The following is a 419,156-nucleotide window of genomic DNA, read 5'->3' on the forward strand; positions in this document are numbered from 1 at the left end:
AAGTTGAAGTAGCGCAGCCCATACTCGCGCGTAAGAAAATCGGAAAAGCGAACTTTTCCGGACAAGTGCAGGGTGTCCCCTTGCAGCTGGTATTCATAGTCAACGGTCAAATCGCGAGTCGTGTAATGCCCCATTTTTTTGTCATCCGTCACCAGGGGAATCTCGTATCCCGCACGGATTTTTGCACCGTCATAGTTGATCAAGAAATTGCTGCAGCCAAAAAATGCAGCCGGAACGAACCCAAAAATAAGGGCGGAAATAACGACCAACCTCTTTGAATTTCTGACAAGATAGTGCCTGTGCATTTGGTCCGTCCTCCTTTATGCATGTTTGATCTATTATACTCTAACAGCGCACGCTGTTTCCACTGTTTTGACTGCAGTTTGTAAACTCGGTACAGCGCCTCGCAATAGGGTTTACGAAATGCAGAGGACTTGCCCGGGTGAAGGTCGAGTGGAGTCACGCAGTACCCGTGGCGCAACTAAACGACTACGTTAGTCCGCCCAGCCTACACAAAAATATTATGTTGGCAGCCGTAGGATGGGCAGAGCGAAGCGAAACCCATCAACAAGGCCTGCAAACCATGAAACATCTAATGCTTAACCGGTAGAAGTTGTGCGGGGTAAAGACGAGAGGCGAACTCGTGCCCTGTTGTGACCCTGCCTGGGCGTGGTCATGGGAGTCCTCTGGTTGAGGGGAATCCGACTGGGTGACGCAGGTCGACCCGGGAAAAGCAAAAAAGACGCTCTAACGATAATTTTCAAGGATATCAAAGTGAAAAACGGGGAACTCGTCCCCGTTTGATTCCCAATCTTTTCTGCCTGTTGCTTGTTGATCTATACGTCCACTGTTAACAACTGCAGGTACTGCCGCATCCGCCACCACCCGCCACGGGCACCTGGGATGTCACCTGGAATCCTGCCCGGATTCCGTGATTCACATAGTCCACCGTGACGTCTTTGGTGGCCGTGTGCAAATCTTTGTCCATCAGCATGGTGTAGCCATTTACCTTGAACACTTCGTCGGTCTCTTTAGGTTCGTCCAGAACCAATGCCAGCGAAGGACCGCCTCAACCTCCTGAATGAAGAAATATGCGGATGGGAGCAATCTCCTTATCCTTGAAGTACTCTTTTAACACCTTGTCAGCTTCCTGCGAAACATGGACCATCAAAATCTCCTTTCGATTTCGTTAAATAATTGTTCCTTATCTAGTCACAAACCGCCCAAGTGTCAAGTTTAGCCAGGGGCATTGCAGCGAATGAATCCCCGCTTGGCGTGCGCATCATTCCAGCAGTATGGAGCTCTCGTCGGGTCGCTCGACGGCCAGCAGAAGAAGCAGGTAGCGCTTCAGATTCTGGGTGATCAAAAATTCGTCTTTGACTCTTTGGTGGCCATTTTCGCCCAATTTCGCGGCAAAATCAGGCTGGTTGAGCAGTCCTCGAATCTGCAGGCTGGCGCCTTCCACCGAATGGACCAGAACGCCGGTGTAGCCGTGGATGATTTGAGCCGGAATGCCCCCCACCGCACTGCCGATAACGGGTCGACGCTTCCACAGAGCTTCGGACACGGTCAAAGCGAACCCTTCCCGTAGAGACTTCTGCAGGACAACGTCCGATGCCCTTTGGAAGGCATTGATTTCGGATGCAATGGATTTGGTCAGATAGATGATGTGGATATCCGGATCATTCCCGGCGGTCTCCTTGACCGTTTGCAGAATCTTTTCCGCTTCCGGATCGTCGGCCGCTTTGTCCCCCACCAGCAGCAGCCGGCAATCGACATACTTACGGGCCAATTGGTAAGCCTGGATAACTCCCACCGGATCCTTCCACGGGTCGTAGCGCGAAATCTGGGTGACCAGCGGCTTGTCCCGGGGAATTCCGTACTTTTCCAGAACCTGGTCGATATAATCGGTATCCAGTTCTTTGTTTTTGTCCGCCAGAGGATCGATGGTGGGGTAGAATTGATATTGGGGAATGGCGAGCTCCGGAGAAAAAAGCGGTGACGAAAAAATCGCTGCATCGTATTGTTCGATGTAGGTTTGCAGGAAGCGCCACAGCTGCTGATTGGGATGCGACAGGTCGATATGGCAGCGCCACACCCATTTGTTCTTTCGCTTTGGATTCCAGTGAATGAGGGCGGCCGGCTGCGGGTCATGGATCACGATGAGGTCTTCATCGAAGGTCATGTCCTTATTATTGAGCTCGTTGTAATGCAGATAGGTATCGAGTGTCTCCTTGCTGAAGTGTTCTTGCTTTCCCTGCAGCGCGTTGTGAAATGATTTGGTTATATCAAAGAAATCGGGTTCGCCCTTGATGACTTCCCAGGTGGTTTGTATGCCCAGTTCATTGAGCAGGGGCACCACCCGGTGCAGCATTTCGGCCACGCCGCCGCCCACTGCGGTGGAATTGACCATCTTGATCGAGCGGTTGCCGACATATGATGCCAGTATGGTCAGTTCCTCGACGACGTTCTTTCCTACAACGTCCCGGTAGTCGAATAAGCTAGGTAGGGTCATGGTCATCCTTCCGGATATGCCTTAGATATGGCTGTCGATGAGTGCTGCGATTTTTCTGCGCAGCCCCTCCAAGGTGTAGATGTGCATGTCTATGTTCCTGATCTTTGCGGCTAACTGGGGCATGTCGAGACTTTCCTCGATCCACAGGGAAAAGTCGTCGGTGGACTGATGCGTTTGCAGGCGGGACTCAATGAAGTGATAATAGATGGAGTCCACACTGATCGAATCCAACGCCTCGCGAAAAGATTTCAGGTTGTAGGCGAACTTGTCGGTCAGATAGACGATGCGCACGGCATCGCACAGATAGAAAGGCTTAACTGCGGTCCTCTCGAAGGCCTCCGACGCTTCCTTCTTGTAGTCCTCAATAATGGTGACGATACGCTTTCGCAGGCCGGCGATGGTGTTGTGCTCGGCCAGTTCGATCGCCGTCAGCTTTTCGGATAAGGCTTCTTCCGCCAGATTTTGAGAAATCCAGATGGCAAAGTCGTTGTTGTATGGGACTTGGACTTCTCGCATTTTTCGGAAGGCTGAGAACGTATGAAAGAAAATGGATGAATCCGAGCAGGTCTTTGCGAGCTCCAACAGTTCTTCGAGATTATGCGCCCGGCGCCCGGTCAATTTGCTCAAAGAGGTACTGGACGAAAACTGAAATAAGTCTCCCACAAGTTCTAACTCCTTTTGCTCTGGTTGAGGGCGGGGATGATGACGTCTCACCTTAGCGAGTAGCCCAACTTATAAGAAAACGGCTCGATGGTCAAGGCGCCAGCCCAACGCCCGACGAAAGTCCGCTGGGATGGCATACGCCCGGTGACCACGGGCCTCAATCCAGTTTGTATTTGCCCTGCAGGAATCGGTTGGCCAGCGCCACGACACTTTGTTCGTTGTTCATGATCATGTCCAACTGGCGGGTGAATTGCAGCAGTCGCCCCAGCAGCTCGAGCCGTTCCTCGGTGAGGGTCTGCTCGTATTTCTGAAAACGGGCGGTCGTTCTGTCTCCCACCACATCGACACTGAAGTGCAGTTCCCGCAGAATGTGCGCGATGAGGCGCGCGCGGCGATTGCGCCGTACCTCGTCGGCGGCGCCTCCCATAAAGGAAAAGGTGATGTAGTTCTTGTTGACGGTGTCTCCACAGTAGCTGTCGAGCACGCTATAGTGGTAGCCGACCCGCGAGCTGAAATTGACATATTTGTCCGAGACGATGGCGTAGCTGCGGTCCCCGAAGCGTTCCATGGCGAGATTGGGGGGTGCCAGCATTTGCTGAGTCATCACGGAGAAAAAGCCTTTCAATTCTATGGGGCGCGGCTCAAAGGCTGCCAGGTCCTCATGCAGCATGCCCTTGAGCAGCGCCCTGAAAGGCAGGGAGGCCACCTGATCGATGGTGACGCGCGTGACTCCCGGCTTGACATGCGCCAGACCCGTTCCCAAATCGATGATGTAGAGATCCAACGGAATAGGGGACTGGAGCTTGAGGGCCGCACCTTCCCCCCCCGACACCACGTCGCTGATTTTGAACATTGCGTCGTAGGAAACTTCATGGACATAGCGCATGATGTCGTGCAGCGATTGGCAGCCGCGTGGGGTGAAATTCGGGGCCTTGGGATTGATCAGGTGGAGGGGGACGATCCACTGGGATACCCGCTGGAGGGTTTCGTACACCGGGGTGCCTTTCATGTACGGCCGGCGCTGAGCGGCCGTTGCAACGAGGGCTTCAACTTTGCCCGCATAGACTTTGCACCCATAGGCATCGACGGTGATCTCGGTCCCGTGGGGAATGGCCTGAGTGGCGGTCTTGGCATCAAGAATGGCGGGTACTTCGAATTCTCGGGTTAATGAGGCCATGTGCCCGGTCACGCTGCCGGAATCGGTGACGATGGCGGCCGCCTTTGGCATCACGACCACATATTGGGGTGAAGAATGGCGGGCGATCAAAACGCCGCCTTCGGGAAAATCGAAGAGATCCTCCTCCGCATGGATATGATGCGCTATCCCGTATCCAACTCCGGGGCACGCCGCCTGGCCGCCTTCCACCAGCACCGTCTCGCCTGCAAGGGCCAGAGCGTGCTCGGTAAAATGGGCCTGGGAGGATTGTTTGAGATGCAACGGGCGCGACTGCAGGATCAATAGCCGTCCGTCCCGATCCAAAGTCCATTCGGAATCCTGCGGTCCCCCGTAGTGTTCTTCAAGTTTCCTGGCGTATTTCGCCAATTCCTTGATCTGGTGGTCAGCCAGGCAGGACGCATTTTGCCGTTCCGCGGGTACGGCAATTTCCTGCAACCCCCCTTTGGGATCGGTCACCAGCTGCACCGGCTTATGCGAGATGTTGCGTTCAATGATTGTCGGCTCGGGGTCTTTGGCGACGCGGTAGGTGTCCGGAGTGATGACCCCATCCACCGCATAGGGGCCCAGCCCCCACACGGCGGTTATGATCACATGGTCATCGGCCGGATAAAAGGGATGGCGCGAATACATGACGCCGCTGGCAATGGAGTCCACCATGCGCAGACAGGCCACACTCATGGCCACGTCTTCATCGCGAATGCCCTTGTTGTATCGGTAGGTTATCGCCCTTGGAGTGTAGAGGCTCGCCACAATGATCTTGTAAGTGGAACTCAATTTTTCTCTGGGGACGTTCAACATGGAGACGTACTGACCGGCAAAGGACAATTCACTGTCTTCACCGACGGCACTGCTCCTCATGGCCATCCACAGGTTGTGCGGATGGCTCCCGTGCCGTTTTGTTTCTTCCAGCAGGGCATCGTACGCCTGCAATATTTCCCGTTCGAGCCTGGGTGGGACCTCGGCGGTTAGGATGAGACGCTGTATGGCCTCGCTGATACGCTGAATTTCCTCCGGGTTGTGCGCATCGAATTCCATTTTTTGCTTGTTGATATGGTCAACGAGATCATTTTCTTCGAGAAAAAACTGGTAAGCCCGGGTGGTTATGGCAAATCCTTCGGGGATCGGCAGCCGCGCCTTATTCAACACTTCGCCGAGGTTGGCGTTCTTGCCCCCCACCCAGTCAACCGTGTCTTTGTTGATCTCATGGTATGGCAGCACCAGCTCGTCAATCGGTCGATCACCTTCCCGTTCGCGAATTTCCCGGCGAATATTGCCCCGGATCTCTTCGAGGACCTGATAAAGAACTGCATACTCGTTGTTGGCAAGCCCATTGAGGCTGCGGATCATACGCAGCGCATGAAATACCGCCAGGGCCGTTTGTGACCGCACGTAAGACATGCCGAACAGGTCTTCCCCCTGCAGTTTCTTGGTGATATCCGCTATGATGGCGCCCATTTCCGAATTGGAGTCGAGCAATTCTTTAAAGCTGCCATATTTTTTCTGAAAAATCTCGGCTAGATTCGTGCCCCTGGAGGCTGGTTTTTTTTTGAGAAATTTCAGAGGATTCCAGCTGCTTGCCATACACTGCTCTCCTTCACTTGATGGACGTCCCCGCCATTGGGCTCGCCAGGTTTTTCGGCTCCTGCGCGGCACATAGCCCAGCCCTTATGCTGTCCTATTGTCCGAGACTGTTCAAGAAAATGATTTTGGCTTCCAAGTAGGCTGGGTTGAGGTACAAAACCCAGCAAAATGGGCGGTGGGTTTCGTCACGCCAAACGCGTGACTCAACCCAATTTACACCAAAAGCATGATCTTGGCAGCACCAGCCCGCGGGCTATATTTTGTTGAGGCGGTAGCGCACTGCCGGTCCGCGCCCCACCTTGCGCACGATTCCCTTTTTGACCAGGTCCTGCAAGTCATACACAGCAGTCCGCGTGGGCAGTCCATCGCCAACGATTTGTTGATATTCCGAACGGCTGATCTCACCGGCTTCCAACAAAACAGAAAGAATCTTCTCCTGCCGCTTGTTCAACCGGACTCCAACAAGAGGCAGGGGAGGATGTTGGGCGGGGAAGCCCACGGCCGAATCAGTGGGGGGTTCTGCAGAGCCGTTCCCGGTGTTTGCTGAATCGTCCACATCCAATGCGATGTCCTGCGTGTGAATGAGCGACCCTTCAGCCATGGCTACCGCGCGGGTGATACAGTTTTTCAGTTCACGCACGTTACCCGGCCAGTGGTACCCTTTCAACTTTTCCAGAGCCCCCTGGGTCAGGCCGATGTACTGTTTGTTCATCTGGCGGCCCGCTTCCTTCAAAAAGTGATCGGCCAGGATGGGGATGTCTTCTTTGTGATCCCGCAGGGCCGGTGAACGAATGGTGATGACATTCAGCCGGTAATACAAATCTTCCCGGAACCTGCCCTGTTCCACCATGGCCTTGAGCTCTTCATTGGTGGCTGCGATCACGCGGACGTCCACATCGAATTCCCGATCGCTGCCCAAAGGCGAAATTTTGCGCATGGCAATGGCCCGCAGCAGCGACTGCTGGACTTTAGGGGAGGCGGTGCCGATTTCATCCAAGAAAAGGGTGCCGCCATCAGCGGCCAGGAAAGCTCCCTTGCGGTCGGTCTTCGCCTCGGTAAAGGCGCCCTTCACATGGCCGAACAATTCATCGAGCAACAGGTTTTCATCAAGGGCGCCGCAATTCACCGAAACAAAGGGCTGATTGGCGCGCGAACTATTCTTGTGAATAGCTTCCGCGGTCAACTGCTTGCCCGTTCCCGTTTCGCCGATGAGAAGCACATCCGCCTCAACCGAAGCGGCTTTCAGGATATCCGTTTTGAGAGATTCGATGACGGGTCCCAGTCCGACGATGTCCTGAATGTTTTGAAATAGAAAATTCTGTTTGAGGGTTCGAATTTCATCCTCGAGCTTTGCCCTCTCCCTCTGGGTGGATTCCAGCAGTTTCTCATCTTTTATGCGAATTTCAGCCACTTGCTGCGTGATGGTAGAAAGCATGTTGTTGATCGAGTATTTCAAAAAGCTGGTTTCATAGTCGTGATCGCGCAATTCGATTTGTCGGAATTCTCCCGTTTCCTGGATGGTGTTGACCGCTGCGGCCAGCCGTAGAATGGGGCGCGTGATGATACGGCTCAAGGCGACAATGATGGCCGAAATGAGCAACGTCGTGAGAAGCGTGATGACGAATATCACATCGATCTGCCGATAGCCTGCCCAGAGCCCGAGCCGGCTGCGGTCGACAAAGGCTACTCCGGCATAAACACCGGGGGCCTGACCGGGACTGGATACGAACTGGATGGGAGCATAACTCACAAAAAAGGTGTCGGTTACCGAGGATTTCTCGTCTCCCTCGTCTTTCATGGCCACGATGCCGTGTTTTCCCTGCTGGATGTCCTTTACCATCTGCCAGTATGCCGTGTGCTGCGGCAGGGGCCGAAAAGCGGATTCCAATCCGGGCTTGCCGAAAGTTCCTGAAAAACCGGTGCGCGCCACATGGGTCGACAACGATTCGGGTTTGGTTTGGGTGGATCGAGACTGGAACCAGATCCATCCCTCACTGTCAACCAGGTAGGAATACCTCAGTTCGGGGCTTCTGATGTAGGCAAAAATCGGCGAGTGCGGGGAGTTGAACAGCGACAAGATATCGCGCAGTCCCAAAGCGCTGACAGACAGCAAGACGAGCCCGTCCACGACGCCGTCATGGTTGTAGTGCAGAGTAGTGAAGCGTATGACCTTATTGGTGAGGGGTGCACGGTAGGGAGAATTCAATTTGACAGGATAAATTGCTTCTATCACGGGTGAAATCCATACGCCGTTGTTACCCAGCGGCTGCAGCTTTTCGGCGGTTTCGCGCGGGTCCGGCCTGATGAGAGAAATCTCCGAAGAGGGAACGGCATTGAAGACCCCGTCCGCCTCGATCAAATAGACCGATTCCTCCTCACCCTTGCTCAAGTAGGCCGCTTCCGCATAGGCCCATCCCCTGATCTCTTTCCTGGAAGCAAAAAAATGCCGCAGGGTGTATTCATCCAGACGTTGCCTGGAGAGCGTGAGGACGTCTTCCCTGCACTGGTTGAGAAAGGTCTCCACTTCGTGCGCCAGGGCAAGCGTCTGCAGTCGCACAGTCCTCTGGATGGCCTCGTTGAGAAATTGGCCTGAAAACCAGTTGGTGACGATGCCGGTGGCAACCAGGATGAGAATCGTGGAGGGAATGAGGGCCATGAGCAGCTTCGTTCTGATGCGCAACGAATGGAAAATGGAGTTCTCCAGCCAGGAGAAATTGAGTCCATCGTTTAGATCACGCCATAGCTTCATCTGTCGGTTTCTCCATTAGCTTCAGCCATCTGCCTGAGATCCAGAGGAAAATGGCGCCTCATTCCCGTCAGGATGAATGTGATAAGCAATGGGTGTGCCATTACCCTGATTTGGTAGATGTTGATTAACTGATTGAAATATAATAGATAAAGTTTCTAGGGAAGAATCATTAGGAAGTCGGGCCTTGCTTTTCTGTCATGATTCTTTACAGATTGTAAAAAGTTGTTGCCGGCCTCATGCCGATCCCCGCTGCATGCGTTTAACAATATGAAATAAATTATAATATTATCTATCTTGCAGGTAAATGTCGGTTTCGTGCAAAGTAGCCTTGCCGGATTGCTTTCGGGCTCGTCTGACGGTCAAATTGCCGCGCAAAAACTTGCAGGATTTACCCAACCTGTTGTCCCCTCAGATTTTTTAATATCTATAAAAAGTTATATATTACAATCAGTTATACATTATCTTGCAAAATTGTGCCAACTGCACTGGTACGTCCCTTGCTCACACTCAGGCCCAATGGCTGCGGCCTCAAGTCACGAAAAGGGGGTGATAGTGTTCGGGTGGCAAACGCAAAGTAAGGGAAAGGATGGGAGGAGTTGGTTTTACTGCTGAGGTCGGATGAACCCTTGCGATGAATCATTAAGGAACAAGAGGAGTCACTTATGAGATCGTTAATTTCCAAAATTTTCTGCTTTTGCATGATGGCCTATCTGGTATTGCCCGCCATGGCACTGGCCGCCGGGGGCAAGGCTTCGGAACTGGTAGTGGTGGCTGATACCCGGCGCATCACCGGTGTCATGAAGTATTTTGCCAATCTCTACAACACAAACATTTTGCTGTTCGCCGTTTGGGCGGTGGTCCTCACGGCAGCTTACGGATGCTTTCTGGGGCTGGTGATGGATTTTTTCATGTCGCGGACCGGGTTGGACCTCAAATCGCGAAAGATCATCGAACACTAGGGCGAAAAGCTCCAATTTTTTCTGAAAGGAGACGAGTATGGATTGGTTATATATGTACATGCCCATCGCGGGAGTGGAAATTTTCTGGCCGGGTTTGGTTTTGATCGGATTCTCGGTCGGAGTGATCGGTGGATTTTTTGGCATGGGCGGTGCCTGGATGGTCACGCCGGGCCTCAATATTCTGGGATTCCCCATGGCTTTCGCAATCGGAACGGATATCGCCCACATTGCCGGCAAGTCCATGGTATCGACCATGCGCCATTCGAAATTCGGCAATGTCGATTACAAACTGGGCTTTGTGATGCTGGCGGGCACCATGGTCGGTATCGAATGCGGTGCGCAAATCGTCATGTACCTCGAGCGCATCGGCCAGGTGGGCAAGGTGGTGCGCTGGGTTTACGTCGTGTTTCTCGCTCTCATCGCATTAATGGTCTTTTACGATTATTACAAAGCGGAAAAGAAGAAGAAAGCCGGCATCGTCGATGGCGAAAAGGGCACCGAGGGCATCACCTGGTACAAGACGCTGCATAAAATCAATATCCCGCCGATGATGCACTTCAAGGCCGCCGGCTTCACCTGTTCGGCCTGGCTGCCCATCATCGTCAGCTACTTGACCGGCGTTCTGGCAGGTTTCCTGGGAATCGGCGGCGGTTTGCTGCGCATGCCCGCGCTGGTCTACCTGATTGGTTGCCCGACCCACATCGCCGTCGGTACCGATCTGTTTGAAGTCATGATTTCCGGTCTCTACGGCGCTTTCACCTACACATTGAAAGGTCGCATCGAGTTGGTCGCGGTGTTTGTGATGCTCACCGGCGCGGCCATCGGCGCCCAGATCGGCACGGTAGCCACCAAATATGCGCGCGGCTACGGGATACGCATCGCCTTCGGGTTTGCCGTCCTCGGCTGCATGATCTCCATTATCTTAAAGCAATACAAGGTGGACTGGGCTGCAACCACCCTGATCCTTGGCACCATCAGCATCATATCCATATGGATCTGCGTGGTGATGTTCAAGGGTGCAGCCGCCGAATTGCGCGAAAAAAAGCTGCGGGAACAAGCTGCTTCCGCCTATAAAAGCTAATTTGCTGCCTGAAGGGAGTTGATCATATGAAAAGAAAAACGATTTTTCTGTGTGTGACCCTGGCTGCGCTCTTCTGTCTGACCTCCCTGGCTTCTGCCGCCGAGGTCTGTCAGGGCAAGTGTATCAGCTACAACCAGGACGATAAAGTGATCAGTGTCGAAGAATACAACCTCAATTTCACGGATGAAAACCCTTACGGTGAGGCAACGGGTACCGTGACCAGCTACAACGTTGCCAGCGCAAAAATGGGCCTAACGCCTGAGCCCGGTGATATCTTGCGGATCGCTTACGAAGTGAAGGGGACGGATCGAGTGGCGATCAAGGTCATGAACGTTTCCAAACAGGATCTGCGCAAAAAGTAACGGGTTTGCATAAAACTTGAGGCAGGAAATGCCCGTTGCATGAGCGGGCATTTCCCTTGCCGATAATCAGTCGGTACGGCTGCCGGCAAAGAGGACAGGCGAAGACAATGAGCAAGACTCTCAACTTCAGACAAAGAATTGTGGTCGTCGTTATGGATGTTCTGCTCCTTTTGGAATTGACCGGATGCATCTATTTCGGCCATCATTTTCAGGACGATATGACGGGTTTTTTCCTGAGAAGCTTCATTCCCCTGGCTTTGGTCACGGTTATCGCGAGCAGAATCGCGATCAAGAAGATGTACACCCCTGAACCTGAATCGGCGGCTGTCAATTCGTGACAGACCGGGTGCGCGGATCGGACCATCAGATGAGTCAAATTCTTAGTCGAATTGGGGCGATACTGGGGATTCTCTTCCTCTTATCAGTTTTGGATACGGTCTATTCCGGTTATACGGAGCCTGACGAACTGTGTCGCATTTTCCCGGGGGAGACGGAATTTGCCTCGGGCAAACTTTCGGCAGACAGGATTCCAGCCCTCGAGGATCTGACCTTCGTTGCCGATTCTCCCCTCATCACCGTCAATTATGTGGAGGGGCGAGGCAGGATGTGGCGCGGCAAGGTCCATGCGGCCCCAACGGCAGCGGCCGGCACTTATCATTTCAAGACCCTGTTGCGCTGGCAGACGCCATCCGAAGAGGAATCTCAATATACAGTGGTCGTGTTCGAGGATGAAGCGGCTTATCGGAATAGTTTTAACTCTGTGTTTCGCAGATACCTGGGAGTTCCTCCCTGGTCGGTGACAGCCTTCACGTTTCCACTGTTGTTGATCTGCCTGCTCTTTTCATTCAGGCTGTCGTCTCAGCGCGAGGCACGCCTCAATCAAAGCGGGCTGGCGACTATTTTCAAGGTCACCAGGCACAAAGAAGGTAGTGAAGTGAGCTTTGGCTTCGGGGAAAAGGACGGAATCGCAGTCGGCGATTCCCTGATAGTGGTTGATGACGGTGGTCGGCGCGTCGGCAACGTCAGGGTTACCAAAGTTGGAGCCGACTACGCGACCGCCCGGGTGGAAGCCGACCTTAAGGTGAAGCCGAACTACCTGGTGGCCAGAGACAATCGACCAGCTCCCATGAGTGATGCGCATTGACGTTTGCCGAAACCGCAATGCGCCTGCCTGCGTTCAGCGGATCCGTGACTTTTTTCCCACCCTTCACGGTCGCCCCATCATCGTACGTCCCCTCGCCCGAGCCATGCCCAATGTGTTGCCATAAACCTGGTGGGTGCCGCGCCCGCCGCCAGCCAGCAAAACCAGACGGCGCGTTTGCCGTTCAACATTGATAAGCAGCTTGGGCTTGCGCAAAGGTCCACGCCAGTGGGAGGCAGTCGAGCCAATGCGGCAATTTCACACCCAGGTTATGAAAGATCTATGGATTTCTTTGAAACTATTGGATAATTAAATAATAATGGGGTTGGAATCAAGAGGCTTGGTGGGCAGACAGAACACCCGAACGAGTACCGTGTTTAAAAAAAATGGGTTCTTGCCCGGACTGATACACAGTCTTGGAAACTATGGATTACAACTACACAGATTGTGGTGAGGAGGTTGGTATGGCAGAGAAGAAATATCCCGAATGGTTCACGACGCTCAAGGCAAAGCACAAGGAATTTATCGAAGCGGTCGAAGATCTTGGCAAGGCCGTGCGGCAGGCGGGTCCCATAGACGAGAAGCAGTCGCAGCTCATCCAGTTGGCTGCAGCTGCGGCCATTCGTTCAGAAGGGGCGGTGCACAGCCATGCAAAGAGGGCCTTGCGCGCCGGTGCAACGGCGGACGAAGTGTACCACGCCATTATGCTGCTCACCAGTACCATCGGATTTCCCAACGTGTCCGCTGCCCTGAGCTGGGCAAGCGACGTGGTCAACCTTGCGCAGGAGTGATCCGTTGCCAGAACTGCCGCACGGGACAAAAGCGCACCGCCTCCTGGGAGAAGGGATGGGGTATGCCTCGCAACCGCTGTTCAGTCGTTGCTTCTGATTGGCTCAACGTGTAGCGGAAGGAGCTTCAATGGGAGGACAAGGCATCCAAGGAGAACGCATCCAAGTGTTGAAGGATGGTCCGGTGAGGGCGGGAGAATATGTGCTCTACTGGATGCAGCAATCTCAGCGGGCTGAATTCAATCATGCCCTGGAACACGGCGTTGAGCTCGCCAATGAGCTGGACCTTCCTCTGGTCGTGGTATTCGGGCTGATGGACAACTACCCCGAAGGCAACGCGCGCCATTACCGCTTTCTGCTGGAAGGGCTCAAGGATGTGCAGGAGAGCCTGGCGGCGCGCAGAATCAAGATGCTGGTGAAGCGCGGCAGTCCGGCGGAGGTTGCCGTGCTGGCCGGTGGAAAAGCTGCGCTGATTGTGTGTGATCGTGGTTACCTGCGCCATCAGAAGGCATGGCGCAGGGAGGTTGCTGATAGAGCCGAATGCCGCGTGGTGCAGGTTGAATCGGATGTGGTTGTACCGGTCGAGACGGTTTCGGGGAAGGCCGAATATGCTGCACGTACCATTCGCCCGAAGCTCGAGAAGCTGGTCGATCGGTTCCTGGTGGGTCTCGATGAACGCCCGTTGACCAGAAGCTCTTTGCACCTGGCATTTACCGGTTTAAATCTGCAGGAAACCGATGTTTTGTTAAATGACCTGCGGCTGGATCGGTCAGTCGGTCCAGTGGATGCCATCTTTCAGGGGGGGACTGCTCAGGCCAAGAGACATCTGCAGACGTTCCTGCAGAAAAAACTTTCTCACTATTCCGAAAACCGCGGTCAACCCCAAACCGACTCCAATTCCTGTCTGAGCATGTACCTGCATTTTGGCCATATTTCGCCCGTTTACCTGGCCATGCAGGTGACAGAATGGGAACACGGCGGCGAGGGGAATCGTGCCGCCTTCCTGGAGGAGCTCATCGTGCGCCGGGAGCTGGCCTGCAACTTCGTTCATTATACCGGGGAATACGATTCATTCGCGAGCATCCCGGAATGGTGCCGCAAGACCCTTGGCGAACATGCAGGTGACGAGCGCGAATTCCTCTACGGCAGGGAACAGTTGGAAAACGCCGCGACCCATGACACCTATTGGAATGCCGCCATGAAGGAAATGCGCATCACCGGCTACATGCACAATCACATGCGCATGTACTGGGGCAAGAAGATTCTGGAATGGTGTGCCGATCCGGAACAGGCTTTCGAAGTCGCTCTGGCCCTCAACAACAAATACTTTCTGGATGGTCGCGATGCCAACTCGTATGCCGGTGTGGCATGGATTTTTGGGCTGCACGATCGGCCCTGGAAAGAACGCCCTGTTTTCGGTAAGGTGCGCTATATGTCCGCTGCCGGCTTAGAAAGGAAATGCGACATTGGCGCCTATGTCGGCAAGGTCGACGCGCTGGTGCGGGAATTCGGGAGTGACTGAGCGCGATGCTCACTTTCAGTAACCGGATGCTGCAGTAGTGGTGGGTTTAAAATCATATGAAAGCTTCCTGGGCGAAGCCCGATTGACGGCAGAGGAGGTCCAAGCGCGCCAGTTGATGCGCAGCCGCAAAAAACGAGTGATGGTTGTCAGTGCGGCTCTTCTGGCTCTTTTTCTGGGCGCGCTGGATGCTCTGGTGGTAGGTGCCGCAATGCCCACCATCGTTTCAGAACTTGGCGGGCTGCACCTCTATAGTTGGGTCTTTTCCTCCTATCTTCTCACCCGAGCCATTTCTCTGCCTGTCTTCGGCAAGTTGTGCGATTTGCTGAGCAGCAGGAAGCTTTACCTGTTCGCCATATCGGTTTTTCTCGTCAGTTCGGTGCTGGCCGGGGCCGCCCACAGCATGACTCAACTGATTTTCTTTCGTGCCCTGCAAGGAATCGGGGCCGGAGGAAACTTCGCCCTTGCCTACATCGTGATTGCAGATCTTTCCGCACCGGTTCAGCGCGGCAAAATGATGGGCCTGGTCAGCTTTGTATGGGGTATCGCCAGCGTTTTGGGGCCGGCTCTGGGCGGGTTTATCGTGACCTATTTTTCATGGCGCTGGATTTTCTATATCAATGTTCCTTTGGGCGCCATGGCGCTGCTCGGTATAGGGCTCTACCTGACTGATCTGCGCGAAAAGAAACAAGAAGTCGCGATCGATTATCTGGGAGCGGCTGCTTTATCCGTGCTGGTGCTCACCCTGCTCGTTGTGTTCATGTTGGGCGGCCGGAGCTACGCCTGGATGTCTCCACAAATCTTGGGCATTCTTGTTGTTGCGGTCATCTCCGGTGTGCTGTTCTGGGCGGCGGAAGTCAGGGCCAGAGAGCCGATACTGGATTTGAAATTTTTCCGCATACGCGGCTTCAGTGTGGCCAATGGAGCGGCGTTTTTCAGCAGTTTCGCCATATTTTCCCTGTCGGCGTACATGCCCCTCTTCATCCAGGGGGCTTTGGGCAGGACCCCTGCTCAACTCGGCCTCGCCATGATTCCGTTAAGCCTTGGTTGGTCCGGCGGTGCGCTGGTCTGTGGACAACTGATCAATCGCGCCCGGGAAAAACCTTTCAGCCTGTTTGGAGCGATCCTTCTGATGACCGGGGCGGGTATTCCTCTCATTTTTGCAGCCACGACTCCCCTGTGGGTTTGTTCCATTGTGCTGGCGATTGCCGGGCTCGGCATGGGATTTGTCTCCCTTGGAACCCTGCTGATGGTGCAAAACAGTCTGAAAGTATCGGACCTGGGAGTTGCAACCTCTTCACATCAATTCAGTAGGACATTGGGCGGCACTATAGGCATTGGTGTTGCCGGGAGCCTCGTGTCGACGTCGCTCGCCGAGGGGATGGCGGTGCTGGGGGCCGGGGGTCAAGGTGCTGCCTTGCTTCAGTCCCTTCCGAGAGACTTCGCCGAGAATATCCAGAGTCTTTTTCAGCCGCACATCCAGGCCTTGATGTCGGAGGAATTGCAGGGGGCCTTCCGGCAGGCGATCGCACAGGGGGTAGAGCCTGTTTTTCTGGCCGCACTGGCGGCATCGGGAGTGAGCTTGCTGTTTTCCTGCCTGCTTCCGCAGGTCAAAAGATCATCCCATTCATGACGCAGATCGTCCTTCCCCGCAGCGCATTCCACCCGCCGGTGGCTCATGCCCGCCGGCCGGCGTCTTTCAGGTGGGTGCCGGCCACACGCAGGTGATGGTCGTTCCCCGCTCAGGGGCCGATTCGATAAGGAATGATCCCCCGGCGAGCTCGGTGCGTTCTTTCATGCTCACGAGTCCCAGGCTGTGCTTGAGTTTCCGTTGCGAGAGCACCTCCTGCAGGTCAAATCCACAGCCATTGTCCCTAATGCTCAGCTCGATCTTGTTGTCCTCTTTGCGCAACGAAATGTCCGCCAGATCTGCACGGCTATGCTTGGCAATATTATTGAGAGCTTCCTGCAAAATTCTGTAGACGACGATCTTCAAGGTGTCTGGAATTTCTTCTTCGCTAATATCGACGCGTTTTTCCACGCGGATTGCGGCATGCATCTCGTGGAATTCCTGGCATGCCCAGGAGAGGGTTGCCAGAATGCCCAGGTTGTCGAGCATAGAAGGGCGCAGACCGGTATAAACCCTGCGCACTTCCTCGATGGCTTCCTGTACCATGGCGACGATGGACTCGAACGATTCACGGGTGTCCTCATGGCGGTCACAGTTTATGCGCCGCAGGCCGGCCCGCAAGTTGATCTTTATGGTGGCCAACAACTGAATGATGCTGTCGTGCAGATCCCGGGCTATCCTCTGGCGTTCCTGTTCCTGGGCTTTTAGAATCTGTGCGGACAGGTATCTCATTTGCTTCTCCGACTCGAGCAACGCCTCTTCGACCTTCTTGCGCTCGGTGATGTCTCTGCCCACCGCCTGCACTTCTATGACGTTGCCCGCTTCATCGAGTATGGCTCGATCGGTCCACTGCTGCCAGCGAATTTCACCCGAGGAAGAATACACCCGATGTTCGATGGTGGCGACCTGGTTCTCGCAGCTCAGGTTCTCCAGGTGCTTTTTGAACCGTTCTTGATCTTCCGCCGGGACATGATGCCAAAAATTGTTGCCGATCAATTGCGCTGCGGCTTCGCCGAAGTATCGGCAGTAGGCGTCGTTTACAAAGGTGAGCACCCCGTCGGGTGTGAAGCGTGATATCAGTTCCGTTTGATCTTCGACAATCGCCTTGTAGCGGGCCTCACTGTGTCTAAGAGCCTGCTCGGAGCATCTTTGGTCGGTCACGTCTTCGGCGATGCAGAGGCCGCACAAGAAATCGCCGTTTTCCGATGTGATCGGGCTGAATATGGTTCTGATGAGGGACGACCCGTTTCCCGTTGGCGGCGTATAGGTTCCTTCAAAACAGCCCGTCTGCCCCTTCAGGGATGTCCGCACAACTTGCTTTAGTGCATCGTCCTGCACCGATTCTATCAAATTGACGCCGATTACCGTATCCCTTTCTTGCCCGAGGATTTCCAGGAATTTATCGTTGCAGGCGACAACGATCCCATCTTGATTAAATTGCATGATCCCCACCGGCGAGTGATTAAAAATCATGCGGTAAAGCTGCTCGCTTTGCTTCAGCATTTCTTCCATTTGTTTGAGCTCGGTGATGTCGATGAGGATCCCTCTGAGCCCGACGGCCAGGCCCGCTCGACAGAGCGGGGCCACTTCCAGGAGCACCGGGAATGTGCTGCCATCCTTGCGCACGGCATGACAGTCGGTGCTGCCCACGCCTTCTCCCAACAACAGCCGGCGCATCGCCTCGCTGATTTGCTCGCGCTGTTTGGAATCAAACATGTCGCAGACGTTCAACCCGTTACGAAGATCTGCTTGGGTGTAACCAAAATGCTGCAGGGCACTCTTATTGACAAAAGTGAGTCGACCTTCCAGATCGGTTTCAAAAACCGGCTGCGGCAGTAAATCGGCCAATTCTTTATATCTGTTCTCGCTCTCACGCAGTTTGGCCTGGGACTTTTCACGCTGAATCGCTGCGCCGATAAGATTGGCCGCCGTCTTGAGGGTGTCAACCTCGATGTTTGACCAGCCGCGTTCCACCGCGCACTCGTCGAAACCGATGAACCCCCATAGATTCTCTTCAACCAGTATCGGTACGGTGACAATGGATCTTATTCGCTGGGAGAGCAAAATTTGCTTTTCATCTTCCGGGAACTCCTTTACCAGCCCTCGAATAGACTGTCCCTGGCGCATCAATTCCAGCCATCTGGCTGTCTGCCGGTCCTGCAAATGGACACCCTCAGTGCATGGTTCCTGGCTGGGGAAGACAATTTCGTGCACAATCGGGTGGTGGGGTTGTTCGCTTGAAAGCGGCGCGTCCGGATCGGTCTCGGTTTGCAAAATATAAATTCTGCTGACCTGGGCGGCACGCCCGAGTCTTTCAAGTATCTCGGGCAGGTTGGCATGCCAGGGCTCGGTTTTCAGAAACCGTTCGGCCGCAAAACTAATGGCTTCCAGGATAGCTTCGCGGCGCTTCTGCACCTGGTCGCTCTCGGTTGTGCCCGAATTATCATGTGGCAAATTCATTTGTATCAGCTGTAGAGAGCATTCTTGAGCCAGTTGGCCAGTTCGTCAGTGATGGCATAGACGCCCACTCCGGGCTTTTTCCCTCCCTGGTATATGGCCGCCTGGATCAACTCCTGGGGCGCATCAATGGCCGCGATTTCCTGCATTCCTTCAACGTCTCTTCGTACCAGGGTCACCCGCAACGGCTTTTCCCAGTCATATATGACAAAATAATAGGATATTTGACCGTCATAGCGCACGAATTCGCCTTTTCTGGACCATCCCGTTCCCCATTCCAAATAGGTCTCCACTGCTTTCTCGGGTGTCATGTCCCAGTCCAGCTGATCAATGACTTCCCGGTGGCGTTTCAACTCTTGCAGATCCCACACAGCTGCGGCCTCCTCTGGCTTTCCGGTAGCGATAATCGCTGCCAAGCATCTCCGAGTTACGCTTGCTCCATCACTTTTCCTATTTCTCTGAGCATTTGCTCCAGTTGGCCGCGTTCAAAATGAAGGGTGACTCTGCCTCCACCGGGGTGGGCAAAATGTAAAACAAACCGGTCATCCTGCTTTTCGATCGACCACTTCTTCCCCTGCGGCAGGTTGACCGATTCACTGAGCCACTCGTCAGCGCGAAATTCTGCGATTTGAATGAGCACGCCAAAGGCGTCCCTGGGATGGATGAACAACTCCTTCCACTTGTCACCATGTTCTTTGTGGCCGAAATAAGGGATGCCCAGACGTTGCAGGGACTCCATGGCCGCGGCCAGGCTTGGCGTCTGCAGGGTGATGTGGTGCACTCCACCCTGGCCGCTGCGTCTGAGAAAGTTGTCAAGGAAGCTCCCTTCACGGGTCGGCGTCAAAATCTCGAGTCGGCTGAGATCCCCAAGGGAAAAAATCCTCCAGAAAAACTTGAGCTCTTCGTCACCACCTTCACTTCCAGGTATCGCTCCCAGGACGGATCGAAAAAACTTTTCCGCCCCTTCGAAATCTCTTACGGCCAACGCAACATGGTCGATCCTTGAAATCATGATTTTCCCCACTCCCTTTCAATTTCTGCCCCGGCATGGCCAGCGAAGCTGTTGACTGACGGTCGGTGCAACCAAGAATGACCTGCATGACTCACTCATAATCAAGCTTGAGACCAACCTCGGTGACCAGCACAACATGGGTCGGAAGTTCGCGCAGATGTTCCGCAAGGGTAAATTTGCGCAGCCTGTCGGCAATTGAAGCTGCATCATGTTGGGCTAGAAAGCTCTCGAAGACCTCGGTTTGAAAGGATGATTTTTCGTCCGTGATGCGAAAGAAATGGGTCTGGTTTGCGGCAACAGGCCAATCCTCGATGTTGGATTGTGGGAATTCCGCTCGCAAGTAGTCAACCACCGCCTGTACTTTATTCTTGTCAGCCATTTCGACTCCCCGGCAAAAGAAAATCATTACGCCACCGTTCAGGGCCCTATCAGTAAACTCCAATATATGCTAAGTTATGGCTGTTGATAACAAAAATCGTTGGTTGTTGCAAATGGGATGCGTTATAGGAGTTCAGGGTGACGACCGAGGTTTCCCTTGGTGAAAATGGAGGGGGTGGATGCCCCAGGTGGTTCTGCCGGATGTGCGATTCGATTCCGTTGTCAGCTGGAGAGGTTCAATGAAAAGACTGCTGGTGCGCCTGCGCCGATGGCGAGTTCTCAAGAGGTTGGTACTTTCAATGGCCTGCCTGTTTGCTTCCTGCGCTTTTTGCTGGGCGGACGGCGGGTCTGCGAGCCGCTACTTATACGGCGGCGACGGCCGCATCAACCTGCTCAATCCCAAGAATGGAGCAACCTTTGATGGCAGTTATCGGGCTGCCGGCGGCGCCTATGATGAAGAGGCACTCAAGGCGATTCAAGGCGTTTTTGGAGCTCCTTATGGAGAGCCGCTCTCGAGGATCTCCTTGAGGCTCATTGAGTTTATCGACTTCCTGCAGGACCGACTTGAGCCGGGCGCTAGGATACAAATCGTATCGGGCTGGAGGAGCCCGCAATACAACACGAAGCTGCGCAGCAAAGGCAGGCTGGCCGCCAAGGCGAGTCTCCATCAGTATGGCATGGCCGCTGATATCAAAATCGGCAAAGTACCGTCCGAGCGGGTGTGGAATTATGTCAAGGATCTCGGGTTTGGGGGTACCGGCTACTATCACGGGCAACTGGTTCACGTGGATGTGGGACCTGCGCGCTCCTGGGATGAAACCACCTCGGGGGTGGGCACCGATATCTCAAAAGACAACAAATTGATCGGCCTGATCACCGATTTTGACCGCTATCGACCGGGCGACGTCGTGACACTGCGATTCATCCGCATGACCGCGTTTCCCATTGGAGTGCAGAGAGAATTCGTGCTCAACCGCGTTGACCGCGACGGCAGCATGCAATGGGTCACTGATTTCAAGCCGTCCTTTGCCCGCCAAACCGATGGCGACTGCCCCGAGTTTGCTGACATCGGCGAGATGCTGGGAATTCAATACCAGCTTCCAGAAACCATTCCCCCCGGCCGATACAAGATCAACGCAGCTTTCTGCAACAGACTGTGGGACGCTATGCCGGGGGAAATCTCCACGCCGGAATTTGAGATCGTGCGGCCATGACGCGCGGCATCGCTGCCCGCAAACGGGGCAGCTGTCTGGAAGGGCGCACCATACAAGCGCGCAACATAGCGTCCCCTTACATCACGCAAGATGAAACCAGCGTTGACGGAGGGGCAGCTCAACAACTTAAAGAAGCACTACAGCGATAAGAACGATTTTAACCGTTTGAAGAATTGGGAACCGCCAGATTTCGGTGAATAATGTCGAGGCCGAACGCAGCAATCAACCGGATGCGCAGTCTTTGGCTTGTCAAGCTCAGAGGCTTGTTGTCGCCTCAGCACCAATCCGGGCGCACCGGTTATCGCCGATATTGAGCCGTTCAGTCCGTTTTGGTGGAGAAGGAATGTGAAGTTCTCAGAACTGGTTAAATTGTTGGAAGAGGCGGGATTCCCGATAGTCAAAGAAAAGGGATCGATCCGGTATTATGGGAAGTCCGGGTGGGATAAACTCATCCAGCAACCTTGCGGATAAACCGAACACCACCTCGGTTTGGTGCGACAATGACCGTATTCGGAAGCTCGGGAGCGGGGCGGAGGGAGCGGCCGAGTGGAAATCAACTCGGTTCGCCGAACGTGCAACTGAGGAACAACTCATTCTCGATGACCGTCCTCACCTTGTAAGGCAAGGTCATGAACAGTTTCATCATGCGCTGGTTCTCGGGTGATGTATAGGCAAACAGGCCGGCAATGCCGTTTTCTCTGGCTGCCTCTGAGAGTTTGTTGATCAAGATCCTGCCGAGACCTCTGCCCTGCCAGTCTTTGCTGACGGAAAAGGCCACTTCCGCCATGTTCTTCGCTTCTTCCAGGTAATACTCGCCAACCCCGACCACTCTCTCGAATCCGACTTCGCCCACCACGGCAACCAGGGTCAAATTCTTCTGGTAGTCGGTGCGTGACATCCCTTCCACGTCGGTCCTCAAAAAGCTCGTCTTGGGGCGGAAGAAACGGGAAATAACATCCTGCTTGTCGAGGGTATAGAAATGTTCCTGCAGGGCCCTTTCGTCCACCGGTTTGGTCGGCCTGATGGTCACCATTTCCCCGTCAATTTCCAGTGTTTCCACCAGCTTTACCGGGTATATGCCGTGGATCGATTCGCTCAAAGTACGTTCCGCACCGAGCAGCCCCATTTTCTTGGCGGCGTGGAACAGCTCTTCACGGAAATCCGGATGAGCGATACTGATCATGGCCATGGCTCTTTCCTGGTAACTTTTGCCGAACAGGTTGACCGCCCCGTATTCGGTCACAATGTATTGCACATCGCCTCTGGGGACCACCACCCCGGTATCATGCAGCAGAGGGACAATGCGGCTCTTTTTGCCGTCGCTGGTGGTGGACATGAGCATCAGAATGGATTTGCCTTCCTGCGAAAGTGCTGTGCCGCGTATGAAATCGAGCGTTCCGGAAACCCCCGAATAATAGTTGAAGGGCAGGGCATCGGCGGCGACCTGGCCGGTGAGATCCACCGCCATGGCGACGTTCATGGAGACCATTTTGTGATGCCGGGAAATGATGCGCGGATCGTTCACATAGTCTGAGGAGTGAAATTCAACGGATGGATTGGAATCCAGGAAGTCATACAGTTCCGTTGTGCCGATTGCGATGCTGGCCACCAGTTTGCCTTCATTGAATCCCTTCTTGCGATTGGTGATGACGCCCGTAGAGACCAGGTGCATCATGTCATTGGTGAGGAATTGTGAGTGAACCCCCAGATCGTTTTTTTCCGACAAAGCCAACAGGGTTGCCTGGGGCGTGGTGCCGAGGCTGATCTGGATGGTTGATCCATCGTCGATCAGGTTCGCAATATGCCGGCCGATGATGTTGGCCGGCTCCGATTCCGGCAAGGCGCCGATGGTGATCAGTTCTTCTTCGTGTTCAACAATAACATCCACATCGTTTACATGAATGAATCCCTGCCCCAGCACCCGCGGCATCCTGGAATTGACCTGAGCAATGACCAGGTCGGCGGAAAAGGCGGCGGCCAGGGTCACATCGACAGACACTCCAAGACTCATCCAGCCGAAATCATCCGGGGGGCTGACCTGAATCAATGCCACATGCAGAGGGAGCAACCGACTCTTGAAGAGGCGCGGCACTTCCGACAGGTTGATGGGGGTAAGAAAGCGCATATTCTTGGCCAGCTCTTTGGATCTGACGGAACCAAGGTAGAACGATCTGATGTTTAAGCTCTGGCTTTTTGACTTGGCTGCGATCAAAGTGAGTGGGGTGCTCTCCAAAGAGAGCAGGCGGACGATTTCCAGGTCGGTAAAATTGTTCGCTGCTTGTGACAGTCCCCGCACCAGGCATTGCGGTTCTCCGCAGGAGGAACCGATGAAAACTCGCTGTCCCGATCGGATTAGGCTGACGGCTTCCTCGACAGTTCGCGCCTTCTCCACATAATTGTCCGCCCAGTAACTCGTTGTTGCCATACACAGACTCCTTACAGTGAACACCTGTTATTTTGGGGAGGAAGCTTTATAGCGCATCCGGACCAAAACTGCACGGAAATAACACGGGCAATATGTGAAGCTGTTGTGCACCGATCTCAAGTCACGAGCGACATGGCCGACCCAGTTTTCCGGGGGGATGCTGGCGAGGTGTCAGAAAAATGGAACTGCTGAGTATTTCCAGACCCCGGCAGGCGCCGGGGCGACGCTGGAGGGGACATTTTGCGATCGCTTCTAAGCACTGACAAGGCTTTGTTGCAACATATCCAGATCATTCACTTCTTCCACCAGATGAATCTTGAGTTTTTCTTTAACCCGGGTTTCTATCTGGCGAATTCTTTCACGACTGACGCCGAACTGGTCACCGATTTCCTGCAGTGTCATTCGGTCCTCCGTGAGCAGCCTGTTATCAAAGATGGCCGCCTCTTTTCCGTGCAGCTGCTCGCGAAAACTCATGAGCTCTCTGTGCAACATTCTTCTCGCCTGTTTGTCGGCCAGCTGTTCATCGGCGGGCAGAGTCTCTGCCGGAAGAAAGTCTTTGTGCGTGTTGGTAGAATCCTCTTTGATCGGTGTATCCAGGGAAACGTCTCGTCCATTCAAGCGCTGGTCCATTTCGATGACTTCCGACTCTTTGACATCCAGGCGTGCACTCAGCAGTTCGGGCGATGCTTTGATGCCTTTCAGCTTGAGCCTTTGCTTTTCCTTGCGCAAATTGAAAAAGAGCTTCCTCTGAGCTTGGGTCGTGCCTATTTTGACCAGTTTGAAATTGTCCATGATGAATTTGATTATGTAAGCCTTGATCCAGAAAGAAGAATAGTAGGAAAATTTGTAGCCGCGGTAGGGATCGAATTTTTGCACGGCGTGCATCAGCCCCACATTGCCTTCCTGAATGAGGTCCATGAGATTCTGCGTCCAGTAGCGCTGGAAGTCCATGGCGATCTTGACCACCAGTCTGAGATTGGACATGACAAGCTTGTATGCGGCTTCAATGTCACCCTTCTCGCGGTAGCGTATGGCAAGGGTCTTTTCTTCACCGCGGGTAAGCAGAGGGTAGCCTTTGATATCCTTGAGATAAAGCCCGAGGGTATCAAAGGAGCGTGGTCTTGCCTTGTGGAATGCCAAAGCGTTTGGTTTTTTACGTCCTGGCAGGTTATCTTTCGCTTTTTTCTGTGTGCCGGCCCTCTCGATTCCGATAGCCATTGGTGAAGTTATCCTTTCTAATCGGGCGGCTCCCTGGAGCCTTTAAGGTGATGGGTTTATCGTTGCCGAGTAAATAAACAATCTCCTTATAAATTAAGACCGATTAGCGAACATTTCAACAGGCTGCGACATTTGCCATAGAGTCGGGCACGGGGAAATTTGACAGGCAAACCGTGTCTGTAGGGCGTGGTTGGCCGCCGGAATTTCCTCGGCGTGACAGATGGTTGCGGATGAAATCGCGCAATCTCCGGGGTGAATTCTTCTTGAGGAATGGTCACGGATGGTCTCGCGCCAGTAGCGCTTACCGATGTGGGGCACGCTGAAAGGCCAAACGAGAGCAGCCCGTGAAAAGGTGAGCTTGTTCACGGGCTGCCGACTTTCTTTCTCTGTTGTGCTATTGTTTATCCAGTTCTACGGTGACCGCGGTGGGATTTGACACCGTGTTAAACACGGGAGAGTACTTTTGTGCCATGCGGATCAATTCCTCCTTTTGTTCATCGGAGACATCGGCATCGATTTTGAAATAGACTCGAATGTTTTCATAGCCCATTTTGACATCCTTCGATAATCCAAGGAAGCCTCGCAGGTCCAAGTCCCCTTCCAAACGGGATTGTACGCCTCGTATAGCGATTCCTTTGGCGGCTGAGTGATAGATCAGAGACGATGTGAGACACCCTGCTAATCCGGTCAACAGGTATTCCACCGGATTCGGGCCCAAATCTTCGCCCAACAGCACCTGAGGTTCGTCCTCGTCCAATTCGAAAGGTTCGGTATGGCGATGTTCCTGTTTGGCCCCATAAAAATCGGTAATGGTTGTGCGGTTGTGGCCGCCGTTGATCCATTGGTTTGTGACGCGAAACTTAAATTTGGCGATCGCGGAATCTGCCTTGACCGCATCGATGGTATTGAACAACTGAGTCACATTCACGCCGTTGACCACTTTATCCTGATTCTTTGCTACCGTTTGCTGTGCCATAATGGCTCACCTCCTTTCATACATGACAGCACTTTAATCATTGGTCGGCCGGTGATCCAGTACGACGGGAAAAACAATAAGCAGGCCAACGATGATCGATTTTGTCTTGGCCCGCTCTTTCATTGAACAATCCAAACGGCCATTTCTTCCGCCAACTGCAGTACCTTGCTGCTGATGCTTCCCATGGTGAATTCTTCCACTCGAGAAAGGCCGCGTCTACCAAGCACGATGGTGCCGTAATCGCCCGTCAGTGCCTCTCCGAATATGGCACCCGCCTGGCTGTAGACTCCCGGGACAATCCGCGTCTTGATGCGGCCTGGATCTGCACCTTGCGCGGCGAGCTTGTCGATGCACTCTTTGAAGTGCAACTGCATGCTGGCTTGTGCCTGATGCAGCTGCTCCTTGGCCAGGTGCAGAAGGTCGCGCCCGCCTGCCTGGGGCGGGAAGGACCGCTCGCCGGCAGCGTCCAGACCGAGGGTGACGTACAGCATAAGCAACTCCGGAAGATGCTCGGCAAAGATATGACCCAGGTAGTTGACTGCGAGCATGGCACTTTCCGATCCGTCTACTCCAGCCAAAATTCTCTCCGTACCGGGGCTGTTGCCCACCACCCAAACGGTTACCTGTTTGAGGTGGTTGATGAGTTTATTGGTGACACTTCCGAAAATCAGACCTTTCAATTGCCCCAGGCCCCTGCGTCCCAACACCAAGGCGTCGAATCCTTCGTTTACCTTTTCCGCGATATCCCTGGCTACCCCGGTGGTCAAGTCCTGGATCGCGATGACAATATTGTCGGTACTGTATCCGCATTCCAGAAGAGTTTTTCCGGACCGTTGCATGAAGTCTTGGATCGAGCTCCTGTAGAGTTTTCTCCAGGAGGTGAGTTCACCGGTCGAAACGGATTCTTTGGATGTGCTGTTGAGCTCCCACAGGCTGTCGGGAACGGGATTGAAGACATGGAAAAGAGTCACACGAGTTCTGCCGCCGGGCAGAAGACGTCCCACATAGCGAACCGCGTCAAAGGAGTTCTCCGAGCCGTCGACAGCGATGAGGATATCTATCGGTTTGTGTGTCATCTCGACCCTTTTGTCAGCAAATGTAAGCGATTGATCAAACACTTATGCTAACCTTAATTGCCGTTGACCAAATTCACTGCAGCCAATAGAATAACATAAAGCTTTGGTTGATAACTCAATTTCCATAGCGGGTGGGGACATCTCTTTCATACAGGAACTCATCGAAAACCTGAAGACTTTGCGCGAGGAGGCTGGTTTGTGAACAGAATCCGTCGGCTGTTAAAGCATTCAGAGCTTCTGCTGCTGGTTTCCTGGCTGGGGTTTATTTTGTTTAACTGGCCGCTGCTGGGGTTGTTCGATCTGCAAACCCTGGAGGATATTTTCCTCTACCTGTTTTTGATGTGGGCCATATTTATCCTTGTTTTGATCATTATTTGTATAGGTTACCTGAGAACAGACGGCGTTTGATAAGGACTATGAATGCTAAACCCAGTTGTTGTTCTCACCTCCATTTGCCTGTACATGGGGCTGCTGATTATGATCGCGTTGTGGGTCGAGAGGCGTTCAGAAACAGGCAGGAGCCCCGCCAACAATCCCGTTGTCTACTCTCTTTCTCTGGCCGTCTACTGCACCGCCTGGACCTACTATGGAAGTGTCGGTAAAGCCGCCACTTCAGGAATGCTGTTCCTGCCGATCTATCTCGGCCCGACAGTGGTTGTCTCTCTGTGGTGGATTATTCTGCGCAAGCTGGTGCGACTCAAGAATACCCATCGCATCACCAGCATAGCGGATTTTATCTCAGCCCGCTACGGCAGGTCGCAACCGCTTGCCGCCATCGTTTCTATCATGGCCCTGGTCGGGATTCTGCCTTACATTGCGCTGCAGTTGAAAGCAATTCTATCGTCTTTTGCCACCGTCACTTCAGCGGCTGCCGGCAGTGCGCCGATGCAGGCCGCTCAGACGTCGTGGTTCAGCGCCAACTTCGGCTCAATAACGGTTATCCTGCTCGCCCTGTTCACGATCGTCCTCGGCGTCAGGCGTTTGGACCCGACTGAGCGGCATGAGGGGATGGTTATGGCCCTGGCTGTCGAGTGTCTGGTCAAGCTGATTGCCTTTATGGCGGCGGGAATTTTTGTGACATTTTTTCTCTACGGTGGATTTTCCGACATTTTCCAGCGATTCTCGGAGAATTCCATCCAGGATGGAATCAACTCCTGGGGAGGTGGTGCTTCGGAGTATTTCACCTGGATGAGTTATTTCATCCTGTCAATGGCTGCCATCATGTTGCTTCCTCGACAGTTTCACGTGGCGGTGGTGGAAAACTCAAACGAACGGCACATCCTCACGGCCATGTGGCTTTTCCCTCTGTATATGCTGTTGATCAATATTTTCGTGCTTCCCATTGCTGTGGTGGGATTGCTTCAGGGCTACGGGATCGAGGAAGCTGATCGATTCGTTCTGTTGCTGCCCATGCGTCATCTAAAACCGTGGCTGACCTTGTTGGTTTTCATTGGAGGTTACTCCGCGGCGGCCGGGATGATTATGATCACGTCGGTGACATTGGCCACCATGATGACCAACCACCTCTTGCTGCCGCTGGTCGAGCGGCTGCAATGGCTGAGCTTCTTGAAGCGTCATCTGCTGCGTTGCCGCTGGGTCGCCGTGGCGTGCTTGATAGTACTCGGCTACGGGTTCGAACGGTGGATCTTTCAGCCGTATATGCTGGTCAGCATAGGACTCATTTCATTTGCCGCCGTCCTGCAGTTTGCTCCCGCGGTTCTCGGCGGGATTTTTTGGCGTAAAGCAAACAAGGCGGGAGCCATGCTTGGCTTGGGTGCCGGTTTCATGGTGTGGTGCTACACTCAGTTGCTGCCGTCTTTTGTGCGCAACGGGTGGATGTCTGCATCCCTTTTGGAGCAGGGGCCGTGGGGCCTCCGGCTATTGCATCCGGAACAGCTGTTGGGGCTGACCGGGCTGGATCCCTTGAGTCACACCCTGGTTTGGAGCATGGTGCTGAATATCGGGCTGTTTGTGCTGGGTTCCCTGTATTTTGCTCAGAGCGAAGAAGAAAAGAGTTTGACGGAAGATTTTGTCGGAGTGCTGAACGCAGCGCCCACCCTGCGAATGGCTCGATATGGGGAGGCATATATCGATTTGCGGGAGAAGAGGGCAGAGATTGAACAACTGCTCGGCCAGTTTTTTGCCGGGCCCGAGGCGCAGGCAATTGTCACGAAATCCATAGTGGAAACCGACCTCGACAGTCGCAGCAAAATAACCATAGCGGAACTGGTGGATCTGCAGAGCGCGGTTGAGAGGTACCTGGCGGGTTCCATCGGTGCCGCTTCCGCGCACCGCACCATGCAGCAGGGAACGCTGTTCACTCCGCGCGAACGACGGGATCTATCCAAAATGTACGCTGAAATTCTCGCCAACCTGAGGGTCTCTCCTACGGAGCTCAAAGAAAAAGTTGATTATTACCAGGAGCGGGAGGAACTTTTGGTCGCGCAATCGCATGAACTGAGAGAAAAGGTGCAGGAACTGGAGAGGGAGATCAAGGAGCGCAAGCGGGTGCAGGCGGCGTTGCGCGAAAGCGAGCAGCGCTACCGGGAGCTGGTAGAGACCATGGAGGAAGGGCTCGTGGTGGAAAACGAAGAGGGTGTTATCACCTATGTGAACGACAAGCTGTGCGAGATGTTCGGGCGCGAGCGCAGTGAGATAGTCGGACACCGGCTGCAGGAATTCATTGATGAATCCCAATTGAGCATGCTGTGTGATCAAATGGTCAGGACAACAAAGGGAGATGTTTGCTCCTATGAGGCGACATGGCAGGGGAAAGGGGGCGAAAAAAGAGCCAGCCTGGTTTCCGCAGTGCCCATTTTCAATGCGCACGGTGACTACCGAGGCGCTTTCGCGGTCATCACCGACATTTCTCCGCTGAAAGCTCTGGAACGTGAAAAAGCCAACATTGTCTCAATGTTTGCCCATGACATGAGGTCTTCTCTCACGGGTATCCACGGCCTTGGACTGCGGCTCTTGAAGAAATCGGACACACTGGATGAACAGAAGAAACAAGAATATCTGAGAATTATCAATACGGAAGCGGCCAAGCTGGAAACCCTGGTGGATGATTTTCTCGAGTTTTCCCGTTTGGAAACCGGCAGGCTCAAACTCAACTTTCGCGCTGTTTCGCTGGATAAGGAGCTCATGGAGCTGTACGAAACCTATCAGGTCAGGGCTGCGTCCAAGGGCCTGACCATGGAGCTCAAAATTGAAGATCCCCTGCCCATCATCAATGCCGATGTCAATCGGCTGCGTCGGGTCTTCACCAATCTCCTGGACAATGCCCTGAAGTATTCCAAAGAGCAGGGCAACGTCCAGATCAGTTCTTCCGAAACAGAAGAAGAAGTGGTGATTAGAGTGAGTGACGAGGGGGTCGGGATAGATGCCAGAGAGCTGCCGTATATTTTTGACCTTTTCCATCGTGGCCTGGACGGCGACAAAAGAGACGGCTACGGGATAGGGCTGGCAACCGTCAAGGCCATCGTCGAAGGGCATGGCGGACGTGTCCACGTGGCGAGCGAACTGGGTAAGGGCTCGGTTTTCAGCGTCTTTCTGCCCAAGGAATCACGTTAGCTCCCATGCCCAAGCCCCCTCTCCCTCCAAGAGAGGCGGGTGGGGAGAGGACAGCACCACCTGCGGACGGCCTTTTGAATTCTGCCGCTCAATCTCCCTTCCTGCTGTTGAGGATGGCTTCCATATTGTTTTGCGCCCAATCATCGACGCGGCATTCGGTTTCAACATAGCGGATGATCCGCTCGGATAAGCGGGCTCCATTCAATAGAGCTTCGGCCACTTTGCCGCCGGCGCTCTTCGCTTTGGCGGCGTTGACGTAAATGATGCCGTCCTGTTCGCCAAACCCTCTGCTCTTGAATATTCGTGCGGCGCCGCTGTTGCCGAGCACCAGCAGCCCGCGCTCCTCGGCTCCCTTGAATTTTTGCGACAAGATGTATTCCATGGCGACGAGGTTCATGCCGTCTTCCGATGGGGTCACCAGCATGACATCGGTTTCTCGAAGAAATCTGTAATTTTCTGGAGGCGGTACACCCTTGTCTATGTGAATGATGGGCTCGATCTCGCGAGCCATTCTCCGGTTTGCCTCGATCACTTCCCTTTCCATCATGTCGCTCAGCTTCTGGTAGGCCGGGTTGGCAAGGCGGCTGGGGGAGGTCACTTGGTAAAGTCGGGCGTCCCTTCGGTCTGCTTCCTTGTTCTTGGGCGCCTCCCTGAGAATTGCCAGCGTATGCTGAAAAATCTTGAGCCTTTCGATCAGCCCCTTGGTGTAGTCTCTCCTCTCGAGACCTCCGAAGACGTATCGTCCCCGGCCCTTGTCTTCAATGATTTGAGCAAGCAGGTCGTGGTCTTGCCAGACATAACCGAGGCGTTTGTCCGGTGCGATTTCGCCCATGATGCGATCGACGTCCAGGCCGATGGGAAAAGCGCCCACCGTGGTGACACCGTTTGAATGGCTTATTTCGTAAAATTGTTGGGCAATCCGGATATCGACCGGGAACCATTCCTGCAACGCAGCCAGATAGTTGTCGCAGTATTCCTTGGTGTGAAATCCTATGAAGTCATTGGCCAGCATGCCCCACGTGAGCCGTTTCAAGACCTGTTCGACACTTTCCGGGAAGGGGTCAAATCGCTCGGCCTTGAGCCGGTTTCTCTTGTCTTCGCGGATGAGGCCCTGGATGTCGTGGATGTTAAAGAACGGTGTATGGATGAACTGGCCGACGTGAATTCGTTGCTTGTCGTCGCAGGAAAATCCTTCCTCGACCAGCAGCGTCTTGTAGACATCGGCCACCTGCATGAGATGATAATCCTGAATCCAGACCACAAAGTCGTCGCCTTTCTGCCACAGTTTTCTGTTTCTTCTGGTTTCGTCAAAAGTCGTGTTGGCAAAGGTGACACTGCTGCTCATGTACTGCAGAAAATCACTCTTTTCAAAGCTCGGTTTGGGAAATTCGCGCTTTATTTTGTAAAACAGCGGCTCTCTGGTCAGGTGCATGAGCGGCCATAGAAAGCCATTGGCAAACTTGCTGTAATAACTGTGCATATGCTCGGTATCGAAGAATACGAAGCGCATGTTGAAGTCATATTCTTTGAATGTGAAACGAATTCGTTTATCGGGAAGAATATCGATGTGCGGGAAATGTTCCGGAGCGATTTTTTCCTGGTACAGCTTGTCGAACAAATGGGAGTAATGGCCGTTTGCCACATCGGAGTCTTTGTCGCCCATGGACGCCCCCACCCATATGGGGTTCCATCTGCCGGGCTTTAACAGGCCGGCCATCGCCTGCACGAGTCCACCCTCGCCAAATTTGGGCCGATTGGGCAGCACACCTTTGCGCAGTGCCTGTTCGGCATCGGTCAAGACCTGTTCGGTAAATCCGTAGGGTCCCCTGTTGGAGACAATGACTAAATTATGCATTCTTCACCTCTATGTTTTGCTATGATACTTTTTCTGGCCTGGGATTCGGCATGATACGAACTGCGCACCAAGGGGCCGGATTCCACGTGAGAAAAGCCGGTTCGACGGCCAATCCGTTTGAGGGTCGCAAATTCAGCCGGCGTATAGTATCGCTGCACCCGCACATGAGCTTTGGAAGGGCTCAGATATTGGCCGATGGTAAGAATATCGCAATTCATTCGGCGCAAATCGCACATGACCGTGAGCACTTCCTCCCAGGTTTCTCCCAAGCCGACCATTATGCCCGACTTGGTTGCGACATCCGGGTCTATTGATTTAGCCGACTGCAGCAACCGCAGGGACCGTTGGTAATCGGCTTGCGGCCGTGCAATCGGATATAGTCTCGGTACCGTTTCGAGGTTGTGCCCCAGGATTTCCGGACATGCTTCGAGCACCGTTGTCAGCGCAGCGTCGTTACCTTGGAAATCCGGGACCAGCAATTCGACGGTGCAGGCTGGAGCGTGTTCCCGCACGCGCCGGACCGTTTCTGCGAAGACGGCCGCTCCGCCATCCGCCAGATCATCCCGGGTGACGGAAGTGATGACCGCGTGGCGCAACCCCATGGAAGCAACTGCCTGTGCTACCTGGAGCGGCTCGAATGAGGCATTGACGGGGGTATCAACCGGACCGTGTTTGACCGCACAAAAACGGCAGTCGCGTGTGCACACGTCCCCGAGAATCATAAACGTGGCCGTGCCGCACCCCCAGCACTCGGCCATGTTGGGACAGCGGGCCGCTTCGCACACGGTGTGCAACGACTTGCTGTGAATCAAAGCCTTGAGCTGTGCACAGGTTTCTCCCGCAGGCAGTTTCACCCTGATCCAGGCAGGCTTGGGGAGAGAATCGCCATGTGGCTCCCGGGAAATAGTGTTGGTTGTCATCGTCGAACCTCATCATGCCGGGGTGTCTCTGGACAGTCCTGACCCTCTGCAGACTGTCCGAAAATGGCGGCCCATGCCGTCGCCACTCGATGGGCCACCTCGGGCAACGGTACAGGCTTCCCCAGCAACTGCTGCATGCTGGTCACTCCTTTATCTGCTATGCCGCAGGGGACAATTTTATTAAAATACCCCAGGTCCGTTGCCACGTTAAGGGCAAATCCGTGCCCGGTGATTCCCCTGGAATCAACCCGGATTCCGATGGCGGCGATTTTTTTGCGGTCGATCCACACTCCTGTAAAGCCTTCCATGGCCTGGGCTGCCATTCCGAAAGTTGCCAGGGTGCTGATGAGCATCCGTTCGAGATCCCTCAAGTACCGACCGACCCGGCCGGTGCGGTTGCGCAGATTGAACACCGGGTAACCCACCAGCTGGCCGGGTCCGTGATATGTGACATCACCTCCGCGATCGGTGTGGTAAACCGCAATTCCTTCCTCACGCAACTGCTCCCGGCTGAACAGTACATGTTCTTCTCTGGCGCGACGGCCGAGCGTTATGGTGTGCGGGTGCTCCAGCAGGAGCAAAGTGTCTGGAATCAGGCCGGCGGCGCGATCCAGGGCAAGTGTTTCCTGCAGGCGGCGCGCGACCTGGTAGTCCATGGTGCCGAGCCACCGAGCTTCCAGAGGTTCTCCATTCAGCAGGGCTTGCATGACGGTTTTGGCTTGAGGATTTTCACAACTACCTTTGTTTGTGTTGTGACGGCAATATATGAGTTGAACTGCCGAGGAATGCTTCCGCCGCCTCTTCCTCGCTCTCGGAAAGGGTCGGGTGGGGATGAATGCTCAGAGCCAGGTCCTCGGCCAGCGCCCCCATTTCGACTGCCAGTACTCCCTCGGAGATCATTTCGCCGGCTTCCCTTCCCACAATGCCAACTCCCAACACCCTTTGCGTCTCCGGATCGATGATGATTTTGGTCATCCCTGCCGAGACCCCCATGGAGGCGGCTCGACCCGAGGCCGACCAGGGGAATCGCGTCACTTTAACCGGGCGATTTTGTTGTCCGGCTTCCTCTTCCGTTAATCCGCACCAGGCGATCTGAGGATCGGTAAAGACCACGGCGGGGATAGCTTGCGCGTCGAAAGCCGCAGGATGGCCGGCGATCACTTCGGCGGCAATCTTACCTTCGTACATGGCTTTGTGAGCCAGCATTGCACCACCTGTCACGTCACCTATGGCGAGGATTTTTGAATCGCCGGTCTGCTGCTTTTCGTCAACCATGATGAACCCCCCGTCATTCCATTGCACTCGGGTATTCTCCAGGCCCAGATTGGTAGAATTGGGTCGGCGGCCGATGGCTATGAGCACCCGGTCGAATTTTTGCCGGGTTTCCGCAGCCGTTCCTTGGAGCTCCACCTCGACATGGTCTTCATGCTCTTCAAAGTGAACCGCTTTGGTTTGGTAATGGATGGCGTGAAACAAGCCGTCCAGTTTCCTGGCCAACGGATCGACCAGGTCTCCATCGGCTCCCGACATCAATCTGGAGTGCCATTCCACCAGGGTCACCTCGCTGCCAAGAGTCGCATAGACGGAACCGAGTTCGACGCCGACATAGCCGCCGCCGATGATCAGCAGCGTGTCCGGAATATCCCTGAGCTCCAGTGCTCCGGTCGAGCTCATGATACGGCCGTCTTGTTTGAATTCAACCCCGGGCAGGGCGGTCGCGCTGGACCCGGTGGCGATGACGGCGTGACGAAATTTGATGTGCGTGATTTCTGAGCTTGAATCATACAGGCGGGCCATTTCAGAACTTTCAAACTTGACCCGCCCTTGAATCAACTGAACACCCCGTTTCTTGCTCAAATGAGTCAGGCCGTTGGCCAACTTGTCGATGACATCGTTCTTCCAGGCGCGCAGTCTGGCCAAATCGATCTCAGGTTTGCAAAACTCGACTCCCATCTCTGTGGCACGCCCGGCATCGTGGATCAACTCTGAGACGTACAGCAGGGTCTTCGACGGGATGCAGCCGCGAAAAAGGCACACTCCGCCGGGTCGTTCAGCGATATCCACCAGGGTGACTTCAAGGCCAAGATCAGCGGCTCGGAAAGCGGCCGCATAGCCTCCCGGCCCAGCCCCGATGACGAGCACCTGCGCTTCCTGCGTGAATTCTCCCATCACCATAATGCGTCATCCTCCTGTCACATTGTCATGAGCAGCTGTTCGGGGTCATGCAGGGCGGAGATGATTGTGTTGATAAAGCGGGCCGCGTCCGCTCCGTCCAGCACTCTGTGGTCAAACCCCACGATCAGCGGCAGGATGAGTCGCGGAACGATTTTGAATGCCCCTTCCTCACCCATGACCACCGGCCGGTAGCGCGCTTTTGCCAGTCCCAGAATGGCGACTTGCGGGTAATTGATGATGGGAGTGAAACCGGTGCCGCCCAATGGGCCCACGTTGGTAATGGTGAATGTGCCTCCGACCATGTCTTCGCGATCGACTTTTCCTTCACGTGCGCGGGCAAGCAGCTCATCCAGTTCCCTGGCAAGCTGGAAAATGCTCTTGCGATCCACATCGCGAATGGAAGGGACGATCAGCCCCTTGTCGGTATCCACTGCCACTCCAATGTGGTAATAATTTTTGAGGATGATCTCTTCCTTTTCGCTATCGAGACTGGCATTGAAACGTGGGAACATTTTCAAGGCAGCCACCGCCGCTTTCAGGGCAAACACCGTCAGGCTGAGAGACCCTCCGCGGGCAGCCACTTCTTGCTTGTGTTTGCGACGAAAGGCTTCCAGCCCGGTAATGTCGGCTTCATCCGCGTGGGTGACATGGGGGATTTGTGACCAGGATTGGGCCATGCGCTTGGCCGTGGCACGACGCACGGAACGCAGCGGCTGACGCTCGACCGGCCCCCATTGAGTGAAGTCGGGGAGGGGTCCGGATTCGGTCGGAGACGGCGGGGCGGCGGGTTCCCTTTGGGTCGATGGAGTCTCGGCGGGTGCTTCCCGAGGGCGCTGGCCCCTTGCGGCAAAGGCGCGCACGTCCTCCGCCGTCACCCTGCCGCCCGGGCCGCTCGCCGTTACGGAATGCAGATCGACCCCCAGTTCGCGCGCCAGACGCCGTGTGGAAGGAGCCGCTGGAACCGGTCCCGGTTTCGATCCTTTGGCTCCGGGCTGCTCTGCCGTTTCTTCTCTCTGTCCTTCTTCCTCTTCTACTTCCTTTTCCGGTTGCGCCGCCTTTTCCTCGACCGCACCCTCCTGTTTTGTTTCCTCTCCGGCCGGCCTTGCCTCCCCTTTGGCATCCGCCTCCCCCGCTTCCGTGAAAACCATGAGCACATCGCCTACCTTGACGATGTCACCCGCCTTCACGTTGATCTGTTTGACAACGCCGTTGACAGGCGAGGGGATTTCGGTTTCCGCCTTGTCCGTTTCAATGATCATGACGGGTGAGCCGTCTTCAACTGCGTCTCCTACCGACACCAGAACTTCAACGACTTCTCCTTCATGAATGCCCTCTCCCAAATCAGGAAGCTTGAATTCTCTTGGCATGGCGACTCCTTTGAGAACATCAGAAATCGAGTGTTTCGCGGACGGCTCGAACGATCCGGTCGACACCGGGAAGATAAGCTTTTTCCCTCTGGAACAGCGGGATGACCAGGTCAAATCCGGTCACTCTGCGAATGGGGGCTTCCAGGTAGAGGAAGGATTTCTCGACCAGCCGGACCGCCACCTCGGCCCCCGGCCCAAAGCTGCGCGGGGCTTCGTGAATGACGACCACTCTGCCCGTTTTGCGGGCGGACTCGATAAACAGAGCATCGTCCAGAGGAGCAATGGTCATCAGGTCGATCACCTCGGCTTCAATCCCCTGCTTTTGGTGCAATGCGGAAGCCGCCTGCATGGTCTCATGCAGCATAGCTCCGTAAGAAATCAGAGTGATGTCTTTTCCCTCGCGAGCGATGCGCGAGCGTCCGAGCTCCATGGTCTCTTCGTCCTCGGGCACTTCTTCGCGAAAGGCCCGGTATAAGGCCTTGGGCTCGAAATAAACGACCGGATCCGGGTCGCGTATGGCACTGACAAGGAGCGCTCGCGCATTGCGCGGGCTGGACGGAATCACCATTTTGAGACCCGGGGTGTGGGCAAAATAGGCCTCACGGCTCTCCGAGTGATGTTCCAGAGCTCTCACTCCCCCGCCGTAAGGAGCGCGCAGCACCATAGGTACGGTAAAACGCCCCGCCGAACGTCCTCGCAACCGTGCCGCATGCGATTCCAACTGGTGAAAGCCGAGGTAGGTGAATCCGGAAAACTGAATCTCGCAGACCGGTTTCAAGCCGTACAGGGCCATGCCAATGGAAAAGCCGATTATGCCGGCTTCGGCCAGGGGAGTATCCATGACCCGATTTTCGCCGAACTGCTCGAATAATCCCTCAGTGACCCTGAACACACCGCCGTCCACGCCGACATCCTCGCCCAACACCACCACATTGTCATCCTTTTCCATCTCCTGCTTCAAAGCCAGATTGATGGCCTGGACCATAGTCATCTTCGCCATATCGGTCTCACTCCTTTTGCTCTCTTCGGTCGTGATGGAGCGCGCTAGGTGCTGTCTTGCCGTAATTCCTTGCGGAGCTCTTCATGCTGTTCCCGCAAATAAGGGGGTAGCTCTGCAAAGACGTGGTCGAACATGAGGAGAGGATCGCCCAGCTCTTCCATTTTCTTTTCTGACCGCTCGACGGCTTCCTTGATCTCCTGCTTGATTTCAGCTTCGATGGCTTCGATCTTCTTATCCGTGAATATCTTCCTGCTCTTGAGGTACTTCTCGAATCGCGTGATGGGGTCCTTTGCGACCCAGCCTTCCACATCTTCTTCCCTGCGATAGCGCTTGGGATCGTCGGCAGTGGTGTGCACCGACATGCGGTAGGTGACGCATTCGATCATGCTCGGCCCGTCACCCGATCTGGCTCGCTCGACGGCTTCCCGGGCTGCTGAGTAGACAGCCAGGACGTCGTTTCCATCCACCTGAATGCCGGGCACTCCATAGGCCAGAGCTTTTTGAGCGAGAGTTTTGGAGCGCGTCTGTTTGGATCGCGGAATCGAAATGGCCCAGTGGTTGTTTTGGCACACAAATACGACGGGGACCTGAAATACACCGGCAAAATTGAGTGCTTCGTGAAAATCTCCCTCGGACGTGGCGCCGTCTCCAAAAAACACCATAGCCACGTGCTTCTCTTGACGATACTTCATGGCATAAGCAATACCGGCGGCATGCAGCGTCTGCGTTCCGACCGGAATGGCTATGGGCAGATTGTTCAGGCCATCGGGGATTGCACCGCCTTCGTTATAGCCGGCATAGAGCAGGATCACATTCTCCATTGTCTTACCCCGCCATATTTCCGCTGCCATTTCACGAAAAGACGGCACCAGCCAGTCGGAATCTTCCAGCGCCGCTACGGCTCCAATTTGCGCCGCTTCCTGGCCGGTGATGGGAGCAAAGGTACCCATGCGGCCCTGACGCTGCAACTGCAGTAATCGTTCATCAAACCTGCGCCCCAGCAGCATGCCGCGGTGCAGTTTGAGTAAAAAGTCCTTGTCCACATCCGGTTCCAGATCTTGATCCACTTTCCCCTGTTCATCCAGAATAGAAAGATAGTCGATGCGATAGGGGAGCTCGATTTCTTGTCTGGGCATATCCCGCTCCTTTGGTGGTCAAATTGAATTGGCCATGGCCGCGATTGGCTGAATACATGCCGGGAAACCGTCCGAGAACACCCTCTCAAAAGTTTGGGATTGTCGGGCGGCATCTAAGCAAAATCAACATCAAAAAATATAAGTATAGGTGCAACACTTGGCTAGAACCTTGTTGACGAGCTCTCTCTCCCATCTCCAGGAACGCTCCCGGCTTGCTGAACAGGGTCCTTGTCGATATTCCCGGGTGAAGGGCTGACAAAAAATTTATCACATTTTGTTTACATATTGCCGCCGTTGCGTGTAATCCTTGGAGTACGATTACCACCATTCATTGTGGCCTCTTCGCAACCCCTGCTGCATGATCGCGTCACCAGAGGAGGCTTTGTCAAGAACCATACTGACCGACTGATACAGGTTTTGCAAGCATGAGACTGCCGATTATCAAGACTTTACTGCCCGGCCCCGAGGCCGCAAGGTTAATCGAAACGGACCACGCTTATGTTTCTCCATCCTATACGCGCATTTACCCTCTTGTGGTCGAAAGGGGTGAAGGGCTGTGGGTGCACGATGCCGACGGCAACCAATTCCTCGACTTGACCGCGGGCATTGCCGTGTGTGCCACCGGTCATTGCCATCCGCGCGTTGTCCAGGCTATTGTTGCCCAATCTCAAAAGCTGCTGCACATGTCCGGTACGGATTTCTATTACACCGCGCAAATTGAATTGGCGGAAAAACTGGCCAAACTGGCACCCGGTGCGAGGCAGCGCAAGGTATTTTTCGGCAACTCCGGAGCGGAAGCCGTGGAAGCCGCTTTCAAGCTGGCTCGCTGGCACAGCAGAAGGGAGCTCAATCTTGCCTTTTTCGGCGCCTTTCACGGCAGGACCATGGGCGCGCTCTCTCTGACGGCAAGCAAAGCCATACAAAAAAAATACTACAATCCTTTGGTGCCGGGAATCACACATATTCCTTATCCCTACTGTTACCGCTGCCCATACGGTATGTGTCATCCAGAATGCGGCATTGCCTGTGTCAACTGGCTGGAAGATCCGCTGTTTCGCACTTCGGTGCCGCCCGAAGAAGTGGCCGCCATTTTCGTCGAGCCTATCCAGGGGGAGGGCGGCTACATTGTGCCGCCGCCCGAGTTTCACCAGCAGTTAAGTAAGTTAATGAAAAAATACGATATATTGTATGTTGCCGATGAAGTTCAGTCGGGCATGGGCAGAACGGGGAGGATGTTTGCCATGGAGCATTTCGGGGTAGAGCCCGATATCATTGCTCTGGCCAAGGGGATAGCCTCCGGCATGCCTCTCGGCGCCATGGTGGCGGGTGCCGACATCATGACGTGGGAAGCCGGATCGCATGCCTCCACATTTGGCGGCAACCCCATCGCCTGCAAGGCCGCCATGGCCACCATTGAATTGTTGGAGGAGGGGCTTATGGCCAATGCCGCCGCGCGAGGTGGGCAGCTCCTGGTGGGATTGCGCGACTTGCAGAAACACTTTGAATGCCTGGGAGACGTGCGCGGAATCGGATTGATGGTCGCCGTCGAACTGGTCAGGGATCGCCACACCAAGGAACGGGCTGCGGATTGGCGCAACCAGATTCTGCAGAAAGCTTTCAGCAGAGGGTTGCTGCTATTGCCGTGCGGTGAAAATGCCATTCGCTTCTGCCCCGCGTTGAGTGTTTCCCGGGACGAAATCGAAGTGGGTCTTGCCATCTTGGCAGAGGCCATTGGAGAGGTAGCGGGGTGACGGCAGGACAGAACAGGCCTTTAATGTTTCTTTGGACCAGTGTTCAAGAAAATGATTTTGGCTACCGAGTGAGGTGACGCTATGAAGGAGATACTGCATCGGCTGGAGATGGAAGGAATAAATTCCGGTGTCTGCACCGGAGCAGACTGGCTGCAGAGTACGGGCGACGATCTGACGTCCACATCCCCTATTGACGGATCGTCCATCGCAACGGTCAGGCAGGCGTCGGTGCAGGATTTGCAAAAGGTGGCGGCGCGGGCCCGTGAGGCATTCGAAGAGTGGCGTATGGTGCCCGCTCCCAAACGGGGTGAGATCGTGCGCCGGATTGGCCAGGCCGTGCGTGAGCGCAAGCAGGAGCTGGGTGCACTGATCAGTCTCGAAGTGGGCAAGATCCGTGTGGAGGCGGAAGGCGAAGTTCAGGAGATGATCGATATTTGTGATTTTGCCGTGGGACAGTCGCGCATGCTGTATGGCCGCACCATGCACAGTGAACGCCCGCGGCACCGCATGTATGAACAATGGCACCCGCTTGGCCCAATCGGGGTGATCACCGCGTTCAATTTTCCGCTGGCGGTCTGGTCGTGGAATGCCATGATTGCCCTGGTAGCAGGCGATACGGTCATCTGGAAGCCGTCCAGCAAAGCGGCTCTGTGCGCCGTTGCGGTGATGAAAATCAGCGGCCGAATTGTGCAGTCGCATGGATTGCCGGAAGGAATTTTGAATCTGGTGGTGGGCAAAGGAGACACGATTGGTGAACAGCTCATAGCCGACCGTCGCATCAGTCTTATTTCCGCAACGGGCAGCGTGCCGATGGGCAGGCATGTCAGTGAGAGGGTAGCCGCGCGGCTGGGCAAGACTATCCTGGAACTAGGGGGTAACAACGCCATTGTGGTCACTGCCAATGCCGATCTGGAGCTGGCTGTACGGGCCATCTTATTCGGCGCGGTGGGCACGGCCGGTCAGCGCTGCACCACCACCCGCCGGGTGATTGCACACAATAGGATTTATGACGCTTTGCTGGAGCGACTCGTGAACGGCTACAGGCAGGTAAAAATAGGCAATCCCCTGGAAGATGGTACGTTGATGGGTCCCCTTATTGACCGCGTTGCGGTGGCATCCATGCAGGAGGCGCTCGGCCAGTTGAAAAGAGAAGGCGGACGTGTGCTTTACGGAGGCGAGGTGTTGTCCGGCGGCATCTTTGCTGCCGGAACCTATGTGGCGCCCTGCATCTGCGAGGCGCACAACGATTTCACCGTCGTTCAACGGGAAACCTTTGCCCCGATTCTCTACCTCATTCGCTACAAGACGTTGGAGGAAGCTATCGAGCTCCACAACAACGTCCCGCAGGGATTGACTTCCGCCATCTTTACCAACGACCTGCGCGAGGCGGAAGTTTTCTTAAGTCATATGGGCAGTGACTGCGGCATTGCCAATGTGAATATCGGCACCTCGGGAGCCGAGATTGGCGGGGCTTTCGGAGGTGAGAAGGAAACGGGTGGAGGTCGGGAATCCGGTTCGGATGCCTGGAAAGCATACATGCGCCGGCAGACGAACACCATCAACTGGTCGGGTGAAATGCCCCTGGCGCAGGGGATCAGGTTCGAGCTCGGTTAAAAATGCCAAATGAGCGGGATGAAAAGCGAACTCAGCAGCCATGAGACGACGACCATGGGAATGCCGAGCTTGAGAAAGTCGGTGAAGCGATAACCGCCCGGACCATACACCAGCAGATTCGTTTGATAGCCGAGGGGTGAGGCGTAGCAGCAACTGGCACCAAAGCAGATGCCGACGATGAAAGGTCTGGGATCGACCTCAAGCGAAAGGGCCGTGGAGATGGCGATGGGCAGAAGCAGAACCGCGGTGGCGTTGTTGCTGATGATATGCGTGATGATGCTGGTCAACAAAATGAAGGCGCTGAGGATGAGTGCCGGATTGCGGCCTTTGAAAGGAGCCAGAAAAGCGTCTGCATAGAGTCTGGCAGTGCCGGTTTTTTCCATGGCGGCGCCCAGTGCGATGGTGCCGATGATGAGCAGCAAAACCTTGACGTCCAGCGATCGATAGGCATCTCTCAAGTGCAGACATTTCGTTATGATCATTAGAAATACCGCTGTGACTGCCGCCGTCACGATGTTCATCAAACCCGTCGAGGCGGCGGCGATCATTGCTGCGAAAATGACCAGAGCGATAGGCGCTTTCTTTTTGTGGACAATGCGATGATGAATGTCCTCGAGAACGATCACATCCGGATTGTTGCGCAGTTCGTCCAGCTTGTCTCGTGTGCAATGGATGAGCAGCACGTCCCCGATTGACAGCTTCAAATTCCGCAATTTTTGTCGCGTGTAATGGATCCCCTTGCGCTTCACTGCGATGAACTGGATGCCCAGTTCACTCTGCAGGTTCGCTTCAATGGGCTGTTCGCCGATCAACGCGGATTCGGGTGGAATGATCAACTCGACGATAATGGAGTTCTCATCCTGCGCCCTGAAATTCAGTTCCTCCACCTTGTGGGCCGGGTCCACGATCCCCTCGTTGAGGATTGCCACCAGATCGTTCGCAGTCCCTTTTACAAAGAGAATATCGTCGGGAGCGACACGCAGCCTCTCTCGCTCGGGAAAATGTATGACGTCGCCTCGGATCAATTCAAAAAGCTCGATGCTGGGATACCGACGGGACAAAAATTCCTGGGGGTCGTGCCCAATCAGCTTACCCTCGGGATGAGCCGCAAGCTCTGCCAGGTAGCGCGGAGCCGCTTCGCCTTTCAGTTCGCAGACGGGAGCCTTATGCTGGGGCATGAGCCGTGGAGATAGAATGAAAAGCAGGGCAATCACCAGGATGGCAATGAGGGTGCCAAGGGGAGAAAGTTCGAACATTTGGATGGTGCCGTAGCCGTACTTGAAGCTGAGGTCACTCACAATAATGTTGGTCGAAGTGCCGATGAGGGTGCAGGTACCGGCAGCAATGGAACAAAAGGAAACGGGAATGAGATAGCGGGATGGGCTCAATCCATATTCGCAGCACACACTCATGATGATGGAAACGAACAGGACGACCACGGGAGTGTTGTTGAGAAATGCCGAAGGGAGGGCGGTGCCGAGCATGGCCATGATGAGTATGCGCCTGTCTCTGCCCCGGGAGTACTCGATCATTTTTTCGCTCACAAAGGCGAGCGCTCCGGTGCGCATCAAACCTCTACTGAGCATGAACATGGAGCCGACGGTTATCACCGCCGGGTTGGCAAAGCCTGCCAGGGCTTCTACGGGACTGAGTATGCGCGTGACCATGAGGACGACCATTAATCCGACAGCCGTCACATCGATGGGTATTTTTTCGGTTATCAGCAGGAAAATCGTTGCTGCCAGGATCAGGGAAACGAACCAGATGGCCATAGGGATACTTTGCGGCTCAGCATCAAAAATGGTTCATCACTTAGCACCCGGTAAACGCGTCATGGCCGGTAATGTCGCGGCCCAATGCAAGGGCATGAATGTCCTGGGTTCCCTCATAGGTGTTCACCGTCTCCAAATTCAACATGTGGCGGATTACAGGATACCCCAGGCTGATGCCGTTGGCACCCAAAATATCGCGGGCGGTGCGGGCGATTTTCAAAGCTTCGGCGGCGTTGTTCATCTTGGCCATGGAAATGTGAGTGTGCCGGGCGATGCCCAAGTCCTTCAGCTGTCCAAGCCGCGCGCAAAGCAGTTGTGCTTTGGTGATTTCCGTCAGCATTCCTGCCAGCTTCTGCTGAACCAGTTGGTACGACGCAAGGGGAGCACCGAACTGTTTGCGGCTGCCGGCGTAATCGCGGGCCGCTTCATAGCAGGCCGTGGCGGCTCCCACGGCGCCCCAGGCGATGCCGTAACGCGCCTCATTGAGACACATGAGGGCGGACTTCAGGCCCGTCGTGGTCCCAGGCAGCAGATTTGTCGCTGGAATCTGCACATCCTTCAGCACCAGAGCTGATGTAACCGATGCGCGCAAGGAAAACTTTCGGGCAATGGGATGTGCTGAAAAGCCGGGGGTCCCTTTCTCCACCAGAAAGCCGCGGATGCCGTCCGGCGCTCGCGCCCAGATGACTGCGACGTCGGCAATTTCGCCGTTAGTGATCCACATTTTGCGGCCGTTTAGAATGTAGTGGTCTTTGGCCGGAGCAGCGCTAGTCTGCATACTGCCGGGATCGGATCCGGCCTGCGGCTCGGTCAGCCCGAAGCAGCCGATCTGGTCGCCGCGTGCCATGGCCGGCAGCCATCTTTTCTTTTGCTGCTCCGTGCCGAATTGGGCGATGGGGTACATGACCAGAGCATTCATGACGGAAACAAACGAGCGAAGTCCACTGTCTCCCCGTTCGAGCTCCTGGCAGATCAGCCCGTAAGCCATGTTGCTCAGGCCGGGGCAGCCGTAATCCTTTTGTTTGATTCCCAAGAGTTTGAGGGATGCCAGTTCGGGCAGAATTTCCAGGGGAAATTCGCCGCGTTCGAAATAGTCGGCAGCTTTTGGCAGGTAGCGCGTTCGGACCCAATTGCGCACCGCATCGCGCAGGCACCGGTCTTCCTCCGAAAATAACTGATCACACAGGTAGTAGTCGGTGCTTTGGGGAGCCTTCATGATTCCCTGCCTTGGGCAGCATCACACATGATCAACACCCTTTCAGGCCGGATCAGCTTCAACCCGGAACTGTGCCACTTCCGCCTGAAGCGCCTGAGCCGCTTCCTGCAACTGCTCGGTGGCGACCTTGAAATCGTGAATCACCTGATTGGTCAATTCCGTCGTCTCACTCAGCTGCTTCATGGCATTGCTGATTTCCTCAGCACTTTGGTTCTGGGACTGCATGGAATCGTTCACAGCGTCGAAGTGCGGTGTCAAAGCCTGAACTCGATCGATGATGGTGGAGAGCTGTGCACCGATTTGATCGACGTCTTGCACACCCTGTCGAACCTGTTGCAGGAACTTGTCCACCTCCATAACGCCGGAGGTGACAGCCGATTGCATCCCCTGCACCATTCTTTCAATGTCAAGCGTCGCCACTGCCGTCTGGTCGGCCAGGCGGCGGATTTCCTGAGAGACAACGGAGAAACCGTAACCGTATTCACCGGCTTTTTCAGCTTCTATGGCCGCGTTGAGGGAAAGCAGATTGGTTTGGGCCGCCACCTTGGTGATGGTGGTCACGATGGTGTCGATGCCGTGGGTCTTCTCGTCGATGGTTTCCAGTTTCTGGGCGATGGACCCGGTGGCCTGCATGAGCTGCTGCATGCTCGATTGGAGACGACCCAGGCCACCCTGGCCCTGCTCCGCAAGAGTTGCCGTTTGCGTAACTAATTCAGCGACTTCGTTCATGGTGTCGGATAGTTGCTGCGACCTCGAGGAGATCGTTCTGGAGGTGGCGCTCACCTGATTGACCGACACCATCTGCTCGGCCGCAGTTTCCTTCAGCTGGCCGGCGGAAGCCGAAATTTCAGTGGCAGTACTGACCACCTGGATGCCCGATTTTTGCACCTGACCGATCAGAGACTGGAGCGATCTGGCCATGCGACCAAAGGCGCTTGACAATTGCCAAATCTCATTCTTTTTCTTCCTGACGGCACGGGGCTCCTGCTGTTCCCCGCCCACATCGGCAAAAACCGTTGCCGCGTGACTCAGATTGCCTTCGGCAATCTCCTTGGCGGAGGCGGTCATGGCACCGATGGGTTTGGTGATCGATTGTATGATGCCCATGCCGATGAAAAGCAAAAACAAAACGCTCAGGGCAAAGGCGAGGGCGTTGACTATGAAAAGCTGCCGATTGAATTCTTCCATGCCCTGGTCGGCATTGGCCAATATCAGCTGCTTGGCCTTCAGCACCTGCAGGCGTATGCCGTCCAACTGAGCCTGATTCACCTCCTTGTCCACCCAGATGTGCTGCACTTCTTCAATCTCGGTTGGGACCTGATCAATTGTCTGAATCATTAAATCGATGAATTGCAAATAGCCATCATCCATTACCAGGTTTGCAATGGGGAGAGCGTTTTTCTTTTCTCTCTCCAGTTCTTTGACGGCGTTGTTGGTGTACAGCAGGTAACTGTTCATGTCGTTTTTGCGGAACAGGTCCTCATTCAGCACCAGGAACAGTCGGTTGATTATAAACGCCACATCCCGCGTGATGTCAGCCAACGATCGAATGTGTTCATCGACCTCTTCGGCGTTTGTCAACGCCGTCCCGATTTCAATGTTGATCTGCTTGATGACCGCTCCGGACTTTTCATTGAAGGTCATGACCGCACTGTCAATACGACTCTCCACGGAGTCGAGCTGCTTGATCAATTTAACCTGGTTGCTGAACGATTCCTGGTACCGGTCGATCAGTGCCAGGAGAGATTTCACTTCGGAAGAACTGACAATGGTGCGCTTCAGCAAAAGTTCGGCATTCTTTTCAGCCTCAGCGGCATACCTCAGCACTTCGCTGAATGATTCATCAGAATGGGTTGAGATGAAATTCTTTTCTTCAATGATAGCGTTCAGCAGGCTTTCACTCATCTTGTTGAGCTGGTGAGTAGCTGTGCTGTATTCGCTCATCTTGTGGTTCAAATAGCGGTTGACGCCGAACTGGAAGCCGATCATGGCAATCCCCAGGGAGATCAGGATGATCAGCTTGGAAGATACTTTCATCGCCACCGTTCCTTGTTGTTGCCCGATGATCGCAACGCGATCCGGTCCCAGGTGCTGCCAACCTGCCTGGGAGCGAGAGCGCGCTGCTTTCCTGCTAACATTCCGGCGGTACCTGTACGATGTGCTTCATGAGGCAAGTCTTCAAAAACATTATGGTGCCTGAGAAAAGATTTTGCGACGGTGCCGTACGTCCTTCCGGCAAGATTATTTGAGCATTTCTTCCAGTTCTTCCAGAGGAATGCCCTCGTCATAGATTCCCGCCGCCACCTGATAAGGAGTGCCGGGCACCGCCAGAACGTAGGCAATTTTCCTGGAGGGTACGGTTTCACCGACCTTTGGCCACCAGTATTCTACCCAGCCTCCCGCTGGCTTCTTTGCACTCTCACAGAATTGAACGAAGAAGTAGTTGCCTCGCACATCCTTTATGCCGGCAAGGTTTTTGCCGACCAGTATGGGTTTCAGCGGATGGGCGGCATCCGTCATGTCATCGCACTTGAGGACCCAGACGTAGGTGTCTTTCCAGACCCATCTGCCGTTGCTGTCCATGAACTGCGAAAGCCCTGCCGCTCCGGCGGATTGCAGAAAAGCGGCAGCCTCTCTCACCTTTTCCATGACCTCCCGGGGAGTGGCCGTTGGTTCCGCCGCAATTGACGGGGCGTCTGCCTGGAGAAGGAAGATTGACAAAAAAACACAGGCGATCGAATTTAAAGCTTTCACCGAACTCCCTCCATCGCTCGGATCCTGTTGTCGGCCAGCCATTCCAGCGAAAATTCCTGCGCCGTAAATTTGGCGATTTTGTCGGGCAAAATCGGGCACGGTCATTCCGGCAAAAGCCGCAATCCATATACCAAACGTCGTCCATTGGATGCCTGCCGCCTGGGCGGCGTTTCCCCGGCATGACGTTTGGTTGTCGATAAAATCGCTAAACCCGGGCGCGCTTTAATCGACATTCTATACCATCGATCAAATGGTTACGCCAGATTGAATTGCAGGTTGCCGGCGGGAAGCCGCAATAGAGCAATAGGCCGCAGTGCTTCATCAGTAGTAGTCGAAATTTTCCATGGAATCGGCGAGGGCCATTTTTCGCTGGGAAAAATTGACCACCCAGGAGGCAATGTTGGATCGGGTGATGGGCGGGGAGAGACGGGAAAACATGGATGGCAGGCTATAGAACTTCGTGTACAAGGCCTTGACCCGATCCTCGAGTTCTTCACGGGAGCAGTGTTTCGGCTTGATGTAGCAATTTATGCCCGTCCATCGGCCCATATTGTATGCGTCCAGTATGCGATCTTGTTCCCGCATACGGTCATACAATGGAGTCCCCTTGTGCGGCGTGAGAATGTTAAAATAGGCGGCCGGAACTTTGTTGCGCATCAAGAATTCTAAAGTTGCATCGAAAACTGTGGATTTCTCGGTATCATGGCCGAATATCAGGTTGACTGAATAGCTGATTCCCATGGCGCGCAACTGCTTCAATGTCTCTTCATATTGACTGGCTTTGTTGGCCCTTTTATTCATACCGTCGAGGGTGCCCTGATCGATGCTTTCCATGCCGATATTGATGTGGAGCAGTCCGCTCCTTTTGGCGAGGCGCATGAACTCCTGATTATTGCACAGATCCATCGACCACAGAGCCGACCAGCGCAGTTTCAACGGAATGAGCGCCTCCATCAACTCCATAGTATGAGATCTTTTGCCGGCAAAGTTGCTGTCGGCAAAAAACACATTTTTGGCCTTGCTGTACTTGATTTCCTCGATTACTTCCCGGGTGGGACGATAGCGATACTTATGGCCGAGATAGAAGCGTTCCGAGCAGAATTCGCAGGCGAAAGGGCAGCCTCGAGAAGTCTGCACCGAGAAGGTGGTGAACAATCCGTACTTCTTGAGATCGACCAGATCATACCTGGGGAAAGGAAGCCCACTTAGATCGTGCAGCGTCTTCCCGCGATAGATCTTTTTTAGTCTTCCCGCGGCTGCATCTTCCAGCATGGGCCGCCAGATTCCTTCACCTTCCCCGATTCCCAGGGCATCACAATGTTCAGCGGCTTCATCCGCATAGAAGTAGGTGTGCGGGCCTCCCATGATGACCGGTACGCCTCTTTGCCTGAAGCGATCGGCGATCTGGTACGCCCACAGGGAATTGATAGTCCATGTGGTGAGGGCAACCAGGTCGACGGGGGCATCATAGTCGATGTCCGTCAGCTGTTCGTCTATCAGACTCACTTCCCATTCCTTGGGGGTAATGGCGGCAAGGAAGGGGAGGGTGAGCCCTACGACACTCCTTTTCCTGGTCTTGTGAACTGTACGGTTCCCACGGCTGCGGTAGTGTGAAGGCTGAATGATAAAGAGCTTCATGCAATCTCCCGGGTTAACTTTGTGGTTCAGTCGGCCCGGTTGAAGCTGGTCGGCTCGGCATCGAAAATGAGCTGCCGCCCATGCGGGCTTATGGCCAGATGCTCTGCAACCGGGATCGATTCTCAGAATTACGCGATTAATAACTTCGGCACGAACAAAAAGCAACCACCCGCTGGCGGTTGTTCCCCGGGAGCGGGCATTGCTTCCCAGGGCATATCACCGCCAAATCGGAGCTTTACCTCGCATCGCATTTCGTATATAGGCCTATGTAATGGTCCTGTTATTAACTAATTGGAGGGTCACAACCTGCCTTGGAAAGGGAAGAGCTTTCTCGAGGACAATGTATGGGGATGCTCCAGTGTGCAAAACCTGGTATGAGGGGTTGCCTTGAAGATCAAAACAAAATTCATGTTGGCAGGAACAACATTCTGTGTTGCGCTCAGTGTTGCCGCCGTATGGGTTGATTCATACTTTCTGCAGAACATTTTTTTTGACCAGTACAAAGAGAAGGCGAGAATATTGCTCTACAGTATGCGGGCCGTGCGGGCGCATACCGGTACGGTCATTCGACCCAAGGCAACCGAGCTGATCGGAGAGGGTTTCATGACCGAACTTCAGTCTACTTCCTATGCGGCTAACGGTGTGTTCGCGAAAATCCCGGAAGAAAACAGGTACGGCCTCAACTTCAAGACGGCTTCGATCAAACCGCGCAATCCCGGTAACCGGGCCAATGAGGCGGAGACGGAACTCATCAAGCTGCTCGATGAGCTGCACATCAAAGGGAAGGAGCCCGTCTGGCAGGGTTTCAGGCAGTTGAATGGAGTCGAAAACTATGTCATCGCCGTCGGCGAGGTCAACAAGCCGGCCTGCATGCAATGCCATGGTCGTCCTGAAGAGGCTCCCGAGGGAATGCGCAAGCTCTACCCCGTGGCCCAGGATGATGGTTACGGGCATCTCCCCGATCGCGTCGAATCGGCAGAAATCGTTTCCATACCGGTGTCCGCTGTAGAAGCCAGTGTGGACCGGCTGAGAATATACAGCGCCCTCATTTCCATTTTCATCCTGACTATCGCCCTGGTAGGAATCAACTATTTTTTGAATGCCATCTTCAGACCGGTGAGACGCGTTACCGACGTTGCGCAGCAGATCGCCGGCGGTGATTTGCAGGGAGCTTCGGAATCATTGGATAGCTATTCTGAGGGCGGCAGTCGGCCCTCGGAACAGGTGGAGCAAAGGAAAAAAGAGCCGGACGAAACGGGGAAGTTGCTCAATTCCTTCAATATCATGGCCCACAATCTCAACTCATTGGTTGGGCAGGTCCAGAACTCGGGTATCCAGGTCACCACGTCGGCTACCGAAATCGCCGCTTCGGCGCGGGAGCTCGAGGCCACTGCAGCACAGCAGGCCATATCCCTCAATGAGGTGAGCACTACTTCCAACGAAATTTTTGCGACCTCCCAGGAGCTTGCCGGTACCGTGCAACAGGTGGCGGGTATGGTGTCCGGCACGGCAACGCTCGCCGGGCAAGGCCAAAACGGCCTGGCGGATATGGAACAAATCATGCGGCGACTGGTCACGGCAACCACCACATTTTCCGCCAGGTTATCCACTATCAACGAAAAGGCCAACAACATCGGCAGTATCATTACGACGATCGCCAAAGTTGCCGATCAAACCAATCTGCTTTCACTCAACGCCGCCATCGAAGCGGAAAAGGCCGGTGAATACGGGTTGGGGTTTTCCGTAGTGGCGCGCGAAATTCGTCGCCTGGCGGATCAGACCGGAGTCGCCGCCCAGGACATCGAGCATATGGTAACGGCCATGCAATCGGCGGTGTCCGCGGGGGTCATGGAAATGGACAAATTCTCCGAAGAAGTGCGCAGGGGAGTAGAAGAGGTGACCGGCGTGGGTGGCATGCTCGGGCAAATCATAGCCCAGGTTCAGGATCTTGAGCCCCAGTTCGAGGCGGTCAAGGTGGGTATGCAGGCTCAGTCGGCCGGAGCGCAACAGATCAGTGAAGCCATCAATCAGCTCTCCGAAGCGGCCGAACAGACGCGCGCCTCACTCCAGGAATTCAAAGATGCCACCGTGCAGCTGAACGAAGCGGTCCAGGGTCTGAGAAGTGAAGTGGCGCGCTTCAGAGTGGGTGGTGCCTGAGCCATGCTGCTCCTGATCTTTTTCGTGGGCAAAGAAAGATATGGGATCGATTCCAGAAAGGTGGTCGAGGTGGTACCGGTCGTGAACTGCAAGCCGGTTCCCCACGCGCCGTCCCATGTGGCTGGTCTGCTCAGTTACCGAGGCGATATTGTTCCGGTGGTGGATCTATCCGCCCTCATTGGTGGGGCACCCGCGCGGCATCTGTTGAGCACGCGGGTCATCCTGGTGAAGTATGTCGGTGCCGACGCCAATGAACATATTTTGGGACTTTTGGCTGAAAGAGTGACCGAGACCCTCAAATGCCGGGAAGAAGATTTCAAATCTCCCGGGTTTGTGGCTTCCGCGGGGCGTTACCTGGGTGATCTCTATATCGACGGAGAGGGCATGATCCAGCGCATCGTCGTGGAGGCGGTTCTGCCGGAAGAGTTGCGCCGGTCCCTTTTCGCCGAAGCCGAAAAGGTGGCCGATGCGCTTTCAGCAAGTTGAACAGTTCCTCACCCAGGCGATCGGCCTCGATTCCGCATCGATCGGGACCAAGAGTGTAGAGCGGGCCGTCCTTGCCGGAATGGAGCGTACTGCAACGCGGTCGGAGGCAGCATATCTTGCTTTACTCAAGGGCAGCGAAGCTGAGCTGGCGGCCCTCATAGAATCGGTCGTGGTTCCGGAAACCTGGTTTTTTCGCGATCAAGGTCCGTTCGCCTATTTGCGCCAGTATGTCTTACACGAGTGGAAGCCGTTGCATAAGAACAGAATGTTGCGGCTGCTGTCGGTGCCCTGCTCGACAGGCGAAGAGCCATTTTCGGTTGCCATAACACTGGTGGAAGCAGGGCTCGGCCACCGGGATTTTTCCATCGATGCGGTCGACATAAGCGAGCGGGCCCTGCAGACGGCTGAACGAGGGATCTATGGCAAAAGCTCATTTCGAGAAAAGGATGAGGATTTTGTAGCCCGATATTTTTCACAAACAGCAGACGGAATGAAAATTCATGAGAGGATACGCAACTCGGTTTGTTTTCAGCGCGGCAACATCCTCGATCCCGCTTTTCAGGTTAATCGCTCATCCTATCATGTAATCTTTTGTCGCAACCTGTTGATCTATATGACGCAGCCAGCCAAGAAACGCATATTGGATGTTCTGGACGGTATGCTTGTCGATGGGGGACTGCTCTTCACGGGGCATACCGAAACCATGCTGGTACGTTCGTACGGTTACTCCATTGTCAAGTATCCGCGAGGGTTTGCCTGCAAAAAGGGACAAATAAGTGCCGTGGTGCGGGGTGGCGCGGCCGAGAAAAAAAGATCGGCGGCCGGCAGGGCTGCTTTTCCGGTCAGACCCCCTCCCGTTTCGCCTGCGCCCGTAGTGCCCAGGAACTGGTCGCAGCCGACTGAGGCCCGCGCGAGTATCCAGTCCACCGGCCAGGAAAGCCCGGAGGCAATGCTCGATCGCGTGCGGCAATTGGGCAATCGAGGTGCCCTGGAGGAAGCTGCAGCCCTTTGTGAGCAGGTCTTGCAGAAGCATAGTCTGAACAGTGAGGCCTATTACCTGATGGGACTTCTGCATGATGCGGCGGATAAGCACGATCTGGCCGAACAATGCTTCCTCAAATCACTCTATCTGGATCCCGATAATTATCAGGTCCTGGTGAAGCTCTATCTCCTTTACGAACACAGAGGGGACAGCTCAAGGGCGAAGACCTATCGCGAGCGTGCTGCCCGTGCGCAGGCACAGCCGAAAGACGGGTCTACGGGGTAAGTGATGCAGAAGGAAGAAGCCGATAAAGTGGTGGGTTGCTGGAAAATCACCGGCACCGAAGGGGATGGCAGCTGTCCCAAGCTGGCGGCACGCGGTCACTGCCGCAACTGTTCGGAGTATGTTTTGGCGGGCAGAAGTCTGTTTGATCGTCCCGTGCCGGCAGGATACCAACAGCAGTGGACCGAGATCATTGCCAGGGAGAAAAAGGCTGAAACGGCGGAGCTCATTTCCGTCATAGTTTTCAGAGTGACGCACGAGTGGCTGGCTCTGAAGACCCGATACTTTCAGGAAATCACCAGCGAGCGTGTGGTCCATTCCGTGCCGCACCGCACCAACGACGTCTTCAGAGGCCTGGTGAATATTGGCGGTGAGCTCCTTTTTTGCGTATCGGCCGCCGCCGTTCTGGGTGTTGCCAATGAAGCTGCAGACCCGACGGCACAACAAAAGTTACGGCGGATGGCCGTGGTCAAAAAAGAGGGCCGCCGTTTTGCCTTCGAGGTGGATGAAGTGCTGGGGGTCTATCGGGTTGCTCCGGGACTGATGCACAAGGTACCGGCCACTCTCTCCAAATCGACGATCGTTTTGACGAGAGGAATATTCACCCTGGAGGACAAGAAAATCGGGTTTTTGGATGAGGATGCCTTCCTCAATTGTTTGTCCTTTGACTTTTAGCACGGAGGGCTGAACAAGACTATTGCCAGGTCTTGTCCGGCGCCGGCAAAAACCTCGAGGAGCATACCCCTGGCAGGAGCGACTGGAAGTGGGCTCAAACCTGGATAACCTTAACGATCTATCCATGCTGGAGCTTTTCCGCATGGAAGCGGACAATCACTCGCAGGTCCTCGAATCAGGGCTGCAGCATCTGGAGGGCGAGCAGTCGCCGGAGCGCATCGAGCCGCTCATGCGCGCCGCCCATTCCATCAAGGGAGCTGCGCGTATCGTCGGCTTGAGCGTGGCGGTGAATTTGGCGCATGCCATGGAAGAGGTATTGTCCAAGGCACAGCAGGGCACTCTCCATCTGACTCCGGATTTCATTGCAGGCGTGGCCGAGGGGAGTCGAATTTTTCGTGAAATCGGCGGTCTCGACACCGCCCGCCTGCAGGAGTGGCTGCAACACAAATCCAGTGAAATTTCCCATATCATCGGGTTGCTGCAAGGCTCCGGCGGTGTCCCGGCGCAGCCTGAACCGGCGGCAGCCAACCGCCAGCACCCAGCCACGCTGAAAGAACCTGTGATGCCTGAGACCCCGCCGGATCTGGGCGATCTGTCAATGATGGATCTGTTTCGACTGGAGGCGGAAAACCAGGCACGTATTCTGGAATCGGGGCTGGTCAAATTGGAGAAAGACCAGTCCTGCGAGCGGGTCGAGCCACTGATGCGTGCCGCCCATTCCATCAAAGGGGCGGCACGCATCGTTGGATTGGACATCGCCGTGGAATTGGCTCATGCCATGGAGGACGTCCTCTCAGCGGCGCAAAAGGGGGAGCTGACGCTCATTCCCGAGCACATAGACGTGCTTCTGTCGGGCAATGACATCTTCACCCACGCTGCCGGTGTGGATACTGAAAATCTCGGCTTGTGGCTCACGGAACAGGCAGACTTCATAAGGGGCATAAGCGGATCCCTTCGCTCGATCCTGGAGGGGCAGCGGGCCGAGTTCTCGAAAGAACCCGTCGGTGCCGCCAGAGTGAAAATTGCACTTGAGCCTGAGGCGAATGCCAGGGCGGCAGTGGAGAGGGAAGGGGCGGATACCGTAATCCGCATTACAGCGCAAAACTTGAGCCGCCTCATGGGATTGGCTGGAGAGAGCCTGATCGAGGCGAGATCGCTCGAGTCTTTCACCAGGAGTTTGATGGAACTGAAAAATGAGCATTATGCAATTGCCGAATCCCTGGAGCGAGTCCGTCAGTTTTTGCCTGCCGAATCCATGCAGGGCGAATCCCTCGAGGCCCTCAGCCTGGCTTTAGAAGCGGTGCGCCGTGCGCGTACCACGTTGGCCGGACATTTGGAGGGTTTTGATTCATTTTCCCGTCGTTTGGAGCACTTGGCCGATCGTTTGTACAACGAAGTGATCGCCAGCCGAATGCGGCCTTTTTCCGATGGAACCTATGGGTTCTCGCGAATGGTGCGCGATTTGGCGAAACGATTGGAGAAGAGAGTCAATTTTCAGATCCTGGGAGAGAACACCCAGGTGGACAGGGATATCTTGGAAAAACTGGAGGCGCCTCTCACCCATCTGCTGCGCAACGCCCTCGATCATGGTCTGGAAGTGCCGGCCGAGCGCGCCGCCGAGGGCAAGTCCGCCGAAGGCAACTTGACGTTGGAAGCCCGCCATCGAGCCGGGATGCTGTCGATCACGGTAACCGACGACGGCAGAGGGATTGACCCGGAGGCAATCAAGCGCAAGGTTGTGGAAAAGGGTTTGGGCAGCAAAGAAATGGCCGCCAGCCTGAGCCGTTCCGAACTGATGGAATTTCTTTTCCTACCCGGTTTTACCACGAGCGGAGCGGTGACGGAGATTTCCGGCCGCGGCGTGGGCCTGGACGTGGTCCATTCGATGGTGCAGGAGGTGGGTGGTTCGGTACGGTGTGATTCCACTCCAGGCCGGGGCACTCGCTTCCATATGCAGCTCCCCTTATCTCTGTCGGTGGTGCGAACGATTCTGGTGGATATTTCCAATGAGCCTTACGCAGTTCCCCTGACCCGCGTCGATCGAATCCTCAGTGTTGCCAGGGAAGCCGTGAAGACGGTCGAGGACAGACAGTTTTGCAGCTATGAAGAGGACAACATTGGCCTGGTCGATGCGCACCAAATATTGCAGACGGCCTCTGTGAGCCAGGGCGGTGAGGCTCTATCGGTGGTGGTGGTCAGTGATCGCATGAACAGCTTTGGCCTGGTGGTGGATCAATTTTTGGGGGAACGCGACCTGGTAGTGAAGCCGTTGGATCCGGTTCTCGGCAAAGTTCCCAACATCAGCGCCGCCGCTATCCTGGAAGATGGCTCCCCGGTGTTGATCCTCGATATTGATGATGTGGTGCGCTCCATTGACAACATGCTGACGCAGAGCCGGCTGGGCAAGGTGGAGCTGAGAGGTCAATCCGCTGCCGGCAGGGAGAAGAAGAGAATATTGGTGGTGGATGATTCCCTGACGGTTCGAGAAGTGGAGCGCAGGCTGCTGGAAAACAAGGGCTACGAAGTGGAAATCGCGGTCGACGGAATGGACGGCTGGAATAAAGTTCGCAATGCCCGTTTTGATCTGGTCATCTCCGATGTGGACATGCCGCGCATGCATGGGATTGAATTTGTCAGCAGGATCAAGACCGATCCCAGGCTGAAGGATATTCCGGTCATGATCGTATCGTACAAGGATCGGGAGGATGACAAGCTCAAGGGGTTGGAAGCGGGAGCGAACTATTACCTGACCAAGAGCAGCTTTCATGACGAGAGTTTGATCAGCGCGGTGATCGATCTGATCGGGGAAGCATAAGGAAGATGCGCGTCGCGATAGTGAATGATCTGCTGATGGCCGTCGAAGTGCTGCGCCGTGTGCTGGCTGCCGTGGGGGATTACGAGATAGCGTGGATCGCTTACAATGGTGCCGAAGCAGTGGAAAAATGTGCGGCTGACTTGCCCGATCTGGTCTTAATGGACCTGATCATGCCGGTTATGGACGGTGTGCAGGCGACTTGCACCATTATGCGGGAGACTCCCTGCGCTATTTTGGTGGTCACCGCTTCAGTGCGGGGAAACGCCGCCAAGGTGTTCGAAGCCATGGGTTGTGGAGCCCTCGATGCAGTCGCTACTCCGGTTCTCGGCCCCGAAGGCAAAATTGAAGGCGGGGCCGAACTGCTCAAGAAGATCAAAACCATCAGTCGACTTATCGGCAAGCCGGTAGCCAATGAAAAGCCCGGATCGCCCAGGGTGTTGCCTCGGAGTGCGCCTCAATTGGTGGCCATCGGTTCATCAACCGGCGGGCCCAGGGCATTGGCGGAGATCCTTTCCAGGCTCCCGGAAGATTTTCGAGCTTCCATTGTCATCGTTCAGCATGTGGATGTTCAATTTGCCGGAGGCCTTGCCGAGTGGCTCAACGAACAGACCCACCTGACGGTCACCGTGGCCTCGGGCGGTCAGACCCTGCGCGAGGGGATGGTGTATGTGGCGGGAACCAACGACCATCTGGTGATCGGCTCTGATCTGGCACTGCACTATACACCGGAGCCCAGAGACTATCCTTATCGGCCGTCGGTGGATACGTTTTTTTTCAGCGTGGAGAAACATTGGCCGGGCAAGTCGGTGGCCGTTTTGCTCACCGGCATGGGCCGGGACGGGGCCAAGGGATTGCTGGGCCTGAAGCGAGCCGGCTGGCATACCATCGCGCAAGACGAGCAAACCAGCATCGTTTATGGCATGCCCAGGGCCGCAGCCGAAATGGGCGCGGCGGTGGAGATCCTTCCGCTGGATAGGATCGCAGAGAGCATTGCCAGGCACATGCGCAGCGAAGAAGTCGCTTATTTGGGGGGATGAAATCCCCTATCATGGACAGGTAAAGGCAGGGGAAAGGAAAACGCGATGCCGCCGGAACAAACCAAGGCCGATTCCGCTTTGACCCAACATGCTATCACGGTACTGCTGATCGACGACCAGGCCATGGTCGCCGAAGCGGTCAGGCGCATGCTGGCGTCAGATGAAGATATCATCTTTCACTACTGTCAGGACCCGACAAAGGCTGTTCACGTCGCCACCGAGATAGGTCCCACGGTGATCTTGCAGGACCTGGTCATGCCCGAAATAGACGGTTTGACCCTGGTCCGTTTTTTTCGGGCGCATCCCCGGCTGCGCGACGTTCCGCTGATTGTTCTGTCCACCAAAGAGGAAGCGACCACCAAGGCGGAAGCCTTTGCCCTGGGGGCCAATGATTACCTGGTCAAGCTGCCTGACAGGATAGAACTGATCGCGCGCATTCGTTACCATTCCAAGGCGTATATCAACCTGCTGCAAAGGAACGAAGCCTATGAGGCGCTGGTAAAAAGCCAGCAAATTCTTTCCGCTCAAATTCAGAGGGCGGCGGAGTATGTCACTTCCCTGTTGCCCCTGCCGATCCTTGACGGAGCCATCACCACCAGGTGGCGGTTTGTTCCTTCCGCCGAACTGGGTGGGGATTCATTCGGGTATCACTGGATAGACGAGGATCATTTTGCCATATACCTTCTCGACGTTTGCGACCACGGGGTGGGCCCGGCGCTGCTGTCGGTTTCCGCACTGAACGTACTGCGCTCACAGAGTCTGCCCAATACCGACTTCAGGAAGCCAGGCCGGGTGCTGGCCGCCCTCAATGACACATTCCAGATGGAAAACCAGAATGATCTGTATTTCACCATCTGGTATGGGGTTTTCAACAGGGCCACGGGCGAGCTCAAATATGCCAGCGCCGGGCATCCTCCCGCATTGCTTGTTTGCGCTTCGGGCGAGGTGGCGGAACTGAAAACACCCAACATCATGATAGGCGGCCTGCCGGGTGTCGAATACAAGAGCGCGAGTGTCACGCTGGAACTGCCCACGAGGCTGTACATCTATTCCGATGGCGTGTACGAGGTGCGCAAGCCCGATGGGGAAATGTGGACCTTCGACGAATTTAAGGGTTATTTGCTGGACTTGCAGGGGGCGGAATCGGAAATAGATCAGCTGTACGATCATGTCCGGCGGATGAATCAAGGGGATACCCTGGAGGATGATTTTTCGATGTTGACGGCTAATTTTCGATAGGCAGGAGGCATTCTTTGGGGATCTGAAAGTACAGGTTTAATATGTTACAGCCCTGTTCCCGCTGGTAGGTGACCTGGTCGGCCATGCGTCGCACCAGGTGAATTCCCAGCCCGCCAACGCCCCTTTCGTTTATCCCCTGAGTGGTATCGGGATCGGGTCTGGCCAGGGGATCAAAGGGCTTCCCCCAATCCTGGATGCACAGGTGAAGGATGGAGTCATTGACCAGGGAACACCCCACTTCCACCTCGCCGTGGTCATGCTCGGCGTACGCATAATGAATTACGTTGACAATGAGCTCCTCCAGGGCCAGTTCAATCTTGAACAGCAGATCGTCATCCAGACCCCAGTGCGCGGCCTTGTCCAACACATAGGAGCGAAAACGATCGAGATGTTCCATCTTTGCGGGTAGGCGAAGGGTGTCCATGCTTTATCTTTCCCGGTCAAGGAGTGCCTTGTCAAGGGATTCGTGGATTGAAAACATCGTGGCAAAACCTGAAATGGAAAACACGTTCTCGACCATACTGGAAAGGCCGCAGAAGGTGATGTCCCCTTTCCGTTGGCGAAGTTTCTTGGCGATTTGCAGGATGCTCCTGAGACCCGCACTGCTGATATATTCCAGGCCGCTAAAGTCTGCAATCAGGAAAAGCTCCCCGCCGTTGATTCGGCCGGCACATTCCGACTCGAAATCGGGAGCGGTAATTGCGTCCAACCGTCCATGCACGGAGACAATCAGAGTGTCTCCCTTTTTGGCAAATTTTGTCTTCACGCAGTGGTTCTCCTTTCCCTGCCCCTTGGCATGACCTTGGCGCAAACACTTGGGCGCCCGGTTGGGCTGAATTCTACTGACACGCCTCATCTGTGAGCTCCTGGTCGCGACAGACGGGAAAAAACGAAAATGATTCCTTTCAATTTAACGACTGATGTTTAGCACGCTCGCCCGTGAGATACAAGTTTCCTTTAAGCAGCCTCGACGGCTAGCCTATTCTGCAACAATCCAGTAAGCATACCCCCGGGTTAGGCTCCATTTTTTCATTTCTGCCTTAGCCCTGCCCCGCAGGAGCAACGTACCATAACCCAGGGCAGCACCCCGGAGCCCGGGCGGAAGGCTCCTCGACCGACACTCCTCGGGTGCTGGAACAATCAAAGAAATGGCGTAATTCTCAAGGGAAGTGGTCAGGTGCCGAATGACACCTGCAATTTGCGTCACATTCCAATCACCCCATCAATCCCTCCCGACCAGGAATGCTCATTATGGTGGCAATCATGGTAGCGACCATCTTTTTCTCTCCATTTTTCAATGCAAACACATCTCCCGCGCACACCGTGAGGGTGCGTCCCGATTTGGTCACCTTTCCACGCGCGACCAATGATTCCCCTACAGCGGGTGACAGCAGGTTTATTTTATACTCTACGGTGAGCACCGCCGCATCAGGAGCCATTAGACTGAATGCCGCATAGCCGCAGGCGGTATCGGCAAGGGTGCTGACGACGCCGGCGTGGATGAAGCCATGCTGTTGAGTCAGATCATCCCGAAATCCGAGGGAAATTTCCACTTCCCCCGGCAGCACCTTCGTGAGACTTGCTCCAATGGTCTTCATGAGATTCTGCTTAGAAAAGCTCTCCCGCACCCGCGATTCGTAGTTCTCATCTTGTGCTGCAAAGTCCTTCATCGATTCCTCCCTGGAGAAACTTCCTGTACCGCGCCCAAAAAACATACGACGAAGCCATGCTGTTCCTACGAACTGCTTTTCAGGGCTTCTGCCAGCTCCTTCACGGTTTTTGGCGGGACGGGAAACTCCGGTTTGTTGACCATAACAATCGTGTCCTCCGGACACCCCGTGACGCACACGCCGCACCCGAAACATCGATCCACAGTGACCACAGGCACACCGGCTTCACCCATCGTCAGGGCTTGCGGCGGGCAGCGTGCGATGCACGTCTCGCAGGTCATGCAGCGCCCGGCATCAAAGGAGGGCTCGAATCCCGAATTGAAAACGAGGCCGGGCCGGGGTTGCTTCAGAACCTGCCCGACCACCTCACAGTGCCAACGGTCGCAGTTGCACATGAAGTCGATTTCATCCGTCGTATTGCGGCTCATGTGGATGAGGCCGGCTTCCTCGCAGCGGTCCACGATTTCTCTCGCTTCTTCCTTGTTCACCCGCCTTCCTCCCAACCGCTCGGTGAGGTTTTCGGCAATCTCACCGAACCACATGCAAACTCCGACGGGCATTCCATGGAGCTCCTCGCCGCGGAGCCTTGCGGCCTGGCGGCAGTAACAGGCCCCTACACTGATGGAGTCGTATTTGTCGATATAAGTCATGACCTGATCGTAGGTGTGGACGGTATTGTCTGCCTTGATCGTTCGGGCAACGGGAATGACCCGCGTGACGGGATAAGTAATCTTTTCAATGCCTCTGGCCTCCGCATAGGCCTTTTTGTAAGCGTGGATCAAGCGGGCGAGGGTCTTTTCCCGCTCGGTTTCCCTGCCGCCGATGAACATGAACTCAAAGATACCCGGCATGAACGGCAGCCCGCGGTAGAGCATACCGCAGGAAGTCCTGGAAGCTCCGCACAATCCCTTGGCGGCCATTCGTTCCAGGATCGCTGCGACTGCCTCGGGACTTCGGCCGGTTTTGACGGCGATCTCTTCAACGGGAGCCGGCTTGCGCGGCAGAACGTTGTTGATCTCAGCCTCCTCGGGATCGAACAGCTCTTCCACCAGCGTGAAAAACTCGGGGATGTCCAAACCCGCGTAAGGGCCTCTTCGGCTCTTCATCACTTCAAGCATCTCTTGGTATACCCTCTGAGTCATTGTGGGCTCTCCTTTGCTTGTCAATGGCTACGAAACGCCTGGCATTTCAGGCAGTTCAGGTGGAGGCGGAGCTGGTGAATCGTCATCTCCAGGATCGGCGGTTCTCGACTTGCCGCGTAAAGTACCGCGGCGCCGTTGATGGCGGTCAGGATGAAATCGGCTACCTCTCCGGAATCCACGTCGGCCCTCAGGATTCCAGTCTCGCGGGCTTCCTCGATCCACGACGCGAGAAGGTTCGAGAAGGCCCGATAGCCGTCCAGAATGCGACGTGCCATGCGCTCCGACTGTCCGGGAAGCTCGACGAGCATGTTGAAGAAGAAACAGCCCCCCCGGAAGACGTCGCCTCCGATGTAGTTGCGAAGGTCGTTTTGCACGGCGCGCATGATCCGTTCGACCGGGTCGGAGATCTCTGAAACTCCCTCGAATACGATTTTTTGCCAGATCTCCACAGAACGCTCGTAGGCCGCATCCCAGATTTCCTCCTTGCTTCCGAAGTGACCGTACAGTCCCCCTTTGGTCAAGCCGGTAGCCTGGAGGATGTCGGAGATCGACGTGTTGTAGTAGCCCTTGACGGAAAAGAGCTGGAGAGAGGCCTCGACGATTACCTGGCGGGTCTGGAGGCCTTTGGTGGACATGGCTTCTCCCATGGATGGAGGTTGTTTTTTTTTAAACAAATACCGACCGGTCTGTTTTATATAGATCGACCGTTTGTGCGTCAAGGGGTTTTTCTGCACATCGAGATTTTTGCTTGACGCCCCCGGATCATCCTTACCTCATCCACCCATCTACCACCTGCTCGATGTCCAAGATGCGGCCTGCTGGCGTGCATCTAAATTTCTTGCCGTCTCACGGTTGAGGAATTTCAAGCCCTGCAGTAGAATCGCCGGACCAACGCTACCAGGGGACCGGACGGTAAACGCGGTGGTTTTTCCTGTCGTTATTTGTCCCCCGGTACCGAGATGATCTCAATGAACCAAGGAGCTCCCAGAGTGGAAAATTCGATCATCCGATGTCCGTGGGTGGATCTCACCAAACCTGATTATGTGGCGTACCACGACCGGGAGTGGGGTGTTCCGGTGCACGACGACCGGCTCCTTTTCGAGTTCCTCTGCCTTGAAGCATTTCAGGCGGGACTGAGCTGGTATACGATCTTGAGAAAACGAGACAATTTGCGCACGGCTTTCGACGGGTTTGACCCCCAAAAGATTGCCGTATACGACGAAGCGAAGATCCGGGAGCTTCTTGAGGATGCGGGGATCATCCGCAACCGTGCCAAAGTGCTGGCAACGGTGAACAATGCCAGGAGGTTCCTCGACGTTCAAAAGGAATTTGGAAGCTTCGCCAAATACATCTGGGAATTCGTCGATAATCAACCCATCATCCATACTCTGCAAACACTGGAGGATTATCCGGCAACCACCGGGGAATCCGAACAAATCAGCCGGGATTTGAAGAAGAGAGGCTTCAAGTTCCTGGGGCCGACTGTCTGCTATGCTCACATGCAGGCGACAGGCATGGTAAACGATCATACGGTGAATTGTTTCCGGAGGGATGAAATCGCAACTGCATATTATAGTGGTTAAGGAGAAAAATATTCATTCTGTGCGCGCGCCCATCAGTCTGACCTTCGACGACGGTTGCGCCCTGGTCGGCAAAGGCCCGCCTTTTAGGATGAAATTATCCCGGCAGCCGGGCTGTCACCACAAATCGACGCTTGCCTCCGCTCGGCTCGGTCTTGGGTGCTACCGTAGCCCGAAAGGGCTCCGCGCTGCAACACAACGGTTGATCCCCTCTGTGCTCCTGGACAATGGGCTGCACCTCGGCGTGGCCAAAAAGCTCCAGGTACTCGGGATAGAAGCCCTTGCAGGTATGGCAGTAGAGACAGGGTAGACAGTGCTCGGAGCAAAATTGTTCCGTCATGCGTGCTTCGGGGTCGGCAGTTGTTGAGCGCGGGTCAAAATACCACCTGCGATGCGGGACGTTGCGCAGTGGTGGCAGCAGTGCCCGATGCCGCTCGGCAACGACACAAAACGGCAGCAGATCGAGCGATACCAGAAAGTGTCTGCTCAGGATGAGGTCGATGGTGCTTTCGGTGGCCTCCCTCATGCGGGAAAATGACTCCACCAGTCGGTCCTTGTTGCGCATCACCTTGTCATAGATCAACAGAGGGTTGATGCTGAAGTAGAAAAGATTTGGAAAACGCTCGGTGAGCAGTGCGGCTGTGGTGCGGTTTTCCAGATAGGTCGCTTTGCACAGCAGCAGCTTGGCTTCGATCTCGAAGGGAACGCCCTGCGATCTCATTCCCACGATCTGTGCAAAACCCGCCAGTGTTTTGGCAAAATTGTCGGCTCGTCCCGTCAGCCTGTCGTGCAGCTGCGGCCTGGCACTGAAAAAAGGCACGCGGATATTCATGGGTGAGTATTGCGCCAGTTTTGCGGTGAACGCCTGCTCATGCAAGCGTACTCCGTTGGTGAACAGAATGGGATAGGCTTGACGTTCGCGCAGTGCCGCCAGAAACTCAAAGAAATCGGGGTGAACGGTCGGTTCGCCGCCATTGATGACGACTTGATCACCTGCCCGCACATCGGCCTCATGCAACAGGAAGCGGAATTGTGCCGGCTGCATGTCCGCCAGGCGGCGGCTGCCTCCCTGAAAATTGGCTGCACAGAATATGCAACAGCTGTTGCAGGCATAGGTGATGTTGAAATAATAAGTTTCCGGCACGGTGTTATTTCCTTTGCCAGGTGAAAGACTGTGAATGGGGTTACGCATTCAGCAGTGACAGTGCGACTTCCAGGACCTGAGCAGGACGCAGCTGCAGCAGGTCGCCCCGGGCAGCTTGCAGCACCACGCTCTTTGCTCCCAGCGGATGCCACAGCACAGGGTTCGTGCAGCCAAACAGACCCAGGGTGGGGGTACCCATCCAGCCGGCCAGATGCATGACACCATTGTCGTTGGCGATCAGCAGACTGGTATGTTGCACGATATGCATCAAAGCTCCCAGGGGGGTCAGTCCCACCAGGTTGTCCACGGCGCAGGGGAGCTCGGCAGCAATCGCTTCGGCCAAACCTTCCTCTCCGGTTTTTCCGAGCAGGGCGAAACGGCATGTTTGCGCCGCATTCAACCGCCGCAGCAATTCCGCAAAATGTTCGGGCGGCCAGCGTTTGCGTTTATCTTTGCCGCTGCCGGGTGCACAGCAAATGAGCGGAACCGGCGACTCCAGGTCGATCAGCAGTTGCGCGTATTGCCCGCTCGCCTCGCGCACCACAACAGCGTACTCCGCCTGGATTTCTCCTCGCTGCCCCATGGCGGCAAGCATCCCAATGAACTGTTTCCACATGGGAATGTCGGCACGCAGGGGAACCTGAGATTCTCGCGGGAGTGATTCGGGCTTGTCAAATCCCACATAGTGACCGTATTGGAGTTCGACGCCCCTGATCCAGTCAATGATGTGCTCCGTTCCGGTGCCGAGATCGAAGATGAGGTCGTGATATTGACTAAAGACGGCAGTGAGCGCAGACGGCTCACCGGTCTCGATGACCTGGAAGCGCTCCAGGCCGAGAAAAATATCCCGTCGGCCTGTGCCTACCACCAGATGACAGCGATGATCGGGAAGCGTCGCCGCCAGCAGACTCAAAAAAGGGATCGCCAGCACATTGTCGCCAAGACCCTCACAGTGCACCACAAGCAGGCTCTTGTCCCGCCCGCGAGGCTTCAAATCATTGCATGGATCGAATGTCATCTTCAGTGAGTTGCCCACCTTGCTCACGCTGCTCCCCAATAAGAAAGGGACGGTCAAAAATTAAGGCCTCGGGGCAGAAGTGCCGAATCAATGGAGGGTTCTTGATAAGCTTCGCAAACAGTTCGGCGTAGATGAATCGGTAGTAGCGGCACCAGGGATGTGCAGATCGAGCAGCAGCCATGGTGCCCAAAGCCAAATAGGTCTCCAGGGTGCAGCCGGCTTCACAAAACCGCTGGTAGGTGCACCGGCGGCACACGGGAATGCCGGCAGTAGCCCGCTCAGCCAGTTCCGACAGCAGTCGATGGCGGCGCAGGCTCCCTGTCAGCTGCGTCAGTTCGTTGATGGAAGCAAGGCACAGTTCGTCGTTGGAGCGAAAGCGATCACAGGGAAAGATACGCCCGTCCGGTGCGAAAGCAAAAAACTCCTGTCCGGCTCCGCAGCAGGATCGCATGCACATGTAGGAGTGCATCTTGGAGCCGATGTTTCTCACCATATGGCGGGTGTTCTCTTCCACAATGGGGGGGACACGGGCGGTGATGAAGTCGAGGCAGGCGAGGTGCGCTTGCAGGAACTCCTCCTGGGAAAGGGCAAGTTTATCCCAGCTGGTGCGGGCACGTCCCAGCCTGCTGATCGGATTGAGTTTCACATGGCTGATTCCCAGCTCCACAAAGTGCTCCAGCAATGCCGGAAGGCTGTCATGGTTGGCCTTGGAAACCACCGCAATGACGCCAAAGCGCATGCCCCTGGCGTGTGCCAGGTGGAGGCCCCGGCAGATGGCGTCGTAACTGCTGCCTCCGCCGGGAAAAACACGCGTGCGGTCGTTCACAAGGCGATCTCCGTCGAGGCTCAAGCCCAGTTGGATGTCCAACTTGTGCAACCGGTCGAGAACGCGTGGGGTGAGGAGCGTGCCGTTGGTCTGCAGCCGAAAGGCAAGGGTCTTGCCGTGCGCCGCGGCACCGTCATTGGCGTAGCCAACCACCGATTCCACCAGATCGAGGGCGAGCAGCGGTTCTCCGCCGTGAAAGATTATGGTTGTCGTTGTGGACGGAATTGCCAGAATGAGGTCGACGATTTTTTGCGCGGTGGGCCAGTCCATTTTGCGTCGGCCGTTGCTGCCTGCGTTGGCGGAACAATAATGGCAGGACAGGTTGCAGCGATCGGTGGGCACCATCAAAGCAAGCGATCTTGTGCGGCTCAGCGGGCCCTGCTGCCAAACACCCGGCTCAAAGAAGCTCCGGCCGCGAATCCGAAGCAATCCCAACCAGTAAAGATACACCACAAATTGCTTGAGCTCCTCCATTTGTGCGGGAGCAACAGCTGCTGCCACCCGATGCAGCTCTGTTCCATGCAGCAGCCGGTACACCTCCCACTCACGCGGCTCCAGCAATGCCCAGCCGCCCGTGTTGCGCTCAATGAGCAGGGTTCCGGCAGGATGAGGGATGTTTTCCACCGGAATGTGCTCACACAAAGGGTTGTTTCCAAAAACGCGCTCGTCGAATCGGGGTTGTGCTGCACCAAACTCCAGGTGGGTCAAAAGATGAGTGAAATCGTCATCTGCAAGCCTGAAGAAAAACATTGCCGCCCCTCACTGCGCTCCTAATCGTTGAAAAGGCTTTTGCTGTAAATATGAGCCGCCGGGTAGAGTTTGCCCAGCAACCCCATGTCTTCCGCAAGGAGCTCCAGGAGCAACGTGTAGATTCCCCGGTAATAGCTGCACCAGGGATGGGGCGTCGTTGCGGAGTGGCTGTCAAACCAGGAGTCCAGGCTGCAGCCTGCTTCACAGAAGCGTTGATAAGAACAGGCTGCGCAGTCGTCGATGAGGGCCGGCCGCCGTTGTGCGATCCGCTTCAGGAGGGGGTGAGTCAGCCCCAGATCCTTCAGGTCATCGATCTCGGCCAGGTTGCCCAGGCACAAATCCTCGTATTCTCGAAACCGATCACAGGGATACACCGCGCCGGTCGGAGTAAAAGTGAAGAACTCGCGGCCGGCACCGCATTGTGATCGCATGCACCGGTAGGAATGCATCCTCTGGCCCATGTTGCGCAATATGTGGTAAAGGTTTTCATCAATAACCGGAGCTTCTCTGGAAACCACATACGCCAGGTAGCGCTGGTGCCAGTTGAGGTATTCTTCCGGCGTCAGGGCCAGCTCCTGCCAGCGGCCTCTGGCGCGCCCCAGCTTGAAGACCGGGTTGAACTTGACCGAGGGTAGCCCGATCGCTGCAAAATGATCCAGCAATGTCAGGAGCTTGGCGCTGTTGATCCTGGATACAACGCAGATCAATCCGAAATCAACCTGCTCGGACCTCATGAGCTCGATTGCCCGTCGGGTGGCTGAGTAACTGCCGTGACCATTGGGAAAGTGACGCGTGAGATCGTTGGTGGATGCGTCACCGTCAAGGCTCAGGCTGATGCTGAACCCCAGCGCATTGAGTCGTTTCAGCCGTTTGGCCGTGAGCAGCGTGCCGTTGGTCTGCAGCAGAAGGCGCAGCCCTTTACCGCATCGAGCGGCCTGGCGTCGAGCGTAGGATGCCACTCGCAGTAGCAGGTCCAGCTCGAGCAAAGGCTCGCCGCCGGTGAATTCCAGGGTGAGGTCGCGTGCCGGATAGTTGATGATGAGATCGACCATGCGTTGGGCGGCAGGCCATTCAAGCGGCCGGGCAGTGTGCAGCCGTGCATCGGCGAAGCAATAACGGCAAGCCAGGTTGCAGCGCTCGCTGAGCACAACAATGAAGAAGGGGCCGGCCTGGGTCACCGGGCTTTCCGCAAAGGTTGCAGGATCGAAAAAATGCCTGCCGTTTACGGCAAGCAAACCCAGCCAGTAGAGGCGAACCACAAATTCCTGCAGTGCTGACGGGTGTGCGGCCGGCCATCGACGATTCACGGCGCTGAGTGAACTGCCGTGGCAGAAGCGGTACAGAGTGTATTCCGCCGGAGACAGGAAACACCAGCCTCCGGTCTCCTTGGCCAGTACCTGGATCCATTCACCGCGCCGCTTCACCTCCGCCGGAATCCTCTGCAGGATAGGATCGGTGCCGAACAGGGCGGGATCAAACCAGGGCTTCGGTCCTCCGAACTCGTAATGGGTCAGAAGAGTAGCGAAAACGTCCTGAGCAGATTGAAAGTAGCGCACTTAATGTCTCGTCCTGCCCAAAGGCGGTTATAATGTTCACAGCCGGCCCATGTGCGGCATGGCGTTATGCGTTGACGAGCAGGGCGTCAAAGGAAATCGGTGTAAAGCACAAATCCTCGCCAAAGCTGGCGTGATGGAGCGGGTGTATGCCACAGCAGTAGTCGCGCAAATCGCATTTCCGGCAGACTGGGTAAAAAACACTCTGGTGCGCACGTTCGCGCACCGTCCAATTATCCATCTGGAATCCCAGATCGGATACATGGTATGGATTGGCAAGCAATTCGGAAGCTCTGTCGCAGTAAGGGCCCAACAGGCAGATGGGAATGGCTTCGGTATCGACGAACAGGCCCATATCGTTAGCCGTCGCAATGGCGTGGAGTACATATGGCATCACTTCCCAAAGCGGTGCGACGACGCTGTCCAAATGATCTGCAGCTCCTCCCTGCAAATTGGGGTAACTCAGCTTGGCTTTCCTGAGAGAGGGGGAATGCTGCAGCGCGAGCCGCACGATACGAGCCAGGCTGAGGTAATTTTGACGGCACACGACGGTGTTGAGGGAAAAGCAGCATCCGAGCCTGTGCAGATTTGCCAAACCGGCACAAGTCTGTTGGAAGGCACCGGGTGCACGGACCAGCTCGTCGTGTACCTCTTGATCCGGGCTGTGCAAAGAGACAAAAAAAGAGGTGGCTCCGGCCGCAAGCAGGGCCTGCAGATAGTCCATTTGCTGCAGTCTTCTGCCGTTGGTCTGGATAATCTGCTGCTGCACACCGAGTCTGCGGGCGTGCAGCAGCAGGCGCGGCAAATCGTCGCGCAGGGTCGGTTCACCGCCCGAATAATGGAGTGTCGAGATAGAGTGCTCCGTCAGCAATCGCTCCATCTCCGCAAACACGGTCCCGGTGTCCCTGTTTCCCTGTGTCTTCTGCCACTCGACCGTACAGAAACGACAATGGTTGTTGCAGGCGTAGCCCAGTTTCAAGTAACCGGATGCCAGGTTGGCGAGATCACTGCCGGTCTTGGCGACGATGCGGGCGGTCGTCCCCCAGTCGCAATGCAGCCTCGGCCGATAGGGCTGTCGCCGGGTGATCTGCTCCAGTGGCAGGATGGCATGACGTGGCGTCGGCAACGCCGCCGGTTCGGTTCTGGTGCCGATGCAGCCGGCATGGCACTCACCCTGCAAGTAAGAAGGGCAGCCTCGGCATTCCCGCGGCATGAATTCAGGGCGGCAGGGATAGAGCGGGTGGAGCTCTTCGAAGTCCGATCGCTTTGCATGCAGGTAGGTGAGCGGCAACGGAACAGGAAGGCTGTTGCACGGGAAAACCGTCTTGCCGTCTGGATTGATCACCGGGATGCTCGACGTGAAGTCACAGCAGGCCATGGTTTCCACGTGACTGGTCAAGTAACGATGCTGTTCCTCGGTGAAGAGACAACGAGCCAGTGGTCGGGTGATGCGCACTGGGAGAGAGTGATCAACGAGAAACCTGCACCAGTCGAAGAATTTCCGACCGTAGTCGGTGGCGTGCGGTGTGCCGTTGAGGGCACCGAGCTGAATGTCCGCGTTTAGCGAACCGGCAAGATCTGCGATTTCCGTCCGGTATCTGGTGGAATCGGCTGCTGCCAGATTGAGTCTGAAGCTGATCTGAACTTGTTGCCGCCGATACCAATCAATGGTCTCGGCCTCGGCGGTTGAGATGCCTCCCTGCAGACAGCGGGTCAGGTTCAACACAACCAAATGGGGGACCGCACCGACGTGAGCGCCGTTGGAGAATACGGCGCACTCGAGGCCCACCTGCCGAGCCAGTTCCACGGCATCGGCTAACGGTGCCCAGAGGGTTGGCTCGCCTCCGAGAAAAGAAATGCCTTGCAGACCATGTGCCAGCAGGTAGTCCAGCAGCAGCCGGTATTGCTGCATGGAAAGATCCGCGCGGAAACGCTCGCGTAAGCCCGCCGCGTAACAATAGCTGCAGTTCATAGTGCAACGATAGGTAGGAACAAAATGAACGCGCATGTCCCGCCCTGCTGACTCAAAAAAAGTGACAAATGCTCACCGGGACGTTTGGTGCTAATCCCGCCAATTATTGTGTCTTTCCCTTCATCTGTCCCGGCATAATCTGCTTTTGCCCTGCCGGTCCCATTTTTTGTTCGGGAGGCAGTATGACCTGCTGTTTGCGGTCAATGGCAGAAGCCACATGGTCGCACTCCGGAAAATTGTGCCAGGAGCAGTCATCCGCGCGCAATTTGCCCGGCTGCACCTGCTGTTGAACCTTGCCCGGCTCCATCTTTCTGGGTTGCATCTCCATGACGCCTTTCTTGACGCGCTGCGCCTGATCCTGGGTCAACAGAATCCCATGTTCCTGCGCAAAGCCTTGCGGATCGTCCAGAAATGCCTTCGCTCTTTCGGGGTGTTGCAGCAGGGTCCGAATGAAACCTTGAATATCGCGGCGCGTGGTCTGCTGGCTTTGCACGGCGGCGATGCCGGTTCCCCCCGCCGCCGTCCCCAACGCGACGGTGCCGACTCCCACGGCCATCGTTTTCAGAAACTGCTTGCGATCCATAGATTGGTCCGCCTGGCCGGGCGGACTCTTGCCTTTCTTATCTTCGCTCATGGTTTTCTCCTCCTTTATTAACAGCCCCTGTGAGCATTTGCACCCCATTGCAATACCGGAAAATTTACGGAATACAGTGTTATTATCAACGGTTGCGTTAGCAAAGATAGTTCGGCGGTCGTGCTTGAGGAGGAAGTGGTGGTGAGTTCCTTGTGAACGCTTAACCATTAACACTCCTGGAGTACATAATCAAGGATATTTCCGGCACCTGCAGGAGGCACCGGGTTACGGCAGCCCGTCCAGGTCTCGCACCAGCAAAGCCTGGAGGTCGGCGGCAACGTCGGCTGAATACTGTTGGCCCGTGAGACTGCCATTTTCGTCGATTTCCTGGATGAACGCCTCGACGAGATCGGGCGCCAGATGCACTCCGCTCATTTTCCTGAGGATGGCAAACGCCTCCGTATTGTTGCGCCCCTTTTGATAGGACCGTTCCGTGGTGATGGCATCAAAGCAATCGGCGACGCTCACGATTTGCGCTCCAAGCGGAATCTCATTTCCTTTGAGGCCGCACGGGTAGCCGGAACCGTCCAGACGTTCGTGGTGGTAATGCACATAGTCCACGGCAGGTCCGAGAAAGTCGAGGGAGGTGAGGATGTTGACGCCGATTTGAGGGTGTTTTTGAATTTCCAGCAGAAGGCCGTCGGAGGCCCTGATATCCTGATCTGAAAAGACCCGATCGCTGAACCCGATCTTGCCAATATCATGCAGGATAGCACCTGTTCTGATATGTTCGATCTCCTCCGGCGGCAGTCCAAGCCTTCTGGCAAGCCTCACGGCGTAAGCGGCGACTCTTATAGCATGTCCTTCCGTGTAGGTGTCGCGTGCCCCCAGAGCGTTGGCTATGGTTGCCACGGTCTTGAGAATATTGTCCTTCAATCGCTGGTTCAGTTGGCGCAGTTCTTCGATTAACTGTTCCAGCCGGTGCTCACGGGCCTCGACCTTGACCATCATCATGCCAACCGCTTCGGCTATTCGCTGTGAAACATCGTCATAACCCGGCTTGGTAAATTCCATGATGTCATTGGAGTAATTGCCTTCGGCAACCTGTTCAATGATCGAGATCAGTCTCCTTGTATCACTCTGCATAGAAAGCTCCTCGAGTTTTGAGCCACAGCTGTCGGACAGTCACCAATCATCGAAATAAACCAATTTGCCGGGCGGAGCAAATGCTAAGTGCGGCCGTTTGACGCGTTGCACGGCAAAGGCATTCGAAAAATGCATGCAAACCGCTGCAAGGCTGTGATAAGTAACCGGTTTAATGGGCTGTAGCAGCGTGCTTTGGTCCCTCTTGGGGTGATGTTAACAAATGATGTTGCTGGCGGTGTCATTACAGGGAGGGGGAAAGAATTGAGCAAAGATGCCGAATCCAAGGGTCTCTGGGGGCTTGCACGTTCCGTGGTGGAGTACTTCCATCCCTCACCCGATAGAGCAGAGCGAATTATTGAGGAAATTTCTCATGGCTCCACGCCGGCTCCCGGCTATTATGCACTCATCTCGGCGGCGTCGTTGATCGCCAGCCTCGGTCTGGTGGCCAACAGCCCCGCCGTCGTCATCGGCGCCATGCTGGTGTCGCCTCTCATGACACCCATATTCGGCACCGCGCTCGGCATGATCAGAGGGGATGGTTCTCTGTTCGGCAGGGCCGTACGTGCCGAGATCGGCGGTGTGCTGCTGGCCATAGCGTTTGGTGCTCTGTTCGGCACCTTGCCGCTCACCACCGAAGTCACTCCGGAAATGCTCGCGCGCACCTCTCCGACCCTGCTCGATCTGCTGGTCGCGGTATTTGCAGGACTGGCAGGAACTCTGGCGGTGGTTGACGAACGTATCAGTCCGGCTCTGCCCGGCGTGGCCATATCCACTGCCATTGTCCCGCCCCTGTCAACCTGCGGGCTGTGCCTTGCCGTTGGTGCGTTCAATGGAGCCTATGGAGCTTTTCTACTTTTTTTCGCCAATTTCATGGCCATCCTGGTGGTTTCCGCACTGGTCTTCATTTTGGGCGGCCTGGCGGCGGAAGAGGCGGTGTTGAGCCGCAAGCAGCTGGTGCGCAGGCTGCTGGCGGCCGGATGCGGCTTCACCATTGTGGCGGTGGTCTTGACAAACGCGCTCATCAACATGATTGAGGACCGCAGACGCTACCAAGCCATACGTGATGTTTTTGCCGAGCACCTGCGCAAGGAACCCACAACGTCATTGACGGATCTGGTCTATCATGACAACAGAGGGCGACTCGAAATCCTGGCTACCGTCAGAACCCCCAAGGTGATGCTGCCGGATCGAGTCAAGCTCATCGAGCAGCAACTCAACGACCAGTTGGATCGGCCCGCCGAATTGATCGTGCGGTGCGTGCTGGCAAAGGACATCTCGCCAACCGGAACCACCAGTGCGGCAATGACGCAAACCCTGGACGGGACTTTTGTGGCGAGGGATCTGGACCCCGATGTGGCCAGGGTGCAGCTGGCAGAGCAGGCGCTCAGGGAAATGTTTTCATCGCGTCCTGATCTTTTGCTGATGGACGTCGACCTGCTGCACATTGCGGGTAAACCGGTGATTCTTGCCAGTGTGCAGAGTTCCAGAGCGCTGCTTCCCTACGAGGTGGAACAGGCACAAACCAGTCTTCGGAAACGCCTCAATGCCCCCGATACTATCCTGCTGGCGCGCTGCCAGGTGCCGCAGGACATAACGGGCAAGGGCAGGATCCTGTTGGGGCGGGCCCATTTCGGCGATCCGAGCGAAGGCGACCGCAAAGTTGAAGAGGCAATCCGCGCTGCAGTGGATAGGCTCGGCGGTTATTTCACTACGAATGTCGATGCCGTTTGGAATGGGGCCCACTGGAGTGTCACCTCCGAAATCGTAGGCGAGCGGGTGATCACGCCCAAGGAGGTGAACCGTATCGAGCAACTGGTCGCCGAGGAAATCGGCCAAGCGGTCAAGTTGAATGCCTGGTCCCGGGCGGAATTGATGGTTACCGACAATCGTTCCATGGCCATTGACGACTACACAAAAGGCAAGCTCCAGGCCCGGACTGGAGCCATCGAGCCACGAACCTACTCCAACGAGTAACCAGGGACCATCGGAGTCAGGTGCTAGAAAGCATCAAACACATCCGGATCGGCTTTTCTTGGATCGTTGGTTTCTTCCGCTGCAGGCTTTGGTTTTTCCGGTATGGTGGCCGCTTCGGCAGATTTTGGTGAGAACAGCCCCTGGTTTTTGACGGTTTCAGGAGGCTTGGCCTGGTCGGGCTCGGCAGCGGGTTCCGATTTTGAGACGGCCGCGGCGGTTGCGGGCTGCGGTTCCGGCGCATGAACCTTCTCGCTCTTGCCTTTGGCGGCCTTGGTTTTAGCCGGTACCGCAACGGGCTGTTTGGACAACAATGCGGCGGGCAGCCAACCCTGTCCATTTCCTTCCAGTGATTTTACCCGGCTCCAGCCAAGCTCGTTGCGAGTGATTTCGGTCACTTTAGAGTTTAACGGCAGTTTGCCCACGGTCTTGGAACTACGGTCGGGGTGACTGTGAAGCACCGTATTGGATTTCACGTAGTATTGAGACACACCAAAGAAGTGTTTAACATCGGCAACCGGGCCCGTGATTTTTTCTTTGCCCGCTGCACAACCGCACAGCGTCAATAGAGCGAAAATTATAAAGACCAGCCCCGGGGATATCATTACAGATTTTGACGAAGAGTCCATGCTTCGCTCCTGTTCGCTGTTGCACTGGATGATGAACGACGCTCACAGCCCCAGCCGGCGTAGTATAAATTGAACGCGGAACTGGTTGGCGTCTGGCATTATACCAGTGTCACGCCGATGTTGGCGCGGCATTTGGCACACTCGGGGTTGCGATCGCCCACGAGCCGGATTTCCCATTCGTAGACCGTCTTGACCAGACCCTCAAATACCTTGCCGATGACCTCAGGAAATTGTTCCAAGGTTTTCTGAAATTTTTCGCGCGACAACATGAGGGCCGTGACCTGCGTTACAGCCTTGAGGGTAAAAAGCCTTTTCATCCCGTAAAACATGGACAATCCGCCAATGAAAGCCGACTCTCCAAACTCCGATATTTCTTCCTCGATGTCGTTTTCCAGAATCAGCCTGGCTTTGCCTTCTATGATGAAATAAGCATTTTCGTCCATTTCATGCTGCTGGAAGATGATTTCTCCCGGGCGAAAAATCTCTCTTTTGCATAAGTAGGCCATGAGCTTCAGCGGCTCGATAGGAATCCCTGAAAACATTGGAATCTGCATGAGAATCTCAAGGTTCGACTGGTATTCACTGGGCGCCCGCTTTTGCTCCGTGGACGAATTCATACAACACCCCTTTTTTGGCCAGGAGTTCATCATAAGTTCCCATTTCTATGATCTTGCCGGCTTTCATGACTCCGATTTTGTCATAGCCTTTGATGGTGTCCAGTCTGTGGATCACTGAAATGAGGGTGCTCTTGCCTTTCCATTTGGTTTCCAGCAAGTTCTGGATGCGTTTTTGAGAAGCATTATCCAACGCCGAGGTGGCTTCATCCATAATCAGAATGGGTGGAGCCTTCAGGAATATCCTGGCTATGGCGAGCTTCTGACGCTGCCCTCCGGAGAGCCGGTCCCCCTTGGTCCCTACTCTGAAATTCATACCGATCTCGACGATCCGCTCCAGCAGGTCCTCTTCAATCAACAGTTGAATGATGCTCTGGTTGATCCGTTCCTGCGATTTGGGATGGTCTGTGCGGGGTTTGCCGTATAGGATGTTGTCCAATATGGTCTGGGAATGGATGTATTCGGATATCCGGTAGAAGCTGATCGCGTCGGGGTGATCCGCTTGAATCTTTTTCATGAACAGAAAGCGACCATCCAGGATGAGGTGCTCCAGCATCTGCGGCAGTGCGACAATTTTGTGGATGCCGGGGACAAAGCGGAGCGCCAGCTTGAGCAGGCCGTGTTGGTCCTCCTCGGAAAATTCGTGTAGTCTGATTGCGCCGCCCCGCCCGACCAGCGCCTTGAAATCATCAAACTCATCAGCCAGGATCGGGCTTTGCTGGAAGAACATTTCATCGGGAGGCAGATTGCCCAAAATGTCCATGGTCTGCTCGGCCAACTGGTAGCCCAAACTGACCAGTGGATGCTTGAGTTGCGCCTCGTCGAGAAAATCCAGAAAGTATTGATTGTTGTGCAATTGATCAGGAGAGAATTCCGGCTGGTTCGGATTGCCAAAGATAAGGTTGGCGGCCACCGAGGAGAAGTACAGGTAACTCTCTTCATCAAAGAACTCGACAAAATCCGAAAGCTCTTTACCGAAATCAGCCTGGAAATTCTCCCGCACCCTGATCAGCTTGTCGACCAGCTCGGATTCCTGGTCGGCCTCCAGCAGCGTATTCAAGCCGAATCGAAGCACGTCCACAAACAGACCCACCTGCTGGATGACTTCAATCATCTCATCCAGCGTGGGATATTTGTATTCCTTTGCAGGATCGCCGTCCTCGATGACAGCGGTGCAGGAATAAAGCAGGTTCTCTTTAATGGTACCATCGAAAATAAAGGGCGACTGAGCGACCACACCGAGGTTCCTGGCAAGATCCTGTTTGGTCAGATCGTTGACCTCAAGACCATCGATTTGAACACTGCCCCCGGTGTAGGTGTAGAGTTGCGATATGCACTGGGCGAGAGTGCTCTTGCCGCTCCCGGAAAAACCCACCAGTGCCAGTTGCTCTCCCGGTTTCAAGTCGAGGCTGACCTGTTTCAACAGCTGTATTCCTCCCGCCACAGTGAATGACAGGTCCTTGACCTGGATCTCCCCCTTCAGTTCGTAGGGATCTCGATCGATCGGAGCAACCGGATGCTCCGGTTCCAGATCGTAGTATTCCATCAGCCGGGTGTAGCTGACAGTGGCGTCCTGATAGGTCTGGTAGAAATCCATCAGCTCTTTCCATGGATCGTAGAGTTTATCCTGGGCGGACAGGAACGCGACCAGTGCGCCAAGATCAAACCTGCCCTGGATGGCCAGATAGCCGCCGACAATGAACAGAAAAAAAGGACCCAGATTTTGGAAGAAGTTGTTGGTGGTCTTGATCCCTTGCTTGTACAGCGTCCAGACAATACGCACCTTCATCAGTTCATCGACGAACTTGCCGTATTTTCGATTTTCGATGTGATAGCTGCCGTTGGCATGGATTTCATGTATTCCCGAAATGGTTTCCCCAATCTTGCTGCTCAGCCGGCGGGTCACATCCACTCGTTGTTTGTTGGCTTCATTAGAGCGCCGTTGCATGCGCGGCACTATGGCAATGACCAGTGGATAAATGATGAGGCTCAAACAAGCCAGCAACGGATTCAAATAGAACATGTATCCACCAAAGGCGAGCAGTGTCAGCAGATTGGTGACCGGAACCGCTACCGCCTGCCCCACAAACTCACTGGCAGTCACCACTTCCGTGACCAGCGACGAAACCACCAGTCCTGAAGAGGTCTTGCGAAAAAAGCTCAGCGGCAGCTTCAAAATATGTTCGAACATTTCCTTGCGCATTCTTGCCAGAGCCTGCTGCCCCAAGGCTGTCTGCAGGTAGGTGATGACGAACTTCATGCCGCTGGCAATGACCACGGAGGCCAGGTAGAATCCACAGTACAGGAACAGCAGGTCGAGCTTTTTCTGGCCGATGGCGTGGTTGACGATTTTTTTTTGCATTTCCAGTGGGATAACACGGGTGGTGACGGTAATCAGAATCACGATGAGCAGGAGAATCTGTATCTTGAGATTGCTGGTTTTTACCCAATAACTCAGCGGGCGCTTTGTGATCGTCATGCAATTCTCCTTGTTTCGGATGCTCTCACGGGGGTGCCGGGTTCCAAGTGGTGCAAGCTTGAGGTGAATGGTGGCGATATGCTGCGGTGGTCGGTGAAACGGTTCTCAGCAGCCTGTCGCTCGGGACCTGCCGGTAGCGCCATCGAACGTCTCCAATAGAAGCCCAGTATATTCAATCTGCCCGATAAAATGCTAATTTTCTACTTGTTTATTGACGTGGTGACAAGCTTTTTATATTGTACCCGGCAGATTTTGGCATCGCTTTGCGCGGACCTTGATCCGTTGGAGAGCGCTACCATGTGCCGACTTGGATTTGAAGACAACACTAGAACCCTTCGATATATTGCATCAGCTCGCAGCTGGGGCTGTGGTATCAGGACGAGAGGAGTATGGGCCGATGGAAGTGATGGAAAAGCGCCAAAACGGGGTGGTGATACTTGTACCAAAGGGTCGACTGGATTCCAATACCTCCGATGAATTTGAAAAGAAGCTGTTGGGTCTTGTGAATGCGGGAGAGACAAGCTTTATAATTGATTTCAGAGACTTGGACTATATATCCAGTGCCGGGCTGCGGGTTTTGCTCAAGGCCGCCAAAGAGCTCAAGAGAAAAAACGGTCAACTGGCTTTCTGTGCAGTCAAGGATTACATCAAGGAAATATTTGAACTGTCTGGATTTGTTACCTTTTTCCCTATCCACCCGACTCTGGAAGACTCGCTGAAGACATTTTGAACAAAGCTTCCCGGGGATTTTCATGGGGTGATGAGAGCTTGCCCGCCTGCAGTGCACGTTGCCCTATTCTGGCGCCTCAGGCGCCAGATTTTTTGTCATTGCCGGTGATACGATCTCACCGCGTTTCATTGTGCCGCCGCTCTTCCTTCGAGGCTTCCTTTTCCGTTCTGGCCGCCAAGTCTGCAAGCGCATGGTTGAAGGCTTTATACAGAGAGTAACAGACGGTGAGGACTGCGCGCGTGCCGTATGCGACGGCCTGTTCCGTTTTGCCTGCGGCAGGTCGACTTGTACGTCCCTGAGGAGTGCTCCTGGTGGCCCGGTGCGCTTCCTGGTGGGCGTTGGCGCCTGCGGCCACTGCAGCATGATCATTGCCCAGGTTGGCTCTGGAAATGAGTGTGTTGTAAGCCGTGTTGATGTCTTTGAGCTTTCTTTCGGCTTTTGCCCGCAGGCGTGGGTTATGTAAAAAGCGATCCGGATGCCATACATTGACCAGATCCTTGTAGGCCTGCCGAATGTCGGCTGGGCGCGGTTCGCCCTGCAACTCCAGTATTTCCAGGCAGCGCTCGATGTTCATCTTGTTTTCCATAGCCATTGGGGATCATTCCTTTTGAATGGAGCCTGCAGGCGTCGTTACCAATGTTTTCGGAAACCGAGAACGACCCAGTACACCCCCCAGCCCAAAGCAACCGGCCCAAGTCCCAGGTAGACAAAGGGAAAAAATTTGCCCTGCCAGGGGGGCAGAAAAAGGGCCATGCAGGCAATCCAGACAAAACAAATCACGAGAGCCAGGCGAACCTTGCCGGACAGCGCCCTGGAAAGCCCGGACGACCTCTGCTGTTGCCCGTTTGCCGCTCGCTTTGGCAGGTAGAAAAGAATCAATATGATGACCAGAACGACCAAAATCTCCTGAATGCCCGACACCCAAACTCTCCTGCCTAGTGGTTTCTTCCATAATGCACACTGCGTTCAACGGACTATTTCCCAACTGCGGGCCAATAGTCAAGCCCATGTGATGCAACCAAACCCACATTCGGCTCTCCGTGTCCGGATCACAGCAGTTGATTTGACTGTATTCGTGCCTATAGGAATAAAGCGGGGACGAATCGAATCTTCTCCATCATTCTACTGCACGCTTCTTCGCTCGTGATATGGAGATCACGGGCCGAGCGAGGAGCATGATTATGCATGATCAGAAACCCGAGGCACCATTGCTCAATCCCGAAGTGACTAGGCTGAAGCCGAAAAAGAGGGTCGGGCTGGTCGTCGTCATCACCGGTTACGGCAAGGGTAAGACGTCTTCTGCCGTGGGGATGCTGGTTAGGGCGTGCGGACATGGGATGCGGGTCTGCATGATCCAGTTCATGAAAGGCGATCTCTATACGGGGGAGTGGGACGGCATCAGGAGGCTTGCCTGTGAGGTCGAGTTAATTCCCGCGGGCATGGGCTTTTGCGGTATCGAAGGCAATCCTTATCCGCATTCGGTGCATCGCGAGGCAGCACAAAGGGCCATCGGGCTGGCGGAAAAGAAAATCGATTCAGGGCGGTTCGACCTGGTCATCCTTGATGAAGTAAACAATGCCCTCAAACTTCGCCTGGTCGATCTTGACCAGGTGCTGAACCTGATCCAAAGGAAACCCTCATTGATGCATCTGATCCTGACCGGGCGCGATGCGCATCCGGACATCATTCAGCTTGCCGATACCGTGAGTGAAGTGCAGGAGATAAAGCACGCCTACCGCAGGAATATCGAACCCCAGCCGGGGATTGATTTTTAGATGGCCGTTGTCCGAGCAGCGGCCCGTTGAACCCGTCGGCATGCGGGCGAAATACCGCCATGTCCCGTGGGCGTGTTAAATAGTCTTTCAGGTAATTTTACTCAAGGCCTGATCCAAATCCTCTTTGAGGTCTTCGATGTCTTCGCAGCCAACCGAGAGTCTCACCAATTCGTCCAGAATTCCGGCGCGTTCGCGTTCTTGCCGGGGAACCGATGCGTGAGTCATGGAAGCGGGGTGCTCGATGAGGGATTCGACACCGCCCAGGGAGACGGCAAGAGTGATAAGCTGCACGTTGTTCAACACAATCTTGCCGCCCTCGAGACCGTTCCTGACTCCAAAACAAAGCATGGCGCCGAATCCGTCCATCTGTTTTCCGGCGAGCTCATGCTGGGGATGGTCGGCAAGTCCCGGATAGCGCACCCAGGTGACGTTGCGGTGGTGGCGAAGAAACTCCGCCAGCTGTTTGGCATTCTGCTGCGCCTTGTCCAACCGCACGGGAAGAGTGCGCACCCCCCGCAATATCAGCCATGCCTGGTGAGGATCCATGACGGCACCGAACAAGCGCAAAACTCGTCTCATTGTGAGGTACAGCTGGTTGTCCGCCACGACAATCATCCCGCCCAGCGTGTCACTGTGACCGTTGATGTATTTGGTGAGGCTGTGCACCACTGCATCGGCTCCCAAATCCAGCGGCCTCTGCAGGTACGGGCTGGCGAAGGTATTGTCCACCGCCAGCAGCGCTCCATGCTGGTGAGCCACATCAGCTGCCGTGCGCAAATCGGTAAGGCGCATGGTGGGATTGGTCGGGGTTTCGATGAAGACCAGCCGGGTGTCGGGGCGAAGCGCTTTGCGCAGATTGTCCAGGTTGGAAGTGTCAACAAAGGTGGAGGATACGCCGAAACGAGCAAACTCATTTTCCAGGAGGACCCTGGTCGAGCCGTACAAAGCATCGGTTGCCACGACGTGAGCGCCGTTCTCGAGCAAAGCCTGAAAGACGGTGCTGATGGCGGCCATACCGGTAGCTGTTGCGAGCCCGTACGCGCCATTTTCAAGGGCGGCCACGTTGTCCTGCAGAGCGTTCACCGTGGGATTCTCCATGCGCGTATAAATGAAGCCGGGATGTTCTTCCGCAAATCGGGCCGCTCCTTCTTCTGCACTGGGGAAAGAGAAGGTGGCATTCTGGAAAATCGGCACCGAGACCTCGCCGTACACCGGAGGTGACAGCTGTCCCGTATGGATGGCCTGAGTTGCTTTGCGTAGAGAACTGCGTCTGTTGTCGTTACCCATTTGTTCGCTCCTGTTCCTGCTAGTGGATCAGCACGAGGCTCAAGGGTGGAAAAAAGGTGATGATGGCCAGCGCCAGCAATAAGATGCCCAGGAAAGGCAATGTCGCCAGGGATAGCTGAACGATCGGCCGGTCGAATCGAAGGCTGGCAATGAAAAGGTTCATTCCAATGGGAGGAGTGGAATAGCCGATTTGCAGATTGGTGAGGAAGATGATGCCCAGGTGGAGCACGTTGACTTCGTAACTGGCGGCGAGGGGGACAATGAGAGGAACGACGATTACCAGAGCGGAAAAAACGTCCAGCACGCAGCCGACTATGAGCAGGAAAAAATTCAATATGAGCAGGAAAACGTATTTATTGTCCACATAGGTTCGCATCAATTCGAGTATCCGGTTGGGCACCTGCTGATCGATCAGGAAGCTGTTGAAGGCCAGCGAAGCTCCAAGGATAACGATGATGCCTCCAACCATCATCACCGTCTTGATGACAATGGCGGGCATATCGTTCAACTTCACTTCCCGGTGAATGCCCATCTCGACCAGCAGTACATAAGCCACCGTGATTGCCGCCGCTTCGCTCAGTACGAGAAAGCCACCGAAGATTCCCCCGAAAACCACAACCGGCAGGAGCATTTCCCAAAATGCTTCGCGCGCCGCTTGACGCAGGTTTCTGGAGGAGAAGCGAGTAGGTACGATCGTGTGTCTGCCGTGGTGAATTCCGTACAGGGAAAGCAGGACGACCATCAGCAGACCGGGCAGCAGACCGGCCAAAAACAGATGGGGGATACTGGTCTCGGTGACGACGCCGTAAATGATCAGGGGAAGACTTGGTGGAAAAAGGACTCCAAGGCTGCCCGAACTGGTGAGAAGTCCCAGGGAAAACTTTTCAGAATAGCTGTCGGCCAGCAGGGCCGGCAGCAGAATGCCGCCCAGCGCCACAATGGTCACGCCGGAAGCGCCCGTCAAAGCGGTGAACAGGGCGCATACCACCAGAGTTACGACGGCAAGACCTCCCGGCATCCGCCCGAAAACGGCCCTGGACAATTTCACCAGTCGTGTGCTGGCTCCGCTTTCAGCCAGAACGTAGCCGGCGAAGGCAAACAGCACAAGGGCAATCAACATCGGGTTGGCGGCCAGACGGTACATTTCGATGATGACCACCGAGAGGTCCACGCCCAGAACATAAAAGCTGACCAGGGCCGCAGCCGATATGACTATGAACAGTGGGGTGCCGGACAGCGCCAGCAAGACCAGAAGTGCGCTGATGACATAGGTCACGAGTCGCGCTCCTGCGTCTTTGCTGTGATCGAATTTATGCCGGAAAACGCGCGCAGGGCGAATCTCACAGCCATTACTGCAAAACTGAATGGAAAAACGGCCTCCAACCACGACAGAGGAATTTGTCCAAAGGCGCGAGTCCCCGCCATGGTTTCGTAGGTTAAGAAATTCCAGGAGGCGTGAATGAGAATCACGCAAACAAGGCATGCAAAGCAGTCAGTGAGAAGGGAGACCCATGCGCCCCCGGATGCGGGCAGTAATCGAGGCAGCAAATCAATGCGGATGTGCTTGTCTTCGGCGGTGGCGCGGCCTGCTCCCAGAAGACTGATCCACAGCACGGCATGGCGCAGCAGGCTGTCACCCCATACAAATCCGGTCGAGAATACATTCCTCAGGACGATCTGCAGCAGGGAAAAACCGATCATAAAGCCAAGCAGAAAGACCAGCAGCCATTTCTCCAGACGCTTGAAAAGGCTGTCCATGTGTCTGATTTCATGAACCACAAAGGCTTTCATCGGACATCTACTGAGGGCTTGCCCTAAAGTCGGCCAGCTCGGATCTCACCTGCCCGAGAAAATCTCTGGGCAAAATCTGGGGTCCCAGACCTTCAATGACTTGCGCGCTAAGATCCCGAAAATTCCCGGCTTGTGCCGCACTGGGGAGAATCTTTTGCACTCCGCGTTTGAGCATCACTTCAAGGGCCTCGTCGTTGTCCTGCCTGGTCTTTTTGACAAGCACATCGATGTATTTTGCGGTGATCTCTCGTAACGTCTGTTGCAGGTCTTCGGGGAGTCGATCAAATGCCTTTTTGTCCATCAGCAGGCAGCCGCCGATATAGGAAAGCGGAAGGTCGGTCAGGTATTTCACCTGAGTATACCATTGGGTGATGAGAGCATAGTAGGGCGAGTTGTAGACGACATCCACAAGTTTTGTCTGCAACGCCATCAGTACATCAGGGGCGGTGATGGCAACCGTGGATACGCCGACACTATCGACAAATGCTTTGGCCATGGGTGCATCCGCCTGTGCCCAGACTTTTTTGCCCTTGAGGTCAGGGAGATCCGCGATGGGTTCCCTGGACATAAAGTAGATGAATCCCAGTTCGGGAAACCCCAGGACTTCGAAGCCCTTGGCGGCGAATCCTTTTGCCAGACCGGCGCGCACCTTGCCGAGCACATCGTCCACTTCCTCATAGTTGTTGAACAAAAAGGGAACCTGCAGAACCCGAAGATCCGGGTTGATATCAGTCAGCGCGGTATTGGTAAAAATCGCCGCGTTAACCAGCCCGATGCGCAGCTTGCGCAATACATCGGCTTCATTTCCCAGAACAAAACCGGCGTACATCTTGAAACCTAGACGCCCGTTGGTGGCTTTTTGCAGCTCGTCATTCATCCGGTTGAAAATATTCATCAGGGAGCTGTTTTCGGGCGCGAGAGTGGCCAGTTTGATTTCATGTTGGGGTGCCGCCCAGACCGGTTTCAGAACAAACAAAGGCATCAGAAAAAGGCCAAGAACGGCAAAGAAACTCCTTCGGGTCGTGTTTATCCTGCTGTGACGAACTCCACCAGGTTCAAGGTTGTTCTGCAAAATATTCCTCCGTCTTGTCGAGCAGGTTACGTGCTTCTCTTTTGGCAACGGTGTTGGCAAGCGTCAGCTCCGGCACCCGGTCTGCGGGAGACGCCAGCACGAGCTGCAGGGTCTCTTCGTAGAGTTGGCGATTCTTGATGGAGCGGGCGTAGTATTGAGCATAAAGCACCTTGGACATGAGCAATTGGTCCGCTCCCAGTGCAAAGGCTCTTTCGAACTGCTGGAGGGCCTCAGCGGGGTTCCCTCCCAGTTCTTTGGGTTTTGCCGCCAGGTAGACTCCCATCAGCAAACGGGGCCCTCCGTAATAGTAGCTTTCGTCCAATTCGAGCAGGCGTCGCATGGTCGCTTCCAACGGGGCGAGATCCGCGATTGCTTCCACTTTGTCCAAATTGCCGCTGATCCAGCTGGCCCAGGCATTGACTGCGCAAAATAGGGCTGGAACGCTTGTCTTATCGTATCCCTGCAGGAGAGCCTGGAATTCCTCGAGATTGCCCGCGGCCGCTGCGGCGAAATCGTGGTTTGTGGAGAGTGCACGAAATCCATAAAGTTTTGCTTTTTGATAAAGTGCTCCGGCTTCGGCCTGCTGTTCATCGGAAAGAAAAGAGGATGCATAGGAGCTGTATGCGCGACATGCGGATGTGAGCAATTCGGTGTTTTGCGGGTAGGCTTCCAGCAGGCCGTCAAGCAGCATCAGGTAGGCGGGAGAACCTTCTCGAATGATCGTCAAATCCGCCTGCTTGGCTGCCGCCTGTGCCACATCCTGCAACGTCAGGCCGACGGCCGCCACTCTGGATGCCTTGAAGGGGGCACAACCCTGCTGCAGCAGGATACACCCCGCCACGAGAACGATCGAGCAAACCAAACGACTGTTTCTTTCCATCAATCGCAGTCACCTCTGCAATGTCCGCCAGCCTGTCAATGGCATGGTGTATACCTGGAAAATTATTGCGTTCATAAATACTTACTGAGCTTTGGTTTGTCAAGGCGGGAAACGGGGCGTGTTGTCCAGCGCCGCTGCAATGATTAAGAAATTGGCATGCCGCAAGAGAAGGGAGAGAAGCCATGGATTTTTTGATAGCGCACGAGACAAGGGTGAAAAGAGAGAGCTTTGAAAAATTTTTGGATCGGTACATGCTGCCTCACCTGGCTTCCTGGCAAAGTGACCGGAAGGTGCCGCGCAGCTTTTTTTCCGCTCTGGGCGACGGCGGGTGGCTGGGATTTGACATGAAAAACGGCCGCATAGAAGAGCAGCCCGCCATCCAGCAGGCAGTGCTGTTCGAGTATCTTGCGTCCCTCTCTCCTGGCGTTGCCGTGGCGGTTCTCGTGCATGTTTCACTGGGCATGCTGGGACTCTATCTGTTTGGTTCAGGCGGGCAAAAGGAAGCCTATCTGGAGCGGGCCTTACGTGGCGACACTTTAATCTGCCTGGGCAACACCGAGCCGACCGCGGGAAGCGACGTGGCCAATGTTGCCATGCGCGCCGAAGGGGTCGAGGGCGGCTGGCGGCTGAACGGAACCAAAGCCTACGCCACCAATGGGACGCTCAGCGACATGGCGATCGTTACGGCGGTGACTCATCCCGACGCCTCCAGGAACAAGCGGCTCTCCATGTTTATGGTCGATCTGTCGGCCCCGGGAGTGTCGCGCAGGAAATTGAACAAGCGGGTCTGGATCCCTTCCGATCTCTCTCGAATTCAGTTCAGGAACGTCTTTGTTCCCCATGAGGCCGTGCTTGGCGAAGAGGGCCACGGCCTGCAGCAGGTGCTTGAGATCTTCACCCACAGCAGGCTTTCCATCAGCGCCCTCACCATCGGGACGGCTCTCGGGGCGTTTGATCTGGGTTGGCAGCATGCCAAGTCAAGATCGGTCTTTGGCAAGAAGTTGCTGGAACATCAGGCCAAGTCTTTTGAAGCGGCGGATCATTACGCCAAGCTGGAAGCGGCCCGGCTTGCTCTCTGGAAAGCGTGCTGGGCGAAGGATCACGGCAGGGACTTCAGGCTTGAGGCTTCCATCGCCAAGTACCTGGCGGTCGAAATGGCTCGATCGGTAACTGCCTGGGCCGCAGATCTCTTTGGCGCTGCTTCGGTCATGGAGGAGCATCCCATTCACAAGTTCCCCCTGGATGCCTGGGCGTCATCGCTGGGGGAAGGCACCCAGGACGTGCAGAAGCTCATTATCTTCCGGGAGCTCATGAAAAGGGCGTCCCACTAGGAGGCTGTCCGAGAAAGCTTCGTTTGTCATTTCGAACGGAGCAAAGCGGAGAGAGAAATCTTTGACATCAGTTACTTGCAGGCACAAGATTTCTCGCTATCGCTCGAAATGACAGTTCTCGGACAGCCTCCTAGCGGCTCCCACGGTGAAGCATCCCTTGCGCGGGCTGTCTGCCCTCTTCAGCACTCAGGGAACCAGTACGATCTTACCAAATTGGTCGCTGCTTTCCATTGCCCGGAAAGCCTCGCTGCCTTCGCCGAGCGGCATCACCCGATCGATGACAGGTTTGAGCCGGCCCTGCCAAAGCAGTTTGCAGACTTCGCGAAAGTCCTGATGTGTCCCCATGGTGCTGCCGACCAGGCTGATCTGTTTGCTGAATATGTAGCGAATGTCGATTTCCGCATGCGGGCCGCTGGTGTTGCCGATGATGACGATGCGGCCGCCGCGTTTGGTCACCTTCATGCTGGTGCCGAGGGTTGCCGCCCCAACGTTGTCCACCACCAGGTCGACCCCCTGCTTGTCCGTCAATCGCTGAATTTCTCGGCCCCAATCGGTTTGCGAGCGATCAATCACGATATCGGCTCCAAGCTGCCGGGCTCTTTGAGCCTTTGCGGCGTTGCCGGCCACCACGTAAACGGCGGCGCCGGCCAGTTTGGCGACTTGTGTCGCCATCGTGTTGACGCCGCCGCCCGCTCCAACAATCAGTACCGATTCGCCGGCCCGCAGGCCGCCACGATGGATGAGCATGCGCCAGGTGGTGAGAGTCACCAGCAACGGTGCCGCTGCCTGTGGGAAGTCCAGATCGGCGGGCATCTCCAGCAGGTTGTGCGCGGGGACGGCAACATATTCCGCCAGGCCGCCCGGCCTGTTTTCTCCCAGGATATGGTAGCCCGGACTGAGGCTGTGCTCACCGCGCCGCGTGAACTCGTCCGCATACTGATTGATTCCCGGATCCACCACAACTCGTTGGCCGATCTTCCATCCGTCAACTTCCTTCCCCAGGGCAACAATCTCCCCGGCCACGTCGGAGCCTCCCCAGAAAGGCATGTTCAACTTCAAGCCGGGCCAACCCCTGCGCACCCAGATATCCAGATGGTTCAGAGCGCAGGCTTTGACCTTGACGAGAACCTGGTCCGGCGCCGGCACGGGGTCGGCCACATCGGCATAGCGAATGACCTCGGGTCCTCCATGTTCAAAAAAGCAAAGGGCTTTCACGGCGGTATCCTCCTTCTTTCATAATACCAACGATTGTCGCCCGCTAATCAGCGGCTCTGCCCGGCACAATTATCTCACGCCGACGAGGTACCGGTAACACGGCAGGAATACCGGCAAGTGCATGGCAGCCGGATCCCGGTGTTAGCCCGAAGGATTGAACAATACACGACCTCTATTCTCCTATCAGTCTGCCAGATTAACTCAGTACAGCGCCATACAATCAAGCGGCCGGATTCCGCTCCATTTGGGGCACTCTATTGTGTGCAGCCGTACCTAGAATCTAAAATGGGTCGCGGGCGAGATCAAGAGTGTGCCCGGGAATCAACGCCCGACAGTGATTGGACGGTCCCGCCGATAGCCCTGTCAAGGTCATCCAATGCCGGAAACCCGGATTGAAACAAGACCAACCCTATTGTAAGAAATACCCGTTGCAGTTAATATTGCAAAACTTGTACGAGGATCAGGCATGATTCCATCATCAAGCCATTCGCTGTCATGGTGCTTGCCGGCCGGAATGGCTGACAGACAAGACGACCGTGTCCAAATTGTTTAGGGAGGTTATTTGAATGCCTCAACCAGGCCCTTTCAGGAAGGCTCCACAATCGAGCGCAGCCCGATGGCTGCTTTCGGCAGCCGTGGGAATAGTCGGTCTGCTCTCTTTGGCTGCGGGGCTCGCTGTTTTCGCATTTTATATACAACTCAACCGTTCCCTGCCCAGTACCGAATCCCTGAAAAACTACCATCCGCCCCTGGTTTCCAGTGTCTATGCCAGAGATGGTTCACTAATTGGAGAATTCTACACAGAGCGGCGCTTCCTGGTTTCCCTCGATCAGATCTCACCGCATTTGATCAGGGCGTTTTTGGCGGCCGAAGACGTGCGCTTTTATGAGCACCCCGGAGTGGATCTGCAGGGGATTGTGCGTGCGTTCATGAAAAACCTGCAGGCTGGTGAAATTGTTCAGGGAGGCAGCACCATAACCCAACAGGTGGTAAAGTCACTGCTGCTTACGCCCGAAAGGACCTGGGTGCGCAAGCTCAAGGAGGCGATGCTCGCCTATCGGATCGATCAGTCGTTGAGCAAGGATCAAATTCTGGAACTTTATCTGAACCAGATCTATTTCGGATCCGGGGCCTATGGGGTGGAGGCGGCGGCCCAAACCTATTTCAACAGGCATGCTTCAGATCTGTCACTGGCGCAGGCGACGCTTCTGGCCGGTCTGCCCAAAGCGCCCAGCCGATTTTCTCCATTCCAGGATTTGTCTGCAGCACGGGAAAGACAGAAGTATGTTCTGCAGAGGATGGTCGAAGTGGGATTCATTTCCCAGCAACAGGCCGATGCGACCTATGCCGAGCCACTGCAGTTGCAGCAGCCGCGTCACTGGACACTGAAGAACCTCAATTCCTTCTCCGAGGAGGTTCGCCGCCAGATCGAGCAACGTTACGGCAGGGACGGCCTCTATCAGGAGGGGCTGCAGATCTACACCACCTTGGACCCAAAAGCGCAGACCTACGCGGAGCTTGCTCTGGATCGCGGCTTGCGGGAAATTGACAAGCGTCATGGATATCGCAAGACCAACCGGCGCTTGAACCAGGAGAGATGGCCAAGTTTTCTGGCCGAGCTCAAGGCTGTCAACCGGCAATTGGCGGAAGGCAAAGTTCTGGAAGCGTTGGTTGTGGAATACCTGCGCGCTTCCAAGTCGTATCGAGTGGACTTTGGCAATGGTCAGGGTATCCTTCCTCCCTCCGGGTGGGAGTGGACGCGAGTTCCCTCCTCTCGTGCATCCAAGATGTTTCAACCCGGCGACATCATTTCCATACGGCTCGAGGAGCGGCAGGAGGAGGGTGTTTGGAGGACTTCACTGGATCAGACACCTGGCTTGCAGGGGGCCTTTCTCGCCATTGCCAACGACACCGGAGAAGTGCTGTGCATGGTGGGCGGCAGAGATTTTGAGCGAAGTCAATTCAACCGGGTGACCCAGGCCGTCCGCCAGCCGGGTTCGGCGTTTAAGCCGATAATTTATGCAGCCGCTATTGATAAGGGTTTCACCGAGGCTTCCATCTTGATCGACTCGCCCATCGTCAGAGACGATCCCAGCCTGCAGGGCCCGTGGAAGCCCTCCAATTATGACAGAAAGTTTTGGGGCCCCATTTTGCTGAGAAAAGCCCTCATTCATTCGCGCAACGTTGTTACCGTCAAGCTGCTCGACGCCATTGGTATTGACTATGCCCTGTCTTATGCCAGGAGCCTTGGCATCACAACGCCACTGACACCTACCCTGTCGCTGGCCCTGGGCGCATCGGGCGTCACTTTGTGGGAGCTTATCGGTGCCTATTCGGCCTTTGCCTACCAGGGTGAACGGGTGACCCCGTTCATGATCAGTAAAGTTCTGGATCGCAACGGCAATATGCTGGAAGAGCATCAGGTTCAGCGAGAGTCCGTGATTTCGCCTCAAACCGCCTATGTGATGACGCACTTGATGCAGGATGTCATTCAGCAGGGCACCGGTCAACGGGCCAAGAGTCTGGGGCGACCTGCCGCAGGCAAGACGGGGACGACCAACGATTTGAAGGATGCATGGTTCATTGGCTACACGCCTTCGTATTTGGCCGGGGCGTGGGTGGGCTATGACAATCATAATATCTCCCTGGGCAGGAAAGAGACCGGCGGTCGGGCGGCATGCCCCATCTGGGTGTATTTCATGGAGGAATGGTTGAAAGACAAGCCGGTGGAAGGCTTCAGCATTCCCCCGGGAGTCGTGTTTGCAAAAATAAACCCCGCTACCGGTGCACGGGCCTCCAGTGGAGACCCCAATGCAGTTTACGCAGCCTTTCTGGAGAATCATTTGCCGGCGGAAAGGGTGTCTGTTCCGTCTGAATCGGGACCTTCACAAATGACTCGTTCGAACTCGCCATCCTTTTTCAAGAGCGATCTCTTCTGATCCGCGGGGACAATTCATCCGTTAAGACGAAGTCGATGCAGCATTATTTTGGACGTGAAGGAATCCTGGCTCAGAAAGTGCCCGGCTTCGAATATCGTTCTTCCCAGATGAGGATGGCTGATGCGGTGCTGGCCAGCTTGCGGGGTGGATTGCCTCTCGTCGTCGAAGCTGGCACCGGGACTGGAAAAACATGGGCCTACCTTATTCCGGCGCTGTCGAGCGGCCTTAAGGTGGTTATTTCCACCGGCACCAAGACCCTCCAGGATCAGATTCTGGATCATGATATCCCCTTTCTGCGGCGGTCTATCTTCCCAAACTTGCGGGCAGTGTGCCTCAAAGGGAGAAAAAACTATCTGTGCCGGAGAAAATTCAATGTGTTTTCCCTGCAGCCCACTTTTTGGCACAAAGAAGAAGCCAAGCTACTCAGCCGCTTCACAGATTGGGCGCGATCGACCGCCACAGGAGACCGCGCCGAGATCGCCTGGCTGCCGGACCACTTTTCTGCCTGGAACGAAGTGAGCTCGAGCAGTGAGCAATGCCTTGGCCAGCAGTGTGCCGAGCATTCCCGCTGCTTCTTGTCACTGCTCCGCCAGGAAGCCTCGCGCACCGATTTGGTGATCGTCAACCATCACCTGTTCTTTGCCGATCTGGCTCTCCGCAAAAACGGGCATGCCGAAATCCTGCCCGACTACGACGCAGTGATCTTTGACGAAGCCCACCAGCTCGAGACAATCATCGGACTCTATTTCGGACTGCAGCTCAGCAATGCCAAAGTCAACGAACTCATTCAGGATATTCAACGCGAATGGACCGGAAAGTCTCGCCAGCCCGGAAACCTCGGGGAGATCCACAGGCTCGTTGAACATCTTGGAGTCCTGAACCGAAGCCTCTATCAGCACTTCGCCGATGCCCGCCAGGATCGGGCAAGATATCCTCTGCAATTCGATGATTCAGGTAAGAACTGGGGGCGGATCTGCCGCGAAATGATACATGCCCTGCAGCAGTTGAATGCGTGCCTGGGAATGACGAAAAACCAGCAGTCGGTGGTGGATTCGTTCCTGCGTCGCAGCGCCGAACTGGCGGGGGCGCTCCATCAGATCCTGCAAAGGCGCGACCCGACCCTGGTCTACTGGTATGAGCTTGGGGCGCGGTCGGTCTTTATCCATGGGACCCCCATCGAAATAGGACCCATCTGCAACGAGTGGCTGTTCGGACAAGGCAAAAATGTTGTGTTCACATCCGCGACACTTGCCGTCGCCGGTTCTCTCGCTTTTTTTCGAGAAAGCCTCGGAATGCCGCCGGAAACCCAGGAGCTCATGCTGCCGTCGCCCTTTTCCTTTGAAGAGCAGGCCCTTTTGTATGTTCCCAAGCGTTTCCCCACGCCGCACTCCCCTCAATTTTGCGGCATGATGGCCCGGGAGGCTGCAGAGATCCTGAAAAAAACCAGGGGGCGAGGACTCCTGCTGTTTACCAGTTACAAGAACCTCAATGCCGTGCACAGAGATTTGCAGCAGCTCCTTCCCTATCCCATTTTGCTCCAGGGTGAGAAGCCCAAACGTCAGTTGCTGCATGAGTTCAGGCAGAAGATTGATTCGATTCTGCTCGCCACCAGCTCATTTTGGCAGGGCATCGATGTGCCCGGCGAGGCTCTCAGCTGCCTGATGATCGATAAATTGCCCTTTGAAGTTCCCGATGATCCTCTGGTTGCCGCCCGCATGGATCATTTTTCAGCAACAGGCGTCAATCCTTTTCTCAACTATCAGGTGCCCAGAGCCGTCATCCATCTGAAACAGGGTGTCGGCCGTTTGATTCGATCCTCCAGGGACCAGGGAGTGATTGTGATCTTTGATATCAGGCTGTTTACCAAGAGTTACGGGCGAATCTTCCTCGATAGCCTGCCGCCTTGCCGTTTAACGCGCGAACTCAGCGATATCGACCATTTCTTAACCATTCAATAAGCCCTTCTTGCCATTCCCTAAATAGATTATGATAAATTAATGTGCAAAACCCAGTTCAACGGTCAGCCCGGCGAGATGTCGCCGGGGGACCTTGGCGAACGGCTCGACAGCTGCTTCTGTGGCCGCTATGAGCCGTGGTGAGACTCACACAAAGGAGGGCGTCCCGTGAACAAGAGTATCCTATTTGCAGTGGATGGATCCAAAAGCAGTCTGCAAGTTGCTTCTGTTTTGGGAAAGCTTCTCAAAGACCAGACACAGAACAGTATCCTGCTGTTGCATTGCGTTCAACAGCTGGCGGCGCTCTACCCGGGGGAAATTGCCGAGATCGGCTCAGTGGAAAGATCCTCAGCGGAATTTCAGAAAAAGCTCGGTGATGCGGTTCTGGCTTCCAGTGTCCAGGCTTTGCAGGAAAGCGGCTTTCCCGCCGATCAAATTCGTTCGGACCTTGTGCTGGGATGCACCGACCCCGCGCAGGATATCCTGGCGAAGGCGGAAGCCGAGAGAATCAGAACGATCGCTTTGGGACGCCGGGGCCGGAGCCAGCTCCAGAGTTTGCTTCTGGGCAGCGTGTCGAGTAAAGTAGCGCAGTACTCGCACTATAGGACCGTTTGGATTATCGACAGTGAGGTCCAGCCGAGCAGGAAGGTCCTTGTTGCCATGGCGGGCGTGCCCGACGCGCGTGCTTTGACCTATTATGCCACAGAGTTTATTGCTCCCATTCCGCATCTGCACTACACCCTGTTTCACATCATGCCGCCCATTCCTCCCACTTTTTGGGATGACGGTCATATCCTGGGGCCCGAAGAGCAGAAAGATCGCCAGTCGCGCATCAATAAATGGCGTCGCGAGTGGACCCAAAAGGTTGAAAAGTTCATGGATAAAGCAGCAGACTCGCTGGTGGGCAAGGGCGTGCCGGAACAGAAGATGGATAAGCGAATCGTGCAGACAAAGGAAGGCATTGCCCGGGATTTGTTGAACGAGATTGCTCGCGGAAGATACCAGATGGTCATCATGGGCAAGAAGAGCTTTCACGAGCGAAAACCCTTTCTTATGGGCAGTCATGCCAATAAGGTTCTGCAAAACATAGAGCGGGCCATCCTCTGTTTGGTGGACGCGAGCTGATTCACATGCGCAAAATCCCCCTCTCTCCGGGGTTGGCAAGCGGATACACATGGCATTGGATGAGGGGCACGGAGGGAGCGAGACAAAGGGGTACGGAGAATATTTGTAAGTCGATTAGCAAAAGAGGCTTCTATTGATGCAAGTGGATGTGCACGACCGGCAAAAGCTCGAAGCATGGAACGAAGAGTTTCACCATAAGATCAACCTGAGGCTCTACACGGGGAACGATGAAAAAAGTGGTTATTTTGAATCCTTTTGCCGGCAGGTGAATGAGATCATCCCCAATATTCTGTTCACTCATGAGGAAGGCGGCGGTGACCAGGTTCCTGCCATTACCCTGGGAAAATCATGGCGTTATCGTGCACTCCCCGTGGGCAGCGAGTTGGACCCATTCCTGGAATTGCTGGCGATGCAGGCCGTTGGCGTTCCCCCTTTGCCGCAATCAATAAGGGAGGCTGTTGCGCAGGTGGACTGTCCGGCGAACCTTACTATTTATGTGGCGCCGGCTTGTCCGTTTTGCCCGGAAGTTGTGCGACAGTTGCAAACGGTCCCCATGGCCAACGACAGGATCCATCTGGATATAGTGGATGCCACTCTGTTCCCTGACCTGGCACAGCGCAGCAATGTTCGGTCGGTGCCGACGGTCATTCTGGACGATGAGTTTCGGTGGTCCGGCTCGATTGTGCTTCAGGAGTTGATCGACGCGTTGGTGCATCGGGATCCCGCCAGGTTGACGACACAAGAATTATTGAGCATCATCAAGGATGGAAATGCCGACCAATTGGCCCGCATGATGTTGCAGAGGGGGGTCATGTTCACAGGGTTTCCGCAATTGTTGCAGCATCCCAACTGGTCGGAACGTCTGGGAGCTCTGGTGGTGCTTGAACAAATAGCCGAACAAGACATTCAGCTGGCGCACAGCGCATGCACGCCCCTGCTGCACTATCTGCAAACGGCTGAAGACCCGGTTAAGGGGGATCTCATTTACGCACTTGGTTTGGCCGCTTGCGATGAGGCCAGGGCCTACCTGGAGGACCTTTTGAGTGTTGAGGAGAGCGCGGAAAACCGGGAGATTCTGCAGGAGACCCTGGCAAAACTGGGGCGCTAAATACAGGCGTATTCACGAGGAGGAGTGAGAAAACCCAACAGGGGGCACATGAGTCCAAAGACCAAGCAAACATACCAGGTGCTTCTGGCGGACGATCACATGATGTTTCGCCACGGTATCCGGAGGATCATCGAAGAGACTTCGGATCTTGCAGTCATCGGCGAGGTTTCGGATGGGCTCGAATTGCTCAAGACCCTCAAGACCTTAACGCCGGATTTGGTGATTCTCGATATTTCCATGCCAAACCTGAGGGGCATTGAGGTTACCCATGAAATTAAAAACTCATACCCCGCAGTGAAGGTGCTCATTCTCACGATGCACAAAGATAAGGAGCACCTGCTGCATTCCATATCGGCAGGGGCGGAGGGTTATCTCCTCAAAGAAGACGCCGATTCGGAATTGTTCTCCGCCATCCGGACGATACGTGAGGGAGGGGTCTACATCTCACCGCTTCTCTCGGCGCAAATCGCCGACGTCATATATGAACACGCAGCCAGGGAAGCGTCCGACTCCAGTAGCGGAGCCTTGACGTTCAGAGAGCGCGAAGTATTGAAACTGATCGCTGAGGGAAGGACGAGCAAGGAAATAGCCACCATTCTGTGCATCAGTGTGCGCACCATCCACCACCACCGTTCCAATATAATGAAAAAGCTGAAGATAAGTAACACGGCCGATCTCATAAAATACGCCATCCGTAAAGGCTACACTTCGGCTGCCGGCTGATTTTGCAACCTATAGGGAAGTTATTCATCACATATGCCACAACGAGATTAAAATTATATGAACTGGATTTGTGCAAAACGGCTTCTTCAGAAAAACCGATGAACCCTTGAGTGCGCACGCCATGTTCTCAATAATTCAGCATTTTCGGCGCTTGCCCGAGGCGCGGAAAACGCCCTTCCGGGTTGACCTGAGGGGCTCCGGCAGTTGTTTCAAAACGAGTTGACATTTCAATATTAATCAGATATTCAGGGAAAGTCTCACAATCAGGAGAACGATTTCACTTTCACTTGCAATATGAGAGCTGTGAGTGTGCTGTTAAACCTTCCAAACGAACTGACTTCCATAGCCAATCGATGGCGCATCGATTGGGCGGTATTGCAACAGAGACAACATTTAGCGTTTGATGCACGAATTCCCATGAAATCTTCTAGAGGTGCTTACTTGGCGCCGGCGGTCCGGCGGCAGTGCAGCATAGATGAGTACTGAACACTCTGGCGGTGCGGCCGGTGAGCAGTCCTCCGCCAGACTGAGTCTGCTCGAAGCAAACAGGTTAGAACACAACAGTTAACACAGGAGATGGGCGGTTCACGGATGTAACCGGTCGAACCAAATGAAAAAAAGCACAAATTTGAAAGGAGGACCTGACCTTGGCTTTCCAACCAACAAAACAGATCTATTCGGGAAAAATCAGGGAAGTCACTTTGGGCGTCGGTGACAAGGCGGTAACGGTGGGCGGTAAAACAGCCTATTCATTTCATAGTTTCGAAGGAGAGATGCCTAATCCCCCGAGAGTGGCCATGGAAATCTGGGACAAAGACCCCAGCGCGGATTGGTCGGAGACGGCAAAAGCCCCGTTTGCCGGGGTTTTGAGTGATCCGGTTGCGTGGGCCAAAAAGTGCGTGGACGAGTACGGAGCCGAAATCCTCGTCGTGCAAACCAAGAGCGCCGATCCCAATGCGGACAACAAGTCGGCTGCAGAAGTGGCCGCAGTCGTCAAGAAGGTTGCCGACGCGGTGGATGTCCCGATCATCGTGTGGGGCGTCGCCAGCCATGAAAAGGACACCGAAGTGATGAAGGCCGTGGCGGAGCAATGTTCCGGCAAGCGTCTCGCTTTATCCCCGGTGGAAGAGGGAGACTACAAACAGATTGGTGCGGCTTGCCTGGGATACAAACATGTGGTCGTCTCATCTTCGCCTATTGATGTCAACCTGGCCAAACAGCTCAACATATTGCTTGGAAATCTGGGCGTCAAAGAGCAGGATATCGTCATCGATCCGACCACCGGCGGCTTGGGCTACGGTCTCGAATACACCTACTCAGTGATTGAGAGAATTCAGCAGGCGGCTTTGACTCAGGAAGACGACAAGCTTCAGCAGCCCATGATCTGCAACGTCGGCAACGAAGTGTGGAAAAGCAAGGAAGCCAACCTGAGTGCCGAAGATGCTCCCGAGCTGGGTGATCCCGCAAAGCGCGGTGTCCTCATGGAAGCCATCACCGCCATTGACCTGCTCATTGCAGGAGCCGACGTGGTGATTCTGAGGCATCCGGAAGCCATCAAACTGGTCAAGGGATTCATTGCCAAGATGATGTAACAAAGGCAGCGAGCTCAAAATCGGCGTCGTTCGATTCCTTATGGTGGAATGGCTAGAAATAATTTCTAACAGCCTCAAGAAGAGGAATGGAGTACATCATGGCGGAAGAAAAGGAAAAAAAGGTGAAGGTACTGAACTTCAGGGATATGTCAACCTGTGAAGCGACCATTCAGATGCTGGAGATCGCGGCCAAGGACGGGGTAGAGACGGCGTTCAGCCGCGCGGCGGACATGAAGGCCTGCCCGATCGGGGCCGATTCGGCATGCTGTAAGCACTGTTTCATGGGTCCCTGCCGCTTGAACCCGAAGGATCCCTATTCCAAGGTGGGGGTTTGCGGGGCGACCATCGACACCATAGCGGGCCGCAATTTTGCCAGGATGGTGGCGAGCGGCTGTGCGGCGCACACCGACCACGGCATGTCCATGCTGGACGTGTTCCGTGAGGTGGTGAACGGCCGGATCAAAGACTACCAGATCAAAGACGAAGAGAAGCTGCGCGATGTGGCGGCGAGTGTGGGCATCGAGGTGGTGGGGCGCGCGACCATGGAGGTGGCCAAGGAACTCTACGAGGAGCTGGAGCGGACCTACACGCAGGTTGAGGGGGAAATTCCATTTGTCAGCCGGGTTCCGGCCAAGACTTTGGAGACCTGGCGCAAGCACGGGATCGTGCCGCGCGGCTCCATGCGCGAGATCATGGAAATCATGCACCGCACGCACATGGGCGTGGATCAGGACTATGAGAACATCATCAAGCAGTGTTCGCGAACGGCCCTGGCGGACGGTTGGGGCGGCTCGATGGTGGCCACGGAGATTTCCGACATTCTGTTCGGCACGCCCAAGCCGCTGGTGGCCGGCGTGAACATGGGTTATCTGAAAGAGGACCATGTGAACATCATCGTGCATGGCCATGAACCGAATCTGTTTGAATCCATGATCACCTCGGTCAATGACCCGGCTCTCATCGAGAAGGCCAAGGCGGCGGGAGCCGAGGGGATTCAGCTGCTCGGCATGTGCTGTTCCGGGGCCGAGGTGCTGGGACGTCACGGGGTGCCCCATGCGGGGAACTTCATGAGCACGGAGGCAATCATTGCCACCGGCGCGGTGGACGCCATGGCGGTGGATGTGCAGTGCATCATGCAGGCTCTCTCCAAGTTGTCCGAGTGCTACGGCACCAAGTTTTTCACCACCAATCCGCGCGCCAAGATCGACGGGGCGACCCACATCGAATTTCATGAGCACACCCCGAGCGAGTGCACCAACAAAGTGGTGGAAATGGCCATTGAGCGGTTCAAGAACCGTCCGGCCCGCATTGTCATTCCGCAGCGCCGCGATCTGGGCATTCACGGGTTTTCCCATGAGTACGTGAATTACATGCTGGGAGGGACCTTCCGGGCTTCCTACACCCCGCTCAACGACAACATCATCAACGGGCGCATTCGCGGTGTGGCGGGCGTCGTGGGCTGCACCAATCCGCGCGTGAAGCATGACTACGTGCATGTGGAACTGGTCAAGGAGCTGATCAAGAACAATGTGTTGGTGGTGCAGACCGGTTGTTCGCAGATTTCTCTGGCCAAGGCCGGCCTGATGAAGCCGGATGCGGCGGTACTGGCCGGTGACGGGCTGCGGGAAGTGTGCGAGACGGTGGGCATGCCGCCGGTTTTGAGCCTGGGGTCGTGTGTGGACAACAGCCGTATTCTGATTGCCTGTGCCGAGATGGTGAAGATCGGTGGCCTGGGCGACAGCATCGCCGATCTGCCGGTAGCGGGGGCGGCGCCCGAGTACATGAGCGAGAAGGCCATCTCCATCGGCCATTATTTTGTGGCTTCCGGTGTGTACACCATTTTTGGTGTGACCTTCCCGAGCATCGAGGGAACCAAGTTCCACAAGCTGCTGTTCGAGGGCCTGGAAGAGATGGGCATGGGCAAATGGGATTTCGCGGTCGATCCGCACGATATGGCCCACAAGATGATCGCCCATATCGACAAGAAGCGCGAGGCCCTGGGCATCATGGGCGAGCGTGAACGCAAGCTGTTCAGCATGGAAGACCGCAGGGCCTAAGGATCATTGGCCTCTATGGGGAATGCCGCCGGCTCCGGCGTTCGCATTCCCCGCTGGTAGACAGGGCGGAGTGAATGTCGGTTCGAAGCCGATTCTTTAGTCACCCAAACACATAGGGAAGCACCCTTAAGAAAAGGAGTATATTATGTCCAGGTTAGTCGCTTTTGCTGCGATTCAAGGCGCCTACAATATAATCTCCAAGGTTGAAGGTAAATTCAAACAGGCAATGGCCAAATATGGGCCTGATCAAGCGTTGGCTTTTCCCAATACAGCGTATTTTCTGCCGGTCATTTATTCTATTTTGGGAGTCAAAGTTGAAAAACTGGCAGACGCCGAACCGGTTCTGGAACGATGTAAGCAGTTGCTGCCCCCGCACATCAAGGGCCAGATCCATGTTCCCTACCTTGGCCACACTCTGGATGCCGGCATGGCTGCGATTTTGGCAGAGGAAATCTACGAAGCCATTCGCTACGTAGAGGACCCTGATTTCTATCTGCCCGGCGAAGATTGCGATATAGAGAACGGCAAGATCTGGTTGGGTGCCGCCGATGACGTGATCATGCGGAAACGCGGCGTGGAATTTGTTGACGGCAGTGCCCCTGGTTTTGCGGCCATCGTCGGTGCGGCCCCCGATCCGGAAATCGCCAAGATGATCGCCGAGGACTACCAGAAAAAGAATCTGTACGTGTTTATGTGCGCCAACCAGGCAGGAACCACCTTCACCGAGCAATTGATCGAAGCCGGCGTGCAGGTGGGCTGGGGTACACGCCTCATTCCTTTCGGTCCCGATATTTCCGCGGCGGTATTTGCCCTCGGATTTGCCAACCGTGCTGGAATGGCGTTTGGCGGTATTCAGCCCGGCGATTACAAAGCCATGCTGAAGTACAACAAGGACAGGATTTTTGCCTTTGTCAATGCGTTCGGCGAAGTCAACGCCGAATGGGCAGCCAACGCAGCCGGTGCCATCAACTGGGGCTTTCCCACCATCGCCGATACGGACATCCCGGAGATTCTGCCGACCGGTATCTGCACCTACGAACACGTCGTCTCCAGCGTGCCGTACGATCAGATCACGGCCAAATCCATCGAAGTGCGCGGCCTGAAGGTGACCATTACGGAAATTCCCGTACCCGTCTCCTACGGTCCGGCGTTCGAGGGTGAGCGGGTTCGCAAGGACGATGTCTATCTGGAATGCGGCGGCGGCAAGACCCCCTGCTGCGAGTTGGTGCAGATTGCCGATATGAATGCGGTAGAAGACGGCAAGGTGGAAGTCATCGGTCCGGACATCAAAGACGTGCAGCCGGGCAGCAGGCTTCCTCTGGCAGTGGTGGTGGAAGTGGCCGGCCGCAAGATGCAGGAAGACTATGAGCCGATTCTTGAGCGTCAGATCCACCATCTGGTGAACTATGCTCAGGGTGTCATGCACATCGGACAGCGTGACATTGCCTGGTATCGCATTGGCAAGCAGGCCGTTGAAAAGGGCTTCACCATGGAACATATCGGCAAAATCCTGCATGCCAAGTATCATCAGGATTTCGGTGCCATTTTTGACAAATGCCAGGTGAAGATCTACACCGATGAAGCCAAGGTCAAAGAAATCGTCCCCAAAGCGCAGGCTGCGTACAAGACCCGTGACGAGCGCATTGAGGGCATGACCGATGAAACCACGGAAACCTATTACTCCTGTACCCTGTGTCAGTCCTTTGCGCCCACCCACGTGTGCGTGATCAGCCCCGAGCGAACGGGATTGTGCGGTGCCTACAACTGGCTTGACTGCAAAGCTTCTTTCGAAATCAATCCGACCGGCCCCAACCAGCCGATTCAAAAGGGAGAAACCCTGGATCCGGTGCTGGGCAACTGGAAGGGCGTCAACGATTTCGTATACAAAGCTTCGCGCCAGTCGATCTCCAGCTACAACTTCTACAGCATCGTGTACGATCCGATGACCACCTGCGGGTGCTGCGAGTGCATCGCTGCGGTTCTGCCCATGTGCAATGGCATCATGACGGTTAACCGCGATTACACGGGTATGACCCCCAGTGGCATGAAGTTCACGACGCTGGCCGGAACCATCGGCGGCGGAAACGTGACTCCGGGCTTCGTCGGGCACAGCAAGTACAACATTACCCAGCGCAAATTCATTGCGGGTGACGGTGGACTCAAGAGACTGGTGTGGATGCCGAAAATACTCAAAGAAGAAATTCGCGAAAGACTGATCAAGCGCGGTGAAGAGATCGGCGTTCCCAATTTAATCGACATGATCGCTACGGAAGAAGATGGCCTGACCGAGGATGAAATCTATGCATTCTTGGAGAAGGTAGGCCATCCGGCCCTAACGATGGAATCCATTCTGGGGTAAGCTTGAGGGGGGGATTTCCCCCCCTGTTCATGATTTTCGGTTGAGTAGATTGTGAAATGCGATGAGGAGATAAACACATGGGCTTAACGGGTATTCAAATTTTTAAGTTACTCCCCAAGACCAACTGCGGGGAATGCGGTGTACCGACCTGTCTTGCATTCGCCATGAACCTGGCATCCGGCAAGGCGGAACTGGAAAGCTGTCCTTATGTCTCGGAAGAAGCCAAAGAAAAACTGGCCGCCGAGTCGGCACCACCTATCCGTCCGGTCACTATCGGCACTGGTGACTATGCGGTCAAGGTCGGCGGTGAAACGGTTCTGTTCCGCCATGAAAAGACCTTTGTCAACCAGCCTGGGTTGGCAGCACTGGTGAGCACCGATGAAGATGCGGCTTCGGTGGATGGCAAGATCGAGAGGTTTAAAGCCGCTCAGTTTGAACGTGTGGGATTGAATCTGCGGGCGGAAATGTTTGCCGTCAAGGATGCTTCCGGCGATGCGGGTAAATTCAGTGCTCTCGCCAAGAAGATGGCCGACACAGGGGCAAGCTTGATCCTCATTTCCGATAACGCCGAGGCCATGAAAGCTGCGGCCACTGAACTGAAGGACAAGAAACCTTTGATTTATGCCGCTAGCGCCGCCAATGCCGACGCTTTCGGCGCGCTTGCCGTTGAATCCGGGTGTCCCCTCGCGGTCAAGGGAGACGGAAGCCTGGAAAGTGTTATCGGGTTGACGGAAAAGCTGAGTGGCATGGGTGTTAAGGATATCGTGATCGATACGGGCACACGCGATCTCAAGAAGGCCTTCGAAGAACAAATCTTCATTCGCCGTGCCGCCCTCAAGGACAGGTTCCGTCCTCTGGGGTTCCCTACCATCATCATGGCCAATGAAATGGCGGATGATTTGATGAACGAATCCCTGGTAGCCGCCACGTTCATCGCCAAATACGGCGGACTGATTGTCATGAGCGACTTCCAGCCGCACAGCCTGTTCCCGCTTTTCCTTGATCGGCTGAATATTTACACCGATCCGCAACGCCCCATGACGGCCGAACAGGGGATCTACGAGATCAATAATCCGGATGAAAATTCACCCGTCCTGATCACTTGTAACTTCTCCCTGACTTATTTCATTGTTTCCAGTGAAATAGAAGCCAGCCGCGTGCCTGCCTACCTGCTGGTGCAAGATACCGAGGGTCTTTCGGTCATGACGGCATGGGCTGCCGGTAAGTTCTCGGGAGAAAGTGTGGGCACATTCTTCAACAAATGCGGCATCAAGGACAAGATCAAGCACAAAAGCCTTGTCATTCCCGGTTATGCTGCCGGTATCAGCGGCGAACTCGAGGAGGAGGTCCCCGGCTACAACGTTGTTGTCGGTCCCAGAGAGGCCAGTCAAATCGCGAAGTTTCTCAAGAGCTGGAAACCCGAATAAAACCTACAGGAAGCCGGCCACGTTTGACTCAGGCCGGCTCCAATTTTCAACAGCGCAATCGAACAGCGCGTCTGCATGACATCAACCCCCTGTGATAAGGAGGACAGTATGGTTAAGTGTATTGGTGAAAACCTGAACATCATGAGCAAGAAGTACGGTAAGGCTCTGAAGGAACGCGATCCCAAGCCGTTGCAGGAACTGGCCGTGCAACAGACTGAAGCCGGAATGGATTGGGTTGATCTGAATATCGGTCCCGCCGGAAAAATGGGCGAAGAGCTGATGACCTGGTTGGTTCCCGTAGTGCATGAAGTGACCGATCTACCCCTGGCCCTGGACACATCCAACATCAAAGCGATCGAGGCCGGCTTGAAGGCCCACAAGAAAGGTCGCCCCTTGATCAACTCGATCATGGTGCGTCCCGAGCGCATGGATGCACTGCTGCCTCTCGCCAAGGAATATGACGCGGATTTTATTGCTCTCCTTTGGGGTCCCGAAGGGATGCCGAGAGATGAAAATGAACGCGGGGCTCTCTGCTCCGAAATAGTCTTCAAAGCCACCGGGGAATACGGAATTGCTCCCGAAAGGATTTATGTCGATCCGATTCAGACACCCGTCAATGTGCAACAGAATCAAATCATGAGTGCTCTGGAATTCATGAAGATGTTTCAGGACATTGCTCCCGGCTGCCGCAGCACCATTGGTCTGTCAAATGTTTCCAACGGCCCGCCCGAGCATCTGCGCCCCATCCTCAACCAGGTCATGTTGATCCTGTTGAAGCGCTACGGCATGTATTCGGCTATCGTCGACTGCTTCGACACCAAGCTGCACGACATCGCCAAAGGTAAGCGGCCTGAACTGGAGGCTTTGGTACATAAGGTAGAAGATGGCGAAGCCATTGATATGAGCTCCCTTTCCAAAGAGGAAGTGGACTTTGTTAAGACGGCCAAGGTCATTTTGGGTCATGCGCTGTACTCCGATTCCTGGCTGGAAATCTAAATACCTCACGCTGTCGCTCTCTCACAAGCCTCTATTCCCGAACCTTTCAGTCATATCCGATTAGAATTAAACCGACCCCTCCCGGTTGCGGGAGGGGTTTACTGGTGGTGGCCGCTTAAGCCCGGCCTGCGGGCGAAGGTAATGGGGCAATTTTCATTTATCGTTGGTTTATCAACCGATTCTGTATTATTATAACGACCTTCGGTGTTGGATGCTGTGGCTTACAAGGCTGTTTTTTTAATGCAGGTTGAGTTGAGTCTCGCCTGAGTTGCGTGACCAAACCCAATGCCCATGGTGGCGGGCTTGTTATCTCAACCCGGTCGGTGTTTTAGGCTCTCTGTAGCAGAGTCTGCAGGTGGCGGTTGGAAAACCGTTTTGAAATGCCTCCGCGTCTTGCCGGCGCATTTCCGATCGGGGCCCGGCGGATGCGCCGAAACCCGTTAACCATGCGTATTTCTGGATGGCTGTCGGATCTGCGGCAGTGCTACGGAAAAACAGTATTCCGGCATTCCCGGGCAAGCCATCAGGCTGCCGGCCTAGGAATATATATTCGTGTTGCTCGCTGGTGTGAAAGGGGGGAGCAGTTTTTCCCGAAGATTCTGGGATGATCGAACGATCTCAATTGGGCACTATAGAAAAAGGGAGTACTTAACTATGGCATCGAAATACGTGTACTTTTTTGGCGGAGGAAAGGCCGACGGAAAAGCTGAAATGAAAAACCTGCTTGGTGGTAAGGGTGCCAATATTGCCGAGATGACCAATCTTGGCATTCCAGTACCGCCGGGTTTTACCATCACCACCGAGGTTTGCACTTACTTCTACGAGCATGGCAGGCAGTATCCCCCCGAACTCGAAGGCCAGGTTGAAGAGGCACTGCGTAAACTGGAAGAGATGATGGGCAGAAAGTTTGGCGATGTCGAAAAACCGCTGCTCGTCTCGGTTCGATCCGGCGCGGCCAGCAGTATGCCGGGCATGATGGACACGGTTCTCAACCTGGGACTCAATGATCGGACTGTTGAGGGACTGGCAAAGGAGACCCAGGATGAGCGTTTCGCGTATGACTGTTATCGACGCTTCGTGGCTATGTACGGCGATGTGGTGCTGGGTTTGAAGCCGGTGGAAAAAGACGATGTCGATCCATTCGATGAGCTCATTGAAAAGATGCGAGAGAAACGCGGGGTGGAGTTTGACAACCAGCTGTCGGTAGCTGATCTCAAAGAACTGGTGCAACAATACAAGAACTTGATTCGCGAGAAGCTCAGCACCGAGTTTCCACAGGATCCCATGGCGCAGCTGTGGGGTTCCATCGGTGCGGTTTTTGGATCGTGGAACAACCCTCGGGCCATCGCCTACCGGGAATTGAACGACATTCCTGCTGACATGGGGACCGCGGTCAATGTGCAATGCATGGTTTTCGGCAACATGGGGGATGACAGCGGCACCGGGGTCGGCTTCACGCGCAACCCGGCGACGGGCGAAAATGTATTCTACGGCGAGTACCTCATCAATGCCCAGGGGGAAGATGTGGTGGCCGGCATTCGCACACCGCAGCCCATCAACAAGATCCAGAAATCCGATCCCAATACTTTGTCCCTGGAAGAGACCATGCCGGAAATTTACCAGGAATTGGATGAAATCCGCCGGAAGCTGGACAGGCATTATCGGGATATGCAGGATATCGAGTTCACCATCCAAAAAGGCAAGCTCTGGATGCTGCAAACCCGCAGCGGAAAGCGCACCGGGTTTGCCTCCTTCAAGATCGCGGTGGACATGGTGCGGGAAGGGATTCTGTCAAAGGAAGAGGCGCTCATGCGCGTGGAGCCCGATCAGCTCAATCAGCTGCTCAGGCCGATTTTCGATCCCAGGGCCAAGCAGGAGGCCCTCAAAAGTGGCTCTTTCCTGGCCAAAGGGTTGAATGCCGGGCCGGGTGCTGCAACCGGGCGCATTGTGTTCAACGCCCCCGATGCCACCGAGTGGGTCAAGCGGGGTGAACGGGTCATCCTGGTACGCCTCGAGACTTCTCCCGAGGACATCCGCGGAATGCACGCGTCTCAGGGCATCCTGACGGCGCGTGGCGGAATGACCTCGCATGCCGCTTTGGTCGGCCGCCAGATGGGGAAAGTCTGTGTGGTCGGCTGTAATGATTTGGAAATCAGTTATCGGGATCGACTGATGCGCGTCAACGGCCGAGTCGTCAAGGAAGGAGACTGGATATCCATTGACGGGACCACGGGAGAGGTGTTCGCCGGTGAGATTCCCACCGAGCCGTCCGAGGTGCTTCGGGTACTTCTGGATAAGACGCTGGGCCCGGAAGATTCACAAGTCTATCAGGATTATATGGCTCTGCTGAGCTGGGCGGATGAGTGCCGCCGCCTCGGCATTTGGACCAATGCGGATCAGCCCAATCAGGCGGAAACGGCCATTGCGTTCGGTGCGGAAGGGATCGGACTGACGCGGACGGAGCATATGTTTTTTGAAGGAGACCGCATTGACGCAGTGCGGGAAATGATTCTGGCGGCGGATCTGGAAGGCCGAGAGAAAGCGCTGGCCAAGCTTTTGCCCATGCAGAAGGAGGATTTCAAGGGAATATTCCGCGTCATGAACGGCAGGCCGGTGACCATCAGGACTCTGGATCCTCCGTTGCACGAGTTTTTGCCTCACGGCCGGCAGGAACTGCAGAAACTGGCCACTCAGATGGGTGTTTCGGTGGATCGCGTGGAGGCCAAGATGCAGGGGCTGCATGAGGCCAATCCCATGTTGGGCCACCGTGGCTGCCGGCTGGGTATTGTTTACCCTGAAATCACTTCGATGCAGGCGCGCGCCATTATGGAAGCGGCTTGTGAAGTCACTCAAGAGGGCATCCCCGTGCATCCGGAAATCATGATTCCTCTGGTGGGGCACGTGGCAGAATTGAAGAATCAGCGCAAGGTGGTTGAACAGGCGGCGCGGGAGGCCATGGACCACTACGGAGTCACGGTGGATTACCGTGTCGGCACCATGATCGAAGTGCCGCGGGGGGCTGTGACGGCTGATGAAATTGCCCGGGAAGCCGACTTTTTCTCCTTCGGCACCAATGACTTGACGCAAACGGTTTACGGCATAAGCCGCGATGACGCGGGTAAATTCCTGCCGGCTTACATCGAGATGAGGATTTGGGAGCATGATCCCTTTGATCGATTGGACCAGGTGGGAGTTGGGACCCTTATGGAGATCGGTGTCAAGAAAGGACGGGCTACCAAGCCCAATTTGAAGATAGGTATTTGTGGTGAACACGGAGGAGAGCCCAGTTCGGTTGAATTCTGTCACAGGATTGGCCTGGACTATGTGAGCTGTTCTCCCTATCGTGTGCCCATCGCCCGGTTGGCTGCCGCCCGTGCCGCCATTAGAGAAAAACAGGCCAAGGGCTAGGCAAAGCGTTGATGTTGGTTTTCGCAATGGCGGACGGCGCGCTAAGGGAGCGCGCCATCCGCCGTCCAAGGTGATGCCGTATGAGCCGCCCCATTCGTCTCAGGCGATCGATTCTGTCGGTGCCTGCCAACCGAGAAAAAATGATACGTAAGGCTGAGGCACTTCCGGCTGACTTTATCATGCTCGATCTGGAAGACAGCGTGCCCGTTCACGAGAAAGAAGCGGCACGGGTGCGTGTTGCGGCGGCTTTGCGCGAGGCTCTCTGGCAGGGAAAAGTCAGAGCCTGCAGAATCAACGGCATGGACACTCCATTTGCCTATCGTGATATTATTGATGTGGTGGAAGCCGCCGGCGATTGCCTGGACGTTATTGTGGTTCCGAAAGTCAATGATGCGAGCGAAATACAGGCCATCGATTATGTGCTGTCACAGATTGAGATGCGCATGGGTTTTTCCCGTCATATCGGGCTGGAAGCCTCAATAGAGACGGCTGAAGGGATGCTGCGCGTCGAGCAGATTGCATTCAGCTCCCGCCGCCTGGAAGCTTTGGTGTTCGGCATCGCGGATTATTCCGCCGCGCTCTCCATGAGCAGCAAAGGGGTCAGCGGTCATGGGGATTCTGAGGCATTCTATCCGGGTGATCGCTGGCATTTTCCCTTGAGCCGCATGGCATTGGCGGCCAAAGCAGCCGGTCTGGCCGCTGTTGATGCTCCTTATGGAAATTACAGAGACATGGCAGGGCTGAGGACCTCCTGCGTCAGGAGCGCGGGGTTGGGGTTTGACGGTAAGTGGGCTATCCACCCCGATCAGCTTGCCATCATCAATGAAGTCTTTACCCCTGCAGAGGAGGATGTAAAACGCGCAGAGCTGATTCTCAAAGCTTATGAAGAAGCTCAAGCAAAAGGGCAAGGTTCATTTTCCCTCGACGGGAAAATGGTCGATGCGGCATCTGTCCGCATTGCCCAACGCATTTCGTCTCAATGGCGAGCAATTACCGGCAAAAGTACATAGTGTCCGATTCTCTCTCGCTCGATCCTGTCCCCCAAGCTGTTCGCTGTCAGCAGAATTCAATGTTTCACTCCATCCCTTCAATTCCATCAGCCGTCTGTGCAGCCAGGTAGCGCCCAAAGCGATTTGTAGCCGGCACCAATTCTCGTGCTCCGGCCCCCTTGCAGAGGTAAACGTTGGCAACCTCCGGGTTCGTTACGGTTCTCAAGAAAGAGATTTTGCATTCCTAACGTAGAAACAGCAGAACGATATGAAAACCAAAAATCAGCAAGGGAACGAAAAGTCCATGCGCAGAGGGTACAAGGTTCGAGAGAATCGGGAGTTGCAGATTCTCATCGACATTTCCTCGGCGCTGCATTGCTCTCCACACCTGAAGGATGTCCTGCAACAGTCTCTAGCCGCTATCTTGCGGACGCTCAAGTTCAAAATGGGTGCCATCTATCTGGTGAAAGATCTGGTGGAAAATCGTTGGTCCATCGAGTTGGCCGCCCACCACGGCTTCTCATCGACCCTGGTGAGCTCGATTCAAGCATTTTTTCTGAGCGATCAGACCATCTCCAGGTTTTTTTCCTCTCAATCCGTACGCTGGTTTCCTCGCGACAGAGTCATTTTTCCCGATCTGCGCGTGCGCATGCAGGAACAGAAAATCAATGAAATTATCTGCATCCCCCTGATGACCCAAAAACGCGTGCTGGGTTTGCTCTATGTGACCAACGACGGGGTCCTTCAACTGAGAGCAGATAAGAGTGAGTTCTTGCAGACCATCGGCCACCAGATCGGCTCCGCCATTGAAAATGCGCAGCTGTTCGATTCGGTGGAACGGGCCAAGACCGAGCTCGAAATCAGTTTTGATGCGATTCAGCATTCCATATTCATCATCGACACCAGGTGGCGAATATATCGTATCAACAAGACCAGTGAGAGTGTTTACGGGAGGGACCTGATCGGAAGAAAGTACACCCGTATTCTCTATGGGCAGGAAGATCCTCCTGAAGCCTGCCCGATTTTGACATGCCTCAAGACGGCTCAGCCGGTTCAAGGGGAAGGACCGCATGCGCGCTGGGGGGGGTACTTTAGCTATTATGCCTTCCCGGTGTTCAACACCGCAGGCGTGCTCGAAAGGGTGGTGTACTACGAAAAGGATGAGACCGAGGCGCGAAAACTGGAGCAAAGGCTGCAGCAAAGCGAACGGCTGAAAGCCCTGGGCACTTTGGCGGCCGGCATTGCCCATGAAATTCGCAATCCTTTGGCAACCATCAATTTTAACACCCAGATGCTGCAACGGGAGCTTTCCCTGGAGGCGGTTCAGCAACAGATGTTTGAAGACATGACGCGGGAGATCAAAAAGATCGATCGAATCGTGCAGCAGGTGCTCCATTTTGCCCGACCCCGGGAGCCGCAGTTCCTGCCCAACCAGCTCAATGAGGTCGTGAGGTACTGTGTCGATCTGGCCAAGGTGCATTTACGCAAAGCCGGCATTGGCATGTTTCTTGACCTCAGTGAAGATATTCCGCCTCGGGTGATGGATTTCAACCAAATCAGCCAGGTGGTGATGAATTTGATCATCAACGCCATAGAAGCCATGCCCGGAGGCGGACAGATTCACGTCAGGACATTGCCGCTTCCGCAGCACTCGGCAATTTCTCTGGAAATCAGCGATAGCGGGCCGGGCATATTGGAGCAAGACAAAGAGCGGATATTCGACCCGTTCTTCACCAGAAAGCCGGACGGTACCGGGCTTGGCTTGAGCATTTCGCGGCAAATCCTGGAGCGCCACGGTGCCTACATCGAGCTTGACAACTCCCGCGAGCACGGGACCACGTTTCGCATCATCTTTCCTCTGACCAAGACCCCGGTGGACGGTCAGGGGCAAATTGACGGGCAAACGCCAAGGCCGGTTCTACTCGAGGAGAAAATCGGCCGCCATGGATTGCACTGAAACATTGTCCGGGCCTGCGCAGCAACCTGCGGTTGGCGATTGCTTTGCCACTGTTTCCCGGCACCGTCTAAGACGGCACCTTTTCAATGTGGCATTGAGAGCACTTCGCGCCGTTTTGAACATGACGGTCAGGGATCAGCCACAACGCTCTTAGCTTTAACCAGTATAGAGATCATACCGATGGACTCGCCCCGTGGTTGCTTGTCGGGTTCATTCGTTGCTCCGCCGACTGTCGCTCCCTCAAACAGGACTTCAAGTCACGATAGTAATTCTCAATGCAAGTCCACTGGCCACGGTCGTTGCGGGTTATACTGCCGTTGGAATCAAAAGCATGGGATCGACTTTCATGACCGAAAAGCCTGCAATGATTCTTCTCACCCGGACAATCCGGCCATCGTCCAAGGGCTGCAGTTTGTTCTGAACCCGGTGCCTTCATTTGACTGATAGAGTGGCGCAGCTGGCGGTCTTAATGCTCTTTTCCTGCGGTTCCAGGGACTTCGGTGACACGACGAATATTCTCCTGGGGTCGACTTTGCCGCTGGTTGCAAGAAAGTCCACTACGCTGGCAGCTCTTTTTCGGGCCAATGCGCGCAATTCTTCAGGACCGACCTGCACGAAAGCCAAAGCGAGCTTTTGCCTGGGCTGATCCTTTGGGTGATGCGGCGTGTTCGTGCTTCCAGCCGTTTGGGAGGAGCCGGCCACCTCGGTTTCCCCTTGCGGTGGTCGCGATATTGACCGAAACATCTGCCGGTTACCCCCGGCATCATCCGCTGGCGGCGGCTCAGCCTGTGCCTTCTGTTTTTGCTCCTTCAGGGCGGCGGTGTCTTTCTGCTTATCAATATAGCCGGAAACGTCCAGTTGTAATTTGGGCCTTTGATCCAGGGCCTTTGCCACGATTTCAAGTTTCTTGGCGGCCTGTGTTGTGATTTCGTCGCTTCCCGGGTCGAACGTGACGTAACTGAGGTCTTCTCCCTTGGCGGCTCCGAAGATTGATCCCAGTAAAGCGAAGGGCGCCGTGATGACTTTTTTGAAGACGTTTGAAACGGCCCCCTTGATGATTTGCGTAAAATCGAACTTGGGATTGTCGATCTCCCCCGAAACGGGAATGTCCAAGACCATGTCGCCGTCTCTGTTCTGCAGGACGGACAGGGCAAATTTGAGCGGCAGGTCCGACGCGCCGGTATCTGCTATCTTGTCACCCAGCTGAAGTTTCTCGAATTTCAAGTGATGATACGCATTGAGCTTGCTGCTGTCGATTTGATAGAAAAATTTGAAGTTTAACTTGCCTTTTTCTATGGGGTAGCCGATGAACTTTCTGGAGTAAGGGTTGGCCAGAGTGAGATCCAGATTGCTGCCGGCAAGCTGCATGTCCATAAACAATTCTTCTGCCAGCGGATTGATTCTGCCGGAGATTTCCGCCGGCGCGTACTCTTCCAGTTTTGCCTTGATGTGGACGTCGGCGCTGGTTCCTTTTTGGGAAGACAACCCGGTGACGGTGCCCGTCGCCTGGTAGAAGCTGGCATGGAAATTGGGTTGAATGAGGTCGTCCGTGAAGTCGATAATGCAATCCTTGAGTGCGATCTGTTTGACGGAGATGGGCATGGGTCCCTTTGTGGCCCCCGCTGGCCTATTCGCTGCTCTTGTTGCTTTCCCGCCGGTTTGCGCAAAGCTCTCCGCCGGGGGAGAAACCACGCTTCCCTTTGCAGATTCGGATTGCCGCTTGCCGCCTGCAGACAACGGCATGTCTTCCTTCTCTTTCAATACCTGTCGAAAGTTGATGGTCCCATCCGATTTTATCCTCACGTAGGAAGTGAGCTCGACCAGGTCAACCTTCTCGATGTTCAGATGCAGTGGAGCATTCCCCGCATCGACTCCCTCTAGAGCAAAAGTTTTCCAGCTTACAATTTCTTTGTCTTCCCTTCCCGGTAATGAACTGAAGTCTGTCACGGAAATGTCTCCGGAGTAGCTGGTCCTGGCTTCATTCGGGCGCGCCAGATCGATTATGGTGCGGCCTGCTGCCGAAAGCCGTCCTCCCGTGATGTACACTCTGACAAAATCGCGATAGTAGCGTTCAAAGGGAGTGATTTCAACGTCTTCCACGGTCAAGTCGAGATCGGCGTAAAAAGGATCGAGCCTAATCTTGCCAGCGGCCGACAACTTGCCGCTATTGTTGATCAAAAAAGCTAACCCGATGGTGCTCTCATGGCCGGCAATCGTGGAGAAGTCGGCCAGATTGAGCTTCAATTTGTCTACGGTGACGGTGACCGGCCTGGGGGTCCCGAGGTCTGTGGCGTGCAAGGAATAATCGTTAAAGTCGGCACCCTTCAAGGATATGTGCCATGGTTTGCCGGATTGTTGTGTTTTTGCCCCTGGCGACGGTTCCATTTGAGAATCAAGTGCGGGCAGTAATTTTTGCAATGAGAGCGTACCGTCTGCATAACGGGTGAGCTTGAGGGTTCCATTGCTGGAAGAAATCTGATGGAGGTTGAGCCGTTTTCCGGTGAGATCGAATTCTCCTCCCTCGAGTGTCATGCTGCCGATGTTAACGAACTCTTCCCCCTCCTTGGTGTGGAGCTTTACAGAGTTCAACGAAGAATGGATAGTATTCAGTTTGATCCAGGGTCCATGTCCGCCTTCTGCATAGTGGCAGTCAGCGGAAAAGTTCAAACCGCCGCCACCGAGATCGAATGGAATCCGGTTTCCATAGTATGGAAAATACTTGGCAAGCGATATTTTCGAAAATTCCACGGTGCCGTTTGCGACCAGAGGGTCGAGGGACATGCCGCCCTGCACCTTGATGGATTCCCCTGCTTCCGTCTTTGCCGAGAGATGAACGTCGACCCTCGATTTGGGGACGTTGGTGAAATGTTTCATGGTCAAATCGATTGCACTCACCGTCGTCGCAAACGAGCCTGGAACTGCGGAGTCGACGAAGGTTATGGTCCCGTCGGACACGGCCAATTCATCCATAGTGAACATAAATCCGTTGTCACGGGTGGCACCTGCCTCTGCCGCCGAATCTTTCTCATCCGGTACATAAAGTGCCGCAAGGTTTATTTTGCCACTCTTGGCACGGCTAATGTTAAGCTCCGGAGATTGGACGTGCACCCTGGAAATTTGCAGTCGACCCGCAAAGAGGTCGTAGTCGTCAACATCGATCTCGATTCCATCGCCGGCGAACAACTGGTCGTCCTGTAACGAGAGCAGCTTGAGATCGCTCAGAACGGCGTTACCGGATAGTTTGAGCAATGCTCGTCCCGCTTCTGATCGGGCAAAGTCGACCTTGGCCTGCAGGTTCAATTTTCCCGATGCCAACTGGAGGTTCAGCTCTTGCGGCAGGTAAGCGGCATAATAAGTGCTGTCCACGTCTTGGATGGATAGATTGGCTGTGCCCTTTGGGGGATGGGTAAAGAGCTCAACATAACCACTGATGGTCACCGGGCTGTGGTTAACTTTCGCGGTCAAGCTGGGCTCGATTCTGGCCCCCTCCTGGTTGCCTGTGTTATCAATCAACGGCACACTCACGTCAAGGTCGTCAACGGAATGCGTCCTGTTGTGCAGGCCATCGACAATTTCGATTCGGCCATCGATCAGTTCGATGTGGCCAATCGAAAACCTGACCGGCCGGGATGCATCCTGTGCATCCTGTTCGGCGGCTGCTCCCTTATCCGGCAGCAGATCCGTGAAGTTGAATCGTTCCTGATCGATTCGGACCACTCTCACGTAGGGTTCTTCCAGAGCAATTTGCTCGATGATTAGGGCGCGCTGGAATAGCGAACTGATATCCAGGTTGATGTAAAGTTTCTGGAATGATGCAAAGGTTTGCCGAGACGATTCTTTGTCTTTAATGTCGAAACCGTCTATTTGCACGGTGAGAGCAAAGGGGTTCAGGTAGAGCTTTTCAATGGCAACCTGGCGCCCGGTCTGCTCAGAAACGTTTTTCACCAGGAGCGCTTTGATGATTGCGGGTAGAACCAGGAAGCCTGTGCCCGAGTAGAGCAGCAATAATAACAGTAGGGCCAGACCCAGCTGCTGGAGTCTGTTCAACTGCCCAAGTCTTTTGGGAAACCTGATTTTCATGGGTGTTTTCCGCCCATTTCCGTCGGGGAAGCATCCCAACCTGTAAGGCGGACTGCTTCCGCAATTGGAATGAAATACCCGTGTTACGGTGTGCAGAGCAAATGATAAGGATCCGTTTCGCGTTCAATCCAGAACGAACCCGTTCGAAGTGGCTGGCTGCTCTTTCTATAAGAACTTATACATGGCGAAGTAGAGATCATTCTGAGTCGGATTCCCCGTCTTTACGAACCCTTGCTTTCTATAAAACGACTCTGTGCTCTTGAATTTGGTCACTTCTACTTCAATTTCGGCAATCCCGGCTTTGCGGTAGCGTTCTTCACAGTGTTGGTAGAGCATCGCTCCGTAGCCTTTCCTGGCATGTTCTTGAGAAACTTGGATAGTTCGAATAAAGCGTCTTGTGCCTCGCTTCATGATGATCGCACAACCGATCAATTCTCCTTCATCGGTTCGCAGCATCACCAGGAAGCCTCTGTCAATTTCCTCCTTGAGGTTCTCGGGGGTGGCAAAAGCGCACAATCTCTCCAGCTGCTCTTCGGTGTATTCCCCTTGATTGTAGGCCTTAGTATTGCCGCGGATCAGCTGTGCAACTTGTTCTGCATCCGAGTCGTTGATCGTCTCGACTTTTCCATCCAAGTTGTCAATTATCCGAATCTCCATAGTATTTAAGCACCTGCCGTTCCATGAAATTGATCCCTTCGAGTCGTATCATCCTAGCGGAATTTGACTTTGCGGGCAATGGGTTTTCACGGTTCGGGGCAGGATCGTGTGGGTGCAGAATATAGCCTTTGTGAGGAGCGTTGGAACAAATCGAACCCGTTTTTATGTCACCTGCCGGTTGTCAAGATGTCTCAGTATTTCGTTGTCCCTTTGGCAGGACACGTTCTGTTCGTTTTGGAACATAAATTGCAAAAGTTGCCAACGTGAACCTCGACTTCTCGTATTCCATCGGCTCGGCATACGTCTTCACAATCAAGTTATGCGGATGTGCCGCTCGTTTGTCCAAACAATCAATTGCCAATCGTCGCTTGTTTCATTTCGATTCGCTACCTTTTCCTGATCCGCCCGCTGCTCCTTTTCAGACTGCAACCGGAAGTTTTTCAGTCGCAGTACAGCGATTCTCATTTTGGACGGCAGACCTGGTGTCGGATGGGTACAGCGATAGCGCAACCCATCATTGAGGAAGCTTTTAGCGGGTTGCGGCGCGAAAAACCGCGCCTCCACCCACCCTGCGGCAAACCAGCGGAGCCCAAAATGAGAATTGCTGGTGGCAGTACCAATTTCTTTTCTCGGCGGGAAGTCATAGTGTATGATTTGAAATCGCTGTACGGGACTATTTGCAGACTCTTGGACCAGCAGGGCAGGCGGCCACTGATACGCCAGGAATGAGGATTCGATGGATGCCTTGATAAGGCAAGTGAACAAAGTTCGATCTTGGGATGAGTTCGAATGGGAAGAATGGGTACCGAAGGAGGTCAGAGTTCAGATAATCGAATTCTGGAAGTCCAATGGACCCCGCGCATGGCTCAATGACTTCGTGAAGGCTACGGATTTCTATGGGGCTCCGGTCTATGGCGCAGTGGCCACCTTTTTTAACATTTACGATAGGCTGGTTACCGGGCGATTCATTCACTGCTGGAGAAACATCGGCAGAGTGGTCACTGAGGACGGAAACTGTCACTGCGTTTGTTGCCACAAGTATTACAATCCTATGCGCTTTGATGCCCCATGATGAGTGTGTTCAGTGGGTGTCGCTCACTATATATCGCTTCCACGATTGAGTGGTTGTGCAGCTGCTGTGCCTGGTTGCCTGGCTTAACCCGGCCCGTCCGAAGTCCTGAATCGTTTTGTTGAGATCTCTATGACAATGCTAAGATGAGAGCAAACCAATCCAGCATTGGCATGGCCCCGGCCCCCCGCACTCAAATGCCGTGATGGGCTTGCCAAACAGGGTCGTGCCGTGTTTAATGCGCGGTTCCAATACAAACCGGCCTTGACAAAATCATTGCAGGTGCATGAGACTGCGGGCAAATAGAGAGAGATGAGGAGAAAGGATGGATTCAACCGAACGATTGCTCAGGGAATTGTCTGAAACCCACGGGGTTCCGGGCCATGAAACCGAGATTCGTGCTGTGGTTCGCCGTCATTTGCAGGACTCGGGCAGGTTTGATCACGACCGTATCGGGAGCCTGGTCTGCCGTACCGGACAAGCGGGGCCGCGTGTCATGATTGCGGCCCACATGGATGAGATCGGCTTTATGGTCAAGCTCATTACCGAGGAAGGATGCCTCAGGTTTCTGCCGCTGGGCGGCTGGTGGGACCAGGTGCTGCTTGGGCAGCGGGTGGTGATAAAGACTCACCAGGGCGATTTGCCGGGAGTAATCGGTGCCAAACCTCCTCATGTGCTTCCACAGGAAGAGCGCAAGAAGGTTATCGAATTAAAGGATATGTACATTGATGTGGGGTTCACATCCAAAGCGCAAGCCGAAGAGGCGGGGGTTCGCCCGGGAGACCCGGTGGTTCCCGATGCGCACTTTCAAGTCACCATCAACAACAAAGTCTATATGGGAAAAGCCTTCGATGACCGGGTAGGGTTGGCGCTGCTGATCGACGCAGTCAAGCATTTTTCTTCGGCGTCCCATCCCAACATTTTGTATGGTGTTGGGACGGTGATGGAGGAGGTGGGCCTGCGCGGCGCAAAAACCAGCGCCAGTTTGGTTGACCCCGATGCAGCCATTATTCTCGAGGCGGACATATGTGGCGACGTCCCTGGAATCAAACCGGAGGAATCAAATGTCAAGTTGGGTGGCGGGCCAAGCCTCGTGCTGCTGGAGGCCAGGATGATTCCTAACGTTAAATTCAGGGACCTGGTGATGGATGTGGCCAGGCTGCTGGATATCCCTTTGCAGTTTTCCGCCGGCCTGGGCGGGTCGACCGATGGCGGGCAGATCCATCTCCACGGCTGCGGTGTACCCACAATCGTTTTGGGGGTGCCGACCCGCCATATTCACAGCCATGTCGGCATCATGCATCGCGATGATTACGACAGAACGCTGCAATTGCTCATTGCTCTCATAGAGCGCCTGGATGAGACGGTCGTCCAGGGTTTTTCTCAATAGCAACCTGGCGCAAAGCAAAGGAGATTGCAGCAGGGTGGCCACTGCTGCGGGAGCTATCGTTTGGCCAGGCTGAGCTTCTGGTAGCTTTCCATGAGCCGGCCTGCGATGATTCCCGCAAGCCTTCGCATGATCAGTAGACCCTCATGCGGGTAGCGCTCGAACAACCGGAGCAGTCGCTCGCCATCAAGCTTCATGACCTTGCTGTCCATGGCAAACTCAGCCGAAGCGGTATATTTTCTGGGCTCCACCAATGCCGACCAACCGAATATGGAGCCCGGTTCTGTAATGGGGAAAACGACTCGCTTCTCTCCTTCCACGATAATCGCCACTTGCCCGTCCTCCAGCAGGTAGAGGTAGTCGGCGTCGTCTCCCTGGCGAAAAAGAACCTGTTCTGCAGCGTGGTTTTCCTCTTGTGCGAACCCTGCGATTTCGTTGATGATGTGCGACGGAATCCGGTCAAAAAGTTCCAGTTCCTGGATGTACATGGCAATCCTCCTTCTCTGTTGCGTTGCCTACCCATCTGCAAAGGAAACAGAATTTTCTTGTTGTAATGCTAGCATAGAAGTTGGAAAATTTATACGAATGTTGATGCGGTCTGAACGATATGGGAAATAACACAACAGAGGAGGTTTGTTTTGTCGGATAACTCATTTTACGATCTGATCATTGTCGGTGGTGGGCCGGCCGGGCTCACTGCCGGGATCTACGCCATGCGTGCAGCCCTGAGCACCGTTCTCATTGAGAAGGGACTGGCCGGCGGTCAAGTCGCCAACTCCGACAGCGTTGAAAATTATCCTGGCTTTGAATACGTAACCGGGTTTGATCTATCTCAGAAATTATTGAATCATGCCAAATCCTATGACCTTCCGGTGGTGCAGCAGGAAGTTGCCGAAATCCAGCCCGGCCTGAAGCATCATTCTGTGCGCCTCTCCAATGGGGATAACCTGAATGCCCATGCCGTCATTCTGGCCATGGGGGGCAGCCCTCTGAAACTGGGAGTTCCGGGTGAGGACAAGTATTACGGTAAGGGAGTTTCCTATTGCGCCACCTGTGATGGATTCTTTTTCAAGGGCAAGACGGTGGTTGTGGTGGGAGGCGGGGACACAGCCATGGAGGAAGCGCTGTATCTCGCGAAATTGTGCAAGCAGGTTTATGTAGTGCATCGCCGCGATGCCTTGCGTGCCAGCAGGATCTTGCAACAGCGGGTGTTTGGCGAGTGCAAGATCGAGGTGCTCTGGAACACCGTGGTGACTGAGATCAAGGCAGACGAAGGCGGCGTTTGCGCGGTGCATCTGCGCGACACGCAAACCGCTGCGACCAGGGAACTGGCAACGGATGGGGTATTTGTATTCATCGGTTTTTCTCCCAACAACGCGCTTGTTCCGGCAGGAATCGCCATGAATGCCGATGGCTATGTGGTGACCGATGAGAAATGCGAGACCAAGATTCCGGGAATTTACGCTGCGGGAGATTTGCGCCAGAAATATGCCCGTCAGATTGTAGTGGCGGCCGCAGATGGCTGCACCGCAGCCTTGGCTGCGGCGCACTATATTGAGGAGAAGAAGGCGACTTCAGACACCTGCCAGCTTACCGATTAGGCGTTGTGAGAGAAGCTTGTGCCCGGTAGGTTGCACCGGGCTGCAGCCCTCTGCTTTTCCAACACCTCAAGTTGCCTGGCCGTGACCGTCCAATTCCCTTCGCACCACCTGCACAAGGACCGGAAATTGTGCCGCTACCCGTGCTGAAAGCTCGAGCGACCAGTCGATTCGAGCCGGTTCGATTCCAATGACCAGCACTTCGGGAAACCGAGCCTGTCGCGTCAACGCTAAAACGCGGGAAAGGTCGAAGCCATGCATTGATGCAATACAGTTGCGGCTCTCAAAATGATCGAAAGGCATCCGGTAAATGGTTCCGGGTTCTTTGTCCGCTTTGACCGCATCCACAACAATAATGCGGTCCGCATCTTCCATTTCCGGCAGCGCATCCAAAATGGCGGTGCCCACATCAACCACCGTGACTCCCTCGGGACATCCGGCCTCAAGGAGGGCGCGGGCGACATGCACGCCCACACCCTCGTCAGCGAGCAATAAATTGCCAATACCCATCACCAGTGTTCTACTTTGCTTCATCGCAATTTTTATCCCGTCTTAACCATCACAGGTTCTCCGCTCGGTCGCATTATATGGACCGCACAGGACAAACAAGGATCAAAGGAGTGAATGACCCGCATTACTTCAATAGGCTGCGCCGGATCGTCCACAGGAGTTCCGATTAGCGCCTGCTCCATGGGACCGTGCTGCGCTTCGTCATCCAGCGGAGAAGCGTTCCAGCAGGTAGGAGTAATGATCTGATAGCGGAGAATCTTGTCCTTTGCGATTTCCACCCAGTGGCCGAGAGCCCCTCGCGGCGCTTCGGTGAGCCCCATGCCCTGACCGTAACTTGGACTGGCGAAGTCATTGTATACGGGATTTCCCGGCGTGAGCCCTTCCAGCCATTCACGCATCGCTGCTGCAATTTCCTGGGTCTCGTAGGCTCTTGCCAGATGACGCGCCATGACGGAGGGCTTGCCCGGGTTGTAGATACCATTGACCCACATCCTGGCAAGTGGTCCGACTTCAAAAGGTTTTCCCCTGTAGCGCGGTGCCTTGAGCCACGAATAGGCGCTCTCTTTCGGATAGGCAGGGAGCGTGACTCCGTTTGCGGGGTTCAAACGGGATGCCGCATCGTCATACCAGGAATACCCAACCGATTCGGTTATAGCATTGGTGTCAATCAGGTCAGAGGCTTTGCCCAATTCGATGGTTCCTCCCCTGAGCAGCTTGCTGGTGCCGTCCGGATCCAAATCGAAAACCCCGAACGCCAGCAGATTTCCACAGCCGGCGCCTATGGCTTGCGAATCATCTTCAGACCCGTATTCATGATATTTCTTGGCCAATTCCACGACATCCGGGATGTAGACGTTTCCGATAAACTCAGTCAATGTTGATAAATAGCTACCGAATTGAGCTATGCGCTCTGCTGTCGGCACAGCAGTGAACCCGCCGGGAATGTAGGTGTGCGGGGAAGGCATTCGGCCTCCAAAAACCGCACCCATTTCATGGGCGTGACGTCTCGCCTCAATTGCCCGCGGAAGGCTTTCAGACACGCTCCAACCCCGATTTGGACCGACATTCCAGGCGGGTGTCCAGGGTGCACTCTCGGGTCCCGGGCAATAGTCGAAGGCTGCCAAGAGGTAGAAGTGGAGGATGTGGGATTGGATAAAATTGGCGCCGAGAACCAAATTGCGCAGCAAGCGAGCATCGTCGGGAGGAGCTGCGCCGCGCGCGTTCTCGATGGCCATAACCGACGCCATGCCATGGGAAACGGGGCATACCCCGCAGATACGTTCGGTCAAAATCGGTGCATCCTTTGGGTCGCGTCCCTGTAAGATGGTCTCAAACCCGCGGAACAGAGTGCCGGTGCAGCGCGCGTCGACGACTTGACCGCCCTCGATGCTCACTTCCACCTTCATGTGCCCTTCTATGCGGGTGACCGGATCCACTATTACCGCTTTTTGTGTAGTCACTTTGTTTACTCCATTGATCGGATCTAGTGTGCTCATTCGATCCTCCTGTATTGCGCTGATTAAGCTTTACTACTCATGGTGTCTTGGTTTCAGCCGGTCAATGAGCTGAGCTCGGCCAGGATGTTCAATCCCGATAAAACGGGGAAAACTTGTCCGGAAAGCCGTTTTCAGTGCATGCCAGGCAGATGGCATTGGCCCCAACGCACCAGTTTGTTCCGTTGTTCCACAGGCGAGTCGAACAATCGGCCTTGCATTCGGGGCCTCTACAGCCTAACTTTTTCAAACAAAGTCCATCAGTTCCAAAAGTTGCAGCTTTTCCGTCAACTTCTTTTCGAGGACACTTCTTATGAACGCCGGACTTGCCACTGAAAAGCTCTTTCGGTCGGCCGCTGGAATCCAGTTTCGGTGACAGCCCGGCCAGCAACTGGGCAAAGGTCCAAACCATCCAGTCGGGGTGAGGAGGACATCCGGGAATATTTATGGTACTGCCCCCAATGATCTCGCGAACGCTTCGAATACTTGTCGGATTGGGATTTCCTGCCGGAATACCCCCAAAGCTCGCACAAGTGCCGATGCACAAGACTGCGGCGGCGCCCCCCGCTAATTCCGTCACAGCCTCCAGCGCCGTTACCTCCATGCCGGTGCGAGGATCGGTCCACACGATACACGTATGGCCATCAAATGCCGTTGGAATGCCGCCGTCGACAGCCAGGATATATCCCCCGGCCTGAGCGGCATCGAACAATGTGGTCACGGCCAGATCACCCGCCGCCCCCATCAAATTTGGATGAAAAGTCAAATTAATGGTATTGATGAGAAGGTCTCCCACATCGAGCGCCCCTGCATGGGCCACGACATTGGCCAGTGAAACCGTGCAGCCGGTGCAGTTGGCGCCATTGAGCCACAGGACGGGTGGGGCTTCTGCAGCCGCCAGGGCTTTCTCAAGAAGTTTCACAACCGAGAGATCCAGACCAATGGTCGCGGCAGATGCTATGCAATACTTGAGAAAACTTCGCCTCGATACTTTCATGCTCTCTCCTTTGCATTGGGTTAAAAGGGCAAGGTTTTCTCTGGCGAGAAACACTTGCAAATTGGGATGGGTGGTGAAAGCTAGAAGTATGCCAATGCAGTATAACAGATTGAAATAGCAATATATTGGTTGGATAATGGCGTTCAGGACTTGAATTCAGAGCTTTGAAGTTTTCGGTTCGTTGCGGATCCGGAATCCAGCAATTTTGTGGTTCCCCCGATGCCCGCCGGCGTAGCGGGACTACCTTGGAATGATGTAAGGCGGGAATGATCGGACAAGTTCCCGGGTCCTCATTGGTTTGGTGAAAGCGCAGCAAGGGAGCCGTATGCTATTCTGTACATCGGTGTAGTCAAGGCCCTACACTCGGTTTTGATGATTGTTGTTTAAAATTGGACTCCAAGTAGACTGGGCTGAGTCACGCACAGGGGGCGATTCGGCCCGGTCTGCGCAATAAACACAATGCCCCAAGCTATAGCCTCTGAGCCCTGAATTCTGTATGCTCAAAGAAACGGATTGGAAAGGAGAACAGGGTTGGAAGCTGGATCTGATAAAGTGATGAGTCTGCGGGAGGCCGTCAAGCGGTTTGTCCAGGATGGCAGCCATGTTTCCATTGGTGGCTTTACCGTCAGCCGCAATCCCATGGCGGCGGTCTATGAAATCATCCGGCAGAAAATCAGAAATCTGCATCTGTATGCCCACTCCAATGGTCAGGGCGTAGATGAGCTGATTGGGGGAGGCTGCGTATCCCGCCTGGAAATCGCTTATGGCGGCAGCGGCCGGTTTGCTCCCACCTGTGTGCGTTTTCGCAAAGCCGTCGAGCGAGGGGAGATCACTGTCGAAGATTACACCAATTATCAAATGACCCTGCGGTTTCTTGCCGGAGCCATGGGCATACCTTTTCTGCCCACACGCTCGTCTCTCGGGACCGACATCGTCAGGCTGTGGGGGTTTGACGAAACGATGCGAGCGGTGGAAGAGAAGGTTCCCGATAAGAAACTGGTGGAACTGGAGAACCCCTTCGGCCAGTGGGGCGATACAAAAACTGTTATTCTAGTGCCGGCCGTTTTCCCTGATGTGACCATCCTCCACGTGCAGCAGGCCGATGAACAGGGCACGGCGCGGATTGAGGGCTTGAGCTTTGCAGATATCGAACAGGCTAAGGCCGCCCGACATGTGATCCTGACCTGCGAAGAGCTGGTTCCCACCGCTGTTCTGCGGAAGAATCCTGGGTTGAACCAGATTCCCTTTTTGCATGTGGACGCCGTGGTGCCCGTGCCCTTTGGGGCCTATCCCACCGCCTGCTATCGATACTATGATTACGACGCGGCATTTCTCAAAGCTTACCGCCTGGCGGCACAGGACGACGGTCGCTATGGGCAGTATCTGGAGCGCTTTATTTTCAGTGTCAAAGACCACGCAGGAATGCTCCATCGGGTGGGGCAGGAACAGCTGCAGCGCATCAAGGCCGACACGTCCAGGGGATATGCGGTGGGTTTGGATAGGCGTTAGTGCCGGCGGGTGAATGTCAATCGAAAGAGGATTTGCATGACTGATTTTACAGCACGAGAGATGATGGCTGTGGCAGCGGCGCGTCACATCAAAGACGGCGACATCGTATTTTGCGGTACCGGCATTTCCCTGCTGGCGGCCATGGCAGCCAAGCATATCAGCGCTCCGCGCAGTGTCATTTTTTTTGAAACGGGAGCCATCGATGCGCATTTGGAAGAGCTCCCCCTCTCTGTTGCCGATTCGCGCATCATGTACCAGGTTTCGGTCAACGGCAGCCTGGCTGACGCCTTTGCCACCATGCAGAATCGCCGAACTGGAAGGCAGGTGGTGGGAATCATCGGGGCTGCGCAAATCGATCCCTACGGCAATTTGAATTCAACCGCCATTGGCGACTATTTTGCTCCCCGGGTACGACTTGCCGGCAGTGGCGGGGCCTGTGACGTAGCGTCCTTGGTAAATCGCACCATCATCTTCATGCAGCACGAAAAGAGAAAATTCGTGCCCAGGCTGGATTATCTGACCACGCCCGGCTGGATCGACGGACCCGGCGGCCGAGAACGACTCGGGCTTTCCCGCGGGGGACCGTACGCCGTCATCACCAACATGGCGGTCATGCGCTTCGACGATGCGAGCAGGCGCATGTACCTGGAAGGATATTTCGAAAAAACCACACCCGGGGAAGTGCTTCAAAACATGGGGTTTGCAGTGGATGTTTCAAGGGCGCGGCCGGTCCCACCCCCCAGCCCACGAGAGCTCTCGGTTTTGAGGGAACGCTGCGACCCGCAGCGCTTGATTTTGGGGTGAAACGGGACTGCCTGCAGCCGCCAGGGGCGAGCCAATTCGCAGGCGGAACGGATCAAAACCGAGCGCTGCGATGCACGATTCGTCCGTCGAAAATGGTCAGATCCACCTGTGCGTGAAGGATCTCCGCGGGATCTATGGTAAAAATGTCCCGGTCGAGGACGATCAGATCCGCCTTTTTGCCGGGTGTGATGCTGCCCAGCTCATCTTGCAGGCCATAGGCGCGGGCCGGAGTTGTGGTGAGTGCCTGCACGGCTTCGGCAACGCTTATACGGTGTTGCGCATACCAGCCACCCGGCGGAGTTCCATCCTCCCTCTGGCGAGTGACGGCGGCATGAATCGCCACCAGGGGGCTCGGACTGGCGACCGGGCAGTCGGAACCGAGGAGCAGCGGTATGCCGGCATCCAGCATGGCACGAAAGGAATAAGTCCATTTGCCCCTGGCGCCGACGCATTTGTCGATCATATTGATATCCAGGATCATGTTGTGGGGCTGCACACAGGCCACGACGTCCAGGCGCGCCAGCCGCTCCAGGTCTTGCGGGCGGATCATTTGAACATGTTCGATGCGGTGGCGCAGCAGCGGCCGTGCGGTTTTTCTGCAAGGCGTCTGCGACCGCTTATGCTCGAGTGATTCGAAGAGGGTTGTCAGTTCACGATTGGCCCGTTCTCCAATGGCGTGAATCATCACCGCGAATCCGGCTTGATCGGCCCGGTCAACCGCTGCAATCAGTTCTTCCATGGGCGCCAGGGGCATCCCCAGGCCGGCATCCAGGTAAGGATCGATCATCCAGGCGGTACGAGCTCCCATGCCGCCGTCGGCAAAAAATTTGACGTGCCCGATGCGCAGCCGGTCGTCGCCGAATCCGGTTCTCAGCCCCAGCGCGATGGCATCGTTCAGGCGTTCACAGGGGATGCTCGCCCAGCACCGCAGATCGAGTCCGCCTGCCGCCCTGATCCGCTGCCAACTGCGGAAAGCGGGCACCCATTCGATTCCGCCCGGTATGCGAACATCGTTCAGCCCCGTGAGTCCCATGCCATGCAGGGCCGATATGCCCTCACACATGGCCTCGACGGTCTCTTCTTCGCTCGGCTCGGCAATGACGGATTTGACTAAATTCGGTGCCATTTCTCGCAGAATGCCGTCAGGCGAGCCGTGCTCATCGCGCCCGATCACTCCCTCCGGCGGGTCGGGGGTATCCTCCCGGATGCCGGCCAGTTCCAGGGCTCTGGAATTGACCACCGCCAGATGCAGGTCGCACCGCCACAGCATCACCGGATGATTGGGCGCAGCGGCATCCAGCTCCCTTTTGGTCGGGATTCGGTTCTCGGGCCAGTCGGCTTCGTTCCAGCCCTGGCCCAATATCCAGCTGCCGCGAGGTTTTTCACGGGCAGCGGCGGCTACGCGCTCGATCAATTCGCCGAACGATCGAACATCCGTCAGAACCAGATTGCGCCGGCCCAGCGCCCAGTCATAAAAATGGAAATGCGAGTCGGTCATGCCCGGCAGCGCCAAACGACCATTCAGGTCGATGAATTCAGTTTGCCCATGGGCCATCGATTTGATGGTGTCATTTCTGCCCACCGCCACAATCCGGTTTCCGGCAATGGCTACTGCCCGGGCTCTCGGTTTCAGGGGGTCAAGGGTGCGAAAATCTCCATTCAGGAGAATCAGGCCTGGAGCAGCTGGGTGGTTGGTCATGCCAGGAATCCTCGCGGGAAAGGATCATCGGCATCGAGCACGAATTCGTGCATGCCCGTGATATGGGCAGACCCGCAAACTTCACCGACCACCGCGGGAAGATGGCCCACCTGGGTTACGCCGACGATCCGTCCCTCGAAGGTCGGCCCAAGCGGGTTAGAGTTGGCAAAAGTCTGGCCGACGTGCAGCTGCCTGCGGTGATGCAGCAGGGTCATTTTGGCGGCAGTGCCGGTACCGCACGGTGATCGATCCATGTGCGCTTCTCCGTAAACGACAATGTTCTTGCCGTTCAACTGCGCATGTTCCGAAGGATCATAGAATTCAACAACATCGATGGTGTTCACTTGCGGCCGCAGGGGATGGTGCACCTCGAGCTGCTCGTTGGCAACGTCTATGATGGTCATGCCCAGCTCGGTAAGAGCTCGGGCATTTGCCACGGTCACATCCATGCCAATCTGCTCGCAGGACACCATGACAAAAAAGCCGCCCACGCAGACGGTGTCCACCCGTATCGATCCTATTCCGGGGATATCCAGTGATTGATTTGCGCCGTAGACAAAGGAGGGAACCATTTGCATGGCCACCGCATCCACTCTGCCCGCTTTGATTGCGGCTCGCGTGTGCACGGGCCCGGACGGAGTGTCCACCACGACGGCTGCATGCGGCCCTCTGGGTTGTACCACGCCCGCTTCGATCAAAGTGGTTACGGCACCCATGGTGGCGTGGCCGCAGAGCAACGGATAACGCCGTGCATCCATATAAATCAGGCCAAAATCAGCACCTTCCGTGACCGCTTCCGTGACCGCCGCCGCCAGCATATCACGGTGGCCGCGCGGTTCGCTGGTCAACAAACATCGAATGGCATCCAGGTGGGTTCGGAAATACTCGAGCTTGGCCGGCATGGTTTTTCCGGGCAGCGGTGGAATGCCCGCGACGATGAGCCGGGTCGGTTCTCCAGCGGTATGCGAATCAATGGTCAAGATGCGGGAGGGGAATCGTCTCTGCAGGTGCTCCCTGATCCCGGCCCGGTTGATTATGGAACCCGGGCTGGTTCCGTTGGCATGGATTGCGCAGCCCGATGCAAGTGATGCTTGTGAGCTCAAAACGTGCACTCCTTGAAATCGAATCGTTTCGCTGCCAGTGTAAACAAAGATGCGCCGTTCCACAAACACAAATCATGCAACGGCTAACGGTCCGCCAGTCGCTTGATGATCCCGGCGAGGAGTGCCGCGCGCTCGATAAGGCTGGGCACTTCAATGCTTTCGTTATCGCCGCACATGTCATGGCAGACGGGCCCCAGCGCGTCCAGGGTGGCAACCCCCAGGGCAGAGGCAAAACAGCCGTCGGAGCCGCCGTATTCTTCGCAGGCTTCCAGTTGAAAACCGAGGGATTCAGCCACATCATTGGCAAGATGAAGGAACGACTCGGTCCGTGCGTTAGGTTCCATGGGGGGACGGGTCATTGCTCCGCGCAGCTCGATGCCAATGCCCGGCAGTATTGGGCTGCCGGCCACGTGTCTCACCTGCTCCTCCACTTCTCCGGTCAATGCCGCGCCGCGAATTCGCACGTCGATGGCGGCGAACGCCTGTGCCGCGGTAACCTGGCGCGATCGACCTCCCTCCACCAGGTTGACTGACACTTTCACTCCTCGCTGCGTATCGGTCAGCGACTCCAGTGCGAGAATCTTGAAGGCCAGTTCGCGTGACGCATTCAATCCGTCGGAGTCCGGCTTCAGCACGTGAGCCGCTCTCCCATGGACAGTCAGGTAGAAAGAACCGATGCCCCAGCGACGGACGGCGATCGAAGTCGGTTTCGAACATGGCTCCATGACCATCACGTGGGTGGAGCGGCGAGCCAGTTCTTCGATGTGAGGACGTCCCAAAACGCTGCCGACTTCTTCATCGGCGGTCAGGAAGACGGACAGTGATGGAGTCTGCTGGTTGGCATGCTGCAAGGCTTTGAGGGCATATATCATTTGTACGATGCCGCCCTTCATGTCGCCGACTCCCGGACCAAACGCCAGCTTGCCTTCTCTCCGAAAAGGCCGTGCAGCCGCGGTTCCCGGTGCAAAAACGGTATCCAGGTGGGCGGAAAGGAACACCTGTTTAGTCCCCGCACCGGGTCTCATCGCGCGGACGTGATTGCCGAAGTCCTTTTCTGGCACGGTTTCCGTTTTGAAACCCAGCTTCCCGAGTTCCTGTGCAATGATCGATCCGCATTCGTTGACCCCTTGTACGCAATAGGTGCCGCTGTCTATATTCACCAGACGTTCGAGCAGGGCCAGCATTTCTCGCTCATTTTCCTGCAGAAATTTCAATGCCTTTTGCATATCGAATGCTCCTCTTCCCGGCACCCTCCACTGGGAGTTTGTCCGCGAATTTCCTCTCCCCTGTTTTTCGGGAAGCGGTCCTCGACCTTGAGTTCTGACGACAATACTATAACTTCCAAGCCAATGCTTTTGCTGCAGGTTGTTGAGCTGCGCGTATTGCGTGACGAAACCCAACGCCTTTTGTGCTGAATTTCGCACCTCAACCCAGCCCACTTGGAAACCAAAATCATTTTCTTGAACAGTATATTCCGCAAAGAGTGTTGCAAAGGGTTTGTCGAACATAATAATGATCGGACAAGGGTTTTTTTAGCCTGCGGGTTTTTTGTCTGGATCAATGCAGGGTATTGCTTGCCGTGGTGACCATGGCAAGGTAACTTAGGGAGCCGAAGTCTTGCGGGAAGGGAGGCGCATATCATTATGATCGGCAAACTGTTCAGGAACGCCCGCATCTTTACCCCCATTGATCGGGGCGTCCCGCTTGCGGGGAAAAATCAGGGCCAGGTGGCTTCCTTTGAGAGGGGTGCCGTTTATGTGCACAATGGGGTAATCGAAATGGTCGGTCCGGAATCTCAAATTATGGATTCCATCAAGACCCGTCAGGTGGACCTGGAAGTCGATTGTCGAGGACTCTGTCTCATTCCAGGGTTTGTGGACTGTCATACCCATATGTGCTTCGCTGATTTGAGAGAAGACGAATTCGAGCTGCGACTGGCGGGAGCGGATTACCTGGAGATACTGCGCAAAGGCGGGGGAATTCACTCCTCAGTTCGGGCGGTGCGCCGGGCCTCGGAGGAGGAGCTCTTTGCCGGGACTAAACGGCGCGTGCTTCGAGCCCTTGGATTCGGCACAACAACCCTTGAAATCAAGAGCGGATACGGGTTGGATACGGAAACGGAGCTTAAGATGCTGCGGGTTATTGCACGGGTCGGCAGAGAAACCGTACTGGATGTCGTTCCTACCTTCATGGGGGCGCATGCCGTGCCCGGGGAGTCGGCGGGCAATCCGGACGACTATGTGCGCCTGGTCGTGGAAGAAATGCTGCCGCGCGTGAGAACACAGGGCATTGCACGCTTTTGTGACGTGTTTTGTGAAGCTGGCGTTTTTTCACTGGAACAGAGTCGCCGAGTACTGCTCGCCGCCCGCGACCATGGTCTGGGGGGCAAAATTCACGCGGATGAAGTCAACGACCTGGGTGGCGCTCGACTCGCCGCTGAAATGAGAACCGTTTCGGCGGAACACCTGCTGGCGGCCGGGGACGACAACCTGCGTGCTATGGCAGGGGCCGGTGTGATTGGCGTATTGCTGCCCGGCACCGCCTACAGCCTGCGCAAGAAATTGGCGCCGGCAGGACGCATGCGCGATCTCAACCTCCCCCTGGCCATTGCCACCGACAGCAATCCGGGTACCTGTTACACAGAATCGATGCCCTTCGTGTTCGGCCTGGCGGTGATGAATACGCATCTTTCACCGCAGGAGGCGCTGGTGGCGGCCACCCTGAATGCTGCCTATGCGGTCAAGATGGAAAAAACAGTGGGAAGCCTGCAGAAGGGCAAACGGGCGGATTTTTTGCTGCTGGAAGGCAGGGGCCCGGCGGTTTTGGCCTATCATGCCGGGGTATCACCGGTGGTTGCCGTGTACAAGCGGGGCGAGCTGGTGGCCGGCTCGGGTTGATCGAACGGCTGGATGGGGGGCGTCACATTGTCAATCAACGGCTCAGTTTGAGGGCGGCTGATGCGCAAGATAACCCTTGGTGCAACGGGAATGACACTGCAGGATCTGGTGGATATCGCCAGGAACGATATCGGAGTGGAACTGGCGGAGGAAGCCCGGCGACGCATCATTGCAGCAAGAAGGCTGATCGACCGGTGGGTGCAGGAGGGCAGAGTCATGTATGGTGTCACCACCGGCTTTGGCGCCCTTAGCGAAGTCACCATATCGGGTGAAGATACCCGCAAACTGCAGATGAATATCTTGCAGAGCCATGCGGCGGGAGTCGGTGAGACCTTGGATGTGGAAACCGTGCGGGCGGTATTGAGCTTGCGAATCAAGGATCTGGCCAGGGGCAATTCGGGGATTCGGCTGGAAACCGTCAATCGGCTCGTTGAACTGCTCAACAAAGGAGTCTATCCTGTGGTCCCGGAAAAGGGATCCGTCGGGGCGAGCGGTGATCTGGCGCCCCTGGCACATCTGAGCTTGGTGCTCATAGGATTGGGTGAAGCCGTCTATAAGGGAGAAAAAACTTCCGGCCTGGAAGCGTTGCACAAAGCCGGACTCGATCCTCTCCAGCTGGAAGCCGGCGAGGGTCTTGCATTGGTGAACGGAACCCAAGTCTCCACTGCCATCGGGGGACTTGCCGTGTACGACGCCATACAGCTTTCCAAACTGGCGGACATTGCCGCAGCCATGAGTCTGGAAGTGCTGATGGGAAGCAGAACCGAATTTGACCCCAGAATCCATAAGTTAAGGCCTCATCCCGGGCAGGCCGCGGCGGCCGATAACATGTTCCGGATGATTGCCAACAGTGAAATCATTTCATCCCACAGAGACTGCAGCCGCGTGCAGGATGCCTACACTCTGAGGTGCTCTCCGCAGGTGCACGGAGCGAGCAAGGACGCTCTGGGATATGCCGGGAAGGTTTTCGAGACCGAGATCAATTCGGCAACCAATAATCCCCTGTTCATCGAAGAAACCGAGGAACTTCTGCTGGGAGGGAACTTCCACGGTCAGCCTCTGGCGCTGGCGGCCGATTTTGCCTGCATGGCCGTCGCAGAACTGGCCAATATTTCGGAAAGGCGCATCGAACGGCTGGTCAACCCACAGCTCAGCGGTCTTCCGGCTTTTCTGGTGCGGGACGGGGGCCTCAATTCGGGTTTTATGATAGCCCAGTACACCGCGGCATCCCTGGTATCGGAAAACAAGATCCTGTGTCATCCCGCCTGTGTGGATTCAATACCGACTTCCGCCAACAAGGAGGATCACGTCTCCATGAGCACGATTGCCGCACGCAAGCTGCGCGAGATCACCCGCAATACGGAAAACGTGATAGCCATTGAACTGCTGTGTGCCGCCCAGGCGATGGATCTGTTCACCAACCTGAAACCGGGGGAAGGTTCGCTGCTTGCCTATACTGCCATTCGCAAAGAAATCCCGGGGTTGAGCGAGGATCGAGTGTTGTCACGTGACATCCGCTCAATGGTGCGGCTTATGGCAAGCGGGGCAATCCTTGCTCCGGTGGAGCAGGCGGTCGGAAAATTGCACTGAAGCTCATTCGGGTACACAGACTTTGAACTTCATAAGATCAGCCTTTTCCAGGCATCTTCCATCCTTGAGGTCCGTCGGATTCAGCTCGCTGCCGTTCAGCAATGCGGCACGACAGGCTTTCCAAAATACGGCTTCACGACTTTTCAGATACTTCGCAAGAGTTCTTCCCTCCAGCAAGACGCCACGTGCCAGAAACTGCGGGCCCAATTGGTCGGCCACCAGATTGAAGAGTTTCAGCGTTATCATCCCTGCCTCGTGCGGCCGCTGTTCACCGCCCCGCTGGTAGGCGATGCTGCGCCGCAGTGCTGCATAGTGGCCGCCTCTGCGCATGGTGGCGCCAACCAAACCGGGCATGGCAGCGGAGAGGGCCAGTGTCGAACCGTCTTCCAGTGTGGCGGCCTGCATGTCGTCAACCGGTTTGCCATCCAGAAAAACGGTGCTCAGGCGCTCTTCCACATAAGCCGAATCGATCTGCAGTTGCTCACAAAGCAGTTCCCTGACGGAAATTCCTGCCCGGGTGGCAATCCTAAAGCCCCCCTGCAGAATGTGGCAGAAGTTTGGGAGTCTTGTAAACTCCAGGATCAGTTCTTGATATTGACCATTGGGCGGGTTGTTGTGCGGCATATCCTTCTCGATTCCCCCACGGCATCGTGGCTGTTGTTTGGCAGGAGCCTGTCCCAAGATGCCCTCACTGCCTTGCTCCGATGTCAACTCAAATTCAGCAGCGCCCTTGCTTGCGCATAGCAAAAAATCGACGGCATGCCTGCAGCGTATCGGGAAGCAGCGCGGGCTCATCCGCCGGAAACCCTCGGCAGGGCGCAGGCTGACTTGGCAGCATCTGCAACGTCTTTTAGCGGCACGTGGTGGTTGCGTGCCGCTTTCTTACAGTCCTCATACTCCGGTGAAACGTTGATGATGTGTTGACCCGCAGTGGCGATTTTGCAGCGGATTATTCCGTAGGGGGTCTCCACCTGGATTACGTCCCGCTGGGCTTTCAAACGGTTCTCAAGTCTCCAGCGCATTCCGATGGTGGTCGTTTCACGCAAAATCATGTCAGCGAGTCGTTGCACATTGTCCGGCCGGCAGATGACGGTGAGCAGGTTGCCCGGCCGGTTCTTTTTCATCTGAACGGGCTTGAGGAGAACATCGTAGGCACCCATTCGCAGGACTTTTTCCATCACGTAATCGTAAATCTGCGGATTCATGTCGTCGATGCCGGTTTCCATGACCGCAACGGTTTCTGTTTCGTACCCGGCGTTTTCCACACTCTCGCCGATCATGAGGCGCAATAGATTGGCAACGGGCAGATCGGCCTGCCCCGCGCCATAACCCGCGCAATGGGTGATCATCGGCGGCATGCCTCCAAACTCATGGGTGACGGTGGAGAGAATGGCGGCGCCGGTGGGCGTCAGCAGTTCTCCCGCAACCCCGGTAGAATAGATGGGCTTTCCCGTCATCAGTTCTACCGTAGCCGGAGCGGGCACCGGCAAGATTCCGTGCCGGCAGCGGACCGTTCCACTGCCGACATGAATCGGCGAGCAATAGATTCGCGTCACTCCCAGAAGCGACAGGCCGGCAATCGCCCCGACCACATCCACTATGGCATCAACCGCGCCCACTTCGTGAAAATGTATGTCTTCTGCATCGGTCATGTGAATTCTGGCCTCCGCTTGGGCCAGCCGCTCGAATACCGCGGTGCTCCTCTGCTTCACCGGCATTGGCAGGTCGCTTTCGGCGAGGATTGCGGCAATATCATGCAGGTGCCGCGCATGTTGGTGATGGAAAGACTCATCCACCAGAACTTCCACCTGAGTGCCCGCGATCCCGTTTTTCAGCACTTTTCTTGCCTTGATTTGATAGTGGGAGAGGTTGAGTTTGGACAATTCCTCTTCAAGTTGCTTCAGGCTGAGGCCGGCGTCGAGCAGAGCGCCTAAAATCATGTCCCCGCTGGCTCCCGAAAAACAATCGAAGTAGGCAATGCGCATCAGTCGTTCTCCTCCATAGTGGGGCGTAGGGTGGGCATCATTTGCCGCAGATTGAAATTCTAGCAGCTATTTACTAATTTTTCGAGAAACTCTAGACTATCCATTGTGGCAGATTACTTCATGAGCAGGAGATGTTGCGATATGACACTGGAAGGTGATCTGGTGCTTGTTCATATGGACGAAGCTCCGGCATTTTTTGCCCGGATAGAAGCCATAACCGCGGATGTCAAGCCGGGTTGGTTTCAGGTGAAGATGCTTGTTCTGCAAATCCCTCTGGTCGTAGTTACCTGGATTCTGCGAGAAGCATATATCAATGGAGAAGAATTCACTATGGGCGGCCGACCCATGCGCATCACCAAGGTGGTGGCGCCTGCGGAAAATATCTTGGAACCGGAACCCGAGACCGCCCCTCGGCCCATTCCGGAGTCGAAACCGTCGCCCCAAGCTTCTGGTGCAGAAAAGGTGGTTTCCCTGGCAGAACGACGCAAGAAGAATCAAGGTACGTGATGGCGTTCCCACCAGTGATCGTTTCCTTCGAACCACCATGAAGAAGAGTCGGTTTCCAGGATTTGTGCGGCCAAATCCCGCCCGATTTGTGTTTGCAGACGTTTCAGGGCGAAATGGATCCATCGAGCGGCATAGCTGTTTCCCAAATCCTGCTGCTCTTTGAGCTCCAGAATGAGATCCAATTGATCCGCGTCGTGAGCCAGCTTTGCCGCGGTCGATTCGCCCTGGCGATATTCTTCCCACAGTGCCTCGATATCGGCACCGAAAGGCAGTGAGCGGGCCAAGTCCTGCATTGCGCCTTTTTCGTCTACCTGGACGTAGTGCTTGTTGACATAGTTGAGATCACCCGTTCTGGCTTCGGGGACGTCGTGAAACAGACATAAACAAACAACGCGAAAGCAATCGGGATATTCTGCCAGATGGCTCAGGGTGTAGCCGATCATAGCCACGCGGAAGGAGTGAGCCGCGACGGATTGGCGGCCGGATCCGAGGAATTGGAACCCTGAACGGGGAGTCTTTTTCAGCATGCCCAACTCGAAGAAGAAATTCGCTATGTTCTTGTGCCCATTGGGAGTCTGCCGCTCTTTGCTTTGATCGCCGGAAGATGTCGCATCCATTTTCACTGCAGATATCCACCTCGCTTCAGGTTGGTTCGGCACGGCGGATAACCGGCCGATACCGCCCCATGAGTACTGCTCGTTGAGCCCTCGAAAAACTGCCGCAAGAGGCGCACTGCCGGTTTTTATAGGGCCCTGCATGGTCTTCGGTGAATGAGTCGCAAACATTGTAGCAAAGGTTGGGGGATTGTCAAATTGTCGAAAAAGGGGCAATGAGTCGCAAAAATTTGCAAATTTTTTTTTATTGAATTGACAGCCGATCATCACATTGGCTAGACTAAACAGTCTATCTAATGAAAATTGTTAAAAATTAACTATGTTAACTGGTTGCAAACCAAAGGCCGGGATTGTTTTGCCGGTCTTTAAACTTTGGAACATTGAGGTCTTCTTATGAAACTCAAAGGCGCACAAATCTTTTTTGAATGTCTCCAGAAGGAAGGGGTGGAAGTCATTTTTGGTTTTCCGGGTGGCGCCGTCATCGACATTTACCACGAGCTCCCCAAGTATGACATTCGCCATATTTTGGTCCGCCACGAACAGGGTGCCGCGCACATGGCAGACGGTTACGCCCGGGCAACGGGCAAAGTGGGGGTGTGCCTGGTGACCTCCGGTCCCGGAGCGACCAACACGGTGACCGGGATAGCCACCGCGTACATGGATTCAGTGCCCATGGTCATTTTCACAGGACAGGTACCAACAGCGCTGATCGGCAACGACGCCTTTCAGGAAGTTGACATCGTGGGCATTTCGCGCCCGTGCACCAAGCACAACTATCTGGTGAAGCATGTGGATGACCTGGCCACGGTCATCAAGGAAGCCTTTTTTCTGGCGCGCACAGGCCGCCCCGGACCGGTCCTGGTGGATCTGCCAAAAGATGTTCTGGGTGCGCAGATCGAGTTTCGCTATCCCAAAAAGGTTGAGCTCAAAGGCTACCGTCCAACCCTCGACGCTCATCTGGGGCAGATCAAACGGGCCCACCAGGCGATCAAAAAATCCAAGCGGCCGGTCATTTACGCTGGAGGAGGGGTCATCATAGCGGAAGCCGGCGAAGAGCTGGCTCGCTTTGCCGAGCTGATCCAGGCGCCGGTGACAACCACTTTGATGGGCCTGGGCAGCTTTCCGGCCATGCTCGAAGATCCGACCGGCAGAAAAGAGCTCAACCCGTGGTGGTTGGGAATGCTTGGCATGCACGGAACGTTTCGTGCCAACATGGCTGTTTCTAACGCCGATCTGCTGATCGCCGTGGGTGCTCGATTTGATGACCGGGTGACGGGAAAAGTCAGCGGGTTTGCCCCAAAGGCGAAAATCATCCACGTGGACGTGGATCCCACCAGCATCAGCAAGAACGTGGTGGTGGATATCCCCATTGTGGGAGACTGCAAAAACGCACTGCAGAAACTCATCCAGGTGTGTGAAAAGGAACCCTTGGAAGATATTGAGCAAGCCCGGTCTGCCTGGATGGAGCAGATCCGCCAATGGAGAGAAACCTATCCACTGGCCTACAAACAGGAAGGGGACATCATCAAGCCCCAATATGTCGTCGAGAAGCTTTATGAGTTGTGCAACGGCAATGCCATTGTCACTACGGAGGTGGGCCAGAATCAAATGTGGGCGGCGCAGTATTTTCACTTCAACAAACCCCGCACCCTGTTGACCTCTGGAGGACTGGGAACCATGGGCTACGGGCTGCCGGCTGCCATTGGCGCGCAGGTCGCTTTTCCTGACCGCCTGGTGATTGATATTGCGGGCGATGGCAGCATCCAGATGAACATTCAGGAACTGATCACTGCCGTGTGTAATTGCCTGCCGGTTAAGGTGGCCATTCTCAACAACCGCTATCTCGGCATGGTGCGGCAGTGGCAGGAACTTTTCTATGACAAGAATTACTGTGCCACGTGCCTGGACGCTGCCCCGGATTTTGTCAAACTGGCAGATGCCTACGGTGCTGTCGGGCTAAGAGCAACCAGGGCGGAGGAGGTGGAGCCGGTCATTCGCGAGGCCTTTTCGATAAAAAAGCCGGTTCTTATGGAGTTTGTGGTGGCGCAGGAGGAGGGGGTTTACCCCATGGTGCCCGCTGGAAAGAACATTTCAGAAATGCTACTGGTGTAACTTATGAACATGCACAGCAACGGACAAAAACATACCATCGGTGTTGTCGTCGAAAACCGTCCGGGAGTGCTCTCGCGTGTGGCGGGCCTTTTCAGTGGACGGGGGTTTAATATTGAATGCCTCACAGTGGCCGAAACGATCGATCCGGGGCAATCACGCATCACGCTGGTGACTTCCGGAGACCAGCAGGTGCTCGAACAGATTGTCAAGCAGCTCAATAAACTCATCAATGTGATCAAGGTGATCGATTTTCGCGAGATGGAGTTCGTCAATCGCGAGATGGCGCTCATCAAGGTGCGGGCAGATCAACAAACGCGGGCGGAGATTCTGCGCATCGTCGATATCTTCCGCGCTAAGGTGGTTGACGTGAGTCCTCATTTCTACACCATTGAGGTGACCGGTGATGACGGAAAGATTGCTGCCATCCTGGAACTCCTCGGGCAGTTAGGCATTACGGAAGTGGCTCGCACCGGAAAGGTGGCCATGGCCAGAGCCAAAAAGCATTGATGTTTGGAGTGTTCTCGGTCGCAGCATCCTGTCTGGAAATCTTGCCTCCCCACAGCGCTTTGATGGAGTCCCATCCGTTGTCTTCGCTTGGAGATGGACCTCTTCCCCCCCCGGGGGGGTTGTAAAGTAGCTCGTCGGGCCCCGTGAAGATCATGTGGTAACGGAACCTGTGGGGTCACGCACGGGGGTTCCCGTGCCAGGCAGGAAGGGATCAAACAGCGTCGGTATGATTGCCGGTCGGCTCCTGGAGGTGTGTTGCGATCATTGGGAAATCGGGTCTGAGACGCTCGGACATGGGTTGATTTCCAGGTGGAAACCCGCTGGTTGTTCTCGCCAATGGAGGGAAGGTCGGGTGAGGGGTTTTCAGGTGGAAGCCGGGAGCCTGTTCGACAATTGCGCTTGCGTACTTTCGAGTCATCCCGGCGTACGCCGGAATCCAGCAACCATGAGCCTTGCCGGATTCCGACCCGGGTCGGAATGACCTGTTGACGGAATTGCCGGCCAGCCTCCTGGGTAGCGTAGCGGGCTAAAGTGGTTCAAATGAAGAAGTGTGATGCGCTCATTTCAGATGGAGGAAAGTAATGCGGATTTACTATGAAGCCGATGCGGATTTGAATGTACTGAGCGGCAAGAAGGTTGCAGTGATCGGATATGGAAGTCAGGGCCATGCGCAGGCTCAGAACCTGCGTGAAAGCGGTGTCAATGTCATTGTAGGCCAACGCCCTGGATCTGCAAATTATGAGAAAGCCGTGGAAGACGGGTTTAAACCGGTATCGGCCAGTGAGGCCGCCGCCCAGGCCGACGTCATTCAAATTCTGACCCAGGACCATGTTCAGGCTCGTCTCTATCGCGAGGATGTGGCCCCTTCCATGAAAGCCGGCAAGACCTTACTCTTTTCCCACGGTTTCAACATCCATTACGGCCAGATCGTTGCCCCGCCCGAGGTGGATGTCGTCATGGTCGCCCCCAAAGGTCCGGGGCACCTGGTTCGCAGTGAATATGTGCGGGGTGCCGGAGTCCCGAGTTTGCTTGCCGTGCATCAGGATGCCAGCGGCCAGGCTCGACAGACAGCTTTGGCCTATGGCAAAGGGATCGGTGCAACGCGGGCGGGTCTGATTGAAACTACCTTCAAGGAAGAGACCGAGACCGATCTTTTCGGGGAGCAGAGCGTTCTGTGCGGCGGTGCCGCGGAACTGGTCAAGGCGGGTTTCGATACCCTGGTGGAAGCGGGCTATCAGCCGGAGATCGCCTATTTTGAATGCATGCATGAGCTCAAGCTGATCGTGGATTTGATGTATCAAGGCGGCCTGGCATATATGCGCTATTCCATCAGTGACACGGCCGAATACGGCGACCTGACGCGCGGCAAGAGAATCGTAACCGAGGAAACAAGAGCCGCCATGAAGAAGATATTGGAGGAGGTGCAGTCGGGGGCCTTTGCCCGGGAGTGGATTTTGGAGAATCAAGCGGGACGTCCGATGTTTCGAGCGCTGCGCAATCGCGAGAAGACCCATCTGATCGAGCAGGTGGGAGCAAAGCTCAGAGCAATGATGCCCTTTCTGGATGCAAAGGTGCTGAAGGAGTAATGGACGGCAGCCGATCAGGCTGCTTCGATTGTCTGCGCAGATCGTTTCGGGCGCGTTGACAGCACAAGGAACAGCCGTGAGTTTAGAAGACTTTCGCCATAAGTCACGACATATTCCATTTGCCCGTGAGGGTATTCCATACGTTGGTGCTGCAGCTTTCGTAACGGTGATCACGGCGCTGCTCGGTCAGCCGATTTTGACCTGGCCGCTCATGATCCTGACCCTGTTTATTGGTCATTTCTTTCGTGATCCCGAACGAGTAGTACCCACCGGGGAGCGGGACGTGGTTGCGCCCGCCGATGGCAGGATAGTCGCAATCGAGAGGGTGCAGGGAAGTCGTTTTGTCGAGGGACCTGTCACAAAAATCAGTATCTTTTTGTCGATTTTCGATGTGCACGTGAATCGCATTCCCTATTCGGGTGTGGTTCATAATACCTATTATCAGAAAGGCAGGTATCTGGCCGCCAACCTGGCCAGGGCAAGCAGCGAGAATGAGCAAGCCTGGTTGTGGATCAAGACCGATACGGAACAGGACATTGTGGTGACGCAGGTGGCGGGTCTGATCGCCCGACGCATCGTATGCTGGCCCACTTTAGGGGATCGGGTGGCGCGGGGCGAACGCTACGGCATGATTCGATTCGGATCGAGGACCGATCTCTACGTGCCGGTTGACAGTGAGGTGATGGTGTCCAGAGGGGACCGTGTCTGCGGGGGAGAAACCGTACTATGTCGGCTGAAATAAAGCGCAAGCGCCCACGCAAAAAGAGGTGGCGACGTACGGAAGACGGAGAGATACCGAGAAGCACCTATATTGTCCCAAACCTCTTTACCACGGCCAATTTGTTCTCCGGTTTCTTTGGCATTGTCAATTCCATCAACGGCAATTTTCAGATGGCGGCGGTCGCCGTTTTGGTCTCGTGCGTCTTTGATATCCTCGATGGCAAAGTGGCTCGATTTACCGGAGCGACGAGCCGTTTCGGAGTGGAATACGATTCACTGGCGGACTTGGTGGCTTTTGGAGTGGGGCCCGGGATTTTGATGTATTTGTGGGCGCTCAAGCCGTTCGGGCGGCTCGGCTGGCTGGCGGCCTTTGTCTTTGTAGCGTGCGGCGCGCTTCGGCTGGCGCGATTCAATGTGCAGGTGGATACGGTCAGCAAGAGTTACTTCGTTGGATTGCCGATTCCCGGTGCTGCCAGCATGGTGGCAACCACAGTACTCTTCATACACCCCTGGCAGGTCGCTTCTTCCAGCGTATCGTCCCTGCCGCTGTTATTCACCACCTACGTTTTGGGTTTTCTCATGGTCAGCACCGTTCCCTATTACAGCTTCAAGGATCTCGAAGTGATCAAAGGCAAGGTGCTGCCCACGCTCTTTCTGGTCATTGTGTGCCTCAGTATTATTGCCGTCAAGCCCGGCATGATGCTGTTTCTGCTGCTGCTCATCTACTTGCTTTCAGGTCCCGTCATTTATCTGCTGCGGCGTTTGAAACGGGAGGAAGCAACACCCGAGGAGCACACGGAAACGGAATTGCCGGCTGATCAGGCGAACACCAATGCAGTAGAAGAAAGCCAATCGCCGGAGCCGCGCCAGTGAAGTGAATGCGCGTGGCTTGCGGTTGCGATCAACGGATTTAGGTGACAATTCTAACCCTGCAACGCAGCTCTCTTCCCTCGCTTGCCGGTGTTCCGGAGAGAAGGAGCGTCTATGACCACAGGCCGTGCAAGGAAGCTTCGTTGTAGCACTTAGTGGGAAAGCTAAAATGACGTCTATGACTATTTCCGAAAAAATTCTGGCCAAACATGCAGGTCAATCGAGTGTGCGTTCCGATGACCTGATCGAAGCCGGTATCGACTTCGCCCTCGGCAACGATATTACCGCGCCTCTGGCCATCGAGGCGTTTCGCAAATCAGGTGCCGAGCGAGTGTTTGACAGGGAACGGGTTGCGTTGATTCCGGATCATTTTGCACCAAACAAGGACATCGCCTCGGCGATGCAGATTAGAACATTGCGCGAGTTTGCCAGAGAGCAGCAGCTGGTGCACTTTTATGAAGTGGGGCGCATGGGAGTCGAACACGCTCTGTTGCCGGAACAGGGCCTGGTGCTGCCGGGGGATGTGGTGATCGGAGCGGACAGCCACACCTGCACCTATGGGGCTCTGGGAGCATTTGCCACGGGGGTGGGGAGCACGGACCTGGCGGCGGCCATGATCACCGGCAAGATCTGGTTCAAGGTGCCCGCCAGCGTCAAGTTCATATTTCGCGGCCAAAGAAGACCGTGGGTCGGAGGCAAGGACCTGATTCTTCACACCATTGGCCAAATCGGGGTAGACGGAGCTCGCTACAAAGCGATGGAGTTTGTTGGCGAAACGATAGAAGCACTGCCCATGACAGATCGCTTCACCATGTGCAACATGGCTATAGAGGCCGGTGCCAAGGTGGGTATCATTGCCCCCGATGCGGTAACGGAAGAATATGTGCGGGCCCGTGCAAAACGGCCCTATGAATTTTACCGCAGCGACGAGGATGCCGTTTATGAATCGGTCTATGACTGGGACGTATCCGCCCTGGAACCTATGGTCGCCCTGCCTCATTCGCCGCAAAATGTGAAACCGGTGACGGCGCTGCCGCAGATCCGCATCGATCAGGTGGTGGTCGGGTCTTGCACCAACGGCCGCCTTGAGGATTTGCGCCAGGCTGCCGCCGTATTGAAAGGCAAGAAGGTTGCTCCGCAGGTTCGCTGTCTGATCATTCCAGCTACCCAATGGATCTATCAACAGGCCATGCGCGAGGGACTTTTCGAAATTTTTCTGGAGGCCGAGGCCGCTGTCAGCACGCCTACCTGCGGGCCCTGTCTGGGTGGGCACATGGGAATTCTGGCGGCGGGAGAAAGAGCCGTGGCGACCACCAATCGCAATTTTGTCGGCCGCATGGGGCACGTGGAAAGTGAGGTCTATTTGAGCAACCCCGCTGTAGCGGCGGCATCAGCGATTGCCGGCCGGATTGCACATCCGGACGAAGTCCAGTAAGGCACGGGAGTACAAGCAATGAAAATTAAAGGACAAGCCTGGAAATTTGGAGACGACGTCGACACCGATGCCATCATCCCGGCACGCTATCTCAATACCACCGACCCGGCCCTGCTGGCGGCTCATTGCATGGAGGATGCGGATCCATCCTTTGCAGCCAGGGCCAAACCGGGTGATATCATCGTTGCCGGCAGGAACTTCGGATGTGGTTCTTCGCGCGAACACGCTCCCATTGCGATCAAGGGAGCGGGAGTGGGATGTGTGGTGGCACACAGTTTTGCGCGCATCTTCTACCGCAACGCGTTCAATATGGGACTGCCCATTTTGGAATGCCCGGAGGCGGCAGCATCCATCGAGGCAGGCGACCAGGTGGAGGTCGACCTGAGTCGCGGCAGTATCGTGAACCATTCCCGGCAGCAGGAATACCAAGCGCATTCGGTGCCGCCTTTCATGCGGGAGTTGCTCGAGGCCGGAGGGCTCATGGCCTACGTTGGTGCGCAACTGAGGAAGCCGAAAGGACAGCCGGCAAAGTGACCCGGGTTCAGGTTGACTTTCCAATTCAAAGAGACAGATGGGGAGATTCATGGGAGCAAATCGTAGCTATCGCATTGCAGTAATTCCTGGAGATGGTACCGGTCCTGAAGCCGTTCGCGAGGCACTGAAGGCGTTGCAGGCTGTCGCGGCCAGGGAAAATTTCACGGTGGAAGAAGTTCATTATGATCTTGGTGGGGAACGCTATCTGCGCACTCAGGAGACTCTTCCCGCGAGCGTGGTTGAAGAGCTGAGAAGGTTCGACAGTATTCTTCTGGGTGCTATCGGCCATCCCGGTGTGAAACCGGGCATTTTGGAGAAAGGGTTACTGCTGGAGCTACGCTTTCAGCTGGATCAGTACATCAACCTGCGCCCGGTCATCCTCTACCCGGGAGTGGAGACCCCGTTGAAAGACAAGAAGCCGGAGGATATTGACTTCGTTGTGGTTCGGGAAAACACCGAGGGCCTCTATGCCGGCTCGGGCGGTTTCCTGCGCAAAGGCACGGAGCATGAAGTGGCGATACAGGAGTCCATCAATACCCGAATGGGTGTCGAACGCTGCCTGCGCTTTGCCTTCGACTTCTGTCGCCGGCGCGGCAAACGCAAAAAGCTCACCCTGTGCGGCAAAACGAATGTTCTGACCTATGCATTTGATCTTTGGGAGAGGGCGTTCCACGAGGTGGGGCGGGAATATCCCGACATTGAAAAGGATTATGCCCACGTCGATGCCACGTGCATGTGGATGATCAAGAATCCGGAATGGTTCGACGTCATCGTGACGGATAACATGTTCGGCGACATCATCACCGATCTCGGTGCGATGATCCAGGGGGGCATGGGCATAGCGGCCGGTGGGAACTTGAATCCGCAGGGCGTATCCATGTATGAACCCATAGGCGGTTCGGCCCCCAAGTACACCGGCAAAAATGTCATTAATCCGCTGGCCGCCATTGCTGCGGTGCAAATGATGCTGGAACAACTGCAGGAAGCATCGGCCGGCAGACGAATCGAGCAGGCCATAAGGAAAGTGGTGTCCCGCGACATCAAGAGTCTCTCTGCCGGGCACATGGGTTACAGTACGAGTGAGGTCGGTGATCTGGTGGCCGATCACATTGCGACCCACTGACCTGAACGCTGCATCGTTTGAATCCATGGAGTTTGCTAATATGCAAGACAAAGCAGTTGATGTTGCCGTTGTAGGGGCGACCGGAGCGGTTGGCAATATGATGATCCGTGTGCTGGAAGAGCGGTCCTTTCCGGTCGGGAAGTTGAGGCTTCTGGCTTCGGCTCGCTCTGTCGGGAAAGTACTGTCATTTCATGGGCGCGGCATAGCTGTCGAAGAACTGCGCGAAGATTCTTTTGCCGGGCTGCAATTGGCCTTGTTTTCCGCCGGAGCCGGTGTGAGCAGGAAGTTTGCTCCCATTGCCGCGCAGCATGGTTGCGTGGTGGTGGACAATTCCAGCGCTTTCCGCATGGATGCGCAAATTCCGCTGATTGTCCCGGAGGTAAACCGCGAGGCCATCGATGTGAGCTCCGGGATAATTGCCAATCCCAATTGTTCCACGATTCAGATGGTCGTGGCGCTGAAACCGATCTATGATGCGGCCGGCATCAAGAGGATTATAGTGACGACCTTTCAGGCTGTTTCGGGGACCGGCCAGAAAGCCATCGAGGAACTGCGCCGGCAGGTGAAGGCACTGAACAGCGGGGAACAGGCCAGCTGGCAGGTCTATCCGCATCAGATCGCGTTCAATTGTTTGCCTCATATAGGGGCGTTCCTGGACAATGGATACACCGAAGAAGAGATGAAAATGGTCAACGAGACCAGGAAAATCTTCAATGATGAGCGGATTGGAGTGGCCGCGACCACCGTCAGGGTGCCCGTCTACTACGGCCATTCGGAGTCGGTCAACATTGAAACCAGACGCCCCGTAACCGTTGACAGGGTGCGTCAACTGCTCTCTTCCGCCCCCGGTGTCAAGCTCATTGATGAGCCATCCGAAAAACTTTATCCCATGCCCATTGACTGCGCAGGTCAAGATGACACGCTGGTGGGACGAATTCGCAAGGATCCGTCGGTGGAAAATGGACTGTGCCTGTGGGTGGTGGCGGACAATATCAGAAAGGGAGCTGCGACCAATGCAGTCCAAATCGCTGAGGTTTTGGTCGAACGGGGCTTGATATAGACGACAATGCGCATTGTGGCCGGCGAATTTCGTGGCAGGCGTTTGCATGCTCCCAAGGGTATGAGCATCCGCCCCACGAGTGATCGAGTGCGGGAAGCGATCTTCAATATTGTCGGGCCACGCCTGCAAAATGTCAGGGTCCTGGACCTGTTCGCCGGCACTGGAGCTTTAGGCTTGGAAGCCCTCAGTCGAGGAGCTGCCCAGGCCGTTTTTGTTGATGACGCGGCGGAAGCGATTCGACTCATTTCGGTCAATATCAAGATCTGTGGGGTGCAGGAGCGCGCCTTGGTGGTGCGGGGAGCCGTCGGCAGGGTGCTGGACAGGCTCGTGAGGCATGGGCAAAAGGAGCCGTTCGACAAGTTTCAGATGGTGTTCCTGGATCCTCCCTATGGACATGGGCACGTAGAGAAAACCCTCGGTCTGTTGGATCGACTGACGGCACAGGATGCTCTGGTGGTGGCCGAACATCATACCAAAGACCTCGTGCCTGCGAGATGGGGCGATTGGGTGCTGGGCCAACAACGAAAATATGGTGCTACCATAGTCTCTTTTTATATGAAGGATGTTCTCCAACCAGCATAAAAATCAGGGGCACATGGAGCTGAAAAGGAGTGTTTATGGATAAGGTGGCGGTCTATCCCGGTTCGTTTGATCCGATCACCAATGGTCATCTTGATTTGCTGGATCGCGGCTTGAAGATATTCGACAAAATTATTGTTGCTATTGCGAAAAATCCCGCTAAACAACCGGTGTTTAGTTTTGAGGAGCGGCTCCGCATGATCGAGGAGTCCCTTCGGGATCACCCGCTCAACGATCGACTGAAGGTCGACGCCTTTCAGGGGCTGCTGGTCGATTACGTCGGACGGGTTAATGCCCGGGCTATTTTGCGAGGACTGCGTGCCATCAGCGATTTCGAGTATGAATTTCAAATGGCCTTGATGAACCGCAAGCTGAGCAATGAAATTGAGACTCTCTATCTGATGACGGGCATGCGGTGGATTTACATCAGTTCCCGCATCATCAAAGAGGTCGTCATGTCGGGCGGCTGCGTCAGCGGGTTGGTGCCGGAGCCGGTGGAAAAAATGCTGGCGGAGCGTCTGGGACCCTCGATTTCGTAAAGCGCCACACAATCAACTAGCCAACCTGCACCCTTGCAAGTCCGCTGCATTTCGGACACTCTATGGTGTAGAGCCGTACTCAGCCCGCATCTTGCTGCAACCTGCCGGCTATTCCCAGGATGGTGTCCACGTAAGGTTGACTGTGGTTGTAAGCGTAGATGACTTTTTCCTTTTGAGCTCGGTCTCCGTAGTCTTTCCAGCCGTGGGCGGACAGGTAACTGGCCACACTGACTATGGCATCCCTGGGATCAAACAGATCAACGTATCCGTCGCCATTGCCGTCAGCTCCGTGCTGAACCAGGCTGGATGGCAGAAATTGCGGCCAGCCAATGGCACCCATCAACGATCCCTTAAAAGATCGTATCCTGGAAGGCTCCCCATCGGCCCAGGTGAGCAGCGCATGGAGCTCCCCGTAGGCCCATTTGGATCGTTGCACAAGCTTTTTGTCAAAGGCTTCACGCCCCCAACGTTTTTGATCTTTTGCAGAGAGCAGATTCCATACGATGTCCCGATAGCTCTTGCGATCCATTACGGCGAATGTGGATAGAATATTGAGGGTAGGGGTGAAGCCGGTGTAACTGCCGAAACGGGTTTCCACCGACAGGATGGCGACGATGACGCACTTGTCCACGCCATACGCTCTTTCGGCATCGCTGAGTATTGGGCCGTAGGTGCGCATGAATTGTCTTGCTTTCGCCATAGCCGCCGGTTGCAGGAACTGCTTGTAGTTGAGCTTGCTCTCGCGGATTCGCAGAGTGCTTGCCACCGTTTCGAACAACGGTGACGGATTCGCTTGATAGACCCTCATGACAAAATCGGGCGCAAAACCGTCCTGAACGAGTTTCTGCTGAAGCGGGCGGAAAAATCCCTGGGCGCCATACCCGCTCGAGCAACAGCCGAGCGCCAGTGAAGCCGTCACAACCAATGTCAGAACCCTGCAGCGCAGACCGAGACCGGCGTCGCCTGGGGTCAACTTGAAGGCTGTCATCAAAAGTGTACCTCCGGAAGGATAGCTTTAACCGTTGTGATACGCGGGACGGTTGCTCCAGGGGGATGGTTCCGGGGCAGCCGACGGTTAGACTTATCATAAGTCCCGATTCATGTGCAAACGACTTTGTGCCCGGCCGTCTCTCGGGGATGCGTTTTGCGTTTTCTTTCACTAGCCTGCTTCGGCCCGTTGCCTCGGCAGCCGTCTGCGCACAAAGCACCAGGCGCCGTGGTGCAGGCTGTCCGCCCCGCCGCGGGGCATGGGGGACCTGCCAAAAAAGATCGGTAAAGAAACGGCGTTCAACAAAGAAAATATTTCACAAAGAGACGAAGACGTGCTACAAGGTATCCGTCTTTAGGAGTGGGCGAATTTTCCATGAGTGACGAGTTTAAAAAGAGGCGTGATTTCGTGGAGTATCTCGCTCTAGTCAGTCAGGTGGGGCTGACTATGGCGGGTTCCATCCTCTTCTGCTTCATGATTGGGTACTTTTTGGACAAATGGTTGCACAGCCGTGGTATAATCCTTGTCATCTTTATCTTGCTGGGAATCCTTGGGGGAGCAATCACCGTTTACCGCCAGATCACGCATTTGCCTAAGGAATAACATGACGGACGACAGTCAGCAGGACATAACCGGCTTACGCCAGTTCCAGCGGCAACTTGCGCGCAAGGCATTTGGAGCTTGCGTTGTGGTGGCTGTGCTGCTTTTTGCCGTCGGTTACAAGCCGGCGGCTCGAGGTCTGCTGCTGGGCTCCCTGTTCAGTGTGTTCAACTTCGTGATCATGGCTCATGTCTTGCCCCGCCAGCTGGGGTATGCCCGCCGCAAAGCAACAGCCTTTGCTTTCGGCTCCGTCCTTGTGCGGTTTGGTCTGTTGGCACTGCCGCTCATCATCGCTTTCAAGTTCGATTCGTTTAACTGGATAACGGCTGCGGTCGGTCTGTTCGCTGTGCCCCTGGCCATTTTGATAGACCAGGTGATCCTGCAGCGTTTTTACCCAAACAGAGTGCATCCATAGCAGAGGGAAGCCATGGAGGAATTAGGGAAGATTTCGGTTTGGTCCGTAGATGTGGCGGGATTGCATCTTGTTTTCAATCTAACCACCATTTACATGACCCTTTCGGTCATGGGCATCCTCATCCTATTTGCCTTTCTGGCAACGCGCAACAAGGGAATTGTGCCCAATACCTTTCAAGTCATTGCGGAGATCTTTGTGGATGCATTTTGGAAGCTGACCAGAGATGCCCTCGACGAGGATATGGCAAAGACCTATTTCCCCATGATTTGTGCCATGTTCATGTTTCTGCTGCTGTGCAACTGGATTGGCATATTGCCGTTTATGGATGAGCCCACCAAAGACCTGAACACGACTCTGGGCCTGGGCATCATGGGTTTCTTTATTGCACATTATGCAGGCATCCGCACCAAGGGCTTTAAGGGTTACGTGAAAGAATACTTTCAGCCCATCTTTTTCATGATGCCGCTGAATGTGATCGGCGAGATCGCCAAGGTGGTCTCCATCTCATTTCGTCTTTACGGGAACATCATGGGAGGCTCCATCATTATACTGGTGGTCTCCTACCTAGTCTATGGACTCATTATCCCACCCTTTTTATATGCGTTCTTTGGCTTATTTGTCGGGACGGTACAGGCATTCGTTTTTACAATGTTAACCTTGGTCTATATCTCGGTGCAGGTAAAATAGTATGGCATGGGAGCAAATTGAGTGGGTTAAGGCGGCTTCTGGTCTGGGAGCAGGGTTATCGGTCGGCTTTGCCGCCATAGGGGCTGCCATTGGGGAAGGCTATGCGGCAGGCAAAGCAAATCAGACGCTCTCCTATCGTCCAGGCGTTTCGGGAGAAATTCTGAAGACCATGCTGGTGGGACAGGCAGTAGCGGAAACAGCGGGTATCTTTGGGTTGGTGATTGCAATGCTGATGCTCTTCAGCCCGGCGGCCGGCAAGCCTGTGCTGACGGGCTGGGCCTATTTGGGTGCCGGTTTATCCATGGGACTCTCCGCCATCGGCTGTGGCATCGGTGCCGGACTGCCGGCCGGCAGCGCCTGCACGGGTATCGGGCGACAGCCCAGAGCCAGTGGGCAGTTGACGACCCTGATGCTGATTGGGGCGGGTGTCGCCCAATCCACCGCCATATATGGCTTTCTGATCGCCCTGCTGCTGCTGTTCAAATCACTGCCGGAAGCGATGAATTGGGTGGCGGCGTGTACCTTGCTGGGTGCTGGGTTCGCCATGGGCTTTGGCGGTATCGGACCGGGCATCGGCGAGGGGATTGCGGCCCAGAATGCAGTGACAAGCATCGCCCGCAACCCCGAGAACACGGGACTGATGACGCGTACCATGCTGGTTGGTCAGGCGGTGGCGGAATCCACCGGCATATACTCTCTGGTTATTGCTTTGTTGCTGGTATTGAGCACTTAAGCGGCGACAGTTGACAGGTGCAACAAATTACTTACAAGGAGGATTTTTGGGTATGGAAATCACGGGTGCCGATTTTGTTCGTGGGTTAGCGTTGTTGGGTGCTGGTCTTGCGATGGGCTTGGGCGCTATCGGGCCGGGAGTTGGGGAAGGCTACGCTGCAGGCAAGGCCTGTGAAGCGATTGGCCGCAAACCGGAGGAAGCCGGACTTCTGACCCGCACCATGCTGGTTGGTCAGGCAGTCAGTGAATCGACCGGTATCTACTCGCTGGTTGTCGCCTTACTGCTCATGTTTGTGGTCAAATAGATATCTGTTAGTAGGAACAAGGGAAAGAACCGATGATCAGCTTAAATGCAACGCTATTCGTTCAGGTCGCTTTGTTCCTGATCCTGCTTTTCATTTTGAATCGCATGATGATTCAACCGCTTCACCGCCTGATTTTGGAGCGCGAGGAACACTTCAAGGAAAAGCGGGAGCAGCTGAATGCCGTGCAGGAGGAAATCCGTCGACTGGCGGATGAGTATGAGGCGCGGCTGCGCTTGGCGGAACGTGAAGCCCGCGAAAGCCAGCTGGCTCTGCGCAAGGTTGCAGGCGATGAGGCACGGGGCCTGGTGGTCAGCACTCAAGAGCAAATTGCGGCCATCCACGAAAAGGTGCGTGTGGAGGTGGCTCAGGAACTTGCCAGAGCGCGGCAGACGATTGCGCAGCAGGCCGAGCTGCTGGCTATGAGTGTTACCCGCAAGGTTCTGGGCCGAGAAGTTTAGAGGATAGGGGAGAGCGCCATGTTGCTTTTCAGGAAGGCTCGTTTAGGGCTGGGAACGGCATTTGCTTGCCTGTTGTTGGCAATTCCATGTTTTGCCGCCGAAGGAGGGGGAATCAATCGGGCTACATGGGACTTTGCCATGCGGATTGTGAACTTCGCAATCCTGGCTTTGGTTATCTATAAGTATGGTAAGGATCCGCTGGTCAAATTTCTTGCCGGCAAACGCTCCAGCGTGGTTCTCTCCCTGCAGGAACTCGACAAAGAAAAAGAATATCTGGCCCAGCAGCACGATGAACAGGTCAGATCCCTTGCGACCATAGATGAAAAGATCAAGAGCATTCAAGACTATTATCATCAGCTTGGGCAGGACGAAAAACGCAAAATTATGGAGCGGACCGAAATACATAGAAACCAGATGTTGGAGGATGCCAGGCTGCGCGCGGACAGGGAAATTGAGAAGGCCAAGAGCCAGTTTCGTGCAGAGGTGGTAGAAATGGCTCTGGAGCTTGCCGAAGGGCGTATTCGCCAAAATATCACGGTGGCGGATGACAGAAATCTGGTGGAAGACTATATCAGCCAGCTTGCCGCTCTGCGAGGTCATTCACCGTCCAATGGGAGCAGTGCCGGGTAAGTGTACCTGCGTTGGCGCCGTTAGCGAATAACAGGGCCCTTTGATGAGTCGATCAAAGGGCCTTCGTCATTTCGTGCAGGCCTTCTCAACCACGCTCATTGCGGCGACCGTCGGAAGTCAAGAAGCGGAGCAACCCGCTGAAAGCCTGCTGCATGAATGATGTTGCTCCGCCAAGAGGGAAGCTTCCGGTCCGAATCGTTTTCTGCAGCCTAGGCATTCATCTGCTTGCTGACATACTCGGTGATCATTTTGAGGGCTTCGGCCGTATTCACTTTAGTGAGATTCAGGGTCATGTGATAGAGATGCGGATCATTCACCGAGCGATCAAAATAATGTTCGATATAACCCCCTTTTTCCCTGTCCTCCCGTTCAATATATTCCTGCGCGGCCCGCTCATCGAGCCTGGGATGATTTTCCCGGACGAGGGCAATACGGTCGGGAAGATCTTTCACAATGCGTAGATGGAGTGTGTTGGGGTGGTGTTCCAGGATGCACTGGCCGCCCCATCCCAATATGATCACATTGCCTTCGGCGGCGACCTGCAGAACCAGCTTGGTCGTCACATCATAATAGGATCGGTCGTCGAGACGCCCGTAGGTCCGATCGACTACCTTTTTTACCGTATGGGAAGTGTATCTGTCCAGGAAGCGCAAGAGTTTGGAGCCGCTATTCTTTTCAAATAGAGTTGCTTCGCTCTCAGAGATGTTCAGATCCTCTGCCACTTGAGCGACCAGTTCCTTCTCGAGAACTGAGTAGCCTAGTTGCTCCCCCAACTTTCGCGCAAACAGTCTACCGCCTGAGGCGAATTCTCTGCTGATCGTGATCACTGCCATGGTGGGTCTCCTTGTCGCTTGAGTATGCTCGCTTTTTGCTGCAAAAACTGACAATATTCAAAAACCGGCAAACGAATCAAAATGGAATGGCGATTTTGGGCGCTCCTTTGCCTTTCTTGACATGCGCAGGTAAGCTATATAGCATGCAAAGTTCCAACGTGGAACGATAAAACCAAAAAAATTACAACGGCTGGTGGACGCTATGTTTGAAAATCTTTCGGATAAGTTTCAACGCATATTCAAACATCTCCGGGGGCAGGGCAAGCTCACCGAGGAGAATATCCGTGAGGCTCTCCGGGAAGTCCGTATGGCACTCCTGGAAGCGGACGTACACTTCAAGGTTGCCAAGGAATTTGTGGCGGGCATCGCGGATCGTGCCGTGGGCCAGGAAGTCATGGGAAGTCTGACGCCCGGTCAGCAGGTGATAAAAATCGTTAACGAAGCTCTCACGGAACTGATGGGTGGAAAAGCAGAGCCACTCAAACTCACGGGTAAAATCCCGGTTCCTGTTATGCTGGTGGGGTTGCAGGGTTCGGGTAAGACCACCACAGCGGCAAAACTGGCCAGGAAGATGGCGCACGAAAAACGCCGCCCCTGTCTTGTGCCGGCCGATGTTTATCGCCCTGCGGCAATCGACCAATTGCTGACCCTGGCCGCCCAGCTGGGACTGCCCGCGTATTCATCCAGAGTGGATCAACGGCCCGAAGAAATCGCCCGCCAAGCCATTCTTTACGCCCGGCAGGAAAACTGTGACACTCTCATCGTTGATACCGCCGGCCGTCTCCATGTGGACGCTGAATTGATGAGTGAACTGGGGCGCCTCAGGGAGATTTTGGAACCGGCCGAGACCCTTCTGGTGGCGGATGCCATGACAGGCCAGGATGCCGTTGCCGTGGCGGCCGCCTTCAATGAATCTCTGGCCATCTCCGGCGTTGTTCTGACCAAGCTGGACGGCGACGCACGCGGCGGTGCCGCCCTTTCCATTCGAGCCGTGACCGGTTCCCCCATCAAGTATGTCGGGGTGGGTGAAAAACTCGATGCGCTGGAAGTCTTTCATCCCGACCGAATGAGCTCGAGGATTCTCGGCATGGGCGATGTTCTCTCCGTCATCGAAAAGGCCCAGGAGGCCTTCGATGAAAAAGAGGCCCTGCAACTGGCGCAAAAATTTAAAGAGAACACGTTCACCCTGGAAGACTTTCGCAATCAGTTGAGACAGATTAAAAAGCTGGGTTCCCTGGAGCAGATTTTGGGAATGCTGCCGGGCATGGGCATGATGAAAGAGCTGAAAAAAATGAAAGTGGATGAACGTGAATTTGTCCGCATGGAAGCGATCATCAACTCCATGACCTTGGGTGAGCGGAAGAATGCGGATCTGATCAATGCCAGCCGCCGCCGTCGTATAGCCAGTGGCAGCGGCACCACGGTTCAGGACGTCAACCGACTGCTCAAAAGCTACGAGGAATCGCGCAGGATGATGCGCCAGATGATGGGCGCAGGGGGTACCAAAAAGAAGAAGGGGAAAGGGCGCCGCAAGAGAGCATTTTTCCCTTTTTAATTGGTGTAAAATAAGGTATACGAAACAATTCGAAAGTTTCCATACGGAACCGAGAATTATTGTTTGTTTAGAAAAATCAATAGATTGGCTGCTAAAATCAAAATTCCTTGTCAGACCATTGACCAGGTGATTTTGGGTTTGTGGGTCATCCAGTTGAGTCAGTGAGTTAGTATAAATTTTTCAACTGCTACTTTTTGGGAGGTAGAACGCAGATCATGCCAGTACGTATTCGGTTAGCTCGTCGCGGAAGAAAGAAGAGGCCGTTTTACAAGATTGTCGTCGCACATTCGGATTCGCCCCGGGATGGACGTTTTATCGAGAGCATCGGCAGCTATAATCCGCTGATGGAGCCGGAAGCAGTCACAATCGACACCCATCGGTTTCAATATTGGCTTGAGCAGGGCGCCGAACCTACAGACACGGTACGCAGCCTGTTGCGAAAGCACGGTTCGCCCGAGGTTACTCAGGCTTCCTAAGCAGCAAATCCCACGCGGCGCAGGAAATCAGGAGGTCACCATGTTGAAGGAATTGATCGAGTTTATGGCGCGGGCTTTGGTAGATCATCCGGAAAGGGTGAAGGTTTCGGAAATAGCGGGTGAACAAACCTCGGTGATCGAACTTCGCGTAGCTAAAGAGGATTTAGGCAAGGTCATCGGCAAGCAGGGACGTACTGCTCGGGCAATGCGCACCATCTTGAGCGCTGCATCCACCAAACTGAGAAAAAGGGCCGTTCTGGAAATCATTGAGTAAGGTTACGGAAAATGTTCGTCGAGTTGCGGTAGGTAAGATCAGCCGGGTTCACGGAGTGCGTGGTGCCGTTAAGATCTACCCCTATGGTGACAGCCTGGGAGAGCAAAAGGCCGGCGATAGGCTGTACCTGAGCGACACCGTCGAAGGTGGTGAAGAAAACGCCTTGACGGTTGTGGATCTCCGGCGGCAGCAAAGGCAGTTCATAGGTCGATTCCGAGAAATAACCAGCCTCGAAGAGGCCGCAAGGGTCACAGGCGAACAGCTCTTTCTCCCGGAAAGTCGGCTCTCGCCCACCTCCGAGGGAGAATACTACTATTTTCAGCTCATTGGTCTGAAGGTCGAAACCCCGGGCGGCAAGAAACTCGGAGAGCTCACTGGCATCATAGAAACCGGGGGCAACGACGTTTATGTCGTGCGGACTCAGGATGACGAATGGCTCATTCCTGCCGTGGAGGATACGGTCCTGGAGGTCAATCTGAAACTGGGAGTGATGATTGTCGACCCACCGGAAGGTTTGATCGATGATCTTTGACATATTGACGCTTTTCCCCCGGATGTTTGCCGGGCCGCTGGGAGAAAGCATTGTCGGCAAAGCTGCAGAGCGGGGCATGATTCAGGTTCGAGTGCACAACATCCGGGATTATGCCGCCGGCAAACATCAGATTACAGATGATCGCCCTTTCGGCGGCGGTGAGGGGATGGTCATGAAGCCCGAGCCCATCATGCGGGCCGTGGACCAGCTGAAAGCCGAAGAACCCCGGCCCTGGGTGGTGCTGCTGAGCCCCCAGGGGAAATTGTTCCAGCAGGAAACGGCTTGGAAGTTCAGTGCGATGCCTCGCCTCGTTCTCATTTGCGGGCGTTACGAAGGGGTGGATGAACGCGTGGCGGCGTACGCGGTCGACGAGGAACTTTCCATTGGCGATTATATTCTTTCGGGGGGCGAGTTGGCTGCGATGGTGGTGATTGACGCCGTTACCCGGTTGATCCCCGGGGTGCTGGGAAACGCTGCATCCGTCAGAGTGGAAACCTTTTCCGAAGTTGCTCTGGAGTTCCCGCAATACACCCGACCACAGGAATTTCGCGGCCATAAAGTTCCCGCTGTGCTGCTCTCCGGCAATCATCGAAAGATCCGTGAGTGGCGGCGTGGTCAGGCGCTTTTTCGAACCAAGTTGCGGCGTCCCGATCTGTTCGCGCGACTGCGCTTGAGTGCAGACGACCTGAAATTTTTGCAGACGGCCGAAAATCAGTCCGCACAGCCGGCCGACGAAATGGACTGTGCCGATGGCTGAGGAGGGAGCTCCGCTGTATGTGGCGCTGGTGCACTATCCAGTTCTCAACCGCAAGGGCGATACCATAGCGTCAGCCATCACGAATCTGGATCTGCATGACTTGGGACGTCTGGTTTGTACCTTTGGAGTTCCCGCATGTTACATCGTAACCCCCTTGGCGGATCAGCAGCTTTTGGCGCAGCGGGTGCTGCACCATTGGCTGGTGGGTGTCGGCAAAAAACTGCATCCGGATCGAGAGCGGGCCCTGAGACGTCTGCGGGTGGTGGCAAGCATACGGTCGGCACAGGAGGACATCCATTTGCGCTGGGGGACGCAGCCCCGGGTTTGGGCGACGAGTGCCAAAGGCCGGGCTGACGGTTTAACCATGCGCCATGCCCGCCGGCTCTTGCAGGAAGATTCCGCACCCTGCCTGTTGTTGCTCGGGACGGGATGGGGCTTGGCGCCATCGGTTTTGGAAGGGGCAGACGGGATATTGGAAACCATTAAGGGAGTGAACGGGTATAACCATTTGTCCGTGCGATGTGCGGCGGCCATTTTGCTGGACCGCCTCCTCGTCAGGGACAGATCGCTGGATTGATCCGGTGGCGCAGGCAAAGAGGCTTCCGGGCAATAAGAATGGAGGTTTGACAATGTCTAAGGGATTGGTTGAGAGTATTGAACGGGATTACATGCGCACCGACATTCCTCCCTTTCGCGTGGGAGACAGTGTGAAGGTGCATGTGAAAATCCGCGAGGGAGAAAAAGAGCGCATCCAGGTCTTTGAGGGGGTGGTGATTCGGCATCACCGCGGCAAGGCGGGCGCCAGCTTTACAGTCCGCAAGGTTTCTTACGGGGTGGGGGTGGAAAGGATTTTTCCGCTCCATTCCCCGCGTATCGACAAAATAGAATTACTGCGTCGTGGCCGTGTAAGGCGATCCAGGTTGTACTACCTGCGCGAGCGCGTTGGCAAGGCAGCCCGCATCAAGGAAAAGCGCTGATGCCACCTGAATCGATTGCGGTTGGGGGCATTCTTATGGCGATTGGTTCCGGGTGCTCCCGCCGTCTGCCCGTCGGTTGTGCAGACTTTTGGTCGGAAAACGGCTGCTTTCCCGGGAATATCGTGGGAGCTTCGTGCCAATCCATATAACAAGGTCCGGGTCACTGACCCGGACCTTGTTATATGGCTCCGGGTCCGATCGGGTTGCGGCCGGAAAGCAAAACGCGCCGGCAGGACAGCCGTTAAACATCTTGCTTTCATCGCAGCTACAAATTTCTGACAGATTCAGTCCCGCCGATGAACTTGTTCAACTGATCAATCAGGGTTCCCTGATGCTCAAAGCACAATTCACACAGATCCAGATGATCCAGAAAGGCGGTGATGTTCAACCCTTCCTGCATCTTGATGCCGAGTTGAACCAGGTTCTGGCCGCACACAAGTTCTATCATTACGCCTCGTTCCTCTCCTCGACAAAGCAAGAAATATCTTCATCCATGCCGCAATGGACGATGTGCCGTTCCTCCGTCAATCCCCACGGGTGCTCCTTGGTGTTCCTGACCCAAGCCCCGCGGAACCGGTTAAATACTTTTGATATCAACAGGATAAGATTGGCTGTGAAGCTAGCACATCCAGCCTCGCAAGGCAAAAGTACTGAGGAGCGAGTGCGAACGGTTTTGGACCATAATGCCGGGGAGAGCTTGTTTTTTTGACTGTTTTTGAGGTTTCGGATTTTCCTTTGGCGGCAAATCAGGAGTTGAGGGTTCAAGCAATATGATGTATGCACAAGGAGAGTGGTGTAGTGATCAGAGCATCAAGTCCAAAGGGACCTTCGAGTATTTGACGCATTGAGTGGGGCCACATGCAGGGAGCAAGCGCGGAGCAGGGGACAAGCCGCCGGAAAAAGGGCAAAGAAGGAGAATTGCTTGCGGAGAACTTCCTGCAAAGCAAGGGGCTGCGTATAGCGGCACGCAATTTTCGCTGCCCCCTGGGCGAAATTGATTTGGTCGGATGGGACGGTAATACGATTGTTTTCATCGAAGTGAAGTCTCGCTATTCGAGAAATTTCGGATTGCCCCAAGAGGCCGTTTCACTCAGTAAACAAAAACGATTGACCCGGCTTGGTCAATGGTACATTAAACAAAATCGGCTGCAGGGGCGGCCGGCAAGATTTGATGTGGTGGCGGTCGATTGGCACAGGGGAGTGCCTGAGCTCACCTGGATTGTCAATGCCTTTGAAGCCTGCGAATGAGCGTAGGAGAAGGGATACATGAAGGTTCGATCGATCCGGCTATGACTTCAGGTGCACTCTATATCGTCGCAACGCCTATTGGAAACCTTGCAGATATCAGCTTTCGAGCGGTGGAAACACTGCGCAGTGTGGACCGAATCGCCGCGGAAGATACCCGCCACACCAGAAAATTGCTGACGCACTACGAGATTCAGAAGCCACTGGTGAGCTATCACAGTCGGAACCTGCACAAGCGCGGTCCGGAACTGCTGGTAAGAGTCCAGGCGGGTGAAACGCTTGCCCTGGTGACGGATGCCGGAACCCCGGGAATTTCCGATCCCGGCTCCTTGCTCATACGTCAGGCGTTGCACATGCATGTTCCGGTTGTGCCCGTGCCCGGCCCGGCAGCGCTGATTACCGCGCTGGTGGTTTCCGGTCTTCCTACCCAACCCTTCGCCTTCCTGGGTTTTCCGCCCAGCCGCGGAGCCGGTCGAACGCGGTTCTTCCAGTCTTACTCGACGCTCACCATGACTCTCATTCTCTACGAATCTCCTCAGCGTTTACATCGCACACTGGGTGATGTCGAGCGCTACTGGGGTGACCGGCAAGTGGCGGTAGCTCGGGAGCTCACCAAGAGATACGAGGAGGTTTATCGAGGCGCGGTAACGGGCGCACAAAGCTATTTTGTCCAGCCGGTCAGGGGCGAATTGACGCTGGTCGTGGCGGGCGCTGAGTCGGCGCCTGCCGGCAGTGCTGAAGCGGTTTGGAGTGAGGATCTCCATGACCTCATCGAAGTCCGGGGCATGGCCGTGAAGGAGGCGGCAGGCGTCATCGCCGCTAAACACGGCATCGCGCGGCGCCTCGTCTATCAAGCAGCGGTGCAGTTGAAAAGACGGGGAGAATGAGCGGGCGGCGATTCGTTCTCACTGTCATTGCGGCACACAGCGGAATACGCAACTTCAATGCCGCCAAGTCGATGAGTTCCGTCCCGGCGGTGCGGCGTCGGTGCGGCTGCGGGTTCTGGGTGAAGTCATTGAATTTGGGTCAAGAGGGGGAGGGGAATTGATGTTCGAGAGGCCGGGCAGACGTTGCTTGCTATTGGCACTGGCTGTTTTCCTTGTTGCCAGTGGAGTGAGTTTTTTACATCATCACTGGCGATGCAGCGCGGCGCCGGATGCCCATGCGCTGGACTTCGGCGAGACTTTCCAGGATGTGCCCCCCTCCCATTGGGCCTACAGCTATATTGAACGGTTGTATGGCGCGGGGATCACGGCAGGTTGTGCGGATGGCTTTTTCTGCCCGGATGAGCCGGTCACGCGCGCCCAGATGGCAGTGCTCCTGGAAAAGGCTAAACGGGGAAGCCTTTTTCAGCCGGCCAAGGCACAAGGTATCTTTCAGGATGTGCCCGCCGACCACTGGGCTGCGGATTGGATTGAGCAGCTTTTCCAGGACGGCATTACCAGGGGATGCAGTGTGGAGTTGAAACAATACTGCCCCGACCAGTTGGTAACACGGGCCGAAGTCGCGGTCCTGCTTGGACGGGCCAGGTACGGTCAGGATTTCCAACCGCAGGAAGGTTGTGGGGTTTTTGCGGATGTCCCCGGGAATCATTGGGCTGCCGGTTGGATTGAACAATTGTATGCGGATGGAATCAGCGCAGGCTGTAACGCCGACGTGCCGCAGTATTGCCCGGCCAACCCTGTGACACGGGGTGAGTTGGCGGTATTTCTGGTGCGGGTTTTCGTCGATCTGAATTTTGCCGAAGCTGTCATAGGGGCGGAAGGAGGCATTGTTGCAGTCACCGATCCCCTCAGTCCCTTTTATGGAGTCCAAATTGAAGTTCCACCGGGTGTCTTACCTGAGGCCAGAGTGTTATCGCTGGCTGTAGAAAAGACCTTTGCATCGGAGTCATCCAGCGAGTTAACCCTGGCCCTCGAGCCACTGGAAATCGAGTTGCTCAAGCCTGTCCGCATAAAGATTCCATGTGCTCTGCTTGATTTCGCAGACGGCAAGGTGATTTCCTCCGTTGCCCTCCACCAGGACGGCATCGAACCGCTGACGGCCCGCCTTGAAGGTGAGAATATCGTCGTAGAGCTCGACCGTTTATCGAATTTAATGGTTTTCAGTGATCATCGGCTGATGATCGTCATGGACATTCCCCCCCGGTACCTGAGCGCGGGAGCCATCCTTTACGCACTCACGGGATGCCCCGACTGCAAGTGGTTCCCAGGACATGTCGGAATGTCTCTGGGCCGGGGTGCATCCTTCGGGCTGGAAACCATTGTGGAGTCCACCCCCTACCTGAACTGCGGGCTGGACGTGTGCAGTGGGGACAGCGACTGTCTCGGAGTCCGCTTCAACGCTTTCCATGACTTCGCGCAAGCAAACCCTGACCATATCTACATGGGGGCACGCCTGCCGAGCGACGCCGACGAACAACAGCGGCAGCTTGCCGCTTCATTCGCCGGCGGTAAAACCGGATACAAATATCAGTGCGTCGGGACTGTGCCGGCCCAGGACGGATTCAGCTGCGTTGGCTTGGTGGAAGCGGGTTATGCGAGCAGCGGCTGTGATATCGTTCCCACGAACGTAGCTTTGCTGCCAAGAACCCAGTTCAATCGTACCCGACCGGTGAGAGATATCACCGCAAGACCGGGTGAACTCATATCGATTCCCGTCAGGGGTGTTGTTGATACCGCTCAATTGGGCGGCACCGGCTACAGCGACAATCCGGCCCTTACAGTCATCGAAGCTGCGGACCTCCCGGCAGGTGCCGCACTCTCCATGCCTCCAGGAAGTCAGGCATACGATTTCAGATGGACACCGCAGTGCCAGCATCTCTCCGATGAACCGCACACTGTAAAGTTTACCGCAAGGCTTGCGGCTTTTCCCGACATTCAAGCTCATTCCCAACTTCTCACCATACACCTGATCCCCGATACCCAGGAAATTTGCGGTGACGGGTTCGACAATGACTGTGATGGACAGGTTGACGAGAACTGTCTGATCGATTCCGATCAGGATGGTGTAGCCGATGACATCGACAAGTGTGCGGCTACTCCGGCGGGAGAGCCGGTGGATCCTGCCGGTTGTTCCGCTTCCCAGAGAGACCTTGACGGTGACGGGTATTCCGAAAACCATGACTGTAATGACCACGATGCCGCCATTCACCCGGGTGCAAAGGAAATCTGCAATGACGGTGTCGATAACGACTGCGATGGGTTGGTGGATGAAGGGTGTGCTCCGCCCGATCCCAAAGACATCGACGACGACGGGGACGGATATACGGAAAATCAAGGAGATTGCAGGGACAGCGACAAGACCGTTTATCCCGGCGCCGTTGAAATATGTGACGATGGAAAGGACAACAACTGCAATGGCAAGACAGACTGTGACGATCTACAGAGTTGCGCCGCTTTTGCAGCATGTGCCAATCTCCTTGAACAAGAGAGAGAAATCATCAATCTGGTCAACCAGGAGAGAAAGAAAAATGGTCTTTCTCCTTTGACCAATGTGGATTCGCTCAACGTGGCTGCGCGCAGGCATTCTGAGGATATGGCGAAAAATGATTTCATGAGTCATACCGGCTCCGATGGGTCGAGCCCCTGGGATCGAATGCTCGATGCCGGCTACTATCTCACCACTGGGGGAGAAAACGTCGCCGCTGGATATTCTACTCCTGCCGCAGTCTTCGTCGGATGGATGAACAGCGCCGGGCATCGAGACAGCATGCTGAATCCAGGTTTCTGTGACATTGGGGCAGGTTACGCCTACAACGCACAGAGCTCCTACGGTCATTACTGGACGCTGACCTTTGGCTGCCGATGAGCCATTCCCGTGAATGTGCTGCGCTCCGGTGCAGACGATCGACCCCCTGGGAACGGAGCGCCGTGATGGATTGCTGCGCGAGTCCGGGATTGGTTTGGATGGATTCCAGCCGGAGTGCAGGCGTGAAGTCAATGTGCCGGCCGGCTGCCGTGTGACTCCTGTGCAATGGATCGAGTCATTCCAGAAACTCAGTGATCATCTTCGCCTAAGGTTGGCCGCATAGGAGCTGTTCTGCGTCGATTCGGCGCAGGTTGCCGGGTTGTGCCCGAGCAGGGGAGGCGGAAAAGGGATGGACCCGGCTTTCCGCCGCAAATGGTAGGGGAATTCCCCAGAGGCTTCTACGGTTGAGTGATGAGATCGAAACTTGCGCCGAGCCTTCGAACGAGTGCCATGAACTTAGCCGGCAGTGGAGCGTCACGATCAAGCATGAGGATTCCCTGTTCCCTGGCCTGCGTGAGAATATGTGAACTGTCAATGCCTTCCTGATAATCACACAGGAACTGGACTCGCAAGGCATCGGTCAGGGGAATGCGCATCTCCGGAAGATCCGTCGCTATGTTTTTCAGCTCCAGCTTGATGAAGAACTTGTTTTCCCGAGCGAAACCGGCGAACGGTTCTGCAGGGTTCTGACTGCCGAACACTTCATTGATCACGGCGCCAGCCAGGTAATTGATATAGCTGCTGTCCTTGTGTGGATATTTGCGCGGAAGATGCAGTTTCAGTTTTTTGAAAAAAACCATTCTGATCACATCAATGCCCTCGCGTAAAACAGGAATCAGCTTGCTCTCATATTCCATAGAATCTCCCTGTGAATATCGTATGACCACCTATCTTTCAATTGAGCAATTTATTCGGTACGTACGGCCCTGGTCATGCCGGTGCAACACCACAGCGGACAGGCATCCAGTGAGCAGGACTGCCCGTCTGGATTGCGGCATTCGCCGCAATGACCCTGGCAGCTTTGCCTGCCCAGCATCGTCCCGCGTGGGTCACCAGAAGCCCCCGCTTGCCACACAGGCAGTTTACCAGAATATGCGGCTGAAAGCAGCAGTTTCAGCCAATTTTTTCGTTTGCGGCCGGGCTGCCGTTCGCAAATTTCAAACGCAGCAAATGGCACCGCAAAAAATACCGTCTTTTATCATTGAAATGGGTAATTCACTGTATTTATCAGAGGCTTGCATTCGGGTAGTAGTATTCCTCAAGAACTGCCCTCGATGTCTGTTTGGATCCCGGGTGGGCAGGTAACTGCAGAGTAGAGGAGGGTGCACGATGCAAGATCGATCGTTGTTGCGGCATGTCATTGAGAAAAATCGGATTTCCATGGAAACACGCAGGGTGGGGTCCAATCCCATCAATGTCCAGGAAGATGGGTTGGATGAGCCCAAACACTACAAGTGCAGCCTATACCGGCCCGGACGGCGCGTTGAAGTGTATCTATCCGTTGGCGCAAGCGCTGCTGTGCCGACCCTGCCCGATGTGCTGCTGATGCTTGCCATGGATGCTTCCGGGTGCGAGATGCTGGAGGGCTTGGACCAATATCGGGACGAGTGGCCGGTCATATTTGGCGCTTCCGACGGAAACCTGCAGGAGATTGAGAGCTTTTGGCAGGAATATCAGGTTCGCTGTGAGCAGACCGAACAATTCAAAAAATTCCTGGGAGCACCCATCTACAACGAATTGCTGCGCTGTTTTGAGCATGAGAATCCCCTCACAGACCTGGCTTCCGCACTCTCCGAGCAGCTGGCATAGGAGGTTGTCCGAGAATAACGGCCGTACATCATCCCACCGCAGTGGCGGTGGCCCGGCAGGAATTTCGCACCTCTTGTGCCCGCAGCCCAGGCCGTCTGGTGGAGCAATCCTCATTTTGCCTGTAGACCGATTCGGTTTTCACAATCGAGTCGGTCTTGACTCCCGGGGAGTGCTCCACCGGTCAAGCATCCCTCAGCAATCTCTCGGGAATTTCGTGCAGGAAACGGCTGGGCTGCGTCGCTTCTCCGCGCCGCCTGGCGGCCCAGCTAAGATGCAAATGGTCCGAGGCTCTTGTCATGGCGACATACATGAGCCTGCGTTCCTCTTCGATGCCTTCCTGGTTTTCCTCGTCATGGCCCTCGATCATGACCGACCGGCGGTGAGGCAGAATTCCTTCCTCCAGAGTCACAACAAATACCACCTTGAATTCCAGTCCCTTGGCGGCGTGAATAGTTGAAAGCCTGACGCCGTAAAGGCTGTCGTCATCGTCCTGATCCTCTCGAATCAGTGCGGCATCTTCCAGGTAGTCGGCAATGGTTTGCTTCTGCGAGGCGGAAAACACCATCTGATCAATATTTTCCTTGCGGCTTGTGTAATCCTCTTCGCTCTCCGAAAAAGACTTCAGGTACGCGTCGTATTCCATTTCCCGCATGACCTGCCGGATAGCATGGTCGGGATGGACATGAGCCAGGGCAGGAAGGAAGTCCAGCAGTTGCTGCAGGGCCGCCGCCGCCTTTTTGGGCAGCACCTTCCGGGCGATGGCCTGAGCACATGCCTGCTGCAGGGACATGTCAGGTTGTCTGACTGCCAGTATCTTGTTGTACGCTGCCGGTCCAATTCCCCGCTTGGGAACATTGATGATGCGCTCGAAGGAGACATCATCGCGGGGATTGACTGCACTGATCAGGTAGGCATTGATATCCTGCACCTCGCGCCTCTGGAAAAATCCCTGTGCACCGACCATCGTGTAGGGGATGCGCCCTGAGCGCAGGGCGCGTTCGAAGGACAGAGAGGTGAACTTGGTGCGGAACAGAATGGCTATCTGTTCCACTGGAATCTTCTCGTAGCTGATATACTCCCAGCATTTTTCCGCAACCCAGGCGGCCTCATCCTCTTCGTCATAGAATCTTTTGAGCTGGATGAGCTCTCCGTCCCGATCGCTGAAGCACTGCTTGTCGATGCGGTTGGCGTTGTTGGCGATGACGGCGTCGGCAGCGGCCACAATTTGTGCTGTCGAGCGATAGTTTTTTTCCAGCCTGAACAGTTGTGCGTCGGGATACACCTTGGCAAAATTGATGAAGTGTCCCGGATCCGCCCCACGGAACTTGTAGATGCTCTGGTAGTCATCCCCCACAACGGTGAGATTGCCGTTTCTGATCAATAGGTTGATGATCTCGTTTTGAATGCCGTTCGAATCCTGAAACTCATCCACCAGGATGTAGTCAAATGTCTCCTGGTACTGCCGCTTGATTTCGGGAAAACGGGTGAACAGGTCCCGGGTGAGCAACAGGATGTCATCGAAGTCCACCGAATTGCTTTGCTCGAGCAGTTCATTGTATCTCGTATAGATTTCGGATCTTCTCGGGGTTTTCCCGAAAGCATTGAGATAAGCGAGGGGCCGGCCGGAATTTTTCGCTCGGGAAATCATGCCGGCGGCGCCGTACAGGTACTTTTTATCCAGGTTGAGCTCCGCCAGTACTTTTTTCAGATGCGCCTTCTGCTGATGATCCGCGTGAATCATCAGGGGCTTTCGGTAGCCGAGCAGTTCACAATGGACCTTGAGAATTTTAAAGCAAGCGCTGTGAAAGGTCCTCAGCCAGGGGAAATCCGCAACCGGCCTGGCGGTGATCTCGACCAGCCTCTGCTTCATCTCCTCTGCGGCTTTATTGGTGAACGTGATGGCCAGGATTCTCGCCGGGTCGTAGCCCAGCTTGTTGACGAGATGGGCGATTTTACTGGTGAGCGTTCTGGTCTTGCCGCTTCCGGCGCCGGCAGTGACAATGGTGGGTGAGGAGACGTAAGCGACGGCTGATTGTTGGGCCGCCGACAACTGCTGTTCATCCATAGAAGAAAGTGGGCTCCCTGGTATTTGTGTCTAGATCCCCTGGCATGCGGATTTCGCCAGGCGCATTGCGAGTTTTTGCCCGCGCCCGTCCCGGGTTGGGTTATTGGGATTTCTTGATTTCTTCTTCCACTTCCCGGGCCCCCTCGGCGTAGAATTTCTCCTCGTCCGGGTCCAGTTCGTGCAGAAGCCGCAGAAACTCGCCGGCATGCACCCGTTCCTCATCAGCGATGTCCTTGAGGACTTCGATGGCCAGCTGGTTGTCTGTTGATTCTGCAAGTTGCATGTACAACTGGATGGCTTCGTATTCGGCGGCAATCATGAAGCGGATGGCTCGGACAAGTTCCTCATGCGTCAGCTTCCTGTCATTAGCCAGCCCTGCGAAGGGTGATCCAAATTCCGGCATGATTCCTCTCCTTTCCTTGTGTCTGTGTCACACGGGACTTCAACGAGTGGCGTCGCAGCGGGTGCGGTTCATGTCTCACCCGGTGCACGCCGCCATTGACCCGCATCGATCAGTCTACTACCAGCCATGCGAAAAAGCGACAAAGAATCGACCATGGAACGCTGCCCATGAGTTCAAGCTCCATCTGCTGTATTATTAGTCAGAATGGTTATGGTTTCAGCAATTTCCTCAGGGGAGACGGTGCTGCGCAGCTGTTCGAGACGCTGCATGACTTCAGCAAAGCGCATCCCCTCGGCGGCGCTGATCCACTCGAGCTGCAGCCGTTCGGGCCGGATGCCCAGCTTGGTCATTTTCTTGTGAACTTTCCGTATCCGTTTTTCCGTCCAGTGATTGGCGTCGATGTAATGGCAGTCACCGATGTGGCATCCGCTGACCAGAATGACCGGAGCCCCTTTGGCGAATCCATGCCAGATGAATGACTCGTCCACCCGGCCCGAGCACATGGTGCGGATGAGCCTCGCGTTGGGGGGATATTGCAGGCGGGAAACGCCGGCATAGTCCGCCCCGGCATAGGAGCACCAGTTGCAGGCAAAAGAGAGAATCTTGTCCTGGGGACGGTCGTTGAGCATGGCGTCGATCTGGTCGAGGATCTGTACGTCGGTGAAATGATTCATGCTGATGGCGCCGAACGGGCATTCCGCGGCACAGGTGCCGCAACCCGCACAGGCGGCGGTGTTGACCACTGCGGGGAGCTTCTTTTTGACGTCGACGGTGATTGCATGGTAAGGGCAGACTTCGGCACATCTGCCGCAGACTTTGCAGTGTTCGCTCAGAACTTCGGAAGTGATGGGCTCCGTCAGGATTTCGCCTTTGTGCATCAGACGGATGGCGCGCGCTGCAGCCGCCGACGCCTGCGTCACACTCTCCTTGATATCCTTCGGTCCTTCGGCGCAGCCGGCATAGAAGATTCCCCGCGTGGCGGCGTCCACAGGTTGCAGCTTGGGGTGGGCTTCCAGAAAAAAACCGTCGGTTGTCAATTGGAGCCCCAACATTTCCTGCAGCCTGGAAGCCCCGCTGGAGGGCTTGACCCCGATTGCCAGAACCAGCATATCCAGCTCGTGATATTCGATTTTGCCGCTTGCTGTGTTCTCCACAGCCAGCCTGAGGCCCCGTTCGGGAGTTTCCTCCACGGTTCCCGGAAGACCCCTGATGTAGTGCACTCCAAGCCTGCGGCTGCGCTTGTAAAGGTCCTCGAACCCCTTGCCGAAGGCCCGTATATCGATATAGAAGACCTTCACCTGGATGTCCCGGTCGTGTTCTTTGAGCACCAGAGTGCTCTTGATGGTGTTCATGCAGCAGACATTGGAACAGTATGAGCTGCCTTTCCTGGACGAACGCGATCCCACGCACTGGATGAAGCCGATCGAGCGCGGTCGTTTACGGTCGGTTGGCCGCAGCACCTTGCCTGCCGTCACACCGCCTGCATTGATAAGCCGCTCGAACTCGAGGCTGGTCAGTACATTGTCAAAGCGGGTATAGCCGTATTCGTCGAGTTCCGTCGGGTCATAGGGTTCCATGCCGGTGGCCACAATGACACTGCCGACTCTTTCAACGATTTCTTCGTCGGACATGTGAAAGTTGATGCACTGCTTATCGCACACTTCGATACACTTGGCGCAAACGGCGGGATTGTGGCCCAAACATTCGTTGACGTTTATGGTGTAGGCCGACGGAACGGCTTGCGGGAAGGCGGAATAGATAGCCTTGCGTGAGGACAGGCCAAGGTTGAATTCGTCAGGGCGGACCACCGGGCAGACTTTGGCGCATTCGCCGCACGCCGTGCACTCGTTTTCGTCCACGTAGCGGGCTTTCTTGAGTATTTTTACGTCAAAATTGCCGACGTAGCCTTTGACATCGACCATTTCACTCAATGTGTACAGCTTGATCCGGGGATGCCGACCGACATCCGTCATCTTGGGACCAAGTATTCAGATGGAGCAATCCATGGTGGGGAAGGTCTTGTCCAGTTGTGCCATGGTCCCACCGATGGACGGTTTTTTCTCCACCAGCACAACGTCGTAGCCATTGTCCGCCAGGTCAAGAGCAGCCTGTATACCGGCTACCCCGCCACCGATGACGAGGGTGCGCTGGGTCAACGGCAGCCGCTCGGGTACCAGAGGCTGCAGATGGCGCACTCGAGCCACCGCCATCCTGGTTAGATCGAGCGCTTTCTCAGTGGCGGCGTGCGGGCTCTCCCTGTGCACCCAGCTGCAATGTTCGCGCAGGTTGGCCATTTCCATGAGATACGGATTCAACCCTGCCGATTGAACCATTTGCCGAAACGTGGGTTCATGCAGTCTGGGCGAACAGGAAGCGACGACAATGCGATCCAGATTGTGCTCGTGAATGGCGTCCTTAATGCTTTTCTGGCCCGGTTCCGAGCAGGCGTAGGGAAGGTTTTCGGCAATCACCACATCGTCCCATTGCGCAGCCCTCCGCGCCACCGCTTCACAGTCGACCGTGCGCGCGATATTCAAACCGCAGTGGCACACGTACACTCCGATGCGCGCCCGCGCCGGTCCATTATCGACTCTTTCCATGATCACAATTCTCTTCCCAGTTCATTAAGGGTTTGCGATTCAGATCTACTCCCATCGGATGTTTTGGGCCAAAATCGTAGTTAAATCTTGCATTTCCATCTTCAGATCAGAACCCAGAAAAAGATCCTCCATGGCGCACTTGAGATGGATCTGGCACTTGGGGCAGGCGGTCACCAACAGGTCGCTGCCGGTCTCCCTGGCCTGGCGCAAACGCTTGACCTGCAGTGCCTTGGTATAGGCATCACAGCCGGTCCAGGCGCAGTTGCCACAGCACAGGGAGGAAATTCCACGATCCTGCATTTCCACAAAAGCTTGCGGCTGAAGGCGCTGGATGAGCTTGCGCGGAAGACTCGCATCGACCGGAGAAGCACAGTTCAGACGAGCCAGGCGGCAGGGATCCTGAAAGGTGATGTTGCGATGGAGGGGGGCAAAGCCGATGGCGCCCTTGTCTATTTCTTGTTCCGCCAAATCGAACAGGTGAGTCACTCTAAAGTCGAAGCGCAGCCCCAGTTCGGCGTAATCTTTGCTCAGAGTTCTGTAACACTCGGGGCAGGCGGTGACCACCTCCTCGATGCCCAGATCCTGAATGGCCGCGACATTGAGTTTGGCAAGCTTCAGAAAGTTTTCCTCATCGCCCGTCCACAGCAGATCGTGTCCGCAGCATCGTTCTTCCTGCAGGAGTGCCGGGAAGATGTCGAAGAAATTGAGGAGGCGCAGCGCATCCACCAGAACATCCCTGGTCTTGATGCCCAGATGATGCCTGAAATAAGTGTCGAAGTAAGGGGCGCAGCCGCCGAAGAACAGGACCTTACTGTGGGAGTCGGTCTGAATGTCTTTGGGAAGCCATTTCCAATGCTCTATTCTGAGGTCGGGAGAGGTCATGGTGCGCATGAGCGATTGAAAAAATCCGCCGTGCGCTTCGCGTCCCGTTTTCCCTCCGGCTCGCTGGACCTTGCGCAGGTCTCTGATGAATTCAGGAAAGTCGACGGCAGAGGGGCATCGATCGTAGCAGATGCCACAGGTGAGACATGACCAGATGTCTTCGTGCATGGACAGAGACTCGAGGTCGCCGCCGGCAATCGTATTGGCCATCGCTCTGGGGGAAAAGGGCTTGCCGGCCAGGCTCAAAGGGCAGGCCGACGAGCATTTGCCGCAATCCTGGCAGGCGAAGACATCGTGGGATGTCATGAGTCGCATGGCGGCTTCCCTTGTCATGGCCGCCGAACCCCTGTGCGAGGTCGGCAAAACCGGGCTCTGGCCGATGGTCAGGATTTCTGCATAGAAATTCTTCAGGAAATTGAGCAGATCTTCAGCTTGTTCGGGCAGAAACGTCGCCCACTGCAGGCGTTGCTTGCCGAGCCCCAATAGATCAAGAATACCGCGCGTGTCCTCGACATTTCTCTCGGCGACGGCAGTGCCGCTTCCATAGCGACACGACCCGGCTTCACAGCCCACCAGAGCGACCCCGTCGGCCCCCATTTCGAAGGCGCGCAACAGCAGCGACTTGCTGATTCTTCCCGTGCAGGGTATGCGCACCATGCGCACCTGCGGCGGGAGGTCGGCGCAATCATCCTGCAATGTCTGAAAGGCAGCATGCGGATTCCAATTGCACATGAAAAGGACGATCTTCAGGTCACTCATGGTATGCTCGTTCGCTTCCTGCTGAAGTTTTGAATGGCTCGTGTCTTATTGTACTTGTGTCTTGTTACAATAGTATTTCATCGATCATCTGTTCCAGGTAGCGGCGGTCGCGGTAAGGACTGTCGGCGGCGTTGGACGGGCACACCGGAATGCAGTTGCCGCAGCCCTTGCAGAGCGCCTGGTCCACACACGCGTAAAAGCCCCCTGCTTGGTTCTTGCGAAAGCTGACCGCCTGGTAAGGGCACACCTGCATGCAACGTCCGCAACCGCGGCAACGGCTTGCCTCGACCACCACCGTATAGCCTTTGCTCTGGCGCGGTCCCCGGGGCATCACCGTAGCCGCCATTATAGCTGCCGCTTCCCCCTTGATTCGTTCGGACACCTTGATTCCGGCAGGGTTTGCCAGGGACAAACCGGGGATCGAAGTGGCGCCCGGATAGAAGAAGGGAATTCCCGGTATACCGCGCTGCTGCATGGATGATTCCACGATGTGCGGGGGAAGCTCCGCCAGCGGCATATAAGGAATGTTCTTGCGCGATTTTTCCCCCAAAATGATCGCTCCTACCTGCAGTTCCTGGTGACAGCCCGCGCTCTCTACCAGTACTTGGAAGTTGCCCACAGTGCCGCGGATGCCTTTGACGGTTGCCCCCTCAAATACATGGATGTTGGGATGACGCAGGGTGTTCCTGGAGGTGCCGAAAAGGAAAACTTCCATGCCGGCATCGGCCAAAGTAAAGGCGCTTTTCAGGGCGGCCTTGGAGTCTCCCAGAACCGCTGTGGTAAAGTTGTAGGGTCGCGCGGGAGACGGCATGGTCTTGAGGTTCCGGGCGCGCCCGATGGATCGCTCGATCAAACCCGCAAAGCGGGTGGCGGCGAGCTCCGGGTCGCGTTCTATGAGGCGCAGCACTTCACCCCGCAAATTACAGGTTTCCACCATGCTGCGGCTGATGCCGGTGCCATTGAACAGGGCATTTTTCAGGCGACTGCGCTGATCGGTGCAGGCGCTGCAAATGAAATCCAGAGGGCAGCAGACGCAGGAGGCCAGAAGGATTCGAGTCAATCCTTTTTCACGCACCGCCCTCAGGAGATCGGCGGAGCCTTCCGGCGTGCAGGCGGTGGGCAGTATCTCAACCTGGGCTATCCCGGCTTGCGCAGAAAGCCCCTGCAGATAATCGTCGAACTGGGGAGACCATCCCAGAGAGTCATTGCAGCGGCACACGAAAACCCCGATGCGGGCCTCTGCGGAGATCTGCGGGTCGGGCGGTGTGAAGGCAAGGCCGTGTCCCCTCATGCGCTGCGAACTTCCCCCGAGCAGCACCATTGCTTCGGCTGCTGCGGCAAATCCCCGCAGCATCATGGCGTAGACATCGGTTGTGGCCGACCTGGCACTGTAGGCGCGCAGCACATCTTCACCCTTAACGGCGGGGGCGGCCTGCGGATCGGCAATGATTAACACCCCGGCGTGCTCGACCTGCTCGCCGGCCGGCTGGTCGTGCTGAATGGCCCCAACCACACCGCAGGCCCCCACACATTGCAAACACTCTGAGCAGACACTGCATTGCAGGCACCGTTCGGCTTCCGATCGAACCTGGTGTTCATCCAGTCCCAGCGCTACTTCATCGAATACCGTCTTCCTGAGGGTCGGCTGCCTTTCGGGCATTTTGGCGCGGGCAACCGACGGAATGTCCGGCGTGATTTCATTGAAATCTCGATCTTCGGGGCGATGACCGAGGTGTTCGGGTACATCTTCCCCGCTGATTGCCCGGTGAACAGCCCGGGCTGCCGCCCTGCCGGAGGCCATCGCCTGTACTACCGAGGTTGCCCCGCTTACGGCGTCGCCGGCAGCGTAAACCGCGTTTTTGCTGGTGCAGCCCTTGTGGTTGACAGCGATGAGGCCGGCCTTGGTGGTTTCGACGCCGCCGGCTTTGCCGAACGACAGCGGATCCGGAATCTGGCCGATGGCGACAAAGGCTCGGTCAAACTGCAAATCAAAGGGTTCTCCGTCCGCAACCATGACCGGCCAGGGGATTCCCTTGGCATCGGGTTCCCCGGGTTGGGTTGGGGCGCAGCGCAGCCGGTTCATCTTACCCCGGGATCCAAGAAAAGCCATTACCTGGGCGCAAGCGACGATCTGCACACCCTCATCGCGCGCCGCCTGAACCTCGTCACGATCGGCCGGAATGAGCTCTTGCGGAAACCAGGAGACAATGGTCACACGGGCACCCAGCCGCACCAGCGCGCGCGCCAGATCGAAGGCGGCGTTGCCGTCGCCGATGACTGCAACGTTCTCCTCGATCCGCCGGCATTCACCGCGATACAGCTTGCACAGAAAATCGATACAGGTTTCCACGCCGGGCAAATCTTCTCCGGGAACGCCAAGTTTGCGATCTTTCCAGAGCCCCGTGGCGAGGATGAGTGCAGCGTATTGCTGCGTGAGATTGTCGAGCTCCCGAACGAGATCGACGGGACGCTCCAGCTCAAACGCCACCCCCAGTGATTCGAGACGAGCGATTTCCCGATCCAGGATGTCTCTGGGCAGCCGATGGGGGCCAATGCCGTAACGCAGCAGTCCACCCGGCAGATGTTCCCTCTCGATCACCGTCACGGCATAGCCCCATCGGGCCAGGTCCGCTGCTGCGGCCAAGCCAGCCGGCCCTGAACCGATTACCGCGATGGGCTCCGGCCGGGATGAGCGGGGTGACTCTTTCAACGGCGTGTCCTCTGCGAGGCCGGCGTCGGAGGATCCACAAGCCGCTTCATAGTCTGCCAGAAACCGTTTAATGTCTCGAATGGCAAGCGGCGCATCCAGTTCGGCACGGCGACAGGCGATCTCGCACGGATGTGTACAGATGCGGCCGCAAATTCCGGGCAGGATGTTGTCCCTTCGAATCAGTTCGAGCGCCTCGGCGTATTTGCCCGCCCTGGTGAGGGCCACATACCCCTGGACGTTGACTCCCAGGGGACAACCGGCCTGGCACAAGGGTTGCCGCCGCTTGTCAATGACCGGGCGACCCGGCAGGCAGGTACGGCCCTGGTAGTGAATGGGATTGCAGCCGTCGGGGTCGGACGCCGGGCACTGCTCGGCACAGCGTCCACAGAGAATGCAGCGGTCGGCATCTACAAAAGTCTGCCAGTGCTTCAGCCGAACTGCAAATCCCTGGGCGGAATGCTTGATGTTGCTGATTTTCCCGGGCAAGAAGCACCTGATCCTTGGATTGCGCAGAATACGGAGCAATCCGGGTCGCAAAGCGTAATTGAGGGTGAGTCCCGAGTTGAGCCGCCATTGGTCCTTGGCCAGCTTGCTGTTGATGTCCGGGTCGGGGTCGACCAGGGTGACCGCTATACCCATCTCGCCCAGTTTGTTGGTGGCTGCGATACCCGCAGGATTTGCGCCCACCACCAGGACGCGGTGCAGTCGATCCTTGGGAGTCCTCATCATTTGACTCCTTTCACTCCGGCGGCCTTTTTTCTGCGCCCCTTGAGGGTCGCCAGGCCAAAATCGTAGCCTTTGTTGAACGCTTTAATGTTCATTTGTTCGGTGCCTTTCGGGACGGACGCTTCCACCGTCCTGAGAGCCGCCTGGACAGTGACCGATTCGGTCACGGCCGTCAAAAAGCCGAGCATGACGATGTTGGCCATCATTTTTCGGCCCATCTCCTCGGCAAAGCGTGTGGCAGGAACAGAAAAAACCTGGTCGCTACCGATTTTCCCGGGTTGCACCAGGTCCTGATCGATGATCAGGGTGCCGCCTTGGCGCAAGAGTGGGGCAAATTTGTCGAAGCCCCCCTGAGACATGCAGACAACGATGTCCGGGTTGCGCACGTACGGGTAGTGGATGGTCGCGTCGGATATGATGACCTGAGCACTGCATGCGCCGCCGCGTGCCTCCGGGCCGTAGGACTGCGTCAAAGTACTCTCCCGATGGTCGCCAAGGCTGGCGGCCCGGCCCAGGATGTTGCCGGCCAGCACGATGCCTTGTCCCCCGAATCCGGTAATCAGGACTTCCCTGCGGAAGTGTCCGATCTTTTCAGGTGCCGATTTTGCCTTCATACTGCCTCGCTTTTTTCTATCCTCTCCTGAGGACGGCAGGTCCTGTCATACATATCCAGAAAGGTGGGACGCTCCAGGTCGAAAAACTTGCCCAGGGTAATGCCACGTTCGAAGTCCAGCTGCACTTCGGCCGGGTGGCAGGCATGCTTGATCACCGTGCGCTCCTGATAGGCCTTGAGCGTATCGAGAGGTTTTTGCTTATTGCGGCGCCCGTAGCTGGTCGGGCAGGGGGCCAGCACTTCAATAAAGGAAAAGCCGCGCCGCAACAGGGCCTCCTCTACGGATTTGGTGAGGTCGCGCGTGTGCAGGATGGTCCATCGGGCCACATAACTCGCACCCGCGGCAAAAGCCATGAACGGCAGGTTAAAGGGAGTTTCCGGATTGCCCCGCGGCGTGGTGGTGGTTCTGGCGTTACACGGAGTGGTCGCCGCAGCCTGACCGCCGGTCATGCCGTAATTGAAATTGTTCACGCACACGACGGTCAGGTCAATGTTGCGCCGGGCGGCGTGAATGAAATGGTTCCCGCCGATGGCGAAAAGATCGCCGTCACCGCTGAATACCACGACATTCAATTCGGGATTGGCCAGCTTCATCCCGGTTGCAAACGGGATGGCCCGACCATGGGTGGTATGGTAGGAATCCAGCTTGATATAGCCGGCGCCGCGCCCGGAACACCCTATGCCGGAAACCATGACGGTTTTCTGCAAATCAATGGCGCTGGTTTTCATGGCCACCAGGCTGGCAGAAAAAGCAGTACCTATGCCGCATCCAGGACACCAAATGTGCGGAATGCGGTCGGTGCGCAGGAGTTCGTCCAGGGGATGTTCGTTGCGCTCTTTGGTCTTGTTCATAGCAGTTCCTGTTTTTGCCATGTCCTACGAAAAATTCCTCAACGTCTCGATGATACGCTCGGGTGGAATGACGGCGCCCCCGGCGTGTCCCACCAGCATTGCCGGTGCTCTGCCGGCGGCGCAGCGCTGCACTTCCAGGTGGATTTGACCCAGATTGATTTCAACCGTCACCAACCCTTTGACTCTTTCGGCCAGGGCACGGACGCGCTCTTCGGGGAAGGGCCAGACCGTCACCAGTTTCAGCAGTCCGGCTTTGATGCCCAACTGACGCGCTTCGTCAACCGCAGCCAAACTGCTGCGTGCCGAGACGCCGTAGGAGACGATGACAAGGTCCGCATCCTCCAGCCGGTATGCCTCTGTTCTGATGATGTCTTCGAGATTCCTGTGAATTTTCCCCGTCAACTGAGCCAGCATTGCCTCCTGAGCCTCGGCGGTCATGACCGGATAGCCCTTTTCATCATGGGTGAGTCCGGTCACATGGATGCCGTAGCCTTCGCCCGCTATGGCCATGGGCGCAACCCCGTTGGGGCCGGGCTGGAAGGGCTTGAAACGATCCTTTCTTCCCTTGGGTTTGGGCCGGGACCTAGGCTTGATGGCGTTCGCTTCGGGAATGATGACGCGTTCGCTGAGATGACCGATGACTTCATCGGACATGATGAGCACCGGGGTTCGGTAAGTCTCGCTCAGATCAAAGGCGGTGATGGTGAGGTAGAACATCTCCTGGGGCGATGAGGGCGCCAGAGTGATGATTTCGTAGTGGCCGTGAGAACCCCAGCGGGCTTGCATCATGTCCCCCTGGGCTGCCAGTGTGGGAAGCCCGGTGGAGGGGCCGGCGCGCTGCACATTGACCACAACGCAGGGAGTTTCCGTGCAGATGGCGAGACCGATGTTTTCCATCATGAGACTGAAGCCGGGTCCGGAGGTCGCCGTCATGCTCTTGGCTCCAGCGCAGGATGCACCGAGCACGGCACCCATGGAAGCTATCTCATCCTCCATTTGAATGTAAGTGCCGCCCACATCCGGAAGCCGGACTGCCATATGTTCAGCCACCTCGGTAGCGGGAGTGATGGGATAACCGGCAAAAAAACGGCAGCCGGCTGCAAGGGCCCCTTCGGCGCATGCCACATCGCCCGTAATGAAATGTTCACCGGTCAAAACAGCTGGTTTCATAGGGTAGCCTTAATCTTTTTCGATGGTTCAAACCAAATCGGCCGAGGCTTCTACCGAATAAATGGCGAAATCCGGGCAGATGATCTCGCAGTAATGGCAATTGACGCACTCATCCGCTCGCTTGACCTGCGGCGGGTGATAGCCTTTGGCGTTATAGCGCGGAGAAACCTCGAGGACATCCCGGGGGCAGAAGGCGATACAGTAGCCGCATCCTTTACATCGTTCCGCAACGATGTGCACAATGCCGCGTGTCACCTCAATCTGGTCAGCATCCAGCGGAACTCTCCAATATTTCATGAGGGGTCCTTGCTCCAAACAAAGAGTGGTTGGGTTGGGGTGATGAACATTGTTGTTCTGCAAACAATTGGGAGTGTTGAATTGTAGGTGAATTATCGAGTAAGTCAAGCCAATTCGATTCGGTCGTTTAATAAAATTTCCATTTAGGGTAGTAATTTATCGTGTGGTGTTGCATAAATCTCATAATTTTGCTTTCGCTGGGCTAACTTCTGCTGCCGGATTCTGTCGATGACTCCAGCAGAATCGTGGTGCTTTGGCCAGGATGGGGTGACAGATAGGAGAAGCCGGCGTATATTTTCCCACGGATTGAATTTTCTGCCCATGACAGAGTTTGTGATTGATCATTTCTGCTCGAATATGCACCATCCCTCTTCGCGACACCGGGGACACGCAAACCGGTCGCGATTTTGAGCGGTGCCTGAACCATTTGTTCCAATGCCTGCCGGGTATCTGCTAAACTGGCATGGTGTCCGTCCTCGACGGCCCGGCAAAAAGAGGGCGTGTAGGATGGAAATCCATCGCCGCACCCCATGGCTTGCTATCCTCGGGGAGAAGAAATATGGGAGTTCGGGCAGCCTGCCGGTTGCGGGGTTGGTGGAGGTGAGCGCATGTATGGAGGAATTTGGTTGTCCCGGGACATGATCATTGTTTCGCTCATTGTGATTGTGGCCATTGGCCTCTTGATCTCCAACCGACTGCGGATGGACGTCGTCGGGTTGCTGGTACTCATTGCGGCGGTGATCACTGGAGCCGTGACGCCGCAGGAAGCGCTCTCAGGCTTCAGCAATCCTGCTGTGGTCACCGTGGGGGCGGTCTTCGTACTGAGTGCCGGCTTGTCAAAAACCGGTGTGGCCAACTGGATTGGGCGCCAGATATTAAGGGTTGCCGGGTCCGGAGAGGTGCGGCTGATCGCGGTGATCATGATCACCGCCGCGCTGCTCTCTGGTTTCATGAACAACGTGGGAGTCGCCGCTCTGTTCCTGCCGATGGTGATGGAGGTGGCACGCCGCACCGGCCATTCTCCCTCCAGGCTGTTCATGCCGCTTTCCTTCGGCTGCTTGCTGGGGGGGCTGATCACACTGATCGGCACGCCGCCCAACATTATCGTCAGTCAAGCCCTCGTGGCCGAGGGCCGTGCAGGGTTTCAACTGTTCGACTTCACACCGGTCGGGTCCCTGGTGATGTTGGCCGGAGTCTGTTACATGGCGATCATCGGCCGACGACTGCTGCCTGTCCAGGATATCAGCAGGCCCCCTCGACTGGACCAGGCGGATGATGTGGCGCAATTTTACAATCTTCATCACCGGCTGTTTGTCGTGCGGCTGCCCGAAGGTTCCCCGCTGTCCGGCAAGACCCTTGCCGACAGCCGCCTGAGACCGGTTCTGGGGCTCAATGTCGTGGCGGTTTTCCGGGGTGACAAAACACACCTGGCGCCCGGCCCCGATATGGTGCTGCAAACCGGTGACAGGCTGTTGGTGGAAGGGGACCCGCTGCGCCTGGAGGTACTCCATGGGCAATGGCGGTTCAGCGTGGAAGACATTGATCTGCCCGCCGAACGATTGACTTCGAGCACGATCGTCATGGCGGAGGCGCAAATCACCGAAGGTGCGACCGTGGTTGGGCAGTCACTGCGGGAATTGAACTTTCGCGTTCAACATGGTGCCAATGTACTGGCAATCAAGCGGCACGGAGTCCTGCACAGAACTCAGTTGCACGATTTTCCACTGCACAGTGGCGATATCCTTTTGCTGCATGCTCCCCGTGACGGCATTGAAAAACTCCAGAGCCACCCTGATTTCGAATTGCTTGAAATGGACAGTGCCGATCTGTTCAGCCTGCATGAACGGCTCATGTGCCTGCGGGTGCCGCAGGATTCTGATCTGGTATCGAAGACCCTTGAACAGAGTGGTTTTGGTAAAGCCTTTGCGCTGACCGTGGTGGCGATCATGCGAGGCGAGCAACTGCTTTTGGCACCCGAGCAGTCGGAACAGATAGAGGCCGGTGACTCTTTGCTGGTTGAGGGTAAACGCGAAAATTTAGCAATACTGAGCGGGCTCGAGGATTTGCAGATTGAGCGGCAGGAGGCACCGGACATCAATGAGTTGAATTCGGGTGAAGCGAGTCTTGTAGAAGCGATTTTGTCACCGCACACAACGCTTGTGGGAAAGACCCTGAGGCAATTGCACTTCCGTGAAAAATTCGGCTTAAACGTCCTTTCCATTTGGAGAGAGGGAGAGCCGTATGGGGGAGTCGAGATCACCGACAAGCCTCTGCGCTTCGGCGACGCGCTGCTGCTCTACGGCCCCTTGGAAAAGCTTCGAGTGTTGGGCAAAGAGCCGGACTTTGTTTTGTTGAATAGAGAGGTCCAGGAAACACCACGCTGGAACAAGGCGCCGCTGGCAGTACTCATCATGGCCATGGTGCTCATCCCTGTCACCCTGGGGTGGCTGCCCATTGCCATTGCCGCACTCACCGGAGCCACCCTGATGGTTCTATGCGGTTGTCTAACGGTGCAGGAAGCGTATCGGCATGTCGAGTGGCGTGCGGTCTTTCTGATTGCCGGCATGATCCCTTTGGCGATTGCCATGCACAATTCGGGCACCGCGGAATTTCTCGCCAAAAGGGTTGTTTCGCTGGTCGGCCACTATGGCCCTGTTGCCACCGTCGCCGGGCTGTACCTTGTGACGGCGATAGCGGCGCAAATCATCCCCACTGCTGCGGTGGCCATGCTGATGGCCCCCATTGCCCTGGATACGGCAGTGGATCTGGGGTTTTCCATCGAGTCCCTCGGCATGGTGGTTGCCCTGGCTTCCTCCGCCAGCTTCATGAGTCCCGTGGGGCATCCCGCCAACACGCTGGTCATGGGGCCGGGAGGATATCGTTTCACCGATTATCTCAAAGTCGGCCTGCCGCTCACCCTATTGGTGTTTATGGTGGTACTGGGAGTGCTCCCGATCTTTTGGCCGATCGTCGTCAAATAGGCAGTGTCATTGCGCTCTGCAATGGCGCACCAGTTCCTTGCCGTACAGGAATGCACCGTCCCTTTCAATCCACTGGTCGTTTTGCCTTTCGAGTATCCAGCCGCTCTCTTTTTTTCCACCAAACGGCAGTCTCAGCGGAGTGAAGTCGAAATCCGGGTTGTCGTGCACCATGCCGAAATGCTCATGGAACAGTGTCCGGGCGTGGTCCGGGGGCGTGCCGAAGAAGGCCAGGAGAAAGCCGTAGCGTGTGCGAATCACTTGCTGGACGGCCTGCTCAGGATCGTCAAAGGGCTGGAGCAGCAGAAAAGGACCGAACAGTTCCAGGTCGGCTATTGTCCCCTGCGGCATCTCAAGGATTAGCGGTGTCACCCATTCCCCGTTCATCCCACCGTACAGCAAATCTGCTCCGGCACAGCTCTGCAGCGCCTTGTGCAGAATTCTGCGGGTCCGTTCCACGCGGATCGGTCCGATGTCCGTATGTTCATCAAAGGGATCGCCGACGGTGAAATCCTTCGCCAGGGTCATGATCCGTTGGCGCATGGGGGCGTACAGTGTGCGGTGGATGAGCACTTTTTTCAACGTGGTGCAGTATTGCCCGCCGTTGATAAATGCCCGCCTGGCAATGAAGCGGCCGGCCCTGTCTACATCGGAGTCGGCAAAGACCAAGGCGGCGGGCATTCCGCCGGGACCCGCAAAAAACAGTTTGTCAAATGCCTCGTGCTTGCTTCGGTAGGCCTGGCCGACCGCCGATGCTCCGGAAATGAAGAGCACCCGAACCGTTTCATCTTCCACGCAGCGCTTGCCATATTCCCGGTTGTCCTCGCCCAACACCGGCTGGAGGGCGCTGAAGGGTCTGACTATCTCGGCAATCACTTGGGCGCTGCGCGGCGTCTGTGAGGAAAAACTGAAACGCAGCTTATTGCCCGATAACATGGCGGCCCCTCCCAGGCGGGCAAGCACTACCACCGGGGCATCATAAGGAAGAATGGCGGCCACGGTGCCGTAGGGGCTGCAGTGGGCAACCCAGTCCAGTTCCTCCTCCATGGAGCGCAGGTGCTGTACCGCAAGGTCAACCTCCAGAGCGGTGACCTTTACCGGAAACCCGGCGTCTTCCGCCGCGGCTCGCTGCAAATCGGCTTTACGATCCGCCAACGCCCCCGCCAACTCGGCGATATCCCGCAAACGGGCATTGTAGTCGATGGTGGCCATTATCGTACTCCTTGTTTCTGTATCTCCTTGGACCGTGTCAATGTCACTGCAATAAAAACAACAGTTTGAAGATTTTTGCAAGTATCCCCCCGGGAATGAATGCTGGTGCCTGCCGCATGTCCTCTGAACAGGCTGTGACTTGGCCGGTTCGACGGTCAATTCGACACTCGACAAAGCAATCCTTTTGCCCTAACATCAGCCCTCTGGAAGTGACCGATGTGATCCGCAGTCCAATGCTGAAAGGAGTGCACCATGCCCGAGTTTTCTTACCAAGACCCGTTTCCCCTCGCCCAGGATGATACCAAGTACCGGTTGCTCACAAAAGATTATGTTACGCTGGCTGATTTTGAGGGGAAAGAGATCCTCAAAGTGGATCCTGAAGGACTGACGTATCTGGCCAATCATGCCATGCGCGACGTCTCTTTCCTGCTTCGGCCGGCCCATCTGGAAAAGGTTGCCGCCATTCTGGACGATCCCGCAGCCGCTCCCAACGACCGCGGGGTGGCCATCGCCATGCTGCGTAACGCCGAAGTGGCCGCACAGGGAATCCTGCCTCTGTGTCAGGACACCGGGACAGCCACCATTGTGGCCAAGAAGGGCCAGCAGGTCTGGACCGGTGGGCGGGACGAGGAGTACCTCTCCAAGGGTATTTACAAGACCTACACCGAAGAAAATCTCAGGTACTCGCAAACAATCCCGCTCACCATGTACGAGGAGAAAAACTCCGGCACCAATCTTCCCGGACAGATTGATATTTACGCGGTTGATGGGAGTGAATACAAGTTTCTTTTCGTGGCCAAAGGGGGCGGGTCTGCCAATAAGACTTACCTTTACCAGGAGACCAAGGCCCTGCTGAACCCGGCCGGCCTGGAAAAATTCCTGGTGGAAAAAATGAAGACCCTGGGAACGGCCGCGTGTCCGCCCTACCACTTGGCCTTTGTCATCGGGGGCACGTCGGCCGAGTCCTGCCTCAAAACGGTGAAACTCGCTTCAGCCGGCTATCTCGATGCTCTGCCGACCGAGGGGAACGAAGGCGGACAGGCCTTCCGCGACCTGCAGATGGAAGACAAGATTCTGCAGGCGGCATACCAGTGCGGCTACGGCGCTCAGTTCGGCGGCAAATACTTTGCACTGGATGTGCGCGTGGTCCGACTTCCCCGCCACGGGGCATCCTGCCCGGTAGGCATGGGAGTCTCCTGTTCGGCGGATCGAAACGTCAAGGCCAAGATCAACAAAGGGGGCATCTGGGTGGAGGAACTGGAACGTAATCCCGGGCGGTTTATTCCCGAGCAGTACCGGGGAAAACATGAACGTGGTGTGGTCAAGATCAACTTGAACCGGCCTATGAAAGATATTCTTGCCGAATTGAGCAAATATCCGGTCACCACCCAACTGTCCCTGACCGGCACGCTCATTGTCGGCCGCGACATCGCGCATGCCAAACTGAAGGAAAGAATTGACCGGGGCGAAGGGCTCCCTCAGTATATGAAGGACCATCCCATCTATTATGCCGGCCCGGCCAAAACGCCTGCCGGCATGCCTTCCGGTTCCTTCGGTCCGACCACGGCAGGACGGATGGATTCCTACGTGGATCTTTTTCAGTCCCACGGCGGATCGCTGATCATGATTGCCAAAGGCAACCGCAGCCAGCAGGTGACCGATGCCTGCAAGCAATACGGCGGATTCTACCTGGGCTCCATCGGAGGTCCTGCCGCGCTGCTGGCGCAGGAAAACATCAAAAAGGTTGAGGTCCTCGAATACCCCGAATTGGGCATGGAAGCCATCTGGAGGATTGAGGTGGTTGATTTTCCCGCGTTCATTCTGGTCGATGACAAAGGCAACGATTTCTTCAAACAGATCGGCTGCTGATGGCGCCGGCAGGGCTTGAGCAAGTGCCGCAACGATGCTGACGGGTTGCTGGCGGGATGGAGACGGCCATGCTGCTGAAGCTTGACTCCGGGTTGAAGGTGGCCATTTCACCCATCTTCCCCTGGGAGTTGCGCCGGGAAGAGCTGCTAAAGGTGCGCAGTGACGGAGCGTTTCATCCCGACCATGTGACCACTCGGCTGTGCCTGCGGCTGCTGGATGATACCCTGAAGCATGCGGCCTGCCGCTCTCTGCTCGATGTCGGCTGCGGTTCGGGGATTCTCGCACTGGCTGCGGCACGCCTGGGGGTGCCTCGAGTAGTCGGATTTGACAGGGATATTCGTGCTGTTGCCACTTGTCTCGAAAATGCCCGCGCCAATGGGTTGCTGGGCGCCGTGCATTGGTTCGCCGCAACCCCCGATGCCGTCAAGGGCCGCTTCGACTGTGTCGTCGCCAATCTGCCCTATACCGTGCTCCGTCTCATCCTGCCTGACCTGCCGCCGCTCTTGAATCCCGGCGGACACCTCATCCTCTCGGGGTTCCATGATATCCAGTGGAGGCCTTTGCTCGAGAAGCTGATTGCCCAGGGCTTCACACTTCGCCGCCAGCTTGCGGGGGATCGTTCGTTCTTTGGAGTCCCCCCTTCCGGCAGCTTTACCTGGATGGCAGTGCTGCTGGCCCATGAGCGTTGATGCAACAACCCCGTCGGATTATCATGGGAAGCCGTGTGCCGTTCATTCCTGCAAACCTTGCAAAAGTGGAGAGCCAATCTGGCATGTGAGTATTCCGCTCGCGGTAGATGACATCAGGGAGCGACGCTTGCGGTTCCCGGCAGCTGAGTCAAATGCCTTGTGAATCCATGACTCATGTGATTCCCGCTTTGGCTGGGATGACGGAGCCGCACGCAACACCGCTTCGCGGACAATCTGTGAGCCTGTTTAAATTATTGCGCAGGGAAAGGAAGAACATAACAAGAACGGCAGCTTTGATCTGCATAATACTACTGTCTCCTGCAGTCTTCTCAGTTGGAGCGAAGGCGCTGGACTCTTGGCCCGATGTCTCCAAAGGAGCGCAGGCAACGGTGCCACAAAGGGGCGCCGCGGGTTCGATTTCTGCCGGTGTGAAAGGGTACTGGGACAATGGATTGCATCTGCAGAGTGTTGACGACAACGTCCGTATCAAGCTTGGCGGCAGACTGCAGGTGGACGGTGGCACTATCTGGGCTGATCGCCGGCTGGACAGAAACTATCCCGATTTTACGGGCGCCAGTGCCGAGCTCCGTCGTTTCTGGGTAGAAGTTGCAGCAACGTTTTGTGATCGGGTGCATGCAAGGTTACAATTTGATTTCACTGACGCTCCCGCCATCCAGGATGGCTATGTCATTATCCACAAAATTCCTGCACTGGGCCGTTTGTTGCTGGGACAGGTCAAAGAGCCGTTTTCCCTCGAGCAGTTGATCAGCAATGTCAACACCACCTTCATGGAGGTTTCTCTGCCGACCGACGCCTTTGCTCCAGCCCGAAACCCGGGACTGGAAATCTCCGACAGCGCTCTCGCTGAACGCATCACATGGGCGGTGGGCGGCTTCTGGGACGTCGGCTCACTTGATCTCGGAAACATGTCGCGTGTGTTGCAGGGGGGCAGCGGCGTCAACCTTACCGGCAGGATAACGGGCCTGCCATGGTACGGCCAAAAAGGTCGCAAGCTCTTACATCTCGGTCTCAGTTACAGTCACCAGTTGCGCATCGACGACCTGCTGCAGGTGGGCACTCAGCCGGAATCCGATCTTTCCGGGGACATGCTGGTGGAGACCCCCCAATTCCAGGCCGACCAGGTAGACCTGGTCGCTGCCGAATTGGCCGTCGTGTATGCTGGATTATCTTTGCAGGCTGAATTATTTCAGCATATTGCACAGGTCCCCGAAACCCATTGGTTGTGGGGCTATTACCTTTATTTGAGTTACTTCCTGACAGCAGAAAATCGTCCCTACGACACCGCGAAAGGAATTTTTTCCACGCTGCAGCCGCGCCGCAGCTTCAACCCCTTAAACAACTCCTGGGGGGCGTGGGAAATCGTCCTGCGCTATTCCTACCTGGATCTCAACGACACCGGTATTAGCGGTGGAAGAGAAAGCAATATCACCTCAGGCCTCAACTGGTATCTCAACGACAATGCGCGCTTGATGGTCAACTACGTTCATGCCGACGTGTATGACCGCCATTTGCCGACCATTGGCCATGGCAATGCGGACATCGTGCAAAGCCGCTTCCAAGTCTTTTTTTGAGGGGTGTCGGTCATCCAGTGAGGGATGCTGCCCGTCCGGATTGCAGCCTTCGCCGGGATGATAGTCGTCGTCCAGTTCAACAACAACCGCCCTGCTGAGGTTCTAAGGTCCATGTAGGACAAAAGCGGACAAGACCATCAGACCAATTCTTACGGCAGTATCAGAACACTCCCGATATACGTCTCATCCTGCACATGTGAGCCGGCCTCACAATTCATAACGCAGGCCGAAGCAGAGGGAATTGAATGCACCATGGACGCCGTCGAACAGCCCAAACATGCCGGATCTATGGTGGATCCTGGTGATGAGGCTCCAGCGGGGCAATTGCGGGAGCCCGAAGGTCAATTCAAACATGAGATAATTGAGCACCTGGGCGGTATTGCCGTTGCGCCTTTCCTTTTCAAACTCGGGGACTTCGGTGGCCACCGAAAGCCCGTCGCCCACCGCAAAGGTGGTTTGCAGGTGGTTGTTCCAGGGGAAATCCAGCCAGCGGGCAATGACGAGGGCATCAAATTCGGCATTCTCCTGCCTCCCGAAATATTTGACCACGATCCCTTCGACTTCAAATCGGAGCTTGTCCCTGTAGGTGTAGAGGCCCCTTTCTACCGCCAGGGCCAGCAGGTACACATTCTTGAAATCCGCCTGGAAGGTTAACATCTCGCCCAAATCGCTGTCGGCTCCCTGGCCTCCATAAAGGGTCAGATACCATTTGTTTTCCGCTGCCGCCGGCCGTGCGGAAAGGATCAGGGCCAGCACTGTTAATGAAAGCACAAATTGCCGCATGAGCACCCCTCCCATTTTGTGGTTGTCTGCCTTCCCTTGAAACTGTTTGCTCGGTATATGAGATCCCGGTGTTGTCGATAGGTGCTGGTCAAATTACCGAAAAGTCCGAGGGAAACCAAGCGAAAAATATCACAACCTGAAGATGATGGTGCGCGTGCGGCATGTCCGGAAAGAAGGGGTGGTAACATACCCTGCAAGGGATCGATCCTGCGGTTCTCTGATGGCCCCATGGCGGCAGTATCATACAGCCGCCTGCGACAGCCATCCGGCGGCGCGTTATAGGCGGTCGATGTGCCGGCTGAAAAAAATTTCTCACGCGTTAGTGAAAGTTTTCTCTTCCATTAATCGCCATCTTGTGGTAGTGGTGCTTCCCGAAATACAAAATTCACAGACATTCTACGCCCAACGTTAACATCTTCAAGAGCGGACCAAGACTATGAGTGAATACATCCATGTGTTGATAATGCTCGTTTTGGCGGCGGCCACAGCCGGTGGGATGCTGGTCGCGACCAGTCTGATCGGCCCCAAGAAGTCCTTCATCGACAAGATGGAACCGTTCGAATGTGGTGAAAGCCCCATCGTATCGCCCAAGCTGCGGTTTTCCGTCAAATTTTATCTGGTGGCGCTGTTTTTTGTGATTTTCGACATCGAAGCGGTGTACGCCTACCCGTGGGCCGTGCTCTTCAAGGAGCTGGGCCTGTTCGGTTTCATCGAAATGATGATTTTTCTGACCATTTTGGCCATTGGCCTGATTTACGTGTGGAGAAGGGGAGCATTGGAATGGGATCGATAAAGGGCAGATTGGGCGCCCTTCGCAGAAGCGGTCAAGAGCTGCTCGATTCGGGAGAAGCCGAACGTCTGCTGGGCGGCAGCGTATTGTTCACCAAGGTGGAGTCGGTGGTCAATTGGGCACGAAAGTACTCTTTTTTCCTCTACCCATTTGTAACCGCCTGCTGCGGCATGGAGTTCATGTCCGTGGCGGGGCCGAAATATGACCTCGACCGATTTGGCGCCGCATTGCCGCGCTTCTCGCCGCGCCAGGCGGATCTGCTGATGGTGGTCGGTACCATCAGCCATAAGCAGGCGCCTGTCCTGGTCAAGGTTTACAACCAGATGACCGAGCCCAAATGGGTTTTTGCCTTCGGCGTCTGCGCCGTTTCAGGCGGATTTTATGACAACTATGCAACCGTCCAGGGCATCGATACCCTCATCCCGGTCGATGTCTATGTGCCGGGTTGTCCACCTCGCCCTGAAATGGTCATTGACGGGCTGATGAAGCTGCAGGAGAAGGTCGCCCAGGAGCGTTGGTCGGACTGGCCGCGCGGTGCGGCGCCGGTGACCGACGAGGCCAAGCTTACCGAGTGTTGAAAAACATCGTTAAACCCCTAGGAAGTGTTCGTTTATGGATGCAAGTGTGACTTTACAGAGACTGACCGAGCGGTTTGGAGACTCGATCCTCGAGACCCATTCCTACCGGGGAGATGATACCGCGGTGGTGAAAAAAGAAGACATCGTCGCCCTATGCACGTTTCTGAGAGACGATGGCAAGCTTCTTTATAATTTCATGATGGATCTCACCGCGGTGGACTACCTGGGCAGGGAACCTCGCTTTGAAGTGGTGTATCATCTGTACTCGCTGAGGTACAACCGGAGGGTGAGGATCAAGGCAGGGGTGCCCGAGTCCGACTGCAGCATCGATTCCATCGTGCCCGTATGGATCGCTGCCGACTGGTTTGAACGAGAAGTTTTCGACTTGTACGGAATAGCGTTCAACGGGCATCCTGATCTGCGCAGGCTTTTACTGTACGAAGGGTTTGAAGGGCATCCCCTGCGCAAAGATTATCCGGTAAAGAAGCGCCAGCCCCTGATCGGGCCGATCAATTAACCCACCAGCGAGTCGTTGTTAGAGTCATGTCTGAAATAGCCAAAGATCTTCATACCGAACACATGGTGATCAACATGGGTCCCTCCCACCCGGTGACCCATGGAACCGTCAAATTTCTGGTGACCCTGGATGGAGAGACCATCGAGGACCTGAAGGTGGAAATCGGGTACCTCCACAGAGGGTTCGAAAAGATGTGCGAGAGTGGCACGTGGTATCAGGTGTTCCCTTATACCGATCGGTTGAACTACGTCTCGCCGCTCATCAACAACGTGGGTTATGCGCTGGCGGTGGAGAAGCTCATCGGTATTGATGTGCCCGAGCGGTGCAAATACGTCCGGGTCATTGCCTGCGAACTGTCACGCATCGCCGACCATATGACCAATGTCGCTGCAGGCGGTCTGGAACTGGGTGCATTCACGGCCTTTCTCTATTTTGTCGAAGCGCGCGAACTGGTCTGGGACTTGATCGAAATGCTGTGCGGAGCGCGCGTGACGACCAATTACGTGCGGATCGGCGGGCTCAAGAATGATCTTCCCGACGGGTTCAAGCAAAAGACGCTGGAGGTCTTCAAGCGCTGTCGGGTTCTGTGGAGCGATGTGAATAAGCTGCTCACCAAGAACCGGGTATTCATCGACCGTGTGCGCGATGTCGGCACGATGCCGGCCGAGGAAGCCATCGCCTACGGGTTTACCGGCCCCTGCCTGCGGGCCTGCGGGGTGCCCTACGATGTGCGCAAGGCCAACCCGTATCTGGTTTACGACCGCATGGACTTTGAAGTCCCCATTGGAGAAACCGGTGACAATTTCGACAAGTACCTGGTGCGCATGGAGGAGATCAATCAAAGCATGCGCATTGTGGAGCAGGCGCTGGAGCAGCTTCCGGGCGGGCCCATAAACGTCGACATGCCCTACTATAGGTGGCAGTCGAAAGACGACATCTATAACAGGATCGACTCTTTGATATTTCATTTCAAGACCGTGATCGAGGGCATCAAGCCGCCTCCCGGCGAAGTGTATCTCGCCGTCGAAAGCGGCAATGGTGAGCTCGGATTCTATCTTGTGAGTGATGGGAGCGGCAAGCCTTACAAATGTAGAGTAAGACCTCCGTGTTTTCCTCTCACCGCCGCAATGCCAAGGATGATGAAGGGGAGGCTCATCGCCGATATCGTCCCCACCTTTGATATGATCAACATGATCGGCGGAGAATGCGATAGATAACCATGGTTGCAGATCTTATCGAGTCGGTAGCAAAGATTGTATTCATATTCAGCATCAACCTGGGATTTTTTGCCCCCATTTTGGGCTGGGTGGAACGCAAGCAGAGTGCGGTCATGCAGGACAGAATCGGAGCGAACCGCGCCAACATCGGTAAATTCACCATCATTGGACTTTTCCATCCGATCGCGGATGCCGTCAAGGTGCTCACCAAGGAAGACTTCGTTCCCGCCGGTGCCAATAAGTTTTTCCATACCCTCGCTCCTTTCATATGTCTGGTTCCCGCCATCGCGACCTTTTCCGTCATCCCATTTGGTGGGCAATACGAGTTATTCGGCCACCACGTCAATCTGGTCATCGCCGACCTGGATGTGGGCATTCTTTTCGTCTTCGCCCTGACCTCACTTGCCACCTTCGGAGTGGTTCTGGCCGGCTGGTCTTCGCGCAGCAACTGGTCCCTTTTGGGGGGGCTGCGCGCCTCGGCGCAGATGCTCTCCTATGAAGTGGCCATGGGGTTGGCGATCATCGGCATCATTATGGTCTTCGGTACCCTGAAGCTGAGTGAGATCGGAGCGATGCAGGAAAACTTCCTGCACTGGGGCATCTTTATTCAACCGCTCGGTTTCATTCTTTTCTTCACCTGTGCTGTGGCCGAGAACAAGCGGGTTCCGTTCGACGTCCCCGAGGCGGAATCGGAGCTGGTAGCGGGATATTTCACGGAATACAGCGGTCTCAAGTTCGTCATGTTCTGGATGAGTGAGTTCCTGGAGATCGTCACTATCAGCGGCATTCTCACCACACTCTTTCTGGGCGCCTGGCATATCCCGTTTGTGACCGATGCCATGCTCCTTTCTTTCTTTCAGTTTGCCGGGCCCAACGGGGCAACCATTCTTGCGATGCTCGTCAATATTGCCACCTTTTTTGCCAAGGTGATCTTTTTTATATGGCTGCAGATGACCATTCGATGGACGCTTCCGCGTTTTCGATATGATCAGGTGATGAGATTGTGCTGGAAGATGATTCTTCCGCTTTCCCTCATCAACATCTCAATAACCGGGTTGGTTCTCTTATTATGGATAAAATGACACAGTTCGATGGAAAAGGTTCTCAGGTAACGGTTGGCGTCCCGGCTGGCAGGCTGAAGCCCAAACGGGTGAGGAGAAACCTCGATCTTACCCTGTGGGAGAAACTGTATGTTTTTGAGATCATTCGGGGAATGTACGTCACCACCAAACATTTTGCCTTGAACATGCTGGGATTTGTGCTTCCTCCCCGCGGCAAGAAGAGGAGCGTCTTCACCGTCTATTACCCGGACGAGAAGGTTGTGCTTCCCCCTGCTTATCGGGGCCGGCCCGTTTTGGTGATGCGTCCGGATGGAACGGAAAGGTGTGTGGCGTGCGGGTTGTGTGAGACGGCATGTCCCGGCCATGCCATTTCCATCGTCGGGGCAGAGAGAGAAAACGGCGAGAGATACCCGTTGAGCTATGTTCTGGATATGACCCGCTGCGTGTATTGCGGCTTTTGCGAGGAAGTCTGCCCGAAGGAGGCGATTGTGATGAGCTCCGAGTACCAGGGATTGGCGGAGACCGACCGGAGCCGCATGCGCTATTCCAAAGAGCAGCTTTTAAGGTCCGAGGAAAGTGTCAAGGGGCGCATAGAATATATCAGGAGGATCTACTCCAAATGCAATTATTGATGTTTTACCTACTCGGATTGGGCGCTGTTGTGGCGGCGCTGATTATGGTCACCAATAAGAGGCCTGTGCGCGCCGCCATGAGCCTGATTGCAACCATGTCGTTTCTGGCCGGTCTGTATGTGCTCCTCGACGCGCACCTGATCGCTGCGCTGCAGTTGATCGTGTACGCGGGAGCCATTATGGTGCTGTTCCTTTTCGTGATCATGCTCCTCAACATCGAGGAGAAGGAAGGACGGCTGGCCGGCAGTGCACTGTTGTGGCAAATGATCGCCATCGCGGTGGTCGGGTTGGTGTTTGTGTTGATGGTGAGTGTGGTCAAGTTGAGTGACAACGTTGTGCCGCTGGGAGAGGCGGCTGCTCTATTCGGCACCACTAGAGCCGTAGGGAAGATGCTCTTCACCGAGTACCTGTTGCCCTTCGAAATAGCCTCGGTGTTGTTGCTCGCAGCGATTGTCGGTGCGGTTATCCTGGCCAAGAGACGGATTGATGATTCGGATCAATGAGCTCTCTTACTTTCCGGATCAGGGAATGTAGCCTATGGTTTCACTGAATTCTTATCTGATTTTGGGCGCCATGCTTTTTTCAATCGGCGCGGTGGGCGTGTTCACGCAGCGCAATGCACTGATCATTTACATGTGTATCGAGTTGATGTTGAACGCGGTGAATTTAACTCTTGTTGCGTTTTCACGATTCCTGAACAACTTGGACGGCCATGTGTTTGTGTTTATGATCATGACGGTTGCTGCGGCGGAAGCTGCGGTGGGGCTGTCCATCATCATTTCACTGTTTAGAAACAAGCCTACCGTTAATGTGGATGACATCAATTTAAGCAAAGGTTAATGAAGACGTGGAAACGATTGTATCCATAAAACCGGTTCTTGCTGTGCTGAGCTCTCTTCTTGCGGTGCCTTTGATCTTGAGGACGGGAGATCGCCCCAACCTGCGTGAGTTTTGGTCGATACTCGCCGGGGTCATCAAGTTCTCAATCGTCATATCGATGGCGCCCGCCATTTTATCCGGTCACACCATCGAGTACACTCTCGTCACGTTTTTCCAGGGGGTTTCCATCAAGTTTCGGGTGGATGCTCTGGGCATGGTGTTCGCCACGGTTTCTTCCTTCTTGTGGATTGTCACCACCTTCTATTCCATCGGTTACATGCGCTCCAACAAAGAGCAATCACAGACAAGATACTACACCTGCTTTGCCATCAGTCTCGCGTCTGCCGTCGGGGTGGCCTTCTCGGGGAACCTAGTGACTCTGTTCGTGTTCTATGAATTTCTCAGCCTTGCCACGGTCCCCCTGGTGGGTCATAAGGAAACGCCTGAGGCGATCGAGGGGGCAAGGAAGTACTTCCTGTACTTGCTCAGCCTGTCGAAGACCTTGCTGTTGGCGGCCATCATCATCGTTTTTGTGGTAACCGGTACGACGGACTTCCAAAGCGATGGGCTGTTGAGTCAACATGCGGCGACACCGCTGCTGTTCGTGGCGTTCTTTTTCTTCCTGTACGGGTTTGCCAAGGGTGCGGTCATGCCGCTGCACAACTGGCTGCCCTCGGCGATGGTGGCTCCGACTCCGGTCAGCGCCCTGCTGCATGCGGTGGCCGTTGTTAAAGTGGGTGTGTTTTCGATTCTGCGGGTTGTTTTTCATGTCTACGGGGTAGACATGATGACCAGCCTCAATCTTGGGGTCACCGCGGCCTACGTGGTCTCATTCACCATTATTGCGGCCTCGGTGATTGCGCTCACCAAGGACAACCTCAAAGCCAGGCTGGCCTATTCCACCGTGAGCCAGCTCTCCTACGTGATCCTTGGGGCGGTGCTGCTGACGCCGAGCGGGATGGTGGGCGGCATCGTGCATATTGCCAATCACGCCTTCTCCAAGATAACGCTCTTCTTTTGTGCCGGCTCGTTGTACACGGCTGCACACAAAACCGAGGTGAGCCAGCTGTCCGGCATCGGCAAAAAAATGCCGTGGACCATGGCGGCGTTTTTCATCGGGTCCCTCAGCATGATCGGCGTGCCCATTGCGGCAGGATTCGTCACCAAGTGGTATCTCGCTGTAGGTTCCATCGAGGCACACCAGATACCCATTCTGATGGTGCTGCTGGCGAGTACGGTGTTGAATGCCGCGTACTTTCTGCCGATCACTTACAAGGCGTTTTTTCAGAAAGAGGATCATTCGGAGGCAGCGGAACATGGTGATCATGACCACCACGAGGAGATCCGGGAGATTCCCATGGTGGTGGTGCCGCTGGTGCTGACGGCCATCATTTCATTGGTGATAGGCATTTATCCAAACTATTTCCTAAGTCTCGCGCAGGAGGTGATCCGATGATCAAGAGGATCGTCCTTTATATCGGCGACCCGGCCAATGCAAAGACCTTGAGGCGGCTCGGGTACCTGGCACTGGCGGTGGTGTTCGTGGCCGATTTTCTAGTCCATCGTGCACATGCCGAATACATATGGGACAAGATACCCGGTTTTGGCGCGTTCTACGGTTTTGTTTCCTGCGTTTTGATCATTGTGGTCTCCAAATTTATCGGGCATCAATGCGGTATCATGCAGGACGAGGATTATTACGATGATTGATTGGTTACACCCGTCGATATACTACATTTTCGGTGCGCTGCTCATTCCCTTTCTGCGCGGCAGGGTGCAGCGGGCTTACCTGATGCTCATCCCGGTGCTGGGCGTGGCGACCGTCCTCTCCATGTCCCCTGGAAGCTTCTGGCACTACAAGTTTCTTGGTGTGACAATGACGTTCGGTGCGGTGGACAAGCTGAGCATCGTTTTTGCCTACGTCTTCACCATCATGTCCTTTATCGGCATTGTCTACGCGCTGCATGTGGATGACTCGGGGCAGCACGTCTCCGCCTTCCTGTACGTCGGTGGATCCCTGGGGGTGACCTTTGCCGGAGATTATTTCACCCTGTTTGTCTTCTGGGAACTGATGGCATTTGCCTCGGTCTACCTGGTCTTTGCCCGGCGCCAGAAGGCTTCCATCAAAGCGGGATACCGCTATATCCTGGTGCATATGTTTGGCGGCGTTTGTCTGCTGGGTGGTATCATTTTGCACTACCTGGGGACGAAATCCATCACCGTGGGGCCTGTGGCGCACGACGGCAGCCTGGCGTTCTATCTGATGCTTACCGGAGTCATATTGAACGCTGCTGTGCCGCCGTTGCATGCATGGTTGACCGACGCCTATCCGGAAGGCACCGTGACCGGCTCTGTCTTCATGTCGGCCTTCACGACAAAAACGGCGGTATATGTACTGGTTCGAGTTTTCCCGGGAACCGAACTGCTGGTCTGGCTGGGGACCATCATGGCCCTCTACGGAGTCGTTTACGCCGTGCTCGAGAATGATTCGAGGCGTCTGCTGGCCTACCACATCATCAGTCAGGTGGGCTACATGGTGGCGGGTGTCGGGATTGGCACGGAGCTCTCGTTAAACGGTTCGGTTTCCCACGCTTTTGCTCACATCCTCTACAAGGGCCTGCTCTTTATGGGGGCTGGTGCCGTGATTCATATGACCGGCAGGAGCAAGCTGACGGAACTGGGCGGGTTGTACAAGACCATGCCGATCACACTGGTGCTGTACATGGTTGGCGGGTTTGCCATCTCGGCTTTCCCTCTGTTCAGCGGTTTTGTGAGTAAGTCCATGGTGGTGGCCGGTGCCAGCCACGATCACTGGCCGGTTGTGGCGCTGCTTCTGACCATGGCTTCCGCCGGTACATTTTTGCACACCGGGCTGAAGCTTCCCTACTATATGTTCTTTGGCAAGGATTCCGGAATTGAAGCCAAGGAGCCGCCTCTCAACATGCTTATTGCCATGGGCATGGCGGCCTTTTTGTGTATCGGCATCGGTGTTCTGCCCGGACCGCTCTATGACCTGCTTCCCTATCCGGTGCATTTCGCACCGTATACCGGCGAACACGTGACTAACTCGCTGGGTATCCTGCTGTTCACCGGTTTAGGATTCTTCATGCTGTTGCGCAAACTCGATCCCGAGCCGACCATCAGCATCGACACCGACTGGGTGTACCGCAAGGGCAGCCGTGTGTTCATGTGGCTCGCACGCAAGCCGATTGCCGAAGGGGACACCTATGTGGGGGACCTGTACAACACTTTTTTTAGCAAATACACCTTGAGTATCTCGAATTTCTTCGCGCGCGTGGTCGATTTGCGCGGTATCGACGGAATTGTCAATGGAGTCGCCGGGTTTTTCATCTCGCTTGCGGGCACCATTCGGGTGTCCGCCACCGGTCTGGTGAGAAATTATGCGGTTACGATGCTGGTTGGCGGCGTCGCAATCGTCAGTTATTACCTTCTAACATTCTTGATGAGACTATGATGAATTCACCGAATTTTCCGATCCTGTCCGTAATCACGTATTTGCCGCTGCTGGGAATTCTGGTGATTTGCCTGATCAACAGCAAGCGACACGACCTGATACGATGGGTGGCGTTCCTCACCGCCGCCGTTACCTTCCTGGTTTCACTACCGCTGTACTTTCGGTTTGACGCCGGCACATGGGAAATGCAGTTCGTCGAGAATATCCCGTGGATCAGCCAGTACGGAATCAGCTACCACATGGGGGTGGACGGCATTAGTCTGCTGCTGGTACTTCTGACCACATTCCTTTCCGCCCTCGCTATCCTGTCCACCTGGTCGGCTGTGGATAAGGGTGTGAAAGGCTACATGATCTCGCTTCTGTTCCTGGAAACGGGCATGGTCGGTGTGTTTTGCGCGCTGGATTTTGTTCTCTTCTACGTGTTCTGGGAAGTGATGCTCATTCCCATGTATTTCATCATCGGCATCTGGGGAGGGCCGCGCAGGATCTATGCGGCGGTGAAGTTCTTCATTTACACCATGAGCGGCAGCGTGCTCATGCTTGTGGCCATACTGGTGCTGTTTTTCACCCATTATCATGCCACCGGCATCATGACCTTTGACATCTTGACCTATCATCGCTTCGGTCTGCCGGCCAACATGCAGTTCTGGTTGTTTCTGGCCTTTTTCCTTGCCTTTGCCATCAAGGTGCCCATGTTTCCCTTCCATACATGGCTTCCCGACGCGCATGTCGAGGCTCCCACAGCCGGCAGCGTGATTCTGGCCGGAGTGCTGCTGAAGATGGGAACTTATGGGTTCCTGCGATTTGGACTGCCCATTTTTCCTCAGGCAAGCGTCGATTTCATTCCCGTCATTCTAATTCTGTCGGTGATCGGAATCATTTACGGAGCAATGGTCTCATTGGTCCAGGACGACATCAAGAAGCTGGTGGCCTACTCCAGTGTCAGCCACCTGGGCTACTGTATGCTGGGGATGTTTGCCCTGAACCTGGAAGGCGTCAAAGGGAGCATCCTGCAGATGATCAACCACGGGTTGAGCACCGGGGCGCTCTTTATGATCGTCGGCATGCTCTACGAACGCCGCCATACGCGGCTTATTTCCGAATATGGCGGGGTTATGAAAGTGATGCCCGTCTTTGCTACGCTGTTCCTGCTGGTAGCTTTTTCGTCCATGGGAGTGCCCGGCCTGAACGGGTTCATTGGCGAGCTGCTGATCCTCATCGGGGCATTCAAGGCCTCCCTTGGCTACGGTCTGCTGGCGACCATCGGGCTGGTGCTCGGAGCGGTCTATCTGCTCTGGATGTACAAGCGCGTCATGTATGGCCGCATCACCAAGGAAGAAAATAAGAATCTGCGTGATATGACGGGGCGGGAATATGCCTATCTGGTTCCCATTATTGTATTCATCGTATGGATCGGGGTGTATCCAAAACCGTTTTTGGACAAAATGGATGTGTCTGTTCAGCATTTGCTGGAAGTCATGGGTCAGCAGCGGACGGTGATGCTGGACGTGCCGGAGCATAGCGAGTTGCGCGCCACTCATGCAATGAACAACTATGAACAGTATGCAGCGGATCAAGGGCGATAAATTATGGAACAGGTAATGAGTACAATCAATTTGAGCGCCATTTACCCGGAAATCATCTTGACGTGTTTTTCGCTGTTGATTCTCTTGATGCAGTCCTTTTCCACTCCCCGCTTCAAGGAATATTACGGCTATGTGAGCCTGGTTGGGGTTCTCGCTGCGCTGGCGTTCGTTGTCATGGAGCCGTCGAGCTTCTTTGCTCAGACGGTTGTCTATTCCTTTAACGACATGTGGGTGGTGGACAACTATGCGCGATTTTTCAAGTTGATTTTTCTGCTCGGCACCGGTCTGACGATTCTCATTTCCATGAAGTATCTGGAAGATGAAGCGATGCAGTACGGCGAGTACTTTGCGCTGATTCTGTTTGCCACCATCGGAATGATGATCATGGCCAGTGCCGGGGAATTGATTACCCTGTTCCTGGGTCTCGAGCTGATGTCCCTATCCCTCTATGTTCTGGCGGGATATACCCGGGTGCGCATGGTTTCCAACGAGGCCGCATTAAAGTATTTCATACTGGGTTCCTTCGCCACCGGCTTTCTGCTGTACGGCATTGCCTTAATCTACGGTTCGACAGGGACCACCTCCATCAGGGCCGTGGCCGCATCCGTCGGCAAGTACGGATTGTACAGTCCGGGCTTGGTTATGGGAATGGCGATGCTGGTGGTTGCCTTCGGGTTCAAGGCGGCCTTGGTGCCCTTCCATATGTGGACGCCGGACGTATACGAAGGGGCACCTGCACCGATCACGGCATTCATGTCTGCGGGACCCAAGGCGGCCGCCTTCGCCGCGTTTGCTCGGGTTTTCATGGAGGGGCTGCCCGCACTGCAAATGGAATGGACCTGGCTCATCTGGATCATGGCGGCGCTGACCATGACGATCGGCAACGTCATCGCTCTGGTGCAGGACAACATCAAGCGCATGCTGGCTTATTCGAGCATCGCCCATGCCGGTTATGTGCTGGTGGCTTTCCTCGCTGCAGGGGAACTGGGGATCAGCAGCGTTCTCTACTACCTGCTCACCTATACCTTCATGAACATCGGGGCATTTGCCATCATCACCGCTCTGAGCGGCAGAGGGGAGCCAAGGGTTTTTGTTCGGGACTACCAGGGTCTTGGTTTTCAGCACCCCTTCGCCGCAGTGGCCATGAGCCTTTTTCTCTTCTCCCTGGCCGGTATCCCGCCGACAGGCGGTTTCATGGGCAAATTCTACATCTTCTCCGCGGCCGTCAAGGAAGGCTACATCGGTTTGGCGGTCATTGGAGTTGTCAACAGCGTGGTCTCGGTTTACTATTATCTGCGCGTGACGGTGGCGATGTACATGGAAGAACCGTCGTCAGTGAGAGAAGCGGAGGCCGCTGCGCCGATCTTCTCGCCCGCCCTGGTCATCGCCATCTTCATTTCAGCTTACGGAGTGTTGAGCTTAGGACTCTTCCCTTCGAGCTACGTTGCAATCGTCAAGCAATCCTTTCTCGCGCTGCAATGAGTGGATGAACATCACGGGGAAGTCGATTCGTCACCGGGGATGCTGATCTGAGGTATAGAGCGGGAATCAATTTTTCGTAAACGAACAAAGGCGAACCAATATGAATACCATTCAACTGACAATCGACGGCAGGGAAATCGCTGCCAAAGAGGGCGATACCGTACTTCAGGCGGCAAGGAGCGCGGGCATCAGGATCCCGACCCTGTGCTACCACGAGCGGTTGAATCCCATAGCCTCCTGCGGCATGTGCTACGTTGAAATCGGCGGATATTCCGAACCCGTGCAGTCGTGCGCTACGCCTGTTGCACCAGGGATGGATGTGGTTACTCAATCTGAGGTCCTCACGGACATGCGCAAGGAGTCGCTCCAGCGGCTCTTGCTGCATCACCCGCTGGACTGCCCCATTTGCGACAAGGCCGGGGAATGCAGGCTGCAGGATCTGGTGTTTGAATACGGGATCCATGCCGATGAGTTGCAGCCTCCCGCAAAGCCGCGCGAAGTGGTGTATGCGACGTCGTTGATCAAGTATTGGCCGGATCGCTGCGTGCTGTGCCTGCGGTGTGTCACCGCCTGCAAGGAGGTGAAGGGGGTTTGCGCCCTGGGAGTGGCGGAAACGGAAGGCAGGCGTCATCTGGAATTTTATCCGGAGAGGTGCGTTTCCTGCGGAGAATGTCTGCAACTCTGCCCGGTGGGGGCACTCACGGAAAATCTCAGTCCCACCAAAGGAAGAGCCTTTCTCGTGAACAAGGTGCCGACCACCTGTACCTACTGCGGATGCGGCTGCCAGATGGAGTTGAGCGTACTCGACAACCGGGTGGTGGACGTGAAGGGCAAGGACGACGCGGGTGTCAATCAAGCCAGCTTGTGCGTTAAGGGACGTTTCGGCTACGAATTCATCAGCAGTGACCAGCGCTTGACAAAGCCACTCGTCAAAAAGGACGGCGAGTTCCAGGAGGTCGATTGGGATCAGGCCATAAGAGTGGTTGCGCGCAGGTTCAACCAGGTCAAAAAAGAGCACGGCGCGGATGCCATCGGCGGCTTCTCCTCGGCCCGTTGCACCAACGAGGACAATTATCTGTTTCAAAAATTCATGCGCGCGGTGATCGGTACCAACAATGTGGATCACTGCGCTCGTCTCTGACACTCCTCGACGGTGGCAGGGCTTGCCGCCACGTTTGGTAGTGGAGCGATGACCAATCCTCTCAAGGATGTATTGAATTCCAAGGTCATTCTTGTTACGGGCACCAACACCACATCCAATCATCCGATTATTGCCAACTACATCCACGAAGCGGTCACCAAGCATGGGGCCAAGTTACTTGTGGTCGATCCGCGCCGGATCAAGCTGGTGGACATCTGCCACACCTGGCTGCGCCCGCGGGTGGGGACCAATGTGGCCTGGATCAATGGCTTGATGCATGTGATCATTAGCGAAAACCTGCAGGCCCAGTCCTACATCGACGAGCGCACTACGGGCTTCGAAGAGCTCAAAAAGTGTGTGGCCAAGTATTCCCCCGATTATGTGGCCAAGATCACCGGCATCCCGGAAAAGGATCTGATTGCTGCGGCGCGCCTGTACGCGACGGAGACCCCCGGCTCTATTCTCTATGCCATGGGTATCACCCAGCACACGAGCGGCACCAACAACGTCAAGAGCCTCGCCTCACTGTCGATGCTGTGCGGCAATGTGGGAGTCGCCGGAGGTGGAGTAAATCCATTGCGTGGCCAGAACAACGTCCAGGGCGCGTGCGACATGGGCGGTCTGCCCAATGTCTTTACCGGCTACCAAACGGTGACGGATGAAGCGGTCCGGGAAAAGTTCGCCAAAGCATGGAACGTTGCTACTCTTCCCGATAGGGTGGGGATGACCGTTACCGAGATGACGGCGGCCGGCGGAGAAGCGATCAAGGCCCTGTACATCATGGGTGAAAACCCGATGCTGAGCGATGCCGATATTCATCACGTGGAGAAGAATCTGCAGGCGCTCGATTTCATGGTGGTACAGGATATTTTCCTGACAGAGACCGCCAGGCTCGCCGATGTGGTTCTGCCGAGCACCTGCTTTGCCGAAAAGGAGGGAACTTTCACCAATACCGAGCGCAAGGTGTTGCGCGTCCGCAAAGCGGTGAACGCTCCTGGAGAAGCGCTCGAGGATTATCGGATCATTTCGGCAATTGCCAGGCAAATGGGCTACGCGATGGAATATGCCGACGCCTCCGAGATAATGGCGGAAATCAACAGACTTACCCCGAGTTATGGCGGGATCACCTATGAGCGGCTTGAGCAGGGCGGCGTGGTCTGGCCCTGCCCGACGCTTGAGCACCCGGGCACGCCCATCCTGCATATTAACAAGTTCGCCCGGGGAGAAGGGGTCTTTTTCCCCATCGAGTATCAGCCGTCAGCCGAGCTGCCCGATGACGAATATCCCTTTGTGTTGACTACGGGGCGTGTGTACGAGCACTATCACACCGGGACCATGTCGCGCAAAGGTAGCGCTTTGAATCGGCTGTACCCGGAAGCGCTGGCGGAGATCAATGTGGAGGATGCCAGGAATCTCGATGTGGCCGACGGCGAATACGTCAACATCGTCTCGCGGCGGGGCAGCCTCAAGATCAAGGCGGCAGTTTCCGATATCACGGACCGCGGCGTGGCGTTCGTACCGTTTCATTTCTATGAATCGGCCGTGAACAAACTGACCAACAGTGCCCTCGATCCCGTGTCGAAGATACCGGAACTGAAAATCTGCGCGGTCAAGATAGAAAAGGCTGCCTAGAACGAATTCCCGGTTCTTTCAGGCCGGGTTTTCGTCGCACACCCGGCGCGACGAAACCCGGCACCTGCCACACTTGGTGAGAACAGCATCGATGCAAACCTGAGATTTTCCGCCAACCGGTGCAGGCTCTCCCCTGACCCCGCGCCCGGCCCCAGAGCGGCAAGCCATGCGAAAATGTTAGCGGTTGCCTTTGGAACTCTTTCATTCGCCGGTTGCTTCTGGTACCTTCTGTTCGCGCGAACATTCGCACCACCAGCATGACACTGCCTGATTTGCATCCGATGGGCCCGGCACAATGAGCGACGACCACGTCAGTCCTTTCGACAATGTGCGGTTTTCACTGCGCCTGAAGATCTTTCTTATCGCCATGATCCCGGCCGGCATTCTGCTCTTCGCCATCCTGCAGAATTACCTCCACCTCAATTCGCTGGGGCAAAGTGCGCAACTGATCCTCTCGGAAAACTACAAAAGCATCCAGGCAGCCCATGAAATCAGGGCGCATATCGACAAGGCTCAAAACGACATTCTCTCGCTGTTATTCCTGCATCGACAAGGACCCGGTGCTGCATCCGACTCTGCGAGAAGGATTTTAGACCTGCTCGGAATCTGCCGGGCGAACATCACCGAGCCAGAGGAAGAACCCATTATTGCAGCACTGCACGCGACCCACAGGCGCTACCAGGCTTTGGTTGAGCGGTTGTCGGGTTTGCCGCGGCCCGGCAGGCAGACCGAATCCTACGCGATCTATTACAATTTCATCGCTCTTATCGGCGAATTTAATGCCGCTTTGAACCAGCTTGTTGCCATCAATGAAAAAGCCATGGAAAGGGCGGATCTGCGGACGCAGGAATTCGCCGGCCACGCTCTCAAGTTTTCCATGGTGCTGCTCATATCCGCAATTCTGTTCGCGGTCATTCTCAGTTATCTGTTGTCCCTGAAGATCTCTCGCCCACTCACCAGTCTCGCCCGCGGCATTGCCGACATCAGGGAAGGCAGCGGCGACTACCCGCGATTTGTCGTCACCACTCAGGATGAGATCGGTTATTTGACTTCAGAATTCAACCGCCTGCTGGATCGACTGAAACATTACGACCAGCTCAGCGCCGACGAGTTGATGGCGGAAAAACTGAAGGTACGCCAGGCGGAAGAAGCCAAGGCACGATTCATTGCTGACCTCTCCCATCAGCTCAAGACGCCGATGACTTCACTTGCCATGAGCATCAACATCCTTGCCGACAAGCTTCAGGGGGTTTTCGAGGCGCGATATGAGCGGCTCTTGCAGACCGCCAAAGAAGACTGTACGAGGCTCTCGACGCTGATCACCGAACTGGTCGATGCGGCTAGACTGGACGCCATAGGGAAGCCGCCCAGCAAAGAACTGCTCCGTTTGGATGAAATCGTTGGGGAGTGCATCAAAGTTCTCCAGCCTCAGGCGGATGAAAAGAATATTCGGCTTGAAACGGAATTACAACCTGACCTGCCGCCGGTGACCATCGATTCACTGAGATTCCCCTGGGTGCTCACCAACCTGCTGGGCAACGCCATCCGTTATAGTCAAAGGGGAGACAAAGTAGTTTTGTGTGCGAGCAAGGTCGGGGATCGGTGTTATTTTCAATGCATCGACGCCGGAACCGGAATCGATGAAAAATATCTCCCTCGAATATTCGACCGGTTCAGCCAGTTCTCGAACCGAAAAAGCCGTGATACCATTGGGTTGGGTCTTGCCATAGTGAAGGAGATCATTCAGCAGCATGGAGGCGACATAAGAGTGGAAAGCCGCGTGGGTAGAGGAACCACCTTCACCTTCTGGATTCCTTTTGGGACGGAGCAAAGCGATGACCAAAGTGCTGGTAGTGGACGATGATGAAAACATCCTGACCACGCTGCAGATTCATCTGGAGGATCTTGGCCTGGCGGTGTCTCTGGCCCGTTGCGGCAGGGAGGGAATCGAAATCTTTCGTAGGCTTCAACCGGAAATCGTGTTGCTTGACCTGAAGCTTCCCGACATGGATGGCATGGACGTTTTGCAAGAGCTGTCGACGGCCGGGGCGAAGAGTTTTGTAGCGGTGATCACGGCCTATGCTACTATCGATACGGCTGTGCAGGCGATCAAGCTGGGCGCCTTCGACTACCTGCCAAAACCCTTCACTCCTGCACAGGTCTCTCACCTCATCGAGATGATCAATAGAGTCCGGGGGCTCGAGTCCGAGGTTCAAACTCTCAAGGAGAAGCTGAAGGGCGTCCTGCAGGAGGGCGATTTTATCACGGCCAGCCGCAATGTGCGAAGTATCCTGCGAACGGTCAGGCAGGTGGCCGATTCCGATGCGAACATTCTACTCAGCGGCGAAAGCGGCACGGGCAAAGGGGTTCTTGCCCGGCTGATCCACTCCTGGAGCCCTCGCAAGGACGGCCCGTTCATCACCGTGGACTGCGCTGCGCTGCAGGAAAATCTGCTCGAAAGCGATCTTTTCGGACACGTGAAGGGGGCCTTCACGGGAGCCATTCGGGACAAGGTGGGCAAGCTGGAATTGGCCAATGGCGGCACCGTCTTTCTGGATGAGGTGTCGGAAATGTCACCTGCCGTTCAGGCCAAGTTCCTGCACTTTCTGCAGTACAGAGAGTTCGAGAGGCTCGGAGATGTGCGCACCATCCATGTGGATCTGCGGGTAATCGCCGCCACCAACCGCGAACTGGAAGAACGGGTGCAGGAAAAGCTTTTCCGGAAGGATCTTTTCTACCGGCTCAACGTGGTGGAAATTTTCATGCCTCCTTTGCGCGAGCGGCCTGAAGATATCCCCCTGCTGGCTGAACATTATTTGTCCTTATTTGCAAAGCAAAACAATAAAAATGTCAGCAGGATAACAGAGCAGGCCAGGGACAGCTTGCGCGCCTATCCGTGGCCGGGCAATATTCGCGAACTGATCAACGTCATCCACAGGGGAACCATCTTGTCGCGTGACAAATGCCTCAGCATCGAGGACCTTCCCCAGCACATTGCACATTACAGGGCCTCTGCGCAGCATGGCGAAGAACTGGCGAGCCTTGCCGATATCGAGCGCCTCCATATTCGGAAAGTGCTGCTGCACACGACCTCACTCGAAGAAGCGGCCCAGGTGCTGGGCATTGATCCGACCACTTTGTGGCGCAAGCGCAAAAAATACCAACTCGATTAGTCCTTGCATTCTGCAGGACGCATTCCCTGCATTTTGCACGATAGTCCCCCGCAAAACCTCCCCCCACTCCCTCATCAAACCACTATTATCCAGTAATTTCAAAGGATTCGCTTTTTGGCACAAAATATGCCCTCCATCGCAAGCGGCTCTCGAGATTGGGCCGACCATCCAAAGACATGGAGTGAGAAAAGGATTGGCTTCCATGACCTGGACTTTGCGCAGAAAAATCCTTTCGGGCTATGGTCTGTTTTTGTTCCTCATCGTCATCGTCATTGCCTGGGCGATAACCGACCTGCTCCGTCTCGGGCGTGCAAGTGACGCCATCTTGAGTGAGAACTACCAAAGCATTCTGGCGGCGGAGCATATGATCAACTCCATAGAGCGGCAGGACAGTGCAATCCTGCTGGTGCTGCTGGGCTTCAGCCAGGAGGGATTGAATCAGTTTCGTAATAATGAAAGCCAATTTTTGCAGTGGCTGGGCAGAGCCAAAGACAACATCACCATCGAAGGAGAAGGCGCGATACTCGAGCGTATAGACAGAGGTTATGCTTCCTACCTGGTCTACTTTTCTCAGCTTCGGTCGACGTCAACGGATACTTCCCGGGAAGGGACAGCCTTTTATCACGCAACGGTCCTTCCCACCTTCAAGGCGGTACGGGACTCCTGTGACAGCCTGCGTGAACTCAACAGCGAGACCATGTTCAACGCCAGTGCGCGAGCCACCCGCATTGCTCGAAAGGCCACCGTCTCCATGGGAATCTTTGGTGCATTGGCAGTCGTAACCGGGTTTGGATTCAGCTTGCTGCTTTCGAGCATCATTGCAAAACCGCTCAAATCGATGATGGAGGCTACTCGGGAGCTGGCCGACGGGCGCTACGACGTGCAGGTGAGGACCAATTCGTCGGATGAGCTGGGGCATCTGGCGCAGGAATTCAATGCCATGACACGAAAACTCAAGGCTTATCATGAGCTCAACATAGGCGAAATCGTCACGCAGAAGCGCAAGAAGGCTGCGATCATCCGCAGTATTGATGACGGCATCATCGTTATCGATGCCGATCTGAAGGTTAGCGACATCAATCCGGCTGCATTGCGAGCTTTGGCGACCGACAGCGAACAAGCACTGAACAGGCATTTCCTGGAAATCGTCAAGCATCAGCCACTGCTCGACCATGTGCGCCAATGCATGGAGTCGGGTGAACCCCCGGTAATTCAGGAGGGCGAGGATATTCTTTCCCTTCGTCAGGCACAAACACAGCGTTATTTTCAGTTTTCCATCACGCCCGTCCATGTGGGGGCCGACTCAATGTCCGCAGCGGTGCTGGTGCTGCGCGATGTGACGCGGCTCAAGGAGCTCGATCGACTCAAGACCGAATTTGTCATGGCTGCTTCCCACGAACTGCGCACCCCTTTGACGAGCATGGGCATGAGTATCGATCTACTACTGGAAAACGCCGGACAAAAGCTCGATGACAAGGAACAACGGCTGCTCCGGGTAGCCCATGAAGAACTGGAGCGACTGAAGGCTTTGGTCAGCAACCTCCTCGATCTGTCGAAGATAGAGGCGGGAAAGATGGAAATGGATTTGGAGTTTGTTGCCCCACAGCTGCTGTGCAGCAAGGCTGTGGCCGTGATGAAGCCCCAGGCGGATGAGAAAGAGATTGAAGTTGCCCTCGAATCCGCTGAAGGGGTGCCGGATGTGCGGGCTGATGCCAATAAAATCACCTGGGTTTTGACCAACCTCATCTCCAATGCGCTGCGCTACACTGAGCCGGGCGGATATGTGCACCTGCTGGTGGAACAGGTGGGGCCTCAGGTTCACTTCGGTGTCCGCGACAATGGGAACCTGATGGTCGCCCAGATTGCCAAGAAAATCTTTAAGGTACCCCAGGTGATGGCGCGCGTCTTCGACCCGAAGCGCGCACAGGTCTACCGGGACTTCGGAATCGAGGGCATATGCCCTATAACCGTTGCAGGGGACGTGTTTCTGGGATCGTATGCAAAACCAGAGAAGTCCTTCGGCAGGGGAGAGCTCCTGTGAAAATAGTCATCGTGGGGAGGGAAAAGCTGGTCTATTTTTTGGCACGCCTGTTTTCCTCCAAGGGCCACAATGTCATCATCATCAATCACGATCAGCGGGAGTGCACTCGACTTGCGCGTCGTCTCAAGAGCACCATCGTGCATGGCGACGGCAGTGACTTGGCGATTCTGCGCGAAGCCGGGGCGCACAGTGCCGACGCTTTGCTGGCAGCGACCACCAAGGATGAAGACAACCTGGTCATGTGCCAGTTGGCTTGCTTTCATTTTGGAGTGCCGCGTACATTGGCGCTGGTCAATGATCCCGACAATGAAGAAGTGTTTCAACGGCTGCACATCTCGAGTGCCCTCTCCATCACCAGACTCATCGCTAGTCTCATCGAACAAAAGACGGATTATGACGACATCATCAACCTGATCCCTGCGGGCGAGGGTAAGCTCAATGTCACTGAAGTCCTGCTCAAGGAGTCCTCTCCAGTGCTCGGGAAACCGGATTCTGCTTTATACATCTGTTGCCGGCTTTGCGTCGGGCAGCTTGAACGTGGTCACGAGCCCCATCGCCTGTCTCAACGAACTGACGCATCAGCCCTTCGATCTGGCGGCGGTCGCCTTCCATGCTACCAGCCTCAAAGAGCGCAAAGCCCTGGTGGAACTCTGTTTGGTTGTGCGCAAGAACCCGCACTCGGCAAACACCCTCCTGACCTGTTTGGTGGCGGGCAAACACCGAGTCTTGCTGGAGAGCCTACAGGACGCAGGGGTTGCTCACGTCATGCTGCTGGAATCCCTGGACGATTCCCTCGCGGGGCGCCTGCAATGCTTCGTTGAAAATCGTACGGGAGCGTTCGCCACAGACAATGTTCTTGCCGAGATTTGTCCGTATATCCATTACGTTCCCATCAGTCGTCGGCGTGAAATCCTCTACTGCCGCGCCTATCGAGATCGCCTGGTGCTGGGGCCGCATCTGTTGAATCTCTATTGCGAAACGCGCACCTTCAGTGACTGCCCCTATTACAGGCAACCCAAATTTGCCAAAAGACCCCGGGGCCAGCAAACGAGAAACCCTTGGAATACATGATCATGCCTCAGCCGATCGTTGCACGCATACAGAACATTCATCCGGCAAAACTGGTCCTGATGAGCTATTTGGCCGTGATTGCGGCCGGCACGGCCCTTTTGACACTCCCATGCGCCACCGCGTCCGGCACCATCGCATGGCATGACGCCTTGTTCACCGCGACTTCCGCCGTCTGTGTCACCGGCCTGGTGGTAGTGGATACCGGTACCTACTTCACCCTGTTCGGCCAGCTGGTGATCCTCACCCTCATCCAGTTCGGCGGGCTCGGGATCATGACCTTTACGGTGACGGTTTTCCTCACCATGGGCAGGAGAGTTCCCCTGAAACAGCGCATGATCATGCAGGAGACTTTTGCCCACACCCCGCGCGCAGACATCTTTCAACTGACAAAGGCCATTTTTGCCTTCACCTTTGCTGTTGAGTTGTTGGGTGCCTTGCTGCTGTGGCTCATTTGGCTGGAAGAATTCGCCTTTCCCACAGCGCTCTATCACGCTTTATTTCATTCCGTATCCGCCTTCTGCAACGCAGGTTTTTCTTTGTTCCCAGGGAGCTTCGTTGGTTATCGGGGTGCGTTGCCCCTCAATGCGGTCATTTGCAGCCTGATCGTGCTTGGTGGTATCGGCTTTCCGGTGGTCTATGAAATCCAGCTCAGGATTTCCGGGCAGGGACGCAGGAACAAAGTGAGCGTGCAGTTGCGCGTGGTTGTGTTGACCACGCTGATTCTGATCATGGCGGGCGCGGCGCTCCTGCTTTGGAGTGAATGGCATTACGCCCTCAAAGCCTATTCGTTCGGGGACGGTTTGCTCATTGCACTGTTTCAATCCATTACCTGCCGCACCGCCGGATTCAACACCATCGATATTTCCAGCTTACGCAATGCCAGCCTGGCCCTGATGATTTTTCTCATGTTTGTTGGAGCTTCCCCGGGTTCCTGTGGCGGTGGAGTCAAGACCACCACCCTCGCACTCCTTGGCGCCTTTACCTGGAGTCGGCTGCGCGGCCGGTTTCGCGTGAATATGTATCACAAAAGCATTCCTGCCGAGACCGTAACCAAAAGCGTCTCCCTGGTTTTACTCGCTTTTGGTCTCATTTGTGGAGTCTTCTTCCTTCTGCTGTTGACCCATCCGGTTGGTTCCAGCCTCATCGTCGAAAGGACTCAATTCATTGAGATTCTGTTTGAAGTGGTGTCGGCATTCGGGACCGTCGGGCTTTCCATGGGGGTCACTGCGGACTTGAGTGTATCTGGTAAGTTATTGATTATCTTAATGATGCTGATTGGCAGAGTGGGTGTTTTCACTTTTGCCTATGTGATCGCCGGTACCGAAGCGCGCGCGGGCGTCCAATACGCCGAGCAGAACCTTATGATCGGCTAAGGAGAACAGTCAATGAAGCGATTTGCGGTAATAGGTCTGGGAAAGTTTGGCTTTCATGTGGCACGAACTCTGTACGAGGAGGGCAACGAGGTGGTCGCCGTCGACATGGATCAGAGCCGCATTCAGGAAATTGACCCCGTTTGTACCGAAGCGCTTGTCCTGGACGCAAGGGACAAGGACCGCATGGGTTCGCTGGGCTTGGACGAGATGGACGCGGTGGTGGTGAGCTGCGGTGAGGATATCAGCACCAGCGTGCTGGTCACCCTGTATTTGCAGGAAATCGGCGTAAAGCGAATCCTCGCCAAGGCGGTGGATGAGGATCATGGGAAAATACTCAAAAAGGTCGGCGCAACCGAGGTCATCCATCCGGAAAAATCCATGGCCGTCAAGGTGGCGCAGGGACTGTCCCGTCCCAATATCCTCGATTTCATCCCGTTGGCGGAGGATTATACCCTCTTGCAGATAGCGCCTCCCCGCGCCTTTATCGGCAAGTCTCTGAAGCAGCTCAATCTGCGCGCCAAGTACAACGTGCATGTGATCGCCATCGAGGAAGTCCTCGCCGATAATATCGTGCTCGTGCCTCCTGCCGAATTTGTGATCAAGGACAGCGACATACTCATCATGCTGGGTAAAGCTCAGGACATCAAGCGCATCAAGGATCTGAATTCCTATTGACGCCACACCTTCGACTTGCCGTGAGAAGTCTTATTTTCGTCATCTGGAATTCTACGAAGCCGCAAGGGTGCTGAAAGAAGATGGCGTTTTGATTGTTGGCATGATCAGCCGGGAAAGTCTCTGAGGATCTGTTTCATAAGCGGGTTCCGTCCAAGAAATGACGACTCTGATATTGACATCCTCATTGTGCTCCCATATAAACGTACATTAATATGGTAATGAGTGCAGGGTCTATGCGCCTTTCTGTGCACTCGAAAAAGCGCCATTCAGGCATCGAAAATGGATGGTTTTTCATGGAAAAGGTATCCTCAAATAAATCGTCGAGTGGCTTCGACCTGGCGGACGAAAACGCGCGGCATGGGGTACAACTGGAGACCCTGGTGCTGTGCGAGGAGCACCATCAGACGGTGGCGTTCCTGGCCAAAAGTCTCTCGGATGAGAACCGGCTGCGCATTCTTCTCAGCGTGAGCAAAGGCAAGAGATCGGTATCGAGCATTGTCGAGGAGCTCGGTCTTTCCCAACCCCTTGTCTCCCATCATTTGAAAGAATTGAAGCGCTCACTGCTGGTCACCATCGAGCGCAATGGCCCGTTTATCTACTACCAACTGGCGGACTCGAGAATCCTCGACGTCATTCAAACTTTGAGTATCGTGGCGACGGACCTGTTGGCTGCCAGGAAGACGTTTTGAGTTATGGGCAAGGTAATCAGAATCCATACGGACGAGATCCTGGGGATAGTCGACCGCATGGATCCGCAAAAAGCATTGGAGGAAATTGCCGGTGTCTTGGAGGTCCTCTTCTCCCGCCTGGGTGGAGAGGCGCGAGCACAATTTCTCTGGGACCTCATGGGGGAATCGCGGGACGACAAGGTGTCGAGCCTGGTCCACCTGTGACTGGCCGAGTGCATGGGCGAAGGTGTCGACCCCACGAAGATGTGTCAAAGGCTGGTGGATAAGGTGGCCCAGTCAAAACAGTTGATGGCTATGACCGATCCGGACCTGCTGGTGCTGTTCGAGGACTGGCTCGAAGAACTGGAGGAGGAAATCGTCTGGCTCGTGAGTGAGCACGGCCCCCTCGATCCGGCGCAGCTCGCCGAAAAGACCGGACTCTCCCTCAGAGGGGCAACGTTTCTCCTGTCCAAGCTGGGTCGCGAGGGGAAATTATAGACAAGGGTGAGGGGGGCTTTTCCCTGGGTGATGCGGGTCGGAGTGTGGGTCGTACACGGCCTCGGCGTCCCTCGGCAGCCCCCTCGGAGGATGTTGTGAAACAGGTCAATAGGTTGGGAAGTTAGGGATTTGTTAATTTTTGGAGACAACAGGAATGGAGCTGTTATCATGCCGACGATGCGAGTTTTTGCCAACGAACCTGCGGGCAGGACCTGAAACCATTTCAAGCAGATGGTCCCCAGGCTGGGGGAAAAATACGGGGTTGCGGTCGAGATCATCGCCAGGACAAAAGAGGCTTATCAGAGTGAGGACTATAAGCGAACAGGATTGCCGGCGGCGCCGGCCGTCATGATCGGCGATGAGGTCATTGTGCAAGGCGGCGGTCTCGGCGAAGAAGAGCTGGAAGCGGCCATCCGCCGTTACGTGGTCTGATTTGGTCGGAGCGCAATCCAACGACACGATCCCGCGGGCGGCCGAATCGGATGGGCTGAGGTAACCGCAATGTTCCCACAAAGAGAGGAGGTTGCATGAAGCTTCTCGTCATTATTTCAACAGATGAGGCGGAAACGATCTACAATGCCATGAGGTTGGCCAATGTGGGCGTCAAGAAGGGCGACGAAGTTTCGGTATTCATGCTCGGCAGGGGCGTGCTTTTTGAGCAGAGCAGCAGTGAACAGTTCAACGTCATGGAACAGGTTCAGCAATTTGACGGCGATTTTTATGTTTGAGGGGTGTGCATGAAATCCCACGGTCTGGTGGGATCAAGCACGTGCCCCATTGGCTGGATGGACGACCTCTATGAGCTGTCCAGAGAAGCGGATAGGGTGCTCAGCTTTTAGGGCAGTGAAGCGTACGGCTCAAGCCGTTAACAACTTTTTCGGCGGAGCGCCGGCCGCTTGGCCGGTTGCCGCCGGCAGCCAAGCAAGAGAAGGTTGCGCCTTATGCACCATGAAACGGCAATACGCCTGGGGTTCTTCTCGGGGATTTTCATCCTGGTCGCCCTCGGTGAAATTCTAATGCCGCGGCGACCTTTGACCACCTCGAAGGCCGGTCGATGGTTCACCAACCTGGTGATCATCGCCCTCAACCCGCTTGTGGTGCGCATCATGTTCCCGATTTTACCGGTGGCACTGGCCGTGCTCGCCTCCCAACGGCAGTGGGGGCTGTTGAATATCCTGGCACTTCCCTACTGGCTGGAGGTGGCCATCGGGGTGATCGTGCTGGATTTCGTCATCTACATTCAGCACGTTTTGTTCCACGCGATCCCGACCCTCTGGCGGCTGCACATGATGCACCACGCAGATCTTGATTTTGACGTCACCACCGGCCTGCGCTTTCACCCCATCGAGATCGCCGCTTCCATGGCCATCAAGCTCACGGCGGTGATGGCCCTGGGACCGCCCGCCCTGGCGGTGCTCATCTTCGAAGTGGCCCTCAATGCCACGTCCATGTTCAATCACAGCAACATGCGTTTGCCGCTCTTTGTCGACCGGCTGCTGCGGCTCCTGGTGGTCACCCCCGACATGCACCGGGTGCACCATTCGGTGATCATCCGCGAGACCAACAGCAATTACGGCTTCAATCTGCCCTGGTGGGACAGACTGTTCGGCACTTACACCGACCAGCCGCAAAGAGGCCATGCGGACATGACCATCGGCCTCTCCCAATTCCGTGACCCCAAAGGATTGACGCTGCTGCGGCTCATTGTCCTGCCTTTCGTCGGTGACCCGGGTCGCGTGCCCATCAATCGGCATTGACGGCCAATGTTTGATGGACACCCTATGTTTCGAGGGAGAGGCTTGGAGTGAGGGTGCAGAGCAACTTTGAGATGATCGCCAAGCCATCCTCCAGGCACATGAAATTTCAATTACTCAAGGCCCCTGCAGGAAAGCACGACAAGAGATGATTCTACAGGAGCAGGCGCTGATGGAGCGCGCCCGAAAAGTTTTAGGCGGAGGGCGGAAGGCGGAATCAAGGCGGGGTGTTGTATGATCTATGTGCAGGCTGGGCTTTTTGTGCGGCTCGATGATACGGGCTTATGAACGCCCGGCCGCATTTGGGGCGGCTGGGAGCTTGTCCGAGAAGGCGTCGAATCCGCCGTTTCGAGGCCGATCGCGGAATCCAGGGAAGCGCATGAACGCTGGATGCCTGCAGCCCCGGCAGGAATGCACCGGCACGACGAACGGAGGCGAGGAGCCAATTTTCGGACAAGCTCCCAGGGGACATCAAAGGCGATGGTGCTGGGTCACAGCAGGACCAGCCGGTTACTTGGTTTGCCGGCCCGCCTGGTAGCCCTGCTCATACGCCCTCTGGTTGCTTTCTTTATGTTTGCCGTAAAGAAAGCCGCCGGCGGCACCAGCCGCACCGCCTATGGCGGCGCCCAGGCCGGCATTGCCTGCAAGAGCCCCAATGACGGCACCACCGGCAGCGCCCATAGCGCCGCCGCTCAGGGTGCGTTGTTGCGTGTCCGACATGCCGGCACAGCCCATCAGGGCGAGGCTTAAGACCAAAATCGATACAAGGGCGATCTTCCTCATATTCTGCTCCTCTTATTTGCGGTTGTTATTCGCTGCAGGGCCACTTTTCGGTCAAGAACATGAACAGGCTATCCACCGGCGCCTCGTTCATATGTTCCGGATGAGTCTTTGCCCAGTCTATATACATGCCGATGATCTCGTTGCGTGAAGGGACAGGGTCGGAAAAGCACACCAGGCGCACCCCTTCCGGTCCCGAGGCGAGTGCATCGTAGTAGGCATAGGCACCCACCAGATAGCCGTGGCAAAAGTGAATGGCCGCAGTGTACATTGGATCATCGATGGGAGTGGTGCACAGATTGACAATATCGTCCGTCGAGTCGACCATGAAATCTTCCTGGTCCGCTGCAGCTGCCAGGGTGGGCATCAGTAGACCCACTGCCAATAAAACACAAATCAACTTTCGCTTCATAATGCTCCTCCTTTTTGATTTGTTCATCACCGGCCAGGTAGCTCCGTGCTGCCCGGCAGCTTCACGGCGACACATTCGATAGTCAGGAATCAACCGTCGAGGCGCCTCACTTCCATATTTAAAGCATACGCTCCGCATATAAAAGCAAAAAAAAGTGCAACGTCCCCCCCAGATGCCACAAAATCAATCCTGCCCGGGATCCCTCTGGCCGAGTCACCCATGGTTAGCTTCCAAGATAATGTTTTTGGCGCAGGTTGGGTTGAGTCACGCGTTCCGCATGACGAAACCCAACGCTTATTTTGTTGGCTTCGTGACTCAACCCAGCCTACTTGAAAGCGAAAATCATTTCCTTAAACACTATAATAGTTGCAGCTCACTCGGCACTGCCCTGCTTGACCTCGACCAACTGGCGCAAATGAACTTCGCGCTGTGGAAAAGGAATGCTGATTCCGTTGCGGTCAAATTCTTCTTTCACCTGTCTGGTGAGGTCCCAGTAGGTGGTCCAGTAATCTTCCGTCTTGACCCAGGGGCGGCAGATAAAGTTGACGGACGAATCCGCCAGTTCATTGACGCGGATAACGGGTTCAGGAAAGGGAAGCACCAGAGGATGATCCTTGACGACCTCCTCCAAAATCCTTTGTGCCTTGCTGATATCGTCCTCATAGCCGATCCCGAAGACCATGTCGATCCGGCGGGTTTCCGATCCGGTCACATTGGTAATGATCCCTCCCCAGATCGAGTTGTTCGGTATGACCACGGTCTGGTTGTCCGGCAGGGTCAGTGTGGTGGAAACCAGTGTCATGACGGATACTGTGCCGCTGATTCCTGCAACGTTGACATAGTCCCCGATATCGTAAGGTCGATACAGCAGGATCATGAAACCGGCGGCAAAGTTACTCAAGGTCCCCTGCAAAGCAAAGCCCACGATGAAGCCGACGGCTCCAATGGCAGCCAGGAATGGTCCGACGTTTATTTCCAGCATGGACAGCGCAACCACCAGGCCAATGAGAAAAACGAGCTTGTGGACTACATTGACCATGAAATCCTTGAGAAGTTCGGACACGCCTTTCAATTTCACTACTGCTCTCCGGGTGGCCGAACCCAGGATCCTGGACAAGATGATGAAAACGACGAGGGTCACGATGAATAAAATGAGATTCTTGAGCCAACGGATACCACCTTCCTTGGAAGTCAGCCAGCCCCGCACTAGTTTCCAGGAGCCACCGGCGTCGGTCATATCCACCTTGATGCCCGACAGGGCCTTGAGATATTTGTCGTAGTTGGCCACCTCTCCGCCTTTGGCTCTCAACTCTTCGACCACCACCTTCGCTCGATCGATCAATGCGGTCTGTTGTTCCTGCAGCTTGTTGACCTCGTCCAGCAGCTTTGCCTTGGCTTCTCCCTCTGCCTTCATTGCCTCGATTTTCTTTTGGCTGATCAAGGATGCGTGTTGCTTCAATACCCCAATCCATCCGTCGACCTCCACTTTGAGGTCGTCCAGGGTGAGCGGGGTGACCAGATGCTGAAGCTGTTTTGGCGGAATTTCCGGGCTAACGGTAGTGGCCGGCTCGGGTTTGGGCTGTTCGGCCGCCCATACTGATTGAACCAGCCAGGCCGGCGTGAGGGTAAGTATCAATCCGCTCAACAGTATCAAAATCAGCTTGGTAAAACATCTTCTCTTCGAGTTCCACATGATCGCAATGCCTCCACATAAGTTTTCCATTCAGAACGAGCCATCCGCTGCAGCTGCCTTCGGTGTTGCTTGACTCAAACAATAAAACGTATAATATGCCACCTGTAAGGTGGGACTGAGATGCTCCTTTCCACCTGTATCTGCTTAACCACATTTTGACATTCAATAATGGCGGAGCCTCCTGCAAAAGGCTCGACGAACTCCAATATTTGCGCCGGATCATACTCCCAACACGGGTCAAAATGCAATGCAATAGCGGGAAAGGAACCTGGAAGATGTGTGCTGATCGTTGGTTTCGGTCCTTTATCCGTCCCCTCGCCGTAATTTTTCCCCTCAGCCTGATCGTCATGACGCTCGTCTGGGTTTGCCGGGCGACTGCCGCTCAGGGTGCTGCAGCGGCCGCCCCGCCCATTGTTTCCGCCGCAGAGATTGCCTACCCGCCGTTTTCTTTTGCCGACGCCAAGGGGCGCGCCACCGGTTTTTCCGTTGAGCTGCTCAGAGCTGCGCTGGCTGCCATGGGGCGCGATGTCACCCTGCGCATGGGGTCGTGGGCGGAGGTGCGAGGCTGGCTGGAACGGGGTGAAGTGCAGGCTTTGCCGCTGGTCGGGAGGAGGCCCGAACGGGAACCCATTTTTGATTTCACCTTTCCCTACATGTCCCTGCACGGTGCCGTCGTCGTGCGTGAGGGGACGACCGATATCGGGAATTTGGAAGATCTCGAGGGGCGGCGGGTCGCCGTGATGAAGGGAGACAACGCCGAAGAGTTTCTGCGCAGGGAAGATCGGGGCATCGAGATCCACACCACTGTCACCTTCCATGAGGCTCTGCGCGAGCTTTCTCAGGGGCTCTGTGACGCCGTGGTCATTCAGCGGCTGGTGGCCCTGCGGCTGATCCAGGAAAACAAATTCACCAACTTGAAAATAGTCAGTAAACCCATCGAGGGGTTCCGCCAGGACTTTTGCTTTGCCGTCAAGGAAGGGGACCGGGATACCCTGGCCCTACTCAATGAAGGGTTGGCCCTGGTGATGGCGGATGGCACCTATCAACACCTCCACGCCAAATGGTTTGCGGCCCTCGAGCTGCCGACGCAGCGGCGCATCGTGATCGGCGGCGATCACCATTATCCCCCCTATGAATACCTCGACGACAACGGGCGACCGACGGGTTTTACCGTTGAGCTCACGCGCGCCATCGCCAACGAGCTGGGCCTTGACATCGAGATGCGCCTGGGCCCCTGGGCGCAGATCCTCCAGGGTTTGGAACAGGGCGAGATCGATGTCATACAAGGCATGTTTTATTCTCCAGAGCGCGACCTCAGGTTTGATTTTACGCCGCCTTATCTGGCAAACCATTATGTCAGCGTGGTGCGCAGGGATGATGGCGCTCCGCCGGCCGACATCGCTCAGCTGAAAGGCAAACGGATCGTGGTGCAACATGGCGATGTTATTTATGATCTGCTGGTCGAAAAGGGGCTTGCCGATCAGGTAACGTTTGTCGAAACCCAGGAGGAAGTGCTCAAGGAACTGGCGCAGGGGAAACACGACTGTGGCCTGGCGGTGCGAGTCAGTGCCCTCTATTTCATGGAAAAGCACGGATGGACGAATCTCGTGTTGGGCTCCCAGCCACTGCTCTCGGCAAAATACTGTTACGCCGTGTTAAACGGTCACACCGCCCTTTTAGCGTCCTTCAGCGAAGGGCTGGAGATCCTCAGGCAAACGGGCGATTACCTGCGAATCAAGGAGAAATGGCTGGGAATCTACCAGGACGAACCCCCCTCCCTGATCACGGCTATGCGCTATTCTTTGATGGTGCTGGCCCCGCTGCTCCTGGCTTTGCTGGCGTTCTTTCTCTGGTCGTGGTCGCTGCGCAAGCAGGTGACGCGGCGCACGGCACAGCTGCAGGAGAGTGAACGGCAGATGGCAACCCTGTTGGGCAACCTGCCCGGCATGGCCTATCAATGCCGCAACGACAGTCATTGGACGATGCACTTTGTGAGTGACGGTTGCCGTGAACTGACGGGGTACGATGCCGAGGAAATGACTCGTGACCACGCTGTGTCCTACAATGAAATCATCCACCCGGATGACCGGCGGTATGTCTGGGAGCAGGTGCAGCATGCGCTGCACGCCGATGCGCCGTTCACCCTGGAATATCGGATTGTGACCAAAGGCGGCGACCGCAAATGGGTGTGGGAGAAGGGCCGTGTCGTACCCCCTGTGCGGGGTGGTGAACTGATGCTCGAGGGCTTCATCACCGACGTCACCGAGCGCCGACGCAATGAAGATGCCCTCAAGGATGAAGCCATGCGGCGGCGCATTTTGGTGGATGAATCGCGCGACGGAATTGTAGTGTTGGACCAGAACGGCAAGGTGTACGAAGCCAACCGCCGATTCTGTGAGATGCTTGGCTATTCCGCCGAAGAAGTGGCGCAGCTCCATGTGTGGGACTGGGACGACCAGTGGACGCGCGAGCATTTGCTCCAGATGGTTCGCTCGGTGGGGGATGCGGGTGATACCCTCGAGACCCGTCACCGGCGCAAGGATGGTACTTGCTTCGAGGTTGAGATCAGCACCAACGGGGCCGTAATCGCTGGAGAAAAGCTGATCTTTTGCGTGTGCCGGGATGTCACCGAGCGCAACCGGTCGGAGCAGCGCATCGCACATCTCAACAGGGTGTTGTGGGCGATCCGGCGGGTTAACCAGCTGATCGTTCGCGGCCGCGATGTCAAAACGCTGATCCATGAAGGCTGCCGGCTGTTGGTGGAAAATCGCGGCTACGCCAGTGCGGTGATTATCCTGACCGATGACCAGGACCATCCTGTCGAGTGGGCAGGAGAGGGCCTGGGAGAGGCATTGGATCCTTTTGACGGCATGCTCGAACGGGGTGAACTGCCGTCCTGCTGCCGCGCCGCCCGCAGCACGACAAAGGTTGTGGCAGTGGAAAACAGGCTGGTGGTGTGCCGTCTCTGTTCCATAGCGGCTCAATGTGCCCAGACGGATTCTCTGTCTGTACGCCTGGTGCATGACGGTGTGACCTTCGGCTACCTGGTTGCAGCCCTCGAGCAGGGATTGGGTGCTGATCCGGAGGAACAAAGTCTGTTTGCTGAAATCGGGGAAGATTTTTCTTATGCCCTGAACGCCTTAAGAATGGCCCAAGTGCGCGAAAAATCAGAATACGAGCGGCATTCCCTGCAAAGGCAGCTTCTGCAGGCGCAAAAGCTTGAATCGGTGGGACGGCTGGCAGGTGGAGTGGCCCATGACTACAACAATATGCTCGGCGTGATCATGGGCTATGCCGAACTGCTGCTCATGATGATCGATCGGACAAACCCGGCGCGCATCCACCTGGAAGAGATTCTTAAAGCTGCCGAACGTTCGGCGGGCATCACCCGACAGCTGCTCACCTTCGCCCGCCAGCAGACGGTGGCGCCCCAGGTGCTTGATCTGAATGCCGTCGTGGAAAGCATGCTCAAAATGCTGCGTCGGCTCATCGGCGAAGACATTGACCTGGTGTGGCTGCCGTCCTCCGGCCTGTGGCGGGTGAAAATTGATCCGGTGCAGGTCGACCAGATTCTCGCCAATTTATGTGTCAACGCCCGCGATGCCATTTCCGGAGTCGGCGGTTTGACCATCGAAACCGAGAATGTCCACATCGATACCGACTACTGCACCGTACATGCCGGTTTTGTTCCCGGCGATTACGTGCTTTTGGCCGTGAGCGACAGCGGTTGCGGCATGGACAGGGAAACGCTGGAAAATATCTTCGAGCCGTTTTTCACCACCAAGGAGGCACATCAGGGTACCGGTCTCGGGCTGGCGACGGTGTATGGCATTGTGCGGCAGAACAACGGCTGCATCAATGTCTACAGCGAACCGGGAAAAGGTACGACTTTCAAAATCTACCTGCCGCGCCATGAGGGCCTGGCAGACATCCAGGCAGCGCAAAGCGTTGAGCCGGTCTGGCACGGCCGTGGTGAGATGGTGCTGCTGGTGGAGGATGAGGCGGCGATGATGGAAATGACCCGGGTCATGCTGGAACGGTTGGGCTTCCGCGTGCTGACGGCGAACGTGCCGGGGCGGGCGATGCGGATGGCTGAAGAACACGCGGGCGAAGTAGAGCTGTTGATCACCGATGTGGTGATGCCGGAGATGAGCGGGCGCGCGTTGGCCGAACAGCTGCAGTCGCGTTACCCCAACCTGAGAGTGCTTTTCATGTCCGGCTATACGGCCAACAGCATCGCCCACCACGGGGTGCTGGAGGCCGGTGTGCACTTCATCGCAAAGCCTTTTTCCATGCAGGATCTGGCGACCAAAATCAGGACCATGATGGAACATAAATAAACGCGCGAGAGCGAGTTTGTGAGCGAAAAGAAGACGCTGTGACGCGAGTCACTTGAAGGAGAAATGCTGCATGAAGGTAAAGACCTCGGATTTGCCCGGCATTGGAAAGAGCTACGCCATGGAGACGGCCGAAGGGGCCAGGGTAGTCATCGTCATCCATCACCACGGACATCGCGAAGTCTACTATTTCCAGGATTCGGACCGGGACGAGCCGGACTTCAACATCCATTTCAGTGACGAAGAGGCCCGCCAGCTCGGCACGATCCTGCTCGGGGTGGACTACCAGCCGGTGGCCGATGACCGCCTCGAGCTGCTTCTCAAGAGTATCCGCGTGGATTGGCTGAAGGTGCAACCCGGCAGTTGCCTGGCCGGGAAATCGATCCTCGAGTCCCAAATCCGCTCGCGCACCGGGTCGACCGTCATCGCCATCCAGCGGGGAGACCGAATGATCGGCAGCCCCGATGTTGATGAAGTGATTCTGCCTGGAGACATCCTCATGTCCATCGGCACGCGGGATCAGACCAGGACCCTGGAGTCCCTGTGTCAAACATGACCAAGATGGTAACGTCAGAATTCCGCTCAAAATGGAACTCGACTGCAGCGGTGATCGAGGAACAATCCCATGCTCAAACTGCCCTTTTTGCTCCTGGCCGGTCTGATTCTCTGCACCTTTTTTCTGGTCAGCTTCACTTCCCAGAAATTGCGCTACCCTTCGGTGCTTGTCTATATTGCCCTGGGCGTGGCAATCGCCGTGTTTTTCCCGGAGAGCAAAGCGATTCATATTACCGGGGAAATCGGCATCGTCCTGCTGTTTTTCATTCTCGGGCTGGAGTTTCCGCTGGCCAGGATGATGGAAATTTCCCGGAACATCTGGTCGGCCGGTCTGCTTGATGTGGTGCTGAATCTCGGTGGCGCTGCCGGACTCGCACTGTTGTTCGGGTTGAGTCCCATGGCGGCGCTGGTGCTCGGTGCGGTTGCTTACGCCACCAGTTCCTCCATTTCCGCCAAGATGCTGGAGGAGCAAAAACGGCTGGCCAACCCGGAAACGGAATTCATCCTGGCTCTCCTGATTTTTGAAGATCTGGTGGCCCCGGTGCTGGTCTCCTTCATTGCCGGCGCACAAAACGGGGACGAGATGAGCCTGGGTTTCGTCGCCCTGTTGTTCTTGAAAATCGTCTTGTTGATGGTGGGGGCTATTCTGATCGGGCATTACGCTTTCAGGCGGCTGGATAACTTCATTGCCCGCCACCTGGAGAGGGATTTCATGGCCCTGCTGACGACAGGAATTGCTCTGGCCTATGCGGGTGTGGCAATGGTCCTGGGTTTGTCGGAAATACTCGGGGCCTTTCTTGCGGGCATGATGTTGTCTGAAACGGGCAGGTCTTCGGAAGTGGAGCACCTCATGCTCCCCGTGCGGGACATCACCCTGCCATTTTTCTTTTTCTGGTTTGGCACCACCATATCGTTGGGCGAGGGTGTGCCGTTCATTCCCCTGATGGTGCTGCTGGTGGTCTGGGCGGTAGTGGGCAAGGTGCTGACCGGATTTGTGGGCGGCCGGCTGTTCGGGTTGAGCAGGAAGGTCTCATGCCGGGCCGCTTTTTCCCTGGTGCAGCGCGGGGAATTCTCGGCCATCATCGCCAGTCTGGCCATCCCGCAACTGCGCATTTTCAGCGGCATTTATATTCTGGTGACCGCCTTCATCGGTGTGTTTTTGTTCCAACGAGCTTCCAGGATCGCCGGCTGGTACCAGCAAAATTGGCTCAAGCCCGCCGGCAAGCCGTCGCAAAGTGCCGGCGATTAGCCTCACAGCCGCATTAATCCGCGTGGAGCAAGCAGATGGCTTTGCCGCTGTGGGGATCGGCCGCCACCTGCGCATACCTCCCGTCGGCCGCCAGGGGAACGTCGATGAGCTTGATGAATTCCTCGAACCGTTCGGGATGACTCACAAAGCGCCCAAGGCTGTTGGACGACGAGGCAAAAAAGGGTGCATTGAAATGCGCCTGCGGATCGTCGGGATAGAGTGGCAGATAAATGATTCGGGATTCCACCAGGTCGAGGAAAAAATGGGTCCCGAACGAGACGTCCGGAACATGGCCGGCCTCCTCGCGGGCAATCTCCACCAGGACGGAGGCATGGTTGATATCGGCATAGGTGGTGTTGACCCCCAGCATGATGTTGGAGCTGCCCCATCGGCCCGGCCCCATCATGATGACCCGGTCCCGTACAATGTCCGGATGCCGGTTGAGCCGGCCGATGATCCGGCCTATTTGCTGTTTTATCTCGAGGGGCGCCTTGACGGCGTAGGCTTTAGGGTCGACGTAAATGATGTATTTGATGCGGCTCACCGTACCACCCGAGATAGTGCGGGTGGCCCTGAACAGCACCAACTCTCTGGGAACGCGCGCCGGCAAAAGGACGCTTGCGCTTCCACCGGGAACTCGCATGGGACGGCACTGAACGAGATTGAGCCTGATTTTGCCGGGGGAGCAGGAGGCCGTGAACTCGGTGTCGACCGGATAGCCGTAAGCGGCTTCCAGCTTGGCCAGAAACTCTTTCATCAGCGGCATGAACTTGGTGTGAGCCAAAAGGTTGTTGAAAGTGATGATCAAGCGTGCCGGAGCATTCATGTGGATTCCCTCGGGATCGCTGATGAAGCCGTCCTGCAGGGTGGAGACAAGCAGCTCCAGGTGGGGATAATCACCCGCGCCGAAGACCTCGTTCAAAGTCACGCTGCGGAATTCATTTGCGGCGAGATCCAAAACATCCACCTCGTGTTGCGAGTAAAAGGCAATTTTCGATCCGACTTCGGGCCGCAGGAGCGGATGGCTTACCGCGACCAACCTCGGATAATCGCCTCCCACCCGGTTGACCGCGCGAGTGCCCAAGCCGAAAACCAGCCTCACGATGCCCTGCTTTGGATCGATGCGATCGGTCCAGCGGTAGAGATTGCGAGAGAAAGCGACCCCCGCCAGGGTTGGGAAGAAAAAGCTGCGATAGCGTGATCCGGACACGCGCTGCACCAGGATGGCCATCTGCTCGTCCGCTTCCCCGAGGCCCCGCTCCCTCCGGTAGGCAAGGGCGTCCGGATTGACGGCACTGGCGTAGACCAGCTTTACCGCTCGCAGAAACGCCTGCATTCTGGCTTCGGGATTGCCCTGGTTGGCGCAGAATTCACTGCGGTACTTACCCGCAAAGGCATTGCCGAACCCGTCCTCGAGCAGGCTGCTGGAACGTACGATGATGGGTGCCTGGCCGAAATAATCGAGCAGATCTTTGAACTGCTCCATGATTTCATCCGGGAAGCCGCCCTCGAGAAAGCGCTCCTCGACCCGGTCGAATTCCTCGCCGGAAATCTGCGAATTTCTGGTCAGCCGCAGTCTCAGCCGGAACAGACCGTTGTTGACCAGGAAGGTGAAAAAGACGTCGGAACCGATGTAGAAGGAATCGTGTTCCTCCAGGATGTTTGCGAAATTTGTGGTGCCCGGGCTCTTCAACAGGATCCGGCGGGCCAGGAGCATGCCTGCCGCCTTGCCGCCGATGCGGCCGGAGCCGATGATGCGGTTGCGGATTTCGAGCAGATCCTGCAGGCTGAGGTATTCGTCCGAGAGGCGTTTGAATTCCGGATCGCCCCCGATGATCATCTGCGACAGTTCCTGCTTGAGCGCCTGAATTTCCGTTGTTGCCGCCAGGTGCGTCAGTTCGTCATCGCTGTACTGGGCAAGTTTTCTCAGAATGCTGTCCCAGGGGGCGATCGAGTCGGCCTTGACCCGCAGGGGCGGCTTCCTCGCCGTGAGGGATATGGTGGATGCGTCGCCGCTTTGCAGAACCGGAGTGAGGGATGTTCCGGCAAAGCGGTGGGGTAGAAACATCTCTGAGGAGTAGCGGTCCCACACTTTCAGGGGATGAACGTAGAGCTCCCCCCTGGCGTGGTAGAGATCGATCAATACCTGCGTGGTGTCGCGAATGCGAGCGACCGCCCGGTGCGAGTGGCGCCCGCGGGTGAGTGCGAAATAGGCGACGGTTTCCAGTTCGTGCAGATAGGGGCATGTGACTTGGAAAAAATTGGCGAGCAGTTCATCCGTGGCCCATTCAGTGACCAGCGAGGAAAGATTGTCGAAAACATAGAATGCGCCGGTGCCGTTCTCCTCGATGATGTGATTCACCTGGGCGCTGAAAGAATCAAACCCGTGGCTCGGATCGACCTCTTCATAGGTCAGTCCGGGCGTTCGATGCAGGATGCTCCACTCGGGAGCAAACCGCACATAGACCACCGTGCGGTGCTCCTCGAGGGCCTGTTTCACGAAGGGGTGCACCACCCGCAGATAGTTGCCCAGGCCGTCCACCTGCCAGACCACGTTATCGCCGCTGCGCAGCCCCTCGATGACCTTGTCGAGCGCTGGTATTCCACTGCTGATCATGGCCCCTGCCGTTTTATCGTTTGCCCGCGCCCCTTGATTCTTCCTGGAGCCGATGGAAGCTAAACCCAGCCGCGCAGCTTCATAGCTTCCACCACGCGCGCTACCGCTACCACGTAGGCGGCTTTACGCATGTTGATGGCATACTTTTCCGCGCTATTGAGCACCTCATGATACGCCTTGGTCATGCGCTTATCGAGCTTTTCGTGCACTTCATTCTCATCCCAATAATACATGTAGGCGTTTTGCACCATCTCGAAGTAAGAAACCGTGACACCTCCGGCGTTACAGAGAAAATCCGGAATCACATGAATTCCCTTCCGGTGGAGGACCTCGTCGGCTTCCGGCGTGGTCGGACCGTTGGCCAGCTCGACGATGATCCTGGCCTTGACCTGGTCGACATTCCTTTCCGTAACGGAGCTCTCCAGGGCGGCCAGCACCAGCACATCCACATCCAAGGCGAGGAGTTCGTCGTTGCTGACGCACTCGGTCCCCTCACAGCTCACCACCGACGATGTCTTCTGCTTGTGCTCGTTCACTCGCGGAATGCAAATGCCGTTGCGGCAGGTGACGGCACCCCGCGAGTCGCACACCGCCACAACCTTTGAGCCGAACATGGCTTCGGCCAGACTGGCTGCATAGCAGCCGGCATTGCCGTAGCCCTGGATCGCCATGGTCGCCTTGCCCAGGTCGATACCCAGGCGCTGTGCGGCCTCGCGCAGCGCGTACATGCCTCCCCTGGCGGTGGCGTCCCCGCGCCCCGGAGAGCCTCCCAGGGAGAGGGGCTTGCCGGTGATGACCCCGAACTGATTCTTGCCTACGATGGAAGAATATTCGTCCACCATCCAGGCCATGATCTGCGGGTTGGTGTAGACATCGGGCGCGGGGATGTCCTTGTCGGGACCGATAAAGGCACCGATCGCCTTGATGTAACCGCGGCTGATACGTTCGAGTTCGAAACGCGAAAGCTCCTTGGGGTTGCAGATGACTCCGCCCTTGCCGCCCCCCAGGGGCAGATCCAGCAGGGCGCATTTCCAGGTCATCCAGGCGGCCAGCGCGCGCACCGTGTCTATGGTTTCCTCCGGATGGAAGCGTATGCCGCCCTTGGTGGGGCCTTTGGCATCGTTGTACTGCACCCGGAATCCCTGAAAGATCCGCGTGGTTCCGTCATCCATACGGACCGGAAAATGGACATGGAATTCGCGCATGGGGCGCAGCAGTACCTCGCGTGTGCTGTGGTTCAACTTGAGGATATCAGCGCAGTCGTTGATCTGTTGTTGAGCAATTTTGAAAGGGTTGCTGTGGTTGTTATTGCCTGACATTTTCGGTTTTCCTCCCATGTGTACATTGGTTAACGATGCGTCAATGGATCTCCAGGAGCTGGTCCGGGAACACCGGCTTTAAGTCATTCCGCCGCGATGCCTCCAGGCCGGCGGTTTCACCCGATTGTTTCCCGGCAGAACCGGCTGGCGTAGTCCAGCTGATGCTTCAAGATCCACATTTTTTCCAGGAATTGAGGCCATCCGCATTTGGGTTGATGCCCCTGTTTGCCGTCGGAAAGGACCAGTACACCGTCAACCACCGCCCCCTGCAGCTCTTCCCACAGCTCTCCCCAGGTGTCCTGGGCATCCTGCAGGACAGCCCCTGTGACGTTGCGGAAATGTTTGAACTTTTGCTCCGGCCGCAAAACCCGGGATGGTTTTTCCTGTCCGTTTGCAGAGACAATCCTGAGCTGTTTGGTCATGGTCATTCTTCTCCTTCCTCATGTGATGGGTTGCCGATGGCTCCCTCACAGAGCCGTTTGGCGTAATCGATGCGGATTCCGAGCAGGTGCAGCTTGTCCAGCAGCAGGCGGCGCTCGGCCTCAGGCATAACGCTGTTGGCGCCGCTCTCACCCGCCAATATCTCTTCGCATGAAACCGGGTCCTGCAGGTCAGCCCAGATTTCCCGCCAGAGATCCAGGGCATCGCCCATCACGCTGGCTGCAACTCCCCGGAAATGCCTCAATCTGGCGTTGGCGCGCCGGATTTCCTGATCCATGGCTTGCGTGCGGCTGCTCCAGACTTCCATCTCCGATTGATGTTTCATCATGCTGTGACGTCCAGTGCTTGTAGTTATGAATTCCACGTCGGTGCACCCGATCCAGTTGAGCAATAACCGTGCCGTGCAAGGAGCTGAATTCAAATAACGCGCCCTCTCCCCGTGCGGGGGGGGGAGAGGGTCGGGGTGAGGGGGAGAAAAAATTCTCTTGCCAAACGCCGTGCTGCTCAAATTTTGCACAGCTGTGCTGAAAATACAGCAGCCGAGGGCGGCCTAATCGGATGGTGGTAGGAGATCGAACTTCTTCATGCGGTGTCTCAGAGTATTGCGGCTGATGCCCAGGAATTTGGCCGCCTTCACCTGGTTGTAACCACACTGGGCGAGCACTTTGGACAGGAGCTTCTTTTCCAGCGCATCGATGATGCCCTCGTGCATTCTTTCGGCGCACATCTGCAGGAGGTCGGGAACCAGCTCGTCGAGCTTGCGCTCGATCCTGTCCCATAGGTCGTCGCCCGTTGCACCGGCGGGTGAACCCTGGCAAGCCGCGTCAAACCTCAGGTGCTCTTCCAGGATGACATCCCCGGAGGAGAGCAGCACAGCGCGTCTGATGGTATTTTCCAGCTCCCGCACGTTGCCCGGCCAGGAGTGGGATTGAAGCCGGGTAAGGGCGGCGGCTTCGATGCGCCTGATGGGGGTCTGGTACTCGGCACTGAAACGGTTGACAAAATAGTCCACCAGGGCGGGGATGTCTTCTGCGCGGTCCCTGAGTCGCGGAAGGTGGATCGAAATGATCTGCAGTCTCCAGTAAAGGTCTTCGCGGAAGCGGTTCTGTTGGACCTCCTTTTCAAGATTTTTGTTGGTCGCTGCGATGATCCTCGCATCGACTTTGATGGTCTGAGACCCGCCGACCCGCTCGAATTCCCCGTGCTGGAGCACGCGCAGCAGCTTGGCTTGAGTCGAGAGCGGCATTTCGCTGATTTCATCGAGAAACAGGGTGCCGCCGTGGCAGCGTTCAAATTTTCCGATGTGCGTGCGGTCGGCGCCGGTAAAGGCGCCCCGTTCATGCCCGAACAGCTCGCTCTCGAAGAGCGTCTCGGGAATGGCGGCGCAGTTGACGGCCAGAAACGGCTTCTCTTTTCTGCTGCTGTGGTGATAGATGGCCCGTGCAACCAGTTCCTTGCCGGTGCCCGAGTCGCCCGTGATGAGGATGGTGACATCCTTGGCGGCCACCTGGCCGATGAGCTTGTACACTTCCTGCATGCGTTTGTGGCGACCAATGATCTTGACCGCTCCCCGCGGATCCGGCGGCGTCCCGGCCCCGGCGGGGGAAAAGCTGACCACCTCCTTCATCAGCCGGTTCACTTCGAGAGCGTCTTTCACGAGGCGGTCCAGATCGTTCCGATCGAAGGGCTTGAGCAGATAATCGTAGGCCCCGAGCTTCATCGCCTCGATGGCCGTATCCATCGTGCCGTAGGCGGTCATCATGATGACGGGGGTTTTCACCTGGAGTTTGCGGATTTCTCTGAGGAGGTCGAGCCCGTTGCGCCCGGGCATTTTGTAATCGAGCAGGATCAGGTCGAAGGAATCCGCTGTCACCAGCTCCAGAGCAGCCGTGCCGCTGTGGCATGAGCGCACGTCGAATTCCTGCCTGGCAAAAAAGCGAGAGAGGAAATGAACGAGGCCCTCATCATCGTCAACGATCAGTATCTTTTCCATCTTCCTCCAGCATTCCTTCGAATTCCACCGGAATGAACAACGAAAAGGTGGCCCCCTGACCGACGCCGCTCTCGACGGCGACGCTTCCGCCATGCCGCCTGAGGGTGGCGTACACGATGGAGAGGCCCAGCCCCGTGCCGGTCGCCTTGGTGGTAAAAAAGGGATCGAACAGGCAGGGGATGGTCTCTTTGGCAATTCCAGGACCCGTATCCGTCACGTCGATGCGAATGAAGTCCCGCCCTGCGGTTTTCCCCGGGTCAATCTCGTGGACGGCCGAAACGCTCAGCTCACCACGCAGGCTCAATGCTTCGAGGCCGTTGACCAGGAGGTTCAAGAGAGCTTCCTCGAGCTGCTTTCTATCGCCCCTGATGCTCGGCAGGGAATCGGCTATGCGTGTGGTGACAACCGTTTCCTGCTGCTTTGCGCGCGGGCCTACCACCAGGAGCGAGTCTTCGATCAGATCCGCTACGCTCACCTGCGTGAAGACCGGCGTCTGGGGCCTGGCAAAGTCAAGAAAGCGGTTGATGGTGGCCTCCATGCGCTGGATTTGGCCCATGGCCACCTGGAAGTCTTCCCCAAATTCGCTGGCAATTTCCATTTCACTCTCGATGGACTGCAGGAACATCTTGAGAGACGTCAGGGGCGTCCGAATTTCGTGGGCCACACCCGCGGCAAGCTGGCCAAGGGAGGCCAGCTGCTGGGAGCGGGCGGCCGCCTGCTGGGTGGCTTTGAGCCGCACGTCGCTTTCCTTGAGCTCGGCTTCCCTGCGGGTCACCCTCTCTTCCAGTCTCTGCTGCCGGTCCTGCAGCTGCCGGGCCATCTTGCCGAAGGCGCGATAAAGCAAACCGACTTCATCGTGGCGCTCGGTTGTCTCGATGTTGATCCTTTGGAAATCGCCTTCGGCAAGGGAATTGGCCGCTTCGCTCAGACGGCGGATGGGGGTGGCCAGGTAGCGGGAGAGCAGCCATGCCGAGACCAGTGCACCCAGGACGGACAGGAGGATGACCAGAACAATGGTGCGCCGCAGTTGGGCAACCGGCCGAAACGCTTCTTCACTGTCCTGTTCCACTACCAGCGCCCAGTCCGTTCCTCCGACCATGGTCGAGGCGCCGATGACCTCAATGCCCCGGTAGTCGATATAGGTGATCCTGGCTTTTTGTGTGTTGAAAATGTTTTTGAAGCTTTCCAACTGGGCAATGTTTTCATGGAGAATTCTCTCAGGTTCCTTGTGTGCGAGAAACGTGCCGTTGCGATCCACCAGGTAGCACTCTCCGGTCTTGCCCAAAGAGACCTGGAGCACCACCGAGAGGATGGTGCCGGTCCCTACCGTTGCACTGACAGCGCCCCTGGGATCACCCGCGTCTCCCAGCAACGGCGCGGATATGAGAAAATAGGACTCGTTGCGGTTGGGGCTCAGGCGTATATCGGACATGTAGAGTTCATCGACTGGCGCTTGGGTGGAACGGTTCTCCCTTGGCAGCTCCGCGGCATGTCGCGAGCTTCGGCAGATGATGTCACCGTTGCGCGCTGCCACGGCAATCTGGTCATACACCTGGTACTTGTTCCTGACCAGCTCCAGGTACGGGGTGATCTCGCCGACATCCATGGATCTCAGGATCGATGATCCTGCCATCACTTCCAGGTCGGCCTTGCGCTCGTAAATCCAGCGCTCGAGCAAAGCCGCCTTGTCCATTGCGATATGCCGAATGCGGTTGGTGGCCATGTCCAGGATGAGCCCCTCCGCCGTTCGTATGGCAAGCGCTCCCACTGAGCACAGAGGCACCAGCGCGAACACAAAGAACAGCAGCATCAGTTTCACTTGCATGTTGTTGATCAGCGGTGACCTGTTCACTCTTTTCCCCATCGTCTGTGACGGCCGCCGGGGCTTCCCGCGCAAACCGCCCGGAGCAACATGAAAACGTTCAATATGGCGTAACCGCTCCAATTATATTCAGAAAAGCCCAAAATAGCCATGCTTCTCTGGGACTGTTGGACGAAAAGCGCCGGTGCGATCGTGCACGGCTCATCGCCCGGCCGGACGGCCAAAAGCAGGCTGGGTCGAGGTACGCAACCCGGCATAGTCACTGCCCGGGTTGAAATCGGGAAGGAGCGAGCAACGGGACGGCGGATTGTGTTGAAGGAGCCGATGATTCGCACTCGGCTTTGCAATTCAGACGAATTTTAGGTAGGGTGATTCTGCCCGGCGGCCGATACGCCGATTACCTTGGGGGTGCAGCGCCGGGGCCCGATAGAATGTTTACCCGTACCACCTGACTGGGATTTATTTCGATCTACTGGAGACACACACTATGGCAAGGAAAAGAACCATCTATGTCACGGAATTCGATTTCAAGCGACTCAATAAGTTGATCGAAATGTTGGAAGATGCTCCGGGTGCCCTCGATGCCAGGTACCTTGAAGAACTGGATGACGAACTGCGCCGGGCAAAAGTCGTGGATCCGACCAACGTCCCCGCGGATATTGTGACCATGAACAGCAAGGTGCGACTGACGGATCTGGACACCGGCAGGGATGTGATCTATCAATTGGTCTTTCCGGGCGATGCGGATGCCGGACAGAACAAAATATCCGTCCTCGCCCCCATGGGCACGGCCCTCATCGGTTTCAAGGTGGGAGATACGGTGGAGTGGGCGGCACCCGCGGGAGTGAAAAAAATGCGGATCGAAGAAATTATCTATCAGCCCGAAGCAGCGGGCGATTTTCATCTCTAACCGGTGCTGTCCGCCGAGTGCATGCCGCCGCCCGGCCAAATGACGTTGGGCGCATGCGCAAGCGCGGACCGTTGCGAGTCGACATTCGATGGTGAACAGCGGGTAGGCCCGGTTGGCATGGCCTGAGAAATTTTTTGTGAGGCAATGGAGACGAAGTAAGTACTCTCGAACAGAAAAGGAGCAAGCATGGCACGAAAAGTTTTGTTGGACGAAGAATGCTGTATCGGTTGTGGAAGCTGCGCCGAACTATGCCCTGATGTGTTTGAAATGGATGAGGAAGCGGAAAAGGCCAGGGTCATCCTTGCCGAGGGCGGTGATGAGGAATGCATCGAGGACGCCATTGCCACCTGCCCCGAGGATTGCATTTCCTGGGAAGGTTGACGATGTTCGCAGGGGTTGCAGCGCAATGATCGGCTCGCAACCCCGCTATCGCATCAGTAGACTGTAGATTGGGTTGAACGCAGTGAAACCCAACATTGACGGCGGCATATTGGGGAGACTTCGGTCGCCGCCCCCGTGTAGCCCTCCCGGCGTCATGGCTTCTCAGTTCTTTGCCGGTCCTTGTGTATCGAGAGCAGATAGTCCTTCAAAGCAACGGCCTGGTTGTACCGGGTGTCGCGAGCCGAAAAAAGCAGGGTAACGGTTCCTTCCTGCAAAAATGTCAAGAGCTGCTCTATCACCTGGCGATTTTCATCGAGCTCGGAAAAATAGCGCTCCTTAAACACCTCCCAGCGTCCTCGATCGTGGCCGAACCATTTGCGCAGAGCCGTGCTCGGGGCTGCATCCTTGAGCCACACATCGGCCTGCAGTCGCTCCTTGGTTATGCCCCGGGGCCATATGCGATCCACCAGGATGCGCGTCCCATCTTCCTTTTCCACCGGGTCATAGACCCGTTTGGTCTGGATTTTCAACATCGTTCATTAACCTTCAACGGCACTAAAGTAGTGTTTGATTCGCTCTGGCAACGCCTGCAGACAATGAAACATTTAATGTTTACCCGGTAGAGTAAACAACGTCTCTGGGTTACTCCTCAACGCCTCGTCCTGCCTCTGAGCATTGGCCGGCTCAAGGGATTGTTAAGCCGAGGGCAACCCACGCAATGCAACATTCTCCTTCAGCAAACACTCGAACTCACCTCGGATCATCGTATTATCCTATGCATGAGCGATCTATCTATCATGAATTCCAATTTTACAATAAAAAACCCGCTCTTTAGAATGACCACGCTCATTTGAACAACTTCGGGTTGCTGTGTCGGATGGGTTTTGTGAAGAGCTCCATGTACTTTCGCCGGAGATCCTCGTATACCACTACCTGCAGTCGGATGTCGACCGGCACAACAAGGTCCACCTGAGCATCGAAGGACTCAAGAGCAAACCGCTTCTGGTTGCCGCTGCGGAGTTCATGTACGTGGCGAAAATGAGTGGTTTTGCAGCGTGTTACGACCTGTTCACGCCGGAAGTCGACGAGCCGGCATTTCTCGCCGACGAAGCCGCGCCGCACCCCTTCCATACCCGGGGCTTCATCTTGCAGGAGGAGGAACGGGTGCCCGAGCTCAGCCAACGTGCCTATGACCACGAGAATGCTTCCCGCTGAAATCATTTTCTTAAACAGTGTAGGAAAAATTTGAACGGATGAGAAAGCCTCCACAACCAAAGCTCGCCATGTGCAATTTCATAAGGGATGCGGAAAGACTCAGGCAAACCGCCTTGGACAACGGATTTCACGGCGTCGATTGGACGTTTGAGCTCGCTGACCTGCCGACCAACGATGTGGACGAAACAAAACTGTTGAAGAGGATTTGTCGGCTTCATCCCCTCGAGGTTCGCTACCACTGTGCCTTCCAGGGAGTGGATCTGGGTGATTGCGATGTCGAAAGAGCCAGGCAGGCAATGGATATCTTCCGCAAGGTGTGCCGCCTGGTAGCGAAGCTTGATGGCAAGTTCATGACCGTTCACCTGGGACTGGGGCTGGATTCCTCTAACGGACTCTCCTGGGAGCGCAGTGTGGGGGCGCTTGCCGACCTGGTGAGCTTCGGCCAACGATTTGGAATACGTGTCTGCCTTGAAAATCTCGCTTGCGGATGGTCGAGCCGTCCGGAGCTCTTCGAGAAGCTGGTTCGCAAATCCAATGCCGGGATTACGCTGGACATCGGCCATGCCCGCATGAGTCCCTCCGTTCGAAGCCAATTCTACGCCTTCGAGGACTTCATTTCACCGCACAATGACCGGGTTTTCAACGCTCATATCTACCACGAAGAAAGAAACGATGGGCATACGGCTCCCGAGCGGCTCGAAGATTTGATGGGCAGGCTCCGCCTCTTGAGCTGCCTTGCCTGCGACTGGTGGGTGCTCGAGCTGCGGGAGGAGAGCGCTCTTTTCTCCACCCTCAAGGTTGTGCGGGAATACTTTGAGCGGGCGGTGGGGGACGCTGCTTGCACACTCTACGAGCATTCACATACGGTGCAACGTCATCCTGCAATTAACCGTTATTGAGTGACCGATGCGCTGGAAATCCATCCTCTGCGAGGAAGACGCGCACTTCACCAAACTGGCTCACCAACTGCAGCTAACCCCCTTTGCAGGCCGGGCTGGTCCCTGAGCCCGGCTTGTTGCCGGCCGAAACAGGCAGACCGTTGGAGCTGGCGGCCGCGCCTGTGTGGCTATGATAATTCGGCACCATCCATTAGAGCAAAACGTATCTGTGTTTCGGTCACCACAACGAATCGATCGGCAATGCGATCAGCGTAAGCCGAGAGGAGTCTTTGCATTACATCTATTTTGGTGGCTGGCCGCTCATCTGCAAGGCGCAGAAGAATGACACCCCCTGTGAGGCAACCGCTCGCGATAGACCTTCTCTCCGAAGTCCTTGTCGTTAGTGATGAGAAGCCGGTTCTATGCAAATGCTCTCTGGATCGCCTCCACCTCAAATGATAAAGCAGAATCACAAAACGCCTCGATGCAATTTTTGACCGGAGCAAGACCGGCTCCCAGGCGACGGGCCAGGCCACTAACGTCTTTTGCCGTAATATCGCTCATAGAAGCTGCGGGCGGTGGGGTCAAGCAGTAGGAGCCGCCTGCGGATGAAATAATTGAAACAGAGGTGCACGACCCTGAAGCCGTTGGCCCAAAAGCCGGTCTTTTCCCACCTCCTTTTGGACACCGAAACTCCATCGGAAACCAGGCAGAGGGGGGCGACCTCCTTGAGCCGCATGGAGAGCTCGACATCCTCCATAAGCATGAGGGCGGGATACCCGCCAATGAGAGGCAGCGCTTCCCGGCGGAAAAACTGGGCCTGATCCCCAAAGGAGATACCGGTCCACCTGCTGCGAGAGTTGTTCAACCGTTCCAGCAAGCGGCTCGCAACGGAATCGCCGATGTAGTTCATCTCGCAAGCACCACCGATGCATTCGGGCCTGGAGTTCAACTTTGATAGGATTCGGCCGGCGGCGTTCCTCTTTAAAACGCAATCGGCGTGCACAATGAGAATCACATCACCGCGGCTCGGCTCTATTCCTGCCTTGATCTGAAGTCCGCGGCCCTGCGGCGCATTCAAGACTTCGGCCCCCATCCCCTCGGCTGTCTGCCTGGTGCCATCGGTTGAGCCGGCATCCACCACAATGATCTCTGAAACCGCCTCCTCCTTTTGCAGTGCATCGACACAAGCCCCTATCTTTTCCGCCTCATTGAGAACCGGAACAATCGCCGTAATGTCTCCCACCGGCGCAAAGCGATGCGCCGGGAACAGGTTCTTTTTGTGGTAGGTGTCCCACAGCAGGAGTGCGAAGAAAGGCAGGTATTCCAGTGCCGTGATCCAGTAGCTGCGGTAAAAGGTTGCCGTGTGATATTGCAGGTAGAGGGCGGGCACGACGGCAATCTGCAGGAAAAACCAAGCCCGGGAGGGGAACAACGCGAGGAAAGGCGCGATCAGCACCAGGTACCACGGATTGAGCGTCTGCAGGACAAGCAGTAGGCTTGCCAGAGCCAGGTATGAGCTTCTCATGGGATTGTGAACCAAGACAAAAATAACCGCGAGGCAGAATGCCAGAAAAGCCATGCCGGCGAATACGCCATACGGCCCCCAAATCACTCTGAACAATAAGGTTATCGAATCGTTGTAGGCATTGACGGTGCCGAAGAACAAAAGCGATGAAAACAGACCGCTGCCGGTTTTTCCAAAGGGCAGGTAAAAGATCGCCATTGCCCCGATCAGGTAGAAAATCTTCTTCCAGTTCCGGGCGTTTAACAGGAAAGGTGCAATGAGAGCGGCAAAATACTTGCTCATGACAGCACAGCCCAGCGAAAAGAATGCCGGGCCATCGCGGTTCTTGGTGAAGAGCAGCAGACCCAGGAGGATGAAAAAGACCTGGATGGCATCCAGATGACCTTCTCCCGCGACGAACACCAGAACCAGGGGATTCAACGCATAGAGCATGAGTCGACCTGGCGGCGACTTGCAGGAGCGCAGCAAAAGCGCCAGAATCCAAATGGCTGCCAGATCGAAGGTGACTACGAGCGCCTTAAAGCACGGGACGGTTGGTGATACGGCTGCCGCCAGGCGAAAGAACAGCATGGCCAGAGGAGGATAGCAGGCCGTCTGGTCCTTGTGGCTTATCTGATGCCATACATCGATCACATAGGGTCTCAACGCCGGACTGTCGGGAGGGAAGAGATAGGGATTGAACCCTTTATTCAATATGTACCCCTCCCAAATGTAGCGGCTCACATCGCTGCTGGCCGGATACGCAAAGAACGCCAGGCGCGCCGATAGCGCCATCGCTCCGAGGAACAGCCATTGGTGTTTTTCCGGCCAATGAGCGGGGAAGGTTTGGAACATTGCGAAAAGCAAAGCAAAGGAAGAAACATACGAGAAGCTGTAAAGAAGGGGATGATGTTCAACGCGGCCAAGGGTGGATATGAGGAATACGCTGGATAGAAAACCCGCCGGGCAGAGATAGAAAGCCCAATGGGGGCGCCTGTCCGCGGCTGTTCGTATCACGTCATGAAACCTTTGATCAGGGTGATGGCTGCTCAATCAGAGCAACCCGGAGGAAACTTTCCACTGGACGACTTCGGCCCCACGCAACGCTCTTTACTTGGGCACTTTCTTTCATTTGTTTGATTCCTCCATGGCAAGCTCAGCCGCTCGCAGCTTCTCTCTCATCCTCCTCGTTGTGAGGATCTTCATGCGTTCGTGTACCACTTACGGCAGCCCCGCACAATAGGGTGTCCAATGCAGCCGGCAATTCTCATTTTAGGTGCAGGGAAGGTCCAAATACAACGCGGAGCTACGGCCAGGAGTGCACAGCAGATAAAAAAACTGCGCCGGCGGATTCCGACCCGGTGCTACGGGTTGCTTGGGCAGACTCGAGCATCTCCGCTGAAGCGCGCCAAGACCTCGCAACATCTATTGCCGGCATCAACGTTTCTGCGACCAAGCCCGATTGAGCTCACAGGTTGACCTAAAACGGTGATCATTATTTGAAGCGTGGACGGAGACCGATGCACAAGACCATCGGCACTCATCCGCGTTTATCTGCGGCCACTGGCCAAAAAAAAACAGGTTCGGGATATTCCCCAGACGCATGCAACTTTGTCTTCAACGGCGGCCGGCAGGTCGGGGGGGGACGCCGTTCATTCGGCCGACGACCTTACGGGAGTCGGCAAACCCGAGCGGATGTGAAGATCCCTTTGGGGAAATGGAATTTCGATGCCGGCCGCAGCCAGCGCATCAAAAATCTCAAAATAGAGCTGACTGCGCACCTCTCTTTCGCTCACCTGGCGAACATCGATCCATACCAGGAGCTCAAAGTCGATGGAGCTTTCCCCATACCCCACAAACCAAACCTTGGGTTTTAAGGCCTTGTTCACATTGGGATTTCGTTCGGCCACCGACAGCAAGATAGCGACTAATTCCTGCGTGGAAGCGCTGTAGGAGACTCCGACCGGAATGTGTATGCGGATCTCCGGCTCCGACAGGGTGTAGTTCACAATGGTCGTTGAGGTGAGCTCGGAGTTTGGAATCAAGTATTCGATGTTGTCCCGAGTTCTAACCCGGGTCGCCCTGAGGCTCACTTCCTGGACATACCCCAGTCGATCTCCGATTTGGAGCCAATCCCCTTTCCTGACCTTGCGCCCGAAGATCAGGGTAAACCCACTGATCACGTTTCCTGCCAGGCTTTTTGCATACCCAATCCGATACCAATGCCCAGGGCACCGGCGAACAGCATCAGAACGCTTAAATCCAGACCCACCGCACGCAGGGAAACCAGGAGGCCCATTATGACCAGCAGATATTTGACCAGGGTGTTAATGGAATAGGCGAGCCCTTCGTCCACCCCCAGTGACGGGTAAATCCTGTAGTCGAGATAGGCTCTCAATATTCGTGAAGAGAAGATAAAGGCAAGCAAAATGAGGATAGCCTTGCCAAGAATCCACAAGGAAACGGCGGTTTCTCCAATGATCAGCAGGGGAAAGGAGATGATCGTCTGTATGATGTCGAGCAGACCAAGCAAATCGAGTACGAGGATGATCGTTATAGTGACCATGCAGAACAGCAGAAACGATTTGAGTGCGAAGTAGAGGGCTTTGGCTACATCGTCCCTGACATCCTGCTGCTCCATCCATCTGAGCAGAAGGCCTGCGAGATTGTGGTAGACCACAATGACCAAAAACAGTGTGAAGACCACGGCCCAGGTCTTGACCCACAGGAACTGAGTGAGCTGCTTATAGCCGAAGCACCAGAGCACTCCGCTGGCGAGGGTCAGGAGGATGGCCGGGTAGTAAAGCTTCTGTGCAGCCAGATACAGAACCTGGTAACTTTTGTATGGGAGTTGGGGCAGGATGGCCAAGATGGATTGCTTTTTCAGAAGCAGGAAAAGGCCGGCGAATAAAACGATAGACAAGGACACCACAAACTTGAACAGGCCGAGAATCTCCTCGGGTACTTCGAAGGCCTCTGCCGCCCACAGCAATCCGATGCCCGCCAGAGCGTATATCACCACGGTTCTGGAAACTCGGTAGACGCCCCGCGCATGTTCGGCCGGAATGGGTAAATGAACGGGAACAAGCATTTCCTGCAGCAGGCTCAACAGCACCGCACCGAATGCCCAGAGCTTGAGCAGACTGCCGACGAGCAGGAACCAGGAAGCATGGTAATCGATCAATTCACGCACGAAGGTGTACAAGCCGAACACTGCCAGAGGAATGAGGGAGGCTGCGAGGATTTTCAATAGCGACAGGAGGTAGGGGAAATAGACCTCGGGAATTCTTTTCTCGAGCGGCTCAACAACGGCCTGCAGACGATTGAGAACTCGATGTGCACCGAACAGGCTGTAGAGCAGCGCACCCAAAAGGCCCAACACCATGAGGGAACCGACCATGCCAAGCAGTTGACTCTCCTGGACGATCTCGTTCCAAAGTCGCTCCGTGGAAGCGGGCAAATCCACGAGCCCATCGCGGATTCGTTCAACAGTGGTCAAATCGAAGCGCAACGGCTCTCGCTGGAAAAGCTCCCGCAAGCGCACCGTCATCTGTTCTTTGGCCGAGACGGCCTCAGCCATGACGGTCTGTTCCAGATTTTCGGGAATGGCGATGACCGGGGGAGTCTTGTCCTGTTTGCTCGATTCCGCAGCAAAAAGCACGCTGGATGAAAACTGCAAGCTGATCAGCAGGAGCAAAGCAAACGGGAGTAACGGCAACGGCCTGCGAGCAATCACAGTGCTATCCTTTCACCAGGGGTTTGGGGAGCGACACTTACCATACCGCAAATGGGCACTAATGCGTGAGTCCTTCAATCTGGGCCAGGATCTGGTCGTCGGTGTAATGCCTGAAGGTGATCGCCCCGGCCGGGCACTCGGCAACACAGATGCCGCACCCCTGGCAGGCCTCGGCATCAATGACCGAAACATTTTCCCGGTCGATATACGGCACCTGGTAGGGACAGATGTTCACGCAGGCCAGGCAGGCCGAGCAGAGCTCCCGCTTGACTTCGGCCACAACGCCGCTGCTGAAGACTTGCTTCTTCCACAGCAGGCCGCTCGCTCGCGCCGCCGCGCCCAGGGCCTGAGTGATGCTTTCCTCGACAAATCGAGGGCTGTGCGCCAATCCGCAGACGAACGCCCCGGGCCGGCTGAAATCGAGCGGGCTGAGCTTGGGATGGGCTTCCATAAAGAAGCCTTCCTGCATGAAGGGCAGCTTGAGGATTTTGCCCAGTCGCTCGATGCCTGGTTGGGGGCGGATGCCCACACTCAGAACGAAAAGATCAGGATCGATCTCGAGGATCATCTGGCTGGCGGGGTCAAATACCCTGACCTGCAGCGCATCCCCATCAGGGACCACTTCCGGGGGTGATTGCGGATCGAACTTGACGAAGATGACTCCGAGGTCACGGGCTTTCCGATAATATTCTTCCTTGAAGCCAAAGGTGCGCACATCGCGATACAGTATGTAAACCGAAGCGGCCGGGTTCTTTTCCATGAGCAAGATGCCGTTCTTTACCGCCGCCGCACAGCAGACCCGGCTGCACAGGGGAAATTCATCGTTGCGCGAACCGATGCACTGAATCATCACCGTGGTCTGCGGGGCGTCGATGGTGCCGGTCACCAGCCCTTCCTCCAACTGCAACTGGGTGATCACCCTGGGATGCTTCCCATATCCGTAGTCGTCGGTCGCCGGCTGATAGGGGGCACCACCGGTGGCCAGGATCACGGCGCCGCATTCGAGGGAAAAAGCTTCCCCGTTTTGTTGCACAATTGCCTTGAAACGGCCGGCATTGCCCGAGATATCCTGAATCGTGGTCGCGGTCAAAAGCGATATGTTGCGGTGGCTCCTGACCCGTAGCGCCAGTCGCTCAGCCAGGCGGCGCAGGGAAACGCCCTCCAGGGTACGCCGAATTCTGCGCGCCATGCCGCCCAGCTCCTCTTCCTTTTCCAGCAAATGAACCCGCAGCCCCTGATCGGCCAGGTTGAGGGCCGCCGTCATGCCCGCCAGGCCGCCCCCGACGATGAGTGCCGCGGGAACAACCGGCGTGGCAACATCCTCGAAGGGCTCGAGCAAAGCCGCCCGAGAGACCGCTGCGCGCACCAAATCCTTGGCTTTGTCAGTGGCCGCCTGCGGGTCGCTCCCATGCACCCACGCACATTGATCGCGAATGTTGGCCATCTCGAAGAAATGCTTATTCACGCCGGCCGCCTGCAGAGTCTCTTGAAACAGCGGTTCGTGAGTGCGGGGTGAGCAGGCCGCCACCACCACGCGGTTCAACCGCTGTTCGTCGATGAGTTCCTGCATGCGCTGCTGAGTCCGGGTGGAACAGGTGAACATGAAATCCTCAACGGCCACCACATGGGGAAGGCCTTTGGCATATTCACGCACCGTCTGCACATCAATGACACCGGCGATGTTTTTCCCACAGTGGCAAACGAAAACGCCGATGCACGGAGGATCCCCGGCGGTGTCCCGCGCCCGCGGGTGCTCGCGGGGAACGCTCTCATGTTCCGCGGGACGATGTCCCAGCAGTGCGGCAACGCCGGCCGCCGCGGCACTGGCGCTGGAAACCGCTTCGGGAATATCTTTGGGTCCGTCCAGGACACCGCACACGTAAATGCCGGGCCTCGAGGTGTGAGTGGGATCTTCCGGATCGGACTCGACGAAGCCGTATGAGTTGCGCTGCAGTCCCAGGGTGCGCAGCAGTGGCCCGATGGATTCGCTGGGTTGGAATCCGGCCGAAAGGACCACTAAATCGAATTCTTCCCTTCTCTGTTCGAGGCTGCTGCGGTCGTAATATTCGATGATCAGATCGCCGTTTTGCGGATTCTGCATGACCTGCGACAGCATGCTGCGCACAAAGCGCAACCCGTATTGGTCTATTGCCCTCAGTATATAGCGGTCGAAGTCTTTTCCATGGGCGCGGATGTCCATATAGAAAACGGTGGCTCGGCTTTCCGGATCGTGTTCACGCACCAGTATGGCCTGTTTGACCGCGGCCATGCAGCACACCGAAGAACAAAAATTACGCTTGCGGGCGCTGTCGCGCGAGGCGACACACTGAATCCAGGCGACATTGCGCGGCTTTTTCCCATCGGAAGGCCGCCTGGGGTGTCCGCCAAACGGCCCGGCAGCCGAGAGCATTCGCTCGAATTCGAGGTTCGCCACCACGTTGGGATAGCGTCCATGACCATATTCTCCCGCCTGCGGCACCAGGCCGAGTTCGAAACCGGCGGCCAGAATCACTGCTCCCACGGACAGGTCCAGCTCTCGAGGCTTATCCTGCAGACGCACCGCCTGGACAGGGCAGAGCTTCTCGCAGATGCGGCATTTGCCCTTTTGAAAATAGAGGCAGCATTGTGTATCGATGGTCGGAACCAGCGGGATCGCCTGCGGAAAAAGGAAATGGATGGCCTTGCGCTGATCCAAACCGGCATTGTATTCATTGGCGGTTTTCTTGGGGCATTTTTCAACGCACAGCCCGCAGCTGATGCACGTTTGCGCATCCACATAGCGCGGCTGAAGATGAATGCCGGCAGTGAACGCTCCCGGCTCACCTTCGATCCCCATGCACTCAGCCAGGGTCAGGATGTGAATGTTCGGGTGGCGCGCAGCGGCCACCATGCGGGGAGCAATCATGCAGGTCGAGCAGTCGTTGGTGGGGAAGGTCTTGTCCAGGCGGGCCATATTGCCCCCGATGGAAGGAGAGCGGTCCAGCAGGTAGACATTGTAATCCATGGCCGCCAGGTCGAGGGCCGCCTGCATGCCGGCAATCCCTGCACCCAGAATGAGAACAGAGTGGGAAGCACTACTCTTTGTGGTTTCCATCGCTTTCAACTTATTTCTCTCCCACCGCTGCTGCGGATTTGCATCGACAGTCCGGTGACCGCACCATCTGATGGGCATCGTTGCGCGTAGCGCACAACTCGCTCCATGTCACCCCATTGCGTTCACTACTGACCGCTCACCCCCTCACCCGCCCACGCCTCAATAAAGCCTCGCGGATCGACCAGGTGGCCGGCCAGCCCCGCCTCGATCGACGGCAGGTTGAAGGCAACGCCCAGCAGTTCCGTATAATAGAGGATCGGCAGCTCCCACTCCCAGCCTTGTTGCTCGCGCAGCTCCGGCTGCAGCAGATCAAGGTTGCTCTGGCACAGCGGGCAGCACACCACAATGGCCTGGGCGCCGGCGGCACGGGCGGCAACGAGCAGTTTGGCCACCAGTGCGAGGCCGATCTGTTTTTTTGGAATTCCCATGCTGGCACCGCAGCAGGTGGCCTTATACGACCAGTCGACGGCGGCCGCGCCGGCGGCCGCGACTAAGCGGTCCAAGTGTCTTGGATTCTCATAATCGGTGGTGCCGGTGATCTTGGGCGGCCGCACCACCTGGCAGCCATAGTAGCAGACCACACGCAGCGCCGTGAGCGGCCGTCTCACTTGAGCGCGGATTTTTTCGAGCATTCGGGCCGAAGCAAAGAACCGGGCCAGGTCGAGGAGATTCCGGTCCAACTTCAAGCGCCAGGGGTCGTCCACTCGCTTTTCCTGCAGCATTTTTCTGGTGAGGGCCAGCCGCTTGAAGCACATGGGGCAGGCTACCGCCAGCGGAAGACCGAGCGCTTCGGCGCCCGCGAGGTTTCTGGCCGGAAGCATGACCGCCATGCGCTCATCCAGACTATGCGCCGCAGTAGCCCCGCAGCAGGTCCAATCTTCGACCTCCAGCAGTTGCAGATCGAGCGCCCCCGCCACCTGCTTGAGGGACTCGCGATAGTCCCAGCTCATGGACTGCAGTGCGCAACCGGGATAATAAGCCATTTGTATCACGATGAAATCACCCTTCCATGGCGCCTTTCGAGTATCGAGCGGATTTCCCTGGCCGCCCGGCTCCTTTCCGGCGCCAGCTTGAGGCGCCCCCGTTGGAACAGTTCCCTGGCCAGCTCCATGTCCTTCTTCACTTCCGCATAGGAAGGCCGGCAGCCGGTGAACAGGGTTTTCAGCTTGAACCGCTGCATGAGCTGGAGATCATTCATGCGGCCGTACTTGTGAAGGACTTCGAGGAAAATTTCATGGAACAGTGCAATTTCAACTTCCGCGGGCCTTTTGTGGCTGGCAATGACGGAGTTTTTCACAAAGTTCATCAAGCCCGCCACGTCGATTTCATTGGGGCAGTAGGTGGAACACATCTCACAGGAGAGGCATACCCAAACGGACGAGCATTCCAGCAGCTTTTCTCGTTGCCCCAGTTGCACGAAGCGCACCACCTGGTGAGGTTTGATGTCCATAAAGGCGCTCACCGGGCAACTGTTGGTGCAGCGCAAACATTGGTAACACGACGCTGCATTGATGCCGGTTTCGGCGGCAACCGCCCGCGACCACAAATGCATCGGGAGGGCCGGCCGCAATGATGGTGTGTGTTCGTTCATATCGTTTCTCGATTATTTTTTTATTATAATTTCAACCCCTTGTGGACCACAAGTCAAGGCCGAATTGGTGCACGAGCTGATGGAGAAAACTACTGATAGAGAAAACTACTTGCTCCAAGCGGATGAACGTGGTATTGAGTGAATCAATTCAACTGACTAAAAACAGAGGGTGATGGAGTCCACCAGAACCGCCCGCCATGGGATGATGACTCCTACCGGTAGCATGATCTACAGGTGGGGGCAAGGCGGGATGGACGAGAAAAGCCGGAGCTCCTGCCGGGAAATCTGCAGGAGCTTTTTTATGCAAACCGTCAGCCCGTTGCGCCATGTCACGTTCGGGCTTCCGCTTGCATTGGGATCACCCAACTCATTCAACAGCATCCAACCGCACCAACCTGCACTGTGGCACAATAGGCTCCATTCCACAAGCTCCCGTCGGGTCACCCGCACCCCGCAAATCGCCCGATTGACGGCGGGGCCGCATTACTTTGCGTCTCCTCGGAAGGATCTGGAGAATCAGGCCGATACAGGTAGGAGCACAGCACAAAGAACGATGTCCGAAGCTCAATTGTTTACACGAAAGGAGCAGCGACATGACAGAAACCTGGTTTCTTGCAACCCTTTGGCTCGGCCTGGCTTTGCTTGCCACAATGCTTTCCATTTGGCTTCGAATCGCTACGGCGCTGTCGGAGATTGTGGTCGGCACGGTCGCCCAGTTAATCATCGGGGCAGTGATCAGCAGCAGCGTCCTTGGAGTCCACGAACCGTGGATCAAGTTTCTGGCCGGCACCGGCGCCATCATACTCACCTTTTTGGCAGGAGCGGAACTCGACCCTGATGTCTTCAAGCTCAAGTGGAAGGAAGCAACGGCTCTGGGGTTTGCCGGTTTTGTGGCGCCCTTCCTGGGCTGTGCAGCGCTGGCTTACTATGTACTCGGGTGGGATGTGCGCGCCAGTTGGCTGGCCGGAGTGGCCCTCTCCACCACTTCGGTGGCGGTGGTCTATGCCGTCATGTTGGAAACGGGCCTCAACAAAACCACTTACGGCAAGGTGGTGCTGGCAGGATGCTTCATCAACGATCTTGGCACGGTGCTTGCCCTCGGTCTCATTTTTGCCCCATTCACCATGCGGACCCTCATCTTCGTTGCAGCAAGTGTTGTTGTATTCGCGCTTTTGCCATATCTAACACCCTGGTTTTTCAAAAAATACGGCAACCGTCCCTCCGAGCTCGAAACGAAGTTTTTGCTCCTCTGCCTGTTCGGCATGGGGGCTCTGGCCGGCTGGGCGGAAAGCGAGGCGGTTCTGCCGGCATATCTGATCGGCATGGTGCTGGCCGGGACGGTGGGAAAAGATCACATTCTCATTCGACGTCTGAGAACCGTTACATTCGGGCTCCTCACCCCGTTCTATTTCATCCGGGCCGGATCATTCGTATCGGTACCGGCGTTGATCACAGGCTATGGGATTTTTCTCACCCTGTTGTCAGGCAAAATGGCGACCAAGTTCCTGGCAGTTTACCCGGTCACCAAAATCTACAAGAGTCCCGGCAAGGAGGGCATGTACACCACTCTGCTTATGTCAACCGGCCTGACCTTCGGCAGTATTTCGTCTTTGTTCGGCCTCTCTCACGGCATCATCAATACCGCCCAGTATTCCTTTTTGATCGCAGCAGTAGTTGGCAGTGCAGTGGTCCCAACTCTCATCGCCAATGCGTTCTTTTTGCCTCGGCATCTGTTGCGTTCACCGGAAGAAAAAGCAGTGCCGGCACGGAAGGCACTGAACCCAACCGTGCCGGTCAAAGAAGGAGAAACCATATGATCAATGCGGTGCTCATTGCCTACGACGGTTCAAAGCAGGCTGAAAAAGCATTCGAATTCGGCCTCGAGATGGCTTCAAAGTATGGGGCTCAGGTCATTGTTCTGTCCATCGTCCGGCCGCCGGAACCTCCAGTCAACGTCGAATTGCAGGCCGTTCTCGAAAGTGCGACGGAACATTATCAGGAACTGTTCAAGGAACTGAAGGCAAAAGCTGCAGCCTACGAGGTTGAGCCACAGTTCGAGGTGCGCGCCGGTCATCCGGCGGAACAGATTGTCCACTGTGCCGAACAGCAGGGGATCGACGTGATCGTTATGGGACATCGAGGCGAGAGTTTCCTGCAGCGCTGGCTGTTGGGTTCCGTAGCTAAACGGGTTTTGAGTTATGCCCACTGCACGGTAGTCGTGGTGCGCTAGCTCTTCGACGAATCCGAGCGCGACGATTCACATTTGATCGGCTTCGGGCTGCGACGGCACAATCGATTACAAATGACAACAGGCGACGGCAGAGAGGTTCAGTCACTGTGGAGGAGTGGATCATACGGCTGGTTCAAAGTAAAATTGCGTGGACAAAAATTTTCGAAGCACTACGGGAGACATGGAGCTCTTTCAGCCCCCTTCTCGGAAAAGTAACGCTGGTAATCGCCGGGGGCAGTCTGGGCGCTTTGTGCCGCTATGGAACAGCTCTATTGGCCGCGCGACTGATCGGTACGCGGTTCCCCTGGGGAACTCTGCTGGTCAATCTGACAGGTTGTTTTCTGATCGGCGTCTCCTTCGCCCTGGCCGACCGCATCAACCTTCTGGGCTCTTCTGCAAGGCTGTTTGTGATGACGGGCTTTCTAGGGGCACTGACCACCTTCTCAACCTTTGCGCTGGAGACCGTCAATGACTTGCATGAGGGGGACGGGCTGACAGGTCTCGTGAATCTTGTGGTCAACAATGTGGCCGGATTGGGGCTGGTCTTTTTCGGAATGTGGCTGGTTCCCTGATACAATCATCGAGGCACAATTCAATCCCTTTGGAATGCAACATTAACTGGAAGGATGTAAGGTATAATGCCGCTTGACTACAGCGTAATTGAAATTTTCACCAACGAAGAGGCACGTTGCCAGGGAAAGTCTTTGGGAACAGCCGTAGTCGATTATATCCGAGGGCTTAAGATTGCCGCCCGGTGCATCGTCACTCGAGGCATCGGAGGAGTTTTTGAGAACGGCGAAGTAGCCACCCAGAGCGTGCTGGTGCTCTCCTACAACATGCCCCTCAAGATCGAGATCATACTGCCTTCCGCAGCACTGGATGTGGTGCTGCCGGAGGTTGAGCAAATGGTCTGCGAGGGGATCGTTGCCGTGCGCACCATGCGGGTTCAGTCCCACAAAACCGAGCGGCGCCTGTTGCCAAGACATTTCCGGGTGAAAGATGTCATGACCCCCTCCCCAAAGAGTGTGACGCCATCCACTTCTCTCAAGGAAGTCGCTGAATTGCTGATGTCTTCAATTTTCACCGGAGCACCGGTGGTGGATAAGGACAATCGTCCCATTGGAATCATCACCCAGGGGGACCTCATCTATCGAGCGGGCATGCCGGTGAGGCTGGGGCTTCTGGCCGTATCGGATCAAGGCAAAGTGACCTCGGTGCTAAAATCCCTCGCACCCAAACAGACTCGAGAGGCCATGACCAGTCCCGCCGTCAGCATCTCCGAGGATGCTCCGGCAACTGAAGCCGTCAACCTGATGGTTCAAAAACAGGTCAAACGCCTGCCTGTGGTCGACAAACACGGGAAGCTGAGCGGAATGCTCTCGCGCCTCGACATTTTCCGCACCGTCATGCAGGAGTCTCCCAACTGGGAAACGTTCCGCGGGCAAAACATCCAGGTGAACAATCTGCGCGTGGTGGCCGACATCATGCGCCGGGACACCGTTGCCGTGCCGGCGGAGACCCCGGTGGAAGAGGTGCTGCGCGTCATCGACAAGAACGACATCCAGCGGGTGGCCGTAGTCGACCAGGATAAAACGTTTCTTGGCCTGATATCGGATCGGGATCTGCTGACTGCATTCACCGACTATCATCCGGGCATCTGGGATTATTTCATAAGCTGGATGCCGTTCAGCGAGCGTGGAAGAGCCAAGAAGGGGTTAAACCTGCATTTGCGATTGCGCACTGCCGCCGAGGTGATGAGGACCAAACTCATCACCGTGCGCGAAGATACCCCTATCGAAGACGCCATTCGCCTGATGACCGAAAAGGCGCTCAAGCGCTTGCCGGTGCTCGACGCCGATGGAAAGTTCAAAGGAATGATCAGCCGCGATGCGCTGCTCAGGAGCGGCTTCGGATACCCAGAGAGCAATATTCGCCTTCTATCTGAAAGTGGTGATCAATAATAATGATTCGAATCAGTTACTCATCACACATGTGCATGTTTCGTTGCGATTGTTTCGGTCATGGGGGTGAGTAAGTCCGACGTGAAATGCCAGTAATGCGATGCCAATATCAAAATTGAAGGAGACCATCATGAGATTCGCCATTCAATCCGTCGCTGCTCTAGAAATTTTGGACTCGCGCGGCAACCCCACCATTCGCGTGCGGGTGACACTCGATAACGGCGCAACCGGAGCGGCATCCGTCCCTTCAGGTGCATCCACGGGAGAAAACGAAGCCGTTGAATTGCGCGATGGTGACAAGCGACGCTATGGCGGCAAGGGAGTACTCAAAGCCGTTGCCAATGTAAATGATGTGATTGCGCCTCAAATAATCGGCAGGGACCCCAAGCGACAGGCAGAGCTTGATCGTCTGCTGATCGACCTTGACGGAACTGCCAACAAAGAAAACCTTGGAGCGAACGCTATCCTTGGCGTCTCCATGGCGGTGGCGCGGGCCGCCGCGGCAGCCTCCGGCCTTCCGCTCTACCTCTATCTTGGCGGCCCCGGTGCTTTTCGCATCCCCATGCCCATGATGAACATCTTAAATGGCGGCAAGCACGCGGACAACAGCGTCGATTTCCAGGAGTTCATGGTGATGCCCGTCGGTGCTCCAAACTTTGCCGAAGCCTTGCGCTACGGCACCGAGACTTTTCATGCCTTGAAAGGTATCCTCAAGCGAAAGGGCTACAGCACAAGTGTCGGCGATGAAGGTGGATTTGCCCCCAATCTCAAGAGTAATGATGAAGCCTGCGAGGTGATCCTGGAAGCCATCGAAGCAGCCGGATACACACCCGGAAAGGACATCGCCATTGCGCTCGATCCGGCGGCAAGCTCCTTTTTTGAAGCCGGCAGCTACAACCTCAGTAAATCCGGGCAAGGGAAGAAAAGCAGCGCCGAGATGACCAAGCTCTACTGCAACTGGGTTGATAAATACCCGATCGTTTCCATCGAAGACGGCCTTGATGAAAACGACTGGGAAGGCTTCCGCGAGCACACGGCGGTGCTCGGCGACAAGATTCAGATCGTGGGAGATGACATCTTTGTGACCAACACCCGCTTTATCGAGCGCGGCATTCGAGAAAAAACGAGCAACGCCGCCCTCATCAAGCTCAACCAGATCGGCACCATCACCGAAACCATCGAAGCGATCGCATTGTGCCGCAAGGCGGGCTGGGGCATTGTCGTCTCGCATCGCTCGGGGGAGACCGAAGATCCCTTCATCGCCGATTTCACCGTGGCCATGGGGGGTGGACAGCTCAAAACCGGTTCGGTCTGCCGGAGCGAACGCATCGTCAAGTACAACCGGCTGCTTGAAATCGAGGCCGAATTGGGGCGCGCGGCGATTTTTGGCAATCCATTGGGCGATTGATGCTTGAACAACCGGCTCCGCCTGCAGCTCAAGCTGAACATGATCTTCCACGACTCAAGGATACGATTGGAGCCAGAATGGATCGCAATGCGGACAAGGAAGGTGGAGATTCCATTGGCGGATGGCTGAATCGCAATGTGCTTCTGTTTGGCTTGACCAGTTTGTTGAGTGATTTTTGCCATGAAATGGCCACTGCCATTTTGCCGCAGTTCATGCGCACCATAGGGGCATCTGCGGCGGTACTGGGATTCATTGAGGGGGTAGCCGACGCCCTCTCGAGCTTCCTCAAGCTGGGCGCCGGCTACCAAAGTGATAAGATCGGCCACCGCAAGACGTGGACAGCCATCGGCTACTTGCTTACGGCTATCGGCAAGCCTCTTTTTGCTTTCGCTTTCGCCTGGCCGCTAATTCTCATCGGCCGCGTGGTGGCCTGGCTTGGCCGCGGCATCAGAGGCCCGCTGCGCGACGCCATGCTGGCTGAATCAGTGCCCTCCAGGTATCGCGGCAAAGCCTTCGGGTTTCATCGGGCAGGAGATACAGCCGGTGCGGTACTCGGCCCTCTGGCGGCATTCGCCCTGCTCAGCCTGCTGGCACGGCATCCCGCTTTTGTTCAGACCCTGGGCCGCTGGGTGCCGTTTTTTGCGGATGCCCCCGGTGGATCGTTCCGCATCATTTTTCTACTGAGTCTGATACCAGGGCTTCTCTCGGTGGTGACTTTTCTTTTGGTGAAGGAAAAGAGGCGCACACCGAATCACGAGCTCGATTTCATCGGTGCCATCCGCTCAATGCCCAAGGATTATCGATACTTCCTCTTAGGAGTCGGGCTGTTTGGCATGGCCGACTTTGCACCGACGCTCATGATCCTTCGCGCCTCAACGGTCCTTGAGCCGCAACTGGGAATACTCGAAGCCGCGCGCATCGCGGCACTGCTTTACCTGCTTCGCAATGCCGTCTACGCGGCGGCATCTTATCCCATCGGCGCATTGTGCGACCGCTTCTGCCGCAGCCGCACTCTTGCCGTCGGCTACGGGATCGGTGCCATCACCTTCTTCGGTTTTGCGGTTGCGCTTCCGGCCCTCTGGTGGTTTACTCTTTGCTTTGCCTCGGCGGGCTTGTTTATCGCTTGGGAGGACACTGTGGAGGGTGCGGCGGTACGGGACTTTGTCGGTGAATCCCTTGCCGGAACCGCCTACGGGTTGCTCGGGGTGGTCAACGGGTTGGGTGATTTTATCTCGAGTTTTGTGGTCGGCATGCTGTGGACTCTGGCGAGCCCTGCATGGGGCTTCAGCTATGCGGTCATCGTCGCGGTTGGCGGGACTGCCCTCATGGGCACCATCCGCTGCCGTCCCGCAGCGAAATAGCCGCACTCCGATCTATCTCCCAGAAGTCAGGACGCCCCTCACTCACAGAGACCGCATCTCGACTAATCTTCCTGCAAAATTGTGGGGACGGGCGGAGCCTGAACAAAAGGCCCGGCGGATCCATCCAACGCTCTTTCAGGCTCGGCCGCATCCCGGCTTTTTTCTCGGCATTCGATTTGACGCCTTCTCTGTTCTATGTTTTCTGCTCTTCAACCGCCTCCCAGTTGGTTTCAAAGGTCGTGTCATGGAGGGTGTAAGCATAGCCCATCATTTTTCCAATTCCGGGCAGCACCCCCGGTTTGATCTTCCAATAACAAAGATAGATTGCGGGAACCATTCGTGGATCGCCGCTCTCCGGGTCATCCGATGTGCTTTGCCAGACTTCCCGTTTTTCCATGACTCGCCAAAGAGTCCCGTACTTTTTGCTGCGGACGGTTTGCCCCACCCGCGGCAGATGTTTTTCGCGCAAAACATCATCGTGTGTTTCCATCATGGCCTCATCTCCTCGGGAGTTCTCCCCTCTAAGAGTGTGTCAAAAAACACCACCCTGTGGTCACCCCGGCGAAGGCCGGGGTCCAGGCAGTCTCACAATACCTCTGGATTCACCACCTCACCGTCGCGCCTTGCAACACCGTACTCGAGCGCCGGCTCACGCCCAAAAATCGTCCATACAAAGTGAGGGCAGGCAAGAAATCCTCCGGCGGCGTTAAAGCTCGTCAAGCGACCTCTTGAGCCCGTGGAAACTGTTCTTGAGGGTCTCAACTCTACTCCATTGTTGGTTCAGTTGCTTATCCAACTGCTTCACTTCTGAAGCGCCGGCTTTTTTCATTTCCATCGCTTTTTGTAAGGCTTGACGGATGCTGTCGGCGGTGGCATCGATTTTCGCATTGAGGTTCCAGCGGAACTTGAGAAAGCTCTGCTGGATGCGGTACTTGAAGTCACCGCGCACCCGGCCGCAGTTGGCATCAATTCGCGCCGGCAGCTTCTTGAGAATGTCCTTCAACACCATCGTTTGGGAAATGCTTTTGGGCAACAGTCGATGAGACAAAAAGTCCAGCGCCCCCTCGATATCGAAAAAGCGCGGTTGGTCGCCCAGAAGATAATAAAAACGAGTTTCACTGCTGATGGCCTCATCACTCGATACCCGCTCAACGGCGACATCGAACAGCCTGGCGGAGGCAACCTGCAAGTTTTCAATGATTTCGTTAGCACGGTCGGAAAAGCGTTTGGATATTTTCCTGTACTCCTCATTGATCCGCTCCTCCTGACGTACGATCCATTCGTCGAAGGTGTGCACGACTCCCTCACGCAGAGTGTTTTCCATCAGTTTGACGTACTCCGTAGTCGGCAAGCGGCGGTTGCTTTCCCCGGTCTTCTGCAGGTCCTGCAGCAATTCCGGCATCCGGTCTTTGCGAAATCGATCCATGTCGCGATCCAGAAAATCCATCAGCCTCTTAATTTCTCCTTCATAGAGGTAGTCGTTGTCGTGCTTTTGCTCCAGGATTCGTTTGAGCTCCTTGTCGAACAGCTGGATCTTTTCCTCCAAATCTTTTACAGGAGTAGCCACGGCCTTTTGTTCGAGCTTGATGGCAAACTCCTCATCTGCAAGATACTTGAGGCCGCTTTGCAATACCGATTGAAGCAGAACCTTGCCCTTTTCCCGAGTCAGAAATTCCCCCAGCACCCGGTCGAATTCCGGCAAAAAGCTGCGGTGCAGTTTTTCTTCATCCTCGTTCAATTTGCCTTCCAGAGCGAGCTTTGCCGAAAGCGGGTAAATGCGCACTTTCCCGTCTCCCAGGGCTTCTTCGATGACTGTCTTGGAGAAGTTCATGGATTCCAGGCGATCCGACTCATCCAGGTAGTCGATCTTATTTTGGATAAAGAAGATCTTTTCAACATATTGTTTGACATCTTTTAGAAAATCGATTTCCGCCCGGCTGATGGGCGGGTCCACGGCCAAAAGAAACAGGGCGGCGTCGACTTTGGGAAGGAAATTATAGGTGACCTGAGTGTTATCGGAGAAAATCGATCCAACCCCCGGTGTATCGATGATATGCACGCCATCCTTCAGGTACGACGACGGATAAGTGATGTGCACCTGCATGACGTTCTTCTCGTTCCCTGGATTGCCTTTTTCGGTGACATAATCCACCAATTCATCGCGAGGCACACACCGCTTGTCCCCGTTTTGGAAGAACACCTCGATGCATTCCTCACCCCCGTAACTTAGAATAGTGACAATAGAGGTGAGGGGAACAATGGCGGTTGGTAGCAACCGGGTTCCGAGCAGGCTGTTAATGAACGTGCTTTTGCCCCGCTTGAACTGGCCTAAAACCACCAGATAGAATCTATTTTCCACCAGTTTGCGGCTGATATCTTCCACGCTGTCCCGGATGTTCTGATCTTTCCGCAGTTCTGCCAGGCCCTTCAGGTCATTAAGCGCGACAAGCAGATCCTGGCGCCGATGTCTAAACAGGTCGAGCATCATGGCCAATCCTCCTGGAGCAAAAAACCCAGCACGGTATAACCGGCGCGGGATGTTATCTTGTCCCCCAAAATAAAAAACCCCCTCCGGCCTTGCCAGATGGGGTATTCGTCTCGGTGAACTTAGACTTCCACCCCAACTGATGGAGTAGAAGTCATCATCCCGGAGCTCATGGGCAGTTCAGGCAGACTTCATTGCCTTGATGTTTCTTTTATTTTCTAGCCGATCATCGCCTCCGTGTCAACCGCATTGTTTAATCTTGAATTTTTGATCACTTCATGGTGCCACTTGGATTGCCGGCGGCACTGGGCACAGTGAAAACGTTCATTGAGGATCAGGGAGATCCATTACGCTCTTGTGTTCGCCAATGAAAACCGGTAAATAGCTGCCCGAGCTTTTGATCATTTAAACATTCTGGGAGCGGACCGCGTGGATGGGACAGTAGCGGCGGTATTTGGTTTCGTCTACTTTGGCATGATCCTTGGGAGAATTCCCGGGCTGGCACTGGACCGCACCGGGATCGCGTTGCTTGGAGCCATCTTCCTGCTTGCAACCGGGAAACTCCAGCCGGAAGACGCCTGGCGCTCCATCGATGTGCCGACTATTGCCCTGCTGCTCGGCCTCATGGTGGTCTCGGCCCAATTCCGGTTGGGCGGCTTTTACGCCCACCTGACCCGCCGTCTGGGCGCAATGGAGGTTTCACCTGCCCTGTTCCTGGCGCTTCTCATTTTATGTGCGGGTTTTCTTTCGGCGCTGCTGGCAAACGATATTGTCTGTTTAGCCATGACTCCCGTTTTGGTGGAAGGGTGCGCCAGGCGAGGTCTCGACCCCGTTCCCTTTCTTCTGGCGCTCGCCTGCGCCGCCAATGTGGGTTCGGCGGCGACTTTGATCGGCAATCCGCAAAACATGCTCATCGGCCAAACCCTTAAGCTATCGTTTGCCGCTTACCTTTTCGATGCCGCCATCCCGGTCCTCCTGGGACTTGCCGCCGTGTGGTGGGTGATCCATCAAAAGGCGCGGGGCAACTGGTACAGGGAAACCCCCGTCCCAATGATCGAAGCACCTCCGTTCAATGCCTGGCAGACCGGCAAGGGGTTGGTCGTTTTGACCGTGCTGATTGCGCTCTTTCTTTTTTCCCGCCTGCCGCGTGATGTGCTGGCCCTGGCAGCCGCGGGCTGGCTGCTCTCAAGCCGCCGCATGGCTTCAAGAAAAATATTGGGGCTGGTGGACTGGCAGTTGCTGGTCCTGTTCTCCGGTCTTTTCATCGTTAACCATGTTCTGGCAGCATCCGGAATGCTGGCCGGCATCATGTCGGCGCTCCGTTCTGCAGGCATCAATATCCATAATCCCGGATGGTTGTTTGCGGTAACCGTATTCCTTTCCAACCTGGTTTCCAATGTACCGGCAACCATGCTGTTGCTGCCGGCCGCGGTGCACCCGATGGCCGGCCCCATTCTGGCTCTGGCAAGCACCCTGGCTGGAAATCTTTTCATTGTCGGAAGCATCGCCAACATCATCGTCATCGAGCAAGCCAGAAGCCTTGACATTCATATCCGCTGGTCGGATCACGCACGAATAGGAATCCCGGTGACCTTGATTTCCCTGGCGTTTGCTGCAGCATGGCTGTGGCTGAGATCGGCAGCAGGATAAACCGGACGACCTCTCAATCTTTAAAGGTTGAGGACTGTCTTGGACAATCCGGCAACTTGCATCTTTTCAGGCAATTTTCTCGACATCCCGTTCCTCTTTCGCAAAACTCGTTCAATCATGAATTCGAGCAGCCACATCATAGGCAAGGCGAACAGTTCGGCGGCAAAACCGATATGGATCATGCGAAGCGACCATCGTGAAGCTTGACGGTTTCAGCCGGGGCCATGGGCGGGCTCAGTTTCAATAGCGGAAAAAATAGATGTCCCACGTGCTGTTCAAAAGCGACCAAACCCAGTCCTCCCGGGTTATCGCCCTGGTGAGGCAAAAACACAGCAGGAACGCCGCTGCCGGCGCCACCACCCAGCTTGCCGCAATTTTCTTGAGCAGATCCGTGCGCACTGTACCCATCCCTTTGAGGACACCGACAGCGACGATTCCTCCAATGATGCAGTAGGTGGTGGAAATGGGCATCCCGAACGTGGTGAAGACCAGGACCGAAGCCGCGGCACCGAACTGTGCGGCAAATCCCGAGAAGGGATCAAGCGGGGTGATGCCTTTGCCCACCGTCTCTATCACCCGCGAGCTCAACAGGGCGGCTCCCAGGAACAACAGCGCAGAACCCCCGAAGGAAGCCTGCATGGGACTGAGCAAGCCGGAATAGACCGCTCCACCCAGAACCGTGGCCAGTTCGTTGGCACCGGTGTTATAGGAAATCAAGACGGCATTCATGAGCAGCAAGACATTGAGAATTCGCTCTACTACAAAGACAGGCAATTTCGCCAGAGTCTTTTCCATAACCCTGTAGATGACAAAGGCACACAGGAAGGCGCTCAGCGGTGAAACGACCCATGAGAGAGCAATGTGGAGCAGCGAATCCATATGGACTTCTATTCCGGAAGCTGCACCGGCGCCCGTCAGGCTGCCCACGATCACCTGGTGCGAAGAAAGGGGCAGCTTCCTCCAATTGGCCGTGATGATGAGCAGCGCGGACACGACCAGAGCCACTCCCAGCACGGAAATGTTGACCTCCAGCAAATCCCTGCCGACCGTTTTCATCACCTTCTGGCCCTGCAGGAGGATGCCCAGCAGCATCCACGGCCCGAACAGGAGAAGCGCCCTGGCGAACCTCATGATGCCGCACCCCACACAGATACCGAGGGCGTTGGAGGTGTCGTTGGAGCCGACCACAAAGGCGATGCAGACGCACCCAATCAGAGGAATCCATTCAATCATGATACCGGTTCTACTTCATGCTCACATTGATGATATCCAGGCAGTCGCTCGCATCCTCTATCTCGTCACTGATACCCACCAGATTGGATATGAAATCGGAAAGCGCTTTCCCTTCCCAAAAGTCCTGCACCCTAATTCCCCGCAGGACTTTGCTGATATAAACCTTCATGTCATCTACTTTTTTCTCGTAGATCCTGATCGCCAGCGTTTTGTCCTTGAGGGCTTCGCCCTTGAGCATGGCCTGAAACGTAATGTACAGCATTTCAGCCATCCTCAAGTTGAGGACCGCGATGCGGGTGCATTCATAAAGGATTTCGCCCTCGAGGACCAGGTCGCGATAATAGCGCGACGCAGCCTTGAGCAGGTCGAAAACCTCATCGACGGTCTCCACAAATTTCAGAAGATTCGGGCGGAGATAGGGCAGAAATGCGCCTTCGTAAATGTTGCCGATGATTTCCCGCCGAACAATGTCCCCTTCACGCTCGAGGTCTCCCACCGTCTCCATCAGCCTGAAATCCCTTTTCTCCAACGCTTCGCGGAAGGCCTCACAGGCGGAACACAAGAGCTGCACGTGCCGGGTCATATGGTCGAGCGCCTTCTGTTCCTTCTTGCCGAATGAGAGCAGTTCTTTGAACATGTCATTTCCTCGCCCTTAAAATGAGGCTGCTTTGCATGGCATCGATCAGGGAAAAAACCCCCAAAATCTGCTCTCCCTCACACACGAAAACGCGCGCCACACCCTTCTCTTCCATGATACTGGCTGCATCCAGCACACTGGTCCCCTTCGCCATGCAATACAAGGGTCTCGATGCAATTTCCGCCACTCTCACGGACCCCGGATCAAGGTGCTTGGCGAGAACCCTGAAGACCACATCGCGCGCTGTGACCACGCCCGGCATCTTCTCGCGCTTTGAGGGCTTCACCACCAGGGACCTGATGCGTTTGTCAACCATCCGTTCGATGGCGTCATAAACGCTTGCATCCCCATCGATATACTCCACTTTACTGGTCATAAATTCCTGGACTTCCATCGCCTCCTCCAATCAGTGTTTTTCTACTCACGGTTCACCGCCACCCTGGTCGGCAAATAACGCACATGTTCATATAGAAACCAGCAAGATCAGCGGCAGTACAGACTACCATGGCATTCACCGGCCCTCGCCGCGCGCCGCAAAGATGGGCGAACGCACATAATTCGAGTGCGTCGAGTTCCCATAGACACAGAAGTTGCTGCGTCACATTGCCGGAAACGCGGAAAGCGCACCTTGCACCGGCAAGATGATTTGTATCGGGCTGCGCCGGTGTAACAAGCGTACTCAAAGGGCCGCCAGTTGCACTCTAAATCAGAAGGTTGTGCGGCGGGCACGGCGGAACGAACGGGGCAGTCAGTCAATTTGCCAATCGGCTCCCGGCGTCGCAGGGTGTAAGGGCTTGCCGCTCACCCTGCCAGGTTGAGGCGCCGCCGCATGCAGTCATAAACCAGGGCGGAGACTTCCCGGATGACATTGCCGCGGTCCCGCATCCAGGCGCCGTAATTGCGTGCACGACGATTTTTTTGGATGATGCCGATAAAGGTATATGGACAGGGTTTGCCGTTGCAGTCCCTGGCCACCAGCAGGCCCATGTCTCCACATAAGTGAGCGGTAGTGCCGCTTTTGTGATAGAGCTTGACATCTGCAGGCAGTACTGCGTCCCTGATGCGGTTGCGGCTGGGCATCCCCATGTAGTGCATGATCTCACTGGCATGCGGCAGCCGGTCGTGGTGCATGGCGTAGAGGAAACGGCTGTAATCGTGAGCCGAAGCCTTATTGCGATAAGTCCGGCCGTTTTTGGGAATGTATTCAACGATGGAGGTCTGCTGGAAGATGCCGCCCGCATAGCGCTTGAGTACCCGCTCGACCTCGCGCGGCCGCTGATTCACCGGTCGATTGCCCCCTACCCGGTTGATGAAAAAATTTGAGGCCGCATTGTCACTGTCCCGGATCATCGCCTGCATTTTCAGCCGAACCTGTCTATCGTAAGGGTAGCGCCACTGGTTCTCCTGGTGGCGAAAGAAATAGGCCTGGGCCAAGAACGGTTTGATCATGCTGGCCGCCTGCAGGGGCCGATTTTCATTGATCGAAACCAGCTTCTGACCGGTCGTGAAATCATAGACCGACCATGCGGTGATCTCGTCCGCTGGGACGCGCCCGGTCCGGCGCAGCTTTCGAACGTAGCTGTTCACTTGCTGGTTGAGTGCCCCTCTGTGATCGGCGAACACCGGTAGCGGCGAGCAGCACAGCAGCCCGGTGGCAGCCGCACCGCCGAGCACTTGCAGGAAATGCCTGCGGGTCATGAGCTCTGGTGGATGGATTCGTGACATAACGCCTTACCTCTTTACCCGAAAATTCACAACAGCGATGAAAGTGGACCGGGAAGGCCCTTTGGCTGCGTCAGCAGTCCGTAAAATACCACGATCACCGGGCGAATTTAAGTGAATTCGAAGCTCGCTGCCGCCTTGACTTGCCTAAGGCGGTTTAATCTTGACTTAAATCAAAGCATCCATTTTAAGAAAAGATTAATGTCTGTCTTTGTGTTGCTCAGAGTCCCCCAAAACGATGCACTTTTCAGAACCGGACAAAAAAGGAGAACCTCATGTTTTGTTTCCAGTGTGAACAAACGGCTAAAGGTGAAGGCTGCACCAAGATCGGCGTGTGTGGAAAGCAACCCGACGTGGCCGCCCTGCAGGACCTTCTCGTGCATGCCCTGAAAGGGCTGTCGTTGTATGCCGTGGAAGGCCGAAAAGTAGGGGTGACCGATGCGGAGGTCAATACCTTCACCTGTGAGGCCACCTTTTCCACCTTGACCAACGTGGACTTCGACCCGCAGCGCTTTGTGCAGTTGATCGACCGCTGCGTGCAACTGCGCGAGGCTCTCAAAGAAAAGGTTCGTGCCACAGGCGGCAGGGTCGATTTCACCCAGGCGGCCGCCACCTTCAAACCCGATCGGACCCTGGACGCACTGGTCAAGCAGGGCGAGGCGGTCGGCATCAAGTCGGAACCCGACCTCAATGCGGATATCCTTTCCCTTCGGGAAACGCTGGTCTACGGACTCAAGGGCGTTGCCGCCTACGCGGACCACGCGCACATCCTCGGGCAGGAAGACGAAGCGGTGTATGCCTTTATTCACGAAGGGCTGGCCGCAACGCTCGATGCAAATCTCGGCCTGGAGGACTGGGTCAAGTTGGTTCTGCAATGCGGTGAGGTGAATCTGCGCGCCATGGAACTGCTGGACGCGGCCAACACCGGAGTCTACGGTCATCCGGTTCCGACCCGGGTGCCCCTTGGCGCCAAGCCTGGCAAAGCCATCCTGGTTTCGGGCCATGACCTCAAGGACCTGGAAATTTTGCTTAAGCAGACCGAAGGCAAGGGCATCAACGTGTACACTCACGGTGAAATGCTGCCCTGTCACGGCTACCCCGAGCTCAAGAAATATCCCCATTTCTACGGCCACTTCGGCACCGCCTGGCAGAATCAGACCAAAGAATTTGCCGAATTTCCGGGAGCCATCCTGATGACCACCAACTGCATTCAAAAGCCGCGCGAATCGTATCAGGAGAATATTTTCACCACCGGCCTGGTGGGCTGGCCCGGGGTGACCCACATCGCCGACAAGGATTTCGCCCCGGTCATTGAAAAGGCCCTTGCCCTGCCCGGGTTCAAGGAAGCCACCAACGGTCGTCAGGTGATGTGCGGATTCGGCAGAAACGCGGTCCTGGGCGTCGCCGACAAGGTGGTCGAAGCGGTGAAAAGCGGCGCCATCCGCCACTTCTTTCTGGTAGCCGGGTGCGACGGCGCCAAGCCGGGACGCAACTATTACACGGAATTTGTGGAAAAGGTCCCCAAAGACTGCGTGGTCTTGACCCTGGCGTGCGGCAAGTTTCGCTTCTTCGACAAGAACCTGGGCGACATCGGCGGCATCCCGCGGCTGTTGGACATCGGCCAGTGCAATGACGCCTACTCGGCCATCCAAATCGCCGTGGCCCTGTCCAAAGCCTTCAATGTCGGGGTGAACGAGCTGCCCCTTTCCATGATCCTTTCCTGGTACGAGCAGAAGGCGGTGGCCATCCTGCTCACCCTGCTGCACCTCGGCATCAAAGGGATCCGTCTGGGTCCGTCGCTGCCCGCCTTCATCACGCCCAACGTGCTCGATGTGCTGGTCAAAAATTTCGACATCAAGCCCATCACCACCCCCGACGAGGATTTGAAAGCCATCCTGGGTTAAGGCCCGCCGGGGGGGGACAATCTGTCGTTGGTTCAAGTCTCCGACTTGAACCAACGGGGAGGCTGGGGACTCCGCCATTCCCGCGGTGAACCGCTACGAAATTTTCAGTGCAAAACACTATGACACGGGCTCAGCCGGCGTCATAACTTGACGGGACATCGCGCTTTGAGCCGGCATCAATCACTCCAAGCCGTAATGCACCAAAACAATCGGAGGATCAAAATGAGCTTCAATATTCGCGATCAGATCGCCTGGGTCGGTAAAATCGACTGGGAACTGCGAAAATTTCACGGAGAAGAATATTCCACCCATCGAGGCACCACCTACAATTCGTATCTCGTGCAGGACGAAAAGACGGTCCTCATCGACACGGTGTGGGAACCGTTCAGCCGGGAATTCCTGGAGAACCTCAGAAGACGGATCGATCTCAAGAAAATCGATTTGATCGTAGCCAACCATGCCGAAATCGATCACAGCGGCGGCCTCGCCGATCTGCTGCGGGAAATTCCCGATACCCCCATCTATTGCACGGCAAACGGGCTCAAATCGTTCAAAGGGCTTTTCCACCAGGACTGGAATTTCAAGCCGGTAAAAACCGGGGAGAAGGTTTCCATCGGTTCGCGCGACCTGGTTTTCATCGAAGCCCCCATGCTCCACTGGCCGGACAGCATGTTCTGCTATCTGACCGGGGACAACATTTTGTTCAGCAACGATGCCTTCGGCCAGCATTACGCTTCCGAGCTCATGTACAACGACCTGGTCGATCGAACCGAGCTCTACCAGGAATGTATCAAGTATTACGCCAACATCCTGACACCGTTCAGCAAGCTGGTGGACAGGAAGATCAAGGAAGTCGTGGCCATGAACGTACCCGTGGACATGATCTGCACCAGCCACGGAGTCATCTGGCGCGACGATCCGCTCCAGATCGTGAACCAATATGCCCAATGGGCCGACGATTACCAGGAAAACCAGATCTCGCTGCTGTACGATTCCATGTGGCAGGGCACCAGAAAAATGGCCGAAGCCATCGCCGGAGGAATCCACGCAGCCGATGGAGACGTCACCATCAAACTGTTCAACACCGCCCGTTCCGACAAAAACGACGTGATCACGGAAGTCTTCAAGTCCAAAGCCATCCTTGTCGGGTCACCCACCATCAACAAGGGAATCCTCTCCTCCATCGCCGGCATTCTGGAGGAAATCCGCGGTCTCGGCTTCAAAAGGAAAAAGGCGGCGGCCTTCGGCGCCTACGGTTGGAGCGGCGAGTCCGTCAAGATGATCGTCCAGAAGCTCGAAGAAGCGGGCTTTGACATCGTCGGCGAAGGCATTCGCGAGATGTGGAATCCCGATGAGCCGGCGCTGGAACGGTGCACGTGCTTTGGCCGCGAACTGGCGGGCAAGCTGTGACGACAGGGTGACACGGGGACCAATCATCGTAGAGCAGGCTATACCTGTTGCACTATTTCCAACGTGCAAGACATTGACTCAATTGTATCATATTTTAGTGTCTGATTTATTCCGTGGATTCAATCAGACACTAACTTATCGAGGAGGATGTCATGGCTATGGTTACCGCTTCCTCACGGGGGCGGATCGTCATTGCCGGTGATATCCGCCGCCGGCTCAACATCACCCCGGGGAACAAGCTTCTGCTCAAAGTCGCAGGTGATCAGGCGGCTCGGTTATCCAACCTTTGCCGGATGATCCCATTGAGGCCTTCTGCGGTTAATTCAGTGAAGGCGATTCCTTGACCGAGGTCTTGATGGATAGCCGCCGGCGGGAGCGTGAGCGTGAATCCGCAAAGACTGCTTGACAGTTATGCTATTCTTGCCTACCTGAACCGGGAAGCGGGCGCAGAGAAGGTTTTCCGGGTCATGGCTGAGGCGAGGGATGCTCACAGACCGTTACTGATAAGCGAAATTGACGTCGGTGAGGTATACTATTTCCTCATCAGGATCAGGCCGTCAATAATTTCTGCTGTGAACGGGCCCAGCCCACAAAGGTGGCGCACCAGGCGAGCAGCGCCGCATAAATGAAATAGTTCGGGATGTGGAATAGAAAGTCGAGACCGGTCACCTGCGCCAGCCTGAATGTGCAGGTGGTGTACATCCCCAGCGGGAAGATCATTCCCCAGTACTGCGGCTCATAGGAGAATCCGCCTCGTCGAACGATGAAGCGCCAGGCCCCGAGCAGCAGCAGCAAAGGGATCCACCAGCTGGCGGTGGCCCAGAAAAAGACCGTGAGCCCCACGGTGAACGGCAGCAGGGGCAGAAGAAATGCCGAATGGGGACTGTTGGCCGCCAGGGTTGCCCCCGCCAGGGTGCTGATGGCGACCGCCCCCATGTTGATCCAGTAAGGATGGCTCAAGTCCTCCGGTTGCAAATGAAAAAACATGATGCGGTAAAAAATGAGGGTGATGATCATCAGGTAGAGCATGCAACCGATAGAGAACATGCAGAAAGAGAAAAAAATGGTGATTTCCGCCTCGATGGGCAAATGATTCGTCAGCAGACCACACAGGCTGGAAACCGATTGCGTTGCCACAACGGCAACCAGCCATACCCCGTTGATCCCCTCCTGCAGAGTCGGCTTGTCCGCCCGCACGGCAAATGCGGCAAAAACCATGTAGAGCAGCATGCCCCATAAGCCGAGCCCAGTCAGTAACAAAGCCAGGGCCGCGCTGTAGACTTCGCGCAGGATCACCAGTTGACTGCCCAGGATACAGGTCCCCGCCACCATGGTAAAAAACCCCACTCCCCGGCTGTGACTGCACAGGTCCGTATAAAACGCCCCCCGGAACAGCACCATGCGCGCCAGGTTCAGAAGCCACAGGCCGCAATAGAGGAAAACGTTCAGCCACAAGAGCAGCTTGGCGATGGACGGCAAGCCGAGAAAATGCGAGGCGATGGAAACGATCCCCGTTGACATGACCATGGCAAAATAGGCCGGAGGAAGACCCGCGATGGAAGATTTCAGGGCATCTGGTAGCGGTGACATGCTTTAATCTTCATACCATTGGACCTCCCGCGCCTTGCGCACTTCAATCACCTCGTCCCGCTGCGCCCCGGTGGGTCCGTAGTAGTTGAAGGCGTAGCTCAGCTGCGCATACCCGCCGATCATCTGGGTGGGCTTCATGAGGATGCGGGTGACGCTGTTGTGAGTGCCGCCTCGTTTGCCCGAAATCGTCGAGCCCGGGGTGTTGATGAGCCGCTCGAAGGTATACTTTTCCCCCTCTTCAGCGGCACTGAGATGGGTCAGGTGCAGCCCGGTTTTTTGTTCCATGGCGCGCCACGCCTTGACGGCGGTGCTGCCGTTGGTTTCGGGCGACAGCACCAAAATGGCTTCGGCCGCCTGCCGGGCCGTCGTCAAATCAGGCATCTGGCGGCTGATCCCGGCCTCGGCCACGGCTCCATTGCGCCTCTTGAGCTCCTCGTATTCTTCCTCCGCCTGCCAGCTGATTCCCTTGACGCCGATCCCGGGCTGCCGGACCAGCGGCCCCAGGGCGGTCATCATGCGAAAGGTGTCGGCATAGTCCCGGGTCACCACTTTGAGGTTCGGCATGGTCCGCCCCGGAACGGCTTCCACTTCGCCCTTTTTCCAATCCTTCACCCGGCCCAGCGGCTGCGCCCGTCTCGCCGGGGGAATCGTGCAGCAGGGGAAAAGCTACCAGGTCCTTTTGCACTCCCAAATGGTCCGTGGCCGGCCGTGAGAATTTCTCGGCGATGAATTTGAACTGGTCCCAGTTGGTTTTGGTTTCCCAGGGAGGCTCGATGGCCGGGTTGAAGGGGTGGATGAAGGGACGCAGGTCGTTGAATTGTTTGGCATAATCGTTGAAATACTGACACTGGCGGTCGATATAGAATTCCTTCACGATGGAATGGTGTCGACCAGCGCGGCGGCGATCAGGTCGGCCGCCTCATCCCAGGAGAGCCGAACGAAGCCGCCTTTGCCGCGTGCCTTCTTGTAGCGCGCCGATTGGTCCGGATCACGGGCAATGCTCTGCCAGGCGGCAACCGGGTCCGGGTGGGCGGCCACAGCCTGCTTCCACATGCGCCAGAGCTCCGAGCGGATGTAGGGGCGCTTGACCCGCACCGGGCTGTAGGTGTACCAGGAGTAAGTGGCTCCGCGCGGACAGCCGCGCGGTTCATAGTCCGGCAGATCCGGGCCGGTGCCCGGGTAGTCGGTCTTCTGCGTCTCCCAGACGATAATGCCGTCTTTCACATAGACATTCCAGGAGCACTAGCCGGTGCAGTTGAGCCCGTGGGTGGAGCGCACCACCTTGTCGTACTGCCAGCGCCTGCGATAGAGGTCCTCCCAGTCGCGCTCGCCGCACCTGAGCTCGGCCCAGCCTCCGGACAATTTTTCCTCACGGCATGGCTCACGGTCTCCCCGCCGGCGGAAAAAGCGCAGCGACGCAAGCAGCTTGTTCTTTCCCATAGATCACTCCTTGTCATTTCGACTGCGATTCGAGCGCCGCCAACTTCTCCTTGAGCTCCTTTTCCTTCTGCCAGCGGGCGGTTACGTCGCGAATAACGGCGGCAGAGCCGATCGGTTCGCCTTTTTCGTCCCGCACCAGCACAATGGTGAACTCGATTGAGATGCGGGTCCCATCCTTGCGCATCGCCGGCACCGCCAAAAGTTGCTCGCCGTAGCGGGTGACCCCACTTGCCATAACCTGCCGATAGCCGCTCCAATGGCGATCCCGCAGCCGCTCCGGGATGATGATGTCCAGGGATTGCCCGAGCGCCTCCCCGGCAGGATAGCCAAACATCTTTTCGGCACCGCTGTTCCAGAGCCTGATAGCACCCTCCCGGTCGGCAAAAATGACGCCGTCCATGGCCCCGCCCACAATCTGTCGGCACAACCAGGCATGATCCACAGCCATTTGCAACTCCTCGCATGATATCGGTTGTCACTCCGCACAGACCCATAGCATAATAGTTCATAGCGGATTTGCAGGGGCAAGAATACAAAACTCGCGAGTCGGAAGCCAGGATAAAGAGAAAACGCGGCAAACCGCTGATCCGACCGCCAGCTCAATGAAATACCCGCCTTTCCGGCGGCCCGAGCCCACCATCCATATTCTCATTGATCCTCCGCTCGATGTGGAAGCGGCGCTGGCCAGGGCCGAGCATCGGGGCCTCGGGGACGTCAGTGTGCCCGTCGCTGATCAGCCTTACAGCCGTTTCAAGCTGATCAGCGACGGGCAACTGCCGGCGCACTCTTTGCTCGGCTTCCTCCAGCACCTGCCAGACAAACTCGCTCGATCCCAAAATGCGTGCATCACTTTCTTCCCGGGCGATGCCTTCCTGCACAAACTCGCGGTAGGCCCGCTGCGCTGCGCCTCGCGTCCGGCCAAACCATTCGAGCACATGATCTCGGTCCTGCCAGGGAAAATCCTGTTTGGCCGGCACCACCGCATGGCCGCACCACGGATAGCGATCCAGCATCGACAGGCTATCCACCAGCCCGGCCCGCAGGGGGTTTAGCTGGATATAGTGAACCAGTTCGGTGAAACAGGTGTCTTCCTCGCAGATGATGGATTTACAGCGATTTTGAAACAAGTGACCGTGGCGCTGATGCCGACGATTGTAGGAAACGGCATAGCCGGTAAGTATCCGACGCATGCAAGCCGCAATGCCGACCCGTCCACTGCACAAGAGCAGGTGTGCACGGTTGCCGAGCAGGGCCCAGGCATAAACGGCCGTACGAGTATCGAGGGCAACCTGCCCCAAACGCTTGACAAAGTTCCCCCGATCCAGGTCATCGTCGACAATGTTGCGCCGTTCGATGCCGCCAACGATCACATGATGCAGCGTTCCCGGTGTGTCCAGGCGCGCGCCGCGGGGCATGGCAACTCACCTTCTGGGATATGATCGGTTCCCCTCTAGCAACTGAACATCGGATATCAACCCTGTATCAATTTTTGTGTAGTTGTAAACTACGTCTGTTTCATTTCATAAATGGTCATTTCCACCTATGTGCTCAAATGAGCTTGATGTGATGCCGAAGGTGATATAATATCGTAAAACAATATCGATATACAATATCGCTTTATAATATTATAATTTAATAGTTCATGGAGAAGGCAATGATTCGTGATTTCGAACTGGCGTTCATCAAGCTTCACATTCTCTACCATGCGAGCAAGATAGAGGTATTCGGCATCGGTTTGATGGAGGAACTGGCCCGCCACGGCTACAGCATCGGCCCGGGCGTACTCTATCCGACCCTGGCTAAAATGGAAAAGGCCGCACTGTTGGAGTGCGAAGCCCGTACCGTTGCGGGCAAGCGGCGTAAATATTACCGGATCACCTCGACGGGAAGTTTGCTTCTTCAAGAGATGAAATCAAAAATTAAGGAACTGCACCAAGAGGTAATGGACGAGTGATGAGCTATCTGATTGTCTGCGCAACCGCGCTTTTGGTTTCGGGGCTGACCCTGTTTTCGGGTTTTGGTTTGGGTACTCTGTTAATGCCGGTATTCGCCCTGTTCTTTCCAATCGAGGTGGCGGTTGCAGCAACTGCCGTGGTGCACGGAGCGAACAACATTTTTAAGGTTGCCGTGGTCGGCCGCCACGCGGATCGCGCCATCGTTTTGAAGTTTGGCCTGCCTGCGATCCTGGCCGCGTTTGCGGGGGCTTCGCTGCTCGCCTATTTGTCGGTATTCGGCGAGCTGCTCAGCTACTCCATCGGTTCCCGAACGGCGGTGATCACTCCCATCAAGCTGGTCATGGCGTTGCTCATGCTGGTGTTCGCTTTATTCGAGCTTCTGCCCACCCTTCGCAATCTCAAGTTCGATCGCAGGTATCTGCCTTTGGGGGGTGTTCTTTCAGGATTTTTCGGCGGCCTTTCCGGTCATCAGGGGGCGCTGCGCTCGGCCTTTCTGGTAAAGGTGGGGATTTCAACCGAGGCCTTTGTGGGCACCAACGCCGTCATTGGCTTCATGGTCGACGTCGTTAGGATTGTCACCTATATCGGGCTGCTTTTTGCCGTGCGAACCGCGAGATCCACCGAGACCCTCCATTGGCCGCTCATCCTGGCGGGGATCGGCGCGGCGTTTGTCGGCGTGCTGATCGGCAAAAGGTCTATGAAGAAAGTCACCATGCAGGCGGTGCAAACCCTGACCGGCATCCTGCTGCTGGGAATTGCGCTGGCCCTTGGTACGGGTATTATCTAAAGTACTCTTTGCTCTCTTGTTCGGCGGATTCAAGCGGGGCTGAAAAACATCTCAAGGGCCTACTGGGCTTGAGGAGTTGCTTGAGCCCGAGGACAAAACTTAAAAAACTGCGCAAGACAGTGAATGCAGGTATGGTTCCGCATAATTCAGAAAGCATTGGATCTCAATTTTCGGTTGTTGCTACCTTCCGACCGGCAAAGTGAGCACCGGGACGATACCTTCGGCCGAACATGCTGGACCTGGGCATAAACGATGGGGTACCGGTTTTGGGTTTGGGCAAGATTCAGGATCTGTCTAAATTCTTCCGCCAGCGGGAGGCCTGCAGCTTCCGGATCAAGTTGCAGAACAAGGGTGGGTGAAGCGTCCTTTCCAGTTGCCGGCTCATATGCCATGTCAGCAAGGCCTTTTCTCTCAAGCTCCCGAAGGATCTCGGCGGCTTTGTAAAAATCCTCGTATTCGGGTGCCCTGCCGGGGGTTGGCCCGCTGGCGCGCGGTGCGTTCTTAACATTGTTCATGTTCTGCACACACAGCAAAACGACACGTTTGATATGCCATCCCGACTGGTATAGAAACATCAGTTTTTCGAGAGTAAGGGGGGGTCAGCAGGCGTTGGATGAAAGCTTCTCCCTGTAGGGGAGTGTAAGTGAGGGTCGGTTGGGTGGAGTATGTGGCTCCCGCGCCGAAGGAAAAGAGCTCCGTATCGGGGTCGGCGCGCTCAAATTCAGCGCCGGCCTCGACAGTGGATTCAAACGAGGGCTGTGAGGAGATGCTGCTCACTTCAAGAAAAGCCGGAGTATCCCGGTACCTCAGGCGGATAAGATTCAGCAGCAGTTGCTCATCGTTCGTTTGCTGGAAAGCGGTGTTCAACTGGATTCTCTCGCTTCTCAGCGCCTTGGCGCCAAGTGAGGTGCAGCCTGCCGTGAGTAGTCCAAGCAGGCAGCAAATAAGGATTTTCCCAACCCAACTGCAGACGGGATCCCGCTTTCCTTTATTCGCCATGGCCTTCCCTCCTCGAATGGGTGCAATTAATCACTAATACCATCAGCCCGTTCTCTATCCTTGCAGCTGGTAGAGTCAGACTCGCTGCGCAAAAAGAAGCCGGTTGAGAAAGGAAAAAGGGATCGTGGCAGGAACCAGGAATAACAGCGTGCTGCGTCACAAGATTAGCTAAACATCATGAAAATGGCTGACAAGGTGGAAACCTGCACAAAAATTTAACTCAGCGAAAGGCTTCCCATAGGGTGAGCATCAGACGAAACGAAGGAGCAAAACGGCCCACAGCAGCCCAATGAGGTAGGAAAGTATTACATCGCTTGGCCAGTGGGCTCCCAAAACGATCCGTGCCGTCCCTCCCGCCACTAGAAGCAGGCAGCACAAAGCGAAGGCCGCAACGCGCCATAGGCCGGCAAATTTTCTGACAAACAGGACAGCCAGTAAACCTATGGTCGATGCGTAAGTCAGAGCAAAAATCGAGGGAAAGGAGTAGCCGGCAAGTTGTTCGGGTACTGAAATGAGCTCCGGAGAGGGGCGGGGTCGCGCCACCAGAGGACCGAGCCATTTCCCCATAATCCACATGCCGCCAAAGCTGAACAGCGCCAGTAGAGCCGCGCGCCATCCGGCAACCTTCCAAGAGATCACCAGCGTAATCGTAACCAGGGCCAGGTGCCAGGGAAATTTGGCGGTTGCCGAAAGCAGCATCCACACCTTCTGCTTTCCATTCATCGTTCGCTTCCACCTTTTTGACGAGGATTCCAAAAAGTAACCCAGGGACGTTGTTTCCTCATTGTACTTGTCGCTGCGCCTTAGAATCCGGGCCACACCGGAGGCCGCCCGCCCCACCGGTGTGGCAAGTGGCAAACGCGGTGAGCCTCTAATCATTTTTGACTTCGATAATCCAAAATCCAAAAAGCAACAGTCAACCCTGCGCTTTCCACCCTCCTCCACAGGCATCTGTCTCAAGCCCCGTTCAGCCATTTCAGCAACGACGGTGTTTCACTTGGGAATGAACATTCTCCTGGCAACATCCTGGCGCTACAGCAGGGAATCGGTCCCAGTTCCATTGGGACCCTCCCCCTCGCTCCCCAGGTGTCGCCAAGCACAAGTCCCACACTAATGACTGGATCTAAATAATTCACGGGCAGTTGCTGGAATAAAATACATAGCTTTCGTCATATACGTGCTGCTTGTTTGACACCGGCTGACTCATCATCGTTCATTGGCCACTTGCTTGTTTGGCTGGGTTAAACGAAAATATTCATATGATCCGTCACAAAGAGCGAAATGTGAGCCGCAACGGAGCTGAAGCAATTTATCGACTTGCTGCGCAACCCGAAAGCGGTAATGATGCTGGTCCCGGCCGGTGCGCCCCATTTTTGAAGCCATAGCCGCCAGGGTGAAAGGTGCGTGCGTAACTTATTTGGGACCCGGGGCGGTGGGCCACTACGTAAAAATGGTCCATAACGGCATCGAGTACGGCCTGATGCAGCTGATCGCCGAGACCTACGACATCATGAAACGAGGAATGCACCTCTCAAACGAGCAAATTCAGACGATCTACCGCGAATGGAACCGGCAGGAGCTCAACAGCTACCTGGTCGAGATCACTGCAAACATTTTTGGCAAACCGGACGATAGGACCGGCAAGCGCTTGATAGACGTTATAGTCGACGAGGCGGCACAGAAAGGCACCGGCATGTGGACCTCCGAGAGCGCTCTGGAACTGCAGTTACCCGCGCCGGTCATCGACCTGGCGGTGGCCATGCGCGATCTATCGGGACTCAAAAGTGAACGTCTCCCCCCCTTTGGAGTGCCGAACGCAGCCCGCTCTATATAAAATTTGGATGGATACTTTGTTTTGAAAGGAGAATCGTTTCGATGAGTTGGCAAGTAGCTCGAGATATTTCAGAAATTCTCAATAAGGCGGCCGCCGGCGGCGGTATAGACAGAGCTGAAGCCGTCAGGCTTATGCACATCAATCCGCTCAGTAAAGAAGGCTATGCGCTCATGCAAACAGCCGACCGCCTCTCCCGGCAGACGTTCTGCAACAAGGGAGAAAGTCATTTCCACATCGGTGTCAATGTCGAGCCCTGCCCCATGGATTGCCGATTCTGTTCGTTGACCAAGGGGGCCGGAATTTTCACCGAGCGAACCGAATTCCCCTACCAGCAGGTTCTCGCCTGGGCCAGGCTGGCCGAGGCCCGTTCAGCGGATGCACTGAATATCATGACGACGGGAACCTACTCCTTCGAGAAGTTATTGGAAATCGGCAAGCTCCTTAAAGGCGCCGTCTCGACGCCGCTTGTGGCCAACACCCGCGATATCAGCCACAAGGAAGGAGAAAGGCTGCTGGCTGCCGGATTTGTCGGCTTTTACCACGCCGTGCGGCTGGGTGAAGGGAGAGACACGCCGTTCAGCCGGGAAAAACGCATCGCCACCATCAGCGTGCTGCGGGATGTCGGTTTGTTGTGGATGAACTGTGTGGAGCCTGTGGGACCGGAGCACAGCGTGGAGGAGATTGTCGACCTGATGTTTCTTGCCAGGCAGTATCGAGCCGCCTATTCGGGTGCCATGCGGCGCATCAACTTCCCGGGCTCTCCCATGAGCAGGTACGGCATGGTGAACGAGCTCGAATTGGCTAAGGTCACCGCCGTGAGCCGCCTGGTCATGGGCGACATTCCACGGGCTCACTGTACCCACGAGCCCAATGGCACCTCCCTCATGGCCGGTGCGAATCTGCTGTTCCCTGAAGTCGGATCGAGCCCGCGGGACAATAGACCGGATTCCAGTGAAGGGATCGGACGGGACGCTCGTGCATGTCGAAAAATGCTGATGGAGATGGGTTGGAATCCCGACCTGCCCTCCAATTGTTTTGGCTCCGTTGCCCGTCAAGTCCCGGTCAACGCGCAAGACGAAAGACTAGGTGCGGAATCCGTGTCAACCGCGACTACTACGACTTGAGCCGCCTTGCCGGCGTTAGAGGTTCATTAACCATCGATGACCTATAAAGGAGTGAAGCCATGCGGTTTTTCGGTAATGTTTTAACAGCGGTGCTCTGCTCGTTTGCGCTCATGGTTTTGGCGGCGTTCGACGCTGCCGCCGAAGACGGAGTCCGGGTCGGCACGTGGAAAACAGCGCAGACCATTCAGCCCTTTTTCTACCAGGATTTCTATTCCGGTGAGGAAAAGATTTCGATTTTCCCCTTCACCAACCCGGCGGATCAAAAGACCGCTCTGTTGGCCGGAAGCCTCGATATGTGCGGCACCACTCTGGCCCATGCCATCCATTCGGCGTCCATGGGGCAGCCGGTGGTGGTTGTCGCCGCCCTGTGCAACAAATGTTCGGCATTGGTTGTGCAAAAAGATGGTCCCATCCATGCCATCAAAGATCTCAAAGGCAAACGGATCGGCTACGTTCCCGGCACCATGCATGAAATTTTACTGCGGGAGACCCTGACACAAAATGGTCTCACTCCCGACAAGGACGTGCAGCTGATGCGCGTCGATTTCTTCGACATGGGAACAGCCCTGGCTCGAGGCGATATCGATGCGTTCCTCTCCGGTGAACCCTTTCCGACCACGGCCGTCCATCAGGGCTACGGAAGGGTCTTGTCGTATCCCTATTATGATGAAAGTGTCGGCACGATCAATGCCGGCATGCTGGTGACCCGTGATGCCGTTGAAACGCATCCGGAACTGGTCCAGCGGTTGGTGGCCGCCCATGCTCGGGCGACCGAATATCTTCAGGCCCACCCCGATCAATGGCTGAAGCGCGCCGCCGAATTTGGGACATCTCTTGAAATTTTAAAGGAGGCTGCACCGAACATGGAATTGGCATGGACCATGGACGAAACGTTCGTCAAGCGCGCACGGGCCCTTGGAGAGCGCATGCAGGCGCTGGGAATCATCGACAGACAGCCGGACTATGAAAAGCTGTTCGATCTCTCTTTTGTCAACAAGGTGCAGGAAGAACGGAGAAAAGCCCGGTAGGTTGGTCTTCAGAACTGTGTTAAATGAAACCAGCGGTGGACGAAGTCATCAGCACTTAAGGTTCAAGGAGCAATAACTTATGAAAACAGTAAAATATGTTTACTGGCAGGATGAAGGCATGTGGCCCGGATACTTGCAAGAATACCCCGACTACTGGACCCAAGGGGAGACCCCCGAAGCATTGGAGGAAAACCTTAAAGATATTTTCAAGGAACGGTTGGCAAGACACGCCATCAAAATGCTGTGCGATCAAACATGGGAATCACCGGCGGATTTTTTTGAGTTTCGACAACGATCAGTCTAAGGCTGCCATGTGGAAAAAAGAAAAATACTTCAACGGTCCGCTCATCCTCCCTTGGATCATTCCATGCCTCGGCATTTTGCTTTGGATTATCGTCAGCAAAACCGAGGTGGTCCCCGGTTATCTGCTTCCGCGGCCGCTCGAAATCGGCAAAGCCGGCTACAGTTATATCTTCGGCGAGGCAGGAGGTGGTCCTTATGCCGGAAGGTTTCTTGCCGACCTGGGATCGAGCACGGTGCGGGTGGGTTGCGGGTTTGCCCTGGCCGTGCTGCTTGGGCTCCCGCTGGGGATAGCTTCCGGGCGGCTGCCTTATGTCCATGAGCTTTTCAGCAATTCCATCAACGGGCTGCGCGCCGTCCCCGGAATCAGCTGGCTGCCGCTGGCCATGATCTGGTTCGGCATCGGCATGAAAACCACCGTCTTTCTGGTGGCCCTGGCGGCATTTTTCCCCATTTACTTGAACTCCGCCGCCGGAGCGACCCAGGTCAACCCGCTCTTGCTGCAGGCGGGAGCGATGATGGGCGTGGGTCGGGTGCGCGGCACTTTTGCCATTCTCTTGCCCGCGGCCATGCCCCATATCATCACAGGCCTCCGTTTGGGCCTCGGAATTTCCTGGGCTTATCTGGTGCTGGGCGAACTTTCCGGAGTTCCCAACGGACTCGGGGCCATCATCATGGATGCCAGAATGCTGGGCCGAACGGATTTCATCGTCGTCGGCATCATCGTCATTGCGGTGATCGGCCGAGTGAGCGACCGCCTGTTGACGGTGCTGCTGCGTTCATGTTTCAAAAGCGCCAGGAGGCTGAATTGAAAACCCGGGCCAAGGTCATTCCTTTAGCCCGCCGGCCGGGACCGGAGGATGCGCTGATTGAAGTCGACGGAGTGAGGAAAGTCTTCCCGGTTGGAGCTTCTTTTCTAACGGTTTTGGATGAAGTTCGTTTTCAAGTGTCGCGGGGTGAGCTGGTCTGCATCATTGGACGCAGCGGGTGCGGCAAATCGACCCTGCTTAAAATCCTTGCGGGCTTCCTGGCCCCCAGTGCGGGAAAAGTGTTGCTGAACGGTGAAACTGTCGCCCGCCCGGGTCCCGATCGCTGCATGGTGTTTCAGGAAGATGCTCTCTTCCCCTGGCTGACGGTGCGGGAAAACGTGGCCTTTGGCTTGAGGGGCAAAGGATTGAGCACTACCGAGGTGCGTGAACAAGTCGATAAATTCCTTGCTCTGGTGGGATTGAGAGAATTTCATAACTACCTGCCGCGGCACATCTCCGGCGGCATGAAGCAGCGTGTGGCCTTGGCGCGGGTACTTATTTTGGAGCCCCAGGTGCTGCTCATGGACGAGCCGTTTGCCGCCCTGGATGCACAGACCCGGGAAGAGATGCAAGACCTGCTGTTGACGCTGTGGCGGCAATTGTCCCACACCATCATTTTTGTGACGCACGATATCACCGAAGCCGTCGCCCTGGCGGATCGGGTGCTGGTTATGAGCACAGCTCCGGGGCGCATCCAGCAGCAACTCCGGGTCGAGTTGGCGCGGCCCCGCAGAAGAGATCGAGAAGACTTCATGGACCTGGCCGGCAAACTCAGCGCCGCGCTGCGCTAGAGATGACCTGTTGCATAGGAGGTACCATCATGAACTGCAAAAACACGGTGAGAGTACTGCCCGAGGACACATACAATCAGACGCTGGTCGGCAATGTTCATCCTCCCTCATGGAAGAATCCCGTGCCCTTCGGTCGCTACAACCTGGTGGTGATCGGAGCGGGAACGGCGGGTCTGGTGACCGCTGCCGGGGCGGCGGGTTTGGGGGCGAAAGTCGCCCTGATAGAAAGACATTTGATCGGCGGAGATTGTCTTAATGTGGGCTGCGTGCCGTCCAAAGGAGTGATTCGGGCTTCGCGTGCGGCCCATGAGGTGCGCACGGCGGGGCGCTTTGGTGTCCATATTGACGGCGAGATCGTGGTGGATTTTGCGGCGGCCATGGAGCGCATGAGAAGGCTGAGGTCAAGGATCAGCTTGCATGATTCGGCGGAACGGTTTCGCAGCCTGGGAGTCGATGTCTATTTGGGCGACGGCCGTTTCACCGGGGTTGATTCCGTTGAAGTGGCGGGCCAAACCCTCAACTTCAGCAAGGCCGTGATCGCCACCGGCGCAAGAGCCATCGGGCTGCCCATAGAAGGTCTCGCAGAAGCCGGCTATCTCACCAATGAAACCGTTTTCACTCTGACCGAGCGCCCGCAGCGTCTGGCGGTGGTCGGCGGCGGCCCACTGGGCTCCGAGCTTGCGCAGGCGTTTCATCGTCTGGGCTCGCAGGTGAGCATTTTTGAAATGTCGGACCACCTGCTGGGCCGGGAGGACAGCGACGCGGCAGCCATCCTGCAGATGGCTTTTTTGCGGGAAGGAATCGAGTTGCTCTTGCGTGCAAGCCCGAAGAAAATTGAACGGGTCGATGGAGGCAAACGCATTATCTTCCAACAGGAGGGTAAAGAGGGAAGCATTGTGGTCGATGAAATCCTTCTCGGTGTTGGCCGCGCCCCCAATGTGGAGGGCCTTGGTCTGGATGCAGCCGGGGTGGAATACGACAAAAGAAGCGGTGTTTCGGTGAACGACCACCTGCAAACGAGCAACCCGCGCATCTATGCCGCGGGAGACATCTGCCTGCCCTATAAGTTCACCCACACGGCGGATGCCACGGCGCGCATCGTGATCCAAAACGCCTTGTTTCACGGCCGCAAAAAATGGACCTCCCTGACGATTCCCTGGTCGACTTACACCGATCCTGAAGTGGCCCACGTGGGTATGTACGAGAGGGATGCCAAAGAACGAGGCATCGAGGTCGATACCTTCATCCGGCCGCTCAAGGAGGTCGACCGTGCCATTCTTGACGGGCAAGAGGAGGGATTTGTCAAGGTACACGTGAAAAGAGGAGGCGACAAGATCCTGGGAGCGACCATTGTGGCCAGCCACGCCGGAGAAATGATCAACGAGATCAGTCTCGCCATGGTGGGCGGCCTGGGGCTTAAGACCCTGGGAAACGTCATTCACCCTTACCCGACGCAGGCGGAAGGCGTCAGGCAGACCGCGGACATGTACAACCGCACCCGCCTCACCCCGTTTGTCAAAAAAGTGTTCGCTGTTTGGCTCGGCCTGGTCAGGACGGATTTCTGGGGCAGGCTGCGCCGCTACAGGCATAATGTCCGGGATGGATTTAAGAGAGTTCTCGGCATGTTGAAGGGCGAATAACCCAAAAAAGAAAGGCTGTGCCATGGCTGGAGACATCCCCGTTGGAAACGGCTGACGGCGACAACCTTTTCCTGATCAAAAACATCAAGCCAAGGGCGGGATGTCCCCCCGGATGTCTCCCTCCCTTTATATTGAGGAACGAACAATGAACAGATCTTTAGCGATAAAAAAGTGCGGGGCGCCGCGTCGCCCGTTCATAATTTGGATGGCAATCATCGGGGTCGCACTGGCCGGTACGGCGCCCGTCGATGCAGCGCCCCGGGCGGAACTGTGGGCCAAATGGAACAGCTATGATGCCTCAAGTCCGACCAGAGTCGATCATTCCTCTTGGGGGCGATTTCTGCAAGATTACCTCGTGACCGACGACCCTTCGGGGGTGAACCTGGTGCGCTATTCCAAGGTGACCGAAAGCGATCGCAAAGAGCTGACCGCCTATCTGGGCCGGTTACAGCAGGTCAAGGTGACGGGACTCAATCGAGCGGAGCAAAAGGCCTATTGGATCAATCTTTACAACGCCCTGACGGTGAGGGTCATACTGGACCACTATCCGGTCAAGAGCATCCGTGACATCAAACCATCCTCCGGCCTGCTTGGGCTTTTTGCCGGCGGTCCATGGAAAGCCAAATTGATCCAGGTCGAAGGCGAAAAGATCTCCCTTGACGATATTGAACATCGTATCCTTCGGCCCATCTGGCGAGACAACCGAGTCCATTATGCGGTCAATTGCGCCAGTATCGGCTGTCCAAATTTGCAGCCCAAGCCCTTGACGGCTGAGAACACCGAGTCAGTGTTAAATAAAGCCGCGCGAGACTACATCAATCATCCTCGCGGGGTTACGGTGGTCAGCTCCGACAAGTTCATACTCTCTTCCATCTACGATTGGTTCCGGGAAGATTTTGGCGGGTCGCGAGATGCGGTTCTTAAGCACCTGAAACAATACGCAGGGCCGTCTTTGACTCGACAACTAGAGAACTTCCAGGGAAAAATCGATTACCAGTACGATTGGACCTTGAACGATGCGAAGCCGTGAACAGTGAGCAGTCATTTGTTTACAATTATTTCTGATTCTCTGGTGTGTGTTGTCATCCGGCATGGCTTCTTTCCCGTATAGAAAAACAGGTATGACACAACAAATTTACGCCCCCGGAGCAAGAATCGTCGTGCGTGATGCGGAATGGCTGGTCAAAAGAGTGGATCGGACCTCCACCGGCGGCCAGGCGCTGACCGTCACGGGGATATCCGAGCTTGTCCGTGACAAGGAAGCCATTTTTCTCACCGAAATCGATAAGAACATCGGGATGCTTGACCCGGCCGATACCAAACTGGTGCGGGACGAGTCTCCATGCTACAGCGCATCCTTGCTGTACATGGAAAGCCTTTTGAGGCGTGTGCCGCCGACTGATGAGAACCTTTACTGCGGCTACAAGGCGGCAATGGATTATGTGCCTTACCAGTTGGACCCCGCCATTCAAGCTTTGAAGCAGCCCCGCCGGCGAATTTTGATTGCCGATGCCGTCGGCCTGGGAAAAACCATGGCGGCCGGCATTTTGCTTAGCGAGTTGATCCGCAGGGGCAAGGGCAAGCGCATTCTGGTTCTGGCGGTCAAAAGCATGCTCACCCAGTTTCAAAAGGAGCTTTGGTGCCGTTTCACCATTCCTCTGGTGCGGCTGGATTCCATTGGAATTCAGCGCATCCGCTCCAGGATACCCACCAACCACAATCCATTTCATCACTTCGACAAAGCGATCATTTCCATCGACACCTTGAAGCAGGACACAGAATACCGGACGTCCCTGGAAAATGCCTACTGGGACATCATCGTCATCGATGAAGCCCACAACGTTGCCGAACGGGGCCACGGCTCGTCCATGCGGGCCAAGCTCGCCAAATTGCTTGCAGGCAGATCGGATACCCTGATCATGCTTTCCGCCACCCCGCATGACGGTCGAGCGCGCAGTTTTGCAAGCCTCATGAACATGCTCGACCCCACCGCCATTGCCAACCCCGACAACTACGGACCGGACGACATCAAGGGGCTGTACATCCGGCGCTTCAAAAAAGACATCCAGCACCAGGTGGAGGCGGCATTCAAGGAACGGGAGATCCGTGAAGTCTACTGTGAGGCCGCCCCGGCCGAAGAGGCGGCATTCGACGCTCTGGCCAAGTTAAAATTCACCCGCATCGATCAGCACCGGGGCGCCGGCCGCCTGTTCCAAACGACCCTCGAGAAGGCCCTTTTTTCCAGTCCGGCGGCCTGCATTGAAACCATCGATCACCGCATCAAAGCGCTGGAGAAAACCGGGGACTCCAAGTACGCCCCGGATATTCTGTCGCTCAATGAATTGCGCGAAGCAGTTGCCGCAGTCGATGCAAAAAGCTTCTCCAAGTATCGAAAACTCGTTTCGGTCATCCAGGACCAAACGGACGGATGCGGGTGGACGGGGAGCGACAAGGAAGATCGAATGGTCCTTTTTACCGAACGGATCGAAACCCTGAAATTCTTGAAGAAACATCTTAAAGCGGACCTTGCCCTAAAAGAGAGCCAGGTTGAAGTCCTTTACGGTTCCATGTCCGATATCGAGCAGCAGCGGGTGGTGGAAGAGTTCGGCAAAGAGGAGTCGCCGGTTCGCCTGCTCATCGCATCGGATGTGGCCTCCGAGGGCATCAATTTACACTACCTTTGCCACCGCCTGATCCATTTCGATATCCCGTGGTCGCTCATGGTCTTCCAGCAGCGAAACGGCCGGATCGATCGCTACGGCCAAAAGCGCACACCGCAGATCACCTATCTCATCACCCAAAGCAGTGTGGAAAAGATACGGGGCGACATGCGCATCCTCGAGCTCCTCATCCAAAAGGACAAGGAAGCCGTCAAGAACATCGGCGATCCCGCGGAATTCATGAAAGTCTACGATATCGATGAAGAGGAAGCCATCACCGCCGGCGCGATGGAATCCGGTCAGTCACCCGAACAATTTGAAAGCTCCGTCAAGTCCAAAAAGCCGGATATGCTGTCGATTCTTTTTGCGGAAGAAGAGCCGCCCAGAGGGCAGGAGGCAGAAGCCGCATGCCTTAAAATGCCGTCCCTTTTTAGCAGCGACTATCACTATCTTGAAGCTGCCGTCGGCTATCTGAACAAAAAGACAAATCTTCGTGCCGACTTTTATGCGGAGGAAAGAAGGGCCGACATTCAGCTTAACGACGAACTGAAGGCCAGGCTTCGAGTTTTGCCGAGAGAAATATGGCCCGAGGATGGATATTTCGTCCTGTCGGCGGACAAGGCCGTGATTCAGGAGGAAATCAAACGCGCCCGCAAAGAAGAAAACGCCTGGCCCAAAATCCATTACCTGTGGGAACAGAATCCCGTTGTGGAGTGGATCAATGACAAGGTGCAGGCGGCTTTCGCCCGCCATGAAGCCCCTGTCTTGGAGCTGCCGGGCGTTCTCCGCTCCGATGAAATCGTTTTTGTTCTATCCGGCCTGATCCCCAACTGCAAAAGCCATCCGCTGGTGCACTGCTGGTTCGGGGTGTGCTTCCGGGACGGCCGCCTTACCTCAATTGAACAGTTTACCGAAGTCGTTGCACGCACCGGCCTGGGTTCCAAGCTTTTCCCCAATCCACAAAATGACGTTCCTTTGAGCGACATCAAATCGTTGCTCCCCGCGGCCGTCCACCAGGCGAAACAATGGATGAGCGAGCGCAGAAAGGAATTTGAAGAGATCATCAACGAAAAACTGAACGAACGGCTGAATGCCCTGGAAAACTTGCGCTCCCGGAAGCACCGCCGGCTTGAAGTTCAGTTCGAAGAGAGCAGGCAGCACGGCAAGATCGTTCAGCAGCGGAAAGACCAGGCGCGCAGGCATATCGACGCGCTATTTGATGAATACATCCAATGGATTGAAGATACCATGACAACCGAAGACAAACCCTACATCCAGGTTGTCGCCGTGTTGAAAGGTTGAACCGATGGCCATCGATCTAACCGGCATCACCAATGAAAATGAATTCTACACCCACCATTATCTGAGCGCCATACTGGAAAATGATTTGAAGGATTTATTCGCCAGGTGGGAGGAGCAAAAAAAAGAAGCCGATTCGCGTCCACCCTACGCCCAACTGCGGGGTTTGGCGGGGGACTACTTCAAGACCGCCGATCAGCAGGCAAAAACCAGGCAAACCAAAGAAAAGAGCGATCTGGAAAATGAGTTTATCCGCAAGCTGTGCTCGGCCCTGGGATATCCCAACCAGCCGCAAACGCGAGCCCTTGATGACGGCCTTCTTTTGCCCGTCATCGGAGAAATCGCCAAATCGAGCGGGGCGCCCGAGCTTTGGCTGGTGAATGCATTCAATCCCGAAAACGACAATTCCGATCCTCTGGAGCTTCCTTTTCATGACGGGCTTGCAACCGGCCCTGAAGCTCCCGAACACACCATCAACGGCCAAACCTGGAGCGAACTCATATCCAGGAAGATTTTCGGCCTGTCGGAGCCGCCCCGCTGGGTGGTCCTGGTCAACCTTTCCCAGATCCTTCTGCTGGATCGGACCAAGTGGAATCAGAAACGCTTCTTGAGATTCGATCTGCGGGAAATCTTCGGCCGCCGCGAACTTTCCACCATGAAAGCCGTGGCCGCTCTTCTGCATCGGGAAAGCGTCTGCCCGGAAGACGGCCTCTGTCTGCTGGACACTCTCGATGAGAGCTCCCACAAGCATGCCTTCGCCGTATCCGAAGATTTGAAATACGCCCTGCGCAAAAGCATCGAGCTGATCGGAAACGAGGCGGTTTATTACTTGCGCGAGGTGCGCAAAGAAAAAATCTACGGCCGTGAACTGGCCGGGCAGCTGACCATCGAGTGCCTGCGCTATATGTACCGGCTGCTCTTTTTGTTTTACATCGAGGCCCGCCCGGAGCTCGGCTATGCCCCGATGAAATCCGACGCGTACCGGCAGGGGTACAGCCTGGAAAGTCTGCGGGACCTTGAGATGGTGCAGCTCACCACCGAAGAATCGCGAAACGGCTTTTTCATCCATGAATCCATACAGCTTCTGTTCGATCTCGTCTACCGGGGCTTCAAGCCGGAACAACGGGTGGGAGGAAGCCATTATCACATATTTTCCGTCACCCCCCTCAACTCCCACCTGTTCGACCCCAATCGGACGCAGCTTTTGAATGGGGTGAAATTCAGAAACCATGTCCTGCAGGACGTCATCAAGCTCATGTCGCTCACCAATCCCCGCAGTCGCAGGGAGCGGCGCGGCCGGATCTCCTATGCGCAGCTCGGGATCAACCAGCTGGGGGCCGTGTACGAGGCGCTCCTCTCCTATCGGGGCTTTTTCGCCGAAACGGACCTCTACGAAGTGAAAAAGGCGGGCGAACCACACAGCGACCTCGATATCGGCTACTTCATCAAAGCCGAAGAGCTGCATAAGTACACGGACGAAGAAAAAGTCTTCCAGGAAGACGGAACACTGGTGAAATATCCCAGGGGTCACTTCATCTACCGGCTGGCCGGGCGGGACCGGGAGCAGTCGGCTTCCTACTACACCCCCGAGTCGCTGACCCAGTGTTTGGTCAAATATGCACTGAAAGAACTTCTCGAAAAAAAATCGGCCGACGAAATTCTTGACCTCACCATCTGCGAGCCGGCCATGGGGAGCGCCGCCTTTTTGAACGAAGCCATCAATCAGCTGGCCGAAGCCTATCTTTCCAGAAAGCAGAAGGAGTCGGGTGTTGAAATCCCCCATGACGATTACCTGCAGGAAAAACAGAAGGTCAAGATGTACCTTGCCGACAACAACGCCTTCGGGGTGGACCTGAATCCGGTGGCGGTCGAACTGGCCGAGGTGTCTCTGTGGCTGAACACCATTTATGAAGGGGCTTACGTTCCCTGGTTCGGCATGCAGCTTGCCTGCGGAAATTCGCTGATCGGGTCGAGACGGCAAGTCTATGCTTCGAATCTCCTAAAGAAAAACAGATCTTCCGATCCTCTTTGGCTAGATGAAGTGCCCGAGCGGGTGCCGTTGGGTGAGACCAGGTTCGAAAAGAGCGTCTACCACTTCCTGCTCCCCGACAAAGGCATGGCCTGCTACACCGACCGGGTCATCAAGCAATCGGCGGAGACCCAAATCAAGGCCATAAACGACTGGCGCAAGGAATTCACCAGACCGTTCACGCAAGAACAAATCGCTCAGCTCGAAGAATTGTCTGCCGCCGTGGACCGTTTGTGGAAGGTTCATGTGAAGCAGCAGCGATCCATACGAAATCGCACCGCCGATCCTCTGCAGGTATTCGGCCGGCCCGGACCCGACGCCGGAAAACAGACCGACAACGATTGGAAGGACCGGGTTTTGCTCGAAGAACTGCATTCGAAAGATGTCCCGAACTCGAGCGCCTTCCGACGGCTGAAACTGGTCATGGACTACTGGTGTGCATTGTGGTTCTGGCCCATTGAAAGGGCGGAGCTTTTGCCCACCCGTGAAGAATTCTTGTTGGAGATCAGCCTCATTTTGGAAGGCAACCTCTACGAATCGATTTATGCGCCAAGAGGGCAGCTCACCCTTTACCCCGACCCACGGCCCAAACAGATCTCCATGGATATGGTGAACCGCTATGGGTTTGTGAACGTCGACGAGCTTTGTCGAAAAAATGAGCGCTTCGGGCTGGTCAAAACCCTGGCTGAAAGATATCGATTTTTGCACTGGGAGTTGGAATTTGCCGACATTTTTACTGGGCGGGGTGGCTTCGATTTGGTGCTCGGAAATCCGCCCTGGATCAAGGTCGAATGGGAAGAAGGCGGCGTTTTGGGCGATGCCGAGCCGCTTTTTGTTTTGCGTAAATTCAGTGCCGCCAAACTCAATGACCTGCGGGCCGAGACATTGGAAAAGTTTGAGCTTAAAGGCGCTTATCTGCAGGCATTTGAAGAAGCCGAGGGAACTCAGAATTTTTTGAATGGCTATCGAAATTACCCGTCGCTTAAAGGCATCCAGACCAATCTCTATAAATGTTTTCTGCCCCAGGCGTGGATGATCGGAAGAGAGGAGGGGCTTTCGGCCTTCCTGCATCCCGAGGGGGTTTATGATGACCCAAGGGGCGGCAATTTCCGAGAAGCCGTTTATCAGCGGTTGCGGGCGCATTTCCAGTTTCAGAACGAACTCAATTTGTTCGGTGACGTGGACCATCACACAAAATTCAGCATCAACATCTATGCTAACAAACCGATGGCCCCTGCTTTTCTCCACATCGCCAATCTCTACACGCCTAAAACCGTCTACGCCTGTTTTGACCACGGCGGAGAGGGACCGGTTCCAGGCATCAAGGATGAAAATAACAAGTGGAATGTTCAGGGGCATGCCAAACGAATTATCCGAGTGACTGAGAAGGAACTGACACTTTTTGCCAGGCTTTACGATGCCGAAGGCACCCCGTCGCTGCAGGCGCGCCTGCCGGCCTTGCACTCCCAGGAACTTGTCAGTGTCCTGGAAAAATTCGCCACATATCCCAGGAGGCTGGGAGATTTGAAGGAAGAATATATTTCAACGGAAATGTGGCACGAGACCAACACCCAAAAGGACGGCACCATTCGGCGCGAGACCTGTTTCCCGGAGACGCCCGAGCAGTGGATCCTCTCGGGACCGCATTTCTTTGTGGGAAATCCTTTCTACAAAACACCACGACGTGTATGCACTCAAAATTCACACTACGATGTGCTCGACCTGACCGAGCTCCCTGACGACTATCTGCCCCGCACCAATTACGTCCCGGACTGCGACCCGGCCGAATACCTGCGCCGCACTCCCAAAGTGCCGTGGGGAGAAAAAAAGCCGGTGACGGATTATTATCGTTTAGTGAATCGTCGAATGTTTGGGGCTTCGTCAGAAAGATCTCTGATACCTGCGATTGTTCCGAAGCAGATTGGACATATCCATCCAGTGCTATCAACCACCTTCAAAAATGAAACAAACCTTTTGGATTTTTATGGCTGTTGTTTATCGACTCTTTATGACTTTTTTCTTAAAACGACCGGCAGAAGCGATCTTTATGAATCTACATTAAGACAATTTCCTCTATACGAACGTATTGAAATTGCCTTAAGAGCTTTAATTTTGACATGTTTAACAGCTTATTACAGCGAACTCTGGTCGCATTGTTGGAAACCGTTTTTTAGGGAAGACTGTTGGACCAAATCCGATCCCAGGCTTCCCAATTCCCATTTCACCAATCTCACTCCCGAATGGCACCGGAACTGCGCCTTGCGCACCGACTACGCCCGCCGCCAGGCACTGGTGGAGATCGATGTGTTGGCGGCCATGGCCCTGGGGCTCACCCTGGAAGAGCTGAAAACCATCTACCGAGTGCAGTTTCCGGTTCTGCGCCAGTATGAAGCCGACACCTGGTGGGACCGAAACGGCCGCATCGTATTCACCTGTAGCAAGGGGTTGCCCGGCGTCGGCTTTTCCCGAGCGGAGTGGAACGAGATCAAAGACATGCAATCCGGCACGGTGGAGCAGACCATCACCGATGACACTCTGCCTGGCGGCCCCCGCGAGCGCACCATCGTCTACCAGGCGCCGTTTGATTGCTGCGACCGGGGAGAAGACTACGCAACTGCCTGGTCTGAATTCGAAAAGCGTTTCGGTTCGAAATAGCAATGGATATGGATTCTGTGGTTTTCAACAGGCAAACCTCATACGAGCTTGAACCTCCATGAAATACAGAATGTATATAGATGAAGTCGGCAACCCCGATCTTGATAGTTCGGAAAATCCGCTTCACAGGTTTCTTAGCCTGACGGGCGTTATTGTCAACCTTGAATATGTCAGGCTGAAACTGCATCCTCAAATGGAACAGTTGAAGTCCGAATACTTTCAACATCATCCGGATGAGCCATTGATTTTTCACCGAAAAGAGCTGGTAAACGCGAAATATCCATTCCATGCATTGAGAGACCGCGAACTTAGAGCGAGATTCGACGAAGCAGTACTGCATCATCTGTATGAATGGGAATACATCGTCATTTCCGTTTGTCTTGACAAGAAATCCCACAAAGAGACCTATACTGTGTGGCGGTACGATCCGTATCATTACTGTTTGGCGCTGCTCCTTGAAAGATACACCTTTTTTCTTGAACAACGGCAAACCAGGGGGGATGTGATGGCAGAGTCGAGGGGCGGCAAGGAGGACAAGCGTCTGAAAAAATCCTATTCAAAATTGTGGGAAAAAGGAACACAATATATCGGGCCAGAACGTTTTCACAATGCATTCACAAGTGAGCAGCTGAAAGTAAAGCCAAAATCGAGCAATATTTCCGGCCTTCAACTGGCTGATATTATCGCCCATCCGAGCAGAAATGAGATTTTAAGAGAAAATAACTTATTGACCCAGGAAATAGCTCCGTTTGCACAGAGGGTTATCAGAGTCTTGCAGACAAAATATTACCAGCGTGATGGGCTTATGTATGGGAAGAAATTCCTGTGAAAATAAAAAGGGCCTTTCGGCCCCGATGGCTAAAACCATCCACCTCCACCTTTGTGGATTGATTGATAAATAACCCGAAATCGTCATTCATTCAAGAAAAATTATGGATTTTTTCCCGAGTAAGAGAAATGGAGGTGGCCGGCCCAATGCGCGGGAACTGGCCGAATTATGGAAAACTGGCAGGTGATAGTCACCATTGCCATTTAAAAAAAGGGCAACCCACTTATATGGCCGTATGGGAAGTGACGGATAAGGAAATTTCGTAGAGAACGGGCAGGGTTCAACGCAAAATAGTGAAAATCATGCTTGTTGGTGCTTTTGAATATCGGGTGATTCTTCCAACTTTTGTTCCGTTTGCTTAGGTTCGTCCTTTGATGGTAATGCCGGGCACTTAACAAATCCCCCCTTGAGGGGGGAAGGGGGGTGTTCAATGAGCTCAAGAAAAATACTTCCTTACAATCCAAATTTAAAAATCCTGGCCAGAGAGCTTCGCAAACAGAGCACTCTCTCTGAAGTGTTGTTATGGAATCAGCTCAAGGGAAGACAGGTGGGCGGGTACCAATTCCTCAGGCAAAAACCGATTGACAACTATATCGTGGATTTCTTCTGCCGTGAGCTCATGCTGGCCATCGAAATAGATGGACACAGCCATGACAGCAAGATTGCCGAAGACACCATTAGACAACAGAAGCTCGAGTCCCTGGGAATAGTTGTGCTCCGATTTTTGGACATTGACGTGAAGCGGAATTTGGAAGGGGTGCTCAAGAGTATACAGGCATGCGTTGAGCAGCTTGAAGGAGGGAAGAAGATTGTGGAGATTGAAGGGGAGGGCAGTGAACACCCCCCTAACCCCCCTCAAGGGGGGAATTGATAAACCGTGACCTCAAGGGGAATTGATAAAAGGTGACCCCAGGGGGGAGTGATAAAAGGTGACCTCAAGGGGAATTGATAAACCGTGACCTCAAGGGGAATTGATAAACCGTGACCTCAAGGGGAATTGATAAAAGGTGACCCCAGGGGGGAGTGATAAAAGGTGACCTCAAGGGGGGAATTGATGAAGTCCCTCGGAGCGAGAAGATGAAAGAAATCAAACCACATTATTTGCTGGATGACACAGGGAAAAAAGCATTCGTCGTTTTGACCGTCAAAGAATATGAAGAGCTCCTGAAGATTTACACGACCTTGCAGTAATTGCAGAAAGACGTAATGAGCCAACAATAACGCTCGATGACTTCGAGGAAAGGCTCAAGTCCGATGGGCGCTTATCCCAACAAATCCCCCCTTGAGGGGGGCAGGGGGGTGTTCAATGAGCTCAAGAAAAATACTTCCTTACAATCCAAATTTAAAAATCCTGGCCAGAGAGCTTCGCAAACAGAGCACGTTTCACATGAAAGGCTGTCATGATTCCGTCAGTCCTCGCAAAGCAGTTCAGGCAAGGGGTTGAAGACTTTTTAAAAACCACGTTCCCGGTGTCAACGCCCTTTTTCCACGGCATCATTGACCGGCTGCTGGCAGAACAGGAAGGGGTTTTCAAAGGACCATTCCTCTCCATTCAGCTCCCTTTTCGAATCGGCTGGAGCCAAACTGAATATTTTCCCGATATTCCATTGGGTTTCACGCCTTACCTGCACCAGGAAAAGGCTTTCCAGCGTCTTTCCGGCGCAAGGCCCAAGTCTACCATCGTCGCCACGGGAACCGGTTCGGGCAAGACCGAGAGTTTCCTCTATCCAATCCTTGATCACTGCTATCGGCATCGAGGAGAGCCGGGCATAAAAGCCATCCTCATTTACCCGATGAACGCCCTGGCGACCGATCAGGCCGGGCGAATCGCCAAAATCGTTTGCAAGGCGGAAAAACTCAAAGACAACATCACCGCCGGCCTGTTTATCGGGCAGATGGAAACCGATCCCAAAATGGGCATGTCGGAGAATCATATCATCAGCCACAAAGACACCATCAGAAACTCTCCGCCGGACATTCTTCTCACCAACTACAAGATGCTCGATTACCTCTTGATCCGGTCGAAGGATTATCCATTGTGGCGCAACAACACCCCGGAAACCCTCCGCTATCTCGTGGTGGACGAGCTGCACACATTCGACGGGGCGCAGGGAACCGATCTGGCCTGCCTGTTGCGCCGCCTGAAGGAGCGGCTGAAAACGCCGAAAGACCACCTCTGCTGCGCGGGCACCTCGGCCACTCTGGGGAGCGATGCGGAACAAGAGCGCCTCAAGGCGTATGCTGAAGAGATCTTCGGAGAGCCGTTCAACGACTCCTGCATCATTTCAGAATCGCGCCTGAGCGCCGGCGAATTCCTCGAAAAAAGCCTCATCTCCAATGTATCGGTGATAGGCCGTGAGCATGCGGCTGATTTGGATCCGGAGAATTTTTCCAATTGTCAAGAATACATTTCGATCCAGCACAAGCTGTGGTTCGGGGAGGAACTCTCTTCGGAAGATTTTGCTCGAGGCGACTGGCGCTTTGAGCTGCCCGAACGGCTGAAAGGCCAGTTGTTTTTCCAAAATCTTTTGAAAGTCTTGGGCGGGAGAATCCGATCCTATGACGACATCCTGGATGACCTGCAGCGGGTTACCCCGGAGCTTAGGGGCGCACCACGTAATTATGGCGTGGATCTTTTAAACAGCCTGCTGGCGCTGGTGTCATCGGCAGCCCTTGGCAATGGGGAGAAGCGCTCGCCTTTTCTGCATGTGAGGCATCATTTATGGCTGCGTGAGCTGCGGCGCATGGTGAGCGAAGTGAATCCGCATCCGCGCCTGAGATTTGCCGACGATTTGAACGACGAGCAGCTGGAGCGGCATTTGCCAATCGCCCACTGCCGGGAATGCAACAGCATGGGTTGGGCCGGCTTGAAGCGCCAATACGATCCGGCGGTCATGACCGACCTGCAGTCATTCTACGCGGCGTTTTTTAAAAACGACCCCAAGGTTGTTTTCATTTTCCCCGAAGAAGATGATGGATCAAAGGTTCAGGCAGAGGGCCTGTCATATCGATTTTGCAGCGCATGCCTCAAGCTGACCACGCAGCTGGATGCAAAGGCGTGCCCCCATTGCAACCGCCCGGAAATGATGCGCGTCTTCATCCCCAACACCAGGGTGCAACGGAGAAGCCGCCAGATCGGGACCCACGACTGTCCCTACTGCAACGCCCACAATGGCATGACCATTCTCGGATCGCGGGCGGCGAGCCTCACCAGCGTGCTGATTGCTCAGCTCTACGCATCCACCTTCAACGACGACAGAAAGCTCCTGACATTTTCCGATTCTGTTCAGGACGCCGCCCACCGCGCCGGTTTTTTCCAAGGCCGGACTTATCGGTTCAGCTTCCGCACTGCACTGCAGCGGTTTTTATTAGATGAAGGGGACGGCCTTTCCCTGGGTGAACTGCCCGAAGAGTTCGCTCGGTTTTGGTCGCAAAAGTTAGGGCCGAATGCTTTCGTTGCGACGTTTCTTGCGCCCAATATGGAATGGTTTGGAGACTATGATGAGCTCAAAAAGACGGGCAAAATACCGGAAGGCTCGAAGCTTTTGGATGACGTAAAAAAGAGAATCGGCTGGGAGATTCTCTCCGAATATGGCTTCAGGTCCCGCATCGGGCGAACTCTTGAAAAGAGCGGCTCATCCGTCGCCTGTTCGGATGGGGACCTTTTGGATAAGGTCATATCAGATGCTTTGCTGCGGCTTAGAAACGAGATCGGCGGGCTGGAAGGCCTGGATGAAAGAACGCTCAGGGTATTAATCCTTGGACTTTTGAGTCGTTTGAAGCAGCAAGGGGCGGTGTGGCATCCGGTCTTATGCGGATACGTCGAACATTGGGGCAACATCTTTTTATTGAACCGCATCCCATGGATGGCCGGTTTTGGTATGAACGCACGTGCACCGGCGTTTCTCACCAGTAGGCGGGGAAACCGGTTCGAACTGCTGTTCGGCGGCGGATCGGGGCGGTTGACCTGGTATGAAGCATGGGCGGCCAAATGTTTTACCCCGGTGATTCCGCTCGTGGGTGAGTTGATCCGACCGATATATTCAACAGTGCTTAAGGGCCTTGTCCAGTCCGGCGTACTGTTTGAGAAGCGACAAGAGGGCGATTTCGTTTGGGGTGTGCTTCCGGAAGCTTTGAGGATCAGTAAATCCGTCGTTCAGCTGAAATGCGGCAAATGCGGCCATGAGCACTCCGTTGCATCCGATGAAGAAAAATATTGGGAGCAGGCTTCCTGCCTCAGGTTCAACTGCAGAGGAGCCTACCGGAAAGGAGCTGAAGCCCTCGATTATTACGGCAAACTCTATGCAAGCGGAGAAGTGGAGAGGATCTTTGCGGAAGAGCACACCGGCCTTTTGGATCGAGACAAAAGGGAAAATCTGGAGGAGCGCTTCAAATCGAAGGAACGCCAACCGTGGGACCCCAATTTGCTCTCCTGTACCCCGACATTGGAGATGGGGATCGATATCGGCGATCTTTCATCGGTGATCTTATGTTCCGTGCCTCCCGCCCAAGCCAACTATCTGCAGCGGATCGGGCGCGCCGGAAGGCGCGACGGCAATGCCGTAAACGTAGCGGTCGCCAATGCGAGGCCGCATGATCTTTTCTTCTTCGCCGAGCCGGAATCGATGATCGAGGGTGAAGTCGATCCGCCCGGCGTTTTCCTCAATGCTTCGGCGGTGCTGGAACGGCAGTTCACCGCATTCTGTATGGATCGCTGGGTGGAATCCGGTATCGGGGAAAACGCCCTGCCCGCCCAGTTGAGACAGGTATTAGGAAATATCGGCTCAGATGATCCCGGCAAGTTCCCCTACAACTTCCTGAAATTTATTGAAACTTATCGGACGGAGCTATTCGACCGCTTCGTTGCCGTTTTTTCAGATTCATTGACCGAAGATTCGGTTCAGCACCTGCGCTACTTCGTTGAAGGGAATCGAGACATTCAGGGCAGCCTGTCATTTCGGATCGTCGAGGGTCTTTTTCTTCTGCATAAAGAGCGTGAATCACTGAGGAGCAAGGCCAAGTCACTGGGCAATAAAGTCAAAAAGAAGCAGGAAGACCCCGCCAAGGGAAAGAACTATCAGATTGAGATGGATGAGCTGATCCGTGAAAAGAAGGCGCTCCAATCCCTGGTGACGCGGATCAACGACCGGCATACCTTGAATTTCATGACAGATGAAGGCCTCCTGCCCAATTATGCGTTCCCGGAGGCGGGGGTCATCTTGCGCTCGATCATTTACAGGCGGAAGGCGAAAGTTCGGGAAAGCGAAGGCCGATACGACACATTGACGCTGGATTATGAGCGCCCAGCCGTCAGCGCGATCAGTGAACTCGCGCCGGCCAACAGCTTTTTTGCCGGTGGCCGCAGAGTGCGTGTGGATCAGATCGATGTAACGGTTTCAGATATAGAAGCGTGGCGTTTTTGTAACAATTGCGCCTACCATGTTTTGGTGGGGAAGATGCCTGAAACGGTCAATTGTCCCCATTGCGGCAGCGCGATGTGGTCCGATGCCGGGCAAAAGCGGCAGATGCTCCGAATGCGGCAGGTGTTCGCCACGACATCGGATCGCGAAAGCCGGATCAGTGACGAGAGCGACGACCGAGACCCCTGTTTTTATAACAAGCAGATCCTGGTCACCCATCAGGAAGCCGACGTTACCGATGCCTACGCAATCGAAAACGATGAGCTGCCCTTTGGATTTGAGTTCCTGCGGAAAGTCAACCTGCGGGAAATCAATTTCGGGGAAAAGGAGGACATCGGGGAAAAAGTGACGATTGCAGGCGTTGAATCCCCGAGAAAAGGCTTCGTCATATGCAGGCACTGCGGCAAAATCCAGGATCAGCACCGAAACGAAATCAAACATACCCTGTGGTGCCCTTCAAGGAAAAAAGACTCGGAAGCCAATCTTTCCGAATGCGTTTATCTATACAGAGAATTTTCTTCCGAAGCCGTCCGCATACTTTTGCCGCTCATCACAATGGATCAATCCGAAAACAAGCTCCACAGCTTCATAGCTGCCCTGCACTTGGGTTTGAAGCTCACATTCGGCGGCAATATCGATCACCTTCAAACCACCGTTCACCAGGAACCGGTCCCGGACTCCAATCACCGCAAAGAATACCTTGTCCTGTACGATACCGTTCCCGGAGGGACAGGGTATCTCAAGCAGCTGATGCGATCCGAGAAGCCTCTCATGGAAGTTTTCGCAAAGGCCCTGGCGACGATCAAATCCTGCAAATGCATTCAGGATGCTACCAAAGACGGCTGTTATCAGTGCCTTTACGCTTACCGAAGAAGTTATTCGATGGGCGGAACTTCGCGCGAAACGGCCGCTCAAATGTTATCGGAAATACTCAAGCACAAGGAGCAGTTGAAGAGAACCGGGTCATTAAAGAATGTGCAGGTCAACAGTCTTTTCGACAGCGAGCTTGAAGCGCGTTTTATCGAAGCATTGAGGCGCGTTCGCATCAACGACGTGCCGGCCAAACTGAAAAAGGACGTGGTAAACGGCAAGCCGGGGTATATCTATCGATTGGCCGATAAGGTTTATACCATCGAACCGCAAAGACAGTTGGGCGAGGCCGACGGGGTGCACTTTCCATCCGTAGCCGATTTTCTGATCCGCCCTGCAAAAGTCCGGCACGATATCAAACCGGTTGCCGTCTTCACAGACGGTTTCTTCTTTCACAAAAAGCGTGTCGGACTGGATATGGCCCAGCGGCATGCCATTACGGCGAGCGGTAATTTCCATGTGTGGTCGCTTTCATGGAAAGATGTTGAAAACGCATATAAAAGCCAAGGGAATTACTTCCACAACCATCTGAATTTTGCCGCTCCAGAGGTCGCTTCAAAATATAAAAAGCTTTTGGATCATTGCGGTGTTGAAAACATTATCGAGCTGAACAGCCGAACCAGTTTCGATTGGCTGATCGAATTCTTGAAAAACCCCGATGCCCATAAATGGGCAATGCATGGATTCGTTCATTGTCTGCTGCGTCTCGACAACAAGAAGTTTGCCGCAGAAAGTGCCAAAGGCGGATGGCTGGAAAAGCTTCAACATTATCTGCCGGGGCAGGTCGCCGATGTCGTTTCCGAACTTGGCGACGGATTGCTGTACGGTTTGGTTGAGCGGGATTCCCACCCGGAATTCATGAGACTCTTCGTTGCGGCAAGCCAAGACGCAGTTCAGCAGGGGGAAATCCAAGGAATGCTTGCCTCGGCGTGTTTGATGGACGGCCCGGAAAACAGAGAGAGCGCCGAATTTGAGGCTGCCTGGAACGGATACCTGCGCCTATATAATCTGATGCAGTTTTTGCCGAACGCTCTTTTTGCGACCCAGGAGGGCAAGGCATCCGGATATCCGTATCACCTGCCCCTTAAAACCGTGGCGCCCGCCGCCGAGCCGACATTGAAGGCGGAATGGGGTGAAATCAAGGAACTTGTTGAGAGCGATCTCCATGAACTGATCGGCTTGCTTGCCAAACATGACCTGCCTATCCCGGAAGTGGGATTCGAGTTGGCAGGCGGCACTGGTGAGATCATTGCGGAATCGGAGCTGGCCTGGCCCAATTTGAACATTGCGTTGTTGACCAAAAAGCAGGGGGGATACCGGGGGTCATTTACCGGCTCGGGATGGAAACCATTTATGATCAGCGAAGTGGTGGAAAATTCCACTCCTTTCATCAGCCTGTTTCGATAGGAGAAGAAGTAGAGATGCCCTTGAATGGAAACGGCGTCAAAGTCGCAATAGCATCCGATTTTCTGGCATCCTTTTCCAGGATTCCCCGAAAACAGCAGGGAAAGGTGCTCGATTTTGTAAACAAGTTTCGGTCCAATCCGGCCATGCCGGGGATCAATTATGAAAAAATGGAGCGCGCCAAAGACAAGAACATGAGATCCGTGCGAATTGATCAAGCATACCGGGGAATCGTGCTCAAGCCGGAATCCGGAAATGTCTACGTGCTCCTGTGGGTAGACAACCACGACAATGCGTACAAATGGGCGGAAAACAAAGTCTATAAGATACACCCCGAAACCGGGAGCCTTCAGGTTATCGAAGTTCAGGAGGCCGGACAAATTGATGATCAAAGTGCATACGAGGTTCCCTTCCGCAGGGAAACGGGTGCTTTGTTTCGAGATATTCGAGACAAAGAGCTTTTGCGGCTCGGAGTCCCGGAAGAGCAGCTCCCACTGGTTAGAAGACTTGGAGACGAAGACGAACTGGATGAAATAGCTGAAAAACTGCCGCAGGAAGCATATGAGGCACTCTTCTTTTTGGCCGCCGGATTCACTTTGGAGGAAGTTCTTCAAGAAGCTCAGTCGGCCGACGAAAAGCAGCGCGTCAATGTAGACGATTTCGAGGCGGCTCTGATCAATCCGGACTCAAGGAGGCGATTCTATGTGGTTGAAGACGAGCTGGAGCTTGCGGCCATTTTGAGCGCCCCGCTCGAAAAGTGGCGTGTTTTCCTCCATCCTTCCCAGCAAAAACTTGTGGAAAGGGCTTGGAACGGCCCGGTGCGGGTCCTCGGGGGCGCCGGCACCGGCAAAACGGTAGCCGCCGTGCACCGTGCAAAATGGTTAGCACAGCATGGTCTTCAAGGCGCAAAAGACCGTATCCTGTTCACGACCTTTACACGCAATCTGGCCGCAGATATCCAGGAAAACCTCGGCAAGATCTGTTCAAAGGAGATCCTTCGAAAAATCGAAGTGGTTAATCTGGACCGCTGGGTGTCGGCCTTTCTGCGGCGAAACGGCTATGACTTTGAAATCGATTACGGAAAACGGTCAAGAGAGCTTTGGAAACAGGCTGTCGATATGGCTCCCGCCGAGCTGAACCTTGATCCCTCTTTTTACCGGGAGGAGTGGGAGAGGGTCATTCAACCGCAAGGAATCACCTCGGCGGGTGAATATATGAAAGCATCGAGGGTCGGGCGGGGAGTTCGGTTGAACCGAAAAATGAGGAAAGCTGTATGGAGCGTCTTTGAAGAGTATAGAATGCTGCTCAACGAGCACGGTTTGAAGGAAGGCGCCGACGCCATGCGGGATGCCCGGTTGCTGCTGGAAAACAAAAATGAGCCGTTGCCGTATGGGGCTGTTATCGTTGATGAAGGCCAAGACATGGGACCGCAGGCTTTCATGCTGATCCGAACCATGGTTGCGGAGGGGCGAAATGATCTTTTCATCGTCGGTGATGCCTATCAGCGGATCTACAAACACAAAGTGGTGCTCGGACAATGCGGGATCAACATTCGGGGGCGCAGCAGAAAACTTCGCATCAACTACCGGACGACGGATGAAACCAGATCATGGGCCGTCGGTTTGCTCAAAGGCATCAAAATCGACGATCTGGACGGCGGCACCGACGATCAGAAGGGATATAAGTCGCTTTTGCATGGCGTTGCCCCGGAAGTTCGGCAATTTCAAAGCCTCAGGGATGAAGTCCATTTCATAGCGGAATATTTGAAAAAAGTTCAAAAAGATGCCGGTTCATTGAATGAAGTCTGTTTGGTTGCAAGAACGAACAACCTTCTCGACCAATACAGGAGCGCCTTGGACGACCAGGGCATCGAGGTGTACATGATCCGCCGGAGCGAACCCGAAGATCGAGCCAAACCGGGGCTTCGCCTGGCCACGATGCACCGGGTTAAAGGGCTCGAATTCGACAGGGTGATCATTGCCGGTGCAAACGACGGTACGGTCCCGCTTGAGACTGCTGAAATTACTTCATCGGATGCGACCATAAGGAAGGAGGCCGAAATCAACGAACGGGCACTTCTTTACGTAGCAGCCACGCGAGCCAGAAAGGAGGTGGTTGTCACGTGCTTCGGCAAGGCCTGCAGTTTCTTGCACAACATGCTTTAGGAGCGCTTCTCTGCAAGGCGATTTTGTCTTTTTCCTGTTCATCCCCGGGATCATGGAGAAGATCAAAGGGGATTCCATGGGACAGGGCGACCGTCAGTTTCGATTCAACCGCCAGTCGTAGTCCTGGTAGAAGTCTTCAATAATAAAGCTACGGGTATTCCTGCATGACGCCCGGCCACCTCTCTATGGGTTCGGTGGATTGCACGACGTGCATTCCGGCGGCGGCGAAACGGCGGAAGGCCTTATCGGCGGCTTCGGTGTAGTCGGCAACTCCCGGTATGACAACGGGAGACGTGCAATCTTCCAGCAGATAGACCTTGCCGGCAAGTGCGGCCCGTTCTTCGCCAAGGTCTTCCAGAAGATCGGCGATGGTCCACGCCACACAGTGGCTTTTGGCCTGCCCTGCGACGATTACCGTATCGAATTGGAGAAGCTCTTCGATGAGCCCTTGATCCTTTTCCGCTATGGCTTCGCCGCGGGGCCCTTCCGTCACTTCGGGCCCCAGCACCGAGTAGTGCTCCGTCAACGGCTTGCTGCCCTTGATTCTGAAGTCCGGCTGGCTGTAGCGGGCCATGGAATGAAAGAAAATCGCCTCCTCCACCGCGGAGACCAGGGCGTGCCCGATTCCTCCAAGCATTGCGTGGTAGGGCCAGATGGTGAGGTCGTATTTGCCGCTTTCCTGGAGGGCATGCGTGTAATGGCGCAGGTAGCGCTCTCCGTAGCTCGCATCGATCCCGAGATGCCTTAGCACTTCGGGGTTCGCTCGCCAGCGGCCCTGCTCGATATCCTCGGGACGAATGAGAGAAAGAGGCTCGGGATGGCGGCCTTCTTCATTCACCAGAAAAATTGAATGAAAGATTTGCATCGCCCGGTGGGTGTCCATGGTGGGGATGATCCGGGTGATGAGGCCGAGGTTGCGATAGATGAACTCACACAACCGGCGGTTGTCGTCCACCGCTCCCGTTCCTGAGCGTCCTGCTACGTAGAGTTCAAAACCGGGGATGCAAAAGGTATTTTGCACATCGACCAGCAGCAGGGCAATGCGGTGCCCGTCCGAGGAAGCCGGTCCGATATCGTATTTTTGTGCCCAGCTTATCGCCTCATCGGCACGCTCCTGATAGGGCACGCGCCAAACCTCGCCGACCCGCTCCGGTGCAAAGTGAGCAGGCACAGGTATTTCCAGACTGTAAGACTTTATCTTTTCCATTATCTACTTTCCCCCGATTCTCTCTCCTTGACTTCACGCACGGTACTGCTTTGAACAGCCTCAAGGGTAGGGCTGAACCTGACGGGGTATTCTACAGGGTTTTTTATCGATTCGTGCGCATCGCCCAAGGATGAAAACTCTGCCAGAAAGCGTTTCCGGATACGCCGCAGTTGCACCTTTTGCCCTAAGTCTCGGCTGCTTCCATGGCTTCCTTCAAGCACCCACTTCCCATCAGAAGGTGTGCCCCATCTTCCAGACGTTCCACTACACAACATGCCATGAGATCCGAGACGATTTCAGTGACCTCTTCCAGTCTTAAGCCCGTCAGAAAACATAACCGCTTGAGGCTCTTTCTGTAGACTTTGTCCGGGCGGCCCTCATTTTCCATCAGGGTATATATAATCATCATCCGCACTATTTCAGGCAGTACCTCACGCATGCCGACCGCAGGAATAAATCCGGCTTTCGCTCCATCATTGGCCGAGTTAAGCCTGGAATGAAAAGATGCTTTGCGGGGACGTACCACGCATCCTCCTCACTAAAGGATCCGGGTAATTATACCGGTTTAGCATTAGATGTTGCATTATTTGCAGGCCTTGTTGATGGGTTTCGCTTCGCTCTACCCATCCTACGGCCGGCCATCCTGGTGCTGTTGTTCAGTTTTAAGGGGGAAACCATCGACCTTCCGGGATATGGTGTCGAGGGTGGTGAAAGCGATTTGACGAGGATCAAAGTGCGGGCTAATATAGCTATAAGAATACACATTATGGAGGTGTGCCATGAAAACCGTCCAAATGACCCTTGACGAGGATCTTGTCAAAGAGGTCGATCGTGTTTCCAAGCAGCTTAAAACAACTCGGTCCGCTTTCACGCGCAAGGCGCTGCGTGAGGCCCTTGAGCGTTATCGCATTGAACAGCTGGAGCGCAAGCATCGCCGGGGATACGAGCGGCATCCGGCGGGCGTCGATGAGTTTTCTGTTTGGGAACCCGAGCAAGCCTGGGGTGACCTATGAAACGCGGCGAAATTCGCTGGTACAAGTTCGCCGCGCCGGATAAAAAGAGGCCGGTGCTCATCCTCACCCGGGATTCCGTGTTGGAATATCTTGGTGAGGTAACGGTCGCTCCTATCACCAGTACGGTCCGCGAAATTCCGTCCGAGGTGTTTCTCTCCAAAGCCGACGGTATGCTCCGCGAGTGCTCCGTCAACTGTGACCACCTGCAGACTGTTTCCAAGGACAAAATCGGCCCCCTCATCACCTCCTTGCCCCCTGCAAAAATGGTTGATGTGGGACGTGCGATCAGTTTTGCCCTTGATCTCTGAATGCCGCACTGCCGGCCAATCAGGCGCGCAACTATGCTGGTCAGGTTGGATACTGGACATCTGCCGGCAAAATTTAAGTTGATGTTGTCAACCAAATTATGGATATCGTGAACCGGCTGGAAAAGATAGGATATGTGCAGAAAGTCAGATCCGATGAAGATGCAAGGGTGTGTTGTGTGATTGTACGAAGGATGAGGAGAGGATACTCGAATCGGCTGAGGATGCCGAGGAAAATACAACACAGGCATACAGGCCAAAAGACACTGCAGCAAATGCTGGAAGTGGATCATTAGACTCGTGATGTTGACAAAACAGCAAAAACCGCAATCCTCTCATGAACGCGGCGTGCAATATGGCCGAAAGGAAATCTGAGATGACAGATCTCGCAAAGAAAAGAGTCGTCTACGAGAACCTGTTTGATATTCCCGACAACATGACGGGTGAAATCATTAACGGCGAATTGATTGCTACTCCACGGCCATCGAGAAAGCACAGTGTGGTTATCTCACGTGTGGGATTTGAACTGGGTCCTCCCTATGATTTCGGCCGTGGGGGAGGTCCCGGAGGATGGGTTATTGTTGATGAGCCTGAGATTTCATTTGGAGAGAACATTCTTGTGCCCGACATGGCCGGTTGGAAAAAAGAGCGATTTCCGGTGGAAGAACCGCACAACTGGATTTCTGTCGCACCGGACTGGGTTTGTGAAATTCTTTCCCCGACCACAGTTCAAGTCGACCGCGCGGAAAAGATGCCCATTTATGCTCAGCATCATGTATTACATGCCTGGCTGATCGACCCAATCGTTAAAACCTTAGAGCTCTTTCGGCTTGAGTCCGGTCGCTGGGTGCTGCTGGGAGTATATGCCCAGTCGGCCAGAGTACACGCGGAGCCTTTCCCCGAAATAGAGCTGGATCTTGGACTGCTTTGGCTCGAATGAGGGGAGGGGCTATTGGGGATGGTCACTGATCGGCTCACCAGGCCGGCATAGGATTCCCAGAGGATCTCAATGGGATGAACCACTCGATACGGGACCATCTGGTCAAATTGTATGCGGCAGCTCAGGCAGTCGCTCACCAGCCTTTCCGGATCCATTTCTCTAATCTCATCCATCAGCCGACTGCCCATCTCCGCCCTCACAGAAGGCTGGGTGAAGCGCACTGAAACCCAACATGGCTGAGCCGGCAACCACCGCAACAACATTCGTTGGGTTCCGTTCTTTAAGTTTCTCAGGCCCCCGTGAAGGGGCGGACGATGAAGTAGACTCCAAGAAGGCCGATGGCGATTCCTGCGCATTTGCGGAACCACAGGCCCCCTTCATGGAAAGAGCCGCTCTCGAGCAATTTTCTTACCGTTGCGGTAGAGCCCCGCCCGCGACGGCAATGGGGGTGGAATGGCCGATGCCGAACAGCGCGAGGAAGAAAACTCCTGTGATCATTTTTTGTTGAATGGTGATAATGGCAAGTATTGGAGCAACAAAGCCGAAGGTGCAAGAGCCCGAAAGGATCCCATAAGCCAGACCCAGAGCAAAGGCGCCGGGCAATCCCTTGATTTCAATGCGACCGAGCAGACTGCCGCCCATGGAGCATTTGGCAAGGCCTATCATATCGAACGCCACCCAAATGAGTATGATCCCCACCAGAATGGTCCAGTAGGACCCCACATCGCCCAGCCTCTCCTCTATCCTTTCACGCCATTGCAGATTGTCAGTTGGGCCGTTCAACTATTCAGTCGAATGCTCCTTCGTGTCTCCGGCTTGGTGTTCCCGGTTCTGTGCTTTTTGCAGGCCGGCATCGATCAATTCCTGGAACTTGTCGAGAGAAAGTGCGCCGGAATAGGGAACTCCGTTGATCACAAAAGTCGGTGTGGCATTGATCCCCGCCCTGTGCGCCGCTTCGATGTCGCTTTCGACAGCGCTCTTATATTTTTGCGAAGCGAGGCACGCGTCAAACTGGTCGGCCTTGAGACCCAGCTCGGCTGCGTATTGTTTCAGCCGCGTGGGGTTGAGCTCGTCTTGACTGCCGAACAAAAGCTCTTGGTATTCCCAAAACCTGCCCTGCTCGCCTGCGCAGCGGGCCGCCTCGGCTGCTTCCCGCGCCCATTTGTGCATGCGCAGGGGAAAATCCTTAAACACCCACCTGATCCGATCCTGGTAGTTTTCCTTGACTTTGCCCGTCACGGCGTGGGCCTTGCGGCACGCGGGGCAGAGGTAATCGGAAAACTCCACGACAGTTACGGCGGCGTCTTGCGGCCCGAGGCTGAAAGCTCCATTCGTGTCGAGGTGAGCCAGAGGCGGCTGAGGTTCTTGCAGGTTGACAACGATGTCCTGCGGTCCTGCCAAAGATCTACTGAATTCAATCACCTTCTGTTTGTATTTTTCGCCCTGCAGGTGCACCCGGATTCTCGCCTTGAGCTCTGCCTGAGATCCCTTCCAATCGAGCCATTTGGCACGATTGGCGGCATAATAGTGTTCGACCTCTTCATCGGTCACATTCACCTGTTGCCGCGGGACTGAATCGGTCACCAGCTGCTGAATGGAAACTCCACGTTCATCGGCTTCTTCTTCCAGCAATCTCTCGGTGATGATACGGTCCAGCCGATCCTTTTTCATGGCGTAGATCTGCATCTGCAGCTGGTACAGTTCCGATGCCAGGGACATTTCCAGCTCTTCTGCCGTAATGGGGCGGCCCTTCACCACGGCCACAACCGTCCGGTCCTGCCTGTTGGTTTCCATGGCGAGGGATTGATTTTCTTTGGGGATGATATAAGTTGCCAGAATGAATGCGAAGAGACTCACCGCAATGGTTTGCCACAGGCGTTCCCGGTCAAAAGAGATGAGCAAAATCAAAATGACTATCAAACAATTGATCAGGCAGAAGATGCACATGGCATGAAGCGAGACCATGATCCATAGCAGGCTCAGCTCGACGCCGAAAGCGACGGCAACCCACCAAAAAACCAAAAAATGAGCACGGTACAGCAGGAGCGCCAAAGCAACATAATAGGCGGCGCCCCAAAGCCATAACGGCAGGGTGAAAAGAGTGAATTCGGCGGTTTCGCGGCAGCCGCCCGAAAGGCTTCCGCACAGTGCGGCCAGCCATGGAATGTATTCGGCAGCTCCACTGACCACTGCCACCCCCAAACCCAGCAGACTCAGGATCAGTAACAGCTTTCCTCCGTTAAACTTTAAAGACATGCTCTTTCCTCTCACAGCGACGCTCGCAACCAAGCATCAACGCAACACTCTTTCGGGCCGCTACCACTGCTCAGCGCTCACCCTTACCGGCAATAAGCTCCCGGTAGAAGAGGTAGCCGCCCACGATTAGAAATGAACCATCCCGAATGAGATACCAGGTGGTAGCCGGGTCTCCCGCGGTGCTGGTGGTGAAGCAACCGCAGTGCACATCGAGGCCGCGCGCACTATTGAACAGCAATGCTCCGAAGAACGAGACCAGCAGCATATTGGCCAACAGCACAGTGCCGGGAAGCCATAGCCCAAAAACCAGCAACACCCCCAGCACCAACTCGAGCCATGGTAAAAGAATGGCGGTCAGGTTGACGGCTGCGTCGGGCAGAATTTGATAATTGTACACGGCCTCCGCAAATAGAATAGGGTGCCATATTTTATCGATGCTTGCAAAAATGAATATGGCTCCCAGGAGCAGCCGTGCCCAGAATTTGATGGTCTGTCGTTGAAGCCGGCGGGCTCCCGTCGAGGACGGTTTGTCTTCCACCGAAGATGGGCCGTTGTCGGGCCTTGCGCAGGACAGCTCACAGAGGATGCCGCCGTTGCCGCATGCGGCCGTTTCGAACTGCAGAATCGGGTGATCGATGCCGAAGTGATCATTCAGGTGTCTGCGAACTTTGTCCGACAGGTGGTCGACTCGGCTGAGCTGCTGGTCCGGCACGACCACGTGGCAGGAAAAGGCGACGCTGGACGAGCTCACATTCCAGGCATGCAGGTAATGAACCCCGAGGATGCCGGGCATATTTTCCAGATAATCGCGCACCCGATTGATGTCGATGGTGCTGGGGGTAGCATTCATCAGAATGCGCGTTGCTTCTTTCAGGATCGACCAGCAATTCTTGAAAATGAACAAGGCGATCAAGATCGAAAGTATCGGGTCGAGCCAGTACCAGGGTTTGAACATGAGCACCAGGCCGTTTATCAATACCACTACGGAAGTCAGAAGGTCGCCCAGCATGTGGAGAAAGGCGCCGCGCACGTTGAGATTGTGCTTGGAATCGCGGTGCAGAAGCCAGGCCGAGAGGCCGTTGCCGGCCACGCCGATGCCGGCGATGAGCGCCACCCAGCGTCCCAGCACGGCTTCGGGGTGACCCAGTCGATGCAGGCCCATGTAAATGATGAAGGCCCCTGCGCCCAGCAGCAGCGCCACGTTGATAACCGCCGCGAGGATTTCGGCACGTCGGTAGCCGAATGTGTTGCCGGTTGTAGCGCCCTTCATGCCGATACGGTTGGCCACGTAGGCGATCAACACCGCAGTGAAATCGCTGAAATTATGGGCCGCATCAGAGATCAGAGCCATACTGTGAGCATACAGCCCGCCGATTACCTGGGCGATGGGAATCAACAGATTGAGGCCGAGGGTGATCAACAGCCTGGAGCCGCTGGTGTCCCGCACATCAACGTGGCAGTGCCCGGCCAAATGGGAATGGTCGCCCTGGTCGCCATGATCATGTGATGGTTGTTCGTGCAAACAGCAAGGCGCTGCTTCTCTATGTTCCACTGATGTCCCTCTTTAAATCTGGATAGAAACCGGACCCCGTCCAGCGAATTGGGACCTGGCGCGACAACCGGGCCTCATTCTTTGGGGCTCACAATAACATATATATGAGATTCTCATGTGTTACCTCACGCTTGCCAGCATTTGAAGAACAGGCCAATGTTAAGGCTTGGAACCCGTTGCAACCGGCAGTGAATTTTCCTGCCAGAGTGTCCAGCCGTTGACCAGCACACGGACGTTGGTGTAGCCCCGATCCATCAAGGCAAGAGCCACCTCTTGACTCAAGTTGCAGCTGTCACCGTCGCAGTAGGTGATGATGAGATCCTCCCTGCCGACGTCTTGCATCACTTCGTTCATGCGCGCATCAAACTGCTCCCATGGGAGATTGCGAGCTCCCGCGATATGCCCCGCGACGTACTCCTCCGGCGAGCGCGCATCGAGCATCAAAGCCGCCTCAGCATAATAAAAAGCTTCGGCCTCCTGCAAAGAGATTATCAGGTTCTCGCCGGTTTCCAGGGTCGGCTGAGCTTCGGGTGTCCAGTCTCCAAACCAGGCCAGTCCGCCCGGGCGGAGAGCATTGACTAAAAGAGCCAAAAGGGCGCTGAAAAGAAAGATCGCCGCGGCCTGCCGCATGCCCTTCAATCCCGTAGCAATATATTCGTCTATGCGGTTCATGATCATCTCAACGGCAAGTAGCCTTATGAGCTGGTTCGGGGGAACCGGCTTCAGGCTCTTCTGGGAATCAAAATGACCGGACAGGGCGTTAGCCGAGCGATGTTACAGGCAACGCTGCCCGGCAGTATTTCCGCAAGGAGACTTTTCCCCTGAGTGCCCATGACCACCAGGGAATAGTCACCGGTCGCAAGGCATTCCATTATTTTCGACACAGGGTGCCCCTTGGAGATGATGCCATGAACCTGCAGCGCTCCCGCATTCCGCAAATCCTTCACCACCGCTTGGATCTCACTGCGTCCGGCATCCTCGGGCTGTTCCAGGACCGCCAACGGCGAGAGGTACAGGGTCTCCAGCGCATGCACCACAGTGATTTCCGCAACTCCCTTGGGTATCAGATATTGCTCACCCTGCACGTTTTGCCAATGGTTTCCGTCACTCATCACTCAGTGCTGCAGGCAGCTTCTCCACAAACGCCTTTATTTCATCGCGCACGCGCCGATAATGCAGCATGGCTTCCTGCTCGGTGGAACTGCCGGCGGCAAGCCTGGGCGGATCGTCAAACCCCACGTGCACCACTTTGGTTCCGGCAGGGAAAAAGGGGCACGACTCGTGGGCCCTGTCACATACGGTGACAACGTAGTCAAAGTCAATATGTTCGACCTCAGAGACATCCTTTGATCGATACTGCGATATGTCTATGCCGACTTCCTCCATCACCTTGACCGCCCTTGGGTCGATGCCATGCGGCTCCACCCCGGCCGAGTAGGGTTCAATGAGATCCGCCTTCAGATGTCGCGTCCATGCTTCAGCCATCTGGCTGCGGCAGGAATTCCCGGTGCATAAAAACAGAATTTTCACTTTTTCCATGCTGAATTACCTTTGTCTCTCCTCAGCGACCGCCATACGCTTCTTACAGCTCTACTGTTCAAGAAAATGCTTTTGGCTTCCAAGTAGGCTGGGTTGAGGTACGAAAGCCAACATGATCCATTGCATGGTCGGCAGTTGTTGGGTTTCGTTTCACTCAACCCAACCTTCTACAAGTCGGCCCGTTCATTTGTGGGGAGCTTTGCCAGGCACCAGCCTCCTGCTTGCCGCTTCCCGCCTGCAACCTCTAACGGATCCACCCCTTGACCTCATCCTTGGTGGGGATTTTCCCCACTGATTTGACTTCTCCGTCGATCACCACGGCCGGGGTGCCGAACACCCCATATTCGCCGATCTTAAGGATGTCGGTGACTTTTTCAATGTTGGCCTGCAAACCGGCTTCACTCACCGCTTCTTTCACCACTTTTTCCGTTTGTTGACACTTCGGGCAGCCAGGACCCAATACTTTGATTTCCATTTGCATCTCCCTTGTTATTAACGAAAATAATGCCCAAAAACCATCCCACAGATGGTGGACATGACCACGACCAGGGTCACAAAGACCGCGGTCTTCTTGGTTCCCATGACACTGCGGATCACCAGCATGTTGGGCAGGGAGAGGGCCGGGCCGGCCAAAAGGAGAGCCAGGGCCGGTCCCTTGCCCATACCCGAGCCGATCAGGCCCTGCAATATCGGCACCTCGGTCAAGGTGGCAAAATACATGAACGCCCCCACAATGGCGGCAAAGAAATTAGCGCCCAGAGAATTCCCTCCCACCAGCCCGCTCACCCACGTGGAAGGAACGAGCCCTTCCGCACCGGGCTGTCCCAAAAGCAGGCCGGCCGCCAGCACACCGCCGAACAGGAGCGGCGTGATCTGCTTGGTGAAGCCCCAGGTGGAAAGAAACCACTCCTGAGTCTCTCCGCGGGTGGTGGTGATCAGCACCGTGACCGCAATGATGCCCGCCGAGAAGGCGATCAGCGGTTCATAGGGGAAGGCGAACGCCAGGGCCGCCACAACGATGCCGGCAACCACCACCTTGACCGCCCTCACCCGAAACCAGATGTTGAGCTCTATCCCGAAGACCACCGCAAAGGCCCCCGTCAACCACCATTTAACCTCGTAAACCGCATTCCAGAAGCCCACCGGCTCGGACGGCTTGCCCCAGGTGGCGGAAATGAGCAGCCCCACCATGGTGGCAAAATAGATGACATTCTGCCACAGGGGCCGCTCGACCTCGGCGGTCGGAAAGTGCAGGGCGGCCTCGGCTTTTTGTTTTTCTTCCTTAAGGAAGGTGAGGTGCATGAGGAACCCGATCACCACAGCGAAAATAATGGCGCCGACGGCGCGGGCGATGCCGAGCTCCAGTCCGAGAATGCGCGCGGTGAGCACCACGGCCAGGATATTTATGGCCGGTCCCGAATAGAGGAAGGCAATGGCCGGTCCCAGCCCGGCGCCGCGCTTCCAGATGCCGGCAAAAAGCGGCAGCACCGTGCATGAGCAAACTGCCAGGATGGTGCCCGAAACGGAAGAGACCCCGTAGGCGATGACCTTCTTGGCATTGGGTCCCAAATAGCGCATCACCGCCGCCTGCGATACGAAGCAGGCAATCGCGCCGGCGATGAAAAAGGCGGGCACCAGGCACAGCAGTACGTGCTCCTGGGCGTACCATTTGGCCAGTGAAAGCGATTCAATAATGGCGTTGGTGAACCGCTCGCTCTCCAGGGGAAGATAGAACAGCACAAGAAAAGACCCCACGATCAGCGTCATGGGCATCCAGATGGTCTTCCAGTCGATGCGGCTCGGCTCCATTTCCTCCCGCACCTCTGCCGCATGATGGCTTGTTATGTTCCGGTCGGCAATTCGTGCATCACCCATAATCCAATCTCCTCATTCACATTGAAGCTCCAGCGTTGAACGGATAATCCACCGGCAGGATGCCGCCGGCAACTGCGCGGCGATGACCGCCAGCGTGACAATAAAACTCGTTCCCGACGCGCCCCGTTAACGACATGCAGCGGTTTCGGTCACCCACTTTTTGATGCTCTCTTTAGTCGGAACACGTCCCTTGGCCACCACCTTACCGTTGATCAACAGTGCCGGGGTCGAGACGATCCCATACTGGATAATCTCCCCGATGTCCCGAACATGCTCGAGATCGGCCGGCAGGTTCAGCTCCGTGAGGAGCTCCATGACGGTTTTCTCCAATTGATCGCACTGAGGGCAGCCCGGACCGAGAATCTTGATTTCCATTTGTCCGCTCGACTCCTCTTCATAAGACTGCCCCATGAACTTGCGGAACTCGCGCAGGAACGCCCGGCCGTATTCCGCTCTCGCGCCGGAAGGGATGTAGTTGCTCTTACCCAACTGCTCCAGCATATGTGCTTGAATTTCGCCGCTGTCCTTATCGGCGTAGGTCTCGGCCATCTCCTCCATGAGCTCCTGGATGCCAATGATACCCACCCCGAATTTCCCCACTTTGATGCGAGCCACTTTCTTCTCACTCATCGCCGGCTCCACTTTCCGTTTGAAATCGTCATATATCTATCTAGTCGGTTGAGATGATTTTTTGCAGATCGCCTCCCGTGATATGCCGGGAAGACTTGCAACAAGCTTCATGATGTCAGGGTCATCCTCCAGCCAGTGCCGCAGGTTGCCAAGCAGGGCAGCGGCATAAGGGCTGCTTTCGCCGTTGGTGAGATGATAGTTGACCCATAGGCCATCCTTTTCATACCCCACCAGTCCCGCCTCCTCCAGCACTCTCAAGTGGCTTGATACGGTCGGCTGGGAGACTTGCAGGGCCGCCTGGATCTCGCACACGCAAAGGGATTTGCGCTGCAGCAACTTGACAATCCTGACCCGATTGGAATCGGACAACGCTTTCATGATTTTTATAAATGGCTTCATGCCGGGGTCTCCTGCGCTATATATCGATGGTTAACAATACATGAATATCGACTCGGTGACAAGTGGTGCGCGCCGAATTCTTGATCAACCGGTGTCTTATGACTCCACAAAGGCCACCAGATCCCCCCCAGTATTTTTTTGCGCCATTCCAGGCAAGTGTCCATCAACAGGGGTGGTTACCACATTGCGACTTTTATCGTATTGACGTAAGGTTGCTGTCTCGGGGGACTCCCCGGCCATTGTAGATGAGGTCACGGCGGACGGAGGCCATCGTTTTCGCTGAAAGGATTTTGGATTCCAGTTTATATTGGGAGACCCCGGGCGGGCTTCAGGATAGGCATGACACAATAGAGTCGGGATGAAGACAAGGAGCGGGCAATGAACTGGGTAGACTTTCTATACGTGACATTTCCTTTGTCCGGGGTGAAAACCTGGGTGTTTTTGCCGCCCCTGGTGGCATTCATCGTATCCTTTTTCACCTCGATGGGAGGTATTTCGGGTGCTTTCCTTCTGCTCCCGTTTCAGGTGAGTGTACTGCATTACACGTCCCCCTCGGTGAGTGGTACCAACCAGGTTTTCAACGTAGTGGCGATCCCGAGCGGGGTGTATCGATACATCAAAGAAAGGAGGATGGTGTGGCCGCTCACCTGGGCGGTGATCATCGGCACCTTGCCCGGGGTGTTCATCGGCGCCTGGGTGCGCATCATGTACCTTCCCGATCCCAAAGATTTCAAACTGTTTGCGGGGCTTGTGTTACTCTACATAGGAGCCCGCCTCGCGTGGGACACTCTTAAGAGTAAGGGTGCAGGCGCGCTGGCCGGGAAAGGGGCCGGTCCCGCCGGCAGCGGAGGCATCTGGGTGAGCGATACCAAGTTTTCTCTGCATCGTGTGGAATACAAGTTCGCGGGGGAAACCTACAGCTTTTCCCCGGCTTGGGTCTTTCTCATGACCTTCGTCGTAGGGATTGTGGGCGGAATTTACGGCATTGGCGGCGGTGCCATTGTCGCGCCGTTTTTCGTAGCCATTTTTAAAATGCCGGTGTACACGGTGGCGGGAGCCGCGCTCATGGGGACCTTTATCACCTCGGTTGCCGGCGTCCTTTTCTACCAGTTGCTGGATTTGTACCTGAACACCTCCATGTCGGTAGGACCCGACTGGGTGTTGGGCGCCCTGTTCGGTGTCGGAGGCTTCTGCGGCATGTACCTCGGAGCGCGCTGCCAGAAATACGTTCCCGGTCGAGTGATCAAGCTGATTCTGTGTGTCTGTATTCTGTTTGTGGCGGTCAGGTATGTGATCGGATTCTTTGCGTGAGCTCATGCTTCGGCGGGAATCCGGAAAAAACTGAAAGCCGGAAATTTGGAAAGGCGTTTTTTGAGTAGGCCGGGGTGCGATTGCAAGGAGCTCCCTGACATGACCCTGTGTCGGGGAGTGCTGCACACACCCCGACCTGCCAGGGATCGGATGCCTGTTCCCAAAGCGTTTCCAAAATTGCGGAATACCGGATTTGATCCTTAACAAGTATAATTACAGCGCCACACAATTCGGCGGCTTACGCCATAGCAAGTCCGTCGCATTTTGGACACTCGATTGTGTGGAGCTGCTCTAATCTTCGGACCGGCACACTTTCAGTCGATCATACAGGTCCGGATACAGGATCTTGACGCATCGGGGGCAGAGAGCGTGAGAAAACTCGGCTTCCGAGTGCTCCCTGATATAGATCTCGATCTGATGCCAGTAGCCCTGATCATCTCTAATCTTTTTGCAGTGGGCACAGATAGGCAAAAGTCCCGTCAGCTGCTTCACTTTCGAGAGCGCTTCCTCAAGCTGTGCGTTCTTTTCTTCAAGACTCCTTTGGAGACTCCTCAAACGCAGATGAACCTGGATTCTGGCCAAAACTTCCTCTTCCTGGAAGGGCTTGGTGATGTAGTCAATCCCTCCCAGCGAAAGGGCCTTGACCTTGTCGATCACGTCGTGGAGCGCACTGAGGAAAATCACCGGGATCTGTCGAGTGATGTCATCGGCTTGCAGCGCTTGCATGACTTCAAAGCCGTCCATTCCCGGCATTTTGATATCCAACAGGATGAGGTCGGGCGGGTTGGATCTGGCGTACTTGACGGCCCGGGCGCCGTCCGGAGCGCAGCGCACCGTGAGCCCGCGGGCCCCCATAATTTGTCTCAGGAGGTGTAGATTGGCAGGTGTGTCGTCGACCACCAAAATGGTCGCTTCCGGTGTTTCGTGAGCAATGGCATGCATACCATTAAAACCCGTGGATAGTGTGGTTTGCAGACGATGTTGCCACAACAGGGCAGTCGTTATGGCCGATCGGGCTCCGGAGCATGAGGCAACCCTGCCGGGAACGTCAGACGGTCGGTATCGGAGTGTGCGGCATCGAGCCTCATGGCTCTCCCACGTTAACCTGCGCGGGACTCGGAGCTCTACTCATGTCTCTTTTGGACATACTCAACTATTTTATCATACTCAAAATGATTCACCAAAACCAGCAGGGCTTCAGCCAGCGCCTCGTGGATCGGGCGAACTTCCTCTATCATTTCCCGCAGCAGATCATCGTCGAGTTGGTCAATGGCCCGTTGTAGACGCTCTGGAAAATCCGCCGGGAGCAGCGCCAAAGCTTCAGGGTTGAGAGTCTCGCCGGCGTCCCGAAAAAGACTGCGGCTTTCCCGTCCTTCCCCATAGAGGAAGCGCACTCCGAGGAATTTTTGCAGCAAGTTGAAGACCTCGCCCTCGCGAAACGGTTTGCGCACAAAATCGTCACAGCCTGCCGAAAGGATGGCGCTCCGATCTTCTTCGAAAGAAGAGGCTGAAGAGGCGATCACGGGCGTCTTTTGCCCATTGGCCGTAGCCTTGATCTGCCGGGTTGCTTCATAGCCGTCCATGACGGGCATGCGCATATCCATCCAGATCAGGTCGGGATGCCAGCTCTGCCAGAGTTCAAGGGCGTCGCGGCCGTTGGCCGCTTCCCGGACAGCGAAACCAAGCGGTCTCAGGAGCTCGATGAGGAGCTGGCGATTGTCGGAGCGGTCATCGACAATCAGAATGCGATAACAGGGTTGCCCTGGTTGCAGCCCGATGACCCGGGGCTTCACTCCTTTGCCTTCGAGACCGGCGCCGCTGACTATCTGTAGGTGAGTCCGGAAGGTGAACACGGAGCCACGGCCCAATTCACTGGTAACCGTAAGATCTCCCCCCATCATGCGAGCAAACTTGCGACTGATCGCCAGCCCCAATCCTGTTCCCTGCTCGCACTGTCTGCCGGTCGAGACCTGAGCAAACGCTTCGAACAGCGTTTCCAAATCAGCGTGCGGAATGCCCGGTCCGGTATCCTCGATGTGGCAGCAGAGTTCAACCCGTGCCGGGGATGTGCTCATTTGACCCTGTCCCCGGAGCGCTTCCCCCTCGCCTTCATGGACGAAAACGCGCAGGGTAACACTCCCCGTCGCAGTGAATTTGAAGGCGTTATGCAGCAGGTTGAGAAGCACCTGACGGATTTTTACCTCATCGCCGCGCACATATCTCGGAATGCGGGGATCTCGTTCACACAGCCACTGGAGCTGCTTTTCATCGGCCTTAAAGCGGAACAGGTCTTCCAGATCATCCAGCAGCCGAGGCAGATCGAAGTCGCACTCGTTCAACATCATCCGGCCGGCTTCAATCTTTGACAAATCGAGCACCTGGTTGATGAGATCGAGGAGATGTTCCCCGCTGCGATTGATCACCCTCAGATTCTCCCGCTGTTCGGGAGGAAGCTGCGCGCTGTTGTAAACCAATCCGGCGAACCCGAGAATGGCGTGCAGGGGAGAGCGAAGTTCGTGGCTCATATTGGCGAGAAAGGTGCTTTTCGCCTGGTTGGCGACTTCCGCCGCTTCTTTCGCCCGTTCCAGCTCCCTGGTTCGTTCAGCCACTTGCGCTTGCAGTTGGCGGTTGTAATCCTGGATGGTTTTGACCCGCCAGCGATAGCCGCCAAAGGCAAAACCCAGCAGCGTCAGCAGCACCAGGGCATGAAACCAGTCGGTTTTCCACCATGGTGCCGCAACCACCACGTTGAGGGACACCCCCTCCTCATTCCATACTCCGTCGTTATTGGAAGCAATGATACGCAGCACATATCTGCCCGGCGGCAGGCTGGAGTATCTCCCGAATCGCTTTTCCCCCGCGGCGTACCAGTCTTGGTCAAATCCTTCGAGCATGTATTTGTACTGGTTTTTTTCCGGAGTCGTGTAGTTCAGAGCGACGCACTCGAATTCAAAATAGTTGTCTTTCCAGTTCAGCGTGACGTCCTTGAGCCTGGGGGGAATCTTGTTGTTGTCCCAATTGACCGCTTCGCCGCCCTGGGTCAGAGAAGTCAACACAACCGGCGGCACGTACGGATTGCTCACCAGCCTGTCGGGGTAAAAGCGGTTGACTCCGTTGGTGCCGCCAAACCAGATGGCGCCGTCTGTGCTCCTGAGAGCGCTGGCATGCAGGAATGCATCCCCCTGCAGTCCGTCACTTCGGGTGTAGTGCTTTTCAACCCTCTCGGTTGCGGGATTGAACTGTACGATCCCATCATTGGTGCTTAACCACAGGTGCCCCCGATGGTCCTCGATGATGCCGTTTACTTCAGTGGGCACGCCATGTTTCCTTTGATAATGGACAAAAATCCGGTTGCGGCTGTCGAATCGGTTGAGTCCCCCGCCCTTCGTGCCGATCCACAAGCTCCCGCTCTGGTCGCGATAGATGGCCGCGATGGCGTCGCACGAAAGGCTGTTTGGGTCGCCGGGATCAGCCGCATAGTGCGTGAACTTTTCGGTTTTTGGGTCGAACCGGTTCAGTCCTCCGCCGTAGGATCCACCGAGCCAGATCACCTCATCCTGATCATCGTAAAACACTTCCTGAACATAGGTGTTGCTCGGCCCGTTCCGGGGGTGCTCCGGATCGGGCTTATAGAATGTGAAGGTTGCGGATTGCTTGTCGAATTTGGCCAGGCCCGCCATGTGGGTCCCCAGCCAGAGAATGTGCGGATACTGGCGGGGGACTTCAACGATTTTTGTGAAGCTCTCCGCCTCGGCGGCATAGCGAGAAATGACTTTGCCCGTTTGCCTGTCCAATTGCGTCAGGGGTCCGACGTACAGACAAACCCAGAAGTCGCCCGACGAGTCCTCATATGTGCTGAGCACATGATCCGCATCCAGGCTGTCGGGGGCGTCGGGAGCGTGCGTGTAGCGCGTGAAGGTGCCGGTGTTCCGGTCGAAGCGGTTGAGTCCCTTCTGCGTCCCGATCCAAATCACTCCCTGCCGGTCTTCGTAGATGTGGTTTGCTGCACTGTCGCTCAAACTGCCGGGGGCGTTCGGCTTGTGCTGAAAGAGCGCAAAGCGCTGACGGTTCTTGTCTATCTTATCCACCTTGCCCGAATAGGTGGTGATCCACAAGATTCCCGAACGGTCCTCGTAGACATTGACCACCAGGTCGTTGGCCAGACTGTCGGGAACGTTGGGATCGTTCCTGTAGTTGGTGAAGGTTTCGGTTTTTTTGTCGAACAGGGTCAGTCCATTGTTGGTGACATATCCGCCAAGCCACAGCCTGCCTTTGCCGTCATCGTAAATGAGGGCGACCTCGCCGCGGGTTCGCTCGACGGAGTAGTTGGTGAAAGTCCCGGTGCGCGTGTCAAACTTATCGAGCCCGTCTTCCGGGGTCCCGATCCACAGGATGTCGGGATCGTCCTTATCCTGGATCAGGGCATCGACATTGTTGCCGCGGGCGCTCAAGCTGTTTGGATCGCCGGGATCATGTAGATAGTGGGTGAAGGTTCCCGAGTCTTTGGCAAACTTGTCCAATCCTCCCCCATAGGTCCCAACCCAGAGAATATTGCCGTCACGACGGTCCTCGATGATCCTCCAGACATCTGGAAAGTTGATGCCTTCGGGGTTGCCGGGATCATGTTCGAAGCGGGTGAATGTGCCGGTGTTTTTGTCGAATTTGTTTAATCCCCCGCCGGCCGTGGCCAGCCACAGAATGTTCGGCGCGTTCGTGTCTTGAACAATGTCCTGGACGGTATTGTTGCCGAGACTTCGCGCATTATCCGGATAGTGCTGATACCAGGTGAAGGTCTCCGTGGCCTTGTCGAAGCGATTCAAACCCCCGGACGTTCCGATCCAGAAAACCTCCGGGTCTTCAAAATCTTGGACAATTCTCCAAACATTGCCGTTGGATAACCCTTTGGGTCCGGCTCCGAAGTTCTTGAGCTCATAGCCGTCGTAGCGGAAAAAGCCCCCGCCGTCAGAGCCTATCCAGAGGAAGCCGTCGTTGTCCTGGAGAAACGTTTGTCCGCCCGGTACTCCCAGGTTGAAGGCATGATCGAATTTAAGGTCGTTGAACTCGGCGCCGTTGCGAGCTTGAGCGTGCACCCCGGCAGCGCCGGCCGCAAGGCATAGCGCAACCGCCAGCAGGGCAACACTCCACAAAGATGTTGGAAACTTCATACTGCTTTATTCTCCGGCGGAAGGTAGTCTACCGACAGGGGTTGCTGACAAATCTTTGCCTCATGACCGGTCCGTAATAGGCATCATCCACCAGATCCTCTTGATACTCTCCAGCGCAATATTCCCCAATGACTCTCCGCCAGAAGGCCACCGCCCAATCGGCTTTGACCATCTGCCGCACCTGCCAATGCCCATGGTACCGGGCGAAAACGCGAAGGGCCATGTGTCGGCCGATTCCGTGCCTGCGATGGGTCGGGATGACGTAGAATTCGGCCACATCATAGCTCTGGTCCAGGAACCCCAGGACCACGAAGCCGATGGGAATATTGTCTTCATAGAAAAGATAGCCGAAGTGAGGCTCTCTGCAGATGGTATCCAGCTTATACTTTCCGTTCTCTTCCGGAAACTTGCCGGTAACCGGAGAGAATTCCGCCTCATAGGCCTGGGCAAGATTCTCGTAGACATGGTGATTCGAGTCTTCGATGGGAACCATTCTGGTTATGACGCTATCGGTCACGTTCTCCAGGTGATGCCTGTCCATGGTGTAACTTTCCGATCTTCCTTCGAACAAAGTCAAGCGGCCGGGTATAAGCCAGAACCAGGGGGATGTTGCCATAACCTTTAGCAGCGTGTGACGAAAAACACAAACAGTTTATGCTTTTTTTCTGCCGCGCGCAAGGCGCATCTGCTGACATATCGGTGTCGAACTGCCGGCCATGCGGCTGGAAATGAAGGTGACTTGAATCCGCTTGCTGTTGCATGGGGGTTCTGGTACAGCTTTGGCTGGAAGGCCTTCTCTCAAGGGTCTCGTTGCAGGGGCGCGGTTCTTTTTAAGAACCGTGCTGGATTCCAGAGGGTCATGCTCCTTTCCAAGAAAGGAAGTCAGTCAACAGAAAAAACAACGCGATCGTTTCTCTTCCGGTGGCGGAACACCCTGTTTTTTGGGGTAGATTTGGCTTGATGCAGGTCTCCGAATAGAGATGCCCCCTAACGGCCTGGAATGCTCTTATGAACAATGACGCACGACCTAAAGAACTGAACGGGAGCAAGCGGCGTATCCTTATTGTACTGGCGGTCATGCTTGTCGTTGGCGGATTGTTTACGTGGGACACGGTGAATCGAACGGATCGGCAAATGCGCCAAAATCTGCTCTTCAAGGCCCGGCTTGTGGCAGACACTGTCAATCTCCGGAACCTTCGGGCGCTTTCCGGAACGGCTGCGGATTTCAACAAGCCGAGCTACCTTCGGCTCAAACACCAGTTCGCCTGTGTCAGGGCGAGCGACCAAAAGTGCCGATTCCTTTACCTAATGGGCCGAAGGGAGGATGGCAGCGTGTTCTTTTTTGTGGACAGCGAACCCGTCGGCTCAAAAGATGAATCACCCGCCGGCCAGACATTTGACGAGATCACAGCTGAGGATCTACGTCCTTTTGAGGAGAAGATTGCGCTCACCCCGGGTCCCACCGCCGACCGCTGGGGCACATGGGTCAGCGCGCTGGTTCCCATTGTCGACCCCGAAACCGGCGACCTGCTTGCGGTTCTGGGCGTTGACTATGATGCCCGGGACTGGAGTCAACTGCTTGTGAGGGCTTCACTGCCTCCGATGCTGTTCACTCTCACCATGACCGCAATGTTTGTGGGCGGGTCCGTTCTGCTCGCTCGCCATGGCCGCACCACTGCTTTGGCCGCACGCAGATCGCGCTGTCTGGAGCCGATCCTCACGGTTGCCGCGGCGGGATTGTTCTTGACCGTTTTGGTCGCCTGGCTGGCCCATCAAAAAGAAGCCGAGGCGCGCTACAATGCCTTTCAACAATTGGCGTACGGCAAGACAGCGGAGATTGCAGAAACTCTCTATACCTTGCGTAATGTCGAATTAGAAGCCATCGCGCGCTATTTCGAGTCGAGCGATTACATCAGCCCCAGAGAATTCCGGGATTATACCCGTTATCTGGTGGAGAATCGGGCGGTCCGGGCTTGGGGATGGAGTCAGTCCGTGCGCGCAGAGGACAAAGAGAAAATAGAATCGCGGGAGCTGGCTGCGGGAGTGACACAATTTGTTATTTGGCAAGGGGGGGACCATGGCAAACGCACTGTTGCTGCGGGGCGTGATGTTTACTACCCTGTCACGCGGGTGGCGCCCTTTGAGGAGAACCAGGGTCTCCTGGGTTACGATCTCGGTTCTGAGCCGTTGTGCCGCAAGGCTTTGGAAGAGGCCATGCGCACCGGTTTTCCAGCCTGCACCGATCCTCTCACCCCGGTTCAGGGAACGGATGATGAGAAAGCCGCCCTGGTGTTTCATCCCGTCTTCAGCGAGGACGGACCCGCGCGGTTGCTCGGGTTTGCCACGGCCACATTGCGGATGGGCGATGTGCTGAAAAGTGCACATTCCGATAGAGTCGCGTTTCTGGATCTCACCATGGGACGTCCGGATGGTCCGGGAGAGTTCCTCGCTGCGTCATGGAGTGACGGCGACCGCGCGGATTGCGGGTTATCTGTAACGCGCCCCATCTTTGTCTTCGGAGAGGTTTTTCTGGTGACGGCCCATGCAGGACCGGCTTTTCTGAGCCTGTATCCCGACAAGACGGGGTGGTTGACAGCAGCGGCGGGAGTAATGCTCACCACCTTGCTGGTCGTGCTGACGGGCATCGTATACCGGGAGCGGGAGCTGTTGGAAGAGATGGTCTCGGTGCGCACCCGCCAACTGGAGGAAGCGCGAGATCGGATTGAACTGGCCGTACAGGGTGCCGACTTGGGAACGTGGGACTGGAATGTGCAAACCAACGAGGTCATTTTCAACGAAAACTGGGTGCGCAAGCTCGGGCTCACGCTTGATGAGACCCGCCAGAGGGCGAATGCGTGGAAAGAGATGGTCCACCCCGACGATCTGCCTGCGGTGATGAAGGCCATGGCCGCTCACATCAAGGGGGAGACCGGTTCATATGACATGGAACATCGTTTGCGCCACAAGGCCGGCCATTATATCTGGGTGCTTGTCAAAGGCCGCATGCTGAAACGCGACGCTGACGGTAACCCCCTGCATGTTTGTGGAACGTATCTTGACATCACCCAGCGCAAGCACACGGAAGAGGCCTTGGTGGCCAATGAAGAGCGGCTGCGCATGCTGATCGACACGCTGCCCGATCTCATCTGGCTGAAAGATCCAAAAGGGGTCTATGTGACCTGCAACCAGAGATTTGAACGTTTTTTTGGATCAGCAGAATCTCAGATCATAGGCAAGACGGATTATGACTTTTTGCGCCGGGAACAGGCGGACTCCTTCAGGGACAAGGATGAAGCGGTCATCGCTGCGGGCAAACCCGGTGTGAGCGAAGAAGAGATCACCTATGCCGACGGCCACAGGGAGCTGGTGGAAACCATCAGGACGCCCATCTACGATTCTCGAGGCAAAATAGCGGGCGTTTTGGGCATTGGCCGCGACATCACCGAGCGGCGTCGTATGGAGCAGGAGCGGCATAAATTGCACGGGCAACTGCTCCAAGCTCAGAAGATGGAGGCAGTCGGTCGCCTGGCGGGGGGCGTGGCGCACGATCTGAACAACCTGCTTTCCCCAATCATCGGCTACGGCGAAATGCTGTTGGCGGACCTGGGCGTCAATGACCGAAGCACAGGACCATTGAGCCAAATACTGCGCGCGGCATTTCGAGCCCGCGACCTGGTGCGACAGTTGCTCTCCTTCAGCCGCAGACAGCCCCTGGAGTTCAAGCCGGTGGATGTCAACCGAACCATTGAAGACTTCAAAAACCTGCTGCTGAGAACCATTCCGGAGGACATCGAAATCACGCTCGTTACGTCACCCGATATCAGTCCGGTATTAGCCGATGTCGGACAGATCGAGCAGGTGATCATGAATCTGGCGGTCAACGCCGCCGATGCCATGCCGGGCGGAGGCAAATTGACCATCGAAACCGCCATGACGGAGCTGGACGAGCGGTCCGCGGCAGCGCGGCCTGATATGAAGCCGGGCAGGTATCTCATGTTGGCCGTCAGCGATACGGGACGCGGTATGGACGCGGCAACCTGCGAGCGCATTTTCGAGCCGTTTTTTTCCACTAAAGGTGAACGGGGCACGGGACTTGGCCTGGCCACCGTGTTCGGGATCGTCAAGCAGCACGGAGGCAATATCTGGGTCTACAGCGAACCGGGCAAAGGGACCACCTGCAAGATCTATCTGCCGGTTTTGCGGGAAGGGCCCGCAGAGGAGACGGAAACGGAGCAAACAGCCGGTGATATGGCCGGCACTGAGACAATTCTGCTGGTTGAGGACGACGAAGAGGTGCGCAGGCTCGCCGGCGCGATTCTTGAGCGGAAGGGCTATACAGTACTCTCGGCCGAAAATGGTCCGGCTGCTTTAACCGTGCTGCAATCTCACGAAGGTCCCCTGCACCTGTTGCTGACCGACGTGGTCATGCCCGGCATCAACGGCAAGGAACTTTATCTTGAAGTGTCCAAACAGCATCCCAGCATAAAAGTGCTTTACATGTCCGGCTACACGAACAACGTGATCGCCCACCGGGGGGTTCTTGAATCCCGGGTTCCCTACCTGCAGAAACCATTCACCATTCAGGCCCTGGCTGCCAAAGTGCGGGAGGTGATCGACCGATGACATTCTGCCCCAAAGGGGCAGGCTGTCAGGCACAGATCGCGAAAAGGCAGCCTGACCCGGCGTTATGATTATTCGACCGTTGCTGAACAGACCGCCTGCGTGGTGGAACGTTCTTTGTTTGACAACTGACCCGGGTAAATATGAGAATAATCTATTCGGCCCGATGGCTTGACACCGTCAACCAGTCGGCTGGAATCAAGTCTTGCTTTGATTGCGTGGGGCAGGGCAATTTGAGTGCAGCAAGCGCCTCAAACGGTGAAGCAGATCATCCGGCGGATGCCAAGGTGGTGAGGAAACCATGAAAGAACAGCACGAGGGTGCGTCCCGCAAAACCGATAAGGACGTTCTGCTCGAACAGCGCACGTACGAACTGCGCCAATGTGAGGTCGACCGCAGCCAAACCGAGCAGAAACTGCAGGAGCAGAATGCTTTGTTGGCCGCCATCGGCCAGGCCCAGGACCTGTTCATCTCAGGCCATGATCCGAGGCAGGTCTACAACCAGTTGCTCGACATCCTGGTGAACGCCACCGGCAGTGCTTTCGGATTCCTCGATGAGGTTTTGTGTGACGCGTCCGGCAACAGGTTTCTAACGGTTCTTGCTTTGTCGGACATTTCCTGGGACGCTGCAAGCAAACTCCTGTACGAGGAATTGCAGGGGCAACGATTCGAAATACACCAAATGAACAACCTGGCCGGCGCGCCGGTAATCACAGGGCGAACCATCATCGCCAACGACCTTCGCCATGACCCTCGGTCCAAGGGAACTCCCCCGGGACATCCGCCCCTCATCCGCTATATGGGCATTCCCCTCTATTTCGGCGACGAAATTATCGGTGTGCTGGGGGTAGCCAACCGCCCGGACGATTACGCCGAAGCCATTGCGGATTCCATTGAGCCCCTCATCAAGGCCTGCACCGCATTGATCTGGGCGGACCGGGCGGACCGGGCGAACCGGCGCGAACGGGAGAACCTGGCTGCCTTGAGGGCGAGTGAAGAAAAGTACCGGCGACTTGCCGAAAACATGTCGGACGTGGTCTGGACCGCCGACTTGAATCTGCGCACGACCTATGTCAGTCCCTCGATCGAGCGGATGGTGGGGGAACCGGCGGAAGCTCATCTGCAGAGAACCATGGAAGAAAAGTTTCCGCCGGATTCTCTCAAAAAGCTGCAGGCGATTTTTGTCGAAGAACTGGAGAAGGAAGAAGATCCGCATTGTGACAAGGATCGCACGCGACTGATTGAGGTGCAGCACTATCGGGCCGATGGTAGCCTCATGTGGATTTCCTTTCACGTATCCTTCGTACGGGATGCGAATGGAATTCCGGTCGGTTTCCAGGGGGTGACGCGAGAAATCACCGCGTGCAGGCGCATGCAGGAAGAGCAGCGGAAGCTGCGGGAAAGGCTTTCCCAGGCGGTGGAAATTGCCCGTCTGGGCTACTGGGAATATGACGTGGCCAGGGACCTGTTTATCTTCGACGATGCATTTTATCGGATTTTCCGCACCACCGTCGATCAGGTCGGTGGCTATAACCTTTCGCCCCAAGAGTATGCGGAACGATTCGTTCATCCCGACGACCGCAACATGGTGGCGGAAGAAGTGCAAAGGGCCATCGAGGCGACGGACGCGGACTACAGCAGACAACTCGAGCACCGAATGGTATATGCCGACGGAGCAATCGGCCATATCAATGTTCGATTCTTTGTCGTCAAGGATGAACAGGGCAGGACCGTGAAAACCTATGGCGTCAACCAGGATATTACCGAGCGCAAGCAGGCGGAAGCCGAACGTGAGAGGCTGCAGGCCGAGCTGCTCCAGGCCAGGAAGATGGAGTCGGTGGGGCGATTGGCGGGTGGCGTGGCCCACGAGTTCAACAACATGCTGGGCGTGATTATTGGCTACACGGAAATGGCCCTGGACGAGGTCGATGCGCACCAGCCACTGCGCGCGAGCCTGCAGGAGATCTTGACGGCTGCCCGGCGCTCGGCCGGCTTGACTCAGCAACTGTTGGCCTTTGCCCGCAAGCAGCCGGTGAGTCCGCAAGTGCTGGATTTGAACGATACGGTGGAAGGAATGCTGAGGATGCTGCGGCGGCTCATGGGCCAGGACATGGACCTGCAGTGGCTGCCCGGCACCAGGCTGTGGCCGGTCAAGATTGATCCTTCGCAGTTGGACCTGATCCTCACCAATTTGTGCGCAAATGCGCGGGATGCTATCCAGGGGGCCGGGCTGGTGCAGATTCGAACCACAAACAGCGTCGTGAATGCGGCCTTCTGCGCTGCTCATCCGGAGCTTGCTCCGGGCGAATATGCGGTTCTGAGTGTAGCCGATAACGGCTGCGGTATGGACCGGGAGACGCAGGAGCGTCTTTTCGATCCCTTCTTCAGCACTCGAGATGTGGGCCAGGGAACGGGTCTGGGGCTGGCCACGGTCTATGGAATCGTCAAGCAGAATCAGGGGTGTATCAAAGTGATGAGTGAGCCCGGCAAGGGGTCGGTGTTTGAGATTTATCTGCCGCGCCACAGGGACGTAATCCACGCTCTGTCGGCGACCCCGAAGCAGGCCGGCGCGGGTCCGGTTTGCTGAGCTCAGACGCGGTTGTGGACGAGTCATGCCGACGCTGGGATTGCACCAAGCCGGCTGTCGTCTTTAAGAAAATCAATTTGGTTTCCAGGCAGGCTGGGGTCGAAGTACGAAACCCGGCAAAACAGGCGTTGGGTTGAGTCACTCGAACCGCGGGACTCAACCCAACCTGCGACTGGCCCGTTGTGGCGAGATTGAGATTGCAGGAAACCGATCATATGGTGGAACTGGTATGCAAGAAAAGGGAACAGTCTTTTTTCCGGAGCGAATTCTTGAAGCAACCCCCAAAGATTACGGCCTGGGATCCTATGAGGATGTGTTTTTCCCGGCTACCGACGATACCCGGCTGCATGGGTGGCTGGTGGACGGTCCCGATCACCGGGCCGTGCTGTTGTGGTTTCACGGCAATGCAGGAAATATCAGCCACCGACTGGACAATTTGCAGATGCTCCACAAGGCCCTGCGGATACCCATCTTCCTATTCGATTATCGCGAGTACGGATTGAGTGAAGGCACCATATCCAAAGCGGGCACTTTCCTGGATGCCCAGGGGGCCTACCGATTCCTCACGGAGGAGAGGGGATTTGCACCCTCCTCTGTGATGCTCCTGGGACGTTCGCTGGGAACCGCCCTGGCGGTTTTTGTGGCGAGCCGAAAACATGTGCTGGGGGTCGTGCTGGAAGCGGCATTCACGTCGACCGACGACATGATGAAGCTGCATTTCCCCATGTACAAACCCGAAGCGGTTGGGAACAATAAATATGACAACCTGGCGCTCATCGGTTTGATTCAATCCCCCATTCTCTTTATCCACGGGCAGCTCGATCGGACCATTCCAATTGCCATGGCCAGAACCCTGCATGCACAGGCCCGGGCTCCCAAGTACCTGTACGAGATTGCCGGAGCCGGACATAATGATACCTACCTGGTGGGCGGCCGCAAATACCAAACAGTGTGGCGGCAGTTCCTGGCAAAGTGCCTGCAAAGAAAGCAGTGTGCTTCTCATGCCTCTGAGCCGCTGCGCTGAGTGCTTTCATGCTTGCCGGTGACCCCGCTGAACCTGGCGGGGGTTTAAAGAGGACTGCAGGGAGATTATCATTCAAAGGGTGTGGTGGATGAATTCGCTCTTCACCCGTTGGAGAAATTACGGGCGGGTTCCACTAAAATTGGATCAGTCAACATGGCTTGATGGTCCATAGGGCTATTGCGGAGGTAGTTGCATGTTCAAACACATTCTGGTCCCCACTGACCTGACTGAAAAAACGATGCAGGCACTCAGCATCGCGGTGAAAATGGCTTTGAACGATGGCAGTAAGATCACTCTGTTGCATGTGATTGAAATGATAGAGGACTCGGAATTCGAAGAGTTCGAAGATTTTTATGAGAAGCTGAAGAAACGAGCGCAAAAGAAAATGGGCGAAATGACCGGGGAATACGAGGACAAGCCATTGGCCATAGGCAGCAAAATTGTTTACGGCAAAAGGATTCGAGACATTGTCAGATTTGCCGAGGGCAACAATATCGATTTGATCGTTTTGAGCTCTCACCGGGTGAGCGTTGACAATGCACCCCAGGGATGGGGCACCATCAGCTACAAGGTGAGCATCCTGTCGCACTGCCCGGTCATGCTGGTCAAGTGAGCCTCGTCATCCATGCCGGGGATCCCGATGATTCGCCGCATCATGCATGTCGACATGGACGCTTTTTATGCCTCCGTCGAACAGGTCGATCACCCCGAAATGCAAGGTCAACCGGTCATCGTCGGTGGTTCAACGCGCGGCGTGGTATCAGCCGCATCCTATGAAGCGAGGAAGTTCGGCATTCATTCCGCCATGCCCATTTTCCAGGCACGGCGCCTGTGCCCCCACGGCATATTCGTGCCCGTCAACATGCGCAGATATCGGCAGGTCTCGTGCCAGGTGATGCGGATCATCGAGGGCATTTCGCCTCTGGTGGAACAGATCTCCATCGACGAAGCTTATGTGGACATCACTGGAACGGAGTCCCTGCACGGTTCATCCCGCGAGCTGGCCGCGCGATTAAAAGAAAGGATTCGAGCGGCAACCGGCCTGACCTGCTCCATCGGAATCGCTCCCAACAAATTTCTGGCGAAGATTGCATCGGACCTGAGGAAGCCCGATGGTTTGTTCATCCTGGATGAAACCGGGGTGCAGCGCTTTCTGCAGCACCTGCCCGTAGATCAGATTCCCGGCATCGGCAGAAGAACTTCTGAGATCCTCAAAGGCCTTGGGGTGGCCACGGCCTCGGATGTCCTGAGGTTTCCTCTGTCCTTCTGGGTCAGGCGGCTGGGCAAATACGGCGCCAGATTGCATGAAAAGGCACAGGGCTTGGATTTCTCGCCGGTGATTCCAGACTCGGCTCCCAAGTCCTGCAGTGCGGAGGACACCTTTCCCAAGGATATCTCGGACCCGGCGGAGTTGCGCAAACGGCTGCTGCTCCAGGCGGAAAGTGTGGGACGGGAACTGCGGCGTGACGGTTTCTTCGGCAGGACCGTCACCCTCAAGGTGAAGTTTGCCGACTTTAGCGTCATTACCCGGAGCCGCACGTTGCACGAGCCCACCCACTGCACGCGGACCATATTCGAGGTGGCCGTGCAATTGTTGGATGAAGTGCAGGTCAGCAGAAAAGTTCGCCTGACGGGCGTTGCCGTATCAAATCTATGCAGCGGCGTGCAGCAGATGAAGCTCTTTAAGGAGTCCGCCGTCGCCAAGCAGGAACGACTGGATCGGGCCATGGACGTTATCGAGAGCCGGTTCGGGAGAGAAGCCGTCAAGCGGGGTATTCTATGGGATTTGGACTGAGCCGCATGGCATCGATGCGGGTGCGAAGATCATACACAGCACGGCTCCTGTGGTGTGGACATGCGGCATGCACACCCCAGACCGGCGCATGGGTTAAAATCCGGAGCTTCCGCCGGGCGGGTGTGCTTTCTGCCGATGTTGTGCTGCACCTGTTGGGGTGATGCTGAAAATTAAAAAGAGAGCCAGGAAGGAGGGGGAAAACCTGGCTCTCTTGCTTTTCGGAAAGTTTTGCCTTTCCGTCTTCTATTATAACTCCGTTGTCAAGGGGGCTGTTTGTCTCTACCTGCCCGGCCAGACGAAATTCAACTGGGTTCGGCCTCCGGCAGTGACTCGTGCCCCTTTGCTGATGGTTTTGCCCAGGGTCGTCGCCGCTACCGTGTAGGTGCCCGGCGGCAAGTTTGCATACAGCCACGGCCCGTCGGAAACCGCTTCGAGGACTTTGCCGCCGGTGCTTGAGGTGACCATCACTGCGACATTGGAAAGATAATTTCCCTGCTGTACGGCAAACACCAATTTTATATTATAGTCGCGCCCGAGTGCTTCCATCTCTTCCCTCTCACCCAAGCCGATTCCGCCGGTCAGGTAGGGGACCCCGTCATAGTTTTTGATCTCCAGCGACTGTCCGAAACCACTGGATGTCATGGCCGGCAATCCGAGTGAGAGCAGGAACCCAAAAACCGCCGATAGCGCCATTGCTTTTCGCTTCATAGCAACCTCCCGCTGTTAAAGAACCATACCCATTTGCATCTGAGCCTCATGCCGGATTGGGCGAATTGAGAGGAACCTGAACAACTGTAGTGTTTAAAATGATTTTGGTTTTCCAAAAAACATGGGCTTCCAACGCACATAAAATAGGCACATTCCAGCGCAAAGCAAGCTGTGTGACTGCCGCTCGATCGAGCGACCAGGACGCTTTACTGGATGAGACGCCGATGCATGGAAATCAGTGCCAGAGGATAAAAAATCAGGCAGAAGACCAACAGATAGGCCGCCTCCAGCAACAGGTCGACACCGACAAGCCCCAGGCACAGATGCCGCGTGAGGCGCACCAGATGGGTGAGCGGCAGTGCCAGCGCCAAATGCTGAGCCCAGTCGGGCAAATTTTCAACGGGAAAGAAAGTGCCGCTGAACAGAAACATGGGTGTGATGAACAGAAAGATAGGCAGGTTGAAGACATCGATAGACGGCACGATGCCGGTGAAGAGCATGCCGACGGAGCCAAAGGCAACGCCGCCCAGGAACGCCAGCGGTATGATCAGCAGCCCGTCGGGATAGTGAATCAAGCCGAAGCCGCTCAGAACGGCCAGCATGATCACCGTTGCAAAGAGCGACTTGGTGGCTCCCCAGATGATTTCGGCGGTGATCACCTCACCGAGGGAGAGGGGGGTTGCCATCATGGCATCGAAAGTCTTCTGGTAGTACATGCGCACAAACGAAGCGTAGGTGGTCTCGAAGAAGGCGTTGTACATGATGTTGATGGCCAGAATGGCGGGGGTGATGAAGGTCAAATAGGAAATGTCGACACCCGCATAATGAATGGTGCCGATCATCGTGCTCAATCCCATGCCGAAGGCCAGCAGGTAAAACAACGGTTCAAACAGCGGCGGTAGAAAGTTGACCTTCCAGATCCTCCGGTAAACAATCAAATTTCTCTGCCACACCCTCAAAAAACGCCATGAAATGTCAAACGAGGATGAGAGTTTCATTCGCGCAGCTGCCTCCCGGTCAGTCTCAGAAATACGTCTTCCAGAGTGGAGCCTCTCAAACTGCAATTTTCTTTGCAAAACCGCTCGCGTATGATGTCAAACAGTTGATCGTTCTCGTCTCCGTAAATGAGAATGCGGCGGCCGAGGTCGTCATGGGTGAGATCTCGCGAGCGAATGAATTCGCGCAGTTCATCCGTTGGTTGGGCAATCTCTACCACGTTGCGGCCGGCATGCTCGATGATCAGCTCGGCAGGTTTGCCCTCCACCAGAATTTCGCCGTGATCCATGATGATCAGGCGGTCACACAGGCGCGCCGCTTCTTCCATGTAGTGCGTCGTGAGCAAAATGGAGAGCCCCTCGGAGCGAAGATTTTCCAGTTTTTCCCAGACCTGATGCCGCGATTGCGGGTCAAGCCCCGTGGTCGGCTCGTCTAAAATGACCAGCTCCGGATCGTTGATGAGCGCCCGCGCCAGCACCAGGCGGCGCATCATCCCCCCGGAGAGTTCGCTCACCTGGGCATCCCTGCGGTGATCCAGAGCGATGAATTCAAGGAGTTTTCGAGCTTTTTCTCTGGTTGCCCCGGCGGGAATGTTGAAGTATCGCCCGAAAACCTCCAGGTTTTGCTGCACGGTCAGATCCGGGTCCAGGCTGTTTTCCTGCTGGCAGACTCCGAGGCGCCCCTTGATTTCCCGCCAATGGGTGCGAATATCCAGGCCGAAAACGCTGAGGCGCCCGCTGCTCATGGGACTGAACCCATAGGTCATGCGGATGGTGGAGGTCTTGCCGGCCCCATTGGGCCCCAGCAAACCGAGACACTCGCCCGCAATGAGCTTGAAGGAGATCTCGTTGACGGCCGTGAAGCCGTTGAACACCTTGGTCACACTCTGGGCTTGGATTACGTATTGCAAGGGGACTGAACACCTTTCCATCGGTTTCTGAGTTTCATGGGGCAGGCCGCGCGACCCGTATGCGCTCTGCCATGACGGTCAGGATAGCATAAATGCGCGGTTAAGACCGAGTCGAGTTTTGCTTGAGCAGGCAAATCCTTTGAGCGAGAAAAGATTGGTGCGGTCCGCAAACGGTCAATCCACTCTCCTGAATGTACCCAGGGGATCGTTGATGAAGCCGGTGACATTGCCTTGAGCATCGATGAGAAACGTCACTTCATCGGGGGCCGAGATGAAAATGGGCCATTTCAGATAAAAGGTATCATAGTTCACGTGGGTGAGCGTTCCAGAGTATCCTCCCGGACCCGCTTCGACCCTGAGATCGTTCCCATCCCGGAGCACGGTGAATCTTCCGTAAAGCTTGTTCTCATAGGTCCCTGTGTAGGCTGCCGGCTCTTTGCTCGCCGGTTTGGGGTTAACCGGCCGGACAATGTTGGAGAGGTCCAGCATGGACTCGAGCTTTTCGAACCGCCGGCGGATTTCCGCCTGCATGTCATACCCGGCGTCTCCCAGGTACTGTTCCAGGACGTACGCGCGAACGGCTTCGGGAAATACCGTGAGGTTCATGTTGGCGAGAACGGCAATGCCCAGCTTGATGTGCGGCACCAGAACCACAATGGAGCGCATGCCGTCAAGGGCGCCCCCCTTTTCCAGGATCTTGTGACCCTTCCAGTAATAGATGCCCCAGGCGAGCCCATAATCGAATCCCGTTTCCTGCGAGATGGGGGGAAGCTCAGCGAAGCCCGGCTGGTCGACCATGGCGGGGGTGAACATCTGCTCCACGGAATCCTTTGTGAGGACCTCTTTCCCATTGTATTGGCCGTCGTCCAGCAGCATGATCATGTAGTGGGACAGGTCGGATGCCGTGGAAGTCATTGCCCCGGCTGCAGCGAGGACTTCCTGCCGGTTGTTGGGTATGGCCTTGAGTGCTCCGGCGACGAGCGCATGGGGTGCAGCGACGTTGGATTGTTCATCCAGGGTCTTGGTGAAGCCCGTTCGTGTCATGTCCAGGGGTGTGAGCAGGTTGTCCGCCACCACCCGTTCCCAATCGCTGCCTGCTGCCCGTGCCGCCACCTCACCGGCCAGAAAATAGCCGACATTCGAGTAGTTTGCCTCCTCTCTGAAGCTGCATGCGGGCTCTATGTAGCGGGCGCGCCGGATGACCTCTTCCCGCGTGTATCCCAAATGATCGAACAAGTCACCGGTGAAGGCGGGCAGTCCGGTTCGGTGCGCCAGGAGGTCGCGCGCACTGGTATAGCGGGTAGGGTAGGGCTCACTCAGTGCAAAGTCGGGTAGAATGTTGATCACTTCTTCATCGAATTCCAGCTTGCCTCTGTCCACCATGGAAGCGACGGATGCCGCGGTGAATGTCTTGGTGACGGATGCCAGTTGAAAGAGGGTGTGCTCATCCACCTTCTCCCGGGTGCCGGTTCGTCGCACGCCATGGCCTTTGAGGTAGGCCACTCTGCCGTCCTTGACAAGAACAATCGAGGCCCCCGGAACGTTATAGTCGCGCATCGCCTGTACCACGAACGCGTCCAGTTCATCCAGCTTGATTTCGCCGCAATGAAGCGGGTGAGTGCCCAACGCCAGAATCACACCAAGGGCCATCATGCAAGCGGTCATGTTCCCAACCATGCTCTCTCCTCTCATCGAATGACGGTGCGCAGCCATGGACCGAAGGCGCCGAATCATTTCGTGGAACAGTCTGTCCATAAGACTCCCCATTGAAGATGTCAATTGGATGCCTGCAACGTCCTACTTTAATGGCACGGTGCTTCCGTGGTTGACAGCGCACGTCCCATTCTGCTACGCCACAGGTCGATAGGCGGTGAGCTGTGCCTAAACTTCGGGGTTTCCGGATGTGGGGGTTGGGCCCGGCTTCCCCGCCCCGGGCTATGATATCCTGCTCCTTTGGAGCGGGCTTTGAGAGAGAGATGACGAGAATGGAGCCAGACCCCACGTTATGATCACTGGATCGTTGCAGAACAGGTTGGCCGTGCCGTGAATCACATTGTCCTTGCATTTGTCATACTGTTTATGCTCCTCTTCGCGCTGCTGACCGCCTGCATCACCTGTGTCATATGGATGCCCGGGCGCTCCGGCGCGGAGTTCACAAGGTCTCCGACGGCCGCAGAAAGGGAAATTGAAAAAAATCTTCAACTCCATGTGGAGAAGCTGGCGGGGGAAATCGGCGAGCGCAGCGTGTGGTGCTATGACGAATTGGAGGCTTGCGCGGCATACCTCAGGCAAATACTGGAAGAGCTGGGTTATGTGGTTAAGGAACAGCCCTATCGCGTCCTGGACAAGCGTGTGCATAACCTGGAAGTGGAAATTGCAGGCGGCTCTAAACGCGATGAGATCGTACTGGTCGGTGCCCACTACGATTCAGCCATTGATTCACCGGGCGCCAATGACAATGCTTCCGGAGTAGCGGCACTGCTGGAGTTGGCGCGACTCTTGGCCGGACGGCAGGGCGGCAGAACAGTGCGTCTGGTGTTTTTCACCAACGAAGAAGCTCCCTTCTTTCAAACGGCGGAGATGGGCAGCCTGATTTATGCTCGAAGATCGCGCCGGCTGAAGGAAAAGATTGTCGCCATGCTGTGTTTGGAGACCATCGGTTATTTTTCAAACGAACCGAACAGTCAGCAATATCCTTTCCCCTTCAGCCTGTTCTACCCGCATGCCGGAAACTTCCTGGCCTTTGTGGGGAACCTTGCATCACGCCGCCTGGTGCATCAAGCCATTTCCAGCTTTCGCCGGTACTCTGCTTTTCCCTCGGAAGGTGCCGCGGCACCCGAATGGATCACCGGCATCAGCTGGTCGGATCACTGGTCGTTCTGGCAGCAGAATTATGCGGCCGTCATGCTCACCGACACGGCTCCTTTTCGCTATCCTTACTATCACAGTGCACTGGACACCCCGGACAAGGTTGACTACAGTGCTCTGGCCCGCATAGTGGATGGCCTTCATGGTGTCGTTTCGGATCTGGCCGGTGACCAATTCCCATGAGAAGGGACCTATCATGCCCACACTATCCCTGGCGCACATCGAACATGCGCAACAAGTGCTGAACGGCAGGATCATACGCACGCCCCTCATCTACTCGCCCACTTTCAGCAGGATGACCGGTGCGCAGGTTTTTCTCAAGTTGGAAAATCTGCAGAAGACCGGATCTTTCAAATCACGGGGTGCGACCTACAAGATCATTTCGCGCCTGCCGGAGATAGGATCGCGCGGAGTGGTGGCCGCCTCCGCGGGAAACCATGCTCAGGGTGTGGCTCTTGCCGCCAGGCAGGCGAGTCTTCCGGCAACCATCGTGATGCCCGAATGGGCGTCCATAACCAAGCAGGAAGCCACCCGGGGGTATGGCGGACAGGTCATACTGAGAGGAGAAAGCATCAACGAAAGCATCGGCTATGCCCTGGAACTGGCCAAGGAGGGCGGGACCTTTATCCATCCCTATGACGATTTGGATATCATCACCGGGCAGGGTACCATAGGCCTTGAAATCCTGCAGGAGCTGCCGGACGCGGATGCCATTCTGGTTCCGGTGGGGGGAGGAGGATTGATATCAGGCATTGCAACGGCGGCCAAAGCCATCCGTCCGCAAATCAAAGTTTTCGGCGTTCAGGCGGCTGCCTGTCCATCCGCGTACCGGGCCTTTAAGCTGGGCAGGACCTTGCTTGTGGACGCGGCAAAATCCATTGCCGACGGCATTGCCGTAAAGCGGATCGGTGAGCTGAACTTTCCCGTCATCCAGGAGAAAGTGGACGGCATCCTGCTGGTCGAAGAGGATCAAATCGCGGCCGCCATGCTCCTCTTGCTGGAGCGCAAAAAGGTGCTGGCCGAAGGGGCGGGAGTGGTGCCCCTGGCGGCCATGCTCAACGACTCAGCGGCGCTCCCCGGGAACGGCAAAATAGTGCTTGTGATCAGCGGCGGCAATGTCGACAGTCCTCTGGTGGGGCGGATCATCCGCCAGGGTTTGTTTCGAGACGGCCGACTGATGCGATTCGCGGTGCTGCTCGACGACGTGCCCGGCTCACTGGCGCGCATACTGACCCTGATCGCCGAACAAAAGGCCAATGTCTTGCACATCGACCACACGCGCATCGGGCGATCCATGCCCATCAATGTGAGCCGGGTCGAGTTGGAGATCGAAACCCGCGGTCCCGGGCACATACGCGACATTTCGGAAAAACTCGAGGCCGCCGGCTATCGCATTTTTGACGATGCCTTCGACTTGATGGCATCCGGCTGCAATCAATCGATCAGAGATAACGACTGAAAATGTCCTGCAGGGCTTTCTTGTCTACCCCTTGTTTGGCCAGCGGTCCTTTTTTCAACACAGGAAAGTTTTCTTCATAAGGAGGCTGCTCATTTTTGTAGATGAGACCAATGGGAATTGTATCTCCCCACTTGACGGCCGTCTTCATGGCGGCCTCCCAATCGGTGGGGGAGTAATCGTCGGGCAACTTTTCGCAGCGCTCCTTGTACCAGGTGAAGGTGTTGAGTTTATTGAAGGAAACGCATGGGTGCAGGATGTCCACCAGGGAGAAGCCCTGGTGGGCGATCGCCTGCGTCACCATGGCCGTCACATGTTCCTCGTAACCGGAAAAAGAGCGGGCGACAAAACCGGCGCGCATAGCCACCGCCACCGCCAGCGGGCTGAAGGGCTGCGCCAGCACGCCGCCCGGCTGGGCTTTGGTGACGAAGCCCTTTTGTGATGTGGGGCTGGCCTGTCCCTTGGTGAGTCCGTAAACCTGGTTGTTGTGCACCAGCATGGTGAGGTTGATGTTGCGGCGGATGGCTGCCAAAAAATGATTGCCCCCTTCGCCGTAATTACACCCATCACCACTTTCGACAATCACCGTCAATGCGGGGTTGGACAGCTTGGCGCCGGTGGCTAACGGCAATGCGCGACCATGCAACCCGTTGAATACGTTGGCATTGAGGTAGTGCGGGGTTTTGGCGGCCTGTCCAATGCCGGACACGAACAGCAGTTGATGCGGCGAGAGGCCGCTTGCAACCAGCGCCTTTTTCACCGCCTGCAAAATTGCAAAATTACCACAACCCGGACACCATGCCGTCTCGTATTGGCCAAAATCCTGAAGGGTGCTCATGAAGTTCCTTTGCTGTAGATGCGGTTAGATTTTCAGCGCCGCGAGAATGGTTTGGGGCGTGATGGGCAAGCCGTCATAGCGAAGAATCTGCCGCCGAATCTGCAATCCCGTTGCGCGCTCAAGGAGCCTTGCGAATTGGCCGGTGGCATTGGATTCTACGGCAACCACCTGCCTGGCACGGTTCAGGTACTCGACAAAATGCTGCGCCACCAACGGCCAGACCTGAGCAAAATGCAGGACTCCCACCTTCCTTCCGGCGGACTCCAATGCGCCGGCGGCTTCCACCACCGATCCCTGGGTACTTCCCCAGCAGACCAGCAACAGCTCAGGATCTTCGGCGCCCAGATAGGATGGCGGGATCACCTCGTTTTTCAGTCGGGCATACTTCTTCATGCGCTTGTCAACCATGCGAACCCGGACTTCGAGATCTTCTGTGAGGTGACCGTCCTCGTCATGTTCATCGCTGTCGGCTATCACCAGGTGACGGCTGAATCCGGGCAGCAGCCTGGGGGAGACCCCGTCTTCCGTGAGGGCATAGCGTCGATAGGGAGACTGCGCCGGACTTGGATCGGTTCCCGTCTGAACCGAACAGAGCTCATCAACGTTAAACGGGACCACAGCGCGAAAGGAATCGGCGAGGAACTGATCGGTCAGAAGGAACACGGGTCCCTGGGAGCTTTCCGCCAGCTCAAAGGCTTTGCCGGCAAGATGAAAACACTCTTCAACGCTGCCCGGTGCCAGAATGGCGCGTGGAAAGTCACCGTGGCCGGCATACAGGACCAGTTCCAGGTCCCCTTGTTCTGTGCGGGTGGGAAGCCCGGTAGCGGGCCCGGGGCGCTGACCCAGCATGACAACCACCGGCGTCTCGGTCATCCCTGCCAGGCTGATCCCCTCGGTCATCAATGCGAAACCGCCCCCGGAAGTGGTCACCAGGCTGGGAGCTCCGGCGAACGCTGCACCGATAGCCATGTTGATGGCGGCAATTTCATCTTCCGCCTGTTCCACGACGACCCCCATCGCTGCTGCGTACTGATTGATGGTGACGGCAATGGACGTTGCCGGAGTCATGGGGTAGAAGGAACAGAACTTGACGCCGGCGGACAAGGCGCCGAGGGCAAGGGCCTCGTTGCCGTTGAGAATGAGTCGAGGCGATTGTCTTTTGGTTTCGGGAAGCTTGAGAAAGTCCAGAGCCTCCGGACGGGCTTGCGCGAGCTTATCGGAAGTCCACTGGTAAGCCGTATCCAATGCCTTCCGATTCTCCGCCATGACCTCAGCGCCTTTTTTCCCGAATTTGCGCTCCAACACCTGCGCCGGCACGGTCTTGTCCAGGCCGAGCAGAAAGGTCGCCACACCAAGGGCCGCAACGTTTTCATGGCGCCTGGAAGTGAGCTCGCCGTAGGGAACCCCGAGGCAGGGAATAGCGTCAATTTTTATCGAAGAATCGGTCACCACCAGACCGTTTTTGGACAATTCCTCTCGATGGAGTCGAACCGTTTCTTCATTCATGACGATCAGCAGGTCGATCGTTTCCTGGGGAGCCGCAAGCCCGGCGTTGCTTGTGCGAATGGTGAAGGTGTTGTGGCCGCCGCGCACTCGAGACTGGTAGCTCTGGGTCACCACGATCTCGTAGCCGCACTCGACAAGGGTTTTGGCCAGGAGCTCGCCGATGGTGACCAGTCCCTGGCCGGCTTCTCCCCCGATTACAATATTCAATGTTTTTGTAGTCATTGGACCTGCCTGTTGTCAGTTGGGGATGAATTCATGCGTTGCTCCGCTGTCCTCAACATCACACCGTCAGCGGCGGGAGCGCGTCAAACTTCTTTCCTTTCCGGCTCTCGGTCTGCAGGCGGGGCCGATGGGCTGTGCCTGGATGATGGAATAAAAGAGGAACGCAACGCTGAAAAAAGTAAGTCACTGATGCCGGTTGGTCAAGCACGACCATCGGAGAATAAACGCGGTAACGTGATGTTGCGCTCAAACAGGTTAAGGATGGGCAGAAACAGGGGGGAGGGGAGATCCTCGGGGCTAAACCAGCCCCACTCGTCGCACTTGTCGGGTTCTTTGACTTGCACTATGCCCGCATCATAATCGGCAACTACAAAAAGCGTGACGTAGTGTTTCTGTTCCTGTTCGAATATGTCGTTGGTGAAGGTGGTGAGCCTCGGATTCTTGATGGTTATGCCGGTTTCTTCAAAGATCTCGCGAGAGGCGCACGCTTCGATGGATTCGTTGAATTCCAAGTGGCCGCCGGGAAACTGCCAACAGCCCGCACCGTGTGAGTTCTTGCGCTTTCCCAAAAGGAATTGACGGTCTTTACAGACGACGACGGCAACCCCAACCAAGGGTCTCTGTTCCACTGGCCCAACCTCCCAGATTTGTCAACGCGCCTTTCCTTATCCTGTGAGGCCATCCAGTTTTGCCCGAAAATAAACGGAGCCAGGCGCTGTGTCGGCACGACAGGCGGCAATGAAGTGATGCTGGATAGTCGTCAGCGGCGCGAACCGGCCACTTTCTTACCGGGTCTGGCCGGCCGTTTGCGGGAATTCGTGAAGCGCCGCCGGCTCTTAGTCGGCCGAACCTTTTGCGGCGCGGGTAAAGGTTTCAGCAGCTCCTCCGGTGGGTAAATGCAGTGCAACTTCTGCCCCATGAATTCTTCGATGACCGGAATTTGGAACGAATCGCCTTCGTCGGCGAAACTCACCGAGGTGCCCAGGGCTCCAGCTCTTCCGGTGCGGCCGATGCGGTGCACATAGGCCTCCGGGTCCAGGGGAAGATCATAGTTGACGACGTGGCTGATGTCATCGACGTGCAGGCCGCGAGCCGCCACGTCAGTGGCAACCAGGACACGGATCTTGCCTGACCGGAAGTCTTCCAGCGCCTTGATCCGTTGATTCTGCTTCACTTCCCCTGACAGCAGCGCGCAGCGAATGTCATAGCGGGTGAGACGCTCCAGCAGGTTTCGCGTGACATCGCGGCGGTTGCCGAAGATCAGCAGGCGCTCCAGGTTGTTGTGGAAGATCAAGTTCACCAGGAGCGTGAACTTCTCCTCGAAAGTCGTTAAATAGACGATTTGGTCGACCGTTTCCACCGCCACCTGCTCCGGCTCAATCTCCACGACAAAGGGGTTGGTCGTCCATTGGGAAGCAAGACGCATGACTTCAGGGGTCAGCGTAGCACTGAACAGCATGGTCACACGCCGGCTCTTCTGCGGAGTTTTACGAATGATGCGGCGCACATCCGGTATAAAGCCCATGTCGAGCATTCGATCGGCTTCATCGATAACCAGGGTTTCCACTTTGTCCAAATGGATTTGGCCTTGTTGTACAAAGTCCAGCAGCCGTCCCGGGGTCGCAACCAAGATATCCACATGGTCCCTGATCAGTTGCTGCCGCTGCTTCTGGTAATCTATGCCGCCAAATACCGCGACGATCTTACAAGAAGCATATTTGGCCAATCCGCGCGCGTCTTTTTCGATCTGGAGAGCCAATTCTCTTGTGGGTGCCAGGATCAGAGCACGCGGAGTGCCGGATGGGCGCTTCCCGGCAATGGGGTTGCGCAGCATCTGGGTAAGAATGTTGATCAAAAATACTGCGCTCTTTCCCGTACCGGTCTGCGCTTTGCCCGCAGCGTCGACGCCGGTGAGCAATTTGGGCAATATGGCCGCCTGGATGGGAGTGCAGTATTGGAAGCCCAAATCGGAAATGGCGTGCATGATTTCCAGCGGAAGATCCAGATCGTGGAAACGCATTTTGCCTTCTACGGGTGGTACAACAAAGCTTGAGATGTTCCACGGCTTCACAGGTTCGCGCGAGCTCCCGCGATTGCTCCGACGGCGACCGGATGAGGCGTTACTCGTGGGTCGTGCAGGTGCTATGATGGCGTTGTTCTGTTCTTGCACAGCCGGATCGGCTTCCGGGGTGGGGTGTTCGCAGCGGTGTTTGGACTTGCGGAATTTACGGTAAGCGTTCTGAATGAAAGATAGTATCAAGGTCTTTTATGAGTCTCCTCAAAATGTGAAGTTGCGAGTTACAAGGAACCACCGGAGCGGTCAGGCCGTCTATGGATAAGCCCGCGCTCTGCTCCCTGCCCGACGCTAATCATCACCTTCTTGGCGCCTGTTGTCAAGGTTTTCAAGTCATCTGCCAGGGGCCGGCGTAGAAAACCGTACCCCCACTCGGAGCATTGCGTCAGGCATTTGAATGCTATATAGAACAAATCCATGGGAGGCAAATTCCATTGATTGTGGAAAGTATTGTGCAGTTTTTCAGCCGGTGATTTTGCATGCCATGGGGGTTGGGCTGCATGCTGCGGCTGCTGGAGGCTGTGGTTGCCGGTATCGCAATAGACATTTCAGCAATGGAGTTGGATCCAAAATGGCTAAACCGTCGCGCGAGCGAGTTCGAAAGTGGAGAGAAAAGAAAGCCAAGAAGGGAGGGCGCAGTCTGTCAACCTGGTTGGAGCCGGAAACGGTGCGCATGATGGATTATCTGCTGAACCATTATGGTGAAACCGCCGCTCCATTGATTGCCAGAGCCATCGCAAGTCTGTACGAAGCGACCTGTCCGGGCCGGGATGCAGGGGCGTCTCAAGCCGGGCCGAAATCCGAGCTTTGCGGCGGTGAGCCGGAGCTTTCGGCTGGGGAAAAGCGAGCTGCTTTTGCGGAGCCGGTGCCGCTGGGTGAAGCGGCCGAAACAGTGGCAGAAACGGCCGCAGAAGAGACGGGCGAGGCGCCGGAGGCGCCGCAACTTGACCCTCTGCTTGGAGAGATCAAAGCCAAGCTGGCAGAGGGGGCACCCGTCAGGAATATTCAGAGGACCCTGCTGGTCCAATGGATCAAATCGATGCAGGCGAACAACGTCTCCTTCCAGGTCATGGCCGAGCTGCTCAACGCGGCCGGAATTCCTACTCTGTCCGGCAAAGGGGAGTGGGAACAGGGGATGATACCAACGATCCTGCTGTTGAGCTCGTTCTGATCACCTCACAATGGCCCGGCAGCAGCCGGAACCCTCCGCCGCTTTTCACCGGGCGGTCTCGAAGGGGTGGCGCAGGATGATGGTCTCATCCCTTCCCGGGCCGACCGAGACCACGAACAGTGGTATTCCGGCCAATTCTTCAATGGCCTTGAGGTAGTTCTTGGTATTCTCGGGAAAATCAGAAAACCTGCGAACGCCACGGAGATCCTGATGCCACCCGGGAAATTCCTCATAAATGGGTTCGCACGCCTCCAATGCGGTCAATTCCGGTGGAACCGTATCCAGTTTGACAGGCCCGCACTTATAGCCGACCGCGATCTTGAGAACCGGCAGACCGGTCAAAACATCCAGTTTGGTGATTCCCAGACCTGCCAGACTGTTGAGCCGCGCGGAATTCCTTACCACCACCATATCCAGCCAGCCACAGCGGCGCGGTCTGCCGGTGGTCGAGCCGAATTCGCCTCCCGTCTGCTGGATTTTTTGCCCGGTCTCATCCAGCAGCTCGGATGGAAAAGGCCCTCCCCCCACTCGGGTGGTGTAGGCTTTGACGACCCCCAGCACCTCGCTGATGCGCGACGGCCCTATGCCCGCACCGCAACAGGCGTTGCCCGCCACTGTATTGGAAGAGGTGACGAACGGGTAAGTGCCATGGTCAATGTCCAGATGGGTTCCCTGGGCCCCCTCGAACAGCAGGTTCCGGCCCGCATCATCGGCTGCCTGAAGTCGCTCGGAAACATTTCCCGAAAAGGGCTCAATGCGTTTCCCGTAAGCCAGGTATTCCTCCAGGATGGCCTCGCTATCCAACGGATCATGACCGAAGAAATGTTGCAGCAGGAAGTTCTTCTCTTCCAGGTTCTTTTGCAGTTTGTCCGCCAGAACCTCAGGGTCAAACAGGTCGTGCACCCGAATTCCGTTGCGGGCCACTTTGTCTTCATAGCACGGGCCGATACCGCGGCCGGTTGTGCCAATTTTGGAGCGGCCCTTCCTGGTTTCGCGGGCGGCGTCCAGGGCGCGATGATAAGGCATGATCAGGTGAGCATAGCGGCTGATCAAGAGATTTTCCGGGTTTACTGCCACACCATGGCCTGCGAGCCCATCGATCTCCTGGATGAGCACGGCGGGGTCGATCACGACCCCGTTGCCTATGGCGCATACTTTACCGGGATGGAGGATGCCGGACGGGATCAAGTGCAGAATGAATTTTCTCTCACCGACCACGAGGGTGTGGCCGGCGTTGTTGCCCCCCTGAAAACGTATCACATAGTCGGCTTTTTCCGTCAGCAGATCGACGATTTTCCCTTTTCCCTCGTCACCCCATTGGGTGCCGATGATAACGACGTTGGCCATGATCTTCTCTTTCTTCAGATGTTGAAGCGTGTCTTGTGGATGCGGTTAAACCAGCCGGAGCAACGGCCGTATCCTCCCGAAATCTTTCAGTGCACCCCGGCACTTCCGGCAAACCCGTCAACTGTAGAGAAGCGAGCCTGGTCGCAAGGATTGCACTGTCCCCATCGTCTGGGCTGACCTCCGGGCGGTCAAGTCCTGTGAAAAAGCGCACATGGTACCTGTAATGAAAAACCGTGTCGCTGTCAAAGGAAATTGGATCCACCAAGGCGGGCGGCCGCCTTTGCCTGCCAGCCGACCTCGAGGCAAAGGCGGCATGCGCATGCGAGCATCAGTACTGACGCATGGATCTCAGGCGCCTGATGCGCTCTTCGATGGGCGGGTGAGTGCTGAAAAGATTAGCCAGGCTCTTGCCGGAAAGCGGATTTACGATGAACATGTGGGCGGTTTCCGGCCGCGCATCATGCATGGGCAAGCGCTGGGAAGCTCTGGCCAGTTTCTCCAGGGCGCTCGCCAGGGATTCGGGATGGTGCGAAATCCTGGCGCCGGTTTCATCGGCCAGATACTCGCGCGATCTGGAAATGGCCATCTGGATCAACATGGCCGCGATGGGAGCGAGAATGGCGGTCACCAGCAGACCGATGATGCCGCCGCCGCCCTCCTCGTCATCGCCGCCTCTGAAACCTCCAAAGATAGCCGTCCAGCGGGCCATGTTGGCGAGAATCATCACCACGCCGGCCAACGTTGCAGCGATGGAGCTTATCAGAATGTCGCGATTTTTCACGTGGGCCAGCTCGTGGGCGAGAACACCGCGGATTTCATCCGGGGTCAGCAGGCGCCACAATCCTTCGGTCACCGCCACCACGGCATGCTGCGGATTACGCCCTGTGGCAAAAGCGTTGGGCGTGTCCTGCGGTATCAGGTAGACTCTCGGCATCGGGATGTCGGCCTGGGCGGCCAAGTCCCTGACTATCCGGTAAATCTCGGGAGCCCTTTGTTCATCGAGTGGTTGCGCCCGATACATGGCGAGCACAATCTTATCTGAAAACCAATAGCTTCCGACGTTCATGACCACGGCCAGCACAAAGGCAATGACCATGCCTTGCGACCCCCCGAACAGGCGCCCGATAAAAATGATCAGGGCGGTGAGTACGGCCAAAAGCAGAGTCGTACGAAATTTGTTTTCCATCGTTCAATGGCCTCCTGGTTTGATTTATGAAATCATGCGAAGCGTTTGCCGCAGCAATCAAATGTTCAATGGCGTGATTTCAAAGTGAATTTAAGAAAACCTTGAGAGGCTGTCAAGCTGGATCGACGGCCGGGCGGTACAATCAGCGAGGGGGTTCTTTATGGTTGTGGATAAAAAAACAGCCATGCTAGTATTCACCGCACAGAGAAGCGGGGGGAGAGGTTGCGGACCTGGCTGCCGCTTGCGAGTCGTCATTGAGTTGAGATTTTGAGGAGAAGAATCGATGCGTTATTCCAGGTATTTCATACACACACTATTCGAAGTTCCCAAAGAAGCCGAAATCCCGTCTCACATCCTCCTGCTGAGAGGATCCTATATCCATCCGGTGGCTGCTGGAATTTACTCGCTTCTGCCGTTGGGGCACCGGGTAGCAGAGAAGGTCAAAAACATCATGCGCGACGAGCTCAATGCCATCGGCGGCATGGAGGTTACCTTGCCGGTGCTCAATCCTGCAGAGCTCTGGAAGAAGACCAGGCGGTACTTCGATATCGGGCCGGAGCTTTTTCGCATCAAAGATCGCAAGGAGCGCGAATTTGTGCTGGCCATGACCCACGAAGAGGTCATTACGGATATCGCCAAGCAGTTCTTGACCTCCTACCGTGACATGCCGGTCATGCTCTACCAGATCCACACCAAGATTCGCGATGAAGCTCGCCCCCGAGCCGGATTATTGCGAGTGCGCGAATTTTTCATGAAAGACGGCTATAGCTTCCATACCCACTTTGATGATCTGGACGCGTACTATCCGAAGATATTCAACGCGTATTTGCGTATTTTTGCCCGCTGCGGGCTGAAGGCTGTCCCCATCGAAGCCGATTCGGGGATCATGGGAGGAACCGGCTCGCACGAATTCATGCTCGATTCGCCTCACGGCGAAGACCGCTTTGTCGTCTGTACCCAGTGCCGCTATCGCGCCAACACCGAAAAGGCGGCAGGCCTCAAGCCAATGGTTGAGGACGTTCCGGACAACCCGCCGGCGATGGAGGTGGTGGATACGCCAAACATCAGGACCATCACTGCTCTCATGGAATTTTTCGGCATAAGCGACGAGCATTTTCTCAAAACCGTCGCCTATGAAGCCGACGGCGAGCTGGTTCTGGCGGTCATCCGCGGGGATTTTGCGGTGTCCGGCACCAAGCTGACCAACCACCTGAAGGCAGTGCACCTGGATTTGGCTCCCGAAGGCCTGCTCCTGGAAAAAGGGTTGCATCCCGGGTTTCTGTCTCCTGTGGGCTTGAAAAATATCCGTATCGTCATGGACAACTCGGTAAGCGCTGGAGCTCAGTTCGTGGCCGGGGCCAATCAGCTCGATAAGCACCTGAAAAATGTTCTCTATGGACGCGACTTCACCGTGCGGGAAATCACCGATATTGCCGAGGTGCGGGAAGGCGACGGCTGTGCCCAGTGCCGCCGGGGACAGCTGGAAATACGCCGCGGCATCGAGCTCGGGCACACGTTCAAATTGGGGACCAAGTACACCGCCGCCGACACCATGGATGTCACTTTTTTAAACGCGCAGGGGGAGCAAAATAGAGTGATCATGGGCTGTTACGGAATCGGTGTGGAACGTCTGATGGCGTCGGCTGCGGAACAGTGGCATGACGATTGCGGGATTGTCTGGCCTATCAGCCTTGCACCCTTCCAGGTGATCGTGACGGCCATTGGAAATAAGCTGGAGGTTTTGGACAATTCTGAGAAAATCTACTCACGATTGAATGCAACCTATGAAGTTCTCTATGACGATCGCAATGATTCGCCCGGAGTGAAGCTGAAGGATGCGGATTTGCTGGGTATTCCGGTACGTGTGGTCATCAGCCAGAAATTGCTGAAGAATGACCAGCTCGAGATCAAGAACCGAAAAACCGGTGAAATCACCATCTGTTCCAAAGATCGATTGGATGAGACAATCGCCGGAATAATCGAAGAGCTGCAGCCCACCTGTGAGGGGCTTCCCTATCTGGCCGAATAACATGTAACACCTGGAGTTGTCCGGGTGGCTGTTCCTCTGCCTTACCGCAGGAGCGGCGGGCAGCCGCTCCTGTGAAAATGACCGTCGCCGCACTTTTTTCTTGACATTCCTGCAGATTTGAGCATGATGAGGGCAGTTGATTCACCCTTCAACTAGCTCCCAGAGAGGCCCGGTTTTCCAAGGAGGTGATCCAATGAAAAAAAGTATTCCCCTAACTTTTTTTCTGGTTGCAGCGCTGCTCTTGCTTGGAACGCATCTTGCCTTCTGCGCGTCCGCGACTGAGGTGGGCAAAGAAGCAGCCGGCGCGGCGGCCGGTCAGGCGGCAACGATCAACATCAATGCCGCCGATGTTACCCAGTTAGAGAGCCTCCCCGGCATTGGTCCGGCAACTGCCCAGGCCATCGTCGATTACCGAGAGGCCAACGGGCCTTTCAAATCCATTGACGCCGTCAAAGCAGTTCAGGGCATCGGCGACGCAAAGTTTGATGCCATCAAGGATCTGATCAGTACTGAATAAACGTTGAGCGCCTCTTTGGGAGCGCCTGCAACAGGCCAAAGCTGGTGAATTCCAACCTGATCGATGGTCCCGTCGTGGTTGAATCAAGGTTTATCCGGAACGATGGTCGTGTGCATGCCGCATAGTCAGCACCGGCATGGTGGGCGAACGACTTACAGCCGGCGCCGCCGACACAAAACGCGGCACCCGGCGGACAGGCGCCGGCGGCATGCAGTTAGGTTCATCAGCCGGTTTTGCGGCCGCTGATTTTGACCGCACAGAGTTTGCCGCACATGCTGCACGCTTCTCTATCTTCGGTTATTTGCAGCCTGTCGCGCACCAGCTCCGGATCGAGTGATCCGTTGATGACCGCCTCCCAATCGAGTTTTTGTCTGGCGCTGGAAATTTCCCGGTCGGACTCGACAGCTCCCGGCAACCCTTTGGCAATATCGGCTACATGGCCGGCAATGCGGGCCGCCATCACCCCCTGGTAGACATCATCGGGGTTCGGCAAACCCAGGTGTTCGGCGGGGGTCACGTAGCACAGGAAATCGGCGCCCGCAGCGCCCGCCAGCGCGCCGCCAATGGCGGCGGTGATATGATCGTATCCTGCGGCAATGTCGGTTGGCAGGGGGCCCAGCACGTAGAAGGGGGCACCCTTGCAAACCTGTTTTTGCAGATGTATGTGCGACTCGATGTGCTGCAGCGGCACATGCCCGGGACCTTCCACCATCACCTGGACACCGCGGTTGCGGGCGCGCTGTGTCAATTCCCCGAGTATCAATAATTCTTCCAGTTGCGCGCCGTCGTTGGCATCCATGATTGTGCCCGGTCGGAACCCGTCGCCCAGGCTGAGGGTCACATCGAATCTATGGGCGATTTCCAGAAGGTCGTCATAGTGCTCGTAAAGGGGGTTTTCCTGTTGGTTCTTGCGCATCCAGTCCATGTGAATCGAGCCCCCGCGACTGACGCACGGCATGATGCGCCGGTGAATTTCCAACTGGCGCATCGAGCTCAATGTCACTCCGCAGTGCACAGTGATGTAGTCGACGCCCTCCGCACATTGTTTCTCGATGCTTCGAAGCAGTTGATCGGCGGTCATCTTCTCGAGGGGCTGGTGGTTGGCAAGCATTTCGGTGGCTATCTGGTAAATGGGAACTGCCCCTACCATTACCGTAGAGTGTTCGAGAAAGAAGTGGCGCAGCCGGCCAAGCTCTCCGCCCGTGGAGAGATCCATGATGGAGTCTGCTTTGGCCTTCCGGGCGGCTGCCAGCTTCCTCTGTTCCAGACCGATGTCCGCGCATTCGCCGCTGGTTCCAAGGTTGGCGTTGACCTTTGTCTTAAGTCCTGCGCCGATGGCGAGTACCCGGGAAAAAGTGTGATTGTGGTTCTTGGGCAGCACCGCTCGTCCTGCGGCGATCAGTTGGCGCAGTTGTTCGGCATCGATCGGTTCGTTGCGCACCGCCTGCTGCATCTCCTCCGTGACCATTCCCGCCCTGGCATAATCCAGTTGTGTTTTCACGGTTGACTCCTTTCCTTCTATCCAGGTGTTGAGGTCATGCCCCGCAGCAGCAAGGCGGCGGGGGGTGTGACCGGCACCTTCGGGTTTTACCGGCGAAGTTTTATGCGTGGCGGGAAAGCTTGACGGGGATGCCGGAAACGAGGCCGTCCGGTGAACGGCCTCCAGTGAGCTTTCGTTCCGCCGATTCCTTCGCCAGTATTATCTGGATCAGGTTCCAAGGGTATGATCTCAGCTCTCTGATGAGCACCCCTTCGGCTAAAACCCTTTTCCAATCCTTTACCATTAAAAATTATATCATATTTGCTCAAAGTCCATTACATAGAAGAGCCTTTTGTCGGCAGTTCTCATCCTGACTGCTGTCGGGCTTACCGCGCAGGGGGGGTGGGTGGAGGCCCGTTCTTTTTGCGCCGTAACCCACCCGATGCCACCTCATATGGCGGGTTATCACGCGTGCTGCGCGGCTCCGCCCGACGACCACGTTGGTCGGTCCGGCCCATGTTGGGTATCGTCACGCATGCCGCGCGACTCAACCAGCCTGCGGAATTCGACCGGTTAACCGTGTGGTGTCGTAGTGAGTGACCGCATGATTCGGCCCACGAGCTTTTCACTCTTTGTATCGAAAAGACTCATGCTTTGTAGTCTCACCTTTTTTGCCTCCAGCAGGAAGTAGTTGAGCAGCTGCAAGTCCTCGCCGGCGGGAGCTTTGGTTCCGCTCTCGGCGCGCAGTTTGGCGAGAATCGTCAAAAGGCCGAAAAGATACAGACTCAGGGTACTTATTTTTCTGAGAAAAAATTGTTTCCCGACAACTTTTTCACCGTATAAGATGATGCCCAGGATGAGCATGCGTCGGATGAGAACGGCGTTGGCCCTGGCCGCTTTGGATGCTTTGTTCATCACCCGGTCCGGGAACTTGAGCGGCCATTGGATTGATTTGAACATGGCCCTTATCAGGGCAAACAGCCGGCCTGTGCGGGAAGCGTGAGCGCTTTTCAGGTCCTTGGTGATTCTTCGGATCATGAAGAGAGCGGGATAGATGGAGTGGATCTCCGTGGTTCCCTCAAAGACCGTGGTCACGCGGAAATCCCTCATCCTCTTTTCATAGGGCTGGGTTGACAGATAGCCGGAACCGCCGGCTACCTGGAGGGCGTCATACAGGGTATCCCAGCAACGGGTAGTGCCGAACAGTTTGCAGTGGGAACTTTCGAGGGCCACGTTGGCCACAGGGTTGCGATCCAGCAGGCCGGCTGTGAAATCATCCAGGGCCGAACTGACGAAGCCGTTGACGCGCGCCTTGACGATCTTTTCCTGAATCAACGGAAAGCGTTGTATGGGTCCTCCAAACTGAACCCTGCTGGAAGAGCGCTTCAGCATGTCCGCAACCGATTGCTTCATCATGCCGACCGAAGCGGCGCCCAGGCCGAGCCTTCCGTAATTCAAAATGATCATGGCGATCTTGAAGCCATCTCCGGGTTTTCCCAGGAGATTGGCGACCGGAACACGCACATCCTCAAAGCGGATTGCCGCGGTGGAACTGGCTTTGAGGCCCATTTTGGGCATGTCTCTGCCGATTTTTACCCCCTCCCATGCGGTTTCCACGATGAAGGCTCCCATGTGACCGGGATTCTTTGGATCCAGTTGGGCGAACGTGGTTAGCGCGCCCGCATAGTTGGCGTTGGTGATATAGGTCTTTTGTCCGGTCAGGATGTAGTGGCTGCCATCTGCCGAGAGCTCTGCCCTGGTTTCAATGTGCTGAGCGTCCGAGCCGATTTTTGGTTCGGTCAGGGCGTAGGAGAAAATCATCTCGCCGGAAGCCGCCGGCACCAGATACTTCTGTTTTTGCTGTTCGTTGCCAAACAGCAGAATGCCTTTGGTGCCGATGGAAAGGTGGGCGAGGGATGCCAGCACGACAGAAATATCCTGCTTGACCATCTCTTCGACGGTCCTCAGATACTCCCACAAATTGAACCCCAGTCCTCCATAGGCAACGGGAATAGAGATCCCGAACATGCCGATTTCCCGCATCTGCTGCAGCATGTCTTGGGGAATTCTTCCCAGTTCTTCGATGGATTGCGGCGCATACTGCTGGGAGATGGCCTGAAACTTTTCCATGAGCCGCCCGATTTTTGCCTCATCCACCGGGGCTCTGAAGGAATCGAAAAGCCGTTCGTCCAGCGACCCCAGGTAAATGTTTTCCAGGAACCCTTCTGCCGGCATGGTCCACTCTCCTTTCGCTGCGTCTATAAGTGCTTCCGATATCGATCAATAAACTCGGCAAACTGCTTTTCATCCATTACGGCAACACCGTGCTTTGCGGCCTCCTGCAACTTTGATCCCGCACCCGGGCCGGCGACTACGTAGTCCGTCCGGCGGCTGACACCGGAGACGGCCCGCCCCCCCAGAGATTCCACCAGGGCCTTGGCTTCGCTTCTGGTCCAGCGCTCCAGAGTGCCGGTAAAGACGAAGGTTACACCCTGCAGGGGCAAGGGCTCGTATTCTGCTTGATATAGGGGGTTGCTCAGCTGGACGCCGGCGGCCAGCATTTCCGCTATCACGCTGCGATTCTTCTGGTCCGCAAAGAAACGCACGATGCTGTTCGCCACCTCGGGCCCTATTTCATTGATTTTCTGCAACTCTTCCCTGGATGCCTGCATGAGGTCGGGCAGCGTTGCGAAATTCTCGGCCAGAACCCGGGCGAGATGCTCGCCCACCAGGGGGATGCCCAATGCGAACAGAAAGCGCGCCATGGTCTGCTGTTTGCTTTGCTCTATTTCCCGCAGAAGATTATCGGTTGATTTGGCCCCCATCCGGTCCAGGGAAAGGAGATCGTCCCTGTTCAGCTCGAAGATGGAAGAGAGCCGCTTCAACAGGCCGGCGCCGGCAAGTTTGTCGACCATTTTTTCACCGAGCCCCTGCACGTTCATTCCCCCCTTGGAAACAAAGTGCTCGATGCGCCTGCGAATCTGGGCATCGCAGGCGAGTCCGGTGCATACCGCGGTTTTCCTGTCATCGCTCAGTACCACTTCAGAACCGCACACGGGGCATTTGTCCGGCATGGTGAATTGCCGCTCGGAGCCGTTGCGCTGTTCCATAACCGGTTTGACCACATAGGGAATCACGTCTCCGGCGCGCTCCACCAGGACGGTATCGCCGATGCGGATATCTTTTCTTTCGATTTCACTGAGATTGTGCAGGGAAGCCCGCTTGACTTCAACTCCACCAATCTGCACGGGTTCGAGCAGCGCAACCGGGGTCAGCACTCCTGTTCGGCCCACCTGTACCTCGATGGCGTTGATCCTGGTGGTCATCTGGCGCGGCTTGAATTTGAACGCTACCGCCCATTTGGGGTCGCGCGAGCGAACGCCCAACTGCTTCTGATATGCCAGCCGGTTTACTTTGAATACACTGCCGTCTATTTCGTACTCCAAATGATCCCGATCCTGTGCCAGCTCCCGATGAAATTGAATGGCCTCTTCGACCCCCGAACAAATGCGAAGACGTTCCTTGTTGACTTTGAGACCCCATTTGGGAAGGGTTTCGAGGACCTGCCACTGGGTCTCGAATTCACGTCCTTCAACGTGGGTCGCCTCATACAAGAAGATGTGCAACGATCTTTGCGCCGTGATGTTGGGGTCCAGTTGACGGACGGAGCCGGCGGCGGCATTGCGCGGGTTGGCAAAGGGGGGTTCGCCCGCCCTGGCACGCCGTTCATTGAGCTCCCTGAATTCAGCGATGCGCATGAAGATTTCGCCGCGCACAACCAGGCGTTCAGGGATCACTTCTCCCTCCTGGCCGAGTAAGACCAGGGGGACTTCTCGAACCGTTTTGACGTTGGCGGTGATGTCTTCCCCCCGCTGCCCGTCGCCGCGAGTGGAGGCTACTACCAGGCGGCCCCGCTGGTAAATCAGCTCAACGGCGAGGCCGTCGTATTTGGGTTCCGCAATGTATTCAATGACCTTCTCATTGAGCTTTTGCCGACAGCTTCTGTTGAAATCACGCAGGCCGTTTTCGTCCTGGACGGATTTCAGGCTTAGCATGGGGGTGGGATGTTCGACCGTTCCCAGTTCTTCGCGCGGTTTTCCTCCCACCTGCTGCGTGGGAGAATCGGGGCTGGCAAGCTCGGGAAACCTGGCTTCCAGATCTAGGAGAGCAGCCATCAGTTGGTCATATTCGGCATCGGAAATGATGGGGTCATCAACGACGTAATATCGGTAATTGTGCAGGCGAATGGCTTCACGCAGCTTGTGGACGGCTCTTTTCGCCTCATCTTCAGAGGTTATGGATGCAGGCTGCACGTCGGGTTTGATTTCCATAGGAATACCTTGGTAAAGTTATGATTCGCCGAATTCTTGGACGCGCCCTCGAGGGTTTCCCGCAAACCGGGGAAGGCATCGCTCCGCTTGCAGCAGGTTGCGCCCACCCTATCGGGGTCGGGATCGCGCGGGACGCAGCCGTGCCCATCTTATTTTTTGAACAGGAGGTATGCGGCCAGGCCGATCAGGACACCGGAAAAGATCTTCTTGAAGCTGGCTGTGGATACATGTTCGACCAATCGTGCTCCCACCTGTGCCCCCACTATACCGCCGACTCCCAGCAGCAGGCCCAGTTTGTAGTCGACATTGGCAAATTTGTTGTGAGCCAGCAATGCCGAAATGGAAATGACCAGAATTGCCATGAAAGAAGTTCCCACCGCTTTTTGTGCTGAATAGCCCATCAGCAGCAACAGGGGCACCATCAGAAAGCCGCCGCCTAAACCCGTGAAGGATGCACCCACACCCACGCAAACCCCGCAGACCACTATGATCACCGCCTGAAGTGCCGTCATTTGCTCCTCCCCTGTCAGTTCGCTCCCGTCCACTGAAAAGCCAAGCCTGCTACATACTGATGTTGACGCAAACAGTAAAGACAAATGTCAAGTTCAGGGCGGTGCCGAAAGATCTCACGGGTTCCTGCCACGGTCGGCACATAACCAGGTTGTTGTTATGGTCGTGCCCCCACCGCGCACAGAATCGATGGCAAGGGTTCCTCCGGATAGCCTGGCCCGTTCCTTCATGCTCGTCAACCCCAACCCCTCTCCCTGCAACGCCTTTTCTTTTTTGACCGATTGCAGGTCAAAGCCGGTTCCGTTGTCGCGGATCATCAGTTCAATGCAGCTTCCATCGTTTTTGAGAGTGACATGGACAGCGTTCGCCCTGCTGTGCTTGGCAATGTTGTTGAGTGCTTCCTGAATGATTCGATAAATGACAATTTTGAGGGGATCGGCCACATGCCGCTCGTCCACGTCGATGCTGCTGGCAATCTTGATTTGCGGGTAGCTGTCCCGATAGGTTCGGCACAGCCAGGTTACGGCCGGTACCAGCCCGAGGTCGTCCAGGATGGAAGGCCAGATGCCGGTATGGATTCTGCGGATTTCGTCTATTACGTCCTGCACTATGGGTATGACCGTCTGCAGCGAGCTCAAAACGGGTTGGTGAAGATCCTGCCGGTTGCGCGCAAGACTGTTCTCCAGGCTGAATTTGACCGCCGCAAGCGATGCTCCAATACTGTCGTGGAGTTCCATGGCGATGCGTTTTCGTTCTTCCTCCTGAGCCGTCATCAGTTGGGATGAAAGTGCGCGCAGCTCCCTTTCCGATTCCATCAAGGCCTCTTCAATTCGTTCTCGCTCCTCTATTTCCAGCAGCAGGGCTTCATTGGATGTTCTGAGCTGGGCAGTTCTCGCCAGTATGCGTGCTTCAAGTTCTTCCCGGGCGTTTCGCAGCGACCTTTCGACGGTTTTGCGATCGGTGATGTCTATGCCCAGTTTCAATACCTGCATTTTGCCGTCCGCTTCATCGGGGAAGGGGTAGGAATAGACCTGGTATGTCCTATGGTGGGAGGAGGTCCATTCACCCACCTGAGGAGTATGGGTCTCCTGGACTCTCGAGGTGCTGCACGCTGCACACGGATGATCCAGCCCATAGAAAATCTGATAGCATTTTCGCCCGTCTGCAGGACCAATGTGGTCCAGGAAATAGCGGTTGGCAAAGCTTATGGAATAGTCGGGCGATTGCAGGTAGACGAAGGCCGGCAAGCCCTGCAAAACAGAAAACAGCTTCTGTTCGTTCGCCTTCAAGTTGCGAAACATCAAATTGAAAGGGCGTATGAAACCCGTTTCGATGATGGCTTTGTAGATGAGATAGGAAGAGGTGATTTCCAGCAGGTGCCCCACCATGTTGGCGATGCCGTATGCATCGGAGTAGAGGGTGAAAGCCAGGTCAGATAGAATGGTCACGACGAGGGATGCGGTCAGAAGCTGAAAGACGCTCGGTTCAAAATGACTCCTGTTTTTATAGAGCAGCACGGCTGATCCGGCAAAAATCAGGCAGATCACATATTCGCTGACGATCTTGAAGCGCGTCAGCCCGGACCCATCTATGAAGCAGGCGGGGAAAAGGTCCCAGCGGAAAATGCACAGCAGGAGCAGCAACGTGGTCAGTCCATAGGCTGCAAACGCATGACTGCAATGCAGTTTGCGTTTGAAAAACAGGGGAGCGATGAGAAAGGAAACACTCTCGAGATAGCGGGTTGCGATCCACAGTTGCGTGGGCAGGTTTGCATCTTCACCCGGAAATACGCCCATGCCTTTGTAGGAGAGCATGTGCAGCAAATCCAGTCCCGCCACGAACAGGAATGCGATGCCAAGGAACAGCAGGTAGTTATTGTCCAGCAGGCGGCGGGAGTTCCAGGTCATCACAAAAATCCCGCAGGTGATAAAAATGGAAAACATTTCGGCCAGACTATGGAAAAGGAGGTAGCTGTGGAGGCTCGTCAGGAACAACCCGAGTAAAACGAGCAGGCTCACTGTGATTTCTAACTTTCCATGCACGACGGGGGCTCTATCGGTCAAGGTGCGCCCTCTGCAAATTCTACCTGCCCTTCAACTCTCCGAAGGGACGTCCAATAAACCGGCCTTCCGACCCGAAAAATCAATTCCATACTTTTTGATCTTGTAATGCAGTGCTCTGCGGCTGATGCCCAACAGCTGCGCCGCATCTTTCTGCACCCAGCCGGATTCCTTGAGGGCGCGCAGGATAGCATTGCGCTCACTGTCGTCAAGGGACAATGATCTGCCCTTATCCGCGGCTGCCGTGCCGGGGGCCCGCAGGGGAAGTCCGGCCAGCTGCAGGTCTCCGATGCGCAGTGTGTTGTCGCGGCACAGAACGATTCCGGCTTCCAAAGCATTCTTCAGTTCTCGAACGTTGCCCGGCCATGGATATTCCTGCAGCCAATGGACCACGTCTTTGGGCAGCTTGACGGGTGGAGTCCCCTGTTTTTTGGAAAAAGCCTCGGCAAAATGTTTGGCGAGTAACGGAATGTCTTCTTTGCGCTGGCGCAGGGGAGGGATTTTGAGTGTCACCACGCGCAGGCGATAGTACAGATCCTGGCGGAAATTTCCGGCTTCGACTTCCGCCGGTAAGTCTGTGTTGGTGGCCGCAATGACCCGGCAATCGACGGGAATTTCGCGAATGTCGCCGATTTTTCTGATTTTGCGATCTTCGAGGAAGCGTAACAGCCGCACCTGCATTTCGGGGGAGATGTTGCCGACCTCGTCGAGCAGCAACGTACCGCCTTCGGCGGCTTCGATCAATCCCTTCTTGTCGCGCACGGCGTGCGTGAAGGATCCGCGCACATGGCCGAACAGTTCACTCTCGAGCAATCCCGTCGGTGTTGCGCCGCAGTCCACAACCACAAAGGGCCGTTCGCGGCGGGGTCCGAGATGGTGGATGAGGCGCGCGATGCGTTCCTTGCCGACCCCGCTTTCCCCTAACAGCAAGACGTTCACATCGCTGGGCGCAATGCGTTCAATGACGGACTGCAGTTCGTTCATCACTGCACTCAGCCCACTCAGGGAAATCTGGTCGGGATGCGCCTGAGCGGATCTGGAAGAAGCCATTCCGGGTTCGACAGGTGAATGTTGTTGCAGGATTTCACTGACCTTATGAATCAGGGCGCGGCCGTCGAAGGGCTTGGTGATATAGTCCAGGGCGCCCGATTTAACGGAATGAACCGCATCGGGGATAGTGCCGTAGGCGGTGAGCAAAATCACGGGCAGTTGAGGCTGGACGGCAAGCGCTTCCTTAAGCAGTTCAATCCCTCCGATGCCGGGCATGCGAATATCCGATATCATCAGGTCAACCGGCTGGGATTGCATAATTTCCAGGGCCTGCTTGCCGCTGGTTGCTGTGACCACATGAAATCCCGCCGATTCCAGGCGAGCCTCCATGACCTCCAGGATATGGGTGTCATCGTCCACCACCAGGACGTTCCGTGCCGCTTCCGGCGAGTCATCGCCTTTATGGCCGCTCATTGTGTGGAAACCTCTCTTTTCTTTTCCTGAATTTCTCTGTGGATGGCCTCCAGCGATTCGATTTGCTGTTTCAACTTCCTGATCTCTTTTTGCAGAAGCTCCGCTTCCCTGTTCTGCGACTCCAACCTGGAGCGTACCTGCTGAATTTCCTTCTCTTTCTTATCCAGTAAAGTCCGGCAGAATATCATCGCCTCCAACTTGGCATCGTCCGGCGAATGGGGTGCCGATACGCGAGCCTCGAAGACCATGAGCTTTGCGAAGAACGGCGAAAGCATCATGGGGTCTTCCGCATCGAGTCTTGTCGGGTTCAGCTGTTGCCACTTGCTCCACACGTTCAGCGCTTCTCTCACCTCATGCTCGTCGCGCGCCTCGGCCAGCATGGCACAAGCCTGTCCATAAAGAGCTCTGCGCTGCATTACCTGGTTGCTTGTGCGGCGGCTCAACTGCGCAAACAGTACCGCTGCACCGGCGTAATCCCTTTTTCTAAAGGCCTCCATGGCGCTCTCGAGCTCCTGCCGCGCCGCTGCCTCACCGGCTTCGACGGGATGCGCGCGGCCGCCGGGTGAGGAACACCCCCAACATCCCAGACAAGCGCCGAGCAGAGTCATTTCCAATGAGTATATCAGAACGCACCGTAACAGCCGGCGTGTTTGCATGGTTAGCCCTCCGGAGCCGTGGGAAGAGTGAACCCGAAGGTGCTCCCTTCGCCCACCCGGCTCTGCACCCAAATGTATCCACCGTGAGCCTCTACAATGAGCTTTGAGATACTGAGACCCAAACCAACGCCATCCGCTTCATCCTTTATGCCCGATGCCCGGTAATATTTTTGAAAAACAAGGCTGTGTTCCTGTTGTGGGATGCCGTAGCCGTTGTCGGTTATCGAAAAGATCACATTGCATCCCTGATCGTCCGGCACCGCCTGAACGATGACCTCGCTTCCCGGAGGCGCGAACTTGATGGCGTTGCCCAAAAGATTCAGCAACACCTGTTTGAGGTGGTCCGAGTCGCCCATGACGCGGGGAAGAACCGCGTCCACCCGGGTGTGGATGGCTACCCCTTTGGCTTCGGCTGCAGGAGTCAGACGATGGACGATGGAGGCTATCAAAGGCATGGGGTCGAGGGGGCGGATAGTGATGTCCAGGACCCCGGCTTCCATGCGAGAGACCTGCATCAGGCGATTCAACAGCTCCGTAATGCGGTCAATCTCTCCCCTGGCGATGAGCAGAAATCGTTTTTGCTTCTCATTGATGCTTCCCATCACCTCATCGGCAATCAAATTGACCGATTCGCGAATGGAAGTGAGGGGGGTTCTGATTTCGTGGCTCAGCATGGAGATGAAATCCGAGCGCATGCGCTCTTCCTGTCCGAGCCGATCGGCCATTTCATTGAAGGCTTTGGCCAATTCCCCGAATTCATCCTTGGAGACCACCGGAATGGGTTCGCTCAGACCCCTTTGCGGAATCAACCGAATTCCCCTGGTCAGCTCTTTCAGAGGACGGTGCATGGTGTGAGCCAAAAACATGCTGCCGAAAAGACCCACCAGAAATGACGCACCAAGCCCGATAATCCCCCAGTGAACGGCCATCTGTCCCCGCCTGTCAAGCTCCAGGATGCGATGTTCCACTTCATTTTCGCCGGCCGCCCGCAGTTGCGAAATCCGATTGATCCAATCATCGATGACATCCTGTGGAATCCACAGTCGCTTAAGGGGTATTTTTTCACCAAGGACCGAAATGGGCCTGGGCAATTGTGCACGGTAGTCTCGATACAAGTTTTTCCAGGACAGATCGCCCTGCCGCTCCTTCGATTCCAGTTGCAGGACTTTGATGAGATTTGTCTCAAACTCCCTTTGAGCGGCAACAAAATAGGTCTTGTATTCTTCTTTGTTGAGCAGAACGTATTTCTTTTCGTTTTCCTCCATGGAAAGCAGGTTCTCGATCATTTTCTTGGAGGCCGAAACTTCCGCATTACGATTGACCATGTGGCCGGATATTTTCATGATTTTGTTTACTTGCATGAGCAGTACAAAAATAGTTCCGTAAAAGATGGAGAGCAGGATCAGATACCACAAAAAAAGTTTGGCTCTTATGCCCAATCGTATCAATAGCGTTTTTCCCGGCAAAGCTTGGTCGTGGGTTGCGGTCCTGGTCTACGCAGCTGAAGTTTATCTTCAGGAACGGTATGGCCTGTTTAAAGATTATAATAGTAGCTGAACAGCCTGAACTACGTCAATCGGGTTTCATCGGCGATTGCGGCGAGATAAGATGGAACTCGCATTTGCAGAAAATTCCAATTGGTCGTATGTATGGAGGGGGAAAATGTGCGCACGCATACTGTTGCTTGAAAGGCGGAGTCCAAATGAGCTTGAAGAAGGTTTTGGTCGTAGACGATGAGGAACTCTATCGGCAGATGTTCGAGAAGTTTCTGACTGCCTTGGGATATTGTTGTCAAGTGGCTTCGAATGCTCCGAATGCTCTGCAGATGATGGCGGCGGAACGCTATGACCTGGTGATTTCAGACATTCGCATGCCGGGTAAAGACGGGGTGCAAATGATGAAGGAAGCCAGGCAGGCTTACCCCCACCTGATTTTTATCATCATGACCGGTTACGCCGTAGAATATTCCTATGTGGATATTGTGAGTGCCGGGGCAGCGGACTTCATCAGCAACCCGTTCGAAATGGGAGAGCTGAAGGCCAAGCTGGAGCGGATCGAAGGGGAAAGAAGAGTATTGAACCAGCTCGAACAAACCAATGAAGAGCTCAGACAGGCGTATGAAAAATTGGGCAGAACCCTGCAGCAGACGGTCAACGCTTTGGGTTCGGCGGTGGAGATGCGAGACCGCTATACCGCCGGCCATCAAACCCGGGTCGCGCAGTTGGCTTGTGCCATAGCGCGGGAATTGGGCCTGGATGCGCATCGGCTCGAAGGAATCCAGTTGGCGGGTCTGATACACGACATCGGCAAGGTTGCTGTCCCCGCGGAAATACTATCCAAGCCATCCAAGCTGTCAGAGCTTGAAATGAGCCTCATGAAAGAGCATCCCGGGGTTGGCTACCAAATCCTCAAGGGCGTCGAATTCCCCTGGCCCATAGCAGAAATTGTGCTTCAGCATCATGAGAGGCTGGACGGCTCCGGATATCCCCAGGGCCTGAAGGGTGACCAGATCATTCACGAGGCCAAGATTTTGGCAGTGGCCGATGTGGTGGAAGCCATGGCCTCGCATCGCCCCTACCGACCTTCCTTGGGAATCGATCGAGCGTTGCAGGAAGTTCGCGATCATCGTGATCTGCGCTACGACGGCACTATTGTGGATGCCTGTGTGCGAGCGGTGCAGAATAAGTGCATGGCGTTTGAGTAACTCCCGAGATTGTCTCTAAGGGCATCAAATCATTGAATCAAGATTGACACTGATGCTGTTTTGTGCTGTAAAACCTTTCGTCCATCCCAATAGAATTTTTGTCGGTAACCTGCTCATATGATTTGCTCCTGCAGGATTGATGGGAGCGTGATGGGTTTGCGCGGAGGAGTGATTTTCTGCGCGCATGGAGAGAGGCTGGGAGCTTGGCCGCAAACTCCCTCTCCTTTGAGAGAGAGGATCGGCGTGAGGGTGCAGGTGTTGGAAATCTCACCTGCTCATCCGACCTCTCCCCCTGCGGGGGAGAAGAATTTGTCATTTTCGGACAGGCTGCCAGGGCTGTGCAGTGAATGGAAGAGCTACAGACAAGGAGGCATGGATCATGGGAAGAAAGGCAATGAGCTTGGCATTGGCGGTCATGGCGGCGGTGTTTTTCTCGTCCTTTTCCTGGAGCGCGGAGACTCTGAAAGTTGGCTTTGATATTCCTCTAACCGGCGATATCCCGCAGGTGGGAGAAAGCTCCAAGTATGCGGCGGAAATGCTCAAGGAGCAGATCAACGGCGCCGGCGGGGTTAAAGTCGGGGATAAGACTTATCAACTGGAATTCATTTACGAAGACAATGAGTCCAAAGCGGAATCGGCAACAGCCGCCGCCTTGAAGCTCATCACTCAGGACCAGGTGCTGGCCGTCATCGGGCCGCAGGCAAGCAAACAGGCTGTGCCGGCCGGAGAAATCTGCAACAGTTTCAAAACCCCCATGATCACCCCCTGGTCGACCAACCCTCAGACCACCCTGGATCGTCCCTATGTGTTTAGAGCGTGTTTCCTCGATCCCTTCCAGGGTCCGGTCGCAGCAAATTTTGCAACCAAGGAATTCGGGGCCAAAAAAGCAGCGGTGCTTTACGACATTGCCAGTGACTATCCCAAAGGGCTGGCCGAGTATTTCAAGGCCGCTTTCGAAAAGATCCATGGAGCGGGCTCCGTGGTGGCTTTTGAAACGTTCACCACGAAGGACCGGGATTTCAGTGCCCAGCTTACCAACATTGTAAAATCGGATGCCGATGTGCTTTTTCTTCCCCAATACTACGACGAAGTCCCGCTGGTGGTTAAACAGGCCCGGGAGTTGGGATGGAAAAAGCCAATCATGGGCAGCGACAGCTGGGGCTCAGCGGAGCTCATGAAGCTGTGCGGAGAAGCCTGCCACGGGTACTTTTTCAGCACCCATTATGCTGCCGCCGGCGCCCAGGGGGCAACCAAGGAATTTATCGACCAATACCAGAGCAAATACGGATACGTGCCGGATGACGTGGCGGCTCTCACGTGGGATGCCACCCGCCTGTTGCTGCAGGCGGTGCAAAACACCAACGGCCTGACCGGCGATCTGGAAAAAGACCGCGATGCGGTGAAGGACCAGCTTGGACAGATTAAAGATTTTGAAGGCATTACCGGCAAAATGACATTCACACCCGAGGGTGATCCCATTAAGTGCGCGGTAATCGTAAAGATCAGCGACAAGGGTGAATTTGAATTCTTCGAGTCGGTTTGCCCTTAGCCCGTTGAACGGCTGAGGGACCGGCTGTAGAAGAGTGACCATGGGGCCGGTGCACCATCTGTTCGCGGTAGCCGGCGGACCTGCCCTGGCTTGCCCTGGAAAGTGGGCGACGGGGGTCTTCCGGGTCCGCCGCCCACACGGCAGGTGAGTGTCGGCCGCCTGCACCAGGGCGGGAAGCAGATTCCCGCCTTTGTGTGTGTGGTGTTGTTGGAGGGAGGTCCCTTTGAATATTGATACCTTGGTGCAGAATCTCCTGAATGCTCTCCAATGGGGCAGCTTTTATGCCCTGATCGCCCTGGGCTACACTCTGGTCTACGGAGTGCTGCTCCTTATCAATTTTGCCCACGGCGACATTTTCATGGTAGGGGCGTACATCGGCTTTTTTCTGGCGACCTTTCTGCTGGGGCAGTACGCATTGGCCCTGCCGTTTTCCCTGCCTCCCCATGTCATTTTCCTGGTGACCCTCCTGCTCACCATGATCCTGACCGCTTTTGCGGGTGTCACCCTGGAAAGGGTGGCGTACCGACCTTTACGCCGCAAGGGTGTCAATCGACTGTATGTGGTCATCACCGCCCTCATGTGCGGTCTCATCCTGGAAAACGGCAACCTGGCGCTGCTGGGAGCGAATCGCCGCAATTTTCCGCAACTTTTGGACAACACGGTCTATTCCCTTGGTGGAGTCACCTTCAGCGATGTGAAGCTGCTGGTCATTTTTGCCACCATTGCCGTTTTCCTGCTGCTCGAAACGATTGTCAGAAAAACCAAGTTGGGCATGGCCATGCGCGCCATTTCCTATGATCGCATGGCCGTTCCCCTCATGGGCATACCGGTGGATACGGTGATTGTCTTCACCTTCGCCCTCGGTTCCTCCATGGCGGCCCTTGCGGGGGTTCTGTTTGCGACGGCATACCCCGTCCTGGAGCCGTATATGGGCGCCCTGGTTGGATGGAAAGCCTTCATTGCTGCGGTGATCGGCGGCATCGGTGAAATTCGCGGAGCTTTTGCAGGCGGGTTTTTGCTTGGGTTCGTGGAAATTTTTGTGGCGGCATTTTTCCCGTCAACTTTACGCGATCTCATAGCCTTCAGCATTCTGCTGGTTTTTTTGAGCATCAAACCGACCGGGATTTTTGGCGTTGCCCGGGCCACCAAGATTTAAGGTTCAGGACTAAGAGATGCGCAAATATTCTTCGCACCTGCTCTACGGGTCGTTCTGCCTGCTGATCTTGATCGCCGTTCAGGAAAATTTTTTAAATGCTTACCTGCAGCTGATCATTATGTTCATGGGAGTGAACATCATTCTGTCCACCTCGCTGAACCTGGTGAACGGCTACATGGGCGAATTTTCCGTGGGCCATGCCGGTTTCATGGCAGTGGGGGCCTATGTTACTTCGGTTTTGAATGTTTGGCTGTTTACCTCGGATCGCGTGTTCGGACCGGCGGTGCTGCCTGCCGGCAGCGTGATCTACCTGTTCCCGGTGACGCTCCTGATGGGTGGCATCGTGGCGGCTCTGGTAGGCTTACTGGTGGCTATCCCATCGTTCAAGACACGAGGTGATTACCTGGCCATCATCACTCTGGCAGTCAATTACATCGTCAAGAGCGCCATTGAAAATATCCAGGTGATTGGCGGCGCACGGGGATTCATGGGGATGCGCAACATTGTCAGCTCGATGCACGAGGTGGTCAATGTGCCGTGGGTCATGATCTGGATCTTTGCGGGAACGGGTTTTTCCGTCTGGCTCATCCATCGATTTGTGACTTCCACCTATGGAAAAGGCATTGTGGCGGTTCGAGACGACGAGATTGCGGCCAATATCATGGGGGTGAACACGCGTCGCATGAAAATGGTGGCCTTCATGCTCTCCTCAGGACTGGCGGGGATTGCGGGAGGACTCTTTGCCCACATTTTGGGCTACATCAATCCCGGCAGTTTCACCATCATGAAGTCGACCGAGGTCATGGTGATGGTCTATCTGGGTGGCATGGGTTCTTTGAGCGGGTCGGTTTTGAGTGCCGTCGGTTTCACCATCATTCTTGAACTGTTTCGACCGTTGCAGGTAATCAAGTGGGTGGCGATCCCGCTGCTCTTGATCCTGCTCATGTTGTTCCGTCCCGAGGGTTTACTGGGCCATCGCGAGCTCACCGATGTATTCCCGCGCCTGCGCCGTATCTTTGTTCCCCAAGGAAAACGAGCATAGCCATGGCGATTCTGGAAGTAAGAAATCTCACGCATTTTTTTGGCGGATTGAGAGCCGTTTTCAAGTTCGATCTGGCTCTGCAGGAAGGGGAGGTGCTCGGCCTGATCGGGCCCAACGGCGCCGGCAAGACGACGGTTTTCAATTTGGTGAGCGGATTCTACCATCCGACGGAAGGCGACATTTGTTTTCGCGGCAATGAGATTGTGCGGCTTCGTCCGCATGAAGTCACCGCCCTTGGAATGGCCCGAACCTTTCAAAACATTCGTTTGTGGAATACCCTCACGGTGTTTGAAAATCTTTGTATTTCGCAGCATTCAAAGCTTGGCTACGGAATCCTGGGGACCATCTTTCGGAGCAGGGGGTTCCGCACGAGCGAGCGATGCATCCGCAAGACGGCGGAAGAAATACTGGATATTTTGAGCTTGCGGCATTATGCCAATGAGTATCCAAAGAATTTGCCCTATGGGCTGCAACGGCGCATTGAAATCGGGCGGGCGCTGGCCATGCGCCCCCATCTGCTCATGCTGGACGAACCCGCTGCAGGCATGAATCCTGGGGAAGTAGACCAATTGATTGAACTCATCACATGGATCAGAGATAAGTTCCAGCTGACCATCTGGCTCATTGAACATCACATGCGCGTTGTGATGAATATTTGTGAACGAATCGTGGTCCTGGATTTCGGTGAAACCATTGCTCAGGGAACTCCCGAGGAGATCCGGCAAGATCCGAGAGTGATTCAGGCCTATCTTGGAGATGCGGATTCGATCGATGCTTGAAGTTGCTAACCTGCATGTTCGCTATGGCAATATTGAAGCCTTGCACGGAGTATCCTTTCAGGTCAAAGAAGGGGAAGTGGTGGCCCTGCTCGGCGCAAACGGGGCGGGAAAATCCACCACGCTGTTGAGCATCATGCGACTGGTTCCACCCGAGGGACCGGTGGTCACCCAGGGAGCGATCCGCTTCAATGGGAAAGACCTGCTGCCGGTTCCCGCTCACGCCGTCGTCGCCCAATGCGGGATCGGGCTGGTGCCCGAAGGGCGGCATATTTTCGGCAACCTGAGCGTGCTGGAAAACCTCAAGCTGGCGACATATGCGCGCAAGGATGCCGACCAAATTGAACGCGACTACGCGAGAGTCTTCTCGCTGTTTCCGCGCCTGGCGGATCGAAAACATCAGCGGGGAGATACTCTGAGTGGCGGAGAGCAGCAGATGCTGGCCATGGGCAGGGCCTTCATGAGCGGCGTGCGCTTTATCCTGCTGGATGAGCCTTCCATGGGACTCGCCCCTCTTCTCATGCAGGAGCTGTTCCGGGTCCTGAAAGAGCTCAATGAGGCCGGCACCACTATCCTGCTGGTCGAACAAAATGCCCATCTGGCGCTGAAGTATGCCCACCGGGCCTATGTTATGGAGACGGGACGGATTGTCCTGGAGGGCAACGCGCAGGAGTTGGCCGAAGACGCTGACATGAAAAGGGCCTACCTGGGTTGACAACAGAGGTTGAACGCTATGAAAATCTTGGTTTGTGACGGATTGCATGATGCTGGGGTTGCTCTCTTTCAAGCGGTGGAAGGTTTTGCCGTAGACATGCCGGATCAGCTTTCCGCAGAAGAAATCAAGGCCATTCTTCCTGATTACGATGCCATGATCGTGCGCAGTCGCACCAGGGTCAGCGACGATCTACTGGCAAATTCCCGCAATCTCAAGGTGATCGGACGCGCCGGAACCGGGGTGGACAACATCGATGTTCAAACGGCCAGCACTCGCGGCATCCTCGTGATGAATACCCCGGGAGCCAATGCCATGGCCGCCGCGGAGCACACCATCGCGCTCATGCTGGGACTGGCCAGACACATCCCGCAGGCTACCCAATCCTTGCGCGAGGGGCGCTGGGAAAAAAAACGCTTCATGGGCACCGAGCTTTACCAGCAGACGCTGGGGGTGATCGGTCTGGGGAAAATTGGCGCAATCGTCGCTGATCGGGCCATCGGTATGAAGATGGACGTGCTTGGCTACGATCCCTACATCAGTCCTGAGGCAGCAGCTATTTTGGGCGTCGAGTGGGTGCCCCTGGAGGAACTGCTGGCCCGCTCTGATTTCATTACGGTGCACACGCCGCTGACTCCGGAAACACGCCATGTCCTCAATCGGGAGAACCTTGCCAGGACCAAGCCGGGAGTGAGAATCATCAATTGTGCGCGAGGCGGTTTGATTGATGAAACGGCGTTGCACGAATATTTGCTCAAGGGGCATGTGGCTGGAGCGGCACTCGATGTATTCGAAAAGGAACCCCCTCAGGGAAGCCCCTTGCTCGAACTGGAAAATGTCATCTTTACTCCGCATCTCGGAGCTTCCAGCTATCAGGCCCAGGCCAATGTTGCGCGTGCCATCGCTTCGCAAATGGTTGACTATCTGCAGTACGGGATCATTCGCAATGCCGTCAACTTTCCGTCCATGCGCCGCCGGGACTACGAAAAAATACGGCCGTTTCTGATTCTCGCCGAAAAACTGGGAAGACTGCAGGGACAACTCTGTTCCCCCATCAATCGCCTGGAGATCGAATACAATGGTCCGGCGTTCGAAGACGTCCCGCTGGAACCCCTGACCCAGACGACCATCAAGGGAATGCTTGATCCCATTCTGGCGGAGAAGGTCAATTTGGTGAACGCCCACTTGCTTCTCAAAGAGCGGCAAATCGAGCTGATTACCGCGACGACGTCGGAAAAGAGGGGGTATACCGGTCTGATCACCGTGAGAGTGAGGGGGCAGACGGGCGAATTATCGGCTGCCGGAACCGTCTTTCCCGGTGACGAAATGCGCCTGGTCTGGCTCAACGATTACCGGCTTGAATCCGAGTTGGAAGGCATCAATCTGCTGGTCAACAACTGGGACAAACCCGGCACCATCGGATTGATAGGGACGACTCTGGGCAGCTACAATGTCAACATAGCCAATATGCATCTGGCTCGAACGCCGGAAAAAGATAAAGCAATCGCCATCATCCGACTGGACAATGAGGCCCCTCAGGAGGCTTTGAACATCCTGCAGAACCACCCCAACATTATATTCGTCCAGCAGGTCTGGTTGTAGTCCGGTATTCAGGCTGGGGCGGAATGGGCCGGGTTTTGGGGTCTGCCTTGCAGGAAGCCGCAAAAAAAAGTTGACCCCGCTTGACTGGAGGGGGATTGTCAGGCGGGGTCAGGAGGGGTTAGGAGAAGGCGACTTAACGTCAACCTTAAATTTACAGTAACCACCTCAAATGCAAAATTCAAGACCCGCTGGAAACTATTTTTTGTTCCTTGCAGGGGCTTGATTTTGATCCATGAACCAAGGCCTCCAAGATAATGTTTCTGGCGTTGGATTCTGTGCCTCAACCCGGCCTGCCTGGAAACCAAAATTATTTTTTTGAACACTAACCTATGCTTACCGGGCGCACCCAAGCGAATGGATCATCCTTTTCGCCATACTGAATGGCGACAATTTCATCGTAAAACTTTTGGGACCATTCACCAACGGAGCCATCCTGAATGCGGAACAGCTCGTTTTTGTAGCTCAGTTCGCCTACTGGTGAAATGACCGCAGCGGTTCCGGTGCCAAAAATTTCCTTCATGTTTCCGGATCGGATCGAGTCGATCACCTCGGTGATGGAAATGAGTCTTTCGGTGACCTTGAGTCCCCAGTGGCGAGCAAGTTCGATCACCGAATCGCGGGTGACTCCCGGGAGAATTGAGCCTGTCAGGGGAGGCGTTACCAGTTCGTCATCCAATCGGAAAAAGATGTTCATGGTTCCGACTTCTTCCACGTACTGTTTCTCAATGCCGTCGAGCCATAAAACCTGCGTGAATCCATTTTTTTTGGCCGTTTCCGCCGCGTACAGACTGGCGGCATAGTTGGCCATGGTCTTAGCCTCGCCGACGCCGCCTCGCACCGCGCGCACAAATTCGTCCGAAACAAATATTTTGATGGGATTGAATCCCTCGGCATAATAGGCAGCAACCGGTCCGGTAATAATGAAGTAAAGATATTGATGGGCGGGTCTTACTCCCAAAGCGGGTTCCGTTGCGATCATTGTCGGCCGGATGTAGAGTGAGGATCCGACGCTGTGAGGAATCCAATCCACATCAAGCCTCAGAAGGGTTTCAAAAATCTTTGCCTGAGCGTCCAGGTCGACTTCCGGCATGCACATTCGGCGGGCGGAGCGATTGAATCTCTGCCAGTTCTTCTCCGGTCTGAAAAGCAGAATTCTGCCGTCACGGCAACGGTAGGCTTTCAAGCCTTCAAAAATACCCTGTCCGTAGTGCAGCACCATGGCCGCCGGATCGAAATGGAGATCCTGATAAGGCCTGATGCGGGCATTGTTCCAGCCTTTCGGGACCTGATAGTCCATCAGGAACATATGATCGCTGAACGTCTTGCCGAAAACCAGCTTACTCTCATCCTTTGGTTTCAGTCGCCTCTGTGCCGGTTCTGCAGTCCGAATGTCGATTTCCATCTGCTGCCCTCTCTATTAGAAATTGTGCGTTGCTCCAGCGGTGAATTAGTGCGCTAGTGAGACAATATCTTACTCAAGAACGACTTGGTACGATCGTGTTGCGGATTGGTAAAAAAGTCCACCGGCGGTGCACTTTCAACCAATCGACCTGCGTCCATAAACACCACCCGGTGGGCTACCTCTCGGGCAAAGCCCATTTCATGGGTGACGACCACCATGGTCATGCCTTCGGTAGCGAGCTTGCGCATGACGTCCAGCACTTCGTTGATCATTTCCGGATCCAGGGCGGAGGTGGGTTCGTCGAACAGCATAATCTTGGGACGCATGGCCAAACCGCGCGCAATGGCGACGCGCTGTTGCTGTCCCCCGGAAAGTTGAGCCGGGTAGCTGGAGGCCTTTTCCCGGATGCCGACCTTTTCCAGCAGCTCCATGGACAGCGCCTGGGCTTGCCTCCTTTTCATCTTGCGTACCTTGACAGGAGCAAGGGTAACATTTTCCAGCACCGTCATATGCGGGTAGAGGTTGAACTGCTGGAACACGAAACCGATCTCCGCCCTGAGGCGCGTGATATCGGTGCGCGGATCCTTCAGGGACATGTTGTCGACTATGATTTCCCCCTCCTGGATCGGTTCCAATCGGTTTATGCAGCGAATCATGGTGCTCTTGCCCGAGCCGCTTGGACCGCAAATGACGACCACTTCCCCCGTTTCGACGGAGAAGTTGATGTCGTTGAGCACGTGAAGCTGCTTAAACCACTTGTGAACGTTCTTGAAGGTAATCATTTAACAAGCCCGAATGCGCGTCGCCGCCAGGGACACTCGCCACAGCCCTTCCCTTCTATTCCTCACTTCCGCCACTTGTCAACTACGAGTTTGCGGCGCAACGCAAAAAATCCCGTGACATGAGTCATAGGGGTTTTCCGTGCTGCGGCGGACTTGCGGCTTGCGGCCACTCAATTGTGTAGCGCCGTCCTCAGTGGGGAAGAGTGATGTTCAAAGCAAGCTGGTTGCCGTCGGTTTTGCGCAGATTAATGAGGCCCCTGTGCTTGTGGATGATCATCTTGGCCAGCGGCAGGTCCAACGTCTTGGAAGGGTCCAGGCGGCTGGTGAAGGGGTAAAAAAAATGTTCAATGTCATCCTCTGAAATCTGCACTGCCGTTACCTTCATTTCCAAATGAACGGCATGTTCACCCGGGTAGGTCCGCACTTCCATGCGCCCGCCGGGCTGGCAATAGTCCAGCAGAGCTTTTGTCAAGCTTTCCAACACCTTGGTGAAAAGAATGGTATCGAGGGCAACGGCCGGCAGGTGTGGAGACAGGTTCAACTGGAGCTTTACAGCATATTCCCGGCAAATCTTTTCCTGGTCGGCGAGGATGCGCTTTAGTAAGTCATTTAGCGAGGATCTGTCCAAAACAACCTCAAAGGGCTTGAGGTAAGCTAAGGTTTTTTCCAGGATCTTCTCCAGTCGTGCAACCTCCTGGACAATGATCTGCACTTTCTCTCGATTGGGATCCGTTTCCGGCAGCGTCTGCAGCAGCCTTCGAGCAAAACCGCCGGCGGCCACCAGCGGATTTCTAATTTCATGGGCCAGGCGCGCGGAGACCTCGCTCAAAGTGCGCAGTTCTTCCGTCTGAATGATTTGCTGCTGCAAGCGATGTCGATCGGTAATGTTCACCAGAAATCCATCGACCGTTTCGACGTTTCCTTGTTCGTCCAGTATGGGCAGGGCATGGCCTTGCACGAAAATGAGCTTGCCATTGGCGTGGCGGATTCGGTATTCCGCCTTAAATTCGATGCCATCCTTCAGGCAACGGTCCATCAGGGGCCAGATACGATTGCGATCCTCCTCCCAGACTTTTTGCTTCCAGAAATCCTCTTGCTGCAACACGTCGCGCACCGTCATGCCGGCCAGGTCCTGGATGAAATGGTTGATGAATATCAACTTGCCGTCCCCCAGCAAGCGATAAACCACCAGCGGCACATTCTCCACCAGGGTCCGATATTTCTCCTCTGATTCCCGCAGAGCACGCGTCCGCAGGTGAACCATATGTTCGAGATTGTCGGTGTAGTTTTGAATTTTGGTGCGCGAGACATTTAACGCGGTGAGCATATCATCCAGAGCTGCGGCCAGATCCCTCAGTTCCCCGGAGGGGTTGATGTCGAGCGGCTTCACCTGCCTGCCGAGAGCAATCTGTCGGGCAAAAGCCACCATTTTGGCAATGGGTTTGGTGAAGTAGCTGCTGATTACATAGATGCCTCCAACCGAGAGCAGCATCCCAATGATGCCGATTCCCAGCATCAATTGACGATAATGATCAATGGAATTCAAGGTTGCCGCACGGCTCACACACAGCTCCACCAAGGCGACCGTGTTGTTCTTGTAATCCTGAACGGCACCCACCATGACCGCATAAGGTTTGTCGGCGACTTTACGCAGGAGCAGCTGCGGATTTCGCGTGCGGAACACATCCCTGTAGGCCGGATCGTTTCGCTCGATGGGATGCGGGAAGGTGGTGTCGAGACTGGAAAAAGAATTGCCCTGGTCTGCGGGGAGCAAAAAAGATGCCTCGATGCCGAACTGCTCCTTGAGCTGTTCGAGGAATACGGATCCAAAACTGAATCCGATCTCAGTGGTCCCCACCAGGCGGTTTTGATAGAAGACCGGCGCCACACCCCGTATGCCGAACCCGGTCAAGCCCTTCTCAAGACCGTAGGTTTCCTGCGAGATGGCCACAGCATCCTCAATGGTTTTGCGATAATCGAGGTTGTCGCCGAACTCGTAAAGGCGGTGCAGACGCAGGAACATTGTTGGCGACAGGTCATGAAAATTGAACTGGCTGATGCCGTAGTTCTTTTTCATGAAAACGTAGGCGGGGTAACAGAGCTTGATCAAGCGTAACCGATCTCGATGGGCCAGGGCTGCAGCAACTTCGGGATTGCGGGCGAAGTTGGAGGCGAGGCTGACCGCCCAGCGTCCTTCCAGCGCGAGATTGTGCTCGAAGGCCCGGTAATAGCCAAAAAGACGCTCCCGTTCCTGCTGTCGGATGAGTTCGTTTTGGCTGAGGATAGCCAGGCCCACAAGGGAAAAAGTGCCGATGAAAGCGAGAAACAAAAAGGGAATGCTCAGCCGATAACGAAGGGGCAGGTTGCGCAGAAATCCTTTGGAGCGATTGCTGGCTGTTCTATTCTCCATCGATTACAGTCTCAAGGCGGCGGCCAATTTTCCATGATGCTTCAGATGTTCAGATGGGAGCCAAACCCAAATCGTGCCGGATCATAACACGTTTTTGGGGATTTTTGCCAAATTATTGTGAAAAAGGCCGGGGTGATCGAGTTACTCGAGGCGCATGACGAAACCCGACAGAATGTGAGAGGACACATGGGATCGCTCTCGCCGCCACACCGCCATAGATTGGCGATGGCGGCCCCGGGCACTGCACAGGCAGCTGTTTTGCGGCACGAACCGCCGACGAAAATTTCAGCGGCTCTCGATGTATGCCAAAGCGAGCTTCATGCGCTGCAGGACAGTGTCCTTGCCGAGCACGTCGATGACCTCAAAAAGCCCGGGACTGGCGGTCATTCCCGTCAAGGCGACACGCACCGGCTGAGCTATCTTACCCAGCTTCATCCCCATCTCATCGACCACAATCCGCCTGAAAACCTGCTCGAGGCCGGCCTCGTCAAAAACTTCCAGTGTTCCCATGGCCCCGGTTAATTTGGCGAAAGCTTCTTTGACCTCGGGCGTCAAGAATTTCTTGGCCGCGGCTGGATCATATTCGATAGATTCGGCCAGGTAAAATTTCATGGATTGCGCCAGCTCCACAAGGGTATGCACACGGGGCTGCAATGTTTTCACCGCTTTTGCCAGATATTTTTCGGGCTTTTCAGGGTAATTGAAGGATTTCAGGTAGGGTTTCAACAGCACGGTCAGTTCTTCCGGGGCCTTTTCCCGCAAGTAGTGCGCGTTCAGCCACAGCAGCTTGTCTGGGTCAAAAATGCCGGGTGCTTTGCCGACATTGTCCAGGCTGAATTTCTCGATGAGCTCTGCGCGACTGAAAATTTCCTGATCTCCGTGCGACCACCCCAGGCGAACCAGGTAATTGACCAAAGCTTCCGGCAGGTATCCCATTTCTTTGTAGGCCATGACCGATGTGGCGCCATGGCGCTTGGACATGCGCGTGCGATCCTGGCCCAAAATCATGGGGACATGCCCGAAAAACGGCAGCTTCACTCCAAGGGCCTGATAAATAAGAATTTGCCTGGGTGTGTTGTTGACATGGTCGTCACCGCGTATGACATGCGTGACGTTCATGGTGATGTCGTCAACAACGACGGCGAAGTTGTAGGTCGGCATGCCGTCGCTTCTCTGCAGCACCAGATCGTCCAGTTCGGAGTTGTCAAAAAAAATCGGCCCCTTGATCAGGTCGTTGAGAACCGTTGTTCCCGAATCGGGCGTGCGGAAACGAACCACACGATCTGGTCCGGGTCCCAGCCCCAGATTTCTGCACAAGCCGTCGTATTTTGGCTTGAGCCCGGCTGCCGAAGCTTGCTGCCTGCGCTTTTCCAGCTCTTCGGGTTGACACCGGCAGTAATAGGCCGATCCGTTTTCTATGAGCTTCTGCAAATATTCTCGGTACAGATCAAGTCGCTGGGTCTGATAGAAGGGTCCCTGGTCCCAATCAAGGGAAAGCCAATCCATGGCATCCAGGATCGCCTTGATGGACTCGTCGGTGGAGCGGATTTGGTCCGTATCTTCAATTCTCAGGATGAACTGCCCCTTGTGGTGGCGGGCAAACAGCCAGTTGAAAAGTGCCGTGCGTGCGCCACCTATATGAAGGTAACCCGTCGGGCTTGGGGGAAAGCGAGTAATCACCGGCTCCATCGGTATTGTGCTCCTTGTAGATGATCTGTGCAATTTTGCTGAAAAAATGCGAGTAACGGATAACACACTGTCCGGTTAAACTCAAGAACGAGAAAATCCCTGAAGCCAAACACATTTGTCAATGCCGCCGTGGACAAAATGCTTACACCCTGCACAGGGAGCTTGCCCTGATCACTGCCTTCTGGCAGTATGACGCAAATCAGCAACGTACCCATGAGAGGGTGGCCGATTGGTTGATCTTGGTGGAAAGGTGAGTAGAATATGAAAAAATTAGTCCATGTTCTTGCCTTATTCGTTGTAATAGTTTCCTTTTGCAGCTGCGGTTCAGCCCCGGATGAGAATGAAACCATTTACCGCCAGCTGCCGAATGTCAAAATGAGAGTCGTCGATGTTTCCAACAGCACCGAGGAATTATTCGATGTGGATGTTATCGGCATGCTGTGGAGCGCCCTCGATCAGTCGTTGAAGAGGCGGGACATGCTGTGGCCGGGAGAAGCGGCGTACGCTCCCTACACCATCAGAGCTACGATTCTCAAATATCAGAAGGGCAGTGCATGGTATCGCTGGGCTTTGCCCATGTGGGGCAAGACCTATTTGACCGTGAGGTGCGACGTAATAAAGGATGGCAATGTCTTTACCAGTGCTGAGGCGGAAAAAGAGATCACCTTTGGCGATGGTACGTTCACACGCGGTGCCTGGCGCAAGATTTTTGGAGAGGTTGCCGAGGATCTCATCACGCAAATCGCTGCCAAGATGTGACGATTGAACGGCTGGTGGCATGCTCTGCCATTGCAGGGAGGAGGGTTCGGGGCTGCTGTTGCCAAGCCATGCGGACACGTTGATTTTGACCGCCGTTGACCTTGTGGTTAAAATCTCTTGACAGTTTAAAGGGAATTTCTATACTCACCCATTTACACATTCCGACAAGGGGTGACAATGCGGGTGCGCGTTGACGAGATACCGGAATCAGGTCGGTTTCTGCATTTTCACTGGGGCCAGAACCGATTGAAACAATACATGCAGCCGGACGATCCGTTTGCAATGGAGTTGGTGCGGCCGGTGAACGTGGACCTGGAAATCCACAAGCGGCCGGATCACATCCGCATTATCGGGTCCATCGAGTCGATTCTTCGGCTCACATGCCACAGGTGCCTGGATGATTTCCAGTGGCTGTTGCGGGAACAGGTGGATGTTTTTTTGGTGGAAGACAAGAACTTGCCCCAGGACGAAGAAAAAGAACTGGAAGTTGATGAGCTCGAATATGAGTTCTTTGACGGAGAAATTATAGAATTGGATCAATTGGTAGCCGAACAGATTTTTCTTGCCCTGCCCTACAAGGTTCTTTGTTCAGAAAGCTGCAAAGGGCTCTGTCAGAACTGTGGGGCCAATCTCAATCAAGCAGCTTGCAGTTGCCGGCGAAGTACAAAAACATCCCCTTTTGCCGGGCTCGAGCAAATGAAAGAGCAATTGGTTCGGTGATGGTGGTTTTGTCCTCTGCAGTTAACCATTAAGGAGAATTCTAAAAAATGGCTGTACCAAAGCGTAAGACTTCCAAAGCTCGAAGAGATAAAAGGCGTGCTCATAACAACCTCACCCCGCCGTCCTTGTCCCGTTGCCCACAGTGCTCAGAACCTCGCTTGCCCCATAGGGTTTGTCCGACGTGTGGCTATTATCGCGATCGTGTTGTCCTGGACTTTGAGGAGGAATAGCATCTGTCCAACAGCGATCAGCGACAGATGGTGTTGGGAAATGCGGTAGACACTGTGGATTGCAGCCATCCTCTCTGAATATCGTATGGGACTCCCCCCGGTAAACAAACAAGTCCTACCGCTTTAAGTCCTGGAAATTCACAAAAGCAGATAAGGATGGCAATGCAGGCTCACACCTTTTGCACGTATCGCCATGAATCGGCATGGTGCCGCATGCTCTTGTATTTCCATCCGTGAGTTGCAGGCCCGTGCGAGCACCAGCACAACGCAGCAAGAGTCCCCGATGGGCATTAGGCTGAATTGCTCCCCGGGCTCTATCCGGTGATCGCCGGCATGCCCTCGACCAGGGCACTGATTGCAGAGGGCAAGGTGTTGAGGACCGGTTACGGCTCTATATGTTCCCCGCCAAGGCAAGCAATGGCAGCCAGGACAGTCAGAAAATGCACGGTTTTTTCCCGATTGGGTAAGGAGGATAGATGAACTACTTTTTGACAGAAGAACAACAGATGATCCAGGAGCTGGCTGCCCAGATTGCCCGGGAAAAAATCAAACCGGTGCGCGCGCAATTGGACGAGCAGGAAGAGTTCCCCTGGGAGATCATGCAGGTTTTGGCCCAAGCGGACTTGTTCGGACTCTATATCCCCGAGGAATACGGGGGTATGGGAGGGGGTATCTTAGAGAATTGCCTGGCCATCGAGCAACTGGCACAGGCCTGCATCGGTGTCGCGACCAGTTTCGCCGCCAGTGGTCTGGGGGCGTACCCGATATTGCTTTACGGCAGTGAAGAGCAGAAGCAGCGCTACCTTCCCGAAGTAGCCGCAGGCAAGCGCCTGGCCGCTTTCGGCCTGACCGAATCAAGCGCCGGCAGCGACGTCTCCGGCATCAAGACCACGGCCGTGCGCGACGGGGACCACTACCTGCTGAACGGAAACAAGCAGTGGATTACCAATGGGGGCGAGGCCGAGATCTACTCGGTGCTGGCCTTGACCGACCGCAGCAAAGGGCCGCGCGGCGCAAGTTTTTTCATTGTGGAAAAAGGGGATCCGGGCTTTTCTTTTGGCAGGAAGGAGAAAAAGCTGGGGATCCGGGCTTCCGCCACCAGGGAACTTATTTTTCAGGACTGCCGTATTCCCAAAGACCGGTTGATAGGCCGCGAAGGGATTGGCTTCATCAATGCCATGAAGACTTTTGACAAGTCGCGTCCGGGCATCGCCGCCTTGGGAGTGGGACTTTCCCAGGGTGCGCTGGACCTTGCGGTGGAATACGCGCGGCAACGCGAACAGTTCGGCAAGCCCATCATTACATTTCAGGCCATCCAGCACAAGCTGGCCAATATGGCGATCAAGACCGAAGCTTCCAGAGCGCTGCTCTACGCCGCTGCCCGCCACATGGACACGGAGCCGCCCGATGCCAGCAAACTGGCGGCGATGGTGAAGGTGTTTTCCGGGGATGTCGCCATGGAAGTCGCTACGGACGCCGTTCAAATACTGGGGGGTTACGGCTACATGCAGGATTATCCGGTGGAGAAGATGATGCGGGATGCCAAAATTCTGCAAATTTACGAAGGCACGAACGAAATCCAGAGAAACATTATCGGACAGGAGCTCAACAAAGAATACAGTCGAATCAAAGAGACTTTCTTCTAGCAAGAGGCTTTTCGTTAGAAAGAGGTGCACTCCATGCACATCGTTGTATGCATCAAACAGGTTCCCGACACCAAAAACGTTCGCATTGATCCCGACACCCATACTCTGGTCCGGCAGGGTGTGGAGAGCATCATCAATCCCTTCGATCTGTTTGCTGTGGAAGCCGCTCTGCAAATAAAGGATGCATCGAGCGCCACAATCACGGTCATCACCATGGGACCGCCGCAGGCCGAAGAGGCATTGCGAGAGGTTTTGTCGCGCGGAGTCGACGCGGCGCTTTTGTTGAGTGACCGAGCCTTTGCCGGCGCCGACACCTGGGCTACTTCCGTTACCCTGTCTGCGGCCATTCGCAAACTGGGAAACGTCGATCTTATTCTCTGCGGCAAGCAGGCGGTGGACGGGGATACCGCTCAGGTGGGTCCGGAAGTGGCGACGTTGCTCGATATACCCTATGCCACCTTCGTGAAGAAAATGGAACCGCTGGACGCACAACACCTGAAGGTGACCAGGCAAACCGATGAAGGTACCGAAGTATGGAAACTGTCGACCCCGGCACTGATCACCGTCATCAAGGAGGTGGGAGAACCCCGCTTGCCCTCCCTGCGCCACAAGATGCGCGCCAAGAAGGCGGCTATCCCCGTATGGGGAATTGCCGAACTGGGGCTCGATGCCAATGATGTGGGACTGTGCGGCTCGTTCACACAGGTGGTGAGAGTCTTTTCGCCGCCGCGGCGGACCGACCGGGTCATCATCGAAGGGAGCCTCGAAGAGCAGGTGGAGCAACTCTACAGATACCTGAAGGAAGCCAAGGTACCAGGAATATGAAAGCACTTGTTGATGGCAAGAAATGCACCGTTTGCGGGGTGTGCTCCGATGTTTGCCCGTTTGGGGCCATCACCGTCGGTGAAACCAGTGTCGAGATCTCCGATGAATGCACCTTGTGCGGTATGTGTGTGGACACCTGTGAGTTCGGCGCCATCTCTCTGCCGGAAGTGGGTGCCGGGCCCGCTGCGGATTTGGCCGACTACAATGGTGTATGGGTATTTGCTGAATGGCGTGACGGCACGGTTCACAAGGTGAGCTACGAACTGCTGGGGGCGGGACGACAACTGGCGGACAAAAGAGGGGTCGAACTGGCGGCGGTTCTGCTTGGCCATGGACTGGGAGAGGCGCTGTCGTCAGAGCTGATTGCCTATGGGGCGGACGTCGTCTATCTGGTCGATCATCCACAGTTGGCCCGCTTCACCAATGAAGCCTACGCAGACGTTCTGGTGGACCTGATTCACAAAAAGCGACCGGAGATTCTGCTGGCTGGTGCCACCAGCATCGGCCGTTCTTTCATCCCGCGCGTTGCCGCCTCCGTCAGGACCGGATTGACGGCGGACTGCACCGAGCTGGATATCAGCGAGGAGGGGTTGTTGCTGCAGACACGGCCGGCCTTTGGGGGAAATGTCATGGCGACCATTGTTTGCCCCAACAGTCGTCCGCAGATGGCGACCGTTCGCCCCAAGGTCATGCGGCCTGTCCGGCAGCCGGAGCATCCGGGGCGCAGCGAAGTCATCGAGGTGTCGGACGGGATCTTCCAGAATCGCGTGGAAGTGTTGGAGGTCATTCCCGAACAGGATCAAACCGCAAAGCTCACCGAGGCCGATATCATTGTCTCCGGCGGGCGCGGTCTGGGGAAGGCGGAAAATTTTGTCCTGCTTGAAGAGCTTGCGCAACTGGTCAAAGGGGCTGTCGGGGCCTCGCGCGGTGCGGTTGAGGAAGGCTGGATTGCGCCTTCGCATCAGGTTGGACAAACGGGCCGCACGGTTGCCCCCACCCTCTATATGGCCGTTGGGCTGTCGGGGGCCATTCAGCATGTGGTTGGCATGCAGGGCTCAAAGATCATCGTGGCCGTGAACAAGGACAGGGAAGCGCCGGTGTTCGATGTGGCCAGTTGTGGTGTAGTGGCGGACCTGTTCGAATTCATTCCGGCTTTTATCCGAAAAATCAAGCAGGAGCGGGAGTAATTCCATGTCAGAAAAGCGGGTGATTGTCGTTACCGGGGCGAGTCGAGGGATCGGCAGGGCCATTGCGGTCGAGTTGGCGGAGCCCGGTCATCAAATCGTGATCAACTACCGCTCCGGTGTCGCTGCGGCCCAGAAGACGGCGGCCGCGGTGGCGGATAAAGGCGGCGGAGCGCACCTGCAGCCGTTTGATATTGCCGATGAGACGGCTGTCAAAGAAGCCTTTAAAGAGATGTTGAAAGCTCATGGGCGCATTGATGTTCTGGTCAACAACGCCGGCATCACCCGGGACAACCTGCTGGTTCTCATGAAATCCGCAGAGTGGGACGAAGTCATTGACACCAATCTGAAGGGGGCTTTTCTCTGCTCGCAAGCGGTGGTCAAACCCATGATGCGACAAAAATACGGCCGCATCGTCAACGTGACATCGGTTGTCGGCGCCATGGGCAATGCCGGACAGAGCAATTATGCGGCCGCGAAGGCAGGGATCATAGGGCTGACCCGCTCGCTCGCCCGTGAGCTCATTTCCAGAAATATCACCGTAAATGCCGTGGCGCCGGGCTTTATCGAAACCGACATGACCGCCGCTCTGACGGATAAGGCCAAAGAGAGCTTGCTGGCGCAAATACCGGCGGCTCGCCTGGGGACTCCCGAGGATGTTGCGGGTGCGGTAAAGTATTTGGCTTCGGAAGCAGCCGGTTATGTTACCGGTCAGGTCGTTCACGTCAATGGCGGGATGTTTATGGGTTGAAAACCTTGCCAGCAAGAGAAAATAGTCGGTCGGACGGGCAAGGCAATGGAATGCGCGCCGCTGCACCAGTGAGGGAAAACAATGGAAATTGGTAAACACCGCCGGGCGGTCATCACAGGAATCGGTTTGGTATCTCCTCTGGGAATAGGGATCGAAGAAAACTGGAGTGCTCTGATGCAGGGCAAATCGGGGATCGGGCACATTACTCGCTTTGATCCCACGGGGTATGCGACGCAAATCGCTGCCGAAGTCAAGAATTTTCACCCGGAAGATTTTATTGCCAAAAAAGAACTGCGCAAGATGGATCGATTTCTGCAAATCAGCCTGGGTGCAGCCAGACTGGCCTTCGAGAACGCGCACTTGACCATCTCTGGGAAGCGCGCGGATCGCGCCGGCGTTTTTATCGGATGCGGCCTGGGGGGGCTTTCCACCATTGAAGTGTATCATCGAGTGTTGCTGGAATCCGGACCCAAAAAAGTGAGCCCTTTCTTCATTCCCATGCTGCTGGGCAATATGGCCCCGGGACTCATATCCATTTATCATGGAGCCAAAGGGCCTAACCTGTCGGTCCAAACGGCATGTGCAGCAGGCACTCATGCCATTGGAGAGGCTTTTCACATGATACGCAGCGGCATGGCCGATATCATGATCACCGGTGGAGTCGAATCGACCATAACCCCTCTGGGTATTGCCGGCTTCAATGCCATGCGCGCGTTGTCCACGCGCAATGACGAACCGGAGAAAGCTTCGCGCCCGTTTGAACGAGACCGTGAGGGGTTTGTGATGGGAGAAGGAGCGGCCATTCTGATTCTGGAAGAGATGGAGACGGCGCTCGACAGAGGGGCCCAAATATACGCCGAGATTACTGGTTTTGGTGCTTCGGGAGATGCTTACCACATGGCTGCTCCGGCTCCTGAGGGGGAAGGGGCGGTACGCTGCATGCGGATGGCACTCGAAGATGCCTCGGTGCGGCCTGAAGATGTCCACTACATCAATGCTCACGGTACGTCTACCGACCTGAACGACAAGTATGAAACCCAGGCCATCAAGACGGTTTTTGCAGAACACGCGCGCAGCCTGGCCGTCAGTTCGACCAAGTCCATGACCGGTCATCTGCTCGGTGCCGCCGGTGGGGTTGAGGCCGCCTATACCGCTCTGGCCATCAAGCGGGAAATGATTCCACCAACGATCAACTACGAAAATCAGGATCCCGACTGCGATTTGGACTATGTTCCCAATCAGGCCAGGCCGGCAGCGATAGATGTTGCGTTGTCCAACTCCTTCGGGTTTGGCGGTACCAACGCCACCATTGTATTGCGCAAGTGGAACGGCGCCTGACCATGTTCATCAAAAGAAAGGTGTGTCGGCTTCCTCACTGCAGCCTGACAGAACCGGGCAGGAGACTCGCTGCCGGTGGGATTGCATGGGGCCGCATCAATGAAGGTTGCCGGACGGGTGGAGTCCCTTTTGGCACAAACCCGATGAGGTTGGCTTGATGAAGATAATGGTTGGATGTGATCACGGCGGCTATGAGTTAAAGGAAAAACTGGTTGTCCATTTGCGCCAGCAGGGTCACCAAGTGGAAGACATCGGCGCCCACAGCCTGGATTCCGTTGACTATCCGGAATATGCCGTCAAGGTGGGTCGCGCTGTTGCCGGCGGTGCCGTCGAGCGCGGCATCCTGGTCTGCGGCAGCGGCATCGGAATGTGCATTGCCGCCAATCGCATTCCCGGAGTTCGAGCCGTCCAGGCCAATGAACCTTATGCGGCCAAAATGGCCAGGCGGCATAACGACAGCAATGTGCTATGTCTGGGCGGACGCTTCCTGGGGCCGGGTCTTGCCGCTGAAGTGGTGGACGTTTGGCTGGCGGAAGCATTTGAAGGCGGCAGGCATCAAAAAAGAGTTGAGATGATCGACCATTGTGACGGGGACGCCGGTGTGACGGGGGGATCTCCCTTCAAAGGGTGAAAAGAGCATGGTCGGAAGTTAGAAGTTGCATCAATTTTCAACGGAAGCAGTGAGTGCGTCATGGTGGCGAAATAGTGCTTTTAAGAAGGAAAATGCAATGTCCTATCTTGAGGTTGTCGATCCGGAAATTGCCCGGGTGATTCGGGACGAAGAGAAAAGACAGCAGGGCAAGCTGGAGCTCATCGCTTCGGAGAACTTTGTCAGTCCGGCGGTCCGGGAGGCTCAAGGTTCGGTTTTGACCAATAAGTATGCAGAAGGCTATCCAGGGAAGAGATATTACGGCGGTTGCGAGTTTGTAGATATTGCGGAAAGGCTTGCACAGGAACGGGCCAAAAAGCTTTTTCATGCGGAATACGCCAACGTCCAGCCCCACTCGGGTTCACAGGCCAACATGGCGGTTTATTTCGCCGTCCTGGATCCTGGAGACACTATTTTGGGAATGGACCTGCGCCAGGGCGGACACTTGACCCACGGCAGCCCGGTCAGTTTTTCCGGACGGTTTTTCAATGTGACGTCCTATGGCGTGAAGCGTGACACCGAGCGCATCGATTACGATGAACTGGCGCGCCTGGCGAAGCAGTCGCGCCCGAAGATGATCATAGCGGGAGCCAGTGCCTATCCACGCATTATCGATTTTGCCCGATTTCGGGAAATATGCAGCGCTGTGGGCGCATTCCTGCTGGTCGATATGGCCCACATTGCCGGGCTGGTGAGTGCCGGTTTGCACCCTAATCCCATCGATTATGCGGACTTTGTCACCTCGACCACGCACAAGACTTTGCGAGGCCCTCGCGGTGGACTGATCCTGTCTCATGCAAATTATGCCAAGACCCTTGACAGCCAGATTTTTCCGGGCATTCAGGGGGGCCCTCTCATGCATGTCATAGCCGCCAAAGCAGTGGCGTTTCATGAGGCGTTACAGCCGGCCTTCAAAGCCTATCAAAGCCGAATTGTGGAGAACAGCCGGCGGCTGGCGAAGGAGTTGACCGCCCTGGGATACCGCCTGGTGTCCGGAGGAACAGACAACCATTTGATACTGGTCGATCTTTCCCCACAGCAACTGACCGGCAAGCTGGCGGAAGAAACATTGGATTCGGCTGGCATTACCGTGAACAAGAATTCCATCCCCTTTGATCCACAAAAACCTCACATTGCGAGCGGCATCCGCATCGGTACCCCGGCGTTGACAACCCGTGGCATGACGCCTGACGACATGCCGGCGGTAGCGCGGTTTATCCACCGTGGTTTGCAGGCGGTGGGAGATGAACGGGCCATCACAGCTCTAAAGGCGGAAGTCTCCGAATTTTGTGCGTCTTTTCCGCTGTACCGGTAGCGGGTCCTTGGCCGCAGTGCCATTACCTGCAGCTGCAGCTCCCGAGACCGGGTTTTTGCGCGGGTTGAGCTGCCCTCACAGTCCCCTGTGTGTGCCTGGCAGGCTGTGCCCAAACGACTCTGCGGGGTATGCGGCAGCACAACCGCCCCTGCCGGATGTGCGTTGTTATCTTGGGAGTGTGTCAACCTGAGGCGGGTTGTGAGTTGTTGAATGTTGCATGACGATGAATTCTATATGAAGGAGGCGCTGCGATGGGCTGCCAAAGGGCGCGGTCGGACGAGCCCCAATCCTTTGGTCGGCGCCGTTGTAGTGGCAGATGGTGCGGTTGTCGGCAAGGGTTGCCATGAATATGTCGGAGGGCCCCATGCGGAAATAAACGCCCTGCGGGATGCCGCCGACAAGGCGCGCGGAGCGGTGCTCTATGTCACCCTTGAGCCGTGCAACCACTTCGGCAGAACGCCGCCGTGCTCGCAAGCGGTTTTGCAGGCGGGGATTGCGCGGGTGGTGATTGGTATGGAGGATCCCAATCGACAGGTCAAGGGGGGCGGCGCAGACTATTTGCGACGGCATGGAGTGACGGTCGATGCGGGCATCCTGCACAACGAGTGCCGGAAACTGAATCAGAGGTTCATCAAGTACGCCACGACCGGCATTCCTTATGTGACCCTTAAAGCCGCCATGACCCTCGATGGCAAAATCGCAACCCGCACTGGTGACGCGAGATGGGTCAGCAACGAAAGTTCACGGCGCTTCGCCCACCGGCTGCGCTGCGAGCTGGACGCTATTTTGGTGGGCATAGGCACGGCTCTGTGTGATGATCCAATGCTCACTGCGCGGTTAGGAAAGAAGACCGCCCGTCAACCCATACGTATTGTACTGGATGCCGAGCTGCGTATTCCCCTGGACAGTCAGCTGGTTTTAACCGCACGTGAGTTCCCGGTGTGGATTGCATGCGGCCCGGATGCAGCGGAGTCCCGGATGAACCGGTTGCACCGGAAGGGAGTGCGAACTTTACGCCTGCCGGCCAAAGACGGCCGCATCGATCTGGCCGCTTTGCTGGAAGAGTTGGGTGGAGAGCAGATCACCAGCCTGCTGGTAGAAGGTGGTGCTCACGTGCTGGGAAGCTTCCTGGAGCAGCACCTGGCCGACGACTTCTATTTCTTCTACGGGCCTAAGATTTTAGCGGATCCGCGCGGTCTGCCCGCTTTCTGGGGGAATGCGCGGGAGATGATGTCGCAGGCTTTTTCAGCCTATGATATCAAGGTCCGAAGATTTGGTCAGGATGTTATGCTTACGGGTAGATTTAGGGAAGCAATCTATTGACGAGGGTGATGCTGTGTTTACCGGTCTCATACAAGACATAGGTACGTTAATCAGGACCGACCGGCAAGGCAGTGACGCCAGGATGGTCATCAAATCGCATGGCGCCTTCCAGCAACTGGAGCTGGGTGAAAGCATTTCAGTGGACGGAGCCTGCCTCACGGTGGCCGCCTTTTCCGGGAATGTCTTCAGCGCCGATGTGTCCGTCGAGACTCTCAATCGTACTACATTGGGGAGCAAGGCGGCCGGTAGCCGCCTCAACCTGGAACGTGCCCTGCGCTTGGGAGACCGTCTGGGCGGGCATCTGGTGAGCGGCCATGTGGACGCTGTCGGGACGCTACTGAACAGAAGCCAGGATGGGCGTTCCTGGCGGCTTTTCTTTGAGGTCCCACCCGAGGCGGCCAGGTACATCGTGGAGAAAGGCTCTATTGCCATCGATGGCATCAGCCTGACGGTCAACGGGTGTGGACTCGATTGCTTTGACGTCAACATTGTTCCCCATACGGCTCGGCAGACGACGATCCAATGGCTTGAGAGCGGTGATCGAGTGAACATAGAAACGGATCTCATCGGCAAATACGTGGGAAAGATGCTGAGCGGATGGGAAAGGAAGCTTTTCAAGGGATCGGATCGATCCAGTATAGATTTGAGTTTCCTGGAAAAGCACGGATTTTTATGAGTTTTCGCAATCGTTCGGCACAAAGACACGAAGGGCACGGAGGCACGCTAAGAATCCTCCCTGAAGGATACAAGCTTTGCCAATCTCGGCCCTCTCTGCGCCGGTGGTGAACGGTTGGAGCGGCTGTATGATGAGCGGGTGCGCCTCGGTCAAGTGCGGGCCCCAAGTATTTGGCTGAGCTTCTCTTGAGAAGCCCCCGGCTTCATGCTATTTGTAAAATTTAAGAAAATGATTGTGGCTTACACCAAGAACATTATCCTGGGACCTCTATAATCGATTTAAGGGATTGTCAAATCCAGCACATTCTTGAGCAAAGGAGTAGCTGATAATGCCTGTGGCAAGCATCCCCGAGGCGTTGGAAGACATTCGCCGGGGCAAGATGGTTATTTTGGTTGATGATGAAGATCGCGAAAATGAAGGCGATCTCTGTATGGCCGCCGAAATGGTCAGTGCCGAAGCGATCAACTTTATGGCCCGATTCGGCCGCGGCCTGATTTGCCTTTCCCTGACTCCCGAGCGGGTTGATCACCTCAGATTGCCCATGATGGTTTCCCAGAATCTATCCCGCTTTGAAACCGCCTTCACGGTTTCCATCGAGGCGAGGCATGGTGTTACTACAGGGATAAGCGCTGCGGACAGAGCTCACACCATCCTCACAGCCATCGCAGACGATGCCAGGCCTGAAGACATTGTCAGCCCGGGTCACATATTTCCGCTGCGATCCAAGAAGGGTGGCGTACTGGTGCGCACCGGTCAAACGGAGGGGTCGGTGGACTTGGCCCGACTGGCGGGCCTCAAACCGGCTGGTGTGATCTGCGAAATCATGAAAGACGACGGCACCATGGCCCGCATGCCGGACCTGGAAGAATTTGCCGAAAAGCATGGCGTCAAGATTGTCACTGTGGCAGACATCATTCATTATCGCATGCAGCATGAAATTTTTGTGCATCGTTCGGCTGTTGCCACGCTGCCCAGCGCCTATGGAGGTGAATTTCAGATCATCGGCTATACCAATGACATCGATGATTACACACACCTGGCATTGGTCAAGGGCGAAATCAATCCGGACGATGAAATCCTGGTGCGAGTTCATTCGGAATGTTTGACCGGGGATGTCTTGGGATCATTGCGGTGCGATTGCGGCGGGCAGCTCAGGGCTTCCTTGATGCAGATTGCCAAGGAGGGCAGGGGCGTTTTACTCTATATGAGGAATCATGAAGGTCGCGGTATTGGCCTTTTGAATAAGTTGAAAGCCTATGCTTTGCAGGAAAGAGGCTACGATACCGTGGAGGCAAATAAGGCGCTGGGCTTTGATGCCGATTTGCGTGACTATGGCATAGGCGCTCAGATGCTGGTGGACCTGGGAATCAGGAAGATGAAGCTGATGACTAATAATCCCACCAAAATTGTCGGCCTTCAGGGGTACGGCATTACAGTCACCAAGCGGGTTCCCATCGAGATAGCACCCAATGAGTGCAATATCGACTATCTCAAAACCAAGTGCAGTAAAATGGGTCACCTGATCAGTTGCATTGAGGAAAAGGAAGCGAGTAGTGCATCATGACAATATATGAGGGGAAACTGCTGGCCCAGGGCCTTCGGTTTGGAATAGTCGTCAGCCGGTTCAATGACTTTATTTGCGATCGACTGCTGGGCGGTGCCATGGATGCTCTCAAACGGAGTGGAGCGGAGCCGGAGAGCATTGACGTCTACAAGGTACCGGGGGCATTTGAAATCCCGCTGATAGCCAAAAAGTTGGCCGAGACGGGGCGCTATGACGCCGTGATTTGCCTGGGTGCGGTAATTCGAGGGGCTACTCCGCATTTTGACTACGTGGCCAGCGAAGTTTCCAAAGGTATAGCCAACGTCAGTCTGGAATCGGGTGTGCCCATCAGCTTCGGCGTGCTCACCACGGACACTTTGGAGCAGGCCATTGAGCGAGCCGGTTCAAAGGCAGGCAACAAGGGCTGGGAAGCTGCCCTGGCTGCCATTGAGATGACTAATCTCATAAGGCACCTGCCGTCCTGAGACATGCTTACCCCTGGCTTGGCAGAGGGTCGCATCCAAGCGAGAAACTGTAGACTATCCACCACACGATAGAGACGATTTGATATGTTCGGAGCTTTCGCAACCCGGGGGCCTTCCCCCGCGCCGGAAAGTCATCAGGCCGATGTTCTTCCACCGGTCATTCCCTTCGTAGTTGGAATGAATTGACGAAGCATTCCACCGGGTTTCACAAGCGAGAATAGAAGATATGGGTCAGCGTAGACGTTCGCGCGAGATTGCACTGCAGGTATTGTATGAGATGGAAGTGAATGAAGTGCCTCCGGAGGAGGCGCTTCGACTGTATTACGAGTGCTTTGAAAGTCCGTTGGAATTGCGGCCTTTTTGTGAAGAGCTCGTCTATGGGGTCTATCATCACCGCGCGGAAATAGACCGGATGATTGGTGGGGCTTCGCAGCATTGGCGCATCGAGAGGATGTCCATTGTGGACCGGAACATCCTGCGTCTGGCTCTTTACGAAATGCTTCACTGCAGGACCATTCCGCCCAAGGTTTCCATCAATGAAGCCATTGATTTGGGCAAGATGTTTGGCAGCAATGAATCGGGAGCCTTCATCAACGGGATTTTAGATCACGTGCTGCCGGGGCTGAACAGGAATGGAAGCGGAGCCAAACAGGGAACAGTCTAAGTCTCGTCCTGTTCGCCTCTATTGTCCCTGCGAAAAAGGCCACTCCCTGGTATTGTCCAACATGAAGTCATCCAGATTGCCGAGCAGGCAGCGGGAACACAGGGCGGTGAGTCGGCCGCCCCGAATTTCCCTGGCAAGGTAGAGTTCCTGGTTATTCTCCAGACAGAGGTAGCATCCGCCCTGATCGGATCGAACAACTTCAAATTTACTGGATTTCATCTTCAACAGCTCTCTTCAATCTGTAGTCGCATTACGAGCATCCGTATTCTAAGCCACAACGGGTGCCATAGCAAGGAAAGTTCAAGCAGCAATCCCGCCGGGTCGAAAAGTGACGGTGGGCATTGGCAACGCCTGTCATCCTTGCAATCCGTCACCCCCGGTATGCCTTCCGGCTTTGCCAAAACACCTCCCAATTCTTAAAGTTACTTAGTACAGCTCCACACAATAGAGTGCCCGAAATGCAGTGGAGTTGCCAAGTGCAGAAGAGTAGGTTGGGTTGAGCGCAGCGAAACCCAACGAATACGTAAACCCGACGAGTACGTTAGTCAGCCCGGCCTGTGTTGGGTTTCGCCGTAGGCTACGCGTGCCGAAACCCAATGCCTGTTGTACTGGATTTCGTACCGCAGCCCAGCCCACTTGAAAGCCGGAATCATGTCTGGGATACGATAGAATGGGGCCTGCTTTGCATGCATGGTCTTTGAAAACACGGCGCAAGGGGCGATATTCCCAGCCGGCGGGTAACCATTGGCTGACCGGCCGAGTCGCTGCGCATGAGGAGTTTTCAAAATGATGACTTCAGGAATGATCCTGGATGATCGGTTAAGGCAAAGTCTGCGACGGGTTTTGACTTGGTGGCTGTGTTCAATCCTGTGCTGCGCTTTGCCCGTCCCGGCTTCGGCTGCTGGTGACTCCGATCCCGTAATTCGCATGATTGAACCCGATCCTCGGGGCGGAATCGGCTACCGGCTGATCTATTATGTCAATGTTCCACTGGAGACCTATTGGCGGTTCAAGACGGACTTTGAAGGTTCTTACCTGGCGACCAACCAATTCATCAAGGAGCATCGGCTGGTGCGCAGGGAAGACCATGCAGTCATTACTGAGAACAGTTACACTGTGGGGCCGGATGCGACGTATCTATGGCGCACGCGGGTCTTTAACGGCAGGCATCGATTGGATTTCTCGCTGTTAAACCCCAAGGAATGTGGACAGAAGTTTCATTACGGCTACATTCAGGCCACCTCCCAAGGAAACACAACCAGGGTGACGCAGGTGGCCTACCTTGATTTTTTTGGCGTGTCTTTCTGGGCGCATTACCCGTGGGGCGGCGGGATGAAAGAATTCCTGCGGTCCACCGCCAGGTGGGAGCAAGCTACCGCCATGCGATTAGAATGGAGATATGCAGCGAAGAACCAGTAAACGCGAGATGGGTTGTATGCTCATGGTGATGTGCCTGGTGCCGGCCCTCCTCGCGGGTTGCGCTCACCTGCCCCAATCAGCTCGATCCATTGATAGGGGGGGTGCGGGGATGGTGGGGCGCTGTGCGGAGTTCTTCGCCCTGCTGGATGACCGCACCAAGACAGTCGGTGTTCGCGATGCGGGAGAATTCCGTGTAGCCGGGTACCCATACTTGCGTGTGAATCGTTTTCTGGCATCTTTCCGGGATGATGTCGAAAATGCCTCACAATTCGATGCCTGGGTGGCGAGGTTGCAGACGCTCGATCGGGTCGCACGCCGTTATGAAATGGCAAACCTCGACCCGTCTGAGCGCGGTTCCCTGCAGAGACGAACCGGGAGCGGGAACCTTCACGAGGAAGTCCTGCAGTGCGGTGATGTGTTGAGGTCGGCTGATTTTGCCGACGCACAGCAGCGCAACAGATTAAAGCGCACAGTGCACGTTCCGGACGAGTATCTCGCCTGGCGACGCGCTGCCGGTCTATATCCGCTGCCGCTTCTTTTCCTGGCGGAAGGAGTCAAAAAGCTGCACGCAAAGTCCAGGCAGGATTTTAGCAACTCGCGCCCCCAAAATCCTCTTCTTATCCGTTACTTTCCAGTGGAGACGGTTGATGGTCGGCCTTCTCCCCGCCTGCTCATCGGCAACGCCAAACAGGATGCACTCGGCATCCCGATCTATGCACCTGCCACGATAAGTGAGCTGTTTGCGTGGTATGCGCCCATCTGGGAAGTTGAGGACAGGGGGAACTATGATCACATCGGCGTTCCCGAATGGACCCAACAGGGGAATTTGCGGATCAACAGCGCCGCAGCCAGGACCTATAGGCGGCTTTCCTACACCCGTTTCAATGGTCGGGTCCTGGCGCAGCTGAATTACATCATATGGTTTCCCGAGCGGCCCAGGCAGAGTTTTTTGGATTTGGTCGGGGGCCACATGGATGGAATCAATTACCGTGTCACTCTCGGTTTGGATGGGCAGCCCCTGCTGTACGAAACGGTCCACAATTGCGGCTGTTATCTGAAGTTTTACCCCACCAGCCGACTTCAACCGCGAACGCCTCCCGAGTGCACCGAACCACCTCTGATATTGCCGGCCCCGGCGTTCGACGCAACGCATCAGCGCATGGTGATTTCTATGGAAAGCGGGAGCCATTATGTGCGGCATTTGTACACAGTGCCACGCTCCTCCGGGAGCCATCGGGAAAATCCCCGGCGGGCGTCGCTGCGACCCGAGACGGAATCCAGAGGATCCCGTGACTCCCGGATGCCGGTGGCCGTTCCGCACTCCGATCCGGAATTCTCGGGAAGGACTGAAAAGCACCCGAGCCCAACGTTCGGACAGTCTCCCGGGGATGACCGCAGGCGGTATGAACTGTCCGACTATGATGAGCTGCGCAGTCTGCCAACCCCGGGAGACGCGCGACGAAGCATGTTTGACGAGCGGGGAATGGTGCCTGGTACGGAACGTTTGGAGCGCTTTATTTTGTGGTCTACCGGGGTCGCCAATCCCGGGGCCATGCGCCAGTGGGGGCGACACGCTGTAGCCTTTATGGGTGAGCGTCACTTGGACGATCCTGATCTGATGGAAAAACTGTTTACCTATGCAGACGACTTCCTGGCTGAGGATGAGCGTTGATTCCCGCTCTGGCTTTCAGTCGCAACAAGCCGGGGCTCTTGTGAAAATACAGACTGGGTACATCGACACCCAAATCCATGAAATACCTTTCGAGCTCATCGAACAGCACCGGGTTGACAGGCCAGGTAAAATCCTTCTCCCATTGCTGAAGTTCGCGCCAAACGGGCTCCGCCTCGGGACTCCGAGCAAAAAGCGTTTGCTTGGCCGGGTCGCATAAGAACATGGCACAGGTGATCGGTCGCACCTGCCAGATGCAGCCGCTTTTGCCAAGGAACACGCAATGGTTTGAACGGTTGGGCTTCTCGAGGATTTCCACGATCCCGGTCAGTTGGTCCGGGTTGGACATGATGCAGTTGATGACCTGGTCGGCGAAGAAAATGATGATGCTTTCAAATCCGCAGCACGCACTGATGTGGGTTGCAAAGCAGGATTGCTCGCAGATATTCCTGAAGTAGTGCTGATAAAATTCCTCCACCCTGGCACGAAATTCCAGGTAAGGGGCGATGCGTTTCTTCAGTCCGGCTATTTGTTCAGCCGGCAGCTTCTCCAGTGTGGTGCTGATGGCGTTATAACTGATCAACTGATCGTGATTGTATCCACTGAAGCTCATATTCAGCCCGCGCCCGAGGGGCCTTCCCCCTTGTTGTGGCCGATCCCGTCAAAGCCGACATTAAAGGGCGGGCCTTGGCGTGATTCGTTTCGAGTTTTCGTCTCTGATATGCACGCATTTTGTCATTGGAACGGCGATCATAGTCCAAACCCTGTCGCTTTACAAGCCGGCCGCGGGTCACGGTGGCCAATGGGTCGCCTGCCGGCCTACCAGACAGCCGTATAGCCCTGCGCCGGGTAATTCCACTTTTCCCCGTAGACGTGGAGACGCCGGGTGATTCCTGAGGAATCGTGAATTTCACCCCCCTCAAGGACCCAGGCCAACAACCCTCCCGCCAAGTTGTACGCTGTAAAGCCCTTTCCTGCGAGCTCGCGGGTCACTCCGGCACTTCGGTAGCTTATGGTGCAATAGCTGATAATGATTTTGTCCCGGTAGTTGTCCAGGTCTGCGTATAGCTCCTGCAGCGAAACAGCCCCGGCCAACATTGAAACACGGCGCTCGCGTGGAGTACGAACGTCGACGAACACGGCCCTTCCACGCTGCATGAGCTCCATCGCCTCATGTGGGCTCATCTGCGGAACATCCGGGAAAGATTCTTCCCGGTATCGTGCGTACATGTCATAAACGATCCGCTTCTTCTCCTCATCGGGAAGATCGCTCACGGAGGGCAATCCCTGGTTGCAAGCCCAGCCTGCTGCCAGCACCAGAAGTACGGCACCCAGTTGTATCCCCATCCATAATGTCTTGCGTTGAGTCCTGTTCAGCATTGGAACAATTCACCCCCGCGGGGTTGAATGGCATTAGAAAATTTTATGCAAGCAAGTCGTTTGCTTATTACTATACAGGTTAAGCATCAGATGTTTCTTTCCTTAACAAGTATCATTGGAGAGTTACTGTTGTAATTTTATCAGGACTATTTCCAATGGGCATCAACGGGAGTATCAGATCATGGCAGAAATAATGACTGTTTTTGTTACCGTAGGCAATCCGGATGATGGGTTGGCGCTCGGTCGCGCCCTGGTGGAGGAGAAACTGGTGGCATGCGTCAATATGATTCCCCAAGTTCGCTCTATCTACTGGTGGAAAGAAGAGGTCTGTGAGGAGCAGGAAGTGCTGCTGGTGATGAAAACCCCGGCTTCTTTGTACGATTCCCTGCAAAGCCGTATTCGTCAACTTCACCCCTATGAGGTGCCGGAGATCGTCGCATTGCCCATTGTAAAGGGGCTGCCCGATTACCTCAACTGGGTGGTTGACAGCACCTCGCAGCGATGAGGGTCCGGGTCAGCTGTTGAGTCCTCTGTTCAGGTTTGCCATACGTACTCTGATGGATGCGGCGTGCGCCTCCAAGCCCTCCAATTCGGCCAAGCGCATGATGGCAGGTGCGTCACGCAGGAGGGCTTCCCTGGAGTAGGAGATCACGCTGGTGCGCTTCATGAAGTTTTCCACGCCGAGGGCCGAAGCAAATCGAGCGGTACCGGCAGTGGGCAGAACGTGATTGGGGCCTGCAATGTAGTCGCCGACGGGTTCGGGAGTGTAATTGCCGATGAATATGGCACCGGCATGTTTGATCTTGCCGAGGCAGGACCAGGGATCCTCGATTAACAGTTCCAGATGCTCGGGTGCGATGCGGTTCGCCAACCGGACCGCTTCCTCAAGGTGACTCACCAGGAAGATGACGCCATACTGGCGCAAGGCTTTTTGAGCCGTCTCTTTGCGCGGGAGATGGCGTATCTGATCTTTAAGGCTCCCGTTTACCCATTCGGCCATTTGTGCATCGGTAGTGATCAGGATGGCACTGGCCATCGGGTCGTGCTCCGCCTGGCTGAGCAGGTCGGCTGCAATGAAATCGGGCTGCGCGCTGGAATCAGCCACAACCAGAATTTCACTTGGGCCGGCCAGCAAGTCGATTCCGACCATTCCCGCGACGATTTTCTTGGCCAGGGTCACATACATGTTGCCGGGGCCGACGATGACGTCTACAGGTGCTACCGCAGCCGTTCCGTATGCCAGAGCAGCAATCGCCCAGGCACTGCCTATCTTGTGGACGCGGCTGATGCCGACTTCCCGGGCGGCCACCAGCAAGTGCGGGTTAATACTGCCGTCGCGTCTCGGCGGCGTGACCATGGCAATGTCTTCCACCCCCGCCAGCTTTGCCGGAATACCGTTCATCAGGATGGACGAAATCAGTGGAGTTTCGCCTCCCTTGGCTCCGGGGATGTACAGCCCTGCCGAATCCACCGGCCTGACCATTTGTCCGAGAAATGAACCGTCAGGACTGGTTGAAAAGTATGAATGACGCAACTGTTTCTGGTGAAAGTCGCGAATGTTGTCGATGGCTGTCTGCAGGACAGCAAAAAATTCCGCGTCGACCTCTTTGCCGGCCGACTCGAATTCATTCTCATCCGCCGTCAACTGCTGCAAACTGAAGCCGGGCGAGTCAAATCGTCTGGTGAAGCTCAGCAGCGCTTGATCTCCGTCACGGCGGACGGTGTCTATCATATGCATGACCTGTTTTTCCAGTGCGGGATCGTCTCCGCTCCGGCGGCCGGCGATTTGGCCCAGCCTGGCATCGGCCTCACTGGACGGATAGCGAACGATGTGCAGCAAACTATTGGCCCTCCATGGCTATGACGAAGCAATCCCCAAAGCCTTTTTGACGTAATTTGTCCATTTCCCGGCGAGCAATCAGCAAGTCTTGATACGAGCCCACTTGCACGCGATAGAAGGTTTCTCCCTGGTGATTGAAGGGAAGAATTTGTATTCTGGGATAAGCGGCAAGCATGTTTTGTTTGAGCCGATAGGCATTGGCCGGTTCCTTGAAAGATCCTATCTGAATGGCAAATTCTCCGTAACGCAGGGAACGCATGGGGTTGACCTTCCAGTAGGTATTCGATCCGATACGCTTCTCTGAGGCCACTTCAACGGCTTCGACCCGCACCTGAGCCAGCCCCTTTCCTTTGATGCCGAGTGCCTGGGATGCCTGTTGCGAGAGATCGATGATTCTGCCGGCGACGAACGGGCCACGGTCATTGACCCGGACGATGACGGCATTGCCATCCTCCACATGGGTCACCTTCACGTAGGTGCCGAGGGGCAGAGTCTTGTGTGCGGCGGTCATGGCGTGCATGTCGTAAGGTTCTCCGCAAGCGGTGGGTTTTCCATGGAAATCGGATCCATACCAGCTGGCAAGACCCTCTTCGACGTATCCTTCCGCAGAGGGCAGGGGATAGTACCAGACGCCGTTGATCTTATACGGTCTCTGGCTGCGGAGGGCCGGCGCCGCGGCGGCGGGCGGCGCAATTCCCGGTTCCCGTGGAGGGGGAGGCGCCTTCTTGGCACAACCGGCCGGAAGAACGAATACCATCAGCCAGATTCCCAGGTATCTTGGTAAAGGCCCTCTCACTGGACTCTCTTATTGTGCAGCAGCCGGTCTCTCACATATCGCCGTTTTCTTCCATCTTGGCGAGGTCTTCAAAACGAATATCGATGCCCAGGATTCCCACGATTTCTTCCAGCTCGTTGCGAATCGGAGCCGAAACCGTAATGCACAGGGCCCCCGTGTAACGCGATGTATAGAAGTCCGTAACGTGCACCTTACCGTCTCTCAGGGGCTCGGTGAACCATGGACGGTCGGAGAGATCCTCACCCACTTTGGCGCTTTCGTATTTGGCCTTATCCACGATGTGGGTGATGTTGCGCGTGACCTTGAGCCCCTCGTTATCCGTGACATAAATGTACTGGATAAATGGGTTGAGATCCAGCAAAGTCTGCAGGACCGGTTCCTGGCGCCCCGCATCCATGCTTTTTACGGCATCGCTTTCGACCACCTCTTCCACCAGATGAGCGGCCAGGGCATGGGCTTTCTGCTTGAGCAGATCGAATTCGCTGACAAAGTACTCGGGCAGATATCTCCTTGCCCAGCGCTCCAATTCTTCATTGGAGATCGACGTGTTGCGCCCCTGTTCGTACTCGCGCATGACCCGCTTGTGCATCTTGACGATTCCCGGGTGGCGCTTGTCGAGCCGCTTGTCCCCTTCCAGGCGGAGACGGATATTGACCCAGTAGGCGATGCTGGAAACGCCGGACTTGTCGGTGATGATGATGCTGATGGGGCGTTTGAGCAGCTTCAGCGTGTTGAAAATGTTGTATATTTCTTCATCTTTCACCAATCCGTCGGCATGAATTCCCGCCCGGGTGGCATTGAATTCTTCCCCCGCAAAAGGATAGTTGGGTGGAATGCGAACGCCGAGCTCCCGCTGGAAATACTCGGCCACATCAGTGATGGCCGTGGTGTCGATGCCGCTCTGGTCGCCCTTCAGTCCAATGTATTCCATGATGAGGCCCTCGATCGGCGCATTGCCCGTCCTTTCCCCAAAACAGAGCAACGTGCCGTTGGCCCCACTGCATCCATACAGCCACGCGCTGGCGGCATTGGTGAGGACCTTGTGAAAATCGTTGTGGCCGTGCCACTCAAGCAGCTGGCCGGGAACTCCGGCATCGTCGATAAACGCGCGCACCAGCTTGGGAACACTGCGCGGTAATGCCGCGCCCGGATAGGTGATACCGAAACCGAGCGTGTCGCACAGACGAATCTTGATATCGCTGCCGCTTTCCTCCCGCAGCCGCATCAACTCCAAGGCAAAGGGAATGCAAAAGCCGTAAATATCGGCTCTGGTTATGTCTTCGAAATGGCAGCGCGGGGTGATTCCTTTGTCGAGAGCCGCCCTGACAATGTTCAGGTACTTTTTCAGGGCGGTCCTGCGGTCCAGCTTCAATTTCAGAAAGATGTGATAGTCGGAAACGGAGGTCAGAATCCCCGTTTCTTTCAGACCGGCATCCGCCACCAGTTGCAGGTCCTGTTCGACGGCGCGAATCCAGCCGGTGATCTCCGGGTACCGCCAGTCTTTGGCGCGGCACGCATCGAGCGCCTGCCGGTCCTTCTCGGTGTAGAGAAAAAATTCCGACTGGCGGATGACCCCATGCGGGCCGGATAGTCGATGCAGGAAATCGAAGATGATTTCGATCTGCTTCACGGTGTAGGGAGGGCGGGCCTGTTGGCCGTCGCGAAATGTCGTGTCGGTGATAAAGATATCTTCTGCCGGATCGATGGGCAGCAGCTTATGATCAAAGTCTATCCTGGGAACTTCGTCGTACGGAAAAATTTCCCGCATGAGATTGGGTTCCTCCAGGTCGATCAGCTGATATTGCCAGAATTGGGAATGTTCGTGATCCAGAACTCTTTTCTTCGGATTCCATCTGGCCATGGCATTAGTTCCTTCCACGTTGCTCGATTTTCAAGCAGAGCTCCAACAACTGTCCGATTTCCGCTTCGGTTGGTGCACCGCTCATCAGGCAGGTGGCTTTCTGAGTCTTGGGGAAGGCAATGACGTCGCGGATCGAGCTACAGCCGCTCAGCAGCATGACCAGCCGGTCAAAGCCGAAGGCAATTCCTCCGTGAGGCGGTGCGCCGTACTGCAGTGCATCGAGCAAGAATCCGAACTTTTCCTGCGCCTCTTCCCGGTCTATACCAAGGGCGGCGAAGACGCGCTCCTGAATATCCTGCCGATGAATACGAATGCTTCCTCCGCCGATTTCCGTTCCATTCAGCACCAAATCATAGGCTCTGCTGCGCACCTTTTCCGGTCTCTCATCGAGTAACTCCAGGTCTTCTTCGAGGGGTGCGGTGAAAGGATGATGCACCGAAGTGTAACGCTTCTCTTCATGATCCCATTCCAGCAGGGGGAAGTGGGTTATCCAGACCAGTTTGTAGGTATGCGGCTCGATCAGTTGCAACTGACCGGCAAGCCGAACTCTCAGGTTACCCAGGGCATCATGCACAATTTTACTCTGATCGGCCACAAAGAAGATGATGTCCCCGGTCTCGATGTGCAGACGCTCCACAAGCTTTGCCCGCACAGCGTCGGGCAGAAACTTGGCGATGGGCGACTGCCACCCGTCGGGCTGGATCTTGATCCAGGCCATGCCCTGGGCGCCGAAAACCTTTACATACTCGATGAGATCATCCAAATCCTTGCGGGAAAGCTTGCTGCCCCCGGGCAATCGGATCACCTTCACCAGCCCCCCGCGCTCGACGGCCTGCTTGAACACCCGAAACTCGGTTGCTCCCACCAAATCCGTGATGTCGCTCAATTCCAACCCAAAGCGTAGATCGGGTCGGTCCGTTCCAAACCGGTTGACGGCTTCGGCATAGGTCATTCTCGCAAAGGGAAGCTGCGGCGCGATGCCGAGCAGCTCTTGAAACAGCTGCGCAATCCAGGCTTCTATCAACTGGTAGATGGTCTCTTCACGGACGAAGGACATTTCCAGGTCGACCTGGGTGAATTCCGGCTGACGGTCGGCGCGCAAATCTTCATCGCGGAAACATTTGACGATCTGAAAATAGCGTTCGAATCCGGCCATCATCAGCAACTGTTTGAAGATTTGCGGCGACTGCGGCAGTGCATAGAATTTACCCGGGTTGACCCGGCTTGGCACCAGGTAGTCACGTGCTCCTTCGGGAGTGCTCTTGGTGAGCACCGGCGTTTCCACTTCAAGGAACCCGTGGCCGGCGAAATAGTTGCGGGTCAGCTGCGCCGCGCGGTGCCTCAAAACCATGTTCCGCAAATTCCCCGGCCGCCTCAAGTCAAGGTATCGATAGGTGAGGCGGGTGTTTTCATTGACTTCCACATCGTCCTCAATGTGGAAGGGCGGGGTCTTTGACGTATTCAGTATTTTGAGCTGCTTGACGATGACTTCAATCGCTCCCGTCTTCAACTTGGGATTGGTCATGCCTTCAGGACGGAGCCGCACGTTTCCCCGTATCGCGATCACATACTCGCTGCGCAGCGCGTGGGCGCGTTCGTGCGCCTGCGCGTCATGCTGAGGATCGAACACCACCTGGGTCATGCCTTCCCGGTCGCGCAGGTCGATGAAGATCAAGCCGCCGTGGTCACGCCGGCGCTGAACCCAGCCCATGAGAATAACGGTTTGGGATAATTGCTCACGTCCGAGGGTGTTGCAGTCGTGAGATTTTTCCCAGTCTCCCAGGGAATCCAGTGCCAACAAACCGGTGGCTTGGCTCTCCTGTGGCAATTCAACCTGATTCACTCGATATTCCTCCTCTTCCAGGAGCGAAATTAATTCTTCGCAGCGGTGGCATCGCCGTTCCGGATGATCTCTTTCAACAATGGCACAAGACCGTCCAGAGGAATGCTTGACTGTTGCTTGCTTTGCATATCACGCAGCTGAGCTGCTCCTGCGGCCATTTCCTCGTCTCCGAGGATCACCACATAATGGGCCGCCAGCTTATCCGCACGCCGCATCTGGCTTTTCAGGCTGTGTCGTGCATAATCCATCTCGGCTTCAATGCCGTGTGAACGCAACTGCTGAGTGATGAGAAATCCCTCCTGTTTCGCCTGATCTCCCAGGATTGCCAGGAAAACGAGCGGCGACCGTTGGGGTTCCGATCGCTGTTGCTGCAGCAGGAGGATCAGCCGTTCCATGCCGATGGCGAACCCGATGCCGGATAGATCGGGGCCGCCCAGATCGCGCATCAATCCGTCATAACGGCCGCCGCCCCCCACGGCATTTTGCGCGCCCAGCCGATCGGTGATGATTTCGAAGGTGGTCCTCGTGTAGTAGTCCAGGCCGCGGACCATGCGGGGATTAATCTCATAATCCGTTTGCAGCCTGTCCAGATAGGAACGAACCGCAGCGAAGTGGTCGCGGCAATCCTCACAGATGGAGTCGAGGAGCATGGGCGCGTTTTCTATTATTTTTTGGCAACGCTCCACTTTGCAGTCGAAAACTCGCAGTGGGTTGACATGCAGACGACGTTGACAGTCGGAGCAAAAAGTCGCCCGGTTTTGCAGCAGAAATGTCTGCAGCAGTGATCGATAGGGTGCACGGCAGGCGGGGCAGCCCAGCGAATTAATGTGCAAGACCACTCCGGACAGGCCGAGCTGTTCGAGAAAGACCCTCAGCATGTACATCAATTCAGCATCGAGCATGGGATCTTCAACGCCGAACACTTCGGCGTCCAATTGGTGGAACTGGCGATACCTGCCCTTTTGAGGACGTTCGTAGCGGAACATGGGGCCCGTTGAGTAGAACTTTCTGGCGAGCGGATCGGCCTGCAGATTATGTTGGATGAAAGCCCGGACAATCGAGGCCGTTGCTTCAGGGCGCAATGTGAGCCATTCGCCTTTGCGATCTGCAAAGGTATACATTTCCTTTTCAACGATGTCGGTGTTCTCGCCGATGCTTCGGGAAAAAAGCTCGGTCTTTTCCAGAACGGGGGTGCGAATCTCGCGATAGCCAAAATTTTCCAGAATAGAGCGTGCCGTGTTCTCCACCCGTTGCCACCAGTGAATCTGGTCGGGCAGAATATCATTCATGCCTTTGATGGCTTGAATAGATTCCATGAAACTCCTCGCTGGCCGTTGCTTCCGTGAAATGAATCGAAACGCAAACTTGTAAAAAAGGGGTTTGCAAAAGTCAAGCAAAACCTCGATGGGGATCCTCGCGGAGATCGAAGGGAGCTCAAATTTCTGCCGGAAGTTTGCGGGCGGGGGCCTCGGGGTATGCCGCCGATGCCGATACCGGCAGGCCGCAAAAAAAAATCTGAGGACCCCGCTGCGGCGGTGCCGGGTATGCTGGCCGCCAAAGCGGCGGTCAGCACCGCACAAAATAGAGACCGGACGGCTCAGTTGGGGGCCTTCGGCTGATCACACTCGTTTGCTCGCCACCAATTTTGCAAAGTGCTCGAAAGATCGATCAAACGTCCTTTCTGCTTCCTGCGGAAAGCAGCAGGCCGGCAGCTGGCGGCTTCGCAAGTGGTATCTCAGGCATTCGCAGCACACCCCTTTTCGCGAGCAGGGTTCATAGCTGCAATTGCAGTATTTTAGATGTTCCTCTTTTTTACATTCCATCGATTCACCTCCAGGCAAGCTGTACCGTCTGCTCCTGGAAACCGCTTCCTCAGTGGTGAGCCGCCTGGTTCTTGTCGCCTCGCGAGATGAGCACACTCATAATAAAGAGAAGCACGATTTCCCAGATGATAACGGCAGTCCATTTGCCAAAAATGGCCCAAAACACGCCCCCGCCAACGATCGCAGGGACCCCTGTGAGAACAAGCATTCCAAACCGCCACGCCCAATTCATAGCACTCCTCCCACCTTGGAATAGTTGGTTGCTATTCACTAGCATAAGCCGCCGTGCCTTTCAACCATATTGAGCCGTTGCGCCAGCCGGCTCTTCCACACTTGGAAAAAATGCATTAGCATAATCCGGTCTTTCCATCGGAAAAAAGCTGTTCGATTCTGCAGGGATTGGCTCAGGCAGCCGCCCATGCAGGCATTTCCCCGGCAGGTAATGAAAGGTCGCAAAATGAATCAATATGCGCAATTCCTGGATAAAAACGACTGTGTCTTGTTGCTTGTAGACATTCAAAAAGTGATGCTCGATCCCTGCGTGCAGCCGGATTTGATCGAGAAAAATGCTTCGGCCCTCGTCGATCTGGCTCAAATTATGGACATTCCCATTGTCTATTCCGAACACAACCCGGAGAAGCTTGGAGGGTTCCTCCCCCATCTGCTCTCCAAGGTTTCCGAGCCGAACGTTTATAAGAAACTGGAATTCAGCTGCCTTGAAAATGAAGCCATCTTGCGGGCGTTGCAGAGAATCGACAGGCGAACACTGCTGCTTGCCGGTCTGGAAGCGCACGTATGCGTGTTCCATACGGGTGCGCATGCGCTGCGCCTGGGCTATCGGGTGCATGTGGCCTCTGATGCGGTGAGCTCCAGGAGTACTCTGAACAAGGAGGTGGGCCTGCGCCGGCTGGAAAAGGCCGGGGCCGTCATCAGCTCCACCGAGATGATCCTGTTCGAGTTGCTGAATCGCGCCGGAACCGCGGATTTCCGGGCCGCTCTGCCGGTGCTCAAGAGCCTGTGACTTGGCAGGGGTTTTTCGGCTGCTGAAAACAAGACGCCGGTGTCGAGGGGCGGGCAACCGCCTCTGGACACCGGCAAATGCGGCGCTACTGTGCGTAAAGACCTTTGATGTTGTGGTGCAGTTCTCTGGTTTTTTCCAGGCGCACCCGGTCCCGATCCCCGGCGATTTCATCCAGTTCCCGCTGTATTCCAAGGATCTGCGGAGCGTCGTGCGGCTTGCCTTCCTGATGGGCCGTGATCAGCGCTCGGTAAATTGCAATCATGCGGCCTATGAGGGCCACTGGATACTCTCTGCCTTGCACCTTCAGGGTGTGCAGCCCCAGGTCCATGTAGTCCCAGAGTTCTTTGCCGTTTATGGCGAACGCCACGTTGGGATGCAGCCGAATGCGGGCATTGATGGCCTGAATCTCATCTTCCTTGCGGCCTCTTTGTTTGAGTACCTTGCGCCGCTGCTCATCGGTCAACAGGCAGAGCCGAAAACAACTGCCGCTGCGATCCGGCCAACCTTCATATTCTACAATTTCATTGCCGTCTTCATCATGATATATTTTTTTGATGTAGGAATCGGCTATCAGCTCATGAAAAACGCAGTTGCCGACTCCTCCCACGCAGCGGTTGCCGTGGATCAGAACTTCCGTGGCAACGCCGATTGCGTCCGCCGCCTGCTTGAACTCGCGCAGCTTGGGCAGCGTATCAATTTCCGTGCTGGCCACTATTTGGCTCGCTCCATAATTCTTGTATTCCAGCATCTGGGCCGGCGTCTGGATGTTGCACCCCACACTGGCGTGGATCACGAGGTCGGGGAAGTTCTGCGCAACCATCTGCATGGCGGCCGGTGTCTTGGCGATGATCCCCTCCACTCCCCAGGCTGCATACTTGGCGATCTTACCCATGAGCACCATAAACTTTTCTTCGGGTATTTCTGCATTGATGGCTACACGTACTTTTCCTGCATAGGGTTTCGCGGCTTCAATCGCTTCGCGAATCTGCGAATCTTCCAGTTCCCAGGCGCACTTGCGGCGGCTAAAACCTTTCGAGCCAACATAGACCGCGTCGGCACCTTGGGCGAAGACCGCTTCGACCATCTCTACGCTGCCACCCGGTGCCAGGAGTTCATTCATGGGACCCTCCTCATTAAATGCGAAACTTCGTATTACCGAAGCAGATTCAGAGCACGAGCTCGATTATTTATACAGGAAACGGGTGGAAATGGCAATATCAATTAGATACTCCTTTCATCTTACAGCAGGACTTAAAGCTGTCTTTCAACAGCTGGATAATGCTACCTTTTGGAAAAAAGAACAATATTTCACAAATAATCCTACGCCACAGGCGGGGACTCGGCATGGCACTCAACCGAGTCAGTGACAGCGCCATTGCCGCCCCATTGCGGCTCCCATCAATAGTTCGTCAGGCATTGCCGCAAGCCTGACCATGGGAAGCGCTTTCCGGGGCAGTCGGTGCACGCTCCGTTGACGTCGCGATGCCCCATGATGCGGCTGGCAGGTATACGATAATGGTCACACAGGAGCTTCACCAGATAGGCCAGGGAATCCATCTGCTTCCGGGTGGGGAATTCCTCGTTGAAGTTACCGACGAGGGCAATGCCGATGCCCTTGGAGTTCATCCCTCCCGCCTTGCAGTGAGCTCCCTTCATTTGTTTGATCCAGCGCGGCGATTGCTCGATTTGCCCGTCGCCTTTACCCAGAGTGCCGTTGTCGATCAGAAAATGATAGCCCAACCCGTACCAGAACCCGCGGTCGTGATGTGACTTGTGGATGAGCATGGCGTTTCCGATATCGGTAGCAGTGTGGTGAATGATGATGTATTTCCACTGGGTGCTGGGATACAAAGCGATGACGTTGCGCAGTGTCTTCGCGTTGGGGATGACCAGTTTCTGGCCAATCTTAATGGTGTCTCCGGACTTGAGACCATTGGCGTGGTAGATGCTGTTCATGGGAACGTCGTACATTTTGGACAGGCGCCAAACGGTTTCGAGGGGCGCCACTTCGTGGACCACACTTCTGGGGCCGATCATGTGCGTGAGCGACTTCTCCGCCACCGCAGTCCCTGGAGCGGGAGGCGCAGCAGCAACGGGCGGACTTTGCTCGGGAGCGCGCACCTGTCTGCTCCCGCAGGCACTGATTACCAAAACCATACCTGCCAGCAGGACAACAGCCCAGAATCTGTAGCCAAAAGCCCCTTTTGAATTATTCATTATGCGTCTCAAACACTCAGATGACCCTGGATCTGTTGGATATCATAAGGAACTTTTCACCATTTGCAACTCTCAAATGCTGGAAAGGGGTACTTTCCCCCATTGTGAGACACAGATAGCCGGTTGAATGCCGCCATTATTTCATCCAGACTTGATCACTCCCGGGCTTTTGCAGCATTTCGGCTTATCTCAGGGCTTTGCCGAACGCCTCCAGCGTGTAATGGATGTCAGCTTCTGCCACATGGTAGTTGGTCACCGCCCTCAGTTGGCGGGGACCGGTTGGCAGCAACTGCACCCCCTGCAGCTTGAGCTTTTGGGCCAGTTCCACCGGAGTCACGTCAGTGCGCGCGATATTGATAAATACGATGTTGGTGCGAACACGCTCCAGGTCGATTGACAGGTCATCGAATACGGCCAGACCCTCCGCCAGTTTTCGTGCATTCTGGTGGTCGTCGGCCAGACGTCCGATCATCCGCTCCAAAGCGACTATGCCCGCAGCGGCCAGAACTCCCGCTTGGCGCATGCCTCCGCCGAGTACCTTGCGGGTTCTTCTGGCTTCGCCGATAAAATCCGCGGAACCGCACACCACCGAGCCAACCGGTGCACACAGCCCTTTGCTCAGGCAAAATGTGACGGAGTCCACCATGGCTACCAACTCGCGGGCCGGCACATCGAGCGCTGCGGCAGCGTGGAAAATACGAGCGCCGTCCATGTGGATCTTGAGCCGGTATTGTGTCGCCAAAGCTTTTACCGTGCGCAGATAACTCGGGTCCAGGGGATAGCCATTACAGCGGTTGTGCGTGTTTTCCAGGGCGATCAGCCGACTGCGGGGAAAATGAATATTGTCGGATCTGACGGCGTACTCGATGTCCTCAGGCAGCATGGTCCCGTCCGGCTGGTTGGCGACCGTGCGCGGATGAATGCCTCCCAGGGCGGCCATGCCGCCCTGTTCGTAGAAAAAGATGTGGGACTGGTCTCCCAGAATCACTTCATCGCCGCGACCGCATTGCGTCAGGAGACTCACCAGGTTTCCCATGGTGCCGCTGGAAACAAACAGTGCCGCTTCTTTGCCCAGCAGTTGGGCGGCCATGCTTTCCAGGCGATTCACGGTGGGGTCCTCGCCGAATACGTCGTCTCCGACCTCTGCGTCAGCCATGGCCCTGCGCATTTCAGGCGTTGGCCGGGTGATGGTGTCGGAGCGCAGATCAACCATTTTCATTCACAACGTTCCTTTCTTCCCTGCGAAAAATTCCCAACCACGCCTTCTCAGGTCAAGCCATATTCCTGGCGAAGCTTGTGAGAGAGGGTCTTGACAAGGCGGAAAGCCCTTTCGACCGTAACTTCACCATCCGGGTTGACCAGGCAGCAAGTTGCCGGTGACAGGAGGCTGCGCGACACAAGAAAGTCCCGGTCGATGCCCTTTCCGGCGAGATCTCTCCAAAGATTCTTGAGTCGTGTTTCCAGGGATGTCAGCTCCTCCCTTTCAAAGGGTTCAAAATTGGTGGGCACGATCCCCCAGATCAGCACACCGCCGCGCTCCAGAAACCGGCGAATGGAATCGGCGTAAGAAACAAACACCTCGCCGTTGGTGTAGACGTCCAACGACAGCACGTCAATGTCCAGTTTCAAAAGAAAATCCCAGTCCGGATTGCCGCACAGGTGCACTCCCCGGGGTCTTTCAATGAGCGAGAAAAACGATTCCATGTCGCGTTTCGCCGACACATCGTCATATCCGGACATGGCGCTGAAAACGAACTGCAGGCCCGGCTCATCGACAAACATGAAGGCGTTGGAATTGAGCCTTTTGAGACGTTTGAGCTGCACATTGACGCGCCGGGCCATGAATTCGAGCATCAACGGTCTGATCGAGTCATCAAAAATGATGGGGCGATTGTGCTCGTCCATGACATTGAAGCCGAAACTGACGGGGCCTTCCAGCTGCCCCCGGATGGCCGCTCGATTCGCCAAATCCAACTGCAGGAAGCGGTGATAGACCACCGAATAGTCCTCACTGATATCAAAATAGTCCAGGTCATCAAAATGCGACAAGAACTCCTCGACTTCCCGGGCGAATTTTTCCGAAGAAAATCCCAGCTTGCGATTTTCCTGGTCGACGATGATCCCCGGGAAATGCTCGGATGCTTGAACATACATGTCTTCGTTGTAGCTCACATGGGGAAGTTGCGGCCAGAAGGGTATATCCAGTGAAAGGGCCGTTTCCATGGCACGATCCACGTCGCGATGCGGCATGACCGCCATGGCCGTGGTCAAGAGGTTGCCGGGTATGGTCATATTGGCTCCTTGTGGTGTTGAACAAAGGAATTCCTCGCACAGGCGGGCACAACTCGATAGTTCGGTCGTTCGAGCCAATGGCCGCTGTCTTCATCTAATCGCTCACAACCTCTTCTGTTGCGAAATCGGGTAAATCCCTTGCACGGCGTGTCTTGTGCATATCAATCCAGCTCTGTACCCGTTCTTTGCCGTATGTCCTTTCCCATGCCTCAAGGATTTCGGCTACCGGAACATCCGCATAGGTTCCCTGGTATTCCAAGTATTCCATATACTTTTGATTGGCGGAATTGTAGGGATGGAACAGGGAATCCTCGTGGCCGCTGAATTCCAGGGGCGCAACGTTGTGCCTCTCACACAGCTCGCGATTGAAGGCCGGCGTCGCTTTCACCCACTTCCCCCGCAGATGGAATTCCACAAAACCGTGATACACGAATATGTTGCTCCCCAGGTAATCCATCAATTGCTTGGTGGCCAGGTGATTCTTAACGGTGGCGAATCCGATGCGTGAGGGAATCCTACATGCTCTCCCCAGAGCGCAGAGGAGCGCCGCCTTGGGAATGCAGAAGCTTTTGCCGCGTTCGAGAACATAGCTGGCACGATAATGGTCCGGCAAATAAAACGGTGCATAGGGGTCGTAGCGAATACCATCTCTGACCGCCGAATAAAGCTTGACACTCTGTTCAACGGGATCCTCGCCTGCCTCGGCCACCCGTTTCGCATATGCTCTGACCTTTGGATGATCACAGTCAATGATTGCGGTTGCAGTGAGATATTCGTCAAAAGGGGTTTCCCGATTCATGCTGGAATCCTTTCTGCCCGCCAGGAACAGCGTTGGCACTGCGGTGCGGGCAGCAGTGCCGTGCTGAATTGTGCAAAACGGGAGGAAATGTTTTTGTCGGTACATTGCCATGAATAATTATGTTACCATCGATCGACAACGGGGGAGTATAAAAATTGGATGTATTTTTTTCTGCTCCGTCGTCCTTCATTGGTGCCCCGCACCCACGCACCATCTGACTTTTGTTGTTAATTCAGGAAGTTATATGCTGAACACGGTGCCGAACCTGGCCTTGTAGTGTAACTATATGAAATTTAAAGGAATAGCTCAAAAAAATGTTTGACATTGCAGTGAGTTGAGCAATAATTGACGGGGTGGAACGCGCTGTAGCCCGATACCTCAATCCTTTTGCCTCTGTAGCGGCGGCAGTGGCGGCGCGGCCGGAAATCCACCTTATGCATTGTTGCAATGCCCCTTCCGGGTCCTGCAGAGTGGATCATCGTATGCGCAGGAGGAAAATGTATCTTTGCGGAAAGAGCGGATTTTGGGTGCAGCACGAGAGTAGGCCTTACTATTTTTTATCGGGCTCAATGCAATCACAAGGAGAGGAAATGAAGAGTAAGCGGACGGCTTGGGGGCAAAGTGCAATTTTCTGTTACATTCTGATCCTCTGGTGTGTCATGGGCGTTGCCGGCTCAGGGTGGGCGGGCGACCTGAAAGAGGTCAAAGAAAAGGGGGTTGTCCGTCATCTGGGGGTTCCCTATGCCAACTTTGTCACCGGCAGCGGGGACGGACTGGATGTTGAAATGGTGAAACTGTTCGCCGAACATCTGGGGGTCCGCTATGAATATGTTCAGACCACCTGGGATGATGTGATTCCCGATCTATCCGGCAAAAAAGTCAGGCCCGTTGGAGATGAGGTGGAAATCATCGGCGAGGTACCGATCAAGGGGGACATTGCGGCCAACGGTTTGACCATCCTGCCGTGGCGTGAAAAAGTGATTGATTATTCTGAACCGACCTTTCCCAATCAGGTCTGGTTGATTGCCCGCGCTGATGCTCCTCTCAATCCGATCCAACCCTCGGGCGATGTCGAAAAGGACATTGCGGCGGTTAAAGCGCAACTGAAAGGCAGCGAGATCATGGGAATGGCCGATACCTGCCTGGATCCCGTTCTCTATGGATTGGACAAAACAGGGGCCGTATGCACGTCGTTCAAGGGCAGTGTCAACGAACTGGTGCCGGCGGTAATAAACGGAGAGGCTACCGGCACTATTCAAGATGTGGCGGACGCTTTGCTGGCGGTGGAAAAATGGCCCGGCAAAGTAAAAATCATCGGACCGGTCTCGGCCATGCAAAACATGGGATATGGCTTTTCCAAGAATTCACCGGAATTGCGAGCGGCCTTCAACGAGTTTTTCAAACAATGCGTGCACGATGGGACCTACAACCGCATTGTGGAAAAGTACTACCCGGCGATCTTCAACTACTACCCGGAGTTCTTTGAGGTGAAGTAGAAATTCAGGAGAACTGCATGAAGTCCCTGCGGGGCATGTCTTCCACCAGCTTGAATTTAACGGCGGCTTTGGTGAACTTCGTATTGGTCGCCTATATTGGCTTTCTGCTCTTTGCGCATTATCTATCCCAGGCGGAACTTCAGAAGGCAAGCCTCGCACAATTGAGCCAGGACAGTGAAAAGCGTGCTACGGCGGTCAGCTACTTTTACTCGGAACGTAAGAACGATTTAAGAGGTTTGGAAAAGAGTCGAGCGATTTCCATCTTTTTTGAAAACAAGGCCCTCGGAATGTCCATGGAATACGGGCTGAGGGCGAGTCTGCTCGGCATCTCCCAAGCTTTCGAAAGGTTGCTGCAGGAAAAGACACTGGGCGGGGACGGTGTCTATTCGCGCGTTGTATTCGTCGACATTTTGGGCGAGGTGCTGGTTGACTGCTATCTGGATCAATCGGAACTGGACGATATAAGCGATTGGCAACCTTTCTTGACTCCGGCCCAAAAGGACCCTGCCATCCTGGTCAAAGATTTTCATGGAGCGTTGCATGTTTTGGCCACGATCCCCTATTTTTTCAAGGGTGAATATGCCGGGCAGATTCTTGCCTGGATCAGGCCGCAGACGGTTTATGATCACTTGATACGAGTAGATGGCAGTCTTTCGCGGCGAGTGGTCTTTACCATCGCTTCCGACGGCCGCAGACTGTTGCGCAGGGAAGCCGATCCCTCCATGCAGTTCTCCTACCTGCCCAATTTTGCAGAGTTGGAAACCGGCCGGATCCATGACATTGATGTCAAGGACAGAACGGGCAGACGGGAAAGAATTTTGGTGAGTATCGTTTCCATCGAGGATACTCCCTTCCGACTGGTGAGCCTCTTCCCGTCGGCGGAAGTGTTTGGAACCACGGCACCCTGGAAGCTTCCCCTGTCCATGGGGGTCTTGTCTTTGTTTATTCTGGGGGGCATGGCTTACGCCTGGAAAACCAATTCACGCAACCTGATGCTGCGAGCCAACCTGGAGGCAACGGCCAAGAGCAAGCAGGAGGTGGAAGAAAAAAACCAGCAACTGCTCAAAGAAATTGCCGAACGTAAGCGGGCTGAGGCTGCCCTGGCCGAAAGCGAGGAAAGGTACCGAAGATTTTTTGAGGAGGACCTGTCCGGCGCTTTCATCATCGACCGGGAGGGGAACATAGTGGCCTGCAATCCGGCCTTCGCAGAAATTTTCGGTTTTCCTTCGGTGGCGGCGGCCAAGCAGGCAAACGCCAAAGATGTCTATACCGATCTCAGGAAGCGCCAGATTTTTCTGGAAATGCTCAAGGCAGAAAAAAAGCTGATCAACCATGAATCGGAATACCGCCGCATCGACGGCACCATCATTCACACCACGGAAAACGTCATCGGAACCTTTGACAGAGACGGCGAACTGATAGAGATCAAAGGCTTTATCGTGGACAATACGGAACGGCGAAGGCTCGAAGGCCAGTTGCGGCAATCCCAGAAGATGGAAGCGATCGGCACTCTGGCCGGGGGCATTGCCCATGATTTCAACAACATCCTCACCGCCATCATCGGCAATGCGGAGATGGCGCTGTATAAGGTGCCCGAAGACGACCGGGTGAGGCATAATCTGGAACAGGTCATGAAGGCGGGCAATCGAGCGCGTGACCTGGTCAGGCAGATCCTCACATTCAGCCGGCAAAGCGAGCACGTGAGGAAACCGCTCAACATGAGTCTCATTGTGAAAGAAGCCCTGAAACTGCTGCGTGCTTCCCTGCCCACAACCATTGAGATCCGGCAGGATATCCGCGCCGAATCGGCCATGGTCAACGCCGATCCAACACAAATTCATCAGGTGCTCATGAACCTTTGTGCCAATGCGTCCTATGCCATGCGTGCCCAGGGCGGCGTACTGAAGGTGAGCCTGCACAGCGTGGATGCTCATTCCTGCCCGCGCATCAGGAACCTGGAATTGCCCGACGGACCGTGTGTGGAACTGATGGTGAGCGATACCGGTACCGGTATGGATCCCGGCACCATGGAGAGAATGTTTGATCCTTTTTTTACCACCAAGGGTCCGGGAGAAGGCACCGGGATGGGACTGGCCATGGTTCACGGAACTGTCAAGAGCCATGGGGGAGCCATCATAGTGGACAGCGAACCGGGCAAGGGCAGCTCTTTCCGCCTCTACTTTCCGGTGGTGCGCGGATCGGCTGTTGACGAACCGCAGGCAAACATTCAGCTGCCCCGAGGCAGAGATTTGGGAAGGATTTTGCTGGTGGACGATGAAGACATTATTCTCACCACCGGCCAGCAGATGCTGGAGTATCTGGGCTATGAAGTCGTCATCAAGAAAAGTGCTCCGGAGGCCCTCAAAGCGTTCCAGCTGCAGCCCGATCAGTTCAGCCTGGTCATCACCGATCAGACCATGCCGAAAATGACGGGCGCCGAACTGGCCAGGGAAATGCTCCGCATACGGCCGGAAATGCCAATCATTCTGTGTACCGGATTCAGTGAGGTGATGGACCAGGAAATGGCCAAGTCCATAGGCATTCGTGAGTTTGTCATGAAGCCCTTTGTGTTCAGCGAACTTGCCGACTTGGCCAAGAAAGTACTTAACGGAGATCTCAATGACCGCGGTCAGACTGCCAACTCGTAGAAGAGAGCGGCAGCCGATCTGATCCCGCGGTGGAAATCTTCCAGGGAAAACCGTTCGTTGGGAGAATGTGCTCCGTCGTCCGGACTTCCCCAGCCCATAAGCAGGATACTGTCCAATCCCAGAACTTCCTTAAAGAGATTCACTATCGGGATCGATCCTCCCTCGCGAATGAAAACCGGTGCCTTGCCGAAACCGGTCTCAATGGCTCGGGCGGCGGCTTTGACACTGACCTGATCGCGCGTTACCAGCACCGGTTCGGCGCCGTGCAGTTCGGTGATCTGAACTCGTACTCCGGAAGGGGTCAGCGATCGGATGTAGTCCTTGAAGAGCGCGTTTATGACGTTTGGCTTCTGATCGGGCACCAGCCGCATGCTGACCTTGGCTCCCGCCCTCGCAGGTATGACGGTTTTGGCTCCCTCGCCGGAGAACCCACCCCATATGCCGTTGACGTCGAGCGTGGGGCGAGCGGTCTTCCGCTCCATGGGTGAGTAATCCCCTTCTCCCACCAATTCTTCGACTCCCAGGTATTCCTTCAGCTGGTTTTCGTCGAATGAGAGCGACGCCATTTCTTCCCGTTCCCACTGCTCGAGAGGCAGCACGTCGGCATAGAAATTGGGGATGGCGATGCTGCCGTCCGGCTTCTTCAATGCGGAGATCATCGTGCAAAGGGCCTGCAGGGGGTTGGCCACCAGCCCGCCAAAGCTTCCCGAGTGCAAATCGATTCTGGGTCCCTGCAGATCCAATTGCAGATAGGAGAGACCTCGCAACCCGTAGGTTATGGCGGGGGTACCCTGGGCGAACTGGGAGCTGTCGGATACGGCCACGGCGTTGGCCTTGAGCTGATCCTGGTGTGACTTGAGAAAGGCACCGAGGTTGGGACTGCCGATTTCCTCCTCGCCTTCAACCAGCACCTTGACGTTGATGGGCAGTTTCCCCGACACGGCCAAGACCGCCTCGATGGCCTTGAGGTAGGTGAAAAACTGCCCCTTGTCGTCACTGGCCCCACGCGCGTACACATAACCTTCGCGGATCGATGGAGTGAATGGTGGAGTGGTCCATTCCTCCAGCGGCTCCGGGGGCTGCACGTCATAGTGGCCGTAAATGAGCAGGGTGGGGCCGTCGGGGTAGGGGCAATGCTCGCCGTAAACCACCGGATGACGTTCGGTTTCAGTCAGTTTGGTATGGAACTCGAGGCGCTTTAGGTGATTGAAAACCCACTCGGCCGCCCGTCGCACATCAACGGCGTGCCGGCTGTAGGTGCTGACGCTCGGTATGCGAAGAAACTCCAGGAGCTCCTCGACGTAGCGTTTTCGATTGCCGTCAATTTTGCCAAGCGTTTCCTTTGGAATCATGCAATACTCTCCTTGGTTTATATCTTTCTGTTGGAGGCCATGATAGCATAAAATTCAGCGAACATGGCACAAGGAAAATGACTAATGCCCCCGCAGGGGGTGTGCTTTGTCTCCACAGGTCGTTATGCTGCAGGCGGGAGTGTGGCCCGCCGGTGCGAGATGATGTACAATGGCATTGGCCGAGATGATATGCGCGGATGCGGTGCAAGGGTAATTGTCGATCATGGGAGTGCATTTCGAAATCTTTTCCAGCGTTGAAGACATTGACCGGCGGTTGTGGAATCAGCTGGCCGTCACTGCGAACCCGATGATGGAATGGGAATATTTTTACTGCCTGGAAAAGTCGGCTTCGGTTTCCCGCCAGAGGGGCTACCAGCCCAGCCACATCGTGGCCTATGACGGGCGCCGCCCGGTGGCGCTGGCACCGCTCTACGAGCGTGATCGCGCGTGGGTGGAGTTCGGCGACGGGGGGTTGATCGAATTTTTAGGAGAACTGACCGGTCTCCCGTTTCAGCGCGGTCTGGTGGGTACCATTCCGTTCACTCCGGTTCCGGGGTACCAGTTTCTGCATCACCCGGAAGTGTCCTATGCCGATGCCTGCAATATGCTGCTGGACTACATCGATTTCCGATGTGAGACACAGAATCTTTCCACCGCCAGGATCTATTTCTTGAACCAGGCGGCGCCTGTGCTCCACTCACTCCTTTCGCAACGGGGATACATCCGCCTGAGCAGCGACTATTGCGCATGGTTCAATCACGCCTACACGAGTTTTGACGACTATCTCGGCTCCTTCAAATCGAGCCGAAGAACCAAAATCAAAAGGGAGATTCGCACCATTCGAGAAAGCGGAATTGAAGTGGAGATGCTGCCCGGCACCACAGCACCCGGAGAATATTTCAATGAAATGTACCAGCTCTACGAGCAGACATGGGAAAAACATATGGGACCGGCGCTGCGCCCGTTTTTAAATGCGACGTTTTTTCGCCTCCTGGGACAAGTCTTTTCCCACAGGAGCAGCTTTTCCGTTGCGCGTCGTGGGAATCAGAATATCGCTTTGGCCATTTTCTATCACAAGGCAGGCAGTCTATACGGCCGTTACTGGGGATGCCACCAAGAGGTCCCCTTCCTGCATTTCGTCACTTGTTACTACCATCCCATTGAGTTTGCCATAAAAAATGGATTCGACATGATGGATCCCGGTTTCGGGGGAGAGCACAAAACCATCCGCGGCTATGAACCGGTGCCGGTCTATCACTACATAAAATTTTACGGAGAACAGCAGCGGCGCATTGCCGGTTTGATCCTCAAACAGGTCGGGGTTCCCTTTGGCAAGCCGTATCGACGCACTTGATGCGGTGCGGCAGTCGATCAGCCGGCGCGATTTCGACCCGGGTCAAAACCCCGCCCCCAGTGTGTGCAGCGCAGCCCTAAAAGCCAAAGAAAAATGAAAATCCCGGAGCAAAAAACGGTTGGCAACCGGGATACCAGCACGAATAGGGTGCGTAATAGTAGGGTTGGTAATAGTAGGGGCTGCCCCAGCCATAGTAACCGTAATAGGGATACCGATAATACGGTCGGTAGTAGCCTCTCGCGTAGGGCCTGTAATATGGTCTGTAGTACCTGTCATGACGGTGTCTGTCGTAAGGTTTATAGTAGTGCCCCTTGTAGGAACCGGATCGATGACCGTAGTAGCGGTTGTTGGGTGCGCCCCGATAGTGGCCGCTGCTTGATCCGTAGTAGCGGTTGTCGTATCGTCCCTGCTGCATGGCGGACGGCCGCGCGTAGCTCCCCCTTGGTCCCTGACCATGACTGCGGTAGCTTGGCCGGCCTCCTGCTCCCTTGGAATGGTTGCGTGCATACGTCGGCACTGCCAGAAGGAGCATGCACAGCACCGCAATGATTGCCGCCAAAGGTTTGAAAGTTTTAGTGCCCATGGTCTTGCCTCCCTGTTTAGGTCTGCATCTTTAGTATAATCAGCTCCTGCAAAATACGAAAGAGCAAAACGACACCGTCCAATACTCCCATGCCGTATTCGATGGACCTGTTCCAGAGGCTCTCACATTGTTTTTGCTTGACATTTTACGCATATTGCTGTTTTGAATATTTGCTGTGACTTTTATAAGTCATACTTTCAGGGGCTTAGTAACTTTTCCACTTTTTCAAGAGTCTGATTCAAGAGCCGTTCCCTCGTTCATGTTCGTGTGGGTCTGAATGCGTCATTTGACGGCCGATGTGTATTTCCGGTCATTCCCGTGCAGCCGTGTACCTTTTGGGGCAGCTCCAGGGATGCATTTTAAAAGCCCGTGGGTGATAACATTTCAACAGTGAAAAAAGGAGGATTTGACCATGACAAAGGCGGAGCTTGTAGCAAAACTGGCACAAGAGGTCGAGATCAGCAAGAAGAAGGCGAGCGAAGCGGTCGATGCCGCCCTCGCCTCCATCAAAGATGCTGTTCGGGCCGGGGAAACCGTCAATTTTATCGGCTTTGGCAGCTTCAAGATGGTTGAGCGGGCCGCGCGGGAAGGGCGCGATCCGCGAAGCGGCAGGCCCTTGAAGATTCCCGCCAGGAAAACGGTAAAATTCAGCGCCGGCAAAGCATTCAAGGAAATGCTCAACGACGGGAAAAAGAAAAAGAAATAGGAGCCCGATTCTTGTGATCACAACGTTGGCAGCTCTGATGGATCCAGTAAATTAAGAAAAAGGGAGGGTTTTATGAGAAAAGTTAACTTAACAGTCATTTTGCTTCTTGCGTTGTTCTTGGTGTTAAACACGATCGCTTTCGCGAAGAATCCGGTAGAGATTGTTACGCCGAATGCTCCCGCTCCCCTTGGTGATTACTCCCAGGGTATCCGGTATGGGCAACTTTTGTTCACAGCCGGTCAGATAGGGATAAATCCCCTTACTGGTACATTGCCTGATGGCTTGTACGCTCAGTCTGTGCAAGTAATGGAAAACCTCAAAGCCATCCTGGAAGAGGCTCAGTTAGACTTTTGTGACGTGGTGTCGACAACAGTCTATCTTGCACCAGGGGTAACCTCCTCTGATTTTACAAGTGTTTATGGCGGATATTTTATTGATAAGAAGGGAAAACCGTGTCCTCACTTCCCTGCTCGGTCAACCATTACTGCTGCTGGTATACCTTTGGGGGCACTCGTCGAAGTCCAAATGATTGCTGGGAAGTAGAAGCGAATTCGACCATTGTTGAGTTTCGTCGGGCGCTGGCGTGGCGAAACCCAACAAGGCCGTTTTCCACAGTTGGTAAGATTCAGCCGTCGCTGCTCACCCTCAACATTTTGGCGGTGCCAAGCTTCGGTTTTTGATTATATCTGTTAAGGAAAGCATCATTCATCTTTATGCCCGCAGCTACTGATGGGTTTCGTTATCGCCTCACCTATCCTTGCCCCCAATCACTGATAAAGGGATGGATGGAGCGAAGCGAAACCCGTCAACCAGGTCTGCGGGCAATGACACATCTAATGCATAACCGGTACACAACGCGGCCTGGTGGATACGTTTCCTGGTCGACAGGGCTGTGAAGTGACGACCCCATGCGGAAGTCAAATTTCATTGCCTCAGGCCGGAATTGCTGTTAGCATGGCTTAACTTTAACTCTGACATAATTTGAACCGATCTGACCGGAAACAACCAATCTCCATGGGGTGGCCATTGTGGTGCTGCCGGATTAGGGGACCCGAGTCCCACGCAAAGCGTAATCCTGGCAGCCGTTGCCAAGAGCGACCACAAAAGGTATTGCCCGAAAAGGTTCCTGCTCCTCAGGAGGGCGCCGTGCAAATAAAAAAACTATCATATTTGCCGTTCTGGGTCACTTTCATTGCCTTGGCGGCTGTGCTTGGATTTCCGCAATTTTTCGGCCGGGGCCTGTGCAACGACCTGGATACGGTGAAAAAGACAGGAAAGCTGAGGCATCTCGGCATTCCATATGCCAATTTTGTTTTGGAAAATGGCCGGGACGGCCTCGATGTCGAGCTGATGCAGCTCTTTGCCGAGCACCTGGGGGTGACCTACGAGTATGTCGATACTTCCTGGGAGAATGCCATCGGAGATCTCACCGGCAAGAAGTTCGTCACCGAGGGAGACAGCGTCACGGTGGTCGGTGAAGTGCCCGTCAAAGGGGATGTCATCGCCAATGGTTTTACCGTACTGCCCACGCGCCAGAAGATGGTGGCTTACTCGACCCCCACTTTTCCGACGCAGATCTGGCTGGTCGCACGATCCGACTGCCCCGTCAGGCCCATCAAGCCTTCCGGCGATATCGACCAAGACATCGCCAATGTCCGAGCACTTCTCAAGGGGCAGCGCCTGCTGGGCAAGCCCAACACCTGTCTTGATCCGGCTTTGTATGATTTGAACGAAAGCGGGGCGGATATTATTCTGTTCCATGGCAATCCGGAAGAACTGGTGCCCGCCATCATCAAGGGCCAGGCGGACCTTTCGCTGCTGGATATGCCCGATGCGCTGATCGCGCTTGACCGGTGGCCGGGTGTCATCAAGGTGATCGGACCTCTTTCCCACATTCAAAGCATGGCCTGCGCCTTCGCCAGGGAAGACTCTGCCCTGCGGGAGAGCTTCAACGCATTCTTCAATACCCTCGTCAAGAACGGGACCTATCTGAAGCTGGTCAATAAGTATTATCCCAGCTTCGGGGTTTACTATCCTGAGTATTTCAGCAACTAATCGCCATGCCCCCGCTGCGGTCATGTTACAGGCATGCAGGGGAACATTGACGCTGTAGCGGATACTAAGCCGTTTTAATCCCCTTTCCCTTGTTCTTCCGGTTTTTCTGGCTCTCGGGTTGTCCCCAGATCACCTCATAGCTCCCAAGGGACCTCACTGGACATGTGTTCGGTCGTGCTGGAGGCAATTGACAGGTATGCAGCACTTCGCCGGCGACTCTTTTTACGGTTCAACTGCAATCAGGTCGGTCCGACTTGCTCGGCGGATCCCGTTGGCGTCCTGGTGAATCAGCTTCATTTGATACTTCATTCCGGGGTGAAGCGGTTTGCCGGAGGCAAATTTCAACGGGATCGCGGCCTCCAGGATATAGCCTCCAGCCTTCGGCCTCAGGGAGACTTTCGATGGCAGCGGCCGATATCCTTCGGGGACGCGCCACTCGATGACCCGGGGTTCATTACCCGCAGCGCCGCCGCCGGTGGGGTGGATGTAGAACAGAGCATAATCGGTCGTGCCGTTCTTCCGTCCGACGCTGGGCCTCAGGTAGAGCGAAAGATAGTCCGCCTGCCAGAGAGAATCTGCGCCGGGATAGTCCATGCGCGAATCCGCAATATCGCCTGCGACAAACAAAAGATTGCCATCCCAGGACAGGTAGAAGCGTTGTTCGGTGTCGTCACCGTCCAACAAGCGAGCTGTCTCTTGAGGGAGAAACAGATGCCTTTGGTCCCATTCGGAGAGGTCACCATCGATGCCTGCGGCAAAACGGTGGAGCAGTCTGAGCCCCAGGGGCCTTTTGGCCTGTTCCGGTGTGACAGCCGTTCGATGCGCTGCGTTGACCGCGTTGTTGGTCTCTTTTATCCGCCCCTCGAGTTGGCTGTAAATCTCTGTTTCGTCACTCGAGACCAGCCCGACATTGATATCGGGCGGATAGTCCCAATTTCCGGCGTAGTCCCTCCACATGAACCAGTGCATTCCCACCATGTAGGGGGCCCTGGCAGCGGACAGCACATATTTGCTGTAGCCAATGCTCCGATTTTCCTGAGAATATACGTCGATGAACAATTGCGACGCATGCCCCGGGTGGGGATAGCCCGAAAAAGAAAATTCGGTGATCAGCAGAGGTTTGCCGGAAATCCTGTAAAACTCTGAGTAGCGGGCATCCAGCTGTGCGTATCGATTGTAATGGTTGATGGAATTGACGTCGAAATAGGGTGCCAGTAGTTGAAATAGGGGAAGCTCGGGGATTCCTTTGTAGCGTATACCGAGGATCAAATGATGCGGATCGAGGCGGCGCAATAGGCGGCAGTAGTTTTCGTAGTAATGGGCGGCAACCCGGTTTCTCCAGGGTTTAAACAGTTTCTCCAACAACACGCTGCCGCATTTTGGAGCGCTGCTGCCGGCAATATCCTCAAAGGACCGGAAGGAAGCATTCCAGTTCCTGTTGAGCAGTTTGATCTTGCCTTCATACAGGTCCTGCAAAAATTCCATAAGCGCACGGCTGCCCGGCGCGTCTCTGTGCAACTGCAGATAGAACTGCAGGACGGCGCAAGGGTCCCATTTCCTCTCGTTATCAAGAAAGTAGCCCATGAAGTCGGCATTGCCGGCAAACGGTTGGATTTCCTTTGTCAGGTGCCGCTCGAATTCCGCCCAGAAGGATTCATCAAAGACGTCGTTGGCGGATTCCACAAAGCCGGTGTAAATCTGGTCCACAAAATAAAAATCCTTCCAGACGGAGGGGCTGCTCCAGGCGCCTGCCGTGTTGAAGCCCATTGCACGCAGCTGCCGGACGATCCGGCCCTTTCTCGCTTCACCCGGAGGCCTTTCTTCACAATGGCCGAAGCATCCGCCAACGCAGTTGACTCCGAGGGAAAAGAATTTTTCCCCGGCGGCATCCTGAAACCACCAGACATCGCCGTCCCGGACCAGTTGGATGTATCCGTTCCGGTGTGCCGGGGCTGCAGCGCAGGCAACCGCCGGAGGCAACGCCGCCGTTGTCAGTATCAGCACTGCAATCAGGAGTTTCATGCGGGCAGCCTGGAAAAAAATTGCGGCAAGTTAGATCTCGGGTCGTCCATCCTCAATGTATGCCCCTATCAAAAGACCGTTGCACAGTAAGCAGTGCTCGTGCACCTCTGGGCCCAGGATTTTGGGTAAGGGAACAGGTTACCGATTGAGGGCAAAAGATTACATTTTTTCCAGGAATTGTCGATGGGTTTCACTTCGCTCGATCCATCCTTGCACGGCCAGGGCGGCAGCCGATGCATCCATGTGAAAGGAATCGATTCCCGTTTGAATGGCGTTTTCGATCAGCGCCTTCTGCACACAGCGTGCGACGGCTTTGCAGCGCCTCGGGCTTTCCTTTTCACCAAAAAAGGCTATACTCCAACCAGTTCCGTTCATAAGCTTCACAAATTTGATCCATGTCGATCCGGTCTTTAGCCTTTGAGAACTGACCGACAGGTGGCCTATAAGCGGTGCAGTGAATTTTCCAACGCCTGTTTTGGGATTGCAGTTAACATTTCAGCCACTGCGGGGTCTACCCGTGTATCCTGGAGTTAAAATATGGCTCAAAGACCAAAGCTTACCTTTAAGAAGCGGGAAAGAGAAAGAGCGCAACAGCAAAAACAAAGAGACAAAGAAGCGCGCCGGTTGGAAGCCAGGCAGAACAGGGTCAAGCAGCAGTCATCAGACAGTCAGGAGGATCCGGACATCGCCGGCATAAAACCCGGCCCACAGCCACTCGCCGACCAATGGGAGCAGACTGGAGGAGAGGACGGCTGAGTCAGGCGCACCGGCAATTTATCGTTCCGGGGTCGTTTCCCACCGCACGTTCCCTTTTACACAAGGTGGGGCCATTATTGTGGCTATAGCCCCGTTGACCTCTTTTCAGCATCAATTTGTTGCAGAAACAAAGGGAGCGAACAAGCAATGAGACAATTCAGATCCTCACCATACAAGAGGTTTGAAAAAATTAACCGGCCGCTTGATCCGCCCAGGAAAATCACAGGGGGCAGGGTTGTTAAAATCAATGACCGGGTTGAAACCGCTCATGGATTAGGAACGGTGATTGAGATATCCGAAGACCGCTACCTGATTGCCCTGGATGACCAGTTGGGGAGGGTGTGGGAGAGGCTCAGGTCGCTTACGGTCATCCCGGCCAAATAGTTTTTCTCGAACATCCGATCGCCGCCTGTGGCATCATGCAAGACACAAACGGGCCGAAATCAGAGGGAGTCAGCAATGACAGACAGTGCACAGGTGTTAGTAAAGGATTTGCGCTCGACCGGATACTTTTTTGAGGAGTTAAAAGACTACTCGAGATCGGCCGAGATGAACATTCACACCTACAGCAGAAATTATGTGATTCCCTACCTCATCAGACTGGCGGAATCTCACAGGGAATCCGGACATCCTGAGAGAAGCAGGATACTCGATTCTGCAGCTGAGTTGCTGTCCGATGCCGGTGATGACGAGCTCATTGAGTCTCTTTTTGCCATCAAGAAAATAGCGAACTCCGAGATTGAGATCAATGAAAGGTTACTCTCTGAAATTGGTCGACACAACAAATCCCAAGTGCTGACCTGCTACCAGAAGTCTGAGTCGGCTAAACGCGTTCTCAAGCTGATGGTGAACATCATAAAGATGTTCAGGCTGCCCGAAGTGACTGCCGAACGGGACAAATCGAGGGCAGACGCGCAGCCCGTCGAAAGCCAACGAGGAACCGGACTTAAAAAAACAAGTGATTGTGAGGACAACAGCGATCAGGGAACAACTAATGAATGCAAGTGACGCCGCCTCCAACCGACTGTGTGTTCTGATTGATGCGGACAATGCGCAACCCGCCATCACCGAGGGGCTCCTTTCGGAAGTTGCCAAGTACGGCGTTGCAAGCGTGAAGCGTATTTATGGCGACTGGACTACGCCCAGCCTGAGCGGTTGGAAGTCCGTTCTGCTGGAGTACTCAATCCAGCCGGTTCAGCAATTCCGCTACACCGTGGGTAAGAACGCGACGGACAGTGCGATGATCATAGACGCAATGGACTTACTCTATACCCAGCGTTTTGACGGATTCTGCCTGGTCTCGAGTGACAGCGATTTCACTCGGCTCGCCTCGCGCATAAGAGAGGAAGGCCTGCTGGTGTATGGATTTGGCGAAAAGAAGACTCCCAAAGCGTTTGTATCCGCCTGTGACAAATTCATATTCACCGAGGTTCTTCGCTTCCAGGAGAATGCCGAACCGGTCGTTAAGCCCAAGACTGCCAATGAATTAAAGAGAGACACCAAGCTGGTCGCTCTTCTTCGAAACGCTCTTGAGGCGGCTTCCGATGAGAGTGGGTGGGCGCATTTAGGAGCCGTCGGGAGCAACATCGCCAAACAGGCCCCGGAGTTTGATCCGCGCAACTACGGATTCGGCAAACTTGGGCAACTTGCCGCAGCGACAAAACTTTTCGATATGGATGAGAGAGTGCAGAGCGACGGTCGTTCCAAATCAATTTACATTCGCGACAAGCGCAATAAGCCCAAGAAATAAAATAACGTTGTCCGGCAAATGAAGCTGAGCGGATTTTGATTGCGCTATGGCGCGTTTCGTCTTGCCGACCGGCCTCCCTCTTTTATACCATACTCTCCTCCGCATTACAGTCATGAGGGTGCATCAAATACCGACTGAGCTCAATTGAATGAAAGGACAAGCCGCGAAGGCTTTCGGTCATGAAGACTGAACAGGACTTGCGGGGCCGTAGGCGGTAGGTTGGGTTGAGCGCAGCGAAACCCACCAACGTTACCCCGCAAGCCCATGTTGGGTTTCGCTGCGCTCAACCCAACCTACATCTACCCCATCGAATCAAGTGGCCGAATCCCGCAGCATTTACGCCCTGGCTTTAATGATTGTGGGTGTGGGCCTCCGTCTCGTGGCCGGGATGATCATGGTCGTGCGCACCGTGATCGCCGGCGTGGTCATGGTCGTGCACATGGGCGGCCGCCCCATGGGAATGCTCATGACTGTGCTCATGCAGGTGTTCATGGGCGTGGCTATGGGTGTGTTCATGGGTGTGTTTCTGGTCTCCGTGAACATGCTCATGACTATGTTGGTGAGTGTGCTCGTGGGCGTGCAAATGCCGGTGTTCGTGTTTTCCTTCCATTGTGACTACTCCTTTCGTTGGATTTAAGAGTCCTTCATGAACTCGTTGCCGATGCTTTAAAACTAAGCCCGCAAATCGCAACCTTCAAGATGCAATGCAGATCAAACCGGCGGGACGCGCTGTGGGCATGAGGCAGGAGTACGGGGCGAAGCTGCGGACTTCCCGTTCGTCCCCGATTGAAATGCAGGCAAGCAGCCCGGGAAAGACGAATTCCCTCTTGAACGGTCTCCATTCCATCAGCCCCCCTCCACAACACAACGCAGGATGATCACCCCTTATCATGACCACACACGGCTCAGGGGTGGTCAAAATTCGGTTATCACAGATGGTCAATTTTCGTTTGTCGTTACGAGCATAACTCAGAGCTTTTCCGAGAAGCCCCTTAGGAGGGGTCTCCAGGTAGCGCTTGTCCATCCAAACCTTGAACTCTTTTAAGATCGGCTCGGCTTTGTCTTTTCTCAGTGCCAAAATCTCTTCCGGACTGAGGTCCTGCTCGCGGGCGATCTTTTCAATAAGGTAGAACTTGCGGATGTATTCGAGAGCGACCTCGGCGCTCCCGTTCTTTTTGGCTCCCTTTCCCCGAGCATCGATGACTTTGACAAGGTTTCTGCGCACATGCGCCATGCATCCGACCAGAATAATCGGAGATCCCTTCTTCTCGAACTGCTCACAGGCCGAGTAGGCATCCGTTTGCAAATATCCCTGGTAGCCCGCGAGGGTTTCCTTTGGGACCCCACCGGACCTTGTGGGGGCATAATGGAAGAGCACGACCGGCTTCTCAGGATCTCCTCCTCTAAAAACCCACATGCAGGAGTTGGCGGTGTTGGCACGGCCGGGTTCGTTTAGAACCTGTACGGGAGTCTCGTCGGCATTGATGAGGATTCCTGATTTAAGCATGCCTTGAAAAAATTCCATGATCAGGCGGCACCGATCCGAGACCATCACCATCCAGGAGGCCATGGTGGAGCGGGGAATCCGGATCCCATAGCGATCGAGGATCTTAGACAGACGGTAGAGTGGGGTTCCGTCTGCATATTTTGCCGTGGCGACATAGGCAAGAGTGCCGGCGGTGGCGAGGCCCTTGGGGATCATCTCGGCAGGAGGCTCGGCGATTTTAACCGCTCCTCCTTCGCTTTCCACCCCCCTCGCAGCCCTTGCACGCGTACTTGGGGCGAATGGTGCGAAAAACTTGGACCTTGGCGGGGATGATATCGAGCTTTTCCGATACTTCCTCCCCGATCCTGGAAAGAGGAGTCCCGCAGCCACACACTTTCTCCTCCTCGGCAATATTCACAATGACTTCCACTCGAGGCAGGTGGTCGGGAAGAGGTTTTCGTTCGGGCTTTTGCCGGGTGTGGGCGGGGACGGCGATCTCTTCTCTTGCCGGTTCTTCCGAGGCGGCTACTTCGGCTTCATTGAAAAGGTGGAATGTACGGTGCCTGCCCTGCGGAAAACCATATTTTCATATCAATGGGGTCAGCGTAAACAACATCGAAAGCCTGCTCCAGTAACCCCTCCGCATCGAAGTCTTCAACTGGGTCAAATGAATGGTCGGTTATTTCCAGGTCTTGGATCTGTTCTGCCTCAGACGGAATTGGAATTTTCTATCACCTCATCGTGCTGCTGTGCGTGGTGCTGGGCGGCAAGGGATCTGCCCGGGGGCCGCTTTTGGGGGCCTGCCTGGTGGTGTTTTTCCAGGAATCGCTGCGCTTTCCGCCCATCCCGGGAGACCTCGGCCGCTACGTCGCGCCTCTCCAGGGAATGCTGTTCGGGCTCGTCCCGGTTTTGCTCATGTTGAAGCGCCCCGAGGGGCTCGTTGCCGAATTTCGCAGGAGGCAAGGTGCTTAGAGTCGAAAACGTGAGCAAAAGCTTCGGCGGCCTGACGGCGGTTGCCGGCGTGAGCCTCGATCTGGGGGACAATCAGGTGGCCGGACTGGTGGGACGGAACGGTTCCGGCAAGTCTACCCTGCTTCACATCATAACCGGCTTCTATAAGGAGGACAGCGGCTGGGTGCTGTTTCAGGACAAGCCGATTCAAGACTTGCCGCACGATGCGATAAGCCGCCTGGGCCTGCCCCGCACTTTTCAGCAGGTCCGGGTGTTGCCTTTTCTATCGATGCGGGAGAATCTTCTGGCGGTGGCCCCGGACCAGCAGGGAGAAAATATTCTGTCGGTTTTCTTCCGCCCGCGGCTGATCGGCCGGCAGGAACGGGAAAACCGCCGGCGGGCCGATGAAATTTTGCAGCTGATGAAGCTCGAACACCTGGCGGAGCGGCCCGCCGATGAGCTGAGCTACGGCTGGGAACGGCTGCTGGAGCTCGGCCGGGTGCTGATGTGCCGGCCGCAGCTGGTGCTCCTCGATGAGCCGTCGCCGGGACTGGCCCCGCTCATGGTGGAAGAAATATTCGACCGCATCCTCGAAATGAATCGGCGTAAGGTCTCCTTTCTCTTGGTGGAACAAAACGCCCGCAAGGGCCTCTCCGTTTCCCACCGCGGCTACGTGCTGGAACAGGGCATGAACCGGCTCGAGGGCACCGGCCGCTAAGCTCCTCAACAACCCCGCGGTGCAAAAGCTCTATCTCGGCGGCTGATCGACCGCTGTGAAGCTCGCCTGCAGAACCATACGCCGTCCCCATCATAGCTGAGCGCCGCGCACTCTTCTTCGCTGTACACCTATCCGGTCTTAGGGTGAAAAGCCTCATTTCACGGTCCGTCCCGCCCTCCGTCATTCCCGCAATCCTTAAGCGGGAATCCAGAAGACAGAAATAAAGGGATCCGTCCTTAATAGATATGGCACTCTTCATGACGTCTTGCACGCCGTTTCCACTTGACGCGGGGTCCTCTTCTTAGGTAAGGGTGTTCTTAATCGCCCTTCTCCTCTCACAAACGGGAGGTCACTCATGATGAGCTCTTGTCAATCCGCCGATCGGGATCACCAGCAGCCGCGCCTGCTCGATCAGGTGCGGGCGGCCATCAGACTGCGCCACTACAGCATACGAACCGAGGAAGCCTACATTCAGTGGATCAGGCGATATATCCTGTTCCACAAGAAACGCCACCCCATTGAAATGGGAAGCTCTGAAATCAACCACTTCCTGTCCCATCTTGCTTCCGCAAAGAACGTGGCTTCTTCCACTCACAACCAGGCCCTGTGTGCGCTGGTTTTTCTCTACAAGGTAGTCCTTCACAAGGACCCTGGAGAGCTTGGAGACGTCATTTGGGCAAAGAAGCCGAAAAAACTTCCTGTTGTTTTGACTCGAACTGAAGTGAAGGCCCTGCTCAATGGGCTGCAAGATGAAAAATGGATCATGGCCAAACTCCTCTACGGGGCCGGACTGCGATTGATGGAGTGCATTCGACTTAGAGTCAAGGACGTGGATTTTGGTTACAGACAAATCCTTGTCAGGGACGGCAAAGGGGAGAAGGATCGGGTCACCATGCTGCCGACTTGTGTGATCGAGCCTTTGCAGAGGCATCTCGTGGGAGTCAAGGCACTTCATGAGCAGGACTTGAGGGAAGGGTTTGGGAACGTTTACCTTCCGTTTGCACTGGTGAGAAAATACCCTCATGCCGACCGGGACTGGGCATGGCAGTATGTCTTTCCTTCCAGGAAGCGCTCGATTGACCCCAGAACGAGGATCGAGAGGCGGCACCACATAGATGAGACTGTCTTGCAGAGGGCGGTCAAGGAAGCGGCGAAAAGGGCGAGGATCAACAAGGTCGTCGGCCCTCATGTGCTTCGCCACTCCTTTGCCACACATTTATTGGAGGCGGGCCACGACATCCGCACTGTCCAAGAGCTCTTGGGCCACCAGGACGTGAAGACCACTATGATTTACACCCATGTTCTGAACAAAGGCGGAATGGGAGTCCAGAGTCCTGCCGACAGGCTCTGATTAGGCGGTATATGCGGCTGCGGGCCGCTGTGTATGCCCCTTGCCAGAAAGTGGAATATTGCTGTTAAGTGCCTGTCACGAAATAAACTTTACACTCTTTCTTGCCATGATATACTGCTGTCATGGAGAAAGAACTGATCAAAAAACGATT

The 419,156-nt window shown here is 55.4% G+C and carries 352 protein-coding genes, 5 pseudogenes and 3 riboswitches (1 of these 360 only partly in view); of the genes and pseudogenes, 193 read left to right on the plus strand and 164 right to left on the minus strand.

Going from position 1 to position 419,156, the window contains the following annotated elements; all coding sequences use genetic code 11:
- From K1V27_RS07930 to K1V27_RS07955, 6 genes are all read right to left on the minus strand, one after another.
- Positions 1 to 305, minus strand: partial view of a hypothetical protein gene (locus tag K1V27_RS07930; protein ID WP_258929120.1) — the 5' portion only. Its footprint begins 217 nt before the window's first position; only the first 305 of its 522 coding nucleotides appear in the window; its start codon is at positions 303 to 305; the stop codon falls past the left edge of the window.
- 545 nt (positions 306 to 850) lie between these two features.
- On the minus strand, positions 851 to 1,168 hold the full coding sequence (locus K1V27_RS22670; RefSeq protein ID WP_337833348.1) for an IscA/HesB family protein: 318 nt from the start codon (positions 1,166 to 1,168) through the stop codon (positions 851 to 853).
- A 114-nt stretch (positions 1,169 to 1,282) separates the two neighbouring features.
- On the minus strand, positions 1,283 to 2,515 hold the full coding sequence (locus K1V27_RS07940) for a glycosyltransferase (protein WP_258929122.1): 1,233 nt from the start codon (positions 2,513 to 2,515) through the stop codon (positions 1,283 to 1,285).
- Positions 2,516 to 2,536: 21 nt separating this feature from the next.
- Positions 2,537 to 3,178 (minus strand): DUF5752 family protein, encoded by a 642-nt coding sequence (locus tag K1V27_RS07945; protein WP_258929123.1) that lies wholly within the window; start codon positions 3,176 to 3,178, stop codon positions 2,537 to 2,539.
- Between the two features lie 157 nt (positions 3,179 to 3,335).
- The gene (locus K1V27_RS07950; RefSeq protein ID WP_258929124.1) at positions 3,336 to 5,936 is read right to left on the minus strand and encodes a PEP/pyruvate-binding domain-containing protein; all 2,601 of its coding nucleotides are present in this window, start codon (positions 5,934 to 5,936) and stop codon (positions 3,336 to 3,338) included.
- Between the two features lie 253 nt (positions 5,937 to 6,189).
- Positions 6,190 to 8,685 carry a sigma 54-interacting transcriptional regulator gene (locus K1V27_RS07955; RefSeq protein WP_258929125.1) on the minus strand — a complete coding sequence of 832 codons (2,496 nt, stop codon included), beginning with the start codon at positions 8,683 to 8,685 and terminating at the stop codon, positions 6,190 to 6,192.
- A gap of 662 nt (positions 8,686 to 9,347) precedes the next feature.
- Between K1V27_RS07955 and K1V27_RS07960 the strand changes: the two genes are divergently transcribed.
- The 8 genes from K1V27_RS07960 to K1V27_RS07995 all read left to right on the plus strand — a co-directional run bounded on the left by K1V27_RS07960 (position 9,348) and on the right by K1V27_RS07995 (position 16,168).
- Positions 9,348 to 9,644, plus strand: a complete 297-nt coding sequence (locus K1V27_RS07960) for a DVU0150 family protein (RefSeq protein ID WP_258929126.1) — start codon at positions 9,348 to 9,350, stop codon at positions 9,642 to 9,644.
- A 37-nt stretch (positions 9,645 to 9,681) separates the two neighbouring features.
- The gene (locus tag K1V27_RS07965) at positions 9,682 to 10,725 is read left to right on the plus strand and encodes a sulfite exporter TauE/SafE family protein (RefSeq protein WP_258929127.1); all 1,044 of its coding nucleotides are present in this window, start codon (positions 9,682 to 9,684) and stop codon (positions 10,723 to 10,725) included.
- Positions 10,726 to 10,751: 26 nt separating this feature from the next.
- A complete protein-coding gene (locus K1V27_RS07970; RefSeq protein ID WP_258929128.1) occupies positions 10,752 to 11,087 on the plus strand; it encodes a hypothetical protein in 336 nt (111 codons plus the stop codon).
- Positions 11,088 to 11,194: 107 nt separating this feature from the next.
- The gene (locus K1V27_RS07975; protein WP_258929129.1) at positions 11,195 to 11,425 is read left to right on the plus strand and encodes a hypothetical protein; all 231 of its coding nucleotides are present in this window, start codon (positions 11,195 to 11,197) and stop codon (positions 11,423 to 11,425) included.
- Between the two features lie 29 nt (positions 11,426 to 11,454).
- Positions 11,455 to 12,231, plus strand: a complete 777-nt coding sequence (locus tag K1V27_RS07980) for a hypothetical protein (protein ID WP_258929130.1) — start codon at positions 11,455 to 11,457, stop codon at positions 12,229 to 12,231.
- A gap of 461 nt (positions 12,232 to 12,692) precedes the next feature.
- On the plus strand, positions 12,693 to 13,019 hold the full coding sequence (locus K1V27_RS07985) for a carboxymuconolactone decarboxylase family protein (RefSeq protein ID WP_258929131.1): 327 nt from the start codon (positions 12,693 to 12,695) through the stop codon (positions 13,017 to 13,019).
- Between the two features lie 127 nt (positions 13,020 to 13,146).
- Positions 13,147 to 14,538 (plus strand): deoxyribodipyrimidine photo-lyase, encoded by a 1,392-nt coding sequence (locus K1V27_RS07990; protein ID WP_258929132.1) that lies wholly within the window; start codon positions 13,147 to 13,149, stop codon positions 14,536 to 14,538.
- A 40-nt stretch (positions 14,539 to 14,578) separates the two neighbouring features.
- Positions 14,579 to 16,168, plus strand: a complete 1,590-nt coding sequence (locus K1V27_RS07995; protein ID WP_258929133.1) for an MDR family MFS transporter — start codon at positions 14,579 to 14,581, stop codon at positions 16,166 to 16,168.
- 66 nt (positions 16,169 to 16,234) lie between these two features.
- On the opposite strand, the gene K1V27_RS08000 is transcribed toward K1V27_RS07995, so the two are convergent.
- The 4 genes from K1V27_RS08000 to K1V27_RS08015 form a co-directional block, all read right to left on the minus strand.
- Positions 16,235 to 18,625, minus strand: coding sequence for a sensor histidine kinase (locus tag K1V27_RS08000; RefSeq protein WP_258929134.1), 2,391 nt, complete (start codon positions 18,623 to 18,625; stop codon positions 16,235 to 16,237).
- A gap of 5 nt (positions 18,626 to 18,630) precedes the next feature.
- Positions 18,631 to 18,993 carry a DVU0772 family protein gene (locus K1V27_RS08005; RefSeq protein WP_258929135.1) on the minus strand — a complete coding sequence of 121 codons (363 nt, stop codon included), beginning with the start codon at positions 18,991 to 18,993 and terminating at the stop codon, positions 18,631 to 18,633.
- A gap of 56 nt (positions 18,994 to 19,049) precedes the next feature.
- Positions 19,050 to 19,634: a VOC family protein gene (locus K1V27_RS08010; RefSeq protein WP_258929136.1), complete on the minus strand. Its 585-nt coding sequence runs from the start codon at positions 19,632 to 19,634 to the stop codon at positions 19,050 to 19,052.
- Positions 19,635 to 19,725: 91 nt separating this feature from the next.
- Complete coding sequence (locus tag K1V27_RS08015; RefSeq protein WP_258929137.1) at positions 19,726 to 20,013, minus strand: hypothetical protein; 288 nt, start codon at positions 20,011 to 20,013, stop codon at positions 19,726 to 19,728.
- A gap of 238 nt (positions 20,014 to 20,251) precedes the next feature.
- Between K1V27_RS08015 and K1V27_RS08020 the strand changes: the two genes are divergently transcribed.
- The gene (locus K1V27_RS08020) at positions 20,252 to 21,226 is read left to right on the plus strand and encodes a YcbK family protein (protein WP_258929138.1); all 975 of its coding nucleotides are present in this window, start codon (positions 20,252 to 20,254) and stop codon (positions 21,224 to 21,226) included.
- Between the two features lie 553 nt (positions 21,227 to 21,779).
- On the opposite strand, the gene K1V27_RS08025 is transcribed toward K1V27_RS08020, so the two are convergent.
- The 4 genes from K1V27_RS08025 to K1V27_RS08040 form a co-directional block, all read right to left on the minus strand.
- The gene (locus tag K1V27_RS08025; protein ID WP_258929139.1) at positions 21,780 to 23,651 is read right to left on the minus strand and encodes a GNAT family N-acetyltransferase; all 1,872 of its coding nucleotides are present in this window, start codon (positions 23,649 to 23,651) and stop codon (positions 21,780 to 21,782) included.
- Positions 23,652 to 23,903: 252 nt separating this feature from the next.
- A complete protein-coding gene (locus tag K1V27_RS08030) occupies positions 23,904 to 24,869 on the minus strand; it encodes a sigma-70 family RNA polymerase sigma factor (protein ID WP_258929140.1) in 966 nt (321 codons plus the stop codon).
- Between the two features lie 394 nt (positions 24,870 to 25,263).
- Positions 25,264 to 25,845 (minus strand): OsmC family protein, encoded by a 582-nt coding sequence (locus K1V27_RS08035; protein WP_258929141.1) that lies wholly within the window; start codon positions 25,843 to 25,845, stop codon positions 25,264 to 25,266.
- Positions 25,846 to 25,964: 119 nt separating this feature from the next.
- The gene (locus tag K1V27_RS08040) at positions 25,965 to 26,921 is read right to left on the minus strand and encodes a universal stress protein (protein ID WP_258929142.1); all 957 of its coding nucleotides are present in this window, start codon (positions 26,919 to 26,921) and stop codon (positions 25,965 to 25,967) included.
- 198 nt (positions 26,922 to 27,119) lie between these two features.
- Between K1V27_RS08040 and K1V27_RS08045 the strand changes: the two genes are divergently transcribed.
- A complete protein-coding gene (locus K1V27_RS08045) occupies positions 27,120 to 27,329 on the plus strand; it encodes a hypothetical protein (RefSeq protein WP_258929143.1) in 210 nt (69 codons plus the stop codon).
- Positions 27,330 to 27,341: 12 nt separating this feature from the next.
- Positions 27,342 to 30,494, plus strand: coding sequence for an ATP-binding protein (locus tag K1V27_RS08050; RefSeq protein WP_258929144.1), 3,153 nt, complete (start codon positions 27,342 to 27,344; stop codon positions 30,492 to 30,494).
- Positions 30,495 to 30,582: 88 nt separating this feature from the next.
- On the opposite strand, the gene K1V27_RS08055 is transcribed toward K1V27_RS08050, so the two are convergent.
- From K1V27_RS08055 to pdhA, 7 genes are read right to left on the minus strand one after another with little or no spacing between them, the layout of a single operon-like run.
- Positions 30,583 to 32,349 (minus strand): trehalose-6-phosphate synthase, encoded by a 1,767-nt coding sequence (locus K1V27_RS08055; RefSeq protein WP_258929145.1) that lies wholly within the window; start codon positions 32,347 to 32,349, stop codon positions 30,583 to 30,585.
- Entirely contained in the window at positions 32,337 to 33,269 is a 933-nt protein-coding gene (gene lipA, locus K1V27_RS08060; RefSeq protein ID WP_258929146.1) for a lipoyl synthase, read from the minus strand. The genes K1V27_RS08055 and lipA overlap by 13 nt, the downstream gene beginning before the upstream one ends.
- Complete coding sequence (gene lipB / locus K1V27_RS08065; protein ID WP_258929147.1) at positions 33,266 to 33,976, minus strand: lipoyl(octanoyl) transferase LipB; 711 nt, start codon at positions 33,974 to 33,976, stop codon at positions 33,266 to 33,268. The genes lipA and lipB overlap by 4 nt, the downstream gene beginning before the upstream one ends.
- A gap of 28 nt (positions 33,977 to 34,004) precedes the next feature.
- A complete protein-coding gene (gene lpdA, locus K1V27_RS08070) occupies positions 34,005 to 35,444 on the minus strand; it encodes a dihydrolipoyl dehydrogenase (RefSeq protein ID WP_258929148.1) in 1,440 nt (479 codons plus the stop codon).
- Between the two features lie 17 nt (positions 35,445 to 35,461).
- Positions 35,462 to 36,811 (minus strand): dihydrolipoamide acetyltransferase family protein, encoded by a 1,350-nt coding sequence (locus tag K1V27_RS08075; protein WP_258929149.1) that lies wholly within the window; start codon positions 36,809 to 36,811, stop codon positions 35,462 to 35,464.
- 19 nt (positions 36,812 to 36,830) lie between these two features.
- Positions 36,831 to 37,811 carry an alpha-ketoacid dehydrogenase subunit beta gene (locus K1V27_RS08080; protein ID WP_258929150.1) on the minus strand — a complete coding sequence of 327 codons (981 nt, stop codon included), beginning with the start codon at positions 37,809 to 37,811 and terminating at the stop codon, positions 36,831 to 36,833.
- Positions 37,812 to 37,855: 44 nt separating this feature from the next.
- Complete coding sequence (gene pdhA / locus K1V27_RS08085) at positions 37,856 to 38,947, minus strand: pyruvate dehydrogenase (acetyl-transferring) E1 component subunit alpha (RefSeq protein ID WP_258929151.1); 1,092 nt, start codon at positions 38,945 to 38,947, stop codon at positions 37,856 to 37,858.
- 425 nt (positions 38,948 to 39,372) lie between these two features.
- Here pdhA and K1V27_RS08090 point away from each other — a divergent pair, with 425 nt between their 5' ends.
- Positions 39,373 to 40,698, plus strand: a complete 1,326-nt coding sequence (locus K1V27_RS08090; RefSeq protein WP_258929152.1) for an acetyl ornithine aminotransferase family protein — start codon at positions 39,373 to 39,375, stop codon at positions 40,696 to 40,698.
- An 81-nt stretch (positions 40,699 to 40,779) separates the two neighbouring features.
- Positions 40,780 to 42,312, plus strand: a complete 1,533-nt coding sequence (gene amaB, locus K1V27_RS08095; RefSeq protein ID WP_258929153.1) for an L-piperidine-6-carboxylate dehydrogenase — start codon at positions 40,780 to 40,782, stop codon at positions 42,310 to 42,312.
- Here the strand turns inward: amaB and K1V27_RS08100 are convergent.
- The 5 genes from K1V27_RS08100 to K1V27_RS08120 form a co-directional block, all read right to left on the minus strand.
- On the minus strand, positions 42,309 to 44,084 hold the full coding sequence (locus K1V27_RS08100; RefSeq protein WP_258929154.1) for an SLC13 family permease: 1,776 nt from the start codon (positions 44,082 to 44,084) through the stop codon (positions 42,309 to 42,311). The two genes, amaB and K1V27_RS08100, sit on opposite strands and share 4 nt — an antisense overlap.
- Positions 44,085 to 44,124: 40 nt before the next feature.
- On the minus strand, positions 44,125 to 45,300 hold the full coding sequence (locus K1V27_RS08105; protein ID WP_258929155.1) for an acyl-CoA dehydrogenase family protein: 1,176 nt from the start codon (positions 45,298 to 45,300) through the stop codon (positions 44,125 to 44,127).
- 42 nt (positions 45,301 to 45,342) lie between these two features.
- A complete protein-coding gene (locus tag K1V27_RS08110) occupies positions 45,343 to 47,337 on the minus strand; it encodes a methyl-accepting chemotaxis protein (protein WP_258929156.1) in 1,995 nt (664 codons plus the stop codon).
- A gap of 204 nt (positions 47,338 to 47,541) precedes the next feature.
- Entirely contained in the window at positions 47,542 to 48,054 is a 513-nt protein-coding gene (locus tag K1V27_RS08115; protein WP_258929157.1) for a cache domain-containing protein, read from the minus strand.
- 321 nt (positions 48,055 to 48,375) lie between these two features.
- Positions 48,376 to 49,692, minus strand: a complete 1,317-nt coding sequence (locus K1V27_RS08120) for a B12-binding domain-containing radical SAM protein (protein WP_258929158.1) — start codon at positions 49,690 to 49,692, stop codon at positions 48,376 to 48,378.
- A gap of 387 nt (positions 49,693 to 50,079) precedes the next feature.
- Between K1V27_RS08120 and K1V27_RS08125 the strand changes: the two genes are divergently transcribed.
- From K1V27_RS08125 to K1V27_RS22615, 7 genes are all read left to right on the plus strand, one after another.
- Entirely contained in the window at positions 50,080 to 51,849 is a 1,770-nt protein-coding gene (locus tag K1V27_RS08125) for a methyl-accepting chemotaxis protein (RefSeq protein ID WP_258929159.1), read from the plus strand.
- Between the two features lie 3 nt (positions 51,850 to 51,852).
- The gene (locus K1V27_RS08130; RefSeq protein WP_258929160.1) at positions 51,853 to 52,335 is read left to right on the plus strand and encodes a chemotaxis protein CheW; all 483 of its coding nucleotides are present in this window, start codon (positions 51,853 to 51,855) and stop codon (positions 52,333 to 52,335) included.
- A complete protein-coding gene (locus K1V27_RS08135) occupies positions 52,316 to 53,602 on the plus strand; it encodes a CheR family methyltransferase (protein ID WP_258929161.1) in 1,287 nt (428 codons plus the stop codon). Before K1V27_RS08130 ends, K1V27_RS08135 begins: the two co-directional genes overlap by 20 nt.
- A gap of 3 nt (positions 53,603 to 53,605) precedes the next feature.
- Positions 53,606 to 54,274 carry a chemotaxis protein CheW gene (locus K1V27_RS08140; protein ID WP_258929162.1) on the plus strand — a complete coding sequence of 223 codons (669 nt, stop codon included), beginning with the start codon at positions 53,606 to 53,608 and terminating at the stop codon, positions 54,272 to 54,274.
- Positions 54,275 to 54,362: 88 nt separating this feature from the next.
- Positions 54,363 to 57,089, plus strand: a complete 2,727-nt coding sequence (locus tag K1V27_RS08145; protein WP_258929163.1) for a hybrid sensor histidine kinase/response regulator — start codon at positions 54,363 to 54,365, stop codon at positions 57,087 to 57,089.
- A 5-nt stretch (positions 57,090 to 57,094) separates the two neighbouring features.
- On the plus strand, positions 57,095 to 58,126 hold the full coding sequence (locus tag K1V27_RS08150; RefSeq protein ID WP_258929164.1) for a chemotaxis response regulator protein-glutamate methylesterase: 1,032 nt from the start codon (positions 57,095 to 57,097) through the stop codon (positions 58,124 to 58,126).
- 45 nt (positions 58,127 to 58,171) lie between these two features.
- Positions 58,172 to 59,365, plus strand: coding sequence for a SpoIIE family protein phosphatase (locus K1V27_RS22615; protein ID WP_309574002.1), 1,194 nt, complete (start codon positions 58,172 to 58,174; stop codon positions 59,363 to 59,365).
- On the opposite strand, the gene K1V27_RS08165 is transcribed toward K1V27_RS22615, so the two are convergent.
- From K1V27_RS08165 to K1V27_RS08185, 5 genes are all read right to left on the minus strand, one after another.
- Complete coding sequence (locus K1V27_RS08165) at positions 59,352 to 59,789, minus strand: ATP-binding protein (protein WP_258929165.1); 438 nt, start codon at positions 59,787 to 59,789, stop codon at positions 59,352 to 59,354. The genes K1V27_RS22615 and K1V27_RS08165 overlap by 14 nt on opposite strands.
- Positions 59,790 to 59,792: 3 nt before the next feature.
- Positions 59,793 to 60,131 carry an STAS domain-containing protein gene (locus K1V27_RS08170; protein WP_258929166.1) on the minus strand — a complete coding sequence of 113 codons (339 nt, stop codon included), beginning with the start codon at positions 60,129 to 60,131 and terminating at the stop codon, positions 59,793 to 59,795.
- Between the two features lie 448 nt (positions 60,132 to 60,579).
- Positions 60,580 to 61,035, minus strand: a complete 456-nt coding sequence (locus tag K1V27_RS08175) for a PaaI family thioesterase (RefSeq protein WP_258929167.1) — start codon at positions 61,033 to 61,035, stop codon at positions 60,580 to 60,582.
- 65 nt (positions 61,036 to 61,100) lie between these two features.
- On the minus strand, positions 61,101 to 62,177 hold the full coding sequence (locus K1V27_RS08180; protein ID WP_258929168.1) for a 4Fe-4S dicluster domain-containing protein: 1,077 nt from the start codon (positions 62,175 to 62,177) through the stop codon (positions 61,101 to 61,103).
- Positions 62,178 to 62,197: 20 nt separating this feature from the next.
- Positions 62,198 to 62,812 (minus strand): TetR family transcriptional regulator C-terminal domain-containing protein, encoded by a 615-nt coding sequence (locus K1V27_RS08185; protein WP_258929169.1) that lies wholly within the window; start codon positions 62,810 to 62,812, stop codon positions 62,198 to 62,200.
- 354 nt (positions 62,813 to 63,166) lie between these two features.
- On the opposite strand from K1V27_RS08185, the gene K1V27_RS08190 reads away from it, so the two are divergent.
- Positions 63,167 to 63,760 carry a DNA-3-methyladenine glycosylase I gene (locus K1V27_RS08190; protein WP_258929170.1) on the plus strand — a complete coding sequence of 198 codons (594 nt, stop codon included), beginning with the start codon at positions 63,167 to 63,169 and terminating at the stop codon, positions 63,758 to 63,760.
- A gap of 94 nt (positions 63,761 to 63,854) precedes the next feature.
- On the opposite strand, the gene K1V27_RS08195 is transcribed toward K1V27_RS08190, so the two are convergent.
- The 7 genes from K1V27_RS08195 to K1V27_RS08225 all read right to left on the minus strand — a co-directional run bounded on the left by K1V27_RS08195 (position 63,855) and on the right by K1V27_RS08225 (position 72,740).
- Positions 63,855 to 64,901, minus strand: a complete 1,047-nt coding sequence (locus K1V27_RS08195; RefSeq protein ID WP_258929171.1) for a radical SAM protein — start codon at positions 64,899 to 64,901, stop codon at positions 63,855 to 63,857.
- Positions 64,902 to 64,941: 40 nt separating this feature from the next.
- Entirely contained in the window at positions 64,942 to 65,919 is a 978-nt protein-coding gene (locus K1V27_RS08200; protein WP_258929172.1) for a glycosyltransferase family 9 protein, read from the minus strand.
- Positions 65,897 to 67,495, minus strand: coding sequence for a radical SAM/SPASM domain-containing protein (locus tag K1V27_RS08205; RefSeq protein ID WP_258929173.1), 1,599 nt, complete (start codon positions 67,493 to 67,495; stop codon positions 65,897 to 65,899). The genes K1V27_RS08200 and K1V27_RS08205 overlap by 23 nt, the downstream gene beginning before the upstream one ends.
- Before the next feature lie 20 nt (positions 67,496 to 67,515).
- Positions 67,516 to 69,051, minus strand: a complete 1,536-nt coding sequence (locus K1V27_RS08210) for a radical SAM/SPASM domain-containing protein (RefSeq protein ID WP_258929174.1) — start codon at positions 69,049 to 69,051, stop codon at positions 67,516 to 67,518.
- 64 nt (positions 69,052 to 69,115) lie between these two features.
- On the minus strand, positions 69,116 to 71,056 hold the full coding sequence (locus tag K1V27_RS08215; protein WP_258929175.1) for a radical SAM protein: 1,941 nt from the start codon (positions 71,054 to 71,056) through the stop codon (positions 69,116 to 69,118).
- Between the two features lie 67 nt (positions 71,057 to 71,123).
- Positions 71,124 to 71,654 carry a hypothetical protein gene (locus K1V27_RS08220; protein WP_258929176.1) on the minus strand — a complete coding sequence of 177 codons (531 nt, stop codon included), beginning with the start codon at positions 71,652 to 71,654 and terminating at the stop codon, positions 71,124 to 71,126.
- Positions 71,655 to 71,879: 225 nt separating this feature from the next.
- Positions 71,880 to 72,740, minus strand: a complete 861-nt coding sequence (locus tag K1V27_RS08225; protein ID WP_258929177.1) for an HD-GYP domain-containing protein — start codon at positions 72,738 to 72,740, stop codon at positions 71,880 to 71,882.
- A 261-nt stretch (positions 72,741 to 73,001) separates the two neighbouring features.
- On the opposite strand from K1V27_RS08225, the gene K1V27_RS08230 reads away from it, so the two are divergent.
- On the plus strand, positions 73,002 to 74,714 hold the full coding sequence (locus K1V27_RS08230; protein ID WP_258929179.1) for a DUF389 domain-containing protein: 1,713 nt from the start codon (positions 73,002 to 73,004) through the stop codon (positions 74,712 to 74,714).
- 23 nt (positions 74,715 to 74,737) lie between these two features.
- Here K1V27_RS08230 and K1V27_RS08235 read toward each other — a convergent pair whose 3' ends face one another.
- From K1V27_RS08235 to K1V27_RS08245, 3 genes are all read right to left on the minus strand, one after another.
- Positions 74,738 to 75,340 carry an SH3 domain-containing protein gene (locus tag K1V27_RS08235; RefSeq protein ID WP_258929180.1) on the minus strand — a complete coding sequence of 201 codons (603 nt, stop codon included), beginning with the start codon at positions 75,338 to 75,340 and terminating at the stop codon, positions 74,738 to 74,740.
- A gap of 98 nt (positions 75,341 to 75,438) precedes the next feature.
- Positions 75,439 to 75,957 carry a cyclic nucleotide-binding domain-containing protein gene (locus K1V27_RS08240; protein ID WP_258929181.1) on the minus strand — a complete coding sequence of 173 codons (519 nt, stop codon included), beginning with the start codon at positions 75,955 to 75,957 and terminating at the stop codon, positions 75,439 to 75,441.
- Positions 75,920 to 78,433 (minus strand): ABC transporter ATP-binding protein/permease, encoded by a 2,514-nt coding sequence (locus K1V27_RS08245; protein WP_258929182.1) that lies wholly within the window; start codon positions 78,431 to 78,433, stop codon positions 75,920 to 75,922. Before K1V27_RS08245 ends, K1V27_RS08240 begins: the two co-directional genes overlap by 38 nt.
- Positions 78,434 to 78,830: 397 nt before the next feature.
- Here K1V27_RS08245 and K1V27_RS08250 point away from each other — a divergent pair, with 397 nt between their 5' ends.
- Positions 78,831 to 79,163: an STAS domain-containing protein gene (locus K1V27_RS08250; RefSeq protein ID WP_258929183.1), complete on the plus strand. Its 333-nt coding sequence runs from the start codon at positions 78,831 to 78,833 to the stop codon at positions 79,161 to 79,163.
- 115 nt (positions 79,164 to 79,278) lie between these two features.
- Here the strand turns inward: K1V27_RS08250 and K1V27_RS08255 are convergent, their stop codons facing one another.
- Positions 79,279 to 79,755: a J domain-containing protein gene (locus tag K1V27_RS08255; RefSeq protein ID WP_258929184.1), complete on the minus strand. Its 477-nt coding sequence runs from the start codon at positions 79,753 to 79,755 to the stop codon at positions 79,279 to 79,281.
- A gap of 38 nt (positions 79,756 to 79,793) precedes the next feature.
- On the minus strand, positions 79,794 to 80,084 hold the full coding sequence (locus K1V27_RS08260; protein WP_258929185.1) for a hypothetical protein: 291 nt from the start codon (positions 80,082 to 80,084) through the stop codon (positions 79,794 to 79,796).
- A 260-nt stretch (positions 80,085 to 80,344) separates the two neighbouring features.
- Between K1V27_RS08260 and K1V27_RS08265 the strand changes: the two genes are divergently transcribed.
- On the plus strand, positions 80,345 to 80,938 hold the full coding sequence (locus K1V27_RS08265; protein WP_258929186.1) for a cob(I)yrinic acid a,c-diamide adenosyltransferase: 594 nt from the start codon (positions 80,345 to 80,347) through the stop codon (positions 80,936 to 80,938).
- An 87-nt stretch (positions 80,939 to 81,025) separates the two neighbouring features.
- Here K1V27_RS08265 and K1V27_RS08270 read toward each other — a convergent pair whose 3' ends face one another.
- From K1V27_RS08270 to K1V27_RS08290, 5 genes are read right to left on the minus strand one after another with little or no spacing between them, the layout of a single operon-like run.
- On the minus strand, positions 81,026 to 82,225 hold the full coding sequence (locus tag K1V27_RS08270; protein ID WP_258929187.1) for a trans-sulfuration enzyme family protein: 1,200 nt from the start codon (positions 82,223 to 82,225) through the stop codon (positions 81,026 to 81,028).
- A 19-nt stretch (positions 82,226 to 82,244) separates the two neighbouring features.
- On the minus strand, positions 82,245 to 83,501 hold the full coding sequence (locus tag K1V27_RS08275; protein WP_258929188.1) for a TRAP transporter large permease: 1,257 nt from the start codon (positions 83,499 to 83,501) through the stop codon (positions 82,245 to 82,247).
- Positions 83,498 to 84,016 (minus strand): TRAP transporter small permease, encoded by a 519-nt coding sequence (locus K1V27_RS08280; RefSeq protein WP_258929189.1) that lies wholly within the window; start codon positions 84,014 to 84,016, stop codon positions 83,498 to 83,500. Before K1V27_RS08280 ends, K1V27_RS08275 begins: the two co-directional genes overlap by 4 nt.
- 7 nt (positions 84,017 to 84,023) lie before the next feature.
- Complete coding sequence (locus K1V27_RS08285; RefSeq protein ID WP_258929190.1) at positions 84,024 to 85,088, minus strand: TRAP transporter substrate-binding protein; 1,065 nt, start codon at positions 85,086 to 85,088, stop codon at positions 84,024 to 84,026.
- Complete coding sequence (locus K1V27_RS08290) at positions 85,072 to 85,968, minus strand: TRAP transporter TatT component family protein (RefSeq protein ID WP_258929192.1); 897 nt, start codon at positions 85,966 to 85,968, stop codon at positions 85,072 to 85,074. The genes K1V27_RS08285 and K1V27_RS08290 overlap by 17 nt, the downstream gene beginning before the upstream one ends.
- A gap of 182 nt (positions 85,969 to 86,150) precedes the next feature.
- Here K1V27_RS08290 and K1V27_RS08295 point away from each other — a divergent pair, with 182 nt between their 5' ends.
- Positions 86,151 to 87,299 carry an acyl-CoA dehydrogenase family protein gene (locus K1V27_RS08295; RefSeq protein ID WP_258929193.1) on the plus strand — a complete coding sequence of 383 codons (1,149 nt, stop codon included), beginning with the start codon at positions 86,151 to 86,153 and terminating at the stop codon, positions 87,297 to 87,299.
- A gap of 186 nt (positions 87,300 to 87,485) precedes the next feature.
- On the opposite strand, the gene K1V27_RS08300 is transcribed toward K1V27_RS08295, so the two are convergent.
- Complete coding sequence (locus tag K1V27_RS08300) at positions 87,486 to 88,514, minus strand: zinc-binding dehydrogenase (RefSeq protein ID WP_258929194.1); 1,029 nt, start codon at positions 88,512 to 88,514, stop codon at positions 87,486 to 87,488.
- Positions 88,515 to 89,080: 566 nt separating this feature from the next.
- On the opposite strand from K1V27_RS08300, the gene K1V27_RS08305 reads away from it, so the two are divergent.
- The 13 genes from K1V27_RS08305 (at position 89,081) to K1V27_RS08365 (ending at position 111,149) form a co-directional block, all read left to right on the plus strand.
- Entirely contained in the window at positions 89,081 to 91,453 is a 2,373-nt protein-coding gene (locus K1V27_RS08305; protein WP_258929195.1) for a penicillin-binding protein 1A, read from the plus strand.
- Positions 91,454 to 91,488: 35 nt separating this feature from the next.
- On the plus strand, positions 91,489 to 93,411 hold the full coding sequence (yoaA, locus tag K1V27_RS08310) for a DNA repair helicase YoaA (RefSeq protein WP_258929196.1): 1,923 nt from the start codon (positions 91,489 to 91,491) through the stop codon (positions 93,409 to 93,411).
- Between the two features lie 165 nt (positions 93,412 to 93,576).
- Positions 93,577 to 94,533: a universal stress protein gene (locus K1V27_RS08315; protein WP_258929197.1), complete on the plus strand. Its 957-nt coding sequence runs from the start codon at positions 93,577 to 93,579 to the stop codon at positions 94,531 to 94,533.
- Between the two features lie 136 nt (positions 94,534 to 94,669).
- Positions 94,670 to 95,641, plus strand: coding sequence for a thioredoxin family protein (locus tag K1V27_RS08320; RefSeq protein ID WP_258929796.1), 972 nt, complete (start codon positions 94,670 to 94,672; stop codon positions 95,639 to 95,641).
- A 48-nt stretch (positions 95,642 to 95,689) separates the two neighbouring features.
- Positions 95,690 to 96,364: a response regulator gene (locus K1V27_RS08325; RefSeq protein ID WP_258929198.1), complete on the plus strand. Its 675-nt coding sequence runs from the start codon at positions 95,690 to 95,692 to the stop codon at positions 96,362 to 96,364.
- Between the two features lie 647 nt (positions 96,365 to 97,011).
- A complete protein-coding gene (locus K1V27_RS08330) occupies positions 97,012 to 97,956 on the plus strand; it encodes an acetyl-CoA decarbonylase/synthase complex subunit delta (RefSeq protein ID WP_258929199.1) in 945 nt (314 codons plus the stop codon).
- 98 nt (positions 97,957 to 98,054) lie between these two features.
- On the plus strand, positions 98,055 to 100,013 hold the full coding sequence (gene cooS / locus K1V27_RS08335) for an anaerobic carbon-monoxide dehydrogenase catalytic subunit (protein WP_258929200.1): 1,959 nt from the start codon (positions 98,055 to 98,057) through the stop codon (positions 100,011 to 100,013).
- Between the two features lie 145 nt (positions 100,014 to 100,158).
- Positions 100,159 to 102,372: an acetyl-CoA decarbonylase/synthase complex subunit alpha/beta gene (acsB, locus tag K1V27_RS08340; RefSeq protein WP_258929202.1), complete on the plus strand. Its 2,214-nt coding sequence runs from the start codon at positions 100,159 to 100,161 to the stop codon at positions 102,370 to 102,372.
- A gap of 77 nt (positions 102,373 to 102,449) precedes the next feature.
- Positions 102,450 to 103,799, plus strand: coding sequence for an acetyl-CoA decarbonylase/synthase complex subunit gamma (acsC, locus tag K1V27_RS08345; protein ID WP_258929203.1), 1,350 nt, complete (start codon positions 102,450 to 102,452; stop codon positions 103,797 to 103,799).
- Between the two features lie 108 nt (positions 103,800 to 103,907).
- Complete coding sequence (locus tag K1V27_RS08350) at positions 103,908 to 104,795, plus strand: dihydropteroate synthase (protein ID WP_258929204.1); 888 nt, start codon at positions 103,908 to 103,910, stop codon at positions 104,793 to 104,795.
- A gap of 654 nt (positions 104,796 to 105,449) precedes the next feature.
- Positions 105,450 to 108,203 (plus strand): pyruvate, phosphate dikinase, encoded by a 2,754-nt coding sequence (ppdK, locus tag K1V27_RS08355; RefSeq protein ID WP_258929205.1) that lies wholly within the window; start codon positions 105,450 to 105,452, stop codon positions 108,201 to 108,203.
- Between the two features lie 80 nt (positions 108,204 to 108,283).
- Positions 108,284 to 109,213 (plus strand): HpcH/HpaI aldolase/citrate lyase family protein, encoded by a 930-nt coding sequence (locus K1V27_RS08360; protein WP_258929206.1) that lies wholly within the window; start codon positions 108,284 to 108,286, stop codon positions 109,211 to 109,213.
- A gap of 247 nt (positions 109,214 to 109,460) precedes the next feature.
- Positions 109,461 to 111,149, plus strand: a complete 1,689-nt coding sequence (locus K1V27_RS08365) for a sensor histidine kinase (protein ID WP_258929207.1) — start codon at positions 109,461 to 109,463, stop codon at positions 111,147 to 111,149.
- Between the two features lie 432 nt (positions 111,150 to 111,581).
- Here K1V27_RS08365 and K1V27_RS08370 read toward each other — a convergent pair whose 3' ends face one another.
- The gene (locus K1V27_RS08370; protein ID WP_258929209.1) at positions 111,582 to 115,229 is read right to left on the minus strand and encodes a DUF748 domain-containing protein; all 3,648 of its coding nucleotides are present in this window, start codon (positions 115,227 to 115,229) and stop codon (positions 111,582 to 111,584) included.
- A 165-nt stretch (positions 115,230 to 115,394) separates the two neighbouring features.
- On the minus strand, positions 115,395 to 115,886 hold the full coding sequence (locus K1V27_RS08375) for a GNAT family N-acetyltransferase (protein ID WP_258929210.1): 492 nt from the start codon (positions 115,884 to 115,886) through the stop codon (positions 115,395 to 115,397).
- A 736-nt stretch (positions 115,887 to 116,622) separates the two neighbouring features.
- Here K1V27_RS08375 and K1V27_RS08380 point away from each other — a divergent pair.
- Positions 116,623 to 116,958, plus strand: coding sequence for a hypothetical protein (locus K1V27_RS08380; RefSeq protein WP_258929211.1), 336 nt, complete (start codon positions 116,623 to 116,625; stop codon positions 116,956 to 116,958).
- A gap of 322 nt (positions 116,959 to 117,280) precedes the next feature.
- Entirely contained in the window at positions 117,281 to 118,345 is a 1,065-nt protein-coding gene (locus K1V27_RS08385) for a M42 family metallopeptidase (RefSeq protein WP_258929212.1), read from the plus strand.
- Positions 118,346 to 118,398: 53 nt separating this feature from the next.
- Here K1V27_RS08385 and K1V27_RS08390 read toward each other — a convergent pair whose 3' ends face one another.
- Positions 118,399 to 118,830: a cyclic nucleotide-binding domain-containing protein gene (locus K1V27_RS08390; protein ID WP_258929213.1), complete on the minus strand. Its 432-nt coding sequence runs from the start codon at positions 118,828 to 118,830 to the stop codon at positions 118,399 to 118,401.
- A 150-nt stretch (positions 118,831 to 118,980) separates the two neighbouring features.
- Between K1V27_RS08390 and trxB the strand changes: the two genes are divergently transcribed.
- Entirely contained in the window at positions 118,981 to 119,943 is a 963-nt protein-coding gene (gene trxB / locus K1V27_RS08395) for a thioredoxin-disulfide reductase (RefSeq protein ID WP_258929214.1), read from the plus strand.
- A gap of 66 nt (positions 119,944 to 120,009) precedes the next feature.
- On the opposite strand, the gene K1V27_RS08400 is transcribed toward trxB, so the two are convergent.
- The 3 genes from K1V27_RS08400 to K1V27_RS08410 all read right to left on the minus strand — a co-directional run bounded on the left by K1V27_RS08400 (position 120,010) and on the right by K1V27_RS08410 (position 122,940).
- Complete coding sequence (locus tag K1V27_RS08400; protein WP_258929215.1) at positions 120,010 to 120,474, minus strand: hydrogenase maturation protease; 465 nt, start codon at positions 120,472 to 120,474, stop codon at positions 120,010 to 120,012.
- 8 nt (positions 120,475 to 120,482) lie between these two features.
- Complete coding sequence (locus K1V27_RS08405) at positions 120,483 to 121,946, minus strand: nickel-dependent hydrogenase large subunit (RefSeq protein WP_258929216.1); 1,464 nt, start codon at positions 121,944 to 121,946, stop codon at positions 120,483 to 120,485.
- Positions 121,947 to 122,034: 88 nt separating this feature from the next.
- A complete protein-coding gene (locus tag K1V27_RS08410) occupies positions 122,035 to 122,940 on the minus strand; it encodes a hydrogenase small subunit (protein ID WP_258929217.1) in 906 nt (301 codons plus the stop codon).
- Between the two features lie 531 nt (positions 122,941 to 123,471).
- Here K1V27_RS08410 and K1V27_RS08415 point away from each other — a divergent pair.
- Together K1V27_RS08415 and K1V27_RS08420 are read left to right on the plus strand one after the other, a co-directional pair.
- The gene (locus tag K1V27_RS08415; RefSeq protein ID WP_258929219.1) at positions 123,472 to 124,449 is read left to right on the plus strand and encodes a CoA transferase subunit A; all 978 of its coding nucleotides are present in this window, start codon (positions 123,472 to 123,474) and stop codon (positions 124,447 to 124,449) included.
- A gap of 36 nt (positions 124,450 to 124,485) precedes the next feature.
- Positions 124,486 to 125,253: a CoA-transferase subunit beta gene (locus tag K1V27_RS08420; RefSeq protein ID WP_258929221.1), complete on the plus strand. Its 768-nt coding sequence runs from the start codon at positions 124,486 to 124,488 to the stop codon at positions 125,251 to 125,253.
- A gap of 52 nt (positions 125,254 to 125,305) precedes the next feature.
- Here K1V27_RS08420 and K1V27_RS08425 read toward each other — a convergent pair whose 3' ends face one another.
- The 3 genes from K1V27_RS08425 to K1V27_RS08435 all read right to left on the minus strand — a co-directional run bounded on the left by K1V27_RS08425 (position 125,306) and on the right by K1V27_RS08435 (position 129,281).
- A complete protein-coding gene (locus K1V27_RS08425) occupies positions 125,306 to 126,952 on the minus strand; it encodes an amidohydrolase (protein WP_258929223.1) in 1,647 nt (548 codons plus the stop codon).
- On the minus strand, positions 126,949 to 128,055 hold the full coding sequence (locus tag K1V27_RS08430; protein WP_258929224.1) for a proline racemase family protein: 1,107 nt from the start codon (positions 128,053 to 128,055) through the stop codon (positions 126,949 to 126,951). Before K1V27_RS08430 ends, K1V27_RS08425 begins: the two co-directional genes overlap by 4 nt.
- 83 nt (positions 128,056 to 128,138) lie before the next feature.
- Positions 128,139 to 129,281 carry a M20 family metallopeptidase gene (locus tag K1V27_RS08435; RefSeq protein ID WP_258929226.1) on the minus strand — a complete coding sequence of 381 codons (1,143 nt, stop codon included), beginning with the start codon at positions 129,279 to 129,281 and terminating at the stop codon, positions 128,139 to 128,141.
- A 417-nt stretch (positions 129,282 to 129,698) separates the two neighbouring features.
- Between K1V27_RS08435 and hutI the strand changes: the two genes are divergently transcribed.
- Together hutI and hutH are read left to right on the plus strand one after the other, a co-directional pair.
- Positions 129,699 to 130,952, plus strand: coding sequence for an imidazolonepropionase (hutI, locus tag K1V27_RS08440; protein WP_258929227.1), 1,254 nt, complete (start codon positions 129,699 to 129,701; stop codon positions 130,950 to 130,952).
- 60 nt (positions 130,953 to 131,012) lie between these two features.
- Positions 131,013 to 132,542: a histidine ammonia-lyase gene (gene hutH / locus K1V27_RS08445; RefSeq protein WP_258929228.1), complete on the plus strand. Its 1,530-nt coding sequence runs from the start codon at positions 131,013 to 131,015 to the stop codon at positions 132,540 to 132,542.
- Positions 132,543 to 132,545: 3 nt separating this feature from the next.
- On the opposite strand, the gene K1V27_RS08450 is transcribed toward hutH, so the two are convergent.
- Both K1V27_RS08450 and larC read right to left on the minus strand, forming a co-directional pair.
- Positions 132,546 to 133,223 (minus strand): hypothetical protein, encoded by a 678-nt coding sequence (locus K1V27_RS08450; protein ID WP_258929230.1) that lies wholly within the window; start codon positions 133,221 to 133,223, stop codon positions 132,546 to 132,548.
- Between the two features lie 110 nt (positions 133,224 to 133,333).
- Positions 133,334 to 134,527, minus strand: a complete 1,194-nt coding sequence (larC, locus tag K1V27_RS08455; RefSeq protein WP_258929231.1) for a nickel pincer cofactor biosynthesis protein LarC — start codon at positions 134,525 to 134,527, stop codon at positions 133,334 to 133,336.
- Between the two features lie 141 nt (positions 134,528 to 134,668).
- Here larC and K1V27_RS08460 point away from each other — a divergent pair, with 141 nt between their 5' ends.
- Positions 134,669 to 135,034, plus strand: a complete 366-nt coding sequence (locus K1V27_RS08460; RefSeq protein WP_258929232.1) for a hypothetical protein — start codon at positions 134,669 to 134,671, stop codon at positions 135,032 to 135,034.
- On the opposite strand, the gene K1V27_RS08465 is transcribed toward K1V27_RS08460, so the two are convergent.
- Positions 135,022 to 135,651: an HD domain-containing protein gene (locus K1V27_RS08465; RefSeq protein ID WP_258929233.1), complete on the minus strand. Its 630-nt coding sequence runs from the start codon at positions 135,649 to 135,651 to the stop codon at positions 135,022 to 135,024. The genes K1V27_RS08460 and K1V27_RS08465 overlap by 13 nt on opposite strands.
- Before the next feature lie 390 nt (positions 135,652 to 136,041).
- Here K1V27_RS08465 and ilvB point away from each other — a divergent pair, with 390 nt between their 5' ends.
- From ilvB to coaD, 11 genes are all read left to right on the plus strand, one after another.
- Entirely contained in the window at positions 136,042 to 137,760 is a 1,719-nt protein-coding gene (gene ilvB / locus K1V27_RS08470) for a biosynthetic-type acetolactate synthase large subunit (RefSeq protein WP_258929234.1), read from the plus strand.
- A 9-nt stretch (positions 137,761 to 137,769) separates the two neighbouring features.
- Entirely contained in the window at positions 137,770 to 138,267 is a 498-nt protein-coding gene (ilvN, locus tag K1V27_RS08475; protein WP_435051664.1) for an acetolactate synthase small subunit, read from the plus strand.
- Between the two features lie 581 nt (positions 138,268 to 138,848).
- Entirely contained in the window at positions 138,849 to 139,853 is a 1,005-nt protein-coding gene (ilvC, locus tag K1V27_RS08480; protein WP_258929236.1) for a ketol-acid reductoisomerase, read from the plus strand.
- 76 nt (positions 139,854 to 139,929) lie between these two features.
- On the plus strand, positions 139,930 to 140,595 hold the full coding sequence (locus K1V27_RS08485; protein WP_258929237.1) for a phosphatidylserine decarboxylase family protein: 666 nt from the start codon (positions 139,930 to 139,932) through the stop codon (positions 140,593 to 140,595).
- Entirely contained in the window at positions 140,580 to 141,446 is an 867-nt protein-coding gene (pssA, locus tag K1V27_RS08490) for a CDP-diacylglycerol--serine O-phosphatidyltransferase (RefSeq protein ID WP_258929239.1), read from the plus strand. Before K1V27_RS08485 ends, pssA begins: the two co-directional genes overlap by 16 nt.
- A 175-nt stretch (positions 141,447 to 141,621) precedes the next feature.
- A complete protein-coding gene (gene leuC, locus K1V27_RS08495) occupies positions 141,622 to 142,878 on the plus strand; it encodes a 3-isopropylmalate dehydratase large subunit (protein WP_353740553.1) in 1,257 nt (418 codons plus the stop codon).
- 18 nt (positions 142,879 to 142,896) lie between these two features.
- The gene (locus K1V27_RS08500; RefSeq protein WP_258929242.1) at positions 142,897 to 143,412 is read left to right on the plus strand and encodes a 3-isopropylmalate dehydratase small subunit; all 516 of its coding nucleotides are present in this window, start codon (positions 142,897 to 142,899) and stop codon (positions 143,410 to 143,412) included.
- 49 nt (positions 143,413 to 143,461) lie between these two features.
- Entirely contained in the window at positions 143,462 to 144,535 is a 1,074-nt protein-coding gene (locus tag K1V27_RS08505) for a 3-isopropylmalate dehydrogenase (RefSeq protein ID WP_258929243.1), read from the plus strand.
- Between the two features lie 40 nt (positions 144,536 to 144,575).
- Entirely contained in the window at positions 144,576 to 145,595 is a 1,020-nt protein-coding gene (locus K1V27_RS08510) for an aspartate-semialdehyde dehydrogenase (RefSeq protein ID WP_258929245.1), read from the plus strand.
- 6 nt (positions 145,596 to 145,601) lie between these two features.
- Complete coding sequence (gene rsmD, locus K1V27_RS08515) at positions 145,602 to 146,177, plus strand: 16S rRNA (guanine(966)-N(2))-methyltransferase RsmD (protein WP_258929247.1); 576 nt, start codon at positions 145,602 to 145,604, stop codon at positions 146,175 to 146,177.
- Between the two features lie 35 nt (positions 146,178 to 146,212).
- Positions 146,213 to 146,713: a pantetheine-phosphate adenylyltransferase gene (gene coaD / locus K1V27_RS08520; RefSeq protein ID WP_258929248.1), complete on the plus strand. Its 501-nt coding sequence runs from the start codon at positions 146,213 to 146,215 to the stop codon at positions 146,711 to 146,713.
- 79 nt (positions 146,714 to 146,792) lie between these two features.
- Here the strand turns inward: coaD and K1V27_RS08525 are convergent, their stop codons facing one another.
- A complete protein-coding gene (locus K1V27_RS08525) occupies positions 146,793 to 147,701 on the minus strand; it encodes a lytic murein transglycosylase (protein WP_258929250.1) in 909 nt (302 codons plus the stop codon).
- A gap of 375 nt (positions 147,702 to 148,076) precedes the next feature.
- On the opposite strand from K1V27_RS08525, the gene K1V27_RS08530 reads away from it, so the two are divergent.
- Genes K1V27_RS08530 through K1V27_RS08560 form a run of 7 tightly spaced genes read left to right on the plus strand, consistent with a single transcriptional unit; the run spans position 148,077 to position 151,528 of the window.
- Entirely contained in the window at positions 148,077 to 148,304 is a 228-nt protein-coding gene (locus K1V27_RS08530) for an AtpZ/AtpI family protein (protein ID WP_258929251.1), read from the plus strand.
- Position 148,305: 1 nt separating this feature from the next.
- Positions 148,306 to 148,716, plus strand: a complete 411-nt coding sequence (locus K1V27_RS08535; RefSeq protein ID WP_258929252.1) for an ATP synthase subunit I — start codon at positions 148,306 to 148,308, stop codon at positions 148,714 to 148,716.
- Between the two features lie 12 nt (positions 148,717 to 148,728).
- Positions 148,729 to 149,403 carry a F0F1 ATP synthase subunit A gene (gene atpB, locus K1V27_RS08540; protein WP_258929253.1) on the plus strand — a complete coding sequence of 225 codons (675 nt, stop codon included), beginning with the start codon at positions 148,729 to 148,731 and terminating at the stop codon, positions 149,401 to 149,403.
- A 1-nt stretch (position 149,404) separates the two neighbouring features.
- A complete protein-coding gene (atpE, locus tag K1V27_RS08545) occupies positions 149,405 to 150,136 on the plus strand; it encodes an ATP synthase F0 subunit C (RefSeq protein WP_258929254.1) in 732 nt (243 codons plus the stop codon).
- Positions 150,137 to 150,188: 52 nt separating this feature from the next.
- Positions 150,189 to 150,440, plus strand: coding sequence for an ATP synthase F0 subunit C (gene atpE, locus K1V27_RS08550; RefSeq protein ID WP_258929256.1), 252 nt, complete (start codon positions 150,189 to 150,191; stop codon positions 150,438 to 150,440).
- 32 nt (positions 150,441 to 150,472) lie between these two features.
- Positions 150,473 to 150,898, plus strand: coding sequence for a F0F1 ATP synthase subunit B family protein (locus tag K1V27_RS08555; protein ID WP_258929258.1), 426 nt, complete (start codon positions 150,473 to 150,475; stop codon positions 150,896 to 150,898).
- Between the two features lie 18 nt (positions 150,899 to 150,916).
- Entirely contained in the window at positions 150,917 to 151,528 is a 612-nt protein-coding gene (locus K1V27_RS08560) for a F0F1 ATP synthase subunit B (RefSeq protein WP_258929260.1), read from the plus strand.
- Positions 151,529 to 151,737: 209 nt separating this feature from the next.
- On the opposite strand, the gene K1V27_RS08565 is transcribed toward K1V27_RS08560, so the two are convergent.
- Positions 151,738 to 152,361 carry a cytidylate kinase-like family protein gene (locus tag K1V27_RS08565; protein ID WP_258929262.1) on the minus strand — a complete coding sequence of 208 codons (624 nt, stop codon included), beginning with the start codon at positions 152,359 to 152,361 and terminating at the stop codon, positions 151,738 to 151,740.
- A gap of 202 nt (positions 152,362 to 152,563) precedes the next feature.
- Here K1V27_RS08565 and ffh point away from each other — a divergent pair, with 202 nt between their 5' ends.
- The 7 genes from ffh to rplS all read left to right on the plus strand — a co-directional run bounded on the left by ffh (position 152,564) and on the right by rplS (position 156,932).
- Positions 152,564 to 153,916: a signal recognition particle protein gene (gene ffh / locus K1V27_RS08570; protein WP_258929264.1), complete on the plus strand. Its 1,353-nt coding sequence runs from the start codon at positions 152,564 to 152,566 to the stop codon at positions 153,914 to 153,916.
- Between the two features lie 215 nt (positions 153,917 to 154,131).
- The gene (gene rpsP / locus K1V27_RS08575) at positions 154,132 to 154,392 is read left to right on the plus strand and encodes a 30S ribosomal protein S16 (RefSeq protein ID WP_258929266.1); all 261 of its coding nucleotides are present in this window, start codon (positions 154,132 to 154,134) and stop codon (positions 154,390 to 154,392) included.
- A 40-nt stretch (positions 154,393 to 154,432) separates the two neighbouring features.
- Complete coding sequence (locus K1V27_RS08580) at positions 154,433 to 154,666, plus strand: KH domain-containing protein (protein ID WP_258929267.1); 234 nt, start codon at positions 154,433 to 154,435, stop codon at positions 154,664 to 154,666.
- The gene (rimM, locus tag K1V27_RS08585) at positions 154,659 to 155,198 is read left to right on the plus strand and encodes a ribosome maturation factor RimM (protein ID WP_258929268.1); all 540 of its coding nucleotides are present in this window, start codon (positions 154,659 to 154,661) and stop codon (positions 155,196 to 155,198) included. Before K1V27_RS08580 ends, rimM begins: the two co-directional genes overlap by 8 nt.
- Positions 155,188 to 155,955, plus strand: a complete 768-nt coding sequence (gene trmD, locus K1V27_RS08590; RefSeq protein WP_258929269.1) for a tRNA (guanosine(37)-N1)-methyltransferase TrmD — start codon at positions 155,188 to 155,190, stop codon at positions 155,953 to 155,955. The genes rimM and trmD overlap by 11 nt, the downstream gene beginning before the upstream one ends.
- Positions 155,948 to 156,532 (plus strand): RNA methyltransferase, encoded by a 585-nt coding sequence (locus tag K1V27_RS08595; RefSeq protein WP_258929270.1) that lies wholly within the window; start codon positions 155,948 to 155,950, stop codon positions 156,530 to 156,532. Before trmD ends, K1V27_RS08595 begins: the two co-directional genes overlap by 8 nt.
- Positions 156,533 to 156,584: 52 nt before the next feature.
- Positions 156,585 to 156,932, plus strand: coding sequence for a 50S ribosomal protein L19 (gene rplS, locus K1V27_RS08600; RefSeq protein ID WP_258929271.1), 348 nt, complete (start codon positions 156,585 to 156,587; stop codon positions 156,930 to 156,932).
- Between the two features lie 265 nt (positions 156,933 to 157,197).
- Here the strand turns inward: rplS and K1V27_RS08605 are convergent, their stop codons facing one another.
- Complete coding sequence (locus tag K1V27_RS08605) at positions 157,198 to 157,380, minus strand: hypothetical protein (RefSeq protein WP_258929272.1); 183 nt, start codon at positions 157,378 to 157,380, stop codon at positions 157,198 to 157,200.
- 410 nt (positions 157,381 to 157,790) lie between these two features.
- Here K1V27_RS08605 and K1V27_RS08610 point away from each other — a divergent pair, with 410 nt between their 5' ends.
- From K1V27_RS08610 to K1V27_RS08620, 3 genes are all read left to right on the plus strand, one after another.
- Positions 157,791 to 158,180, plus strand: a complete 390-nt coding sequence (locus tag K1V27_RS08610) for a YraN family protein (RefSeq protein WP_258929273.1) — start codon at positions 157,791 to 157,793, stop codon at positions 158,178 to 158,180.
- Positions 158,177 to 159,064, plus strand: coding sequence for a 16S rRNA (cytidine(1402)-2'-O)-methyltransferase (gene rsmI / locus K1V27_RS08615; protein WP_258929274.1), 888 nt, complete (start codon positions 158,177 to 158,179; stop codon positions 159,062 to 159,064). Before K1V27_RS08610 ends, rsmI begins: the two co-directional genes overlap by 4 nt.
- Positions 159,065 to 159,224: 160 nt before the next feature.
- Positions 159,225 to 161,987 carry a MopE-related protein gene (locus K1V27_RS08620; RefSeq protein ID WP_258929275.1) on the plus strand — a complete coding sequence of 921 codons (2,763 nt, stop codon included), beginning with the start codon at positions 159,225 to 159,227 and terminating at the stop codon, positions 161,985 to 161,987.
- A 338-nt stretch (positions 161,988 to 162,325) separates the two neighbouring features.
- Here K1V27_RS08620 and K1V27_RS08625 read toward each other — a convergent pair whose 3' ends face one another.
- A complete protein-coding gene (locus K1V27_RS08625) occupies positions 162,326 to 162,784 on the minus strand; it encodes a hypothetical protein (protein ID WP_258929276.1) in 459 nt (152 codons plus the stop codon).
- Positions 162,785 to 163,256: 472 nt separating this feature from the next.
- Between K1V27_RS08625 and K1V27_RS08630 the strand changes: the two genes are divergently transcribed.
- Positions 163,257 to 163,736, plus strand: a complete 480-nt coding sequence (locus tag K1V27_RS08630; RefSeq protein ID WP_258929277.1) for a hypothetical protein — start codon at positions 163,257 to 163,259, stop codon at positions 163,734 to 163,736.
- 181 nt (positions 163,737 to 163,917) lie between these two features.
- Here the strand turns inward: K1V27_RS08630 and K1V27_RS08635 are convergent, their stop codons facing one another.
- From K1V27_RS08635 to K1V27_RS08675, 9 genes are all read right to left on the minus strand, one after another.
- A complete protein-coding gene (locus K1V27_RS08635) occupies positions 163,918 to 165,801 on the minus strand; it encodes an ATP-dependent helicase (protein WP_258929278.1) in 1,884 nt (627 codons plus the stop codon).
- A gap of 100 nt (positions 165,802 to 165,901) precedes the next feature.
- Positions 165,902 to 166,204: an encapsulin nanocompartment ferritin-likeEncB family encapsulin nanocompartment ferritin-like cargo protein cargo protein gene (gene encB / locus K1V27_RS08640; protein ID WP_258929280.1), complete on the minus strand. Its 303-nt coding sequence runs from the start codon at positions 166,202 to 166,204 to the stop codon at positions 165,902 to 165,904.
- A 173-nt stretch (positions 166,205 to 166,377) separates the two neighbouring features.
- Positions 166,378 to 168,804 carry a CoB-CoM heterodisulfide reductase HdrA2 gene (gene hdrA2, locus K1V27_RS08645; protein ID WP_258929283.1) on the minus strand — a complete coding sequence of 809 codons (2,427 nt, stop codon included), beginning with the start codon at positions 168,802 to 168,804 and terminating at the stop codon, positions 166,378 to 166,380.
- Positions 168,805 to 168,849: 45 nt separating this feature from the next.
- Positions 168,850 to 170,445 (minus strand): hydrogenase iron-sulfur subunit, encoded by a 1,596-nt coding sequence (locus K1V27_RS08650; protein ID WP_258929286.1) that lies wholly within the window; start codon positions 170,443 to 170,445, stop codon positions 168,850 to 168,852.
- A gap of 64 nt (positions 170,446 to 170,509) precedes the next feature.
- On the minus strand, positions 170,510 to 173,884 hold the full coding sequence (locus K1V27_RS08655) for an FAD-dependent oxidoreductase (RefSeq protein WP_258929287.1): 3,375 nt from the start codon (positions 173,882 to 173,884) through the stop codon (positions 170,510 to 170,512).
- Positions 173,881 to 174,495 carry a 2-oxoacid:acceptor oxidoreductase family protein gene (locus K1V27_RS08660; RefSeq protein WP_258929289.1) on the minus strand — a complete coding sequence of 205 codons (615 nt, stop codon included), beginning with the start codon at positions 174,493 to 174,495 and terminating at the stop codon, positions 173,881 to 173,883. Before K1V27_RS08660 ends, K1V27_RS08655 begins: the two co-directional genes overlap by 4 nt.
- Positions 174,492 to 175,346: a 2-oxoacid:ferredoxin oxidoreductase subunit beta gene (locus tag K1V27_RS08665; protein ID WP_258929291.1), complete on the minus strand. Its 855-nt coding sequence runs from the start codon at positions 175,344 to 175,346 to the stop codon at positions 174,492 to 174,494. Before K1V27_RS08665 ends, K1V27_RS08660 begins: the two co-directional genes overlap by 4 nt.
- Before the next feature lie 24 nt (positions 175,347 to 175,370).
- Positions 175,371 to 176,516 carry a 2-oxoacid:acceptor oxidoreductase subunit alpha gene (locus K1V27_RS08670; protein WP_258929298.1) on the minus strand — a complete coding sequence of 382 codons (1,146 nt, stop codon included), beginning with the start codon at positions 176,514 to 176,516 and terminating at the stop codon, positions 175,371 to 175,373.
- A gap of 27 nt (positions 176,517 to 176,543) precedes the next feature.
- Positions 176,544 to 176,813 carry a 4Fe-4S dicluster domain-containing protein gene (locus K1V27_RS08675; RefSeq protein ID WP_258929300.1) on the minus strand — a complete coding sequence of 90 codons (270 nt, stop codon included), beginning with the start codon at positions 176,811 to 176,813 and terminating at the stop codon, positions 176,544 to 176,546.
- 608 nt (positions 176,814 to 177,421) lie between these two features.
- Here K1V27_RS08675 and K1V27_RS08680 point away from each other — a divergent pair.
- Positions 177,422 to 179,794: an SLC13 family permease gene (locus K1V27_RS08680; RefSeq protein ID WP_258929304.1), complete on the plus strand. Its 2,373-nt coding sequence runs from the start codon at positions 177,422 to 177,424 to the stop codon at positions 179,792 to 179,794.
- Positions 179,795 to 179,800: 6 nt separating this feature from the next.
- Here K1V27_RS08680 and K1V27_RS08685 read toward each other — a convergent pair whose 3' ends face one another.
- Positions 179,801 to 181,003, minus strand: coding sequence for an aldehyde dehydrogenase family protein (locus K1V27_RS08685; RefSeq protein ID WP_258929305.1), 1,203 nt, complete (start codon positions 181,001 to 181,003; stop codon positions 179,801 to 179,803).
- Between the two features lie 252 nt (positions 181,004 to 181,255).
- On the opposite strand from K1V27_RS08685, the gene K1V27_RS08690 reads away from it, so the two are divergent.
- The 3 genes from K1V27_RS08690 to K1V27_RS08700 all read left to right on the plus strand — a co-directional run bounded on the left by K1V27_RS08690 (position 181,256) and on the right by K1V27_RS08700 (position 185,153).
- Positions 181,256 to 182,872, plus strand: coding sequence for a fumarate hydratase (locus tag K1V27_RS08690; protein ID WP_258929306.1), 1,617 nt, complete (start codon positions 181,256 to 181,258; stop codon positions 182,870 to 182,872).
- Between the two features lie 68 nt (positions 182,873 to 182,940).
- Entirely contained in the window at positions 182,941 to 183,561 is a 621-nt protein-coding gene (locus K1V27_RS08695; protein ID WP_258929307.1) for a 50S ribosomal protein L11 methyltransferase, read from the plus strand.
- 389 nt (positions 183,562 to 183,950) lie between these two features.
- Positions 183,951 to 185,153, plus strand: a complete 1,203-nt coding sequence (locus tag K1V27_RS08700; RefSeq protein WP_258929308.1) for an OprO/OprP family phosphate-selective porin — start codon at positions 183,951 to 183,953, stop codon at positions 185,151 to 185,153.
- 207 nt (positions 185,154 to 185,360) lie between these two features.
- On the opposite strand, the gene K1V27_RS08705 is transcribed toward K1V27_RS08700, so the two are convergent.
- Positions 185,361 to 185,936 carry a hypothetical protein gene (locus K1V27_RS08705; protein WP_258929309.1) on the minus strand — a complete coding sequence of 192 codons (576 nt, stop codon included), beginning with the start codon at positions 185,934 to 185,936 and terminating at the stop codon, positions 185,361 to 185,363.
- 436 nt (positions 185,937 to 186,372) lie between these two features.
- On the opposite strand from K1V27_RS08705, the gene K1V27_RS08710 reads away from it, so the two are divergent.
- The 26 genes and pseudogenes from K1V27_RS08710 (at position 186,373) to K1V27_RS08835 (ending at position 212,182) form a co-directional block, all read left to right on the plus strand.
- Positions 186,373 to 186,729: an NADH-quinone oxidoreductase subunit A gene (locus K1V27_RS08710; protein ID WP_258929313.1), complete on the plus strand. Its 357-nt coding sequence runs from the start codon at positions 186,373 to 186,375 to the stop codon at positions 186,727 to 186,729.
- On the plus strand, positions 186,717 to 187,304 hold the full coding sequence (locus tag K1V27_RS08715; protein WP_258929314.1) for an NADH-quinone oxidoreductase subunit B: 588 nt from the start codon (positions 186,717 to 186,719) through the stop codon (positions 187,302 to 187,304). Before K1V27_RS08710 ends, K1V27_RS08715 begins: the two co-directional genes overlap by 13 nt.
- 34 nt (positions 187,305 to 187,338) lie before the next feature.
- The gene (locus K1V27_RS08720; protein ID WP_258929316.1) at positions 187,339 to 187,821 is read left to right on the plus strand and encodes an NADH-quinone oxidoreductase subunit C; all 483 of its coding nucleotides are present in this window, start codon (positions 187,339 to 187,341) and stop codon (positions 187,819 to 187,821) included.
- Between the two features lie 26 nt (positions 187,822 to 187,847).
- Complete coding sequence (locus tag K1V27_RS08725) at positions 187,848 to 189,038, plus strand: NADH-quinone oxidoreductase subunit D (RefSeq protein WP_258929323.1); 1,191 nt, start codon at positions 187,848 to 187,850, stop codon at positions 189,036 to 189,038.
- Between the two features lie 2 nt (positions 189,039 to 189,040).
- A complete protein-coding gene (locus K1V27_RS08730) occupies positions 189,041 to 190,120 on the plus strand; it encodes a complex I subunit 1/NuoH family protein (RefSeq protein ID WP_258929324.1) in 1,080 nt (359 codons plus the stop codon).
- Complete coding sequence (locus tag K1V27_RS08735) at positions 190,108 to 190,731, plus strand: NuoI/complex I 23 kDa subunit family protein (RefSeq protein WP_258929326.1); 624 nt, start codon at positions 190,108 to 190,110, stop codon at positions 190,729 to 190,731. The genes K1V27_RS08730 and K1V27_RS08735 overlap by 13 nt, the downstream gene beginning before the upstream one ends.
- Positions 190,719 to 191,234 (plus strand): NADH-quinone oxidoreductase subunit J, encoded by a 516-nt coding sequence (locus K1V27_RS08740; protein WP_258929328.1) that lies wholly within the window; start codon positions 190,719 to 190,721, stop codon positions 191,232 to 191,234. The genes K1V27_RS08735 and K1V27_RS08740 overlap by 13 nt, the downstream gene beginning before the upstream one ends.
- A 34-nt stretch (positions 191,235 to 191,268) precedes the next feature.
- Positions 191,269 to 191,571, plus strand: coding sequence for an NADH-quinone oxidoreductase subunit NuoK (gene nuoK, locus K1V27_RS08745; protein WP_258929330.1), 303 nt, complete (start codon positions 191,269 to 191,271; stop codon positions 191,569 to 191,571).
- A gap of 7 nt (positions 191,572 to 191,578) precedes the next feature.
- A complete protein-coding gene (locus K1V27_RS08750) occupies positions 191,579 to 193,066 on the plus strand; it encodes a monovalent cation/H+ antiporter subunit D family protein (protein ID WP_258929331.1) in 1,488 nt (495 codons plus the stop codon).
- Positions 193,063 to 193,320, plus strand: a complete 258-nt coding sequence (locus K1V27_RS08755) for a hypothetical protein (RefSeq protein ID WP_258929336.1) — start codon at positions 193,063 to 193,065, stop codon at positions 193,318 to 193,320. The genes K1V27_RS08750 and K1V27_RS08755 overlap by 4 nt, the downstream gene beginning before the upstream one ends.
- A complete protein-coding gene (locus tag K1V27_RS08760; protein ID WP_258929338.1) occupies positions 193,313 to 195,085 on the plus strand; it encodes a Na(+)/H(+) antiporter subunit D in 1,773 nt (590 codons plus the stop codon). Before K1V27_RS08755 ends, K1V27_RS08760 begins: the two co-directional genes overlap by 8 nt.
- Positions 195,082 to 196,671: an NADH-quinone oxidoreductase subunit M gene (locus K1V27_RS08765; protein WP_258929340.1), complete on the plus strand. Its 1,590-nt coding sequence runs from the start codon at positions 195,082 to 195,084 to the stop codon at positions 196,669 to 196,671. The genes K1V27_RS08760 and K1V27_RS08765 overlap by 4 nt, the downstream gene beginning before the upstream one ends.
- 15 nt (positions 196,672 to 196,686) lie before the next feature.
- On the plus strand, positions 196,687 to 198,153 hold the full coding sequence (locus tag K1V27_RS08770) for an NADH-quinone oxidoreductase subunit N (RefSeq protein WP_258929344.1): 1,467 nt from the start codon (positions 196,687 to 196,689) through the stop codon (positions 198,151 to 198,153).
- A 100-nt stretch (positions 198,154 to 198,253) separates the two neighbouring features.
- Complete coding sequence (gene fdhF / locus K1V27_RS08775) at positions 198,254 to 200,926, plus strand: formate dehydrogenase subunit alpha (RefSeq protein ID WP_258929346.1); 2,673 nt, start codon at positions 198,254 to 198,256, stop codon at positions 200,924 to 200,926.
- Positions 200,927 to 201,221: 295 nt separating this feature from the next.
- Positions 201,222 to 202,790 (plus strand): sensor histidine kinase, encoded by a 1,569-nt coding sequence (locus tag K1V27_RS08780; protein WP_258929348.1) that lies wholly within the window; start codon positions 201,222 to 201,224, stop codon positions 202,788 to 202,790.
- On the plus strand, positions 202,762 to 204,099 hold the full coding sequence (locus tag K1V27_RS08785; protein WP_258929350.1) for a sigma-54-dependent transcriptional regulator: 1,338 nt from the start codon (positions 202,762 to 202,764) through the stop codon (positions 204,097 to 204,099). The genes K1V27_RS08780 and K1V27_RS08785 overlap by 29 nt, the downstream gene beginning before the upstream one ends.
- Before the next feature lie 202 nt (positions 204,100 to 204,301).
- Positions 204,302 to 206,140 (plus strand): sensor histidine kinase, encoded by a 1,839-nt coding sequence (locus K1V27_RS08790; protein WP_258929359.1) that lies wholly within the window; start codon positions 204,302 to 204,304, stop codon positions 206,138 to 206,140.
- Positions 206,056 to 206,478, plus strand: a pseudogene (locus tag K1V27_RS22770) (potassium channel family protein); the annotation flags it as partial. The gene K1V27_RS08790 and the pseudogene K1V27_RS22770, both read left to right, overlap by 85 nt.
- Positions 206,479 to 206,677: 199 nt before the next feature.
- Positions 206,678 to 207,211 carry a hypothetical protein gene (locus K1V27_RS08795; RefSeq protein WP_258929360.1) on the plus strand — a complete coding sequence of 178 codons (534 nt, stop codon included), beginning with the start codon at positions 206,678 to 206,680 and terminating at the stop codon, positions 207,209 to 207,211.
- Positions 207,212 to 207,213: 2 nt separating this feature from the next.
- The gene (locus K1V27_RS08800; RefSeq protein ID WP_258929362.1) at positions 207,214 to 208,584 is read left to right on the plus strand and encodes a TrkH family potassium uptake protein; all 1,371 of its coding nucleotides are present in this window, start codon (positions 207,214 to 207,216) and stop codon (positions 208,582 to 208,584) included.
- 12 nt (positions 208,585 to 208,596) lie between these two features.
- Positions 208,597 to 209,259, plus strand: a complete 663-nt coding sequence (locus tag K1V27_RS08805; RefSeq protein WP_258929363.1) for a potassium channel family protein — start codon at positions 208,597 to 208,599, stop codon at positions 209,257 to 209,259.
- 293 nt (positions 209,260 to 209,552) lie between these two features.
- Positions 209,553 to 209,948 carry an ArsR/SmtB-type metalloregulator TsoR gene (gene tsoR, locus K1V27_RS08810; protein ID WP_258929364.1) on the plus strand — a complete coding sequence of 132 codons (396 nt, stop codon included), beginning with the start codon at positions 209,553 to 209,555 and terminating at the stop codon, positions 209,946 to 209,948.
- A 3-nt stretch (positions 209,949 to 209,951) separates the two neighbouring features.
- A complete protein-coding gene (gene tsoA, locus K1V27_RS22675; RefSeq protein ID WP_332113357.1) occupies positions 209,952 to 210,425 on the plus strand; it encodes an LULAXC motif selenoprotein TsoA in 474 nt (157 codons plus the stop codon).
- Between the two features lie 168 nt (positions 210,426 to 210,593).
- Positions 210,594 to 210,857 (plus strand): NEPxGxxU motif selenoprotein TsoC, encoded by a 264-nt coding sequence (tsoC, locus tag K1V27_RS08825; protein ID WP_332369910.1) that lies wholly within the window; start codon positions 210,594 to 210,596, stop codon positions 210,855 to 210,857.
- A 95-nt stretch (positions 210,858 to 210,952) separates the two neighbouring features.
- Positions 210,953 to 211,264, plus strand: coding sequence for a DsrE family protein (locus K1V27_RS22620; protein ID WP_309574003.1), 312 nt, complete (start codon positions 210,953 to 210,955; stop codon positions 211,262 to 211,264).
- 102 nt (positions 211,265 to 211,366) lie between these two features.
- On the plus strand, positions 211,367 to 212,182 hold the full coding sequence (locus K1V27_RS08835) for a sterol desaturase family protein (RefSeq protein ID WP_258929370.1): 816 nt from the start codon (positions 211,367 to 211,369) through the stop codon (positions 212,180 to 212,182).
- Between the two features lie 507 nt (positions 212,183 to 212,689).
- On the opposite strand, the gene K1V27_RS08840 is transcribed toward K1V27_RS08835, so the two are convergent.
- The 3 genes from K1V27_RS08840 to K1V27_RS08850 all read right to left on the minus strand — a co-directional run bounded on the left by K1V27_RS08840 (position 212,690) and on the right by K1V27_RS08850 (position 215,064).
- Positions 212,690 to 212,962, minus strand: a complete 273-nt coding sequence (locus K1V27_RS08840) for a YMGG-like glycine zipper-containing protein (protein WP_258929371.1) — start codon at positions 212,960 to 212,962, stop codon at positions 212,690 to 212,692.
- A 25-nt stretch (positions 212,963 to 212,987) separates the two neighbouring features.
- Positions 212,988 to 213,371: a Rap1a/Tai family immunity protein gene (locus K1V27_RS08845; protein WP_258929372.1), complete on the minus strand. Its 384-nt coding sequence runs from the start codon at positions 213,369 to 213,371 to the stop codon at positions 212,988 to 212,990.
- A gap of 373 nt (positions 213,372 to 213,744) precedes the next feature.
- On the minus strand, positions 213,745 to 215,064 hold the full coding sequence (locus K1V27_RS08850) for a mechanosensitive ion channel family protein (protein WP_258929378.1): 1,320 nt from the start codon (positions 215,062 to 215,064) through the stop codon (positions 213,745 to 213,747).
- Positions 215,065 to 215,339: 275 nt separating this feature from the next.
- On the opposite strand from K1V27_RS08850, the gene K1V27_RS08855 reads away from it, so the two are divergent.
- The 3 genes from K1V27_RS08855 to K1V27_RS08865 all read left to right on the plus strand — a co-directional run bounded on the left by K1V27_RS08855 (position 215,340) and on the right by K1V27_RS08865 (position 221,205).
- On the plus strand, positions 215,340 to 219,404 hold the full coding sequence (locus K1V27_RS08855) for a transporter substrate-binding domain-containing protein (RefSeq protein ID WP_258929379.1): 4,065 nt from the start codon (positions 215,340 to 215,342) through the stop codon (positions 219,402 to 219,404).
- Between the two features lie 70 nt (positions 219,405 to 219,474).
- Positions 219,475 to 219,957 (plus strand): cation:proton antiporter regulatory subunit, encoded by a 483-nt coding sequence (locus K1V27_RS08860; protein WP_258929381.1) that lies wholly within the window; start codon positions 219,475 to 219,477, stop codon positions 219,955 to 219,957.
- 69 nt (positions 219,958 to 220,026) lie between these two features.
- A complete protein-coding gene (locus K1V27_RS08865) occupies positions 220,027 to 221,205 on the plus strand; it encodes a cation:proton antiporter (protein ID WP_258929385.1) in 1,179 nt (392 codons plus the stop codon).
- A gap of 13 nt (positions 221,206 to 221,218) precedes the next feature.
- Here the strand turns inward: K1V27_RS08865 and K1V27_RS08870 are convergent, their stop codons facing one another.
- The 6 genes from K1V27_RS08870 to K1V27_RS08895 form a co-directional block, all read right to left on the minus strand.
- A complete protein-coding gene (locus K1V27_RS08870) occupies positions 221,219 to 223,822 on the minus strand; it encodes a PEP/pyruvate-binding domain-containing protein (RefSeq protein WP_258929387.1) in 2,604 nt (867 codons plus the stop codon).
- Positions 223,823 to 223,881: 59 nt separating this feature from the next.
- Positions 223,882 to 225,141 (minus strand): Glu/Leu/Phe/Val family dehydrogenase, encoded by a 1,260-nt coding sequence (locus tag K1V27_RS08875; RefSeq protein WP_258929389.1) that lies wholly within the window; start codon positions 225,139 to 225,141, stop codon positions 223,882 to 223,884.
- A 116-nt stretch (positions 225,142 to 225,257) separates the two neighbouring features.
- The gene (locus tag K1V27_RS08880) at positions 225,258 to 225,563 is read right to left on the minus strand and encodes a hypothetical protein (protein WP_258929390.1); all 306 of its coding nucleotides are present in this window, start codon (positions 225,561 to 225,563) and stop codon (positions 225,258 to 225,260) included.
- Between the two features lie 2 nt (positions 225,564 to 225,565).
- Entirely contained in the window at positions 225,566 to 225,910 is a 345-nt protein-coding gene (locus tag K1V27_RS08885; RefSeq protein ID WP_258929391.1) for a hypothetical protein, read from the minus strand.
- A 222-nt stretch (positions 225,911 to 226,132) separates the two neighbouring features.
- Entirely contained in the window at positions 226,133 to 227,575 is a 1,443-nt protein-coding gene (locus tag K1V27_RS08890; RefSeq protein ID WP_258929392.1) for a sigma-54-dependent transcriptional regulator, read from the minus strand.
- Positions 227,553 to 229,427 carry an ATP-binding protein gene (locus tag K1V27_RS08895; RefSeq protein ID WP_258929395.1) on the minus strand — a complete coding sequence of 625 codons (1,875 nt, stop codon included), beginning with the start codon at positions 229,425 to 229,427 and terminating at the stop codon, positions 227,553 to 227,555. Before K1V27_RS08895 ends, K1V27_RS08890 begins: the two co-directional genes overlap by 23 nt.
- Positions 229,428 to 229,884: 457 nt before the next feature.
- Here K1V27_RS08895 and rnk point away from each other — a divergent pair, with 457 nt between their 5' ends.
- Together rnk and K1V27_RS08905 are read left to right on the plus strand one after the other, a co-directional pair.
- Entirely contained in the window at positions 229,885 to 230,307 is a 423-nt protein-coding gene (rnk, locus tag K1V27_RS08900; protein ID WP_258929396.1) for a nucleoside diphosphate kinase regulator, read from the plus strand.
- A gap of 186 nt (positions 230,308 to 230,493) precedes the next feature.
- The gene (locus K1V27_RS08905; protein WP_258929397.1) at positions 230,494 to 230,688 is read left to right on the plus strand and encodes a ferredoxin; all 195 of its coding nucleotides are present in this window, start codon (positions 230,494 to 230,496) and stop codon (positions 230,686 to 230,688) included.
- Positions 230,689 to 230,840: 152 nt separating this feature from the next.
- Here the strand turns inward: K1V27_RS08905 and K1V27_RS08910 are convergent, their stop codons facing one another.
- Positions 230,841 to 231,221 carry a DUF488 domain-containing protein gene (locus K1V27_RS08910; RefSeq protein ID WP_258929398.1) on the minus strand — a complete coding sequence of 127 codons (381 nt, stop codon included), beginning with the start codon at positions 231,219 to 231,221 and terminating at the stop codon, positions 230,841 to 230,843.
- Positions 231,222 to 231,558: 337 nt separating this feature from the next.
- On the opposite strand from K1V27_RS08910, the gene K1V27_RS08915 reads away from it, so the two are divergent.
- On the plus strand, positions 231,559 to 231,903 hold the full coding sequence (locus K1V27_RS08915) for a hypothetical protein (RefSeq protein ID WP_258929399.1): 345 nt from the start codon (positions 231,559 to 231,561) through the stop codon (positions 231,901 to 231,903).
- Positions 231,904 to 231,941: 38 nt separating this feature from the next.
- Positions 231,942 to 232,802 (plus strand): sugar phosphate isomerase/epimerase family protein, encoded by an 861-nt coding sequence (locus tag K1V27_RS08920; RefSeq protein WP_258929403.1) that lies wholly within the window; start codon positions 231,942 to 231,944, stop codon positions 232,800 to 232,802.
- A 514-nt stretch (positions 232,803 to 233,316) separates the two neighbouring features.
- Here K1V27_RS08920 and K1V27_RS08925 read toward each other — a convergent pair.
- The 6 genes from K1V27_RS08925 to K1V27_RS08950 form a co-directional block, all read right to left on the minus strand.
- The gene (locus K1V27_RS08925; RefSeq protein WP_258929407.1) at positions 233,317 to 235,305 is read right to left on the minus strand and encodes a TIGR04283 family arsenosugar biosynthesis glycosyltransferase; all 1,989 of its coding nucleotides are present in this window, start codon (positions 235,303 to 235,305) and stop codon (positions 233,317 to 233,319) included.
- Positions 235,306 to 235,940: 635 nt separating this feature from the next.
- On the minus strand, positions 235,941 to 236,471 hold the full coding sequence (locus K1V27_RS08930; RefSeq protein ID WP_258929411.1) for a mechanosensitive ion channel family protein: 531 nt from the start codon (positions 236,469 to 236,471) through the stop codon (positions 235,941 to 235,943).
- A complete protein-coding gene (locus K1V27_RS08935) occupies positions 236,468 to 238,024 on the minus strand; it encodes a mechanosensitive ion channel (protein WP_258929420.1) in 1,557 nt (518 codons plus the stop codon). Before K1V27_RS08935 ends, K1V27_RS08930 begins: the two co-directional genes overlap by 4 nt.
- 58 nt (positions 238,025 to 238,082) lie before the next feature.
- Complete coding sequence (locus tag K1V27_RS08940) at positions 238,083 to 241,118, minus strand: CoB--CoM heterodisulfide reductase iron-sulfur subunit A family protein (protein ID WP_258929797.1); 3,036 nt, start codon at positions 241,116 to 241,118, stop codon at positions 238,083 to 238,085.
- Between the two features lie 125 nt (positions 241,119 to 241,243).
- Complete coding sequence (locus K1V27_RS08945) at positions 241,244 to 242,101, minus strand: CoB--CoM heterodisulfide reductase iron-sulfur subunit B family protein (protein WP_258929798.1); 858 nt, start codon at positions 242,099 to 242,101, stop codon at positions 241,244 to 241,246.
- A 5-nt stretch (positions 242,102 to 242,106) separates the two neighbouring features.
- The gene (locus K1V27_RS08950; RefSeq protein ID WP_258929423.1) at positions 242,107 to 242,709 is read right to left on the minus strand and encodes a 4Fe-4S dicluster domain-containing protein; all 603 of its coding nucleotides are present in this window, start codon (positions 242,707 to 242,709) and stop codon (positions 242,107 to 242,109) included.
- A 159-nt stretch (positions 242,710 to 242,868) separates the two neighbouring features.
- Positions 242,869 to 242,931, plus strand: a riboswitch (Fluoride riboswitch).
- A 371-nt stretch (positions 242,932 to 243,302) separates the two neighbouring features.
- Between K1V27_RS08950 and K1V27_RS08955 the strand changes: the two genes are divergently transcribed.
- From K1V27_RS08955 to K1V27_RS08980, 6 genes are all read left to right on the plus strand, one after another.
- A complete protein-coding gene (locus K1V27_RS08955; protein ID WP_258929426.1) occupies positions 243,303 to 244,526 on the plus strand; it encodes a cation:proton antiporter in 1,224 nt (407 codons plus the stop codon).
- Entirely contained in the window at positions 244,523 to 244,939 is a 417-nt protein-coding gene (locus tag K1V27_RS08960) for a universal stress protein (RefSeq protein ID WP_258929429.1), read from the plus strand. Before K1V27_RS08955 ends, K1V27_RS08960 begins: the two co-directional genes overlap by 4 nt.
- Before the next feature lie 107 nt (positions 244,940 to 245,046).
- A complete protein-coding gene (gene crcB / locus K1V27_RS08965) occupies positions 245,047 to 245,511 on the plus strand; it encodes a fluoride efflux transporter CrcB (protein WP_258929437.1) in 465 nt (154 codons plus the stop codon).
- 66 nt (positions 245,512 to 245,577) lie between these two features.
- The gene (locus tag K1V27_RS08970; protein WP_258929441.1) at positions 245,578 to 246,900 is read left to right on the plus strand and encodes a DUF190 domain-containing protein; all 1,323 of its coding nucleotides are present in this window, start codon (positions 245,578 to 245,580) and stop codon (positions 246,898 to 246,900) included.
- Positions 246,901 to 247,030: 130 nt separating this feature from the next.
- Positions 247,031 to 248,308, plus strand: coding sequence for a phosphopyruvate hydratase (gene eno, locus K1V27_RS08975; RefSeq protein WP_258929449.1), 1,278 nt, complete (start codon positions 247,031 to 247,033; stop codon positions 248,306 to 248,308).
- 77 nt (positions 248,309 to 248,385) lie between these two features.
- Positions 248,386 to 249,669: an MFS transporter gene (locus K1V27_RS08980; RefSeq protein ID WP_258929451.1), complete on the plus strand. Its 1,284-nt coding sequence runs from the start codon at positions 248,386 to 248,388 to the stop codon at positions 249,667 to 249,669.
- 193 nt (positions 249,670 to 249,862) lie between these two features.
- Here the strand turns inward: K1V27_RS08980 and K1V27_RS08985 are convergent, their stop codons facing one another.
- Positions 249,863 to 250,162 (minus strand): hypothetical protein, encoded by a 300-nt coding sequence (locus K1V27_RS08985; protein WP_258929457.1) that lies wholly within the window; start codon positions 250,160 to 250,162, stop codon positions 249,863 to 249,865.
- Positions 250,163 to 250,375: 213 nt separating this feature from the next.
- Positions 250,376 to 252,157 (minus strand): dynamin family protein, encoded by a 1,782-nt coding sequence (locus K1V27_RS08990; protein ID WP_258929460.1) that lies wholly within the window; start codon positions 252,155 to 252,157, stop codon positions 250,376 to 250,378.
- A 138-nt stretch (positions 252,158 to 252,295) separates the two neighbouring features.
- Positions 252,296 to 252,362: riboswitch (Fluoride riboswitch) on the minus strand.
- 221 nt (positions 252,363 to 252,583) lie between these two features.
- Between K1V27_RS08990 and K1V27_RS08995 the strand changes: the two genes are divergently transcribed.
- Positions 252,584 to 253,804, plus strand: coding sequence for an anion transporter (locus tag K1V27_RS08995; protein ID WP_258929467.1), 1,221 nt, complete (start codon positions 252,584 to 252,586; stop codon positions 253,802 to 253,804).
- A gap of 240 nt (positions 253,805 to 254,044) precedes the next feature.
- On the opposite strand, the gene K1V27_RS09000 is transcribed toward K1V27_RS08995, so the two are convergent.
- The 4 genes from K1V27_RS09000 to K1V27_RS09015 form a co-directional block, all read right to left on the minus strand.
- On the minus strand, positions 254,045 to 255,037 hold the full coding sequence (locus K1V27_RS09000; RefSeq protein WP_258929474.1) for an inorganic phosphate transporter: 993 nt from the start codon (positions 255,035 to 255,037) through the stop codon (positions 254,045 to 254,047).
- Between the two features lie 10 nt (positions 255,038 to 255,047).
- Positions 255,048 to 255,674, minus strand: coding sequence for a TIGR00153 family protein (locus K1V27_RS09005; RefSeq protein ID WP_258929475.1), 627 nt, complete (start codon positions 255,672 to 255,674; stop codon positions 255,048 to 255,050).
- A gap of 1 nt (position 255,675) precedes the next feature.
- Positions 255,676 to 256,068 (minus strand): CBS domain-containing protein, encoded by a 393-nt coding sequence (locus K1V27_RS09010; RefSeq protein WP_258929483.1) that lies wholly within the window; start codon positions 256,066 to 256,068, stop codon positions 255,676 to 255,678.
- A 407-nt stretch (positions 256,069 to 256,475) separates the two neighbouring features.
- Positions 256,476 to 257,399, minus strand: a complete 924-nt coding sequence (locus tag K1V27_RS09015; RefSeq protein WP_258929485.1) for a class A beta-lactamase-related serine hydrolase — start codon at positions 257,397 to 257,399, stop codon at positions 256,476 to 256,478.
- Between the two features lie 272 nt (positions 257,400 to 257,671).
- Between K1V27_RS09015 and hcp the strand changes: the two genes are divergently transcribed.
- From hcp to K1V27_RS09030, 3 genes are all read left to right on the plus strand, one after another.
- Positions 257,672 to 259,300 carry a hydroxylamine reductase gene (hcp, locus tag K1V27_RS09020; RefSeq protein WP_258929486.1) on the plus strand — a complete coding sequence of 543 codons (1,629 nt, stop codon included), beginning with the start codon at positions 257,672 to 257,674 and terminating at the stop codon, positions 259,298 to 259,300.
- Between the two features lie 222 nt (positions 259,301 to 259,522).
- Complete coding sequence (locus K1V27_RS09025) at positions 259,523 to 260,710, plus strand: anaerobic nitric oxide reductase flavorubredoxin (RefSeq protein WP_258929487.1); 1,188 nt, start codon at positions 259,523 to 259,525, stop codon at positions 260,708 to 260,710.
- Positions 260,711 to 260,862: 152 nt separating this feature from the next.
- On the plus strand, positions 260,863 to 261,054 hold the full coding sequence (locus tag K1V27_RS09030; RefSeq protein ID WP_258929488.1) for an AbrB/MazE/SpoVT family DNA-binding domain-containing protein: 192 nt from the start codon (positions 260,863 to 260,865) through the stop codon (positions 261,052 to 261,054).
- 205 nt (positions 261,055 to 261,259) lie between these two features.
- Here the strand turns inward: K1V27_RS09030 and K1V27_RS09035 are convergent, their stop codons facing one another.
- From K1V27_RS09035 to K1V27_RS09060, 5 genes and pseudogenes are all read right to left on the minus strand, one after another.
- On the minus strand, positions 261,260 to 262,300 hold the full coding sequence (locus K1V27_RS09035) for a tellurite resistance/C4-dicarboxylate transporter family protein (RefSeq protein WP_258929489.1): 1,041 nt from the start codon (positions 262,298 to 262,300) through the stop codon (positions 261,260 to 261,262).
- A gap of 3 nt (positions 262,301 to 262,303) precedes the next feature.
- Positions 262,304 to 263,111 (minus strand): annotated as a pseudogene (locus K1V27_RS23230) (hypothetical protein); the annotation flags it as partial.
- 68 nt (positions 263,112 to 263,179) lie between these two features.
- A pseudogene (locus tag K1V27_RS23155) lies at positions 263,180 to 263,740 on the minus strand (nitrate reductase subunit alpha); the annotation flags it as partial.
- A 13-nt stretch (positions 263,741 to 263,753) separates the two neighbouring features.
- Entirely contained in the window at positions 263,754 to 264,188 is a 435-nt protein-coding gene (locus K1V27_RS09055) for a PAS domain-containing protein (protein ID WP_258929498.1), read from the minus strand.
- 151 nt (positions 264,189 to 264,339) lie between these two features.
- On the minus strand, positions 264,340 to 265,155 hold the full coding sequence (locus K1V27_RS09060; RefSeq protein ID WP_258929499.1) for a hypothetical protein: 816 nt from the start codon (positions 265,153 to 265,155) through the stop codon (positions 264,340 to 264,342).
- A 239-nt stretch (positions 265,156 to 265,394) separates the two neighbouring features.
- Here K1V27_RS09060 and K1V27_RS09065 point away from each other — a divergent pair, with 239 nt between their 5' ends.
- Complete coding sequence (locus K1V27_RS09065) at positions 265,395 to 265,694, plus strand: PadR family transcriptional regulator (protein WP_258929501.1); 300 nt, start codon at positions 265,395 to 265,397, stop codon at positions 265,692 to 265,694.
- Positions 265,694 to 266,482 (plus strand): sulfite exporter TauE/SafE family protein, encoded by a 789-nt coding sequence (locus K1V27_RS09070; protein ID WP_258929504.1) that lies wholly within the window; start codon positions 265,694 to 265,696, stop codon positions 266,480 to 266,482. The genes K1V27_RS09065 and K1V27_RS09070 overlap by 1 nt, the downstream gene beginning before the upstream one ends.
- 501 nt (positions 266,483 to 266,983) lie before the next feature.
- On the opposite strand, the gene K1V27_RS09075 is transcribed toward K1V27_RS09070, so the two are convergent.
- Both K1V27_RS09075 and K1V27_RS09080 read right to left on the minus strand, forming a co-directional pair.
- Positions 266,984 to 267,481: a hypothetical protein gene (locus tag K1V27_RS09075; RefSeq protein WP_258929509.1), complete on the minus strand. Its 498-nt coding sequence runs from the start codon at positions 267,479 to 267,481 to the stop codon at positions 266,984 to 266,986.
- A gap of 249 nt (positions 267,482 to 267,730) precedes the next feature.
- Positions 267,731 to 268,204 (minus strand): phosphatase PAP2 family protein, encoded by a 474-nt coding sequence (locus K1V27_RS09080; protein ID WP_258929516.1) that lies wholly within the window; start codon positions 268,202 to 268,204, stop codon positions 267,731 to 267,733.
- Between the two features lie 637 nt (positions 268,205 to 268,841).
- On the opposite strand from K1V27_RS09080, the gene K1V27_RS09085 reads away from it, so the two are divergent.
- The 14 genes from K1V27_RS09085 to K1V27_RS09150 all read left to right on the plus strand — a co-directional run bounded on the left by K1V27_RS09085 (position 268,842) and on the right by K1V27_RS09150 (position 294,338).
- Positions 268,842 to 269,315, plus strand: coding sequence for an NADP(+)-dependent, decarboxylating phosphogluconate dehydrogenase (locus K1V27_RS09085; protein ID WP_258929517.1), 474 nt, complete (start codon positions 268,842 to 268,844; stop codon positions 269,313 to 269,315).
- A gap of 41 nt (positions 269,316 to 269,356) precedes the next feature.
- Entirely contained in the window at positions 269,357 to 270,439 is a 1,083-nt protein-coding gene (locus K1V27_RS09090; protein ID WP_258929519.1) for a biotin synthase BioB, read from the plus strand.
- Positions 270,440 to 270,498: 59 nt separating this feature from the next.
- Positions 270,499 to 271,467 (plus strand): ABC transporter substrate-binding protein, encoded by a 969-nt coding sequence (locus tag K1V27_RS09095; protein ID WP_258929521.1) that lies wholly within the window; start codon positions 270,499 to 270,501, stop codon positions 271,465 to 271,467.
- Positions 271,468 to 271,546: 79 nt separating this feature from the next.
- On the plus strand, positions 271,547 to 271,771 hold the full coding sequence (locus K1V27_RS09100) for a hypothetical protein (RefSeq protein WP_258929522.1): 225 nt from the start codon (positions 271,547 to 271,549) through the stop codon (positions 271,769 to 271,771).
- Complete coding sequence (locus K1V27_RS09105) at positions 271,746 to 272,579, plus strand: ABC transporter permease (protein ID WP_258929523.1); 834 nt, start codon at positions 271,746 to 271,748, stop codon at positions 272,577 to 272,579. The genes K1V27_RS09100 and K1V27_RS09105 overlap by 26 nt, the downstream gene beginning before the upstream one ends.
- The gene (locus tag K1V27_RS09110) at positions 272,576 to 273,367 is read left to right on the plus strand and encodes an ABC transporter ATP-binding protein (RefSeq protein WP_258929524.1); all 792 of its coding nucleotides are present in this window, start codon (positions 272,576 to 272,578) and stop codon (positions 273,365 to 273,367) included. Before K1V27_RS09105 ends, K1V27_RS09110 begins: the two co-directional genes overlap by 4 nt.
- A 29-nt stretch (positions 273,368 to 273,396) precedes the next feature.
- Positions 273,397 to 275,007, plus strand: coding sequence for a mercuric reductase (locus K1V27_RS09115; RefSeq protein ID WP_258929527.1), 1,611 nt, complete (start codon positions 273,397 to 273,399; stop codon positions 275,005 to 275,007).
- 145 nt (positions 275,008 to 275,152) lie between these two features.
- Positions 275,153 to 276,037: a DUF547 domain-containing protein gene (locus K1V27_RS09120; RefSeq protein ID WP_258929529.1), complete on the plus strand. Its 885-nt coding sequence runs from the start codon at positions 275,153 to 275,155 to the stop codon at positions 276,035 to 276,037.
- A 91-nt stretch (positions 276,038 to 276,128) separates the two neighbouring features.
- Entirely contained in the window at positions 276,129 to 278,969 is a 2,841-nt protein-coding gene (locus K1V27_RS09125; RefSeq protein ID WP_258929531.1) for a DEAD/DEAH box helicase, read from the plus strand.
- A 4-nt stretch (positions 278,970 to 278,973) separates the two neighbouring features.
- Complete coding sequence (locus tag K1V27_RS09130) at positions 278,974 to 283,650, plus strand: Eco57I restriction-modification methylase domain-containing protein (RefSeq protein ID WP_258929536.1); 4,677 nt, start codon at positions 278,974 to 278,976, stop codon at positions 283,648 to 283,650.
- A 70-nt stretch (positions 283,651 to 283,720) separates the two neighbouring features.
- Positions 283,721 to 284,479: a DUF3800 domain-containing protein gene (locus K1V27_RS09135; RefSeq protein WP_258929538.1), complete on the plus strand. Its 759-nt coding sequence runs from the start codon at positions 283,721 to 283,723 to the stop codon at positions 284,477 to 284,479.
- Positions 284,480 to 284,909: 430 nt separating this feature from the next.
- On the plus strand, positions 284,910 to 285,350 hold the full coding sequence (locus tag K1V27_RS09140) for an endonuclease domain-containing protein (protein ID WP_258929542.1): 441 nt from the start codon (positions 284,910 to 284,912) through the stop codon (positions 285,348 to 285,350).
- A 529-nt stretch (positions 285,351 to 285,879) separates the two neighbouring features.
- Positions 285,880 to 292,176, plus strand: a complete 6,297-nt coding sequence (locus K1V27_RS09145) for a DEAD/DEAH box helicase (RefSeq protein ID WP_258929550.1) — start codon at positions 285,880 to 285,882, stop codon at positions 292,174 to 292,176.
- A gap of 14 nt (positions 292,177 to 292,190) precedes the next feature.
- Entirely contained in the window at positions 292,191 to 294,338 is a 2,148-nt protein-coding gene (locus K1V27_RS09150; RefSeq protein WP_258929551.1) for a 3'-5' exonuclease, read from the plus strand.
- A 148-nt stretch (positions 294,339 to 294,486) separates the two neighbouring features.
- Here the strand turns inward: K1V27_RS09150 and K1V27_RS09155 are convergent, their stop codons facing one another.
- Both K1V27_RS09155 and K1V27_RS09160 read right to left on the minus strand, forming a co-directional pair.
- Positions 294,487 to 295,545, minus strand: coding sequence for a cysteine hydrolase family protein (locus K1V27_RS09155; protein WP_258929552.1), 1,059 nt, complete (start codon positions 295,543 to 295,545; stop codon positions 294,487 to 294,489).
- A 184-nt stretch (positions 295,546 to 295,729) separates the two neighbouring features.
- Positions 295,730 to 296,071: a hypothetical protein gene (locus K1V27_RS09160; protein WP_258929554.1), complete on the minus strand. Its 342-nt coding sequence runs from the start codon at positions 296,069 to 296,071 to the stop codon at positions 295,730 to 295,732.
- 253 nt (positions 296,072 to 296,324) lie between these two features.
- Here K1V27_RS09160 and K1V27_RS09165 point away from each other — a divergent pair, with 253 nt between their 5' ends.
- From K1V27_RS09165 to K1V27_RS09175, 3 genes are all read left to right on the plus strand, one after another.
- Positions 296,325 to 296,558, plus strand: coding sequence for a ribbon-helix-helix domain-containing protein (locus tag K1V27_RS09165; protein ID WP_258929560.1), 234 nt, complete (start codon positions 296,325 to 296,327; stop codon positions 296,556 to 296,558).
- Complete coding sequence (locus K1V27_RS09170; RefSeq protein ID WP_258929561.1) at positions 296,555 to 296,866, plus strand: type II toxin-antitoxin system PemK/MazF family toxin; 312 nt, start codon at positions 296,555 to 296,557, stop codon at positions 296,864 to 296,866. The genes K1V27_RS09165 and K1V27_RS09170 overlap by 4 nt, the downstream gene beginning before the upstream one ends.
- Before the next feature lie 373 nt (positions 296,867 to 297,239).
- Positions 297,240 to 297,803 (plus strand): Uma2 family endonuclease, encoded by a 564-nt coding sequence (locus K1V27_RS09175; RefSeq protein WP_258929562.1) that lies wholly within the window; start codon positions 297,240 to 297,242, stop codon positions 297,801 to 297,803.
- 289 nt (positions 297,804 to 298,092) lie between these two features.
- On the opposite strand, the pseudogene K1V27_RS09180 reads toward K1V27_RS09175, so the two are convergent.
- The 10 genes and pseudogenes from K1V27_RS09180 to K1V27_RS09225 all read right to left on the minus strand — a co-directional run.
- Positions 298,093 to 298,535 (minus strand): annotated as a pseudogene (locus K1V27_RS09180) (cytochrome C biosynthesis protein); the annotation flags it as partial.
- Positions 298,536 to 298,586: 51 nt separating this feature from the next.
- A complete protein-coding gene (locus K1V27_RS09185) occupies positions 298,587 to 300,059 on the minus strand; it encodes a thioredoxin domain-containing protein (RefSeq protein ID WP_258929567.1) in 1,473 nt (490 codons plus the stop codon).
- Between the two features lie 70 nt (positions 300,060 to 300,129).
- Entirely contained in the window at positions 300,130 to 301,611 is a 1,482-nt protein-coding gene (locus tag K1V27_RS09190; RefSeq protein ID WP_258929577.1) for a cation diffusion facilitator family transporter, read from the minus strand.
- A 159-nt stretch (positions 301,612 to 301,770) separates the two neighbouring features.
- Positions 301,771 to 302,283: a rhodanese-like domain-containing protein gene (locus K1V27_RS09195; RefSeq protein WP_258929578.1), complete on the minus strand. Its 513-nt coding sequence runs from the start codon at positions 302,281 to 302,283 to the stop codon at positions 301,771 to 301,773.
- Between the two features lie 50 nt (positions 302,284 to 302,333).
- Positions 302,334 to 302,723, minus strand: a complete 390-nt coding sequence (locus K1V27_RS09200; protein ID WP_258929579.1) for a universal stress protein — start codon at positions 302,721 to 302,723, stop codon at positions 302,334 to 302,336.
- On the minus strand, positions 302,716 to 303,150 hold the full coding sequence (locus tag K1V27_RS09205; RefSeq protein ID WP_258929580.1) for an arsenate reductase ArsC: 435 nt from the start codon (positions 303,148 to 303,150) through the stop codon (positions 302,716 to 302,718). The genes K1V27_RS09200 and K1V27_RS09205 overlap by 8 nt, the downstream gene beginning before the upstream one ends.
- Before the next feature lie 244 nt (positions 303,151 to 303,394).
- The gene (locus K1V27_RS09210) at positions 303,395 to 303,625 is read right to left on the minus strand and encodes a thioredoxin family protein (protein ID WP_258929581.1); all 231 of its coding nucleotides are present in this window, start codon (positions 303,623 to 303,625) and stop codon (positions 303,395 to 303,397) included.
- A 17-nt stretch (positions 303,626 to 303,642) separates the two neighbouring features.
- Complete coding sequence (locus K1V27_RS09215) at positions 303,643 to 304,944, minus strand: permease (protein WP_353740555.1); 1,302 nt, start codon at positions 304,942 to 304,944, stop codon at positions 303,643 to 303,645.
- 207 nt (positions 304,945 to 305,151) lie between these two features.
- Positions 305,152 to 305,655, minus strand: a complete 504-nt coding sequence (locus tag K1V27_RS09220) for a thioredoxin family protein (protein ID WP_258929583.1) — start codon at positions 305,653 to 305,655, stop codon at positions 305,152 to 305,154.
- Between the two features lie 36 nt (positions 305,656 to 305,691).
- Entirely contained in the window at positions 305,692 to 306,054 is a 363-nt protein-coding gene (locus K1V27_RS09225; protein WP_258929585.1) for an ArsR/SmtB family transcription factor, read from the minus strand.
- A gap of 402 nt (positions 306,055 to 306,456) precedes the next feature.
- On the opposite strand from K1V27_RS09225, the gene K1V27_RS09230 reads away from it, so the two are divergent.
- Positions 306,457 to 307,365: a sulfite exporter TauE/SafE family protein gene (locus tag K1V27_RS09230; protein WP_353740556.1), complete on the plus strand. Its 909-nt coding sequence runs from the start codon at positions 306,457 to 306,459 to the stop codon at positions 307,363 to 307,365.
- A gap of 291 nt (positions 307,366 to 307,656) precedes the next feature.
- Here the strand turns inward: K1V27_RS09230 and K1V27_RS09235 are convergent, their stop codons facing one another.
- The 3 genes from K1V27_RS09235 to K1V27_RS09245 all read right to left on the minus strand — a co-directional run bounded on the left by K1V27_RS09235 (position 307,657) and on the right by K1V27_RS09245 (position 313,071).
- Entirely contained in the window at positions 307,657 to 308,307 is a 651-nt protein-coding gene (locus K1V27_RS09235; protein ID WP_258929587.1) for a response regulator, read from the minus strand.
- Between the two features lie 182 nt (positions 308,308 to 308,489).
- On the minus strand, positions 308,490 to 312,530 hold the full coding sequence (locus K1V27_RS09240) for a hybrid sensor histidine kinase/response regulator (protein WP_258929588.1): 4,041 nt from the start codon (positions 312,528 to 312,530) through the stop codon (positions 308,490 to 308,492).
- A 28-nt stretch (positions 312,531 to 312,558) separates the two neighbouring features.
- Positions 312,559 to 313,071, minus strand: a complete 513-nt coding sequence (locus K1V27_RS09245) for a GNAT family N-acetyltransferase (RefSeq protein ID WP_258929589.1) — start codon at positions 313,069 to 313,071, stop codon at positions 312,559 to 312,561.
- A gap of 467 nt (positions 313,072 to 313,538) precedes the next feature.
- Between K1V27_RS09245 and K1V27_RS09250 the strand changes: the two genes are divergently transcribed.
- The 5 genes from K1V27_RS09250 to K1V27_RS09270 all read left to right on the plus strand — a co-directional run bounded on the left by K1V27_RS09250 (position 313,539) and on the right by K1V27_RS09270 (position 322,556).
- Positions 313,539 to 317,153: a CHASE domain-containing protein gene (locus K1V27_RS09250; RefSeq protein WP_258929592.1), complete on the plus strand. Its 3,615-nt coding sequence runs from the start codon at positions 313,539 to 313,541 to the stop codon at positions 317,151 to 317,153.
- A 298-nt stretch (positions 317,154 to 317,451) separates the two neighbouring features.
- Positions 317,452 to 319,737 (plus strand): PAS domain S-box protein, encoded by a 2,286-nt coding sequence (locus K1V27_RS09255; RefSeq protein WP_258929593.1) that lies wholly within the window; start codon positions 317,452 to 317,454, stop codon positions 319,735 to 319,737.
- A gap of 229 nt (positions 319,738 to 319,966) precedes the next feature.
- The gene (locus K1V27_RS09260) at positions 319,967 to 320,761 is read left to right on the plus strand and encodes an alpha/beta hydrolase (protein ID WP_258929596.1); all 795 of its coding nucleotides are present in this window, start codon (positions 319,967 to 319,969) and stop codon (positions 320,759 to 320,761) included.
- Positions 320,762 to 320,954: 193 nt separating this feature from the next.
- Positions 320,955 to 321,374: a universal stress protein gene (locus K1V27_RS09265; protein ID WP_258929597.1), complete on the plus strand. Its 420-nt coding sequence runs from the start codon at positions 320,955 to 320,957 to the stop codon at positions 321,372 to 321,374.
- Positions 321,375 to 321,386: 12 nt separating this feature from the next.
- Positions 321,387 to 322,556, plus strand: coding sequence for a DNA polymerase IV (locus K1V27_RS09270; protein WP_258929598.1), 1,170 nt, complete (start codon positions 321,387 to 321,389; stop codon positions 322,554 to 322,556).
- A gap of 279 nt (positions 322,557 to 322,835) precedes the next feature.
- Here the strand turns inward: K1V27_RS09270 and K1V27_RS09275 are convergent, their stop codons facing one another.
- The 4 genes from K1V27_RS09275 to K1V27_RS09290 all read right to left on the minus strand — a co-directional run bounded on the left by K1V27_RS09275 (position 322,836) and on the right by K1V27_RS09290 (position 326,847).
- Positions 322,836 to 323,264 (minus strand): carboxypeptidase-like regulatory domain-containing protein, encoded by a 429-nt coding sequence (locus tag K1V27_RS09275; RefSeq protein ID WP_258929604.1) that lies wholly within the window; start codon positions 323,262 to 323,264, stop codon positions 322,836 to 322,838.
- Between the two features lie 206 nt (positions 323,265 to 323,470).
- Entirely contained in the window at positions 323,471 to 324,262 is a 792-nt protein-coding gene (locus K1V27_RS09280; protein ID WP_258929605.1) for an ABC transporter permease, read from the minus strand.
- The gene (locus K1V27_RS09285; protein WP_435051663.1) at positions 324,259 to 325,191 is read right to left on the minus strand and encodes an ABC transporter ATP-binding protein; all 933 of its coding nucleotides are present in this window, start codon (positions 325,189 to 325,191) and stop codon (positions 324,259 to 324,261) included. The genes K1V27_RS09280 and K1V27_RS09285 overlap by 4 nt, the downstream gene beginning before the upstream one ends.
- Before the next feature lie 153 nt (positions 325,192 to 325,344).
- The gene (locus tag K1V27_RS09290) at positions 325,345 to 326,847 is read right to left on the minus strand and encodes a serine hydrolase (protein WP_258929610.1); all 1,503 of its coding nucleotides are present in this window, start codon (positions 326,845 to 326,847) and stop codon (positions 325,345 to 325,347) included.
- 366 nt (positions 326,848 to 327,213) lie between these two features.
- On the opposite strand from K1V27_RS09290, the gene K1V27_RS09295 reads away from it, so the two are divergent.
- Together K1V27_RS09295 and ilvA are read left to right on the plus strand one after the other, a co-directional pair.
- Positions 327,214 to 328,221, plus strand: coding sequence for a M28 family peptidase (locus K1V27_RS09295; protein ID WP_309574004.1), 1,008 nt, complete (start codon positions 327,214 to 327,216; stop codon positions 328,219 to 328,221).
- 13 nt (positions 328,222 to 328,234) lie between these two features.
- Positions 328,235 to 329,497 (plus strand): threonine ammonia-lyase, encoded by a 1,263-nt coding sequence (ilvA, locus tag K1V27_RS09300; RefSeq protein ID WP_258929611.1) that lies wholly within the window; start codon positions 328,235 to 328,237, stop codon positions 329,495 to 329,497.
- On the opposite strand, the gene K1V27_RS09305 is transcribed toward ilvA, so the two are convergent.
- The 4 genes from K1V27_RS09305 to K1V27_RS09320 all read right to left on the minus strand — a co-directional run bounded on the left by K1V27_RS09305 (position 329,481) and on the right by K1V27_RS09320 (position 334,080).
- Positions 329,481 to 330,332, minus strand: a complete 852-nt coding sequence (locus K1V27_RS09305; protein ID WP_258929612.1) for a 2-oxoacid:ferredoxin oxidoreductase subunit beta — start codon at positions 330,330 to 330,332, stop codon at positions 329,481 to 329,483. The two genes, ilvA and K1V27_RS09305, sit on opposite strands and share 17 nt — an antisense overlap.
- A 24-nt stretch (positions 330,333 to 330,356) precedes the next feature.
- Complete coding sequence (locus K1V27_RS09310; protein WP_258929613.1) at positions 330,357 to 332,060, minus strand: 2-oxoacid:acceptor oxidoreductase subunit alpha; 1,704 nt, start codon at positions 332,058 to 332,060, stop codon at positions 330,357 to 330,359.
- A 200-nt stretch (positions 332,061 to 332,260) separates the two neighbouring features.
- The gene (locus K1V27_RS09315; RefSeq protein ID WP_258929614.1) at positions 332,261 to 332,689 is read right to left on the minus strand and encodes a nucleotide triphosphate diphosphatase NUDT15; all 429 of its coding nucleotides are present in this window, start codon (positions 332,687 to 332,689) and stop codon (positions 332,261 to 332,263) included.
- Positions 332,690 to 332,820: 131 nt separating this feature from the next.
- Positions 332,821 to 334,080 carry a DEAD/DEAH box helicase gene (locus K1V27_RS09320; protein ID WP_258929615.1) on the minus strand — a complete coding sequence of 420 codons (1,260 nt, stop codon included), beginning with the start codon at positions 334,078 to 334,080 and terminating at the stop codon, positions 332,821 to 332,823.
- Between the two features lie 625 nt (positions 334,081 to 334,705).
- Between K1V27_RS09320 and K1V27_RS09325 the strand changes: the two genes are divergently transcribed.
- Positions 334,706 to 335,305, plus strand: a complete 600-nt coding sequence (locus K1V27_RS09325; RefSeq protein WP_258929616.1) for a hypothetical protein — start codon at positions 334,706 to 334,708, stop codon at positions 335,303 to 335,305.
- Positions 335,306 to 335,350: 45 nt separating this feature from the next.
- Here the strand turns inward: K1V27_RS09325 and K1V27_RS09330 are convergent, their stop codons facing one another.
- On the minus strand, positions 335,351 to 336,652 hold the full coding sequence (locus tag K1V27_RS09330; RefSeq protein WP_258929619.1) for an adenylosuccinate synthase: 1,302 nt from the start codon (positions 336,650 to 336,652) through the stop codon (positions 335,351 to 335,353).
- 328 nt (positions 336,653 to 336,980) lie between these two features.
- On the minus strand, positions 336,981 to 337,838 hold the full coding sequence (gene htpX, locus K1V27_RS09335; RefSeq protein ID WP_258929623.1) for a zinc metalloprotease HtpX: 858 nt from the start codon (positions 337,836 to 337,838) through the stop codon (positions 336,981 to 336,983).
- Positions 337,839 to 338,121: 283 nt separating this feature from the next.
- Here htpX and K1V27_RS09340 point away from each other — a divergent pair, with 283 nt between their 5' ends.
- Together K1V27_RS09340 and K1V27_RS09345 are read left to right on the plus strand one after the other, a co-directional pair.
- A complete protein-coding gene (locus K1V27_RS09340) occupies positions 338,122 to 339,867 on the plus strand; it encodes a proline--tRNA ligase (protein ID WP_258929628.1) in 1,746 nt (581 codons plus the stop codon).
- A 193-nt stretch (positions 339,868 to 340,060) separates the two neighbouring features.
- Positions 340,061 to 340,384 (plus strand): ComEA family DNA-binding protein, encoded by a 324-nt coding sequence (locus K1V27_RS09345; protein ID WP_258929630.1) that lies wholly within the window; start codon positions 340,061 to 340,063, stop codon positions 340,382 to 340,384.
- A gap of 223 nt (positions 340,385 to 340,607) precedes the next feature.
- Here the strand turns inward: K1V27_RS09345 and thiC are convergent, their stop codons facing one another.
- The 8 genes from thiC to K1V27_RS09385 all read right to left on the minus strand — a co-directional run bounded on the left by thiC (position 340,608) and on the right by K1V27_RS09385 (position 352,333).
- Positions 340,608 to 341,885 (minus strand): phosphomethylpyrimidine synthase ThiC, encoded by a 1,278-nt coding sequence (thiC, locus tag K1V27_RS09350; RefSeq protein ID WP_258929633.1) that lies wholly within the window; start codon positions 341,883 to 341,885, stop codon positions 340,608 to 340,610.
- 167 nt (positions 341,886 to 342,052) lie between these two features.
- A riboswitch (TPP riboswitch) is annotated at positions 342,053 to 342,146 on the minus strand.
- Between the two features lie 291 nt (positions 342,147 to 342,437).
- Positions 342,438 to 344,099: an acyl-CoA dehydrogenase family protein gene (locus K1V27_RS09355; protein WP_258929638.1), complete on the minus strand. Its 1,662-nt coding sequence runs from the start codon at positions 344,097 to 344,099 to the stop codon at positions 342,438 to 342,440.
- Positions 344,100 to 344,122: 23 nt separating this feature from the next.
- Positions 344,123 to 346,195 carry an NAD-dependent DNA ligase LigA gene (gene ligA / locus K1V27_RS09360; RefSeq protein ID WP_258929641.1) on the minus strand — a complete coding sequence of 691 codons (2,073 nt, stop codon included), beginning with the start codon at positions 346,193 to 346,195 and terminating at the stop codon, positions 344,123 to 344,125.
- 149 nt (positions 346,196 to 346,344) lie between these two features.
- The gene (locus K1V27_RS09365) at positions 346,345 to 346,707 is read right to left on the minus strand and encodes a sulfite exporter TauE/SafE family protein (protein WP_258929643.1); all 363 of its coding nucleotides are present in this window, start codon (positions 346,705 to 346,707) and stop codon (positions 346,345 to 346,347) included.
- 114 nt (positions 346,708 to 346,821) lie between these two features.
- A complete protein-coding gene (locus K1V27_RS09370) occupies positions 346,822 to 348,768 on the minus strand; it encodes an MASE3 domain-containing protein (protein WP_258929658.1) in 1,947 nt (648 codons plus the stop codon).
- A 30-nt stretch (positions 348,769 to 348,798) separates the two neighbouring features.
- Positions 348,799 to 350,229 (minus strand): sigma-54-dependent transcriptional regulator, encoded by a 1,431-nt coding sequence (locus tag K1V27_RS09375; protein ID WP_258929660.1) that lies wholly within the window; start codon positions 350,227 to 350,229, stop codon positions 348,799 to 348,801.
- A complete protein-coding gene (locus K1V27_RS09380) occupies positions 350,226 to 350,885 on the minus strand; it encodes a hypothetical protein (RefSeq protein WP_258929667.1) in 660 nt (219 codons plus the stop codon). Before K1V27_RS09380 ends, K1V27_RS09375 begins: the two co-directional genes overlap by 4 nt.
- 2 nt (positions 350,886 to 350,887) lie before the next feature.
- On the minus strand, positions 350,888 to 352,333 hold the full coding sequence (locus K1V27_RS09385) for a HAMP domain-containing sensor histidine kinase (protein WP_258929672.1): 1,446 nt from the start codon (positions 352,331 to 352,333) through the stop codon (positions 350,888 to 350,890).
- Positions 352,334 to 352,587: 254 nt separating this feature from the next.
- Here K1V27_RS09385 and K1V27_RS09390 point away from each other — a divergent pair, with 254 nt between their 5' ends.
- The 7 genes from K1V27_RS09390 to serA all read left to right on the plus strand — a co-directional run bounded on the left by K1V27_RS09390 (position 352,588) and on the right by serA (position 360,426).
- The gene (locus K1V27_RS09390) at positions 352,588 to 353,589 is read left to right on the plus strand and encodes an HD domain-containing phosphohydrolase (protein WP_258929673.1); all 1,002 of its coding nucleotides are present in this window, start codon (positions 352,588 to 352,590) and stop codon (positions 353,587 to 353,589) included.
- Positions 353,590 to 354,004: 415 nt separating this feature from the next.
- Complete coding sequence (locus K1V27_RS09395) at positions 354,005 to 355,138, plus strand: ABC transporter substrate-binding protein (RefSeq protein WP_353740557.1); 1,134 nt, start codon at positions 354,005 to 354,007, stop codon at positions 355,136 to 355,138.
- Between the two features lie 229 nt (positions 355,139 to 355,367).
- Positions 355,368 to 356,294 (plus strand): branched-chain amino acid ABC transporter permease, encoded by a 927-nt coding sequence (locus K1V27_RS09400; protein WP_353740558.1) that lies wholly within the window; start codon positions 355,368 to 355,370, stop codon positions 356,292 to 356,294.
- Between the two features lie 16 nt (positions 356,295 to 356,310).
- Positions 356,311 to 357,336, plus strand: a complete 1,026-nt coding sequence (locus K1V27_RS09405) for a branched-chain amino acid ABC transporter permease (protein ID WP_258929682.1) — start codon at positions 356,311 to 356,313, stop codon at positions 357,334 to 357,336.
- Positions 357,337 to 357,338: 2 nt separating this feature from the next.
- A complete protein-coding gene (locus K1V27_RS09410) occupies positions 357,339 to 358,115 on the plus strand; it encodes an ABC transporter ATP-binding protein (protein WP_258929683.1) in 777 nt (258 codons plus the stop codon).
- Entirely contained in the window at positions 358,108 to 358,827 is a 720-nt protein-coding gene (locus K1V27_RS09415) for an ABC transporter ATP-binding protein (RefSeq protein ID WP_258929685.1), read from the plus strand. Before K1V27_RS09410 ends, K1V27_RS09415 begins: the two co-directional genes overlap by 8 nt.
- Before the next feature lie 18 nt (positions 358,828 to 358,845).
- A complete protein-coding gene (gene serA, locus K1V27_RS09420) occupies positions 358,846 to 360,426 on the plus strand; it encodes a phosphoglycerate dehydrogenase (protein WP_258929687.1) in 1,581 nt (526 codons plus the stop codon).
- 322 nt (positions 360,427 to 360,748) lie between these two features.
- Here the strand turns inward: serA and K1V27_RS09425 are convergent, their stop codons facing one another.
- The 4 genes from K1V27_RS09425 to gltX form a co-directional block, all read right to left on the minus strand.
- Positions 360,749 to 361,828 (minus strand): branched-chain amino acid aminotransferase, encoded by a 1,080-nt coding sequence (locus K1V27_RS09425; protein WP_258929689.1) that lies wholly within the window; start codon positions 361,826 to 361,828, stop codon positions 360,749 to 360,751.
- Positions 361,829 to 361,881: 53 nt separating this feature from the next.
- Positions 361,882 to 362,610: an amino acid ABC transporter ATP-binding protein gene (locus K1V27_RS09430; protein WP_258929691.1), complete on the minus strand. Its 729-nt coding sequence runs from the start codon at positions 362,608 to 362,610 to the stop codon at positions 361,882 to 361,884.
- Between the two features lie 190 nt (positions 362,611 to 362,800).
- Positions 362,801 to 365,020: a cache domain-containing protein gene (locus K1V27_RS09435; protein ID WP_258929703.1), complete on the minus strand. Its 2,220-nt coding sequence runs from the start codon at positions 365,018 to 365,020 to the stop codon at positions 362,801 to 362,803.
- A 285-nt stretch (positions 365,021 to 365,305) separates the two neighbouring features.
- Entirely contained in the window at positions 365,306 to 366,709 is a 1,404-nt protein-coding gene (gene gltX / locus K1V27_RS09440) for a glutamate--tRNA ligase (protein ID WP_258929704.1), read from the minus strand.
- 261 nt (positions 366,710 to 366,970) lie between these two features.
- Between gltX and K1V27_RS09445 the strand changes: the two genes are divergently transcribed.
- From K1V27_RS09445 to nusB, 15 genes are all read left to right on the plus strand, one after another.
- Positions 366,971 to 367,468, plus strand: coding sequence for a hypothetical protein (locus tag K1V27_RS09445; RefSeq protein WP_258929706.1), 498 nt, complete (start codon positions 366,971 to 366,973; stop codon positions 367,466 to 367,468).
- A gap of 177 nt (positions 367,469 to 367,645) precedes the next feature.
- A complete protein-coding gene (locus tag K1V27_RS09450) occupies positions 367,646 to 368,188 on the plus strand; it encodes a YceD family protein (RefSeq protein ID WP_258929707.1) in 543 nt (180 codons plus the stop codon).
- A 47-nt stretch (positions 368,189 to 368,235) separates the two neighbouring features.
- Positions 368,236 to 368,418: a 50S ribosomal protein L32 gene (gene rpmF, locus K1V27_RS09455; RefSeq protein WP_258929709.1), complete on the plus strand. Its 183-nt coding sequence runs from the start codon at positions 368,236 to 368,238 to the stop codon at positions 368,416 to 368,418.
- Between the two features lie 476 nt (positions 368,419 to 368,894).
- Positions 368,895 to 370,064, plus strand: a complete 1,170-nt coding sequence (locus K1V27_RS09460; RefSeq protein WP_258929713.1) for an acyl-CoA dehydrogenase family protein — start codon at positions 368,895 to 368,897, stop codon at positions 370,062 to 370,064.
- A gap of 33 nt (positions 370,065 to 370,097) precedes the next feature.
- The gene (locus tag K1V27_RS09465; protein WP_258929715.1) at positions 370,098 to 370,889 is read left to right on the plus strand and encodes an electron transfer flavoprotein subunit beta/FixA family protein; all 792 of its coding nucleotides are present in this window, start codon (positions 370,098 to 370,100) and stop codon (positions 370,887 to 370,889) included.
- Positions 370,886 to 372,076 (plus strand): electron transfer flavoprotein subunit alpha, encoded by a 1,191-nt coding sequence (locus K1V27_RS09470; RefSeq protein WP_258929719.1) that lies wholly within the window; start codon positions 370,886 to 370,888, stop codon positions 372,074 to 372,076. Before K1V27_RS09465 ends, K1V27_RS09470 begins: the two co-directional genes overlap by 4 nt.
- A gap of 4 nt (positions 372,077 to 372,080) precedes the next feature.
- A complete protein-coding gene (gene fabG, locus K1V27_RS09475) occupies positions 372,081 to 372,824 on the plus strand; it encodes a 3-oxoacyl-[acyl-carrier-protein] reductase (RefSeq protein WP_258929721.1) in 744 nt (247 codons plus the stop codon).
- A gap of 81 nt (positions 372,825 to 372,905) precedes the next feature.
- The gene (fabF, locus tag K1V27_RS09480; protein ID WP_258929726.1) at positions 372,906 to 374,162 is read left to right on the plus strand and encodes a beta-ketoacyl-ACP synthase II; all 1,257 of its coding nucleotides are present in this window, start codon (positions 372,906 to 372,908) and stop codon (positions 374,160 to 374,162) included.
- Between the two features lie 157 nt (positions 374,163 to 374,319).
- Entirely contained in the window at positions 374,320 to 374,793 is a 474-nt protein-coding gene (rpiB, locus tag K1V27_RS09485) for a ribose 5-phosphate isomerase B (RefSeq protein ID WP_309574005.1), read from the plus strand.
- Between the two features lie 97 nt (positions 374,794 to 374,890).
- Entirely contained in the window at positions 374,891 to 376,126 is a 1,236-nt protein-coding gene (gene glyA / locus K1V27_RS09490; protein ID WP_258929738.1) for a serine hydroxymethyltransferase, read from the plus strand.
- A 210-nt stretch (positions 376,127 to 376,336) separates the two neighbouring features.
- The gene (ribD, locus tag K1V27_RS09495; protein WP_258929740.1) at positions 376,337 to 377,449 is read left to right on the plus strand and encodes a bifunctional diaminohydroxyphosphoribosylaminopyrimidine deaminase/5-amino-6-(5-phosphoribosylamino)uracil reductase RibD; all 1,113 of its coding nucleotides are present in this window, start codon (positions 376,337 to 376,339) and stop codon (positions 377,447 to 377,449) included.
- Positions 377,409 to 378,125, plus strand: coding sequence for a riboflavin synthase (locus tag K1V27_RS09500; RefSeq protein ID WP_258929742.1), 717 nt, complete (start codon positions 377,409 to 377,411; stop codon positions 378,123 to 378,125). Before ribD ends, K1V27_RS09500 begins: the two co-directional genes overlap by 41 nt.
- A gap of 328 nt (positions 378,126 to 378,453) precedes the next feature.
- Positions 378,454 to 379,689, plus strand: coding sequence for a bifunctional 3,4-dihydroxy-2-butanone-4-phosphate synthase/GTP cyclohydrolase II (locus K1V27_RS09505; protein ID WP_258929749.1), 1,236 nt, complete (start codon positions 378,454 to 378,456; stop codon positions 379,687 to 379,689).
- On the plus strand, positions 379,686 to 380,153 hold the full coding sequence (ribH, locus tag K1V27_RS09510; protein WP_258929755.1) for a 6,7-dimethyl-8-ribityllumazine synthase: 468 nt from the start codon (positions 379,686 to 379,688) through the stop codon (positions 380,151 to 380,153). The genes K1V27_RS09505 and ribH overlap by 4 nt, the downstream gene beginning before the upstream one ends.
- 226 nt (positions 380,154 to 380,379) lie before the next feature.
- Positions 380,380 to 380,817: a transcription antitermination factor NusB gene (nusB, locus tag K1V27_RS09515; protein WP_258929756.1), complete on the plus strand. Its 438-nt coding sequence runs from the start codon at positions 380,380 to 380,382 to the stop codon at positions 380,815 to 380,817.
- A gap of 18 nt (positions 380,818 to 380,835) precedes the next feature.
- Here the strand turns inward: nusB and K1V27_RS09520 are convergent, their stop codons facing one another.
- A complete protein-coding gene (locus tag K1V27_RS09520) occupies positions 380,836 to 381,036 on the minus strand; it encodes a hypothetical protein (RefSeq protein ID WP_258929757.1) in 201 nt (66 codons plus the stop codon).
- A gap of 567 nt (positions 381,037 to 381,603) precedes the next feature.
- Between K1V27_RS09520 and K1V27_RS09525 the strand changes: the two genes are divergently transcribed.
- Together K1V27_RS09525 and K1V27_RS09530 are read left to right on the plus strand one after the other, a co-directional pair.
- Positions 381,604 to 382,236: a hypothetical protein gene (locus K1V27_RS09525; protein ID WP_258929758.1), complete on the plus strand. Its 633-nt coding sequence runs from the start codon at positions 381,604 to 381,606 to the stop codon at positions 382,234 to 382,236.
- Positions 382,217 to 383,908 (plus strand): hypothetical protein, encoded by a 1,692-nt coding sequence (locus tag K1V27_RS09530; RefSeq protein ID WP_258929759.1) that lies wholly within the window; start codon positions 382,217 to 382,219, stop codon positions 383,906 to 383,908. The genes K1V27_RS09525 and K1V27_RS09530 overlap by 20 nt, the downstream gene beginning before the upstream one ends.
- Here the strand turns inward: K1V27_RS09530 and K1V27_RS09535 are convergent.
- Both K1V27_RS09535 and K1V27_RS09540 read right to left on the minus strand, forming a co-directional pair.
- A complete protein-coding gene (locus tag K1V27_RS09535) occupies positions 383,868 to 384,518 on the minus strand; it encodes a hypothetical protein (protein ID WP_258929760.1) in 651 nt (216 codons plus the stop codon). The two genes, K1V27_RS09530 and K1V27_RS09535, sit on opposite strands and share 41 nt — an antisense overlap.
- Before the next feature lie 206 nt (positions 384,519 to 384,724).
- The gene (locus K1V27_RS09540) at positions 384,725 to 385,285 is read right to left on the minus strand and encodes a rhodanese-like domain-containing protein (protein ID WP_258929761.1); all 561 of its coding nucleotides are present in this window, start codon (positions 385,283 to 385,285) and stop codon (positions 384,725 to 384,727) included.
- A 181-nt stretch (positions 385,286 to 385,466) separates the two neighbouring features.
- Here K1V27_RS09540 and cutA point away from each other — a divergent pair, with 181 nt between their 5' ends.
- A complete protein-coding gene (cutA, locus tag K1V27_RS09545) occupies positions 385,467 to 385,790 on the plus strand; it encodes a divalent-cation tolerance protein CutA (RefSeq protein ID WP_258929762.1) in 324 nt (107 codons plus the stop codon).
- Between the two features lie 9 nt (positions 385,791 to 385,799).
- On the opposite strand, the gene hisD is transcribed toward cutA, so the two are convergent.
- The 5 genes from hisD to hisS are packed head-to-tail and all read right to left on the minus strand — an operon-like array spanning position 385,800 to position 392,941.
- Positions 385,800 to 387,125: a histidinol dehydrogenase gene (hisD, locus tag K1V27_RS09550; RefSeq protein WP_258929763.1), complete on the minus strand. Its 1,326-nt coding sequence runs from the start codon at positions 387,123 to 387,125 to the stop codon at positions 385,800 to 385,802.
- A 1-nt stretch (position 387,126) separates the two neighbouring features.
- On the minus strand, positions 387,127 to 387,921 hold the full coding sequence (locus K1V27_RS09555) for a septal ring lytic transglycosylase RlpA family protein (protein WP_258929764.1): 795 nt from the start codon (positions 387,919 to 387,921) through the stop codon (positions 387,127 to 387,129).
- 31 nt (positions 387,922 to 387,952) lie between these two features.
- Entirely contained in the window at positions 387,953 to 389,782 is a 1,830-nt protein-coding gene (locus tag K1V27_RS09560) for a triose-phosphate isomerase (RefSeq protein WP_258929765.1), read from the minus strand.
- A gap of 4 nt (positions 389,783 to 389,786) precedes the next feature.
- Positions 389,787 to 391,625, minus strand: coding sequence for an aspartate--tRNA ligase (gene aspS / locus K1V27_RS09565; RefSeq protein WP_309574006.1), 1,839 nt, complete (start codon positions 391,623 to 391,625; stop codon positions 389,787 to 389,789).
- Positions 391,626 to 391,654: 29 nt separating this feature from the next.
- Entirely contained in the window at positions 391,655 to 392,941 is a 1,287-nt protein-coding gene (gene hisS / locus K1V27_RS09570; RefSeq protein WP_258929766.1) for a histidine--tRNA ligase, read from the minus strand.
- Positions 392,942 to 393,109: 168 nt separating this feature from the next.
- Here hisS and K1V27_RS09575 point away from each other — a divergent pair, with 168 nt between their 5' ends.
- Positions 393,110 to 393,244 (plus strand): hypothetical protein, encoded by a 135-nt coding sequence (locus K1V27_RS09575; RefSeq protein ID WP_258929767.1) that lies wholly within the window; start codon positions 393,110 to 393,112, stop codon positions 393,242 to 393,244.
- On the opposite strand, the gene K1V27_RS09580 is transcribed toward K1V27_RS09575, so the two are convergent.
- Positions 393,245 to 393,448: a DUF6485 family protein gene (locus K1V27_RS09580; RefSeq protein WP_258929768.1), complete on the minus strand. Its 204-nt coding sequence runs from the start codon at positions 393,446 to 393,448 to the stop codon at positions 393,245 to 393,247.
- Between the two features lie 49 nt (positions 393,449 to 393,497).
- Positions 393,498 to 393,680 (minus strand): hypothetical protein, encoded by a 183-nt coding sequence (locus K1V27_RS09585; protein ID WP_258929769.1) that lies wholly within the window; start codon positions 393,678 to 393,680, stop codon positions 393,498 to 393,500.
- A gap of 225 nt (positions 393,681 to 393,905) precedes the next feature.
- Here K1V27_RS09585 and K1V27_RS09590 point away from each other — a divergent pair, with 225 nt between their 5' ends.
- Complete coding sequence (locus K1V27_RS09590; RefSeq protein ID WP_258929770.1) at positions 393,906 to 394,469, plus strand: isochorismatase family protein; 564 nt, start codon at positions 393,906 to 393,908, stop codon at positions 394,467 to 394,469.
- An 85-nt stretch (positions 394,470 to 394,554) separates the two neighbouring features.
- On the opposite strand, the gene K1V27_RS09595 is transcribed toward K1V27_RS09590, so the two are convergent.
- The 5 genes from K1V27_RS09595 to K1V27_RS09615 form a co-directional block, all read right to left on the minus strand.
- Entirely contained in the window at positions 394,555 to 395,589 is a 1,035-nt protein-coding gene (locus K1V27_RS09595) for a peptidase U32 family protein (RefSeq protein ID WP_258929771.1), read from the minus strand.
- A 278-nt stretch (positions 395,590 to 395,867) separates the two neighbouring features.
- Positions 395,868 to 396,686, minus strand: a complete 819-nt coding sequence (locus K1V27_RS09600) for an N-acetylmuramoyl-L-alanine amidase (protein ID WP_258929772.1) — start codon at positions 396,684 to 396,686, stop codon at positions 395,868 to 395,870.
- A 184-nt stretch (positions 396,687 to 396,870) separates the two neighbouring features.
- A complete protein-coding gene (gene ltaE / locus K1V27_RS09605) occupies positions 396,871 to 397,905 on the minus strand; it encodes a low-specificity L-threonine aldolase (protein ID WP_258929773.1) in 1,035 nt (344 codons plus the stop codon).
- 47 nt (positions 397,906 to 397,952) lie between these two features.
- The gene (locus K1V27_RS09610) at positions 397,953 to 398,978 is read right to left on the minus strand and encodes a uroporphyrinogen decarboxylase/cobalamine-independent methonine synthase family protein (RefSeq protein ID WP_258929774.1); all 1,026 of its coding nucleotides are present in this window, start codon (positions 398,976 to 398,978) and stop codon (positions 397,953 to 397,955) included.
- Between the two features lie 94 nt (positions 398,979 to 399,072).
- Positions 399,073 to 399,777: a transglutaminase-like domain-containing protein gene (locus K1V27_RS09615; RefSeq protein WP_258929775.1), complete on the minus strand. Its 705-nt coding sequence runs from the start codon at positions 399,775 to 399,777 to the stop codon at positions 399,073 to 399,075.
- A 590-nt stretch (positions 399,778 to 400,367) separates the two neighbouring features.
- On the opposite strand from K1V27_RS09615, the gene K1V27_RS09620 reads away from it, so the two are divergent.
- Entirely contained in the window at positions 400,368 to 401,273 is a 906-nt protein-coding gene (locus tag K1V27_RS09620; RefSeq protein WP_258929776.1) for a transporter substrate-binding domain-containing protein, read from the plus strand.
- A 17-nt stretch (positions 401,274 to 401,290) separates the two neighbouring features.
- Positions 401,291 to 403,921, plus strand: a complete 2,631-nt coding sequence (locus tag K1V27_RS09625) for a hybrid sensor histidine kinase/response regulator (RefSeq protein WP_258929777.1) — start codon at positions 401,291 to 401,293, stop codon at positions 403,919 to 403,921.
- Here K1V27_RS09625 and K1V27_RS09630 read toward each other — a convergent pair.
- Positions 403,903 to 405,273 (minus strand): dipeptidase, encoded by a 1,371-nt coding sequence (locus K1V27_RS09630; protein WP_258929778.1) that lies wholly within the window; start codon positions 405,271 to 405,273, stop codon positions 403,903 to 403,905. The two genes, K1V27_RS09625 and K1V27_RS09630, sit on opposite strands and share 19 nt — an antisense overlap.
- Before the next feature lie 223 nt (positions 405,274 to 405,496).
- On the opposite strand from K1V27_RS09630, the gene K1V27_RS09635 reads away from it, so the two are divergent.
- Positions 405,497 to 406,627 carry a GNAT family N-acetyltransferase gene (locus tag K1V27_RS09635; protein WP_258929779.1) on the plus strand — a complete coding sequence of 377 codons (1,131 nt, stop codon included), beginning with the start codon at positions 405,497 to 405,499 and terminating at the stop codon, positions 406,625 to 406,627.
- Between the two features lie 76 nt (positions 406,628 to 406,703).
- Here the strand turns inward: K1V27_RS09635 and K1V27_RS09640 are convergent, their stop codons facing one another.
- On the minus strand, positions 406,704 to 407,210 hold the full coding sequence (locus tag K1V27_RS09640; protein ID WP_258929780.1) for a hypothetical protein: 507 nt from the start codon (positions 407,208 to 407,210) through the stop codon (positions 406,704 to 406,706).
- A gap of 412 nt (positions 407,211 to 407,622) precedes the next feature.
- On the opposite strand from K1V27_RS09640, the gene K1V27_RS09645 reads away from it, so the two are divergent.
- The 3 genes from K1V27_RS09645 (at position 407,623) to K1V27_RS09655 (ending at position 409,971) form a co-directional block, all read left to right on the plus strand.
- Entirely contained in the window at positions 407,623 to 407,916 is a 294-nt protein-coding gene (locus K1V27_RS09645) for an HU family DNA-binding protein (RefSeq protein ID WP_258929781.1), read from the plus strand.
- A 72-nt stretch (positions 407,917 to 407,988) separates the two neighbouring features.
- Complete coding sequence (locus K1V27_RS09650) at positions 407,989 to 408,459, plus strand: Rid family hydrolase (RefSeq protein ID WP_258929782.1); 471 nt, start codon at positions 407,989 to 407,991, stop codon at positions 408,457 to 408,459.
- 603 nt (positions 408,460 to 409,062) lie between these two features.
- Positions 409,063 to 409,971, plus strand: a complete 909-nt coding sequence (locus tag K1V27_RS09655) for a transporter substrate-binding domain-containing protein (protein ID WP_258929783.1) — start codon at positions 409,063 to 409,065, stop codon at positions 409,969 to 409,971.
- Positions 409,972 to 410,193: 222 nt separating this feature from the next.
- Here K1V27_RS09655 and K1V27_RS09660 read toward each other — a convergent pair whose 3' ends face one another.
- Together K1V27_RS09660 and K1V27_RS09665 are read right to left on the minus strand one after the other, a co-directional pair.
- Positions 410,194 to 411,993: a DOMON domain-containing protein gene (locus tag K1V27_RS09660; RefSeq protein ID WP_258929784.1), complete on the minus strand. Its 1,800-nt coding sequence runs from the start codon at positions 411,991 to 411,993 to the stop codon at positions 410,194 to 410,196.
- A 159-nt stretch (positions 411,994 to 412,152) separates the two neighbouring features.
- Positions 412,153 to 412,368: a hypothetical protein gene (locus K1V27_RS09665; RefSeq protein ID WP_258929785.1), complete on the minus strand. Its 216-nt coding sequence runs from the start codon at positions 412,366 to 412,368 to the stop codon at positions 412,153 to 412,155.
- Positions 412,369 to 412,530: 162 nt separating this feature from the next.
- On the opposite strand from K1V27_RS09665, the gene K1V27_RS09670 reads away from it, so the two are divergent.
- The 5 genes from K1V27_RS09670 (at position 412,531) to K1V27_RS09690 (ending at position 415,136) form a co-directional block, all read left to right on the plus strand.
- Positions 412,531 to 412,749 carry a hypothetical protein gene (locus tag K1V27_RS09670; RefSeq protein WP_258929786.1) on the plus strand — a complete coding sequence of 73 codons (219 nt, stop codon included), beginning with the start codon at positions 412,531 to 412,533 and terminating at the stop codon, positions 412,747 to 412,749.
- Positions 412,750 to 412,896: 147 nt separating this feature from the next.
- Positions 412,897 to 413,133 carry a hypothetical protein gene (locus K1V27_RS09675; RefSeq protein WP_258929787.1) on the plus strand — a complete coding sequence of 79 codons (237 nt, stop codon included), beginning with the start codon at positions 412,897 to 412,899 and terminating at the stop codon, positions 413,131 to 413,133.
- A 75-nt stretch (positions 413,134 to 413,208) separates the two neighbouring features.
- Positions 413,209 to 413,757, plus strand: a complete 549-nt coding sequence (locus K1V27_RS09680) for a hypothetical protein (protein ID WP_258929788.1) — start codon at positions 413,209 to 413,211, stop codon at positions 413,755 to 413,757.
- The gene (locus tag K1V27_RS09685; protein WP_258929789.1) at positions 413,744 to 414,499 is read left to right on the plus strand and encodes an NYN domain-containing protein; all 756 of its coding nucleotides are present in this window, start codon (positions 413,744 to 413,746) and stop codon (positions 414,497 to 414,499) included. Before K1V27_RS09680 ends, K1V27_RS09685 begins: the two co-directional genes overlap by 14 nt.
- A gap of 316 nt (positions 414,500 to 414,815) precedes the next feature.
- On the plus strand, positions 414,816 to 415,136 hold the full coding sequence (locus K1V27_RS09690; RefSeq protein WP_258929790.1) for a hypothetical protein: 321 nt from the start codon (positions 414,816 to 414,818) through the stop codon (positions 415,134 to 415,136).
- 57 nt (positions 415,137 to 415,193) lie between these two features.
- Here K1V27_RS09690 and tnpC read toward each other — a convergent pair whose 3' ends face one another.
- The 3 genes and pseudogenes from tnpC to K1V27_RS22780 all read right to left on the minus strand — a co-directional run.
- The gene (tnpC, locus tag K1V27_RS09695) at positions 415,194 to 416,249 is read right to left on the minus strand and encodes an IS66 family transposase (RefSeq protein ID WP_258929791.1); all 1,056 of its coding nucleotides are present in this window, start codon (positions 416,247 to 416,249) and stop codon (positions 415,194 to 415,196) included.
- Complete coding sequence (locus tag K1V27_RS09700; protein ID WP_258929792.1) at positions 416,224 to 416,403, minus strand: IS66 family transposase zinc-finger binding domain-containing protein; 180 nt, start codon at positions 416,401 to 416,403, stop codon at positions 416,224 to 416,226. The genes tnpC and K1V27_RS09700 overlap by 26 nt, the downstream gene beginning before the upstream one ends.
- Positions 416,404 to 416,418: 15 nt before the next feature.
- Positions 416,419 to 416,511 (minus strand): annotated as a pseudogene (locus K1V27_RS22780) (IS66 family transposase); the annotation flags it as partial.
- A gap of 215 nt (positions 416,512 to 416,726) precedes the next feature.
- On the opposite strand from K1V27_RS22780, the gene K1V27_RS09705 reads away from it, so the two are divergent.
- The 3 genes from K1V27_RS09705 (at position 416,727) to K1V27_RS09715 (ending at position 419,005) form a co-directional block, all read left to right on the plus strand.
- Positions 416,727 to 416,957, plus strand: a complete 231-nt coding sequence (locus K1V27_RS09705; protein WP_258929793.1) for a hypothetical protein — start codon at positions 416,727 to 416,729, stop codon at positions 416,955 to 416,957.
- Entirely contained in the window at positions 416,950 to 417,654 is a 705-nt protein-coding gene (locus K1V27_RS09710) for an ABC transporter ATP-binding protein (protein ID WP_258929794.1), read from the plus strand. Before K1V27_RS09705 ends, K1V27_RS09710 begins: the two co-directional genes overlap by 8 nt.
- Positions 417,655 to 418,009: 355 nt before the next feature.
- Positions 418,010 to 419,005 (plus strand): integron integrase, encoded by a 996-nt coding sequence (locus K1V27_RS09715; RefSeq protein WP_353740552.1) that lies wholly within the window; start codon positions 418,010 to 418,012, stop codon positions 419,003 to 419,005.
- The last annotated feature ends 151 nt before the right edge of the window (positions 419,006 to 419,156 follow it).

Origin of the sequence: Desulfoferrobacter suflitae (assembly GCF_022603395.1) — a bacterium.
GTDB classification, from domain to species: domain Bacteria; phylum Desulfobacterota; class Syntrophobacteria; order Syntrophobacterales; family Syntrophobacteraceae; genus Desulfoferrobacter; species Desulfoferrobacter suflitae.

What these genes read in the sequence shown, in the direction of transcription:
- K1V27_RS07940 (WP_258929122.1), bottom strand. Translation starts at nt 2,515, where the DNA reads ATGACCCTACCTAGCTTATTCGACTACCGGGACGTTGTAGGAAAGAAC.
- K1V27_RS07950 (WP_258929124.1), bottom strand. Translation starts at nt 5,936, where the DNA reads ATGGCAAGCAGCTGGAATCCTCTGAAATTTCTCAAAAAAAAACCAGCC.
- K1V27_RS07955 (WP_258929125.1), bottom strand. Translation starts at nt 8,685, where the DNA reads ATGAAGCTATGGCGTGATCTAAACGATGGACTCAATTTCTCCTGGCTG.
- K1V27_RS07960 (WP_258929126.1), top strand. Translation starts at nt 9,348, where the DNA reads ATGAGATCGTTAATTTCCAAAATTTTCTGCTTTTGCATGATGGCCTAT.
- K1V27_RS07965 (WP_258929127.1), top strand. Translation starts at nt 9,682, where the DNA reads ATGGATTGGTTATATATGTACATGCCCATCGCGGGAGTGGAAATTTTC.
- K1V27_RS07970 (WP_258929128.1), top strand. Translation starts at nt 10,752, where the DNA reads ATGAAAAGAAAAACGATTTTTCTGTGTGTGACCCTGGCTGCGCTCTTC.
- K1V27_RS07975 (WP_258929129.1), top strand. Translation starts at nt 11,195, where the DNA reads ATGAGCAAGACTCTCAACTTCAGACAAAGAATTGTGGTCGTCGTTATG.
- K1V27_RS07980 (WP_258929130.1), top strand. Translation starts at nt 11,455, where the DNA reads ATGAGTCAAATTCTTAGTCGAATTGGGGCGATACTGGGGATTCTCTTC.
- K1V27_RS07985 (WP_258929131.1), top strand. Translation starts at nt 12,693, where the DNA reads ATGGCAGAGAAGAAATATCCCGAATGGTTCACGACGCTCAAGGCAAAG.
- K1V27_RS07990 (WP_258929132.1), top strand. Translation starts at nt 13,147, where the DNA reads ATGGGAGGACAAGGCATCCAAGGAGAACGCATCCAAGTGTTGAAGGAT.
- K1V27_RS08000 (WP_258929134.1), bottom strand. Translation starts at nt 18,625, where the DNA reads ATGAATTTGCCACATGATAATTCGGGCACAACCGAGAGCGACCAGGTG.
- K1V27_RS08010 (WP_258929136.1), bottom strand. Translation starts at nt 19,634, where the DNA reads ATGATTTCAAGGATCGACCATGTTGCGTTGGCCGTAAGAGATTTCGAA.
- K1V27_RS08015 (WP_258929137.1), bottom strand. Translation starts at nt 20,013, where the DNA reads ATGGCTGACAAGAATAAAGTACAGGCGGTGGTTGACTACTTGCGAGCG.
- K1V27_RS08020 (WP_258929138.1), top strand. Translation starts at nt 20,252, where the DNA reads ATGAAAAGACTGCTGGTGCGCCTGCGCCGATGGCGAGTTCTCAAGAGG.
- K1V27_RS08025 (WP_258929139.1), bottom strand. Translation starts at nt 23,651, where the DNA reads ATGGCAACAACGAGTTACTGGGCGGACAATTATGTGGAGAAGGCGCGA.
- K1V27_RS08030 (WP_258929140.1), bottom strand. Translation starts at nt 24,869, where the DNA reads ATGGCTATCGGAATCGAGAGGGCCGGCACACAGAAAAAAGCGAAAGAT.
- K1V27_RS08035 (WP_258929141.1), bottom strand. Translation starts at nt 25,845, where the DNA reads ATGGCACAGCAAACGGTAGCAAAGAATCAGGATAAAGTGGTCAACGGC.
- K1V27_RS08040 (WP_258929142.1), bottom strand. Translation starts at nt 26,921, where the DNA reads ATGACACACAAACCGATAGATATCCTCATCGCTGTCGACGGCTCGGAG.
- K1V27_RS08050 (WP_258929144.1), top strand. Translation starts at nt 27,342, where the DNA reads ATGCTAAACCCAGTTGTTGTTCTCACCTCCATTTGCCTGTACATGGGG.
- K1V27_RS08055 (WP_258929145.1), bottom strand. Translation starts at nt 32,349, where the DNA reads ATGCATAATTTAGTCATTGTCTCCAACAGGGGACCCTACGGATTTACC.
- lipA (WP_258929146.1), bottom strand. Translation starts at nt 33,269, where the DNA reads ATGACAACCAACACTATTTCCCGGGAGCCACATGGCGATTCTCTCCCC.
- lipB (WP_258929147.1), bottom strand. Translation starts at nt 33,976, where the DNA reads ATGCAAGCCCTGCTGAATGGAGAACCTCTGGAAGCTCGGTGGCTCGGC.
- lpdA (WP_258929148.1), bottom strand. Translation starts at nt 35,444, where the DNA reads ATGGTGATGGGAGAATTCACGCAGGAAGCGCAGGTGCTCGTCATCGGG.
- K1V27_RS08075 (WP_258929149.1), bottom strand. Translation starts at nt 36,811, where the DNA reads ATGCCAAGAGAATTCAAGCTTCCTGATTTGGGAGAGGGCATTCATGAA.
- K1V27_RS08080 (WP_258929150.1), bottom strand. Translation starts at nt 37,811, where the DNA reads ATGGCGAAGATGACTATGGTCCAGGCCATCAATCTGGCTTTGAAGCAG.
- pdhA (WP_258929151.1), bottom strand. Translation starts at nt 38,947, where the DNA reads ATGCCCAGACAAGAAATCGAGCTCCCCTATCGCATCGACTATCTTTCT.
- K1V27_RS08090 (WP_258929152.1), top strand. Translation starts at nt 39,373, where the DNA reads ATGAGACTGCCGATTATCAAGACTTTACTGCCCGGCCCCGAGGCCGCA.
- amaB (WP_258929153.1), top strand. Translation starts at nt 40,780, where the DNA reads ATGAAGGAGATACTGCATCGGCTGGAGATGGAAGGAATAAATTCCGGT.
- K1V27_RS08100 (WP_258929154.1), bottom strand. Translation starts at nt 44,084, where the DNA reads ATGGCCATCTGGTTCGTTTCCCTGATCCTGGCAGCAACGATTTTCCTG.
- K1V27_RS08105 (WP_258929155.1), bottom strand. Translation starts at nt 45,300, where the DNA reads ATGAAGGCTCCCCAAAGCACCGACTACTACCTGTGTGATCAGTTATTT.
- K1V27_RS08110 (WP_258929156.1), bottom strand. Translation starts at nt 47,337, where the DNA reads ATGAAAGTATCTTCCAAGCTGATCATCCTGATCTCCCTGGGGATTGCC.
- K1V27_RS08120 (WP_258929158.1), bottom strand. Translation starts at nt 49,692, where the DNA reads ATGAAGCTCTTTATCATTCAGCCTTCACACTACCGCAGCCGTGGGAAC.
- K1V27_RS08130 (WP_258929160.1), top strand. Translation starts at nt 51,853, where the DNA reads ATGCTGCTCCTGATCTTTTTCGTGGGCAAAGAAAGATATGGGATCGAT.
- K1V27_RS08135 (WP_258929161.1), top strand. Translation starts at nt 52,316, where the DNA reads ATGCGCTTTCAGCAAGTTGAACAGTTCCTCACCCAGGCGATCGGCCTC.
- K1V27_RS08140 (WP_258929162.1), top strand. Translation starts at nt 53,606, where the DNA reads ATGCAGAAGGAAGAAGCCGATAAAGTGGTGGGTTGCTGGAAAATCACC.
- K1V27_RS08150 (WP_258929164.1), top strand. Translation starts at nt 57,095, where the DNA reads ATGCGCGTCGCGATAGTGAATGATCTGCTGATGGCCGTCGAAGTGCTG.
- K1V27_RS22615 (WP_309574002.1), top strand. Translation starts at nt 58,172, where the DNA reads ATGCCGCCGGAACAAACCAAGGCCGATTCCGCTTTGACCCAACATGCT.
- K1V27_RS08165 (WP_258929165.1), bottom strand. Translation starts at nt 59,789, where the DNA reads ATGGACACCCTTCGCCTACCCGCAAAGATGGAACATCTCGATCGTTTT.
- K1V27_RS08175 (WP_258929167.1), bottom strand. Translation starts at nt 61,035, where the DNA reads ATGAAGGACTTTGCAGCACAAGATGAGAACTACGAATCGCGGGTGCGG.
- K1V27_RS08180 (WP_258929168.1), bottom strand. Translation starts at nt 62,177, where the DNA reads ATGACTCAGAGGGTATACCAAGAGATGCTTGAAGTGATGAAGAGCCGA.
- K1V27_RS08185 (WP_258929169.1), bottom strand. Translation starts at nt 62,812, where the DNA reads ATGTCCACCAAAGGCCTCCAGACCCGCCAGGTAATCGTCGAGGCCTCT.
- K1V27_RS08200 (WP_258929172.1), bottom strand. Translation starts at nt 65,919, where the DNA reads ATGACATTCGATCCATGCAATGATTTGAAGCCTCGCGGGCGGGACAAG.
- K1V27_RS08205 (WP_258929173.1), bottom strand. Translation starts at nt 67,495, where the DNA reads ATGTTTTTCTTCAGGCTTGCAGATGACGATTTCACTCATCTTTTGACC.
- K1V27_RS08215 (WP_258929175.1), bottom strand. Translation starts at nt 71,056, where the DNA reads ATGCGCGTTCATTTTGTTCCTACCTATCGTTGCACTATGAACTGCAGC.
- K1V27_RS08220 (WP_258929176.1), bottom strand. Translation starts at nt 71,654, where the DNA reads ATGAGCGAAGATAAGAAAGGCAAGAGTCCGCCCGGCCAGGCGGACCAA.
- K1V27_RS08225 (WP_258929177.1), bottom strand. Translation starts at nt 72,740, where the DNA reads ATGCAGAGTGATACAAGGAGACTGATCTCGATCATTGAACAGGTTGCC.
- K1V27_RS08235 (WP_258929180.1), bottom strand. Translation starts at nt 75,340, where the DNA reads ATGGACTCTTCGTCAAAATCTGTAATGATATCCCCGGGGCTGGTCTTT.
- K1V27_RS08240 (WP_258929181.1), bottom strand. Translation starts at nt 75,957, where the DNA reads ATGAATTCGTCCACGGAGCAAAAGCGGGCGCCCAGTGAATACCAGTCG.
- K1V27_RS08245 (WP_258929182.1), bottom strand. Translation starts at nt 78,433, where the DNA reads ATGACGATCACAAAGCGCCCGCTGAGTTATTGGGTAAAAACCAGCAAT.
- K1V27_RS08250 (WP_258929183.1), top strand. Translation starts at nt 78,831, where the DNA reads ATGGAAGTGATGGAAAAGCGCCAAAACGGGGTGGTGATACTTGTACCA.
- K1V27_RS08255 (WP_258929184.1), bottom strand. Translation starts at nt 79,755, where the DNA reads ATGGCTATGGAAAACAAGATGAACATCGAGCGCTGCCTGGAAATACTG.
- K1V27_RS08265 (WP_258929186.1), top strand. Translation starts at nt 80,345, where the DNA reads ATGCATGATCAGAAACCCGAGGCACCATTGCTCAATCCCGAAGTGACT.
- K1V27_RS08270 (WP_258929187.1), bottom strand. Translation starts at nt 82,225, where the DNA reads ATGGGTAACGACAACAGACGCAGTTCTCTACGCAAAGCAACTCAGGCC.
- K1V27_RS08280 (WP_258929189.1), bottom strand. Translation starts at nt 84,016, where the DNA reads ATGAAAGCCTTTGTGGTTCATGAAATCAGACACATGGACAGCCTTTTC.
- K1V27_RS08290 (WP_258929192.1), bottom strand. Translation starts at nt 85,968, where the DNA reads ATGGAAAGAAACAGTCGTTTGGTTTGCTCGATCGTTCTCGTGGCGGGG.
- K1V27_RS08295 (WP_258929193.1), top strand. Translation starts at nt 86,151, where the DNA reads ATGGATTTTTTGATAGCGCACGAGACAAGGGTGAAAAGAGAGAGCTTT.
- K1V27_RS08305 (WP_258929195.1), top strand. Translation starts at nt 89,081, where the DNA reads ATGCCTCAACCAGGCCCTTTCAGGAAGGCTCCACAATCGAGCGCAGCC.
- yoaA (WP_258929196.1), top strand. Translation starts at nt 91,489, where the DNA reads ATGCAGCATTATTTTGGACGTGAAGGAATCCTGGCTCAGAAAGTGCCC.
- K1V27_RS08320 (WP_258929796.1), top strand. Translation starts at nt 94,670, where the DNA reads ATGCAAGTGGATGTGCACGACCGGCAAAAGCTCGAAGCATGGAACGAA.
- K1V27_RS08325 (WP_258929198.1), top strand. Translation starts at nt 95,690, where the DNA reads ATGAGTCCAAAGACCAAGCAAACATACCAGGTGCTTCTGGCGGACGAT.
- cooS (WP_258929200.1), top strand. Translation starts at nt 98,055, where the DNA reads ATGGCGGAAGAAAAGGAAAAAAAGGTGAAGGTACTGAACTTCAGGGAT.
- acsB (WP_258929202.1), top strand. Translation starts at nt 100,159, where the DNA reads ATGTCCAGGTTAGTCGCTTTTGCTGCGATTCAAGGCGCCTACAATATA.
- acsC (WP_258929203.1), top strand. Translation starts at nt 102,450, where the DNA reads ATGGGCTTAACGGGTATTCAAATTTTTAAGTTACTCCCCAAGACCAAC.
- K1V27_RS08350 (WP_258929204.1), top strand. Translation starts at nt 103,908, where the DNA reads ATGGTTAAGTGTATTGGTGAAAACCTGAACATCATGAGCAAGAAGTAC.
- ppdK (WP_258929205.1), top strand. Translation starts at nt 105,450, where the DNA reads ATGGCATCGAAATACGTGTACTTTTTTGGCGGAGGAAAGGCCGACGGA.
- K1V27_RS08360 (WP_258929206.1), top strand. Translation starts at nt 108,284, where the DNA reads ATGAGCCGCCCCATTCGTCTCAGGCGATCGATTCTGTCGGTGCCTGCC.
- K1V27_RS08365 (WP_258929207.1), top strand. Translation starts at nt 109,461, where the DNA reads ATGAAAACCAAAAATCAGCAAGGGAACGAAAAGTCCATGCGCAGAGGG.
- K1V27_RS08370 (WP_258929209.1), bottom strand. Translation starts at nt 115,229, where the DNA reads ATGAAAATCAGGTTTCCCAAAAGACTTGGGCAGTTGAACAGACTCCAG.
- K1V27_RS08375 (WP_258929210.1), bottom strand. Translation starts at nt 115,886, where the DNA reads ATGGAGATTCGGATAATTGACAACTTGGATGGAAAAGTCGAGACGATC.
- K1V27_RS08380 (WP_258929211.1), top strand. Translation starts at nt 116,623, where the DNA reads ATGGATGCCTTGATAAGGCAAGTGAACAAAGTTCGATCTTGGGATGAG.
- K1V27_RS08385 (WP_258929212.1), top strand. Translation starts at nt 117,281, where the DNA reads ATGGATTCAACCGAACGATTGCTCAGGGAATTGTCTGAAACCCACGGG.
- K1V27_RS08390 (WP_258929213.1), bottom strand. Translation starts at nt 118,830, where the DNA reads ATGTACATCCAGGAACTGGAACTTTTTGACCGGATTCCGTCGCACATC.
- K1V27_RS08400 (WP_258929215.1), bottom strand. Translation starts at nt 120,474, where the DNA reads ATGAAGCAAAGTAGAACACTGGTGATGGGTATTGGCAATTTATTGCTC.
- K1V27_RS08405 (WP_258929216.1), bottom strand. Translation starts at nt 121,946, where the DNA reads ATGAGCACACTAGATCCGATCAATGGAGTAAACAAAGTGACTACACAA.
- K1V27_RS08410 (WP_258929217.1), bottom strand. Translation starts at nt 122,940, where the DNA reads ATGAAAGTATCGAGGCGAAGTTTTCTCAAGTATTGCATAGCATCTGCC.
- K1V27_RS08420 (WP_258929221.1), top strand. Translation starts at nt 124,486, where the DNA reads ATGACTGATTTTACAGCACGAGAGATGATGGCTGTGGCAGCGGCGCGT.
- K1V27_RS08425 (WP_258929223.1), bottom strand. Translation starts at nt 126,952, where the DNA reads ATGACCAACCACCCAGCTGCTCCAGGCCTGATTCTCCTGAATGGAGAT.
- K1V27_RS08435 (WP_258929226.1), bottom strand. Translation starts at nt 129,281, where the DNA reads ATGCAAAAGGCATTGAAATTTCTGCAGGAAAATGAGCGAGAAATGCTG.
- hutI (WP_258929227.1), top strand. Translation starts at nt 129,699, where the DNA reads ATGATCGGCAAACTGTTCAGGAACGCCCGCATCTTTACCCCCATTGAT.
- hutH (WP_258929228.1), top strand. Translation starts at nt 131,013, where the DNA reads ATGCGCAAGATAACCCTTGGTGCAACGGGAATGACACTGCAGGATCTG.
- larC (WP_258929231.1), bottom strand. Translation starts at nt 134,527, where the DNA reads ATGCGCATTGCCTACTTCGATTGTTTTTCGGGAGCCAGCGGGGACATG.
- K1V27_RS08460 (WP_258929232.1), top strand. Translation starts at nt 134,669, where the DNA reads ATGACACTGGAAGGTGATCTGGTGCTTGTTCATATGGACGAAGCTCCG.
- K1V27_RS08465 (WP_258929233.1), bottom strand. Translation starts at nt 135,651, where the DNA reads ATGGATGCGACATCTTCCGGCGATCAAAGCAAAGAGCGGCAGACTCCC.
- ilvB (WP_258929234.1), top strand. Translation starts at nt 136,042, where the DNA reads ATGAAACTCAAAGGCGCACAAATCTTTTTTGAATGTCTCCAGAAGGAA.
- ilvN (WP_435051664.1), top strand. Translation starts at nt 137,770, where the DNA reads ATGCACAGCAACGGACAAAAACATACCATCGGTGTTGTCGTCGAAAAC.
- ilvC (WP_258929236.1), top strand. Translation starts at nt 138,849, where the DNA reads ATGCGGATTTACTATGAAGCCGATGCGGATTTGAATGTACTGAGCGGC.
- pssA (WP_258929239.1), top strand. Translation starts at nt 140,580, where the DNA reads ATGTCGGCTGAAATAAAGCGCAAGCGCCCACGCAAAAAGAGGTGGCGA.
- leuC (WP_353740553.1), top strand. Translation starts at nt 141,622, where the DNA reads ATGACTATTTCCGAAAAAATTCTGGCCAAACATGCAGGTCAATCGAGT.
- K1V27_RS08500 (WP_258929242.1), top strand. Translation starts at nt 142,897, where the DNA reads ATGAAAATTAAAGGACAAGCCTGGAAATTTGGAGACGACGTCGACACC.
- K1V27_RS08505 (WP_258929243.1), top strand. Translation starts at nt 143,462, where the DNA reads ATGGGAGCAAATCGTAGCTATCGCATTGCAGTAATTCCTGGAGATGGT.
- K1V27_RS08510 (WP_258929245.1), top strand. Translation starts at nt 144,576, where the DNA reads ATGCAAGACAAAGCAGTTGATGTTGCCGTTGTAGGGGCGACCGGAGCG.
- rsmD (WP_258929247.1), top strand. Translation starts at nt 145,602, where the DNA reads ATGCGCATTGTGGCCGGCGAATTTCGTGGCAGGCGTTTGCATGCTCCC.
- coaD (WP_258929248.1), top strand. Translation starts at nt 146,213, where the DNA reads ATGGATAAGGTGGCGGTCTATCCCGGTTCGTTTGATCCGATCACCAAT.
- K1V27_RS08525 (WP_258929250.1), bottom strand. Translation starts at nt 147,701, where the DNA reads ATGACAGCCTTCAAGTTGACCCCAGGCGACGCCGGTCTCGGTCTGCGC.
- K1V27_RS08530 (WP_258929251.1), top strand. Translation starts at nt 148,077, where the DNA reads ATGAGTGACGAGTTTAAAAAGAGGCGTGATTTCGTGGAGTATCTCGCT.
- K1V27_RS08535 (WP_258929252.1), top strand. Translation starts at nt 148,306, where the DNA reads ATGACGGACGACAGTCAGCAGGACATAACCGGCTTACGCCAGTTCCAG.
- atpB (WP_258929253.1), top strand. Translation starts at nt 148,729, where the DNA reads ATGGAGGAATTAGGGAAGATTTCGGTTTGGTCCGTAGATGTGGCGGGA.
- atpE (WP_258929254.1), top strand. Translation starts at nt 149,405, where the DNA reads ATGGCATGGGAGCAAATTGAGTGGGTTAAGGCGGCTTCTGGTCTGGGA.
- atpE (WP_258929256.1), top strand. Translation starts at nt 150,189, where the DNA reads ATGGAAATCACGGGTGCCGATTTTGTTCGTGGGTTAGCGTTGTTGGGT.
- K1V27_RS08555 (WP_258929258.1), top strand. Translation starts at nt 150,473, where the DNA reads ATGATCAGCTTAAATGCAACGCTATTCGTTCAGGTCGCTTTGTTCCTG.
- K1V27_RS08560 (WP_258929260.1), top strand. Translation starts at nt 150,917, where the DNA reads ATGTTGCTTTTCAGGAAGGCTCGTTTAGGGCTGGGAACGGCATTTGCT.
- K1V27_RS08565 (WP_258929262.1), bottom strand. Translation starts at nt 152,361, where the DNA reads ATGGCAGTGATCACGATCAGCAGAGAATTCGCCTCAGGCGGTAGACTG.
- ffh (WP_258929264.1), top strand. Translation starts at nt 152,564, where the DNA reads ATGTTTGAAAATCTTTCGGATAAGTTTCAACGCATATTCAAACATCTC.
- rpsP (WP_258929266.1), top strand. Translation starts at nt 154,132, where the DNA reads ATGCCAGTACGTATTCGGTTAGCTCGTCGCGGAAGAAAGAAGAGGCCG.
- K1V27_RS08580 (WP_258929267.1), top strand. Translation starts at nt 154,433, where the DNA reads ATGTTGAAGGAATTGATCGAGTTTATGGCGCGGGCTTTGGTAGATCAT.
- trmD (WP_258929269.1), top strand. Translation starts at nt 155,188, where the DNA reads ATGATCTTTGACATATTGACGCTTTTCCCCCGGATGTTTGCCGGGCCG.
- K1V27_RS08595 (WP_258929270.1), top strand. Translation starts at nt 155,948, where the DNA reads ATGGCTGAGGAGGGAGCTCCGCTGTATGTGGCGCTGGTGCACTATCCA.
- rplS (WP_258929271.1), top strand. Translation starts at nt 156,585, where the DNA reads ATGTCTAAGGGATTGGTTGAGAGTATTGAACGGGATTACATGCGCACC.
- K1V27_RS08605 (WP_258929272.1), bottom strand. Translation starts at nt 157,380, where the DNA reads ATGATAGAACTTGTGTGCGGCCAGAACCTGGTTCAACTCGGCATCAAG.
- K1V27_RS08610 (WP_258929273.1), top strand. Translation starts at nt 157,791, where the DNA reads ATGCAGGGAGCAAGCGCGGAGCAGGGGACAAGCCGCCGGAAAAAGGGC.
- rsmI (WP_258929274.1), top strand. Translation starts at nt 158,177, where the DNA reads ATGAGCGTAGGAGAAGGGATACATGAAGGTTCGATCGATCCGGCTATG.
- K1V27_RS08620 (WP_258929275.1), top strand. Translation starts at nt 159,225, where the DNA reads ATGTTCGAGAGGCCGGGCAGACGTTGCTTGCTATTGGCACTGGCTGTT.
- K1V27_RS08625 (WP_258929276.1), bottom strand. Translation starts at nt 162,784, where the DNA reads ATGGAATATGAGAGCAAGCTGATTCCTGTTTTACGCGAGGGCATTGAT.
- K1V27_RS08630 (WP_258929277.1), top strand. Translation starts at nt 163,257, where the DNA reads ATGCAAGATCGATCGTTGTTGCGGCATGTCATTGAGAAAAATCGGATT.
- K1V27_RS08635 (WP_258929278.1), bottom strand. Translation starts at nt 165,801, where the DNA reads ATGGATGAACAGCAGTTGTCGGCGGCCCAACAATCAGCCGTCGCTTAC.
- encB (WP_258929280.1), bottom strand. Translation starts at nt 166,204, where the DNA reads ATGCCGGAATTTGGATCACCCTTCGCAGGGCTGGCTAATGACAGGAAG.
- K1V27_RS08650 (WP_258929286.1), bottom strand. Translation starts at nt 170,445, where the DNA reads ATGAGTGACCTGAAGATCGTCCTTTTCATGTGCAATTGGAATCCGCAT.
- K1V27_RS08655 (WP_258929287.1), bottom strand. Translation starts at nt 173,884, where the DNA reads ATGATGAGGACTCCCAAGGATCGACTGCACCGCGTCCTGGTGGTGGGC.
- K1V27_RS08660 (WP_258929289.1), bottom strand. Translation starts at nt 174,495, where the DNA reads ATGAAGGCAAAATCGGCACCTGAAAAGATCGGACACTTCCGCAGGGAA.
- K1V27_RS08665 (WP_258929291.1), bottom strand. Translation starts at nt 175,346, where the DNA reads ATGAACAAGACCAAAGAGCGCAACGAACATCCCCTGGACGAACTCCTG.
- K1V27_RS08670 (WP_258929298.1), bottom strand. Translation starts at nt 176,516, where the DNA reads ATGAAACCAGCTGTTTTGACCGGTGAACATTTCATTACGGGCGATGTG.
- K1V27_RS08675 (WP_258929300.1), bottom strand. Translation starts at nt 176,813, where the DNA reads ATGAAATATTGGAGAGTTCCGCTGGATGCTGACCAGATTGAGGTGACA.
- K1V27_RS08680 (WP_258929304.1), top strand. Translation starts at nt 177,422, where the DNA reads ATGTATGGAGGAATTTGGTTGTCCCGGGACATGATCATTGTTTCGCTC.
- K1V27_RS08685 (WP_258929305.1), bottom strand. Translation starts at nt 181,003, where the DNA reads ATGGCCACCATCGACTACAATGCCCGTTTGCGGGATATCGCCGAGTTG.
- K1V27_RS08690 (WP_258929306.1), top strand. Translation starts at nt 181,256, where the DNA reads ATGCCCGAGTTTTCTTACCAAGACCCGTTTCCCCTCGCCCAGGATGAT.
- K1V27_RS08695 (WP_258929307.1), top strand. Translation starts at nt 182,941, where the DNA reads ATGCTGCTGAAGCTTGACTCCGGGTTGAAGGTGGCCATTTCACCCATC.
- K1V27_RS08705 (WP_258929309.1), bottom strand. Translation starts at nt 185,936, where the DNA reads ATGCGGCAATTTGTGCTTTCATTAACAGTGCTGGCCCTGATCCTTTCC.
- K1V27_RS08710 (WP_258929313.1), top strand. Translation starts at nt 186,373, where the DNA reads ATGAGTGAATACATCCATGTGTTGATAATGCTCGTTTTGGCGGCGGCC.
- K1V27_RS08715 (WP_258929314.1), top strand. Translation starts at nt 186,717, where the DNA reads ATGGGATCGATAAAGGGCAGATTGGGCGCCCTTCGCAGAAGCGGTCAA.
- K1V27_RS08720 (WP_258929316.1), top strand. Translation starts at nt 187,339, where the DNA reads ATGGATGCAAGTGTGACTTTACAGAGACTGACCGAGCGGTTTGGAGAC.
- K1V27_RS08725 (WP_258929323.1), top strand. Translation starts at nt 187,848, where the DNA reads ATGTCTGAAATAGCCAAAGATCTTCATACCGAACACATGGTGATCAAC.
- K1V27_RS08730 (WP_258929324.1), top strand. Translation starts at nt 189,041, where the DNA reads ATGGTTGCAGATCTTATCGAGTCGGTAGCAAAGATTGTATTCATATTC.
- K1V27_RS08735 (WP_258929326.1), top strand. Translation starts at nt 190,108, where the DNA reads ATGGATAAAATGACACAGTTCGATGGAAAAGGTTCTCAGGTAACGGTT.
- K1V27_RS08740 (WP_258929328.1), top strand. Translation starts at nt 190,719, where the DNA reads ATGCAATTATTGATGTTTTACCTACTCGGATTGGGCGCTGTTGTGGCG.
- nuoK (WP_258929330.1), top strand. Translation starts at nt 191,269, where the DNA reads ATGGTTTCACTGAATTCTTATCTGATTTTGGGCGCCATGCTTTTTTCA.
- K1V27_RS08755 (WP_258929336.1), top strand. Translation starts at nt 193,063, where the DNA reads ATGATCAAGAGGATCGTCCTTTATATCGGCGACCCGGCCAATGCAAAG.
- K1V27_RS08760 (WP_258929338.1), top strand. Translation starts at nt 193,313, where the DNA reads ATGATTGATTGGTTACACCCGTCGATATACTACATTTTCGGTGCGCTG.
- K1V27_RS08765 (WP_258929340.1), top strand. Translation starts at nt 195,082, where the DNA reads ATGATGAATTCACCGAATTTTCCGATCCTGTCCGTAATCACGTATTTG.
- K1V27_RS08770 (WP_258929344.1), top strand. Translation starts at nt 196,687, where the DNA reads ATGAGTACAATCAATTTGAGCGCCATTTACCCGGAAATCATCTTGACG.
- K1V27_RS08780 (WP_258929348.1), top strand. Translation starts at nt 201,222, where the DNA reads ATGAGCGACGACCACGTCAGTCCTTTCGACAATGTGCGGTTTTCACTG.
- K1V27_RS08785 (WP_258929350.1), top strand. Translation starts at nt 202,762, where the DNA reads ATGACCAAAGTGCTGGTAGTGGACGATGATGAAAACATCCTGACCACG.
- K1V27_RS08790 (WP_258929359.1), top strand. Translation starts at nt 204,302, where the DNA reads ATGACCTGGACTTTGCGCAGAAAAATCCTTTCGGGCTATGGTCTGTTT.
- K1V27_RS08800 (WP_258929362.1), top strand. Translation starts at nt 207,214, where the DNA reads ATGCCTCAGCCGATCGTTGCACGCATACAGAACATTCATCCGGCAAAA.
- K1V27_RS08805 (WP_258929363.1), top strand. Translation starts at nt 208,597, where the DNA reads ATGAAGCGATTTGCGGTAATAGGTCTGGGAAAGTTTGGCTTTCATGTG.
- tsoR (WP_258929364.1), top strand. Translation starts at nt 209,553, where the DNA reads ATGGAAAAGGTATCCTCAAATAAATCGTCGAGTGGCTTCGACCTGGCG.
- K1V27_RS08835 (WP_258929370.1), top strand. Translation starts at nt 211,367, where the DNA reads ATGCACCATGAAACGGCAATACGCCTGGGGTTCTTCTCGGGGATTTTC.
- K1V27_RS08840 (WP_258929371.1), bottom strand. Translation starts at nt 212,962, where the DNA reads ATGAGGAAGATCGCCCTTGTATCGATTTTGGTCTTAAGCCTCGCCCTG.
- K1V27_RS08845 (WP_258929372.1), bottom strand. Translation starts at nt 213,371, where the DNA reads ATGAAGCGAAAGTTGATTTGTGTTTTATTGGCAGTGGGTCTACTGATG.
- K1V27_RS08850 (WP_258929378.1), bottom strand. Translation starts at nt 215,064, where the DNA reads ATGTGGAACTCGAAGAGAAGATGTTTTACCAAGCTGATTTTGATACTG.
- K1V27_RS08855 (WP_258929379.1), top strand. Translation starts at nt 215,340, where the DNA reads ATGTGTGCTGATCGTTGGTTTCGGTCCTTTATCCGTCCCCTCGCCGTA.
- K1V27_RS08860 (WP_258929381.1), top strand. Translation starts at nt 219,475, where the DNA reads ATGAAGGTAAAGACCTCGGATTTGCCCGGCATTGGAAAGAGCTACGCC.
- K1V27_RS08865 (WP_258929385.1), top strand. Translation starts at nt 220,027, where the DNA reads ATGCTCAAACTGCCCTTTTTGCTCCTGGCCGGTCTGATTCTCTGCACC.
- K1V27_RS08870 (WP_258929387.1), bottom strand. Translation starts at nt 223,822, where the DNA reads ATGATCAGCAGTGGAATACCAGCGCTCGACAAGGTCATCGAGGGGCTG.
- K1V27_RS08875 (WP_258929389.1), bottom strand. Translation starts at nt 225,141, where the DNA reads ATGTCAGGCAATAACAACCACAGCAACCCTTTCAAAATTGCTCAACAA.
- K1V27_RS08880 (WP_258929390.1), bottom strand. Translation starts at nt 225,563, where the DNA reads ATGACCAAACAGCTCAGGATTGTCTCTGCAAACGGACAGGAAAAACCA.
- K1V27_RS08885 (WP_258929391.1), bottom strand. Translation starts at nt 225,910, where the DNA reads ATGATGAAACATCAATCGGAGATGGAAGTCTGGAGCAGCCGCACGCAA.
- K1V27_RS08890 (WP_258929392.1), bottom strand. Translation starts at nt 227,575, where the DNA reads ATGGAAAAGATACTGATCGTTGACGATGATGAGGGCCTCGTTCATTTC.
- rnk (WP_258929396.1), top strand. Translation starts at nt 229,885, where the DNA reads ATGGCAAGGAAAAGAACCATCTATGTCACGGAATTCGATTTCAAGCGA.
- K1V27_RS08905 (WP_258929397.1), top strand. Translation starts at nt 230,494, where the DNA reads ATGGCACGAAAAGTTTTGTTGGACGAAGAATGCTGTATCGGTTGTGGA.
- K1V27_RS08910 (WP_258929398.1), bottom strand. Translation starts at nt 231,221, where the DNA reads ATGTTGAAAATCCAGACCAAACGGGTCTATGACCCGGTGGAAAAGGAA.
- K1V27_RS08920 (WP_258929403.1), top strand. Translation starts at nt 231,942, where the DNA reads ATGAGAAAGCCTCCACAACCAAAGCTCGCCATGTGCAATTTCATAAGG.
- K1V27_RS08940 (WP_258929797.1), bottom strand. Translation starts at nt 241,118, where the DNA reads ATGGAAACCACAAAGAGTAGTGCTTCCCACTCTGTTCTCATTCTGGGT.
- K1V27_RS08945 (WP_258929798.1), bottom strand. Translation starts at nt 242,101, where the DNA reads ATGGCTTATTATCCCGGTTGCGCACTGCAGTCCATGAGCTGGGACTAT.
- K1V27_RS08950 (WP_258929423.1), bottom strand. Translation starts at nt 242,709, where the DNA reads ATGAACGAACACACACCATCATTGCGGCCGGCCCTCCCGATGCATTTG.
- K1V27_RS08955 (WP_258929426.1), top strand. Translation starts at nt 243,303, where the DNA reads ATGACAGAAACCTGGTTTCTTGCAACCCTTTGGCTCGGCCTGGCTTTG.
- K1V27_RS08960 (WP_258929429.1), top strand. Translation starts at nt 244,523, where the DNA reads ATGATCAATGCGGTGCTCATTGCCTACGACGGTTCAAAGCAGGCTGAA.
- K1V27_RS08970 (WP_258929441.1), top strand. Translation starts at nt 245,578, where the DNA reads ATGCCGCTTGACTACAGCGTAATTGAAATTTTCACCAACGAAGAGGCA.
- eno (WP_258929449.1), top strand. Translation starts at nt 247,031, where the DNA reads ATGAGATTCGCCATTCAATCCGTCGCTGCTCTAGAAATTTTGGACTCG.
- K1V27_RS08980 (WP_258929451.1), top strand. Translation starts at nt 248,386, where the DNA reads ATGGATCGCAATGCGGACAAGGAAGGTGGAGATTCCATTGGCGGATGG.
- K1V27_RS08985 (WP_258929457.1), bottom strand. Translation starts at nt 250,162, where the DNA reads ATGATGGAAACACACGATGATGTTTTGCGCGAAAAACATCTGCCGCGG.
- K1V27_RS08990 (WP_258929460.1), bottom strand. Translation starts at nt 252,157, where the DNA reads ATGATGCTCGACCTGTTTAGACATCGGCGCCAGGATCTGCTTGTCGCG.
- K1V27_RS09000 (WP_258929474.1), bottom strand. Translation starts at nt 255,037, where the DNA reads ATGATTGAATGGATTCCTCTGATTGGGTGCGTCTGCATCGCCTTTGTG.
- K1V27_RS09005 (WP_258929475.1), bottom strand. Translation starts at nt 255,674, where the DNA reads ATGTTCAAAGAACTGCTCTCATTCGGCAAGAAGGAACAGAAGGCGCTC.
- K1V27_RS09010 (WP_258929483.1), bottom strand. Translation starts at nt 256,068, where the DNA reads ATGGAAGTCCAGGAATTTATGACCAGTAAAGTGGAGTATATCGATGGG.
- K1V27_RS09015 (WP_258929485.1), bottom strand. Translation starts at nt 257,399, where the DNA reads ATGTCACGAATCCATCCACCAGAGCTCATGACCCGCAGGCATTTCCTG.
- hcp (WP_258929486.1), top strand. Translation starts at nt 257,672, where the DNA reads ATGTTTTGTTTCCAGTGTGAACAAACGGCTAAAGGTGAAGGCTGCACC.
- K1V27_RS09025 (WP_258929487.1), top strand. Translation starts at nt 259,523, where the DNA reads ATGAGCTTCAATATTCGCGATCAGATCGCCTGGGTCGGTAAAATCGAC.
- K1V27_RS09030 (WP_258929488.1), top strand. Translation starts at nt 260,863, where the DNA reads ATGGCTATGGTTACCGCTTCCTCACGGGGGCGGATCGTCATTGCCGGT.
- K1V27_RS09035 (WP_258929489.1), bottom strand. Translation starts at nt 262,300, where the DNA reads ATGTCACCGCTACCAGATGCCCTGAAATCTTCCATCGCGGGTCTTCCT.
- K1V27_RS09055 (WP_258929498.1), bottom strand. Translation starts at nt 264,188, where the DNA reads ATGGCTGTGGATCATGCCTGGTTGTGCCGACAGATTGTGGGCGGGGCC.
- K1V27_RS09060 (WP_258929499.1), bottom strand. Translation starts at nt 265,155, where the DNA reads ATGCCCCGCGGCGCGCGCCTGGACACACCGGGAACGCTGCATCATGTG.
- K1V27_RS09065 (WP_258929501.1), top strand. Translation starts at nt 265,395, where the DNA reads ATGATTCGTGATTTCGAACTGGCGTTCATCAAGCTTCACATTCTCTAC.
- K1V27_RS09070 (WP_258929504.1), top strand. Translation starts at nt 265,694, where the DNA reads ATGAGCTATCTGATTGTCTGCGCAACCGCGCTTTTGGTTTCGGGGCTG.
- K1V27_RS09075 (WP_258929509.1), bottom strand. Translation starts at nt 267,481, where the DNA reads ATGGCGAATAAAGGAAAGCGGGATCCCGTCTGCAGTTGGGTTGGGAAA.
- K1V27_RS09080 (WP_258929516.1), bottom strand. Translation starts at nt 268,204, where the DNA reads ATGAATGGAAAGCAGAAGGTGTGGATGCTGCTTTCGGCAACCGCCAAA.
- K1V27_RS09090 (WP_258929519.1), top strand. Translation starts at nt 269,357, where the DNA reads ATGAGTTGGCAAGTAGCTCGAGATATTTCAGAAATTCTCAATAAGGCG.
- K1V27_RS09095 (WP_258929521.1), top strand. Translation starts at nt 270,499, where the DNA reads ATGCGGTTTTTCGGTAATGTTTTAACAGCGGTGCTCTGCTCGTTTGCG.
- K1V27_RS09100 (WP_258929522.1), top strand. Translation starts at nt 271,547, where the DNA reads ATGAAAACAGTAAAATATGTTTACTGGCAGGATGAAGGCATGTGGCCC.
- K1V27_RS09115 (WP_258929527.1), top strand. Translation starts at nt 273,397, where the DNA reads ATGAACTGCAAAAACACGGTGAGAGTACTGCCCGAGGACACATACAAT.
- K1V27_RS09120 (WP_258929529.1), top strand. Translation starts at nt 275,153, where the DNA reads ATGAACAGATCTTTAGCGATAAAAAAGTGCGGGGCGCCGCGTCGCCCG.
- K1V27_RS09125 (WP_258929531.1), top strand. Translation starts at nt 276,129, where the DNA reads ATGACACAACAAATTTACGCCCCCGGAGCAAGAATCGTCGTGCGTGAT.
- K1V27_RS09130 (WP_258929536.1), top strand. Translation starts at nt 278,974, where the DNA reads ATGGCCATCGATCTAACCGGCATCACCAATGAAAATGAATTCTACACC.
- K1V27_RS09135 (WP_258929538.1), top strand. Translation starts at nt 283,721, where the DNA reads ATGTATATAGATGAAGTCGGCAACCCCGATCTTGATAGTTCGGAAAAT.
- K1V27_RS09140 (WP_258929542.1), top strand. Translation starts at nt 284,910, where the DNA reads ATGAGCTCAAGAAAAATACTTCCTTACAATCCAAATTTAAAAATCCTG.
- K1V27_RS09145 (WP_258929550.1), top strand. Translation starts at nt 285,880, where the DNA reads ATGATTCCGTCAGTCCTCGCAAAGCAGTTCAGGCAAGGGGTTGAAGAC.
- K1V27_RS09150 (WP_258929551.1), top strand. Translation starts at nt 292,191, where the DNA reads ATGCCCTTGAATGGAAACGGCGTCAAAGTCGCAATAGCATCCGATTTT.
- K1V27_RS09155 (WP_258929552.1), bottom strand. Translation starts at nt 295,545, where the DNA reads ATGGAAAAGATAAAGTCTTACAGTCTGGAAATACCTGTGCCTGCTCAC.
- K1V27_RS09165 (WP_258929560.1), top strand. Translation starts at nt 296,325, where the DNA reads ATGAAAACCGTCCAAATGACCCTTGACGAGGATCTTGTCAAAGAGGTC.
- K1V27_RS09170 (WP_258929561.1), top strand. Translation starts at nt 296,555, where the DNA reads ATGAAACGCGGCGAAATTCGCTGGTACAAGTTCGCCGCGCCGGATAAA.
- K1V27_RS09175 (WP_258929562.1), top strand. Translation starts at nt 297,240, where the DNA reads ATGACAGATCTCGCAAAGAAAAGAGTCGTCTACGAGAACCTGTTTGAT.
- K1V27_RS09185 (WP_258929567.1), bottom strand. Translation starts at nt 300,059, where the DNA reads ATGTCTTTAAAGTTTAACGGAGGAAAGCTGTTACTGATCCTGAGTCTG.
- K1V27_RS09195 (WP_258929578.1), bottom strand. Translation starts at nt 302,283, where the DNA reads ATGAACCGCATAGACGAATATATTGCTACGGGATTGAAGGGCATGCGG.
- K1V27_RS09200 (WP_258929579.1), bottom strand. Translation starts at nt 302,723, where the DNA reads ATGAGTGACGGAAACCATTGGCAAAACGTGCAGGGTGAGCAATATCTG.
- K1V27_RS09205 (WP_258929580.1), bottom strand. Translation starts at nt 303,150, where the DNA reads ATGGAAAAAGTGAAAATTCTGTTTTTATGCACCGGGAATTCCTGCCGC.
- K1V27_RS09210 (WP_258929581.1), bottom strand. Translation starts at nt 303,625, where the DNA reads ATGGAAATCAAAGTATTGGGTCCTGGCTGCCCGAAGTGTCAACAAACG.
- K1V27_RS09220 (WP_258929583.1), bottom strand. Translation starts at nt 305,655, where the DNA reads ATGAGTGAGAAGAAAGTGGCTCGCATCAAAGTGGGGAAATTCGGGGTG.
- K1V27_RS09225 (WP_258929585.1), bottom strand. Translation starts at nt 306,054, where the DNA reads ATGAAGCCATTTATAAAAATCATGAAAGCGTTGTCCGATTCCAATCGG.
- K1V27_RS09235 (WP_258929587.1), bottom strand. Translation starts at nt 308,307, where the DNA reads ATGCATGCCATTGCTCACGAAACACCGGAAGCGACCATTTTGGTGGTC.
- K1V27_RS09240 (WP_258929588.1), bottom strand. Translation starts at nt 312,530, where the DNA reads ATGAAGTTTCCAACATCTTTGTGGAGTGTTGCCCTGCTGGCGGTTGCG.
- K1V27_RS09245 (WP_258929589.1), bottom strand. Translation starts at nt 313,071, where the DNA reads ATGGACAGGCATCACCTGGAGAACGTGACCGATAGCGTCATAACCAGA.
- K1V27_RS09250 (WP_258929592.1), top strand. Translation starts at nt 313,539, where the DNA reads ATGAACAATGACGCACGACCTAAAGAACTGAACGGGAGCAAGCGGCGT.
- K1V27_RS09255 (WP_258929593.1), top strand. Translation starts at nt 317,452, where the DNA reads ATGAAAGAACAGCACGAGGGTGCGTCCCGCAAAACCGATAAGGACGTT.
- K1V27_RS09260 (WP_258929596.1), top strand. Translation starts at nt 319,967, where the DNA reads ATGCAAGAAAAGGGAACAGTCTTTTTTCCGGAGCGAATTCTTGAAGCA.
- K1V27_RS09265 (WP_258929597.1), top strand. Translation starts at nt 320,955, where the DNA reads ATGTTCAAACACATTCTGGTCCCCACTGACCTGACTGAAAAAACGATG.
- K1V27_RS09270 (WP_258929598.1), top strand. Translation starts at nt 321,387, where the DNA reads ATGCCGGGGATCCCGATGATTCGCCGCATCATGCATGTCGACATGGAC.
- K1V27_RS09275 (WP_258929604.1), bottom strand. Translation starts at nt 323,264, where the DNA reads ATGAAGCGAAAAGCAATGGCGCTATCGGCGGTTTTTGGGTTCCTGCTC.
- K1V27_RS09280 (WP_258929605.1), bottom strand. Translation starts at nt 324,262, where the DNA reads ATGAAACTCTCATCCTCGTTTGACATTTCATGGCGTTTTTTGAGGGTG.
- K1V27_RS09285 (WP_435051663.1), bottom strand. Translation starts at nt 325,191, where the DNA reads ATGGAAAGGTGTTCAGTCCCCTTGCAATACGTAATCCAAGCCCAGAGT.
- K1V27_RS09290 (WP_258929610.1), bottom strand. Translation starts at nt 326,847, where the DNA reads ATGGTTGGGAACATGACCGCTTGCATGATGGCCCTTGGTGTGATTCTG.
- ilvA (WP_258929611.1), top strand. Translation starts at nt 328,235, where the DNA reads ATGCCCACACTATCCCTGGCGCACATCGAACATGCGCAACAAGTGCTG.
- K1V27_RS09305 (WP_258929612.1), bottom strand. Translation starts at nt 330,332, where the DNA reads ATGAGCACCCTTCAGGATTTTGGCCAATACGAGACGGCATGGTGTCCG.
- K1V27_RS09310 (WP_258929613.1), bottom strand. Translation starts at nt 332,060, where the DNA reads ATGACTACAAAAACATTGAATATTGTAATCGGGGGAGAAGCCGGCCAG.
- K1V27_RS09320 (WP_258929615.1), bottom strand. Translation starts at nt 334,080, where the DNA reads ATGCGTTTCCACGATCTGGATCTTCCGCTGGAAATCATGCACGCCATT.
- K1V27_RS09325 (WP_258929616.1), top strand. Translation starts at nt 334,706, where the DNA reads ATGGCTAAACCGTCGCGCGAGCGAGTTCGAAAGTGGAGAGAAAAGAAA.
- K1V27_RS09330 (WP_258929619.1), bottom strand. Translation starts at nt 336,652, where the DNA reads ATGGCCAACGTCGTTATCATCGGCACCCAATGGGGTGACGAGGGAAAA.
- htpX (WP_258929623.1), bottom strand. Translation starts at nt 337,838, where the DNA reads ATGGAAAACAAATTTCGTACGACTCTGCTTTTGGCCGTACTCACCGCC.
- K1V27_RS09340 (WP_258929628.1), top strand. Translation starts at nt 338,122, where the DNA reads ATGCGTTATTCCAGGTATTTCATACACACACTATTCGAAGTTCCCAAA.
- K1V27_RS09345 (WP_258929630.1), top strand. Translation starts at nt 340,061, where the DNA reads ATGAAAAAAAGTATTCCCCTAACTTTTTTTCTGGTTGCAGCGCTGCTC.
- K1V27_RS09355 (WP_258929638.1), bottom strand. Translation starts at nt 344,099, where the DNA reads ATGCCGGCAGAAGGGTTCCTGGAAAACATTTACCTGGGGTCGCTGGAC.
- ligA (WP_258929641.1), bottom strand. Translation starts at nt 346,195, where the DNA reads ATGGAAATCAAACCCGACGTGCAGCCTGCATCCATAACCTCTGAAGAT.
- K1V27_RS09365 (WP_258929643.1), bottom strand. Translation starts at nt 346,707, where the DNA reads ATGACGGCACTTCAGGCGGTGATCATAGTGGTCTGCGGGGTTTGCGTG.
- K1V27_RS09375 (WP_258929660.1), bottom strand. Translation starts at nt 350,229, where the DNA reads ATGAGCGGCCATAAAGGCGATGACTCGCCGGAAGCGGCACGGAACGTC.
- K1V27_RS09380 (WP_258929667.1), bottom strand. Translation starts at nt 350,885, where the DNA reads ATGCAAACACGCCGGCTGTTACGGTGCGTTCTGATATACTCATTGGAA.
- K1V27_RS09390 (WP_258929673.1), top strand. Translation starts at nt 352,588, where the DNA reads ATGAGCTTGAAGAAGGTTTTGGTCGTAGACGATGAGGAACTCTATCGG.
- K1V27_RS09395 (WP_353740557.1), top strand. Translation starts at nt 354,005, where the DNA reads ATGGCGGCGGTGTTTTTCTCGTCCTTTTCCTGGAGCGCGGAGACTCTG.
- K1V27_RS09405 (WP_258929682.1), top strand. Translation starts at nt 356,311, where the DNA reads ATGCGCAAATATTCTTCGCACCTGCTCTACGGGTCGTTCTGCCTGCTG.
- K1V27_RS09410 (WP_258929683.1), top strand. Translation starts at nt 357,339, where the DNA reads ATGGCGATTCTGGAAGTAAGAAATCTCACGCATTTTTTTGGCGGATTG.
- K1V27_RS09415 (WP_258929685.1), top strand. Translation starts at nt 358,108, where the DNA reads ATGCTTGAAGTTGCTAACCTGCATGTTCGCTATGGCAATATTGAAGCC.
- serA (WP_258929687.1), top strand. Translation starts at nt 358,846, where the DNA reads ATGAAAATCTTGGTTTGTGACGGATTGCATGATGCTGGGGTTGCTCTC.
- K1V27_RS09425 (WP_258929689.1), bottom strand. Translation starts at nt 361,828, where the DNA reads ATGGAAATCGACATTCGGACTGCAGAACCGGCACAGAGGCGACTGAAA.
- K1V27_RS09430 (WP_258929691.1), bottom strand. Translation starts at nt 362,610, where the DNA reads ATGATTACCTTCAAGAACGTTCACAAGTGGTTTAAGCAGCTTCACGTG.
- K1V27_RS09435 (WP_258929703.1), bottom strand. Translation starts at nt 365,020, where the DNA reads ATGGAGAATAGAACAGCCAGCAATCGCTCCAAAGGATTTCTGCGCAAC.
- gltX (WP_258929704.1), bottom strand. Translation starts at nt 366,709, where the DNA reads ATGGAGCCGGTGATTACTCGCTTTCCCCCAAGCCCGACGGGTTACCTT.
- K1V27_RS09445 (WP_258929706.1), top strand. Translation starts at nt 366,971, where the DNA reads ATGAAAAAATTAGTCCATGTTCTTGCCTTATTCGTTGTAATAGTTTCC.
- K1V27_RS09450 (WP_258929707.1), top strand. Translation starts at nt 367,646, where the DNA reads ATGCGGGTGCGCGTTGACGAGATACCGGAATCAGGTCGGTTTCTGCAT.
- rpmF (WP_258929709.1), top strand. Translation starts at nt 368,236, where the DNA reads ATGGCTGTACCAAAGCGTAAGACTTCCAAAGCTCGAAGAGATAAAAGG.
- K1V27_RS09460 (WP_258929713.1), top strand. Translation starts at nt 368,895, where the DNA reads ATGAACTACTTTTTGACAGAAGAACAACAGATGATCCAGGAGCTGGCT.
- K1V27_RS09465 (WP_258929715.1), top strand. Translation starts at nt 370,098, where the DNA reads ATGCACATCGTTGTATGCATCAAACAGGTTCCCGACACCAAAAACGTT.
- K1V27_RS09470 (WP_258929719.1), top strand. Translation starts at nt 370,886, where the DNA reads ATGAAAGCACTTGTTGATGGCAAGAAATGCACCGTTTGCGGGGTGTGC.
- fabG (WP_258929721.1), top strand. Translation starts at nt 372,081, where the DNA reads ATGTCAGAAAAGCGGGTGATTGTCGTTACCGGGGCGAGTCGAGGGATC.
- fabF (WP_258929726.1), top strand. Translation starts at nt 372,906, where the DNA reads ATGGAAATTGGTAAACACCGCCGGGCGGTCATCACAGGAATCGGTTTG.
- rpiB (WP_309574005.1), top strand. Translation starts at nt 374,320, where the DNA reads ATGAAGATAATGGTTGGATGTGATCACGGCGGCTATGAGTTAAAGGAA.
- glyA (WP_258929738.1), top strand. Translation starts at nt 374,891, where the DNA reads ATGTCCTATCTTGAGGTTGTCGATCCGGAAATTGCCCGGGTGATTCGG.
- ribD (WP_258929740.1), top strand. Translation starts at nt 376,337, where the DNA reads ATGTTGCATGACGATGAATTCTATATGAAGGAGGCGCTGCGATGGGCT.
- K1V27_RS09500 (WP_258929742.1), top strand. Translation starts at nt 377,409, where the DNA reads ATGTTATGCTTACGGGTAGATTTAGGGAAGCAATCTATTGACGAGGGT.
- K1V27_RS09505 (WP_258929749.1), top strand. Translation starts at nt 378,454, where the DNA reads ATGCCTGTGGCAAGCATCCCCGAGGCGTTGGAAGACATTCGCCGGGGC.
- ribH (WP_258929755.1), top strand. Translation starts at nt 379,686, where the DNA reads ATGACAATATATGAGGGGAAACTGCTGGCCCAGGGCCTTCGGTTTGGA.
- nusB (WP_258929756.1), top strand. Translation starts at nt 380,380, where the DNA reads ATGGGTCAGCGTAGACGTTCGCGCGAGATTGCACTGCAGGTATTGTAT.
- K1V27_RS09520 (WP_258929757.1), bottom strand. Translation starts at nt 381,036, where the DNA reads ATGAAATCCAGTAAATTTGAAGTTGTTCGATCCGATCAGGGCGGATGC.
- K1V27_RS09525 (WP_258929758.1), top strand. Translation starts at nt 381,604, where the DNA reads ATGATGACTTCAGGAATGATCCTGGATGATCGGTTAAGGCAAAGTCTG.
- K1V27_RS09530 (WP_258929759.1), top strand. Translation starts at nt 382,217, where the DNA reads ATGCAGCGAAGAACCAGTAAACGCGAGATGGGTTGTATGCTCATGGTG.
- K1V27_RS09535 (WP_258929760.1), bottom strand. Translation starts at nt 384,518, where the DNA reads ATGAGCTTCAGTGGATACAATCACGATCAGTTGATCAGTTATAACGCC.
- K1V27_RS09540 (WP_258929761.1), bottom strand. Translation starts at nt 385,285, where the DNA reads ATGCTGAACAGGACTCAACGCAAGACATTATGGATGGGGATACAACTG.
- cutA (WP_258929762.1), top strand. Translation starts at nt 385,467, where the DNA reads ATGGCAGAAATAATGACTGTTTTTGTTACCGTAGGCAATCCGGATGAT.
- K1V27_RS09560 (WP_258929765.1), bottom strand. Translation starts at nt 389,782, where the DNA reads ATGGCCAGATGGAATCCGAAGAAAAGAGTTCTGGATCACGAACATTCC.
- hisS (WP_258929766.1), bottom strand. Translation starts at nt 392,941, where the DNA reads ATGGAATCTATTCAAGCCATCAAAGGCATGAATGATATTCTGCCCGAC.
- K1V27_RS09575 (WP_258929767.1), top strand. Translation starts at nt 393,110, where the DNA reads ATGCCGATACCGGCAGGCCGCAAAAAAAAATCTGAGGACCCCGCTGCG.
- K1V27_RS09580 (WP_258929768.1), bottom strand. Translation starts at nt 393,448, where the DNA reads ATGGAATGTAAAAAAGAGGAACATCTAAAATACTGCAATTGCAGCTAT.
- K1V27_RS09585 (WP_258929769.1), bottom strand. Translation starts at nt 393,680, where the DNA reads ATGAATTGGGCGTGGCGGTTTGGAATGCTTGTTCTCACAGGGGTCCCT.
- K1V27_RS09590 (WP_258929770.1), top strand. Translation starts at nt 393,906, where the DNA reads ATGAATCAATATGCGCAATTCCTGGATAAAAACGACTGTGTCTTGTTG.
- K1V27_RS09595 (WP_258929771.1), bottom strand. Translation starts at nt 395,589, where the DNA reads ATGAATGAACTCCTGGCACCGGGTGGCAGCGTAGAGATGGTCGAAGCG.
- K1V27_RS09600 (WP_258929772.1), bottom strand. Translation starts at nt 396,686, where the DNA reads ATGAATAATTCAAAAGGGGCTTTTGGCTACAGATTCTGGGCTGTTGTC.
- ltaE (WP_258929773.1), bottom strand. Translation starts at nt 397,905, where the DNA reads ATGAAAATGGTTGATCTGCGCTCCGACACCATCACCCGGCCAACGCCT.
- K1V27_RS09610 (WP_258929774.1), bottom strand. Translation starts at nt 398,978, where the DNA reads ATGACCATACCCGGCAACCTCTTGACCACGGCCATGGCGGTCATGCCG.
- K1V27_RS09615 (WP_258929775.1), bottom strand. Translation starts at nt 399,777, where the DNA reads ATGAATCGGGAAACCCCTTTTGACGAATATCTCACTGCAACCGCAATC.
- K1V27_RS09620 (WP_258929776.1), top strand. Translation starts at nt 400,368, where the DNA reads ATGAAGAGTAAGCGGACGGCTTGGGGGCAAAGTGCAATTTTCTGTTAC.
- K1V27_RS09625 (WP_258929777.1), top strand. Translation starts at nt 401,291, where the DNA reads ATGAAGTCCCTGCGGGGCATGTCTTCCACCAGCTTGAATTTAACGGCG.
- K1V27_RS09630 (WP_258929778.1), bottom strand. Translation starts at nt 405,273, where the DNA reads ATGATTCCAAAGGAAACGCTTGGCAAAATTGACGGCAATCGAAAACGC.
- K1V27_RS09635 (WP_258929779.1), top strand. Translation starts at nt 405,497, where the DNA reads ATGGGAGTGCATTTCGAAATCTTTTCCAGCGTTGAAGACATTGACCGG.
- K1V27_RS09640 (WP_258929780.1), bottom strand. Translation starts at nt 407,210, where the DNA reads ATGGGCACTAAAACTTTCAAACCTTTGGCGGCAATCATTGCGGTGCTG.
- K1V27_RS09645 (WP_258929781.1), top strand. Translation starts at nt 407,623, where the DNA reads ATGACAAAGGCGGAGCTTGTAGCAAAACTGGCACAAGAGGTCGAGATC.
- K1V27_RS09650 (WP_258929782.1), top strand. Translation starts at nt 407,989, where the DNA reads ATGAGAAAAGTTAACTTAACAGTCATTTTGCTTCTTGCGTTGTTCTTG.
- K1V27_RS09660 (WP_258929784.1), bottom strand. Translation starts at nt 411,993, where the DNA reads ATGAAACTCCTGATTGCAGTGCTGATACTGACAACGGCGGCGTTGCCT.
- K1V27_RS09665 (WP_258929785.1), bottom strand. Translation starts at nt 412,368, where the DNA reads ATGAACGGAACTGGTTGGAGTATAGCCTTTTTTGGTGAAAAGGAAAGC.
- K1V27_RS09670 (WP_258929786.1), top strand. Translation starts at nt 412,531, where the DNA reads ATGGCTCAAAGACCAAAGCTTACCTTTAAGAAGCGGGAAAGAGAAAGA.
- K1V27_RS09675 (WP_258929787.1), top strand. Translation starts at nt 412,897, where the DNA reads ATGAGACAATTCAGATCCTCACCATACAAGAGGTTTGAAAAAATTAAC.
- K1V27_RS09680 (WP_258929788.1), top strand. Translation starts at nt 413,209, where the DNA reads ATGACAGACAGTGCACAGGTGTTAGTAAAGGATTTGCGCTCGACCGGA.
- K1V27_RS09685 (WP_258929789.1), top strand. Translation starts at nt 413,744, where the DNA reads ATGAATGCAAGTGACGCCGCCTCCAACCGACTGTGTGTTCTGATTGAT.
- K1V27_RS09715 (WP_353740552.1), top strand. Translation starts at nt 418,010, where the DNA reads ATGATGAGCTCTTGTCAATCCGCCGATCGGGATCACCAGCAGCCGCGC.